Annotated in this window: 425 protein-coding genes, 8 tRNA genes and 15 pseudogenes (1 of these 448 running past the window's edge); 138 read left to right on the forward strand and 310 right to left on the reverse strand. The window is 47.9% G+C overall.

The window, feature by feature from the left end; all coding sequences use genetic code 11:
* The 13 genes from ACJJJB_RS08680 to ACJJJB_RS08740 form a co-directional block, all read right to left on the reverse strand.
* A protein-coding gene (locus tag ACJJJB_RS08680; RefSeq protein ID WP_445366072.1) for an RHS repeat-associated core domain-containing protein crosses the window boundary here: on the reverse strand, positions 1-5,422 show its 5' portion. It extends 1,610 nt beyond the left edge of the window; the window shows 5,422 of its 7,032 coding nt (coding positions 1-5,422); the start codon lies at positions 5,420-5,422; its stop codon lies off the left edge, out of view.
* An 869-nt stretch (positions 5,423-6,291) separates the two neighbouring features.
* Positions 6,292-7,266 (reverse strand): isoaspartyl peptidase/L-asparaginase family protein, encoded by a 975-nt coding sequence (locus ACJJJB_RS08685; protein ID WP_445366073.1) that lies wholly within the window; start codon positions 7,264-7,266, stop codon positions 6,292-6,294.
* A 68-nt stretch (positions 7,267-7,334) separates the two neighbouring features.
* Entirely contained in the window at positions 7,335-10,094 is a 2,760-nt protein-coding gene (locus ACJJJB_RS08690; protein ID WP_445366074.1) for a TonB-dependent receptor, read from the reverse strand.
* Between the two features lie 163 nt (positions 10,095-10,257).
* Positions 10,258-10,953, reverse strand: a complete 696-nt coding sequence (locus tag ACJJJB_RS08695) for a gluconate 2-dehydrogenase subunit 3 family protein (RefSeq protein ID WP_444946738.1) — start codon at positions 10,951-10,953, stop codon at positions 10,258-10,260.
* Positions 10,953-12,749, reverse strand: coding sequence for a GMC oxidoreductase (locus ACJJJB_RS08700; RefSeq protein WP_282953435.1), 1,797 nt, complete (start codon positions 12,747-12,749; stop codon positions 10,953-10,955). The genes ACJJJB_RS08695 and ACJJJB_RS08700 overlap by 1 nt, the downstream gene beginning before the upstream one ends.
* 266 nt (positions 12,750-13,015) lie before the next feature.
* A complete protein-coding gene (locus ACJJJB_RS08705; protein WP_445366075.1) occupies positions 13,016-13,930 on the reverse strand; it encodes a sugar phosphate isomerase/epimerase family protein in 915 nt (304 codons plus the stop codon).
* The gene (locus ACJJJB_RS08710; RefSeq protein ID WP_020412851.1) at positions 13,930-14,145 is read right to left on the reverse strand and encodes a twin-arginine translocase TatA/TatE family subunit; all 216 of its coding nucleotides are present in this window, start codon (positions 14,143-14,145) and stop codon (positions 13,930-13,932) included. Before ACJJJB_RS08710 ends, ACJJJB_RS08705 begins: the two co-directional genes overlap by 1 nt.
* Positions 14,146-14,149: 4 nt before the next feature.
* Entirely contained in the window at positions 14,150-14,863 is a 714-nt protein-coding gene (locus ACJJJB_RS08715) for a 3-keto-disaccharide hydrolase (protein ID WP_353376224.1), read from the reverse strand.
* A 79-nt stretch (positions 14,864-14,942) separates the two neighbouring features.
* A complete protein-coding gene (locus tag ACJJJB_RS08720; protein WP_444946736.1) occupies positions 14,943-15,953 on the reverse strand; it encodes a LacI family DNA-binding transcriptional regulator in 1,011 nt (336 codons plus the stop codon).
* 56 nt (positions 15,954-16,009) lie between these two features.
* Entirely contained in the window at positions 16,010-17,329 is a 1,320-nt protein-coding gene (locus tag ACJJJB_RS08725; RefSeq protein WP_353376225.1) for an MFS transporter, read from the reverse strand.
* Positions 17,330-17,385: 56 nt separating this feature from the next.
* Positions 17,386-18,447: a sugar phosphate isomerase/epimerase family protein gene (locus ACJJJB_RS08730; RefSeq protein WP_444946735.1), complete on the reverse strand. Its 1,062-nt coding sequence runs from the start codon at positions 18,445-18,447 to the stop codon at positions 17,386-17,388.
* A 223-nt stretch (positions 18,448-18,670) separates the two neighbouring features.
* Positions 18,671-19,840, reverse strand: a complete 1,170-nt coding sequence (locus tag ACJJJB_RS08735) for a Gfo/Idh/MocA family protein (RefSeq protein WP_444946734.1) — start codon at positions 19,838-19,840, stop codon at positions 18,671-18,673.
* 275 nt (positions 19,841-20,115) lie between these two features.
* Positions 20,116-21,372 (reverse strand): FAD-dependent oxidoreductase, encoded by a 1,257-nt coding sequence (locus ACJJJB_RS08740; protein ID WP_445366076.1) that lies wholly within the window; start codon positions 21,370-21,372, stop codon positions 20,116-20,118.
* 268 nt (positions 21,373-21,640) lie between these two features.
* Between ACJJJB_RS08740 and ACJJJB_RS08745 the strand changes: the two genes are divergently transcribed.
* The 7 genes from ACJJJB_RS08745 (at position 21,641) to arsJ (ending at position 29,251) form a co-directional block, all read left to right on the forward strand.
* Positions 21,641-22,183 carry a lipocalin family protein gene (locus ACJJJB_RS08745; RefSeq protein ID WP_445366077.1) on the forward strand — a complete coding sequence of 181 codons (543 nt, stop codon included), beginning with the start codon at positions 21,641-21,643 and terminating at the stop codon, positions 22,181-22,183.
* Between the two features lie 784 nt (positions 22,184-22,967).
* Entirely contained in the window at positions 22,968-25,067 is a 2,100-nt protein-coding gene (locus ACJJJB_RS08750; protein WP_020412860.1) for a carboxy terminal-processing peptidase, read from the forward strand.
* An 85-nt stretch (positions 25,068-25,152) separates the two neighbouring features.
* A complete protein-coding gene (gene xthA, locus ACJJJB_RS08755) occupies positions 25,153-25,968 on the forward strand; it encodes an exodeoxyribonuclease III (RefSeq protein WP_445366078.1) in 816 nt (271 codons plus the stop codon).
* 104 nt (positions 25,969-26,072) lie between these two features.
* Positions 26,073-26,492 carry an arsenate reductase ArsC gene (locus tag ACJJJB_RS08760; protein ID WP_445366079.1) on the forward strand — a complete coding sequence of 140 codons (420 nt, stop codon included), beginning with the start codon at positions 26,073-26,075 and terminating at the stop codon, positions 26,490-26,492.
* 19 nt (positions 26,493-26,511) lie between these two features.
* A complete protein-coding gene (locus tag ACJJJB_RS08765; protein WP_020412863.1) occupies positions 26,512-26,856 on the forward strand; it encodes a metalloregulator ArsR/SmtB family transcription factor in 345 nt (114 codons plus the stop codon).
* 85 nt (positions 26,857-26,941) lie between these two features.
* Positions 26,942-27,949 (forward strand): ArsJ-associated glyceraldehyde-3-phosphate dehydrogenase, encoded by a 1,008-nt coding sequence (locus tag ACJJJB_RS08770; protein WP_445366080.1) that lies wholly within the window; start codon positions 26,942-26,944, stop codon positions 27,947-27,949.
* 57 nt (positions 27,950-28,006) lie between these two features.
* The gene (gene arsJ, locus ACJJJB_RS08775; RefSeq protein ID WP_445366081.1) at positions 28,007-29,251 is read left to right on the forward strand and encodes an organoarsenical effux MFS transporter ArsJ; all 1,245 of its coding nucleotides are present in this window, start codon (positions 28,007-28,009) and stop codon (positions 29,249-29,251) included.
* Between the two features lie 457 nt (positions 29,252-29,708).
* Here the strand turns inward: arsJ and ACJJJB_RS08780 are convergent, their stop codons facing one another.
* Complete coding sequence (locus tag ACJJJB_RS08780; protein WP_445366082.1) at positions 29,709-30,314, reverse strand: cytochrome b; 606 nt, start codon at positions 30,312-30,314, stop codon at positions 29,709-29,711.
* A gap of 238 nt (positions 30,315-30,552) precedes the next feature.
* Here ACJJJB_RS08780 and ACJJJB_RS08785 point away from each other — a divergent pair, with 238 nt between their 5' ends.
* Genes ACJJJB_RS08785 through ACJJJB_RS08795 form a run of 3 tightly spaced genes read left to right on the forward strand, consistent with a single transcriptional unit; the run spans position 30,553 to position 33,872 of the window.
* The gene (locus ACJJJB_RS08785; protein WP_353376231.1) at positions 30,553-31,992 is read left to right on the forward strand and encodes an alpha/beta hydrolase family protein; all 1,440 of its coding nucleotides are present in this window, start codon (positions 30,553-30,555) and stop codon (positions 31,990-31,992) included.
* A gap of 53 nt (positions 31,993-32,045) precedes the next feature.
* Entirely contained in the window at positions 32,046-33,140 is a 1,095-nt protein-coding gene (locus ACJJJB_RS08790) for a sensor histidine kinase (protein ID WP_353376232.1), read from the forward strand.
* Positions 33,141-33,155: 15 nt separating this feature from the next.
* The gene (locus tag ACJJJB_RS08795; protein ID WP_353376233.1) at positions 33,156-33,872 is read left to right on the forward strand and encodes a LytR/AlgR family response regulator transcription factor; all 717 of its coding nucleotides are present in this window, start codon (positions 33,156-33,158) and stop codon (positions 33,870-33,872) included.
* Positions 33,873-33,990: 118 nt separating this feature from the next.
* Here ACJJJB_RS08795 and ACJJJB_RS08800 read toward each other — a convergent pair whose 3' ends face one another.
* The 6 genes from ACJJJB_RS08800 to ACJJJB_RS08825 form a co-directional block, all read right to left on the reverse strand.
* A complete protein-coding gene (locus ACJJJB_RS08800; protein ID WP_353376234.1) occupies positions 33,991-35,394 on the reverse strand; it encodes an FAD-binding oxidoreductase in 1,404 nt (467 codons plus the stop codon).
* 214 nt (positions 35,395-35,608) lie between these two features.
* On the reverse strand, positions 35,609-36,262 hold the full coding sequence (locus ACJJJB_RS08805) for a DUF6962 family protein (RefSeq protein ID WP_353376235.1): 654 nt from the start codon (positions 36,260-36,262) through the stop codon (positions 35,609-35,611).
* 313 nt (positions 36,263-36,575) lie between these two features.
* The gene (locus ACJJJB_RS08810) at positions 36,576-37,001 is read right to left on the reverse strand and encodes a hypothetical protein (RefSeq protein WP_282953417.1); all 426 of its coding nucleotides are present in this window, start codon (positions 36,999-37,001) and stop codon (positions 36,576-36,578) included.
* A gap of 89 nt (positions 37,002-37,090) precedes the next feature.
* Entirely contained in the window at positions 37,091-38,380 is a 1,290-nt protein-coding gene (locus ACJJJB_RS08815; protein ID WP_353376236.1) for a DSD1 family PLP-dependent enzyme, read from the reverse strand.
* A gap of 98 nt (positions 38,381-38,478) precedes the next feature.
* A complete protein-coding gene (locus tag ACJJJB_RS08820) occupies positions 38,479-39,870 on the reverse strand; it encodes an FAD-linked oxidoreductase, L-gulonolactone oxidase family (RefSeq protein ID WP_353376237.1) in 1,392 nt (463 codons plus the stop codon).
* A 6-nt stretch (positions 39,871-39,876) separates the two neighbouring features.
* Complete coding sequence (locus tag ACJJJB_RS08825) at positions 39,877-40,266, reverse strand: c-type cytochrome (protein ID WP_282953413.1); 390 nt, start codon at positions 40,264-40,266, stop codon at positions 39,877-39,879.
* A 716-nt stretch (positions 40,267-40,982) separates the two neighbouring features.
* On the opposite strand from ACJJJB_RS08825, the gene ACJJJB_RS08830 reads away from it, so the two are divergent.
* Both ACJJJB_RS08830 and ACJJJB_RS08835 read left to right on the forward strand, forming a co-directional pair.
* Positions 40,983-41,168: a hypothetical protein gene (locus ACJJJB_RS08830; RefSeq protein ID WP_282953412.1), complete on the forward strand. Its 186-nt coding sequence runs from the start codon at positions 40,983-40,985 to the stop codon at positions 41,166-41,168.
* Between the two features lie 123 nt (positions 41,169-41,291).
* The gene (locus tag ACJJJB_RS08835; RefSeq protein ID WP_445366083.1) at positions 41,292-41,705 is read left to right on the forward strand and encodes a hypothetical protein; all 414 of its coding nucleotides are present in this window, start codon (positions 41,292-41,294) and stop codon (positions 41,703-41,705) included.
* Between the two features lie 486 nt (positions 41,706-42,191).
* Here ACJJJB_RS08835 and ACJJJB_RS08840 read toward each other — a convergent pair whose 3' ends face one another.
* Complete coding sequence (locus tag ACJJJB_RS08840; protein ID WP_353376239.1) at positions 42,192-42,761, reverse strand: DJ-1 family glyoxalase III; 570 nt, start codon at positions 42,759-42,761, stop codon at positions 42,192-42,194.
* 241 nt (positions 42,762-43,002) lie between these two features.
* On the opposite strand from ACJJJB_RS08840, the gene ACJJJB_RS08845 reads away from it, so the two are divergent.
* Positions 43,003-43,908: an aldo/keto reductase gene (locus ACJJJB_RS08845; protein ID WP_444901532.1), complete on the forward strand. Its 906-nt coding sequence runs from the start codon at positions 43,003-43,005 to the stop codon at positions 43,906-43,908.
* 14 nt (positions 43,909-43,922) lie between these two features.
* Here the strand turns inward: ACJJJB_RS08845 and ACJJJB_RS08850 are convergent, their stop codons facing one another.
* Together ACJJJB_RS08850 and ACJJJB_RS08855 are read right to left on the reverse strand one after the other, a co-directional pair.
* Entirely contained in the window at positions 43,923-44,321 is a 399-nt protein-coding gene (locus ACJJJB_RS08850) for a hypothetical protein (protein WP_282953408.1), read from the reverse strand.
* 160 nt (positions 44,322-44,481) lie between these two features.
* Positions 44,482-45,309 (reverse strand): S1/P1 nuclease, encoded by an 828-nt coding sequence (locus ACJJJB_RS08855; protein WP_444901531.1) that lies wholly within the window; start codon positions 45,307-45,309, stop codon positions 44,482-44,484.
* Positions 45,310-45,548: 239 nt separating this feature from the next.
* Here ACJJJB_RS08855 and ACJJJB_RS08860 point away from each other — a divergent pair, with 239 nt between their 5' ends.
* Entirely contained in the window at positions 45,549-48,686 is a 3,138-nt protein-coding gene (locus tag ACJJJB_RS08860; RefSeq protein WP_445366084.1) for a TonB-dependent receptor, read from the forward strand.
* 79 nt (positions 48,687-48,765) lie between these two features.
* Here ACJJJB_RS08860 and ACJJJB_RS08865 read toward each other — a convergent pair whose 3' ends face one another.
* The 16 genes from ACJJJB_RS08865 to ACJJJB_RS08940 form a co-directional block, all read right to left on the reverse strand.
* Complete coding sequence (locus ACJJJB_RS08865; protein ID WP_445366085.1) at positions 48,766-50,985, reverse strand: hybrid sensor histidine kinase/response regulator; 2,220 nt, start codon at positions 50,983-50,985, stop codon at positions 48,766-48,768.
* A 45-nt stretch (positions 50,986-51,030) separates the two neighbouring features.
* Positions 51,031-51,234 carry a DUF2788 domain-containing protein gene (locus ACJJJB_RS08870; RefSeq protein ID WP_020412887.1) on the reverse strand — a complete coding sequence of 68 codons (204 nt, stop codon included), beginning with the start codon at positions 51,232-51,234 and terminating at the stop codon, positions 51,031-51,033.
* 109 nt (positions 51,235-51,343) lie between these two features.
* Complete coding sequence (locus ACJJJB_RS08875) at positions 51,344-51,616, reverse strand: hypothetical protein (RefSeq protein ID WP_020412888.1); 273 nt, start codon at positions 51,614-51,616, stop codon at positions 51,344-51,346.
* Between the two features lie 204 nt (positions 51,617-51,820).
* Positions 51,821-52,306 (reverse strand): type II secretion system protein M, encoded by a 486-nt coding sequence (locus ACJJJB_RS08880; protein ID WP_020412889.1) that lies wholly within the window; start codon positions 52,304-52,306, stop codon positions 51,821-51,823.
* Positions 52,307-52,351: 45 nt separating this feature from the next.
* Complete coding sequence (gspL, locus tag ACJJJB_RS08885) at positions 52,352-53,686, reverse strand: type II secretion system protein GspL (protein ID WP_444946722.1); 1,335 nt, start codon at positions 53,684-53,686, stop codon at positions 52,352-52,354.
* A gap of 17 nt (positions 53,687-53,703) precedes the next feature.
* Positions 53,704-54,693, reverse strand: a complete 990-nt coding sequence (gene gspK, locus ACJJJB_RS08890; protein ID WP_444946721.1) for a type II secretion system minor pseudopilin GspK — start codon at positions 54,691-54,693, stop codon at positions 53,704-53,706.
* A 22-nt stretch (positions 54,694-54,715) separates the two neighbouring features.
* Positions 54,716-55,429, reverse strand: a complete 714-nt coding sequence (gene gspJ, locus ACJJJB_RS08895) for a type II secretion system minor pseudopilin GspJ (protein ID WP_444946720.1) — start codon at positions 55,427-55,429, stop codon at positions 54,716-54,718.
* Between the two features lie 5 nt (positions 55,430-55,434).
* Positions 55,435-55,818, reverse strand: a complete 384-nt coding sequence (gene gspI, locus ACJJJB_RS08900; RefSeq protein WP_020412893.1) for a type II secretion system minor pseudopilin GspI — start codon at positions 55,816-55,818, stop codon at positions 55,435-55,437.
* Positions 55,808-56,395, reverse strand: a complete 588-nt coding sequence (gspH, locus tag ACJJJB_RS08905; RefSeq protein ID WP_020412894.1) for a type II secretion system minor pseudopilin GspH — start codon at positions 56,393-56,395, stop codon at positions 55,808-55,810. Before gspH ends, gspI begins: the two co-directional genes overlap by 11 nt.
* Positions 56,396-56,416: 21 nt before the next feature.
* The gene (gspG, locus tag ACJJJB_RS08910) at positions 56,417-56,845 is read right to left on the reverse strand and encodes a type II secretion system major pseudopilin GspG (RefSeq protein ID WP_020412895.1); all 429 of its coding nucleotides are present in this window, start codon (positions 56,843-56,845) and stop codon (positions 56,417-56,419) included.
* A gap of 187 nt (positions 56,846-57,032) precedes the next feature.
* A complete protein-coding gene (gene gspF / locus ACJJJB_RS08915) occupies positions 57,033-58,250 on the reverse strand; it encodes a type II secretion system inner membrane protein GspF (protein WP_020412896.1) in 1,218 nt (405 codons plus the stop codon).
* Between the two features lie 2 nt (positions 58,251-58,252).
* Positions 58,253-59,749: a type II secretion system ATPase GspE gene (gspE, locus tag ACJJJB_RS08920; RefSeq protein ID WP_445366086.1), complete on the reverse strand. Its 1,497-nt coding sequence runs from the start codon at positions 59,747-59,749 to the stop codon at positions 58,253-58,255.
* On the reverse strand, positions 59,746-61,773 hold the full coding sequence (gspD, locus tag ACJJJB_RS08925) for a type II secretion system secretin GspD (RefSeq protein WP_020412898.1): 2,028 nt from the start codon (positions 61,771-61,773) through the stop codon (positions 59,746-59,748). The genes gspE and gspD overlap by 4 nt, the downstream gene beginning before the upstream one ends.
* Before the next feature lie 58 nt (positions 61,774-61,831).
* Positions 61,832-62,515 (reverse strand): type II secretion system protein N, encoded by a 684-nt coding sequence (locus tag ACJJJB_RS08930; protein ID WP_020412899.1) that lies wholly within the window; start codon positions 62,513-62,515, stop codon positions 61,832-61,834.
* Between the two features lie 210 nt (positions 62,516-62,725).
* On the reverse strand, positions 62,726-63,655 hold the full coding sequence (locus ACJJJB_RS08935) for an electron transfer flavoprotein subunit alpha/FixB family protein (protein ID WP_445366087.1): 930 nt from the start codon (positions 63,653-63,655) through the stop codon (positions 62,726-62,728).
* Complete coding sequence (locus ACJJJB_RS08940) at positions 63,655-64,404, reverse strand: electron transfer flavoprotein subunit beta/FixA family protein (RefSeq protein WP_444901526.1); 750 nt, start codon at positions 64,402-64,404, stop codon at positions 63,655-63,657. The genes ACJJJB_RS08935 and ACJJJB_RS08940 overlap by 1 nt, the downstream gene beginning before the upstream one ends.
* Before the next feature lie 353 nt (positions 64,405-64,757).
* Between ACJJJB_RS08940 and ACJJJB_RS08945 the strand changes: the two genes are divergently transcribed.
* Positions 64,758-66,395 (forward strand): electron transfer flavoprotein-ubiquinone oxidoreductase, encoded by a 1,638-nt coding sequence (locus ACJJJB_RS08945; RefSeq protein ID WP_444901525.1) that lies wholly within the window; start codon positions 64,758-64,760, stop codon positions 66,393-66,395.
* A gap of 134 nt (positions 66,396-66,529) precedes the next feature.
* On the opposite strand, the gene ACJJJB_RS08950 is transcribed toward ACJJJB_RS08945, so the two are convergent.
* From ACJJJB_RS08950 to ACJJJB_RS08970, 5 genes are all read right to left on the reverse strand, one after another.
* Positions 66,530-69,259: a TonB-dependent receptor domain-containing protein gene (locus ACJJJB_RS08950; RefSeq protein ID WP_445366088.1), complete on the reverse strand. Its 2,730-nt coding sequence runs from the start codon at positions 69,257-69,259 to the stop codon at positions 66,530-66,532.
* A gap of 121 nt (positions 69,260-69,380) precedes the next feature.
* The gene (locus ACJJJB_RS08955; RefSeq protein WP_020412904.1) at positions 69,381-71,030 is read right to left on the reverse strand and encodes a beta-helix domain-containing protein; all 1,650 of its coding nucleotides are present in this window, start codon (positions 71,028-71,030) and stop codon (positions 69,381-69,383) included.
* 467 nt (positions 71,031-71,497) lie between these two features.
* The gene (locus tag ACJJJB_RS08960) at positions 71,498-72,061 is read right to left on the reverse strand and encodes a DUF1285 domain-containing protein (protein ID WP_353376251.1); all 564 of its coding nucleotides are present in this window, start codon (positions 72,059-72,061) and stop codon (positions 71,498-71,500) included.
* Complete coding sequence (locus tag ACJJJB_RS08965; RefSeq protein ID WP_020412906.1) at positions 72,054-72,737, reverse strand: TetR/AcrR family transcriptional regulator; 684 nt, start codon at positions 72,735-72,737, stop codon at positions 72,054-72,056. The genes ACJJJB_RS08960 and ACJJJB_RS08965 overlap by 8 nt, the downstream gene beginning before the upstream one ends.
* Before the next feature lie 345 nt (positions 72,738-73,082).
* Positions 73,083-73,763 carry a hypothetical protein gene (locus ACJJJB_RS08970; protein ID WP_444901524.1) on the reverse strand — a complete coding sequence of 227 codons (681 nt, stop codon included), beginning with the start codon at positions 73,761-73,763 and terminating at the stop codon, positions 73,083-73,085.
* A gap of 346 nt (positions 73,764-74,109) precedes the next feature.
* Here ACJJJB_RS08970 and ACJJJB_RS08975 point away from each other — a divergent pair, with 346 nt between their 5' ends.
* From ACJJJB_RS08975 to ACJJJB_RS09000, 6 genes are all read left to right on the forward strand, one after another.
* Positions 74,110-74,958, forward strand: a complete 849-nt coding sequence (locus tag ACJJJB_RS08975) for an acyl-CoA thioesterase (protein ID WP_020412908.1) — start codon at positions 74,110-74,112, stop codon at positions 74,956-74,958.
* 72 nt (positions 74,959-75,030) lie between these two features.
* Positions 75,031-75,107: transfer RNA gene (locus ACJJJB_RS08980), tRNA-Pro, on the forward strand.
* A 232-nt stretch (positions 75,108-75,339) separates the two neighbouring features.
* A complete protein-coding gene (locus ACJJJB_RS08985; RefSeq protein WP_020412909.1) occupies positions 75,340-75,789 on the forward strand; it encodes a phosphate-starvation-inducible PsiE family protein in 450 nt (149 codons plus the stop codon).
* A 305-nt stretch (positions 75,790-76,094) separates the two neighbouring features.
* Positions 76,095-77,309, forward strand: coding sequence for a hypothetical protein (locus ACJJJB_RS08990; protein WP_445366089.1), 1,215 nt, complete (start codon positions 76,095-76,097; stop codon positions 77,307-77,309).
* Between the two features lie 492 nt (positions 77,310-77,801).
* Positions 77,802-77,875: transfer RNA gene (locus tag ACJJJB_RS08995), tRNA-Cys, on the forward strand.
* Between the two features lie 91 nt (positions 77,876-77,966).
* Positions 77,967-78,053, forward strand: a tRNA-Leu gene (locus tag ACJJJB_RS09000).
* Positions 78,054-78,413: 360 nt separating this feature from the next.
* On the opposite strand, the gene lepB is transcribed toward ACJJJB_RS09000, so the two are convergent.
* Together lepB and ACJJJB_RS09010 are read right to left on the reverse strand one after the other, a co-directional pair.
* On the reverse strand, positions 78,414-79,064 hold the full coding sequence (gene lepB / locus ACJJJB_RS09005; protein ID WP_282953392.1) for a signal peptidase I: 651 nt from the start codon (positions 79,062-79,064) through the stop codon (positions 78,414-78,416).
* Positions 79,065-79,258: 194 nt separating this feature from the next.
* On the reverse strand, positions 79,259-79,807 hold the full coding sequence (locus ACJJJB_RS09010) for an NADPH-dependent FMN reductase (RefSeq protein WP_282953391.1): 549 nt from the start codon (positions 79,805-79,807) through the stop codon (positions 79,259-79,261).
* 247 nt (positions 79,808-80,054) lie between these two features.
* Here ACJJJB_RS09010 and ACJJJB_RS09015 point away from each other — a divergent pair, with 247 nt between their 5' ends.
* The 3 genes from ACJJJB_RS09015 to ACJJJB_RS09025 all read left to right on the forward strand — a co-directional run bounded on the left by ACJJJB_RS09015 (position 80,055) and on the right by ACJJJB_RS09025 (position 82,432).
* Positions 80,055-80,594 (forward strand): Dps family protein, encoded by a 540-nt coding sequence (locus tag ACJJJB_RS09015; protein ID WP_020412931.1) that lies wholly within the window; start codon positions 80,055-80,057, stop codon positions 80,592-80,594.
* A 528-nt stretch (positions 80,595-81,122) separates the two neighbouring features.
* Positions 81,123-81,665 (forward strand): RNA polymerase sigma factor SigZ, encoded by a 543-nt coding sequence (gene sigZ, locus ACJJJB_RS09020; RefSeq protein ID WP_445366090.1) that lies wholly within the window; start codon positions 81,123-81,125, stop codon positions 81,663-81,665.
* Between the two features lie 65 nt (positions 81,666-81,730).
* Entirely contained in the window at positions 81,731-82,432 is a 702-nt protein-coding gene (locus tag ACJJJB_RS09025) for a glutathione S-transferase family protein (RefSeq protein ID WP_445366091.1), read from the forward strand.
* 82 nt (positions 82,433-82,514) lie between these two features.
* Here ACJJJB_RS09025 and ACJJJB_RS09030 read toward each other — a convergent pair whose 3' ends face one another.
* Both ACJJJB_RS09030 and ACJJJB_RS09035 read right to left on the reverse strand, forming a co-directional pair.
* On the reverse strand, positions 82,515-82,934 hold the full coding sequence (locus ACJJJB_RS09030; RefSeq protein WP_353376256.1) for a GFA family protein: 420 nt from the start codon (positions 82,932-82,934) through the stop codon (positions 82,515-82,517).
* A 148-nt stretch (positions 82,935-83,082) separates the two neighbouring features.
* Positions 83,083-84,246 (reverse strand): dipeptidase, encoded by a 1,164-nt coding sequence (locus ACJJJB_RS09035; protein ID WP_507021918.1) that lies wholly within the window; start codon positions 84,244-84,246, stop codon positions 83,083-83,085.
* Positions 84,247-84,433: 187 nt separating this feature from the next.
* Here ACJJJB_RS09035 and ACJJJB_RS09040 point away from each other — a divergent pair, with 187 nt between their 5' ends.
* Positions 84,434-84,907 (forward strand): LEA/WHy family protein, encoded by a 474-nt coding sequence (locus ACJJJB_RS09040; protein WP_282953389.1) that lies wholly within the window; start codon positions 84,434-84,436, stop codon positions 84,905-84,907.
* Between the two features lie 116 nt (positions 84,908-85,023).
* On the opposite strand, the gene ACJJJB_RS09045 is transcribed toward ACJJJB_RS09040, so the two are convergent.
* The 12 genes from ACJJJB_RS09045 to ACJJJB_RS09100 all read right to left on the reverse strand — a co-directional run bounded on the left by ACJJJB_RS09045 (position 85,024) and on the right by ACJJJB_RS09100 (position 100,125).
* On the reverse strand, positions 85,024-85,980 hold the full coding sequence (locus ACJJJB_RS09045) for a lipid A-modifier LpxR family protein (protein WP_445366093.1): 957 nt from the start codon (positions 85,978-85,980) through the stop codon (positions 85,024-85,026).
* Positions 85,981-86,036: 56 nt separating this feature from the next.
* Positions 86,037-87,746 (reverse strand): sulfatase-like hydrolase/transferase, encoded by a 1,710-nt coding sequence (locus ACJJJB_RS09050; protein WP_444946710.1) that lies wholly within the window; start codon positions 87,744-87,746, stop codon positions 86,037-86,039.
* A gap of 257 nt (positions 87,747-88,003) precedes the next feature.
* On the reverse strand, positions 88,004-88,570 hold the full coding sequence (gene pgsA, locus ACJJJB_RS09055; protein WP_020412939.1) for a CDP-diacylglycerol--glycerol-3-phosphate 3-phosphatidyltransferase: 567 nt from the start codon (positions 88,568-88,570) through the stop codon (positions 88,004-88,006).
* 104 nt (positions 88,571-88,674) lie between these two features.
* The gene (gene uvrC, locus ACJJJB_RS09060) at positions 88,675-90,489 is read right to left on the reverse strand and encodes an excinuclease ABC subunit UvrC (protein ID WP_445366094.1); all 1,815 of its coding nucleotides are present in this window, start codon (positions 90,487-90,489) and stop codon (positions 88,675-88,677) included.
* Between the two features lie 41 nt (positions 90,490-90,530).
* Positions 90,531-91,184: a response regulator gene (locus ACJJJB_RS09065; RefSeq protein WP_026305042.1), complete on the reverse strand. Its 654-nt coding sequence runs from the start codon at positions 91,182-91,184 to the stop codon at positions 90,531-90,533.
* A 601-nt stretch (positions 91,185-91,785) separates the two neighbouring features.
* Complete coding sequence (gene murB / locus ACJJJB_RS09070; RefSeq protein WP_445366095.1) at positions 91,786-92,802, reverse strand: UDP-N-acetylmuramate dehydrogenase; 1,017 nt, start codon at positions 92,800-92,802, stop codon at positions 91,786-91,788.
* 12 nt (positions 92,803-92,814) lie between these two features.
* Positions 92,815-93,582 carry a 3-deoxy-manno-octulosonate cytidylyltransferase gene (kdsB, locus tag ACJJJB_RS09075; protein WP_353376263.1) on the reverse strand — a complete coding sequence of 256 codons (768 nt, stop codon included), beginning with the start codon at positions 93,580-93,582 and terminating at the stop codon, positions 92,815-92,817.
* Positions 93,572-94,606: a tetraacyldisaccharide 4'-kinase gene (gene lpxK / locus ACJJJB_RS09080; RefSeq protein ID WP_282953383.1), complete on the reverse strand. Its 1,035-nt coding sequence runs from the start codon at positions 94,604-94,606 to the stop codon at positions 93,572-93,574. Before lpxK ends, kdsB begins: the two co-directional genes overlap by 11 nt.
* Positions 94,607-94,615: 9 nt before the next feature.
* Positions 94,616-96,445 (reverse strand): lipid A export permease/ATP-binding protein MsbA, encoded by a 1,830-nt coding sequence (gene msbA, locus ACJJJB_RS09085; RefSeq protein WP_445366096.1) that lies wholly within the window; start codon positions 96,443-96,445, stop codon positions 94,616-94,618.
* Between the two features lie 88 nt (positions 96,446-96,533).
* Positions 96,534-96,953 carry an ExbD/TolR family protein gene (locus ACJJJB_RS09090; protein ID WP_020412947.1) on the reverse strand — a complete coding sequence of 140 codons (420 nt, stop codon included), beginning with the start codon at positions 96,951-96,953 and terminating at the stop codon, positions 96,534-96,536.
* A 15-nt stretch (positions 96,954-96,968) separates the two neighbouring features.
* Positions 96,969-97,592, reverse strand: a complete 624-nt coding sequence (locus ACJJJB_RS09095; protein WP_020412948.1) for a MotA/TolQ/ExbB proton channel family protein — start codon at positions 97,590-97,592, stop codon at positions 96,969-96,971.
* Positions 97,593-97,671: 79 nt separating this feature from the next.
* On the reverse strand, positions 97,672-100,125 hold the full coding sequence (locus ACJJJB_RS09100) for a DNA internalization-related competence protein ComEC/Rec2 (RefSeq protein WP_445366097.1): 2,454 nt from the start codon (positions 100,123-100,125) through the stop codon (positions 97,672-97,674).
* 372 nt (positions 100,126-100,497) lie between these two features.
* Between ACJJJB_RS09100 and ACJJJB_RS09105 the strand changes: the two genes are divergently transcribed.
* Entirely contained in the window at positions 100,498-101,436 is a 939-nt protein-coding gene (locus tag ACJJJB_RS09105; protein WP_020412950.1) for a porin, read from the forward strand.
* Between the two features lie 134 nt (positions 101,437-101,570).
* On the opposite strand, the gene ACJJJB_RS09110 is transcribed toward ACJJJB_RS09105, so the two are convergent.
* Complete coding sequence (locus ACJJJB_RS09110; protein ID WP_445366098.1) at positions 101,571-103,055, reverse strand: bifunctional 2-methylcitrate dehydratase/aconitate hydratase; 1,485 nt, start codon at positions 103,053-103,055, stop codon at positions 101,571-101,573.
* 342 nt (positions 103,056-103,397) lie between these two features.
* Between ACJJJB_RS09110 and ACJJJB_RS09115 the strand changes: the two genes are divergently transcribed.
* The 12 genes from ACJJJB_RS09115 (at position 103,398) to ACJJJB_RS09170 (ending at position 115,234) form a co-directional block, all read left to right on the forward strand.
* Complete coding sequence (locus ACJJJB_RS09115; protein ID WP_020412953.1) at positions 103,398-104,015, forward strand: Crp/Fnr family transcriptional regulator; 618 nt, start codon at positions 103,398-103,400, stop codon at positions 104,013-104,015.
* A 118-nt stretch (positions 104,016-104,133) separates the two neighbouring features.
* Positions 104,134-104,694 carry a cytochrome P460 family protein gene (locus ACJJJB_RS09120; RefSeq protein ID WP_444946706.1) on the forward strand — a complete coding sequence of 187 codons (561 nt, stop codon included), beginning with the start codon at positions 104,134-104,136 and terminating at the stop codon, positions 104,692-104,694.
* A gap of 188 nt (positions 104,695-104,882) precedes the next feature.
* Positions 104,883-106,214 (forward strand): prephenate-dependent tRNA uridine(34) hydroxylase TrhP, encoded by a 1,332-nt coding sequence (trhP, locus tag ACJJJB_RS09125; protein WP_444946705.1) that lies wholly within the window; start codon positions 104,883-104,885, stop codon positions 106,212-106,214.
* 497 nt (positions 106,215-106,711) lie between these two features.
* On the forward strand, positions 106,712-107,962 hold the full coding sequence (locus ACJJJB_RS09130) for an efflux RND transporter periplasmic adaptor subunit (RefSeq protein WP_444946704.1): 1,251 nt from the start codon (positions 106,712-106,714) through the stop codon (positions 107,960-107,962).
* Between the two features lie 35 nt (positions 107,963-107,997).
* Positions 107,998-108,714, forward strand: coding sequence for an ABC transporter ATP-binding protein (locus ACJJJB_RS09135; RefSeq protein WP_445366099.1), 717 nt, complete (start codon positions 107,998-108,000; stop codon positions 108,712-108,714).
* Positions 108,711-111,146, forward strand: a complete 2,436-nt coding sequence (locus ACJJJB_RS09140; RefSeq protein ID WP_353376270.1) for an ABC transporter permease — start codon at positions 108,711-108,713, stop codon at positions 111,144-111,146. Before ACJJJB_RS09135 ends, ACJJJB_RS09140 begins: the two co-directional genes overlap by 4 nt.
* 93 nt (positions 111,147-111,239) lie before the next feature.
* Positions 111,240-112,139, forward strand: a complete 900-nt coding sequence (locus ACJJJB_RS09145; protein WP_445366100.1) for an alpha/beta fold hydrolase — start codon at positions 111,240-111,242, stop codon at positions 112,137-112,139.
* A 51-nt stretch (positions 112,140-112,190) separates the two neighbouring features.
* The gene (locus ACJJJB_RS09150) at positions 112,191-112,466 is read left to right on the forward strand and encodes a TehB family protein (RefSeq protein WP_445366101.1); all 276 of its coding nucleotides are present in this window, start codon (positions 112,191-112,193) and stop codon (positions 112,464-112,466) included.
* 204 nt (positions 112,467-112,670) lie between these two features.
* Positions 112,671-113,129: a nuclear transport factor 2 family protein gene (locus tag ACJJJB_RS09155; RefSeq protein ID WP_445366102.1), complete on the forward strand. Its 459-nt coding sequence runs from the start codon at positions 112,671-112,673 to the stop codon at positions 113,127-113,129.
* A 546-nt stretch (positions 113,130-113,675) separates the two neighbouring features.
* Complete coding sequence (locus ACJJJB_RS09160) at positions 113,676-114,284, forward strand: hypothetical protein (protein WP_445366103.1); 609 nt, start codon at positions 113,676-113,678, stop codon at positions 114,282-114,284.
* Between the two features lie 50 nt (positions 114,285-114,334).
* Positions 114,335-114,832: an arsinothricin resistance N-acetyltransferase ArsN1 family B gene (locus ACJJJB_RS09165; protein ID WP_020412964.1), complete on the forward strand. Its 498-nt coding sequence runs from the start codon at positions 114,335-114,337 to the stop codon at positions 114,830-114,832.
* Positions 114,833-114,916: 84 nt separating this feature from the next.
* Positions 114,917-115,234: a heavy metal-binding domain-containing protein gene (locus ACJJJB_RS09170; RefSeq protein WP_020412965.1), complete on the forward strand. Its 318-nt coding sequence runs from the start codon at positions 114,917-114,919 to the stop codon at positions 115,232-115,234.
* Positions 115,235-115,312: 78 nt separating this feature from the next.
* Here ACJJJB_RS09170 and ACJJJB_RS09175 read toward each other — a convergent pair whose 3' ends face one another.
* Positions 115,313-116,374 (reverse strand): FAD-dependent oxidoreductase, encoded by a 1,062-nt coding sequence (locus ACJJJB_RS09175; RefSeq protein WP_445366104.1) that lies wholly within the window; start codon positions 116,372-116,374, stop codon positions 115,313-115,315.
* 523 nt (positions 116,375-116,897) lie between these two features.
* Between ACJJJB_RS09175 and ACJJJB_RS09180 the strand changes: the two genes are divergently transcribed.
* Positions 116,898-118,013, forward strand: coding sequence for an agmatine deiminase family protein (locus ACJJJB_RS09180; protein ID WP_445366105.1), 1,116 nt, complete (start codon positions 116,898-116,900; stop codon positions 118,011-118,013).
* Between the two features lie 159 nt (positions 118,014-118,172).
* Positions 118,173-118,553 (forward strand): EamA family transporter, encoded by a 381-nt coding sequence (locus ACJJJB_RS09185; protein WP_445366271.1) that lies wholly within the window; start codon positions 118,173-118,175, stop codon positions 118,551-118,553.
* A 119-nt stretch (positions 118,554-118,672) separates the two neighbouring features.
* On the opposite strand, the gene ACJJJB_RS09190 is transcribed toward ACJJJB_RS09185, so the two are convergent.
* The 7 genes from ACJJJB_RS09190 to ACJJJB_RS09220 form a co-directional block, all read right to left on the reverse strand.
* Complete coding sequence (locus ACJJJB_RS09190; protein ID WP_020412969.1) at positions 118,673-118,918, reverse strand: DUF2164 domain-containing protein; 246 nt, start codon at positions 118,916-118,918, stop codon at positions 118,673-118,675.
* 173 nt (positions 118,919-119,091) lie between these two features.
* A complete protein-coding gene (locus ACJJJB_RS09195; RefSeq protein WP_445366106.1) occupies positions 119,092-121,719 on the reverse strand; it encodes a TonB-dependent receptor in 2,628 nt (875 codons plus the stop codon).
* Positions 121,720-122,163: 444 nt separating this feature from the next.
* Positions 122,164-123,342, reverse strand: coding sequence for a 2-methylaconitate cis-trans isomerase PrpF (gene prpF / locus ACJJJB_RS09200; protein WP_445366107.1), 1,179 nt, complete (start codon positions 123,340-123,342; stop codon positions 122,164-122,166).
* A gap of 3 nt (positions 123,343-123,345) precedes the next feature.
* Positions 123,346-125,943 carry a Fe/S-dependent 2-methylisocitrate dehydratase AcnD gene (acnD, locus tag ACJJJB_RS09205; protein WP_445366108.1) on the reverse strand — a complete coding sequence of 866 codons (2,598 nt, stop codon included), beginning with the start codon at positions 125,941-125,943 and terminating at the stop codon, positions 123,346-123,348.
* Positions 125,944-126,071: 128 nt separating this feature from the next.
* Positions 126,072-127,199, reverse strand: a complete 1,128-nt coding sequence (gene prpC / locus ACJJJB_RS09210; RefSeq protein ID WP_353376279.1) for a bifunctional 2-methylcitrate synthase/citrate synthase — start codon at positions 127,197-127,199, stop codon at positions 126,072-126,074.
* An 84-nt stretch (positions 127,200-127,283) separates the two neighbouring features.
* On the reverse strand, positions 127,284-128,162 hold the full coding sequence (gene prpB, locus ACJJJB_RS09215; protein WP_282953358.1) for a methylisocitrate lyase: 879 nt from the start codon (positions 128,160-128,162) through the stop codon (positions 127,284-127,286).
* Between the two features lie 3 nt (positions 128,163-128,165).
* A complete protein-coding gene (locus tag ACJJJB_RS09220) occupies positions 128,166-128,831 on the reverse strand; it encodes a GntR family transcriptional regulator (protein WP_445366109.1) in 666 nt (221 codons plus the stop codon).
* A 318-nt stretch (positions 128,832-129,149) separates the two neighbouring features.
* Between ACJJJB_RS09220 and ACJJJB_RS09225 the strand changes: the two genes are divergently transcribed.
* Positions 129,150-129,674, forward strand: a complete 525-nt coding sequence (locus tag ACJJJB_RS09225; protein WP_020412976.1) for a DUF2062 domain-containing protein — start codon at positions 129,150-129,152, stop codon at positions 129,672-129,674.
* Here the strand turns inward: ACJJJB_RS09225 and ACJJJB_RS09230 are convergent.
* The 6 genes from ACJJJB_RS09230 to ACJJJB_RS09255 all read right to left on the reverse strand — a co-directional run bounded on the left by ACJJJB_RS09230 (position 129,667) and on the right by ACJJJB_RS09255 (position 136,865).
* The gene (locus ACJJJB_RS09230; RefSeq protein WP_157533447.1) at positions 129,667-130,080 is read right to left on the reverse strand and encodes a hypothetical protein; all 414 of its coding nucleotides are present in this window, start codon (positions 130,078-130,080) and stop codon (positions 129,667-129,669) included. The two genes, ACJJJB_RS09225 and ACJJJB_RS09230, sit on opposite strands and share 8 nt — an antisense overlap.
* A gap of 11 nt (positions 130,081-130,091) precedes the next feature.
* The gene (locus tag ACJJJB_RS09235; protein WP_020412978.1) at positions 130,092-131,351 is read right to left on the reverse strand and encodes a lipoprotein-releasing ABC transporter permease subunit; all 1,260 of its coding nucleotides are present in this window, start codon (positions 131,349-131,351) and stop codon (positions 130,092-130,094) included.
* The gene (gene lolD / locus ACJJJB_RS09240; RefSeq protein ID WP_282953354.1) at positions 131,344-132,096 is read right to left on the reverse strand and encodes a lipoprotein-releasing ABC transporter ATP-binding protein LolD; all 753 of its coding nucleotides are present in this window, start codon (positions 132,094-132,096) and stop codon (positions 131,344-131,346) included. Before lolD ends, ACJJJB_RS09235 begins: the two co-directional genes overlap by 8 nt.
* 72 nt (positions 132,097-132,168) lie before the next feature.
* On the reverse strand, positions 132,169-133,410 hold the full coding sequence (locus ACJJJB_RS09245) for a lipoprotein-releasing ABC transporter permease subunit (RefSeq protein WP_445366110.1): 1,242 nt from the start codon (positions 133,408-133,410) through the stop codon (positions 132,169-132,171).
* Positions 133,411-133,461: 51 nt separating this feature from the next.
* A complete protein-coding gene (locus ACJJJB_RS09250; protein WP_020412981.1) occupies positions 133,462-135,099 on the reverse strand; it encodes an alpha/beta hydrolase in 1,638 nt (545 codons plus the stop codon).
* 131 nt (positions 135,100-135,230) lie between these two features.
* Entirely contained in the window at positions 135,231-136,865 is a 1,635-nt protein-coding gene (locus ACJJJB_RS09255) for an alpha/beta hydrolase (protein WP_020412982.1), read from the reverse strand.
* Between the two features lie 174 nt (positions 136,866-137,039).
* On the opposite strand from ACJJJB_RS09255, the gene ACJJJB_RS09260 reads away from it, so the two are divergent.
* From ACJJJB_RS09260 to asnS, 3 genes are all read left to right on the forward strand, one after another.
* Positions 137,040-137,336, forward strand: coding sequence for a hypothetical protein (locus ACJJJB_RS09260; RefSeq protein WP_020412983.1), 297 nt, complete (start codon positions 137,040-137,042; stop codon positions 137,334-137,336).
* A 417-nt stretch (positions 137,337-137,753) separates the two neighbouring features.
* Entirely contained in the window at positions 137,754-138,227 is a 474-nt protein-coding gene (locus tag ACJJJB_RS09265) for a L,D-transpeptidase family protein (protein WP_445366111.1), read from the forward strand.
* 156 nt (positions 138,228-138,383) lie between these two features.
* The gene (gene asnS / locus ACJJJB_RS09270) at positions 138,384-139,790 is read left to right on the forward strand and encodes an asparagine--tRNA ligase (RefSeq protein WP_020412985.1); all 1,407 of its coding nucleotides are present in this window, start codon (positions 138,384-138,386) and stop codon (positions 139,788-139,790) included.
* A gap of 60 nt (positions 139,791-139,850) precedes the next feature.
* On the opposite strand, the gene ACJJJB_RS09275 is transcribed toward asnS, so the two are convergent.
* Positions 139,851-141,812 (reverse strand): GMC family oxidoreductase, encoded by a 1,962-nt coding sequence (locus ACJJJB_RS09275; RefSeq protein ID WP_445366112.1) that lies wholly within the window; start codon positions 141,810-141,812, stop codon positions 139,851-139,853.
* A 715-nt stretch (positions 141,813-142,527) separates the two neighbouring features.
* Here ACJJJB_RS09275 and ACJJJB_RS09280 point away from each other — a divergent pair.
* The 3 genes from ACJJJB_RS09280 (at position 142,528) to ACJJJB_RS09290 (ending at position 144,294) form a co-directional block, all read left to right on the forward strand.
* Positions 142,528-142,911 carry a hypothetical protein gene (locus ACJJJB_RS09280; RefSeq protein ID WP_020412987.1) on the forward strand — a complete coding sequence of 128 codons (384 nt, stop codon included), beginning with the start codon at positions 142,528-142,530 and terminating at the stop codon, positions 142,909-142,911.
* 288 nt (positions 142,912-143,199) lie between these two features.
* Positions 143,200-143,841, forward strand: coding sequence for a hypothetical protein (locus tag ACJJJB_RS09285; protein WP_020412988.1), 642 nt, complete (start codon positions 143,200-143,202; stop codon positions 143,839-143,841).
* A gap of 183 nt (positions 143,842-144,024) precedes the next feature.
* Entirely contained in the window at positions 144,025-144,294 is a 270-nt protein-coding gene (locus ACJJJB_RS09290; RefSeq protein WP_445366113.1) for a DUF1330 domain-containing protein, read from the forward strand.
* A 134-nt stretch (positions 144,295-144,428) separates the two neighbouring features.
* Here ACJJJB_RS09290 and ACJJJB_RS09295 read toward each other — a convergent pair whose 3' ends face one another.
* The 12 genes from ACJJJB_RS09295 to ACJJJB_RS09350 form a co-directional block, all read right to left on the reverse strand.
* Entirely contained in the window at positions 144,429-145,301 is an 873-nt protein-coding gene (locus tag ACJJJB_RS09295; RefSeq protein WP_282953347.1) for an alpha/beta hydrolase, read from the reverse strand.
* A 183-nt stretch (positions 145,302-145,484) separates the two neighbouring features.
* The gene (locus ACJJJB_RS09300) at positions 145,485-146,837 is read right to left on the reverse strand and encodes a M23 family metallopeptidase (RefSeq protein ID WP_445366114.1); all 1,353 of its coding nucleotides are present in this window, start codon (positions 146,835-146,837) and stop codon (positions 145,485-145,487) included.
* 18 nt (positions 146,838-146,855) lie between these two features.
* Positions 146,856-148,352 (reverse strand): peptidoglycan DD-metalloendopeptidase family protein, encoded by a 1,497-nt coding sequence (locus tag ACJJJB_RS09305; RefSeq protein ID WP_445366115.1) that lies wholly within the window; start codon positions 148,350-148,352, stop codon positions 146,856-146,858.
* Positions 148,353-148,373: 21 nt separating this feature from the next.
* Positions 148,374-148,751: a BlaI/MecI/CopY family transcriptional regulator gene (locus ACJJJB_RS09310; protein ID WP_020412993.1), complete on the reverse strand. Its 378-nt coding sequence runs from the start codon at positions 148,749-148,751 to the stop codon at positions 148,374-148,376.
* Between the two features lie 461 nt (positions 148,752-149,212).
* Positions 149,213-149,377, reverse strand: coding sequence for a GNAT family N-acetyltransferase (locus ACJJJB_RS09315; protein WP_083922707.1), 165 nt, complete (start codon positions 149,375-149,377; stop codon positions 149,213-149,215).
* 672 nt (positions 149,378-150,049) lie between these two features.
* On the reverse strand, positions 150,050-150,643 hold the full coding sequence (locus ACJJJB_RS09320; protein WP_445366116.1) for a L,D-transpeptidase family protein: 594 nt from the start codon (positions 150,641-150,643) through the stop codon (positions 150,050-150,052).
* A gap of 513 nt (positions 150,644-151,156) precedes the next feature.
* Entirely contained in the window at positions 151,157-154,285 is a 3,129-nt protein-coding gene (locus tag ACJJJB_RS09325; protein WP_445366117.1) for an efflux RND transporter permease subunit, read from the reverse strand.
* Positions 154,282-155,643, reverse strand: a complete 1,362-nt coding sequence (locus ACJJJB_RS09330) for an efflux RND transporter periplasmic adaptor subunit (protein ID WP_020412997.1) — start codon at positions 155,641-155,643, stop codon at positions 154,282-154,284. The genes ACJJJB_RS09325 and ACJJJB_RS09330 overlap by 4 nt, the downstream gene beginning before the upstream one ends.
* Complete coding sequence (locus ACJJJB_RS09335; protein WP_282953341.1) at positions 155,633-156,325, reverse strand: TetR/AcrR family transcriptional regulator; 693 nt, start codon at positions 156,323-156,325, stop codon at positions 155,633-155,635. The genes ACJJJB_RS09330 and ACJJJB_RS09335 overlap by 11 nt, the downstream gene beginning before the upstream one ends.
* A 321-nt stretch (positions 156,326-156,646) precedes the next feature.
* Positions 156,647-158,044, reverse strand: coding sequence for a tryptophanase (locus ACJJJB_RS09340; protein WP_020412999.1), 1,398 nt, complete (start codon positions 158,042-158,044; stop codon positions 156,647-156,649).
* Positions 158,045-158,930: 886 nt separating this feature from the next.
* The gene (locus ACJJJB_RS09345) at positions 158,931-159,296 is read right to left on the reverse strand and encodes a VOC family protein (RefSeq protein WP_444901506.1); all 366 of its coding nucleotides are present in this window, start codon (positions 159,294-159,296) and stop codon (positions 158,931-158,933) included.
* Between the two features lie 107 nt (positions 159,297-159,403).
* Entirely contained in the window at positions 159,404-160,627 is a 1,224-nt protein-coding gene (locus ACJJJB_RS09350; protein WP_445366118.1) for a CaiB/BaiF CoA transferase family protein, read from the reverse strand.
* Between the two features lie 143 nt (positions 160,628-160,770).
* Between ACJJJB_RS09350 and ACJJJB_RS09355 the strand changes: the two genes are divergently transcribed.
* Positions 160,771-161,088, forward strand: coding sequence for an Mpo1-like protein (locus tag ACJJJB_RS09355; RefSeq protein ID WP_353376295.1), 318 nt, complete (start codon positions 160,771-160,773; stop codon positions 161,086-161,088).
* Between the two features lie 7 nt (positions 161,089-161,095).
* On the opposite strand, the gene ACJJJB_RS09360 is transcribed toward ACJJJB_RS09355, so the two are convergent.
* Positions 161,096-162,520: a TyrR/PhhR family helix-turn-helix DNA-binding protein gene (locus ACJJJB_RS09360; protein WP_444946679.1), complete on the reverse strand. Its 1,425-nt coding sequence runs from the start codon at positions 162,518-162,520 to the stop codon at positions 161,096-161,098.
* A gap of 195 nt (positions 162,521-162,715) precedes the next feature.
* On the opposite strand from ACJJJB_RS09360, the gene phhA reads away from it, so the two are divergent.
* The 3 genes from phhA to ACJJJB_RS09375 all read left to right on the forward strand — a co-directional run bounded on the left by phhA (position 162,716) and on the right by ACJJJB_RS09375 (position 165,557).
* A complete protein-coding gene (gene phhA, locus ACJJJB_RS09365) occupies positions 162,716-163,522 on the forward strand; it encodes a phenylalanine 4-monooxygenase (RefSeq protein ID WP_353376297.1) in 807 nt (268 codons plus the stop codon).
* Between the two features lie 302 nt (positions 163,523-163,824).
* Positions 163,825-164,301: an Lrp/AsnC family transcriptional regulator gene (locus tag ACJJJB_RS09370; RefSeq protein ID WP_020413005.1), complete on the forward strand. Its 477-nt coding sequence runs from the start codon at positions 163,825-163,827 to the stop codon at positions 164,299-164,301.
* An 86-nt stretch (positions 164,302-164,387) separates the two neighbouring features.
* Positions 164,388-165,557 carry a cation:proton antiporter gene (locus ACJJJB_RS09375; RefSeq protein ID WP_020413006.1) on the forward strand — a complete coding sequence of 390 codons (1,170 nt, stop codon included), beginning with the start codon at positions 164,388-164,390 and terminating at the stop codon, positions 165,555-165,557.
* A 21-nt stretch (positions 165,558-165,578) separates the two neighbouring features.
* On the opposite strand, the gene ACJJJB_RS09380 is transcribed toward ACJJJB_RS09375, so the two are convergent.
* Genes ACJJJB_RS09380 through ACJJJB_RS09390 form a run of 3 tightly spaced genes read right to left on the reverse strand, consistent with a single transcriptional unit; the run spans position 165,579 to position 171,392 of the window.
* Positions 165,579-168,734, reverse strand: coding sequence for an efflux RND transporter permease subunit (locus tag ACJJJB_RS09380; RefSeq protein WP_445366119.1), 3,156 nt, complete (start codon positions 168,732-168,734; stop codon positions 165,579-165,581).
* Entirely contained in the window at positions 168,727-169,956 is a 1,230-nt protein-coding gene (locus tag ACJJJB_RS09385; protein WP_282953335.1) for an efflux RND transporter periplasmic adaptor subunit, read from the reverse strand. The genes ACJJJB_RS09380 and ACJJJB_RS09385 overlap by 8 nt, the downstream gene beginning before the upstream one ends.
* Entirely contained in the window at positions 169,956-171,392 is a 1,437-nt protein-coding gene (locus ACJJJB_RS09390; protein WP_445366120.1) for an efflux transporter outer membrane subunit, read from the reverse strand. The genes ACJJJB_RS09385 and ACJJJB_RS09390 overlap by 1 nt, the downstream gene beginning before the upstream one ends.
* Positions 171,393-171,712: 320 nt before the next feature.
* On the opposite strand from ACJJJB_RS09390, the gene ACJJJB_RS09395 reads away from it, so the two are divergent.
* From ACJJJB_RS09395 to ACJJJB_RS09410, 4 genes are all read left to right on the forward strand, one after another.
* Positions 171,713-172,897, forward strand: coding sequence for an acyl-CoA dehydrogenase (locus ACJJJB_RS09395; RefSeq protein WP_020413010.1), 1,185 nt, complete (start codon positions 171,713-171,715; stop codon positions 172,895-172,897).
* Between the two features lie 221 nt (positions 172,898-173,118).
* Positions 173,119-173,736: a trimeric intracellular cation channel family protein gene (locus ACJJJB_RS09400; protein ID WP_020413011.1), complete on the forward strand. Its 618-nt coding sequence runs from the start codon at positions 173,119-173,121 to the stop codon at positions 173,734-173,736.
* 60 nt (positions 173,737-173,796) lie between these two features.
* The gene (locus ACJJJB_RS09405; protein ID WP_445366121.1) at positions 173,797-175,476 is read left to right on the forward strand and encodes an alpha/beta hydrolase; all 1,680 of its coding nucleotides are present in this window, start codon (positions 173,797-173,799) and stop codon (positions 175,474-175,476) included.
* 129 nt (positions 175,477-175,605) lie between these two features.
* Positions 175,606-176,439, forward strand: a complete 834-nt coding sequence (locus tag ACJJJB_RS09410) for a sulfurtransferase (RefSeq protein ID WP_444946674.1) — start codon at positions 175,606-175,608, stop codon at positions 176,437-176,439.
* 151 nt (positions 176,440-176,590) lie between these two features.
* Here the strand turns inward: ACJJJB_RS09410 and ACJJJB_RS09415 are convergent, their stop codons facing one another.
* On the reverse strand, positions 176,591-177,331 hold the full coding sequence (locus ACJJJB_RS09415) for a YopT-type cysteine protease domain-containing protein (RefSeq protein ID WP_445366122.1): 741 nt from the start codon (positions 177,329-177,331) through the stop codon (positions 176,591-176,593).
* A 325-nt stretch (positions 177,332-177,656) separates the two neighbouring features.
* The gene (gene msrA / locus ACJJJB_RS09420; protein WP_020413015.1) at positions 177,657-178,280 is read right to left on the reverse strand and encodes a peptide-methionine (S)-S-oxide reductase MsrA; all 624 of its coding nucleotides are present in this window, start codon (positions 178,278-178,280) and stop codon (positions 177,657-177,659) included.
* A 164-nt stretch (positions 178,281-178,444) separates the two neighbouring features.
* Between msrA and ACJJJB_RS09425 the strand changes: the two genes are divergently transcribed.
* Positions 178,445-178,972: a DnaJ domain-containing protein gene (locus ACJJJB_RS09425; protein ID WP_282953331.1), complete on the forward strand. Its 528-nt coding sequence runs from the start codon at positions 178,445-178,447 to the stop codon at positions 178,970-178,972.
* Here ACJJJB_RS09425 and ACJJJB_RS09430 read toward each other — a convergent pair whose 3' ends face one another.
* From ACJJJB_RS09430 to ACJJJB_RS09440, 3 genes are read right to left on the reverse strand one after another with little or no spacing between them, the layout of a single operon-like run.
* Positions 178,973-179,767, reverse strand: a complete 795-nt coding sequence (locus ACJJJB_RS09430; RefSeq protein ID WP_445366123.1) for a methyltransferase — start codon at positions 179,765-179,767, stop codon at positions 178,973-178,975.
* Complete coding sequence (locus ACJJJB_RS09435; protein WP_282953329.1) at positions 179,757-180,095, reverse strand: nucleotide pyrophosphohydrolase; 339 nt, start codon at positions 180,093-180,095, stop codon at positions 179,757-179,759. The genes ACJJJB_RS09430 and ACJJJB_RS09435 overlap by 11 nt, the downstream gene beginning before the upstream one ends.
* On the reverse strand, positions 180,082-180,813 hold the full coding sequence (locus ACJJJB_RS09440; RefSeq protein ID WP_020413020.1) for a DUF599 domain-containing protein: 732 nt from the start codon (positions 180,811-180,813) through the stop codon (positions 180,082-180,084). Before ACJJJB_RS09440 ends, ACJJJB_RS09435 begins: the two co-directional genes overlap by 14 nt.
* A gap of 175 nt (positions 180,814-180,988) precedes the next feature.
* On the opposite strand from ACJJJB_RS09440, the gene ACJJJB_RS09445 reads away from it, so the two are divergent.
* From ACJJJB_RS09445 to ACJJJB_RS09460, 4 genes are all read left to right on the forward strand, one after another.
* Positions 180,989-183,898, forward strand: a complete 2,910-nt coding sequence (locus tag ACJJJB_RS09445) for an insulinase family protein (RefSeq protein WP_445366124.1) — start codon at positions 180,989-180,991, stop codon at positions 183,896-183,898.
* Positions 183,899-184,017: 119 nt separating this feature from the next.
* On the forward strand, positions 184,018-184,761 hold the full coding sequence (cmoA, locus tag ACJJJB_RS09450) for a carboxy-S-adenosyl-L-methionine synthase CmoA (RefSeq protein WP_445366125.1): 744 nt from the start codon (positions 184,018-184,020) through the stop codon (positions 184,759-184,761).
* A 6-nt stretch (positions 184,762-184,767) separates the two neighbouring features.
* Complete coding sequence (gene cmoB / locus ACJJJB_RS09455) at positions 184,768-185,745, forward strand: tRNA 5-methoxyuridine(34)/uridine 5-oxyacetic acid(34) synthase CmoB (protein ID WP_282953327.1); 978 nt, start codon at positions 184,768-184,770, stop codon at positions 185,743-185,745.
* A 187-nt stretch (positions 185,746-185,932) separates the two neighbouring features.
* Positions 185,933-187,318: an L-serine ammonia-lyase gene (locus ACJJJB_RS09460; RefSeq protein ID WP_445366126.1), complete on the forward strand. Its 1,386-nt coding sequence runs from the start codon at positions 185,933-185,935 to the stop codon at positions 187,316-187,318.
* 121 nt (positions 187,319-187,439) lie between these two features.
* Here ACJJJB_RS09460 and ACJJJB_RS09465 read toward each other — a convergent pair whose 3' ends face one another.
* A complete protein-coding gene (locus ACJJJB_RS09465) occupies positions 187,440-188,339 on the reverse strand; it encodes an NAD(P)/FAD-dependent oxidoreductase (RefSeq protein ID WP_282953325.1) in 900 nt (299 codons plus the stop codon).
* Between the two features lie 116 nt (positions 188,340-188,455).
* On the opposite strand from ACJJJB_RS09465, the gene ACJJJB_RS09470 reads away from it, so the two are divergent.
* Positions 188,456-188,869, forward strand: coding sequence for an Rrf2 family transcriptional regulator (locus tag ACJJJB_RS09470; protein ID WP_282953324.1), 414 nt, complete (start codon positions 188,456-188,458; stop codon positions 188,867-188,869).
* 302 nt (positions 188,870-189,171) lie between these two features.
* Here ACJJJB_RS09470 and ACJJJB_RS09475 read toward each other — a convergent pair whose 3' ends face one another.
* The 11 genes from ACJJJB_RS09475 to ACJJJB_RS09525 form a co-directional block, all read right to left on the reverse strand.
* The gene (locus tag ACJJJB_RS09475; RefSeq protein WP_445366127.1) at positions 189,172-190,104 is read right to left on the reverse strand and encodes a DMT family transporter; all 933 of its coding nucleotides are present in this window, start codon (positions 190,102-190,104) and stop codon (positions 189,172-189,174) included.
* A gap of 173 nt (positions 190,105-190,277) precedes the next feature.
* Complete coding sequence (locus ACJJJB_RS09480) at positions 190,278-190,481, reverse strand: Sec-independent protein translocase family protein (RefSeq protein WP_020413028.1); 204 nt, start codon at positions 190,479-190,481, stop codon at positions 190,278-190,280.
* A 276-nt stretch (positions 190,482-190,757) separates the two neighbouring features.
* Positions 190,758-191,411, reverse strand: coding sequence for a hypothetical protein (locus tag ACJJJB_RS09485; protein ID WP_445366128.1), 654 nt, complete (start codon positions 191,409-191,411; stop codon positions 190,758-190,760).
* 1,002 nt (positions 191,412-192,413) lie between these two features.
* On the reverse strand, positions 192,414-192,872 hold the full coding sequence (locus ACJJJB_RS09490) for a hypothetical protein (protein WP_020413032.1): 459 nt from the start codon (positions 192,870-192,872) through the stop codon (positions 192,414-192,416).
* A gap of 218 nt (positions 192,873-193,090) precedes the next feature.
* Complete coding sequence (locus ACJJJB_RS09495) at positions 193,091-193,561, reverse strand: DUF3592 domain-containing protein (protein ID WP_445366129.1); 471 nt, start codon at positions 193,559-193,561, stop codon at positions 193,091-193,093.
* A gap of 148 nt (positions 193,562-193,709) precedes the next feature.
* A complete protein-coding gene (locus tag ACJJJB_RS09500) occupies positions 193,710-194,042 on the reverse strand; it encodes a hypothetical protein (RefSeq protein WP_445366130.1) in 333 nt (110 codons plus the stop codon).
* 146 nt (positions 194,043-194,188) lie between these two features.
* Entirely contained in the window at positions 194,189-195,076 is an 888-nt protein-coding gene (locus ACJJJB_RS09505) for an IS3 family transposase (protein ID WP_445365039.1), read from the reverse strand.
* Entirely contained in the window at positions 195,028-195,381 is a 354-nt protein-coding gene (locus ACJJJB_RS09510; protein ID WP_445365040.1) for a transposase, read from the reverse strand. The genes ACJJJB_RS09505 and ACJJJB_RS09510 overlap by 49 nt, the downstream gene beginning before the upstream one ends.
* A 632-nt stretch (positions 195,382-196,013) precedes the next feature.
* Positions 196,014-196,478: a DUF2489 domain-containing protein gene (locus ACJJJB_RS09515; RefSeq protein WP_445366131.1), complete on the reverse strand. Its 465-nt coding sequence runs from the start codon at positions 196,476-196,478 to the stop codon at positions 196,014-196,016.
* Positions 196,478-197,407 (reverse strand): AEC family transporter, encoded by a 930-nt coding sequence (locus ACJJJB_RS09520; protein ID WP_445366132.1) that lies wholly within the window; start codon positions 197,405-197,407, stop codon positions 196,478-196,480. Before ACJJJB_RS09520 ends, ACJJJB_RS09515 begins: the two co-directional genes overlap by 1 nt.
* Positions 197,408-197,413: 6 nt before the next feature.
* Positions 197,414-198,790: a DNA recombination protein RmuC gene (locus ACJJJB_RS09525; protein ID WP_353376320.1), complete on the reverse strand. Its 1,377-nt coding sequence runs from the start codon at positions 198,788-198,790 to the stop codon at positions 197,414-197,416.
* Positions 198,791-199,018: 228 nt separating this feature from the next.
* On the opposite strand from ACJJJB_RS09525, the gene murI reads away from it, so the two are divergent.
* The 3 genes from murI (at position 199,019) to ACJJJB_RS09540 (ending at position 206,105) form a co-directional block, all read left to right on the forward strand.
* Entirely contained in the window at positions 199,019-199,852 is an 834-nt protein-coding gene (gene murI, locus ACJJJB_RS09530; protein WP_445366133.1) for a glutamate racemase, read from the forward strand.
* 98 nt (positions 199,853-199,950) lie between these two features.
* Positions 199,951-202,650, forward strand: coding sequence for a PD-(D/E)XK nuclease family protein (locus ACJJJB_RS09535; protein ID WP_445366134.1), 2,700 nt, complete (start codon positions 199,951-199,953; stop codon positions 202,648-202,650).
* Positions 202,647-206,105 carry a UvrD-helicase domain-containing protein gene (locus ACJJJB_RS09540; protein ID WP_445366135.1) on the forward strand — a complete coding sequence of 1,153 codons (3,459 nt, stop codon included), beginning with the start codon at positions 202,647-202,649 and terminating at the stop codon, positions 206,103-206,105. Before ACJJJB_RS09535 ends, ACJJJB_RS09540 begins: the two co-directional genes overlap by 4 nt.
* A 242-nt stretch (positions 206,106-206,347) precedes the next feature.
* Here ACJJJB_RS09540 and ACJJJB_RS09545 read toward each other — a convergent pair whose 3' ends face one another.
* Complete coding sequence (locus ACJJJB_RS09545) at positions 206,348-206,965, reverse strand: polymorphic toxin type 4 domain-containing protein (RefSeq protein WP_445366136.1); 618 nt, start codon at positions 206,963-206,965, stop codon at positions 206,348-206,350.
* Positions 206,966-208,207: 1,242 nt separating this feature from the next.
* On the opposite strand from ACJJJB_RS09545, the gene csrA (ACJJJB_RS09550) reads away from it, so the two are divergent.
* Complete coding sequence (csrA, locus tag ACJJJB_RS09550; RefSeq protein ID WP_445366137.1) at positions 208,208-208,396, forward strand: carbon storage regulator CsrA; 189 nt, start codon at positions 208,208-208,210, stop codon at positions 208,394-208,396.
* A 166-nt stretch (positions 208,397-208,562) separates the two neighbouring features.
* Here csrA (ACJJJB_RS09550) and ACJJJB_RS09555 read toward each other — a convergent pair whose 3' ends face one another.
* Positions 208,563-208,805: a hypothetical protein gene (locus tag ACJJJB_RS09555; protein WP_299587156.1), complete on the reverse strand. Its 243-nt coding sequence runs from the start codon at positions 208,803-208,805 to the stop codon at positions 208,563-208,565.
* On the reverse strand, positions 208,802-209,179 hold the full coding sequence (locus ACJJJB_RS09560; RefSeq protein WP_445366138.1) for a Tse2 family ADP-ribosyltransferase toxin: 378 nt from the start codon (positions 209,177-209,179) through the stop codon (positions 208,802-208,804). Before ACJJJB_RS09560 ends, ACJJJB_RS09555 begins: the two co-directional genes overlap by 4 nt.
* 376 nt (positions 209,180-209,555) lie before the next feature.
* Here ACJJJB_RS09560 and csrA (ACJJJB_RS09565) point away from each other — a divergent pair.
* A pseudogene (gene csrA, locus ACJJJB_RS09565) lies at positions 209,556-209,743 on the forward strand (carbon storage regulator CsrA).
* A gap of 393 nt (positions 209,744-210,136) precedes the next feature.
* Here csrA (ACJJJB_RS09565) and ACJJJB_RS09570 read toward each other — a convergent pair.
* From ACJJJB_RS09570 to ACJJJB_RS09580, 3 genes are all read right to left on the reverse strand, one after another.
* Positions 210,137-210,442 (reverse strand): hypothetical protein, encoded by a 306-nt coding sequence (locus ACJJJB_RS09570; protein ID WP_445366139.1) that lies wholly within the window; start codon positions 210,440-210,442, stop codon positions 210,137-210,139.
* A 91-nt stretch (positions 210,443-210,533) separates the two neighbouring features.
* Complete coding sequence (locus tag ACJJJB_RS09575) at positions 210,534-211,544, reverse strand: hypothetical protein (protein ID WP_445366272.1); 1,011 nt, start codon at positions 211,542-211,544, stop codon at positions 210,534-210,536.
* Between the two features lie 84 nt (positions 211,545-211,628).
* Complete coding sequence (locus ACJJJB_RS09580; RefSeq protein WP_445366140.1) at positions 211,629-212,234, reverse strand: hypothetical protein; 606 nt, start codon at positions 212,232-212,234, stop codon at positions 211,629-211,631.
* 240 nt (positions 212,235-212,474) lie between these two features.
* Between ACJJJB_RS09580 and ACJJJB_RS09585 the strand changes: the two genes are divergently transcribed.
* Positions 212,475-212,615 carry a carbon storage regulator gene (locus ACJJJB_RS09585; RefSeq protein WP_445366141.1) on the forward strand — a complete coding sequence of 47 codons (141 nt, stop codon included), beginning with the start codon at positions 212,475-212,477 and terminating at the stop codon, positions 212,613-212,615.
* A 119-nt stretch (positions 212,616-212,734) separates the two neighbouring features.
* Here ACJJJB_RS09585 and ACJJJB_RS09590 read toward each other — a convergent pair whose 3' ends face one another.
* The 7 genes from ACJJJB_RS09590 to ACJJJB_RS22160 all read right to left on the reverse strand — a co-directional run bounded on the left by ACJJJB_RS09590 (position 212,735) and on the right by ACJJJB_RS22160 (position 217,130).
* Positions 212,735-212,950, reverse strand: a complete 216-nt coding sequence (locus ACJJJB_RS09590) for a hypothetical protein (RefSeq protein ID WP_445366142.1) — start codon at positions 212,948-212,950, stop codon at positions 212,735-212,737.
* A gap of 397 nt (positions 212,951-213,347) precedes the next feature.
* Positions 213,348-214,007: a hypothetical protein gene (locus tag ACJJJB_RS09595; protein WP_445366143.1), complete on the reverse strand. Its 660-nt coding sequence runs from the start codon at positions 214,005-214,007 to the stop codon at positions 213,348-213,350.
* 116 nt (positions 214,008-214,123) lie between these two features.
* Positions 214,124-214,795: a hypothetical protein gene (locus ACJJJB_RS09600; protein WP_445366144.1), complete on the reverse strand. Its 672-nt coding sequence runs from the start codon at positions 214,793-214,795 to the stop codon at positions 214,124-214,126.
* A gap of 103 nt (positions 214,796-214,898) precedes the next feature.
* Positions 214,899-215,288 (reverse strand): GFA family protein, encoded by a 390-nt coding sequence (locus tag ACJJJB_RS09605; protein ID WP_445366145.1) that lies wholly within the window; start codon positions 215,286-215,288, stop codon positions 214,899-214,901.
* Positions 215,289-215,488: 200 nt separating this feature from the next.
* On the reverse strand, positions 215,489-215,821 hold the full coding sequence (locus ACJJJB_RS09610; RefSeq protein WP_445366146.1) for a hypothetical protein: 333 nt from the start codon (positions 215,819-215,821) through the stop codon (positions 215,489-215,491).
* Positions 215,822-216,426: 605 nt separating this feature from the next.
* Positions 216,427-216,669: a hypothetical protein gene (locus tag ACJJJB_RS09615; RefSeq protein WP_444933043.1), complete on the reverse strand. Its 243-nt coding sequence runs from the start codon at positions 216,667-216,669 to the stop codon at positions 216,427-216,429.
* 107 nt (positions 216,670-216,776) lie between these two features.
* Positions 216,777-217,130, reverse strand: a complete 354-nt coding sequence (locus tag ACJJJB_RS22160) for a DUF6559 family protein (protein ID WP_507021919.1) — start codon at positions 217,128-217,130, stop codon at positions 216,777-216,779.
* A gap of 727 nt (positions 217,131-217,857) precedes the next feature.
* On the opposite strand from ACJJJB_RS22160, the gene tnpA reads away from it, so the two are divergent.
* Together tnpA and tnpB are read left to right on the forward strand one after the other, a co-directional pair.
* The gene (tnpA, locus tag ACJJJB_RS09620) at positions 217,858-218,148 is read left to right on the forward strand and encodes an IS66 family insertion sequence element accessory protein TnpA (RefSeq protein ID WP_445366147.1); all 291 of its coding nucleotides are present in this window, start codon (positions 217,858-217,860) and stop codon (positions 218,146-218,148) included.
* 5 nt (positions 218,149-218,153) lie between these two features.
* A pseudogene (gene tnpB / locus ACJJJB_RS09625) lies at positions 218,154-218,698 on the forward strand (IS66 family insertion sequence element accessory protein TnpB).
* Between the two features lie 392 nt (positions 218,699-219,090).
* Here the strand turns inward: tnpB and ACJJJB_RS09630 are convergent.
* From ACJJJB_RS09630 to ACJJJB_RS09645, 4 genes and pseudogenes are all read right to left on the reverse strand, one after another.
* Positions 219,091-219,606, reverse strand: a complete 516-nt coding sequence (locus ACJJJB_RS09630; RefSeq protein ID WP_445366148.1) for a MaoC/PaaZ C-terminal domain-containing protein — start codon at positions 219,604-219,606, stop codon at positions 219,091-219,093.
* Between the two features lie 22 nt (positions 219,607-219,628).
* Positions 219,629-220,477, reverse strand: a complete 849-nt coding sequence (locus ACJJJB_RS09635) for an HpcH/HpaI aldolase/citrate lyase family protein (protein WP_353376340.1) — start codon at positions 220,475-220,477, stop codon at positions 219,629-219,631.
* Positions 220,478-220,485: 8 nt separating this feature from the next.
* Positions 220,486-221,799: an acetyl-CoA hydrolase/transferase family protein gene (locus ACJJJB_RS09640; protein WP_445366149.1), complete on the reverse strand. Its 1,314-nt coding sequence runs from the start codon at positions 221,797-221,799 to the stop codon at positions 220,486-220,488.
* A gap of 423 nt (positions 221,800-222,222) precedes the next feature.
* Positions 222,223-222,992, reverse strand: a pseudogene (locus ACJJJB_RS09645) (FAD-dependent oxidoreductase); the annotation flags it as partial.
* A gap of 286 nt (positions 222,993-223,278) precedes the next feature.
* Here ACJJJB_RS09645 and ACJJJB_RS09650 point away from each other — a divergent pair.
* A complete protein-coding gene (locus tag ACJJJB_RS09650; protein WP_444946650.1) occupies positions 223,279-224,160 on the forward strand; it encodes an SDR family oxidoreductase in 882 nt (293 codons plus the stop codon).
* Here ACJJJB_RS09650 and ACJJJB_RS09655 read toward each other — a convergent pair.
* Positions 224,155-225,060, reverse strand: coding sequence for a LysR family transcriptional regulator (locus ACJJJB_RS09655; RefSeq protein WP_445366150.1), 906 nt, complete (start codon positions 225,058-225,060; stop codon positions 224,155-224,157). The two genes, ACJJJB_RS09650 and ACJJJB_RS09655, sit on opposite strands and share 6 nt — an antisense overlap.
* 101 nt (positions 225,061-225,161) lie before the next feature.
* Here ACJJJB_RS09655 and ACJJJB_RS09660 point away from each other — a divergent pair, with 101 nt between their 5' ends.
* Entirely contained in the window at positions 225,162-225,596 is a 435-nt protein-coding gene (locus ACJJJB_RS09660) for a PACE efflux transporter (protein WP_445366151.1), read from the forward strand.
* Between the two features lie 95 nt (positions 225,597-225,691).
* Here the strand turns inward: ACJJJB_RS09660 and ACJJJB_RS09665 are convergent, their stop codons facing one another.
* The gene (locus ACJJJB_RS09665; RefSeq protein ID WP_444946647.1) at positions 225,692-226,030 is read right to left on the reverse strand and encodes a hypothetical protein; all 339 of its coding nucleotides are present in this window, start codon (positions 226,028-226,030) and stop codon (positions 225,692-225,694) included.
* A 114-nt stretch (positions 226,031-226,144) separates the two neighbouring features.
* Positions 226,145-227,053: pseudogene (locus ACJJJB_RS09670) on the reverse strand (IS1595 family transposase).
* Positions 227,054-227,644: 591 nt separating this feature from the next.
* Here ACJJJB_RS09670 and ACJJJB_RS09675 point away from each other — a divergent pair.
* The 6 genes from ACJJJB_RS09675 to ACJJJB_RS09700 all read left to right on the forward strand — a co-directional run bounded on the left by ACJJJB_RS09675 (position 227,645) and on the right by ACJJJB_RS09700 (position 240,997).
* Positions 227,645-228,001: a hypothetical protein gene (locus tag ACJJJB_RS09675; RefSeq protein ID WP_444901465.1), complete on the forward strand. Its 357-nt coding sequence runs from the start codon at positions 227,645-227,647 to the stop codon at positions 227,999-228,001.
* Between the two features lie 323 nt (positions 228,002-228,324).
* Complete coding sequence (locus ACJJJB_RS09680) at positions 228,325-228,837, forward strand: transposase (protein WP_445366273.1); 513 nt, start codon at positions 228,325-228,327, stop codon at positions 228,835-228,837.
* A gap of 1,097 nt (positions 228,838-229,934) precedes the next feature.
* Positions 229,935-232,814 (forward strand): hypothetical protein, encoded by a 2,880-nt coding sequence (locus ACJJJB_RS09685; RefSeq protein ID WP_445366152.1) that lies wholly within the window; start codon positions 229,935-229,937, stop codon positions 232,812-232,814.
* Between the two features lie 2 nt (positions 232,815-232,816).
* A complete protein-coding gene (locus ACJJJB_RS09690; RefSeq protein ID WP_282953287.1) occupies positions 232,817-233,065 on the forward strand; it encodes a hypothetical protein in 249 nt (82 codons plus the stop codon).
* Between the two features lie 200 nt (positions 233,066-233,265).
* Positions 233,266-233,745: a hypothetical protein gene (locus ACJJJB_RS09695; protein WP_282953286.1), complete on the forward strand. Its 480-nt coding sequence runs from the start codon at positions 233,266-233,268 to the stop codon at positions 233,743-233,745.
* 67 nt (positions 233,746-233,812) lie between these two features.
* The gene (locus ACJJJB_RS09700) at positions 233,813-240,997 is read left to right on the forward strand and encodes a hypothetical protein (RefSeq protein ID WP_445366153.1); all 7,185 of its coding nucleotides are present in this window, start codon (positions 233,813-233,815) and stop codon (positions 240,995-240,997) included.
* Positions 240,998-241,069: 72 nt separating this feature from the next.
* Here the strand turns inward: ACJJJB_RS09700 and ACJJJB_RS09705 are convergent, their stop codons facing one another.
* Both ACJJJB_RS09705 and ACJJJB_RS09710 read right to left on the reverse strand, forming a co-directional pair.
* Complete coding sequence (locus tag ACJJJB_RS09705) at positions 241,070-241,744, reverse strand: hypothetical protein (RefSeq protein WP_444901460.1); 675 nt, start codon at positions 241,742-241,744, stop codon at positions 241,070-241,072.
* A gap of 260 nt (positions 241,745-242,004) precedes the next feature.
* A complete protein-coding gene (locus ACJJJB_RS09710; RefSeq protein ID WP_445366154.1) occupies positions 242,005-243,792 on the reverse strand; it encodes a C1 family peptidase in 1,788 nt (595 codons plus the stop codon).
* Positions 243,793-244,632: 840 nt separating this feature from the next.
* Between ACJJJB_RS09710 and ACJJJB_RS09715 the strand changes: the two genes are divergently transcribed.
* Both ACJJJB_RS09715 and ACJJJB_RS09720 read left to right on the forward strand, forming a co-directional pair.
* On the forward strand, positions 244,633-246,000 hold the full coding sequence (locus tag ACJJJB_RS09715) for a hypothetical protein (RefSeq protein ID WP_444946641.1): 1,368 nt from the start codon (positions 244,633-244,635) through the stop codon (positions 245,998-246,000).
* Positions 246,000-246,449, forward strand: a complete 450-nt coding sequence (locus tag ACJJJB_RS09720; protein WP_444946640.1) for a hypothetical protein — start codon at positions 246,000-246,002, stop codon at positions 246,447-246,449. The genes ACJJJB_RS09715 and ACJJJB_RS09720 overlap by 1 nt, the downstream gene beginning before the upstream one ends.
* Before the next feature lie 3 nt (positions 246,450-246,452).
* On the opposite strand, the pseudogene ACJJJB_RS09725 reads toward ACJJJB_RS09720, so the two are convergent.
* Positions 246,453-247,316: pseudogene (locus ACJJJB_RS09725) on the reverse strand (IS30 family transposase); the annotation flags it as partial.
* A gap of 18 nt (positions 247,317-247,334) precedes the next feature.
* On the reverse strand, positions 247,335-248,675 hold the full coding sequence (locus tag ACJJJB_RS09730; RefSeq protein WP_444946639.1) for an IS4 family transposase: 1,341 nt from the start codon (positions 248,673-248,675) through the stop codon (positions 247,335-247,337).
* A gap of 453 nt (positions 248,676-249,128) precedes the next feature.
* Here ACJJJB_RS09730 and ACJJJB_RS09735 point away from each other — a divergent pair.
* Positions 249,129-249,446 (forward strand): annotated as a pseudogene (locus ACJJJB_RS09735) (transposase); the annotation flags it as partial.
* A 140-nt stretch (positions 249,447-249,586) separates the two neighbouring features.
* On the opposite strand, the pseudogene ACJJJB_RS09740 reads toward ACJJJB_RS09735, so the two are convergent.
* Positions 249,587-250,680 (reverse strand): annotated as a pseudogene (locus ACJJJB_RS09740) (IS5 family transposase).
* Positions 250,681-250,875: 195 nt separating this feature from the next.
* Positions 250,876-251,010, reverse strand: a pseudogene (locus tag ACJJJB_RS09745) (helix-turn-helix domain-containing protein); the annotation flags it as partial.
* A 321-nt stretch (positions 251,011-251,331) separates the two neighbouring features.
* Between ACJJJB_RS09745 and ACJJJB_RS09750 the strand changes: the two are divergent.
* The 7 genes from ACJJJB_RS09750 to ACJJJB_RS09780 all read left to right on the forward strand — a co-directional run bounded on the left by ACJJJB_RS09750 (position 251,332) and on the right by ACJJJB_RS09780 (position 257,230).
* Positions 251,332-253,587, forward strand: a complete 2,256-nt coding sequence (locus tag ACJJJB_RS09750; protein ID WP_445366155.1) for a hypothetical protein — start codon at positions 251,332-251,334, stop codon at positions 253,585-253,587.
* 242 nt (positions 253,588-253,829) lie between these two features.
* Positions 253,830-254,465 carry a hypothetical protein gene (locus ACJJJB_RS09755; protein WP_445366156.1) on the forward strand — a complete coding sequence of 212 codons (636 nt, stop codon included), beginning with the start codon at positions 253,830-253,832 and terminating at the stop codon, positions 254,463-254,465.
* 27 nt (positions 254,466-254,492) lie between these two features.
* A complete protein-coding gene (locus tag ACJJJB_RS09760) occupies positions 254,493-255,164 on the forward strand; it encodes a hypothetical protein (protein ID WP_444946636.1) in 672 nt (223 codons plus the stop codon).
* Positions 255,165-255,189: 25 nt separating this feature from the next.
* Positions 255,190-255,858 carry a hypothetical protein gene (locus tag ACJJJB_RS09765; protein WP_444946635.1) on the forward strand — a complete coding sequence of 223 codons (669 nt, stop codon included), beginning with the start codon at positions 255,190-255,192 and terminating at the stop codon, positions 255,856-255,858.
* Positions 255,859-256,227: 369 nt separating this feature from the next.
* Complete coding sequence (locus tag ACJJJB_RS09770; RefSeq protein ID WP_353376361.1) at positions 256,228-256,557, forward strand: hypothetical protein; 330 nt, start codon at positions 256,228-256,230, stop codon at positions 256,555-256,557.
* Between the two features lie 55 nt (positions 256,558-256,612).
* Positions 256,613-256,987, forward strand: coding sequence for a YchJ family metal-binding protein (locus ACJJJB_RS09775; RefSeq protein WP_445366157.1), 375 nt, complete (start codon positions 256,613-256,615; stop codon positions 256,985-256,987).
* A 105-nt stretch (positions 256,988-257,092) separates the two neighbouring features.
* A complete protein-coding gene (locus ACJJJB_RS09780; RefSeq protein ID WP_353376364.1) occupies positions 257,093-257,230 on the forward strand; it encodes a transposase in 138 nt (45 codons plus the stop codon).
* Positions 257,231-257,362: 132 nt separating this feature from the next.
* Here the strand turns inward: ACJJJB_RS09780 and ACJJJB_RS09785 are convergent.
* From ACJJJB_RS09785 to ACJJJB_RS09795, 3 genes and pseudogenes are all read right to left on the reverse strand, one after another.
* A pseudogene (locus ACJJJB_RS09785) lies at positions 257,363-257,736 on the reverse strand (IS30 family transposase); the annotation flags it as partial.
* Positions 257,737-257,758: 22 nt separating this feature from the next.
* Positions 257,759-258,415 (reverse strand): N-acetylmuramidase family protein, encoded by a 657-nt coding sequence (locus tag ACJJJB_RS09790; RefSeq protein WP_444946633.1) that lies wholly within the window; start codon positions 258,413-258,415, stop codon positions 257,759-257,761.
* Between the two features lie 109 nt (positions 258,416-258,524).
* A complete protein-coding gene (locus ACJJJB_RS09795) occupies positions 258,525-258,668 on the reverse strand; it encodes a winged helix-turn-helix domain-containing protein (protein ID WP_445366274.1) in 144 nt (47 codons plus the stop codon).
* A 390-nt stretch (positions 258,669-259,058) separates the two neighbouring features.
* On the opposite strand from ACJJJB_RS09795, the pseudogene ACJJJB_RS09800 reads away from it, so the two are divergent.
* Together ACJJJB_RS09800 and ACJJJB_RS09805 are read left to right on the forward strand one after the other, a co-directional pair.
* Positions 259,059-260,286 (forward strand): annotated as a pseudogene (locus ACJJJB_RS09800) (IS256 family transposase).
* A gap of 115 nt (positions 260,287-260,401) precedes the next feature.
* A pseudogene (locus ACJJJB_RS09805) lies at positions 260,402-260,665 on the forward strand (transposase); the annotation flags it as partial.
* 273 nt (positions 260,666-260,938) lie between these two features.
* Here ACJJJB_RS09805 and ACJJJB_RS09810 read toward each other — a convergent pair.
* The gene (locus ACJJJB_RS09810) at positions 260,939-261,766 is read right to left on the reverse strand and encodes a hypothetical protein (RefSeq protein ID WP_444946631.1); all 828 of its coding nucleotides are present in this window, start codon (positions 261,764-261,766) and stop codon (positions 260,939-260,941) included.
* Between the two features lie 126 nt (positions 261,767-261,892).
* Positions 261,893-263,212 carry a helix-turn-helix domain-containing protein gene (locus ACJJJB_RS09815; RefSeq protein WP_444946630.1) on the reverse strand — a complete coding sequence of 440 codons (1,320 nt, stop codon included), beginning with the start codon at positions 263,210-263,212 and terminating at the stop codon, positions 261,893-261,895.
* A gap of 615 nt (positions 263,213-263,827) precedes the next feature.
* On the opposite strand from ACJJJB_RS09815, the gene ACJJJB_RS09820 reads away from it, so the two are divergent.
* Positions 263,828-264,202 carry a helix-turn-helix domain-containing protein gene (locus ACJJJB_RS09820; RefSeq protein ID WP_445366158.1) on the forward strand — a complete coding sequence of 125 codons (375 nt, stop codon included), beginning with the start codon at positions 263,828-263,830 and terminating at the stop codon, positions 264,200-264,202.
* Here ACJJJB_RS09820 and ACJJJB_RS09825 read toward each other — a convergent pair.
* The 4 genes and pseudogenes from ACJJJB_RS09825 to ACJJJB_RS09840 form a co-directional block, all read right to left on the reverse strand.
* Positions 264,107-264,549: pseudogene (locus ACJJJB_RS09825) on the reverse strand (integrase core domain-containing protein); the annotation flags it as partial. The gene ACJJJB_RS09820 and the pseudogene ACJJJB_RS09825 overlap by 96 nt on opposite strands.
* Positions 264,550-264,591: 42 nt before the next feature.
* A pseudogene (locus tag ACJJJB_RS09830) lies at positions 264,592-265,818 on the reverse strand (IS256 family transposase).
* A 267-nt stretch (positions 265,819-266,085) separates the two neighbouring features.
* Positions 266,086-266,610 (reverse strand): hypothetical protein, encoded by a 525-nt coding sequence (locus tag ACJJJB_RS09835; RefSeq protein WP_445366159.1) that lies wholly within the window; start codon positions 266,608-266,610, stop codon positions 266,086-266,088.
* Between the two features lie 74 nt (positions 266,611-266,684).
* A complete protein-coding gene (locus tag ACJJJB_RS09840; RefSeq protein WP_445366160.1) occupies positions 266,685-267,185 on the reverse strand; it encodes a hypothetical protein in 501 nt (166 codons plus the stop codon).
* A gap of 557 nt (positions 267,186-267,742) precedes the next feature.
* Here ACJJJB_RS09840 and ACJJJB_RS09845 point away from each other — a divergent pair.
* Both ACJJJB_RS09845 and ACJJJB_RS09850 read left to right on the forward strand, forming a co-directional pair.
* Positions 267,743-268,096, forward strand: a complete 354-nt coding sequence (locus tag ACJJJB_RS09845) for a transposase (RefSeq protein WP_445365040.1) — start codon at positions 267,743-267,745, stop codon at positions 268,094-268,096.
* Positions 268,048-268,935 (forward strand): IS3 family transposase, encoded by an 888-nt coding sequence (locus ACJJJB_RS09850; RefSeq protein ID WP_445365039.1) that lies wholly within the window; start codon positions 268,048-268,050, stop codon positions 268,933-268,935. Before ACJJJB_RS09845 ends, ACJJJB_RS09850 begins: the two co-directional genes overlap by 49 nt.
* 52 nt (positions 268,936-268,987) lie before the next feature.
* Here ACJJJB_RS09850 and ACJJJB_RS09855 read toward each other — a convergent pair whose 3' ends face one another.
* Genes ACJJJB_RS09855 through ACJJJB_RS09865 form a run of 3 tightly spaced genes read right to left on the reverse strand, consistent with a single transcriptional unit; the run spans position 268,988 to position 271,372 of the window.
* The gene (locus ACJJJB_RS09855; protein WP_445366161.1) at positions 268,988-269,440 is read right to left on the reverse strand and encodes a hypothetical protein; all 453 of its coding nucleotides are present in this window, start codon (positions 269,438-269,440) and stop codon (positions 268,988-268,990) included.
* Positions 269,427-270,101 (reverse strand): response regulator, encoded by a 675-nt coding sequence (locus ACJJJB_RS09860; protein WP_445366162.1) that lies wholly within the window; start codon positions 270,099-270,101, stop codon positions 269,427-269,429. Before ACJJJB_RS09860 ends, ACJJJB_RS09855 begins: the two co-directional genes overlap by 14 nt.
* Positions 270,101-271,372, reverse strand: a complete 1,272-nt coding sequence (locus tag ACJJJB_RS09865; RefSeq protein ID WP_445366163.1) for a sensor histidine kinase — start codon at positions 271,370-271,372, stop codon at positions 270,101-270,103. The genes ACJJJB_RS09860 and ACJJJB_RS09865 overlap by 1 nt, the downstream gene beginning before the upstream one ends.
* 76 nt (positions 271,373-271,448) lie before the next feature.
* Here ACJJJB_RS09865 and ACJJJB_RS09870 point away from each other — a divergent pair, with 76 nt between their 5' ends.
* On the forward strand, positions 271,449-272,390 hold the full coding sequence (locus tag ACJJJB_RS09870; RefSeq protein ID WP_445366164.1) for a DUF2306 domain-containing protein: 942 nt from the start codon (positions 271,449-271,451) through the stop codon (positions 272,388-272,390).
* Between the two features lie 357 nt (positions 272,391-272,747).
* Here the strand turns inward: ACJJJB_RS09870 and ACJJJB_RS09875 are convergent, their stop codons facing one another.
* The 3 genes from ACJJJB_RS09875 to ACJJJB_RS09885 all read right to left on the reverse strand — a co-directional run bounded on the left by ACJJJB_RS09875 (position 272,748) and on the right by ACJJJB_RS09885 (position 274,527).
* Complete coding sequence (locus ACJJJB_RS09875) at positions 272,748-273,512, reverse strand: hypothetical protein (protein ID WP_445366165.1); 765 nt, start codon at positions 273,510-273,512, stop codon at positions 272,748-272,750.
* Between the two features lie 89 nt (positions 273,513-273,601).
* Positions 273,602-274,108 carry a GNAT family N-acetyltransferase gene (locus ACJJJB_RS09880; RefSeq protein WP_445366166.1) on the reverse strand — a complete coding sequence of 169 codons (507 nt, stop codon included), beginning with the start codon at positions 274,106-274,108 and terminating at the stop codon, positions 273,602-273,604.
* Between the two features lie 257 nt (positions 274,109-274,365).
* On the reverse strand, positions 274,366-274,527 hold the full coding sequence (locus tag ACJJJB_RS09885; protein ID WP_445366167.1) for a hypothetical protein: 162 nt from the start codon (positions 274,525-274,527) through the stop codon (positions 274,366-274,368).
* A 459-nt stretch (positions 274,528-274,986) separates the two neighbouring features.
* Here ACJJJB_RS09885 and ACJJJB_RS09890 point away from each other — a divergent pair, with 459 nt between their 5' ends.
* On the forward strand, positions 274,987-275,664 hold the full coding sequence (locus tag ACJJJB_RS09890; RefSeq protein ID WP_445366168.1) for a DoxX family protein: 678 nt from the start codon (positions 274,987-274,989) through the stop codon (positions 275,662-275,664).
* 477 nt (positions 275,665-276,141) lie between these two features.
* On the opposite strand, the gene ACJJJB_RS09895 is transcribed toward ACJJJB_RS09890, so the two are convergent.
* From ACJJJB_RS09895 to ACJJJB_RS09960, 14 genes are all read right to left on the reverse strand, one after another.
* On the reverse strand, positions 276,142-276,534 hold the full coding sequence (locus ACJJJB_RS09895) for a VOC family protein (protein WP_445366275.1): 393 nt from the start codon (positions 276,532-276,534) through the stop codon (positions 276,142-276,144).
* A 985-nt stretch (positions 276,535-277,519) separates the two neighbouring features.
* Positions 277,520-277,966 (reverse strand): GNAT family N-acetyltransferase, encoded by a 447-nt coding sequence (locus tag ACJJJB_RS09900; protein WP_445366169.1) that lies wholly within the window; start codon positions 277,964-277,966, stop codon positions 277,520-277,522.
* A gap of 46 nt (positions 277,967-278,012) precedes the next feature.
* Entirely contained in the window at positions 278,013-278,648 is a 636-nt protein-coding gene (locus ACJJJB_RS09905; RefSeq protein WP_353376388.1) for a LysE family translocator, read from the reverse strand.
* Between the two features lie 76 nt (positions 278,649-278,724).
* Positions 278,725-279,189, reverse strand: a complete 465-nt coding sequence (locus tag ACJJJB_RS09910) for a thioesterase family protein (protein WP_020413081.1) — start codon at positions 279,187-279,189, stop codon at positions 278,725-278,727.
* Positions 279,186-280,583 carry a Si-specific NAD(P)(+) transhydrogenase gene (gene sthA, locus ACJJJB_RS09915; RefSeq protein WP_020413082.1) on the reverse strand — a complete coding sequence of 466 codons (1,398 nt, stop codon included), beginning with the start codon at positions 280,581-280,583 and terminating at the stop codon, positions 279,186-279,188. Before sthA ends, ACJJJB_RS09910 begins: the two co-directional genes overlap by 4 nt.
* A gap of 145 nt (positions 280,584-280,728) precedes the next feature.
* A complete protein-coding gene (nqrM, locus tag ACJJJB_RS09920) occupies positions 280,729-280,971 on the reverse strand; it encodes a (Na+)-NQR maturation NqrM (protein ID WP_020413083.1) in 243 nt (80 codons plus the stop codon).
* Positions 280,971-282,029, reverse strand: a complete 1,059-nt coding sequence (locus tag ACJJJB_RS09925) for an FAD:protein FMN transferase (protein ID WP_445366170.1) — start codon at positions 282,027-282,029, stop codon at positions 280,971-280,973. Before ACJJJB_RS09925 ends, nqrM begins: the two co-directional genes overlap by 1 nt.
* Positions 282,030-282,043: 14 nt before the next feature.
* The gene (gene nqrF, locus ACJJJB_RS09930; RefSeq protein WP_020413085.1) at positions 282,044-283,267 is read right to left on the reverse strand and encodes an NADH:ubiquinone reductase (Na(+)-transporting) subunit F; all 1,224 of its coding nucleotides are present in this window, start codon (positions 283,265-283,267) and stop codon (positions 282,044-282,046) included.
* 17 nt (positions 283,268-283,284) lie between these two features.
* The gene (gene nqrE, locus ACJJJB_RS09935) at positions 283,285-283,893 is read right to left on the reverse strand and encodes an NADH:ubiquinone reductase (Na(+)-transporting) subunit E (protein WP_020413086.1); all 609 of its coding nucleotides are present in this window, start codon (positions 283,891-283,893) and stop codon (positions 283,285-283,287) included.
* Between the two features lie 3 nt (positions 283,894-283,896).
* A complete protein-coding gene (locus tag ACJJJB_RS09940; RefSeq protein ID WP_020413087.1) occupies positions 283,897-284,553 on the reverse strand; it encodes an NADH:ubiquinone reductase (Na(+)-transporting) subunit D in 657 nt (218 codons plus the stop codon).
* A gap of 2 nt (positions 284,554-284,555) precedes the next feature.
* Positions 284,556-285,338 carry a Na(+)-translocating NADH-quinone reductase subunit C gene (locus ACJJJB_RS09945; protein ID WP_020413088.1) on the reverse strand — a complete coding sequence of 261 codons (783 nt, stop codon included), beginning with the start codon at positions 285,336-285,338 and terminating at the stop codon, positions 284,556-284,558.
* Positions 285,331-286,542, reverse strand: coding sequence for an NADH:ubiquinone reductase (Na(+)-transporting) subunit B (locus tag ACJJJB_RS09950; RefSeq protein ID WP_353376392.1), 1,212 nt, complete (start codon positions 286,540-286,542; stop codon positions 285,331-285,333). The genes ACJJJB_RS09945 and ACJJJB_RS09950 overlap by 8 nt, the downstream gene beginning before the upstream one ends.
* 2 nt (positions 286,543-286,544) lie before the next feature.
* Positions 286,545-287,885: a Na(+)-translocating NADH-quinone reductase subunit A gene (locus tag ACJJJB_RS09955; protein WP_445366171.1), complete on the reverse strand. Its 1,341-nt coding sequence runs from the start codon at positions 287,883-287,885 to the stop codon at positions 286,545-286,547.
* Positions 287,886-288,279: 394 nt separating this feature from the next.
* Positions 288,280-289,743: a glyceraldehyde-3-phosphate dehydrogenase gene (locus ACJJJB_RS09960; RefSeq protein WP_445366276.1), complete on the reverse strand. Its 1,464-nt coding sequence runs from the start codon at positions 289,741-289,743 to the stop codon at positions 288,280-288,282.
* Between the two features lie 302 nt (positions 289,744-290,045).
* Between ACJJJB_RS09960 and mfd the strand changes: the two genes are divergently transcribed.
* Together mfd and ACJJJB_RS09970 are read left to right on the forward strand one after the other, a co-directional pair.
* Positions 290,046-293,525, forward strand: coding sequence for a transcription-repair coupling factor (gene mfd, locus ACJJJB_RS09965; RefSeq protein WP_444946617.1), 3,480 nt, complete (start codon positions 290,046-290,048; stop codon positions 293,523-293,525).
* A gap of 130 nt (positions 293,526-293,655) precedes the next feature.
* A complete protein-coding gene (locus ACJJJB_RS09970; RefSeq protein WP_445366172.1) occupies positions 293,656-294,627 on the forward strand; it encodes a CsiV family protein in 972 nt (323 codons plus the stop codon).
* 623 nt (positions 294,628-295,250) lie between these two features.
* On the opposite strand, the gene ACJJJB_RS09975 is transcribed toward ACJJJB_RS09970, so the two are convergent.
* From ACJJJB_RS09975 to ACJJJB_RS10000, 6 genes are all read right to left on the reverse strand, one after another.
* Positions 295,251-295,466, reverse strand: a complete 216-nt coding sequence (locus ACJJJB_RS09975) for a cold-shock protein (RefSeq protein WP_020413094.1) — start codon at positions 295,464-295,466, stop codon at positions 295,251-295,253.
* A gap of 299 nt (positions 295,467-295,765) precedes the next feature.
* Positions 295,766-296,848 (reverse strand): mechanosensitive ion channel family protein, encoded by a 1,083-nt coding sequence (locus ACJJJB_RS09980; RefSeq protein WP_020413095.1) that lies wholly within the window; start codon positions 296,846-296,848, stop codon positions 295,766-295,768.
* Positions 296,849-296,960: 112 nt separating this feature from the next.
* Positions 296,961-297,977: a beta-N-acetylhexosaminidase gene (nagZ, locus tag ACJJJB_RS09985; protein WP_020413096.1), complete on the reverse strand. Its 1,017-nt coding sequence runs from the start codon at positions 297,975-297,977 to the stop codon at positions 296,961-296,963.
* Between the two features lie 41 nt (positions 297,978-298,018).
* Positions 298,019-298,651 (reverse strand): TetR/AcrR family transcriptional regulator, encoded by a 633-nt coding sequence (locus ACJJJB_RS09990; protein WP_020413097.1) that lies wholly within the window; start codon positions 298,649-298,651, stop codon positions 298,019-298,021.
* 277 nt (positions 298,652-298,928) lie between these two features.
* Positions 298,929-300,491, reverse strand: a complete 1,563-nt coding sequence (locus ACJJJB_RS09995) for a class I adenylate-forming enzyme family protein (protein WP_445366173.1) — start codon at positions 300,489-300,491, stop codon at positions 298,929-298,931.
* A 323-nt stretch (positions 300,492-300,814) separates the two neighbouring features.
* Positions 300,815-301,453, reverse strand: coding sequence for an LOG family protein (locus ACJJJB_RS10000; RefSeq protein WP_020413099.1), 639 nt, complete (start codon positions 301,451-301,453; stop codon positions 300,815-300,817).
* 164 nt (positions 301,454-301,617) lie between these two features.
* On the opposite strand from ACJJJB_RS10000, the gene lexA reads away from it, so the two are divergent.
* Complete coding sequence (lexA, locus tag ACJJJB_RS10005; RefSeq protein WP_026305064.1) at positions 301,618-302,223, forward strand: transcriptional repressor LexA; 606 nt, start codon at positions 301,618-301,620, stop codon at positions 302,221-302,223.
* Between the two features lie 77 nt (positions 302,224-302,300).
* Here lexA and ACJJJB_RS10010 read toward each other — a convergent pair whose 3' ends face one another.
* The 4 genes from ACJJJB_RS10010 to ACJJJB_RS10025 all read right to left on the reverse strand — a co-directional run bounded on the left by ACJJJB_RS10010 (position 302,301) and on the right by ACJJJB_RS10025 (position 306,577).
* Positions 302,301-302,558 (reverse strand): hypothetical protein, encoded by a 258-nt coding sequence (locus ACJJJB_RS10010; protein WP_020413100.1) that lies wholly within the window; start codon positions 302,556-302,558, stop codon positions 302,301-302,303.
* Positions 302,559-302,663: 105 nt separating this feature from the next.
* A complete protein-coding gene (locus ACJJJB_RS10015; protein ID WP_445366174.1) occupies positions 302,664-303,152 on the reverse strand; it encodes a DUF6586 family protein in 489 nt (162 codons plus the stop codon).
* Complete coding sequence (gene topA, locus ACJJJB_RS10020; protein ID WP_444901443.1) at positions 303,153-305,837, reverse strand: type I DNA topoisomerase; 2,685 nt, start codon at positions 305,835-305,837, stop codon at positions 303,153-303,155.
* A 215-nt stretch (positions 305,838-306,052) separates the two neighbouring features.
* Positions 306,053-306,577, reverse strand: a complete 525-nt coding sequence (locus ACJJJB_RS10025) for a hypothetical protein (RefSeq protein WP_444946612.1) — start codon at positions 306,575-306,577, stop codon at positions 306,053-306,055.
* Positions 306,578-306,720: 143 nt separating this feature from the next.
* Here ACJJJB_RS10025 and ACJJJB_RS10030 point away from each other — a divergent pair, with 143 nt between their 5' ends.
* A complete protein-coding gene (locus ACJJJB_RS10030) occupies positions 306,721-307,164 on the forward strand; it encodes a universal stress protein (RefSeq protein ID WP_020413104.1) in 444 nt (147 codons plus the stop codon).
* Positions 307,165-307,204: 40 nt separating this feature from the next.
* Here ACJJJB_RS10030 and ACJJJB_RS10035 read toward each other — a convergent pair whose 3' ends face one another.
* The gene (locus tag ACJJJB_RS10035) at positions 307,205-309,076 is read right to left on the reverse strand and encodes an ATP-binding cassette domain-containing protein (protein WP_445366175.1); all 1,872 of its coding nucleotides are present in this window, start codon (positions 309,074-309,076) and stop codon (positions 307,205-307,207) included.
* A 158-nt stretch (positions 309,077-309,234) separates the two neighbouring features.
* Between ACJJJB_RS10035 and ACJJJB_RS10040 the strand changes: the two genes are divergently transcribed.
* Complete coding sequence (locus tag ACJJJB_RS10040; protein WP_445366176.1) at positions 309,235-311,247, forward strand: transglycosylase SLT domain-containing protein; 2,013 nt, start codon at positions 309,235-309,237, stop codon at positions 311,245-311,247.
* Here ACJJJB_RS10040 and ACJJJB_RS10045 read toward each other — a convergent pair whose 3' ends face one another.
* Together ACJJJB_RS10045 and ACJJJB_RS10050 are read right to left on the reverse strand one after the other, a co-directional pair.
* Complete coding sequence (locus tag ACJJJB_RS10045; protein WP_445366177.1) at positions 311,248-311,505, reverse strand: glutaredoxin family protein; 258 nt, start codon at positions 311,503-311,505, stop codon at positions 311,248-311,250.
* On the reverse strand, positions 311,505-312,368 hold the full coding sequence (locus ACJJJB_RS10050; RefSeq protein WP_445366178.1) for an FHA domain-containing protein: 864 nt from the start codon (positions 312,366-312,368) through the stop codon (positions 311,505-311,507). The genes ACJJJB_RS10045 and ACJJJB_RS10050 overlap by 1 nt, the downstream gene beginning before the upstream one ends.
* Positions 312,369-312,702: 334 nt before the next feature.
* Between ACJJJB_RS10050 and ACJJJB_RS10055 the strand changes: the two genes are divergently transcribed.
* Positions 312,703-313,635, forward strand: coding sequence for a PP2C family protein-serine/threonine phosphatase (locus ACJJJB_RS10055; protein WP_282953257.1), 933 nt, complete (start codon positions 312,703-312,705; stop codon positions 313,633-313,635).
* 17 nt (positions 313,636-313,652) lie between these two features.
* A complete protein-coding gene (locus tag ACJJJB_RS10060; RefSeq protein ID WP_445366179.1) occupies positions 313,653-316,031 on the forward strand; it encodes a bifunctional serine/threonine-protein kinase/formylglycine-generating enzyme family protein in 2,379 nt (792 codons plus the stop codon).
* Positions 316,032-316,113: 82 nt separating this feature from the next.
* Here ACJJJB_RS10060 and rlmKL read toward each other — a convergent pair whose 3' ends face one another.
* Positions 316,114-318,303: a bifunctional 23S rRNA (guanine(2069)-N(7))-methyltransferase RlmK/23S rRNA (guanine(2445)-N(2))-methyltransferase RlmL gene (gene rlmKL / locus ACJJJB_RS10065; protein ID WP_445366180.1), complete on the reverse strand. Its 2,190-nt coding sequence runs from the start codon at positions 318,301-318,303 to the stop codon at positions 316,114-316,116.
* A 447-nt stretch (positions 318,304-318,750) separates the two neighbouring features.
* Between rlmKL and rmf the strand changes: the two genes are divergently transcribed.
* A complete protein-coding gene (gene rmf, locus ACJJJB_RS10070) occupies positions 318,751-319,002 on the forward strand; it encodes a ribosome modulation factor (RefSeq protein ID WP_020413112.1) in 252 nt (83 codons plus the stop codon).
* A 128-nt stretch (positions 319,003-319,130) separates the two neighbouring features.
* Here the strand turns inward: rmf and ACJJJB_RS10075 are convergent, their stop codons facing one another.
* On the reverse strand, positions 319,131-320,171 hold the full coding sequence (locus ACJJJB_RS10075) for a quinone-dependent dihydroorotate dehydrogenase (protein ID WP_020413113.1): 1,041 nt from the start codon (positions 320,169-320,171) through the stop codon (positions 319,131-319,133).
* Positions 320,172-320,287: 116 nt separating this feature from the next.
* On the reverse strand, positions 320,288-325,204 hold the full coding sequence (locus tag ACJJJB_RS10080; protein WP_445366277.1) for an NAD-glutamate dehydrogenase: 4,917 nt from the start codon (positions 325,202-325,204) through the stop codon (positions 320,288-320,290).
* Positions 325,205-325,520: 316 nt separating this feature from the next.
* On the opposite strand from ACJJJB_RS10080, the gene ACJJJB_RS10085 reads away from it, so the two are divergent.
* From ACJJJB_RS10085 to ACJJJB_RS10110, 6 genes are all read left to right on the forward strand, one after another.
* Positions 325,521-326,492 carry an AAA family ATPase gene (locus ACJJJB_RS10085; RefSeq protein ID WP_020413115.1) on the forward strand — a complete coding sequence of 324 codons (972 nt, stop codon included), beginning with the start codon at positions 325,521-325,523 and terminating at the stop codon, positions 326,490-326,492.
* Positions 326,492-327,463 (forward strand): DUF58 domain-containing protein, encoded by a 972-nt coding sequence (locus ACJJJB_RS10090; RefSeq protein ID WP_353376406.1) that lies wholly within the window; start codon positions 326,492-326,494, stop codon positions 327,461-327,463. The genes ACJJJB_RS10085 and ACJJJB_RS10090 overlap by 1 nt, the downstream gene beginning before the upstream one ends.
* A gap of 85 nt (positions 327,464-327,548) precedes the next feature.
* Positions 327,549-328,100: a DUF4381 domain-containing protein gene (locus ACJJJB_RS10095; protein ID WP_353376407.1), complete on the forward strand. Its 552-nt coding sequence runs from the start codon at positions 327,549-327,551 to the stop codon at positions 328,098-328,100.
* Positions 328,093-329,133, forward strand: a complete 1,041-nt coding sequence (locus tag ACJJJB_RS10100) for a vWA domain-containing protein (RefSeq protein WP_020413118.1) — start codon at positions 328,093-328,095, stop codon at positions 329,131-329,133. Before ACJJJB_RS10095 ends, ACJJJB_RS10100 begins: the two co-directional genes overlap by 8 nt.
* Positions 329,130-331,001: a VWA domain-containing protein gene (locus ACJJJB_RS10105; RefSeq protein ID WP_445366181.1), complete on the forward strand. Its 1,872-nt coding sequence runs from the start codon at positions 329,130-329,132 to the stop codon at positions 330,999-331,001. Before ACJJJB_RS10100 ends, ACJJJB_RS10105 begins: the two co-directional genes overlap by 4 nt.
* Positions 331,002-331,073: 72 nt before the next feature.
* Positions 331,074-332,762, forward strand: coding sequence for a BatD family protein (locus tag ACJJJB_RS10110; protein ID WP_445366182.1), 1,689 nt, complete (start codon positions 331,074-331,076; stop codon positions 332,760-332,762).
* 537 nt (positions 332,763-333,299) lie between these two features.
* Here the strand turns inward: ACJJJB_RS10110 and ACJJJB_RS10115 are convergent.
* The 6 genes from ACJJJB_RS10115 to cysC all read right to left on the reverse strand — a co-directional run bounded on the left by ACJJJB_RS10115 (position 333,300) and on the right by cysC (position 339,785).
* A complete protein-coding gene (locus tag ACJJJB_RS10115) occupies positions 333,300-334,175 on the reverse strand; it encodes an NAD(+) kinase (protein ID WP_026305068.1) in 876 nt (291 codons plus the stop codon).
* 245 nt (positions 334,176-334,420) lie between these two features.
* Positions 334,421-335,410, reverse strand: coding sequence for a 1-aminocyclopropane-1-carboxylate deaminase/D-cysteine desulfhydrase (locus ACJJJB_RS10120; protein WP_445366183.1), 990 nt, complete (start codon positions 335,408-335,410; stop codon positions 334,421-334,423).
* A gap of 878 nt (positions 335,411-336,288) precedes the next feature.
* Positions 336,289-336,365, reverse strand: a tRNA-Asp gene (locus ACJJJB_RS10125).
* 27 nt (positions 336,366-336,392) lie between these two features.
* Positions 336,393-336,468, reverse strand: a tRNA-Val gene (locus ACJJJB_RS10130).
* A 98-nt stretch (positions 336,469-336,566) separates the two neighbouring features.
* Positions 336,567-338,936, reverse strand: coding sequence for a DUF6351 family protein (locus tag ACJJJB_RS10135; protein ID WP_353376412.1), 2,370 nt, complete (start codon positions 338,934-338,936; stop codon positions 336,567-336,569).
* Positions 338,937-339,155: 219 nt separating this feature from the next.
* The gene (gene cysC, locus ACJJJB_RS10140) at positions 339,156-339,785 is read right to left on the reverse strand and encodes an adenylyl-sulfate kinase (RefSeq protein ID WP_445366184.1); all 630 of its coding nucleotides are present in this window, start codon (positions 339,783-339,785) and stop codon (positions 339,156-339,158) included.
* 350 nt (positions 339,786-340,135) lie between these two features.
* Between cysC and ACJJJB_RS10145 the strand changes: the two genes are divergently transcribed.
* From ACJJJB_RS10145 to nhaA, 3 genes are all read left to right on the forward strand, one after another.
* Positions 340,136-340,714, forward strand: a complete 579-nt coding sequence (locus ACJJJB_RS10145; protein WP_445366185.1) for a DJ-1/PfpI family protein — start codon at positions 340,136-340,138, stop codon at positions 340,712-340,714.
* Between the two features lie 388 nt (positions 340,715-341,102).
* Complete coding sequence (locus ACJJJB_RS10150; protein ID WP_353376416.1) at positions 341,103-341,444, forward strand: DUF805 domain-containing protein; 342 nt, start codon at positions 341,103-341,105, stop codon at positions 341,442-341,444.
* A gap of 623 nt (positions 341,445-342,067) precedes the next feature.
* Complete coding sequence (gene nhaA, locus ACJJJB_RS10155; protein WP_445366186.1) at positions 342,068-343,507, forward strand: Na+/H+ antiporter NhaA; 1,440 nt, start codon at positions 342,068-342,070, stop codon at positions 343,505-343,507.
* A gap of 303 nt (positions 343,508-343,810) precedes the next feature.
* On the opposite strand, the gene ACJJJB_RS10160 is transcribed toward nhaA, so the two are convergent.
* Positions 343,811-344,206, reverse strand: a complete 396-nt coding sequence (locus ACJJJB_RS10160) for a universal stress protein (RefSeq protein ID WP_445366187.1) — start codon at positions 344,204-344,206, stop codon at positions 343,811-343,813.
* 1,964 nt (positions 344,207-346,170) lie between these two features.
* On the opposite strand from ACJJJB_RS10160, the gene ACJJJB_RS10165 reads away from it, so the two are divergent.
* From ACJJJB_RS10165 to ACJJJB_RS10180, 4 genes are all read left to right on the forward strand, one after another.
* Positions 346,171-346,494, forward strand: coding sequence for a hypothetical protein (locus ACJJJB_RS10165; RefSeq protein ID WP_353376417.1), 324 nt, complete (start codon positions 346,171-346,173; stop codon positions 346,492-346,494).
* A 1,626-nt stretch (positions 346,495-348,120) separates the two neighbouring features.
* Complete coding sequence (locus ACJJJB_RS10170) at positions 348,121-348,456, forward strand: hypothetical protein (protein ID WP_444946605.1); 336 nt, start codon at positions 348,121-348,123, stop codon at positions 348,454-348,456.
* Positions 348,457-348,509: 53 nt separating this feature from the next.
* The gene (locus ACJJJB_RS10175) at positions 348,510-348,839 is read left to right on the forward strand and encodes a hypothetical protein (protein WP_282953242.1); all 330 of its coding nucleotides are present in this window, start codon (positions 348,510-348,512) and stop codon (positions 348,837-348,839) included.
* Positions 348,840-348,914: 75 nt separating this feature from the next.
* Entirely contained in the window at positions 348,915-349,220 is a 306-nt protein-coding gene (locus ACJJJB_RS10180) for a hypothetical protein (protein WP_444946604.1), read from the forward strand.
* Positions 349,221-349,420: 200 nt separating this feature from the next.
* Here ACJJJB_RS10180 and ACJJJB_RS10185 read toward each other — a convergent pair.
* The 5 genes and pseudogenes from ACJJJB_RS10185 to ACJJJB_RS10205 all read right to left on the reverse strand — a co-directional run.
* Positions 349,421-349,753, reverse strand: a pseudogene (locus ACJJJB_RS10185) (IS3 family transposase); the annotation flags it as partial.
* Between the two features lie 139 nt (positions 349,754-349,892).
* Positions 349,893-350,084 carry a hypothetical protein gene (locus ACJJJB_RS10190; protein ID WP_353376419.1) on the reverse strand — a complete coding sequence of 64 codons (192 nt, stop codon included), beginning with the start codon at positions 350,082-350,084 and terminating at the stop codon, positions 349,893-349,895.
* 24 nt (positions 350,085-350,108) lie between these two features.
* The gene (locus ACJJJB_RS10195; protein ID WP_020411064.1) at positions 350,109-350,258 is read right to left on the reverse strand and encodes a transposase; all 150 of its coding nucleotides are present in this window, start codon (positions 350,256-350,258) and stop codon (positions 350,109-350,111) included.
* A gap of 79 nt (positions 350,259-350,337) precedes the next feature.
* Complete coding sequence (locus ACJJJB_RS10200) at positions 350,338-350,760, reverse strand: YwqG family protein (RefSeq protein WP_020411225.1); 423 nt, start codon at positions 350,758-350,760, stop codon at positions 350,338-350,340.
* 488 nt (positions 350,761-351,248) lie between these two features.
* Positions 351,249-352,121 (reverse strand): RbmA family biofilm matrix protein, encoded by an 873-nt coding sequence (locus ACJJJB_RS10205; RefSeq protein WP_245556637.1) that lies wholly within the window; start codon positions 352,119-352,121, stop codon positions 351,249-351,251.
* Between the two features lie 455 nt (positions 352,122-352,576).
* Between ACJJJB_RS10205 and ACJJJB_RS10210 the strand changes: the two genes are divergently transcribed.
* Entirely contained in the window at positions 352,577-352,885 is a 309-nt protein-coding gene (locus ACJJJB_RS10210) for a hypothetical protein (protein WP_444946603.1), read from the forward strand.
* A 393-nt stretch (positions 352,886-353,278) separates the two neighbouring features.
* Here the strand turns inward: ACJJJB_RS10210 and ACJJJB_RS10215 are convergent, their stop codons facing one another.
* Positions 353,279-353,659, reverse strand: a complete 381-nt coding sequence (locus tag ACJJJB_RS10215) for a hypothetical protein (RefSeq protein ID WP_445366188.1) — start codon at positions 353,657-353,659, stop codon at positions 353,279-353,281.
* Between the two features lie 349 nt (positions 353,660-354,008).
* Between ACJJJB_RS10215 and ACJJJB_RS10220 the strand changes: the two genes are divergently transcribed.
* A complete protein-coding gene (locus tag ACJJJB_RS10220) occupies positions 354,009-354,689 on the forward strand; it encodes a hypothetical protein (RefSeq protein ID WP_353376423.1) in 681 nt (226 codons plus the stop codon).
* A gap of 311 nt (positions 354,690-355,000) precedes the next feature.
* Here ACJJJB_RS10220 and ACJJJB_RS10225 read toward each other — a convergent pair whose 3' ends face one another.
* From ACJJJB_RS10225 to ACJJJB_RS10255, 7 genes are all read right to left on the reverse strand, one after another.
* The gene (locus ACJJJB_RS10225; RefSeq protein ID WP_020411232.1) at positions 355,001-355,129 is read right to left on the reverse strand and encodes a hypothetical protein; all 129 of its coding nucleotides are present in this window, start codon (positions 355,127-355,129) and stop codon (positions 355,001-355,003) included.
* 100 nt (positions 355,130-355,229) lie between these two features.
* On the reverse strand, positions 355,230-355,466 hold the full coding sequence (locus ACJJJB_RS10230; protein WP_353376424.1) for a D-Ala-D-Ala carboxypeptidase family metallohydrolase: 237 nt from the start codon (positions 355,464-355,466) through the stop codon (positions 355,230-355,232).
* A gap of 119 nt (positions 355,467-355,585) precedes the next feature.
* Positions 355,586-356,338: a hypothetical protein gene (locus tag ACJJJB_RS10235; protein WP_020411233.1), complete on the reverse strand. Its 753-nt coding sequence runs from the start codon at positions 356,336-356,338 to the stop codon at positions 355,586-355,588.
* Between the two features lie 371 nt (positions 356,339-356,709).
* Positions 356,710-356,904 carry a S24/S26 family peptidase gene (locus tag ACJJJB_RS10240; RefSeq protein ID WP_353376425.1) on the reverse strand — a complete coding sequence of 65 codons (195 nt, stop codon included), beginning with the start codon at positions 356,902-356,904 and terminating at the stop codon, positions 356,710-356,712.
* 102 nt (positions 356,905-357,006) lie between these two features.
* Complete coding sequence (locus tag ACJJJB_RS10245; RefSeq protein ID WP_445366189.1) at positions 357,007-357,969, reverse strand: hypothetical protein; 963 nt, start codon at positions 357,967-357,969, stop codon at positions 357,007-357,009.
* 745 nt (positions 357,970-358,714) lie between these two features.
* Positions 358,715-358,888: a hypothetical protein gene (locus ACJJJB_RS10250; protein ID WP_445366190.1), complete on the reverse strand. Its 174-nt coding sequence runs from the start codon at positions 358,886-358,888 to the stop codon at positions 358,715-358,717.
* A gap of 93 nt (positions 358,889-358,981) precedes the next feature.
* Entirely contained in the window at positions 358,982-359,572 is a 591-nt protein-coding gene (locus ACJJJB_RS10255; protein WP_445366191.1) for a hypothetical protein, read from the reverse strand.
* A gap of 162 nt (positions 359,573-359,734) precedes the next feature.
* Between ACJJJB_RS10255 and ACJJJB_RS10260 the strand changes: the two genes are divergently transcribed.
* The gene (locus ACJJJB_RS10260; RefSeq protein WP_445365040.1) at positions 359,735-360,088 is read left to right on the forward strand and encodes a transposase; all 354 of its coding nucleotides are present in this window, start codon (positions 359,735-359,737) and stop codon (positions 360,086-360,088) included.
* Complete coding sequence (locus ACJJJB_RS10265; protein WP_445365039.1) at positions 360,040-360,927, forward strand: IS3 family transposase; 888 nt, start codon at positions 360,040-360,042, stop codon at positions 360,925-360,927. Before ACJJJB_RS10260 ends, ACJJJB_RS10265 begins: the two co-directional genes overlap by 49 nt.
* Positions 360,928-360,946: 19 nt before the next feature.
* On the opposite strand, the gene ACJJJB_RS10270 is transcribed toward ACJJJB_RS10265, so the two are convergent.
* The 23 genes from ACJJJB_RS10270 to ACJJJB_RS10380 form a co-directional block, all read right to left on the reverse strand.
* Positions 360,947-361,177 (reverse strand): hypothetical protein, encoded by a 231-nt coding sequence (locus ACJJJB_RS10270; RefSeq protein WP_445366192.1) that lies wholly within the window; start codon positions 361,175-361,177, stop codon positions 360,947-360,949.
* A 393-nt stretch (positions 361,178-361,570) separates the two neighbouring features.
* Positions 361,571-361,987, reverse strand: a complete 417-nt coding sequence (locus tag ACJJJB_RS10275) for a hypothetical protein (protein WP_444946599.1) — start codon at positions 361,985-361,987, stop codon at positions 361,571-361,573.
* Between the two features lie 281 nt (positions 361,988-362,268).
* A complete protein-coding gene (locus tag ACJJJB_RS10280; RefSeq protein ID WP_353376429.1) occupies positions 362,269-362,712 on the reverse strand; it encodes a ribonuclease E inhibitor RraB in 444 nt (147 codons plus the stop codon).
* Positions 362,713-362,797: 85 nt separating this feature from the next.
* Positions 362,798-363,085, reverse strand: a complete 288-nt coding sequence (locus tag ACJJJB_RS10285; RefSeq protein ID WP_026304867.1) for a hypothetical protein — start codon at positions 363,083-363,085, stop codon at positions 362,798-362,800.
* Positions 363,086-363,133: 48 nt separating this feature from the next.
* The gene (locus ACJJJB_RS10290; RefSeq protein WP_444945463.1) at positions 363,134-364,498 is read right to left on the reverse strand and encodes an IS4 family transposase; all 1,365 of its coding nucleotides are present in this window, start codon (positions 364,496-364,498) and stop codon (positions 363,134-363,136) included.
* Positions 364,499-364,656: 158 nt separating this feature from the next.
* Positions 364,657-365,328, reverse strand: a complete 672-nt coding sequence (locus ACJJJB_RS10295; protein WP_444946598.1) for a DUF6368 family protein — start codon at positions 365,326-365,328, stop codon at positions 364,657-364,659.
* A gap of 679 nt (positions 365,329-366,007) precedes the next feature.
* Entirely contained in the window at positions 366,008-366,895 is an 888-nt protein-coding gene (locus ACJJJB_RS10300) for an IS3 family transposase (protein WP_445365039.1), read from the reverse strand.
* Positions 366,847-367,200: a transposase gene (locus ACJJJB_RS10305; RefSeq protein WP_445365040.1), complete on the reverse strand. Its 354-nt coding sequence runs from the start codon at positions 367,198-367,200 to the stop codon at positions 366,847-366,849. The genes ACJJJB_RS10300 and ACJJJB_RS10305 overlap by 49 nt, the downstream gene beginning before the upstream one ends.
* A gap of 92 nt (positions 367,201-367,292) precedes the next feature.
* Positions 367,293-367,730 (reverse strand): DUF4262 domain-containing protein, encoded by a 438-nt coding sequence (locus tag ACJJJB_RS10310; RefSeq protein ID WP_444919623.1) that lies wholly within the window; start codon positions 367,728-367,730, stop codon positions 367,293-367,295.
* Positions 367,731-368,047: 317 nt separating this feature from the next.
* Positions 368,048-368,431, reverse strand: a complete 384-nt coding sequence (locus tag ACJJJB_RS10315; RefSeq protein WP_444946597.1) for a hypothetical protein — start codon at positions 368,429-368,431, stop codon at positions 368,048-368,050.
* Positions 368,432-368,523: 92 nt separating this feature from the next.
* Positions 368,524-368,958 carry a hypothetical protein gene (locus ACJJJB_RS10320; RefSeq protein WP_444946596.1) on the reverse strand — a complete coding sequence of 145 codons (435 nt, stop codon included), beginning with the start codon at positions 368,956-368,958 and terminating at the stop codon, positions 368,524-368,526.
* Positions 368,885-369,139: a hypothetical protein gene (locus tag ACJJJB_RS10325; protein ID WP_444946595.1), complete on the reverse strand. Its 255-nt coding sequence runs from the start codon at positions 369,137-369,139 to the stop codon at positions 368,885-368,887. The genes ACJJJB_RS10320 and ACJJJB_RS10325 overlap by 74 nt, the downstream gene beginning before the upstream one ends.
* 53 nt (positions 369,140-369,192) lie before the next feature.
* Positions 369,193-369,414, reverse strand: a complete 222-nt coding sequence (locus ACJJJB_RS10330) for a hypothetical protein (RefSeq protein ID WP_444946594.1) — start codon at positions 369,412-369,414, stop codon at positions 369,193-369,195.
* Positions 369,411-369,575 carry a hypothetical protein gene (locus ACJJJB_RS10335; RefSeq protein ID WP_444946593.1) on the reverse strand — a complete coding sequence of 55 codons (165 nt, stop codon included), beginning with the start codon at positions 369,573-369,575 and terminating at the stop codon, positions 369,411-369,413. The genes ACJJJB_RS10330 and ACJJJB_RS10335 overlap by 4 nt, the downstream gene beginning before the upstream one ends.
* A 590-nt stretch (positions 369,576-370,165) precedes the next feature.
* Positions 370,166-370,651 (reverse strand): phage tail protein, encoded by a 486-nt coding sequence (locus ACJJJB_RS10340; RefSeq protein ID WP_445366278.1) that lies wholly within the window; start codon positions 370,649-370,651, stop codon positions 370,166-370,168.
* Between the two features lie 114 nt (positions 370,652-370,765).
* Complete coding sequence (locus ACJJJB_RS10345; protein WP_445366193.1) at positions 370,766-371,512, reverse strand: hypothetical protein; 747 nt, start codon at positions 371,510-371,512, stop codon at positions 370,766-370,768.
* A gap of 861 nt (positions 371,513-372,373) precedes the next feature.
* Positions 372,374-372,709 (reverse strand): hypothetical protein, encoded by a 336-nt coding sequence (locus ACJJJB_RS10350; RefSeq protein ID WP_445366194.1) that lies wholly within the window; start codon positions 372,707-372,709, stop codon positions 372,374-372,376.
* Positions 372,710-372,897: 188 nt separating this feature from the next.
* Positions 372,898-373,236, reverse strand: a complete 339-nt coding sequence (locus tag ACJJJB_RS10355; RefSeq protein WP_444946588.1) for a hypothetical protein — start codon at positions 373,234-373,236, stop codon at positions 372,898-372,900.
* Positions 373,233-373,472, reverse strand: a complete 240-nt coding sequence (locus tag ACJJJB_RS10360) for a hypothetical protein (protein WP_444946587.1) — start codon at positions 373,470-373,472, stop codon at positions 373,233-373,235. Before ACJJJB_RS10360 ends, ACJJJB_RS10355 begins: the two co-directional genes overlap by 4 nt.
* A 14-nt stretch (positions 373,473-373,486) precedes the next feature.
* Positions 373,487-373,945: a single-stranded DNA-binding protein gene (gene ssb, locus ACJJJB_RS10365; protein WP_444946586.1), complete on the reverse strand. Its 459-nt coding sequence runs from the start codon at positions 373,943-373,945 to the stop codon at positions 373,487-373,489.
* Entirely contained in the window at positions 373,945-374,169 is a 225-nt protein-coding gene (locus ACJJJB_RS10370) for a hypothetical protein (protein ID WP_444946585.1), read from the reverse strand. The genes ssb and ACJJJB_RS10370 overlap by 1 nt, the downstream gene beginning before the upstream one ends.
* A 16-nt stretch (positions 374,170-374,185) precedes the next feature.
* The gene (locus ACJJJB_RS10375) at positions 374,186-374,401 is read right to left on the reverse strand and encodes a hypothetical protein (RefSeq protein WP_444946584.1); all 216 of its coding nucleotides are present in this window, start codon (positions 374,399-374,401) and stop codon (positions 374,186-374,188) included.
* Positions 374,402-374,439: 38 nt separating this feature from the next.
* Positions 374,440-374,892, reverse strand: a complete 453-nt coding sequence (locus tag ACJJJB_RS10380) for a hypothetical protein (RefSeq protein WP_445366195.1) — start codon at positions 374,890-374,892, stop codon at positions 374,440-374,442.
* 168 nt (positions 374,893-375,060) lie between these two features.
* On the opposite strand from ACJJJB_RS10380, the gene ACJJJB_RS10385 reads away from it, so the two are divergent.
* From ACJJJB_RS10385 to ACJJJB_RS10395, 3 genes are all read left to right on the forward strand, one after another.
* The gene (locus ACJJJB_RS10385; RefSeq protein WP_445366196.1) at positions 375,061-375,570 is read left to right on the forward strand and encodes a site-specific integrase; all 510 of its coding nucleotides are present in this window, start codon (positions 375,061-375,063) and stop codon (positions 375,568-375,570) included.
* Between the two features lie 453 nt (positions 375,571-376,023).
* Positions 376,024-376,179, forward strand: a complete 156-nt coding sequence (locus ACJJJB_RS10390; protein ID WP_445366197.1) for a hypothetical protein — start codon at positions 376,024-376,026, stop codon at positions 376,177-376,179.
* Complete coding sequence (locus tag ACJJJB_RS10395; protein ID WP_353376452.1) at positions 376,176-377,282, forward strand: hypothetical protein; 1,107 nt, start codon at positions 376,176-376,178, stop codon at positions 377,280-377,282. Before ACJJJB_RS10390 ends, ACJJJB_RS10395 begins: the two co-directional genes overlap by 4 nt.
* 110 nt (positions 377,283-377,392) lie before the next feature.
* Here ACJJJB_RS10395 and ACJJJB_RS10400 read toward each other — a convergent pair whose 3' ends face one another.
* The 32 genes from ACJJJB_RS10400 to ACJJJB_RS10555 all read right to left on the reverse strand — a co-directional run bounded on the left by ACJJJB_RS10400 (position 377,393) and on the right by ACJJJB_RS10555 (position 396,026).
* A complete protein-coding gene (locus ACJJJB_RS10400; RefSeq protein WP_445366198.1) occupies positions 377,393-377,539 on the reverse strand; it encodes a DUF4113 domain-containing protein in 147 nt (48 codons plus the stop codon).
* Between the two features lie 40 nt (positions 377,540-377,579).
* Entirely contained in the window at positions 377,580-377,948 is a 369-nt protein-coding gene (locus ACJJJB_RS10405; RefSeq protein WP_445366279.1) for a DinB/UmuC family translesion DNA polymerase, read from the reverse strand.
* A gap of 459 nt (positions 377,949-378,407) precedes the next feature.
* Positions 378,408-378,692 (reverse strand): hypothetical protein, encoded by a 285-nt coding sequence (locus ACJJJB_RS10410; protein ID WP_444901360.1) that lies wholly within the window; start codon positions 378,690-378,692, stop codon positions 378,408-378,410.
* Positions 378,693-378,797: 105 nt separating this feature from the next.
* Complete coding sequence (locus ACJJJB_RS10415; RefSeq protein WP_353376455.1) at positions 378,798-379,196, reverse strand: hypothetical protein; 399 nt, start codon at positions 379,194-379,196, stop codon at positions 378,798-378,800.
* A gap of 142 nt (positions 379,197-379,338) precedes the next feature.
* Positions 379,339-379,644, reverse strand: a complete 306-nt coding sequence (locus ACJJJB_RS10420; protein ID WP_353376457.1) for a hypothetical protein — start codon at positions 379,642-379,644, stop codon at positions 379,339-379,341.
* A gap of 83 nt (positions 379,645-379,727) precedes the next feature.
* Positions 379,728-380,045 carry a hypothetical protein gene (locus tag ACJJJB_RS10425; RefSeq protein WP_353376458.1) on the reverse strand — a complete coding sequence of 106 codons (318 nt, stop codon included), beginning with the start codon at positions 380,043-380,045 and terminating at the stop codon, positions 379,728-379,730.
* Between the two features lie 61 nt (positions 380,046-380,106).
* Entirely contained in the window at positions 380,107-380,727 is a 621-nt protein-coding gene (locus ACJJJB_RS10430; RefSeq protein WP_353376459.1) for a hypothetical protein, read from the reverse strand.
* A gap of 46 nt (positions 380,728-380,773) precedes the next feature.
* Positions 380,774-382,138: an IS4 family transposase gene (locus ACJJJB_RS10435; RefSeq protein WP_444945463.1), complete on the reverse strand. Its 1,365-nt coding sequence runs from the start codon at positions 382,136-382,138 to the stop codon at positions 380,774-380,776.
* Positions 382,139-382,727: 589 nt separating this feature from the next.
* Entirely contained in the window at positions 382,728-383,171 is a 444-nt protein-coding gene (locus ACJJJB_RS10440) for a hypothetical protein (RefSeq protein WP_444946581.1), read from the reverse strand.
* Between the two features lie 104 nt (positions 383,172-383,275).
* Positions 383,276-384,064 (reverse strand): ATP-grasp domain-containing protein, encoded by a 789-nt coding sequence (locus tag ACJJJB_RS10445; RefSeq protein ID WP_353376461.1) that lies wholly within the window; start codon positions 384,062-384,064, stop codon positions 383,276-383,278.
* 31 nt (positions 384,065-384,095) lie between these two features.
* Positions 384,096-384,668: a hypothetical protein gene (locus ACJJJB_RS10450; RefSeq protein WP_445366199.1), complete on the reverse strand. Its 573-nt coding sequence runs from the start codon at positions 384,666-384,668 to the stop codon at positions 384,096-384,098.
* Between the two features lie 148 nt (positions 384,669-384,816).
* Positions 384,817-385,257 carry a hypothetical protein gene (locus tag ACJJJB_RS10455; protein WP_445366200.1) on the reverse strand — a complete coding sequence of 147 codons (441 nt, stop codon included), beginning with the start codon at positions 385,255-385,257 and terminating at the stop codon, positions 384,817-384,819.
* An 80-nt stretch (positions 385,258-385,337) separates the two neighbouring features.
* Entirely contained in the window at positions 385,338-385,637 is a 300-nt protein-coding gene (locus ACJJJB_RS10460; protein WP_020411273.1) for a hypothetical protein, read from the reverse strand.
* A 419-nt stretch (positions 385,638-386,056) separates the two neighbouring features.
* On the reverse strand, positions 386,057-386,479 hold the full coding sequence (locus ACJJJB_RS10465; protein WP_353376463.1) for a Rap1a/Tai family immunity protein: 423 nt from the start codon (positions 386,477-386,479) through the stop codon (positions 386,057-386,059).
* A 93-nt stretch (positions 386,480-386,572) separates the two neighbouring features.
* Positions 386,573-386,845 (reverse strand): DUF7710 domain-containing protein, encoded by a 273-nt coding sequence (locus tag ACJJJB_RS10470; RefSeq protein ID WP_020411276.1) that lies wholly within the window; start codon positions 386,843-386,845, stop codon positions 386,573-386,575.
* A 164-nt stretch (positions 386,846-387,009) separates the two neighbouring features.
* Entirely contained in the window at positions 387,010-387,309 is a 300-nt protein-coding gene (locus ACJJJB_RS10475) for a hypothetical protein (protein ID WP_353376464.1), read from the reverse strand.
* Between the two features lie 243 nt (positions 387,310-387,552).
* Positions 387,553-387,915 carry a hypothetical protein gene (locus tag ACJJJB_RS10480; RefSeq protein WP_353376465.1) on the reverse strand — a complete coding sequence of 121 codons (363 nt, stop codon included), beginning with the start codon at positions 387,913-387,915 and terminating at the stop codon, positions 387,553-387,555.
* Between the two features lie 45 nt (positions 387,916-387,960).
* Positions 387,961-389,325, reverse strand: coding sequence for an IS4 family transposase (locus tag ACJJJB_RS10485; RefSeq protein WP_445366201.1), 1,365 nt, complete (start codon positions 389,323-389,325; stop codon positions 387,961-387,963).
* A gap of 181 nt (positions 389,326-389,506) precedes the next feature.
* Positions 389,507-389,818, reverse strand: a complete 312-nt coding sequence (locus ACJJJB_RS10490) for a DUF2695 domain-containing protein (protein ID WP_444946580.1) — start codon at positions 389,816-389,818, stop codon at positions 389,507-389,509.
* A gap of 122 nt (positions 389,819-389,940) precedes the next feature.
* Entirely contained in the window at positions 389,941-390,150 is a 210-nt protein-coding gene (locus tag ACJJJB_RS10495) for a hypothetical protein (RefSeq protein WP_353376467.1), read from the reverse strand.
* A 297-nt stretch (positions 390,151-390,447) separates the two neighbouring features.
* The gene (locus tag ACJJJB_RS10500; protein ID WP_445366202.1) at positions 390,448-390,828 is read right to left on the reverse strand and encodes a hypothetical protein; all 381 of its coding nucleotides are present in this window, start codon (positions 390,826-390,828) and stop codon (positions 390,448-390,450) included.
* Between the two features lie 39 nt (positions 390,829-390,867).
* Positions 390,868-391,962 carry a hypothetical protein gene (locus ACJJJB_RS10505; RefSeq protein WP_445366203.1) on the reverse strand — a complete coding sequence of 365 codons (1,095 nt, stop codon included), beginning with the start codon at positions 391,960-391,962 and terminating at the stop codon, positions 390,868-390,870.
* Entirely contained in the window at positions 391,919-392,221 is a 303-nt protein-coding gene (locus ACJJJB_RS10510) for a hypothetical protein (protein ID WP_444946577.1), read from the reverse strand. Before ACJJJB_RS10510 ends, ACJJJB_RS10505 begins: the two co-directional genes overlap by 44 nt.
* 42 nt (positions 392,222-392,263) lie before the next feature.
* Positions 392,264-392,548: a hypothetical protein gene (locus tag ACJJJB_RS10515; RefSeq protein WP_444946576.1), complete on the reverse strand. Its 285-nt coding sequence runs from the start codon at positions 392,546-392,548 to the stop codon at positions 392,264-392,266.
* Positions 392,493-392,846, reverse strand: coding sequence for a hypothetical protein (locus ACJJJB_RS10520; RefSeq protein WP_444946575.1), 354 nt, complete (start codon positions 392,844-392,846; stop codon positions 392,493-392,495). Before ACJJJB_RS10520 ends, ACJJJB_RS10515 begins: the two co-directional genes overlap by 56 nt.
* Positions 392,843-393,919 (reverse strand): phage tail length tape measure family protein, encoded by a 1,077-nt coding sequence (locus ACJJJB_RS10525; protein ID WP_445366204.1) that lies wholly within the window; start codon positions 393,917-393,919, stop codon positions 392,843-392,845. Before ACJJJB_RS10525 ends, ACJJJB_RS10520 begins: the two co-directional genes overlap by 4 nt.
* 3 nt (positions 393,920-393,922) lie before the next feature.
* Positions 393,923-394,189 (reverse strand): hypothetical protein, encoded by a 267-nt coding sequence (locus ACJJJB_RS10530; protein ID WP_444946573.1) that lies wholly within the window; start codon positions 394,187-394,189, stop codon positions 393,923-393,925.
* A complete protein-coding gene (locus ACJJJB_RS10535) occupies positions 394,189-394,614 on the reverse strand; it encodes a phage minor tail protein domain-containing protein (RefSeq protein WP_445366205.1) in 426 nt (141 codons plus the stop codon). The genes ACJJJB_RS10530 and ACJJJB_RS10535 overlap by 1 nt, the downstream gene beginning before the upstream one ends.
* An 89-nt stretch (positions 394,615-394,703) precedes the next feature.
* On the reverse strand, positions 394,704-394,835 hold the full coding sequence (locus tag ACJJJB_RS10540; RefSeq protein ID WP_445366206.1) for a phage tail protein: 132 nt from the start codon (positions 394,833-394,835) through the stop codon (positions 394,704-394,706).
* Complete coding sequence (locus ACJJJB_RS10545) at positions 394,832-395,029, reverse strand: hypothetical protein (RefSeq protein ID WP_445366207.1); 198 nt, start codon at positions 395,027-395,029, stop codon at positions 394,832-394,834. Before ACJJJB_RS10545 ends, ACJJJB_RS10540 begins: the two co-directional genes overlap by 4 nt.
* Positions 395,030-395,055: 26 nt before the next feature.
* Complete coding sequence (locus ACJJJB_RS10550; RefSeq protein WP_445366208.1) at positions 395,056-395,463, reverse strand: hypothetical protein; 408 nt, start codon at positions 395,461-395,463, stop codon at positions 395,056-395,058.
* A 128-nt stretch (positions 395,464-395,591) separates the two neighbouring features.
* Entirely contained in the window at positions 395,592-396,026 is a 435-nt protein-coding gene (locus ACJJJB_RS10555; protein ID WP_020411291.1) for a hypothetical protein, read from the reverse strand.
* A gap of 348 nt (positions 396,027-396,374) precedes the next feature.
* Between ACJJJB_RS10555 and ACJJJB_RS10560 the strand changes: the two genes are divergently transcribed.
* Positions 396,375-396,557 (forward strand): hypothetical protein, encoded by a 183-nt coding sequence (locus tag ACJJJB_RS10560; RefSeq protein WP_353376477.1) that lies wholly within the window; start codon positions 396,375-396,377, stop codon positions 396,555-396,557.
* Positions 396,558-397,327: 770 nt separating this feature from the next.
* On the opposite strand, the gene ACJJJB_RS10565 is transcribed toward ACJJJB_RS10560, so the two are convergent.
* The 14 genes and pseudogenes from ACJJJB_RS10565 to ACJJJB_RS10630 all read right to left on the reverse strand — a co-directional run bounded on the left by ACJJJB_RS10565 (position 397,328) and on the right by ACJJJB_RS10630 (position 406,461).
* A complete protein-coding gene (locus ACJJJB_RS10565; RefSeq protein WP_020411294.1) occupies positions 397,328-397,732 on the reverse strand; it encodes a hypothetical protein in 405 nt (134 codons plus the stop codon).
* 540 nt (positions 397,733-398,272) lie between these two features.
* Positions 398,273-398,662, reverse strand: a complete 390-nt coding sequence (locus ACJJJB_RS10570) for a hypothetical protein (protein WP_353376478.1) — start codon at positions 398,660-398,662, stop codon at positions 398,273-398,275.
* Between the two features lie 73 nt (positions 398,663-398,735).
* Entirely contained in the window at positions 398,736-399,074 is a 339-nt protein-coding gene (locus ACJJJB_RS10575; protein ID WP_020411296.1) for a hypothetical protein, read from the reverse strand.
* 309 nt (positions 399,075-399,383) lie between these two features.
* Complete coding sequence (locus ACJJJB_RS10580) at positions 399,384-399,677, reverse strand: hypothetical protein (RefSeq protein WP_445366209.1); 294 nt, start codon at positions 399,675-399,677, stop codon at positions 399,384-399,386.
* A 353-nt stretch (positions 399,678-400,030) separates the two neighbouring features.
* Complete coding sequence (locus ACJJJB_RS10585; RefSeq protein ID WP_445366210.1) at positions 400,031-400,801, reverse strand: alpha/beta fold hydrolase; 771 nt, start codon at positions 400,799-400,801, stop codon at positions 400,031-400,033.
* Positions 400,802-401,327: 526 nt separating this feature from the next.
* Positions 401,328-401,465: a hypothetical protein gene (locus ACJJJB_RS10590; protein ID WP_020411301.1), complete on the reverse strand. Its 138-nt coding sequence runs from the start codon at positions 401,463-401,465 to the stop codon at positions 401,328-401,330.
* Between the two features lie 66 nt (positions 401,466-401,531).
* Complete coding sequence (locus ACJJJB_RS10595) at positions 401,532-402,041, reverse strand: hypothetical protein (RefSeq protein WP_444946570.1); 510 nt, start codon at positions 402,039-402,041, stop codon at positions 401,532-401,534.
* Between the two features lie 381 nt (positions 402,042-402,422).
* Positions 402,423-402,623 (reverse strand): hypothetical protein, encoded by a 201-nt coding sequence (locus ACJJJB_RS10600; protein ID WP_353376482.1) that lies wholly within the window; start codon positions 402,621-402,623, stop codon positions 402,423-402,425.
* Between the two features lie 7 nt (positions 402,624-402,630).
* Entirely contained in the window at positions 402,631-402,891 is a 261-nt protein-coding gene (locus ACJJJB_RS10605) for a capsid cement protein (RefSeq protein ID WP_444946569.1), read from the reverse strand.
* Positions 402,858-403,001: a DUF2190 family protein gene (locus tag ACJJJB_RS10610; protein ID WP_444946568.1), complete on the reverse strand. Its 144-nt coding sequence runs from the start codon at positions 402,999-403,001 to the stop codon at positions 402,858-402,860. Before ACJJJB_RS10610 ends, ACJJJB_RS10605 begins: the two co-directional genes overlap by 34 nt.
* Before the next feature lie 98 nt (positions 403,002-403,099).
* Positions 403,100-405,141 (reverse strand): annotated as a pseudogene (locus ACJJJB_RS10615) (ClpP-like prohead protease/major capsid protein fusion protein).
* Between the two features lie 9 nt (positions 405,142-405,150).
* Positions 405,151-405,447, reverse strand: a complete 297-nt coding sequence (locus ACJJJB_RS10620) for a hypothetical protein (protein ID WP_353376486.1) — start codon at positions 405,445-405,447, stop codon at positions 405,151-405,153.
* Positions 405,437-405,670, reverse strand: coding sequence for a hypothetical protein (locus ACJJJB_RS10625; RefSeq protein ID WP_444946567.1), 234 nt, complete (start codon positions 405,668-405,670; stop codon positions 405,437-405,439). Before ACJJJB_RS10625 ends, ACJJJB_RS10620 begins: the two co-directional genes overlap by 11 nt.
* A gap of 56 nt (positions 405,671-405,726) precedes the next feature.
* Positions 405,727-406,461, reverse strand: coding sequence for an SOS response-associated peptidase family protein (locus ACJJJB_RS10630; protein ID WP_444946566.1), 735 nt, complete (start codon positions 406,459-406,461; stop codon positions 405,727-405,729).
* 360 nt (positions 406,462-406,821) lie between these two features.
* Here ACJJJB_RS10630 and ACJJJB_RS10635 point away from each other — a divergent pair, with 360 nt between their 5' ends.
* Complete coding sequence (locus tag ACJJJB_RS10635; protein ID WP_444946565.1) at positions 406,822-407,883, forward strand: glycosyl hydrolase family 28-related protein; 1,062 nt, start codon at positions 406,822-406,824, stop codon at positions 407,881-407,883.
* A gap of 216 nt (positions 407,884-408,099) precedes the next feature.
* Here ACJJJB_RS10635 and ACJJJB_RS10640 read toward each other — a convergent pair whose 3' ends face one another.
* The 21 genes from ACJJJB_RS10640 to ACJJJB_RS10740 all read right to left on the reverse strand — a co-directional run bounded on the left by ACJJJB_RS10640 (position 408,100) and on the right by ACJJJB_RS10740 (position 419,904).
* Positions 408,100-408,396: a GmrSD restriction endonuclease domain-containing protein gene (locus ACJJJB_RS10640; protein ID WP_444946564.1), complete on the reverse strand. Its 297-nt coding sequence runs from the start codon at positions 408,394-408,396 to the stop codon at positions 408,100-408,102.
* A gap of 384 nt (positions 408,397-408,780) precedes the next feature.
* On the reverse strand, positions 408,781-409,230 hold the full coding sequence (locus ACJJJB_RS10645; RefSeq protein WP_444901258.1) for a hypothetical protein: 450 nt from the start codon (positions 409,228-409,230) through the stop codon (positions 408,781-408,783).
* Between the two features lie 105 nt (positions 409,231-409,335).
* Complete coding sequence (locus ACJJJB_RS10650; RefSeq protein WP_353377293.1) at positions 409,336-409,665, reverse strand: hypothetical protein; 330 nt, start codon at positions 409,663-409,665, stop codon at positions 409,336-409,338.
* 91 nt (positions 409,666-409,756) lie between these two features.
* Entirely contained in the window at positions 409,757-410,212 is a 456-nt protein-coding gene (locus ACJJJB_RS10655; protein ID WP_445366211.1) for a hypothetical protein, read from the reverse strand.
* Entirely contained in the window at positions 410,193-410,576 is a 384-nt protein-coding gene (locus tag ACJJJB_RS10660; protein ID WP_353377295.1) for an SMI1/KNR4 family protein, read from the reverse strand. Before ACJJJB_RS10660 ends, ACJJJB_RS10655 begins: the two co-directional genes overlap by 20 nt.
* Positions 410,577-410,628: 52 nt before the next feature.
* Positions 410,629-411,528, reverse strand: coding sequence for an IS3 family transposase (locus tag ACJJJB_RS10665; protein ID WP_445366280.1), 900 nt, complete (start codon positions 411,526-411,528; stop codon positions 410,629-410,631).
* A complete protein-coding gene (locus tag ACJJJB_RS10670; RefSeq protein WP_445366212.1) occupies positions 411,483-411,791 on the reverse strand; it encodes a transposase in 309 nt (102 codons plus the stop codon). Before ACJJJB_RS10670 ends, ACJJJB_RS10665 begins: the two co-directional genes overlap by 46 nt.
* A 157-nt stretch (positions 411,792-411,948) precedes the next feature.
* On the reverse strand, positions 411,949-412,836 hold the full coding sequence (locus tag ACJJJB_RS10675; RefSeq protein WP_445365039.1) for an IS3 family transposase: 888 nt from the start codon (positions 412,834-412,836) through the stop codon (positions 411,949-411,951).
* The gene (locus tag ACJJJB_RS10680) at positions 412,788-413,141 is read right to left on the reverse strand and encodes a transposase (protein WP_445365040.1); all 354 of its coding nucleotides are present in this window, start codon (positions 413,139-413,141) and stop codon (positions 412,788-412,790) included. The genes ACJJJB_RS10675 and ACJJJB_RS10680 overlap by 49 nt, the downstream gene beginning before the upstream one ends.
* Before the next feature lie 612 nt (positions 413,142-413,753).
* The gene (locus tag ACJJJB_RS10685) at positions 413,754-414,197 is read right to left on the reverse strand and encodes a hypothetical protein (protein ID WP_445366213.1); all 444 of its coding nucleotides are present in this window, start codon (positions 414,195-414,197) and stop codon (positions 413,754-413,756) included.
* A gap of 151 nt (positions 414,198-414,348) precedes the next feature.
* Complete coding sequence (locus ACJJJB_RS10690) at positions 414,349-414,663, reverse strand: hypothetical protein (RefSeq protein WP_445366214.1); 315 nt, start codon at positions 414,661-414,663, stop codon at positions 414,349-414,351.
* Positions 414,664-414,802: 139 nt separating this feature from the next.
* A complete protein-coding gene (locus ACJJJB_RS10695) occupies positions 414,803-415,291 on the reverse strand; it encodes a hypothetical protein (RefSeq protein WP_445366215.1) in 489 nt (162 codons plus the stop codon).
* A gap of 97 nt (positions 415,292-415,388) precedes the next feature.
* Positions 415,389-415,688 (reverse strand): hypothetical protein, encoded by a 300-nt coding sequence (locus ACJJJB_RS10700; RefSeq protein WP_445366216.1) that lies wholly within the window; start codon positions 415,686-415,688, stop codon positions 415,389-415,391.
* A gap of 95 nt (positions 415,689-415,783) precedes the next feature.
* Complete coding sequence (locus ACJJJB_RS10705; RefSeq protein ID WP_371845038.1) at positions 415,784-416,071, reverse strand: DUF7716 domain-containing protein; 288 nt, start codon at positions 416,069-416,071, stop codon at positions 415,784-415,786.
* 637 nt (positions 416,072-416,708) lie between these two features.
* Positions 416,709-417,254 (reverse strand): hypothetical protein, encoded by a 546-nt coding sequence (locus ACJJJB_RS10710; RefSeq protein WP_445366217.1) that lies wholly within the window; start codon positions 417,252-417,254, stop codon positions 416,709-416,711.
* Between the two features lie 55 nt (positions 417,255-417,309).
* A complete protein-coding gene (locus ACJJJB_RS10715) occupies positions 417,310-417,882 on the reverse strand; it encodes a hypothetical protein (RefSeq protein WP_445366218.1) in 573 nt (190 codons plus the stop codon).
* Positions 417,842-418,207, reverse strand: coding sequence for a hypothetical protein (locus ACJJJB_RS10720; RefSeq protein ID WP_353376750.1), 366 nt, complete (start codon positions 418,205-418,207; stop codon positions 417,842-417,844). Before ACJJJB_RS10720 ends, ACJJJB_RS10715 begins: the two co-directional genes overlap by 41 nt.
* Positions 418,208-418,763: 556 nt before the next feature.
* Complete coding sequence (locus ACJJJB_RS10725) at positions 418,764-419,264, reverse strand: hypothetical protein (protein WP_353376749.1); 501 nt, start codon at positions 419,262-419,264, stop codon at positions 418,764-418,766.
* 277 nt (positions 419,265-419,541) lie between these two features.
* Positions 419,542-419,617 (reverse strand) — tRNA-His (locus ACJJJB_RS10730).
* A 115-nt stretch (positions 419,618-419,732) separates the two neighbouring features.
* Positions 419,733-419,809, reverse strand: a tRNA-Arg gene (locus tag ACJJJB_RS10735).
* An 18-nt stretch (positions 419,810-419,827) separates the two neighbouring features.
* A tRNA-Pro gene (locus tag ACJJJB_RS10740) sits at positions 419,828-419,904 on the reverse strand.
* 340 nt (positions 419,905-420,244) lie between these two features.
* On the opposite strand from ACJJJB_RS10740, the gene folD reads away from it, so the two are divergent.
* From folD to ACJJJB_RS10755, 3 genes are read left to right on the forward strand one after another with little or no spacing between them, the layout of a single operon-like run.
* A complete protein-coding gene (gene folD, locus ACJJJB_RS10745; RefSeq protein WP_020413159.1) occupies positions 420,245-421,090 on the forward strand; it encodes a bifunctional methylenetetrahydrofolate dehydrogenase/methenyltetrahydrofolate cyclohydrolase FolD in 846 nt (281 codons plus the stop codon).
* Positions 421,083-421,787 (forward strand): 16S rRNA pseudouridine(516) synthase RsuA, encoded by a 705-nt coding sequence (gene rsuA / locus ACJJJB_RS10750; RefSeq protein WP_020413160.1) that lies wholly within the window; start codon positions 421,083-421,085, stop codon positions 421,785-421,787. Before folD ends, rsuA begins: the two co-directional genes overlap by 8 nt.
* Before the next feature lie 5 nt (positions 421,788-421,792).
* Entirely contained in the window at positions 421,793-422,806 is a 1,014-nt protein-coding gene (locus ACJJJB_RS10755) for a class I SAM-dependent methyltransferase (RefSeq protein ID WP_020413161.1), read from the forward strand.
* A gap of 54 nt (positions 422,807-422,860) precedes the next feature.
* On the opposite strand, the gene ACJJJB_RS10760 is transcribed toward ACJJJB_RS10755, so the two are convergent.
* From ACJJJB_RS10760 to ACJJJB_RS10810, 11 genes are all read right to left on the reverse strand, one after another.
* On the reverse strand, positions 422,861-423,316 hold the full coding sequence (locus ACJJJB_RS10760) for a hypothetical protein (RefSeq protein WP_020413162.1): 456 nt from the start codon (positions 423,314-423,316) through the stop codon (positions 422,861-422,863).
* Positions 423,317-423,486: 170 nt separating this feature from the next.
* Complete coding sequence (locus tag ACJJJB_RS10765; protein ID WP_282953148.1) at positions 423,487-424,233, reverse strand: methyltransferase domain-containing protein; 747 nt, start codon at positions 424,231-424,233, stop codon at positions 423,487-423,489.
* Positions 424,233-424,703: a free L-methionine (R)-S-oxide reductase MsrC gene (gene msrC, locus ACJJJB_RS10770; RefSeq protein ID WP_020413164.1), complete on the reverse strand. Its 471-nt coding sequence runs from the start codon at positions 424,701-424,703 to the stop codon at positions 424,233-424,235. The genes ACJJJB_RS10765 and msrC overlap by 1 nt, the downstream gene beginning before the upstream one ends.
* Positions 424,704-424,843: 140 nt before the next feature.
* Positions 424,844-425,296, reverse strand: coding sequence for a hypothetical protein (locus tag ACJJJB_RS10775; RefSeq protein WP_445366219.1), 453 nt, complete (start codon positions 425,294-425,296; stop codon positions 424,844-424,846).
* Between the two features lie 168 nt (positions 425,297-425,464).
* Complete coding sequence (locus tag ACJJJB_RS10780) at positions 425,465-426,667, reverse strand: Wadjet anti-phage system protein JetD domain-containing protein (RefSeq protein WP_445366220.1); 1,203 nt, start codon at positions 426,665-426,667, stop codon at positions 425,465-425,467.
* Between the two features lie 42 nt (positions 426,668-426,709).
* The gene (locus ACJJJB_RS10785) at positions 426,710-430,357 is read right to left on the reverse strand and encodes an ATP-binding protein (RefSeq protein ID WP_445366221.1); all 3,648 of its coding nucleotides are present in this window, start codon (positions 430,355-430,357) and stop codon (positions 426,710-426,712) included.
* 154 nt (positions 430,358-430,511) lie between these two features.
* Positions 430,512-431,276 carry a DUF4194 domain-containing protein gene (locus tag ACJJJB_RS10790; protein WP_445366222.1) on the reverse strand — a complete coding sequence of 255 codons (765 nt, stop codon included), beginning with the start codon at positions 431,274-431,276 and terminating at the stop codon, positions 430,512-430,514.
* Positions 431,269-432,696, reverse strand: a complete 1,428-nt coding sequence (locus ACJJJB_RS10795; protein ID WP_445366223.1) for a Wadjet anti-phage system protein JetA family protein — start codon at positions 432,694-432,696, stop codon at positions 431,269-431,271. Before ACJJJB_RS10795 ends, ACJJJB_RS10790 begins: the two co-directional genes overlap by 8 nt.
* A 15-nt stretch (positions 432,697-432,711) precedes the next feature.
* Positions 432,712-432,900, reverse strand: a complete 189-nt coding sequence (locus ACJJJB_RS10800; protein WP_020413170.1) for a DUF3012 domain-containing protein — start codon at positions 432,898-432,900, stop codon at positions 432,712-432,714.
* 104 nt (positions 432,901-433,004) lie between these two features.
* A complete protein-coding gene (cysS, locus tag ACJJJB_RS10805; protein ID WP_445366224.1) occupies positions 433,005-434,381 on the reverse strand; it encodes a cysteine--tRNA ligase in 1,377 nt (458 codons plus the stop codon).
* A gap of 91 nt (positions 434,382-434,472) precedes the next feature.
* Entirely contained in the window at positions 434,473-436,146 is a 1,674-nt protein-coding gene (locus tag ACJJJB_RS10810) for a glutamine--tRNA ligase/YqeY domain fusion protein (protein ID WP_445366225.1), read from the reverse strand.
* Positions 436,147-436,354: 208 nt separating this feature from the next.
* On the opposite strand from ACJJJB_RS10810, the gene ACJJJB_RS10815 reads away from it, so the two are divergent.
* Positions 436,355-436,864, forward strand: coding sequence for a peptidylprolyl isomerase (locus tag ACJJJB_RS10815; protein WP_282953141.1), 510 nt, complete (start codon positions 436,355-436,357; stop codon positions 436,862-436,864).
* 35 nt (positions 436,865-436,899) lie between these two features.
* Positions 436,900-437,625, forward strand: a complete 726-nt coding sequence (locus ACJJJB_RS10820; protein ID WP_282953140.1) for a UDP-2,3-diacylglucosamine diphosphatase — start codon at positions 436,900-436,902, stop codon at positions 437,623-437,625.
* On the opposite strand, the gene ACJJJB_RS10825 is transcribed toward ACJJJB_RS10820, so the two are convergent.
* Genes ACJJJB_RS10825 through ACJJJB_RS10835 form a run of 3 tightly spaced genes read right to left on the reverse strand, consistent with a single transcriptional unit; the run spans position 437,626 to position 440,744 of the window.
* A complete protein-coding gene (locus ACJJJB_RS10825; protein ID WP_445366226.1) occupies positions 437,626-438,552 on the reverse strand; it encodes an NAD-dependent epimerase/dehydratase family protein in 927 nt (308 codons plus the stop codon).
* Positions 438,549-439,442, reverse strand: a complete 894-nt coding sequence (locus ACJJJB_RS10830; protein WP_020413176.1) for a glycosyltransferase — start codon at positions 439,440-439,442, stop codon at positions 438,549-438,551. Before ACJJJB_RS10830 ends, ACJJJB_RS10825 begins: the two co-directional genes overlap by 4 nt.
* Complete coding sequence (locus ACJJJB_RS10835; protein ID WP_445366227.1) at positions 439,443-440,744, reverse strand: condensation domain-containing protein; 1,302 nt, start codon at positions 440,742-440,744, stop codon at positions 439,443-439,445.
* Between the two features lie 367 nt (positions 440,745-441,111).
* Here ACJJJB_RS10835 and ACJJJB_RS10840 point away from each other — a divergent pair, with 367 nt between their 5' ends.
* Positions 441,112-442,263 carry a saccharopine dehydrogenase family protein gene (locus tag ACJJJB_RS10840; RefSeq protein ID WP_444946539.1) on the forward strand — a complete coding sequence of 384 codons (1,152 nt, stop codon included), beginning with the start codon at positions 441,112-441,114 and terminating at the stop codon, positions 442,261-442,263.
* A gap of 95 nt (positions 442,264-442,358) precedes the next feature.
* On the opposite strand, the gene ACJJJB_RS10845 is transcribed toward ACJJJB_RS10840, so the two are convergent.
* Complete coding sequence (locus tag ACJJJB_RS10845) at positions 442,359-443,651, reverse strand: condensation domain-containing protein (protein ID WP_444946538.1); 1,293 nt, start codon at positions 443,649-443,651, stop codon at positions 442,359-442,361.
* Positions 443,652-444,001: 350 nt separating this feature from the next.
* Between ACJJJB_RS10845 and ACJJJB_RS10850 the strand changes: the two genes are divergently transcribed.
* The 4 genes from ACJJJB_RS10850 (at position 444,002) to adiC (ending at position 451,331) form a co-directional block, all read left to right on the forward strand.
* Positions 444,002-445,681, forward strand: a complete 1,680-nt coding sequence (locus ACJJJB_RS10850; RefSeq protein ID WP_020413180.1) for an FMN-binding glutamate synthase family protein — start codon at positions 444,002-444,004, stop codon at positions 445,679-445,681.
* A gap of 38 nt (positions 445,682-445,719) precedes the next feature.
* Positions 445,720-447,432 carry a ubiquinone-dependent pyruvate dehydrogenase gene (locus tag ACJJJB_RS10855; protein WP_020413181.1) on the forward strand — a complete coding sequence of 571 codons (1,713 nt, stop codon included), beginning with the start codon at positions 445,720-445,722 and terminating at the stop codon, positions 447,430-447,432.
* A 90-nt stretch (positions 447,433-447,522) separates the two neighbouring features.
* Positions 447,523-449,829 carry an Orn/Lys/Arg family decarboxylase gene (locus tag ACJJJB_RS10860; RefSeq protein ID WP_020413182.1) on the forward strand — a complete coding sequence of 769 codons (2,307 nt, stop codon included), beginning with the start codon at positions 447,523-447,525 and terminating at the stop codon, positions 449,827-449,829.
* Positions 449,826-451,331 carry an arginine/agmatine antiporter gene (gene adiC / locus ACJJJB_RS10865; protein WP_445366281.1) on the forward strand — a complete coding sequence of 502 codons (1,506 nt, stop codon included), beginning with the start codon at positions 449,826-449,828 and terminating at the stop codon, positions 451,329-451,331. Before ACJJJB_RS10860 ends, adiC begins: the two co-directional genes overlap by 4 nt.
* A gap of 1 nt (position 451,332) precedes the next feature.
* On the opposite strand, the gene ACJJJB_RS10870 is transcribed toward adiC, so the two are convergent.
* On the reverse strand, positions 451,333-451,794 hold the full coding sequence (locus tag ACJJJB_RS10870; protein WP_353376735.1) for a YpsA SLOG family protein: 462 nt from the start codon (positions 451,792-451,794) through the stop codon (positions 451,333-451,335).
* Between the two features lie 1,087 nt (positions 451,795-452,881).
* Between ACJJJB_RS10870 and ACJJJB_RS10875 the strand changes: the two genes are divergently transcribed.
* Positions 452,882-453,337 (forward strand): DUF2269 family protein, encoded by a 456-nt coding sequence (locus ACJJJB_RS10875; RefSeq protein ID WP_353376734.1) that lies wholly within the window; start codon positions 452,882-452,884, stop codon positions 453,335-453,337.
* A 1-nt stretch (position 453,338) separates the two neighbouring features.
* Here the strand turns inward: ACJJJB_RS10875 and ACJJJB_RS10880 are convergent, their stop codons facing one another.
* Positions 453,339-453,800 carry a DUF3429 domain-containing protein gene (locus ACJJJB_RS10880; protein ID WP_445366228.1) on the reverse strand — a complete coding sequence of 154 codons (462 nt, stop codon included), beginning with the start codon at positions 453,798-453,800 and terminating at the stop codon, positions 453,339-453,341.
* A gap of 77 nt (positions 453,801-453,877) precedes the next feature.
* Here ACJJJB_RS10880 and ACJJJB_RS10885 point away from each other — a divergent pair, with 77 nt between their 5' ends.
* Entirely contained in the window at positions 453,878-454,138 is a 261-nt protein-coding gene (locus ACJJJB_RS10885; protein ID WP_445366229.1) for a DUF3081 family protein, read from the forward strand.
* Positions 454,139-454,141: 3 nt separating this feature from the next.
* On the opposite strand, the gene ACJJJB_RS10890 is transcribed toward ACJJJB_RS10885, so the two are convergent.
* Complete coding sequence (locus tag ACJJJB_RS10890; protein ID WP_445366230.1) at positions 454,142-454,759, reverse strand: MiaE family protein; 618 nt, start codon at positions 454,757-454,759, stop codon at positions 454,142-454,144.
* A 225-nt stretch (positions 454,760-454,984) separates the two neighbouring features.
* Between ACJJJB_RS10890 and ACJJJB_RS10895 the strand changes: the two genes are divergently transcribed.
* The gene (locus tag ACJJJB_RS10895) at positions 454,985-455,920 is read left to right on the forward strand and encodes a hypothetical protein (RefSeq protein WP_445366231.1); all 936 of its coding nucleotides are present in this window, start codon (positions 454,985-454,987) and stop codon (positions 455,918-455,920) included.
* 134 nt (positions 455,921-456,054) lie between these two features.
* On the opposite strand, the gene ACJJJB_RS10900 is transcribed toward ACJJJB_RS10895, so the two are convergent.
* Complete coding sequence (locus ACJJJB_RS10900) at positions 456,055-456,510, reverse strand: DUF1289 domain-containing protein (RefSeq protein WP_282953125.1); 456 nt, start codon at positions 456,508-456,510, stop codon at positions 456,055-456,057.
* Between the two features lie 310 nt (positions 456,511-456,820).
* Here ACJJJB_RS10900 and acnB point away from each other — a divergent pair, with 310 nt between their 5' ends.
* Positions 456,821-459,436 (forward strand): bifunctional aconitate hydratase 2/2-methylisocitrate dehydratase, encoded by a 2,616-nt coding sequence (gene acnB, locus ACJJJB_RS10905; protein ID WP_026305073.1) that lies wholly within the window; start codon positions 456,821-456,823, stop codon positions 459,434-459,436.
* Positions 459,437-459,765: 329 nt separating this feature from the next.
* Here acnB and ACJJJB_RS10910 read toward each other — a convergent pair whose 3' ends face one another.
* Positions 459,766-461,154, reverse strand: a complete 1,389-nt coding sequence (locus ACJJJB_RS10910) for an MFS transporter (protein ID WP_445366232.1) — start codon at positions 461,152-461,154, stop codon at positions 459,766-459,768.
* Positions 461,155-461,373: the final 219 nt, after the last annotated feature.

Below are 461,373 nucleotides of genomic sequence, written 5' to 3' on the forward strand. Positions count from 1 at the left end.
GTGCGCCAATACAATTGGTAAAACATGATTTTGACAGGCGATTCACAGAGTCATAATAAAAGCTCTGGGTTAAGCCGTTCTTATTATCTCTGCGCTGGTCCAGATTACCTAAACTATCAAAATCATACTCATGACTCTGAATAAGGAAACTCCCCTTTTTTGCTACAACACTATCAATATATCCATTCGTTGGCTTGTATATTTGCTTGGTTACAACTCCGTTCCCTAAGGTGAACTCTGTTAGGTTTCCGCGAGCATCTTGCGAGTTCGCACTCCATAACACTTGACCATCCTGAGCATTTTTTACTTTAACCATATGTCCATGGCTATTGTAATGATTTGCGATCGTATATCCTGTTGGATAGGTGGTAGCAAATGCCCTATTAAATGAATCATAGTGTTGACGAGTTATATAGCTTTTACCGTCAATAACCTGTTCAACTGACTCTGGTTGTGAAAAAGACGAATAACTATAATTTTCTGTATAGGCCGAGCCGTCTGAATTATAGCCACTGAGCGTTCCCAGTAGCCCAATACCATAAAGTTTATCGTCATAGGTCCAGCTGTGAGTAAGACCTGATGAGCCGTGAACCGCTGTAGCATTGTCAGTTCGCGCAATAGTACGCTCCAATTTATCGTAACTAAACCGAGTAACATAGCCTTCTGCATCAGTTTGAGCTGCTATTAAACCTAGCGGGTTATAATCATATAAGACTGTACCTGTGTTCGGATCACTCAGTAATGTTTTTCGCCCCAATATATCGTACTCAATATTAATCAGAGTGTTATTATCATTATCAACCTTGGTTGACTGTAAATCTCCAAATGGCCAATAAGTATAGTCAACTTGAGTTCCTGCATTGTCCAAAGTTTTCATTGTCCAACCAGCGCCATTCACAAACAACTTGGTTGTTTGTACTTCCGACAGACTATGCTCTGATAGAACAGTTTTGGCAACTACTGTTTCAAGACCTTTATAGGTTGTTTTAACAGTGGATGAGTCCGCTTTTGTCTTTAGTTCTTCTCGGCCAAGCAAATCATACTTAGTGCTAACTTTATACTGTGGATCGTTATTATAAAAGGGAGCAATCTCAGAAGTAATGAGTCCTTGCCCATTATAGGCCTGATAACTGTAAATAAAAGCGCCCAGCATATCCTTTGTTCTGTTCCCTAGCTCTCGCTCGAAACTGTCAAAGTATGTCCTAACAGAAGGCGACCCTGTCGTTTTGCTTTGAATATAAAACTCAACATTTGGGTTATAGCTAAAACAGCTATTGCCACAATTTCGATAATCAAAGTCTGTACGAGTATTATCAGGATGATCTATATGGTCCACCCGCCCAACACTATCATATGATATTTTTGTAATAAGATTATTTAGATCCTGAATTTCAAATGGCAAACCAAAATCTGCACTAAATTTAGTGATTACACTTTGGCCTTTAGGGTTGGTATGGGTTACTTTGCGTATACCATTGGCATCAAAGTTTTCAATATAACTCTCCGCACGAACGGTAAAATTCAGACCATCATAAGCGAAGCTATTAAAGCTTTCAGCGATACTGCTTATGGAGCCATAGTTGTTATAACCATACGTTGTAATTAGTTTTAATGAAGCAGAGCCCTCAGGTTCAATTGTTTTTGTTTTTATTGTTCCGTTGTTATTATAGGAGTAATCCGTAGTTCGTTTTTTGCTGCTAACTGAAGTGCTACTGGCACCCACTGATGCAGTATCCTCTACTCTCTCAGGCAAACCCAGTATCCAGCTATCGTCTGACTTTGTACTGAATATTTGGCTTTTTTGTTTATGATGTGCAGTCACACTAGCCTGGCTAGCATAGGTATCACAGATTACCTTATGGGAATTGAGCAACACACCATCGGTATGATAATCCACATCACTAGTTGTAGTGAGTACAACATCAATATTTTCTACAGGACTACAAGAAAAGCTTGCAGAATTATGGTTTCGAATAATTGTATCGGAAATTTTACTACCATTATATAGGCTATTTCTTACCGTACTTTGCTCGTATACATAAGGAAAATAATGCGGACTACTAAAACCAGCATCCACATCATCACTATAGGTACGAATTTTCCACCGATACTTAGTGTCACTTAGCACATCTAACGTACAAGTGGAAGTATCAGCGGAATTAGAGCAGTTCTTGAAACAGTCTACATAGGAGCCATCTACCGCACAGACTTGCTGTCTTTTAAGTTGACCGGCCAAAAGATAATTATCTTGAGCCACCTGATGGAATTCTGACACTGTACGTATTTTTTTAGCCTGCCCCTCGTGGCTCACAGTTTCTATAACTCTGGAAAAACCCAAAGAACCATAGCCTGTGCGGTGCCTAACAGGAGACTCATATTTATATTCTGCGACTGTGGTACCACCAATACCATTACTTTCCTCTAGTATGGTTACAACATACGGTAAACTAGACACGGGGACTGTATTTTTGGGGCCAGCACCATCAGGCGCTATATCCTCATTATCGTGAGAATCGTAAACTTGCCTAATACCCAGCAAATTACAGGAGACATTCCCTTTGATCGCCAGATCACACGCTGTATCTAGAGGTCGATATTGAACCTCCAATTGTTCGCGGCCATCAAAATTAACACTTTCAATACGAGGCTTTCGAATATTATTGCTAGTAGTAGTTAGCCCCTGTGTATCATTAGCAGTAGAGCTACCATCATGATCAGCAAAAAAATCGACCATACCGTCACGGTCTAGATCCAGCCATGCGCTAGTTCGCCAATCGGGAACGGCATTAATATGTTCGTAGTTTTTAGGTGAGCTATGAAGTAATTGACAACTGGAGAAAGATTCTCCCTTATTAAAGCGCACAGCTAAGTATGCAGATTTTTTATCTTCTCGCTCAGTGAGATATTCACAATTAACATTAACTATATACAACTTATCAGTTAACCCGTCACCATTATAGTCAACGAGAAATCTTCCAAGAGTGCTCTTACGTTGCTCTTTGGGTACTTGAGTTGTTACGCTCTCAATTCCGGGGTCTGCCGGAGCAGCAACCCAATCATCCCCTGTAGAATACAGGATCCGATTGTAACTAAACACCATATCTGCCAAGCCATCCCCATTCATATCCTGCAGCTGCAGGTTATCTATTATATCGGGAAAAGGCTGAGCGGGTCCAAAGCGGGTAAACTCACCATCATAAGAATAGTCTTCTGGTGATTTTAAAATAAATCCATTACCGGTATTAATCGAGACATTTCCCAATACATCAGCCATATCGGGTAAGCCATCACCATTAATATCCCCTATCCGTGTTGAGGGGTGAGATGACTCTCCATGCCACCATTGCGCAAACTCCGAAAATCCACTACCCGTATTCAAGGCTACCGAGCGATCTTTTAATGGACCCTTTAAATAATTTCGATAACGCCCGTCAGTCGATAAAGTGTAACGACCAATACCGTATCGAAAAACATCAACCAAGCCATCACCATTCATATCCTTAAATACTAGGCGATAAGGCTCAGGGGCTGTGACACTTTGTATTAATGTTTCTGGCCAAAGATGCGATTGCGAACCTGGACTTCCTGTATGCAGGGTGATTTGCTCAGAAGTAAGGGAGTAAGCTCCACTATAAACGTAACCACTACCAGTATTGAGAAAAGCTTTAGTGCCAGCAAGCCCCATCCAAGAGTTTGCTATGAGATCAAGTTTACCATCTCCGTTTATATCCAAAGGGATGAAACCAAAATATCTTAGATCTCTTGTTGTCGGGATAAGTGACTCCGAGAAACTTCTATTATATTGATAATAAGTAATAGTTCCCGGTGAGCTTACATCACCTACTTTCACCAAAGTGCCCGTTGCATCTTTAACGTAAAGAGTGTCATTTCGGACAACAGGGTAATCTACTTTATAATCGCCATTAAAGTCAGCTAACCATTCTGGAAATACTACTTCATCAAGAACCCAGCGATATTCACTACCCAAAGGTTTATTGGCATATGTGCTACTCGATGAGGAACTCCAATCAAAAGATAACGGCTGCCCGCAATCTGTGGTCGACCCTCCATAGCATAATGTGACATTTTGCAGCTTACTGGTACTGGTTGGATCAGCATTGATATTTCCATCAACAGCTTGGTAGTTGAGACTATAACGGCGAACTATATGACTGGCGCTACTCTTTACTGTTATAGTTTTTAGGCGCTTATCTACTCTATGCTTTCTACCTGCTATATAGCTTTCGCGAACATCTACTCTGGGTTCATAGGTGAAAATCAGCGCATTATTAGTCCCTTGTGCAACATTGTGCTTGGTATAATCAATCTGACTGATTCGATGGACACCTGCAGAGGTATCTTTTTCATAGGTATACACCATGTAATTGCCGAAGACGTCCTCACGCTTAGCAATCCGCCAGTGAAGTGTTTTATTATAACCGTCTTCAAATTCAGTATTGGCCGAGCCCTTCGCACCATAATGAATTTTTCCCCCATCCCTTGACTCAACTCGCCAATAGTCTGGTACCGCAGCCTCCCCCCCATAAGCTCTCAGGCGCTGAAATGACTCTGATTCGGTACGATATTCGCGATAACTTATTCCCCCGTGAGAACCTGAACCAGTCTGAACAAGACGGTGTCCATCCAGACAGAATTTATAAGCATCTCCCTTATTAATGCCGCTTATCGCACCATCTCTCACTTTACTAGCGCGACATCGTGATATCTTTGACTGGCCACCAATATCCCATCCCCAACCCACTACGCCATTTCGACGATTACTGTTGTAATTCAAATTGACTTGGGGCTGCAGGCCATTAATACCAGGTGGAACCTCAATAGGGATCGTATAGTTAAACGATCCATCTTTACCCACCAAATGCTGACCGGTGAGTTTACCTCTGTATAAAGATTCGGTCATCAGGTCATTCGCCGGGTCTGTCTGCGTGATCGATAGATTACCTATCTTATCAATGAAGACATTGGTAGCGATTATATCCGGCGTAATTGCATCGCCCCCTGCAATTACAGCGTTATATAGCATACTGCCAACCTTGGCAATATAAAGATCTGTATTACCATCGCCACTGTAGTCCAGATATTGCAAACTTGTCGGCGGTACTTTTTTCAGTAAACTGATATCAATATTTTCACTGACAACCGGAGAGCCATAACTACCGCCTTGAGAAGCATATAAATAACTAGGGTTTATCGGGGGCAGTACGAGAGGTACAACAACCTCTCCATGGATCATTACATAAAGGTCTCTGGCTTTGAGATAAATATCATCTACCCCATCACCATTGACATCACCATAGTAAACATCGTAGTACGAATCATCGATATTCTCCGCAATTAAACTTCCTGCTGAGAATAGTAAAATAAGCAATAAAAGCCTGGATACTAAAGGAACACCCTTCATATAACATCCTAATTATAATCTTATATAATAATTTTTATGTCTATACGCACAAATGAAGCTTAATATTCAGCACCTAAACTAAGCTTTCCCTAAGCTGTATGCTCGCACCATCTAACTCTTAGCCGAAGTAATAACGTGGGTACGCATTCTACACGGCAACGTCAAAATTATCGTTTTGCACCACCAAACACCTCCCATCATTTTCGCTGTTATGACTTCACTTTGGAAGCCCTCCATGTCAATAAGTTAACAACTTCAACTGAAAATTCAGCTTAACTAGCACTACCCTTCCAACTACACATTTATCCAAGCTCTTTCCTGCTAAAGAGTAGCCATCAAGATGCAGACTATGCGTTTACTTGAAACTACGCGAAAGATGCAATTAGGCATACGATGTCAGTGTTGCTTTCACTCACAATAGAAAGAATGGAACTTTTTTCACACCTTACTCATAGCCCATAAAAAGCTAGCAGATGTCAAATACAACTAGGCACTAAAACCAATTAAAGGGGCATAGAGGGGCGAGGCATCATAAGCCTAAAGCTTAAATAACGATCGCTTAATAAAAATATGAATTAAGAGGTACAAAAGTACATAAATACTATACGTTGGGCAGGATACTATTTGCCTTGTTTAGTAACAGGTTTAAGAACTCGGCTTGACTAGTTCCAATATCACCCAAAAGCCTACCAAGAAAAATCCTCTAAGTTTTAGTATCACATTGATGAGCGACCAGCTTTCTGAGAGCCATTATTACTAGCTTTAATAGCCAGTGATTTACAGCACCCAGCTATAGTTTGGGTTTTTCTGCCGCAAGAAATGACCGGCAAATCAGAACGAAGTTAATATAGGCAGCTTATTTCAAAGAGTCACCCTAACTTACTTTCTGAGTCAATCATTCGCGCACCATCCACATCACGCACCGCATAATTAAAACCCGGGTGAATACAGTGAGCACCATAATTACCGGCTTTATCTAAAGCCAGGAAACCCACCTGGAACTTCTTATAGTCCCCAAGCTTGCGTGCAATACGCTCCACCGCCTCACGACAGGCTTCTTCCGGTGTATAGCCATGACGCATCAGCTCCACCACTTGATGGCAACCGACAGTTTTGATCATTAGCTCACCCATGCCGGTGGCGGTAGCCGCACCAACTTCATTGTCGACATAGAGCCCGGCACCAATAATTGGTGAGTCCCCTACCCTCCCATGCATCTTGAAAGCAGCGCCGCTGGTAGTACAAGCACCTGAAAGATTGCCGTCCTGATCCAAGGCTAAGATGCCGATAGTATCGTGGTTTTCAATGTTGATTACCGGCTGGTAACGGGACTCGCGCTTCCACTCACGCCAGGCGGCTTCGGCTTTCGGGGTTAGCAGGTTCTCAATTTCAAATCCCTGTTCAACGGCAAAACGTTGCGCACCCTCTCCAACCAACATCACATGTGGAGTTTCCCCCATCACCTTTCGCGCAACCGAGATGGGATGCTTGATACCCTGTAAAAAAGCCACTGAACCACAATCTTGTTTGTCATCCATAATGCAGGCATCAAGAGTCACTACACCATCGCGATCGGGAAAACCACCATAGCCAACGCTGGTTACCTCAGGATCACCTTCCGGCACTCGCGCACCGGCCTCGACGGCATCCAAAGCCCTGCCACCCCCAGTGAGAACCTGCCAAGCTGCCTCATTGGCAGGGCCCCCATGGTTCCAGGTTGATATGACTACCGGCTTTTTTCCCTTCTTCGTATAACGCCTTGCCATAGCTGCCACTGAAGATGTTGCCAGAGCACCAGCAGTGCCCAGGAAGGAATATTTCAGGAATTTTCTTTTGCTGATCACGATAATTTATCTCAAATGGAAAGCGCACAGATACAGTAATGTATCTGTGCGCCGTAGTTATGGCGAGATCAGAAGCTGTAAGTCAGCCCCATGTAGGCGCGGCGGCCTGAGTAGGAGGAACCCAAGACCCTGTTTTCCTCGCCCCAATACCTATCCACCTTCTCTTCGGTGAGATTAATAATGGAGGCAGTGAGAGTAAGATTTTCCATCAAACTATAAGAAGCATTTACATCAAGTTGATCATACTCATCAGTAAATGTATTCACGCCGTTGCTATAGCCATCCGCATAGGCGCTGCGATAGTTGTAGGAAGCTCTCACACTGAAAAGGTCATTCTCGTAGTACACCGATAGGTTGTATTGATCTTTAGAAGTGCCCGCAATTTCTGTTTTGATTGTTTCACCGCTTTCGAGGTCGAGGTTGGCCAGTTCGGTATCCGTATAGGTGTAGTTGGCTAAAACCCCAAAACCGTTATCAAAGGCATATTGCACAAACAGCTCGGCACCCTGGGCGGTGGCATCGGTGCCATTAACAGGCATCGACATGTTGACATTCCAAGTGTCACCATCGATTTCCCTGGTAACCAGGGAGCTGCCGTTAATTACGAATGATGCAATATCCTTCCTGAACAAGGTCACTCCCATTGCGGAAGCATCGTCAAAGTACCACTCCAGGCCTAAATCAAACTGATCTGCCTTATAGGGTTCTAATTCGGAGTTCCCCGCAAATCCATCTCTCACAGTCGCTCCTGGCAATGGAGCGTGTATGGATTCAGAGCCACCGAGGTCATCATAATTCACTCGGGCAACAACCCTTGCGAGGGCTGCACGCATTACCAAATCATCGTTAATATCCCAAGCAATATTGGCGCTTGGCAGAAAATCGGTGTTACTGCTGTCGCGAATATTGGGCTCATCTTGCAAAACCCCGTCAATATTGTCATAAGTGCGGGCATATTGTTTGGTTTTTACCGCGCGAACACCAAAATTACCGCGCAAAGTGGCAGAGGTAAAATTCTGCTGTACATAGGCTGCAATAACTTCCTCACCGATACGATAATCCTGGTCCCGCTCTACGATAACTGTAGGATCACCATAAGTCTCATAGAGAAACTCTTTTAGCTTCTCAAACTCCAGGTAGGCAAAGTTGGGCACTTTTACGCCACCAATAATATTGTCGAGTGAGCCACTGGAAAGGATATCAATCGTATCCGGAACGCCATTAGGGTCAGTGTGGAAAGAATCATCCGGCCACCAGGGATAACAGGCCCCCTCAACTCCGCCCCAATTAATAGTAGGGCACGGTAGGTTATCGTCGTCCCAGGATTGTTTGGTGATCCTACGATTAATTTCGTGATCGCGGTATTTAAGTCCTACATCAAGGGAAGTCAGCCAGCCGTAATCCATATCAATAGAAACATCTAGCTGGTAATAGTTTTCATCATCCTCACTGCTGGTCCAATGAGAAGAGAACCAGTCGTATAAGGGGTAAGTATTGGGATCTCCCAGATCCGCACTGGTATCAATCTCTGCTGTACCACTGCTTAGATCCCAGCTCCAGTCAGTCACAGTGCCATAGCGAGAGTTTACTGAGGCAAACAATTTCTCGGAAGGGCCGCCTTCCGCACTTGTGCTGCCCACAACCATTCGCACGCTATAGCCATCCCCTTGGTAAATAGCATTAAAGTCCAAGGTATCTGATACATACTCTGCTCGCGTGTAGTCACCGGCTACCTGAGGAGACTGCAATTCTGCCTGCCCTCTATCCAGCATACCAATACCGAGTAAGGTATCGCCATCTTCATCAAATTTAAGGCTGCCGGGAGCAATTGCATTACCGTAGTTCCACTCAGGAAAAACAATACGATAATTCTCCGAATTACCACCCTGTTCAAAGCGAAAATAATTGACACCAAGCTCAAGTTGCTCAACCGGACGCCACTGGGCACTGAGCTGAATTCCCTCTCGGGTACGCTCCTCCTCAAAGACACTACCTACTACTGCTCTGGGTGCATAGAAATCTCGGTACTCATTACCATCGATATCTACCATAGCCCCCCTGGCCTCTACGCCATCGTGCGGCTTTTCATCACCTTGCCATCCCCAGTTTTCTGTAGTGGTGCTAATCACCCGGTTCTGACGATCCTGCTTGGAATAACCGACTAATACACCAAAGGTTTCCTGATCATTTTTCCATGAGTAAAAGCCGGTGTATTGTGGCTCATACTTTTCAGTGACATCCGCATAGGTTGTCTCAACTGATAGCATGCCCTCCCCCGCATCTAGATCCAGAGGTTTGCGGGTGTGCAAAATGACAGTTCCGCCGATTCCGCCTTCATCCAGCTTTGCCTCAGGGCTCTTATAAACATCTGTACGAGCAATCATTGTTGCTGGCAACAAAGAATAATCTAGTGAGCGTGACGGCTCATCTCCCGGAGTGGCAATGTAGTTACCATTAAGTTGAGTAAAAGTAAGTTCAGGGGCCGTACCACGAATACTTACCCGGGCACCCTCACCGCCACTACGGACAATAGAAACTCCCGGCACTCGCTGCAAGGCATCGGCTACGTTTTTATCGGGGAACTTGCCAATATCCTCAGCAGTAATTGAATCCACCACAGCATTAGAAAAACGCTTCACATCGAGGTTTTTCTCCATACTCTGGCGAATACCCATCACCTCTACTTCTTCGAGAACCAAGCTTTCCTCTTTTGCTTGCTCCGTATTCTGTGCTTGCGCCATACCAACAACACTAAATAACACCAGTGCGCTGGCAGATGTGCGTAATAGTTCCGCCCTACGATTTGTATAAAGGGTTTTCTCTTTCATTGCTGAGCATCTCTTTTATTATAATTCTCGAGCTTTCCGTACACCCTCTTGACTCGGCATATCCACATACCAAGCTCTCGGAATAACCCGGGTTTTAGGTCTGCCTGTCCCTGGCTTATTTTTTTGAGCCCCCTTCCCTAGGGGTTAAGGCCATGTACCGCTATCAGCTATCCAGGCCAAGTCGCTTTAGTACTTCAGGCGGTGCTCCAGGGAAGCTGGCCATAGGTCTGTTACCCACATAGCCGATATCCGCCATACCTTCCTCGGTGGTATAGAAAGCGGTAGATGCAAGAACCCTCACTTTGGCAAAGAAACGCGCACCGGCCTGGTATTCTGGCTTCGCGGTGCGAGTCCATTTGATGTCCTCACAGATGGCCGTTTTTTGAGATTCATTCAACTCGACAAATGAGCCTTGAAATCTGCGCCTGGACTCTCCCTCGAGCCAGACAATCCCACCGCGAATCGTGACAAGATCTGCTTTATTATTGGAATAAGGCGCACTCACGTATTCATTGATGTAATGCTGAGCACCAACAGAAGAGGCGCTCGGGGAAATTGCATCCGCGGGAATAATGACATCACAGAGCGCAGCCAGTACCGCTAATTCATTCTCATCTAGCTGCATTTCCCAAGGCACAACTGGATTAAGAAGATCTGGATCCGTGGGCGTCCCCCTGGCTAGCGTTTGTTTCGGAGCATCCAGGTTTTTAACTGCAGGCTTTGCCGCAGGTTTGTCCTCCCTCACTACAACCTTTTCAGCAACTTTCTCAGAGCAGCCAATTACCGGAACTGCAGCGGCGGTGGTAGCAATCAAACGCAGGGCATTACGGCGACCAAGGTTGGTTTTTTCCTCGCTCATCAGATATTCCTCTTCTTGAATTGGTCCACGATGTAGTCACAGGTACGCCAAGCCAGGGCCATAATGGTCAGGGTTGGGTTTTTATCGGCATTAGAAACAAAGGGGGCGCCGTCAGTTAGGAAGAGGTTGGGAACCTCCCAGGACTGGCAGTAAGGGTTGAGCACAGAATCTTTTGGGTTGGAGCCCATGCGCGCGGTGCCGACCTCATGAATGATGGCACCACCGTTGATAATTGCCTTGGCACCATCAGTCTGTACAGTTGTGGTCACATTGCCGCCCATACCTTCGATAATTTCGGCAAAGGTTTTGTGCATGTGGGCAGCCTGATTAAGTTCCTGGTCACTCCATTTCCAGTGGAATTTCAGAACCGGGATACCCCACTGGTCGACCTGGTCCTTATCAATTTCACAGTAGCTGTCATCATTGGGGATCATTTCCCCACGACCGTCGAACCAGACAAAGGAACCGTAATAGCGTCGGCAGGCCTCTTTTAAATCCTTACCGTAGGCACCTTCGGTGAAATCACCCATACCGCCGAAGGCACCAGCTCCAGGCATACTGCGGCCACCACCGAATTCAATGTGATAACCCCGAGCAAAATCCAAGTCTCCGCGCAACTGCTCTTTGTACAGCCACCAGGGCATATACATATGCATTGCCGACGCGCCATCTTCGTTATGAGCGGGCATGTTTTCCAGGGCTGGAATCTGGCCACCTACTCCCGCGCCCACAGTATCCATCAGGTATTTGCCTACAACACCACTGCCGTTGGCGAGACCGTCTGGGAATAAAGTGCTTTTTGAATTGAGAAGAATGCGTGATGTCTCGGCGGCACTGGCCGCAACGACAACTGCGCGGGCACTGGCAAACTTTTCCTGACGGGTGTTTTTATCAATGTAAACAACCCCGTTGGCTTTGCCTTTCTTATCAACGGTAACTTCGCGCACCATTGCGTCAGTTATGATGTCAAGGTTGCCTGTGGCCAACGCAGGAGGCAGCAGTACTGTGGTGGACTGGAAGTTCGCCTTAATGGAACAACCGCGACCACAGGGCGTGGCCCAAAAACAGGCAGCACGGGATTTCATCGATTCACGGGTTACATCCTGGGCAAGCTTGTTATCGGGGAACAGTTTCTGCGGAATATTTTCATGGTCGAGGCGCTCACTGAGAATGGCCAAGTGTGAAGGGATCACGGGGATACCCAACTTGTCACAAGCTTTTTTCGCTAGCAGTTCATAAGCGCGAGGGTTGGGGGGCGGCAATAATACGCCGTCGGAAGAATCCGGGGTATTTTCCAATCCCTCATTGGTGCCGTAGACACCAATGAGCATCTCGGTTTTATCGTAGTACGGAGCCAGATCTTGATAGCTGATAGGCCAGTCAAAACCGAGTCCATCCCTTGAGTACGGCTTAAAGTCGTATTCCCCCATGCGCAGCGAAATACGCCCCCAGTGGTTCGTGCGGCCACCTAGCATACGCGCTCGCCACCAGTCGAAACGCCGGCCTCTCTCCCGGGATCCCTGGGTATAGGGCTCGCCTGGCACCTGCCAGCCACCATCCACTGTCGCATCGTAAAAACCGAATGGTTTTTCCGGCGTGCTACCACCGCGCAGGGGGGCGTCTTTGGGCAGATTAAACATAGGGGTTTCCTTGACCGGGTCATAGGACCGCCCCGCTTCCAGCAAAAGTACCTTTAAACCTGCTGTGGCCAGCACATAGGCAGCCATACCGCCCCCTGCACCAGAGCCGACTATTAAGGCGTCGTACTCTTTATTCTCAATATCTTCACTCGCCATAACATCTCTCCTGCATGACCATTTATTTTTCTTCTGACCGGCTAAATTCCATCAATTGGGAACATTTTTCTGTAACCGGTTACATTATTAGAGTATTTTTCTCTTTGGATGAACAACTATCAAGTCTGAATTTTTAATTTATCGGTGTTAAAGACTGATTTCTTGAAGAAAGCAGACATTAAAGTACATATTTTCAGGTTAGGTAAAATTAAAAATATGTAACCGGTTACATCTGTAAGTAAATTTTATCAATTATTTTCATTTAATTACGTGGACACCTCCATCTTCCTACCAAGATGTTCTAGCAACTGTTTTGTTGCCATAATTCCGTGGTCCTCATCTCCCGGCCCTTCAAATTCAATCCCAACATAACCCCGATAACCCGCATCGCGAATGATCCGTAACATTCGAGCAAAGTCCGTGTTGATTTCACTTCCCGCTGAATCGAACTCAAAGCTTTTGGCACTGATACCCTGGGCAAAGGGCATAAGTTGCTGAACTCCCAAATAGCGATCGTAATCTCCGAAGTTTCCAAAGTCCGGCAAACTGCCACAGTTGGGCATATCTACACGGTGAAGGACCTGTGACAGCCACTCCCCGTTAGATGAGTAGCCACCATGGTTCTCAACAATCACATTAATATTAAAATCCTGGGCAAATTCCGAAAGCGCGCGCAGCCCCTCAACAGATGCTTTAGCCACCTCTTCGCGACTCCCCTGTCCTGCGGCATTTACTCGTACAGAATGACAATCGAGATGTTTAGCCGCTTCGATCCATTTGTAATGGTTCTCTATCGCCTGCTTTCTCTTGCCTTTATCAGGATCACCCAGGTCGCCCTCTCCATCAACCATAATTAACAGACTGCGAACATTATGGTCTTCTGCCCTAGCCTTCATTGCGGTGAGAAACTTCAAGTCCTTTGCCTGATCTTTAAAGAACTGATTTACATACTCAACCGCTCCAATTCCAAAGACTTTGCGCGTTTTAACCGGAAAGTCCAGAACCTTGAGAGTACCACTTCGCAGTTGCCGATGCAGGGACCACTGAGCCAAGGAAATCTTAAAAAATCTTTCACTTCCCGCGCTGTGGCTACGACCAACAAACCCCATAAAAGGGGCAGCCAGTCCCAAAGCTGCCAGCCTTGTGCTATTTGCCAAAAACCGCCTTCTATTGATAGTCATTACCGCTCTCCTATTTGGGAAAACTCTGCAATGGGTTTCGAGGGGTTATCGGTTGAAGCGCTACCCTCCCGGTTTCCTTGCAAAGAACGGCGAAAGCCACTGATTGCTCCCCCCAGATCTTCGCCCAAACGGCGAATCTTGCCGCTGCCAAACAATAAAACTGCAAGCACCAGTACTATCAGGATTTGCCAGAGACTGATTCCTGAAATACCCATTAGCTTATAGCTCCCGGATTTTTATATTGCGATACCAGACTTTATCGCCATGGTCCTGCAAAGCGATATAGCCACTTTCAGACCGCGCAAAATCAGGATAATTTGAGAACTTGCTGCCCGCCAAACGCTTGCCCCAATCTTCTGACCAAAGCTCGTAGCTAACAATCTTGTTGCCATTTAACCAATGTTCTACCTTGCCGTTCTCTACACGAATACGAGTTTGATTAAACTCTCCCGCAGGCTTAACGCTCTCTTCACTGGGCGCATACATATCAAATACTGAGCCGGCGCTGTGGCTTGGCTTTTCCAGATTGGGAAACGCGGCATTGTCCAACACCTGGTATTCCATGCCACTCATCCAAACTGGTGCATCTCCATCAGCGACGCGATAAATAATGCCGCTGTTACCGCCCTCAGAAATTTTCCACTCCAGCTGCAATTCAAAATCTGCAAACTGCTCAGCGGTTACCAGGTCCCCAGCCCCTCCCGCGGTCAATACCAGATTGCCATTAACAACCTGCCAGGCACCGCCAATCTGTGAGCCATTTGTTCCAGTCCAACCCTGTAATGTCTCACCATCAAACAGGTAACGCCACTCTCCATCCGCTTGTTGGATGCTCGACTCGGGCACCCGCTCGCAACCTGCAGCACCCAGCATCACTGCTGCTGCAATCGCTACGGATATTTTGGATCTGGTTTTAGTAAAGTTTTTCATCATTATTATCTCCACACCTATTGGCTGTTATCTAATCAGTGCCATACTTTTCAGGGCAACGGTCCTTGGGAGCCTGCAATTCTCAGTTGTCCCGACAAGAGGCTGTGCTTTCCCGCTCCACTAGCTCAAATGGCAAAATAGTCCGGCTGGATTTCAATGGCTTACCATCGATAATCAATCGCAGCGTTTCCATTGCGTAGCGGCCTAACTCCTCCGCGGGCTGGTTAATCGTGGTCAAAGGCGGATCTGTAAATTGGGAGAATTCAATATTATCGAACCCGGTAACAGACACATCTTCCGGCACCCTGAGGCCCATCCTCTTCACCTGATGCACTGCACCAATAGCCATCTCATCGTTCATACAAAAAATGGCAGTTGGCCGACGGGGAGTAGATAGCAAAGTCTCTGCGCCTTCCTGTCCAGATGTCATAGTGAATTCCCCATGAACAACCATTTCAGGATCAAGTCCTAACCCACGTTTTTTTAGTGCATCAGAAAACCCAGACAGTCTGTCTCGGACTATGGGGCTTTGCGAGGGCCCGGTAATAACCCCGATGCGGCGGTGCCCCATCTCCATCAAGTGACGCGCAACCTCCTGTGCCGCGCCATGGTTATCCAACTCCACCACCGGATACCGATCATCTTCTACTATGCGCTCACAGGCATTCACCAACGGAACAGATGCAGCCAGGTTCGCATCCTTCTCTGCAAACGGATAACGACTACCAAGCTGGATAACACCGTCCGCTTGGTTGGTTAACGCCATACCTGCATAAAATTGTTCATTGGTGGAATCCCCTTTTGTATCCCCCAGCAGCACCGAATAGCCTTGATCCTGCGCCGCTTTCTCAATTCCGCGAATGACCCGGGAAAAGAATGGATTGGCTATATTGGGAACTAATACCATCACTGCGAATGACTTTCCCGAACTGAAGTTCCGCGCAAGGAGGTTCGGCCGGTATCCGGCCTCCTCCACGGCTTTAAGCACCCGCTCTCTGGTTCGCGGAGAAACCATCTGCGGATCTTTTAACGCCCGGGATACGGTCGCGACCGATACACCGGAGCGACGTGCAACTTCGCGAATATTTGACATAGTTTCCTGCTAATTTCTTATTAGTAGGGGGTTATTTTCGCACAGACGGATATCATCTACTGGTTACCCGTAACTGCTGCTTCCGTTTTATTGGCTGTTTGCCTTCGATCCCACAGCCAAATAAAGGCAAAAATAGGGAGCAGGATAAGTGGGACTACTGCCAAAGACTGGAATGACTCTACAGAAGCGGTTGCCAATACCGCATCCAACTCATCCCCACTCAGCTTTTCAAAGGCCTCCAAGCCCCCCGCTGCCTCAATCTTGGCATTGTCAAAAATAGCTCCAAGCTTTGGCAGAACAAATTGGATAGACATACCACCGGCAAAACCCAGCAACCCCAGAAACAATGCCCCTCCGCGCACAAAACGCTCGGAGACTGTGGCCAGCATAGTGGGCCACATATAACAAACACCAATGCCCCAGACAGTCGCTGCCAAAAATGCAGTTACTGGCGTCCTAGCCATACCCAGGCAATAGAGCCCAATTGCGGCAAGGAGACTGCTTAACCATAGAAGTCCGATAGGAGACAGTTTCTTTGCCAACTGCCCTGCAAAGTGGCGCATCACAAACATCAACATACTGACATAAACAAGGATAAGGATACCCTTCATGCCAACTACTCGGGATAGGGTCAGGTCTACCCACTGCCCAGGGGCCAGCTCGGTTGCGGCGGTCAGCCACATACACACCCACAGCAGGATAAACATCGGCTGCTTGAATACCTCTTTAAACATTTCGCCATAACTGATACCGGAAGAAACCCGTTCAGTAACTGGGAAATCTGTTTTAGCCACAAGCCAGGCCATAACAACAGCCGGCAGTGCCAACACGACAAGGTTCAACTGCCAGGGAAGCTCGAGGGCAGAGATTGACAACCCCAGTAATCCTCCAACCACAATGCCCGCAGGCCACCAAGCATGTAGTACGTTTAAACGTTGCGTTTTATTATCTGGGTCGACTGCAGCAACCATAGGATTACTGGCTGCCTCCACGGCACCCCAGCCCAAGCCTGTCAGTAACAGGCCAGCTAGAACGAGACTCTCTACCCCCTCCCCTGGAGTCACCATAGATGCCGCAATAATAAGCAAACTGCCCAATACATAACCTATAGATGAGAGCATCAACATTCGCTTGATGCCGACCAAGTCCACAAGTGCGCTTCCAAATAGAAGTGTGAAAGCAAATCCAGCAAAGGTAATACCAATTGCTTCACCGAGCATAGTGGTGGAGTTAGCTAGGTCTATATGGTTATAGATATCTTCCTGCAAGTTAGTGGCTATCACCGTCCGCACAGCCATGCCCAAGCCAATCATAAAAATGGAGAGATTACCCACCAAGAATATTCTCTTGTTCTGGGGCGTTATCATCGTACTCATCTATCCAGTCTCCGCATGATTTATTGTTATTAATTGTTCACTTGGTTTGGCAAAATTTAATCCAACCCCAAAATCCGACGATTTCGCGCGCGATCTGTTTCTGCACCAGCAAAATCATCAAAGGCCTTCCCTGCCACAGTAATCAGGTGATCCTGAATAAATGGTGCACCCTCACTGGCCCCCTGCTGTTGATCCTTAATACAACACTCCCATTCAAGTACTGCCCAGCGATCGTAACCGTATTGGGTCAAGCGGCTGAAAATCCCGCGGAAGTCCACCTGACCATCGCCCAGGGAACGAAAACGGCCAGGTCTTTCAATCCAGGGAGCATACCCACCATAAACTCCAGCCCTACCACTCGGATTGAATTCAGCATCTTTCACGTGAAACGCCTTGATTCGTTCGTGATAGATGTCGATAAAAGCCAGGTAGTCCATCTGCTGCAAAAGCAGGTGACTGGGGTCATAGAGAATATTCGCTCTTGGATGGTCCTCCACTTCGTAGAGAAAACGTTCAAAAGTCAGCCCATCGTGCAGATCTTCACCGGGGTGGAGTTCATAACAAACATCAACCCCAGCACTGTCAAACGCATCCAATATGGGGCGCCACAGCCGACCCAATTCGCGAAAACCTTCTTCAACCAGCATTGTCGGGCGCTGGGGCCAGGGATAAAAAGTATGCCAAAGCAGTGCGCCAGAAAATGTAGCATGGGACTTTAGCTTTAGGTTCGCACTGGCCCGAGCAGCCAACATCAGTTGATTGCTTGCCCACTCGGCACGGGCTGGCAAGTTGCCTCGCACTTCCTCCGGGGAAAAAATATCCAGCATCTCTTTATACGCGGGATGCGCTGCAACCAGCTGGCCCTGCAAATGCGTGGACAGTTCTGAGATTTCCACCCCCGCCTTCTCACAGACCCCCAGAATATCGTCACAGTAAGCCTGACTATCGCTGGCCAGCTCGAGATCAAAGATGCGCTTGTCCCAAGTGGGAACCTGAATGCCTTTGTAACCCAGATCCGATGCCCAGCGGGCCATGGACTCCAGCGAAGCTGGTTGATCGCTCGGAGGGAGGAACTGGGCGAGAAATATTCCGGGCCCCTGAATTCTGGGTGCCTTCATTTATTCTTATCCTTTTTACTGCTGTACTTATTTACCTCTGCAACCAATCAATCCTTCCTGGGTGATCAGCTTGCTCCTTTTGAAAAAACACAGTGCTGCCTTTTCAAAAGTGGACTGGCACTGGGCCGACATCGACACCTCCCTGTGCCGTACTAACTGCCGGACTTCCACCCTGCCAGAGGCTCCTAACTTGTTTGAAAATGAATCGGTACGATTTAGCTGTCTATTCCCAATACGGTGCCAGAGACACCCAAGAAGAGTTCGCGCGACTGCTTTCCAATGCACCGCGTACAAATGCCATAGCTCGGACACCCGCATCAATATTCCCAACGACAGAACTATTTTTAATGGGCAGTTCTTGCCGGCGGCATCGAACCTGGGCTGCAAAGTCGCGGTAAATATTCGCAAAGGCCTCTATATAACCTTCGGGATGCCCCTGCGGGGTACGGCAAAGAGCTCGGACATCGTCATCCAGATATTCACAGTCAGCACCAGCCTTCAAAAAGGCCACTGGCTGACCCCTACGCTTTAACTGCAATTGGTTAGGAGATTCCTGCTCCCAGAACAGTGAGCCATGTTCGCAATAAACACTGATATTCAGGTTATTCCCTTCCCCACCACAGACTTGGCTGGCTGTAAGGGTGCCGCGCGCACCCTGATCTAATTTAAATAGCGCCGCGCCATCATCATCCAGCGCCCTTTTGTCGACTACCGATTGCAAGTCCGCACAGACCTCAGAGATACGCTGACCGGTAAAAAATTCGACCAGGTGGTGAGCGTGGGTACCAATATCGGCAAAACAGCCACTTTCTCCCGAGCGTGTGGGATCTGTTCGCCAACTGGCTTGTTTACTTCCGCTGGAGTCACCAGCCAATGCCAACCAGCCTTGTGGATAGGCAACAGTTACCCGGCGGACTTGCCCAAGCTCTCCCCTGGCTAAGATTGCCCTGGCCTGCGTCACAAGAGGATAAGCTGCATAGGTATGAGTCAAACCGTAGAGATGGCCACTCCGCACGACCTCGTTTTTGAGCGCAAGAGTTTCCTCAAGAGTGGAAGCGGCCGGCTTATCGGAAAGAACATGAAACCCCGCCCGCAGTGCAGCAATAGAGACTGGTAGATGTAAATCATTGGGTGTTACCACGGAAACAAACTCTATGCGCTCATCAACAGCACGCTGGGATTCCTCCAGAAACATCTGCTCATAACTCTGGTAAACGCGCTCGGGGTTAAGGCCCAACTTCTCTCCGCTGCTACGGCCACGCTCGGGATTACTGCTAAAACATCCCGCCACCAGCTCTATTTCACCGTCAAGGGAAGCAGCCATACGGTGGATTGCGCCAATAAAGGCACCCTCTCCACCACCAACCATGCCCATTCTTATTTTTTTTCCCATACCACTTCCCATATAGCTGCCTCTGGCAACCTGGTTCTTATTGTTTTGGGTTTCTACCCGGCCAAATACCTTGCCTCCATACTCAGGTCTTGTACTTCTTCCAAGAACCCTTTCAGAAAATGTAACCGGTTACATTTGTTTTTAAGATACAGAAAAAACTTACAGTTGCAAGCGACAGTTTCATTGCATGTTGTTTATTTTCCCTAGAGAGCAGGGTACCAATATCCACCAGCGCAGAGGAGTTACACTGGTTTACTCATTCGAGGTGTTAATAATCAGTCGTGGTAACCCACTTTTCGGGCGAAGCCTTCCCAGGATTGCCAATTAAGCTCCTGGCTCTGCCACCTATTCTCTATCGGGTGGCCGATCCCCGGGCCTGGGGGTAATCCACTGTCGGCGCCCGGCTGGGGGTGGCAGCTTTTGAGCTTGGTACGCACCCACTTCCCAGCATCTTCAGCGACGTTAGCGGCCAATCCCCAATGGTTTGGCCACACTGCAAGGAAGTTTTGCAGACCAAAATCGTCCAGTTGATACGGAGTGGGATACTCCAACTGCACCAACAGATCACCATCTGGCCCTGGTGCATCAGTTTTCCAGCCTGCATATACCGACCACTGGCAGCCCTGCGCCCAGGCCTCAAAGGCCACCATCGCACTGGAAAGGCGCTTAAAAGATGCACAAAGTAAATCATTCTCTATTTCTGGTGGGATGCGCATATCGACAACACCCGCTTTGAACTTGGGAACTTCTGGGTTAAGTGTAAGAATCCAAAGCCCCTCCCCACCTTCCAGCGGGTGGTACATCACTATCAAGTCGATCAAGAAAGCTGAAACCGGGGGAATATTGGGACCGCGAGCCAAAAGCATATGCAGAGGCCGTACTAGCTGCGCATTTTGTACCTGCTCTTCCGCCACACCCAACTGCCGAATCACCTCTGCATTGCCCGCACCGCAGGCAGAAATCACAAGCTCTGGCCTTACTTCGCAAGAGCGGCCACCGATATCCAGGGTTACCTGTTCAATACCTGAGCCCGCGAGCTGAAATGATGCCAGCCGTCCACTATAAATATGTTTTCTCATGGGCTCGCTGACACTGAGGTAGGCTGCGGCTCCATCGAAAACAAGATCATCAGGAAATCTGAACCTGCGATTTGGTGGTAAACCGTCCGGATCAAAGATCTCCGGCAATTCCACCTCCTCTGAGGGAATAGCCGCTCCAGCCCAGTTACCTTCAACTGTCTTTAGAAAGTCTGGAGTCAGCGCTGCATGGAAATCTGTTATTCGACTATTCACACCGCTATTAGCAAGTTCTTTGTGCCAATGCTGCGCGGCTGTCCTATAAATCTCAGCAGCTTGGGGGTTCGCGGCGTTCCAACCAGAGGAGAAGTAACCGTGGAAATGCAGAGATTCGGCATCACCCAACTCGTCATCGGCCAGTATCACCGAATACTCTGGTATCAGCTGTCTCATCAGGGTTACTCCCTGAATCCCTCCACCAAGAATCAAAACATCAACAGGGATAGTCTGTGACATAGGTGAATCCATTTGAGTTGAAAGGAATGGCCTCAATAAGCCTTTTAAACTCTCTGTTGCTGGGTAAATAGTAGCCTGCCCCCTCCCTATCAATACTGAGTTCCCGCCCTTCTTTCGGCCTATTACGAAGAATCTGTGAACTTAATGTGAAAAGTTCACCCCACTAGCAAATTAGTTAATCCGTTCCAGTTAACTCTCCGTAAAGAGGGGGTCGCTACGGCACTACAGCAGTAGTGACTGAACAAGCAATCAACAAGGAAGCGTAACTATGAATGGCTTTGCAAAAGGTTTGGGAATCGCTCTATTGGCTTTTGCTGCTCAGCTCTCTTGGGCAGAGGGGGATTCAGAGCTTGAGACAGTACCCTACGTGGATGTTCATCAGTATGTCGGTAAGTGGTACGAAATTGCCAGGCTTCCCCAGATATTCCAACCCGCATGCACCGCTGTAACCGCGGACTATGGGCTGAATGATGACGGCAGTATCAGCGTGTTCAACTTCTGTCGAATCCTGCACCCGAAATACGGGTTCCCTATTAGCGTGCAAGGCACTGGTGTTCCTATTGATGAAACCAATAGCAAACTTGCCATCTCGTTCTTTAACGGCCAGTCCACTGGCGACTACTGGATATTGGAGCTGGACCCGAATTATCAGTGGTCACTGGTAGGTGACCCCGATCGCAGCAGCCTTTATCTCCTGAGTCGATCTCCCCAGCTGGATGAATCAATTATTGATGAGCTGCTTGGTCTTGCTGTCACTAAGCATGGCTACAACATCGATCACATCATAATGACTAAACAGCCAGCACATTAGGCTCTCTTTCATTAGCGCGTGGGCTTCTCCTGCTCACGCGCCCCGTTAATTTAATAAATTACATTAACTTTATTTAATCTATAATATTCATATAGTTACGATGTATATTGAAAGTAATTTATAGAAAATTAAGGCTTAATTTTCCCTGGCCACCAGGCTGACAGGTGGCACCCTACCCCCAGGAAATAGTCCTCCCCCCTGCAAAGCAGACAAACTTCACGACTAAAAAATGATCAACCAAGACCCATCCTGCGGATAGCCGTATGGCTCATCAGCTGCCAATCGACTGGAGTTCTGTGGGTGCACTAAAACCGGGGCTCGAGAGGGGTGGTAGCAATCGCTGTCAGTTCAACACTATGGTTTACGCCCCAGTGCCCAGTTCCACTGGACACCCGCGCACCAGAAGATGTATCAGAGCGGGACTATTAGCTGATCAACCCTGCGGCTCTTTTCTGACACCTCCTGGGAGTTACTCCAGTTGACGTTCAGCGTGTACAACCGGGCGGTCAGATAGATCAGATTGACTATTTAGTGGTCGAAGTCAGCAGTGATTATGGTGATGACCATACATATCTGTCGTTCATAATTGAGAAAAAATGCCCTACGCGACAAGAAAAAGGGAAATCTATTTTGCTAAATCTGCCCAAAGCGGGAAGGATCCATCTCTGAATAGAGGTATTTCATGCCCTTCGGAGCTTTCAGCCTTTATACTTGTCCTAAGCTATAGGTCGCCAAGCCATAAAGGCTGGCCTCCTATGAAGTAGGACGTATAAAGAGACTCCCTATGCTTACCAATCGGATCGCCGCACTATTTTCCGGCTTCTTGGTCATTGGCCTGCTTTCCACAACCGCTCTGGCAGAGGCCGAGCGCCTGGCTCCAGAAAAGGACCAGGGCAGCACCGCCAGAGAGATAGTCAGCAAACTCGAAATGCTGCACTACAACAAAATAAAGGTCGGAGACGAAATGTCAGAAGACCTCTGGAATGAATACATTGATGCTTTGGACCCCACCAAAAGCTACTTCCTCAACTCAGACATCAATGAGTTTCGTGAGTGGCAAACCAGGATGGACGACCAGTTGCGCGCTGGTGACGTAAAAGCGGGCTTTGAGATTTACAATCGCTTCCGCCTGCGCATGGGCGATCGCCTCGACAATATTTTGTCCCAACTGGAGAAAGGCCTCCCAGACTTTGACTTCACTCGCGATGAGTCACTGGAGCTTGATCGAGAGAAAAGTGAATGGCCGAAATCAATCAGCGCTGCCGATGACCTGTGGCGTAAACGCCTGAAAAGCAGCGTTCTGAACCTGCGTCTCACAGGAAAAACCGACGAGGAGATACGCGATCTTCTGGAGCGCCGCTATAAAGGCCAGAAGAAGCGTCTCGAGCAGCAGAATAGCGATGATGTATTTGAGCTCTATATGAACTCACTCACACGCCTCTATGATCCTCACAGTAATTACCTGTCCCCGCGCTCATTGGAAAACTTCAATATGAGCATGTCCCTCTCGTTGGAGGGCATCGGTGCTGTACTTCAGGCAGACGAGGAGTACACCAAGGTGGCCCGCTTGGTTGCAGGTGGCCCGGCTGATCGCACTGGCAAAATAAAGCCCAACGACAAGATCGTGGGTGTTGGCCAGGACAAAGAAGGTGAGATGGTCGATGTCGTAGGCTGGCGCCTGGATGATGTGGTTGACCTGATCCGCGGTAAGGCCGGCACTTTTGTTCGTCTCGAAACTATCCCGACGGGCGGTGACGGCACTCACAAGACCATCCTGATCAAACGCAGCAAAGTGAAGCTGGAAGATCAGGCGGCTAAGAAAGCTGTGTTTGAATTCTCCGACGGTAGCCAAAACTACAAGATTGGCGTGATCAACCTGCCGACCTTCTATATAGACTTTGATGCCTATCGCCGCCGTGACCCCAACTACAAAAGCACCACTCGTGATGTGGCCAGGCTGTTGAGTGAACTGAAAGAGGAGAATGTCGATGGCATTATCCTCGACCTGCGCAACAACGGCGGTGGCTCGCTGCAAGAAGCCACCATGCTCACCGACCTGTTTATTGACCAGGGACCGGTGGTGCAGATCCGTCATGCCAATGAGCAAATTTCGCGGCATAACCGCTCACGCTCCCGTGCTATGTATCGCGGCCCGCTGATGGTATTGATCAACCGCCTGTCAGCTTCTGCCTCTGAGATTTTTGCCGGAGCTATCCAGGACTACAACCGCGGTCTGGTTGTCGGTAACCAGTCGTTCGGTAAAGGTACGGTTCAAACCATGGCACCCCTGAAAGAGGGACAGCTCAAGATTACCCAGTCCAAGTTTTACCGCGTATCCGGTGACAGCACCCAACACGCCGGGGTAAAACCGGATATCCCCATGCCACAGCTGATTGATGCTGAAAGCGTTGGGGAGAGCGCTTACGATACCGCTCTACCCTGGGATCGCATCCATGCCGTGCCTCATGCAAAGTACTTCAACCTGAAGACTCTGATTCCAAATTTGATGACCAAGCACAACAAGCGTACGGCATCTGATCCGGACTTTATCTTCCTGCGCGACCAGTTCGAATTTGAGAGCGAGCGCGCTGATAAGAAGTACCTATCACTCAATGAGGTAATGCGCGAACAGGAACGTGAGAACGTAAACCAGCGCCTGCTCTCTATGGAAAACCGCCGCCGCAATGCGAAGGGTCTCGAACCCTACGAGAATTTCGAAGCTTACGAAGAAAGTGAGTCAGAAGATGTCGCAGCTATCGGTGGTCCGGTTGAGATCAAGCTCGAAAAAGATCCAATCTTGAATGAAGCCGGCTATATAATGGCGGACTTTATCGGGCTAGCCACTAAGGCCAGCAAGGCCCCGCCTCAAGTAGCGAACTTCTAATTTGTAGCAGGTGCGCCTTGCGTGCCTGCTCCGCTAGTAACTCCAGGTCGGGCAAGCCCGGCCTTTTTTATTTTTGGGGGAATAAATGAAAGTCGTTTCCTTTAACGTCAACAGCATTCGTACACGCCTGCATCAGATGGAGGCACTGGTAGACAGCCATAAGCCGGACATAATCGGCTTGCAGGAAACCAAAGTTACCGATGAAGATTTTCCGGTAGATGCAATCCGGGACCTTGGCTATGAGCTAATCTACTTTGGCCAGAAAACCCACTACGGCGTCGCCCTACTCTCACGCCTTCCCTTTGTCGATCGAGAGTACGGCTTCCCCACTGATGATGAAAATGCCCAACGCCGTATGGTTATGGGTAAATTTGATATCGGTGGCAAGGAGCCGCTGACAGTGATTAATGGCTATTTTCCCCAGGGTGAAAACCGCGAGCATCCGGTAAAATTCCCGGCCAAGCAAAAGTACTACGCAGACCTTGATACCTTTTTGCAGACCACCTGCAAACCCAATGCTCCAGTACTGGTAATTGGAGATATGAATATTTCCCCCAGTGATCTCGACATCGGTATTGGCGAGCCCAATCGCAAGCGTTGGCTTCGCGACGGCAAGTGCAGCTTTCTGCCAGAGGAGCGCGAGTGGCTGCAGAAAATCGAGGCATGGGGATTGGTGGACACTTTTCGTGCACTTAATCCAGAAACTAACAATGTGTTTAGCTGGTTTGATTACCGTAGCCGCGGGTTTGATCGCGATCCCAAGCGTGGTCTGCGTATCGACCTGATCATGGCTAGCAACCCTCTCATGGAAAAGTGCATCGCTACTGGAGTAGATTACGATATACGCGCTATGGAGCGCCCTTCTGACCACGCCCCGGTTTGGGCCGAATTTAAGCTCTAACCACCTTCTAATGAAAACCGGGATCTGTTCCCGGTTCTTTTCCTCTTTGAATATATGATTTTCCATATATAATAGAAGGAGATAAAGCTGGCAGGTGCAACGCTGTGAAGAAGCGGGTTTTGTTTATCTGTGCTGGGAACTCAGCCCGATCGATTATTGCTGAGGCGCTACTGCGTTATCACTCCGGGGGCTTCTTCGAAGTTGCCAGTGCAGGTACCAGCCCAAAACCCGTGGATATTCGGGCAATCAGCGCCTTGAAACGCTTTGGGATACCCATACAAGGATTGTATTCCAAGTCTCTGGATGAAGTATCCAACCAGAGTTTTGACCTGGTGATCACCCTGTGTGACAAAAGCCAAAGAGAGTATGTACCTTCGCCCACCCATAGCAAAATAATCGCTTGGGACTTTGAAGACCCGGCCACGCGCCATTGCTTCAAGCCATTTTACACAACGGTGAGAGAGCTAAGCACTCGTATTAAATTGTTTGCCTTGGTGCAAACCAAAACTGCCAAAGTAGCTTAACAGAAGCCTGGGGGGAACTTTGAATCCAGTTCAGTTTTACAAGTGCCTTGCTGACGATACCCGCCTTCGCACCCTTCTATTAATCGCTTATGAAGGTGAGCTTTGCGTGTGTGAGTTGACCGCTGCCCTAGGCCTTAGTCAACCGAAAATTTCCCGGCACCTGGCCCTTTTACGCAGCGCGGATCTTTTACAAGACCGGCGTCAGGGACAGTGGGTTTTCTACCGTATCAATCCAGCTCTAAGCGACTGGACAAAAAATATCCTTCAAGACACTTTACAAGCAAACCAGCAGTTCATCGCCAAGGATCTACGGAATCTGTTCCAGATGGGGGAAAGGCCCGAACGTGCGAGTCTGTGTTGTTGATGGCCCTAACAGTACCCTATTAACTGTAAAAATTTGCCTGTATATATATGAATTTCCATATATATGGATTCAAGGAGAAATATAGATGACGATAAAAGTCGGAATCAATGGTTTTGGCCGTATTGGTCGATTGGTACTGCGCGCAGCATGGGACTGGCCGGACATAGAGTTTATTCAGATTAATGACCCCTCAGGCGACGCCCATACCCTGGCCCACCTCCTGAATTTCGACTCTGTCCATGGCCGCTGGCACAACACAGCGAAATCCACTGATCACACTATTGAAATAGATGGCCTCAAAGTAGCGTGCAGTGCGAATACCGAAATCTCCAAGACCGACTGGAGCCGCTGCGATCTTGTCATTGAAGCCTCTGGTAAAATGAAAACCTCTGCAATTTTGCAAGCGTACCTTGATCAAGGCGTAAAACGGGTGCTTGTCTCCGCTCCTGTTAAAGAGGCCGGTGTGCCCAATATTGTCCTGGGGGTGAATCAGCATATTTACGATCCCGACAAACACCCTATTGCTACTGCCGCTTCCTGTACCACTAACTGTCTAGCGCCAGTTGTGAAAGTCATTCACGAAAACCTGGGTATTAAACATGGCTCCATCACGACCATTCACGATATTACCAATACCCAAAGAATACTTGATGCCCCCCACGCAGATCTGCGCCGGGCCAGGGCGTGTGGAGCCAGCCTGATCCCGACAACTACAGGATCAGCCACAGCTATAACTGCGATTTTCCCTGAGTTGACTGGCCGGTTAAATGGCCACGCCGTACGTGTACCCCTGGCAAACGCCTCGTTGACCGACTGCGTTTTCGAAGTCGAACGCCCCACCACAGCCAAGGAAGTTAACCTGTTACTGCAAACCGCCTCGAAAAGGGAGCTGAAAGATATTCTCGGCTATGAGGAGCGCCCTCTGGTATCGGTGGATTACAAAACCGACCCACGCTCCAGCATTGTCGACGCTCTCTCGACCATGGTGATCAATGGTACCCAGGTTAAAATTTATACCTGGTATGACAACGAGTGGGGGTACGCAAATCGTACCGCGGAACTAGCCCGGATGATCGGAAACATGGATCGCTGATTAAATCTGGGGAGCCTAGAAGCCAGCAATATTACAATATTGGTAAAGTTCAGTTCGATGCAGTTACTTTCCTCTTTGCCCCTGCCAGTTCGCCAGTATTTGCTGGTAACTGGCAACTATTGGTCATTTACCTTGACCGATGGCGCCCTGCGAATGCTGGTGTTAATGCATTTCCACAAATTAGGCTATGCCCCGCTGGAAATCGCATTGCTCTTTCTTTTCTATGAATTGTTCGGGGTGATCACCAATCTTGTTGGAGGTTGGCTGGGTGCCCGCCTCGGCCTCAACCGCACCATGAACACAGGGTTAATGCTGCAGGTAATAGCTTTACTAATGCTGCTGGTACCCTCAAATCTGCTCTCTGTCCCCTGGGTGATGGGTGCCCAGGCCCTGTCAGGCATCGCCAAGGACCTCAACAAGATGAGTGCGAAAAGTGCTATCAAGTTGTTGCTCCCGGCACATGCCCAAGGTCCGCTCTACCGTTGGGTAGCCCTGCTTACCGGCTCCAAGAACGCCCTTAAGGGATTGGGATTTTTTCTGGGTGGGGTCCTGCTCGCTCTGGCGGGATTTCGCGGTGCTATCCTGATCATGGCCATATGCCTGGCAGGGGTTTGGATTCTCAGCAAGAAATTTCTTCGCAGGGATTTAGGAAAGGCTAAAGCCAAGAAGCGCTTTCGCGACGTATTTTCCAAGAGCCGAGCAGTAAACGCCTTAGCTGCCGCTCGGCTATTCCTTTTTGCTTCCCGTGATACCTGGTTTGTCATTGCCCTGCCAGTTTTCCTGGCGAGCCAATTTGGCTGGGGGCATTGGCAGATAGGCGCTTTCCTAGCGGTCTGGATAATCGGCTATGGAGCTGTACAAGCATTAGCCCCAAAAATCACAGCCAGTATTTCCCCGAAAGCCCCAGATGGCAGGACCGCCTTATACTGGTCAGCTGCACTGGCAATGGTCCCAGCAACAATAGCCTTGGCATTGCACTCCGGTATTCATCCCCTGCTTACAACCCTGTCGGGGCTGATGGTTTTTGCCTTCGTATTCGCAATCAATTCCTCACTACACAGCTATCTGATTGTCTCCTATGCGCGAGAAGATGGAGTTTCAATGGATGTAGGCTTCTACTATATGGCAAACGCCATGGGGCGCCTACTTGGAACCCTATTGTCCGGGTGGATTTTTCAGATAGCAGGAATTGAAGCCTGCCTGATAATTTCTTCTATATTCTTAATGGCAACTGCGCTGATATCCCTGGCTCTGCCAAAACAGGGAGATGAAGATAGCCCTGCCGCCACTGTTGTCAGCTAAGTGCAAATTGATTCCTCAAAGCCGACTAATTCAGCAACGGGATAGATCCTTCCCGCTGAATCACAGCCAGTGATCATCACCAAGGCACCAAACAAAGTAACTTTTGATGTTATCTGGATCCAACTCCACATACATCCCCCTGCAAAACATAAGCTCCAGACTTGCTCTGGGCAAAATCAATCCATAAATCCGCAACTCGCCCAACGGATACCTAATCCATGGAAACTTTATTCATTAAAAGCCATTGAGCCTTAAAGGAAAGGACTTTATCGGGGCCAATGCTGACCAAGGAACAGTTGCCCCAACAGGCAATAAACCTGCAAGAGGGACACCTGGCGGATAAAGCTTCCACATGTAGGGTAGGAAATCGGCCCGTATCTTTCCATGCCAAGTTAGCACCAATTTCTGCCATTGGCGGACATCAGCCTAAACTTCCCAAATCATCTACTCAGTGGGACTACCCCCTTCCCCGGCTATCTCTATCAATCGTCATACGTAATAGAGTTCGATCTTTCTTGATAAAGTGATGATACAAAGCGGCCAATACATGCCCGAGGATTAGCAGCCAAACCAGCCACTCACCCAAGACCTCCTTATGGATAAAGTCCACGGGCTCCTCAAATTGTTCAAAAGTCATACCAAGACCATTCTGTACCCATGAACCAAAGAGCCAAGTATCAGCAAACTTGGGGATTTCAAACAAGAAGAAGTAATCCGTGTTGACCCCCGTACCCAGATAGCCGGTCAATGGAGTGATGATCATTATCAGATATAAAGCATAATGGCCAATATGTGCTGCTACATGTTCCAAGCGAGAGCCGGGCTCCAGTAATGGTGCTGGATTCATCAACCTCCATAAAATACGGAGAACAACCAGTGTACCTATGGTTACTCCAATAGACAGGTGAAACTGCAAAGCGACCAAGTTCTCAGGGGTTTCCTCTTGAGTGAACCATTGTCGATAGTAAACGCTGATATAGGAGCCAAGGAATAAAAGGGCAATGGACCAGTGAAGCCACTTGGCTATTGAGCCGTAGCTATGATCGTTGTTTCTAAGGGGCATCAATCACTACCTATCACAGAGTAATTCTCACAAGATAGTAGTTCGTACTACCCAATAGCAACTGGAGAATTTAGGACAAGATATTCAAATTTTTGAATAGATAGGAGCATCCAGTTCCTTCCCCACTCCCTGTTACCGTTCGCCAGCTATATAAGCCACTCATCCTACTTTTATCACAGGAAAAAAATCCGCCCCTAGAATGCCACTCATTCAGTGAAACAGCACAGGCAAAACACTTATGCAAATTCTGCAATCTGGAATAAATAGCGTTAAATTGGGATTAAAATCTCTTATCCTCGCTACAAGCCTATCTTCCACTTACGTCATGGCTGGAGGTATCGATGGTATCTGGAAAGCAACTTTTCAGGTTGCTAACGAAGAAACGCTACCAGTAGTAATTCATATTGACCAAGAAAATGGCGATTGGACAGGCGTATTGGATAGCCCCTCCCAAGGTAAATATGGAATGGAGATGTCTACGTTAGAGATAAGATCGAATAGTATCGCATTCGAAGTGGAAGACTTACATATCAAGTATGAAGGTGCATACAATAATGACGTTGACCTGATCTTTGGTACCCTCACTCAAAGAAAATCATTGCCTCTAAACTTTAGAAGGGCAGCTGACGGTACTAGTGATACACCTAAAAACCGTCCCCAGACACCAAAACTTCCTTTTCCATACGCTGTCGAGGAGGTTAGTTTTAAAAATAAAACTGCCAATATCACCCTGTCTGGAACACTGACAAAGCCTACATCCACTGTTAAAGCAACTGCGGTTCTTATTAGCGGTTCCGGCCCCCAGGATCGGGACGAAACTCTATTCGGGCATAAACCATTTGCAGTAATCGCCGATTACTTGACACGCCAGGGTTACGCAGTCTTAAGGTATGATGACCGTGGAATTGGTGAGTCTACCGGGGATTTTTTTACGGCAACTAGCGCAGACTTCGCCAGCGATACCAGCGCTGCAGTTGACTACCTCAACAGCCGCAGCGATCTTCCCAAGGGCAAAGTCGGTTTAATTGGACATAGCGAGGGAGGCATGATAGCTCCCATTGTTGCCAGCAACCGTGAAGATATCGCATTTGCTATCTTGCTTGCCGGTCCAGGTGTTAAAATACCACAACTTCTCGTGGATCAGTGGTATAAGGATAGGAAATTTAATGGTTTAGATAAACAAAAGCTCAAAAAACTCCGCGAGTTAGACAAAGAAATTTTCAGCCTGATTAGCCAGCTAGAGGAGAAAGAGACTATCAGCGGGGAGATTCACCAACTCCTCCTCAAGAGCGCCAGACTCGAGGGAAACCAGGATGACGAACTGGAGGCAGAAGTTGAGCAATTAAAGAGGCAATACTCTACACCTTGGTTTCGGTATTTTCTCAAGTTCAACCCTGAGCCCTATTTAGAGCAAACAAAGGCCCCATTACTGGCTCTCAATGGCTCTCTGGATTTTCAAGTAAATGCGAAGATGAACTTGAACAATATGCATAGAGTTTTAAGCAGGACAGGTCACCCCGACTTTCAAACTTTCGAGCTCGAACAGATGAACCACCTGTTTCAAATAGCAAATAAAGGCTCCTCTTCTGAATATGCTGAAATAGAGGAAAGCTTCTCTCCAAAAGCCCTGAAGATAATGTCTTCATGGTTAAACGAGCGCTTTGGCCTAAATCCTTAGTAGTAAAATGCGGCTCCTGCTTAAGGAGCCGCATTGCCAATATGTAAAATTTTATGAAATTTCTCAAGTCCCCTACTCCAACAGCAAAATTTTTGACCTACCACTTTGGTGGCTGGTTAATATTCGCTTTGGTGAATACTTTTTCACTTGGATTACTTACCCAGCACAATTTTGAAAAAAATGCCATACAAGTAGCAACTGTAGTAATAAGCCTTGGCTTATCCACTTTATTCATCCGAGAAATCATATATCGTTTCGATCTTATCAATACAAGCTGGCGTAAGCAGTGGATATATTTCCTCACCACTTCAATCCCTCTTGGGTTCATATGCGCCTTTATTGCCATTGGCTTTGTATATGCATATTACATCCATGCCGGATACGCAGTTCCGCCATCTTTCTGGGGAACTGTTCTTGACAACTGGCTTTTCCTTGTCCTTCTTATGATCGCTTGGACTTTTATTTACATTACAACTGTTAATAAGGATCGATTACACAAAGCTGAGCAGGAAGCTATACAGCTTAAACTGCAGCTCAATGAAGTCAAAATGAGTGCCCTAATGGGACAGCTCAACCCCCACTTTCTTTTTAATGGCTTAAATAATATCCGCGCATTAATCCTAGAAGACGCTGCGAAATCCAGAGAGATGCTAACAAACCTATCTGGCTTGTTACGTTATACTTTAGTGGCTCATAAACAGAAAACGGTACCCTTAAGAGATGAGCTGGAAATTGTATCCCAATACGCTGAGCTCTTAAAAATACAATATGAAGATCGTCTACGCTTCAACCTGGAAGTTGATCCGGCTTTAATGGAAGAGTCAATACCACCACTTTTAATACAGTTACTTGCTGAGAATGCAGTGCGCCATGGAATTGATAAATCCAGGATGGGAGGTGAGCTATTGATTAAAATTTTCAAAGAGAAAGACCATATATCGATCACAGTAACGAATCCTGGAACTTTAGAAAACCTTAACTCTGAAGTAACAACACCCGGTGAAAGGAAAGTCCAAAATACCGGACTTGGATTGATCAATATTAAAAAACGTCTATCTCTACAATATGGAAATAGAGCCTCATTTAATCTACAACAACAAGGTTTACTAGTTGTTGCCCAATGTAGCATACCCTCTTCTGCTTTTTAACTGACGGTATAAGAAGTGAAAGCCATTATCATTGAAGACTCACGACTCGCACGTAACGAATTGAGAGAATTACTTAAGCCCTATAAAGATATTAATTTGGTTGCAGAGGCCCAAGATTGTGAGCAGGCCGCTACGCTTATTTCCAAGGAACAGCCAGATTTGATTTTTCTGGATATCAACTTACCGGATGGAAGCGGTTTTGATATCCTGGATAAACTAGACTCTATCCCTAATATCATTTTTACAACGGCCTACGACGAATATGCAATTCAGGCTTTCGAAGTAAACGCTCTGGATTACCTGCTGAAACCAATTCATCCGGAGAAGTTAGAACGCGCTATCAATAAGGCCGTAAGTGATACCTTACCAGCTGCCAGCTCCAGCCAGGAAACCTATTTAAACACTAACAATAAAATCTTTATTAAAGACGGCGAACGCTGCTGGCTTATTGAGCTTGGACGTATAAGATACTTTGAAAACTGTGGCAATCATGCACAGGTCTTCTTTGATAATGATAAGGCTTTTATCTATAAGTCACTGGTTAAAGTTGAACAGCGCCTAAACCCGGAAACCTTTTTCCGCGTAAATCGACAACAAATTATCAATCTTAACTTCATTAAGGATATTCAACCCTGGATAAGTAACGGGCTACTTGTAACCATGGTAGATGGGAAAGAAGTAGAAGTCGCCAGGCGTCCCGCTACCCGCTTAAGGGATATGTTAAGTTTTTAGTCAACTTTTAACATATCCCACTTTAGAAGCAGGTGTTTCAGGTTATGGCAATATCAAAGTTAAATTTTTACTTTACTGTGATGTTGCCGTATTCGAACTCTTAATTTGTAAAATAGCCCTATGCTCTTTCAATACTCTGTGGATAGTTAAACCGATTACCTGGATCAAGTACACTTTTTAAACGCTGTAATCGGTCATAGGAATCCCCATAGTAGGCATTTTCATAATTCTTGATATTAATATCAGGATAATTCACATAGTGCTTAGTTATACCACTTTTGTGGAGCAACTCTTGAAGGTGAGCCATACTCTCCAGTCTTTGCACTTCATCGGCAGGTTTTTCCCAGTAACACTGAGCTTCTCCCAAATAATTGGCGTCCCTATGGACATAGGCCCCCTCATTTTCTTGGTGCAAACGACTTATCTCACCCCCCAATGTATTAATTTGAAAAACCGCTCCGGGGGTTTTACCCACGAGGGTAAAAATTTCCTCTATAGACCTACTGATATCATTAAAGCCACTATAATAACCAGCACTAAAATTCTTATAATACATAGCATTGGAACGGCCATAGTAATACTGAATACCCACCTCCAGAGGATCCGGCTTTAACTGGGCATTTTCATCCATTCTTTGGTCAAATTTTGACAAGATCCTTGTCATTACTCGATCATGATCTGTCGATGTTAGCATTACTGTCAATGTATTGCGGTTCAAGACAAAGGCAGAAAAGGCGTGGTCTGGTAATAACTCACACTGGTCAAACCAAAATCTTGCCAAATCAGCTGCGGCTCTCGGCGAGAGCTTATAAGACCTAAATCGGTGCTGATAAAGTGTTGTTGGTGCGGGAACCGTATCAAAACGCATTTCCGTTATCACGCCAAAATTACCATTACCACCTCCACGACAAGCCCAAAGCAGTTCTGGAACCTCATCTGAATCTACGGCGATACCCTTGGCATCTATCAGGCGCACGCCTTTCAAGTGGTCACATGTCAGCCCAAACTCCCGCGCAAACAGCCCATAGCCCCCACCTAGCGTGATACCTGAAAGCCCTACTGTCGCACAAGAGCCCGATGGCAGCAGGCGTCCCTTTGGTAGGCAATAGCTATATAATTGAACAAGCCTAACTCCAGGACCCGCTATCAACCTATTATCCGCTCTCAGCTCCAGCCCACTCATAAGGGAAACATCAATAACCAAACCATCATTATTTAAAGAAAAACCCTCGAAACTATGGCCTCCACTTTTGATATTGATGTCCAGGCTGTGTGTATTTGCGTAATGCACCGCTTGCTGAACACCCTTCTCGTTTTTGCATAACGCAATAATTCTTGGAAGGAAATCGATTCGCTTGTTAAATAGGCGTCGATAGAGATCAAATACAGCACTATCTCGCTGGAGGAACTCTACATCATCTTTAGAGTAATCCCCATATACAGTTCCAATTGGCAGGTACCCTGCAGGAATGCCCATTCCCAAGGTTTTGACAAAGTCTCTGCGGCCTACTGTTTGCTTCATTCTATTTCCAACGACGTTCATGAGCTCTGCTACTTATGCCGTATAATACAGAGATCAACTTCAACAGGAAACTTTAGCTGTTAACATACGAAGCACCTAACCTCTTGAGCAATAGGCCGCTATACATAGAGACAATATCAACCAAAACGGTATCTCTTCCAAAGCTCTGCTCGCTCAAATAAGGCAATCAACTATATACAATACTTTTAAGAACCTACTGGTTGTTTAGGAGTGCCCTTCTAATACCTAAAAAGAAGAGAATAACCGCTACGCTTTGCACCATATGATAAATCCCATTATGGTCAAAATCCCAGATTAACGTAATATATAGTGAATCTTTTGTTTGAATATATATGGCAATTAATGAAAGCAAGCCACCCAGTGCCATATACCAACTTCCATTTAACTTATTCAGCCAGGCTAACCTGCCATATCCAAATATAATAATAAATGTAATAGAGAATTGATAAATCACGTAAGCAAGAAACCCTTCAGGCCACAATAAAGTAACAACATAGAAGGCAATCCCGATGAGCGGAATATAAGGTAAAACTTTTTGCGTCGCCTTCTCGCCTAATAGATCAAAGCAAATTGCAGTGGTAAATGCTATTAGAAATAAACCAAGAAAGAAAAATAAGACTCTCCAGAGCCTCTGACTTAGCTGCACCGACAACTCTAAACCATGAATTGTTGCGGCCAATACAGTGACAACAATTGTCAGAAAGAAAAAAAATTTCCAGGCCAGATACTTCCTACCGCCCTTTGGGCTATATCGAACCAAATAAATCAGTGCCACTAATGCGATCAGGGCCAATATAATGTCCGTTGCGGCCGACGTCAGCTCTGTTTGCAGACTACTCAGTTTCATTGCTTTTTCAGGGCCCACTGATACCCATAGTTAATGATATATTGAACGGAAGATTAGTGATCCTAAGACTCTATATCACAATTCAAGATTATAGGTTGATACTGGTATGACTTTGGCCATACTGGCATCAATTACGACAGCTATCCAGTAGCTTCTCTCGGTTTAATAGTGTCACACTCATATCCCTGATCCATGACCCATAGTTATTCTATATAATCTAACCAACCGTATATTTACCAGAATTAGGAACTACAACTCCTCCGTTAATAGAATCTCATCCAACAAGAAAACTTCCTTTACTCAAATATACAAGTTATAAGTAATACCAAATCGCGACAAAGAGGTTTAGCAGCATCATTAGAAAGTCAACAATAAAAATAAAGCGCATTACCCCTTTAACCTGCCAGGCCCCTCCACCACTACGATTTTGAAGAGCAACAGGCACGTTGTAAATAAACTGTGAGCCATGCGTGACTGCAAAAGCAAGTAACAGTACTGCCCTCTGAATATCACCTGAAAAAGTAGAGAGATTAATTAACAGCAAAATATTGAGGAAGGCCAGGGAAAAGTTGAAACCACCGAGAAACTTTCCAGATTCAGCTAAGATACCAAAGACGGGGGTATCCCTATGCTCCCTGGGCACTACCAGCTTGGCAAAGATCTTTCCTCGTAATGAAAAAACATTAAATCCCATAAGAAACCAGATGGTATTTAATACTAAAACTATTACAAATATCATGTAAATTCTCCGATAATTATTTTTATAAAGATCTGCTAAAAATTAGCTATCTACACATAGCTAAATATATTCTAATCAATTATTAAGGTTTAGCTGTTACTCAATACAGGCCAGCGATCCACTATCTCTCCCCTGTCATATACTGCAATATCACCGAACTGAAGAAATACTGATTCACTTTGAGTTGGGCGCAGGAAAACCCAGTCATCTTCCACTAAGGTCACCCTGTCAGAGGCATTTAGCATTTCCTGATTTGTAGAGCGGCCATAAATAGGGTTTATTGATAATCCAGCGGGAGACTCAGGTAGTGCTTTCCAGTAACCCCCCGAAATAAAAAAGGTCTGAGCACGATTTGGGTTCAACCAACGCATTGCACCGGTAAGGTTTTCTATTCCCGGTATCTGGGTATGAGGTAACCTTTTGAGCACTGGGCTCGCAATAAACGCTGCAGGGATATGATCCGATAGTGTGGGAATATCAAAATCCGTTGGCTTGACCAGACAAGAGCCAGCCGCAAGCTCGGTGCAGGGAGCAGTATTTCTCCTGGACTGGTACAGCTGGTAAGTCGGACTCCCCGCGCCATTTAACGTGAGTTCCGATGGAAATACAGCACCTAGCTGCCGTTTTGCTTGCTCCAATCTCTGCGAGTAGATATTGAGCCCCCGATCTATTGCCTTATCAGGGCCACCCAGTAAACCCGGCATCTTGGCAGCATGGGCGTCATAGCCCATAAACCCCGCAAGCTCCAATCCCTGCTCTCTCTGGATAATATTGAGCATTTCAGTAAGAGCTTGATCACTAGAAACCCCTCCCCTGTGCAAGCCAACGTCCAGTTCAATATTGATACGCAGTGATTGCCCAAGGCTATTGGCCAGCTCAGCATACTGCTGTAATCGGCGGGGGCTATCAATCAACCACTGCAACTGTTTACTAGGATCAAAACTGTTGCCTGTCGGTTTCGCATAAAAATCCTTGGCAGCAGCTATCGGTAAGGGTTTACCCAGCAGGATATCCGCCGATGGCTGGGCCTGAGCAAGCTGCCGTAAGAATGGCAAGTGAAATACCATGATCCGCTGTGTACCGGTTCGCCTGGTTACTGTTTCCAGTAAGCCAAGTGCGGGCAATGACTTTGCAACAATACGGAAATCATAATTCCCCTGAAGGTGGCTCGACAATGTATCGGCATTGTTCTTTAATCGATCGAGGTCAACCACCATGGTCGGACTCGACATGCCAGCTTTGTGCAGGGCTCTGGAAATTGATTCGAAATACTCACTATGCCCACCCTGCCCCAAGGCTTTTGGCCGCAACATGGGTACCGCTGCGGCAGCTCCCAGAACCACTCCCCCAAGCAACAATTTTCGGCGCTTGCTATCCAAAATATTTTCCTTTTGGCCTTTAGGGCAATCGCTACAAGATCATTTAATAAAAATAATTTATCAGCATTTTGCCCGAATAGAAGAGTTGTCAAAAAACATCAAGCAATTAGTGATTTTAAGTAGGAATTCAGGAACTTTCCGCTGGGGTCCAATTCTTGGCGAACTTTCATAAAGTCCTGCCAGCGTGGATAAAGCTTAGCGAAGTCCCCCCCCTCCAAAGTGTTTAACTTTCCCCAGTGCGGCCTGCCCCCATACTTACGCATAATTGGCTCCAGCACTTTGAACAGTGGCTGGTGATCCTCTTCAAAGTAACGGTGAACGGCTATCGAAATAGAATCCTGCTGATAGAAAGGACTCAGCCAGATATCATCCTGCTTAACGAAGCGGACCTCGATAGGAAAGAAAACATTAAGGTTGTTTTCTTCGATAGTGCTTTGAATCTCAGCAAATGCCGCTAAGCCTGCCTCCCTGGGCAGGTGGTATTCCATCTCATTAAAGCGGACATTGCGTTCGCTAGCATAGTTACGCCAGGAGGACTCCACTACTACTTCCTTTTCAATGTCTTCCATGGCGGACTGCAAGGCAAATCGGCGCAACTTGGGGGACCAGCCCAGCCAGTCTCTTACACTCTTAAGAGTCATCACTGCTTCATTGGTATCCTCACGCTCAGTGGAAAAGATATCCTCTTCTGTGAGCTGATGAGAATCAGCCATGCACATCCCGGAGAAAGGGATGTAATAGAACTCAAAGTTTCGATTAGAGTTCGCCAGCGATTCAGCTTGATCCAAAATCTCTTGCATAGGCGCCACCCAGGACTCACGGCGTAAGCGATAGCTGGGCTGATTTTGCATACGCACCTTGGTCACCAGGCCAAGGCACCCCAGGGAAACCTTGGCCGCAGAAAACACCTCCGGGTTATTCTCTGCATCGCACCAGAGGATATCACCATCGGCCATTACCATTTCCAGACCAGTAACATTACTGGACATGCAACCCAAATTCGCACCGGTGCCATGGGTGGCGGTTGCCAGGCATCCGCCAAGGGTTTGCTCATCGATATCTGGCTGGTTAATCAAGGCCTGCCCTACCTCCTCCAGAGGCTGGCCAATATCTGCTATGCGTGTGCCCGCATAGACCGTGGCTTGGGAGTTTTCGGCATTGTGGTCAGATAGTCCGCTAATACGACCGAGAGAAACTATCGTATCTTCTGTTGGCACCAGCGCAGTGAAAGAGTGACCAGCACCCACTGCACGCACAGTACCACTAGCCTCCGCCACTATTTCCTGTAATTCAGTAATATTTTTTGGTGCCAGGCGCCTATCGGGTATGCACTCCTGGGACCCCGACCAGTTTCGCCAGCGAATCTTACGGGGTTTAGCAGCATCAGCTGCCTGGACTAAAGTACGCGCTATTGATGATATTGGGGATGCTGCAAAAGCTGCAGATCCGGCAGCCAGGGTAGTGACGAAACGGCGACGTGATTGATGCATACTTCCCTACTCCGCCGTAGCCATAAAAGCGATCAACTGCTCAAACTGCTCTGGTGAGCATTCAAAGCAAAGGCCTAGCGGGGGCATCCCCTGAAAACCATTGATAGCATTATCTACCAATATATCCATTCCCTTATCCATACGTGGCTTCCAGTTATCCAAGTCGCCGGTTAAAGGCGCGGCACTAGCGCCGGTACCATGACAGCTACGACAGGTCCGAATATATATTTCTGCAAGATCAGAATCAGCTGGTGTCAGGGAAAGTGCGCGCTCACCCAGAGCTGCACGATTGGCAACTGTGCTCTCTGGTGATTTAGAGCATCCACTTGTAAGGAGGGCCAAAATTAGAAAGATGCCGACTAACCCAAGGCTTCGGCGCAGGCTTACCAATTCCATGTATGTACACCGACTACATTATTGTTAATTATCACTCAGAGATATAAATCTGAGAGGGTTTGTGTACTTAATTTTGTCACCATTGTTAAACAGACTGACCTCTAAAACAACTAGCGGAACTGGCCGGTCTGATAAGGGGGCGTTAGCCCAATTTTGTTGCGTACCAATTAAAGAAACTTTTACCGCTAGATATCATTACTCTCGCAACTTATCAAACCCCAATCGATACCTCACGTGTTTGTGCCCTTTCAAGAGGTCAGAAGTACTGGATACTTAAGTTGCCATAACCTCACGGTTTTTAGTGAAGTTCCTGAAAGCCAAGCAAAATAATTATTATTGAAATAAATTCCTGTGCAAAATTATAACCATACCAAAATTAAAATACCGGGAAAGCAACCATTCATTTATAGCCTACATAAATAAGCTTTTAACTATTTTGAATCCACTGATAGGAACCTGCCTCTAGAACCACCTACCTATACAAAAAGATAGAAACCACCTAGCAACTACCTCAAAATTGACCTTTTGGTCAAGCTAGGCTTTGAACGCAAACAGCAATATGTGGCAAGACTACACTCTGCTGACTACACATCCATAGTTATCCCAAACACCTTGTTTGTCACAACAAACGAAAACGATAAGAAGGCGCTTAAGATTTTAGTTGACATATATCAACCTTATGGTTTTAATGGGGCTCTACAGTACAGAAGACAGCCATGAAAATCTTGGGGTCCATCGATATAGAACGCACTAACAAAGCGAATTCAAAAAGTCTTCGCCAAGGTTTTTGGCCATGGCAAAAAATTACTGAGCATTATTTATGTTCTCTTATTGTGAGCGGCGAAAGCCAAATCAGCCAGCCAAGTATCCGTCATTTTTTAGATACGCTATTTGTACAGTAAGAACACGTGGCCCGCACCAACACTGCACAAGAAACATGAAGGAACTCAATATTTATACTTAAGGAAAATAACAGACATAGCAGACCAAGCCGTTTTTCGTTTACATACTATAAAGGAAGCACCGTGATACGCTTTGCACAAATAATTTCTACAATTTTTGTTTTTATCTTCACCTCTGCAGCTATAGCCTGTATATTTTTTCCCAGCTCAATTAGCGAAGCCAGTGGGTTTAATGCCGTCTCAGACTATGGCCTGACTAATGTGCGCACACTCGGTGCTCCTCTACTTATATTAGCTGTGGTTACGGCAATAGGAACTTTCCGCCGGGATTGGATAATTCTTGTACCAGCCTCACTTTATTTCCTCTTTAATGGGCTAACTCGTGTTCTCTCTCTTTTCCAGGAGCAATACGATCCTATTATGATACGAGGGCTGATACTGACCTTTGTATTATTTTCTCTCTCTCAGGTTGTTATTCATACTTTCCGAAAATCAAAAACTAACTTAAAGCAAACCAACCAATTAGTCTCAGCATAAAGGGACGGGAACACAGAGTCCTTCAGGGGTTTTCAATGGGAGGATTTGGGGCAACGAAAATTGGTTTCAAATTTCCTGAGTATTTCTCTAAGATAGTCTCCTGGGATGGCGCCATCCACAGCCGGAGTACCCTTAAGAGCACCCGCCCCAGCATCGTCGAGCAAATGTTTGTCTCTGAAACTGACTTCAACAGCCACTCCCCTGGTTCCAGGTAAGCCAGTGGTCTAAAAAACGCGAAGAAATGCCTATGGATTTAGTATTCTTTACAGGTACCATGGATGCACCTGCAAATTACACCACTAGCTTTCTGCGAGAATTGCAAAGCCTGGATATCCCTTTTCAGCACATTGAAACCAGTTGTCCCCACAGCCCTTTTAGCTTTTTTAGTGAAGACCGCATAAAAATAGCGTATGCAAGCAAGTAATCATGAGATACGAATATACCATCTCAATAAAAAGCTATGTGCACAAACTAAAATCGATGCAGTTATTCCGGCGGTAGATAAACATTCACAGTTTGAGCAATCGATTTTGATTGCTCCTCCCCAAACAAGCAGGTGACTAGTTGAAAAGCAAACTCTATCGCAGTACCTGGAGATTGACTAGTGATTAGATTTCGATCAACCACCACTCGTTGGTCGCTAGTCTCCCTCACATATTGACTGAGTTCACGACGGAAAGTCCTATAACAAGTTGCTTTGAAATCAGTTATTAGGCCATGTCTACCAAGTACGATTACAGGAGCGGTACAGATTGCTCCTAACCAGCGCCCAGACTCAATTTGCTTTTGGATTAGCCTCATTAGAGGCTCCGAGTCATGCATATGCTCCGCCCCCTCCTTGCCTCCCGGTAGCGCAATTAAATCCCAAGTAGTATCCAGGCATTCCTCTAGGCTGCTGGGTGCCTCAATGACAAGGTCACGCAGGGTGGTTACACGCCTACTCGGCATAATTGATGCCAAAGTCAGTTTCGCGTCAGTTCGGCTCAAAATGTCGTAGATGGCAATAGCCTCGATATCTTCGTTACCATCAGCGATTGGAATCAGTATTTTTGACACAGTTACAGCTCCCATAAATACAGGGCTTAAGTATTTATAGACCTAACGTTTACAATCCACACACTTGAACCAACTCTTGACCATAAGGCTACTCCCGGTTCTCCAGATGTACGCAGTGGCCTACTCTACCGATGGGAAATTGTGCCCTGGTGACACTACTGGCTTAATGCCGCTCTGGATTCCTGTTAAGCATGCATAGTTCAGGCATAATCAAGATTTTTGATCTTTGACAGGAATGCTGATGGCTGAAAGTATCACACGCCCCCAGGGCCCATACCTCTCCGAACTGGTTCAGGGCTATTGGAGATTGGCTGACTGGGAAATGAAACCCCAGCAACGCCTTAGCTTCCTTGAACAACACGTAGACTTGGGAATTACTACCATAGATCACGCCAACATCTATGGTGACTATGAATGTGAGCAACTCTTTGGCGAAACATTAAAACTGCAGCCGGGTATGCGAGGGCAGATTCAAATAGTGACCAAGTGCAATATCAAGTTGTGCTCAGCCAAATTCCCCCTTCGAAAGGTTAACCACTACGATACCAGCTCTACACACATAATAGAGTCCGTTGATAACTCCCTTTCCCTACTGGGGACAGACTACCTTGATGTTCTTCTGCTCCACCGACCGGATGTCTTGATGAAAGCTGAAGAAGTTGCAGAAACTTTTACCAAGCTCCGAAAAGCTGGCAAGGTCCTGCATTTCGGAGTATCCAACTTTTCACCGAGCCAGTTTGCCTTGCTGCAGTCACGGCTGGAAGTGCCATTAGTAACCAATCAGGTTGAAATAAATCCGCTTAACTTTTCCGTGGCCCATGATGGCACCCTGGATCAATTGCAAATGCATCGGATACGCCCTATGGCTTGGTCCTGTCTCGCAGGGGGACGATTACTCAGTGGAGGCGATATACAGGCTCAAAGAGTGCTTAGTGAACTTGAATTACTCAAGGAAGAAATTGGTGCCAAAAGTCTCGACCAGGTGATTTACGCCTGGGTTAGACAACTGCCAGCCAATCCATTGGTTATTATCGGCTCAGGAAAAATAGCTCGCTTGAAAGCTGCTGTGGATTCACTAAAACTCGAATTATCCCGGGAACAGTGGTATCGGATATGGGTTGCATCCAAGGGACATAATGTCCCCTAGTTAAAAAGGGGCGCCTAACTATCCCCTTCTCCTGCAGCACGAGACTTACGCCACTCTGAGTGTGCGGCAAGTATTGCGATGAGAATGAAAATGTTGATCGCGATCATCACCCATGGCCGGACTGCCAACGGAAACCAACTTGCGACAAATGGTATTAGGGGTATCGAAAAACCTATGGTGGCAAGCAGGGCAAAGCAATAAAAGACAAGGAAACCCCACCCCTTGTATGCCAGTAGGCCCACAGCGCTAAAGATAGCGAGTGCCAGCAGCAGTAACCCCAAACTGGCCACGCCGGGTGATGTTCCGAACATACTGATGCTTATGAAAAAAGACTTCCAGTGCACGATCGAAGTTAAAATAACAAGTACCCCGACTATTCGGGCCAGGTTTCTCGCCTGAGTTTTCATAATCACTTTAACTCCACCTTGTTGTGCTTGGCCAGCTCCCCAGCTGACAATTGCAGGGGAGCTGTATTACTAGATTATTAGCATAATCAAACAGGAACAATCAGTTCACGATCAAAACTAAGGCAATGGGAAGTGCTGATAGCCAAGCTTTACAACATTTCAAGCATTAATTGTCTGCGATGTTAATACCTCTCTCACCAAGGGCTTTATTCAACACTGCGGCCAAACGCACTCCACCTTGTTGCAAGCGCATTTCCACAGATTCCTGGCAACGCAGGAAGTACTTTTCTCCTAATTCGTATTCACTCGTATAAGCGAGTTTGTGGGCTAACTGGTGGGATTCCCGAGCCCACTGGGCCTCTGTTGTGGATTGCCACAAGTGGCGCTGGGCTGCGCTTATCTTTTCTGTTTGCTCTTTTGCATAACTGTGCCAATCGGAAACTATCCTGGATACTAAATGTATGTCCCATAGGGCATGTAAATTAGTGTCAATACCTAAAAACCGGACTTGGACATCATTGCCACCTTTATCTGAATACAGGCCTGTATGGAGTGGCTGATGCAGATCGCCGACAAAGTGAGCGATAAACATTAAGGCTTCTGCACGCTCCTCTGGTTTTCGGTTTCGATCACCCAAAATCTGCGAGAACTGCTTGATTGCCTTGAGGATGCAGCCCGCAGGCGGGCAATCCCTGGCCTCAACATAACTGGTCCACTCTTTGGACAAATTAATGTAGTGCATTGGAGCGGCCCAGTCGTATTGTTCATTAGAGCGGATACGATCCGCCCAAGTTGCTGACTCAGCCAAGTCCGGCTCATTTGCTCTTTGCAAAAGCAGCTGAACTTCACCAGCCACCTGTGGCTCCAGGTAGTGCCAGGCAATCTCACCCACTACCCGATGCCCATCATCCCCCCAGGCAACAGCCTTATTATTCAGCCCGAGAGTACTGAGCAGGAGTAGCGCTACTCGAAAGACATTAACCAGCCCGTTCATTGATTTTTCCATTGCAGTATTTTGTCGCCAACTTTAATGAGAGTTTGTGACAACTTGGCATCTATAGCCAACCTCTTCCGTAATCGTTACAGAACTGCAACAAATCGTTAACCAGTCCTTAAATATCACCCGCTAAAAAGCTCACTGGCCGGGACCTGGGGAAAGTGTCTCGGGAGCCGATTACAACCAGTACTCTCAAAGCCACTTTGTTGGCTCTTTTTTAAGACCAGGACTTAGTTATGAAACCTTCCATTTTCCGGCGCATGTGCCTATCCGCTGCAATTATCTCCGCGATTGGCACTTCACATGTTTCCCATGCACAGGAAACAGCCGCAGCTATTCGCGGCTCTATTACTGGCAGCGGTGGCGAAGTAATAAGCGATGCGAAAGTAACGGTGATTCATACTCCGTCTAACAGCCGTCGTGTAGCGCAAGTGGGGGAGTCCGGTCAGTTTAATTTGAGTGGTCTGCGTGTTGGCGGCCCTTACACGGTGACCGTTGAATCCGGCCAAGGCAAACGGGTACTCGAGAACATTTACTTATCGGTAGGCGATACCCTGCCGCTAATGCTAACCCTGGGTTCATCCAATCTTGAGGAGGTGAGCGTGCTTGGCCAAGCTTTGAGCAGTTCACGGCTTGCAGTAGGTCCCTCTTCCCACTTCAACAGCGACGACCTGAAAAGTGCGCCTGCTGGCGGTCGTGACATCAAGGACCTGCTGCGCCTAGACCCTCGTGTTTATATAGACGAGGCCAACGCAGATTCAGTCCAATGCGCCGGCGCCAACCCACGCTTCAACAGCCTGACTGTTGACGGCGTGCGTATGAATGACAATTTCGGCTTGAACAGTAATGGCTACCCAACCGAGCGCATGCCCTTCTCCTATGACGCTATCGACCAGGTGGCCGTAGAGCTCGCACCGTTTGATGTACAGTACGGAGGCTTCAGCGCTTGTAACATTAATGCTGTGACCAAGTCTGGCACTAATGAATGGCACGGTTCCTTTTTCTATGACTACACCGATGATGGCTTTCGTGGGGACTCCCTGGAAGGTGAGGACATTAACGTAGCCGAGTTTGATGAGAAGCGTTACAACGCTACTCTAGGTGGCGCCATTATTGAGGACAAACTGTTCTTCTTTGCTGCTTATGAGAAGCTTGAAGGCGTAGCTACTTTTGACCGGGGGCCCGCTGGAAGCAGTGCCGCAACTGAAGTCCAGGGCGTATCCCAAGCCCAACTGGATGAAATTGTGCGTATATCCAACGAAGTCTACGGCTACAACCCAGGTGGTCTGCCCAGCAACCTTCCAGAGGAGGACGAGAAGCTGCTGGTTAAGTTCGACTGGAACATCTCTGAAAACCATCGCGCAGCATTTACTTACAACTACAACGATGGCTTTTCTATCGCTGAGGCCGATGGAGATCCAGATGAGCTGGAGCTGTCCAATCACTACTATGAGCGCGGCGCAGAGCTGAACGCCTATGTAGTACAGCTCTTCTCAGACTGGAGCGATATCTTCTCTACTGAAATGAAGATTGGTTATTCCGAACTGGATAACCGCCAAAATTCCCTGGGAGGTACCGATTTTGGTGAAGTACAGATCAGCACCTCCTATGACCATGACAACGATGGCAGTGATACAGATGCAACCGTTTATCTGGGTGCTGATGATTCCCGCCACGCAAATAAACTGAGCTATGACAACTTGACCTTTAAGCTCGCCGGCAAGCTCCTTTTAGGTGAACACAACCTTACAGCTGGCTACGAGCACGAAAACTTCGATATTTACAACCTGTTCATCCAGGAGGCCGCTGGTGAATATCGCTTCAGTAGCATTGAAAATTTTGAGCAGGGCGTTGCCGACTTGATCATCTACGAGAATGCCACGGGTACCAATAATATCTTGGATGCCGCAGCTGAATTTGCTTACAGCATCGACACTCTCTATGTGCAGGATGAATACACTTTTGCTGACGCTGACCTCACAGTTGTAGCCGGCCTGCGCTACGATCGCTACAGTAGTGACGACAGACCTGTCGCTAATACAGATTTCGCAGCAGCCTATGGCTTTTCCAACCAACACACCATGGACGGCCTCGACCTTCTGCAACCCCGACTGGGCTTGAGCTGGAATGTTGATGATAACCTGGAGCTACATGGTGGAATTGGCCTTTACTCTGGCGGCAATCCGAATGTATGGATTTCCAATAATTACTCCAACAATGGCGTTATACAAATTGAAGCGAGTGATGGCAGCGGCACGCCATTATTTGATATGGACTGGGCTGGCAACGGCGCCCCAATTTTTGATGTACCACAGTCCCTATATGATCAGGTAGCCAGTGGAGATGGCACTTTAGGTGGTGTGAATATGATGGATCCGGATTTTGAAGTTCCATCGGTTTGGAAATATGCAATTGGCGGTAGCTATGAGTTTGAATCTGGCTATTTGCTCTCTGCCGATTACCTCTATAGTGATTATAAGGATGCAGCCATTATTCGGGACCTGTCACTGGAGCAGGTGAGTAGTACCGTCGATGGCCGTGCGGTTTACGCTAACACCAATGGTCGCAGGGGCGACTATATGCTCACCAATGTTGACGGCGATTCTGGCTACTCCAGCGTCTTCTCATTAGGACTCAGTAAATCTTTCGATTTCGGCCTGAATGTAGCAGTGGGTTACGCCTATACCGATGCTGAAGACGTAAACCCCATGACCAGCTCTGTAGCCTACTCAAACTACACCACCATCGCCACGGTAGATGCCCAGGACCCGGGTACGGCTACTTCAAACTATGTAGTTCCGCACCGATTCACTTTGAAGCTGGATTACGCCCAGGAGTTTTTCTCTGGGTATGAGACTCGCTTTACCCTCTTCGGTAGCGCTAACGAAGGTGTGCCCTATTCCTATACTTTCTCTGACCGTATCTTCGGTGATGGCGGCAGGGGCCGTGGGCTACTCTACGTTCCAACAGGCATGGGCGATGCGAATGTTGTCTTTGGGGATGACTTCGATACAGAGGCATTCTTCGCCTGGGTCGACTCTGAAGACCTGGACAGCGGTACTATGGAGCGCAACTCCCTCAGCAGCGATTGGTGGACTAAGTTCGATCTGCGTATTGACCAGGAGTTGCCTGGCTGGCGCGCTGACAACCGACTCAATGCTTTCTTTGTTATCGAGAACCTGGGCAACTTACTGAACGATGATTGGGGAGTAATGTACGAGGGTGCCTTCCCCCGCTTCCAAGCTGCCGTTGATGCCAGCATAGATGATCAGGGGCGTTTTGTTTTCAATGAATTCAATGATCCTGCTGGCCAAACCCGAGTCGCCGACGCCTCGCTGTGGAGTGCACGCATGGGAATTCGCTACGAATTCTAATCATAAAAAAGCCGCGGCAGTTGCCGCGGCTTTTTTACTTCCAGCCTGCTTAACAAACCGCAGCTGGATTTTTTTAGACTTACGCACTCCCAAGCCAACGGGCTAAGGTTTCTCTCAGTAAATCTTTACTTAAAGGCTTTGTCAGGTAGTCGTCCATTCCGGCGGCTAAGCAGCGCCCTTCAAACTGCTCTTCAGTAGTACTGGTCAGGGCAACAATTGGCAATCGATCGTCGGGCCGGTGTTCAGTTTCCCAGCGGCGCAACATCTCAATAATTTCCGCGCTGTGGTCAGTATTTTGCTGGCAATCTACCAACACCAGGTCATAGTGGCCTTCGGAGAGGCGAATAAGGGCCTCATCCCCATTGCCTGCAACATCCACCTGATAGCCTAAGGCCTGCAGCATTTCCTCTGTCACCCACTGGTGTGGACGGGACTCCTCTACCAATAACAGTGAATATTGACGTGGCTGATCAGCCCCCCCAGTTACTACTCTGCGTGTAGTTTTTTTAATTCCACCAAATATGCGCTCGACAATTACGTCATGTAACTCTTTGCGAGTCACTGGACGGCCGAGGTACTGAGCAGCAGGTACTGCGTGCTGTAGCTGGGCAAAGGAGGACTTCTGGCCAAACCCACCCAGGCAGATCACCGGACACTCCTTGCCTTCAGTGTGTGCCTTGTACATATACGGCGTTAACGAGTTAAAGAGCGTGTCATCTCCCATCGCCGGCACCAGGATTACCAGCTGATTGCGCTCCAAAGCCAGCTTAAGCAGCTTCTGTACCTCGCACTCGCAACCTTCACACCAACGCAGGGATTTCACATCCATACCAAACGAGCGCAATACCTGCACCAGCCCGGAAATAAACAGGCCCTTCTGGTGAATCAGCAATACTTCGCTATCCTGCAGACGGCGATCCGGGGTCAGGTAAGTGCGCTGGTTCGGCTCCATATCGAATTTGATTACCACTTGATAGCGATTGCCATCGGGAGTCGAGTGCAATTGCAGGTAGCCTCCCATCGCTTCTGCCAGCCCTTTGGCAATCGATAAACCCAGGCCGGTCGTAACCTGAGTGGTGTCCATTCGTGAGAAAGCACCGAACAATTCGCTTTCATCAGGGAGAATCTCACCACGCCCGTCATCCATCAGGGTAATATTCAACTGGCCTTCCACTGTCGTGATTGGCGTAAAGCTAACTTCCCCCCATAACTCACCGCGCTGGGCAATACCTGTTGCTGAATCTACCAAATTACGAATTAGCTGGGCCGTCTTGCGGTTATCCCCGGTAACCATTACTGGCAGATTGTCATCAATCTGGAAATTGAACTCCAAATCCTGGCCGTGGGCGGAGCGGGCGGAGCGGGCGGCAAACTTAAAAGATTTCTCGATGGTTTTGACCAGATTAAAAGGTCCCTGGCGCAGGCGGATATCCTTTCGCGCCACTCGAGTGAATAACCCAACATTATCCACCAGCTTGAGCTGCTGACTATTGGCGGTTTTGGCAAGCTCAACCCACTCCCGCTGGCGGTCGCTGAGAGGCTCCGCTTCCAATAATGCCATTGCGCCAAGAGCATCTGATAGCTGGCTGCGAAACTCCTGACCGATATTAACGATAAACTCGTTAGTCAATTCCACCGCAGCTTCTGAGTGCTTGCGCGCGGCAGCCAGACTGCTGGCACGCTGCTGTAGCTCCTGCATGGCCGACAGTCGCTCCCAGTAATTTTCTGATTCGCGCCGCCCCTGGTGTGCAGTAAGCCAAATAAAAGCAAGGGTCAGGGTGCCGTAAATTGTGCCGAGGACCATTCCCGAGAACAGAGCCATCAGAGCCGCTGGCAGTAGAGAAGTGGCAGTAAACCAGGTGAGAAAACGATGATATGGAGAAAATACCGTAGTCACACTTGAGCAGAATATAACCGAGTAGATCCACAGAAAGTGCGTTTCAGGCGCAAAGCCCATCAGGTAGACAAAGTAAAACAGTGTCAAACCCCACCAAATGGAGCCAAGAATAGAGACGAAGAAATAATGGTTTCGCCAGCGGTTCGGTCCCGCGCTGTAAAGGGAGTCGAAGCGGAATACGTAGTAGCCCCTGATCAGGGTGAGTATCACCAAGCCCCCACCCAGGATCAGTAAAAGGCGCGGTGCTTCCAGGCGCATATCCCCGATTGTGGCGGCAATCAGGAAGGCACAGAGGGAGAGCAGCATACCCCGCCGGCTGTATTTAGCGATACGCATATCAGTGGCGCGACAAATACGTCGGTCTTTCTGAACCTTCAGTTCAGGGCGATCAAATAGTGGCATTGCGACCTTCCCTGGGAGATTGGGTATATAGTGACATAAAAGTCCCTACCCTATCCCAAGCACTTCAACCAGTACTGTTTTTATAATAAATCCAAGCAATCCGAGACCCAGTGCCAAAAACAGGATAAAGGTTCCGAACCTCCCCGCCTTGGAATCCTTAGCGAGGTTCCAGACGATAAACACCATAAACATGATAAGTGCACCGATTCCCAACCACAGGGAATACTCTTCAAACTGCTCAAAAGTCATGCGGATCTTCACTTAAAAAATTGGCGCGCATTGTACAGTGCTTAGTGACTACTGGTAAGGCTTGCCAGAATACGGTCAGCCGGCGCTCCCCCCGGACATGACTAACTATTCACGCCCCTTGATAGTAGTCACCATCCTCCTGGGCGTGAGTGCCACAGCGCAAACGGCGCACCTCCTTCTCACGATAACGACTATCGTGCCAGCAACGAGGCAGCGGCTCACCAGACAGAAAGCACAGGTCAGTTTTGTCGAAAACCTCTGGATCCTGGATCTCCTCACCCCAGAGATAGCGGCCAACCACAGTTAACTCATAGGGATTTGAAAGCGTGACAACGTCAGCCACCTCAACCAAATGCTTGGTAGTTACATCTTTAAAAAGCATAGTGGCACCTATTTCCTCTTCCACACTTCAGTATAGGGCCTTTAGCGGCTATTCCGGCTAAATCTATATGCTTGTGGGCCGAAAATCCGGGATGAGGAGCAGAGCGCCCTACCCAAAAGGTATTCATTACAGAGGTATGCTGGGAAAGTCTTCCCGCTAAAAACCGACAGTGATCACTGGCAGCTTAAGCGGGAGCAGATAGGATTACCCTTCTATTGTCAGGCGAGCGGAGACCATACCTTGCTCAGCGAGCGCATCCAGATTGATAGTACGCACCGATAGCTTCTCTTTCATCAGCTGGTTGAGCCATGGCTGCAGATCCTGGTAACGCACCTCCTCAATCCAGAGGCGGATACGATTCTCCCCCTCCGGCTCAAAGCGCTTAATGGTAATCCGGTTGTTCTTTGCCGCAGTGGTCACCCTTTGCAAAAGAGTGCCCGACGCATTGCCAGCGGAACTATTAGGCTTGATCCGGGCAAGTACCGGACGCTGGGACTCCATCCATTGCACTAGCTCCTGGGCTTCTTCAGCGCGACTGCGAGACTCCTCAAAAAAGCCCTTGGCAGGACTGTAGAGGCCATAGACTATAAACAGGCCCCCAGCAAAAACAGCGAGAAGAGCGAGAGCGCGCTGGTCACTGGAAGACAGTGCCTGCCACTTCTGTTTCCACTGTTCAATTTGTTCTTTCATGCTTCAATAACTACCAATCTTATTCTGCACATCAATATGTCACTATCAGCGCACGCGCACCCGTCCGGATACACCTTTCTTCAGTTCATTGGCCCCGAGTAAGTCAGCTTTTAAGCCGTTACCAGACAACTTACTAACAAATGTATCAAGATCCGCCAAGTTAGAGGCCTGTAACTGCAACACCATTTCACCCCGCTGGCCATCAAAACGCAGGGATTGCAACTTGAGTTCCTTACCCCGTTGCTCTGTCCACACCTTACTCAGCTGTTGCATCTGTGTGGTAAAGGCGCCGCCTTGACTGCCCGCACTCTTAAGAAAACCATCCAACTGACGGCGCATTTGCGCGGAGGGTCGGGTATTAGGAAACAATTCAGTAAACATGGTGCGCGCCTGCTCTTCGGCCTTCCCAGCCTGCCACTGAAAATAAGCCCCTGCCCCCACAAAGAACAGCAGTTGGGCGGCAAAACAAAAAGTGGCAACTTTTGCTGGTTTCAGCCACCAGGCTCCTTCAACTTCTCCCCCTGAAAGCTGGTAGTCGCCGCTCAATAAACTACTGAGCTTGCCAGCTTTAAAGCGCTCCAGAAAAAGCTCTTCCGGGGCTCGCTGGTTGCGCTGTAGACGATCAGCAAATAGCGTCTCCAGTTCGCCTACAATCAGGTTATCACTCTCTTGCGCTCCCAAGAGCAGCAGGCTTTTCTCCTCAGCTTCATCCTCTACTTGCTCAGATTCTTCTAAGGTTTCGCTTTCCCCCAGTAAGGAACTGAGCATCGGCTGCAGGTATTCACGGCGAATTGAAAGCCCCTGCCCACTGTCTTGCCAGATATGCGCCTGTTCTCCATCTAGCCATAGAGCAAGATCGCCCTCGAGCAGACCGAGTAGCTGATATTCAGCAACCGCAGCCACCAGCGGCCACTGCAAGCGCTCAACCTGGCTGTGCAGCGCTTCCATTTTATCTTTGGCTATGGCATAGACACTGCAGAGATCACCATTCTGTGGCGTACAGACAAAATGCAAATCTTCAACGTCCTCCGCCAGATGCTCTTCCACCATATAGCCAATAGCATTGGCCTGCCGTCGTGCAGCTTTGGGAATAGTTTCCACACCGCTCCACACCCAGTTGCCAGGTAATAACAACAAGGCCTTGGCCCCATCGGCAAAGCTCAAGGGAGCAGTTTCCTGAGAGAACTCTGAAGTTTCAAATTCAGGGGTAAAAGCCGCAATAAATTCATCATCTAATGCAGCAGGCTGCCAGGCACCCCCCTGCCACTGATGGAGTGTGAGCTTTCTATCCGCATTTTCAGTGAGTCTCAGCATTACCAGCGATGGCTTTGGTGGATCCGCAGGCATGCCTATTTCATTCAGGCTTTTCTTTTTAAACATACGATCTTATTGACTACCTACTCTCGTTCTTCTGCCGTGCCGTCATAGTCGAGTAGCTCCTGCATCATTGCACCGGAAAATGTCCGGCGTTGGCGCTGCACTACTTTCACCGTTACTTCTCCGCCTTCCTCAAGCCGGAGCACAGTCTCCCAGTACTGGCGGTGGTCTTCGCCATCTCCCAATTGGACAGCGATACGCGCCAGAAAGTGCTGACTATGGAATACAAACGAATCTGTCTTGGTGATATTGATTGAGGATAAGTCCCCAGAGTTACTAAAGACCTCTCCCGATTCACGAAGCTGTTCCAGTTTCGAAATACTTGCTGAAGGGTCAATCGCCTCTACCAGTTCTTGGGAGGCAAAATTGATATTGATCTTGGATCCGGTTTCCGGCAATGCACAGAGAAAAGGAGCAAGTTTTTGCCAGTCCTCGGCTTCTATTCCCTGTACTGAAGACAATTCAGAAACATCACTGATCGAGGTATCCGGAGTACGGTGTGAGATATCCCTACCGAGATAGCCGTCATCTTCGGTTGCGGATGAGCGCGGTGTATCGTCGTCATCCACCCAATCGGCAATAATCACCGCCAACTCCGGTTTACCAGTGACATTACTCACCAATCTACGAAAAATATCAAACTGGTCATTAGCCGACCTATCAACAAGATTATTGACATTAAAACATGAATTTAAGCCTTTGATATTAATACGAATTTTTCCGTTATCGGGATTGAATTGCAACGCTGGAGAAGCCCAGGCCTCCAGAGCGTGGTCCGCTGCTTCCTCGGCTTCCTTATCCTCTTCAAAGTCTTTCAGCAGTGCCACTCGGCTCCAGGCTTCGGCCCCCTCAACAAACTCGGCCAGCTGGGTATTGGCAAGCAATGCGCCACTGCGATTAATGGATATTTGATCTCGAACGATCGCATGAGAGACCAAGGCAATAGCAATCACCATCACCAACAAGACAGTAATAAGTGCAACACCTCGCTGGCCACCAAGGATCTTCACAGTCGCCTCTCTTCGAACATGATTAATCGCCTCTACCAGGTTGAGAACCAGGGGGCTCTACGGTGGAGAAAGGAAATATCCGGCGAATCTCACCGTACTGCCTGGTGAGTAAGACAAACTCAATGGCCTTAGGTAAGCGGGGGTCTGCGCCATTAGGTGGGTTATTGTCATTGGAAGCCGGGGGCCATTGCGAAACCCACGCTTCGCTCTCTGGGTCGAAATAGCGCAGGGTAAGGCTCTCAACCCCCATCATCAGGGGCTCAACAATAGGCTCGGAATCCGGCCCCCGATCCAGCACCTGCCAGCGGCTTCGCAGCAGTAGCGCGCCTGGATCTTCCTCCTCCGCAGTGCTGAAAGAATCGCGCTCATCGGATTCCGGGTAGCCAATGCTGTACCCAAGGCGCTGCAGTTCCCCTCTGGGCTCAGCAGTCAGGTTGGCCGCGCCCAGTCGGGTAAACTCGAATTCATCTTCATCCCCGCGCAGTGCTGGCTCATAGCCACTGTAGGCATTCTTGATCGGCCTTGCCGTCAGCTGGCGAAGATCATCTTCCAGGCGGTATAAAGCCATAGAAAAGCGGCGTAATTCCTCCGCACGCTGCTCAACTACATGGTCTGTACTTCTAAAAATATCCAGCAGGGAGAAGGAGCCGACGCTGATAATAGCTACCAATACCAGCACAACCATTACTTCGACCAGGGTGAAACCAGACTGCGCTTTTAGTTGGCGGATCATCATTGCAGCTACTCCTGTGCCGCCCAGGCATCCAGTGTCAGAGTCGGGTTCTCCGCATCGGGATAGCCCACTTCGATGGTGATATGGCGAAGGCGCTCTTCACTGGTTGCTTCAACTCTTGCGGTCACTTCCCATTCCCGCTCAGCAAAGGTCACCTCCTCCTTTTGCTCACCGACGGGTGGCCAGGGTGTTTGCAATCGCACTTGGGAAAGTATTTGTTGTGCCACCCAGTTGGCAGCGAGCCGCTCTTCCATAATGCGTTGCTGGCGCACACTGCGCTGCATGGCCTGCAACACACTGGCTGCGATTACCCCAAATATCACTAATGCAACCAGGACCTCCACCAGGGTAAATCCCCGCTGGGCAGAAAATCGTTGCGCACTAAAATTCATCAGCCTGCCATTCCAGCTGTAAACCGTAGAGGCTGTTGTAAGTAATTGTCGCGCCACGAGCGAAGTCACCCTCATCAACCAGGTACATCACCAGTTCCACAGGCAGGACCTCACCACTGGACAAGGCGACAAAATGTGGCTTCGCGCTTTCCTCATCCGAACTCTCCTCCTCGGCAAACTCGGTAGACTCTGTCGATGGAAGTTCTGCCCCGGCAATCACCTCAAGGCGTACATTGGGAGGGAGCTCGTGAAGCGCGAAGCGCTGGCTGCGCTTACCGGCAGCAGCATCCGGCGCCTGCCAGGTCATGGTGGCGGGATTAAAGCGCACCACAGTGTAGGATTCCGGTTCCAAAACCACGCCATAGTGGCTCTTATCGATCAAGGCGCGATCTGAGATCAACTGTAGCAAAGCGGAGAGACGCCTAACCTCACCTTCCCATACGCGCACGCCGGAGCTACCCAAAGACATAACCGCCATCCCGGCAAGAGAGGCGATGATCACAATCACCACCAGGATCTCCACCAGGGTAAAGCCCCGGTTACGCGTGAATTTCAGTTGATTTTTCCGGCTGTACATCAGTTGTCGCTTGAACCGGATTTACAGGTCAGCGGCAAAAATATCAGCGTACTCACCTTCACCACCCGGTTTGCCATCGGCACCCAGGGAGAACAGGTCGAAGGGACCAGAGCTGCCGGGGCTGATGTACTGGTATTCATTACCCCAAGGATCTTTCGGCGATTTCTTCAGGTAAGGCTCAGTCCAGTTCTTGGCCTCCGGGAAACCTGACGGACGGGAAACCAGTGCCTGCAAGCCCTGATCAGAGCTGGGATAAACGAAGTTATCCATACGGTACATATCAAGCGCTGTCTCGATTGCTCGCAGATCAACGCGAGCTGCTTTCATACGCGCCTCACCAGTCTTGCCGAGTACACTGGGCACGACCATGGCGCCAAGGACACCGAGGATTACGATCACTACCATGACCTCAATCAGAGTGAAGCCGCGATTTTTGCTTAGGTTTTGCATTTTTTTCTCCAAGTTCAGCCGTAAGCTGGGAACCCCAAGGGCCACAATATCCTTCGTGACCCCACTCTAAAATATTGACTCACTTCAAGGAAGGCATCCTCCTTCACCCGAGTCAGCAGGTATCAGAGAAACCCTGACAGAATCAGGATTAACAGGAGACACTGCCCCTAAGGCTTCTCTTTGAGCCTTACATGGCCAGTTCGTTCATGCCCATAATCGGCATCATAATAGCCATCACGATAAATAGTACGATAGCGGCCATCACCAGCAACATCAGGGGCTCGAACAAACTCACAAAAGCGGTAACCGCACCCTGTAAATCCTGCTCCTGGGACTCTGCCGCCCTTTGCAGCATCTCATCGAGGGTACCGGAGGATTCACCACTGGCAATCATGTAAACCATCATTGGTGGGAAATACCCGATATCTTCCAGCGCTCTGTGCAGGCTACCACCCTCGCGCACAGATTTCTGCGCGCCTTCCAATCTATCTTTCAGAAAATCATTGCTCATTACTCCGCCGGCAATGCCCATGGCCTGTACCAGCGGTACGCTACTCCCCGTTAAGATGGCCAGGGTTCCCACGTAGCGAGCGCTCTGGGCACCACGTACCATCCACCCTATTACCGGTAAATCCAGTAGGCGATGGTGGAAACGGTAACGTATTGCCGGGCGCTTGAGCAGAAAGACTATGCCTATGATGATGGCGCCTAATACCGGGGGCACCAACCAGCCCCAGGCAGAGATGAAGTCACTCAGGGTAACCAGGATTCTGGTAGGTACTGGCAATTCCTGGCCGGTACCAGTAAATACCTCGATCACATCGGGTACCACATACACCATCAGGCCGGTCACCACCAAGACACAAATAAACACCAGCACCGCTGGGTAGATCAGTGCCAGCTGAACTTTTTGCCGAAACTGCTGCTGGCCTTCCGTGTAGTCACCGAGGCGCTCCAGAACTGCATCGAGATGGCCAGAGTGTTCACCAGCCTCTACCGTGGCGCGGTAGAGCTTTGGGAAAGCGCGTGGGAAGCTCGCCAGGGCGAGAGCAAAACTATGCCCCTCAAGGATCTTGCCTCGAACCGCCAGAACAACCCTGCGAATTTTTTGGTTACGAGTTTGATTGGCGATTGCCCCGAGCGTTTCCTCAAGGGGAATACCGGCACGCAGCAAAGTGGCAATCTGACGTGTTAGCAGCGCCAAATTTTTAATGCTGAGGCCTGGGCTACCAGACATAAGTCCACCGGCACTCTTTTCAGATTGCTCAGTAGCAGGAGCCACATCCAGGGGTACCATCCCCTTGGCACGCAATTGTTGGCGCGCGGAACGGGCACTATCCGCCTCAAGGGTTCCCTTGCTCTTCCGACCGGATGCCGCAAGGGCTGTATACTCAAAAGCTGCCACTTTCAGGACTCCTGGGTAACTCGCATCACTTCCTCAAGGGAAGTCCTACCCGCCAGAATCTTGGCGATACCATCATCACGGATGCTCGGCCCCAATTTACGCGCTTCGGCCACCAGTTTGCTTTCCGACGCACGATCGTGAATAAGCTGGCGCATCACCTCATTCAACGGTACCAGCTCATAGATGCCAATACGGCCGACATAACCGCTATGGTTACACTCCTCACAACCGTTGGGGCGATAAATAATGGTTTCCGCATTTGGGTCCACACCGAGCACTTGCCGCTCGTTTTCATCGGCCACATGGGGCTGCTTACACTCTGGGCAAAGTACCCGCACCAAGCGCTGCGCGAGCACACCAATCACGCTCGATGACAGCAAAAAGGGCTCGATTCCCATATCCACAAGTCGGGTCACTGCGCCAAGCGCGGTATTGGTATGCAGCGTGGATAATACCAAGTGGCCAGTCAAACTTGCCTGAATGGCGATTTGCATTGTTTCGAGGTCACGGATCTCACCCACCATCACCACATCGGGATCCTGGCGCAGAATTGCCCGCAAACCGCGAGCAAAAGTCATATCCGCCTTGGTATTCACCTGGGTTTGGCCCACACCTTCCAGGTTGTATTCCACTGGGTCTTCAACCGTAAGGATATTTTTCTCACGGCTGTTAATACTGCCAAGGCCAGCATATAAGGTTGTGGTTTTACCTGAGCCTGTAGGTCCGGTTACCAAAATAATGCCGTGGGGATGGGAAAGCAGTTCCGACATTACACCGAGATCGCGCTGCGCCATTCCCAGCTTGCTCAGGTCCATCTTACCAGCCTGCTTATCCAGAAGACGCATAACCACACGCTCCCCCGCAGAAGAAGGCATGGTGGATACACGTACATCCACTTCGCGTCCAGCCATCAAAAGAGAAATACGGCCATCCTGGGGAACACGCTTTTCCGCGATATCCAGCTTGGCCATAACCTTAATCCGGGAGACCAGTAAAGGCGCTAGTGCACGGCGAGGCTGCAGTACCTCCCGCAGAACGCCATCAACCCTAAAGCGCACAACCAGCCGCTTCTCAAATGTCTCAATATGGATATCCGAGGCGCCCTGTTTAAGCGACTCGGCGAAAATTGCGTTGATCAGCTTAACGATAGGTGCATCGTCTTCCTGCTCCAACAGATCTTCAGTTTCCGGCAACGAATCTGCAACCGCGGCAAGATCCAAATCCTCACCAAGCCCCTCCACTTCCGAGAGGTTTCCTCCTTCACGGTTTTCATACAGTCGCTGTAGAGCAACCTGGAAAGCCTCTTCCTCGACGGCCTCCAGGCTCACCACAGCACCATTGATTCGCTGTACCTCGGCAACAGCCGAGGGATTCAACGGGGCCACATACTGGCATATAGGCTGGCCTTCCTGCTCCACTAACAGAACCCTGTGACGCTTGGCGAAAGCGTATGGAAGGCGGCGAATTATTGGAGTTCCTGTTCCTAGTTCAGCCGTCATTTAGATTCTTCGACCTCCAGCACCTCAACATCAACCTCACCTGGCACCCCCTCCAGGGCTTCCTCCAGGTTATCAACGGCATTGATAGAACCATCTACCGGGGCCGGGCTTTCGTTATAGGTTCCTGTTGGCGGCATTAAGTCAGGCAATGCATCTCCACGGTGCCAATCCCACAGCAGGCTTGTACGATCTTTGATATAGATCTGCTTCTGCTGCAGATCCATGTAACGTTTGCGGGTCTCCTCGTAACCTGCCACTTGCGTACTCAGGATCTTCGGCTTCAGGAACACCATCAAATTAGTTTTGAAGACTTCCTTTTTATTATTGCGGAACAGGCGGCCTATCCCTGGGATATCCCCTAACAGGGGTACCTTTTGCACAGAGTCTTTAACGGTATCTTCAATTAATCCACCCAGTACAAGTATTGCACCATCGTCGATGAGTACCTTGGTGCGTATTTCCCGCTTGCTAGTAATAATATCCGAAGCCCCGACAGCAGCATCAGCCGCGGCCGAAGCAAGGTTTTCAACTTTTTGCTCAATTTCCAGGGTTACAGAGTTGTTATTATTTACCCTTGGAGTCACTTTGAGTGTGGTACCAATATCCTCACGCTGAATGGTGGTAAAGGGATCATCATTACTACCCGACAACAGCTGTTCACCGGTGATAAAAGGCACATTTTGACCAACGAGGATCTCAGCCTCCTCATTATCCAAAGCCATAATTGTTGGAGTGGAGAGGATATTCGTGTTGCCTGCAGTGGCAAGAGCATTCACTGCGACACGAAGGTCGGTGCCACTCAGGTAACCTAAATGTAATGCATTCGCCCCAGTTAGACTTTCAAGAGGTAGTGAGAAAGGGTTGATATTTCCATCGGCATCTTTAGCCGGAAGGTTATTCCAGCCGGCAACAACATTATCATCCGCCCCAGCAATCCAGCTGATACCCAGCTCGTTATTGGTATTTTCATTAACCTCAACAATAATCGCTTCGATCAACACCTGAGCACGACGCACATCCAGACGAGCGATAACACCTTTCATGGTTTCCAGCAGTGCTGGAGGGGCAGTAAGAACCAAAGCATTGAGTGATTCATTGACTTGGATACTGACTTCAACATTCGCCGCCTGCTGATCTTTCTCAGTGTTCTGAATACTGCCACTCATACCTTCCAGGATTGGCTTGAGGTCTGCAGCATTAGAGTACTGGATATAAACCACCGCAGTATTGCCATCTCCATCCAGCGGCTGGTCAAGGCGAGCAATAACAGACCTGATCTGCTGGCGAGTTACCGGGTCACCGGTCAACAAAATACTATTGGAGCGTTCATCCACGGCAATACGCAACGGCTGTACTTCCTTACCAGCCCCTTTACCACCACCCGACTGCAAAAGATCGGTGAGAATCTGCTTGACCTCTTTTGCGGAGGCAAACATCAAGGGCACGACTTCAATATCAATTGCACCAGCACGGTCCAATTGATTAACCAACCTTACGATCTGGTCAATATTAGCTGCGCGATCCGCAATAATCAGGGTATTGGTATCAGCGTAAGCCGCTAGATGGCCAGTCTGAGGAATCAGGGGGCGCAGCATGGCAATCAATTGCGATGCGGAAATATTTTCCACCCGCACAGTACGGACTACCAGAGACTCAGCCGGCGCACGGGTGTTGGCATCAGCTACAGGAATCGCTTGCTGTTTTGCTAATGCATCAGGCACTACTTTCCAGGTTCCGCCCTGCTCTACAAGACTAAAACCATTTACCTGAAGCACCGACATAAAAACATCGAAGGCTTCTTCATGGGTCATGGGATCACCGGCAACAACGGTGACTTTTCCCTTGACATTGGGGTGAACAATAATATTTTTTCCGGTGAAATCCGCAGCCCAGTTAATCAGGTCACGAACATCCGCATTATCGAGAGAAAGGGTTACCCTCTCCGGGCCTTGAGCCAGCGTTGCAGTAGACACAAAAAAACCAAATCCGACCGCAATCAGCCGTCGATAAAACATCTTCATCATTATTTATCTGGCTCTAGTAAATGTTCAAAAAACTCAAAACAATCTAGGTTGACAGTTTTTATTGGGGCTGACGTTGCGCTCGCCGTTCGCGAGCAAGTTCACGCAGCTTTTCCATCCGCTCCCGAATACTCTGCTGATTTTCTCCACGCTGCGCAGTATTACTGCTTCGGCTACTCTTGCGAGCAAGGCTGGAGTAATTCTTAAGCGGAACATTCGGTCGACCATCCACTTCTGGATAGGTCAGTTTTTCCATCCTGCCATTACGACGAAGAACTACATGATCTACCTCAACAGAATAAAGTTCTGCGCCACCCGGCAGAGAATCCCCTACATACAAACGCTTCGCAGGTTTTCCTTTTTCGGCCACAAGTGCGCTAGCTTTTTTCTTGTCACTACTGTCTAAAACGCCAGACAAGACAATATTCAATTGGGTGATAGGGAGATTGGAAAGATCGACTTCAGGGACTTCTACTTTTTCCTTGGCATCGGCGAGGCCAAAGAAAGGGGTATTTGGTATCGAAGCGGCCTGGGGCGCACTCACTCTGGAGTTCTTGCGCTCAGCCAGCAGAGATTCTTCAGTTTCTGCAGGAATAAACAGGGAACCATAGGCGAACAGGTTGCCAGAGACCCAAAGCAGACCCACTGCGGATGCCGCCATGGTGCCGCGGGAAATCGCCTTTCGCGACTCACCCTGGCCAAAACCGGTGCCAACTGAGCCAAAGGCTCGCTTTAATGGGGACATGAACATACCCACATACAAGTTCAACTTTTTTTAGGTTATTGGTTTTTGACGCCTATTTTGTTGCCTAAGTCTTTGAAAGGCAACGCTCCTGCCCAGTTAAACGCTGCAAACCTTAAATTCGTCCCCGAAATTGCACACTAGTTCCGCCTCAAATAAAAAAGGCGGCTACCCGCCGCCTTTTCCAGTACTGGTCAGTATAGTAATCAAGGATTACAGCTTTGCTTCAAGCTCGGGAACAGCTTCAAACAAATCAGCGACCAGACCGTAATCGGCAACGGAGAAGATCGGGGCTTCTTCGTCTTTGTTGATCGCAACAATCACCTTGGAATCCTTCATACCTGCCAGGTGCTGGATAGCGCCGGAGATACCGACAGCAATGTACAAATCGGGAGCGACGATCTTACCGGTTTGACCAACCTGCATATCGTTGGGAACAAAACCGGCATCTACCGCAGCGCGAGAGGCACCAACGGCTGCACCAAGCTTGTCAGCCAGCTTGTACAACATCTCAAAGTTGTCACCATTCTGCATTCCGCGCCCACCAGAAATGACCACGCTAGCGGCAGTTAGTTCCGGACGATCGGATTTGGCGAGCTCTTCGCCGACAAAAGTTGAGACACCGGCATCATCAGTAATATCAACTGACTCAACGGTCGCACTACCACCTTCTACTGCAACAGCATCAAAAGCAGTGGTGCGAACAGAGATCACTTTGATAGCATCTGAACTCTGAACGGTTGCAATAACATTCCCTGCGTAGATCGGACGCTTGAACGTGTCAGCACTCTCTACAGCGATAATGTCGGAGATTGGCTGAACATCCAGAAGTGCGGCAGCACGCGGCAGCATGTTCTTGCCAGTGGTGGTGGCGGGAGCCAGGATGTGGCTGTAATCCTTACCTAGATCAGCTACTAATTTGGCAACATTTTCAGCCAGTTGGTGCTCATAGGCGGAATTATCAGCCAGCAGCACTTTACTTACACCTTCTACCTTTGCTGCAGCTTCTGCTACGGCAGCACAACCAGCGCCGGCAACCAGCACTGCGATATCACCACCAATGGCTTTGGCTGCGGCTACAGTGTTCAGCGTAGCGCCCTTCAGCTCGGCGTTGTCATGTTCAGCAATAACCAGGATGCTCATCAGATTACCTTCGCCTCGTTTTTCAGTTTCTCTACCAGTTCCGCAACGTCGGCTACTTTAACGCCTGCCTGACGCTCAGCCGGCGGCTCAACATTCAGGGTTTTGGTGCGAGGAGTAATATCTACACCCAGCTCATCTGGAGTAGTAGTATCGAGGGGCTTCTTCTTGGCCTTCATGATATTCGGCAGAGAAGCGTAGCGCGGCTCATTCAAGCGCAAGTCGGTGGTAACGATCGCAGGCAACTTCAGTTCAACCGTCTGCAGCCCGCCATCAATCTCACGGGTAACCTTAACGGCATCACCCTGCACAGTCACTTCAGAAGCGAAGGTGCCCTGCCCCATTCCAGTCAATGCGCCCAGCATTTGCCCGGTCTGGTTATTGTCACCATCGATGGATTGCTTACCCAGGATGACCATTTGAGGCTCTTCCTTATCAACAATCGCCTTCAGGCACTTGGCCACGGCCAGAGGCTGCAGCTCGGCATCGGTTTCTACCAATATGCCGCGGTCAGCACCCAGGGCCAGCGCAGTACGAATTTGCTCTTGGCATTGCTTGGAGCCCATGGAAACGGCGACTATCTCGCTGACAACGCCTTTTTCCTTCAAGCGTACCGCCTCTTCAACTGCGATTTCGCAAAAGGGGTTGATAGACATTTTGACGTTGGCTGTATCAACGTCAGTGCCGTCCGCCTTAGGGCGAACCTTGACGTTGTAGTCAACAACGCGTTTCACAGCTACAAGAACTTTCATGGAAATCCCGTCTTAAATAAGCTTTTTAACAGCCGCGACTGACGATTCACATCGCGAACGGATACGGTGTTCTGGTCAAACAAGTGTTTGAACGGCGTGTATGGTGGCGGTTCTATACGGCAAAATCAATAGTCAAATAGAAGTCATCACTGCCATTCACAAAATCTATTTCCAACCATTGGGGTAGTCTATCCCCTATTCCTAACCTGTTGAAATACAGCGCATTTGCCATAGCAAATGAATAGTCATGCAATTGGTAGGGTTGATTAAACGCCTATATAATCAGCCACCAATATAAATGATAAGGCCGGAATGGCCGCAAAAAGTTGAATGCAACTGCTGAGGAGAGTGCCGTGGAACGCGAATCAATGGAATACGATGTAGTGATCGTGGGTGCCGGCCCCGCCGGATTGGCAGCGGCCTGCCGTATTCGCCAGCTCAATGAAGACATCTCAGTATGTGTCGTGGAGAAGGGTTCCGAGGTCGGTGCCCACATTCTTTCGGGCGCAGTTTTTGAACCTACTGCCCTGAATGAACTTTTCCCTGATTGGAAAGAGCGCGACGCCCCACTGAACACCGAAGTCAAGGGCGATGACATCTACGTCCTGCGCAGCGATGAAAACTCCATTAAAGTGCCCAATATGTTTGTGCCCAGCACCATGCACAACGAAGGCAACTACATCATCAGCCTTGGAAATCTATGCCGCTGGCTGGCGGAGCAAGCAGAAAATCTGGGAGTGGAAATCTTCCCTGGGTTCGCCGCATCTGAAGTGCTTTATAGTGAAGACGGATCCGTAAAAGGCATTGCTACAGGTGATATGGGAATCGGCCTGAATGGGGAGCAGAAAGACTCCTACATGCCCGGCATGGAACTGCACGCAAAGTACACACTTTTTGCCGAAGGCTGCCGTGGCCACCTGGGCAAACAGTTGATTGAGCGCTTCAAACTGGATGCCGATACCGACCCACAACACTACGGCATAGGCATAAAGGAAATCTGGAAAGTACCTGCTGAAAAACACCAACAGGGCTTGGTAGTTCACACCGCAGGCTGGCCTCTGGATCAAAGCAACACCCACGGTGGCGGCTTCCTTTACCACCTCGAGGACAACCAGGTAGTGGTCGGCCTGATTACTGATCTGGCCTACAGTAACCCACATGTCAGCCCCTTTGATGAGTTCCAGCGCTACAAGCACCACCCGGTGATTAAGCAATACCTGGAAGGTGGCGAGCGCGTGGCCTATGGCGCCCGAGCTATTGTTAAAGGCGGCCTACAGTCTCAGCCAAAAATGACTTTTCCTGGCGGGCTTCTAATAGGAGATAACGCCGGCACCCTGAACTTTGCCAAGATCAAGGGAAATCACACTGCGATGAAGTCTGGCATGATTGCTGCAGAATCCGTAGTGGAAGCTATTGCCGCAGACCGCAACAGCGAGGAGCTGACCGATTATACCTCCAGGTATCGTGACAGCTGGGCCTGGAAAGAGCTACATATGCAGCGCAACTTCGGCCCTGCCCAACACAAGTGGGGCAACATCCTTGGCTCCGCTTATGCCTTTGTGGATATCAACCTGTTCAAAGGCAAGTTGCCCTGGACCTTGCGCGATACTAAGGCAGATCACGCTCAGCTCAAACCCGCAGCAGACTGTGCAAAAATTGACTACCCCAAACCCGACGGTGTACTTAGTTTTGATAAGCTGTCCTCTGTATTTATTTCCAACACAAATCACGAGGAAGATCAGCCCTGCCATCTGATCCTGAAGGATGCGGAGATTCCGCTGAACCACAACCTGCCAATCTATGACGAACCGGCACAGCGCTACTGCCCCGCCGGCGTATACGAAGTTGTTGAGGATGCCAACGGCAAGCGATTCCAGATAAATGCACAGAACTGTGTTCACTGTAAGACCTGTGACATTAAAGACCCAACCCAGAATATTGTTTGGGTTACTCCGGAAGGTGGCGGCGGTCCCAACTACCCAAATATGTGAACCCATCGACTTAAATGGCGCCTTCCGGCGCCATTTTTATATCTACTTTTTCACTTGAACTCTCTGCAACGTGAAAAAGTAGAGAAAATTCCTGCGGGCGAAAAAGAGGCAGCAGAAATTATTGAGAGAGAAGATCAGAATTTATATTGAGCGTTTATGGCAAAGGTCTGGCCCGGCTTTTCTTCAAAGACAATAACGCCATCTCGCTCAATCTCAATTGATTCATCCAGAAGGTTTTGCATCTTGGCCTTTATCGTCACCTCCTCAGTAGGGTGCCAGGAGTAAGTTAGGTCAAGCGAATGGAAAGGTTGCTCGTAAGAATCTGGATCCAAGTTACGGCCAGCCAGATGCAGGCGCTCTCCAAAAACGTTGTAACCCAGCGTCGCAGAGTGATTGCCATCAGGGCTGTCGAAACCCATCAACATATTCACAACGTATTCGGATGCTCCTGTCATTTCACGCACCGGATTCGTCGGAGCATCAGCCTCATCTCCAGCAACCAACTCGGTTTCCTGCAAGGTTACATTGCCCTGCACAAAGAAGCTCTCCATATTATCGCCAAGGAAACCAAGTTGCTTCATGCCTTCGATTTCAATACCGATAATCTTTCCAGACTCGGCATTAATAATCTCGCGAGCCACATTGGTATCACTGGAGGCAGCCTCGAAAAACTCAATTGGGTCAACCACATCCTTATAAAAAGCAGAAACTGTCAAACTGTCCCCGCTGTCAAAGAACCACTCAGCACGTAAATCATAATTGTTGATTTCTGAAGGCCTGACATCGGGGTTCCCTTTCACCTGCTCATCGGTAATAGGGTCAATATAGAACGCATCGGTAATTTCGCGAAGATCAGGCCGCACGGCTGTTTTTGAAACCCCCAAACGAAGCTGGAACGTCTCCGCCCAAAAAGACCCCATATAAGTCAGAGAGAAAGATGGGTAAATGTCATCTTCAGCATAAACAGCCTCCAGCAACTCATCCGGGTCAGGTGTTACTTGCGGGTCATCTATCGTGTAGCCATATGGGTTCCACTCAAGTGCCACCTGGCTGTAATCCTCCCAGCGTGCCCCTGCCGAAATTCGCCAAGCTTCATTGAACGTCCAATCGAATTTACCAAACACTGCATCTGTTGCCGTTGCAGCTAAATAGCTTTGCTTGTTGCTCCCCGCCAAGTCAAAAACAAAGTCATTATCGCCGCTGATAATATTACCATCACTAAATACTTCATCTAGGGGGCTGCCCAACACATCCTCATCGTTCACACTGAAAATATCCAAGCGTAGCTCAGTTTGCCTGTATGAGCGTCCCTTCTCTATCCTGGCAAAACCACCGCTTAACTCCAGGCTGGAAGTGGAAAATTCCAAAGGTAAGGTGGCCGACCAACCATAATTTTTAACGTCATCCTCAAGCTCTGTGAAGCGGAACCCCGCGCTTCGCGAGCCTGTACTGACCTTCGAACTCAACACTTCGCCTGTCGCAGGATCAGTAACCGTATCGGAAATAACATCCACCTGATTAGGAATATCCGTGGTCGCTGTCGCGTCCGAATAGAACCAGTCGAAAACCACCTCTTCCGGAACCCAGTTGAAAAAATCAAAAGGAAGGATAGCTTTGGTCTCAGGCCCCAAGGAGTGGCTACCCTTGACCTGATTCAGGGCCAACTCCCTCTCTTCATATTTCAACAAATACTCACGATAGCCAGAACCATCTGATACCTGACGATTTTCATTAAAGTAATCGGTGATAGAAGTTTCATCATCAGTGTTACGTAGAAAGAGGCTTGTATTTTCGATTACATGCTCATCCGCAAAGCGCAAACCTAAATTTAAGTTTCCGCTGATATCCACTGAGTATGTAGACTTGCTACGGTTGTTTAATTGCTCATTGGGAGCCCCGAAATTGCGCAGAGTTCTCTCAGACTCTCTCCACTCGCTTTTATATGAGGCACCAGCCAGAAGCCCCAACTCCCATTTATCACCGAGATAAAAACGATTACCTACACTCACTTTCACATCACCATCAGGATCGCTGGACTCCTCTTCGATGGCAATATCACGATTAAGGTTTAGGGACAGCTCACGATTTAGCCCCCGGGCTGCAGCATCAGCTTCCTGCGCACTGGAATACTGCTTTCCTTCCTCAATCAGAATTTTTCTAATATCAGAAATTCCCAAACCACCCCTGAAGCGCTTTAGCGCAACAGAGATTTCGCCCGGTAGCGCCCTGGTTCCGTCATCGGTTCCGAAGTGATCATTACCCCCTCCCCGATAGCTCAGAACTTCACCGCTGGTTTCTGAGTTGGCTCCTGTCCCCAATTCAATTGAATACGTAAGATCATCTGGAATCCCCTTTGTCCGAATATCCACATTTCCACCGCCAAAACTCGCGGCCTGGTCAGCAGAGTAACTTTTCTGTACAGCCAGCGAATCCACGATAGAGGTGGGAAATAGATCGAGGGGAATCACATTTCTCGTCAAGTCCGGTGAAGGTACCGTAGCGCCATTCAGCGTGGTACTGGAGTAACGCTCTCCCAATCCCCGCACATAAACAAATTTATCGCTCACTAGCGATAGTCCCGACACCCTGCGTAACGCCGCAGCCACCGTTGAGTCCCCTACCCGACCAATCATCTCAGCACCGAGGATGTCGGTGACCACCTCCTCTTCCAGGCGCTCACTAACCAGAGATTCCGCCGAGTCCCTTAAACGCCCCTGGACCATTACTTCTTCAAGACTTTGTATCGAACCGGTCTCTTTTTCCACAAGATCTGCATCCTGGGCAATTACACCAGGAGCAATAGCAGTGGCCGCGGCAATAGCCATTACCAGCGGCACCCTCTGAAAATTTTCATATTTAGCCATCACATAGGCCTCTTATCATTCCCATTATTGGGTGTCTAAACCAAGCAGGGCGCCGACTCCATCAGCGAAGGCGGCGCCCTGCAAGATCAGGAGAGCTTCCCCTAACCACATCTTTGGCTAATTATTCAAACCAGAGAGGCTGTGCACGGCTGCCTTGATGTAAGCCATAAGTCCAGCCTTGAGTCCAATCAGTACCGTTGATATCAAGTGCACCCAAATAAGCACGCTCAAACGCGGTGACAGCGGGTTCCGCGTCGTTGATTCGCTGCTGGTCGGCGCCCACGGTATAGATTGCTGGAGTGCCGTCTAGCAGAATAAAGTTAGTATCAATGCCGACAGTTGGGCTCAACGCTCCTGAAATTGGAGCAAACTGATTGCCGCTATCTACAGCCCACGCCTCCAGATCAAAGGTATCTTCATCTGTCTTGGTGCGATCCTCACAAGCAAAGATGTTGGAGGTCAGGGCTACTTCCGTACCAGAGGTTGCTTCATTGCGCGTTTGAACACTCTCCATACGCAGACAGTAATTGCTACCATCATCTGACGTTTCATCAGCTTTAAAAGAAGCAACAATTATGGAATTGGTAATCATCGGATAGATACCCTCACGCAGACGCCAACCTGCACCCGGATCGTGAGTACCTTCTTTTTGAGCAGAAACGATACAAGTCAGGCCATCAATTATTGGACGGCTGTTCAGACCCTGATCAATCAGAGCGGTATAATCAATCGTATCTTTGTAAGAACCGATTCCATCTGCCTCAATACAGTGGTTCCCATCATTTTCACTCTGTACAACCAAGGCATTGGTGATCCTTCCACGATAACCTTCATCAATATCGATTGAATCATCTCGCACATAGAGAGCAACATAATTGCTAACGTCTACTGCACCACCAAAGAACTCAATTCCATCATCAAAAGTGGAATAAGTTTGCAGGTTATTTATCACTGTGCCGCTGCCAACTGCATCAAAAGAGATGCCATTTAATTCATCACCACTAGCAACCAGGGCACCCGTGTGCTTTACAACAACATAGGAAAGCTCGCCAGAGTTATCTCCATTGTTGTCTCCACCGTAGTATGAGGTGTTATCGTCAGTGGAACCTTCAGCGGCAACATGACACTCGCCATCCAAAGTGAGATCTCCACCGGCAATTGAGCCTGAGTATTTGCACTTATTGGTTACACCAAAACCGTTGATAACCATTCCACCCCACTGGGATACGGCATCTGCAGTTACAGTGCCGCGGACATCTGTTTCAGAGGTAAATGTAATTGGTGCGGATTCAGTACCACGGGCAAAAACCTGTGAACCACGATTTACAACCATAAAGGCTGAGTTATCCTTAAAGGCAACGGTTGCACCGGCCTGTATTTCCAATTTGACGCCATCACCGCCCTGGGCAACACCGGCAGCCTGTAAGTCAACATCACTGGAGTAGTTTTCACCAACAAAGAGACTACCGTCAAAAATGTGCGCGCCATCATCTGGAAGCGCAGGAAGATACAAGTCCTCGGTTAAAGGATTAGACGCGGAAACAAAGTCGGCTCCATATCGACAGTTACCGCTTTCAAAAGAGCCTTGTACCCCCGTACTTTGGATCGCTGCGCAGGGATTTTCAGAAGATCCACCACCAGAATTATCGACAGAGTTGTCTACTGAATTATCAACAGTCTTAGGCTCAACACTCACTCCACCACCGTCACAACCCGCCAGTAAAGCTGTAATGGCGGCAGCCAGAATGATCTGATTTTGTATGCGTTTCATATCTCCCCCCACAGGAATGTAATCCTTGAAAAACAGTCAATCAGCACGAAAAGCTATTGGAGAGCCCTACTAAGCCAAACAACACACTGTTGACTGCCTAAATTTCTGTTTAATTTATTCGCCTAAGCGGTTAGGACGCGGGGGAGTGTAGAAACGCCGTGTTGCGAACTTGTTAACTTTTTGTATATTTTCAGTAATTTTTGCAATAAAACATCCAGCTTTACACTTTTTGGAATGTTTTATTGCCTTCAAATTTCATTCAGCTTTCAAGTAAATGAATAAAATATGGATATTTAATAAATCCGTATCAATTAAGTAATACGTGCAACATTCAGTACATATAGAAAACCAGCAAGGAGAGAAATCAGGAAAAGCCATCCCGCTTAATATAAGACTAAGTAATAAGGCAAAGAAAAGAAGCTTAGAGCCAGCAGAACGCTGGCCCTGAAATGGCAGTTTTTCAAAAATCAATTATAAGAACCGAGCAGAAAATCCTTACCGGCACTACGCACAAAAAGTTTCCCGGTATCACTGGGGCCATGATTAGCTTCTTGAGCCCAATCGACCAGCTGGTAGAACACATCACGGGAAACCCTGGCTTGAAGGCCACCACGAAGCTCCAGGTAAGGAATTAGTTGCGGGGGGGCGCCAAACTCCTTTAGGTGCCAATTGCGGTCTTCGTCTAGCGCGATCACATCACCCACATTGGTTGTGAAAAGTAAGGTCTGAGCATCACTATTCGGATTACGTGCCACCTGTGTCGCCACAAAAGGTACATCTTCCACCAGTATGCGCAGCTTCTCCACTGGAGTCACCAGGAAATATTCATCCCCTTCCCGCTTGAGGATGCTCGCAAACAGCTTAACCAGTGTGTGCCGCTTTATTTCTGTCCCTTCATGAATCCAGCGACCATCATGCTTGATGACCATATCCATGTCGCCACAGAGGTCTGGGTTCCACTTTTCAACCGGAGGATATCCGTGGAACTCCCTCTGTAGTTTTTGCAGCTGCTCGAAAAGTGGCTCAGCCAAAGGACGGCCCCGCAGCTTGACCAGTGGTATGACTGCTTGCCGGTGGCTTGCGGGAGGAAATATCTCCGATATGGACCCCCACGTCCATGATGAACTCCATCAGGCCCTCTCGGTCCTCAATCACGTCAGCAAACGACTTGGAGTGATAAAGCTCTACTGCACCCTGAACCAGGGCCCAATAGGTTGAATAGTAATAGTAGGCAGGCACCTTCTTCAGCATGCCCTGCTCCATCCTTCGTTCAAACACCCGGTTCAGGGCAGAAGCATTGGAGTTGCGAATGGCATGTAGCTCAGAAATCATCTCCGGAGCTAAATTGAGGGTGATTATTTTCTCTTCCAACCGCTGGAAGAGCCTGTCCTTGCCCGGATCAGCCATACGGGACTCAAAATAGGCTCTGGCTGGAGCTGTGATATCGCCTTTTTCTTCAGCATTCTCAACAGCTACCTTCAGGCGTTCAGCGAGGGACCTCTCGTAGTCCATCAGCAAACGCATGTAAATCTCTGTCTTTGAAATGAAGTGCTTGTAGATGGTGCCCTTACCAATATCTACCCGCTCGGCGATCTGCTCGACCGTGACCTTTTCTTCACCGTGCTCCAGCAGAAGCTCCAGAGCCGCATCCAGGATGCGCTGCTCTCTCGCGCGAAACCTCTGAACCTTCTCTTTTGCCTTATCCATACTTCCGACCTTCTCTGCCCGTAATAATGGGGACTGAAATTGACTATTCATTCATGAATGATAGGCAATTCAACTCGGTTGGAAAAGTGAATCGAGAAATTAGACACTCAAATATTAAAAATTTTAGCCTATTTTGCTCAATTTTTGTGCTATTAGTGCAAGATACAGAGTGTGGAGGGGAACGTCACCCGAAAAAGTTGGCGCCAGTTATCGAAGACCTAGAATTCTCAGAGTAGGAGCTTACGGGAATAAAAAACGTTGGAGCTATCAAAAATTTTGGCAGGTAGTCCATTACCCACCCGCAAGCAGGTGCTTTCCCAAAACAGCGCTTTAAGCACCTGCCCCCTAAACCGACTTCATCTTAAGCTCCAGTAAGGGAGCTACGACATCGTTGTCCTGAGTACGAATCCAAAGCATCTCTTCCTCACTATAAAGCTCCGCCACAATAGCGTTTGCCAACTCACAGTCATGGGATATGAGGTGCTGAGCCAGCCATTCGGCGGCAAATGTGCGCTTCTTTCCAAGAGTCCCTTGGGCGCGCTTATATAGGTTCTTTATCGCTTTGCGGCTGTACTCTAAAGTGGAAACTCCCGGGGTGGCTTCTACCATCTTGCGGTGTAGCTTTTTCGTCTTTTGCTCAATAATATAGGGCAGTACCTGCCCCGAAATATAATCGTGTGCAACAGAGCCCTTACATGTACATTCAAAAGATTTTCTTTCTTGAAAGATCTTTTTAAGACCATTGAGGTGGTTGTGAGTTTTGTATGCTGACCTGGCGGCCAAGCCAGCGTAACCGACAGAGAGCGCCGTCCCGGCAACGATTAAGCCTACGCCCGTAGCCGAAGTGGCTACAGCAGCCCCGGTTGCAAGGCCTGTAAGTGTTGCACCCGTAGCGGTTTGTGCACCCCAGGTGCCATAGTAAGCTGCGGACCCTACCACTCCAGCCACCGCCTTTGCAGTACGATGTCTGCTAACTACCTTGCCAAAGTTTTGCGGTGGACGAATATCAATATCGTGATGTGGCATCTGGCAACATTCCTTTCCCGTTATTGCATTTTTATCGGTAACTAATCGGCCGGGGTTACGCCTCAAGACATCTCTCCCAGGCACTATATGGCGCGTTATATCACATCAATAAGCACACAATCGACAAATTGAAAAAATCAAGAGCATATTTTTTCAAATTTAATGGGTTATATGATTTGGCCATACACAACTGCGATTCGGTATTGGAGTGACCAGTCGATCGAATTCGTTCAAAATGTGAATGGAGATAGTACATTTGGCTGCTATCATCGCCGCTTCGGGCAAGATTGAAATGCCTGCCCGGATTATTCCGACTATCACTATTAGGTAACAGGTAGAGTCGTCCATGTTGGAAAAGCTGAGCAAACTACTCGACGTAGAAGAGCTGGATCGCAATCTCTTTCGCAGTCGTCACCACGTCGAAAATTATCGAAAAGTACTATTTGGAGGCCAGGTGCTTGGGCAAGCACTGATGGCCGCTACACGCACTGTTGAAGATCGTTTGCCACACTCCCTGCACTCCTATTTTTTGCGCCCCGGCTCCAGCGAACTACCGGTGATCTATGAGGTGGACCCTATCCGCGATGGAGGTAGCTTCACCACTCGCCGCGTTGTCGCAAAGCAACGAGGTCGGGCAATTTTCAACATGTCTGCTTCGTTCCAGATCAAGGAGCCCGGATTCGATCACCAGGCTGATATGCCATGCGAAGGGATTCCTGCCCCAGAGAACCTAAAGAATACGCAGCAACTGGCGCTTGAGGCAGGCTTAGTCAGCCCACAATATGATCAGCGCCGCTATATGATTGACTTCCGCCCGGTAGATCCTAAAAGCTACTTTGGTGCCGAGCTAAGTGAAGCGAAGTGCATGTTCTGGCTCCGCGCCGAGGGTGAGATGTCTGATGACCCTATGGAGCACCGCGCTGCGCTCTGTTACGCATCGGACATGGGATTGCTTGGAACCTCCTTACAGCCACACCATATTTCTTTGTTCGACCCCCACTTAATGCCGGCCAGCGTCGATCATGCGATGTGGTTCCACCGGGACTTCCGCCTGGACCAATGGCTCCTCTATGTAACCGACAGCCCTTCCGCTACCGGCGCACGCGGATTTGCCCGTGGCCAGATTTTTACCCGCGACGGCGTACTGGTAGCCTCCACTGCGCAAGAGGGCCTAATTCGACAAATTAAAAGTTAAATCAATGGTTTACAGTAAAAAAAAGGTTGCTATAATGCCGCCCACTTCGCTGATGAAGCGAGACCAATAAGTCGGTGAGTAGCGCAGCCTGGTAGCGCACTTCGTTCGGGACGAAGGGGTCGGAGGTTCGAATCCTCTCTCACCGACCAGATCTCAAAACCCGCACTAAGCGGGTTTTTTTGCGTCTGGATGACATCTATTTTCATCGCATAGTGGATTGATAGCTCTTTTCATCCAGATAACTCTTCTACCCACAACTTCCTGCTATTTTTCAACCACTCTCCCTTCAATCCACTGAAGTAGTCCAAATAGCTGACCTGGTGGTTTTGACATATATTCAAGCTAAAGCATCACCCTGCCACCAGGGAAAGAGAAAGGCCCATGAAATACGAAGAAATTCATGAGGAACATGACGACCCCCTGATCAATCAGCTGCACCGGGCGATCAAGGCAGCAGTTAGATTTCTAGCCATTCTTATGGTCATGGTTATTTTTTGGACCATTGCCGATGTGATTTATGTGCTTTATGAGAAACTCAAGTCTCCCCCATTCCTCCTGCTCGACATGGAGGACATCCTCGCAACATTCGGAGCCTTTCTGGCTGTCCTGATCGCAATCGAGATTTTTACCAATATACGCTTGTATCTGGGCACCAATGTCGTACCCGTCCAGTTAGTTCTGGCTACTGCCCTTATGGCTGTGGCCCGTAAAGTAATTGTTCTCGACCTTGGACTGGTAAGCTCTGAACAGATCATAGGTATCGCCATGGTCACTATCGCACTGGGCGTTTCCTATTGGTTAGTACAGGAAAAAATCAAACGTTCAGCGTAAAACCCACTACCGGTTCCTTTACACACATGGTTTACGACCTCGTAAATCAGGGCTCATAACCCTTCTCCCCCGTTATTGATTAACAAAGAATGGGGATATTTCTGGTGTTGTCAGATTTGCACATTGATAACGACTTTATAAGTGTATACTTTTTATTAGTGTTTAATGCTAATTGATAACTTCAGTCACCGGGAGCTGGTAGACACAGGTGCCTTACTCTCGCCAATTTGCTTGAAGGTGACACTTGGGCACCTGTAGGCTTGGAAGCTGTCCAAATCTCAACTTGTTGGATTTCCTGCCAAAAAATGATGCTTACAAGACTGTTTACTCTCTCCATACTCATCCTTTCTATCACCCCGGCCACCTGGGCTTATGACTTGCTTTACACAGCGAAAATAGACCCGGAAACCAAACTCGCGCGGGTGGAATTGGCACTTAGCGGGAAGAGTATCCCCAGTAAACTCACGATCAATTTAAGTTCGGGTCGCTACAAAGATCTTAAAAGTACAGACCCTCTTGAGATTAAAGGTGACAAGGCAGTCTGGCGTCCTGAAGGCCGTCAGGCAAAGCTCAGCTACAGCTTTGTGATAGACAACCAGAGGAGCAATGGCGGGTATGACTCCAGAATTACCGAAGACTGGGCAATCCTCCGCAGTGACAAGTTAATAGCCCCCATCTCTGCGACCAGCCGTGGACGTTCAAATGCACGCCTAAAGCTAGACATGCCCAAAGGCTGGTCATCTGCCCTGCCCTATCCAAAGATTGAAAATAATCTATACCGGCTATCTGATCCTAAACGTCGCTTTGTAAGGCCCAAAGGGTGGATGATCGTGGGCAAGATTGGCAGCCGCCAGGATATCATCGCGGGAACCGAAACCCGGATTTCCGGCCCCAAAGACCAAAATATACACCGCCAGGATATCCTCGCCTTCCTTAACTGGAACCTGCCGGAGTTAAAGAAAATTTTTCCGCTTTTTCCCGATCACTTATTGATCGTTACAGCAGATGATCCAATGTGGCGTGGCGGCTTATCAGGTACCCGATCATTATTTATGCATGCTGATCGACCACTAATCAGTGGAAACCGTACCAGCAGCATGATCCATGAGCTGGTACACGTCGGTACAGGCATCCATGGGGACGATCGGAGCGATTGGATTGTTGAAGGCTTGGCTGAATTTTACTCGCTTGAAATCCTGCGTCGCACCGGCGGAATTAGTGAGGACCGCTACCGGGAGGCTATGGATAAACTAGCACGCTGGGGCAAAAAGGCCCCCTCTCTTTTGGTTAGACGCTCTTCGGGCCCAGTCACTGCCCGTGCTGCCGTAGTTATGCTGGAGCTGGATAATGAAATTCGAAAGGCTAGCGGCGGAAAAGCCAGTATTGATAATGTAGCGCGGGAGCTGGCAAGCACCCGGGGAGAAGTGACCCTGGAACGATTCCGTGAGCTATCCGAACAAGCTGCGGGCCAACCTATAAAAACCCTGGCGGTGGAAAACCTTACCGACGAGGGTCGGTAAAACGCCAAAACGCAAATAAAAAAAAGCCCTGACGACGGGGGGGGAGAGCGTCAGGGCCAAGACCATTAGGAGTGAAACTTGGAGGATTTCATCCTTGCTACACAGAGAGCAAGCCATTTCAGTCTGCTCTACCGGCGCTACTAAACACGTTTTGGGGGAGACGTGCTAGCCAGATAAAGACAGTATCGAACACACATGAAAGATTGCCAGCAGCGCTGAAAATAAATTTAGAACAAATGGAAATAGGTTCATTGGGAGCAGTGCTAAAAGTTATTACGCCTTCTGCCTAACCGTTCCACAGGAACTTTCCCGACTTTTTCACCTTTCTTTTTCATAATGTTGAAATCAACGCTTGACTAATCTCCGGGAGTCCATAGAATAGCGGCCTCTTACGCAGCCAAGTGCACGTAAGTATAAGAAAACGCTAGGATTTTTCAGATTTATCAGATAGAATTCGCAGCGTTCCATTTCGCACTAAGTGTGAAATAAAAAGGCTAGGTGGCAGAGTGGTCATGCAGCGGACTGCAACTCCGTGTACGCCGGTTCGATTCCGACCCTAGCCTCCATTTTCCTTTCCATCACAAAGTCCTGTGAATTGTGCTGGAAGTGAGGATGAAGGACAGAGCAAAAAGCTATGGTCCCCCTCGCAAAGGAAGTGCCCGGGTGGTGGAATTGGTAGACACAGGAGACTTAAAATCTCCCGGCTTCACGGCCGTGCCGGTTCAAGTCCGGCCCCGGGCACCACACAGCACTTCAGAGTTAGATAGTTATTGCCCCCTCTAGTAGGAACGCTTCTCTATATTTTTTTCCTCAGAATTTGAAGCCCCAGCCCCACTTCAACTCAGTTTTAACTTGATCAAAAAGTTGGCAGCTTACATAAGAAACTCATCACTCAATGAAGAGTCAAGCAACCCTTCGGTAGATCCGGCCATACCAGTCATAAATTCCCTCAAGTGATTTACTAAATATGACCCAACAATACGCATTGGGGTTAAGTTACTGGCGAACCCCTACTCCACGCACTTACTAATTACGATTAAATATACTCCTCAGATCCAAACCCCTCCCTTGAAGTTTATGCCTCTTCCAGGTTGCCCTTAAAATTTACAACGACTTCAAAAAACGCGCTTCACGAGGAAGAAAGCGATTCTCATAGTCCAGAGAAAAAACAACACGACTTGCCCTGCCGACTATTTCCTTTCGGGGAATAAGACCTATGACCCTGGAATCAGCGCTGTTATCTCTGTTATCCCCAAGGGCTAAGTAATGACCTGAGGGAATAGTGCCAGCGCTAAAACTCGACATTGGGGAAGAGTGTTTGTCAACTCTGACGAAGTGCTCAACACCTAGCAGATTTTCTATTTTATCCAGGCTATCACCATCAGCTTTAACAAGCTCATAATCAAGCCGCCGCCCATTAATTGTTAAAATATTATTTTTCATCCTAACATTATCCCCTGGAACACCAACAACACGTTTTACTAGCCTCTTTCCGGAAACTTTAGAATCAAAAACTACTATATCCCCCCTATCTGGGTTGGAAAGTTGATAAAGGGAAAAATGTGTAAACGGTACACGAACATCGTAAGCCATTTTATTGACAAGGATTCGATCACCTTCAACAATTGTCGGCCTCATAGAACCTGTTGGCACATCGCTCCAATCAGCTACAGCACTTCTGAAAATTAACATTAAAGCCAAAAATAATAAGATTGATTTATTCGATCCCCAAGCTCTAACCATAAAATTCTTCATCGCAATTCCTTTTTGCCTGACTCACATAAAATCTAGCATCCAGAGACTAGAGATGATAAATATCGAATGCAAGACACCCCATCGCAATAGGCATATCTACTCAGCGCAAATCAAGATAATATCTATCTAAATGGATCATATTTATAAATGTATGTAATTCTTATAAACGAAGACGGAATTTACCACCCTGCTCCTCATCCCCGGTGGACCATTCTGGATAAGTTCTGCATCTGGCTTTGCACGAGCTTTTCAACCCTATCATCGACCAATCGCCCATACTGATCGAAAGCCCTGGAGGCATCACTTACCATAATTTCTGGCTCATTGAGAACCCACGCTTTCAAAAACACCATCACCTGCCGCAAATGATATTGACACCGACAAGTACCCATACGGCCAGGGCTAGCCCCCATGATTGCAACCGGCTTATTATAAAACCCTTGTGGTTCATACCGAGACAACCAATCAATCGTATTCTTTAACACCCCAGGCATTGAATAATTATATTCTGGCGTGACAATCAGCACGGCATCAGAAGCAAAGAGAAGCTGATTTAATTGATCAACACTTTTTGGAAAACCAACATTCTTTACATCTTCATTGTACAAAGGAATATCATCAATTTTCCTAAGGTAAAATTCTAATTCCTTCGGCGCTAACTGAATGGCTTGATGCATCAGCTTTTTATTAAAAGATTCTGTTCTGAGACTACCACACAAAGCCAACACATTGATGGGAGCCATATAAATTCCTCTAACAGCCTTCTTGTGCCAACCTTAACCAGAAGATCGATACCTTTTAATATACTATAGGTACCTTGCACTACTGTTATTAACGCTTAGGATTTGACACCCGCCCAGATACCAACCTGCTTCTTGAATATCGCGAATGGCTAGTCACGTCACCACTGTCTACCCTTAGCCTGATTGGCATATTTTTCTTCATTTTGGTTTCTCTCCTTTTCTGAACGTGAAAGACACGAGGTTTACTATGAGGAAGTCAGCAAGAGAAACGCTGCGTACTAAAGAGCTCGCACAACTCAATACCCCAACAGACTTGAGTGAGAGCGCGCGTGAAGACATTACCAGCGCAGTGAATACATTGCTGGCAGATACCTTCGGGCTGTTTATGAAAACCAAGAATTTCCACTGGCATGTGAGCGGCCCACACTTTCGCGACTACCACTTGCTGTTCGATGATCAGTCAGAAGAAGTATTGGACATGACCGACGCGCTGGCTGAACGTGTGCGCAAGCTGGGAGGCACCACATTGCGTTCCATAAGTCATATCGCCAAATTGCAACGCTCAACTGATAACAACTCCGACTTTGTAGACCCACAAGACATGCTAGCGGAATTATGCGAAGACAATCAGGAGCTTGTTGCTTTTATGCGTGAAGTGCATGAGTTGTGTGATGACCATCATGATGTTGCAACAGCGAGCTTACTGGAAGAATTTATTGATCAGTCGGAAAAACGGGCTTGGTTCCTGTTTGAAGCAAGCCGGAGATCAGGTCTAACACGGCATTAGATTTCTCATGTCCCTAGACTTTAGAGCGGATTACATCCTATGGCACTTTAGAAAATATATCGTATTACAGGCCCACTAGGATTAACATGACAACTTCAGTTCATAATCGGCGGGTCTCCAACCTATCAAGCTCATCATTAATTAGAAAAAGAAGAATTAGATTAAGATCATCACTTCTGTAAAATACATTACTTTTATACGCCTCGCTTTGCATTTAGCATTTAGCATTTAGGAAAGTCACATTTCTAAATGCGCTCTCAAGACACTATGCTACTATCCCCCACCACCCCAAACCGCATGCCTTCCAATAATTGCTGACACATAGGATTCTAATATTGTTTGCAATCGAGAATACGAACGGCGGCTACCAGTTTCACGAGGCTAAGGCCTTTAAATATGATTGACAGCGTAACATTGCTAAAATCATATGGTTCAATTAAATGCCGCTAGTATTGCGGCAACTATAATTTTTATTGCTCCGTGAAGCTTATGACCCTCTGCGGAGAGACTGAAAAGCAGTAATGAAATATGACCATTGATTCTATCTGGAAGAAATACAGCGCAGCCCTCAAAGCTTTCCTCCATTCCAGGATCTCATCACCCGATATGGTGGATGATATTCTTCAGGAGATTCTGATCAGAACCCACAAGAATATCCATACGATCAGAGACCAAAAGAGTATCAAGTCCTGGTTATTTCAGGTCGCCAATCACGCGGTGATTGACTTCTATCGTAAGAAAGGAAGAGTAAAAGAGGTGACCCTAGACGATTCTTTTACGATAGAGGAAGACACCAATACACAACAAAGTTTATCGGCATGTATAGAACCCTTCATTAAAGGGCTGCCACCTCAATCGGCAGAACTGCTGATAGCAATCGAGCTAAATGGCCAGTCGCAAAAGGCTTATTCTGAGGAACATGGGATCCCCTACTCTACTGTCAAGTCCCGGGTACAAAAAAGTAGAAGGGAACTGCGCAGTCTATTTGAGGATTGCTGCCACCTGACACTCGATAGTCACGGAGCCGTGATTGACTACGTTCCTAAGTCCAATAAATACAGAAATTGTTGAAATCTTATCGTCCTTTTTAAGAGTGGCCCGTCTTATAGATATATACACTAGAGATGAGGATCAATATGCTTGAGGTCATTAGCTTTAAAATTTGCCCCTTTGTACAACGGGTGACCGCTCTTCTTGAGGCCAAAAAGATTCCCTACAAAATCCAATACATCCGGCTTAAGGACAAACCACAGTGGTTCCTGGATGTGTCTCCGAACGGGCAAGTGCCAGTACTCATAACGGAAAGTGGCATAGCTCTATTTGAGTCCGACGCAATCGTTGAATACCTAAATGACATCTACCCCCGCCTGGAACCAGACATCAGCCCTGAACAGCGCGCCCTTGATAGGGCCTGGAGTTACCAGGCCGCAAAGCATTACCTGGTGCAATGTTCAGCTCAACGTAGCGCCGATAAGCAGACCTTGGAGGAACGTAGCAACAAACTTGACAAAGCCTTTGAGAAAGTCGAAAAAACTATTGGAAATGGGCCTTTCTTTAAAGACGCAAGGCTAAGTGACGTCGATATCGCATGGCTACCAATACTACATCGTGCCGCCATTATTGAGCTCCATTCGGGATATAATTTCCTGGCGGACTTTCCGAAAATGAAGGCTTGGCAGGCCAAGATGCTGCAGACGGGGCTCGCTGAAAAATCGGTGCCTGAAGATTTTGAGCAGCAATTTGTAGATTTCTATCTATCAGAAAATACTTACTTAGGTACTGGTAAAATTAGTATCAACAATCAAGATAACTCCTGCGCGAATCGCAGTTGTTGTTAAATAACTTTGTTGTGCCCCCTTCTTGGGGGCACAGACAATCGCTAATCAGCCTGCCCCCTAATATCAAAGTAATGGATGTATTCTAATCTGCCCCTCCCTTACGTCTACTCGGCTCATGGGCCTCATAGCGAGGCAAGATATCCAGACTGTCCCAGTTTGCCCTTGAAGTTACAAAGTTGTGAGAAATTGGGCGCTCCTGAATATCTGAATCAAGAATGCCAAGGCGAAGGCGGAACCTTGAAGGGTCTTCAGAATTTGAGCTGTAGATCGGCGATGCACATACCTTACAAAAGTGCCGACTCTTTCCCGGGCGAAGCTCGAATGAGCCGATCAGCTGCCTCCCTTGATCAATTGTTAATCCGCCTGCGTCTACGAAGCCATTGGTAGCAAAGGCAGTTCCGCTAGACTTACGACAAAGGGAACAATGGCAGTGAATAATATCCTTCACTCCACCACGGATAGAAATCTTAACGCCTCCACAAAGGCAACTCCCTTTGTACATAACATCTCCATTAGTTATTAATAGAATTGGCCATACGTGCCGAAAGGACAACCTGAAGCCATTGCACACATCTTCCACGTGTAATAAACACACAACTTCGCCATTACACCCCACCCTATAGCCACTTCAGGAAGCAAATTAAAACGCTTTAGGGCAGATACTTCAGGAAAAACTCTTGTATATTTTCTCCCATAACCTTGCGGATTTCTCTCTCTGTAAATCCTTGATTCAACATTTCCCCAGTCAACAGATCCAGGTCGCCAACATCAAATGAAACCTCAACACTACCGTCATAATCTGATCCTAAAGCAACATGATCCACTCCCAACAACTCTACGGCATAGCGAATTGTTTTAACAATATTATGGGGGCTGTTATCGCAAACTGCCCCTTTCCAAAAACCGATACCTACTAAGCCTCCACGCTCAGCTATCTCCTTCATAAGGTCATCGCTAATATTTCGCGGCGAGTTACAGCTGCCTTTCAATCCTGTATGAGAAACAATCAAAGGCCGTTCTGTCAGTGCCAACACATCTCTAACAACGGTTTCAGAAGAATGGGCTACATCAATAATAATCGAACGACGATCCATCTCCTGAACAGCCAGGCTTCCAAACTCCGTTAAACCGCCTTCACTTTGCCCATGAAGCGATCCACCCAACTCATTATCAAAAAAATGCTGTAATCCCATCACCCGAAAACCAGCATCGTATAAGCGATCTATGTTAGATAATTTACCCTCCAGTGGATGGGCTCCTTCAATACCGAGAATTGCCGCGAGAGTGCTGGCTCCTCGCTCCCGGGCCTGAAGGACTTGGCGCAGATCTTCAGCGGTGTGTACAATGCGAAACTGCTCCGGGAAAGATTCCAGTAGAGCAGTGGCCCTTTCGGAGTGGAAGAGCGCACGCTCTAAAAGGCTATTCCAGGTTCTCGGTGGCCAACCTTGAGCGACCGCTAATAGCGTTATGTTGTCTCCGGCATCAGCAGAATTTTCACGATAGTTTTGCCCTCTGGGAGACTTGGTGACTGAAGTAAAAACCTGTATTCCGAGATTGCCGCGCCGGGCTCTGGGTAAATCAAGATGACCATAACTGGCGTCATTTGATAAATCTCTCGCCCAGAGGAAGCTATCCGCGTGCAGGTCACCAACAATAAGTGATCTATGCAATGTTCTAGCCTGCTCGGAGGTCTCAGAATAACCAGCAGAACCTATTTTGTTTAAATTTCGTTCGACCTCTGGAAGTAAAAACCATCTCCAACTCGAGAACAATATCAGTGCCAGTGCTGTCGAACTTGCAAGCCACGTCTTCATAATGAGTCTCGGTAGTCAATAATGTTGCGTAAAGTTGCCGTTATAACCTAAGAAGTTGTGGTATGTCAGGAACTTTAGAGGTCAATTAGTAATCACTGGGCAAATGAACCGGAAAGCTCGAACTAATTACGCTAAGGTTCAGCAGCCCAGTGTAATAACTAGCAGATAGGAAGACTAAGGAATAACAGTGGCAAAATACTATCGACTCACTCTGTTAATACTGATTACGGCACTATTCACTGGTTGTGCAGCACTTTCGCCTAACTTTCAAAAACCCGAGGTAGAAGTGATCGCAGTAGAACCACTGCCCGCAAGAACTGGCAACAACCTGAAGTTTCGAATACACCTCAGGGTCTTTAACCCAAACAATAGTGAGCTGGCACTATCAGGACTTTATTACACCTTACGCTTAGGGGGACATAAAGTGCTGACAGGCACCTCCAACAACCTCATGCCCATTGCTCCCTACGGTCAGGATGATATTGCTGTGGATGCTACTGCCAGCCTGGTTGGGTCTATCTTTGCTGCTGTCGACCTTATTAATCAAAATCAAGATTCCATACCTTATGAGCTGGAAGCAAAAATAGGCTTGAGTAAATCGCTGCTCCCTTCAATCAGGGTGAATAGAAGTGGTGTGATTAGCTTGAATCAGTATCAATAAGTCTTCTCCAGGGTTCATTACTCAGCATTACTACTTCAGTGCCGAGTCTTAATTAAAGCTTGTAGCGCAGCTATTCAGGAGGGCAAGTAGATATCGTCCTCCTGACAATGAAAAACTCATAATTGCTTAGTGACAATCAAAGACATTACAAAGTTACCCATCGGGGCACCATTGTGGCTCAGAAAGCCTTCATCAGGACGAACCTGGGAAGTATAAATTTTCGTGTTGTACCTGATATTGAAGCCAAATTCATAGGTATTACGCCCCCAAAAAGCCCCGATATTTGCGAGGGTCACTTCTTTCTCTGGGACTACACCATAACTGAAAACTTTTACTCCCCTCTTAATCTCGGAGTTTCCCTCCATTAATACATTTCTCTGAACTGCTTTATGTTCCATCCCCAGCTTAAAATACCAGTATTGATTCCCTACTCGCGGTAAAGATATCGCACTGAAAGCTGGTAAAGAACTACCCAATAATAAGGTGATTCCGGCAGCATAATCTCGGACTATGTTGCCGGTTTTCCAGTGTAAGTAAGGGACCAAGCGATAGTTCATGCCTCCAAGATTCACTTTAGGTAATCGGTAATCCAGCTTAAGCTCCGGCATTAGCCCCCATTCATTAAAAATCTGGGAGTCCCACCCATGTGGAGGTGGCGAGGAGACAATCCAGTGTAGAAAAGTCTGTGTGAGACGAGCACCAGACCTAGGACCAATAGTCCCCGCATCAAGAGTGAAATCAACAATCCAGCGATTAGAGAACTGATATTTGTAGCTTGCGCCTAAATAGCTCCAACCAGCATATGGATGTTCATCATTGATTGGTGCAGATCTACCGAGATGGTCCGGGGTATAGATCTCCTGGCCAAGCCTTAAAGTGTAGGCTTTGCCTAGAGGACTCCAACGGATAAAGAGACCACCGGTATAGTCCCTATCAGTTTGGAAAAATGCATCATTGACCAATTCCAGCTGGAGTTTCCCCCTGGGAGAGTCATTCGCATTGGCCAATGAGTGATAACAGGCAGCAACCAAACTAACAATAAAAATCGGGAGTTTTTTTATATTCCTCAGCACCCTTAACCCGCCCCTTCATCCGTTGAAACCGGTACATCAAGTTAGTAGCCCTGTGATTAATTGCCCCAGTCACCAACTTTATCAGCCCCAGGAATTTCAAACTCAAGGTACTCCTGAATGCTAAATGGCATTTCTTCCATAACCGCTCTAACCCGCTGCCCAATGGCTTTGGTTTCGGGGCGCGCATTGGCCAGTCCGGTGTAGGGGATACCCTTCCCACTGGGCACATCCGGGTACTTCTTTTTAAAGAGCCGGTGCCGGGCTACCATGTGATTGAACTGCCCCTGGGTATAAATTAAGGGCACTAATTGCGGATACTCTTCACGGGGGTCCATATATAGGTCGTAGTAAGCCTCCGGCATTCCTGAAGATGCGACCTCACCAGCACCAATCCAGTGACGCTTATATCTCCCTTTTACCGTAGCCCCCAGGTTGTGACCGGCATAGATAAAAACATAATCCCGACGGCTGTAGGTGTCACCATTTAGCAGCAGCGCTGTCTGGTCCAGACCATCCACTACCCTATCGGTGGGAATATGCTCAGTCGCACCGCCAAGCCTTGCAAATGTGGTGTATAGGTCCGTGATATGAATGATGTCCCCAACTGCCTGACCGGGCTGAATCATGCCCGGCCACCAAGCAAAAGCCGGTACTCTCACACCTCCCTCAGTAAAATCCCCTTTCCCCCCCCGATATAACATTGGGAGCATGCCCCAACCTGCCGGCGGGCTATGCACCATGGGGCCATTGTCTGCCATGGCGACAAAAAGGGTATTCTCCGCAATACCCAGCTCTTGCAGCTCTGCCATCAATTGGCCAGTGAAGTCATCGACTGCGGGGAATGAGTCTGCCACCATCAGACCAGAAACTGAGGGTTTGGGCATAAAGGCAGCCATAAAATTCAGAAAATTGGGCCAGTAAGCCACAAAAAACGGCTTTTTGGCTTCGGCATTCTTACGGATGAATGCCATGGTGCGACGCTCCGCCTCCGGGTCAAACTTGCTAAAACACTCGTTGGAAGTACCGCACCACTCCCTACCCTGCTGCCCTTTCTCACCCTCAATGTTCATTACCCAACCGGAGGGAATCAGGCCTGGATTGTCTAGGCGATAAGGATCGGGAGGGTATATCTCAGGAAACATACCAAGTACTGCATTTACAGCATTGGCCTGGGGATTGAAGAGAGAGGTTATCTGGTTCATGGGAGTAAATAACGCCTCATCAAATCCCTGGTTATGCAGATAGCTCTCCTCGATATCTCCCAAGTGGCCCTTCCCAAAGAATCCCGTGGCATAGCCGGCCTTTGACAGTACCTCCGCAATGGTTACCTCTTCAGCGCGAAGACCGGAAAATTCGTGGGGCATTCCCACAGCCCCCATGCCATACCGCACCGGATGACGACCGGTAAGCACAGCTGCTCGGGTAGGCGTACAGGAGGGTTCGGTATACATACGTGTAAAGTTGATACCCTCTGCCGCCATCTTGTTTAAATTGGGTGTTGTGTAACCAAAGTTCTTTTGAAGTACAGGAAAGCCAACAGCACCAAAGGCGGTATCATCCCAAAGTAGGAAAATGATATTCGGTGGCTGCCCATGCTTTTCCCGCAGGGCCTGCAAGCGTTTGGCTATTTCAGAATCTTCTTTTTGCCAGCGCCCACCATTTTGCATCTTCAGCACGTAATATTCGGCATCATGCACCACCTGCGCCTGCGGTAACATTGAGCACAGCAGCGCCAGTAGCCCTGCCAGAGATTGCCTCACTAACACACCCACCCTCCTATATTTATTTTGGCTGGGACAGCAATACTTTGATGAATTGAGTTACAAACCCAATTCATCACTCTAGAAGAACGACCCAATGGCAGCGCTATATGTGACGACAAATAGAGAGTTTTTGTAAATGGTTGGACGTTACACGCTCAGTAATTACGTCAGGAAGGGTAGACTTTGAGATGTGGAGAGCCCCCGCCTCAAGCAGGGGGACACCTATAAATAATAAGACCGGTAATATGAAGGGATTTAGGTCATGGAGACTTATGATTGTCCGCCATTAACACCGGCCAAGCTGCGCGCAGGTACATCACCATGGTCCATAGAGTGAGCGCTGCGGCAACATACAGCAACAGGTAGCCCAGTGTTTCCATCACTGGAAAGTCTCGGACATCAAAAGCGAGAAGGACTATGATCGCTGCCATTTGTGCGGTCGTTTTTATCTTGCCTACATAAGAAACTGCAACGCTGCTACGCTGGCCCAACTCTGCCATCCATTCCCGCAACCCAGAAACAGCGATCTCACGACAAATTATTACTGCGGCCGCCACCGTAAACCAGGCGCTCTTATGCAGCCCAACAAGTAACACTAGAGCAGTGGCCACCATCAACTTATCTGCAACCGGATCAAGGAAGGCGCCAAAGGCTGTACTTTGGTTTAGTTTTCTCGCCAGGTAACCATCCAACCAATCTGTGGCTGCAGCGGCAGCAAAAATCACGGCAGAGGCGATATAGCTCCACTTATAAGGTAAATAGAAAACCAAAACCAGGACCGGAATCAGTGCAACGCGAAGCAGTGTCAGTTGATTGGCGAGTGTCATACTTTTCTCTGTTCTTGTGGAGGGCGTACGTTAACAAGCCATCGCACAAAATGAAACGCTCAGTAGGAAAGCCGGATAATTTTTTCGACAACTTCAGCTGTTTATCATTCGTGATGTAAGGCCGAATATATATCTTGTGCGAGTTTGCGACTTATTCCTTCCACGCTGGCAATTTCTGTCACCGTAGCCTTCTTAATTTCCTGCAAACCACCAAAGTGGCGCAGCAATGCTCGCCGACGCGCAGGCCCTACCCCACCAATGCCTTCGAGTGGGGACTCTCGCCTCTTTTTATCCCGCCGAGCTCTATGCCCCGTAATAGCAAATCTATGGGCCTCATCTCGAACTTGTTGAATCAGGTGCAATGCAGCTGAATCAGCGGAGAGCACGAGTTCTTTATTGCTAGAAACAACATGCAGAGTTTCAAATCCAGCCTTGCGAGTGGTGCCCTTAGCCACACCTATAATTTGTACGCCAACAACCCCAAGCTGATTGAGGGATTCAACAGCCTGGCTCACCTGGCCTTTACCCCCATCGATTAACAGGATATTTGGAAACTTACCCTCCCCATCAGACAGTCTTGTATAACGTCGCTTAAGGGCCTGTCCCATTGCGGCATAGTCATCCCCGGCCTGTATTCCCTTGATGTTAAACAGACGATAATCCGTTTTAACAGGGCCGCCGGTATCGAACACAACACAAGATGCGACCGTTGCTTCACCGGATGAATGGCTGATATCAAAACACTCCAGTCTTTCTGGCAGCTGCTCTAACCCAAGTACCTCCTGAAGAGACTCAAAACGACCAATTAACTTTTGCTGGGCAGCTGTACGGCTGCTTAAATTCTGTTGTGCCGCCTGCTGTGCCATTTCTACCCAGGTAGCTCTTCTGCCTCGCAAACGATATACGATCGCAACGTCCCTTCCTGCCTGTACACCGAGAGCCTGCTGTAAAGGCTGCATATCTTCAAGGGCTTCCGAGACCAATATCTCGCGAGGAATTTCACGAGGATTGCCAATATAGAATTGGGGTACAAAAGCAGAAAGCAGCTCCACGGGGCTCAAGCCGAGACGTTCACTGGGGAAGTAACTGCGACTGCCCAAGATACGCCCCTGTCGAATAAACAGAACGTGTACACAGCAACTTCCCCCTTCACTTGCCACCCCGAGCACATCGACATCGCCACTATCACCCTCTACCACCTGATCGGCCTGGAGGCGGCGCAAAGCAGAGATCTGATCCCGCAGGCGCGCAGCTTTTTCAAACTCCAAGGCTCTGGAGGCATCATCCATTTGGTCGGCAAGTTCGCGGATTATATTGTCGCTCTTGCCGGTGAGAAACATTTCCGCATGCCTCACATCCTGTCGATACTCATCCTCACCGATAAAATTCACACAGGGCGCAGTACAGCGCTCAATTTGGTATTGAAGACAGGGCCGGGAGCGATTGCGGAAGACGCTGTCTTCACAAGAACGGATACGAAATGTCTTCTGTAGGAAATTCAGGCTATCGCGAACCGATGAGGCATTAGGGAAAGGGCCGAAGTAGCGTCCCTTCTTACGCTTGGCTCCACGATGCAAAGCAATACGTGGGAAAGTATCGCTGCTCGAGAGAAAAATGTAAGGATAGCCCTTATCGTCTTTCAACATCACATTGTAAGGTGGATGCTGGGACTTGATCAGGCTTTGCTCAAGTACTAAGGCCTCTGTCTCGCTACGGGTGACAGTGACTTCAATATTGCCAATACGCTGCACCAACGCCATGGTCTTTACAGTAAGGCCTGAGCTTCGAAAATAACTAGAAAGCCGGTTGCGAAGGTTTTTCGCTTTACCCACATAAAGGATCCGGTTATCCGCATCAAACATCTGGTAAACGCCAGGCTTGCGGGTAACCGAGGATAAAAAACGCTTGCTATCAAACATCTGGCAATCGGTACAGTGGGTTCATCAGGTTCCCACAGAAATTAAAGAGCCGCTTCTGGGTCAAGTATCTGGTACTTAACGGCAAGCAAAGTTAGCTCCACATCGCTGTTAATATTCAGCTTCTCAAATATCCGGTAGCGATAGCTATTTACGGTTTTCGGGCTTACGGAAAGCGACTGGGCAATCTCTGCGACTTTAGCGCCGTTAACAATCATATCAGCGGTCTGTAATTCACGTTTGGATAGTTTCTCGAAAGGAGACAGGTTTTCCGCTTGGCCAGAGACATTCCGCAAAGCCATTTTGGTGGCCATGGAGTTACTGATAAAGACACCACCACTGACAACAGTACGAATAGCGCGAACCATCTCCTCCAGGTCTGCCCCCTTAGTGACATAACCCATGGCGCCGGCCTGCATTAATCGACCAGGGAATAGGTCATCATCTAGGGCACTAACCGCGATCACCTTGGCCCCTGGACAGCGGCCGAGCAACTTTCGCGTTGCCTCAAGACCACCCATTCCAGGCATTTTAACGTCCATCAGGATGACATCGACCTCAGACTGGCGCACAAACTCCAAGGCTTCTTCGCCACAGTTTGCCTCGCCAACAACCTCTATATCCGCGACGTCACTCAGCATGCGCGAAATCCCCATTCGCACAAGATCGTGATCATCCACCACTAAGACTTTGATCAAATTATCCCCAACTACGGATAAGTGCAGCGGCTGCGCAGCGTATTAGTCCCCATCGCGCGCTCCCTCAAACTGCGTTCTTCTTTTTACTCACGAGGAAACTACCCCGTGTAGATCCACCCCAAGAATCCTGTCGCAACATACCAGACAAAAACGCTACTGCAAAGCAATACTGCCGTTTCAAATGCTGCCGAAAAGACATTTGGCCACAGGATCTTGCTGCCTTTATAACCATTTATTATACCGTAAAAACGTACCAAGTTATTTTTCTGCGATCAACATTCTCCTTTCCGCACTATTTGCGTCCTTCGATACGGATATGTGAAGAAAATGTTTATGGTACAAATAGAAATATATGAATCGTGCTGCATTACTTTTGGTTATATAGTTACAGTTTGGAAAGGGCAGCATAAAGCCCTGTTGGGGATGATAGTTTTCTGGCAGTCAAACTCAACTGGCCCGGGAGCTTTTGATCAGGGTAACTACGACCAACAAAAGATTGACTCTGCGCACGATTAACTGTGCTTAAGGAGCAGCCCCCAAATGAAGAGCCTATGAAAGAAAAAAGAGTCCGTGAGCTGCAAGCAAAAGCACCGAAGAGATGTTAGGGGTAGTAACGGGGTTCCGGCTCCAGGGATACACCAAATTTAGCATGGACATCTTCAGCAATATCTTCAGCCAATCGCGTCACTTCAGCACCGGCTCCTCTACCTGGATTTACCAGTACCAGAGCCTGCAACTCATGAACCCCGACAGCGTCACGCCTGACACCGCGCCAACCAGCCCGATCTATTAACCAGCCTGCAGCTAACTTCCAACAATCCCCAGCAGCAAATGCAACGAGATCCGGGTGCTCTGCCTTGAGATTCAGATAGCTATGGGTATCGACAATAGGGTTCTTAAAAAAGCTGCCGGCATTTGGGATTTTATCCGGCAACGGCAGCTTACTGTTGCGAATATCAATTACCGCCTGAGCAACCTGTGAGGGTGTAAGCCTATCAACATTCCAATTTTGTCCAGCTACATACTGGCTTAGCGCGGGGTAATCAATATGCGCTTGCCATTTCTTGGGAAGGCACAAGTTCACCTGGGTAATAATATATTTGTCCCGGAGTTTCCCCTTAAAAACACTGTCGCGATAAGAGAAACTACAATCTTTTGCTGCAAAGTTTCGCAATTCACCGCTTGCGATCTCCATTGCCTGGAGACTCACGAAGCGATCACACAACTCAACTCCGTAGGCACCAATATTCTGGATTGGTGCAGCACCTATCTTGCCAGGAATAAGGGCAAGATTCTCAAGCCCCCCCAACTCCCCTTGCACCGTAGCCATTACTATTCGGTGCCAATTTTCACCAGCCGCCGCTTCTAGAATATGGCCCGAATTGTCAGACCTAATAGAAAAACCACGAAGGTCGACCTGAATGACCAGGCCCGGATAATCACCTGTTAAAACTATATTACTACCACCACCAAGGGGCAATATTGGCAGGGAGCGATCGCGGGCAAATGCTAATGCCTCACGCAACTGCTCCAACGTTTCCACCCTGGCAAAGAATGCACTGTGCGCAGAAATTGCCAGAGTATTATGCGGTTGCAGATCAATATCATTCTCTATCATTGAGGTTCAGCTTTAGCCGAGCAGTGAGCGCATGCGCTGAAGATCCTGTTCAGTATCTACACCGCCAGGTACCTCTGCACAAGCATTAGCCACATGAATATTCTCATCGTGGTACAAAAAGCGCAGCTGCTCCAGAGCTTCAAATTTCTCCAGAGGGGCCATTGGCCAAGTCACAAAACTTTGTAGCTGCGCCACTCGATAAGCATAGATTCCAATATGCCTACGTGGTTCCAGGCCTGCAGGTAGGTCGCTGCTATCCTGAGCAAAAGCATCCCTGGGCCAGGGAATGGGAGCACGTGAAAAATAGCGGGCCAAACCGGATTCTGCAGTTACAACCTTAACGATATTCGGGTTATGGAAATCCTCCAGGGTAAGAATTGGCTCTGCCAGAGTAGCAACGCCCGCATCGGTATTTTGCGCGAGATTGGAAGCTACCTGATCGATAACCTGAGGCGGAATCAAGGGTTCATCCCCTTGTACATTTACCAGGATACGATCGTCGGACAACCCCAGGTTTGCTGCCACTTCTTGTAAGCGATCAGTTCCTGACGCATGCTCCGTGGATGTCATACACACTTCACCACCAAAAGAACGTACAGTCTCCGCCACGCGCATATCATCAGTAGCGACAAAAATCCGCTCTGCACTGCTCTCACTGGCACGCTCGTAAACATGCTGAATCATAGGCTTGCCGGCAATATCAGCCAGGGGTTTACCAGGTAACCGGCTTGAACCGAATCGAGCAGGAATAATTACGTCAAAAGAGAAACTATTTTTCATGTTGGCAAAACTGTTGCAGGTGCTGATGCACCTTCTGATAGAAAAGGTCTGGTAATTTCGCTCGCACCTCAAGTGCCCACCAATGGCTCTCCCAGAAATCCCGGCATTTCACCGCGTCTTTCATAGTCATTAGCACTGGGGTTTCGCCATCAAAATGCAGCTCCTGTGGACTGAACTGATGATGGTCCGCAAAGGGCTGCTCCATCACCTTATAGCCAAGTTTCTGCAGTTCGCGGAAAAACCGCTGGGGATTACCTATTGCTGCAACTCCATGACAGGGGCCGATCTCTGGTCCGGAAGTCAGTCGCAGGGTGGAGGTCTGGTCTAGATTGAACTGGTGCCAACAAGATGGCTCCAGTGTCATTTGGAATTCGAGCAAATCACCACACTGCTGCTTTACCTTGGGCTCTGGCTCGCCATTACTAACCACAATATCCACACTTTGCAGGCGGGTGGCGGGTTCCCGTAGCGGGCCCCGCGGCAACATATGGCCGTTGCCTAGGCCACGATGGCCATCCACTACGCAAATTTCCAGGCTCCGCCAGAGACTGTAATGCTGTAAACCATCATCCGAGAGAATCACATCGCACTGGTGGTAGTCGATCAGGGCCTGGGCGGCTTCAGTGCGTTGTGGGGAAACCATCACTGGAACTCCAGTGATCAGGTGCAGCATCAAAGGCTCATCGCCAGACTCCAATGGATGTGATTGCGCTGTAACCTGATAGGGGTAACGCTCAGCTCGCCCGCCATAACCGCGACTGATAATACCGGGGTTGTGGCCCCGCTCTTTAAGCCAGCGCGCGAGCTCTGCCACAAGTGGTGTCTTGCCAGCACCACCAACGGTAATATTCCCAACCACAATAACCGGTACTGAAAGAGGTTCCGGTGGCGTACGTGAGTTTAATACCCGACGCCGCCTACTCACTCCACCGTAGAGCATTTCCAGTGGCGTCAACAGGGAGAGGGAACGCCCCTTCCCTTTCTCCGGATACCAGCGCTTGTTAAACCAGTCTTCCAGTGACATCCAAGTGCCCTATCCCATTGTCTGCTGTTGCAACAAAGTGGCGTAACGCCCCCCGCGAGCGAGTAACTCTACGTGGTTACCACTCTCTACGATGTGTCCTTTCTCCATTACCAAAATACGATCGGCATTCTCGATGGTAGTTAAGCGGTGGGCAATAACAAACGTAGTGCGATTTTTCATCACTTCTGCCAAGGCAGCCTGGATATGCCGCTCTGATTCATTATCCAATGCAGAGGTTGCTTCATCCAAAATCAAAATTGGCGCATCCTTAAGCAGGGCCCGAGCAATTGACAACCGCTGGCGTTGGCCACCAGAAAGCATCTGCGCATTATCACCCAGAACAGTTTCCAGTCCCTGAGACAGCTCTTCAATAAAGTCTGCTGCGTGCGCCTGCTCAATTGCACGCAATACATTTTCCTTTGGCGCATGTTCAAGCTCACCGTAAGCAATATTTCGGTAAACTGTGTCGTTAAACAGCACAATATTTTGCGACACCATGCTGATATGCTTGCGGAGATCTTGCAAAGGTACCGATGAAATATCGGTACCATCCACCAGAATACGGCCACCTGTTGGCTCGTAGAAACGTGCCAGCAGGCTCACCAAAGTACTTTTACCGGAACCGGAGGCGCCGACCAATGCAATAGTCTCACCCGGCTCTACTGAAAAGCTGATATCAGATAGCACCTGGGGCGCGGATTCATCGTAGCTAAAGTCAAGTGCCTCAAAGGAAACCGAGCCACGAACTGGCTTGGGCAAATCCACATTTCCGCCTTGCGACTCCTTCGGCGCATCCATCACCTCGAAAATACTCTCCGCCGCAGCAATACCCTTCTGGATATCAGCAAAGACTTCCGACAGACTGCGCACCGGTTTTGCCAGGGAAGCCGCCGCGCCAATGTAGGCTGCGAAAACACCGGCAGTCATCGCCTCCACCATGCCCGGGGCCAACGCCAGCCATACGATAGTGGCAGTTGAGAGCCCTACCAGGATTTGGATCACAGATACACTGGCGTTGTTGGCTACCACCAGTTTCATAAACTGCCTGCGATTGTTATCACTGGCAGACTGGAATCGCGAATTTTCGTATTCCTGACCACCATACATGCGTACTACTTGATAGCCATTAATTGCCTCTTGGGTAACATGTGTTACGTCACCCATGGAGTTTTGTATCCTGTGGCTCAACTTGCGAAAACGCTTGCCTACCGTACGCACAATCAGGGCAATAAACGGCGCAAACAAGAAAAAAGTCAGTGTCAGCTTCCAGTTCACTAGCAACAGGTATGCCAGCAAACCAATAGTGGTAAAAGACTCACGAAATAAAACCTTTACGGCCTTAGTGATAGAGTTAGTTACTTGCTCGACGTTATAGGAAACTTTGGAGATGAGGTAGGCGCCCGTGTAGCGATCAAAATAAGCACTGGGCAGCTGGCCAATCTTCTCAAACAGCTGGGCTCGCAGCTCGTGAATCACCGCACGACCCACATAAGCCAAGCCGTAGCTGCCGACAAAGTTTCCAATTGCTCTCAACACAATGATCAAAAGCATCGCAAGAGGTACCAACCAGCGAGCAGTCTCCTGGGGCATAACCCCCCCGGGATAATGGGATGCTACAAACTTGGATAGGAACCCCCTGCTCTCCTGAATACCTGCACCAACAGCGTCGAGCAATAGCTCAGTAACAGCAATCAGGCTCACGCCCATGATGGAAAACAGGAAAAATCCCAGTACCGCAACAGCAAAAATGGCCAGATGCGGTCGGGCGTAGGCGAGCAGGCGTCGATAAGTGTGCGCCCCGCGCTGTGGTGTGCTCGGGGGCAAGGTTACTTTCTTCATACAGACCAATGACTGGACCCACCCCCTAAGGAGCGGGATCGCACACAAAACCTACAACCAATCGCAGTACCGAGGCAGGCTTTGCGCGCTAGTTCTCTTCCGGTTGCCGTGTAGTAATGCTTAGGTTGACAAAGCCCAGCTGTCCAGCGGCATCCATTGCACGAACCACGGCCTGGTGGTGGGCTGTGGCGTCGGCGGTTATCACAAGCGGGCGATTGTACTCGCCTGCGGATACTTCCGACAGCGCAGATTTCAAAGTGGTCAGTTTTTTATTGATCAGTGCCTGACCATCCACCGAATAGGAGCCATCTGCACTGATCAGAATTTCTACAGCTTGCGGTTGATCCGCTGCCTGAGGGCCCGCGGCCTCAGGCAGGTTCAACTTGAGATGGCTCTCTTTGGTGAAAGTAGTAGACACCATAAAAAATATGAGGAGCAGAAAGACCACATCGATCAATGGCGTTAGGTTTACCCCATCCTGCTCTTTGGTTTGGCGGCGAAACTGCATGGATTGCTACCTCGCTCAGGCCGCATCTTCGATTTTGCGGTCACTGTGTAAAGCATCCACGAGTTTTACCGCTTCCTGCTCCATAGTCACTACGATGGTATCTACCCGGCGCTGAAAGTACCTGTGTGCCATCAGTGCAGGAATCGCGACAGTCAAACCGGCGGCAGTGGTAATCAGAGCCTGGCTGATACCTCCGGCCAGTACACCCGCGTTTCCGGTGCCTTCAAGCATAATTGCCGTAAACACCTGGATCATACCGATAACAGTACCCAATAAACCAATCAAAGGGGCAACAGCAGCAATCGTGCCCAATGCACCCAGGAAACGCTCCAGGTCGTGGACCACTTGGCTCGCAGTTTCCTCAATACTGTCTTTCATAACCTCCCGTCCATGACGGGAGTTGGAAAGCCCGGCCGCAAAAATGCGCCCTAAAGGACTGGAGTCACGTAACTCTTTTAACTTGTCGGCGTTTACCTGGTTGCTTTTCAGCCACCCCCAAACATCTCCTAGCAAAGTACGCGGTGCAATACGCTGGGGATTCAAAGTCCAAAGGCGCTCAATACAAATTGCAATTACGGCAACAGAACAAAGCAGGATCGGCAACATCAGCCAGCCGCCAGATTTTATTATTTCAAACACTTTTTTGGCCCCAAACAGCGAGAGGGATTTTCGTAATTTTCTTCTGCACTTGAGATGCAGGATGGGCACTTTATCACAGCTACTCCCGGCGGCTAAGTCTTCCAGGTAATCCTTCGCTATCAGTGTGACTCGCATACCAAAATCGCGGAGCCGACCGCGCGATAAAAATTTCAGGTTCTAGAGCGTTTTCCCCCCAGAAAAATTCAACCGCGCCACTGTCGGCAGTATTGAAAATTCGCGCACCAACTTCGTGATACCGCGCAACCACATCGGAGTGTGGATGACCAAAGTGATGACGAAATCCCGCACTGAAAACAACATGTCTGGGCTTTGCCCAGTTCAACAAAGCCATGGATGATGAAGTCTTTGAACCATGGTGAGGTGCCACCAGTACATCCACTGGAACAAACTGCGGATAAGTCATTACCAGGCGGCGCTCTACTGCAGCACTGATATCACCGGTTAGCAATATCCGTACCTCACCCCATTCAACCAGGGCAACACAGCTGTGGTCATTCTCCTCACCAGTAACTGTTACTTGCTCGGGCCAAAGCCAGCGGATATTAATTTCACCAAATTTTTCTTCTTTGCCCGCAACGCAAGTTTTGGAGAATACATCCAAGCCAGCCGCTAATTTTTGCCCTAACTTTCCTGGTGCGTACAGGTTGCTAACAGATTTACCAGACAACACCCCCTCAACGCCCCCGGCGTGATCCTGATCACCATGGCTGACAATCAGCGCATCCAGTTGATCAATTCCTCTACCACTGAGAAACGGTGCAACAATTGTATTTCCCGCACTCCATCCGGAATTCGAAACCGGCCCGGCATCAACTACCAGCTTACCCCGTGAAGAATAAAGAACTAAAGCCAGGCCCTGCCCTACATCCAACACAGCAAATGTGAGCCCCTCACGCTCAGTTGCAGGTAGAGGCAATACCGGTTGAATCAGAGGTAACAGGAATAGCCACCCCAGGTTTCTTCCCGGCATTCCCCTCGGCATCAGTAACATCAGCAGGCACCCCGCGACAACTGATAACATCAACACACCCTGGGGAGGGCTCAGAGCCTGCCAGGTGGGCAAGTATCTGTCAGCTCTCTCCAATAGCTGCAAGAGAAGGTCCAGCTGCCATCCGGCAAAACTGAGAAACAAATGCCCCAACGCCGTGTTTATTAACAAAGCCCCCGACATCAAAGCTGGCAGGATTAGCAAGCCCAACCACGGAATAGCGAGTAAGTTAAGCAGTAATCCGCCGCTGCTGTAACCGGAAAAGTAGACAACTGAAGGTAGTATCAAGCCCAGCGCGACCAGCCATTGGCTACGTAGCAGCTGAAGAAAAGCATTGAGAGTATCTGCAACCCTGGGTAACGACCGCCAACCCCCTTCCCTACCTTGGTCCTGGTGTCCCTTCCCAATCACCTGTCGCCCACCGAAGCCGAGGAGCAACGCCGCTACTGCAGCGAATGACAGCCAGAATCCAGCTTCGTAAAAGGCAAGAGGCTGAATCACCAGTACAAGCGTCAAAGCCAGAGCGAAAGCAAATCCCGCACCTATCCTACGGCGCCACTGCCAGGCGAGTAGCAACACCCATGTCATTACCATCGCCCTCTGGGCTGATAGCGGTGCGCCAGCCAGCAGGGTGTAAACCAAGACCCCGGAAGACGCCAAGATGACCGGAAGTAACCGCAGGCTAGCGCCAATAAACACACCAGCACTTCGACTAATCATATTACCGATCAGCAGTAGAAAGCCCGCAACCATCCCAACGTGAAGTCCAGAAATGGCCAACAAGTGCGCTGTCCCCGTCCGCTGCAATATTTCACGTTCCTCTCCACTGAGCCCACTGCGATCCCCTAGTAGCAGCGCAGCCGCCAGTGCAGGCCTTTCAATCGGCAGTTCTCGAAGAGCTTCACGAAACACATCGCGTATTTTCGCCAGTCCCCAGCCCTGCCCCAACCATTCTGGATTTAGATCTTTCGGGCGAACATAGCCAGTTGCATACACACCACGACGCAATAACCAGCCCTCGTAGTCAAACCCATAGGGGTTTACACTACCCCGCGGTCGCTTTAGACGGACGGGCAACCTCCAATGACTGTTACCTCGCAATTGAACAAGAGCGCTCGGAGTTACTCGGTACCAGGTGAGATAGAGAAGACTCCCAGAGACAATATCTTCATTCGTAGAGACCACTTTAGCCTGAAAGCGTATATTGACACCCGGATCTCGCTGCCAGCTCCCTCCGTCTACTGAGCGGATTTCTGGCAAAGAAGTGACTTCTATATCCAAGAAATGATCTGACCCATGAGCCCAAAGAGGCAATCGTTGATCCAGGACTGCCTGGTTGGAAAATAGTGCCCAGGACGACCCAGCAAAGGACACTAAAAGAATGCCCCATAGACTGATACGCTGCGAAGACGGTGCCACAACAAGGCTTACTACCAAGTAGCCACCCAATAGCTCTGTGGGCCGGGGCAATACGGGAAGTAGCCCAACCAATACAATTGACAGGGAAAACACCCATAGCCACACAATCGGCCCGCCAAGTATCGGTACCCTAGATCCACCAGCTCTTCTTTCTCCTTTGGCGACAGGGGAACCTGTCAGCCTGCGGCCCATTGCTATCAATAAGAAATACTCCCTGTAAGGAATCCACACAAAGGCTTCATCTACAAAAGATATACAGCTGCACCACTCAAGGCTTAAAACGACGTGATTTACAATTTTCAGGCTGCCTTAACTGTTATTAATGGCACCGCCTGGTCATATTTTTTTAAGAAAAGTGCCATCTTTAACATGTTTGTAATATTCAAGTCGCAAAATCCGCACCAAATAGAGGGACAGCCAACAAACAGAACGGAAGGCCACCCCTCAACCCAAAACCATAAACTGTGCGAGACGACTATGAATAAGACCGCTCTCTCTCTGGCCATCGTTGCCATGATTCCTACAATGGCCAACGCCCAAGATGAAGGCGATGTACTCGACTTTTACGGCAAAGCCAATGTCACCTTCCAGGCTGCTGATGAGGGTGATGGCTCTGAAACTGACGTTCAGAGCAACGCCTCCCGCCTGGGCGTTAAGGGTGAAATCGCCCTGACCGACGGCATCAAGGGTATCTACCGTATGGAATACGAAGTAGATATGGACGGAGACGCCGATGACACCTTCTCCCAACGCAACATCTACGCTGGCCTGGAAGGCGGCTTTGGTCAGGTTATCGCGGGTAAATTTGACACCCCGCTGAAAGTTGCGCAGAAGAAAGTTGACCTGTTCAACGACCTGGAAGGCGATATCAAAAGCCTGATTACCAGCAGCGACAACCGCGAAGAAGATGCCCTGCAGTACACTACTCCTTCTTTCGCTGGCTTCAAAGCTTCTACTGCTTATATCAGCAATAAAGGCGAAGTCATTAACGAAGAAACTGGTGAAGAGCGCAACAACGGTATCTCAGCTTCTGTTGCCTACGATAATAATGGCGTTTTCATGGCCTATGCATTCGACCAGGATGTTGAAGGCCAGGACATCGACGTTCAACGCTTTGTAGCCCAGTACAACATCGGCCCTGTACAGGTAGGTGCGTTGTTCGAAGACCAGGAAGACGCAGCTGGCAACAGCACCGACGGCTGGATGGGCTCTGTAGCCTACAAAATCGAACAGTGGACTATGAAGGCTCAGTACGGCCAGTCTGATATTAAAAAGGAAGGTGGTGAGACCTACAGCCTGGGCCTTGACTACAAGTTCAACAGCTCTGCCAAAGTATTCGGTTTCTACACCGACGAAACTGCTGATGGCGACTACGACCGCAGCTATGCCGGTATCGGTGCTGAGTACAAGTTCTAATTATTGCTTTATAGGGCAGCCATCCAAATTGGGTTTGGGTTGAGCAGTTTGGCTGTCATATATCTTTAAGAACTTAAGAAAAGGCGGCCTCTGGCCGCCTTTTCTGCGTCCACTTTAAGCGGAAATTGAATTGGTCAAATTACCAATAAATCCATAAATCTATTTACTGGCGTCTCCTCAAATTTCTTTTGTGCTTTGAAGAGACCAATGATTTTTTCCGCCCGATGAGGAGGAAAATGCGAGAGCAGGTTTGACCTGAACTTTTCCTCTAGCAACGGCATACCCTCCTGACGTCGGCGTCTGTGCCCCAATGGATATTCCACTTCAATCTTTTCTGTCTCGCTACCATTCCTGAAAAATACCTGGACTGCGCTGGCAATAGATCGCTTGTTCGGGTCGAGATACTCATCGCTATAACGCTTATCCTCAACAACTTCAATTTTTTTACGTAACTCATCTATTTCCGGATGATCCTGGTGAAAATCATTCTCATAATACCCGGCGGACAAATCTCCAAACAGCAGGCCGACTGCAACAATATATTGAAGACAATGATCTCTATCCGCGGCATTAGCCAAGTGACCTGTTTTGGAAATAATCCGAATTGCCGACTCATGGGTAGTGACTACAACCTTATCAATATCTGCGAAACGTCCTTCAATCTTTGAATGCAGGATAATCGCCGCCTCACAAGCCGTTTGACTATGGAACTCAGCTGGGTAAGAAATTTTGAACAAAATATTTTCAATAACATAGGAGCCGTACTCCCGGGAAAAGTGAAATTGGCGATTTACCGGCGCCTTTATTTTCTGATCGGCATTGGTTTTACTGAAAGAAACATCATAAAACCCCCACTGCTTTGCTGTCAGCGCGCTAGGTACCCCCATTTCCCCACTCAAAGCCATTTCAGCCAGACGCACTCCCCGGGATGTGGCATCTCCTGCAGCCCAGGACTTACGGGAACCAGTATTAGGCGCATGTCGATAGGTACGTAAAGCACTGCCATCCACCCATGCCAGAGAGACTGCAGCCATCACCTCTTCCCGGCTCCCCCCTTTTAACCAGGCCGTCACTGCCGCCGAAGCTACCCGCACAAGTAAAACATGATCGAGTCCCACACGATTAAAGCTGTTAGCCAGTGCCAATACACCCTGGATCTCATAGGCTTTAACCATTGCCTCCAGGACTGTTCGCATCTTTAACGGGGGTTCCCCAACGGATATCTTCTTCCGGGAAAGATAATCACTGACCGCCAATATGGCCCCCAGGTTATCAGATGGATGCCCCCACTCTGCCGCAAGCCATGTATCGTTGTAATCCAGCCAGCGAATGGTAGCGCCTATATCCCAGGCGCTCTTTACCGGGTCCATACGGAATTGGGTACCCGGCACACGGGCCCCATTAGGCACCACAGTGCCCTCTGCCAGAGGACCCAATAATTTAGTGCATTCAGGAAAACCTAATGCCAGACACGCACAACCCAGAGAATCCATCAAGCAATAGCGGGATGTTCGCCAAGCCTCATTAGAATCAACCTGGAATTTGAGAACATAATCAGCAATATCCTGTATCACCTGATCATAATCTGGGCGGTCAGCCCGGCTTGAATCAGAACACATAGCTAAGAGCCTGATGCAAAAAACAAAAGGAAATTACACAAGTTTAGCTGTTTTCGACAACGCCACTAATCAGTTTGAAGTGAGATTCTCGACCCGAAGCTTGATAATCGAGAAAAATATCTTGATGATACTGGCTCCTGGAATTTACGACCGCCACATTAAGTCGGCCTGCCAGACCATTACTATTTAAGACACCAGCTTGTGAGGGATTTAGGGTGCACCCGACGCGATATTGTTTGAAATTAGACATTAGGCTAAGGGTTCAATTTCCCCCCCAAAAAAACTAACTCGCTCGAAACAAAGAGACCTAACTTTAAGAGCCTCCAGCAGGATTATGTTAAATTGCAAGAAATAGCCGCTAAAACAAAAAGAATATACTGCGCTAAAGAAACAGTATTATTCCGCCAGGGACAAGAATCCAGAAAAATCTATTTTATTCATACAGGCTATGTTCTTATCCATAAAGTGGATTTTCAAGGCAATTCTGGGCTTGTAGACTTATATGGACCAGGCTCCTGGTTTGGCCCCGGCCTAGGCGGGAATTCACAAGATATCGAAGCAATTGCCAAAATAGGCTGTGAGCTAGAGGTAACCTTTCCAGAAAATCTCAATACACTGATGCTTTCTCTGTCACAAACCCCAGAAGACCTTATAGAGCATTTAGCCAACAGGGAATCCCTGTTGCAGCAGCGTATATTTCAGCATATCACCGCACCACTGCCTGTAAGATTAGCAAGCTTGTTATCTCAACTCTTTTATTTTCGGGGGCAACCCTGCGCCCACGGGCATGAACTGGACGTTAGGCTTTCCCAGTCTGAGTTAGCGGCTATGGCCGGCGGCAGTAGACAAACTGTCAGCCAGCTACTTAACCGTTGGAAACAGGAAGGCGTAATCGATTACACACGCCAACATATATGTTTACTTAACAAAAACGCCCTCAAAGACTTAGCGCAAGGCTAAATCCAATTTTTTTGTCAGCTAGCTGACAGTTCATCACCCCTCGCCTCCCTATACTTTCAAAATATTGAGGGCCAGAGTTAATCCTCATCTCTATTGAATCAACATAGGAAGAGACGTCATGCGGACCATCTGTTTAGCGACACTGGGAATTCTCTTTAGCTTGCAGGCCATAGCCCAGGAAAACCTAAAGTCCACATTCAGTAATTTCGTCGATCCACGGGGAAATATCACCTTGCCTAAGGATTACCGCCAAAACTGGACCTTTCTCGGCTCTTATCAGGTAAAGTCCTCGAATGGCGAGGGATGGGATACCCACAATGTTTACACCCAACCTGCGGCAGTTAAAGCCTTTCGTAACACCGGAAAATTCCCGGATGGCGCAGTACTGGTAAAAGACGTCAACAGCACCAAATCAGAACCACTTACTACTGGTTTGGCATACTACTCCTCTGATCTCCAGTTCACATTTATGATGGTAAAGGACACTGAAGGGCGATTTCCCAAAAACGAGACCTGGGCCGAAGGTTGGGGATGGGCTTTATTTAAGCCAGGAATAACAGAAAGTGAAACCAAAACCTGGAAGGGCAGCGGGCTTAACAACTGTTTTGGATGCCACTTGCCAGCCAAGAATAATGACTGGGTATATACGCAAGGTTATCAACGGGTCCTACAGAATTAACAAGTAAGCAACATAAATCAGAGGTCAGAGGTCAGAGGTCAGAGGTCAGAGGTCAACTATTCGGCTAGAAAAACAAGCATAGCCCCGTCCAAATCAGCTTATCACTTCCACCCCGGCACTAATTGATTTATATCAATTAGTGCAACCTTGATTACCGTTAACATGCGGCCGCGTCCAACTATTCCACTATGAGTTTTTCCGTGTTTAAACCTGAGTTACTGTCCCCCGCAGGGACTTTAAAAAATATGCGATATGCGTTTGCCTATGGTGCCGATGCCGTTTATGCCGGCCAGCCCCGCTACAGCTTGCGTGTGCGCAATAATGAATTCAAAAATATTGAAACCCTGCGCCTAGGCATAGAAGAAGCACACCAGCAGGGAAAACAGTTCTATATCGCCTCTAACATCGCCGCTCACAACGACAAAGTTCGCAGTTACCTGCGGGACCTGGAAGAAATTGTCGAAATGAGGCCTGACGCCCTGATTATGTCCGACCCGGGCCTGATCATGATGGTAAGGGAGCGTTGGCCTGATCTGCCAGTCCACCTATCCGTTCAGGCCAATGCGGTAAACTACGCAACCGTAAAGTTCTGGCATCGCCAGGGGTTATCTCGGGTGATACTTTCCCGGGAACTGTCCCTGGATGAGATTGAAGAAATTCGCCAGAGAGTGCCTGAGATGGAGCTGGAAGTCTTTGTCCACGGTGCACTCTGTATCGCCTATTCCGGGCGCTGCTTGCTGTCCGGTTATATGACCCATAGAGATGCCAACCAGGGCGCCTGCACCAACTCCTGCCGCTGGCAATACCAAGCTCATGAAGCCAAAGAGAATGAAGTTGGCGAGTTGATTCATGTGCAAACCCAGCAACCCACCTCCGCCAGTGACAGTACTTCCCAGGCCTTTTTACTGCAGGAAGAAGGTCGTCCTGGAGAATATATGCCGGCCTACGAAGATGAGCACGGTACCTACATCATGAACTCCAAAGATCTACGGGCCGTACAGCATGTCAAGCGCCTCACGGAAATGGGGGTTCACTCTTTAAAAATCGAAGGTCGCACCAAATCCCACTACTATGTGGCTCGTACTGCCCAGATCTATCGTCGCGCGATAGACGATGCTGCAGCAGGAAAAGACTTTGACATGAAGATGATGGACGAATTGGAAACCCTCTCAAATAGGGGCTACACGGAAGGTTTCTACCGTCGCCATCCACCAGCAGAATACCAGCAATATGAAAAGGGATTGATATCAACTCCGGGCCAACAGTTCGTAGGCGAGCTTATTGACGGAAGTCCTGAGTATTTGACGATTGATGTTAAAAATCGCTTTGAACGCGGTGATCAATTGGAGTTAATGACTCCCAGCGGTAGCTTGTTCTTCCCCTTGAAGCAAATGGAGAATACGGAAGGCAAAGCGATCGATGTAGCTCCGGGATCCGGGCATATCGTGCAGATACCCCGACCAGAGGGGGTTGATGACGATCAACTTCAACAGGCGCTATTGGTCAAAGCTCTGGGATAACCCCCGGCCTGTAATTTGCACTAAGGCTTATCAAGCCCTTCTTTTTACAAACCTATTTTGTTAACGGTGTAGTGGTTTAGACAAACCACCGGATTCACTAAGCCACGACACCTTATTTCCATCATATCTCTTCCTTTTAACTTGTGAGTTGATCCTCAAAATTCATTGGGTAATCGTTAAATTTCTCAAGTGACTGCCCACCTCACAATATTCAAACCGTCCTGTATTTCCCTACCATTCACCGCAAGCAACTGGTTCTTGCACCAATTTTCCTGCATTTTCAGCCTTACCTAAAACCCTTATACAGCCTAAGTTTTGATCATAAAAATATGCTCGACAGTACTAATTACAAGATAAAAACCCGCCCTCCCTCGGAGTTCCAACAGGAATACCACCCTTTTTAATCGCTATGGTTTTCCACCTCTAACTCGCCTCCACATCAAGGTTTCACAGCAGAAAAGCGTGCAACGATTGCTTAACCAAGGAAATGCCGCAATATGGATATTATTAAACCTAAGAAACGCCCCCTGATTAAGCACCCTTTAATGCTGGGTGGTGCTGCTCTAGCTTTTGTGGCATTCACCAGCACTCTCCTCTTACTTCCTGATAGCGCCTACAAAGTTCAGCGGGAACAGCTGATGTTGGGTACCGTCCAACGGGGAGACCTGCAGGTTGTGGTAGATGGCTATGGTAGGCTGCGTTCAGACAAGCAGACGTTAATTACCGCTCTAACCGCAGCGAATGTTGAAAAAATTATGTTGCGTCCCGGTGCAGAAGTACAAAGTGATAGCATCATTATGCAGCTGAGTAATCCAGAGTTAATACGCGATCTGGATGGAGCCGAAACCTCCCTGGAACAGGAGGAAGCTAATCTGCGCCGGCTTGTTCTGAACAACCAGCGCGATGTGCTCGCGGAGGAAGCCATACTCGCGGAGCTGAACTCCAATTACCAGGTGATCAAGTTGCGTCGCGAAGCTGAGGACGAGCTGGTAAAAAGTGGAGTGGTTTCCCAGCTCACCTACCAAACCACCGTCTTACGCCAAGAGCAGATGAAAAAACGTGTGGACCTGCAAAAACAGCGTATCAATCACCTGCGCAAAGTCGCCGTCGAATCAGAGTTAATCCAGCGCGAGCAAATCAACCAAGCCCAGACCCAACTGCAAAGTATCCAGCAACGAACAGAGCGACTGACGGTACGCGCCGGCCTGGACGGCATACTACAAAGACTACCAGTAGAGCTGGGGCAAGGTGTCGATCCCGGCCAGGAGCTGGCGTTGATCGGCAGCGAGACAGATCTACTCGCCCTGGTTCAAGTACCACAATCCAAAGCAGAGCAACTGGAGGTTGGCCAGCCCGCTGAAATTGATACCCGCAGGGAAAAAGTCGAGGGCGTGGTAACCCGTATTACTCCTGAGGTTCGGGACGGCAATATTGAAGTGGAAATTGCTTTTAGCGCGGGCGCCCCGGAGTCTGCCAGGCCACAGCTCAACGTCGATGCCCGGATCTTCACCGCTACGATGGAAGATACACTGTTCGTCGAGAGACCTATCAATGTACAGAGGCACAGTGAGACCAACCTCTTCCTGATTAATGAAAACGGGGAGGAAGCGGCACTCCAGCCCATCAGCTTCGGTGAGGAGTCGGGCCGATATATCCAGATCACCCAAGGCGCCAATGAAGCGGACCGTATCATCCTCTCGGATATGGCCAATTTTAATGAAGCTGAGCATATCCAGATTGTTGACTAAAGCCTGAAACCCAAAGCGAGAACAGGGAGTTCGCTATGTCCAAGCCAATCCTCCATATGGCCGGGATCACTAAGGTGTTCAGCACCGAAGAAATGGAAACTCACGCCCTGCGGGGCGTTGACCTGAGTATTTACTCGGGGGAATTTGTTTCTATCTGCGGCCCCTCGGGTTGCGGTAAATCCACACTTCTCTCGATCCTCGGCCTGCTGGACCTCCCCACCAGCGGCAGCTATCAGATTGAAGGCACTGAAGTCGCTCAATTGTCGCTGCGTGAGGCGGCGACAATTCGTAACGAGAAAGTAGGCTTTATCTTCCAGTCCTTTAACCTGATTGACGAACTCTCTGTCTACGACAATATCGCCCTGCCCCTGCGATACCGACGCAATCCCATTCCCAAGTCTGAAGCCGACAAAAAAGTGAAACACTGCCTGGAGAAGGTGGGGATGAGTCACCGGGCCTCTCACAAACCTAACCAGTTATCCGGTGGCCAACAGCAGCGAATCGCCATAGCCCGGGCGCTAGTTGGCAATCCATCCCTGCTACTGGTGGACGAGCCCACCGGCAACCTGGATTCCCACAATGGCGATGCAGTAATGGAAATGCTGCGGCAACTCAATAATGAAGGTACCACCCTGTGCATGGTGACCCATGACCCTCGCTATGCAGATATGGCCAGCCGTCAATTGCATCTGCTGGATGGAAAAATCTCAACGCCACAGCCCATAAAAGAGCCTCACGAGATGGCCCTATGATCACCACAAAGGACCTGTCCATTGCCCTCCAGTCCCTCAGCCGGGCGCGGAGCTACGCCACCACTATTATTTTAACCCTGGGTATCACCCTCGGCGCCCTGGTAACGCTATTTAATCTCAACTACCAACTGCTAGCCGCGCCCCTACCCTACCCGGACGAAGATCGGCTGTATGTCGTGAATGGTAATCTCTACCAGAACAAGCAGCTGCGGCTGGAAAACAACAGCCAATACCCCGCCCTGGTTGAAATCTATAAGAACGACAGTTTCTTCGAATCCAGCGCCCTGGTGTACTTCTGGGAAGATGTGGTTCGCAACTTATCCGGATCACCACGGGTTAATGTTTCCTATGTCTCTCCGGAATATCTCCAGCTGGCTGGAGCACCCCTGGCCTTGGGCAGACAATTCAATACCGATGAAGGGCTCGACAGCCGGGTTCCCGTGGCGGTTATCAGCTATCAAACCTGGGAGCAGATGTTCCGGCGCAGCCCAAATGTCTTGGAGCAAAGCCTGCAATTTGGGGAGGTGGACTTTCGTATTGTCGGCGTCACCGCCAAAGACTTCATTGAACCCCAGATCTATAAGCAGGGCCGACAAACGGCGGTCTGGCTGCCCTGGGACTTTAACGATACACAAGTAGAGCGCAGAAATAATTGGAGAGGCTTCCTGCCTTTTCGCATGCTCACAGGAAAGCTGAAGCCGGGCATTGACCCCGCCAGTGCGGGGCATGAATTGAGCACATTAATGGATGCCCAGTATCAAGCGGCCCTAGCGGGAAGATCCTCTTCGGTAGAAAGGTCCGTTGAATACCGACTCACCCCCTTCGCCAATAAAATACTTGGCGACAGTGCCACGCGAACTCTAATGGTAATGGGCGGTACACTGGTGCTTCTGTTAATTGCCTGCGCCAATGTTACCAACCTGATTCTTTCTCGCGCAGCCAAACAACAACGCAATATGGCGATACAGGTCGCGTTGGGCGCACACAAAAAACATATCTTTTTGGCCCTGCTGTGTGAAATCGGCCTACTTATGTTAGGGGCTGCATTACTTTCTCTACTTTTAGCCCTGGGGTCGACGGAAGTATTAAAGGTGATGGCTACGGAACAAATTCCTCGCATTCAAGAGCTCACCTTAAACTGGCAGACACTGGTTTTTGCACTGTTGTGTGCCTTACTTCTCGCCCTGTTCTTCTCAGCCATAGTCAGTCGCCAGGTTAATTACCGCGCACTGAATCAAATGCTGCAGAGCAGCGGCAAAGGTTCCGGCGTACAGATCTCGCCTCTAATCCGCAAGGTACTCATCAGTAGCCAAGTGGCAATGACCAGCTTACTCATAGTCGCCAGTTTACAGATATTCCTGCAAGCCAATCGCCTGATTAACCAACCATTTGGTTTCCCTTTGGACAACGTTCAGGTAATGACTCTGAATATCGGCAATCTTAGGAGCGCCCCCACTACCGAGCGAGAGAGTTATCTGAAGGCCATCAGGCAAAGATTGCTGGAGCACCCTAAAGTACAAAATGCCAGCCTGAGCTTAAACACTCCTATCTCTATCAGCCGGCCACTCTGGACCACATCCCTGAGTCAGGATGCCAGCCGACAAAACCCGGTGATGGCCAAGACCACAGTAGTCGACGAAAACTACCTTTCCATTTTGCGTATGCCACTGGTAGCTGGCCGCCATATCAGTGCGGCTGAGTTTTCCGATAACAATCGCATGATGCTCGTTAACGAAACCCTGGCCCAGCAGCTGGAACCGGATGGAGAAGTATTAGGTAAGCGCTACTACTGGCGAGGTGATTTGCCCTACCAAGTGGTCGGCATAGTGCGCAACGCAAGCCTGCCCGGCAAAAAGGAACCCGCCCGCTTATTTGTGCGCGGTATCAATGTGAGCTATCCCCTACTCGTACTCAGACATAAGCCTCACCAACCACTCAGCACCACAGAAATCAATCGGGAATTTGCCGGAGTAAACAGGCAGTACAAAGTTTCCGAGCTATTCTCCCTGGAGCAGGCGCGAGACCTACTCCTAAGCAATGACCGGGTCTCAGTTTGGGTAACCACCGCCCTCACATTACTGGCACTCAGCCTTGCTGCCATCGGTATCTTTGGAGTGCTCAGTTACAGTGTACAACTGCGGCGTACCGAGCTTGGCGTGCGCATGGCAATCGGCGCCCGCCCAGCGACGATTTTCTATCACACCCTGATCGATAGCTTGATTCCCGTAATTATCGGTATCGCTGTAGCGACTTTGGTAGTGGTCCCACTGGCACTTTGGCTTGAGCAAAGCGAGTTCAGCATTGAAACCAGCCTCTGGGGCTGGCTGCTGCCACCACTACTTATTATCGGCCTAACCGCCTCGGTTACCCTGCTTTCTGTATGGAAGGTAATCAACAAGCCCGCGATTTACGCCCTGCGTGGCACAGGGTAGTTACTCTTTACGCCAATATCCGACACTGCTTGAGATTGTACTCGCTTCATGCAATCTTTGCTGCGAATACAACGATAAGAAATGGAAGAACCAATGCAGCCTCAACAGTGGTTATCAAGTGGCCAATACTTCAGCTACCAAAATCACCGGTTATTCTATATCGACAGCGATCCAAATAACCTTCAGAAGCCAATACTATTGATGGTTCACGGCTTCCCAACAAGTAGCTATGACTGGCATAAAGTTTGGCCACAACTTACGGAAAATTTCCGGTGTATTGCCATGGATATGCTGGGCTTTGGGTATTCTGACAAACCAAAACAACACCGGTATAGCATCCATGAGCAAGCCGACTTACAAGAAGAGCTTCTACATCGCCTAGAAATCACTTCATTACATCTATTGGCACACGACTACGGCGATACCGTTGCCCAGGAACTGCTCGCTAGAGACAATAGCCGGGAAAAGAAGCTTTTCCGTTCTACGTGCTTACTGAATGGTGGTCTCTTTCCTGAAACGCACAAAGCACGACCCATCCAGAAGTTACTGATTTCCCCCATCGGCCCCCTGATCAACTTGCTAGTGAACTATCGTCAATTCTGCCGCAGTTTCAAGGTGCTGTTTGGACCTGCCACCAAGCCCACAGAGACCGAATTGCGTGAACTCTGGCAAATTATCCAGTACAACGGCGGCAAATACCGTTTCCACAAACTGATAAATTACATGCAAGAACGACTCGAATACCGCCAGCGATGGCTGGATGCCCTAAACCAGTACCCTGGCCCACTGCAGCTCATAAATGGCTCATATGACCCGGTTTCAGGCGCACATATGGTAGCCCGGTTCCGCGAACTGATAGAGCGGCCAGCTGGCATCGTAGAACTGGCAAAAGTGGGACACTATCCGCAGTGGGAAGCACCAGAACTTCTCGCATCAACCTACCTAGGGTTTATTGAGAACCATTCAAAAAATGTGGCTCCAATCAGCCTATAACCAAAGGCTAGATTGCCAAAATTCTATCCAAACAATAAAAGGTTGCCGTCAATGAAAGAGTTGCCCCCAGGTATAACCCCCTATAAGAAAACCCCTGAATTCACTGAACAAGACATCCCTCCAGGACTACTGAAAGATCACAATACCAAGGACGGAGTATGGGGGAAAATTGTAATCCTCTCCGGATCACTGGAATATACGATTCAAGAGCCTGAAGTGGAGATTGTTGAGTTGAGTCCTAAAAAATTTGGCGTAGTAGAACCAACTATAAGGCACCACATAAAACCGCTAGGGAACGTAAAATTTTATGTTGAGTTCTATCGATAAAAATCATCCAATCCAGCCATCTTGATAGATAGATCTGGTACAGCCCTGCTTCCTCAAGTCAAAGAAGGCAGATAGACACAGGATACATTTCAGCCACCTATATAAAAGGACAAGATCAACTTCAATGATAAATAACGTGGATAGTTAGACAGATATTCTCAACCAGAATATAAAATAAACCACAAAAAATCCAAGGAAGTATTTATGTATCGGATTGCATTGCTCACTTTATCTTTCCTGATCGTCAATGCTGTAACTGCAAATTCACCCGATGATAAGAAAAGCATAGAGAGGGCTGTACTCGACTATATTGAATCACAACACCAAGTTAAGCCCAAATTAATGGGTAGGGGTTTAGATAAAAAATTAGTCAAAAGAACCTATTGGAAAACTAAGGATGGTTCAGAATTCATAATGGAGACAGATTATGAAACCATGCTTTGGATAGCCGAAAACTACAATAAGGATGGAGATAAGTTTCCACCTTCCCCTAGAATTGATATAGATATCCTTGATATTGATAATCGAGCTGCATCAGTAAAATTATCTGTAGATGAGTGGATTGACTACATGCACTTATATAAAAATGATAGAGACGAATGGAAGATAATCAACGTTCTCTGGCAATACCATGACAACAATAGACATGTAAGCAAGAAATAAACTGGGGCAATATGGGCCTAAAGCAAATGGACACTTCTGTATATCATGTGATTTCCAAATGCACTCAAACCCAAGACAGAAAATCACAACTTCCTGCCTCTCAGAAAACTATCAGTTTAAAATCACTATTTGCTGGTTTGGACCCTGGAGCATTTTAACTACAGCTGGTAAATTAAGATATCCGAGGTCACATAATGCTTAAGCAGAATACCAAGATGACAAAGAGATTCATATCATCAGCATTTCTGCTTATTGCTCTCGTTGGGTGCGCACACCAGGAAGACACCCTGAATAATGAATTGTAGCCAGGGGATCTAAACATGTATCAACTTAGCTACTCAAATGAGCCTCAGCCAGGTAATACCCAATCTCTATACACGCAACCTGAAGATAATGAAAATAAGAACAAGCAAGAGCTTATTTCTGACTCTATAAACTGGCATATAAGAGCTGGATACCTAACATTTATCCTACGATAGCGATATAAAGAAGTAGCATGGGGCTATCAGCCCCATACTTCACCATTAACAGCACAAAAGTAATTGCATGAAAAAGACCCTGATTAAAATTCTAATTTATACTTGCTGTATTACAATTCATGATTCGCTTGCAGATCACGGAACAGGTATAGATAAGGCATCTGAGAGCCGACACCCACAGGAAAATGAGCAGCTAACCCGTTTATTTAACCAGGATCAGATTGCACGCAAGCTTTCACACGACGAAATCGACTGGAATGTACTTAATCATAAAGACAAGAATCGACGTGAAAAAGTACTAAAGATGCTAGCAGAGGGCCGAATTAAGACTTCAAAAGACTTCTACCATGCAGCACTTATTTTCCAGCATGGCAATAATGCGGAAGATATTAGGCTCGCTCACGCACTTACCACCATAGCAGCCATCCTTGCTGAGGACAAAAGCAAGGCAAATTGGTTAAAAGCAGCTACATGGGATCGATTAATGATGAACCTAAACCAACCACAATGGTATGGCACCCAGTTTGTGAAAGACCCATCGGGAAACTGGAGCCTGTATGATATAGATCCTGATATAATCTCTGATCAGCAACGAACAGACTGGTCAGTTCGAGTAATAGAAGAATCGAAGGCTTTAGAGAAATCACTGAACAACACCAAGGAAGGCAAGCATTAATTAAGCTGACCATTTTTCTTATTACGACGAGGGAAGAACTAAGAATAAGCATGATAAGACCAGTTACTACTTTAGACTCCGCAGAGATTGCTGAAATCTACAATTACTATATAGAAAGTACTTTTATTACTTTTGAGACCGAGCCTGTTTCAACTGAAATTATCACCAACAGGATCGAAGAATGCTCCAGAAACAACCTCCCCTGGCTTGTCGCAGAATATGAAGGTCGCATAGTTGGCTATTGTTATGCCAGTAAATGGAAGGGGCGCTGTGCATATCAGCACTCAGTAGAAGCTACCGTATATTTAGATACAAATTCAATATCCAAAGGCTGGGGTTCGAAGCTTTACGCAGAATTATTAAAGCAGTTGATACAGCTTGATGTTCATGCAGTTATCTGCGGTATAGCACTACCCAATGCAAGTAGCGTCGCACTTCATGAGAAATTTGGCATGAAGAAAGTCGCTCATTTTAAGGAAGTGGGATACAAGTTTGGGCAGTGGGTGGATGTTGGTTATTGGCAATGCTTACTTTCCTCAGGAAAATAATTAAGATATATAACCATTCGATTACGATAACCACGTATTAGATATATACTTTTACACTAGCTTTCGCCATAAGAAGGAAGTCAAATGATTTTTTCAACTACAGAAACAGTACCAGGAAAGGAAATCTCAGAGGTGCTGGATATCGTCACTGGCAATGTTGTTCAGTCAAAACATATCGGTCGTGACTTAATGGCAGGGATCAAGAGTATTGTCGGTGGAGAGATCCGCGGCTATACCGAAATGCTGACCGAAGCGAGAAAAAAAGCTTTTCAAAGACTGAGCGATAGCGCAACACAGAAAGGTGCTGACGCCGTAGTGGGTATTCGCTTTACTACAAGTGCTATTATGGACGGCTCCTCAGAGATCCTGGTTTTTGGTACAGCAGTTAAGTTAAAAAGATAGGCTGTTGGCATCAAAAAATTTGAACAATTTCCCTGTATAGACTTAACCCAAGCTAGAAGCTGCTACTTATTTACACGACTAAAGCTCTACCGCAAACTGCCCCAACTTTCTCCGCACCGTCGGCAAAGAGTTGGCGGCAGCTATAAGGGCCCTGAATTCAAATCTTGCCTTAAGGGATTGCCCAGTGACTATTTTGCGGCCATGCTCGGTAACGTTAATAACCTTCTTGTCCTCCCTGTGACGCAATTCTGAGTACCCAGTGAGCCGCCCTGCTACAACCCGCGCTGCTAGCTCAGCAGCATCGGCAATCCCCAAGTTCATACCGCGGCCGCCTACAGGAGAATGACAGTGGGCTGCATCTCCAGCAAGATGTATTCTGCCTTTCGAGTAGGTCTCAGCCTGGCGAACAGAAATATTAAAGGTTCCCTGACGACGAACCCTCTTGATATCCAATGCCATTGGGAAAGCCCCTATGGCATCGTCACAGCTTGCCACCAAACGATGGCGCCCCTCCCCTAAAGGCACTGCAACAGCTACCACTCCGGACTCCATTTTTACCAATGTGAACTTTCTTTTTGGGGGCCAACCATCGGTATCGACATCGGCAATCGACCATTCTTCCTCCAGGTCAAACCCAGGATAATTAATACCTGCAGCCTCACGAACAGTGCTGTGGATACCATCCGCTCCAATCACAAGATCGAAACGCTCCTCCTCACCCGCATTAAACTGGGCTACCACTCCGCCTTCAGATTCAGTAAGAAATGTAAGCTCTTTCTGATATTCGACCTCAACACCCATACCTGATAGTACCTGGGCCATAAGGGATTCGGTCCTGTCTTGAGGCAATCCGAGAATAGTGGGGAAATAGGTGCGATCGGAGTGAAGGGGGAATTCAAGCGCTAGTCGCGTATCCAGATAGATACAGGCAGCTTGAACAGCAATACCTTCAGCTATCAATTTCTCTGAAACGCCTGACTTCGAAAGCAATTCAAGACTGCGGGAAGTAATACCCACAGCCCTACTTAGAGTGGATGCGCTGTCCCGACGGTCAATAATCCTTGGTGACAAACCAAGGCGGGTAAGCTCAATGGCAGCGGTAAGACCAGTAGGTCCCGCCCCAACAACCAATACTTTCACATGCCACCTCGAATAACTTCACTATCAGGCCACTGCTATCTGCGTAAAGTATAAACATGAACTCTCGGTTTCACCCCTATACATAAAGCTCAGGTGGTTATCGATACAAAGGGTACACTCCACCAATGAAAGGAGTAATTATGCTCCCTTACAACTAAAAAGAGTGCTGAAATCAGGAAGCTTTAGCTACTAAATCCAGGACATTATCATAACCACCCCGTGATATGTAGCGACCAATACGAACCGAGCACTGCAGAAATAAATTATTTATTCATTTTAATATTTGATTAATTATATCTTAAATTAATAAAAAAATTATAAAGATATAGACCGCCAACCCACAGGATAAACCCTCCCCTTAGACGCAGCAAATCCACCTAAAAAGAAAGAATCAGCAAGCCCCTTAAACTATCACTTTCCACAGAAATATCACATAAATATGTAGCCTAAGACGCAAAAGAATATTAAACTCAACTCCATGAAACTGCAAAAAAGCAACAATCTGAAATAACAGAAAACCACCATGATTGACCGAAGACTATTTATTAAGATTAGCAGCCTTTTACTTGCAGCCCCGATATTCGCAAAAAAATCATTAGCCATGCAGGACTTAACCTTCAGCTCGCTGCACATGCCAGATGAAAGCGATCAACACAAGAGAACATGGATGGCTTTTGTTGCCAATGATTATATTTGGTCACATAAGCAAGTTCCTGAGGTAAAAAGGAATCTGGCATTAATTGCAAATACAATTGCCAAATATGAGCCCGTATCTCTCCTTGTGAGCAGAAAAAATTTACATGAAGCAGAAGAGCTACTGGATATAGATAATTCAAATTTTAAAATCGAGCTTCATACTTTTGAAGTCGATGATCTATGGCTTCGTGACACTGCCCCTATCTTTGTAAGATCCACCTATGGGGAGAAAATTGCACTGAATTTCAATTTCAATGGTTGGGGCAACAAACAGGAACACTCGTTAGACAAACAAGTCGCCAGGTATATTGCCAATACATCTGGAGCAATCCATGAGAGAGCCAACATTGTACTAGAGGGTGGGTGCTTTGAGGTTGATGGAAATGGCACAGCGATTATGACTGAGAGCTGCATCCTCAATAAAAACCGCAATCCAGGATGGTCAAAAATAGATATTGAGAAGGAACTCAAGACACTGCTCGGATTACGTAAAATTATTTGGCTCAAAGGCATTAAGGGAATGGATATCACAGACGGCCATACCGATTTTTACGCACGTTTTATCAAACCAGGGGAAGTTATAGTCAGCAGGGATAATTATCAATCCTCCTATGACTATGAGGTTACTCGCGAAAATATCAACACATTAAGCAATAGTGTCGACGCAAATGGAAATCCGCTAAACCTACACGTCCTGGATACACCAGAAATTATTAATGAGAGATTTGGTACTAAAGACTTTGCCGCAGGCTATATTGGTTACTATGTTTGTAACGGCGCAATAATTGCTCAAAAATTTGGCGATAGAAATGCAGATGAGAAAGCCAGAGCTGTTTTGCAAAGCGCCTTCCCCAATCATATAATTGAGCAAATAGCAATTGATGGAATTGCTTCAGGTGGAGGCAGCGTCCACTGTTCTACACAGCAAGAGATTATTGTTTGATTCTGCTTTTCTTTAAAAATTTTCTGCATCACTTGCAAAACTTTCCATAAGTACCCAGAAAATTATTGGGTTATTTCTGGGAACCCTGGGTGCAGCCTGGATAGGCTTCAAGAGAAATATGGCTGCATTAACACTGGACCTAAACCGGGGGCGAGCTGGATCTTCTTATCAGGTGCAATTTCACTTAGCCTGTATAACCCACTGGTTAAGCGGGTTCACTCTGATGAACCTACAGAGGTCATGGCCTATTGGGTAATTTTATTCGGTGCACTCTGGTTATTGTTTTTTACCCTCCCCCTCTTAGGCACCATAAACTGGCAAAATACATCTTTTCAACTCAATGGCAGCTTACTTTATTTAGCGCTATTCACCACACTAGTGAGTTTCTTTCTGCTGCAGTTCGACACGGTAAAAATTGGTCCCACCAAAGTAGCCGCTTATGGATTCTTGAACCCGATTTTTGTACTGGCACTAACCCTGCTTCTGGAAATGTCAGAATTCAGTAGTTCCTTTTTCCAAGTATTATTCTGGTCTTCTTGACTATGTTATTTATTCAGGCAGAAAAGACAGCATAAAAGGCACCCCAAATATTGAACTACAGATCACTGCTGTACCCTCTTAACCCTCCCCTTACCCACACTGCAGGAGGAGTGATAGATCTAATTCACAGGCTTCTCAATCTCATAAATTGCATCAGATATATCTTCCAGTTTTGAAGATACAATAGCCAGTGCATCATGCAGCCCTTGATTGTAGAAGCCAGCCCCCATCTCCCTTGCAAGAAAATCGATCAAGAACTCCACCTCAAAGCCACCAGCTTCGAGATCAAACTCCTCAGAAAGGTATTTCCTTATCTTCTCCACCAATACAGATTTACGTTCTTTTTCAAGTACAATTTCTGGCATAAGAATAACCCTGTCATTACTTCATTTTTACCCGGAAAAGCTATTAAACATATACTGGGATATATTAGTAAACAAAGACTACGATGACTTCCATAGGTATACAAGACAGAATGAAAAAAATCCGAGCAGCCCAGGGCTTCTCGGATTTGAGGGGCTCTTATTGGGAACTTTACTTAAAAATTGTAGTTGAAACGTACTCCGTAGCTCACAGGTGTGGAGAATGGACCGGATACCAGGCCATCACTTCCATCTGCGTAGTACGGAACAATTTCATCGGTAATATTGTTACCATAAGCTTCAACATTCCACTGATCATCTGGGCTTATATACTTGATGGACGCATTGATCATCCAGAAAGAATCTCGGCCATCATCATAAGCCGAAGTATCACCAGCCGGGAAATCATGCTTATCAACATTCCAGTAGGTCAGATAAGACTCATCTTCCCAGTGGATGCCTATAAACGGAATAATTGCACCGCCGTGGACCAACTCAAAGGTGTGATCATAATTGATTGTGAAGCTGAATTCAGGTGATACAGGCAGCTCATTACCCTTCAAATTTCGGAAGAGCTCTTCATTAGTATTGTCATGAGCTAAACCGTAATCCGAAATTTCGAATAACGCTTGGTTATTGAAATTCCAGCGGTTCTGAAAATCAGAGGTGATTTCTGTTTGCATCCAGGTAGCAAAACCACTGATTCGGCCATTCGGATAGGGGGCCCAGTCAAACTCTAACTCTAACCCCATAATCTCTGCGCTAGCAGCATTCTTAGTAAGGTAAATAACGACGGGCTCGGTCGTAATTTCACCTGCGTTCTCACCTTCTCGCTCTACCGCATAGTACGAGTATGCAGTATCAGGTGCAGCTAGCTGCATATCCTTATAGTCGGAGAAAAAGAAGGTACTAGCCAGATTTAGTCGACCATCCAAGAAGGTACCTTTTGCTCCTAGCTCCCAAGTAATGACCTTCTCCTCATCATAGCTAGTGTCAATTACCTGTTGAACAACCCGATTTCCCTCATCATCGTAGATGTACTCAGCCGTGTCCGGGTCTTGCTCATATTGGATGACAACATCACCCAAACCACCGGACTTAAATCCACTTGCAACATATGCATACAGCATGACTTCATCTGTCAGGTCATAATCGAGACCAATTCGAAAGTCGGATGAATCCCAGCTCTTGCTGACATCATTGTAAGTATCAATTGTATAAATTGAGCTGTCAGCAAAGTGGTTGGTAGAGAAGCTATTAAAGGTGCCCTGTAAATAGGCAGGGAAGCAGCCATACTCTTCATCTGATTCAGTGGACCAGTCTCGAGTGCAACTCAGGTTGTTACCACCTACATCACTCTTCTTATCTTCCGTATATCGACCACCAACAGTTAGGTGGAGGGTATCAGTAAGGTCATAGGTAGCCTGAGCAAATACTGCGCTGGCTTCTATAGTTCTATCTGGCTGCCTCCAGAATACGGCATTATCTAATGAGGCCAGAAAGTAACCATTCAGATCAGTGGTCTCGTGGAAATAAAACAAACCTGTAATCCACTGTAGGGGACCATCACCTGTAGATTGTAACTGTAACTCATGGGAGTAAGAGACATTTTCTGAGTCTGTAATGCTCATACTCATATCCCAGGTATTGCGACCAGCATCAATATCAATCAGGTTGCTTCGTTCCTGAACTGCATACCCGGTGTTATACACAAACGCCATGGTATCGCTGAAATCCCAGCGGAAGTTAGAACGGAATGAAGTCATGGTGAGATCAAGTTCACCTGGTACATTCACCGCTACGGTGTACTCATCAGCACCGGAGCCGTAGTAGGTTTCACAAGTTGTTCCATCTTCGCGCTGCTCAGCCTTTTCACAGTCGATAGTGTTGATGCCGCCTGCACTACTATCCTGATAGTGTTCCGCTACGGCATACCAAGAAATATCGTCAGTCGGTTCCCATAACGCACCTATACGCACCGCTTGCTGATCAACATTCCCATAAAAATCTTCAGCATCCGCCCTGACCAGCTGATAGTCTGTGGCTCCTTCAGCGTTATTCGCCTGAATAAAAGTTGTGATTGCGTTATCAGCTAATACACCCGCACCTACAGAGTCAGCATCAATATAGCGATTATCCCACTGGTTAACGTCATAAAACCCGGTAAGGTAGGAATCCCGTGTCTCATCCATAAAGGACGCACGAAGAGCAAAGGCGTCTGAAACTGGAATATTGATAACACCTTTTACCAGCTCTTGATTCCAGCGACCGAACTCAACTCCAACTGAACCTTCGAACTCATTAATTACCGGTCTTTTTGAAATAACATTAATGGCACCAACGGTAGAGTTACGCCCATAAAGGGTGCCCTGCGGCCCACGCATGGCTTCAACCCTTTCGGAGTCAAACATCATTGCCATAGCAGACTGGGGGCGTGATGAGTAAATACCATCGAAGTGCAAACCAACAGCTGGGTCACCAAACTCAGTGGTGTTAGTAGAGCGCACGCCCCGCATAGAAATTACAGGGGAGGACTGGGAGGCATCATAGCCAATATCCACATTAGGGATAGTGTTGCCCAAATCCTTTACGTTCTTTATCCCTTGTCGATCCAGCTCTTCTTGAGTAAATGCACTGATCGCTACCGGGGTTTCCATCAGGTTGGTTTCGCGCTTGGTTGCGGTAACCGTTACTTCTTCTAGTACCCAATCATCATCCTGTTGGCTTTCTTCCTGAGCCCAAGCCGACACTACCGCAACATTTGCCATTGCAATCGCAAGGGTAAGTGGTTTTTTAATTCTCATTGATGTCTCTCCAATCTGCTGTAAAAGGAAAGCCAAATTTGATTGTTATACGTGGCTAACCCTAAAGGCCGTCGGCTATACGGCGACTAGATTAAAATCTCAGAAAGGAGAGCTCTGTGAAACCAAGATACGACGGGAGGGATCGCGATTAGGACAAATCGGACCAATCTGCTTTAAGCCAGGATATCAGCCAACTACTTAAATATTTGGAGGAATGGAAGCAGACTCTAGAAATATTTTTTTATTTTACATAAATTAAGGAGACAAATTCCCACAGAAAGCGGTGAAATTTTTTACACCAGCCAGAGAGAAAAATGTCTTGGCTTCAGATCAAGCTTACTCAATTGGAAAAAGCACTTATTAAATAACTAGAAGTAAAGGAGATAAGAAGTGAAAAATAGCGGGAACCTTACAGGGCCCCCGCCAAAGTGACGCCAATTAACCCTAGAAACTATCGCCAGGCACCCTTACCCACCCCTCCATCAGGATCCGGGCACTGCGACTCATAATGGCTTTGGTGGCCACCCACTGGCCACCAACAACTTTTGCATGGGCTCCAACCCGCAATGTGCCTGAAGGATGGCCAAAGCAAATGGAATTACGATCCCCCCCACCGGCGGCGAGGTTTACCAGGGTGCCGGGAATCGCAGCTGCAGTACCGATAGCTACAGCAGCGGTACCCATCATGGCGTGGTGCAGCTTACCCATGGAGAGGGCTCGCACGAGCAAATCAATATCTTGCGCCGCTACCTTTTTTCCACTGGAGGCGATGTAGCCCTGTGGCTTGGCGACAAAGGCAATCTTCGGTGTGTGCTGCCGGGCCGCGGCCTCCTCCACAGAGGAAATCAGGCCCATCTTCACTGCACCGTAGGCACGGATGGTCTCGAACATGGCGAGTGCCTTGCTATCGCCATTAATGGCATCCTGAAGCTCAGTGCCGGTATAGCCAATATCTTCCGCATTGACGAAGATGGTGGGGATACCGGCACTGATCATGGTCGCCTTGAGCACACCGATCCCGGGCACGTCCAGATCATCGACGGGGTTACCGGTGGGAAGCATGGCACCCTCACCGTCCGAGGGGTCCATAAACTCAATTTCCACTTCGGCTGCCGGGAAAGTTACACCATCCAGCTCGAAATCTCCGGTTTCCTGGACTTCACCGTTGGTAATAGGCACATGGGCGATAATGGTTTGGCCAATATTGGCCTGCCAAATGCGCACTGTACAAATACCATTCTCTGGAATCCGCGCAGCATCCACAAAGCCGCTATTAATCGCAAAGGCTCCAACAGCCGCAGTGAGATTACCGCAGTTGCCGCTCCAATCGACCATGGGCTTATCGATGGAAACCTGGCCAAATAGGTAGTTCACATCGTGATTGGGCTTATCACAGGCAGACAGGATCACCGTTTTGCTGGTGCTCGAAGTGGCGCCACCCATACCATCGGTTTGCTTACCGTAGGGGTCCGGACTGCCGATTACCCGCAACAGTAAATTATCACGGGCCTCTCCTGGAACCTGCGCAACTTCGGGTAGATCCTGTAAACGGAAGAAAACACCCTTGCTGGTTCCCCCGCGCATGTAAGTCGCGGGGATTTTTACTTGAGGAGTAAACTTCATAACTCAGGCCGTCGCTTCTGCTTCGAGGAAATCTTTAGCAAAGCGCTGCAAAACACCCCCAGCTTCATAAATGGAAACTTCTTCTGCGGTATCCAGGCGGCATGTAACTGGAGCTTCAACTGTCTCACCGTTGGCGCGGTGGATCAGTAGAGTCAGCGTGGCATGGGGGGTACGCTCACCGATTACGTCGAAACTTTCGGTACCGTCGATACCCAGGGTTTCGCGGGTAGTACCCGGCTTAAACTCCAGCGGCAACACACCCATACCAATCAGGTTGGTGCGGTGAATACGCTCGAAGCCTTCGGCGGCAATCGCCTCCACGCCGGCCAGGCGCACACCTTTCGCAGCCCAATCACGGGAAGAGCCCTGCCCATAGTCGGCACCAGCAATGATAATCAGCGGCTGCTTGCGATCCATATAAGTCTCGATCGCCTCCCACATACGGGTAACCTGCCCTTCCGGCTCGACACGAGCCAGAGAGCCCTGGCGAATCTCGCCCTTATCATCGCGTACCATTTCGTTGAGCAGCTTCGGATTGGCGAAAGTTGCACGCTGGGCAGTGAGGTGGTCACCACGGTGGGTTGCGTAGGAGTTAAAGTCCTCTTCCGGCAATCCCATCTTCGCCAGGTATTCACCGGCAGCACTGCTGGCCAGAATGGCATTGGAGGGAGACAAGTGGTCGGTAGTGATATTGTCACCCAGCAACGCCAGCGGGCGCATGCCCTTCAAGCTGCGCTCGCCTGCCAGGGCACCTTCCCAATAAGGTGGACGGCGAATATAGGTGCTCGTTGGACGCCAGTCATAGAGTGCGTGACCCTGCTCTTCTGCGGCACCCCGCTCTTCAAACATGGGAATATACACATCGCGGAACTGCTGCGGCTTCACGCTCTGACGTACGATCGCATCGATCTCTTCGTCGCTGGGCCAGATGTCTTTCAGGGTAATCGGGTTGCCATCGGCATCGTATCCCAGCGCATCTTTTTCGATGTCGAAACGGATGGTACCGGCTATAGCGTAGGCAACGACCAGCGGCGGTGAAGCCAGGAAAGCCTGCTTGGCATAGGGGTGAATACGACCGTCGAAGTTGCGGTTGCCAGACAGGACTGCAGTAGCATACAGATCGCGGTCGATCACTTCCTGCTGGATTTTCGGGTCCAGGGCGCCGCTCATGCCATTACAGGTGGTACAGGCGAAAGCCACTACGCCGAAGCCCATCTGCTCCAGATCCGGTAGCAGGTCGGCCTCTTCCAGATACATTTTTACCGTTTTGGAGCCCGGTGCCAGGGAGGATTTCACCCAGGGTTTGCGGGTCAGGCCAAGCTTGTTGGCATTGCGGGCAATCAGGCCTGCGGCAATCATATTGCGCGGGTTACTGGTATTGGTGCAGCTGGTAATCGCCGCAATAATCACAGCACCATCGGGCATCTCACCGGCTTTCTCTTCCCAGGCCTTGGCGATACCGCGATTGGCCAGTTCCGAGGCCGGCAGCAGCGCGTGGGGGTTGGAGGGGCCAGCAAGGTTACGACCTACTGTGTCCAGATCGAACTCCAGTACGCGCTCGTATTCGGCATCCTTCAAGGTGTCGGACCAGAGGCCCGTTTCCTTGGCAAACTTCTCTACCAGGGCTACCTGCTCATCATCGCGGCCGGTGAGCTTGAGGTAGTCGATAGTTTGCTCATCGATAGAGAACATGGCCGCAGTAGCGCCATACTCCGGAGTCATATTGGAAATAGTGGCGCGATCGCCCAGGGTCAGGTTGGAAGCCCCTTCGCCGTAGAACTCCAGGTAGGCACCAACCACGCGCTCGCGGCGCAGGAATTCAGTGAGAGCCAATACCAAATCGGTACCGGTAATACCCGGCTGCAATTTTCCGGTGAGCTCCACTCCAACAATATTCGGCAGACGCATATAAGAGGCGCGGCCGAGCATCACACTCTCAGCTTCCAGGCCACCAACGCCCACAGAAATCACACCCAGGGCGTCTACCATCGGTGTGTGGCTATCAGTGCCGACACAGGTATCCGGGAAGGCCACGCCCTCGCGCACCTGCACCACCGGAGACATTTTCTCCAGATTGATCTGGTGCATGATGCCGTTACCGGGGGGAATCACATCGACGTTTTCAAATGCGGTTTTGGTCCAGTTGATAAAGTGGAAGCGATCTTCGTTGCGGCGTTCTTCTACCGCACGGTTTTTTTCAAAAGCATCCTTCTCAAAACCGGGATGCTCTACCGCGAGAGAGTGATCCACAATCAACTGGGTGGGAACAACTGGATTTACCTTGGCGGGATCACCGCCTTTATCGGCAATAGCATCGCGCAGACCGGCGAGGTCTACCAGTGCGGTTTGACCGAGGATGTCGTGGCATACAACCCGGGCCGGAAACCATGGGAAGTCCAATTCGCGCTTGCGTTCGATAATCTGTTTCAGGGAGTCGGACAGTTTTTCCGGCTCGCAGCGACGCACTAGGTTTTCCGCCAGAATACGTGAGGTATACGGCAGTTTGGCATAGGCTCCGGGCTGGATCGCGTCAACGGCGGCGCGGGTATCGAAAAAATCGAGGTCCGTACCGGGCAGTGATTTGCGGTAATCAGTATTCATAGCAGGTAAATCAGTTCAGTCGAATCTTTTTAAAATCATATCTCTTCCGAGAGTGGCTCCAGATCACCCCAAAAGGCAACCTGAAGCCGGCACACTGGGTGTGCTTCACTTCAATAATGAAATGAAAATTAACCACGCTCGGCGATTGGAGTGACTGTACGAGGCTCAACACCTACGTACTCTGCACTCGGGCGAATAATGCGATTGTCAGCGCGCTGTTCAAATACATGTGCAGCCCAGCCAGTAACGCGGGACATTACAAAAATCGGTGTGAACAACTTTGTGGGAATCCCCATAAAGTGATACGCGGAAGCGTGGAAGAAGTCTGCATTGCAGAATAATTTTTTCTCGCGCCACATCACTTCTTCACAACGGACTGATACTGGGTAAAGCACAGTATCACCCACATCTTCAGCCAGCTTTTCAGACCAGGCCTTGATGATCACATTGCGCGGATCGGACTCGCGATAAATAGCGTGCCCAAAGCCCATAATTTTTTCTTTACGCTCCAGCATTCCCAGCAGTTCTTTTTCTGCCTCATCAGGGCTGGAGAAACGCTCGATCATTTCCATCGCCGCTTCATTAGCACCACCGTGCAAGGGCCCGCGCAGGGTACCGATCGCTCCAGTAATACAGCTAAACAGGTCTGACAGAGTAGATGCACAAACACGTGCGGTAAAAGTAGATGCGTTGAACTCGTGCTCTGCATACAGGATCAGGGAAACGTTCATAACCTGCTCATGCAGCGCGTTAGGTTTTTCGCCACGCAGCATATGCAGGAAGTGACCGCCGATGCTGTCATCATCGGTTTCAGTTTCAATACGCACATTGTCGTGGGTGAAACGGTACCAATAGCAAATAATGGATGGGAAAGCGGCCAACAGGCGGTTGGCTTTCTCCAGTTGCTGCGCGAAAGACTCTTCACCTTCCAGGTTACCCAGCATGGAGCAACCGGTACGCATGACATCCATCGGGTGGGCATCAGCGGGGATGCGCTCAAGAACTTCTTTCAGCGCTTGCGGCAGGCCGCGCATGCTTTTCAACACCGCCTTGTACTCAGCAAGCTGACCGCTAGTAGGTAACTCTCCGTAGAAAATCAGGTAGGCCACTTCTTCAAACTGACAGTGCTCAGCCAGATCTTTGATATCGTAACCACGGTAAGTCAGGCCGGAACCGGATTTGCCCACTGTAGACAGTGCAGTTTTACCCGCAACCTGGCCGCGCAGACCGGCACCACCCAATGCTTTCTCTACCATCTTCTTATCTCCCCTTTTTAAATACGCAGTTTCTTTATTCGTTGAGTAAATACCACGCTGGTATCTACTCGAAACGAAAATCCGTTACTTCTTGAACAGCTCGTCGAGTTTCTGCTCAAACACGTGATAATTGAGGTAGTCGTACAGCTCCTCACGGGTTTGCATGGTATCCACAACCGCTTTTTGGTCGCCATTTTGCAGAATGCTGGTGTACACATTTTCCGCAGCACGATTCATAGCGCGGAACGCCGACAACGGATACAGTACGATATCTGCACCGGCGTCACCCAACTCTTTGGTGTTATACAGTTCGGTTTTACCAAACTCGGTAATATTTGCCAAAATCGGCACGTTCAATGCCTCTTTAAACGCTCTGTAGTGCTCTAATTCAGTGACTGCTTCAGCAAAGATACCGTCGGCACCGGCCTCAATGCATGCCTGGGCACGCTCAATGGCCGCATCCAGCCCTTCCTGAGCAAAGGCATCGGTGCGGGCCATAATAAAGAAGTTATCATCGGTACGGGCATCTACTGCAGCCTTGATACGATCCACCATTTCCTGCTTGGAAACGATTTCCTTATTTGGGCGATGGCCGCAACGCTTTTGTGCAACCTGATCTTCAATATGCACTGCACCTGCGCCTGCACGAATCATCTCTTTAATGGTGCGAGCGATATTGAAAGCACCGCCCCAACCAGTATCTATATCTACCAACAGCGGCAGGTCACTGGCAGCGGTAATACGGCGAACATCCTCGAGTACATTGTCGAGGCTCGTCATACCCAGGTCGGGCAGACCATAGGAGGCGTTGGCAACACCTGCACCGGAAAGGTAAATTGCCTTGTGGCCAATACGTTCGGCCATGATCGCGGAATACGCATTAATGGTACCGACTACCTGTAACGGTGAATTTTCTGCAAGTGCGGTGCGAAAACGCGCGCCGGCGGAAGGCTTTTTGCTCATACTCTACCTCAGTTTATTTTCAATATTCTGCCTGGAAGCGCGGATATGCCGGCGCATTAATAACTCTGCCAGCTCCCCATCCCCCGCTTCTATGGCTTCGATGATATGGCTGTGTTCGCGAAACGCACGCTGGGCCCTGGGACTGGCCATACCCAACTGGTAGCGATACATACGAACACGGTAGTAAAGACGATTGCATAGCGTGTCGATCAGTAAATCATTTTTGGACGCCTGCACTATGCGAAAATGAAAGTCGAAATCCCCTTCCGGTTGGAAATAGGCCTTGCCAGCCTGCAGCTCCTCCTGTTGCTCGTGGCCCGCAAGCATTCCGCGCAAAGCCACCAAGTCCTCGTCACTGCGCTGTTCAGCTGCCAGCCTACAGGCCATGCCCTCAAGGGCTTCACGCACCTCATAGAGCTCCAATAGGCCCCGCTCACTCAGCTCGACCACACGGGCGCCCACATTCACTCTGCGCTCCAACAAACCCAGGGACTCCAGGCGCATTAGAGCCTCGCGCAGGCTCCCCCGGCTTGCATTGAAACGCCGGGCAAGCTCAGGCTCACTAATTTTGCTGCCCGCAGCGATGCGCCCCTCTACAATCTCACCGCGCAGTGTCAAAAAAAGACGCTCAGCCAGACTCTGATGGGCTTCACGTATCGGGACGTTCATACCAATAGTAGCCATTTGCCCTTAACATTGTCGACAATCTTAAAATCCCGCAGACCTTAAAACACTACGACCTGAGCGTCAACTAATGTACTTAAGACAGATTGTTGACAATTTGAAGTGAAGAATGACTTTTGCGGCAGCAGTAGTCTTGCAACACCGAAGTGGGCATAATAGCGCCCGCGCCAGATACGCCATGCTCCACTACCGGGGGCGCTCTATGCTTATCTGGGGTGGGAAAAAATCCCTAGCAAGAATTTCCAAACCCCGGTACAGCGCTCATTTAAAAAGGCTGCCAGCACCCAGGTTTCAGACAGAGTTATGCCGAAGAGTATTATCAGGCGATGGCTGCCAAGCCCCGAAGAAATCCGAGCCAAGAACGGGCTCAAGTTTCTGGGGACTCTTCTCCACGATCCCAACCTATTTCATCTGAATAGGCACTCGGTTTCAGTTGCATTCGCAGTTGGCGTATTTACCAGCTTCCTGCCCTTGCCCGGACAGATGATTATTGCCGCACTGTTAGCCCTATGGCTGCGCTGCAATTTGCCGCTATCGATAATTCTGGTGTGGATTAGCAATCCTCTCACCATGCCGGCTATCTTCTACAGCACCTATAAACTGGGTGCCTGGATTCTGGGCACCCCACCAGTGGACTTTGATATCGAGCTATCCTGGGAGTGGCTCACGGAAGAAGTAGGAAAGATTTGGATGCCGCTATTTTTCGGCTCACTATTGGCGGGTATTTTCTTTGCTACCCTGGCCTATTTTTCTATGCGCGCCCTTTGGCGCTGGCACGTGGTAAAACGCTGGAAACTGCGCCTGGAACGGCGCTCCGCTGTCAGCTAGCACCCCTACGGCAAAACTGCCTGACACTCCATAAAGCCCCTGCGCCCACACCAACAGCTACTAGCGCGGGTAGAGAGTAGTCGGTAGCGATACCCAGCCCCAGTGCAGCAAGAGCCCCAAACAGGAAAGCTATGGTTGCCGCCTTTGCACGATCTCCGCTGGCAGAAAGTGCAACGACCCAAATAACCGCAAGGGCAGAAAGGGCGGCTCCCATACTCACCAACCAGAGAGGGTGCATCTCCCACCCCTCCGCATAACAGACGGAACCTTCACGCAAGCCAGGTGGACAGAAGGTTTTCACCCGCCACTCATCAAACCACAAAGTACCGAACAATACTGCTACCCACGCTGTGGCCGCCAAAGGAACAGGTAATAATTTACGCATCACTCCGGCAACGCTTCTCACACTTGGGCCCTCTACTCATTGCGTAACGCCGCGGCTGGCTGCACACGGCTAGCCTGCAACGCAGGGTAGAGAGTAGCCAGGAGACTGAGCAGGAACCCTGCACCTACGACTAACGCTACATCTGCCCAGGATAATTCCGAGGGCAGGTAGTCCACCGGATAGACATCAGACTTGAGGAACTGGATACCAAAGAGTGACTCAAGGCCCGCCACCAGGTCTGTCACTGTGAGCGAACCCAAGACCCCAAGGGCACCGCCAACTAGAGCCCCGACCAGGCCGACTAATGCGCCCTGGCTAACAAAAGTGAGCAGGATCTGGCGGGTGCTGGCACCCATGGTACGCAGAATGGCGATATCCGTGTGCTTATCTATCACCACCATTACCAGTGTGGAAACCACATTGAAGGCAGCGATGGCAATTATCAGCAAGACCAGCAGCCCCACCAGATTGCGGGACATCTGGATCGCCTGGTAAAGATTGCCATGGGTTCGACTCCAGTCCGTGCCATAGAAACCCTCCCTGGGCAGCTCCTGCAGCAGTCGGCGCATAATCCAATTGGCCTCCAGCATCTCTGTAACGCGCAACTGCACCCCTGCTCCGCCCTTACTGCCTGCCAGTGCCTTGGCCTGGTCCCAAGAGACCAGAGCCAGCGTTTGGTCAAGGGCGGTTCCAGAGTGAAACACCTCCGCAACCCTAAAACCAGCCACCCTGGCAGCACGGCGACCACCAGAGGCCGCATCGTTGTTTGGCACAATCAGGGAGAGGTAATCGCCCTTTTCCACCCCTAGCTTCTCGGCGATACCACGCCCGAGCACTACGCCGGGCTCAACAGTATTAAGCATTGCCGGAAATGCCTCGGGGCTCAGAAACTCGCTGATATTCGAAACTTCAACAATGGTTTCCGGGTTAACCCCCTGGACCAGCAGTGGTGTTACCTCGGCGCCACGCCGAGCTAGTGCGTTTACCTGCCAAACCTCAGCCGCAGACAATACCTGAGCATCGGCAGCCAGCTTTTTTCGCATCGCTGCCCAATCTACCTCGGAGCTGGCGTTGTAAATGGTTGCATGGGGCATAATGCCGAGAATTCTGTCGCGCAGCTCACGATCGAAACCGTTCATCACCGACATCACCACAATCATCAGAGCGACGCCGAGGACTAGGCCGATCATCGACAAGCCGGAAATAAAGGAAACCAGTCCGGCGGAGTCATCACTTCGCCGCTGGGCGCCGGCATAACGCAGGCCAATAAATGCGGGAAGCGGCTTAAACATGGTCACCCTGATGCCAGTCGCTGAGAAGTTCGCCATCTATCAAGTGCAAACAGCGATCCAGTGCTGCAGCAAGGTCCGGGTCATGGGTAACGATTACAAAACTGATACCCATATCCTGGTTGAGTTGATCCATCAGCCTGTGAATTTCCTGGGCTGTTGCCCTATCCAGGTTGCCAGTAGGCTCGTCCATTAACACGCAGGCTGGACGGGTAACCAGCGCACGCGCGATAGCCACACGCTGGCGCTCACCACCGGAAAGCTGCGAGGGCTTATGGCCAATTCGCTCGCCTAGACCCACTGCCTCCAACATGGCTTTTGCCTCGGCACGGGCATCCGCCACACTGTGCTTTCCAATCAGCAATGGCATAGCCACATTTTCCAGGGCGGTGAATTCATTAAGAAGATGGTGAAACTGGTAGACGAAGCCAAGACTGGTATTGCGCAGCCAGCCGCGTTCATTGGCATTCAAGTCCGCCAGATTTTGGCCCGCCACCCGCACTTCGCCAGAGCTTGGCGTATCCAGGCCGCCCAACAGATTGAGCAGAGTGGATTTACCAGACCCGGAAGCACCAACAATTGCCAGCTTTTCGCCACGCTTCACTTCCAGCTCAACACCTCGCAAGACCGCGAGATCCCTACCCCCCTGTCGGTAGCTCTTGCACAGCTTATGACAGGCCAGCACGGCATCATGGGTATCCAGTGCCGGACGAGCTTGCTCGGTATCTATTTCCACTCGGCTATTCATCAATCTATTCGTCGTCTCTCAATTCGTATAAATCATGTCAACAATCATTACTAATCAATTGATTTTTGACATTTATTCGTAGCGCAAAGCTTCTGCAGGCTCGATCTGAGCCGCGCGCCAAGCTGGAAAAAGGGTCGCCAGAAGACTCATGCAAATAGCCACGGAAAGCACAACAACGGCGTCACCAACTCGGAATTCTGATGGCAGATAACTGACAAAAAATACCCGCGGGTCAAATATTTTGGCCCCCAGCAGGTTCTCAACCCAAGTAACCATCTCGGTCAGGTTGAGTGCTATCAATATCCCCAATACCGCGCCACTAAAAGCACCTATCAGGCCGATTGCACTGCCCTGCACCACGAACACCGCCATAATCTGCCGGGATGTAAGTCCCAGGGTCCTAAGCACTGCGATATCAGAGCGCTTATCTGCCACCATCAAGACTAGGGCCGATACGATATTAAAAGCAGCGACGGCAACGATAATCATCAGCATCAATGTGACTACCGTCTTCTCCATCTTCACCGCCTGGAACAGGTTGCCCTGGGAATGGCTCCAGTCTTCACCGCTAAAACCCTCTCCCAACTCGCTGGCATACAGGGGAACCCTACCTAAAGCGTTATCCATATCATCGAAGCGCAGCTGCAGCCCCTGGACCTTGCCCGGTATGCGCATTAGACGGGCCGCATCTTCAATATTCATCAGGGCAATATTTTGATCCACCTGGGCACCAACGGAAAATACGCCAGCTACTGTAAAACGTTTAGTACGGGGAAAAATACCGGCAGGGGTTACCGAAACTTGAGGCAGAGTGAGTATCACAGACTCACCGGGCATCACATTCAACTGCTGAGCCAGGATACGGCCAAGCACAATGCGATAGCTACGCGGCTTCAACTCATCCAGGCTGCCCAAAATCATGTTCTCGCCCACTTGGGAGACATTGCGCAAGGCAGCCGGTTCCACTCCCTGAAACTGCACTCCATGACTTTCACCATAGGCGCTCAACAGAGCAAAACCCTTAACGAAGGGGCTGACCGCCTCAACGTGGGGCTGCTGCTCAATCTGCTCTGCCACCCCTTGCCAGTTCTGTAGTCCCCCTTCACGCTCAATAAAACCGTGGGGAACCACACTGAGAATCCGTGTTTTAAGCTCACGATCGAAGCCATTCATTACAGAAGTCACAACGATCAGCGCAAGAACGCCCAGCGCCATGCCCACCAAAGAGAAGCCATTGATAAAGGAAATGAACTGCTGCCGACGCCGGGCAGCCACATACCTCAGGCCGATAAATAGGGGTACAGGTTTTAACATAGAGCAGATTTAAACGGAAAAGGACTAAGAAATCCAAGCATTTACACAACATCAGCGCTTTGACTGAGTTTTTAGCGTCATCCGCAGGCGTTTGAGTTCCGCTTCACTCCAATCGGGAGGCTCCGTCAGGGCTATCCAAGCGAGGGTGTATCCAGCCGGTGAATAGCGATGCCCAAAATCCCGCGGTGTTACCCCCACATTAAAGTCCGCGATCAACTGCAGCATGGTAACTACAGGAAACCACCGAAGATCCGGGGACACATCCGGTCCTCTGGGGCGCTCCAGCCAATCAGGCCTTCGGAACATCCAGCGTAAATCAAAGAAGACTATTGGATCACTGGCGTGCTGAAGGAATGCAATGCGGAACCTACCCCAGGGTTCTTGCCCCAAGTAGCCACCGTATTGATTGCCAAAGCGCACTACCTCACCACCCTTAAACTGAGGTAACCAGGCGGGCGTGCCTGGATCACGATTATCGGTAATCATTCGCCAGACGCCCATTCCAAATGGAGGCCCTGCCCAAAGCGCACCGTCGATGGGATTGTCGATAATATCGTAGAACTCAAATGAATCCTCGGAAAGCTGTGCACCCAAACTAAGTCCAAACAGATAAAGCCTTGGGCGCGTACTGGCAGGCAAAGTCTCCCAGTAATCATAAATCACCTTAAACAGCCAGCGAGCCGACATTCGGATATATTTGTCATCCGTCAGCAATGCGATCGGACCCGGCAAGTATGAGTACTGAGCCGCTATCGTGGCCACATCACCCCGATATAGGAATTCGAGGGAATTCACCGCACCCGGATCAACCCAACCATCCCCTACCGGAGTTGCAATCAGCAAAATTTCCCTTTCAAACGCTTTGAGTCGCTTCAATTCCTCGAGCGCCAAGAGAGCGCGCTGCTTAGGAGTTTCAGCAGAGTGCAGCCCCACATAAACCCTAATAGGATCTATTCCCTCTCCGGCAATCTCCTTGATTTCCTCAGCGGTAGGTCCCAGCGTCAGAAATCGGCGCCCCTGGTGTCCCATGCTGTCCCAAGACAAAAACGAATTTGCCCCACCTGTCTGGTTGGGATCTTCCGGCGGAGGCAGATCGTCGGCAATAACCTCATCTAACTGTTCATAAACAACTGAAATTGTATGCAGACCCGACTGCAGAAGTACTCCGTTTAAAATGCCCCAGTAAAGCAACAGTGCCACCAGCAGCCCAGCAAGAATTGCCACCCGCTCAGGAATCCTTTTTCCCAGCCGTGCCGATACTGCAAGAACTATCTTGTGGAAGCCTTTACCTAGCTGCCTGAAGAACACAAATATAGCGAATGCCACAACCCCAATCGTAATAAGGCCGGTACTAGATACCGCAGGCATACCCATCAATGAGCGCACAGAGTTCTGCCAGTAGGTACCCTGCCAGAGAAACCCTGAAATCAGGAAAAAACCAAAAATAATTACCCAGCGCTTCAGTATTTGCCGCTGCCGATTATTTAGTGGAATATCTGGAATATCTAAGTACTTCCAAAGTCGGCGAAAAAGTACACCAAAGGAATAGCCGACGGTAAAAGAGACTCCAGAAAGGATGCCTTGGACAATAGCACTGCGCGGAATCAGTGAAGGGGTCAGGCTCAGAGCAAAAAAAATCGCGCCCAGCAGCAGGCCAGAAACTGAAAAAGCGACTACTGTTGTTCGCATCCATGCCTGCCTGCTAGACCAAGCTTAACGTCAGCCTAGCATAGAGCCCCGCAACTTAAGGCGGGTAGATCTTTAAGCCACAAACTGCTTTTAACAAGAAAAACCCACGGACTCATGGCGTCTGGGAAATCTCACCGCACCGGATAGGATCTCAGTTTTACGCGCAGACGCTTTAATTCCTCTTCACTCCAATCCGGGGGTTCGGTCAACGCCATCCAGGCCAATATATACCCGGCAGGGGAATATCGATGTCCGAACTCCAGGGGGGCTATACCCACATTCAGGTCCGCCAACAGTTGTAACATTGTTACTACAGGGAACCATTGCAGATCCGGCGATACATCAGGCCCCCTGGGGCGCTCCAGCCAATCGGGTTTACGAAACATCCAGCGCAAGTCGAAAAAGACTATGGGATCGCTGGCATGTTGCAAAAACGCAATACGGAACCGGCCCCACGGCTCCTGCCCCAAATAACCACCATACTGATTGCCAAAACGTACTACCTCCCCCCCTTTAAACTGGGGTAACCATGCCGGGGTTCCAGGATCGCGATTATCGGTGATTATGCGCCAAATGCCTGTACCGAAGGGAGGGCCTGCCCAGAGAGCGCCATCCAGGGGATCATCGATAATGTCATAGAAGTCAAATGAATCTTCAGATAACTGCGCACCCAGGCTAAGACCGAATAAGTAGAGCCGAGGGCGGGTCTCTACGGGAAGGTTCTCCCAATACTCATATATCACTTTGAACAGCGCCCTGGCGGACGTCAATCCATACTGATCATCAGTAAGCAGAGCCACCGGACTGGGCAGATAGGAATACTGGGCAGCAACCGTCGCCACATCCCCCCGATATAAAAACTCCAATGAGTTGACCGCACCTGGATCGATCCAGCCAGCCCCCGTGGGCGTAGCAATCAGGAGTATCTCCCTGTCGAAGGCCTGAAGGCGTTTCAGCTCTTCCAGGGCCAGGTATGCTCGCTGCATCGGGGTTTCGGCTGCATTCAGCCCCACAAACACACGTATTGGTTCAATGCCTCGCCCTGCTACTTCCCTGATATCCTCTTTAGTTGGGCCGAGCGAAAGGAAGCGCCGCCCCTGGTGCCCAACACTGTCCCAAGACAAAAGGGAATGTGCTCCACCAGTCTTATTTGGGTCTTTTGGTGGTGGTAAACCCTCGGCAACTGCGGTATCGACTCTCTCAGATATCAGCGCAATCGTATGCAGCCCCGCGTTAAGGAGTACGCCATTTAAAACACTCCAATATAGTATTAGGGCCACAAATAACCCCGTGAGCAAGGCCACCCGCTCAGGGATATATTTTTCCAAACGGACCGTGACTACCCGAATAATCCTACGGAACCCTTTACCCAACAACCAAAAGATTAGAAAGACCAGGAGGGCAACCACTCCTACGGTCACAGGCCCAACTCCAGATACTGGCGCCATCCCCATCAATGCACGAATTGAGTTCTGCCAATGAGTTCCCTGCCAAAGAAAACCGATGATCAGACAGATGCAAAAAACTAAAGCTCCACGTTTCAATATACGCCGCTGCCACTGATTAACCGGGATATCAGGAATCTCCAGGTAATTCCATAACCAGTGCACAAACAGACCGAAGATATAACCAAAGGTGAAAGCCGTACCAGCCAGAATGCCCTGCATAAATGCACTGCGGGGAATCAGGGAGGGCGTAAGGGACAGCGCAAAAAATATAGCGCCAATCAGTAAGCCGAAAACCGAAAATATTCTTGTAAGTCGCATCCGAGCCTGCTCGCAGGACCAAGCGTACTAGTCAGCCTAGCACACCCTATCCATCCCTTTTCTTTGGCCAAAATGCTTTTTGACAATGAAAAACGTGAAGAAAGCCAAGTGTTTTGGCATTATTTCTGTTCTAATGAGGTGGCGTAATCGAACACCAAAATTGGAGAACAATAAATGTTCAGCAGAAATCGCAACGGGGTAGCCCATATTGCTGGTACCGTCGCACTGCTTTTTGCATTCGGCGCCCAGGCAAAGCCCATCGAGATGCCAGTGGGCACTCAGGGTGGCGAATCCTCCTTCGAGGAAGTTCGCGGAATGAAGAAAAATGACGTAACCACAAGACTGGGTGAGCCCCTGAGCATCAAGGGCCCTATCGGTGAGCCAGCTATCACACGCTGGGAATACACCGATTTTTACGTTTTTTTTGAGCAGGATACCGTTTTACATACGGTAGTTAAGCCCCGAGGCTAAGCTAAAGCTCCCATAAGCTACACCGGGCAGGATTCCCTGCCTGGCTCCCAACGAACCTCAAACAGGCTCCCTCAAAATTAACCCAACTCAAAAACACAGTTAACTACAGACCTGAAAACCGGGAGAGGCCAGCGACTACTAGCTTCAATATCAGTCAGCTGGTTGGTTTACTTAAGAACATCGACACTGCCCAACACTGGCATCTCAACTGAAAAAACTGGCAGCCAATATCAACGGCTTTGCTCGCATTCCCCTCTCCACTAGATTTCTGGCCCATGCAATTTCTCCAGGGACATTGGTTAGCAAAAAATATAAATCTCCCAGAAAGCCCCCGCAGACCACTCATGGTCAAACAACCTACTTACCACTCCTTTCCTCTTTATTTCTGCAAACATTAAATAACCGGAGAGCCCAGGAATGAAACCTATTGCAATTTTACTCCTGCTTTTAACTAGCTTTGCCAGAGCCGAGGTCACTCTGGTTCGAGTTATTAAGTCGGAAAACAAGATGTTACTTATGGATGGACAGGGGATAGTAAATACCTACCGGGTCACCTTTGGTGCATCCCCCAAGGGGCACAAGTCAGAGGAGGGAGATGAGAAAACGCCTGAAGGGCGTTACATACTGAATCATAAAAAAGAGGACTCTTCCTACTACCGCGCTATGCATATCTCCTGCCCCAACGCTCAAGACAAGGCCCAGGCCCTGCAACGAGGCGTTTCTCCAATAGGCTTTATCATGGTGCATGGCCAGCGTAATGGTCTGGGCTGGCTTGCGGCACTCGCCCAACGGATTAACTGGACGGATGGCTGTATCGCTCTCAGCAACGATGAAAAGGATGAGTTTATGGCCCTGGTACCAACCGGAACACCCATAGAGATTTCCTGGTAACCCCCTGCCCTCTGGGCACCCAAATGGTCAAGGGACTGGATTTCCCCTCGGCAACAGGTCAATATGCCCGCCGTAACTTCAGCTTGGTGGATTGTACAACTTTTAGGCAAGTTGGCGATATTCCACCTTTTAGGACCAGCGAGAAACCGATAGAAAATGACAGTAAAAGTCGAATCCGTAGATAGCCTATTGAAGTCCAGCGGCCGCGAAGGAGAACAAGTTCGCGTGCAGGGCTGGATCAGAACCCGCCGCGACTCCAAGGCCGGCCTATCCTTCCTGGCCGTGCATGATGGCAGCTGCTTTGACCCGATCCAGGTAGTCGCTGAGAATCACCTGCACAATTATCAGTCAGAAGTGCAGCGCCTGACTACCGGCTGTGCAGTGGATATCCTCGGTACCATCAAACCTTCTGAGGGTAAGGGACAATCCATCGAGCTGCTGGCCACAGAAGTTCGAGTTGTAGGCTGGGTTGAAGACCCGGATACCTACCCTATGTCGCCAAAGCGCCACACCATGGAGCACCTGCGGGAGCACGCCCACCTGCGCCCACGCACCAACGTTAGCGGTGCCGTAGCCCGCGTACGTAACTGTATCGCCCAGGCTATTCATCGTTTCTATCACGAGAACGGCTTCCTCTACGTGCATACTCCAATCCTCACCGCTTCTGACTGTGAAGGCGCCGGGGAAATGTTCCGGGTCAGTACCCTGGATATGGAAAACCTACCGCGCACTGATAAGGGCGCTGTGGATTACAGCAAGGATTTCTTCGGCGAGGAGAGCTTCCTCACCGTATCCGGCCAGTTAAACGTGGAAAGCTACTGTCTGGCCATGTCCAAGGTATACACCTTTGGCCCTACTTTCCGCGCAGAAAACTCCAACACCACTCGCCACCTGGCGGAGTTCTGGATGGTTGAGCCAGAAGTCGCCTTTGCGGATCTGGCAGATGTAGCCGATCTCTCCGAGCAAATGCTGAAGTACGTTTTCAAAGCGGTACTCGAAGAGCGTGCCGATGACATGGCCTTTTTCGCCCAGCGTATCGACAAAGAGGCTATCAGCCGACTGGAGAACATCGTTGATAATGACTTTGCCCGCATCAACTACTCCGAAGCAATCGAAATCCTGGAGAAGTGCAAGGAGAAGTTTGAATTCCCTGTATCCTGGGGTATCGACCTGGCTTCCGAACACGAGCGCTACCTGGCCGAGAAACACTTCAAGAAGCCGGTTATCGTGATGAACTACCCGAAGGATATCAAAGCCTTCTACATGCGCATGAATGACGACGGTAAGACCGTTGCCGCCATGGACGTACTGGCACCGGGAATCGGCGAGATTATCGGCGGTGCCCAACGGGAAGAGCGCCTGGAGAAACTCGATGAACGCATGGATGAAATGGAAGTTCCCAAGGAGCACCTGGACTGGTACCGCGATCTGCGCCGCTACGGCACTGTGCCCCACGCCGGCTTTGGCCTGGGCTTTGACCGCATCGTATCCTATGTTACCGGGATGGGTAATATCCGCGATGTGATCCCCTTCCCGCGCACGCCAAAGAACATCTCGTTCTGATGCAATAAAGCCCCGCACGCGGGGCTTTTTCTTTTCCTGCTTTTATTTAAACGGGATACCTCAGGCAATTTGCCCCGTAGCCGTTGCGATAATGTCATCGCTGGCCTTCTCGCTGATCATATAGACCGGCACTACGATAAAGAATCCGGGGATCCGAGGGAACACAGAAGCATCCACAACCCTCAGGTTATTGGTACCGTGAACTCGGAACTTGCTATCAACCACCGCCATGGGATCACTGGCAGGCCCCATTTTGTTTGAGCAGGAGGCGTGATGCCCCCAGGATTGGTTTTTAACGAAGTCACCAATCTGTTGATCTGATTGGATGTCAGCCCCAGGTAATAATTCTCTTGATACCTTCTTGCCAACAACGGGACCAGACATTATATCTCTGGAGATCTTCACCCCCTCGATAACAGCCGCAAGATCATCACCCGAAGCATCATTACCCTCACCGAAATAGTGGAAATTGATATCCGGTGTATCTCGTGGATCAGCAGAGCGCAACGTCACCCGCCCAGCCGTATTGTTTGTATGCCCTTTCAACACAATCCAGGAGAAACGGTCCTTGTAATTCCTTAGCGCCTCTGAGTAACCGGGGAAATAACCATGGAAATCTGAAGGTACTCCAAAGATAAACAGATCTGGATCTTCCAAATCAGGTTTTGAACGTTTCACCAGGGATAGCACTGGGCCATTGCCACTATAAGGGCCCTTATTCAACCAGCCATAGCGATATCGGTTCAAGCAGGGATCACCCTCCTCCCCCCAAGTGCAGTCTTTCAGCAGAGCCAGGTCTTCTGTCATCTCACTGACCACACCCACCTCATAACGATCCTGAAGGTTCTCACCTACCCCGGGTAAATCAACAACCGGCTCAATCCCGTAATCTCGCAGCTCACTCGCAGGACCAACACCGGAGAGCTTCAGTAACTGAGGGCTGTTGAAGGCCCCTCCCGACAGTATTACCTCGCGAGTGGCACGCACTTGCCGCAAAGTACCAGCGGAGCCGCTTTCATTGTAATAAGGGTCTGCTTTATACAAGCTTGCCCCATCAAGAAACTCTACACCCACCGCAGTTTTGCCTTCAAACAGCACCCGTGTAGCCAGGGCATTAGTGCGTATGTGCAATAAGTTGGGATAAATCGCCTGTGTATCCAGCAAATGCTCACGTACACCGCTGCGCCGACTCTTACTATCAGCCGCCATGGGTGCAATAAACGGCCCCTCTAAACCGCTGGCCACATCCCAATGATTGATATCAAGGTTCAAGCTGCCCGTAACTATCTGTTCGATAGCTCCTTCCAAGCCATATTTGGCCAAGGCCGCCTTAAAAATTTTCAGTATTGCGGGGTCTTCCAGTAACAAAGCCGGATTACCCCGATTGGTAGGTAACCAACCATCAAACCCATGCCGTGAAGGGTTAGAGAAAACCGGACGGGACACATACTCGCAGCGCTCTATACGCTGGAAATATCGCCGCATATTCCAGCTTTCCCAAGAGCTGTCCCCGGTACTCTCTGCAATACGATCAAAGTCATTATTGTGGGGATAGACGGTGATCAGCGCATGGTGGGTAGTACATCCACCTATAGTGGCTGCTCTGGGATACAGAATACCTTTGCCAGGTATATATTTACTATCCAGTTTTTGCTGGCTTAGATCTGCATAGTGCTTAACGAAAAAATCCCAGCTGAGCTTGCGGTCCTCTGATGCGAAGGGATGCCAGGCAGGGATATTATGTGTGTTATCACTAGGATCATTGGCACCCGCTTCCAGCACCAGAACCCTGAAGCCGGCTCTCGCTAAGTTTGCAGCCAGTGGGCCACCCCCCGCACCGGACCCCACTATCACATAGTCATATTCATCATAGAACTGATTTGACGTATCAGACAGTGCCGAGCTAACACCTGTAGCTACAGCTCCTGTTGCCAAACCGACTTGTAAAGCTCGCTTGGCGAAAGTTCTCCGACTAACGCTTTCTATTTTATTTTTTTTATCCGGTGTTTTTTTACTATCCATACTGATTGTTCACCCTAATAGTTTGAGGATCGCATTGCGCGCTATGAGAGGATGTAAACATCACAACCTTAAACAGCCACTGGAATTTACAACTAAAACGTCTCAAACTTAATGCTCCCGGCTTCTTTAGCAACAAGAAACTTCTCGCTTTTCAACAGACATCTCAAAAAAACAGCAGAAAAAATAATTCACTCTCCCCATTTTTCAATTACATAAACCAGCCAATCACAATCACAATGAACCGCCGGCCCGCCAGCTCCAACCATCCTGAAAACGATCGGTTATAAAACCACAACAGGAAAAAATGAAGGGGTGATTTGTGCACTCAATAAGCCTACCTAGGTTCTTATTAAGTATTTACTCCAGCCACACCCTCACCACAAGCACTCACTGCTTATTAAAAAATATTTATATAGATAATTTTTGATTAACCCTCAACAAAAAGTGCCAGCCAGTTACAAAAAGCGACGAATTGATACAAGGTGTGAAATTTACACCCGCCCTTCCTCAAATTATCTAAAATATTACTGTTAAACAGTAGTACTTGTTGCACCAAAGAACTTGGCACAGTTATGATTCACCAAAAGAAGTTAAATAAAAACAAAAAAATATTTTCCATTTTGAAGCCAGGTAGAAACCGGGAATTGACCCTTAAACATTAGATTACCAACAACATAAAAGCCTATTGACCGAGCTATTTTTCAGGGAGATCAAAATGCCCCTCAGCGAAATTTATATAGCCTCAGATTCCCTACCTAAATATGGTCTCCACAAATGCGAGAAAACTTCTGAGCTCTTGACAGCCAACCTTGACACAACCTTGCTGAACGACAGGAAAATCATTATTGCAAATGGCAAAGGAGTGAGGATTTTTAACCAAGAAAGGATCAATCAGTTAATCCAAGATGGCTGGATTTGCCGATTTCCCGCCGGGACAACTCTTCCAGAAGGCCTAAAAATTGTCGAGCAATCTCCGGGAGAGTTTTATATTTCTCCAGAAAAAAATATGGCCGAGAGGCAGTTTATCGCACTATTAAAAGAAATGTCTCTCAGAGCAATAACGATATTTAAGAGAGCTGATAGAGCCGTACAAATATGAATTTGCACACGCTAAGAGCACCCACATTCTAGCCAAAACAGAGTATAGATATTGATTACAGCAAAAAATAAAACCCTCACAAGGGTGCTCCGATAGAATAGCTCCCTATTTCAATTCTGGGGAATTACTCTTAGCTCCGAGCAATGATCATTAGGCAGACCTTATAGAGATCAATATGTAAGCGACCAATATAACTCAAAGCTAACTTCAATAAATCGCTAAAGAGAAAACCTATTAAAAAACCACCTTAAATTTCACCCCCCCATATGCAAGAAAGGAGAGCAAGCAATGCCTAACCTTGTACGGAGCCGCACCGTTGCGACCAGCTGTAATGACCTGCTGGCTGATCTAAGCGCCGCGCTTGATGTTACCCCAGCCAATATGCGCTGTGTCGGTGTAATGATACAAGCGGGAAAAACACTAACTTCACTTAGCAATATAAAAAAGACCATGGGTGGCGGACACGTTTCTCCATTTGTAGTGAATGCGAATGGACTTCAAAGCTGGGACGAAGTCTGTGACAGCAGTTGGCAAACTTGGGCGCAAAATTCAGCTTCCGGTGAAACTCATGGCACAGTGAATGATGTGATGTTCTACCCAAGCTCAGCAAATGACATAACTGTCTATGTCCACCCGGCAAGTGACACCGAAGTAGCCACCGTAGTAACCAGAGCCCAACAACTCTTGAATGCCACCAATCTCGTGTACAATCATAACCCTACCCTAACATCCAGCTTCCCAACCAAAGGGGACTGTGTAACAAAGAGCGCATGGGTAATGGGATCCTTCTCCTATTCTAAGCCCATGCAAGGAGCTGTGACGCCCTGGGGTCAAGCGGTTATCTATGAAGCCTACACATCGCCAGTCAACTTTATGAGCAAATGGGTGAAGATTAAAAACAAGGGCTGCAAACTTGGTGTGATGAACTAGTCTTCTCCCGTAAGAAAAATTTCACATCAGGCAACCTAGCTTTCGTAACCCGGCAATGAAATAGATGAACTCTTATTCTCTACTTGCCGGGTTCATAGCACCTCACCTCATAACCAAGTTATTCAATGCTATAGTTAAATCGATTGACAGCACGGACTTAAAAATCCAACTGAGAGACATAAAATGATCTATCTATTTATGCATGCCGAGGTAGAGGATTTTAGTAGATGGCAGGAAATACTTACAGATTTTAAACCGATACTGAATCAAATGGGGGCCACCAAGACCTCGATATATCAGGAGATAGGTAACCCCAATAATATTACTGTGATTCATGAGTTCCCCTCAAAAGAAAAAGCCGAAGCTTTCGTCAATAGCAGTGAACTCCACAAGGCAAGAAAAAAGGCCGGGGTCATTGGCGCGCCTAGAGTTTGGTTTACTGAAAAATTGTAGTTACATTACCTTCAAGCACGATAAATCACCACTCAAGGAACAATCAACTAGATCAAGAAACAGACAAGTAACTCAACGCATATCAGAGCAAATCATAACTTCATTGACTCACTTCAGGTTATACTTTTTAACTGCTAAGGCAGGTTCCATTGGTCCTGATAAATCCACCTGAGGCCTTTTGCCAAACCAATGGGAAAGGTCGAGTAATGATCAGCTCCACTTACTATCTCATCGTTGATAGATATGCCTGTATACTTTCGCGATCGTAAAATCTCGACAAACCTCTTATGACCATCCACCATGTCATTACTCATTCGGCCATCTTCTTTGGTTTCCAGAGCTCCGGTAGCCAAGTAAACATTGGCATTTAACGATTTATACTTCTTTGAATACTCTTCCTCAATATCAAAAATCATTTCATTCTTATACCAAAGTGACGGACTCGTCAGGACATAGCTGGAAAATAATTCCGGCTTGCTCAACAGCACCCAGACGCCAAATGATCCGCCTAAAGATTGGCCAGCCAAAATTCTCTTCGCAGGATTTGCACGATAATTTACCTCAACAAACGGTATCACTTCTTCTTCGATAAATCTCAGGTACTCCGGAGCACCTCCAGTCCTATAGCGCTTCCAGCTCTCATCAAGTACAGGAGTAAGGTCACGCACTCGACTAAACTGCCCATTCTCTCCATGGGCAAAAGAGATACCAACCAAAATAGCCTTATTCATACTTTTTAGGTGTGTAACACCTGCAGCAACTTTAAAGGCATAAGGCCCATCATTAAGATATAGAACCGGATACTTTAGTTTTTCCGCAGCCTTATCATTATATCCTGCGGGGGTTTTGATATATAAATCATATTTTCGCCCCAGAATCTTTGAATAAACTGTAAAAATTTCAGAGCCTTTTATATTAAATTCCCCAGAAGTCTCAACAACAAGTTCTTCTGCCACGGCAAAATCAAAAGATAATAATATTGCTAACAAAAAAGTGAACCTACGCAAACCCCACCCCCTCTATATATCCTAAATAGTCGAAAACTATATTCCTGAAAGCTTGTATTCTGCCCACAATATTGAATCCCTATTAGCACTGAAATTTCATAGACAAGAAATCTATAAGGACATTGGAGATGAAATCACATTAAACTCATGGAGCTGGATATTACAAAGAGCTACAACCCATTATCACTTTACAGCTCTGTGGACATCCAAATCTTTATCTACCGCTTTAACATATTCAAAAAAACGATCCAAAGCCCTCCCCGATAAATTATTAGAAGCTGGGAGATCTAATCTGAGAGGATCAACTGGCCTACCATTTTTATGTATTTCGTAATGCAAATGCCGCCCTTGAACCCTACCTGTAGCGCCCAGATAGCCTATAACCTGCCCCTGCTCTACTCTCACACCTGCCTTTATACCTTTGGCATAACCTCTTAGGTGTGCATAAATGGTTTGGACTCCCGATTGATGACCAATTCGAATATAGTTACCAAAACTACCAAAATATGAAGCCCTCTCAATAATACCATCACCTGCAGCCAGTATAGGAGTGCCTAGAGGCGCTCCAAAATCTAGTCCTTTATGCATCCTGGTAAAACCCAGTACCGGATGCTTACGTCTACCAAAATATGAGGATAACTGAGCATTCTCTAGAGGGGTTTTCATTAGGAAACTTCTTGAACTTTTCCCATCAGGGTGGAAATAATCAACCACTCCTGAATCGCCATCCTGATAGCGATAAAGAGATATCACGTCATTCGACAATGACACTTCTGCAAAATGTATCGATTGAAAAACTTCGTCACCCTTTAACTCATCCCGACGAGTACTATAAAAAACAGAGAAGCTATCTCCAGATCTAATCTCGCGCTGAAAGTCTACTTCATAGCTCAATATTTCATTCAATTTAACCAGTACCGCATTATTTAGACCAAAGTTTAGTCCTGTATTATATAAACTACCGCTGATCTCTCCCTCGACATAGTAATTTTGTAAGGTCGTTGGATTTTGTTGTTTTACAGAAATCAATTCTTGGCCATCTTTCTTTATTTCCAAACTCTCAGCAAATGCTAAATTTACACTAAGGCTTTGAAACCGTGACTCTTCATCGAAGGCCAATAGAAACTTCTTCCCAACCGCTACTGCATTGATATCGAGGTACTCTGATAAGAGCTTTACAATCATTAAAGATTCTTCTTTCCCTATTGAGTTTTCAGCCAGTAACGAAAGCACTCCTTGATTTTTTGAAAGAGATACCTCTTTTACCCTGACAACCATGCTCTCTAAGGCAGAAGAACCCTCTTGATTTACACCTACTATTGGCCCGTTTCCTAGCCTCAAAGGCATTTGACTGGGCTTTGAAGAGAAAAAAATTGTCAAGATATCATTATTGATCTTAAAAAAACCTTCATGCTGAGATAAACCCTTTGCTTCCATCACCGTTAACGGGGATATCACCACCAACAAAATAGAGATACACTTAAGAATCGTTTTACTACAGGAGCTAAAAAACCAACCGGATGTGACATTACTCATTAGAACCCCGGCCATAAATCAACCAAACCACAACTTCAGTAAGTATTCAGGATTTACTCTCTCACCTTGTTTTATCAGCTCAAAGTGAAGATGAGGGCCTGTTACTTTTCCAGTAATACCAACTGTTCCAATCTTCTGCCCCATTTTTATACTTTGTCCTACCTTTACTTCCCTAGTATCTAAATGTGAGTAAAGTGTTTGGATGTTTTGCCCATGATCAATGATAATAATCTTTCCATAATTTTTGTGCCTATAGTGATCAGTTGAAACGATAACAACTCCTCCAGCAGGAGCTACTATCTCTGTACCGAGCGGCGCGGCAAAATCAGTGCCTCGATGTGAATTATTTCTAACTTTATTTAAATCGCCAAATAGGCTACTGATACGAGCATTTTGAATTGGCACTATCCAATTCTCTACTTCAGGATTAACTATCGACAAGCTTGGTTTTGCCATAGCCCCCACAACTGTAAAAAACACTGTAAAGAATATAAGTGATACCCTTAAAACTCCCATTTTAAACTTGTTAGATGAAGCACTCTCTTGAGCAGCATCTCTAATATTTAACATTCTCTTTTTAATCAAGGATAACTGGCTGGTCTTATCAAACATTGAGAAAGCCACAACACCATTGCGATTATCTGGCCCCGAACACTCCTGTAGTGTGCGAAGCATTGCTTGAGCGTATACTTTGCCTAAACCCATACCAGCGGTCCTCAAAACCTCTCGATCGCAACTTAGCTCAATAGCCCACGACAATTGTTCTTTAAACCACTTCAAAAATGGAATAAACCATAAAAAACAGCCCAATATATGAGCAGCCATAATCAACATCGGGTCATGTCTTCTTATATGTGTTAGCTCATGCTCCATTACTAGCTGCTTTTGTCCTGCATCCATCGATAATAAGTAACTAGGCAAAACGAGATTCAACTTGAAAAGACCGAAAACAAATGGAGAGCACTTAGCCTCTGTAACAATCACTCGTACATTGTTCTTAGACAAGTATTCATATTGCGCGCTAGTTAATAGGCTACCAATGACTTTTTTCTTAATCACTGTTTTAGCCGTTATCTCTAAGCCTCTAAGCAGCCGATAATGCCTTCGAAACATCAATGATAGGCTCAGTAATGTTCCACTAATATAAAAAATCAACCAGCCGCTGGCCAAAATATCGATATCACTTAACTTTCGCGCTCCATCCTCCAATAAAGGGCTTGCTCCCAGACGATGGCCAAGATTTACATCGAGTGGAGCGACTTCATAACTGACTTCCGGTACCAACCCTGTTGGTGAGATATCCAACAATTGCGAAAGGAAGAATGGCAAGCTAATCACGCATAAAGTACATATCCAGAAGCTACGCCAGTAGTAAACAATCTTAATCCTGGTGCTAACCAGAGAGGATATTCCCCTTACAACGATATATATGAGGCATGCCCAAAGAAAAGAAAATATAGATACAACCAGAAGATTGAAGGCAAAGGGTGACAAAGAGGATATTAATTCCAACATATTACTTCACGCCTCTTGCCTTCAATCTGCATCTGGCCAGCTATTCAACATTTCTTGCAGTTCTTCCAGTTCCTTTTCATCCACTAGCTTACTGTTAGCAAACATGGCTATAGGAAGAGGGCCATCCAGCTCAAGAACCCGCGTTGCAAAGTCAGTAGCATAGTGAGCTAGTGTTTCAACCTTATCGAGAGCCGCCTTATAGACCTGAATACCATGCACCTCAGACTGAATCACAAGTGATTTATCACGCATTCTGTCCAGCGTTTTTCGGGTGGATGAATAGGACCATTGGAGTTCAGATTTCACCTTTTCATGTATTTCTCTTGCACTAAGGGGACTTTGCTTCCAGAGCGCTTTCAGCAGAGCCAACTCAGTGGGGGAAGGTTTAATTTCTTTCATTTATTTTATTCTCGCGACACTTGGTGTATTTTCGCTACACAGAAGGTAAGTATGCGACAAGTGTCGCACTGCGTCAAATCTCAAGTTATGACAAATGTCTGCCTGCCTTTGATTAACTTTTAACCAAAGGCAGGCAATAGTGAGGACTCTTAATAAAAGTTACTACGCATAAAATATTTAGAGGCGCTGACCCAGCGACTAAAAGGAGTAGTGCAAAAGAGAAGTAACAGGCTAAAAAGAGCAGCTATGCATAAGCATTCATAAAGGCGATACAAAACAATCTGATTAACTCCGCTTCACGGTTTTTAGAACTAACCCCAATGGAGAGGAATCGGGATACCTACCGCCCCTAGGGTAACCATGGTTTAAACCTGCCGTTAGAATTTTATTTTTGCATATCGGAATTCATCTGTGTACTTCCCATATTTAAAGATAGCCTTTTTAAAAACGCCTTCTAATTCCTAACCAGATTTTTCCAAAACTCTTATCGACGCTCTATTTTCAGGTGCTACTGAAGCAAACAGCCCAACGATGGGTCCCTTTGAAAAGATATAATTAATAAATTTATCAAGGGCTGTAGATCCAATTCCCTTTCCCCAGAAATCACGAGCAATCCAGCACCCCATTTATGCAGAGTGAACATGCTCATCAGCTTGACTATTAGCAATAATTACCCCGCAAAAAATTCCTTCAAACTCAATAACTTTTACAACCCCAATTTCTTTACTTCCGGTACGTACCCACCATTCAGTATCTTTAAGTATATAGGGTTGAGGTATTTTGGATGATAGATATTTAACCGTTATTGACATTCAAGTATTGGACTAGCATTGCTTCGTCCGCTTCGCTCAAACCTCTAAGCTTAATCATCTATCACGCGCCAGCGTGTTTAATTGCTCCAGACTGTTCCCGCCGAGCCCTACGTTTATCAAGAGTCATCATCAGAGCGCACCTGATCCAATTGCCCAAGTGCAAATTTGCCCCTCTCAGATACGGAATCTAACTTATCACTAGCAAAATGCTCAGCTAATCTCCGTCCCACTTGTCCTAACTTATCAAAGCCCCTGATAGGAATTCAGCTGAAACACGCCTTACAAAGGAAGAGGGATCTAATGCAGTTTTTTTAACAAGGAAAGCACTGCTATAGCTCTATTTAACTTCCTCTCTGCAACAACAGCTTGCACTCCACCTTCCCAGTAACGAATATCCGTCTATACCCACTACTTTGGAAGTAAAAGGCCTATAGCTTGTTTAGTGAGTGCTTGAGTTTGCATCTTACTTGAATCCACAAACCCAAATTATACCCCAAAAACATATTTACCTTTCTCCACCTCAACATTTGGTGGCCTGCCATGAACCAGGAAGTACTTATAACCACCTTGCAAATTTCTCCAAAATTCATACCACCTATGATCCCGATACTTATCTAAATTTTCATCTGTCAATTTGAACGGAAAAGCATGCACCCTGAAGAACGGCTGCCCCCCTTTGAGAGCTTCTGTTGCCAATGTATATATTTCATTAATATTAGTATCTGTCATGGCATAACAACCAATAGAAACGCAATCACCATGAACCATTAAAGCGCTGCCTGTCCTACCCTGCATACGGTTATATTTATTCGGGTAGCCTAAGTTAAATGACAGGTGGAATTGACTCCAAGGATTTAAGCGACCTGCGTTAACAAAGTAAAACCCTTCAGGGCTTTGTAGATCCCCCTCCTGTTCTTTTGGCCCCAAATCTCCGGAGTAGGCACATATCTCATACTCTTTGAATAGCTTGAACCTTCCATCATTAGACTCCATCCAAAGCTCCAAAGTGCTTGACCCTTTGAAAATCCTGATGAAAATCGGGGCGCCATACTCCAAATTTTGTGCAGTCAGCTCACTCATGAGCCTACTCTTTACACTCTTAGTAGCAGCTTCAGATCGCTCACTCGAGGGAAGCGTGGAAGCCCCTACTTCTCCAACTAAGAAGCTTAAAACCAAAAATAAAGTTAAGTTATTCATTTTCCTAAACAAGTAAAAACAAGAATCTGTGGCTTTGAAAAAATCGCATCAAGAATTTTCAGTTATCCAATTGTTACTATTTTGATAGGCATTACCAGTTCAAAGAACTAATCACTGTACATATTTTCTAGTGAAGGCCAATTTCGGGCAATCACTTTATTCAATTTCACTGGCACGGCATTTACTGATAGATAAATAATCAATCTGTTAACATTCTAAATGCCTACCGTTCATTTCAACTTTATCTGACAATTCAAAGGGCGCCTCAATTTATTCTTTGAGTTCATGACACTTATTGCACGCAAAGCCCTATAAAAAAGCCAAATGATCTCTCACGCGGCTATCTGCAGATATAAAGCACCTGGAAACCACTAACTATACTTAAGCATATAGTCACTATGCCACTACAACTGTTCCCTTATGAGACGAATCTGCTTTTTCTTCCTCTTCTTGTGGCTCAGTAAACCCAAAGTCTTCCAGTATCCCATACAGTGCTGGAAGCACCAGCAATATTAAAATGGTTGAGCTGCTGATACCAAATACAATACTGGTTACCAGAGGCACTAACACCTGGGCCTGTAAGCTCGTTTCAAACAGCAGGGGTAAGAGGCCAGCAATAGTTGTAAGCGAGGTTAGGAAGATTGCCCGGAAGCGGTCGCGACTGGCCTGGCTTGCAGCACTGTGCACGGCCATACCCTCACGTACTCGCCGTTTTACAAATTCCACCAACAAGATGGAATCATTCACCACTATGCCAGCAAGGGAAACAAATCCCATCATGCTGGGCATAGACATATTCTGCCCCATTAGCAGGTGCCCCCAGATTACGCCGATCAGCGCCAACGGAATCGCAACCAATACGATAAAGGGCTCCACATAGCTGCGGAATTGCAAAGACAAAATCAGGTATATGCCAATAGCACCTATCAGGAGTGCGCGCCCTATGGATTTACCGGTTACTTCACTGTTCTTCAACTCCCCCTGCATATCCACACGCAGACCGGGGAACTCTTCCGTGAGCTCTTCCAGAAATTTTTGCTTGGTATCCCCAAGTACCTGCCCTGCGTTAGCCTTCTCGGTGAAAACATCAGCGTACACGCTCACAACACGTTCACCATCTACGCGCTGAATGCGCGCATAATCCCGATTCATTTCAATATCTGCAACGGCTATCAAAGGGACCCGCTGCTTGGTAACCGGGTGAATAATTACCAGTTCATCGAAGCGACTAAGAGCTCCACGGGAATCCGCATCCATACGCACTTGAATCTCATAGGTTTCCCCAAGGTATTGAACTTCATCGATCTCCATACCCTGGTAAGCGGCACGTAGCTGGTTCGCAACATTGCTGGCATCTAACCCGGAAGCGTATGCACCTTCACGCATTTTTACAGTTAATTGCGGCTTCCCTGGGCGCAAGTCATCCACTACATTCACCACTCCGTCGTATCCGCGCAGCCAGTTTTGCAGACGGATAGAGGCTGCTTTCAGTTGATCCAGTTCCAGCCCGGCAAGGCGCAAGTGGATGGCACGACCTGCGGGACCGAGAGCGGGCTCTTTGTAAAGTATGGCGATGGCTCCCGGTGTTTCACCAGCAGCCTCTCGCCAGGCGTGGCGCAATTCATCCATACTGGTATTGCGCCCCTCTGCTGCAAGTAGGTCCACATTAATAGTGGCCACATGAGGCCCAGTTTCAAAAGCATCTCCATTTACGCCGAAGGTTACGCTGGTATGATTTACAAGGGGTGCGCTTTCATTTCCAGAAAGTTCATTGGCAACCCGGTCTAAAGCATCTAACTGCCGATCAACCAGGCTTTCCATATCTACCAGAGAAGTCCCCTGGGGCATCAGAATACGGGCCTGTAAAAGATCCCCCTCAAGAGTTGGAAACCCCTGAAACTTTACAACCCCCGCAGGCAGCAAGCTCACCGTTAAAAAGAACAGGCCCAGCACACCCCCAACAAAGGCGTAGCGATATTTAACAGCCCAGTCTGCCGCGCGGCCCATGCTCTCACGCCAGCCTTCAAAGCGCTGAGCGAAAGCCTGTTTCCAGGCTGGCGTACGGCTTTCTTGATCGAGTGCATGGCGCAGGTGCGCCGGTAAAATTAAGAAGGCTTCCACCAAGCTCACAAGCAGAACAGAAATCAGGACAATCGGCAGTACCTTAAGCACCTGCCCCATATCTCCCTTAATAAAAATCAGCCCACCAAATACCATCACAGTAGTAGCGAAGGAGGACAACACCCCGCGAGCTACACGCTTGGTACCATTGACAACTGCTTCGAGCGGAGAAAGACCATCGCGGTGTTCACTAGCGATGCTTTCCGAGAGCACGATGGCATCATCCATCAAAATACCGATGGCAATCAGTAAACCTACCAGGCTGATCATATTAATGGACACACCCATGGCAGTAATCAGCGCAAAAGAGCCGAGGAAAGATACCGGTAACCCCATCACCACCCAAAATACATAGCGGCCACTAAAGAAAAGATACAAGGCGAGAGCCACCAGGATCAGGCCCTGCCAGGCATTAGAGATGATCATTTGCAGGCGATCTGCGACGATGGAAGCACTATCTTGGGTGAGGGTCATCTTCATACCCTCTGGCAACTTTTCATTTTCGCGATCAACAAAAGTGCTTACGGCTTCCAGTACGCGCAGGCTGTCATCTACGCTGTTCTTTTCAACATTGAGCAATGCTGCGCGGTGGCCATCGAAAGTAATCTTGTCTTCCGCCAATTCAAAATCATCATAAATTTTCGCAATATCACCGAGACGCACTTCAGCTCTATCATCACCTTTAATAACAACCAGGTTTTCCAGCTCTTCCACAGTGCGGCGTTCTTCAGTAAAGCGCACCTGATATTCACGATCCGGTGTAGATACTTTGCCGGCTGGCATATCGACCGCTTGCTGATCGATAATATTGGCCAGTTCCATCACACTGAGCCCGTACTGGCGCAGGTTGTAATCAGAGATTTCGATCTGTAGTTGGTGGTCCGAGAAACCCGAGATTCGGACGATCGGTATAGCGGGGTCACGCAGTAATTCACGGCGGTAGTGCTCTGCCATCTGGTTCAGTTGCGGCAATGGCAAGTCAGCACTAATAGCAATACTGACAACCCCTTGAGTACGCCCCAGCTCTTCAATTACCGGGCGCTCGCTCTCTGCTGGCAGGGAGTCGATGCCGTCTACCGCAGATTCAACATCCGCAAGAAACTGGTTCATATCACCAGTTTCTTGCATTTTTAGGGTCATCAGGCCTAGGTTGCCTTTCGCTTCACACAAACGCTCATCAACAAAGCTAATCCCATCGGTGGCCTCTTCCAATGGAAGACAAATACTATCTTCCACCTCAGCAGCTGCAGCACCGGCATAAGGAACAGAAACCTGCACCTCAAACTTATCGATTTCCGGCATGGTTTCGCGTTTCATACTGGGCAGGACAAACAGGCCACTCAACATCAGCGCTACCATCAGCAAGTTGGCCGCAGTAGGGTGGCCGGCAAAAAAACGAATCACTGCTGCGTACCTCTTGGACTCAGCGCCACTGGCTGCTGACCGCCGGCTACAGAAACCGCCATGCCATTAATCGCCGGAATTACATCGGTGACAATTACCTGCTCACCGGGGTTCAAACCGGCACGAATCACTGAGGTATCTCCCTGATGATAATCCACCTGCACAGGACGAACGCGCAATTGGCCATTTTCAACCAGGTACACCCTACCCTCGTGCAATGCCCGACGAGGAATAGCCAGTGCCGACGCAGCAGGAGCAAGCAACTCTACGCGGGCATACATACCGCGAAATAGCGGTGGTTTTTCACCCGCAAGGGCTTCGCCATAGGGATCGTCAACTGCAACAACAACGGAAAGGGTACGACTGGTACTGTCAAGAGTTCCGCCCAATCGAACAACCCTGCCCTGCCACTCGTTTTCCCCTGGGCCACCGACCAGGGTGATGCGGGCCTCTAAGCCCAGCAGCATTTTGGGCAGATCATCCGGCGTTGGAGCACTGCCTTCTCCCGGCCTGAGGTTTCGCAACAGTGGGGCCACATGAACCATAGGAAGCTCTGCGGCAATCTCCACCTGCGCAAGGCCACTGGCGTCAAACAAGCGCGCGTTACCGGCTACATACTGATTTTCCTCCACATGGACGTCTCCAATACGTGCATCGAAAGGCAGGGTCACTTGGGTTCGTCCCAGGTTGTACTTACTATCACGCACCTGGGCCTCAGAGCGTGCTATCTGGGCTTCGATTACTTTGCGGCGCGTGGGAAAGAGTGACAGCTGACTGGTCTGGTTCTGCACTTCCTGGCGTAGGCGCAGCATGTTTTGCTCTTCAAGATCTACTGTGGAGCGGGAGACAGTGCCCTTGGCTACCAGCCTCCGCTTGCGCGCCAGTTCTTTTTCACCCAGCTTTAGCGCACGCTCGGCAATATCCAGAGAGCGCTGACTATTGGCTTCTTCTACATCTAACTCCTGTAAATTAGCCCGGTTAGCCGCCAGATCACTCTCAGCCTGGGCCAGGGCCAACTGATAACTGGTGTCATCAATCTTCAGAACCAAAGTACCCGCAGGAATAATATTTCCGCGCTCCAATTCTGGGGCTATGTAAACTACCCGACCGCTAATTTCAGCATTCGCCTCCAGAAATGTACTGGGCTTTACCTCGCCGTAAGCGACAGCCTTAGCTCGCAACTGCTGTTCCTGCACCTCCACCACCTTAACCGGCGTTATCAGTGCTTCTATCCCATCGTGTTTCGGTGGGCGCTTGCTCATCACCACCGCTGCAGCCAAAAACATACCAATGGTAATCAGCGCAGGTAGTGCCAGGCGACGGCTCATCTGTTTTTCCAGTTGGGCTTTAATTCTCACCGCCTGTCTCCTGCTGTTCAGCTATAGAAGTATTTGCTACTCCGTGGAGCAACATCTGTACTGTGTGATCAACCCACTTCTCGCTGTTATCCCCATCTACCATAAAGGCGAACACTTTCTTCAGGGGGTCTCCCGCTATAAACGGGAATGCAATCAGGCTGATAAAAGAAATGGGCATCAAGTTGATATCGAGATCTTGACGCAGACAACCGGCTGTCTTGAGCACACCCAGTAATTCACGAAGCTTGGGCCCCAGCTGGGATGCCAGCCTATCTGCAAACAAGTCACGCATACGGCCCGGTTTAGACGCCACTTCGTCAACAATAAGCCTGGGAATCCAGGGCTCACGAGTGTAAAGGCGAATCATTCTGGCCATCGCCTCCTTCAGCATATCTAAGGAAGGTTCTTTTCCATCCAGCCCCACATTAAGGAATGCAGGGCCGTACTGCAGGAATTGGCTTCGCATTACCTCAATAATCAACCCTTCCTTGCCGCCAAAGTGGTAGCTGATCATTGCGGAATTCACCCCTGCCCCTTTGGCAATCTCGCGGATAGAAATATCGCGAAAGGCCTTCTCACGCAGGAGCACATAGGCAGACTGTATCAAGGCCTCGCGCACCTGCATTTCACGTTCCGGATCCCTGGGCCGTCCGCGGCCACGGCTGGATATGGATTCACTCACCTTAAATAACCAATTAATTAATCACTTGATTAATTAAATAACAGACCTCAAATAAGAACAAGCTAAAAAATCGACCTAATAGTCATATTTTTGGGCTGCACAAGGCAATTAACCCTTTGGGTGGCACACTAGGCTTGCTTCCCTTTTTTGGTCAGTCGCCCTTTTGCAGGCTTGAGAGCGTTGGCCACGATATCTCGCGGCACTATGAAGATCTAAGCGATTTTGTAAGAAAAGAAAAAAGGCCCACAAGGGGCCTTTTTAGAGGGGAGAGGCTTAATAAAGGCAACAAGGTCCTATCCCCTGCTGAGCACAAGCCATATATCAGAGAGATTTAAATCTCGCCGTGAAATGTCGTAAAACCGGCGGCTCATACTCAAAGGTCAAACCCTTCAATTCATGGGCTCGATTTTGCAACTCAATAATGGCATCAGCGATATAATCCATATGATCATTGGTATACACACGGCGCGGAATGGTTAAGCGCATTAATTCCAAATCCGCCTTCTTCTGCTCACCTGTTTCCGGATCACGCCCCAACAGTAAAGAACCAATCTCCACCGCGCGAATACCCGCCTCCAAGTACAGTGCATTAGTTAAAACCTGAGCAGGAAATTGCTCCGGCGGAATATGTGGCAGAATTTTGGCAGCATCAACAAACACTGCATGGCCACCTGTCGGGTACTGGATAGGCACTCCACCCTCTCGCAAACGCTCACCGAGATACGCCACCTGGCTAATACGGTAGTGTAGGAAGCTCTCATCAGCTGCCTCATAAAGACCTCGGGCCAAAGCCTCCATATCCCGCCCGGCCATACCACCATAGGTAACAAAGCCTTCCATAGGTACACAGCGTGTGCGTACGGCCTGGAACAGCTCTTCATGATCGCGAATACAGCACAGACCTCCGATATTAACCATTGGATCTTTTTTAGCAGACATAGTCAGCATATCGCCGTACTGATACATCTCGCGAATAATTTCCAGGATCGACTTATTCTGGTAGCCCTCTTCCCGCTGCTTGATAAAGTAGGCATTCTCACAATAACGAGCGGAGTCAATCACCACAGGGATATCGTATTTTGTGGCTATCTCATAGACTGCGCGCATATTCGCCATGGAAACCGGCTGCCCACCAGAACTGTTACAAGTTACCGTAGTGATAATTGCACAAATATTGTTCGGCCCATGCTCTTCAATCGTTTCAACCAACTTTTCCAGGTTGAAATTTCCTTTCCAGTCATAGGCAGTAGTGGTATCAAAGGCCCGCTCATCCACCACATTGATCGCTTTACCACCATTCAGCTCAATGTGACCAGCAGTTGTGTCAAAGTGATAGTTGGAAATAAAAACCGGCGTAGTGCCGCCACGCACTTGGCGCATACGCTCGATCAACGCAGGGAACAGGATTTGCTCAGCACCACGCCCCTGATGTGCGGGAACGGTTAATTTATAACCAAAAAAATGTTCAACCGCTTTACACAGATTGTAATAGTTGCGGCTACCTGCATAAGATTCGTCACCCAACATCAAGCCTGCCCACTGGTTATCGCTCATGGCGCCTGTACCGGAGTCAGTCAGCAGATCGATGTACACATCATCACTACGTAATAAGAAGGGGTTCAAACCAGCTTCCGCCAAAGCCTCTTCCCGGTCGGCCAAGGTTGTCATTTTGATCGGCTCAACCATCTTGATGCGGAATGGTTCAGGAATACGCTTCATCGTTATTTTCCTTATAAGTCCTGACAGCGGGAACTAAATCTTGGACCTTAGTCACGCTGCATACTGTTTTAACGCGGGTATAGTACAGAGGAAGGGGGAAATAGGCGAATGAGGAGCTCGCCATCACGGAAAACTATTCTTGTAGCCGGCTATCAGGCATAAATTATGTTCATTTTATATACCCGATACCGCCAGCTCATTTCTGAATTAGCTGAAAGCAAATCCAATTTCCACGAGAACAGCTGCTAGCTTTAAAACGCTTCCCCTTCTGCCCAACGGTTTGAGTTAGCCCCCAATTCCAGTAGACCCAAAACCCCAGTATAATTCAGCTTGGCAATAAGCTACATTAAAAGAGTCATACTTTCTGCTTCCAAGCTATATAAATCTATACTTTGTCTAACAAACAAACCTCTTTTTTCCGTAAAGTTATCAGAAAAAAATATGGCTTACGAGCGCTGTATTTTTTATCAAAAAAAATATTTAACGTTCATAATCCAAGTTCATATTGAGTAAAATCCTTATCATTAATATCATTTAGGCTATTACAATCAAAGAAAATAATCTCAAAATAAAAACCGGATTATCCAAAACTTTAAAATGGAGCGCCCGACTAGAGCATACCCATTGATCGATATGGGATATCATCCTGCCAGTTATATTGCTGCTAAAAAATGATAAATTCTAAGGAGAGTTTTAGATGTCCCCGAAAACTATTGGAATTTGTGAAGAACTCTAAGGATAGAATAAGACTGAAGCGCAATAGCATTAAATATAATCGGAAAAAATCTTCTGTAAAAGCCACCAAGATAACTAAAATAGGAAATTATCGACTAGTTGAGAAAACAGCCTTCATCCCGCTCCTATCAACTACCTATTTACCCTCGATCTATATTCTTGCATTCACCTCAATCTTAATTCCCACCGGATCAAAAAACACCAGCTGCCGCATATCTCGCCCCGGGATATCCATTTGCTTACTGTCGACTCCCAAAGAGTCCAACCTGGCCTTAATAGGTTGAAGATCATCCGTATGGAAAGCTACATGATCAAGATGCGGCTTAGCCGGTTGTTCACTAGCAACCTCTCCCTCAATCAAATGGAGAATAGGTTTCCCATTCCCATATAACCAAAACCCCTTACGATTGAAGTTCGGGCGCTCACCCTCGATCAGACCGAGAACCTCGGTATAGAAATCCCGCACGCGGATCAATTGCTCCATAGGTGCGGTAATGTTGAAGTGATCCAATTGCATAACGCTTCCCTGTATTAACCAGCTGACTGAAAAGCGGCGCAAAAATGCACCGCTTTGCTATGCGAGCCCCAATTCCGAAGGGTGTACTACCGGCCGATTAGGAGGCTCTACACAATCCCTTTTTGGCGCAGAGCACCAATCTGGTCTTCGTCTTTACCTAAGAAGTCCCTCAGAACTCCTTCAGTATGCTCACCCAATACGGGGGGGGCTTGCCGATAGTCGAGGGCAGTCTCAGAAAAGATAACCGGGTTACGCACGGTTTTTACCTTACCGGCTTCCGGGTGATCCTGCTCAATCACCATGCCACGGGCCTGAACCTGGGGGTCGGTAAAGACCTCTTCCAATGTATTAATCGGTCCACAAGGTACATGATCATCGCTGAGTTTTTCGAGCCACCAGGCAGAGCTTTGCTGGCGAGTCGCCTCCTCTATTTGCGGTATCAGTTCCTCGCGGGCAATCACTCGCGCAGAGTTGGTGGCATAGGCAGGATTATCTGCTAGCTGGTCAATGCCAGCGATCGTACAGAAGCGTTTGAACTGATCGTCGTTGCCTACCGCCAACATAAAATAGCCGTCTTTTGAGGGTACTGCTTGGTAAGGCACGATATTGGGGTGGCCAGTGCCCTGCCGCTCCGGGCTTTTACCAGAGGTGAGATAGTTTTGCGCTTGATTGGCAAGCCAGGCCACCTGGGTATCCAATAAGGCCAAATCGATATGCTGTCCCACTCCGGTCTGTTGGCGATGCACCACCGCCGCTAGCACGGAGGACACGGCATACATACCAGTCATCAGGTCGGCAACCGCCACCCCCACTTTTTGCGGGCCGGCACCGGGCTGGCCTTCCGGCACCCCGGTAATGCTCATCAGGCCACCCATACCCTGGATCATGGCATCATAACCAGCACGATTCTTGTAGGGGCCAGTCTGGCCGAAGCCGGTGATGGAGCAATAAATGACACCAGGGTTAATTACCTTGATGGATTCATAATCCAGACCGTACTTTTTAAGTCCGCCAACTTTGTAGTTTTCCAGCAGAATATCGCAACGTGCTGCCATTTGCTTAATCAGCTCCTGGCCCTCTTCCGTGGTGATATCCACTGTGACGGATTTTTTGCCACGATTGGCGCTCAGGTAGTAAGCCGCATCGGCAGTATCATTACCCTGCCCATCTTTCAGGTAGGGAGGGCCCCAGTGACGGGTATCATCCCCTCGTTCAGGGCGCTCCACCTTGATCACTTCTGCGCCAAAATCGGCGAAAACCTGCCCCGCCCAGGGCCCAGCAAGAATCCGACTGAGATCAAGTACCTTTAAATGCGCGAGCGGACCTGCCATAACTTCCTCGTTTCGCTAATACAGGGAATAAACCGGAAAAATTTTTGCGGCAGCCTAACAGATATTTAACGCCCACGCCCAACTTGGAAGCTGGCAAAATTCGCCGTACACTGAGGTGCGCAATAAAAATAAGGAGGCGCAGCATGGCCGCTATAGAAGCCCAAAAATTTGAATCTTTTCGCGACTTTTATCCTTTCTACTTACAAGAACATAGCAATCTCACTTGCAGAAGGCTTCACTTCCTGGGCACCACCCTGGTTTTTGCAACCGTGATTGCAGCAATCATTTCCGCTAACCCTATGTGGTTCGCGGCTACCCCCATTGCAGGTTATGGATTTGCCTGGATCGGACATTTCTTTTTTGAGCACAACCGTCCGGCCACTTTTAAGTATCCCTTTTACAGCTTTTTGGGAGACTTTGTGATGTTTAAGGACATGCTCCTGGGCCGTATTGAGCGCTGACCTACGCTTATTTTTTGTCCGCCGACAAGCCATATTTACGCAGCTTGTTGGCTACAGCGGTGTGGGAGATTCCCAGTTCTTTGGCAAGCCCTCGTGTTGAAGGACGCCCGGCAATCAGCTCTCTGAGCAATGCTCGCTCCATGTGCTCCATCATTTCCTTATAGCTGAGTCCTCGCCCCCAGTCTTTCCAAGGCAACTGGGCTTGCACGGTCAAATCCGGCAAATGCTGCAAGGCGATGCTGTCCATACCGTGCCTCCGGCAATTCCCAGCAGCAGCCACAAAGTAATCACGTAATCCGTTGAAGTTATCCGGCCAGTCGTGGCGGCAAATCAAGTTCTCGACTTCTTGATCCAAAGCCAAGTCCGCCTCGTCCGGGCACTCCTGTCGCAGCAGTGTCTTGGCAAAACGTGAGATGGCGGGGCGCATATTACGTAGTGGCGGCAAAGTTATAGAAAGCGAAGAGAATAATTGAGCCAGGGCAGGATGCAGGGTTTTAGGGGTACAACAGGTGGCCACCAACCGAATGGAAGGAGGCAGAGAGCGCAAACGGCGCAAGAGTAAAACTTGTGCCTCACTGCTCAAACGATGAAGATCCTCAAGGATCAGAGTTCCACTGGAACGTAAGTGCAACGGGACTTCCATCCGGCCTTCTTGGGGGACAACCCGGTAGCAATCTGCTCGGGCAGCAGCTGGGGAGAGGTAATGTACCGCACCCGCAAAAGTGCTCTTGCCAGTACCCCGCTCGCCGGTGATCAATAACGGGGAGGCCAGCTCAGCAATATCTTGCAACTGCAGGCAACTGTCTCTGCGCAGGTCGAAATCCCATAAGGCCACAGGCCTGGGCAGCTCAGCATTAAACACACTCCTATCCCAGGATTGCATGCGCAATACTGCCCCCGCGAGGGAATCTACATCACTGGGACTATCCAACGCTAAAGGCGACCAGTCCACTCGAAAATTTTGCCCACGCACCACTACTGGCAGACCAAAGCGGGGAACGGCAAAATCCCTCAGCAGCTCTGCCACCTGCATTAATGGAAGAAAGCGCTGTAACTGCAAACCCGGCACCTTATCCAGGCTTACGCCGAAAGCTCGTGCCGCTGCCAGATTTGCAGCCACCACCCTGCCCTCACGGTCCACACTCAAAACCGGGTCGGTCACATGTTGAAGCAGTGTATCAAGCTCAAAATAACGCCTTTCTAATGGCAGCAGTGAGATGCGGCGAACTCTCTGCACCCCTGGAACCCTGTAGAGGGACTTCTCTATGGTCTGGTACTGAGTGCCAAGCATCCCCGGCGCGAGCAGATATACCTTGTCGCCACTATCACCACCGAGCTCCCCAGAGGTAACGTTTATACGATATTCGCCGAATATTTGCATAATTTCATGCAAAATGCCGACTCGATTAGCACAAGTTATTTCAATCCTCACCGGTCCACCTGTAAAGATAACTTTACAAGAAGTGTAAATTGACTGCCACAAGCGGCGCAATACAGCCCTCTCCACTCTCCCCTCCAGGCATCTGCCTGACTAAAAATAGAGGAGAGACATAACAACAAGGTTCAGCGGCAGGGCCAGGCTTACCCGGTACTTATTGGGGACTGGTGGACCGCAGGAGACGAGCGCATGAAAAAAGAAGCAGCCAAGAAGGGCACCAAGTACGTAGCACGCGAACCCAATGAGCAGGGTTTTATCGAATATACGGATCTGGAACACCAGACATGGCAGCGCCTGATAGAGCGCCAGTTGGAAGTACTGCCCGGTCGCGCTTGCGATGAATATATGCACGGCCTGGACCTCCTGGATCTTCCCCGCGATCGCATCCCCCAACTGGAGGAAGTTTCCAGCGTTTTACGCCGTGAAACTGGCTGGGAAGTGGCTCGGGTTCCCGCTCTGATCGGTTTTGAAACATTCTTCGGTCTGCTCGCCGACCGCAAATTCCCGGTAGCTACCTTTATTCGCACTCCGGAGGAGTTTGACTACCTGCAGGAGCCGGATATCTTCCATGAGATTTTCGGCCACTGCGCCATGCTCACCAATCCCGCATTCGCCAATTTCACTGAGAAATACGGGCAGCTTGGGCTACAAGCCACTCCCAAAGAGCGCGCGTACTTAGCCCGTCTCTATTGGTTCACCGTAGAATTTGGACTACTCAATACCAAAGATGGCCTGCGGATTTACGGTGGCGGCATCCTGTCCTCCCCAAAAGAAACACTGTACGCAATGAGTAATCAACCAGAGCGTTACGACTTCTCTGCGATTGATGCCCTGCGTACACCTTACCGGATCGACATCGTACAGCCGATTTATTACGTACTGGATGGCTTGCAACAGTTACAGGACCTCACAGAAATTGACCTGATGTCCAAGGTACGCGAAGCCATAGAGCTTGGCCTGTTCGAACCACGCTTCCCGCCAAAAGACGCCGCCTAAGCACTACTTTACCGGGCTGTAAACTGCAGCCCGGTAAAGCCCTCCCCGCCCCGTTATTTCCTGCATATGGAAAATTTACTCAAACTACTCTCATAAACATTGCACTTGGGGAAAATTCCACTACCGGCACAATCGGCCTGAGCCTATCGTTACAGCAGGTTGTGTAGTGGGAGGCCAACTACCTTTCAGCTCTGCCTACACCCGGAACGCCAAACTAACATTCGGGGCGGCATGCCAGCGGACGGCTTTAAAAATGCGTGCAAGGACACAGAACCCCGTAGTTTTGGGAGCGCTGTAGCACTATGTCCTCACTTGACGCGATTGATAGACAACTTCTTGCTATCCTCCAATCCGACGTCAGCCTTTCAATTGAGGAGCTGGCGGAGCGTGTTGGTCTAACCAAAACCCCCTGCTGGCGCCGGGTGCAAAAGCTGGAGAAAAGCGGCATTATCCGCCGCAAAGTTGCATTGTTGAATGCGGAGATCCTGGGCCTACCTGTCTCGGTATTCGCCCAGGTAAAGACTGACCAGCACACACCGGAGTGGGCGGATGCTTTTGCCGAGCATGTGGCCCAACTGCCAGAGGTGGTAGACTGCTACCGAATGGCCGGTGATTACGATTACCTGCTCAGGGTAGTCGTCAGTGATATCGCCGCTTACGACCGCTTCTATAAGGAGCTGATCAGGCGTGTAGGTATCAGTGATATTATTTCGAACTTTGCCCTGGAGCAGATTAAGAGCACTACTGAACTGCCGATCCCTGCGGAAAACAAGGATTAATACACGGGAGATAATCGGCGAAGACTACCGGCTGTCCACACAACTATGGATAATGATGGAATCTCGCTCACTCGCAAGGATGACATGTGGCGGACAGCTCTCTCTTCCAGTCTTTCTTTCTAATTTTTAGTGGCGCGGCGATATTCGCCACCCTGGCTCTCTTCGGCCGCCAGCCGCTATTGGTCGCCTATATCGCCCTGGGTGTACTGCTCGGGCCATCCGGGCTTGCAGTGATTGATAACCTGCGTCTGCTTTCTGACATGTCCAGTGTGGGCATTATATTTTTGCTGTTCCTGCTTGGATTAGACATGCAGCCGCAGGCCCTGATCTCAGTACTGCGAAAAGCTACCTTCGTTGGAATTGTGAGTTGCGCAATCTTTCTCGGACTGGGCTTTTGTATCGGTGAGCTATTTGGTTTTACCACCACAGAGAGCTGGGTAATCGGCATGGCCCTGATGTTTTCCAGCACCATTATCGGTATCAAGCTACTGCCCACAACAGTACTGCACCATAAACACTTGGGTGAGTTGATGGTGGGGCTGCTACTTTTCCAGGATTTTGTCGCCATCGTCTGCTTAATGATCCTGCTCAGCGACAGCACCGGGGATATGCATCTGGGACAAATTGCACTCTCTTTTGGCTCACTGCCTCTGATGGTGCTATTCGCCTGGGTAGTTGTGAAATATCTTTTACTACCGCTGTTCAGCCGTTTCGATCGATTCCACGAGTATATTTTCCTGATGGCCCTGGGCTGGTGCATGGGGATGGCTGAGCTGGGGGAGTCACTAGGGTTATCGCGAGAAATTGGTGCCTTTATTGCCGGTATTACTCTTGCTGCCAGCCGGATTTCCCAATATATCGCCCTAAACCTGAAACCATTACGGGACTTCTTTCTAATCCTATTCTTCTTCAGCCTTGGGGCTCAATTCAAACTGGCCATGCTGCCGGAAATCCTGGTGCCGGCAATAGTCACTGCTACGGTAGTTTTATTGGCAAAACCGGTGATTTTCCGCTATTTGCTGGGCAACCAGAGCGAGCTTAAAGTTCTGGCCTGGGATATTGGCTTCCGCCTGGGGCAAATCAGCGAGTTTTCCCTACTCATCGCCTTACTTGCCTATAGCCAGAACCTAATCGGCAGCGCTGCCTCTCACTTAATTCAAGCTACGGCAATTATTACCTTCCTGGTTTCCTCTTATATCGTGGTGATGAATTTTCCCAATCCCATCGCAATCAAAGACGAGCTGCGCAGGGATTAACCTTGCGCAGCTGGCTTGTATTTAATTTCCGGCTCGAGCGGTGCCAGTAAATGACTCAAGGGCGTTTTTCAGGGCGCTAAATAGACGGGGTATGTCTTTCCCAAACATCAGGTACAAGCAGGGCACCAATAAAAGTGAAATGGCCGTAGCTGCAAGGATTCCATAGCCCAGGGAAATGGCCATTGGAATCATAAATTTCGCCTGTACCGAGGTTTCAAAAATCATCGGCATTAAGCCACAGAAAGTGGTTACCGTGGTTAAAACAATCGGTCGGAAACGGCGCGCTGCCGCACGCTTGATTGCAGTCTCAACATCAACGCCTTCCTCTCGCAGGCGATTACTGTACTCGATCATTACCAGGGTATCGTTAATCACAACACCAGCAAGAGCGACCATCCCCAACAAGCTCACCATGCTCATGCCATACCCCATGACCAAGTGCCCCAGGATTGCACCAATAACCCCAAAGGGAATCGCCACCATCACAATTAATGGCTGCATATAACTTTTCAAGGGAATTGCCAGCAACAGATAAAGCACAGCCATAGCCAGCAGGAATGTCAGGCCAAGGGAAGCGAGCCCTTCGCGCTCATCCGCCTGACGCCCTTCGTACGAAATAGTAAGACCGGGAAATTCTGCTCGCAGCTGCGGAATAACACTGCGATCCAGCTCATTGATGACCAGTGCCGCCTGATCACTGGGCTCTACATTGGCAGAGGCAGTCAGCACCCGGCGCCCAGCACGACGGTTAATAGTTGCATAAGCGCGCCCCTTATCGATAACCACGAGATCCGTAAGAGGCATCCATAGGCCGCTGCCCGCGCGAATCATAATGTTATTGACGTCATCCATACTGACACGCTCGCTCTCCGGCAAACGCACCATGACCTTGACCTGATCTCGGCCGCGCTGTTGCCGCAGCGCCTCATCACCATAGAGAGCCGCACGTATCTGCCGGCCAATCTCCTCAGCCGACAAGCCCAGACTCTTGGCGGTTTCAGTAAGTGTCAGGTCAAGCTGGGTTTTTCCCAGGGTAACGCCCGCATCGATATCGCTGACATTGGGAAATTTTGCCAGCTCGGCCCCCAATCGCGCCGCCGCCTGATCCAGGACTGCTGTATCGATATGGCGCAGCTCAACCGTGAGAGAAGAACCTGCGCCGGGCCCTCCCCGATCGGAGGCCGTAGTCGCACTTAAAGCTCCGGCAATTACACCAACTTCTTTCCGCCAGGCACGGACAAACTCACCGGTGGAAAATTCTCGCTGATCCGATGGCACGAAGAAAAAGTCCACCTGGACTGAGTCATCTCCCATCAAACCGCGATTACCGAGAAATACAGCGTCGCGATCGTATTGCTCCAGAACCTTGTTGCCACCGGCAATAATCTGGGATCTGGCTTTCTCCAGCTGGTGTTGCGCTGTTCCCGTGGGGAAAGTCACCGCAAAGCGACCGGAATCCCGCTCTACCCTGGGCATCAACGTAAAGCCCATACGACCACTGGCGGCATAGCCACCAACTACCAGCAGCGTGGAAATGGCAATAGCGATAGTGGTGTATCGGTGTCGCACACAGGCTTCAAGCAACGGGCGGAATCGCTCCTGTACAAATCGATCCAGGCCACGAGCCAATCTCTCCTGGCGGGCTGCAAAACGTTGCGCCCGCGGACTGTTATAGCCTCGGCGCGAATGGGCCAGATGCGCGGGAAGAATAAACAGTGCTTCAACCCAGGAGATAATAAATACCGAGCCCACAACGAAGGGAATAACGCCAAAGATTTTGCCCATAAATCCAGGCAGCGCCATCAACGGGATAAAAGCGACAATATTGGTGAGGATGGCGAATGTCAGGGGAACGGCCACCTGCCTGGCACCAGCAATTGCCGCCTGTAAATTGCTATAACCCTTCTGGCGCCACTCGTGAATATTTTCGCCGGCAATAATTGCATCATCCACCACAATACCCAGGGCGATGATAAAGGCGAACATACTCACCATACTGATAGAAATATCCAACCCGGGCAGGAAAAGCAACGCGCCGAGGAAACTAATTGGAATACCCAGTGTTACCCAGAAAGCCAGGCGCAATTCCAGGAAAGCCCCAAGTACAACAAAAACCAGCAACAAACCGATAAAGCCGTTTTTTAGTAACAGCGATAAGCGCTCCTTAAAAATCTCGGAATCATCATCGCGGATAGTGAGGCTCACTCCCTGCGGCAACGACGCCCGAACCTCATCAATAACTTCCCTTGCAGCATCGCTCACACTCAGTGGAGTCTGGTCTCCCACCCGATAAATTTTGATACCAACGGCCGGCTCACCGTTAAACACCATATTGCGAGCCTCATCCTCGAGGGCATCGCTGACAGTAGCGATATCACGCAAATAAACCGCGCCACCGCCACCACCCTGGGTAACAACAATATCGCCAAATTCCCGCGCCCAATCACGCCGTTCGGTAACCCGCACCAGAATTTCACCGGCATCGGTTTTAACACTACCGGTGGGAATATCCACTGCAGCGTTTTGAACAATTGTGGCCACCTGGGCCAGGGTCAGGTCATAGCGGCGCAGGTCGTCACGGCGTATTTCCACCGCCACTTCCAAATCGCGGACGCCCTGGGCCTCCAGCTGGGTTATGCCACTGTGGGCCTCCAATTTGTCATATACCTGCATGGCAAGTGCGCGCAGGCTCCGCTCATCCAGGTTGCCATGGAGGACCAGATCCAATACATCGCGCTTGCGTTCGGCCAGGTTCACCTGGGGCCGCTCAATATCGGCGGGAAATGTCGTTACCGAATCGATCGCCTGTTGGATATTTTGATAGACAAGATTGGCGTCGGCATCACCTTCCAGCTCCAGGTTGAGTACGGCAGAGCCTTCCCGGGCACTGCCACGCATCTCCTTAATACCCACCAAGCCCTGCACCGCCTGCTCGGCCGCTACCAGCACCCCGCGTTCAACTTCCTCCGGACTGGCGCCAGGATAAGAAATGGAAACGCTGACCAAGTCCAAACTGAATTCAGGAAAAACCTCTTTCTTGACGATCACGGAAAATATCAGCCCGCCGACAAGAAACACCAGCATCAGCAAGTTTGCGGTGACATGATTTCGCGCCATCCAGGCGATGGCGCCCGTTTTGGTATCGATATCTCCGTCTTCCACTCTCAGCTCATTCATTCGCGCCTCCGCCACGAGGGCCTTTTCTGGTGGAATTTTCGGCTGAGGCCGCTGCATCTGCCGGTGGCAGACGGGACAGGTTAATCTCTCCAGCGATCCGCACGGGCATTCCCTCGGTCACTGTAATCAGGCGCGTAGTCACCAGAGTTTCACCCCCACTGAGACCTTTCTCCAGTACTGCGTAATCCCCGCTGGTATAAGCCACTTCAACCGGCAAAACCGCAGTGCGGTTATCCCGCACTACCCATACGTTATCGCCATCCTGTAGTGCGCTTAATGGAATCCGCACACGCTCCTGCGCACTTTGGGAAACAATCTCGACCCGCGCGAGATCATTCAGTAACAACTGGGGCTGCGATGGATCCTGAACAGATAGCGGGTCGTCTAATTCCACCAACACACTGGCAAGCCTGCCCTGCTCTTCCAACACTGGAATCACGCGAACGAATTCACCACGACGATAAATACCTGCGGGCCATTGGCTGCCATAAATACGCACTTCAATATCACTGCTATTCAGGCGATACAGCTGAGAGGCTGGCACTTCCACAGCAATCTGGAAGCGATCGGCACTGGCCAGGCTATAAAGCGTATCCCCGGGAGATACCCGATCACCCACATCCACACTGCGACTCACTACAAGTGCATCGAAAGGCGCTCGGACCTGAGTGAGACGGAGGTTGCGCTGGGCAAGTGCGACATCGGCTTCTGCAGCCTCCACACCAGCCTCGGCAGCGGCCTGCTGGGGTTCACGTAGCACCAGTGCGCGGTCGGCATCTGAGAGAGTTGTGCCAAGCAGCTCATATTCCTCCAAAGCCACCTGCTGCTGGCCACGCTCCTGCTGGAGTTCCGCTCGGCTTTTGGCAAGGGTACTTTGAGCAGTTTTTAGCGCCAGCTGATAGGGTTCCTGCTCTATGCGAAGCAACACCTTACCTTTTGGCAGAACCGCACCTGGCCCCAGATCGTAATCAAGCCATTCAACCTGTCCATCCACCTGCGGTTCCAACTCCGCCTGTTCGCGCGCCGCCACTGTTCCCAGGGCACTCAGGGTAAAAGAAAAATGCCCCTGCTCTGCCAGGGCAACATCCACCGCCGGTGCTGACACCTTGCGCTCACCACGTCCCACGGTGGGTTTCTCACGGATCAACCAGCTGGAAAGCAAAAATGCCAAAACCAGCAAAACTAAAGGCATCAGCAAGCGCCAATTGAATTTATTCAGCATTAAGAATTTCCCTCCAGGTACAGCTCCAGATCCACTGGCTCAGGTACGGGGAGGTCCTCCTGAGGAAGCCCCCCGGAAAGTGCGCGGTAAAGTGTCACTCGGTTTTCAATCAACTGGCGTTCAGCGGAAAGCACCTCACGCGCCAGATTTTGGTAATCGGTCGTCGCAGTTAGAACATTGAGGAAGTCCACAGTGCCATTGATATAGGCGCGACTGCGCCGCTGGGCAATCAATTCCGACAGGCGCTCACGCTCCCGCAGGTGCCCAAGCTCCTGTTCAATGGCGCGCTCGCGAATTAAGGCCTGTTCAACTTCTGATAGCGCTTCATTCACCGTACTGCGATACAGCGCCCAGCTCTCCTGCAAGACCGCACCCTGCTGATCTCGCTTGGAAGCCAGTGCCCCACCATCAAAAATGACACCCTCAATAGACGCGGCAATCGCAATCAGCCAGTTCTCAGTAATATCGCTTATCAGACTGGTGCCATTACTGGCGACAGCGGACAAACTGAGCACAGGAAGCCGATCCGCCCAGGACTGGTCCGCCAAGTGGTAATCCTGAAGCAGGTTGCGCTGGGCCTCACGCACATCCGGGCGGCGCAACAATAACTGGGAGGGAATACCGGTATCCGGCAGTCCTGGCAATACAGGCAAGCTTGCCACCTCTTGGATATAGCCTTCCAATTGGGGCTCATTGGTCCCAAGCAGAGCAGCTAACTGTACCTTGAGCGTTTCGATATCGGATTCGGTCTGTTCCAGTTCCTGCTCAGACCCCTGAACAAGCTGGCGTTGCTGCAACACATCGGCAGCATCTGTGACACCGCGACCAAATCGCAACTCCAATACCTTCAGACTCTTGCGATTGGTCTCAAGTTGCTGCTCCAGCAAATCGCGCTGCCCCCACTGCTCGCGCAGCTGTAACCAGGTAGCAGACACTTCAGAAGCCAAACTGAGAGCCGCAGTCTGAAGGTTTTGTTCCTGTGCCAGGAAGCCCGCCTCAGCAGCACTGGCACCGGAGCGTACGCGCCCCCACAAATCCACTTCATAACTGGCAGCGATACGGGTGCTCCAGCTGTTGCCCTCGTTAGACGGGTCAGTAAATTCACCGGATGAATAGCGCTGCTCGGTATTTTCCACCTGGGCGGTCACACTGGGCCAGAATCCCGAGCGCGCTCCCCGGGCCGCGGCGGCAGCTTGCTCAAGGCGCCAGTAACTGGCCTGCAGGCTCGGATTGTCCTGCAGGGCCAAGTGAACCAGTTGATCTAATTGGGGGTCATTAAAACTACGCCACCAGCGCGATTCCGGAGCCACACTGCCGGAAGCACCAAAAGTTTGCGGCAGCCCTAAAATTTCCTGCGATTGAGGGGGTTCGACAGGTGGCGAAGAACAGCTGGCAAGCAAGGGAATACAAATTGCCAAAACGCGGTAAAAGCACAAGGAATATCACCGAAAAAGAGTTTTAAGCCATTAAAAGTAGAGATTTATTGCGTGCATTATCTCCCCGAAAAAATGCCCGACAAGGCGTTTTACTCTTGTTTACAAACCGCGGGGAAAATCCTGTGAAATTTTGCCGTCCGTAAGAGTGCCCCAACGCAACTACTTAGGTATGATGCGCCACACTAAACTGAATGGTCACCGGGATTTGCCGCGGGATTCTTCGATAGTCCCCAAGACAATCGGTGTTGGCCAGGCATCCATTAAGCCTGACCAGCTGGACATCCGGTGCAGATTAATAACGGAAGTAGAAGAGACAAGCCATGAGTAAACATCAGCCCCTCGCCCATTGGGACGACATTTTGCTGCTGGACCAGCAGCTGACCGACGAAGAGCGTATGGTGCGCGACGCCGCGCGCGAGTACTGCCAGGACAAGCTGATGCCCAGAGTCCTCGAGGCAAACCGCCACGAAATCTTTGACCGGGAAATCATGAGCGAAATGGGTCAACTTGGTCTGCTCGGTTCCACGATCGAGGGCTACGGCTGTGCCGGTCTCAACTACGTTTCCTACGGCCTGGTAGCGCGCGAAGTAGAGCGCGTGGACTCCGGTTACCGCTCCGCCATGAGCGTACAGTCCAGCCTGGTTATGCACCCCATCTACGCCTATGGCAGCGAAGAGCAAAAGCAAAAGTACCTGCCCAAGCTGGCCACCGGTGAATGGGTTGGCTGCTTTGGCCTGACCGAGCCGGATGCAGGCTCCGATCCCGGCGGCATGAAAACCCGCGCCAAGAAGGTTGACGGCGGCTACCGCCTGAGCGGTTCCAAGATGTGGATTACCAACAGCCCGATTGCCGATGTATTCGTAGTCTGGGCAAAAGACGATGAAGACATTATCCGCGGCTTCGTACTGGAAAAAGGTATGGAAGGCCTGTCGGCTCCTAAGATCGAAGGCAAGTTCTCCCTGCGTGCCTCCATCACTGGTGAAATTGTGATGGATAATGTTTTTGTACCGGAAGAAAACAAATTCCCGGAAATCGGCGGCCTGCGCGGCCCCTTCGGCTGTCTGAACCGCGCCCGTTACGGTATTTCCTGGGGCGCCATGGGTGCCGGTGAGTTCTGCTGGCACGCCGCTCGCCAGTACGGCCTGGATCGTAAACAGTTCAACCGTCCGCTGGCTCAAACCCAACTGTTCCAGAAGAAACTGGCAGACATGCAAACTGAGATCACCCTGGGCTTGCAGGCCTCCCTGCGCGTTGGCCGCATCATGGACGAGAATAAGCAATTCGACCCCACCATGATCTCCCTGGTGAAGCGCAACAACTGTGGCAAGGCCCTGGAAATCGCCCGTATCTCCCGCGATATGCACGGCGGCAACGGTATCTCCGACGAGTTCCACGTAATTCGCCACGTGATGAACCTGGAAGCGGTAAACACCTACGAGGGCACCCACGACGTACACGCCCTGATCCTCGGTCGCGCCCAGACCGGGCTACAGGCTTTCGTTTAAGGCCCGCATACAGGCGCCCCCCGGCACTTGCCGGCGGGTGCGCCAATACCCGTTTCTCTGCTCTTTCCCGCTTTTTAGCTCGGTATCTCAATATTCGATTTCAATACGGTTCTCTCTCCGTACCAGTTGATTCTGTCACACACTGTCGACCCCTCTCTCCCCATGCCAAATAAGGAGTGCTATTCTCCCCTGCTTTGCGAGTCTGTGGATTTAAAGACACTATGGATCAACTGCTGCATTGGTTCGACCTGATCGGCATAGCGGTATTTGCCTTCAGCGGAGTGCTTGCCGCGGGACACAAACAAATGGACCTGTTCGGCGCCGTAGTACTCGCCTGCGTCACCTCGACGGGTGGAGGCACCATCCGCGACATCATCCTCAACATCCCGGTTTTCTGGCTACAGGAACCTTACTACCTGTGGATTGCCGTAATCACCGGTGTGGTCAGCTTTTACCTGATACGCTATTTACAGGTACCCATGCGCCTACTGATGTTTGCCGATGCTATTGGCCTTGCAGTATTTGTGGTGATCGGTACCCAGAAGGGCCTCGAAATGGGTTATTCCGCCACTATCGCCATAGTAATGGGAATGATGACAGGCACCTTTGGTGGTGTTATCCGCGACGTGCTGTCCGGGGATATTCCCTTGCTGTTGCGCAGGGAAATATATGCTACTGCAGCCCTCACTGGCGCAGCCGTTTTGGTTGCTTTAGATGCCAATGGCAAACTGCCAGGCGATTTGGTGGTGGCCATTGCAGTGCTTGTCACCCTGTCTATCAGGCTGGCTGCCATACGCTGGAATCTTTCCGCCCCCATAGCCCGGTTTGGTAATCATTGACTTTGGCCAACTCCGAAACCCAAACATCAGTATTCGACACTGCTCACAGGAATAGACCCAGTGCGTAACTTTCGCCCGCTCTCCGCCCTACTTTACTTTCTCTGCCTGGTGCTGAACGCCTGTGAGCGATCAGACCCGGACGCGAAACCAGGTAAAGACAAGGAGTCCAAGAGCCATACTCGCTTGATCTCCAAGCCCTGCTGGTTTGAAACCGACGACAGCTGGCCCTTTACCCAATGCTTTATGATGGAAGTCCCAGAGGATTATGCCCATCCAACACGGCGGAAAATCCGCTTTCCGGTTATCCGTTTCCGCGCCAAAGAGCCCGATGCCAGCAAACCGCCCCTCCTTCACTTAGGAGCCGGCGGCCCCGGCGCAAGCATGGGTCTGGAACCAGAGAATGCCAGCGACTGGCTATGGCTAAACTACGCCGCCATGACGGTCGAAGACGGCCGGGATCTTATTGTGATCGACCCCCGGGGCACCGGCATGGCGCGGCCACGCCTCACTTGCAGTGAATTTATTGATGATGCCCAGACCGCTTTCCAGCGCAAGCTTTCACCGGAGGAGGAGGCGCGTGTTTTCGCTTTCAGTATGGAGCGTTGCTACAGTCGCCTGAGTAAAGGCGCCGATATGGCCCAATATAACAGTACAGTGGTAGCGCGGGATGTGGATGAGCTGCGCAAGCTACTGAAGCTCGATGAACTCGACCTATACGGTGTTTCCTATTCAACCCGGTACGCACTCACCTATGCCCGGGATTACCCTGAGTCTGTACGCGCACTGGTACTTAACAGCGCGGTATTTCCCAACATCGCCTACACCCAGCAGCTAGCCCAGGATTCGCTGGCAGCTTATGAGCGCGGCCTCAAACATTGTACTGAGGATAAAAAATGCAATAGCCGCTACCCGGATCTCCGTCGCAGACTGGAAAACCTGGTGCAAACCCTCGATGAGGAGCCCCGCACCATCCATATCAAACACCGCTATTCAAAACAGACCTACCCGTTCGTTCTGAACGGACAGCGTTTGCTGCGAGTGCTTTTCCAGGCACTGTACAACGAGAATTTCTACAGTGAACTGCCAAAAATGATCGAAGGACTGGAGAGCAGCGGCGATGAAGGACTTAAACCTGCACAAAAAGCCATCGGTCACTTTATGGAAATTGTGCTTGACCCCTATTTTGGCGATGCTGCCGGAGTCAGCCATTTCTGCTATGAAGAAGCGCCTTTCGTGGATTTTGACCAAGCCCGCGCCAGTGCCGAAAATACCGGAATCCTTGGTGGCGCCGTACGCTCAGACCTGAGCCTGCTACAGCTGCAGTGCCGTATTTGGGCGATTCCCTCAGCACCACTACTGGAATCTGAGGCCATTGAAACTCCCGCACCGGTAATGGTGCTGCACGGAGGTCTCGACCCGGTATTGGCTGCGGAGGATGTAGATGCTGCACGCAAAGCCCTACCCAATCATCAGTGGCTACTTTTCCCCAAATTGGCACACGATATTATTTCCGCCAGCAGCTGCGCCGAGAAAGCTGCCGGCCGCTTCCTGGACAATCCACTAAAAGATCAAACTCAGGCCACCATGACTTGCCGTGAGCAGGAACTCGCCGAGCAGGAGGCAAATAAAGAAGAGGACCAGCAGGCAGAATCCAGTGAGGCTGAAAACCAGACTTCCGAACCCCCGGTGGCATCGCCAACACAACCACCAGCAGCCTCGGAAAGTGGCCAGCTGAATTAACAACAGCATGGCTTTCCACCTACTCAACCAGCCAGGCCTGTACATACTCAGAACAGCTGGCAAAAACCAAGAATACAGGCTGAGCTAATTTGCCAACCTGGAGTCAGGCAAACCAAGGGAATTGAGCAGATGCAAACGGATGACAATACTGCACTGATTGAAGTAGCTGACCTGGTAACACTTCAAAAAAGTTCTGACCCCGTAATCCTTGACTGCCGTTATGAGCTGGCTGACCCGGAGAGTGGTGCTCGAGATTACGCTGCGGGACATATTCCTGGGGCCCACTACGCCAGTCTACACCGGGATCTCTCAGCCCCAACGCAACGTTTTGGCGGGCGGCATCCCATGCCCACCAGCGGCCAGTTCCAGGAATATGCCCGCAGCCTTGGTATCAATGACGATACACCTGTCATCGTCTATGATGACAACCGGCTGGGTTTCGCCGCGCGAGCCTGGTTCCTGTTTTATTTTTTTGGTCACAAGCCTGTCAGCATCCTAAATGGGGGGCTGAAGGCTTGGCTTGATGCTGGAGAGGCGCTTAGCACCATTAAACCCATTGCCCCGAAATCTGGAACCTTTACTGCAAGACCCAAAGAAAATCTGTTGGTGCACTATGAGGCGGTCAAGGAAGGTTTAAACGGCGCGTCATGGCAGCTTGTTGATGCGCGGGATAGCCAGCGTTTCAACGGGATTCAGGAGCCCATTGATTCTATAGCCGGTCATATCCCTTCAGCTATCAATCAACCCTGGCAGAATGTCACGGACAAAAATACCGGAAAAGTAAAGTCAACTAAGGAACTGCAAGCTCAGTTTGGCAGTCTGGGAGAAGGTAAACCGCTGCTTAACTATTGTGGTTCCGGTGTCACTGCCTGCGTGAATTTCTTTGGGCAATACCTGGCCGGTCGAAAAGATTCTCTGCTCTATCCCGGCAGCTGGAGCGACTGGTGTGCGCACCAACAATGAGTGAGTCGCTCGTGTTTACCTATCCGGTCCAGGTGCGAAGGAAGGCGGTAAATGGGGACCCTAGTCCCGGAGTGTTGCCGGAAAATACATTGCTGTGAGGGCAGCTATACCTACCCTCACACCTATTCAATGGCAACAATCACTCAAAGCGTCACCACACCCTGTTGATGTAGGCATCAACAGACCAATCACTACGAAATTGTACCCAACCACGCATATAGGCATGCCGGTAATACGCATCGAAAAAGTTAAGGAAGTCTCCTTTTGTCGCAAAACGGTACTCTCCATAGTTTGGATCGAAAAAGAGCGCACCTATATCAGAGTTCACCCTGTCATCTGCAACCCAGGCTGCAACAGCGTGCCCTGCTCTGCGGCCAGAGAAAGTAATATATCCATACGCATCTCGTAAACTGCGCAGCGCATTTACCAGGCTCGTATTAATTGGCGGAATTGGCTGAACTGGAGGTACTGGCTGGCCCGGTTGAATAACAACCATATTGTTCAATGCAACAGCAATTGCACTTGAACTCCAGCGATCTTCTTTATGCAAACCCTGATTTATTAGCCAGTTTTCGATATTTAATCCCTGTCTACCACCTCCATAAGTCCAGGTACGAAAATCCCGCCCCACCTTTATTAGCTCGCCAATATTTAGGGACCGATATGTGCGAAAACTAAAAGCACCAGCATTATGGACCCGGGGAGTTAAGCCTAATTTATCCGGCAAACTTTTATCGTCCAGTGCGTTGGTCTTTATCCAGTGCGCAGCTAGAGATGCGCAAATTCCAAACTTACCAAATCTGAAATAATGAATATAAGCCCGTGGTGAGGACTGGGAGAAGCCCCAGGTTTTTACACCATTGTTACGCCTGGCTATACGATCAACCCCCATAACAGTATTCCTCCTGAATGGATAGTTTATTAATCATGACAAACACGAGTGATACACCTACCTTCCAGTGGAGATGAGGCTCTCTTGTAGCTCATGTCATGAGCCAGACTTTACGAGAGCGCATAGCCTTCCGCTTTAGATCCTGAGCGTATTTTTTTAGGTTTTGGTCTTAATTGATTTTTTAAGGAAAGTACTGGCAGTATTTGAGCACCGGAACGTTTATTGGGAGGGTTTTTATAAAGGCAGGGAAATGAGGGGGGACGTAAATCACATCAAAAAATAGGCGGCACTTTTCATGCCACCTATTACTGATTCAATATGGGGTCTAATCGTGCATGGGATTGCGCAGGATCGGACAAATCGCTTCCTTATTTTTCGCCATATACTGCTGGTGATACTCCTCAGCGTAATAAAACGGCTGCGCCATGCTAATCTCGGTAGTCACCTCGCCACGCTGTTTTTCATCCAGCGCCGCCTGCACGGCATCCCTGCTGGCCTCTGCTTCTTTCTTCTGCTCTTCACTGGTGCAGAATATGCATGAGCGATACTGGGAACCAATGTCATTACCCTGGCGCATACCCTGGGTTGGATCATGCATGTCCCAAAACAGCTTTAGAAGCTCCGCATAGCTGACAACCTTGGGATCGTAAACCACCTTAACCACTTCAGCGTGCCCGGTGCGCCCGCTGCATACCTCGTCGTAATTCGGGTTTTCTGTCGCCCCGTCGGAGTAACCAACGGCGGTGGCAAAAACACCATCAGTTTCCCAAAATATACGTTCGGCGCCCCAGAAACAGCCCATACCAAACATGGCAACTTCCATATCTTCCGGGAACGGCTCTTTGATAGAGTTACCATTAACGAAGTGGACGCCAGTGATTTCCATCGGCTGCGGCCGACCAGGCAAAATCTGATCCGCATCCGGTATCTGGAATTTGTCGTATTGCATACTGTTATCTCAAGTGCTGAAATTTTCTTCAAACAGGATAGCCATAAGCTGCTAATCCGCCCAGAGCCATACTTAGGCCAGTTTAACCCAGTGATCAAACAGGTCAGAGAGATATTTGATCACTAAGTTAAAAATTGGCAGATCAACAATAAAAGGAGTCGCCATTGGCACGCTTAATCTTACTACTGCTTATCTTGATTGGAGTCTGGTATGCATGGCAGAAAATCAAGGCCAGCTCACCTGAAAACAAGCGCAAGCAGATTTTTCTGGCCACAGTTTTAGCGGCTGCGGTAGTCGTCGTTTTACTCGCACTGAGTGGCCGTCTGCACTGGGTTGGCGCCGCTGTGCTTCTGATCCTGCCGGTGCTCGGCCGCCTGCTTAACCAACTCACCCGTTTATTGCCCTGGATGGCACCGTTCTTTGAGCGATATTCCCGCAACCGACAGCAACAAAATCAACAACAGGGCGAGGAAAACTGGCAGGGGCAAAAAGCAGCTCAAAAGGATCAGGGCCCACCTCTCACCGAGCATGAAGCCCGGCGAATCCTGGGAGTGAGCGCCAATGCGGGAAAAGATGAAATTATTGGCGCACACCGTAAGCTGATTCAGAAATTACACCCGGATCGTGGCGGCAATGACTACTTGGCATCCCGGGTAAACGCCGCCAAAGAGTTATTGTTGCGTATTTTGTAATCAGGGCACCCTGCAGAGGAGGTGCATATAGCGAGCCAGCTGCCGATATGGGTCGAGCTGAGAGTACTCCAGCTCCTTTTGCACAATCGCCGCCGCTGGCAATTTTTCACGAATTGAGGGCGTCATAAAATCGTGGAAACAGCGAATGCCACTGTGACACTCAACATCAAAGCCAACTTCTCCCAACCACCCTTCCACCCACTCTGGTAACAAGGGGTTTTGCGGGGTGAGACTGCCCGGATGCCCTCCCCAGTAGTCCTCTCCAATGTTGCGTTCAAGCTGGCGAAAGCTACCGCGCTGCAGCAGGCGAAACTCCAGCGCACGGCGATTGTAAAATGTCAGTGACAGGTATCCGCCGGGCTTCAGCAATTGGCGCAAATGCTGCAGCGCCTGCTGCGGTTCTTCCAGCCACTCCAGCACTGCATGGCAAATCACCAGATCCGCTTCGCGCAGCTCTGCCTGTTCTGGCAATGCCTGTAACGGCTTACGCAGGAGTGTCACCTGCTTTTGCAATTGTCGCTCTTCGACCTCAGCTGCGGCATGCTCTAGCATTTGAGCAGAAATATCGGCCAGGAAAACCCTGTGTCCGGCCTGCGCCAGATCCATAGCGAAATGCCCCTGGCCACCACCGGCATCCACCACTTTTAAAGAGTCTGACCTTCCATTGAGCAGCGGCGCCAGATCCCTGTTCAGCACCGCCAGGCGAATATCCCCCTTGAGCCCCCCATAGATACGGTTGCGAAAACGGTGTGCCAGGTCATCAAAGTTGCGATCGCTAAAACGACTAGCGCTCATCGGCTTCCTCATTACACAAAGCTATCTCACAGCGGCGACGATTCTCATCAATTTTGTCGCGTAGGGCGGCATCCAAATCCACCCCCAATACCGCAGCCAGCTTGATGAGATACATCTGGATGTCCGCAAGCTCCGCGGCGATCCCCATCGAATCTTCAGTTTGCATCAGAGCCTGTATTTCGCTGTTATCTTTCCACTGAAAATATCGCCCAAGCTCAGCAACCTCTACCGACAGTGCCATTGCCAGGTTTTTAGGAGAATGTAACGGTTGCCAACCGCGCGCTTCGGCCACTGCGTCGAAGGCCGCCAGGATTTCACGATGGGTCATCAAATTTCTTCCTCTGTTGACGTTCCAGACCGCCCTCGCGCGCTGCCAAAATGGAGTTCAGTGCCTTGGACAAGAACTCACGCCGATACAGTACGCAGACCACAAAGAGGTAACTCGCAATAAAGAGCAGCGGATGGATAAACCAGCTCAACACTGACATAGAAAAGTAATAGGAGCGCAGGCCGTAATTGTAACTGTGGCCCGCGTGGTCGATCACCTTGGCAATGCTGATCGCAAATCTGCGGCGCTCTTCCTCAGAGAGATCACCGGTTTCCGGCGGCGGCGCAGCGCCAATCAGGACGTTGGCAAAGGAGTACTGGCGCAAAGACCAGGTGAAATTAAAAAAGGCATAGATAAAAATCAGGATCAGCAGCATCACCTTGAGCTCAAACTGCTCGACGGAGGTTGGCTCAGCAAAAGGCAGGCTCGTAATCACTTCGATAGCGGCCTTATTTGCGGTTAGGGCTGTTACCAAACCCGCCAGGATCAGGATACTGGTAGAAGCGAAGAAGCCAATCACCCGCTCCAGGTTACTCATGATCGCCGTGTCGGCCATACGCATATCCCTGTCAAGCATGCGCAGCATCCACTCCACCCGGTACCATTGCAGCGAGGACGTTAGGCACCAGGTTTCCTTGGCTTTTTTTCGCGCAAATATGGTGTAGCCGACCCAAGTAATAAAAAAGCCAGTGACGCTGGCGATATCCAACCAGGACAACCTCTATCTCCCTGTTCGTCTACATTTATGCCGGGGCTTTGGAAGGCGAAGTCTTCGCCTTGCTGGCATCCTTGTCAACACTGTCTTTCCGGTGTGTGCAAGCGGTAGAATAGCGCCCTTTCGCCAGCGACAGAGGCTGGCTAGAAAATTTCCTATAACTCCAGGGAGCTGTCTTTTGAGCAACTCACATCCTGCATTCAAACTGGTTACCAGCGCAGAAATCGATTCTCTCGGCGTGCGAGTCGAGGAATACCGCCACAATACTACCGGTGCACAGCACTTACATATCGCCGCAGACAACCCGGAAAATGTTTTCCTGGTCGCCTTGCGCACTGTGCCGGAAGACTCCACCGGTGTGGCACATATCCTTGAGCACACCGCATTGTGCGGCAGTGACAAGTACCCGGTGCGGGACCCGTTCTTTATGATGATCCGGCGTTCGCTCAACACGTTTATGAACGCCTTTACCAGTTCCGACTGGACCGCCTACCCCTTTGCCAGCCAGAACCGCAAGGATTTTGACAATCTACTGGATGTCTACCTGGATGCTGTATTTTTTGCGCGCCTGGACCCACTGGATTTTGCCCAGGAGGGACATCGCCTGGAGTTTGCCGAGGCAGATAATCCCAAAAGTGAACTTGTTTACAAGGGCGTAGTGTTTAATGAAATGAAAGGCGCCATGAGCTCTGTCAGTTCACAGCTGTGGCATACGCTGAGTAAATACCTGTTCCCTACTTCCACTTACCACTATAACTCCGGTGGTGAACCTACTGATATTCCCAAGCTCAGTTACGAGCAGCTGGTGGCCTTTTACCGCAGCCATTATCACCCGAGCAATGCCATCTTTATGACCTTTGGCGATATTCCCGCCGCAGAGCACCAGGCAGCGTTCGAAGAAAAGGCCCTGCACAAGTTCGACCAGCTGGAAAAAATGATTGCCGTTGGGCGCGAGGACCGTTACCAGGCGCCGCTCAAAGTTGAGGAGCACTATCCGCTGAACGGAGAGGCACTGCAGGGTAAAACCCATATTGTCCTGAGCTGGCTACTGGGTGACGTCACCGACTTGGAAGAAGCCCTTACTGCTCATCTACTTGCAGGAGTGCTACTAGACAATAGCGCCTCCCCACTGATGAAGCTGCTGGAAACTACCGACCTGGGTACTTCCCCATCCCCGCTTGTAGGCCTGGACGATTCCCAACGCGAGCTGGTCTTTGTCTGCGGTATTGAAGGCAGCGAGCGCGACAGCGCCGACGAACTGGAAAAGCAAGTACTGGCAGTGCTGCAGGAAGTTGCGGAAAAAGGGATTCCCTACGAACAGGTTGCCGCCAGCCTGCACCAACTGGAGCTGCAACAGCGCGAGATTGGTGGCGACGGCTACCCCTACGGCCTGCAGCTAATCCTCACGGCCCTCACTGGCGCCACCCACCGCGGCGACCCCATCGGCCTGTTAAACATTGATGCCACTTTGGAAAAACTGCGCGAGCAGATTAAAGATCCCAGGTTTATCGCCGACAAAACCCGCGAACTGCTGCTGGATAATCAACACCGTGTGCGCCTGGTAATGAGCCCTGACGACCAACTGGCTGAACGCCGGGAGCAGGCGGAAAAAGACCAGCTGGCGCAGATCAAATCCCGCCTCAATGAAAAAGACAGGGAGCAAATTGTCGAAACCGCCAAGGCCCTGGCCGACCGGCAAAATCGTGAAGACGACGCTTCTATTCTGCCAAAAGTTGGCATCGAGGATATTCCGGCAGAACTGCCAGATGTAGAGGGAGAACAAACCTCTCTCGGCAACCTGACATTAACCCGCTACAGCGCCGGCACCAATGGCCTGGTCTACCAACAGATGGTCAGCGCACTGCCGGAGTTCACTGAAGAAGAAAAACAGTTACTGCCTTACTACTGCCAAGTACTGAGTGAAGTTGGCCTGGGAGACAAGGACTATCTGGAAGTACAACAGTGGCAGACACGCGTAGCCGGAGCCTTACATGGTTTCACCAGCAGCCGCACTGCCATTGATAACCTCGATCATCTTTCCGGCCACTTTATCCTGTCCGGCAAGGCGTTATCGCGCAACCAGGAGGAACTGACTGAACTGATGCAGGCCACCATGGAGCAGGTCCGCTTCGACGAGCATGCCCGCATCAAGGAATTATTACTACAGACCCTGGCCCGCCGCGAGCAGGGCGTAGTTGGTAATGGTCATGCCCTGGCAATGGCCGCAGCGAGTGCCGGCTTTAACCGCGCCGCCTGGGAAAGTCATGCCACAGGCGGCCTGCTGGGCCTGCGCGACTTAAAAGCACTGGTCGCCAACCTGGACAAAGAGGAAGGCCTGCAGAAACTTACCGCGCAGTTCCAGGCTATTCACCAAAAGATCCTGGCTGCACCACGCCAATTCCTGCTGGTAGGTGAAGAAGATAAAATTGACAGCTTCAGCCAAGCGCTGTCGCCGCTCACTTCCAACCCCAGTACCACCGCGGCAAATCCGGAAGCACCTTTCGAACAAAAGCGGGTTGAAGAACTTTGGATTGCCAACAGCCAGGTGAATTTCTGTGCCAAGGCCTACCCAACTGTGCCCATGTCACACCCGGACGCAGCACCACTGTCTGTTCTGAGTGGCTTCCTCCGCAATGGCTTCCTGCACCGCACCATCCGCGAACAGGGCGGCGCCTACGGCGGCGGCGCGGCACACGACAGCAATATTGGAGTGTTTCGCTTTTATTCCTATCGCGATCCACGTATGGGAGAAACTCTGCAAGACTTCGATGCCTCTCTACAGTGGCTGGCTGAAGAAAAACACAAGGAAGAACAGGTTGAAGAAGCCGTTCTCGGTGTCGTCGGCGGACTGGACAAGCCAGGCTCCCCCGCCGGCGAAGCCAAGAAGAACTTCCACTCGGGCCTTTACGGTCGAACCCACGCAGTACGCCAGCAATTCCGCAAACAGGTAACAGAAGTGACCTTGCAGGATCTTCAGCGAGTGGGCGCCACTTATCTGGACCCGAGCAAGGCGAGTACCGCTGTAGTGACAGGTCCCCAGGGCCAGGCTGCCGCAGCAAACCTCAACTTGCAGGAAGAAAAACTCTGACAGAGTCCTGTGCTCTATCCCCGGTAAAGTTATTGCCGGGGATAGATCCCGCAGCCGACGCGCATCCGGCAGGCCCCAAGCCTGCCTGTTAATCGCAGTAACCCTTCAGCGAAATTCAGATGAGTAAACACGACAATATTTACGCGAGTCCTCTGGGCCAGGTAGCCGGTTTTGAGTTCGATCGCCAGGTAGTGCAAGTATTTCCCGATATGATTAAGCGCTCGGTTCCGGGCTATACCACCATCGTCGCCATGATCGGCACCTTGGCTGAGCGCTATGCCCAGGCAGGCAGCCGCTGTTACGATCTCGGCAGCTCTTTATGCGCCGCAACCTTAGCCATGCGTCACCGCATCCCCGCAGCAGATTGTGAAATTATTGCCGTAGATAACTCCAAAGCCATGACGGATCAGGCGCGCACCGTGCTCGAAGCCGATAGCGGCGAAATACCTGTACAGCTTATCTGCGACAACCTGCAAAGCGTCACTATTGAAAACGCATCTGTAGTCGTACTCAATTTCACCTTGCAGTTTATTCCGGTGGAAGAGCGCGAGGAGATTCTAAGAAAAATTCACGATGGTCTACGCCCCGGCGGCATCCTGATTATTTCAGAAAAAGTGGACTTCGCCGATAAAGCCCATAATGAATTAATGATTGAACTGCATCATTCCTTCAAGGCTGCCAACGGTTACAGTGCATTGGAAATTGCCCAAAAGCGCTCAGCCCTGGAAAATGTGCTGATCCCGGAAACCCTGGATACCCATCGCAAGCGGCTAAAGAACGTCGGCTTTACCAGTGTTGATGTCTGGTTCCAGTGTTTTAATTTCGCCTCACTCATTGCCATTAAAGGCAGCCCCGAAAAGTAAGTACCCGTGATCGACTACTCCCAACTCTACCAAGGCCTGCAACATATCCCTGATCTGCGCTCCTGGCTCGCGCAGCTACCCGATCAGGTGGCCGAAAACCTGAGCCCCCATCGCTGGGGTGACCTGCCCGACTGGCGCGCAGCCATGGAAGCCTTACCGGATATCAAACCCTCAGATATAGAGCTTGCGCAAAGCGTCCGCATTGGCAGCGCCAGTGATGCAAGCTCTGAACAACTGCACTTGCTGGAACAGGAACTGAGAAAACTACACCCCTGGCGCAAGGGCCCATGGGAAATTTTTGGCCTTCCTATTGATACCGAGTGGCGCTCAGATTGGAAATGGGATCGCGTATTACCCCATCTGGCCCCTATGGAAAATAGATTGGTACTGGATGTGGGATGCGGCAATGGCTACCACTGCTGGCGCTCTTATGGTGCTGGCGCCCGGCGTGTGATCGGCATAGATCCATCGGCAAAATTTGTTGCCCAGTTTTATGCCCTGAAAAAATACCTCGGCAAAGAAAAACCGGTAGACCTGTTGCCCCTGGGTATTGAAGCCCTGCCATCCAATCTACGATCCTTCGATACCACTTTCTCTATGGGCGTGCTCTATCACCGCCGCTCACCCATGGACCATCTGCGCGAGCTCCGGGAAACCTTGCGCCCCGGAGGCCAGTTAGTTTTGGAAACTCTGGTGATCGATGGTGGCCTGGGGGATTGCCTGGTGCCGGAGGGCCGCTATGCAAAAATGCGCAATGTTTGGTTTTTCCCCAGTTGCGCCACCCTGGAAAGCTGGTTACGCAAATGCGGATTCCGCAATCCAAGAACAGTGGACCTAAATGTCACCAGCCAGGAGGAACAGCGCCGCACTGACTGGATGCATTTTGAATCGCTGGAGGATTTTCTGGACCCACAATCACCAGATAAAACCATCGAAGGTCACCCCGCGCCCAAACGTGCCGTTCTGGTCGCGGAAGCGCCGTAGCTTCTCTTACGCTACGAATCAGGAAGATCATAAATTCCGCAAAATCCGTAACAAATAGAATTTTGTACGGAATGCTGGCTGCCACCTTGATTGTTGCGCCTTGTAAGGCAAAGTGCGCCCCCAATTGGTGCAACTATATCCTTAAGGGAGGGCTGTGAAAGTAGACAGCCCAGCGCAGAGAAAATTTATGAGCATTAGTGTTTTTGAACTCTTCAAAATTGGTGTCGGCCCTTCCAGTTCCCACACTGTGGGCCCTATGGTCGCCGCCCGCCAGTTTGTGCAGGATCTGCGCTCTCGCTCCCAGCTAACCAGCACTGATCGTGCACAGGTGCACCTGTATGGCTCCCTGGCGCTAACCGGTGTGGGCCATGGTACTGATATGGCCGTACTGATGGGCCTTCTGGGGCAGGCTCCAGATACGATTGATGTGGATAGCATCGAAGACAAGATGGCTGCGATACAGAGTGATCGCGCCCTTGTGCTAAACAATGACCACAGTATCGAATTCGTTCGCGAACGTGACCTGGTCTTCCATATGGAAGAGTTCCTGCCGCAACACTCAAACGGGATGACCTGCCAGGCATATTCCGGATCTGAACTACTGTTCGAGCGCAGCTATTTTTCCATTGGCGGTGGCTTTGTACTGTCCGAGGAAGATTTTGCTCACAAAGAAGAGATAGCCACCCTGCTTCCCTATGATTTCAGCAATGCTGAGCAATTAATGAAAACCTGCGAGCAGCACGGCTGGACCATTGCCGAACTGGCAATGGAAAACGAGAAAGCCTTTCGCAGTGAGCAGGAAGTAAAAGATCGCCTGTGGAATATCTGGAAAGTCATGGACGCTTCTATCAAGCGAGGCTGCCACCAGGACGGAATCCTACCCGGAGGCCTGAATGTACGCCGCCGTGCAGCCGAACTCTATCGTGAATTGAATAAGCAGAGCCCGGAAGAACGCAACCACGGCCTCGCTATCCTCGATTGGGTCAGCCTGTTCGCCCTGGCCGTAAACGAAGAGAATGCTGCACGCGGACGTATCGTGACTGCCCCCACTAACGGAGCTGCCGGTGTTATTCCCGCGGTAATTGCCTATTACGTAGAGTTCGTACACAACCCGGATATTCACGGAGAGCTGAAAGACCAGGTAGTAAAATTCCTGCTCACCGCTGGCGCCATTGGCATGCTATTTAAAAAGAATGCTTCTATTTCCGCTGCTGAAGTCGGCTGCCAGGGAGAGATCGGCGTAGCCTGCTCCATGGCATCTGCAGGGCTGGCAGCAGTAGAAGGCGGTACTAATCAGCAAATTGAAAACGCCGCCGAGATCGGTATGGAGCACAACCTAGGGCTCACCTGCGACCCTATTGGCGGACTGGTACAAGTACCCTGTATTGAGCGCAATACCATGGGTGCAGTAAAAGCCATCAATGGAGCACGCCTGGCTCTGCGCGGTGATGGTGCCCATATAGTTCCACTCGACAGTGTGATTGAAACCATGCGCCAGACCGGTATCGATATGCAAAGCAAATACAAGGAAACCTCTCTCGGAGGGCTCGCTGTAAACGCGGTTAACTGCTGAGTTTTTAAGGCCGGGGCAAGTAACTGCCTCGGCCACAACACAACTCCCCCTACATCAGCTCTTAGCCCATTGCTCCCACCTAGAAATAAGGGATTTTGATAACTCTCACACGGTGCATTTACTAGTTATTAAATATCAGTGAACGATGTGCAGCGACACCAGCCATAGTACCGGACGCGATCGCAAATGTTCCGCTCTGCATTGGGTTGGACAGGTCCCCCGCAACAAACACCCCATTAACAGAACTTTCTTTAAAAGCATCAACTTTCACAATACTGCCAACTAGAGAGTCTTCCAGTGCTAAATCCAGCATTCTTATAAGCGGCGAAGCCAGCATAGCCTTTGGAGAAACATAAAGACCCTCCAGAGGTATTTCCCTCCCATCAGCTAACAAGACAGCTTGCAACTGCCCTTTTGCTCCCAGCAAATTGGTAATCGGTGTCTCCTCTAGTACTACACCTCGATCAATCAAGTGCCCCAGTACTTCTCCCTCTGGGTTGAATTGCCCCTGAGTAAAAAGGGTTGTCGCCCCCCAATCTGGAATCATTGCCGCCTGATGAAAAGACAATTCACTGGTCGCAAACACACCCAAGGGGCGATCACTTAGCTCATAACCATGGCAATAGGGGCAGTGAATAACGCTTTTACCCCAGAACTCTTTTACACCTGGAAGATCTGGCAACTGGTCTGTGATACCACTGGCAAGAATCAGTTTCTTTGCGCGGTAAACGGCATCACTCTCTGCCGCTACCTCAAACCCGCCTCGCAATTTCTCAACACCTACAGCCGCATCCTCAACCAGCTGAAAACCGGGATAGAGCGCAAGCTGGGATAGTGCGGTAGCCCGAATCTCGGCGGGGCTTTTTCCATCCAAACCAAATACACCGTGAGACGCACGAGCAAAGCGATTGCGTGGTTGGTTTGTATCCAACACCACTACTTTACGCCGCCCACGAACAAGCTGCATCGCGGCAGACAAACCTGCAAAACTACCGCCAACAATCAAAACATCGATATCCATGGTCACCTCCCAATCATCATGTAACTTTAATTGTTACACAATATTTTTAAAAATGGCAACACACGTAACACCAAATGTTTCATGATATACTACGAGCTCAATGACTAAGGTGAACTATGCGAAAGGACAGTCGGCTTTCCCGGGTGCTACATGTACTCATCCATCTTGAAATGACTGATCAGCCAGTCACATCAGATAAAATGGCTGAAATGCTTTCCACCAATCCAGTAGTGGTTAGGCGTACCATGGCTCTGTTACGCGATCGGGGATATGTACGGTCGAGCAAGGGGCATAACGGAGGTTGGTCACTGGCCAAGCCCCTAGATGAAATCACACTATTGGATATCCATAAGGCTCTGGGTGAAGCATCGGTTTTCACTATTGGGCTAACTGACGAGCATACCAACTGCCCCATTGAGCATGCGGTAAACGCCTCCTTAAAAGACGTTATGAATGAAGCTGAGAAACTGATGCTGAAGCGTTTCGGAGAAATCACTTTGGATTTACTAGGAGCGGAATTTAAGACCTGAACTTTTCCATACTGCGCGCTATTTCTTCTTGGCCCAAGATTGAATTCGCCATAATGATCGAACGCCCAATTCCTGAGCCGCCGAAACAGATCTGGATGCGCAGGGTTAGTGCATCCAGATCCTCAATTACATTATTTACGATACAAATTTAACTGCCGACTTCTTCACCCCGTAGGCCACCTTCCCGCTCTTTTCCTAACAGCAAAAGGTCCGAATTTACGGATACTATTTTTGAGTACCTGCTTATTCAGAAGCTGCGAGCGATTTCCTGCTCCCAAACAGAAGCCACTACAGTGCAGAGACTAATTCACAGATTTAGACTCACGCTGGATACCCCGCCACCTCCTTTTGAACGCAACCGATAGAGAGCCACTCAATGAGCGACCTGCGTCCGAAGCATAGAACCCTGCTCCCAATACTACGGCAGCACCAAGTAGCGTGAGTCCATCGGGTAGATCACCAAAGATAATAAAACCAATCACGATGGCCCAAAACAACAAGGCATAACTGAAGGGCTGTAAAACTGTTGCGGGCGCATAGGAAAGGGCCTTGATGAGCAAATAGTGACCCATTGCACCCAATAGTCCATTCAACATCAATAATTGCCAACCTGTTGAGGTCGGTTCTACCCAGTAAAAGGGTGCTAATCCGCCGAAGACAATCAGACCAATGAAAGCCGTATAGAAGGCTGTTGTACTGGAGCTATCGAACTGCGCGACACGGCGTGAAAGAACTTGATATGCAGCCCACAGAATTGCCCCAGCTATCGGTATCAAAGTGTGCCAACTCATTACCCCCAATCCAGGCCGAATGATGATCAAAGCACCTATAAAGCCTATAGCAACACCCACCCAACTTCTCGTGTCTATCTCTTCACCCAGGTACCATCCCGCCATCAATATTGCAAACAGCGGTGCCGTTGCAGCGATTGCATGGACATCAGCTAACGGCATCATACTGAATGCAAAGATAAATACTGTCACCTCGATCAAAAGCACAAGAGATCGAAGTATTTGGGTACCGAGAATCTTACTTCGAACTTGTTTGAGCTTGCCTGTTAATCCAGCTAATCCAGCCGTGACAATCACGATGAAAAAAAACATCGCAAAGCGGACTGCCATAATTTGAACAATGGGATAGGTTTGGACGAGTAGCTTACCGGTTGCATCCATACCGGCTAAACAAAGCATCGCCATAATGCTCAAAAGTATTCCGCGACCACTTTTTACATTCAATTTTTTAGTTCCTGAAGATAGAGCCCGGCCAACCCTGGGTCCTGGTAAAACCATTATGATCAGGTAAGGAACACCTTATGCAATCCGGCTTCCCAACCTGCATTCAGGGGGTGAAAGAAGAATAAATACAATAGAGATTTAACCAACTTCGCTGAGAATAACGCTTAACGTTATTAAGAAGCCTCTTCCACTGGCCACTTGACGAATGCAAGCACCCACACCAAGACTATATTGACAACAGGAACTATAAGTAACAAGCCCCACCATCTGGAAAAGCCAGCCTTCTTAGCTACAGAGCCAAAGATTAGCAGCGGGCCGAGAAGGATTACAAAAATGATGATGAGTTGCCAAAGACTAATTCCGCCAACGCCCATCATTGTACCTCCTCAGTTTTGGTGCTGACACTCCACCTAGATGCAGCCAAAACAGCACCAGCTACCAGAAACCCTAAAACTGGTATGAACAACGTAAGACTATAAATTGGATTCAGTCCAGCACGCTTAAATATTCGCCACACTGGGTATAAGAGAAACAAGGCCACAACTAACGCTTCCACCACAAAGCTACCCATGAACTCTCCTTTTGATGAAGCCCAATCCCAAGATCAGTAGAGCACTAAACTAATGGCATTATGAGTCAACAGTACTCTCTGGTTAGGCGGGCAAGTCTATGCGCGGTATCGCCCAACGCACAACCCCCGCAACCCAAATAAATCCAATAAGACCTCCAAGATAAACATTCATAGTTCCACCTGGGGCTATAAAGCCACTGTATCCGAATACAGTGATAGTTTCGATTGCCTGCTCAAGAAAGAAAATAACACTGAGCGACTTAAGCCAGCGTGGGACCTCAACAGATGTGCCAGGCCCTATAGCTAAAAACGCTACCGCCATCGCTGTTGTTGACCCATTCACCAGAGGCCCCCAATAAGAAGATATGCCGAAGATTGTGCGAGCAACTGCTGGCTCCAGCCCCTCTGGATGAAGTGCTAACCCCGCCCATAGCCAAGCTTGAACCTGGGCTGTGATGGCAAAACCAAGCACGCCTGCAAGAAAAATATACCGACTCGGTTTCGGTAACAATGTAGAAATCTGCCCACCAAAGATGGCGAGGCCAAGTGAGAAAAAAGCCGCTGTCCAAGCATAAAACCGGGCGCTCAGTTCGTTAATTGAAAACCAATGAACAATCTGCTCGCCACTTGAATCGATAGCTGGATACGAACTGCCTAGTGCGACAAAACCGGCCACATAAAATGCAGCAGTCATCAGAATATTTATTAATAAAATTCGTGATGGTTTTATGCTCATACGAGGCAAACCTTTATGAAGCTTTCAGCACCACTTAATGTAGACCTTGGTGGTTGGTATTTCACATCTCTATCTGAACTTGCCAGGGTATCCCGATATTAGAAATACTAAGCAAACAACTGTAGCTAAGCACAAGAAACTCTCCCTCGTGGAAGGACAACAACAGCTTAAATATCAAGATTCTCCGGGAAGATGAATCTCTTTCAAGCTTAAGCCACAAGGTTCGCAGGTAGCGATATAGCTAAACTTAAAGTTAACAAACCTTCCAAAGAATACGTATACTTTATGCCCAATACGGTAATACCAGTACCCAACTACTAATAGGCTTGGCAGCCCAATAAAGACTATTTGAGTCATACCTTCAAAAGCAAATACTTCCTCTAAGAAAGATTCAGGATATAGGATTATAATACATAAGTATGTCATGAAGCCTATAGGGGCCATTAAAGCGACAGACAAAAAAATAAAACCGATTAGATCTTCACCTGCAACCCAAAGCTTGATCTTAGACTTTCCTCTTTTTCCACATCTATCACAAATATACATTCTCAGTAGTTACCTATAATATAGCCTAATAGAAGATGCACCCTAAACTGGGGTTGTCACCTTCCAAATTTTTACGCACCCAAAGATTACATCTTTCACCATTTTAAAGTGTCCATGATATCTTCTAGAAATGCTTATCTTTGGCCATTCTGCCGTCGAGCAAGCCAAAGTCTACGAAAACAAGAAAAATGAGCGACTCCTCATCTCACTTTAATACTTCAATGCCTCAATGCTTGGATGAAATGTAGCCATGAAGAAGAGCCCCTAAGCGGAGACACTAGTCGAATTACCAGGAGACTTAACTCTAATGATTATATTGTAACTGCTGAGTAGTCAGGTACTTGATCATGAAGTAAATATTAAGCGTTTTCTCTTAAGTTAAGCTCAGCAGTCATGGCAAGCTAAATTAATAAAGTCCGGTGAAGACTGCTAGCTAGGACATACTACAACCCTTTATCAGCATGTCGCATGGGCCTGCAAATCCTCATTATATTTTTCAATTCGTCTGGATGCAGCAGCTATCCCATTTTCGTACCTATTGATATCCCCCTTCTGCTCACCCCACTCTTTCAAATTAGCTATACGCTGCTCCTCGCGATCAATCAGCGCTGTAATTGCTGCTACCTTTGCAGTTTTCAACTGTTCTTCGATACTTTTATTTATAATTTCTATTTGTTTAGACTGTTGATCAAGAGCAGTTAAAGTATACTTTTCAAACTGATCATTTTGCTTCTGTTGCAACACCATAGAATAAATTGCTAAGGCCAGAGCAAAGCTGGAAAACAGAGATGAGATCGCACCAAAACTTTCTCCAAAGTTACTCGCCTGATCCAGACTCTCAAAACCATAAAATGCAATGATTCCTGAAATAACCCACAATACGATCGATATGAATATCAAAATTCCCAGCCTCATACTCCCTCCCTAGATTAATGCTAAAGCTAAAAGCAATACTATGCATTCAATGCATTGGATTATTAAGCCAACCGCTTATCCTTCTATGCGTTTAATTAATGTATAAACTCCACTCAGGCTTAAACCATTCATGACGAAAACGATATTCATAAAACTTCAAATAGAGAAGCTTTTCCTCTACAGCATCATATTACACCATTTATACTAACAATACGTTACTAGCGTGTCACTGCCGCAGTCACCAACCATCCATAGCCGAATACAGCCAAACTATAAATAACTATAAGTACTGGAATCACAACTGCAGACAACTTACTGAACCGTTCCATTTCTATAAATGCATTTTTTGGGGAGCTGGGCATTACACGCACCGCCACGCTTCCCCCCTCTTTATATCGACTCAGTAGATCATGCTCGATATTGTTATTTTTAAACAATTGGGGGGACCTGAGTAATGGAGTATCTGAACTATACTTGACGCCCTTGTACTCATACTCAAACTCGATTTGTGCCTCGTATACCCTTTGCCCCTCCGCATTCGTAAAATTTTTTAATTTTGAGGTTGTTATTTTTGCATCAACTACAGGGAGAGAATTCCATTTTTTCTTTACTCTTTGATAAACAAAGGTTTGACCAAACCCCAAACTTACGATTATCACAAGCCCAATATACTTCAAGATTCCAAACATCGTATTTTCTCATAAGATAACTTAATCCCCATTAAAGAGGCTATCCATACTACTCATATATCATGCAAACTGAGAGCACAGAAATCAAACAAAGCGCAAGGTGTTTTGGCCGGAGCAGCACTATCTATCTTTATTATGTCAATTTACTTTATGGAGCCACCCTATAAATACCAGGCCCATTGATTAATACGCCATTAGATAACATGTACACAAAAACCACCACAGATAAAACTACTACAGTCCAATGAAATATGACAGCTAAGCTTATATATTTTGAAAAATAGCTCATACTATTTTCTGAGCCCGACACTGCAGCAGCAAATGGCAAGAGTACAATTACTGCAAGCCCTGCCAGGAAAAAATAAGAGAGGTATTCCTCATAGTAGTAGGGAAACCATGATTCATAAAATGCCGAAAACGTAAGAAAATATGCAGCAACTGCAAAAAATAGCGAGACAAAGTATATTAATAATTTTTTCAATTTAGACACCAAAACTTTTAACGTATGCGCCAAGCCTCAAAGGAAAGTCAATCAGCTTATTTAAGTGTGCTAACGACTTGACGTAGCATCAAATTTCTTACTTTCGAAGCCTCCCCCCTTAAAGTAGACGCCACCTTATATTCATCTTATGCGGCCATTCTTTCATATTCATCTGGGCTTTTGAACCCAAGTGAACCATGTCTTCTTTTAAAGTTATAGTACCTATCAAGATACCAAGATAAGTTAGTTCTTAGCTCCTCAACGGATTCAAAATTAAACCCTTTGAAACTCTCAGTTTTCAGTGTTTGAAAAAATGATTCTACATACACATTATCATTCATAAATCCTGGACGGTTCATGCTCGGCTCAATACCCAGTTCTTTGAGTCGGTTTTGGTATGCATAAGCACCGTACTCAGAACCTCGGTCGCTGTGAAATATTAGATCTGATTCTATATTTCTGCGACGGACAGCTTTATTTAGCGCTGACAGTGTTAGCTCAACGGATCGAGTATCCGACAGCTCCCAACCCAACACTTTCCGGGAGTAAAGATCGATAATCACAGCTAAATATTGCCATTGCCCATTGATCTTCAGATAGGTTACATCACCAGCCCATTGAGAGTCTGGTTTACTCGGCATACCATTCTCTCTTTGTAAATTTTCAACCTTAATGCAAGGATTTCCAGGCAAAGGGTGTCGACGATAGATCCTTCCAGCTTTCCCCACGATTCCAGCCTCTCTCATAAGGCGTTCAACGCGCTTGTGATTTATTCGTTCACCATTAGCTTTCAGCTCTGCGCTAATTCTTGGACTTCCATAATTACCATCATGCTGCGCATAGATAGCTTCGATACACCCAAGAATTCGTCTATTTTCTATGTCTCGAGTGCTCTCATCACGGTTGAGCCACTTATAAAACCCTTGGGGTGAAACATTCAAGTATCTACATAAGTACCTGACACCAAAGTCCGATCGATTAAGAGCTATGAACGAGAATCTTTCAGCTTTGGATCTTTCAGGTACATTTCCCACTTTTTTAGGAAATCATTCTCCTTTTGCAATTTCTCAACCTGCTTTTTTAGACGTCTTATCTCTTTGTCATCAGTTTGAGACTGAGTTTTCGTTGTCTTGGTCATACTTATTCTACGGCTGGGCTTCTCGACCAGCTTGCCTTCTCTACTTTCCTGTCGCCATCTATACACCATTACTGGATGCAAACCAATAATATTGGCGATAGTGGTCGTATCTACTTTCAGTTGATTAGTGAGAGCTACCACTCTAACTTTGAACTCTGTTGAATATTCAACAACCCGCTCTTCACTCAGTATTTTCGGCATTTTCTCCTACCCTATTCAAAAGGTAGGCGTCTACTCAATGGGGGAAGGTTTCTTCTTGTTTAGAGCATTTTGTTGCTACTTAAGGATAAGCCCTGTTAACAAGTTCACATTCAGGCCAATATGACGGACGCTCCGATAGCGATCAAAAACGCGATCCAGTACCAAGCTCCAGCCCCCTCAAGATGATCAAGCAGCTTGAATACACCTAACGCGGTGACAAATGAAATTACGGTGCCAATGAGTACATTCAAATGGAAACCACCAAAAATAAAGTTCAACGAAAGTACACCGGCACCCCAAAAATTGCCGAATAAAGCTAATTTGATGAACGTGCGAAGTATGTCAGCACAGCGATAAGCAGGATTACTTTTAAAATCACTTACTAATTCTCACTGAATACTGCCAGTAGAGTCAGTAAATTTTGATTTCATTTTGCGAAAAAATGGGATCAATAAGTTCCGCGCAAATGCAGTATGCATAAAAAATAAATTTTAAGGCGGGTTAGCACCTACAAAGTAACCTTTGCAAAAAGCTAGAAATAAAAGAATTAAACTCTCCAAACAACGGGCAGATTACTACCCGTTGACTAACAAATAAAGAGCTATCCCAGCCAATCATCTGGCTACCCAACTTCAAAAAGTACGGCCAAGGATACATTTAGCGGCATCTATCGCAAAGTCTTTATAATCTGCCTCTATTTGTGCCATTTCTAACTCATATTGAAATTGTTCTTTACGCGGCAATGCCTTCCAGTCTTTTAGAATTGGGATATGACTGGTTTTCTCTGCGATGGTATAAAAAGCAACAAACTCTTCACGTACTTTGTCTTCCACCTGAAGCGCATCCAAAAGAACGCGAATACGAATCGAAGCTTCGGTAAGCCCTACTCCATCATCCAACAAGGTGCGGGCAATAATCTGGATGCTGTCGTTTACTCTTTGGCGCTGATCTTCGGCAGCTTGCTCCAGCTCCGCCAGTTGTTCGGCCTGTTTCTTTTGCGCTACTGATAGTTTGCGAAGATAGTAGCCAGCCACAATAGCGAGAGCAAAAATGATTACTGCTGCAAGAATAAGCAACCAGATTGGGAAAACGGTCATTAAAAATACACCTTAAGCAATGCCAGCCCGATACTGGCAGTAACAACAGAGAGCAATGTGCTGAGCCCCACAATATTGGCCGTAAGCTGGCTGTTCCCACCCATAGCATGGGCCATTACAAAGGCCGAGATCGCACAGGGAGCACCCGTCATCAGGATCAGGTATCCCAAGTATTCAGGGCTCATGCCCAATGCCAAACCAATCAGCAGGCAGACAATCGGAGCAACAACCAGTTTAAGTAATGAGGCCGCCAGCGCCGTGGGGGAACTGCGCATCAGTGTTCGCATTTTCATGCTGGCACCAATACAGATAAGTCCCAGTGGCAGGCCCACAGATGCAAGATACTGAATGGTATCGTGCAGTACTTCCGGCAGCCTTACAGCCAATAAACGGCACACAATGGCTGCAATGACACCGAGGATTAGAGGGTTCTTGACCAGCTCCCACAGCATCACCCGCCAGCCAAATTTTCTGTCCTTATTGTAAAGCACGAAAAGAGCGACGGCGATAACATTAAACTGAATCGTGAGTGCCGCTACCAACCCTGCGGAATTGGAAACACCCTCGCTTCCGTAGGCTTTTTCGATCCAGGCAAGGCCGACAATCGCCACATTTCCACGAAAAGCCCCCTGGATAAAAGCGCTGCGATCCATTGGCGATACCGGCCGCGCCAGCAACCATGCCAAAGGGAGCATCACAAAAGTGCCGAGAACCCCTGCTACAAGCAGGTCTATTTCTTGCGCGGGGTTGGCATCCGAGGAATAGATATTAATAAAAAGCAGTGCTGGTAATGCCACGTGGAAAACAAGCCTGGAGGCATCATCAATAAAGCTGTCTCGTACTATCCCTTTATATTTGAGCAGGTATCCGCCAATAATCATCAGGAAAATCGGCCCTGTGACTGATAGCGCGAATACAAGATTTTCCATAAAAAATTATTCTTCCGTGGCGGCTTCCTCAGCCTGTGGCAATCCCTTTACCTCAGGCTGATCCGCTCGCTCCCTTAAATCCGCAGAGATCTGCTTACGGGTTTTAGCACCCAGCTTACGCAAACTATCAATCCGCTTCACCGCGTTGCCACGGCCTGTCGCCAATCGCTTGTAAGTCTGCTGGTAAGCGTCATCCGCTTGGCGCAGGCGATCACCAAGAACATCCAGTGACTCCAGCACCATAGCAAACTGATCGTGCAGCTTGCCGGCCTCGTCGGCGATTTTTTCCGCGTTCTTGTTTTGTTTCTCGTAGCGCCAGATATTCTCGACTGTGCGCAGAGTCGCCATCAGGCTGGTAGGGCTTACCAGGACAATTTGCTTCTCATAAGCAAAACGGAACAAATCCGGGTCCGCCTGCATAGCCAACATATACGCAGCCTCAATGGGCACGAAAATAAAGACGAAATCCAGGGTGCGCACACCCTCCAGCTGTTCGTAGGCCTTCTTGTTAAGGCCGGTGATATGGGCGCGCAGGGAATTCACATGCTGTTTCAGGGCTTGGGTGCGCTCCTCATCGGTTTCCGCCGAGCTATAGCGCTCGTAGTCCACCAGGGAGACCTTGGAATCGATAATCAGGTCTTTGTTTTCCGGCAGGCGCACAATCACATCTGGCTGGCGCCTGCGGCCATCGCTCGTCAGGGTTACCTGGGTTTCGTACTCGCGCCCCTTCTGCAGGCCGGATTCCTCCAGCAAACGCTCCAGCACCACTTCACCCCAGTTACCCTGAATCTTGCGGTCACCTTTTAGGGCCGAAGTCAGGTTCAGGGCCTCATCACTGATGCGCTGGGTTTGCTCGCGCAACGCTTTAATCTGCCCCAGCAGGCTGTTGCGCTCAGCATTTTCGCGATCGTAGACATGCTCTACTCGCTTGCGGAAATCCCCCAACTGGCGCTCAAGCGGATCGAGACTTTTGCGCAGGCTGTCTTCACTGCGGCGCACGAAGCTCTGCTGCTTCTCTTCAAAAATCCGGTTGGCCAGATTCTCGAACTGCTCACCCATGGCAATACGCATTTGCTCCATCAGCTTGCGCTGCTCCGCCAGGGCCGCCTCCCCTTTCTCTACCAGCACTTGGCTTCGCGTGAGTTGTTGCAGCTTGTCCGCCAGCTCGGTACGCAGGGATTCCACATCAACTCCAAGCTGGGATTCCCGCTCGCGGCTGCTATCGATCCGCGCCTGAGCCACCTGTAAAGCGGCTTGGCTCTGCAATAAAGCGCGGCGGCTACTGGCTCGCGCCAACCAAAACACCAAGCCCAACAGAAACAAGATGGCAACAGCCGCCATCACCGCATGATCGGCATTCAATTGCAGCGGGAACGCTGGCATAGAGTGGTACTCCCAGACCCGGAAAGAGATGGATAAATCAGGATTTTGCCAGGGGCCTATCCCCAATGGCTTGCCTAGATAGAGGCGAAACCACCATTCTACCAGTTTGACTATGGAAAGTGCGTCCGCCAGAGGATGCTATTGCTCCCTGATACCTGCAATGGGAATTTTCGTGGAGTTTTGAGGTATTCTTGGAGGATTGGTTTCGATGTTGGTACTCCAGAACGCATGCACAAACACAGCGCCCACCCAGACAGCCCAGCCCCCAGCGCCCTGATCTTTGATTCCGGCGTGGGCGCCGTCAGCATTGCGCGGGAGATCCGCCGCCTGATGCCGGGCCTGACCTTGCACCTGGGTGTGGACAACGGCTTTTACCCCTACGGCAATAAAAGCGAAGAAGAACTGCGCCCCCGGATCGTCCAGCAGGCCCAAGCCATGATGGAGCACTGCGGTGCCGATATTTTAGTGGTGGGCTGCAACACCGCCAGCACCCTGGCCTTGCCCCAGCTGCGCGAATCCCTGAAGAAACCCGTAGTGGGCGTTGTACCCGCTGTGAAACCCGCCGCTGCCGCCAGCCGTTCCCGCACCATTGCCCTGATTGCCACTGAAGGCACCGTCAATCGCCGCTACACACGAGAGCTTATCGAGCAATTTGCCAACGGCAACCGGGTAATTAATGTGCCCGCACCGGAGTTGGTGCATCTGGCGGAAAGCAAACTGCGCGGCGAAGCCATCACCGCAGAGGATTTGGAGCCGGTCTTGCACCGCGTATTCCACACCGCCGGCGGTGACCAAGTGGATATTGCCGTATTGGCCTGCACCCACTTTCCCCTGCTGCGGGAAGAACTGGACCAGTTCGCCCCTCGCTCAATCCAATGGCTGGATTCCGGCGAAGCCATCGCCCGGCGAGTGCGCTGGTGGCTGGAAGAACTCGAGCTGATGCTGCCGGATGCCCCAAACACTGGCCGCCTGATCACCAGCACGGTTGACCTAACCGGCAATATAGAGAGGGCCTTTAGCGAGTTCGCCCCAGTTGCCGAACCCCTCGAATCCAACCTCTAGGATCATCGAAATAGTGACAACTGCTCGTCAAGGTTGACAGCTCCGTCACAAACCGCGACCGTTCCCCGAATAACAAGCCCTAACCGGTACCCGAATTCATGCTGAAGCCGGCATTTCCCGCTCTCGAAATATTTGCGCAGCTGCCTCCCGGAGGACTGCTGCTCACCCCCAACAACCGTCTGCGCAACCGCTGCCAACAGGTGTTTGCCGCGCAGCAGTCGCCCGGTGCCTGCTGGATGCCGCCGCCGGTGGAATCCCTGCGCAGCTGGCTGGACAAGCTCTGGTTCCAACTGCAACAGCGCAACTGGCAGCCCGCCTTGCAGCAGGTATTGAATCGCGAGCAACGGCAATTACTCTGGCAGCGCGCCCTGGATGAATCCCTGGACCGGCAACTGCTCAACAGCCAGCAACTGTGCCGGGATGCCGATAGCGCCCTGGCGCAGCTGCTCCAATGGCAGCTGATCTCCGATCTCTCGCAAATAGATGAAGCGCTAACTCCCCTACTGGAGCAGTTCGCTCTCTCTATGCGCAGCGACGAACTGCCGCTGTGCGCCATGATCAAGGCCTTTGCCACTGAGCTTCAGGCCCACAGCGCCATCACGCCAGACCAGCGCGATCAATTGATCCTGCGCGCATTCCAGGAAGGCATTCTGGAACCCGTCGCGCAAATTGATACCGCCGGCTTTGCCCAGATTTCGCCCCTCGCCAATGCCCTAATTCACGCAGTTGCCGAAGCTGTTAATGAAAGGCAGGGAATCACCCAGCAAAGCGAATTATCCGTAGCCGCCTGCGCCGATTTGGATGAAGAACTCTACCAAGCAGCTCTTTGGGCCGGACAAAAGCTCGCCGAAAACCCCGGCCACAGCGTCGGCATAGTCGTGAACAATCTGGGCCAGTGCCGCGCCCAGGTGGAAGCGGTATTTTCCCGCGTGCTCGAGCCCCAATACCTGGACCCGCAGCAACCGCGCTACACACTGCCGTTTAACTTCTCCGCCGGTACGCCTCTGGCGCAGACACCGGTCGGCAGCGCCGCCCTGCAATTGCTATCGCTACTGCAAGACGAATGGGATTACCCCCAATTGCAAAATATCCTGTTCAGCCCCTTCTGGGGTGACGACAGTGAAACCTGGCTGCGCAGCGCCCTGTTCCGCCGTTTACAAAAACTGGAACTTCGCCGCATCGACGGCGCCACCCTGCGCTACTGGGCCGAGCGCACCGCAGAAGTCCTCCACTTAGAATCGCCGCAACTGCCCCGCCAGCTGGAACAAATGGCCGAACGCGCCCGGCGCTGGCAGCGAGCGCCCGCTGAAATTTGGGCCGCGCGCTTTTCCGAAACACTTAGCGCATTAAATTGGCCCGGCAACCGCAACCCAGACAGCCAGGAATACCAGCAGCTGATGCAGTGGGAATCCATCCTGGAAGAGTTCGCCGCACTCAGTGCCTGCGGTGGCGACCTTACTCTCACCCAGGCCCTGCAATTGCTGCGTCAGATTGCCAGCCGCACCCCCTTCCAAGCGGAAACCCGCGATGGCCCCCTGCAAATTCTCGGGGTACTGGAAGCTGGCGGCCTCGCCTTCGATCACCTGCGCCTGGTCGGCTTCGGCCAACAGCAATGGCCGCCGGCACCGGCGCCCAATCCGCTGCTGCCAATTCAATGGCAAAAACACTGGAAGATGCCCCGCGCCAGTGCCGAGCGGGAATTGGAACTGGCCCGCGAACTCACCGCCGACCTACTCAATGCCAGCGGCGATATCGTCGTGAGTTACACCTGTGAAGAAGACGGTGTGCAGCAGGGACTGAGCAGCTTGTTTGAAAGCCCGCAACAAGCCCAGCACTTTGCCGAAGGCGCCCTGCACCATCACTACAACCAACTGGCGCAAGCCTGTCAGCTGGAAAAAATCGAAGACAAAAAGCTACCGCCACTCACACCCGCCGAATGTGAACGGGTGCGCGGCGGTGCCTCGGTGCTCAAGGCCCAGGCCCTGTCCCCATTAAATGCGCAGTTGCGCTTCCGCCTCGGCGCCAGCAATTTTACCCAACCGGATATCGGCCTCGGCCCCGCCGAGCGCGGTAATGTGGTGCACCAGGTGCTGGCGGAATTCTGGCAACAGTGCGGCACCCTCTTACAACTGCAGGCCATGGACGACGAGCAACGCCAAGCGCAAATCGAACGCGCAGTAGAGCGCTCCCTCGGCAGTGTGCGCAAAAAATATAATCACCTGCCTATCGGATTTTGGGCCATGGAAAAGCAGCGCCTGGAGCGTCTGCTGCAACAATGGCTATCCGTGGAACTGGACAGGCCCAATTTCTCCGTAGAAAAAGTCGAATGGGAACAAGCCGTGGAAATCGGCGGGCTGCACTTTAACCTGCGCCTGGACCGACTGGACCAACTCGCCAGCGGCGAGCAACTGGTAATCGATTACAAAACCGGCATCCCCAGTATTCGCGACTGGCTTACCCAGCGTATCCGCGAACCCCAGCTGCCGCTCTACGCCCTATTCCAACCGGACGCCCACGCCATCGCCTTCGGCCAGGTGCGCAACGGCGACTGCAAATGGAATGGCTGCGGAGACCTGGAGCACCCCATTACCGGCATTAAAGCCGTGGGCGATACGGAAAAAGAATCCCCCTACGGCACCTGGAGCAATCTGGTGGAGCACTGGCGCTACAGCCTGGAATCCCTCGCCACCGAATATCGCAGTGGTGTAGCCACCCTCGCCTTTGATCGCCCCACCGATAACAACAGTGAACTCTGGCCCCTAAACCGCTGGCCGGAAAGGGAGCAAATAACCGAATGAACGAAGTCGTGACCACTCCCGCCCTGCGCCGCCCCATCGATGCCGACGCCCGCAGCCAAGCCCTGGATATCAGCCGCAGTTTTGCCGTATCTGCCCCGGCAGGCTCCGGTAAAACCGGCCTGCTCACCCAGCGCGTATTAAAGTTGCTCGCCGCCTGCCAGCAACCGGAAGAGGTGCTGGCCATTACCTTCACCCGCAAAGCCGCCGGTGAAATGCGCGAGCGCCTGATCGACGCCCTGCACAGCGCCCGCGACCAAGCCCGGCCAGATAACCCCCACGATGCCATCACCTGGGATTTAGCCCGCGCCCTACTGGAGCGGGATCGCGAACTGGAATGGGAACTGCTGCAAACACCTCAGCGCCTACGTATTCAAACCATCGACGGCCTCTGCCGCAGCCTCGCCAGCCAACTACCGATCGAAAGCGGCCTGGGAGCACCGGGTGAACCCCTGGAGCGCACCCAAATCGCCTTTGAACTAGCCGTGGTGAACCTGCTCAAACACCTCGATGGCGAAACCCCAGACGCAGACCTACAGCAACTACTGCTCCACCTGGACAACGACCTGGGCCAGCTCAATAAATTGCTGCGTATTTTGCTGGATAAGCGCGAGCAATGGCTCGGCCCACTCTTGAGCGTCAACTTCGACGGAGCCCAGGACTATTTTCATTTTGTTATCGACGAACTGGTAGCAGAAAAGCTGCAAGACCTCTCCACAGCCCTCGGCAGTTATGCCGGGGAACTGCTGGAGCTGGCCAGCTATGCCGGCGGCAATTTACAAAAGGAAAACCCCAGCCACGGCCTGTGCCTCTTCGCCGAACTGGACGATTTCCCCAGCACAGACAGCAGCGGCCTGCCCGCCTGGCTCGCCCTCGGCAGCCTGCTCCTCACCACCACTGGTGATCTGCGCAAAGGCGGCGGCATCAATAAAAAACTCGGTTTTGGCCTACCGGATAAAAAAGATCCCGAGCGCCCCATCGCCGAAGAATACAAACAGCGCATGAAAGACCTGCTGGCAGAACTGGCCGGCAACGAACCGCTGCTCTCCGCCCTGCGGGAAGTGGGCAAGCTCCCCAGCGGATTGCAACAGAGCCAATGGCAACTGCTGCAAGGGCTCGCCCAGGTACTGCCCAAATTGGTCGCAGAATTAAAGCTGGTCTTCCAGCAGCTGGGCGCCACCGACTATACAGAAGTGGCCCAAGCCGCATTGATCGCCCTGGGCGATAGCGATAACCCCACAGACCTGGCCCTAAAACTGGACCTGCAAACCCAGCATATTCTGGTGGACGAATTCCAGGACACCTCCCACACCCAGCTACAACTGCTGGAAAAACTCACTGCCGGCTGGCAGCAGGGAGATGGCCGCACCCTATTTATTGTCGGCGACGGCATGCAATCCTGTTACGGCTTCCGCAATGCCAACGTGGGTATTTTCCTGGATGCGCGCGAACGCGGTATCGGTGAAGTCCCCCTGGAAGCCCTCGACCTCCAGGTAAATTTCCGCTCCGAAAGTGCGGTGGTGAACTGGGTCAATGAGACTTTCCAAAGGGCTTTTCCGCAAGCGGACAATATCGGGCGCGGCGCCGTGCGCTATCTGCAATCCGAAGCGTTTAAAGGCAGCAAATGGGCCGAGCCCTCGGTAAATTTTTACGGCTGCATCGATGATGAAGACCGCAACCGCGAAGCCACCCAAGCGGTTGAACTGGTGCAGCAATTACAAGCGCAAGACCCTGAAAGCCGTATCGCCATTCTGGTGCGCAAGAAAAAGCATCTACAAAAGATTCTGCCGGCCCTAAGCGCCGCCAATATCGCCTTCCAGGCACCAGAGCTGGCGCCACTCGCCAGTAAAATGGTGGTGTTGGATTTACTCAGCCTCACCCGCGCCCTGCTCGACCCCAGCGACCGAATCAGCTGGCTGGCCGTACTTCGCGCCCCCTGGTGCGGACTGCAACTGCCGGACCTTTACACCCTGGCCAACTGGGGCAATGGGGATATCACCGTAACCGACACCAGCGCGCGCCCATTATTAATGGCCTTGCAGGAAGTAGACGATATCGCCCTGCTCAGCGACGAAGGACGCACGCGCCTGGCCCAAGTGGCCCCCAAACTGCTGCACGCCTGGCAACAGCGCGGCCGCAAACCCCTACGCACCTGGATTGAAGGCCTCTGGCTGGAATTGGGCGGCCCCGCCACGGTAGCGCAAAAATCCGACCTGAATAATGTGCAGGATTTTCTGCAATTATTAGAAGCCTTCGATACCGGCGGAGCCATTACTGACTGGCAACAGTTCACCCTGGCCCTGGAACAGCTCTACGCCCGCCCCGCCCAGGATGCCAAAGTGCAGGTGATGACCATTCACAAATCCAAAGGGCTCGAGTTCGAACACGTACTGATCCCAGGCCTGGACCAAGGCGGCAAACCCGGCAGCGACCAACTACTGCGCTGGAGCGAATGGCTCAACCGCGAAGGTGAAAGCCGCTTCCTGCTCGCCCCCAAAAATGCGCGCGGCGGCCGCGACCCGGTATTTGAATACCTAAAACACGACAACAGCGAGCGCGAACGTCTGGAAGGTACCCGCCTGTTGTATGTAGGCTGCACCCGTGCCATCCGCTCGCTCCATCTTTTGGCCTGCATCAACCGGGATGAAAAAAAGGGCCACCTAAAAGCCCCCGGCAGCGCCGCCCTACTCGCCGGCATTTGGCCCAGTGTTTTACACCACCAGGAAAGCGATTGGTGCCACTGGCTGGAAGCGGAAGAAGCCCTGCTAAACCAGGACGAAGCCAGCAGAGATCACGACTACCTGCTGCGCCTGCCCAACCAATGGCAATCCCAAGCCATGCCCCGGCAGGAATGGCTGGCCCAATACCGCATGCCAGACTACCAACCCAAAACCGAGGAAGAAGACAATGTTCCCGAACTGGGCCAGGTAGCCCTGCGCTGGCTCAAACACGCCGGCACCGTAGCCCACGAAACCCTCGCCACCATTGCCGAGACCAATATCAACGACTGGACACCCAGCAAACTGGAAGCCCAACGCCCCCTATGGCAACTGCGCCTGAAACAATTGGGGCTATCCGCCACCAGCCTGGACCGCGCCGCCGAGAAAGTGGAAATCGCCGTACGCAACAGCCTCAACTGCCCCACCGGCTGTTGGCTATTGGATGGATCATTAAGGGAATCCGCCTGCGAACTGGAACTCCACAGCGGCGGCCGACAGTTACGGCGCTCTATTGTTGACCGCACCTTTATCGATAACGAAGGTACCCGCTGGATTGTCGATTACAAAACCGCAGAGCCCAGTGGTGAGGAAAGCCAGGAAGAGTTTATTGCGGCTCAGCTGGAGCACTACCGGACCCAGTTGGAGAATTACCGCAAGCTCTTTTATGCGCGGGGGGAGCGGAATATTCGATGTGCGCTGTATTTTCCGTTGATGCAGAGGTTGGTGGAGTTGGATTAGGGTATGTTTGGTCCGATATAAGAGCTCACATCCGTGCATTTTAAAAAAATGTGATCGCTCTATAAGCCATATCAAATAAATCTAAGCAGCGTCGAACTGTTAAGGGTTAGACTCGACCTGATAGCTAGCCGTTTTAAAAACGCTACTTCTTCAGGCCAAGCCTATGCCATCACAGAAAATGCAATACGTTAGGGTCAAGATAAACTAAGCATAATATGTCTATTTTTCTACCAAACTGAAATTCACATCCAGTTTAATGGAGAATCATTTGCATGCACTATAACTCTTGGAAGCCCGCCCTGTTGATGGAGTGTAAGCTCAAGCATTATGCTTGTATTTTGTAATCTTCCGTCAGCAGGATTAGCGGCTGCAATAGGAGCACCTGATATAGTGTATTTTACCCACTTCAGATACTCAGTTCTTCCAATATTAGGAATGTTTTTACTTCTCAAAAACTTATTGCACCAGCATGCTGCAGATGCGGTTACTTCAATTGTACTATTAGCATGTGTCAATCTTAGTTGCTGAACCCACTTTTCAACACCATGATTTTGAAACTTTTGGTTTAGCTCTTTCGGGGCGGCCATAATTCCTGCCGCACTCTCATCTCCAAACCTAGGCGGCCATAGATGTGCGAGTTCCCAATCATCTGTTAAGCCTATATCATTAATTTGTGTATACCGGGAACTATTTTGGTAATTTCTCCTTCTTGTGAGCGGTGTTAAAAGTTTCCCCTTAATTGTATAAACATATCTTTCGTCACAGTTGGTACTTATTCTTCGCTCAATGGAAAGTATTCCACCCGTACCCGCTGTATCCCGTGTCTTGCAATACTCTGGAATCCCGGCAATAACTGGCATAATCTCTCTTAATTAATACTTTTTACTATATAAAACTACTTGCTAATCTTTAAAAGTCAGGTCTCAATAAAATTTAATAGAGTTGACTATAACAATGGAAGTCATCTAACTTCTGACTAGCTGCCAACCTTACGAACAAGCACGAAACTCTATTAAAAAAATACAAATGAGCTAACCCTGAAAGAATAATATCAGATTCGACTCTTGACTTAGCAAAAACTTACAACACGGGCCATTACAAAACTGTTCAACTGTTCCAATACATCCCCATAAAACAAAACACCCGCGTCACCAGGAACACAAGTTAAAATCCAAGAGAAAACTCAAAAGAATGTAAGACCTGACTTAACTCTTAAAGGCTCCATTGTCGCTGTATCAAAAGAAGAACAACAACAAAGACTGTACAAAGCACAATTTAGAATAAGAAATAAATAGGCCTACTATTTTTTTACCACCTACACCATACCTGATATAAAATTGCACTTCCGACACACTTTAGAATTTACAGATGATAGTCAAACCAACCTGAAACCCTACCTCCCAAACTCCATTTAAACACGCCATATCAGTTGAGATAATACTCTCACCACATCTTGCTTAAATCACTCTATTGAGATCCACTAAGAATCAGTTAAATCTTCATTGAATCCGCAATTAATGCAAGACCCCCTAAAGCTTGTAAGTAAAGATGAACCTGCATAACTACCAAACAGGAAATTGGTATTTTTTATACGGATATATAAACAAATATAGGCGCCAAAATTATCTTATTAGAATTTATTAGGCTTTTCTCTACATCAATTTTGCGTAAAATTGACGAGTAACTATCAGAATTTTGGGCTGCTGTTTGACGAGTTCTTTAAAGCCCAAACTTAAAGAGAGACCCGAGAATTCTTCGACAGAACCATTCCTTCAACAGGAGAACGACAGCGTGAAGTAAGAATAGAGGAAAGGCGCTGACCCAAGGTGCTGCAACACCAAGGGCCAGCTAACCAAATTGATAAACCGAGTATCAAGATGGCTGTATGCATACTACGCTAGAAACCCGCTCGTCTTCAATAAAGTGGAGCACAATCAGCAGCTTGGAGCAATTCCCCAAGCTCTGGGAGCCTAGCGCCCGCCTTTTCCTATTCTGCGCCCACCGCCCCCGCGCCCCACCCTACTCTTCCACCAAGTATCACTTACCAAGCTTCCCCACCAAGGAATGCCCACCCACAGCTTGAGTATCGCTAGGAAACAAACATGTTGATCCTAAAGCGCCGAACAGGCGAGAACCTCAGAATTGGAACGAATGTCTCGATCACAGTGTTGGAAGTGAAGGGAAATCAAGTAAAGATAGGCATCCGCGCCCCCAAATCCCTTCCCGTTCATCGTGAAGAGATCTATGTGCGTATCGAGAGAGAACAAAAAATAAGCAATGGAAGGCATTGAGGGAAGGCTCACCAAGGAGGGAGGCTCCAGACGATCCTCCTTCCTTTAGTTAACAAATCTAGCTCTTTGCTGAGCCGTAACCTAATAGTTAGGGCCTGAGTTTTGCTAATGCTTGCTCGGACAAGCAACATTGAGGGCAATACATCAGCACAATAACTTGTTAGAGCTAAAGTGGTTCCCTACTGAAATTGGTAATTTGTTGACCAAAAACTTCTATTGCTTGATTTTCTAAACGTTCCTTGAGGCCAATAACTTCTAGATAGTCATTCCCGGCATCTGCCACTTCATCCTCATCTTCAGATGTTTCACAAATAGACTTTAAACGCTCAGCTTCATGAGTTATTGCTTCAAGTATTATCCGGGTTTCCCAATCACATAGTGATGAGTTCATTTCTTTTATATGTGTCATAACGCAATCTGCTTTTTGAATACCTTCTGACATTTCAATGCCATTTTTGAAAGTAGCCCCTTGAATTCATCGAGGGGCATATTTGCTGTTGGAGCGATACTATAGTGCCCGGGTCTATCATTAAGTAATTTTAGGCCCGGTGGAACTGGTGTCCCTTTAGAGATCTTCCATACCCAGCCCGACATTGGTGTTGATTCAATCCTGCTCTTTGTTGATAGTGATATGCCTTTCCCATTTGCAATCACTATCAAGATTCCATTAATTTCGGTTGTATCAACATCCTTCGGTCGACGGATATGATCTAACCTTGGGCTAGTGGAATTTCCCAGTCTAAATAAATCCTCTGGGGCCATAAATAGATCTTCGACATTCATTCCATTCTCCTTGTCGATAGCTTACCTTGCTAGGGCGTCTCGCTATTGAAATACCTTATGGATCAATAGAAATCCCGCATCCGGTTAATGGTAATCCTGGACACCCATTAAATAGCAAGTATAAACCGCCAAAGCTATTGACTGAAGAGGAAGGGCAAACAAAATACTAGGAGTTAGCTACTTAAAATGGCATAGACACTATGGAGATAAAATACATTTATCAGCTTGGATCGACTCTCCGCGTTCTGGGAGCCTAGCGTCAGCCTTTTCCTATTCTGCGCCCACCGCCCCACCCACTTTTCAATCATGCATCACTTACCAAGCTTCCCCCCCAGGGAATGCCCACCAACGGCTTGAGTATCGCTAGGAAACAAACATGCTGACCCTAATGCGCCGAACAAGCGAAAACCTAAGAATTGGAACCAATGTCTCAGTCACAGTACTGGAAGTGAAAGGCAATCAAGTAAAGATAGGTATCCACACCCCAAATCCCTCCCCGCCCATCGAGAAGAGATCTATGTGCGTATCGAGAGAGTACGAAAAATAAGCAATGGAAGGCGTTGAGAGAAGGTTCTCCAAGGAAGGAGGCTACCACCTCAATAAAGGTGCTATTAATAGCTAGTTATCTTCGAGGTAAAGGGCAGTAAACTTATAAAACCCTTTTCACAATTACAAAAAGTCACCTTTCCACAGAAAGGTAAAAGACAACACAAATTGGAGCATACGAGCGGTATAACTAGTTCGCAGAAGCCTGTGGTCGTTTTTCGACCTACTCTTCCTCATCGATAAGGTCTATTAGGTTTTCCGACGAACCAAGAGTACTGTCTTTTTTTAGTATTATTTTTTGCTTTCTCGTATCTTGCTTGGCTCACCATGAAGCTCCTATCAACAAGTGAGGGCTAACGTAGTTAGCTAATAAACATGCTACAGAGCTTATAAATCAAGCAGGCAATGCAACTAGCGAGTGAGTGAAATATCGACTACCTGGCAGTTCTCACGATGTATTTTCACAGTCGGCTGACCACCGCCACGTCCATACTTTGATTCTTCCTTCGGAATCACTAAATAGAAACTGCCATCAACAATCAACTTGTAGTCCCCAATTTTTGAGCTTTTGGTTGGAAATCTTGTAGCAATTTCGGCAACCCCTTTTTCAAGCGCAAGTTCATCTGAACACAAGCAGGCGCTAGTAATGTGGGAACAAACTGTCAATGCCATGAAAACTATAATTTTTACATTAAATTTATAGAACACTTTAAACATAGCAAGTTACCTTGTATGTATGGCTACCCATTTAGTAATACAGCCTTCTTGTTGGAGCGAAACTGAAAGCGAGTCTATCAATATACACTCGTTAAGAGTCACTGACAGATGCCATTTCCTCTAATTTTCTTTTCGCAAACTTACCCCTTTCTGATACAGGGTGAGACTTATCTGAAGCAAACTTGTTAGCTAACTCCTTAGCAATAACTGCTTCAATTTTACCCAGCTCTCGTATCAAAATCTCAGCTGAAACTCGCCTAACGATAGACGAGCGATCATCAGATGATAATTCTAAAAAATCGAGTATAGGGATCTTGATGTCTAGTTTTCGTTCACCTACGATGGGCCTTACCCTACCTTCACAATAGCGTATATCTGTCCATTCCCATTTCCGGCCCTCCATCCATACAATACGGCCTTCAAAAAAACTACGATATGCCTTAGCTCTAACCGAAGGCTGAACAGCTAGTCTCGCGATTTCCTCTAGGTTCTCATCAAGAATAAGGGTGCGCCCAAGCTGGGAAAAGAGTGACGGCATAGGCCCAGACGCTGACGAAATTAACTTACGCCGAAGCGACTCTGCTATATCTTTTTCACAAATGATTTGAAGAAGAATCTGCTTGTCTTCCTCTTTGATTCTGCCCCAAGAGTTCCAATTTGATAGTGCAATACACAGTGCTTCAACTACGTATTTTGGATCAGTCAATTTTGCTATCTCAGGAAGCTTTTCTCTTGCAGCCTCACGCACTTGAGGCACCCAATCATTCAGCCGACGAACGGCAAGCGAGAAAAAGAATGTATTTGGCGCTCCTCCCGAAAGGGCTCGTAGAGCTTTCTCTCTTTTGTAACCATCCCAACTAATTAGGTCAAGCCAAGTTATTAGCTCCTTAGGTTTTGACCAAAGCTTCCACTTGGAAGGCGTGGATTCTCTTAATGCTGAAGAGAACTCAGAGCGTATAAACCGCTCCCAATAGTCAAAACTGGAAAGAGATAACTGACCCGTCACATCAATTAGTGCAGACATATCAGCTACAACCTTACTCCCCGAATTTATCGAGTTCGCAAAGTCCTTAACTGCTAAAATAACTTTCTCTTCCATCATCTTCAACTGTTGCACCTAATTCACGGCTTGATAATGCCCAAATCAGCGAAGTTTCAGTTCCGCTGTATTTTCTTATTACATGCCCTACGCCATCTCTCTTAGCAAGTGAATAGATGTATTTTTTGGCAACCCCATTGAGCTTGCCGAACCATCTATACGATTAGCCACCATGGTAATCTCTGACTCCGCCATCCCTATCGCTTCACACACAGCCTGATAATCAACCTCAATTTTTCTATCTGTGGCCGGGATGAATGGTTCGTCATCAATGCACTCAATTATCACTTTATCGCCCTTTCTAAACGCACGCGGACTTGGATGCCCCTCAATGGCTATGTAGAGATCGGTCTCTGACTTCAAGCGCACCCAGGACTCAAGATCAGCTATAGTCCCACAACATTGGGGAAGTAATTTATTTACCCCATTTATAACTAGAGCAAAGCCACCAAAGAACGCGCAACAATCTTTGACTTTAAAATCTGATATATGCAGCTCTATTGCGCGCGCCAAATTGTTGTCATTAAGCTTACTTAACGAATGAAATTGATGATCAGCTGAATATCCGACCAAGTCTCGATATCCACTTACTGTAAGTAGCTCGTCTCTTGCAGTCGAGCTGCATTCTTTCCTAAGATCGTTAGCCTGATCTGATATTGGCAACTCTATTAATGCTTCTAATTTTACTTCCATATTAGTGCAATTCTGGATACTCACTAAATTGAAAGTATAAACCGCAAGAGCTATCAGACTGAAGAGTAGACTCAAATAAAACACCATGGGACAGCTGGATCTAGAAGCCTAGCTTCGCATATTCTTACTCTGGACCTACCACCTCCTCACCCACCCCATTCCTCTAAGGGCTTCACTTACCAAGCTTCTCCACCAAGGAATGTCTACACTCGGCTTGAGAATCAGCACGAAATAAGCATTTTGACCATAAAGCGTCGAAACGGCGAAAACCTAAGAATTGGGACGTATATCTCAAGCACATTGCAGGAGGTGAAAGGCAATCAAGTAAAGCTTGGATTCCACGTGCCCTCCCGTTCACCTCGAAGAAATCGATACTGGTAATTGAAATGGGCAAAAAGCAGGCAGTGAGGAGAGTTTTCTATGGAAAGAGGCTCGACCCAATCCTCCTTTATAGAGATTTGGTCTGAACGAGCACCTATCAGACTATGTGTTACTTTGAACTACACATCTACCTCCTTAGGAAAATCAGCCAAACCCAGCTTCTTAAAGGCTGAAGATAGATTCTCACGGCCCTTCTTCTTTAGAACCACTCGCGTCGTAACGAAGCGATTCATACCATGCATTATACCCACTTCTCCAGTGCGCTTCTTCACCACCAACTGTTTGGTGACCTCACGTAGCGTAGAGATTTCTTCATCGGATAGATCTATTTTCATCTAATTCAGCCTCTTTTCAATGTATAAAATAATGAGATAGCTAGTTAAAGGTACCTAGCGCGGCATATTTCTATTCTGCTCCCACAGTTGCCGCGCCCCCATCCTTATACAAGCTTCTCCACCTAGAAATACCCACCCATAGCTTAAGCATCAGTAACAACCAAGCAAAGATAGGTACCCACGCTCTCTAATACCACTCAGTTCATTGTGAGAGATCATTGTACACATCGAAAGAGAACAAAAATATGCAGTGGAAAGCGCTAAGGACAGATTCTCAAAGGAAAGAGGCCTCAGCAGAGCCCCAACCTCGATAGAAGATCCACCTTATTAGGCAACGGTATTTTACGCCGCGGTTATCGTACTAACTTATTTAAGTTGAGAATCTGATTTCGGCGTCCTACTGATTTAACTTGTTAGCCGCATGTCTCCCTGCCCATAGTGAAGCGTAAAAATATAACCACAATAAGCTGGGTAGAACCATCCAAAAGTAAGCTTCAGCGACGCACAGAGCTACGATGACCGCAGTTATAACCAACAAGAACAAGTAAAAATAATTAGACCCTTTAATTTTCTTGAATGAAATTATTCCGCCCACTTTAAATTTGCCATTCATGGCTAGTAAGTTAAGTAATGCCCAGCCAAACAATATAATTGCCAGGAAAGGGATACTCATAAGCGGTATTCCTATCGAGTCAGCCCACCAAGGATATGAACCACGATAAAATTCAAGGAAGATATCACCAACACTCGCTCCTACGGTTAGGGTAGCCGCACAAAAACCAATTATCGCTATTCTTCCTTTAGAAGATGGTGCATTAATTAGTTTTCCCTTTCTAAAAAGAGTAAAAATAGCTATACCTAGTATAAGAAAAGTAAACCCGTAATCTTGATACCGGTATTTAGGAGAAAGATACTCGTTTCGTAAATTATAAAACTGATTTGACGCATTTCTACCACCTAGTTCCTGCCAATCAAGTGCCATATACTTTCTGTGATACTCTTCCTCATTGGTATATGCAGGAATAGAAAATGAGTAAGCGATACTCAATAACGACAAGATTATAATTCCAATAGATATTCGCTTCATAGTAAGTTACAATTAATATATTCTTATCCAGCTACCGTGCACTTAGCGGGCCAACGAGATCTCGGTCTTAAATTCCTTAGCAACTATTAGACACTCTCACACTTAAATTCTCTAAATTCAAACTTATTGGTTTCGAGATAAGTTTTTAAGCTAGAGATCGCTACACCGTGAGTAGGAAAATAGAATCCTTCCTCAAGTCTTACATATTTTGATTCTCGAATCTTAGGATACGTATCCTCTATTGGTACAGCTAGCTCTCGATCTTTTTCCTGGTATTTTAATGGCCTTATCTGTTCATAAATAGAGCAAGGAAACCACCATAGGTCTTCCTTTTCGTACACTGGAATTGCAAGGTCGCCGTTAATAAGCTTGGCTAATGGCATACGGTGATATCTAGGTAATATATGTGAATTCGACTGGGAGTCAATAAGTATGATTTCAGGTTTGTGTGACCTGAAATCAAAGCTCTGTAGCCCAAAATGCCCTGTTGTTGCCACCTCAATTCTTTGCGGCAACTCTTCTCCATAGATTTGATCAATAACCACATAACTAATTACTTGTGGCGGAGGATCGAGGCATACAACATTCTCCTTCGTGCACTCTTCAAACTGCTGCAAGTATCTACCCTTTAAAGGAACAGCAACAATCACTGCTGGTGAAAGCTCTTCTTTTTCCACTTCAGGATATTTCTGCACTTTGGAAGCACAACCCAAAAGTGAGCATTCAATGACAATTAGCAGTATAAGAATTCTTTTCATGGGTTTGCCTAGTGTATTGCTGCCATCTAAATGACGCTGCTTTGTGTTAGCTTAGCGTACTGCACAAAGTGCGCGAAGTATTGTCGAATAAAGCAGCAATTTGTTAGGCGGAGCTGTTTTCATCAACCTCTTCCCAAACTGCTTTTGAATCCAAAAATAAATGCTGCTTTACTTTTAGCCTCTCAAAGCCAGTGTCAAGCAAGCTTACAGGAATGTACATAGCCTTATCATCGTTCTTCCCAGGTAAGGATGATCCACATTCTGAGCAAAAACTTGTTTGCCAATCATGATTTGGCTTTATCCATGTTTTTATATGGTCTTGACCAGAAGCCCACTCAAAACTTTCATTAGGAATCACCGTTACGGCTATTCCGCCTCCGCCTGTAGCTTTACGACAAATAGAGCAATGACATATATATACATCTTCGGGGATTACGCTAATTCTGAAATTTACGGCTCCGCAATTGCAAGAACCTTCTGCTAATTCATTCAACTTTATATCCTCTAAATTTCACACACATAGCATGAGTAAAGCTAAAACGTAGCGTTTACTTTCTCGCCATGCCTAAGCCTAGCAACCTCCTTACCTTGCCGCATACTTTAGCTCTATCGTATCTGTGTATATTGATTTGAAATTCTCAGCCATCGCTGGATTTATCCCTATTAATATTGTGGCACTGCTGTCCCAGCAGGCTATTTCAAAAATAGCTTTTCTAACTGAGGTTTTGGTTCAGAGGCATTCCAGTAATTAGAGTTTCCATCAACGTACGGTGGTTCAGCAACCGCAAATCGGGTGCCGATAGGAAAAGCGCTGAATACTGCCCAAATGAACTGGACATCATTGCTAGTTATTGTTTTTTCTAGCTCAAATCCAGAGTGCCAACCCTCTGATATAACCAAATCGTTAGTTTCTATGTCGCTGACAAACCAATCATAGTCATGGCATGAAATATTGAGGGCAGAGAAAACTTCCTTTATGTTCGTGAAGAACTTTACCTGATCTGTTCCTTCAAGAATAAGATTCATACGACTTAAAAGTTAACTGTCAATTCAAAAGTAACATCTATATATCACGCTTCTCCACAACTCTAAAGCTCGTCAGCCCTACAAGGCGAAAAGTCAGTAGCTCAAATCAACTCACTGAGCTACAGCTGCCTAGAATTCACATTTTTTATTCTATACATTGTCTCCGTACCTCGCCTTTGCTATTTATCATTTACCAAGCTTCCACATCAAGGAATGATCCTACCCACATGCGTGAATTTTTACTGTAAACAAGCATGTTGACGATAAAACATCTAACAGGTGAAAAACTAAGAATTGAGACAATCGTCTCGATTGCAGTACTGAAAGAGAAAGGTGATCAAGTAAAGATGGGCATTCACTCCACCAGTTGAGGGATCAATGTCTACATTAAAAGCGAACAAAAATTAGGCAATGGTGGTCGTTCAGGTCAGGCTCCCTAAGGAAGAAGGCCCTACCCCCCTCTGTAGAAGTTAAACTTTATTTGGCAACGAGATACATATCTCCACGCTCTGCTCCAGCCTTTTCTTGAGTAAACTGTACAAAATGTACATAAAGCAAGTTGTTCCAAAAAGGCCCGAAGAGCCATAGCATACTACTTGTGCTTGTTAGGCACCGGGCTCACCAGAAAGAAGGAAGTACGCTGTGTAGGCTAATCCAGCTACTAACAACCAAAATGAAATACTGACAATCACCACCAGAAACCCATTTGGCTCTCTCCCTTTCTTTGTGAAAGGTTTACAAATTAGATTGCCAGGGAAATGGAACATGACCTCGACAATGATTGTAAATATAGTCTCAACAATAAATCGACCGAGAAATCTAAATACACCGCCTATTACTTCTTCCACTAATTCTCTCTCCGAACCCAGGATTTTTGACGCCTAAAGCACTTACAGTAAAATCAAATCGAAGCAACGGTTTTTCCACCGTATGCTTTTTCGTTTTAAACGTGAGTTCAATCCGAACCTCCTGAGTCAGAAAATTCGTTGCTACAATTGGATTCTACTAGGGATGAATCACTTCTATTCATAGAAATCACAACAGAATTAATTTCTTTCCTGGCCTCGATTGAGCTAAGACTTACGCCAGATTCTGTACAATATTTATCAAACTGCTTTTTATCTGACCACATGTATATTGCGTACATTTGATACTTAGTCAGTTTGGGATAGTGGTTTTGAACACTATTAGCCACCTCAGAGGCTAAATACTTTCTCTTATTCCCCCAATCATTTGATAATTTACGCCTTAAATCCCTTTTGAAGATCCGTATGGCCTTGCGTTTACTTGACAATTTTAAAAACCACACGATCGGATACCTTTACCGATTAATTCAAAAGCTACATCTGTATATCATGCTTCTCTGTAATTCTAAAGCTCATATACCCTACAACACAAAAAGATGCAAAGAGTCAAGAAACCACCTTTAACCGATACGTATGTCAAATAAAGATATAGAGCAACCTCTTTATATTTCTGTACTTTCTTTGCTCTGTATATTTTTAGAAATGCATTATGAGTCAATGAGTTATTGCTTATCCTCAAGAAATAAGAAAAGCTGCTTTTCAATTCTGATATACGGACCAAGGCGAAACCATCTTACTTGCCTATTTTGGAAGATTTAGATAAAAAGTCACTCTTACCCTCCCCTGCACCCACCGACTTCCCACCCAAAAAAAAGTCACTTAGTGCCCTGCTAAGGAATACCCCCACGGCTTGAGCACCAGTAGAAAGCAATGAGTTTACCCACAAGCACCGAACTGGCAAAAACCAAAAAATTGTTACGAATTCCTCTCACACATTGCTGGAGGTGACAGGAAATCAAGTAAAGATATGCCTTCCACCCCAAATCCCTTGTCGTCCATCGAGGAGGGATCTACGTGCGCGTCAAACATGAACAAAAAGCAGGCACTAGAAGGCCCTGCTGTAGTATCTATTTGATAGATAGTACGTAAGCGGTACATGAACCACATTATTCAACTTGCTCTGACGGGCTTGCCATGATACCCCCTCCATCAACTTCGGGGGAAGGCCCTATGAATCAGCAGCAGTGGCAAACCCATGTCAGGGCCCACGAGAGAAGCTCTCAATCCAAGCGCGCTTATACCCGTAAGCACAACCTAAACTACAGCCAGTTCCTCTACTGGTACCAAAAACTAACTGAACAAACTGCGGTCTCTGATACCTCTGACTTTGTTCCCGTGGATATCAAGTCTTCCACAGCTACTACGGGAAACCGGGGTATATTAGAGTTCCCTAATGGCATAAAGCTGGTGATCAATAGCCTGGTGTTGTTGGCGCAAATCCCTGGCCTTATGGACCTGTAAATACGATGTGGCTACCGTTTAACAGCAAAGTCTGGTTTTACCGTCAGCCGATCGATTTTCGCAAGCAGATGGATGGTATTGTGCTGCTGGTGGCTGATACGTTACACAAAGATCCGACATCCGGTCAGCTCTTTATCTTTCGCAAAAAAGAGGCCGATAAATTCGTATACTCTACTGGGAAGATAAAGGATTCTGGCTCCTTTATAAGCGAAATGAGAAGTCGAGGTTTATCTTTCCTGGCATTTCAAATGATTCCATAAAGTTGTCGATTTCACAGCTACAGTGTCTGCTTTCTGGGTTGGACTTTACTCAGCAAAAAGAACCAGAAAAACTCAATTTTCACGCTTTTCCGTTGAGGATTATGAGGCGCTGCTACCCTGGAATATCCAACTTGATAAAGTTGGGATGGCCGCAGCCGCATGATATAACGGCGCTGTCCGCAAGAAGGTGGACCTCTGTCGAATGCCACCATATTTGTCTGTTGATAGCACAACCCTTTAAGGTGTCCATGACTTGGCATTCAGCTGTGCTAGCCCGGCACTTTAAATAAAACCCTCACCTACGATCTAATAAGATCGCTTACTTTATGATTGATGGGCGGTAAAGAAAGATGGTGAGTGGCTAGACCCTGCGCATGCATAAGCTGATTCTATAGTACCATTGGTTTTGAGGCATACCTGTCGCTTCTTTGTAGGCTAGGCAGGGGCTTGGTGGAGTGGCCCTTGTTTCTGGTTTTTTGTTCGATAGGCTGGAGGGGCTTCGGTGCAGATAGCCGTTAAGTACACAGCACATGCGGCCTTCAAGGTTCGCACTACAGAGTTTTAGAGCGATTGGCATCCTGCGTTGCGACTTATGGAAAGGTCTAGATATTCCTACAAAGCTTTGTCTTGATTGTGAGCAGCTCTGAAAGTAATTGAAATTACGGCGTTATTAAGAGGCCCCCTAAATGCCGTAAGTTGGTGAGTGTCCTTTCTTGTACACCAATACTGTTCTCAGAAAACTCATAAATAGTTCACCATCTTGATTGAAGCCACGAGTTTCAACCGTCACTATTCCCTGAGTAGGGCGGGAACGTGATTCCCGTTTAGATAGGATTTCACTCTCAGCGTAGATGGTGTCCCCCTCAAAAACAGGTTTTAGTAGCTTTACCTTATCCCATTCTAAATTAGCTACTACCTTCTTACTGATAGTGTTTACGGTCATTCCAGTTACAATCGCCAGGGTTAGAGTGCTATCTACTAGCGGTAACTTCCATTCAGTGTTTTGTGCATAGTGTGCGTCAAAATGCAATTGTGCCGTATTCATTGTAAGTAACGTCATCCAGGTATTGTCTGTTCGAGTCAATGTCCTACCTGGACGATGCTCAATGAGCATACCCTCTGTGAAGTCTTCGAAGTAAAATCCAAAGTCTTCCCGATAGCGGTTATCGTTGATTTTTTTATAGGGTTGGAATTGCATGACTACCATTTCCCTTACGGCTTCAGTTTAATTTGTTGAAGATAGAGATGATTTGCTTTGCTTTGGAATAGACAGGTACATCAATCATTTCACCCTGGTATTGACAGGTCTTGCCCTTTGAATTGTTATAAATCTCTACGATTTTTTCTGCTTTTTCATACTCTTCTTGAGTAGGCTTGAAAGAAGACTTGATTGCTGAGATTTGTTTGGGGTGGATAGCGGCTTTGCCATTGAATCCCATTGCCTTAACGATATTCAGCTCTTTCAGTAGCCCACCTTCATTATTGAAATCAAAATAAGGTGAGTCATAGCAGGCCAGATTCTTTGTCGCTGATGCTTCTACGATTTTACTGCGAGCAGAACTCAGGGCGTTAATGGAGTTATCACAGTTCAGGTCGTTGGCGTAGTCTGCAGCACCAAACATCAAGGCCTGCAGTTTATGTGGGCTGTTATTAACAATATTGTGGACGTTAATTGTTCCATTGGCTGTTTCGATTAAGGCAATTATTGCTAAGTCCTCATAAGTTTGAGAGAGAAGTTCACTAAGCTGCTGAATATCATTAGGGGACTCTGTCTTGGGGTAAAGTACAGCATCGATCTGTAATTTGGCTCTAGTAATAGCAAGTATGTCTTTTAGCCCTTCATTGCTTGTTAGGTGGTTGATTCGAATAATATTGGCTGTGGTGTGGCTGGTGTTCTTGGAAAGATATTGAAATGCATTGTCTCGGGCTAATTGCTTGTCACTTTTGGGTACACTATCTTCGAGATCAATAATAACGGCACTGGCTTCTACTTCTGCGGCTTTCTGAAAAAGATTGGGTTTATTACCTGGCGTGAAAAGCAGTGCAGGATGAATGTGTAGGTTGATCATAGGGTTAGTTAGATAAAATTGTGCTCTTTAGCTTCTTTTAGCAGGCTTTCCCTAAAGTCTGGGTGTGCAATATTAATTAGGGCATGGGTACGTTCTGTGGTTGATTTCCCCATCAGCTGGCAGCAGCCGTATTCAGTAACTACATAATCAACATCAAGCCTGGAATCTGTTGTGATTGTATTTAATCGCGGTACCACTCGAGAAATTTTTCCGCCCTGTGCTGTAGAACTGCTTGCCAATATGGTCTTACCGTTTTTCGAGTAATAGACACCTCTAATGAAATCCAGTTGTCCACCCACTCCTGAGAATTGATGGTCAGTGAATTCTGCGTTTACCTGACCATTGAAATCGATCTCAATAAAGGAGTTGACCGAGATCATATTGTCAATAAGGGCAATAGTTTGTGGTTCATTGACGTAAGAGACTGGGAGGCAGGCCATTGAAGGATTTTCATCAATAAAGTCATACAGTACCCTGTCACCTATTGCAAAGGTGAAAACATTGAGATGGGTATTAAGCGTTTTTCGTGAATTATTAACAGCGCCAGATTTGATCAGGTTTATCATGCCCGAGGTGATAACCTCAGTATGTATCCCAAGATCTTTCTTACCAACCAATTGCTCACATACAGCATTGGGAACACCACCAATCCCCATTTGAATGGTGGAACCATCAGGTATTAGTGGCGCAATATAATCGCTTATCTTTTTATCCAGTTCAGAGGTTTCTCTTTGTAGCTCTTCGATTAATGGGGTGTCGTTTTCTATGATTGCATCCACTTCGTTAATATGAAGTAATGTTTGCCCAGAAGTTCTCGGCATATTTTTATTAACTTCAACAATCAATCGCTCCGCGTGCCTGGATAGCTCAATCGCATAATCCCCGCTAGTGCCAAAGTTGAAGTATCCATATTTATCCATTGGGGATACGGTAACGAGAAAGGCATCCAAATTAACTTGCTTTTTAATGATTTCAGGGTAGCGACTGAAGGAAATAGGCACATAGTTAATATATTTTTTACCCTCAGCGAAACCTTTCTTGGCGAGCTTGACCTCGTCTTTGGTGAGCATGGACGAAAAAGGTCTAACGCGGTCGAGTAAATCTTCCTGAAAAATAGTTTTCATTGCGATGCCACCGCAGCGCATGTAGTACACCTTGAGCTTCTTTATGTCGTCTGCTCGAACTCGATTTTCTAAAGCTTTTAGTAAGGCCGGTGGTGTGGCTACACGCATGCCCATAGAGATGATACTTTCGCTGGGTATTGCGGATATGGCATTATCGGCTGTGGTCAATTTTCTATGGTATTGGGCTTCGTAGTTCATAATACGCTAAATTCACCGTTATCTTATTTGTCTTCTCTCTCAGCCCTTAGGCGCTTTATGGCCTACTATCACTGGACTTAAAATAGATTATTTTTCCAGTTTCGATAGTGAAGTATGGGCTTCGATAGTATTCTCGGCTAATACTAGGGCTTCTCTATAGTGGTTGTTTTATATTGTCGTGATTTGTTGCTATTTATTGAGAAATTGAAAGGTTATTTACGGCGATAATGTTTAAGCTCCGCAGGCCAAAATGAACAGGGAGTGTCGGTGGGATAAAGGAGAGGTTGCGAGGCAGGAAAAGAACTAAAGAATCCCATTGACCTTGACTACCAATTCTAAAGAGGGGCTGGAATGGCGGCATATTTCGTGCAGTACATAAGTAAAAAAGGCCGGTCTAAGACCGGCCTTGAGAAGTACCTATTTTTATTCCACTGAGGAGCGGATCAGGTAATCAAACGCGCCCAATGCTGCTGTGGCACCTGCGCCGTGGCATCGCCGGCAGCGTAGACGCCGGGTACAGATGTTGCGCCACGCTCGTTGATAACGATCTCTCCCATGCGATTCATTTCAACATCGGTTTCCTTGAGAAACTCTGTATTGGGTACCAACCCAATTTGCACAAAGATTCCTGCCAGATCGAGTTTTTTATTTTTTCCAGATTCACGATCGGTGTAGGCGAGTCCATTTACCTAGTTACCATCGCCTAGGACTTCAGTGGTTTGCGAGTTGACGATAATGTTATCCATCTGCTGAGCTTTGCGCACTAAAACGTCATCTACTCGCAGCTTGTCGGCAAATTCCAATACGGTGACATACTCGACAATTCTGGCCAGGTCGATGGCAGCCTCAATACCGGAGTTACCACCGCCAATTACCGCTAGACGCCTGCCTTTAAAGAAAGGACCGTCGCAGTGGGGGCAGTAGGCTACGCCCTTAGTGCAGTATTCCGCTTCACCCGGCACGCCGAGTTCTCTCCAGCGGGCTCCTGTGGCCAGTATGACTGAGCGACTGGATAGGGTGGCGCCGCTTTGCAGTTCTATATCCACCAGCTCGTTGCGCTGTAAATTGGCTGCACGTTGGTCGGTAATAATATCTACGCCGTACTCTTTAACGTGTTGTTCCAGACTGGATGAAAGCTTCGGGCCCTCGGTGTAAGGGACTGAGATAAAGTTTTCGATACCCACGGTATCCATCTATCGGTTGATACCCTTATCCAGAATTGGATGGCCATATTCTCAGACGGCGGTTTCAAAAAATACAAAGTCGATGCAGACGATACTTCAATAATCTGCACAAATAAACAGTCAGTCATAAGCCACCCTAGGTTAATTACCCCATACATCATGTTCGGTCGCTTAGATACATTTATGCAATGAAACCTGCTGTAGTATCTATTTGATAGATGGAACATAACTGTAAGAGTTTCTATCTCTTGGGCAAAGTATGGGCTACCTCATTCATTGCTTTAAAGGTTGAACCATGCAGAAAACTATTACGATTATTGGCGCCACAGGCCATTTAGGTCGTCAGGTAGCACGAAAACTGGATAATAAAGGTGTCCAGGTAACTGCGATCGTGAGGGACATAATTAGTGCTCGCACTATCCTCCCAGAGAGTATCCAGCTTGTCGAAGCAGATGTCTCGGATAAAGAGAGCCTGGTGTCTGCACTAGTTGGTACCAAAACACTTTATATCACCCTGAATACCACGTCACTCGACCCGACTTTACCCTTTCATAGTGAGCGTGAAGGTGTGATTAATATCGTGGAGGCTGCAAAGATCAATGGTGTGCAACACATCATGCAGATTGCTGGTATTGATTATCTCCACCCAGAGTTTGCGGACAAGGGGCTTGAGTACAAGACCAATGTAATCCGTAAGCCAGGGATAGAGGCCATTAAAAGTTCGGGCATTGATTTCACCTTCTTCTTCTGCTCGTTCTTCCTGGACTCTTTCCCCACATTTATAGAGAACGGTCAATTTTCTATCATCGGCGATCATGTCCACCCTATCTACTACACCAATACAACAGATCTGGCAGAGATGATCGGTAATGCTATCGGTAATGAGATGGCCTACAACCAGAGTTTTTCAGTTCAGGGTACTGAGGGGATGTCTTTACCAGAGGCGGCCAGAACGTTTGTAGAGGCATATTCTCCGGGAACAGAAATTGCCGTTCACCCTATCGCGGCCATTGCAGAAATGGGCCTGCCCGAGGAGCAGGCAGTATTTATGGAACATATGCTGACTTACGTAGAACAGCTAAAGGAGCAACCAGTGAGTCAAAAAACTTGGCAGGTGTTAGGTAAGCCAGATACAACTATCACAGATTTTGCCCGAGGTCTGTCAAACGCTTCATAGCGACTGATCCTTGTTCAGTATTGCGTCCTCTGTGCTCAACCGCTTCATCAAGTCAGTGGCTGCAGGACCCAGTGGACGCTTACTGGACCAGATAATATCTACACCGTGTGACAACTCTTTCTCCTGCTCAAATACTAGCGGGAGCTGCATCAGTTTTTTCGCCGCTATCCCTTTCGCAACCACGTGTAGTGGCAATACTGCCCAGCCCAAATTGGCGTTGACAAGATCAAGTGCATCATCGACACGTGACACACTCCACACGTCGGGAGACACCAGCCAGCGAGTTTGGCTGGATATCTCAAACTCCTGCAATAAGATTTGTCGGTATTGTTTCAGGTCTTCCCAGGTTACTTCAGTAAGTTGTGCTATCGGGTGCTCAGCACAGGCGACGCCAGTGAGCTTCAGATGGCCCAGGGCTCTGAAATCGTACCCAGTGGGCACATCTTCTTGCTGCGTAATAATCCCGAGTTGGGCCACATCCCGTTCGACCCAGGTCTGTACATCCTGAACACTTCCCGCTCTGAGCGTAATTTGAACATGTGGATATTTGGTCTGAAACCCTTGAAAGAGTCCACCCAGATTTTTAATACGAACATGCTGGGCAATAGCCAACGTCAACCGGGCCTCAACATCCAGAGACAAACCCTGTGCGATCGCCATCAAACGCTCGCGTTGCTCGATAAGACTCCGTGCGCGTTCCAGAAGTGACTGACCCGCGTCCGTCAATCGCGGGTATCGTTGACTTCGATCAAATAGATTGACTCCCAAGTCAACCTCCAGATTCGATACCAGTGAGCTGATTACCGACTGTGCCTTTCCACATTTACGTGCAGCCGCTGAGAACGAGCCAGCCTGCTCGGTTGCTACAAATGCTTCCAGTTGCTCAATAGAAACTGCCACGCGCCCAACCTATCTGTTTAAGGTATAGTATCTAACTTATCCCACCTAAAATAACTATATATCATTCAGGCATATTTTCTCAACCAGAGTGAGTATGGCTGATGACTAAATCATTGAAGAATCGTTTATTCCATGCGGTTTCCTACGAGTTTTTTCTGCTGCTGACAGGTGGCTTACTGGTGGTGCCAGTGTTTGATCTGGAGGTACACCAATCGCTAGTACTTGCGGCTGGACTATCACTGTTTGCGCTGGTCTGGAATATGGTTTTCAATCACGCTTTTGACTGGTACTTATTGAATATACGTAAAAACCCGGAGAAGACATTTATCGTTAGAGCCATGCATGCGTTATTGTTTGAAGGGGGTATGTTGGTACTGACGTTGCCAGTAATCGCCTGGGGCTTTAATCTGACTATCCTAGAAGCATTTATGCTTGAGATAGTCATGGTGATTTACATCGTGATATATACCTATGTATTCAACTATTGGTTCGATAGGCTGCATAGCTCGTTTCGAGTTACTGAACACAAACGTTAAAGGTCTTCTCCACTTTCTGTTTTAGATGAAATGTAAGACCAGTTAAAACACACAACGCCGTAATCACCCAACAGGGGGTCAGGTACATGCTTTTACTATGTGTTTAGCTCAATACCGATACACCTCAAATTTGTTAACAGTTCTTTATATTGATCGGACTTGGAGGATAAGTATTGTAACTTACGATGCCTTTTAACTTCCCAATTACCAATGACAGAGTCAATTTTTGCACCGGATGCCGATGGTTCATCGTCGAAACCAAACTCAAAGCCGCAGCTACATATTTGAAAAGAGCCACTACCATCCTCTAAGTAAGCAGGAGATCCCAGCTCAGGACTACCACATACAGGACAATGCCAATATCCATTGGCATGCTTGAACATGGTAGCTTTTTCACCATTTCTAAATGTGACATCTTTTATGATCTTACCCATCAACGACGAACACTCTCTTAAGCGATAAACTACGCATTGAAGCATATATCTCAATAAAAGTACTAAAGGAGGCCTGCCCCCTACTTTCTCTATAAAGGTTTACCTAATTACCACTTATGCTAAGCCAATTTTTAGCAACCTTTCCGGCATCGGTGAAGTCCGAAGAGAGACGTAAACCACGTCTTGGAATGAGTGCCGATAAATCAAACCTTCGATTAAAGCGATATTGAAATTCTGCCAAATAGCACTGTGCATATTTCGGCCTAATAGCATGGTAAGTACTACGCCGCGCACTCTTTAAATCATCAAGTACCATATTTACCCAATAGAACTCAGGCTCTTCAACAGAAGCTCGGCCACCACCACAAACACTTTTTACATGCACACAACCGGCCTCCTTAATGGCATTGAAGCATGGAAAGCCATCTGAGATGACTGTGCTGCCACTACAAAGGGAATTTTTACTCCAGGTTGAAATTTCACTGCTTTTGAAGCCCATAATAATTGAGAGCTTAATACGGGTTGGATGTCCCTCCTTGGTTGTTTCAACGGCAGCTACAAAGGAAGTTTTACCCTTGGCTCCGCGCCCCGGCTTGCATCCAGCACGCTCACCACCGAGATAGGCATCATCCAGTTCAATAAAACCGAACAGTTTGTATCGCTAGTCCCGCTCCATCATCACTTGCATGAGTTTCTGCTTCATACGCCATGCTGCGTTGTAAGAGATACCCAGATATCGAGATAGCTCCAAACAGGAAACACCCTTCTTATCTTGAGTAATCAGGAAGATACCGAGAAACCAGGTGGTGAGGGAAAGCTTCGTGGAGTCAAAAATCGTACGGGAGGTAATCGATGTCTGACGTCGACACTGGTTACACTGCTTAAGCTTGCGACAAGCGAGGTCGCAATGCTTGTCATATCCGCAGTAAGGACAACTAAAGCCATTGGACCAACGCCATCACGACAGCGCATCGAAGCACTGTTCCTCGCTGCCGTACATGTTGAGGAATTGGTCAAACCAATCCCCTTCTGAAACTATACCGTGTTGCGAGCCATGGTGTATTCCCTTGCAGATCAACGAGATAACTGTATTTATATAGAGCTAGGCTTAACTTAGCAAGAGTGGTAATTAGGAAATCCTTTATTTTAAACGCTGTACCATCTTCTTTAACTAGCTTAAGCAAAAAGGTTAGCCTTTTATCATTTAACTTGGTCTCTAGACATGAAATAAATCAGTCAAACTCACCATTAAAGCCACCATCCTTAAAAACCTTTGCCCCAAACTCCTTATGTTTCGCATTCCCTGTTGATGATACAAAGTTAATTTCCCCCATAGACGCCCTTCATTAAACTCAATTTCTTCATCAAGGGTTGCAAAGTGCTTTTGTGAATTTTTTTCATAGACAGTTAAATTATTCTTGTTGCAAATATAGTTATAAACCACTTCTATACTGAAAAATACAGGAGAGTCATATGTAACCTAATCTAAACCAGGATTATGCTTTTCTTTTCTTTAAAAATACTTCGGACAGTTTTAAGAGGTGAAATGGGTAGAAACCATAGACAGGTATGGAAAAATAAGGTCCTCAGATCAAATTGACGCAGTACCTGCCTATGGAAAACGGAGTTAAAGCTATTTTCGTTCGAATGTCCAATGTCAAAAAACCACGGAGAAATTTCATACTCACGCTATTTACTGTACTGATGGTTTTTCAGGGGAAGGCGACATTTCTGAACATGGAGCGATACAGTTTAGCCAGTGAAAAGCGCTATCGTCGATGGTCTCGTCGGAATTTTGACTTCGTTAAGTTCAATGCAGAATTATTTATGCAGACATTCCCAAACAACGATGAATGTGTGGCGGCTATAGATGCTAGTTTTATCAATAAACCAGGAAAACAACAGAGGAAGTTGGCTGGTATTACAATGGTGGTACCGGAGCCTCACAACGTGGCCTTGAAATCTCTATAATCAGCATCACTGACCTGAAGTCGAATACTGCCTATGCCATGGATGCCCAGTAGACAATAGACGAAGAAGGCCGATCCCGAATTGAGCTATATGCTAACCATGCCGTCAAACTTGCACCAACACTCCTTGATCTCGGCATTAAGTATCCTGCTGCAGATACCTACTATAGCAAGGTGAAATTTGTTGCGAACATCATTCCAACGGGGTTACACATCGTTGGCAAGTTGCGATCTGATGCAAACCTGCTATGGCTATATGAAGGCGTTTAAAGCGGCATTGGACGCCCCAAAAAATACGATGGAAAAGTTGACTTTATAGCTGGCCTGAACCGTTTTGATCATGTTGGCGCTCTGAATGATACGACTGAAGTTTATACAAAGGCTGCCTATGCAAGTTTTTTGAAAAGAGTTATTCGCGTTGTGATGCCGAGGTCTACTAACGGCGACAAAGATGGGTATGCACTGCTGTATTCGGCAGACACAGAGCTAGATGCAATGAAACGGATCGCCTATTACAGGTCAAGGTTTCAAATAGAGTTTTTGTTCAGGGATGCCAAACAGTACACAGGTCTAACCCACTGCCAGTCAACTCGAAAAGAAGCTATCGATCTACAAGTAAATGCAACACTGACAGCCCTAAATTTACTGAGAGCTGAGGACAGAAAAGCGAAGAAAACGGATAAAGCAACGGTTATTTCAATTGCCAGCTGGAAGCGCCGCAAGTTCTATCAGTACCTTATGAATAGACTTTTTGGCGAGTTAGATCTGGACCAAAGTTGTGGAAAAGTTGCCAACATTTACGAACGGTATAGTGACTACAGCACTATAGCTGCGTAAAACTGCCCGAAGTAATGTTGGGATATAACACCCAACAATTAATCTATAAATTAATATATGATTTTTTAATATGCCAGCAAAGGGTACTAATCCTCAGTAAAGAATGCTGGTAGTATCGGCTAAGGCTGTGAAAATATCTGTAGGTTGGCGTTATATATAACCACCAAGGTATCAAATGTTTTTAAGGGGTAAAAATCATATCGAGACAGCTTTTATGCGGCCGTAAATATCGCCTATGAGGTGATGAACGTTAATTTGGTGTTTGTGCACCGCTATGGCGAAAGTTGTGTTCTGTTAATTTCGGATAATAGAATATGAGTGAAAAGCATGGAGCAAAAAGTTTTGCCGGCGTCTTATCAGAAGAGTTAACGGAAATTTGCCAAGGATTATACTTAATTTCAGCGCCACCAGAGAACCACCCTTATATTGGCGAGCAGTCACTGTGGGTATACTTTTTACTTTCACCACCCTCTTTAATTCTTGCCCAGCATAGCTCCCAACATTCGCCAAAACATGCGAAAGTTACACTCGAACACACTTGGAATGAAATGTCAGGTTGGTATATTTTTATAGGCGTAGAAGTGAGTCAACAAGAAGCGCCTGACTTTATCGAGAAAGCTAAAACCTGTTTTCCCGACCTTACCGGTACTATACAACCTGAACATGCACTTGTATGGCTGCAAAATCAATCATTACCAAAGGATATACCAGCTATCAGCATACTAAACACAGAGTTTAATTTTCAAGTACGATGCTCTGAAAACTTATATTGGTCGCAACTTAAATTAGAGTTTATACCAGGAAGTAAGGCTGAGCTCATTGGGGTGGAAGAAGGTTCTCCTGTTCTGAGGTTTTCGTTACCGGGAACTATATCACCATTCCAGCTATTTCATTACGATTCAGATAAAGAGCTCTATGTTGCGTGGCCGGATCTATCCCCCATAGGTTCGGCAATACAGCTGTACTTTTCTGGACTGGCTGCCGGTAGCTTGAATTTTCCATTTGGATTGAGTGATTGCCACCTGCGTAAACTAGTAGCCGCAACTGGCTGTCATTTTAAATATATCCCTGAAATCTCCTCGAATGGCAGGAAATCCGTGTCGGATGAGATCCAATTTCCTATGTTCGATTTTACAGATGTAAAAGGAACAGTCGGTTTTGATTTTTGGTTAAACCCCGTTCTTCCTACGAATTTCTTCGCTACACGCTTACAGTTGGATGTCACAAATCGTTCTGATAATCAGGAATGGGCAACCGAAGCCAAAGCCATTGCTTCCAGCTATTTTTTCACTACCGAAGGTGCTCCGGTAAAATTATCACCCTATGATCCGGGTACAGTTTTACCCGTCAACGGCGAAATCGGTGCTGGATTTGGCTTTTCAAAAATGCAGGATCAAGATATAAGTGGCTTGCCCGCTCACTTTCCCAGCAACTTATATCTTTCGCCCGTAGGGATTTTTACACTTGAAAATATAGAAGCTGATGGCAAGAACTCGATAATAGAGCTTATGCCCGGGCTTTATTCACAGGAATTCCTGCGAATTTCTGAGGGTACTAAAATACAGTTTATCAACGATCAGCCTGCCTATGCGCGATCATTCTCGGTTAGCGGATCTCCATCTGACTCACCACCCAGTAATTTGGATTTACTTCAGAACGACTACACCACATCCTGGATGCAGGTACTGACTGAAGAGGGGCACTACTTTGGCGAACCTAGCTCTGGAAGCTTTTTTATTGAACAGGATGGTGGCCCCTTTTCAAATAGCGTCGATGCTCGCCTGGCAACTTTATCTAACAGTACCGCATTCCCCTGTGTGCCATTGGGCGGTATTTTCTCCGCTCCTTCCCCTTTAAACAGCGAACAAATCAGTCGCTTTGAGGCGACCATTCTCAGCAGTGCCCGCCATGGTCAATTGACTTTACATTCTGAGGGACCAGTATTTCTCCCTGGGGGCAGTCTGCTGGGCCCTTCAAGTATGCTTAGCTCTACTACGCCCCAAGGGCTGCTAATTGAGCTCAATGACGATGGTAGTTGGAACAAAGTGGTGCTGGCCAAGCAGCCAGCTATGCTGAATGCCGACCCTCCGATTCCGGAGACCCAGCTGCAGTTTTTATCCTATGGTTCCCCTCCAAAATTCCCTGCAGACCTGTCGCTGATACTGACACAAAATCAGCTTTTTTTTATCGTAACTGAACCCTCTGAATGCTGGAGCTTTGACTCGACGATTTTTCTCAGTGGTTTTCAATTTGAGCTGGGTTTTGATAGTGAAAATCCGGACGCACAGCTCATTATGATTTTTAAGTTTAATACTACAGCCAGTGTCGCAGAGCTGGTTGCTAATCCGGGGCTATGGACCGGTGCAGAGCATTATAATAGTGATCCAGAGGCGACCTCAGCACTGATCGATGACTATATTACCTTTGCTCAGCAACGAGTGCCCGGCGATCCTTTCGAACACTTTAATAACCTGGTGAATGATCCAGCCTGGACAGGAGTGTTATTTCTCAACACAGGTATTAATGGCAATGGCATGCCGGCAGATTTACAAATGCTCCTGGGAGGCGTTAACGGGCCCCTGCGTGCGCACCATTTGGGTATTCAGGGTAATATGATGGATGTTGAGGCCAAGTCTGGGAAATTAGAGATCGATCAATCGTCCTTATTTGGAGTTATATTTTATAACGGCAATGGCCAGCCTTCGAACCCTGATTTGTGTGATACACCAGTGGATTACGAAACAGAAACACTGGTGGTGGTGTTTAGTAATTCCAGTATTACACAGTTTAATACCAGCGTTGGGCTCACCCTCAATCAATTGATGGGTAGAGATGTTCAATTGATCCATCCCCCAGTCGATTCCAAACTGAACACCATAAGTATCAAAGGGCAGTATCAGGCCGGTAGTGATGGTGTCGGCCGGATGACATTTATTAGTGAACAGAAGTTTAAATACAAATTTATAGTAAATGATCCCAATATTGATCCAGTAGTGCCCAACGTAAGAGTGTTGGAGAAAGTAGAATTTAATCAGGCAAGTCTGGTACCGGTGAGCAGCCAGCCGGTACAAGAAAAAGGTACAACCGAGGTCCGTGCGCGCTTCAGTTTAAGTGGTGCCTTGTGGTTTTGTCCCAACCCGTTCCCAGACAGTGATCAGCTGGATTTGTTTTCCTATGGGTGCAAGGATGGGCCCGATGTAGGTTTGGCAATCTCAAATCTTTCTGTTGATGTAGATTTTACTCTTAATGAAGTGGGTATAACGGTGCCTGATAGTAAACGAGTCACTCTGGACTTGACGGCTATGACTGCAGATCCGAGTACTGATGCCATTCGCCCTAATAGTCTGCTGTTCAGCATTCCGCTAAAATTCAGCCGTTTTATTGTTGGCGAAGAAGAGGCAATTAATGCCACCAATACCGGATCTACCGCTGTGAATATCTTGCAGCTGGAATCCAACCCAATCAATGCGGATTCACTTGTACAGCCAGCATTGCTGGATTCTCCCGACCAAGCCGCTAGTCCGCCTAGCACTTACGTTACCAGCGCGCCGAGATATGCTTTGGAGTACGACATGTTACTCGGCTCGCTCGGTGCTCTTGGTGCGGATGCCAAGCTGGAAGCTAAGGTGCTTTTGGCCTGGGGGCCTTCATCCACCATACCGGATAACGACGCCGCCGCACTTTTTATCCAATTGCCACAGTTATCCGCCGGTGCTGGTGGTTTTGAACTCGAAGGTGTACTGAAGACAGCATTTGGTGATGCCAACCTGCTTAAAGTCGACCTGGAAAACGGCAGTCAAACCGTGTATGCCATATTGTTCAATAATGTTCAACTGAGCGCTTTTGGCTACAGTTTCCCCCCAGGGATAATGGTTGACTTCACGGTTTTTGCTGGAACAACAACACCGGGGCAAGTCATTCCCACCTATGCTAATAACTTGGCATGGTTTTTATCAGCTAAACCGGAGAATGATTAATCATGAGTTCCTCTAGCAAAATCGTAGACGATCTAATGCTATGGCTCAATCAAACCTACGGCTTGTCATTACCACTGCTGCCGTTGACAGGTTGGCCAGCTGCTGTTGTTACATTGTGGAATAAGGTGGTCGACTGGCTGCCCGGAGAAGGCCCATCCCCGCAGACTGTGGTAGTGGAAGGTACCTGGAAACCTTTTGGAAGTGGAAACTTTGTATTTGAAGATCTGAGGATCAATATTTACAGAGATTAGCCTGCTTACGTAGAGGCAAATTACGATTAACTTAGCCAACTAACCAGTTAATGGGTTAATGCGGCACAAGGATGTACCGCCCTTGGGATAGGCCGATGCGAATCCGTGAAATAGATGATGATTTATTGATTTTATTGCCTGATTTATAAATTAAAAATTTCCGTAACAAGCAATAAGCAAAAACTTAAAAGGTAATCGCTATGAATACGCTCCCTCTCGAAAATGCTAATAATGGTTACAATGTAGCTATCAGCGCTACATTTGATTACAATGGTGATAAAATTCCCGTCACAAGTCAGGATCTTAATAAGATTACTGACGGGATTAAATTTAGCTTAAGCAATCCGGTGACGCTTGGAACTATCAATGACTTTCTTAACTGGCTCGATGACAAGCTAAGTACAGGCCTTAATGAGGAGGCGCTCCAAGGATTAATCAGTTCAATCCCAAATGTCAGCCCATTGGATAAAATAAAAGCTGGATTGGGTATAATTTTCCAGGCTGACATTACGATCAGGAGCTTATCGGTGGATACAAAAAGCCATGACTATAGTATCGGTGTCACTGCGACCCCGGAAACTCCAATCGAAATCGTTAGCAGCCTTAGCTTGGACTCTATTGGGGTTGAAATCAGTTCAACTGGTGATGAGCCTCCGGAGGAAGAACATATCAATGGCTAGGATTGCTCACTAAACGGATCAATACTTAAAATTCCCAACCGGTATCGAATTTCATTCTAACAGCACCATGACAAATCTCGTACTCAAGGCGACAGGTAGCGCATTTGATGTTCCCCTAGAATTAGATATGCAGTTGTTGGGGGGACCTCTTTCTTTGACTCTCGCAACAACTCAGTCACTATCTATCAATGATGTCTGGAATCTTTTTAGCAGCCAACTGGAGTCGGCGACGGGGGTTTCACTTCCGGACATCCCTGCCGGGCCTTGGCAGGCTATCATGGATCTGAACATCACGCCTTCGCTTAGCGTGACACCCAGCACAGCGCAGGGCAATACTGCCGCCTATCTTCAGTTGGCACTCGATCAGCCACTGAATATAGGCGGTACCGGCCGTTATGGTCCCGTTGAGATTACTTTTGAGCCCAATATACAGGTATTGGCTATATTAATTGGCTATGACGGTGATGGTGACGGCCTGACAGTAAAAGCAAAAATCAAAACGCCCACAACGCCATCAGCTTTGGGAAAAACTATTAGTCAGGATGCTGGCGCTACTGAACAACTGGTTAATTTTCCCTTCCCAATACCTTCCCAGAATTCAATTTCGGCTTTCAAGCTGCACTATTTAGGTATCGGTCAGCGGGTAGGTCCCAGGCTTCAGGTTGCCGAATCTGCTAACCCCATGGAGGAAATATTCAACCAACTGGAAAATCAGTTGGTGGACGATGATCCGGCTACCATCATTACTGAGCTGGCTAAAGAGTTTTATCAGCCCGATCGAGACTGGTTTATTGCTGTAGATCTTTCGCTGCGTGAATTCCGCTTGAGAGTTCTTTTCAATGATCCAGTTATGTATGGCCTCGAAATTTCGGTGCCTATGTCCACACCACCTTCGTTTTTCAGTGGCCTGCTGTTTGAAATTCTCTACCAGAAGCTAGGACCAAATCTCGGCGTTTACTATGGCTCCCTGACGTTGCCCTATGCGATGCGTCGAATTCCGCTTAATGGGTTTATTCTTATACTGCCTAGCTTTTCCATTTGGGTTTACACCAATGGTGATTTTCGGATAAATGTAGGCTGGCCCGTGAGCCCGGAGCGGTCTATTGGTATCTCTGTCAGCGTTCTTACCGGTTGGGCTGGATTCTATTTTGCGAAGTTGCGCAGCGGAAATAACCCAGGTGCAACTCCGAGTGTCAATTACAATCCTATTCTTGAATTTGGTATCGGCATTCAGGTAAGTGCGGGATTGAGTATCAAGGCCGGGCCATTGAGTGCGTCCTTAGCTGCTACAGTGGCGGTCTCAATGCAGGGCTTGCTGGCTTGGCGAGCCAATGAAAATGGTTCGGGGAATTCCTTAGCCAAACCGCCAGATCACTATTGGTTTTCCGGCGCCGCCAGTATTGCAGTGCTGTTAAAAGGCTCCGTGAACCTGGGAATTATTAAGGCCACTGTGACAGTGAGCTTCACTGCCACTGCAGGTATTGCCTTTGAAACGGGCTATCAAACAGTCATTCCGGTCTCGGCTTCTGTGAGAGTGAGTGTCTCGGTTAAAGTGGTATTTATACGTATCCACTTGTCATTCCATACTACAGTGACTCACACTTTTTATGTGGGAAGTGGTACTCCGGCATCTATTGACGGTCCTTCGGCACCTGGTCTCAGCTTCCCCGAATTTAGCATAACGGACATACTAACAGAACGGGCCAAAAACGCCTCCCTACGTATACGTAGAGAAATGAAACAGCCTGTCCAGCTTTTACATAATTTCAGTGTTCCAACTCGTTTTATACGTGAAGGTTTTGAAAAAGAACAGTTTACTGATGCACCCATAAAATCGAGTCTAGCGGAGCTGGAAGTGGTTTTCCTGCTTCAACCTACTGTGGTTTATAGCGAGAATACAGCATCAATCAAACTTATTGGTTCTCTGGTGATGGAGAGCCCGGCGCCCGGTGAAGTGCCATTAAAGTCGCCTGGGACGGCTACCGGCTATGAACAACTCATTATTAAACTGGTACACTGGTTATTGACATTTGTCCCTCCAACACCTGTTGAAATACCGCTTTCACAAACCTTACAAAGGCTTTCTGATAATCTCGGTACCGGAACAGAAGAGCCCGGTCCACTATTCGGCGGCACTGATGGTTTTGTGGAAAAACTCAAAGCTTATTTTGAAGAGAATCTGGTTTTTAGTATCAGCAGCTTTCAACAGGTTTCTGAAGAAACTCTGCAAACAGCAGCCATATTACCCATGTTCGATGAATTACGTCTGCAGAGCGGTGACAATGGTGTAGATTTCAGTGAATTTAATCGCACCCCGGCCAATTACCTAGAGGCCATCGACATGTATTTTGACAATCTGGGCCTTATCGGTTCAGAAGTGCCGGGGGTCGGCTCAGAAATTCTCGAAACAGCAGAGACCTCGCCGTTAACAGGTCCCAGCATGGCGAGCTTTTTGTTTACAGATTACTTTGTTTTGATCGCGCGTTATGTGGTTTCATTGTTGATTCCGGCAGCTCAACAGTATGAGCAAGATATCGATCAAAGGCTGCAAAAAGATATTGCCATTGCCTCTGCAGCTTTGTCGGAAGACCCTTTCCGGTATGTCGATTTAGTCAGCGCCCATGCCGCTGCCAGTGATCCAGGGCAGGAACTCAGTACTTTGCTGGATGAACTTGACTATGCCAGTGTTGCGGGGTTCGGTTCACGTTATCTGATGTCAGGCTTGCAATTACCTGAGCCAGATAAGGTGCCGCCTCAATTGAGCCCCGAAATCATCGCTGATTTTCCCGTGGCTTCCCTATTCGAATTGTCTGGCCAGCAATTTTCGGCCAGTGAAGGGAGCGCTACAGAGGAAGCCTGTTTGAGCTTCTCACCGGGCCAGTCGGCCGCTTGGATTAGCTTTAATGGTGTTAGTCCCGATAGGGTGCAAACGGAGATTGAATTACCTACTGAACTACCTTCGGCCCCAAACCCTAACTGGCAGGCGGTTAGATCATCAACTCAACCCACCAGTCCCGCAGAAAACACCATTGATTTCCGTGCACTACCACCGCTGACAGCTACGCCCTTGGGGTTCAACTTAAAAAACAGCCTTGCTTGGGACGCGCCGGATGAAGCGCGTACCCTGTATACCCTACCTCAGCCGCTGATGAATCTAGTTGCGCAGAAGCAGGGCGTGCAGCTCGCACTGGAAAGGGTCGACAGCGGAGCAGCTATTCTCGGAGCGGATGTAGAAGCGATTCCAAGTTTGGCTATTCCGCTGTCACTGCGTCAAGTTCAAAGCTCTACAGAGAGCGCTATGGGCCGCTCATCGGGGTTACTAGCGGAAGCTGACTCCTCAGCGAATATCTACCAACTAAACGGCACTGATGAAGCCACCCGGGATTTGATTGAACAGGCGTTGAAAAGTGATTTGTCCAATGCAAGCATCAGTTTGCTCTACCAGTGCCCCGGCAGTGACAAACTGCGTTCGGACGATTTGGACCCCAGTGTACTACTGGCCAAATTGAACCTCTCGACTTTAAATCAAGTAGAACAAGTCAGTGCCTTGCACGCCCACACGTTTAACGTTTTATCAGGAGCAGATAATTCCGACTTCGCTCCCTTAAGTGATGTGAAAAATTTCCTGCGTCTAATATGGGAGCTGAGCGTTGTTCGGGCCCAAGGCTTTTATCTCTATTATAAAACTAGCTCGGGTGGGGGCTTGCCCGATGATCTGTTTGCGGATACCGCCAACGCTACTGACTCTCCGACTGACCCCAACCAAGGCACTGTTCTAGGCACTTCTGGTGGAACCGCTGATTTTACTATTTTGGTTCAGTGTCAGAATGCTGGGAACAATAGGGTGGCTCTTGCCCCCTATGAAAACTCCTTGTGGGTGGAATGTGACAGTCCGGCTCCCACCCTGACTGCCGAAGTATTCGATATGAATGGTGTGCCCCTCACCAATTATCAGCCCACCTATGAAGCCGGCAATATAGGCTTTGCCATCAATTGGACACCTGTTAGTGATGATGATTTGATCCAGATTCCGGCGAACGGTGATCTGCCGCAGATTCGGGTCAATGAACTTTACCACCTGCTTCAGTATCAGCTAATAGGCAACGGCACTTATCGTGCTTCGGTCTGGAGTTTACCAGTGGGCCCCACCCAGAGCGAGGATGAGCTTTCCCCACAGGCAGATGGTTGTTTGCAACTGCGCCAGGTCATTCCGGTGTTTGCCTTTCTACAGGAAACATGGCCAGAGGTGGATTCCCAGATAATAGCCAATCGCTACGATATTATCGGCCAACAAACAGATTTGGGATTCCGTCTGTGTGATTTATACGGCAACCCGCTGAACATACAACACAGAGATACGATTACGCCGCTCTATAACGATCCTCTTATCAGCCCCGGAGAGTGGCCGGGGGTGGAGAGTGGATTCTTTTTTATTGATCATAACAACAATACGGCACTGCTGAAACTGTCTATGGAGTTTAATCCAGGCATAGTCGGGGCTACACACTCACCAGAATTCTCCTCACTTGCTGCTGATGAGAAACAGCAGTGGCAAGCTATTCAAACTCGCTATCGTTTGATCATTGACCAACTTACCGATAGCAATACCTCCCTAGCGGTTACTACCAGCCTGACCGGAAGTGTGAGCATTGGTAACCCTCAAAGTGAACTGCTTAACTTTGCAGAGCAGGTACTGGAATATATCAACCAGCAAGTCAATGATGCTGTTTTCAATGCGGTGCCCTCATTGACTGAGCCTACGATTAGCACACAATTTAACTTTCCCGTCGCCTTTAGTGATGTCTTGGAGCAACCAGATGATATTGTTGAGATCACGGCATGTCTGACGATGAAGCGCGACAGCTCACTGGTTTATCCGTTGGCAAAGACATGCTTGCCTGCAGCCGCTGAACTGCAATTTCATATCCCGGCAAAACTTAACTTACCCCCTTTCCCTATTGCTCAGGGGATGGCTACAGACTGGATCGCGGAGGACAGTAATCGAATCACTAACTTTGCCCGTTATTTCGAAGCAGCGTTTGCTGATTTTGATCAGGCTGGAGGCGTATTGAAACTGGCGCAGAAATCAGTCCAACAAGTGGCCGATGACAGTAATCAAGTTCCTGATTTATGGGCCGTTCGCTTCAGTGAAATTAAAGGCTTTGATATAAGCTTTTGCAGCGATCCGGTTTATTTTGCGCTTCGGCCACTGAATACGACACCACGCAGCGGTATGGTCAATGATATCCAGTACAATGATATCGATATGGATGCATGGGCCCAAAGCTTTTTGATGGCTGTGGAAGCATTTCTAACGGCAGAATTTGGTATCGCAGTGGCGCTGCTGGATCAGCGTTATAACACTGATTACTACGATCAGTTAATGGCGAGCAAACAAACTCTTGCTACATCAATACCTAGCGGACTGGTGTCGATTTTAGAGAAGGATGAAGGACAGGGTGATATCGGAGAAGCTCAGGAGCGGTTGCGGCAAGCGCTATTAGTAAACCTTACCAGTGCCTACACCATTTCCACTGTTGTTCAGGTGCCCGCTGATATTAATGCATCAGAAATTATAGATGGCACTCACCCACAAAAGGCACCACAACTGTTTGGCAGCATTGCCCAACCTAATGATGATGCACTGAATAAAAGCGACGCTGATATCGACAAGTTATACCAGTTCTCAGCGGTTTATCTGAGCCTTGATACAGGCCAGCAGTGGGCAACTTCTTTGCTTAGTGTTACCACACCGGAGGATCACTCCAGTATTCAGCTACCACTGCAATACAATGTCAGCTACTTGCAACATAACTTTGAAGAAGGTAGCAAATTTCTCGGCTACGTACCCAGTTCCTGGGTAAAATTTGCACTGCCCGAAGAGGCGCCCCTGCTGATGCCTATCACTGCCCAGGCGTCACTCAATACGGATGCTATCATCCCGATCCCCCTGCCTTTTGAGCCAGCCTTGCCAACACTGTTGTCCCACAGTGGCACTGGAGCCAAACAGTTAACGGAGTTATCCGGCTCTTCAGAGCTTCGCGATGAAATTCTCGATGCGATGGAGTGGACCTATACGGTGCAAATAAGCACCGATATTGCCAGTCAAGATGACCTGTATTTTGATATTATCCGCAACCAACCGATCGCGCCGGGGCAACGGCGAATCACTGAGGCCAGAAAAAATCTAGGAGTTACTGATGCCTTATTTACAGCTCTTGCAGAATTTCACCAAGAGTATCCGGCCTTGTCGGCCCAATTAAATAATATTTTGTCTGAAGCCTATAGTAGTGGTACCGCTTCCCAGGGTAACACTAGTGGGGAAGCATCCGAGCTTGTTTCAAGTTTTGTCACACTGGTAAATAATGTTGCAGAGTCTTGGCCCACCAATTGGGATATCGCCGAAGACTTGTTAGTTGAAGATAATGAGATCGACCATTTCCATCTCACTCTGAGCGGAGACCCTGGTGTCAACACCGCACTGAATACGCTGACACTGCAAGGGCAAACTGATCGGGATAACGAGAATCCTGCTATCTGGCCTTCTCTCTCCTTTAAGGATCTTATGAATGAAGATAACCTTTGGGAGCCGGATTCTAGCCAGGCTACGGAAAAAGACGGATGGTGGGAGCTTCAGCACAGTATTCCAGCTGCCCCCCTGTTTAGTCCTCTAACTTTAACTTGGACACCCCTAGATATACTGGCTTATCAGTCTGCCAATTTCACTTCATGGATTGTTCGCAACGCCGAGTTAGTACCCAATGAGAAAACCAATCCACTGTTTATTTACACAACGGACGAAACCTCCTTTGTAAATGCAACTATTCCGTTAGTTGAACGGGAATCACTTAATCCCGTCGCTGTTGGACCGATGAGTGAGGCTACTTTACAGCAAGTGATGGAAGATATTATCGAGCCTATTTCTTCGGTCAACTTCGCTGCTATTAATCCCAGGATTAATTTGCGAATTAGTTACGCCTACTCGCTGGTAAGTGATAACAGCGGTAGTAGCCATTTGATGGCGGAAGCTTCCGTTTTGTTAGCCAACGCGCTTGAGTTAGACACGTTTTCTCCATCGACGACAGCACGGAGTGTTGCGTCACAAGTCTGGCAGTGGTTCCAGAATAGCCAGCTCCCTTCCGATAATGCACGGCTCAATATTGGATTTACCTTATTTGGCACAGTTAATGGGCAGCAACTACCATTGGTGCAAATTAATAAGATTACAGTGGTATTTGGAAGTACTTACTAAAAAGGGGGAAGGAATACACTGTGCTCGGGACCGTATGTTGATAATAAAATCATCTGCAATAACCCGAGTGGGTTAGAACAATAGAACCTGGATGTCCCCCCGGCGTAAAGAGACTGGATTCGAGTCAATCTCGAAGCGGATATCTGTTGTTGATTGGGATAAAATTCTTCTAACTTCAGGAAGTATCCTTTCCCCTCGTTCTGTGTAAACCACCCATGCTACATTGGTTGGAAATTGTTGTTTTGCTTCCTCTAGATCAGTCTCAGTTGCAGAAGTTTTAAATCCGGCTTCAAGTAAATCTTTAGTAATAGTCTTTGCATTTTCCTGCTGTGCGGCCTTGTTGAATATGAGGATAGAGTAATGCGAATTTCTTTCAAATTTTTCCCGAGTTGCCCTTCTTTCTTTTTCTTGCGCTGGGCTAATAGTTGCACGTGGAATATGTTCGGCCATTCTGTCAATATCTTTTCTATTGGTGGTCAATCTTAAACGCAGCTCTTCCAGTTGGTTATTGAGCTCCGCTTTCTCTGCACCAAAATCCTCCTTAAGTTGAAATTTTGCTCCAGAATCTCCTATCCATATTTCCACGGATCCCCAGATAGATAAAGCAAGTAGCATCGAGCCAAACATTACAAGTACGACACCTCCCAACCCGAAATTTTGATGCTTAATGTGGTTGTATACCGCAGCGAGGAGGCAGATTCCTCCCAAGATGATCCCCACTATCATTGTGGCATTTTCAATGATCATGTATGTCACCTCGCTTTCTCATTTAATATTAATGCTAGGGTCGACTAAGTACAGCTGAAGGTGTTCCAGGAGTCACTTAATGGAATCTTAATCGGTGAAGTGGGTCGTATAGTCAGAAAATAGTATGCGGTAGATATGGTTGCTCCAACAAATGTAATTTATTCAGGTTGAATTCATCGAATGTCTCATCATCCTGCTGTGCATGGCTGACATAAAGTGATTTCTATAAATGTCTTCAAGCTACTAGAGTACCTTTCCAATCAATATTCCAAATCTCCAGCAGTGAATGGTCGTGGCGGTTTTTTACCTAAAACTTTGCGTAGCAGACTATTCATCGTCGCCGGATCTTCATCGAACCCACCATGTGTTTTACTCTTGGTGGCATTGGAAGGACTGTAATGAATTTTTACCTCGTTCATTGGAATCTGATCGTTGTAGATCTGCATGCCCATGAGTGCTTCTCCACGCTTTTCCTCAAAAGCATTGGAGACCAGATATAAGAGAGATTTACCATAGACTCGAGCGACATTGTCATCTTCTTCCTCTTCTGCGGACAGATTGTAAATGGTGGTTGATTCTAATTTTTGATTCTTAATCAGTGGTTTGTAAATATGCTGGTAGAGGTCATAATTGGCGGCCGGTGCCAGCAGGGAGCAGCTGGATACTTTGTTGAACATATTACCTCTAAATAAACGTTTTAACAGGTGTGCTTGAAGTATTGCTCCGGCACTGTGACCAGCCACATGTACCTGCTTATTGCCTATTTCATTCAGCGTGTTCAATATGTGTTTTAGTGTGCGTGAGCCATGGCTATCTTGACTTTCAAAAGGTTTCGCCGCATTTTGTTTCATTTCATCCCATATAGCTCGACCCGGAAAACGAGTCATATTTTCAATTCGACGATCGAACCAGTCTCGTATGCCTCCTGCAATGCGCTCGGCACGGGCAGATTTATCAGTCAGAATACTCTTCATAATCTCAAGAAGGCCAGTGTCCCACATAAAATGAAAGGGGTAGATGCGGTTCTCAATAAAAACATTTTTCATCGCTGCGATACGACGCGCCGAGTCCTTCGCAGTATTTAAGCCACCATGTGCATAAAAAAGTAAATGATCGAAATTTGTTTTCTCTCGGTGTAGGTTATCTGCTATAGCCGCGATATGAGATTCATTGCTCCAGTATTTACCGCCGTCACGGAAATTACCATCATTAAGATGTACAAAGTGTCTCCATATCTCATTGCGGCTTGGTGTAGCGGATGCTGCGAGATTGGCAGTGGACCGGGTACCGGCTCGGCGTAATTGGTCAAATATCTGCGGCGTGGGCAGGGCAATTTGTACCACCCAGGCATCCAGTACTGAGTTTAACCAGTCTTCGTAAGGCCAGAGGGCTTTCCCATTGTCCCCCCAATCCCTGCCCCAGGAATTCTGAACCCAAAATCCCTCGGTGTTATATCCAACTATGGCGAAAGCATGCCCGCCTATCTGTTGTTTATTGGCTGGTATAACGTATTCGCCGTTAGGGTTTCTGCGAAGTTTAAACCAACCATCATGGATCATTGCTGATACGTATATGATGTAGGTCTCCTGAAGTGCATAGTGCATCTCAGTAATATCCGGGCGTATTCGATAGTAGGCGCCGATAGTTCGAGACTTAGCATCTTCCAGTTGTTCAAAATTTGGGGTGTCGCCATCTTCTTTCTTGTAAAGGGAATCGAGACAAACACCGGTATTCAACCACCCCTTAATCGCTCCCCGACAACTTGACCCCTCATAGGTTTCCCCAGGCCACTCGTCGTATCTGCGCGCCATGTTGTAAATCATCCAGGGGCTGACTAAGACATTTTGATTCTGTTGTTGATACAAACGATTAATTACAGCAGCCAAACCAAATCCGGTACAGGCTCCATCCTGCCCCTGATTGAGAATAGTGAGGTCTTGGGGAGGGGGCATCAGGCAGGGTATGGGAGACAGGCGGGGCTCATAATAGCGATCCCGTAGATCCAGGGCGTCACTAATGACATTAAATTGCTCGCTCAGCTTCTTCATGGCAATTTCTCGGTCTATTAAGCGGACATTCCTTCACTGAGGATAATTCGGGAGTAGCACGATTCCAGCTATTGGTAAGAATAGTAGTTAAATTCTATATCTACTTTATTATCATGATTAATACAGGATAAACTACCGACTTGGATACTGATATTTTACTGATCTCTACTATTCCAACGCATAAGATGAGAATAGGAGATTAAAGGCTGGCTAGCGCTATTCAAAGAACGCTTTTGTGAGGTTGCCAATGCCAAACTGACACCAAAAATTATCAAGCTTGCGGCAGTGTGTTTTTAACTGAATTTATGAAATAGTTCCTTTTTGAGAAGCTCTACCATAAGTTTTGGTAGAATATCGAGATTGGGCCATCAATAGACAATTGTGGTGCTGAAAACACTACGAAGTTGATTCACAACTACGATAAGTGAGCTTGGAACATTTGCGCATGTGATTCTTAAAAGTTTCTCCTTAAAAGGGTTTTTAAACCGCTCCAATGAGTTTCTGTCTAAGTAAAGGGGTATTCTGTCGTCAATTTTCGGCTTAAAAATCGCGATAATACTATTGGCGACACGGTTAATTTATCGGAGCCATGGGTGTGGAAATAGATGCCTGATTAGCTGCCAGCCACTGTAAGCAAAGCAATCCATAGACCACAGTTACTTTGAGGAAAGGTAAAGTTACTACTGGGTCAGAAGGAAAGAATACACAGCGCTCGAGGCGCGCTATGAATACATCCCTGTATGCTCGTAATCGGCATCCATGCTTCATACGGTCCAAGCGCAGTGTATTCTTTCCTTCCCCTTTTTTATTACTTACTAAAAATTTTTAGGGAGGCTTTTTATGGATCGTGCAATATTCTACGACGGTATTCGTGAAGATCTATTCGAGGGACGCCTGAATCTTGAACAGGTTGAAGGAATGGAGGCGATCCTTAATTTCTGGGAAGCCCCGCCCGTTCAGCCGACTGGGGATTTGAAGGCTCACTGGGAGGTTCGCCATATCGGTTGGCTAGCTTATATGCTTGCAACGGTTTTTCATGAAACGGCATTCACTATGCAACCGGGCACAGAGTTTGGCAGTAATGAACGCTTTACTCAGTTATATGAAGGCCGCAAAGATCTGGGCAATACCAAGGAAGGTGATGGTGTAAAGTTTAAAGGGCGCGGCTATTTACCGTTAACCGGGCGCCGTAATTACGAGCAAATGACCTTAGTCGTTCGTGAATTTTACCCGAATTGCCCTGATTTTACCACGGACCCCGAAGCGGTAAGAGATGTACGGTATGCGACGGTAATACTGTTTTACAGTATGATTTTGGGATTCTTTAACGATAAAACACTGAAACAATATATTGGTAACCCAGATAAAGGACAGATAGTCGATTACTTCCATGCACGTAAAGTCACTGGCAGCATGCATAAGGCACGTAGTATTGAAATCTATGCTAAGGAGTTCGAACAAGCGTTACTACAAGCCGAGACCAGTCAGGCGTCACCACTACCTATAGAACCACAACCGGCCCCATCGGTACCCGAAAAGCCCCCAGGAACTGCTCTTCAAATGGAAAGGTCAACCTTCTACGAAGATATACACAAAGGCATCTTCAAAGGTAGCTTGACCCAGGAACAGGTTAATGGAATGGAGGTTATTCTGAATTTCTGGGAAAACCCGCCGACTCAGCCGAGCGGAAATTTCAAAATTCAGTGGGAAATTCGTAGTATTGGTTGGCTGGCTTATATGCTCGCAACGACTTTTCACGAAACGGCATACACTATGCAACCAATTACAGAATATGGCTCTAAATCTTATTTTACCAGGTACGACTTCCGAAAAGACCTGGGGAATACTGAGCCGGGCGATGGGTATAAATTCCGGGGTCGCGGCTTTGTGCAGCTAACCGGGCGTCGCAACTACGAGAAGCTGACGCCAGTAGTACGTGAACATTACCCTCAGTGCCCAGACTTTACCCAAGACCCCGATGCTGTGAAAGTTCCAAAATATGCAACGATCATCCTTTTTTACGGCATGTTCCTAGGAATCTTCACCGGAAAAGCACTAAGGCATTCCATCGGCGATCCAGAGAAGGGACAGATGGTCGATTACCGCTATGCGCGACAAATTATCAACGCTATGGATAAAGCGGACAATATAGCACGCTACGCTGAGGAGTTTGAGCAGGCACTGGTCAATGCCGGAGCTACAGCCTAATGCAAAAAGCGGCATGTGCGCTCATTGTATCGGCTCTTATTGGCTGCGACCAATCACTAGATAATTATCGAGAAGTACCGACACAATTCGCGAACTCTTCGAAAAATGCTGTCTCAGCTGAATCCCCAGCTGATTGCGACCAAATAAAGAGGCCTCTTAATCCATCGGGAAAGCCATCCCGTGGGGAAAAGGAACTGGATAAGCATTTCCGCCTCGCTTTCTATTACGAATCTGCTGGCAACTTTGATAGCGCTATAGAACATTACCGGGCAGCTGAACATTTAGCCATCTGTGATTGTGACCGCGCTCATGCCTTAGCCGGTATAACGGCAGCCGCAGAAGCGAAAGAAATATTTCAGCAAGAAGGTATAAATGCCAAGCCAACGCAGTATTTTTGGGGGCGCCTGCAGGATTTGACCCAAGATCTTCCTTGTGTAGACGTCCAGTAAAACCTAGATTGCCAACATAAATGACACACGCCTGCCCGCTAGAAATTCCAGCGGACTCAAGTAATTTAACACCTTTCTTGGACGAGTATTAATTCGGAACACTGCATCATCGATATGGCTTTTTGGTATCTTGCCAATTTCTATACCCTTCGGGAAGAAACGCCTCAGTAGACCATTCGTGTTTTCGTTCAATACACGCTCCCAAGAGTGATAAGGTTTTGCAAAATATATTTTGCATCTCAGTTTCCGCGCAATCAACTGGTGGCCCGCAAATTCGGCTCCATTATCGAAGGTTATTGTTTTACATATTGCCTGATACGGCTTTAGCATCTGCTTGATTGCACGACTTACTGTCTTCTTACTCTTATTGGGTACCCTACGAGTGAGTAACAATTTAGAAACTCGCTCAACTAATGTCACAAGATAGCTATCCTGACCATAAACCGTATCGCCCTCCCAATGGCCAAGCTCTGTGTTTTCATCAACAATCGTTGGTCGCTCTTCAATGTCAATACGCTCCGGAATGAGCTTTACTCCTGCCTCGGAGTCTGTACGCTTCCGATAAAGTTTGCCTTTCCGTGGCAGCCGCAGCCTCCAATTAAGCCGACCTATCCAGCGATAAATTGTTGAGCAACTGGCCCTTTTTTCACATTTCTCAAGCCTCATTCTCCCAGCAATTTGTTCTGGGCTAGCGTTTTTTAGCTGATGGTCGATTTGCACTTTCATGGCGAAATCAAACTTGGTGTGCTTACGAGCCCCATGCCGCCTCTGCAGAGCCTTTTGGTGAGCGCTCTCGGCACAGTATGGATAAAAGCGGGTAAGCTCTCGCGAGATGGTTTTGTTGGAACGATTGAGCTGTAACGCTATCGCTGTGTTTTATACACATCATTTAAGTCCATTTAAAGCCTCCGCTGCTTCCATATAATGGAGAAGTTTAGTGTACCCCTGCCAAACGGTTTTAACTCCAGGCTCACCATCGCCGCCCCGCCCCAGAAAGCCTCCAAGTCCTGCCAACATACGAGTTATATCTCTCATACATGGAGCTTCATTTGGTGGGGAGGTTTTAGCTTGCATTATCCATATCATACGCCACTCTTTTTCAGAGTAGACTTTCGTACACGACGTATCAGGAAGCGTTCGTGCTCGTGTTGTCATGGAGTGTAGACGCCACCCAATAATCATATAGATTGCAATACAGTTCAGCATTCGCTGCTCAGTTCTAAAGCGATTACTTTCTATCTGGCATCCGCCTTTCACCACTCTAAAATAGGTTTCAATTTCCCATCGACTTCGATACCACTCAATAATAATCCTCGCTTGCTTAAAGTCCTCAACGGCAAGATCGGTCAGCAGCATCCATTCAATATCTTTTTTCCCTTCTCGTGGGCTTAATTCCTTAGCAAAGACTGCGTAGAGAGAAAGAGGTCGTTTTGATTTTCCTTTTCCCTGCAATCTTACTTCTGCAATGGATACACTGACCTTAGCTTCCCTTCCTGGCTCTCCATTCCTTTTGGGGATACTTACTGAGTATTTCCCGATAGACTTCTGTTTGGTCATATAGTCCCAAAGTAAAGTCGTATCTTCTCCTTCGATCTCTAAACTACGATTAGCCTTAGCTCGAGCAATATAGCTTGCACGCCGCTGTTCATTTTGATCTTCAGCTAATTGAAACCACTCATGAATATCCCCCTCTCTATCTGCGATGCTCACAATCGTGGTTTCAGGGCAGTGCTCTTGTATCTCACAAGCTGATTCATAATGGTCTAGCCAACGTCGACTCTCTTTATCTTGTATCGACTTGGTATAGCGAGAATTAGCTCTAGATTCTTTATCTCGCTGCCACATACTACCCTCAATAATGCCCAGATTATCTCTGGATGGCGATATAGCGATAGACGTATGCAGGAGCTGCTGATTAGTCTCTTTACGTCGGAGTGTTCCCATTTCCTTGCTTTCTAAATCGGTAGCAAAATTTAGGAAAGTGGTATCCTGAGGGATAAGAACAACTGGTTGAACCTTGATTCTTTCAAGAGTGGCTGATTTATGACCACTCATAATGGAGTCAAAGCTGACTTTATCATTTTCGATAAATCGATAGGCTGCAAAGGTTTCTGCCCAAGACTTGTTTGCACAGGGAATACTACTCTTTGGGTCAGAACTTAAATTACTGAGAATATTGGACAAGCGCTTATTCAATCGTGTGTCACCCATAACCTGATTTTTCACTTCGTGCCTGACCTAGTCCTGCATAATTATCTAGCCAAATTTGTAGCTCCTATACCGTGAAAACTGTAACTCATTGATTTTTATAACAAAACTGAAAAAACTTGTGTATATAACTTAGCGCTATCGCTCGAGCCGAATAGTTCTGTCCGCTGAGGACTTCGATCTGGTATCGTTCTTTCAGTGTCAGCTGGTTGGTATTGGTTCCCATAGGGTTCCTGGCTTGTTTGTGTGGAAGCTAACCAACCTACAGCCAGCTGGCCTCCTTCGCTATCGCCAAGTGTGTCGGTTATTGTGGGAATCTAGGAGGAAATCAATAAGCATCTCGCGGGGAATGACATGGCACTGCGTGAAGGTACCATTGTAGATGCCACGATTATCTCCGCGCCAACTTCGACGAAGAATAAAAAGAAGGAGCGCGAACCAGAAATGCATCAAACTTAAAAAGGGAATCAGTGGCATTTTGGTATGAAGATACACATTGGTACAGATGATACCCTTGGGCTCATCCATAACCTCGACATAACAGCCGCTAACCAGCACGACATTACCGCAACAGGTAAATTGCTACATGGTAAAGAGAAGCGCATTTGGGGAGACTCTGACTACACGGGTGCGGAAAAGCGCGAAGAGCTTAAATCTAAAGAGGTGGAGTGGCACATTGCAGAGAAGCGAAGTCGTTTGAAGCATCGACCGGGCCGTGCTGAATTGCGAATCATGGGGTTTATCCTTGGTTTTGTTTATAGGTTTAGGCACCTTCATCAAAACCGGTAAATCCCTCTTTTTCAAGAGTATGTGTCAGATTTGGTCTGAACTAATCCATATGATTTCCCCCAAATAATATTGTTCTATTCATTTTTCGCCCAAAAACTATTAAATCAACTATGATTCGCGCGTTTTTGCCCTACTTGCATTCATAAAACAGATTGATTCTGTAAATTTTTCATTCGAGTAAGATTCCACCCAATAAATGTCATGTTGAAAACTTCGTTAACACGATCTAGGCTGCGCACTTTGATCTGTCGAATCAGCCCTATGTTTTTTCCCCAACCAAAACCCTCTTCAATTCGTTTATGAACTTTCATACTGGCCTGGTACCCAGTATGACGAGTTGTCCTCCCATCAATCGCGGACCCTCCTGGACATTTACCATTCTGAGCAACATGAGGCGTGACTCCCAAACCTCTGCAGGACTCTACAAATCCACGAGTGTCATAACCTTTATCCGCACCAACTGTCTTGGGTTTTAAGCCCGGTAGTTCCGAAAGCACATCAAGCGCTGTTTCCCTCTCTGCGGTTCCCGTGGCTAAACTGACCTTTGCATTCACAATTAAACCATTTCAGTTTTCCATTGTGGTATGCCCCAAGTAACCCAATTTTGCTTCTGAGCCCCGTGATTTTTTATAGATTCTTGAATCTGGGTCAGTGGTCGAGGCGTGCGTATCATTAGTACGTTTCTCTCCACGAAAATCTCGCTCCTTGTTACGACCACCCCCTGGTTTTTCGTCGTCATCACCGACTTTTTTCGGCCGAAAACTTTTCCGGGAAGCCCATGCTTGAATCAAGGTGCCATCAACACTGAAATGTTCATAGTTAAGCAGATTTTTCTTGTGAGCCATCTCTACAATTTCTTTAAAAAGCGCCGGAATAACCTCATGTTCAAGTAACCGATCTCGGTTTTTACTGAAGGTAGAGTGGTTCCATACGATATCGTCTACTGAAAGCCCAACAAACCAGAGAAATAGTAAGTTGTAATTCACCTGTTCCATTAACTGCCTTTCACTGCGAATCGTATACAGAACCTGTAATAGTTGGGCTCTTAATAAGCGTTCTGGTGGGATAGATTCACGGCAGTATTCACGTATGCAGAGTCCAGCAGCCAGTCTATACGCTTGAGCGCGAGGTTAAAGAGAGTCCGGATCGCGCGTAATGGATGCTTCTTAGGTACGAAAGATTCAAGATGAATCGTTGTGAATAAAGCTTCTTGGGTGATATTGGCGCCGCGCATTATCGTAGAGCTTCCAGAGTTTATCTTGTGGATATTCTACCAAAACCAGTACCTATGCGGTCGTATTTCAACAGCCTGCTAGGGTGTGTATTTGTTGCCACACACCATCAATCGCTTTCTGTGTCTTATACGCTTGCTGGCGTAGTAGCTCTGCAAGCTTATGTGCTTGCCTTGGGCGATTCCTCGAAAGCCTGTATTGCATCGCAGCTCTTGGCTGATCGTTGAGGGATGCCTCTCAAACAATTCTGCAATTGCTTTCTGAGAATGTCCGGCTTTTCTTAGACTGGAAATCTGGTATCGTTCGTTCTCGCTCAGTTGATAGTAGCTCATCAGTGTCTTTCTCCTGGTCGGGAGAGGTGCTGACTCTACCAGCTGGGCCCTCCGTTACCAATTGCACTTTTTATCCGAAACCAAGATGTAGAAAAACAATTCTCCCGTCACATATTTTTTAATCTGTATAAAACTAATTAAAAATATAGTAACTGCAAATCAAGAAATTTGAAGTTAATCGCGACATAATTACATCGAAAGTGCAAGTTATTACCTACAAGTTGCCGCCTGCAAACCCAAACTTGTAAAGATTAAGATTCAAATATATATAAATTTACTGTTGTTTTTAGTCTACACCTTCTAAATATTGAGGCGCTTAATATGTCAAGTGTTATTCCAACAGACTATGAATTCGGCCAAGCACAAAATGACCCCCAATGGTTCATATCTCTACTTAGGCAAGATGAAGAGATTAATTTTCACTTAAATTCATTAGCTAATTTCTTAATACAAAATGAAACACAGATAAACGATATTTACAACTTTGTTGGTAGTACTGTACATTCAGAGAAATCAAAAGAAGTGCAGGAGGCTATATTAAATCTATTACGTGACCCCGGTGACGCCAACTTAAAAATAGTTAAAGATGCTGTGTTTGAAGTTAATAATCAATTTCCCCTAATTGTAGATCAATTAATCAGCAAGCTTAAATATGATGAAAATCTTGGAATTAATGTAAATAGCGGGATTTGGTTTCCTCCACAAGCAGTTGGATTCGGATTTGATGCCGGAGCTGAATTGTGGGGCATAACTGTGAATGGAAAAAAGCTCAGTGAATGGGCTGGTGCAGAGTTTGTTGGGGTACCATCGTCAGATGCAGCTGTTGTTCAGCAAGGTTTTCAAACGATGTATGACTTCTTTCGCCTGACCAATACGCGACGCTCAGGGGACTATTTTGGAGCGAAATTAACCTGTGGTCTTACCTTATGGAATAATATTCCTAGGACGACAACCAAGAAAAAAAATCCGAATCCTCCTCCCCAAACAATTCCAGGTACGTACCATGGGGTGGATATTTTTTCAACTTTTTTCCCTATAAAGGTGCAACAACCAGAAAGAATGGGTATAGGATTAGAATTGCTTGGATGGACATTCCAAGATCCTGATACACCTTCACAATTAGTACAGGATTTAACTATTGATTGGGAAAATGATGATGTCCCGAAGTCACATTCTGGATTTTTAATTGCATTGAAGACCTTATTTGTCTTATTCCATGGAATAAGATTCTCAGCCAATCTAGATTATAATTATGGCAGGTTTATTCTTGAAATAATATATGTATTAACAGCAACCGCAAAAGGTAAAAAGCCTAGCATGTTTTGGATTAAGTTTATTAACGCTCTCCCAAACGCTGATACCTGGTTTCATCAGCAGCAATGGGTTGAGGGTATGAAGCAGAGTAAGCCAAGGTTAACCGTTGATCCTATTAAAGTCTATATTGAAGATAAAAGTACAGCGCTTACATATACAGTTACTTGGCCCTCAATTGGAAGTATTATAGCGGGAAAAACTTTTTATAATAACCATCCTGTTAAACAAATTAATGGGCCAGACAAAAACGTTACAACCCAGGTTAAATTGGAGATCCCGCTCTTCTATCAAAATTGTGTTGTACCTGGCACCTTAAACAATATGAGTAAAAATGGTGCCTATATCGAAATATTGAACCCTGGTAACGATGAACAACAACAATATGATCTTACTATTAATACTCCAAATGGAACTATGACAAATCTCCCCTCATATCCATGGAAATACATTTGGGATGGGTCAGGTCAAGCGTCTAGCGGAAATGTGATCGTACTTGAATATGTAGGACAAGATAATGCTTCATGGATTAACGATTATGTTATTAGGATTAATAATCTGTTGCCGAATGCAAATACTAAAACAGGAACCGCTGCAGCACAGTTGAATTTTTCAGATCTAGGTTATGGTGCTGATACTACATGGACTAAGCCTCTAAGCTTAAATGCAAAAACTATAACTTTAGATTCGCAAGAGTACAAAGCAAGCTTCGACTTAACTATTGACTTTGACGCCAGTGGTAATAATGGTCAGAATGGCTTAATGTGGAAGTTTTGGTGGCTTTATGATTCAGAAACCGATCCTGTACGAGTTACCTTTACTAATAATCAATTTTCTTTCAATGCAATTCCATGCTCAACAGCATGTGCTCCATATATAAAAACACCTGCAGCTTATGTAATACGAAATCCAAAGTTAGCGGACACAGACGGAAATCAACCCTATTTAGTTGCGCAGTACTATGAAAACGATGGCAGTGGTAATTATGTGCCTATGGCTACTTATCCTATTGGATATACATTTAATGAAGCCAACTCCAATGGTACATATGTCGGCCAAATCCAAGCTGGATATTGGAAAAATACCGGTCCGCAAAAGACTCCGCAATGGCAAGGACCGGTAACCATATCAACCAACCAGCCCAAGTCAATAAAAGTTGTATTTGCGCCTACACGATCGAACACTCAGTTTGCTACATTTAATTTCAATAGCATTCTATCGGAACCTGAATCAACAGTTGCGTGCTTCCCACCTGAAAGCAGCTAATTAGATTTTGATATGGATACTTGCTTATTGTTCGATTCGCAAGCTACACATATTAATATATACCAATTAGTTTTTAAATATAAAATACACCTATCTAGTTTGTCAAACTTATGATCGACTATGAAATTTTTTCATATTTAGCTGTCTAGATAGATTTTAATTAGACCTAAATTAATGGAGGGACAATTATTGATAGAAATTTTTTAAATCATTATCTTAAAATTTCATAGGAAAATGTACCGATGAATGAGTATCAACTAAGTAAAATGCTTTCTAAATCACCAGAATTCAATTCAATTTTTGAGGAAATCATTAAACATATAATTTTACCTGCAACTAAAGCAGGAAATAATTTATTTGACCGAGAGCATGGCAATAACCATATTCCCACTTCTGGATTTTCTAAAAGTGAATTTGATCAAACATTTCAAAACTATAAAGAAAAAGATCCTTCAGCGTTAAATATATTTCTGAATGAGGATAAGAACTTAATCCCTTTCGGCAGTATAATTGCAGTCGCAGACAGGATTGTTTCTCATCTTGCAAACTTAAAAGAAGAGCTCCCTCTTTCCTTTGCAGATATGGATAGAAAGGAAATTGCTAAAGTCATTAAGGATCAGATATCTGATTCAGAGCCAGAACAAATAGCCATCGAGCAATTGGAATTGCCTGTGATTCAAATTTGCAAGGCCATCCTGGGTGTTGATATCGTCTCCATTCTCTTTGGATTTATTGAACTACTTTTAGTTGACGTCATGTTACTTAAGGCGTTTGATGAGAAATTACCGGAAATAATATTATTTGTGGTTTTCGAGATAATTGGTCTTGTATTATCAGTAATTAATACTGCATACAACTATCGCAGCTGCATTGCATAATTAACTCACTAGAATGGAAATATTTGTATGTCTAATTCACTAGTTACCAGAAAAATAGCACAAGAATTGTCAAGCCACTCGCAATCTATGTCCATTGTCAATTCAACACTGGAATATATGATTAAGGTAGTAAGAAGTTTGACTTCTGATGTATTGGATTCAACGTCGAATTTGGGAAGTGATGAATTATATTCACTAAATGAAAATATAAAGCGTGGTGAATTTACTGCAATTTTAGATCTGTTTCATAAGTTTGAAGGGGATGAAAGCTCCCCATTACATATGAAAAATTTTCTTAAATTCGTGATGGACCTTGAAAAATTAAGAGAGAATTTTTTAACAAACTTACCAGCTGGAGCGCTTTACCAGGATAAAGATGTCTTAAAAGGTGCAATTATTTTACTCTTGTCTGACACCAACTATGAGCAAGAGGTAGTTAACATACTAAATGACAGCTCAGCCTCTGTCGGTCATGTAATACCTGCCCCTCCTTCTTGTATTAAAGCTTTTCTTACGTCTTTCGGTGGTCAATGGGTAGAGCTTGTGAAAGAATGTATGGCTATAGCATTTATAGAAGGAAGTCAATTTAAAAAATTAGATCAAAAGGAGTTAATGGCTGCACTTCTTGGTGTGTGCCTTCAAATGTTGTTTGGTGTGATTGCAGACGCAACGAATTTTAAAATGTGCATGGAATCTTAGTAACTTAATCTAACGAGTATTTATCATGGAAAATATTTCTATTGTAAACCCCTCCTTTCTTCATTCAGATTCTTTTCTAAAATTTGTTCGGGAGTTAGAAGAGTTAGCGAATTCTATTATTTTAGACCTTACTAAAGATGATAATTCCAACGAAGATCTAGAAGGAGATATAGAACCCTATCTTCTTGGGCTATCCCAAGGTAGATTATCCGATTTTTCCGCACTAGGAAATAAATATCGTTCTCTCAGTTCAGAAAAATTACTCGCCAAAATGCTTAGACTGAATGAATTCTTACATTCTACACTTACGGAGATTCCGGCTAGTTTACTCTTACAAAGCCCAGAATCATTTAGGAGAAATATCGAGGATTCAGTTCGTAGAGCTATTTCTGGTACTGTATCTATTCCAGGTAAAACTAATAAGGATTGTGATACAATACTAGCGGGCCAAATATTGGCTTGGCTCGTTCAAATTGCAGCCACACTTTTTGCTGATTATGCAGTCTATGTACGGGAAAAAGCGAGGATTCAACCAAGTCAGGCCCCTTTTTGGACAAAAAAGGGGCCTAAAACTTTTAGTCTTGAAAATTGGAGGCAGCTTGCGACATTCGTAGGGCTCGCATCTGAAGTACTTTCTGCTATTTTTCAGTTAATCTCATATGCTTTATCGTTCAGAAAATGTAATTTTAGTTAAACTTAGCATCAACAGCTTAATTGTTTATTGTAGTAATTGCGCACTCTTGAAAACTTTTCTAACTGAGTTATTCAAGAGTGCTTATTTGCATCTGGCGATTCTTGGTTGCCCAGATAATGCTCTATCATTTAAGGTCGAAACTACTATGATTAGAAGCTATTTCATAACTTCTTTAATGTAATTAATGGGCATGTATTTTAGAGCGAAGCTCAGTAAGTGGATCAATAGTGATCTTGCCTAACGACCAAACCACGATAATTTTTAACTATGAAAAAACTTTCTTAACTTACCAGTGTTCTATACATCTTAAAAACAGCCTGCCATTACGTCCCTAAGTTTTCTTACTGTTTCGTTAGGTAAGATATATTTGTGGGGCTGCAAGATAATCTGCTTGCAGCATATAGGGATTGCAGTTATTACTTGAAACCAAGAGAGATTAATATGACTCCTCCTAAAAATGAAGAATCCTCTAGATTGGGTGACGAAGAAATAAAATTGAATGCTGGGTTTTTAGGGAAATTGTTTGGAGATAAAAATAATGCTCCATCTAATATTGCCGGGTGTATCCTTTTATTACTTATTGGTATGAGTATTTATGGAACTTTATTTGAACTTAAAGGCGTGGATTCATCTGAATTGTGGAAGTTCACTGTTCCGGTAATAAACCTAATTTTAGGTTACTTATTTGGGAAGGGCTAACTTGTTATTGACACCATTAAAGCTACTAATCATATAGTTAACTGAGGTTTTTGTAATGGAAGAAAAAACATGCCCTTGCTGCAGTGGGAAGTTATTTAAGAGCTGTTGTAAGATATATGTTACCGGAATGGCTTACCCTCTAGATCCAGGGTCACTTACACGAAGTAGGCATGTAGCTGAATTATTGGGTTGCAAAGAGTATATAAAGAATACATGGCACCCAGAGACTTTCCCTGGAGTTGATAAAATTAATATTAATAATGTTCAGTGGTTAGATCTAAAAATTATAAATATATTTGGAGGTGAAAATGAAGCTGTAGTTTACGTTAAAAAAACATATTTAGAAAACAACTGTGAGCATTATGTAGATAATAATCTATTATTCATAAAGCTAGACGGACGGCTAGTATTTTACTATTCACTGGAGTAAAAAAACTTACTTTATTGTCTGCTTGTGTCATTGAATAATGTTTGTAGTGGTTTAATTCTTCCGGACACTTTGCTAAGATGGTAAAATTACCAATCTAGGTGAAGTATGACAACAAAAGGTACACGTCGGCAATTCAAGCCGAAGTTCAAGAAAGACGCCGTAGCCCTTGTCTCCGAGCAAGGGTATTCGATTTCTAAGGCAGCTGAAGCTGTTGGAACCACTACCAATAATCTACGACGCTAGATAAAAGACCTGAAGCAGGAAGAGAGCGGAGAAAGACCGGATACCAGCGAGCGTGCTGAATTGGATCGGTTGCGACGCGAAATCAAGTAATAGCGGATGGAGAAAGAAATCCTAAAAAATGCCAGTGTAGGTTCAACCTGTCAAGGCAACACCCTGTTTAATAACCTGCTTTGGTGTAGCAAAGTTCAGTGTTTTTCTTGGCCTGCTATTAAGCTCGTTAGCAACTTGATTGAGTTTCCTCTGAGTATGCTGCGCCAAGCATGTCTTTTTTGGAAAGTACTGACGGATTAAACTGTTGGTATTCTCATTCGTTCCCCTTTGCCAAGGGCTCTGAGGATCGCAGAAGAAGACAGGAACACCTGTATTTTCCTTAAATTCAGCGTGCTTCGCCAACTCCATTCCTCGGTCCCACGTCAGTGATTGGCAAAGCTCTTTTGGCAGTTTTTAGACCTAGCAACAAGCACCTGGTTCACAGAAGTCGCATCTTTCCCTTTCAATTTAAGTAAGGTACCTATGCCTATAATCCCCCTATTTGGAAGGAAGAAGGCTATCTAATGTATAGTTACTTGGAGGAGAAGGAATTACCTTTTCTGAAGCCGGTAGTCGGCTATAAGTATGTTCCAATTTTATTTCATAGTGGTTTAAAGCATAAGCTGGCCCATTATAGCGATGTGCGAATTCAGACCATGCCAGATTTCTTAAATACACTTGCAAATGATCCGCTGCTATAAACTTAGCCATTGCATAAAGCTGTGATGCCCCTGAATACTTCATCGATTCAATAAAATCTAAAATTGTTGAAAACCCACAGATTTTATAGTTTATACCAAGTACCTGCCCCAACCCCCAAGAGCAAGAGGAAAGTGCAGCTTCTTGATTAATTTCCATAGCTTTATCAAGCCATAAATATCTCATATTTTGTGTAGTAGGGTATGGCTTTGTTCCCCACTTTGGATATGCTAGCCCCTGTTTTGATGCTTGTAAGCGCTGTGATGGAATTTTAAGCTCATGATAAAATATATGTGGCTCACATAGCATAATTGGCCGATTGTCAGGGCCAAAGCCCTTACCAGTTGTCTCTACTATGATAACCGAATGTAAAGCTGCGACTTGACATCCTAAATAGCCAGCAATAATTTCAATGTCACTATCCGTTAAAGGTAAGGCTTCACCTCGAAAATTCATGAGATTATCCTTTAGTATCTACCACACATACTTAAATTTTAGCATTAATTTTCATTAACTGTTAAACTTTGACCAGAATTTAATAATGATTTCATGGAAATAGAATTTACTATTCAATCATTAACATATAACCTTTATTTCTGATTGTTTTTATGCTTAATGGACTTGTCGGTTTATCGCCTACTTTTGACCTTATGTTGGATATACTTATATCTATAGATCTATTAATAGCATCATAATTTGTTCCTTTTATCTTTTTATCTTTTTATCTTTTTATCTTTTTATATGTAATTTCTTGAGAAAGAATCTGACCTGGAATTTTTCCAAAAATGTTAGTAAGTCATATTTATTTGAGGAAAGCTTCAATTCACCTGTATTTATCATTATTTTCCTGACATTTGATTTATTCCAGGGTCACCAATTTCTATTTGGACGCTTATTTTATCTTCATTCGAAATTTTTTCTTTCCGCTTTACTAGAGAGTTAACTTTTAACAAAAAAATATAGGGGTCTGTTTTTAGAGTTATAATCAAATCTGGTGTTTGAGGGTTTGAGGGTTTGAGGGTTTGAGGGTTTGAAAGAAAGCAGCGTATCTGGTTGATTTGTTGTCGCCAAACAGTCAACCAACCAAGAGTACGCCGCTATGGACAAGAATACCGTTATTGAATTTACAAATCGACAGGAGACAATTGACCCACTGACAGAACTGCTACGCCGGGGCGCACGAGAGCTACTTCAGCAGGCAGTGAAAGCAGAGCTGTCGACCTTTATGAAGGCTTTTCAAGATTGCCGCTTGGACGACGGCCGAGCAGCTATAGTTCGCAACGGCTACCTGCCGGAACGCGAGGTTCAGACTGGAATTGGTCTGGTGAAGGTCAAGATACCGAAGGTCCGAAGTAAAGATAGCAAGCCGGTCACCTTCCACTCAGCATTGGTGCCGCCATACGTTCGCAAGGCTCGCTCTCTGGAGGCGGCACTGCCGTGGCTCTATCTGAAAGGTGTTTCAACGGGTGAAATGGAGGATGCTCTATCGATATTGGTTGGCCCGGAAACGAAGGGCCTATCGGCCAGCACGGTGGCTCGCCTGAAAGGGCAGTGGAAAAATGAATATGATACTTGGCGAAGCCAACGCTTAGGGGGTTATATCTGGGTAGACGGCATATACAGTGGCCTACGCTCGGAAGAAAGCAAGCTCTGTGCGCTGGTTGTCATTGGTGTGAACGAGGGTGGAGAAAAGCACTTTCTGGCCATTGAGGATGGAGAACGTGAATCAACGCTTAGCTGGAAAGGTGTATTGGGAAAGCTGAAAGAGCGCGGAATGTACGCCCCAGAGCTGGCGATTGGTGATGGTGCCATGGGTTTCTGGGCAGGAATGGAAGAGATCTACCCGGAGACACGTCAACAGCGATGTTGGGTACACAAGTCGGCCAACGTGCTTAATAAACTGCCCAAGTCGAGCCAGCCGAAAGCCAAGCAGTTTCTACACGACATCTGGCAGGCTGAGACAAGGGCCAATGTGGAGAGACACCTTCATCAAGACATATGAAGCCAAATTCCCGAAAGTTGCCGAGTGCCTGTTAAAGGACCACGAAGAGCTGATGAGCTTTTACAACTTTCCGGCAAAACACTGGCAGAGTATTCGGACAACGAACCCAATTGAGTCGATGTTCGAAAAAATACGACATAGGACGAAGCGCTCCAAAGGCTGTCTATCGCGAGAAGGCATGCTGCACATGTTGTTCAAGTTGGAAGTATGTGCAGAAAGAAAATGGAGAAAACTCTGTGGCTTTGACTACCTCGCCAAGGTCATCACCGGAGTGAAATTCTACGATAGAGAGGAGGCACCAACAGCTGACCAGAGCGCAGCTTGATCAGGCTTGTTGAACACCAGAATTAACAATAACTCGTCATAGGACACCCCTGCTGCGTAGTTTATCGCTTAAGAGAGTGTCCGTCGTTGGTGGGTAGGATCAAACCTCTGCCGAAGTACATGATTCACAGGTGTTCACTGAATTACTGGGTGACAACAGTTCGAAAGATGTTTGGGCGGACAGAGCCTATTATAGCGAAGAACTTGAGATTACATTGGAAGCGATGGGCTACCGCAGTCATGTACACAAAAAGGTCTGTAGAAGTAAGCTCCTTAGCGACCGGGATACAAAAACCAATCGTCAGAAATCCAAAATTAGGGCCAGAGTTGAGCATGTATTTGGCTCTATGGAAAATGAGCAGGGCGGAATGTTCGTTTGAGCTATTGGACTAGCGCGGGCCAGCGCCAAGGTTGGCATGATGAATTTAGTTTACAACATGCGCCGCTTTGTCAGTATTTACAGTCGAGTTGCGCCTGCAACATGAAGAAGGGAATAAAATGGCAATAAGTCTTCCTTGGAATGACGATAAAACACACTGGCTATCAATATTTTTTGAATAAACTTAGTTTTACAACTAAAAATCAACCATAAAATAGCACATTAGTAGTCCGTAAATTTGCCTCCAAATTTATAGAGGCGCCTTAAATATTTTTTAATTATTCCTTTTCTTAACCTTTTTATAATTTTTTTTAAATTTAATACTCCCTATCATATCAAGCAGACTCTTTAATAATGGAAATAGAAAATGACTGGAAAAACCACCTATCATTGCAGATGCAGGGCGCCCAATTTCATTAAGAGTTTTATCACCTAAAGGAGTAGCATGTACCAGTAAGGTACATGCTAGTAGTCCAAAAATTACACTGAAAATATATCTTACCCAGTAAGACGAGTTATAAATGGGGTCAAACAAGCCCTTTTCCAAGTAATGCCCTACTACTAAGAGACAGGCCAACGAGCCGCCTAGTGATGCCGCAGAGAGCAGAAAAATTAATATTTTTAATAATGACAGCCCTGATAACTCTAAGAATATAAATTTAGTACGTGTTTCCATATCAATTTCTGGCGAAATTCCAAAAAAGATAAAAATTGCCATTGATATTAGAACAACTAATAATATATTTCTGAAAATGCTAGCATTAAAGAACATATTTATATGTAATGGATCTTTAGTAGCATCCATCATTAATATGGCTGTTCGTGGGGTTGCAGGACTTATCACCTCAACCAATAAACTATGTATTCTTACTATTTTTTTAAGGGAGCCTACTTCTTTATCCGTTAAAGGAAGGCCTTTATTTTTTTTATTATTATAGTAACTACATTGTTTGATTTCTACGATCAAGTCGAAAGCCGAACTAGGTATGTCATATCCAGATGACAAACTGAAGTTAACCATCGCAATAGATTCTTTCAATAACCTATTAAACGTTTCAGTGGTTAAGCTCTCAATCAACTGAATATTTATTTCATTTTTCACAATTTAACAGATAATATTAATCAGTTGGTTAAATAATAGCCAAACTTCACTTTGATGTTTATCTTAGTTGATCATTTTTTGTACCTGTTAGTTACTAATCGTCTGAGATTTTTAGGTCAACTAACTTTAATACGCCATTTTTCTGTTACATCTAGTAATATACTCAGATGGTGGCATCCCATATTGCTTTCTAAAGTTCCTACTAAAGTGGGCGCAGCTTTTAAAGCCTACACTATGGGATATCCACGAAACATTTATCTCTCCTTTTTTAAATAGTTCAGCTGCTACTTTAACTCTCAACCAAAAAATAAGTGCTTGCGGTGAAATACCTATGTATTTTTTCACCTTCCTAAATAGCTGTGATCTACTTGAAAAAGATAGTTTTGATAGCTCATCCACTGAAAAATTTTTATTATCAATATTTTTCATAATTGCTGTGTAGATACGCTCAAATGATGATTCTTTTATTCTGGCTCTCTCAATTCGACTAGATATATTTGTATTTGTCGCACTCGGCGCGGATTCCCACACAAACCTTTCATACTGGCTTTTCTTGATTTTTGATAGCTTTTTATTAAATTCAATAGTTGGCAATGAGATTTGGAGATATATTCCGTCGTCTAGAAATTCATTTAGATATACTGTCGCGTTATGTAACTCCAAGACATTTTTTGCTATGAGTAGACCTAAGTGATCTCTACTTTCAACTTCTTTTTTTTCCCCCACAAGGTATTTATAAATAAATTTTATAGCCTCATTATAATTACCACTTAATCCTACCCCTTCATTCTCTAGCTCACTTTTACTATTTTCTGAATTCAATTTTTCACTATTAACACCCCTTAATTTCATAAGCCCTCCTTCTACAGGGGAGTATATAAATAAATTCAATAAATCCTTGTCATTACATACTTTTATGCCAATCGATCCATCTTCCGTTATATTGGCTATCAAATGATTTAGAATTACTATGAACGCCTTATGCATTAAATTTTTATGTAATGGCCATAATAATTGATAAACTTCATTTTCATTTACTTTTAAACGAATCTTTCTCTCTCTTGCGGTCGATTTAACGCTTGAAAACACTTCATTTATTAGTTCGTCAACTCTTTGTAGGCTTAAATCATTATCTAGTGTTTGTTTTTTATAAATATCCTCGTAGACCATTATTTCACTAATAATTGGGTATAGGTTTTTCGCACTCTCTATTATATTGTCTACATCAACAAATTTACGGTTACACTTTATTTCAGATTTTCCATTTCCACCATATATTTTTACTTCATTAAATAATAGTGATAATGGGGAGTTTCGGTCTTCAAGTTCTTCTGTAATTGCTTTGATATATAAAGCTTGCAACTCTTCAATTTGATTTGAAGCTTGTGATTCTTTTTTCAAGCCAACGGCATACTTACCTTTAATCTTTTTTTCTGAAGAGTTCATTGTCCTTTCACTTTGCAATTGTTTGTAGGAGCAACATCTAAACTAATATTAGACTGTGAGTACCAACTATATTTAACCACAAGTGCCACTTAATTGTCCCCTTGTTTCAATTATTATTATTATCAAATATGTGATTTAATCATTAGAAATTTCATCTATTTTTTGGCAAATATTTTTTTAGCTTTGAGTCACATTTTATTCATAAGTTTTAATGGCACTCAGAATGAGTGGTCTAGACCATTTATAGAGAAATGGCTAATTGCATTAATCGTAAGCAACTATATCTGGAACTTAAAAATTAAAAGCATATTGTTACTAATGTAACAATATCAGTATCGGGTTTCATAAAAATACAATGACCACTAAGTTACCTCTGAATTCTCTGAAAAACCAACCTTTAGCCTTGTATCACGCTTCCCACAGCTAAAAATGTCTATTTATTACTCGAAATCCTACTTGATCTTACCCACCAACGACGGACACTCTCTTAAGCGATAAACTACGCAGCAGAGGTGCCCTATGACACGAGCAAGTAAATCTTTTCAATTTTCTGGCAGTGACACGGCTATTCTAAACAAGTGGTGCCGGTCAACAACTCTTCCACATGGACAAATTATGCGAGCGAAGATTATTCTTCAGCTCATTGAAGGAATAACTCCTACAAATGTAGCTACCGCGCAGCAAACTTCACCGAAGACTGTTTATCGCTGGCGAAACCGTTTTGAACAGGAAGGTATTGAAGGGCTGCGAGAGCGTGCTCGTACTGGACGGCCAACTGTTATCGAAAAGGACGTTGTAGATCGTGTATTGTTTTTAACAACAAAGCGTATACCCGAAGAAGCGACACACTGGAGTATTGAGCTAATGGCTAAATACGCAGCAGTGACACCATGGCAAGTTCGGCAGATATGGGCGGCCACAACACTTCTTATCTTGATGGGTGCGATCATTATTATAATAGATGAGCCATTCGTCCAGATCCTTTTGTAGCTCTTCTATTGATCATAGATCTTGCGACGTAATGATGGTTGGTAGAATTCCTGTAAAATAGTTTTATGGAATCGCTCACAGATACCATTAGTTTGTGGATCCCTCGCTTTTGTCTTGGTGTGTTCTATTTCGTTCACACTTAGATATAACTGATAATCATGTTGCTCCAGCTTGCCACAATATTCTTTACCACGGTCAGTCAGGATACGTAACACCGCTAGATCATGCATGGCATAAAACGGTAATACACGGTCATTCAGAAGGTCTGCTGCAGTGATTGGTGTTTTGGTGGTATAAAGCTTGCAGTGAGCCACTTTTGCATAGGTATCGACATAGGTTTGCTGGTAAGAGAGTGTAAATAATTCTGTGTAACTGCCCATGCCAGTTGGTTATTGGTAATCGGTGAGTCGCTCACCAAACTCGATCATAAACCTGTTTAAGGCTGGCTTCCAATTGCGGATTGGCATTGTCCATTTTTTCGAGGCGCCTTGCATAGCCAAGTACACCACCTTCATGGCTGATTCATCAGAAGGGAACACTTTACGTTGTTTCGTCGCTTTGCGAATCACGCTGTTGAGGGACTCTATTGCATTAGTCGTGTAGATCACTTTGCGGATCTCAGGTGGATACTCGAACAACGTGATTAGGTTAGCCCAGTGTGTAGCCCAGGATTTGCTGATCTGTGGGTAGATGTCATCCCAGCTTTCCGAAAAACGCTCTCGTGCTGCTTGTGCAGCCGGCTCTGTAGCAGCGGTATAAATTTCCTTTAGGCCGGCTGTAACCGCCTTATAGTCCTTCCAAGAAACATATTTCAGTGAGTTGCGTATCATATGCACGATACACAACTGAACCTTTGCATCTGGGTATTCTGCAGCAATCGCTTCGGGGAAGCCTTTCAGGCCGTCTACGCACACGATTAGAATATCTTCCAGGCCGCGATTCTTCAGTTCCGTGAGTACAGACAGCCAGAACTTGGCGCCCTCTGTTTCAGCAAGCCATAGGCCTAGTAGCTCTTTTTGCCCCTCCATATTAACGCCCAGAGCAACATACATCGCCTTGTTGATTACCCGCTTATTTTGGTGGATCTTCAGGACGATACAGTCTAAGTAGACAATGGGGTAGACCTGATCCAAAGAGCGATTCTGCCACTCTGTCACAGCACCAAGAACCTGCTCTGTAACCTTGGATACCAAGGTTGCTGAGACGTCGGCACCGTACATTTCTTTGAAGGTATCGACGATATCGCGGGTGCTCATGCCCTTTGCGTACAAGGAAAGTATCTGATCGTCCATCTGCGTAAGGCGGGTCTGGCCTTTGCGTATAAAGTGAGGCTCAAATGAACCGGCTCGATCACGGGGAACACTAATTTCGACCTCTCCATGCTGACCTTTTAGGCGTTTGGAGCTCGTGCCATTGCGGCTGTTACCAGAGCCACGTCCGGCGGCATCATTCTTGGGCTAGCCAAGGTGTTCATTCAGCTCTGCTCCCAGGGCAGCTTCTACCGTCATCTTTACCAGCTTTTGCGTAAGGCTGTTAAGATCGGCCTCAGATTTAACCTCCTTGGCTAATTCGGTCACCTGTGCTTTGAGTTGCTGTTCGAGGTTCTTATTATCCATTGCTCTGCTCATGTTATCCTCCAATACAGAGTACGGAGACAGGAGCAGTTACACAATTAAATTTACAGTCTCAATTGTGCCTATAGCTATATTTCTTCTAGATAGTTAGTTCAATTGGTTTCCCTAAACAAGGGAGGCTATAACTACCTTGGCATAACAGTTACCTTGAACTCTATCCATCCTTCTATACAATTACTCAGTGCTTCAATAGGGTGATTTGGCTATCCAATCCCAAGGAACGCTGTTTATGTACCTTGTAATATCTATTCATGGCAAAGCTCCCCTAAGCGCCAACCAATCTGTAAAAAATTCGTTTTCTATATCTATGTCTTTAAGCAGGGAGATGGGGCCTAGTAGGTTTTTAAAACTCCTTAATCTCGCGATATCTTCGCATGATTGCAACTCTCGCCAGTTCTCGGATATATCTGATGGGTCAGTGCTACAAAGTTTTGACTTAACAGCTAAAAATATATAGTCAAGGTCTAGTAGTCCGCCTCCTACGCCATAAATTTTTATAAGACGCACTCTTAGATTTAACTCCTGCACTAAAAATGAATTCATATTTGAGGAATTCTCACCTTGTAAGTGAGAAAGTATTTCGACGGCAGCTTCAGTATAACTAAGGTCTGTCGTTTCTGAGTCCCCTATTCCTGCATAAAGCATTTCATATAGATAGAGCCATTCATTGGTGCTCATATTGTGAGCGCAAACCCCTTCTAGTATGGATCGAACTAAGCTTAATGATTCATCTGGACTAACATTCTTTATTTGCTCTCCTAGTTCTCTGTTCATAGCTGGATTACTTATAATGCTAAGTAAAAAAATGAAGTACGCAGCACTTTGTCCCACATGCGCGCTTTGTTAGCTCATTCGCAAGCACCGGCTATATCTCCGATTTTTAGTGCCGCATTAATCCAAGGGGTGGCGTAACTACTATTTGTTCCACCCTCAAGGGTGATTGAGCCACTTATTCTATCGGAGTAATACTCCAATCGGTAGCTGGGGCCATCCATCACGATGATCTCTAACTCAGCAGGCTGTTTAATACCAGCAAAAATCTCTGATGTTTTAAATATTGCACGTTGTAAATCTCTGATGCCGGTTTCTATTTGAGGGCAATCTGAAATTTTGACAATGTGCTTATCGTGACCATCTTCAGGGACATGAGCTATATAGACCATACCATCATTAATATGGTAACCGTACTCAGAGCCCGGCGCATACCAAGGGCCTGTTAAAAAGGTGATGCCATCGAAGTAATCGAGGTTATCCCCGTATGCAGACTGCAATATATCCTCTTTCTTCTCTTGTGACGCGCAAGAAGACAAGAACGTTATCAGTAGTAATGTAAATACTCGAATATTCATAGAAAGCTAATAGTTAATTCAAAAGCAGCATCTATATATCACGCTTCTCTGTAACTCCAAAGCGTGTCAGCCCGGCGATACTAAAAGATGTAGAGGATCAAGAGTTTACCTTTAATTGATATACATATTCAAAGAAAGGTTTCGATAGCACCCTGAACGAGGATACGCTGGTCTTAACGTTAAGAATCAGACATCCAGATTTTGTTTCTGAAAAGTTTCTGTGGGAAGCTCTCGAACGAGCTTCAGTGAAAAATAGCAGCGAGCGCATCGGGAAAGTTTGGTTCGAGTCACTTTGTAATGGCCCTAACGTACAGTTGCTTCATATTGGAAGTTTTGAAGGTAAGAAAAATGATTTAGACGGGAGGAATTATTTTGCGAAGAAAACGACCTAGTCAGTGCCTCAAAGTTACACAGAGAAATCGATTTGTCTGACTTCAAAAAGAAGCTAGCAAGTTAATAACAACCTTGAGGTTTAAGATATCGGGTAGCTAGTGCAATCCCCGAGGAAACCTTCCCCCATTGAGTAGACGCCTACCTTTTGAATAGGGTAGGAGAAAATGCCGAAAATACTGAGTGAAGAGCGGGTTGTTGAATATTCAACAGAGTTCAAAGTTAGAGTGGTAGCTCTCACTAATCAACTGAAAGTAGATACGACCACTATCGCCAATATTATTGGTTTGCATCCAGTAATGGTGTATAGATGGCGACAGGAAAGTAGAGAAGGCAAGCTGGTCGAGAAGCCCAGCCGTAGAATAAGTATGACCAAGACAACGAAAACTCAGTCTCAAACTGATGACAAAGAGATAAGACGTCTAAAAAAGCAGGTTGAGAAATTGCAAAAGGAGAATGATTTCCTAAAAAAGTGGGAAATGTACCTGAAAGATCCAAAGCTGAAAGATTCTCGTTCATAGCTCTTAATCGATCGGACTTTGGTGTCAGGTACTTATGTAGATACTTGAATGTTTCACCCCAAGGGTTTTATAAGTGGCTCAACCGTGATGAGAGCACTCGAGACATAGAAAATAGACGAATTCTTGGGTGTATCGAAGCTATCTATGCGCAGCATGATGGTAATTATGGAAGTCCAAGAATTAGCGCAGAGCTGAAAGCTAATGGTGAACGAATAAATCACAAGCGCGTTGAACGCCTTATGAGAGAGGCTGGAATCGTGGGGAAAGCTGGAAGGATCTATCGTCGACACCCTTTGCCTGGAAATCCTTGCATTAAGGTTGAAAATTTACAAAGAGAGAATGGTATGCCGAGTAAACCAGACTCTCAATGGGCTGGTGATGTAACCTATCTGAAGATCAATGGGCAATGGCAATATTTAGCTGTGATTATCGATCTTTACTCCCGGAAAGTGTTGGGTTGGGAGCTGTCGGATACTCGATCCGTTGAGCTAACACTGTCAGCGCTAAATAAAGCTGTCCGTCGCAGAAATATAGAATCAGATCTAATATTTCACAGCGACCGAGGTTCTGAGTACGGTGCTTATGCATACCAAAACCGACTCAAAGAACTGGGTATTGAGCCGAGCATGAACCGTCCAGGATTTATGAATGATAATGTGTATGTAGAATCATTTTTTCAAACACTGAAAACTGAGAGTTTCAAAGGGTTTAATTTTGAATCCGTTGAGGAGCTAAGAACTAACTTATCTTGGTATCTTGATAGGTACTATAACTTTAAAAGAAGACATGGTTCACTTGGGTTCAAAAGCCCAGATGAATATGAAAGAATGGCCGCATAAGATGAATATAAGGTGGCGTCTACTTTAAGGGGGGAGGCTTCGAGCGTATACATTACTGCATGCCCTTCTCAACCGATGTTTCTGTTACCGCAGGCCAGACCAGTCCCGCCCTTGTTGCTACGAGCAGTAATACAAAAGACATCTCCAATGCGAGAAAAACGCCTATAGGGTGATTGGGCACGCCGCGTATCATCAGGTAGAACAAGTAGCACATAGCAAGCAGATTACCCGCAAGCGTAACGTTGAGGGCGTAGCCACGTACTTGCCAGAGTGGTTTGCAGAGCAGGAAGTTCAACACCGCTGTGCCGGCGAGCATCACGCCGGGCAGCATCAACAGCAAGCGACGGGATAAACCCATTCCGTCACTGGCTACCAGTGGCCAAACGGCAGTAAAGTGACCTTGAGCTCCGAGGGTGAGGAACAGCCCCAGAATTACTGCGCTGATGGCAGCAAGCCGATACAGTGCATTGCGCTGCAAAGCGCGTGTTGACCTAGAAACCGACATCGCGCTCCCCTACGGTGGCCAGGCCACATTCGTAAGCGAACACGACCGCCTGTGCACGATCGCGCAGCCCCAGTTTGGAGAGCAAGCTGGAAACGTGGGTTTTCACGGTGGCAGGGCCAATAAACAGGGCCTTCGCAATCTCGGCATTGCTCTTGCCAGCGGCGATGGCCTCCAGTACCTCACGCTCCCGAGTAGTGAGGCGCCCCAGGCGTTCTGACAGGTTGCGCCCTGCCCCCAATTTCTGTGCGAACTGGCTGATCAGGCGTTGAGTGATTCCCGGTGCAAGCATGGCACCGCCCTCTGCTACGGTGCGTACTGCCTGCACTAGCGCCTCTGGGGGAATATCCTTGAGCACAAAGCCACTGGCCCCTGCCCTCAGCGCACGAAACACATACTCATCGGGATCGAACGTAGTCAAAATAATGACACGGCAAGCTGTATCACTAGCTTCCAGGATGCGTGCCGTGGCTTCCAGCCCGTCCATCTCCGGCATGCGAATATCCATCAGGATGATATCCGGCTGATGCGCTCGTGCGGCTTCAACTGCCTCGACGCCGGTACCGGCCTCGGCGACCACCGCAATGTCGGGCTCGTTGTTCAAGATCAACGCAAAACCACACCGTACCAAAGCCTGGTCATCCGCCACCATCACTCGCAACATTATGTTTTCACCATTCCTGTGGGTAGTTGTGCATATACCTCAAAACCACCACCATCGACCGCGCCCGCATACAGATGGCCGCCGAGCAATTCCGCGCGCTCGCGCATGCCTGCAATGCCGTGCCCACCGCCAGGCTGCTCGTCAATAGTTGTTTCCACCATGGGCCGGTCGCCAGTGGTGTTGCCATCATCGGCTACACGAATCACTAGAGTCTCATGGTCTACGCGCAGGCTCACTTGAACCCTCGCAGCGGCTCCAACGTGCTTGATGACATTAGTGAGAGATTCCTGAACGATACGATAGGCGGTAAGAGCGACGCTGGTCGGTACATTTTCCAGCGTGCCGTGGGTTTCGTAGTCGACCTCGCTTAACACCTGCCGGACCTTTTCAATCAGAACCGGTAAATCATTGAGACCCGGTTGCGGCGTGAGCGCGGTGTCGCTACTGGCCGGGCGCAGTACGCCCAGTAAATGGCGCATTTCTGTCATGGCCTGACGGCCAGCAGCCTCCACCGAAGCCATGGCCTCACTGGCGGCTTGCGGGTTATTGCGGCTGATGGCCCTGGCGGCACCGGCTTGCACGGTCATAAGGCTCACCTGATGCGCCACCACATCATGCATCTCGCGAGCGATTCGTGTGCGCTCGGCCGCTACCGCACGCTCAGATTCGGCATTGCGTTCGCGCTCCAAATACTCAGCTCTCTCTTCCAGTAAGCGGAGATATTCGCCGCGAAAACGCAGCCGGCGACCGATATACCACAACGCCCATACCAGCATCACCGTTACTGTGCCTGCCGCGGTTGGTTGAACCGGAATACCCTGATCAATCGCCACAAAAACCAGCGTTGCGATGACTCCGATAAAACTGGCCCGGGTGTTGGCCTCGTAGCGGCCAAGGCTATACAGCGAAACCGCCATGGCAACGATGCCATCCGCCGGTAAACCCAGTTCCAGCAATATTGTTGCGCCGAGAATAACGGCCTGTACCTGCCAGGGGTGTGTGCGACGCCACAACAGAGCGAAGGAGCCAATGAACGCACACTGGAAAGCAATAACATCCCCCAGATTTTGCATGGCCAGCACTTCCCGCGCCTCGTCGCGCGACCACATCAGTAGCGTCAGCAAAAACATGAGCAAGGCGATGAGCAGATCAGTCAGGTGCGGCCAGCGTTCGAATGGCCCGCGGAAGGGCTGCCACACCGGAAGCTTGGGTAGTTCCGAGCTGGTGTTGAGCGGATTCGACGCAGGTGTATTTAGGGACGAGGATTTCATTTCCGCATGCTAAACCAGGCGCAACCAGCTGTCATGGGGCTTTCGAGGGAGGCGGGAGCAGTCGCATCTCCACCTTTTGGGGGAGGTCAGATTCCTGCCTGTGGCCGATGTGCGTGTGCCTGAAAAAACCGAACATGCTCGGCAGGCACATTCAGCCCAAGCACGCACCATAAACGCCTGGAGAAACCCCATGAACGACGCTGTACTCAGCCAAACACTGCCGCGATCATTCGACACCCGGCGGGCCGTTTACCTGTCGGTAAAAACCTGGTTCTGCATCGCGGCCATCGGCCATGCGATCTTCTTTGCCTATATCCTGGCCGTCTTCTACCCACCCATTGCCGAATCGGGGGTGCACGGCTTGAAAGGACTGCACCTTCCGGCAGGCTTCCGCGAGGGAGATACACTGGGTAATCTCGCTTCGGTGAGTCACGTGCTATTGGCCGCAATTGTAATCGGCGGTGGGCCCCTGCAGCTGATCCCTTCGGTGCGACGGCATGCCCCCAACTTCCATCGCTGGTTGGGACGCAGCTATCTGCTGACAGCCGTCATCGCCAGTATTGCGGGGCTCTACATGACCTGGACGCGGCACACTATTGGTAATCTGGTATCACAGATCAGCATCACCATGGACGGCATACTAATTTTGGTGTTTGCCTTTCTGGCGGTGCGTACCGCGATGGCCAGGCGCTTTGCTGAGCACCGTCGCTGGGCCTTGCGCCTATTTATGGCTGCCAGTGCGGTGTGGTTCTTCCGCGTGGCCTTGATGGGCTGGGCAATGCTGACAGGCGGCTGGGGGGTCGACTGGAAATCTTTTACCGGGCCATTCCTGTATGCACTGGGCTTCGGTCAATACCTGCTCCCGCTGGCCATGCTGGAATGGTATTTTCACTGTCAAAAGCGTGGAACCGCACAGGGAACCCAGATTGCTTTTGTCAATACCCTGATACCTTTGACTGTGTTTATGGCCATTGGTATTTTTGCCGCTACGATGGGAATGTGGTTGCCACGGATCTAAGGTTACATAGCCAAATTATCGTGAATGAAGCTCTTCCGTTAGTTTGGCTGTAGAAGTCCAGGGTTTGTGAATCTAGCTGTTGCAGAGATACTCAAGCTACTGACTGCACTGCGAGAGCTAAACAAAACACTATGAGCCAGCTAACTAAATGGAAGTAGAGACTTACTACTAAAAACTCGCGGAGATCTCCTTATCATCCACAGTATAAGAAAGCAGCTTCAACCACCTTGTACGACAGCAAAAAAAACTGTAAGGATTGGTAGCTTAAAAGCTTGAAAAGGTAGCAACGTCAATTTTTATACTAGTTCAGATAGAGTTTTATGATGAATATTAATCAAACTATGCTATGAGACATAGTTAACTAGCAGCTATCAAATTATCCCAATAATCTGCGCTGTTATCTGTCCAAAAGAAGCGATCTGGATTCGATTGGCTTCGTGCATATGTATAATCTTTAACCACTCTTTTATTAAATAAGAGTTTTACTGACTTTAATTCATTATGTATCCTATAATCAGCCGAATCTGGACTTGAGCATAATTTGTTATAAAATATAGACTCAAAGACTTCTAAGTCTCCATCAATAATTTTAATTTCGGAGCTATCTGACTCACCAATGATTGAGGTTTGATCAACCTCCTCAACACCATTCTCATTCCACAATCTTATATAGTTACTCGCTTTAAAAGTGGAGGAGATATCACACAACAACGTATTCTCAGAGGTTAGTAAACTATCATTACACCTTTCACCAAGTAATTTCTTAATAAAACCATGTAACTTATATATATTTCCGTTAATTAATATTTGGTTTGCAGTATATACGGCAGGCTCGTAGCTATCTTGGACATTAAGGTGAGCAAAGCAATCATGAAAACCACCTTCGTCTGACGTCAATAGCCAAACATCATTATAGCTGAGTATCTTATCCAAATTAGGAGGGTCAAAAGGTCGCTGTGAACAAAATACAAAATCAGTAAAGCTTCTGCCGGTACAGACGGAGTATAAAACTTTCCCGTAGCTAAAATGGTTAATTTCAAATAAAAGCATCTCAATTAAAGATTTGCTTATCTCATTGTTTTTTGGGGAAACACGTATCCGATTTGTAATAACATTTGTCAACTTAAAGCCTCCTTGTCAAGCTGATATAAAACGACTAAAAAAACGGCAAGGCTTAACAAGGCTAAGTAGCCAATCAACGTGACCGATTCTTAACCTTGTACCGAGAATGCCTCGTGGTACGCAACCTCTCCCTGCGGAAAACTGCTACCAAATGACAGTGCCAGGAAGTACTCAGCTGGAACCCCTGGCAAAACCAATCCATCGATCACCTTGAAGCCAAAGCGCCCATAGTAATTAGGGTCCCCAAGTACTACACAACCCTCTGCCCCCTTTTCTTTAAGGTCTGCAAGAACTTTCTCCATAAGTTTCGAGCCAACTCCCCTTTCTTGATACTCTGGCAATACCGAGATCGGCCCAAGTCCAAACCAGTTGGTCGAGCTATCAGAAATGTTTACTGGTGAAATGGCAACGTGACCTACAATTTCTCCATCTGACTCAGCCACCAGAGATAAAGATAATGCACCTGCCTTGCGAAGACCCTCCACAATAAGCTGCTCAGTGTGATCAGTATGTGGAGCATCCTGAAATGCTAAGGCTGTAACTCGGTGGATTGTCTCAGCATCTCCACCACTTTCATTACGAATTTTAATATTCAATTTATAATATCTTAAAGAGGTTAACAGTTAATTCAAAAATAGCTGTTCTATATTATGCATCTTTACATTTACAAAATGTATCATACCTACTATACAAAGAACACAACCCTGGCCCCAACCTTACCTTCCGGCTTTAAGCCACTTTCCAAGCGAACTCATCAAGGAATGCCCACCGCAGTTTGAGCCCGGTAGAAAAGAAATAGACTGGTCAAAAATAACGAAACGGTAAAGAATAACAATCGGGGATAATATTTTGGTTACAGAAGAGGAGGCAAAAGCGGCAAACCTTTAAAGAAGAAAGAGTAAGATTTTTGCTCTTGTTTTTGTCCGAGTTCCTTATAAATTCTTGAATTAAGCCAGGCGGAATTATTCATTTGTATATTTCTCCCCATTAAAATCTCTCTCCTTGATATAGCCACTCACTGCCTCCTGTTCCTTATCGATTATTTTGTTCACCACGATTGCAAAAGGGCTACAGGATATTCTGATCCATCTCCACACTTGACCATAAGTGAGTTCCGGCAAAAATCAGAAATAGTGTAAAGCTTCCATTGGATAATGAGCTCTGCGGGCCTCCCAACCACAAACACGTCATATGGCGCGAAAAAGGTCAATCATCGATTTGATTTGCCCTGACATTTGAATAGGCTAAGATGGTGGAAGCATTGCGGATTGTATTGCATTTGTCGTGTTTTTTAATATCTCTCTAGCTTTCGCCCCCAAAAGTGAGTGCGCAGTCAAGATAGGTCACTGGCATTTAGAATATGCCCAATCATGCCGATTCGATGTATAACGAATAAGGCAATTTGCGTCTGCGCCAGCTATTTTACCTGTGCTTAATACCTAAATAAAAATAATTTATTTACGACGCAATATTAATGACTGGGCTGGTTACTTGCTTGCAGACAGCTCCCAGAAAAAAGACGTTAAAATATACACACCTACAGGTGGAAATAAAAATATCCCAACATTTGGTACCGACTGCAAGGAAGACTTTAAAAGCATACGAAGCATTTAAAATTAAACTGACAGTTAGAATACAGCTATATAAGAAGGCGCTTATGTTTACACAAAATTCTCCACTGACGAAGAAAATACTTGTTGGTGCTCATAATTGGGAATGGATACCTATCTTGGTAGCACGTGTGTCATTGGGGTTATTCTTCTCAGTATCTGGGTATAACAAGCTATTTGTACCTGAGAGACATGCAGACCTAATAAATTTAATGAAAGAAATAGGAGTGCCCTTTCATGAGCTTATGGCTATATTTTTAGCTTCTGTAGAATTTTTTGGTGGCTTACTATTAATAGCAGGGCTTTTTTCTACAATTGTTGCGATTATACTAATTATCGTAATGATTGTTGCTATCACCACTGTTGAAATTGAGCATGTCATCCCCAAAGGCATAGGGCCATTGGATTGGCTAAGCTGGTTTATTTACCTACCCCAAGTTTTATATATTATTTTATTTGTATGGTTAATAACTACAGGTCCCGGTCGATTTAGCTTAGATTACCTAATCGCTGATAAGCTAGGCATTAATAACCACAATTAAAGAAGTTGGACTGCTGTCATAGTTAGTACAGTTATTTCTTCAATCTTAATCCGAATCTGGCAACCCTATTGAAAACATATACCCCTAGACACTTACAAAACAGAAGTACAATTCATCTAGACTAACAGTTAAAAAAAATACTTAGAAAAATTGAAAACCAGCTAGCCAAATTTACATCCTTTAATATGAAATTCGAGTACCCTGAATAAATTGAAGAGACCCCCAAGCTTTAAAAGCCTATTGCCCACCTTCCCCATTAAAAGCCCGCCACCTACTCCGCCACCAGGCACCAGGCACCAGGCACCAGGCACCAGGCACCAGGCATCGTTCACAATGCTTCCCGGTCGGGAAACACCCCGAATTGATTTTCAGTAAAGATAAATAGGTTGAATTTGATTAGACTGCAAGATGCATCAAGCCTGGATTGTCGAACTAACTTGCTAAGTAATACACAGCTATAGCTATTAGCTGTCTTTTTTATTTATTGTTACCAGCCACAGTGCCTGAAAAATTATTGTAGTATTTAAACTCAAGTAAATTGCCCGCCGGATCTTTAACCACAAATTTACCAACCTCACTTTCAGAATCCTCACCTCTCACTAGTGGTTCCAGTACAAATGGGATCGAATGGTCTTTGAGTAAAGCTAATATTTCACTCCACTGTTTTTTCTCTAGTAATGGGCCAAAGTGATCTATAGGCTTGGCTACCATTCCATCCTTTTCTTGATGTATAGTAATTTGATGCCCATAGAATACTATATCAATCCATTCTCCTGTATCTCGGCCTACAGCACAGCCAAGTAGGTTTACGTAGAACTCCCTTGCCTTTTCTAGGTTTGGAACAACGAACGATAGATGAAACGGCTTGATATCTAGCTCTCCTTCCTCAAAAGTATAATCGCGGTAACCATGGACTACCCACTAGTAAAAGTATAAACCACCAAGACTATTGGCTGAAGAGGAGAGTTAAACAAAACACCAAGAGCCAGCTAGCCAAATTGGTACGACATAAAAGAGTAAAGTATATTCAACACCCCAGAACAACTCCTCAATCATCAGAAGCCTAGCTCCCACCTTTCCCTACTCTGAATCCACTGCCCTTGCGCTGACCAAACTGCGACTACAAGCATCACTTACCAAGATATCCCCACTTACTTAATACGGCTTCCGCTGCCTGGTTCAGCCTTAATATTGAAAACTTCGGCACAAACGCTGCCCGAGGAAAGTAGCAACCAAATATATAATAGAATTTTTTCATCGCCCACTCCAAACTAAAAATTAGCTCCTATTGTGTTGAAATTGGGCCGGATGAATATGTTCGATATTACCAGATTGTAGTTAAGATTCGTAATTAGAGTGCAGGAATAGCGCCATGAAATGCCAAGCCTTGAGAAACTTAAAGGACTGTGTCACTAATAGCCAGGCATGAATACATTTAAGTGGCGAAAGTAGACTATGAGTGAGCGGAGCCAAAAGTTAATACACTCCGGAAACACACGCAAGATCAATAACAAGTAAAATTATTGTGCTTGCCACTTAAATCAAACCCAACTTTAGCTGCTCAGTGGGATCGTGAAAAATATTGAAAGCAATTTTTTAGCTAGATATGCTTTACCATTAACCCAAAAACAGAATCTTCAATTGATATTAACCCATAGTCTTAAAATGAAGTAAAACCTGAAAAAATATATCAACCCTACAAAGACCTAAGGGCAATGCTACATTTACTTATCTCGCCATTCTTCCCTAGCTTAATATTAAAAACAAATTCAGCCCAAACAATGGATCGGACGCCCATTAAGAACTCATTATTTTTGGTGCACATTACATATGTGATTAAAGAAGCAATAGACCTTTAACAAGGTACTCTGTAGTACACATTGTCATGATCGATTTCGAAGCCTAAGGAGTGATATAACCGCCTCGCACGGTTATTTCCTATCTCTGTTTTAAGCTCAATACGAATGGCTTTTGTTTCCTTTGCAAAATTTATCGCAGTCTGAATGAGTTGCTTAGACACTCCTCTTCCTCTAAAGCGGCTTGATACTCCTAAATCATTAAGAATCCACAAGCGCGAGAGTGCAAGGGAAGAATAGCTTGGATAGAGATTTACAAAACCCATTATCCCTGCAGTCTTCAAATCTACGGCGATAAAAAGAGCGGAGGCTTTGCTAGATAACAATTTACCTAGAAATTTCTCTGTTCTCACCAAATCCGATGTGTAGCCACAAAACACTCTATATTCGTCAAAAATGGAAGCCAAATCTGATACGTAGCTTTCATCGCACTGAATAATTTTCAAAGCTTATTCCCTGTTAGAAACTCATATACCCAAAGTAAAGTATTTCTCAAGCATCCTGACGAACAACCAAGCCACCAAAACCTATGAGCAAACTCCCACTTAAGCGTAAAATCCAGCGTTGAAACTTGCCTCTGACTGAGGACTGCTTCCATTTAGACAGCACCAAAGCCATTCCTAAAAACCATAGAAATATAATAGAGGCATGAACAGAAACCAGCAGGAATGCCTGATAATAACTTGTTGTTTCCACCTGGATAAACTGGGGGAAAGCTGCAAGATAAAACATTGATACTTTGGGATTGAGGATCTGGGTTAAAAAGCCTTCAACAAAATTTATATGGGAGGCTTGTTGAGCTGCTCCTAGCTTTGGTCTATTTGTAAGACTGTGCTTCGACCCCTTCGAGAAAGTAGAGACAATTGTCTTTACACCCAAATAAACTAGGTATGCTGCACCGAGGTATTTTATTACAGTATAAAGCTCAGCTGACTGCACAATAATCGCCGACAAGCCGAGAATGGAAATAGCTCCGTGAGCGAAGGTGGCTGAGACCAGTCCAAGAATATTATCCAGGCCCGGCCTTAACCCCTGGCCTGTTACAGTCTTGAGTATGAGGACGCTATTTGGCCCCGGAGATATAACCAATAAAAGCGATATAACGGCAAAAGCGAGCATCTCACTCATGGTACAAGGCGTCCTTTAAAAGAATAAGTGGCTAGACAGCTTGGTTGACCAAACCTATCTCTGGCTCAGCCGCCATTCAATATAAAAAGGTTGCTGTGCCAGTAGCAATCAACTCTTCCTTATCATTACTTAGCTCCATACGTGCAACTACCAGCTTGTTGCCAGTACGTAGGATAGAACCTTCACAGAGGAAGTGCTCTCCCCTGCCTGGTTTTAGGTAGTCCACACGCATATCCACGGTACCGAGCTTAGATAAGCGATCAGCTTTTTCCTTCCAATGTACGTCACCCATACGCTGGTAAGCGGCTACCATAGCAGTAAGACCACCGACGGTATCCAGGGCGGTGGCGATTACGCCACCGTGAAGAATTTTTTTCCAGACATTGCCAATCAGTTCCGGGCGCAGATCAAACCCCGCTGAAAGTGTGAGTGCCTCCAGGTCCAGGGAGCGCATTTCAAGTCCGATTTGTTGGTTAAAAGGAATCTTTTCAAAGAACCCTTTCACCAGTTCCTGAAACTCATGTGGTGAGGGCTCTGTCATAGTCGTGCAACCCGATTAAGCCCATCCAATGCAGCACTGCGGTACGCTTCTGCCATGGTGGGGTAGTTAAAGGTGGTGTTTACGAAATAATCAATCGTATTATGCGGTGAAGGCTGCTTCATTATGGCCTGGCCAATATGCACAATTTCTGCAGCCTCAGCACCAAAGCAGTGAATACCCAGAATTTCATGGGTTTCAATATGGAACAGGATTTTGAGCATACCCACCCGCTCACCGGAGATCTGCGCACGTGCTGTGTGCTTGAAGAGAGCACGGCCGACTTCATAGGGTACTTTAGCAGCAGTCAGCTCAGATTCCGTTTTACCGACCGAGGAAATTTCTGGAAGCGTGTAAATACCTGTAGGTGCATCTTCGATTACACGGTGACCACGCCCTGCAATGGCAGCCGCCACAGCCCGCCCCTGGTCATATGAAGCACTAGCGAGGCTCGGCCAGCCAATCACATCCCCTACCGCGTAAATATTTTCCACTTCTGTACAGTAATGGTCATCAACACTTAGCTGGCCGCGGTGATTGGCTTCTAGGCCAACATTTTCCAGGCCCAAGGAGTTGGTATTACCAGTACGGCCGTTACACCAAAGCAATGCGTCAGCGTGGATACGCTTACCGGATTGCATCTCCATAATTACGCCCTGCTCGTTGGGCAGTACTTGTGCATACTCTTCCTGATGGCGAACGGTTACGCCCATATCTCGCAAGTGGTAGCTCAATGCATCTGAGATTTCATCATCCAGAAATTCCAGCAAACTGCTGCGGGTATTAATCAGGTCCACCTTTACACCCAAGCCGGCAAAAATTGAGGCGTATTCACAGCCAATCACTCCCGCACCATAAATCATGATGGAATGCGGGGTATGCTGCATATCCAAAATCATATCGCTATCGTAGACGCGCTCGTGACCAAAATTCACATCTGCCGGGCGATACGGACGGGAGCCAGTAGCAATAATAAATTTCTTTGCGGTAACAATTTCTGTGGCACCATCCGGCAGCTGCACTTCCACACTGTTAGCATCGCGGAATTTGGCTTCACCAACAATCAACTCAACACGATTACGCGCATAAAAAGAAGTGTGCATTTCCACTTGGTAGGAAATGACCTTGTTGACCGTTTGCATCACCTGCGGGAAAGTAAGGCGACGAGGCTCACCCAGTGCGCGAAACACGCTTTGAGTGTTGTAACGCATCAGCTGTTTGACCGAATGGCGCAAGGCCTTGGAAGGAATAGTGCCCTTATGAGTACAGTTGCCACCTACTACTTGGCGCTTTTCAATAACTGCTGCGCGCATGCCCTTCTTAGCGGCACTCATCGCGGCGGCCTCACCTGCAGGGCCCGAACCAATTACAACCAGATCAAACTTTTGCTCTGCCATCAAATGCTCTAAATTCTGTTTTCCAAATGGAGCGAGATACGCGAGAGCGCTGCTCACTCATTATTTAATTACGATTATCAGCACCAGTTGTGCCAATGACATAAAACAACAAGCCCGTTGATCACGGGCTTGGGAGGGAAGCTACTTACTTGCGCTTGGTTGCGTCATAAGCGAGATCTTCAGTAGCCATACCTTTTTGGCGCTGGCGCTCTTGCTCTTTTTCGCACTCGTCATCGTTGCCACCACAAATGGTGCAGTCCTGCTTCATGCCGATATTATTCAGCCCGCCACAGGAACCCTTCAGGGGTTTGTTTTGAACCATGGCACCAAGGGCCATCCCTGCAACGACCAGTAGCATGGCAACAAATGCAAATATAAATATTGTCACTACTCAGACCTCTCAAGGTAAGGGGCAAAAGCAGCGCTATACCGCTCTTCAAACCCCTTGTCAGTTTTCACCAGCATAAAGACAGCCAGCTTTTCACGCTCTGCCAAAGCCATTCCCGCTTCGGCCCCAAGTACATTCAGTGCAGTGGCCAGGCCATCTGCCTCAGCACAGGTATCCGCTATAATAGTCACCGACGCCAATCGGTGCTTTAGCGGGCGACCAGTACGCGGATCTATGCTATGCGCATAACGTACCCCGTCGCGCTCGTAATAATTGCGATAATCACCACTGGTGGCCACTGCTTTACCACTCACAGCAATTGATTCCTGAACCATTTGCCCCATTGAGTCAGGCGCCTCAATGCCAATTCGCCAAGCCTTACCTTTTGGATTCACACCAAGGGTACGCAGTTCACCACCGATTTCGACCAGGTAGTTAAGAATTCCCTGCCGCTCCAACAACATCGCAACCCGATCCACGCCGTGCCCTTTGGCGATGGCCGACAGGTCAGTCTCTACTGGACGATTGCGGGTGATGGTATCCGGTTCACGAGTCACCTCGAGTGCATCAGAGCCCACTACCTGCTGCAAACGGGCAATATCCGCATCGGTGGGAATCCGCTCTGGTTCTGGTTGAGGGCCGAAACCCCACAAGTTAACCAGGGGTCCCACAGTCACCTCAAAGGCGCCTTCGCTGCGACGATAGATATCCAGAGACATCTGCACAATATCGGCGAGCGGTTCGCTAACCGGAATGGCCTCACCCACAGGACTGCGATTAAAACGCATCAACTCGGAACCATTGATGTAAGTGGACATCTCCTGGTTGACCTGTTGCAGCTCACTATCGATTAGCGTCTGCAACTGGCTGTGCTCAACACCTCGGGGAACATCGACAACCGTGATGTGATAAGTGGTGCCCATGGTGCGGCCACTGAGTTGCCAGTTCTCAGGTGTCGGTGTACAAGCAGAAAAAATTACAGCCACACAAAGCAAAAACAGGGCCGGAAGAACGGGCCCTGTTTTTGCTTTTTTCGGGGCTTTGATTGCGTTTAGCAAACTAAGCTCCCCGTTTAACCACCGAAGTCATCGAGGAGGATATTTTCATCCTCCACGCCCAAGTCTTTGAGCATATTGATTACTGCGGCGTTCATCATGGGCGGCCCACACATGTAGTACTCACAATCTTCCGGAGCCGGGTGGTCTTTCAGGTAGTTTTCATACACTACGTTGTGAATGAATCCTGTGTAACCAGTCCAGTTGTCCTCAGGTTGTGGGTCGGACAGAGCCACGTGCCACTGGAAATTGTCAAACTCAGAAGCCAGGCCGTTGTAGTCATCTTCATAGAACATTTCGCGCAGGGAGCGAGCGCCATACCAGAAGCTGATCTTGCGCTTGGAGTGCAAGCGCTTGAGCTGGTCGAAGATGTGTGAACGCATCGGTGCCATACCGGCACCACCACCAATAAAGACCATCTCGTTATCGGTTTCCTTGGCGAAGAATTCACCGAAGGGTCCGTATACCTTGATCTTGTCACCCGGCTTGAGGCTGAACACGTAGGAAGACATCTGGCCAGGGGGCACACCTTCCGTGCGCGGCGGCGGAGTCGCGATACGGATGTTGAATTTAACAACACCCTTCTCTTCCGGGTAGTTGGCCATAGAGTAGGCACGTACCACAGGCTCAGTAACCTTGGACTCCAGCTTGAAGAAGCCGAAATGCTCCCAGTCACCGCGGTATTGGTCTTCTACTTCGAAGTCAGCAAATTTCACGTGGTGGGGCGGAGCCTCCAACTGCACGTAACCACCCGCACGGAAGTCAACGTTTTCACCTTCAGGCAGACGCAGGGTCAGCTCTTTAATAAAGGTGGCTACGTTTGGATTGGATTCCACAGTGCACTCCCACTGTTTCACACCAAATACCTCTTCCGGTACTTCGATTTCCATATCCTGCTTAACAGCAACTTGACAGGAAAGACGCTTACCTTCCTTTGCATCTCGCGGAGTAAAGTGTGCCGCTTCGGTGGGCAGCATATCACCACCACCCGCAGTCACTTTACATACACATTGCGCACAGCTGCCGCCGCCACCACAGGCGGAGGCCAGGAACAGGTTGTTAGCAGCCAGGGTTTGCAGCAGCTTGCCGCCGGCCGGTACGGTGAGAGTCTTCTCACCATTAACCAGGATATTGACGTTGCCGGTGTTTACCAGGCGCGAGCGGGCCGCAAGGATCACCGCTACCAGCGCCAGTACGATAACGGTAAACATCGCTACGCCGAGGATAATTTCAATACTCATTCTATTGTTTTCCCCGCTTAGATATCGATGCCGCCGAAGGACATGAAGCCCAGGGACATCAGACCAACGGTTACGAAGGTGATACCCAGGCCTTTCAGGCCATCCGGTACGTCACTGTACTTCAGCTTTTCACGAATACCGGCCAGTGCGGTAATCGCCAGTGCCCAGCCGAGGCCAGCACCGAAGCCATAGGCAACACTCTCACCAAACGCATATTCCCGTTCAACCATGAACAGAGAGGCACCCATGATGGCGCAGTTCACGGTAATCAGCGGCAGGAATACACCCAAAGCGTTGTAGAGCGCCGGTACGTATTTATCCAGGAACATCTCCAGGATCTGAACCAGTGCTGCAATTACGCCGATGTAAGACAGCAGGCCGAGGAAGCTCAGGTCCACGTCGGGGTAGCCGGCCCAGGCCAGCGCACCGTCTTTCAGCAGGTAGGTGTAGATCAGGTTGTTCACCGGTACTGTCAAAGTCAGCACCACAATAACCGCAACACCCAGGCCAATAGCGGCCTCAATCTTCTTCGATACCGCCAGGAAGGTACACATACCGAGGAAGAAGGCCAACGCCATGTTTTCAACGAAAACGGCGCGGATAATCAAAGAAATATAATGTTCCACGGATTAGGCCTCCTGCGCTTGGGAATTAGGCGCAATCTTGAACTCATCCTGCTCAACCTGGGCAGGCTTCCAGGCGCGAATTGCCCAAATGAACAAGCCGATCAGGAAGAATGCACTCGGCGGCAATAACAGTAGGCCGTTAGGGATGTACCAACCACCATTGCTCACGGTAGTCAGGATATCCACACCAAACAGTTTACCGGCACCGAAGAGTTCACGGATTACCGCGAGACCGATCAGGATTACGCTATAACCCAGACCGTTTCCAAGACCATCAAAAAAGCTGGGCAGTGGCGGGTTCTTCATAGCGAAGGCTTCCGCACGTCCCATCACAATACAGTTGGTAATGATCAGGCCAACGAATACGGACAGCTGCTTGGAGATGTCGTAAGCCAGGGCCTTGATCAGCTGATCAACCAGGATTACCAGGGAGGCAATCACGGTCATCTGTACAATGATACGGATGCTGTTCGGGATCTGGCTGCGGATCAGAGATACCGCAACGTTGGAACAGGCCACAACCGAGGTCAGAGCGATACACATTACCAGGGTAACCTGCAGTGAGCTGGTTACAGCCAGTGCAGAACAGATACCCAGGATCTGCAGCGCGATCGGGTTGTTGTTAAAAATCGGCTCTAGCAGAGTCTCTTTGATTTTCATGCTTATGCCTCCCCTGCTTTCAGGTTTTTCAGGAAGGGACCATAACCCTGGTTACCCAACCAGAAGTTCACCAGGTTATCAACACCCTTACTGGTCAGAGTCGCACCAGACAAACCATCTACTTCGTGAATCGCATCTGGGCTGTCAGGGTTTACCTGCCCCTTGATCACGTTGATGTCAACGTTGCCATCGGTATCGAAGACCTTTTTGCCAATCCACTGGGCTTTCCAGTTGGGATTGTCCACTTCGCCACCGAGTCCGGGAGTTTCCTTATGCTCGTAGAAGCCGAGGCCTGCTACGGTGTCGAGATTGCTCTCGAGTGCGAGAAAGCCATACAGGGTGCCCCATAGGCCGTAACCACGGATAGGCAGAATGATCTTATCCAGCTTGCCGTCTTTCTCTACCAGGTATACCTCTTTAGTATTTTCCCGACGGATAATTTTGGCCGTGTCCTCATCAGCGGGCAGCTTCTCGCTGGCAGAGGCAATTTTGGAAGCGGCACGACCGCTACCACCAGCCGGAGCCTGATCGGTGAACTTGCCGGTATTCAGGTCAACATATTTGATCTGAATATCCGCGAAGGCCTTCTCAACCTCAGCTTTGCTAGCGTGGGAATCCTTTAGCAGGCCCCCTGCCATCAGTACATTGCGCTTCATGTCCAGCTCGGCATTCGCCTGCTGGGCAGGCTTCAGCATTACCGCCGCAGTGGAAACCACCACGGAGCACACCAGGCACATTACCAGCGCGACAATCAGAGTACCGGTTACGGAATCTTTATTAGCCACGTGCCAACCTCCGTTTGATATTGGACTGCACCACAAAGTGGTCAAACAGCGGAGCGAACAGGTTGGCGAACAGGATCGCCAGCATCATGCCTTCCGGGAAGGCCGGGTTCACCACACGAATCAGGACAACCATCACCCCAATCAGGATGCCGTACCACCAGCGGCCGATATTGGTCATCGCTGCAGATACAGGGTCAGTGGTCATAAAGATCAGACCGAAGGCGAAACCACCCACTACCAGGTGCCAGTACCAGGGTACCTGGAACATTGGGTTGGTTTCGGAACCGATCATGTTGAACATAAACGCAGTGGCCATCATGCCCAGCAGAGTGCCGGCTACGATGCGCCAGCTGGCGATCTTCATGCCCATCAGGATTACTCCGGCAATCAGGATAGCCAGGGTAGAAGTTTCACCGATGGAACCATGTATCTTGCCGAAGAAAGCGTCGAACCAGGTCACCTGGCCAACAGCAGCGTTCACAATACCGTTCTGGATACCTTCACTGGCCATGACAGACAGCGCGGTAGCGCCGGTGTAGCCGTCAACCGCAGTCCACACCGCATCGCCGGACATCGCAGCCGGGTAGGCAAAGAATACGAACGCGCGACCGGTGAGTGCCGGGTTGAGGAAGTTTTTGCCGGTACCACCGAATACTTCCTTGCCAATAACCACACCGAAGCTGATGCCCATGGCCACCATCCACAGAGGGAGATCCGGCGGACAGGTTAAGGCAAACAGAATGGAGGTTACGAAGAAACCTTCGTTCACCTCGTGACCGCGCACAGCGGCGAACAGCACTTCCCAGATACCGCCAACAATAAAGGTGACCGCATAAATCGGCAGGAAGTACATGGCTCCGTAGACAAAGTTGTCCCACAGACTCGCAGGGTTGTAGGAGGTCAAAGCACCAATAATGGCGTGGCGCCAGCCGGACAGATCCGGATTGGTCATACCTTCGAGAATGGTGTTGGCCTGGAAGCCGATATTCCACATACCATAGAAGGCAGGGATCATCGCACAAGCCCAAACCGTGATCATAATACGCTTCAGGTCGATACCGTCGCGCACATGAGCAGTAGTTTTGGTCTTGTCTGCCGGCTGAAACAGACCGGTGTCAATCGCTTCAAACAGGGCGTAGAACTTTTCGAACTTACCGCCTTTATGAAATTTTGGTTCGATTGAATCGAGGAATTTACGCAGCATACTTACCCCTCCTTCTCAATACGGGTCAGGTTGTCCCGCAAAATGGGGCCGTATTCGTACTTGCCCGGACACACAAAGGTGCACAGCGCCAGATCTTCCTCGTCCAACTCCAGAGCACCCAGTTTCTGGGCCATAGCGGTATCACCCACGATCAGGGAGCGCAGTAGCTGGGTCGGAAGTACGTCCAGCGGCATGACCTTCTCATAAGTGCCAACCGGTACCATGGCACGCTCGGAACCGTTGGTACTGGTAGTGAAATTGAACAGCCTGTTCTTGAACAGGCGCGAGAGGTAAATCGGGAATACGGAGAAACGCTTGTTACCAGCACGCAGGTAGTGCAGGAATGGGCGCTCATCGCCCTCTTCCAGAACAGAAATCTGGTTGTGGTAACGGCCCAGGTAACCCAAAGGACCTTCAGCAGTACGACCGCCAAATACCGAGCCGGAAATAACGCGGTCGTTATCACCTTTCAACTCACCGGAAGTCAAAGTTTCCAGGCTGGCGCCGAGACGAGTGCGCAGAAGACGCGGCTGCTTGACTTGAGGGCCGGCCAGGGAAACAACGCGATCGGTGAACAGTTTACCAGTGGCAAATAGTTTGCCTACGGCAATCACATCCTGGTAATTAATGGTGAATACACTGCGAGAACCGGAAACCGGGTTCAAGTAGTGGATATGGGTACCTGACAGACCTGCCGGATGGGGGCCGGCAAAAGCTTCGCGGCGAATATTCGCAGCGCTCGGTACGGGGATATCTGCATCAGGGGCGGTACAGACGTAAGTGGTTTCCGCCAGCTTGGAAAGAATCTCAACGCCCTGAGAGAAGGCTTTGGGGTTCTCGGCAATGACCACTTCTGGGTTGGCAGACAGAGGATTAGTGTCCATCGCATTGATAAACACCGCTTCCGGTTTAGCGTCCAGGGCGGGAACGCGGCTGAATGGGCGGGTGCGCAGTGCGGTCCACATACCGGATTCAACCAGGTTCTCAACGACCTGTTCGCGCGTCAGACCAGACAGTTTATCTGCGCTATAGCTTTGGAACTGTTCTGCTGCATCGCCGTCAATGCCAATCACAACGGATTGCAGAACACGGCGGGCACCGCGATTAATAGCAACAATACGACCAGCGGCCGGCGCTGTGTAGCGCACACCCTCGGTTTTTTTGTCACTGAACAGTAGCTGACCAAGATTGACGCGATCCCCTACAGCCACCGCCATTGTCGGTTTCATCCCGTGATAATCGGGACCGAGAACAGCAACGGTCTTGATCGCAGGCCCTTTGTGGATGACCTGCTCGGGCGCGCCGGATATGGGTAAGTCCAATCCCCGACGGATCTTTCTCATACGCCTATGCCTAAGTTTCTAGTTTATAAAATTGCAATACGGCCCACCGTTCCGGGTTCAAACTGACAAACAGTCGATCCCAGACTGGCGAGCCATACTGTGGAATTCCATGTAGCGAGGGCTTATGCCGTTTCACCCGTAGACCGGGCGGAAGGAAGCTAACTAAAAGGTTGTGCGCGCTAACTTCTCGGCGCACGGCCGCCCCGCAAAATCGCGCGCATTATAAAGATGGGACAGAGGCTTTACCAGCCTGGGAAGTCTTTAACTAACACTAAGTTGAGAAATTTTTACTGGAAAAACAGGGATTTGGAGAGATCCGGGCGGACGGCTACGAGAGCCGCCTCACCCCACTGGCCGGCCCCTGAGACCGACCTGGAGACTTTCAGCTGACGCCTCAGTCTTTCTTGGGGAACAACTCGTAACGAACGCCGGCCATATCTTCCAGGCAGCGAACCACCTGACAGCTATAACCGAACTCATTATCGTACCAGCAGTAAAGCACCGCATTCTTACCGTCAACGATTGTTGCATTGGAATCGAATACGCAGGCACGGCGGGAGCCAACAAAATCGCTGGACACTACTTCCGGAGAATTGGTGTAGTCGATCTGCTGACGCAGCGGAGAGTGCAGAGCCACTTCACGCATGTACTCATTCAGCTCTTCCTTGGTGGCCTCTTTACCCAAATTCAGGTTGAGGATCGCCATGGAAACGTTCGGGGTCGGAACACGAATCGCATTACCAGTGAGCTTGCCCTTTAGCTCTGGCAGCGCCTTGGCGACAGCTTTGGCAGCGCCGGTCTCAGTCAGAACCATATTCAACGCAGCTGCGCGACCGCGACGCTCACCCTTGTGGTAGTTGTCGATCAGGTTCTGGTCATTGGTATATGCATGCACGGTTTCCACGTGGCCATGCTCAACACCGTAGCCGTCCATCATAGCCTTCAGTACCGGCACGATAGCGTTAGTGGTACAGGATGCTGCGGAAAGGATCTTGTCTTCTGGCTTGATGTCACCGTTGTTGATGCCGTAAACGATATTCTTGATATCGCCTTTACCCGGAGCGGTCAGGATCACTTTGGAAGCACCTGGGCTTTCCAGGTGCTGACTCAGGCCATCTTCGTCACGCCATACACCGGTGCTATCCACGATGATTGCATCGTTAATACCGTGCTCGGTGTAATCCACCTCCTGCGGAGAGTTGGCATAGATGACCTTGATCTCATTACCGTTGCAGATCAAGGAGCTAGTCTCCTCATCCACGCGGATAGTGCCCTGGAAGGCGCCGTGTACGGAATCGCGACGCAGCAGGGAGGCGCGCTTCACCAGATCATTCGGGGCCTTGCCCTTACGCAGCACGATTGCGCGCAGGCGCAGAACGTCGCCGCTGCCGGCTTTGTCAACCAGCAAACGAGCAACCAAGCGACCGATACGGCCAAAGCCGTAGATCACTACATCCTTGGGCTCAGGCAAAGGCTTGCCAGCACCACTGGCATCCGCCAGTTCCTCACGCACAAAATCGTCTACAGACAGACTGCGATCGTCGCGCATAAATTTATTGGTCAGGGTTCCCAGGTCGATGTGTACAGGACCCAGGTCCAATTTGCAGATAGCTTCCAACACAGGGAAGGTTTCAAACTCGGAGAGTTCATTCTCCTCAACCTGACGCACGAAACGGTGCGCTTTCATAATGCTCAGAACTGAGCGATTTACCAGGTTGCGGCCGTACATATAAATACCGACGTTTTGCTCGCGGTTGAGCTTTCCGATCATCGGGATCATGGATTCGGCCAGCGCTTCACGCTGCTTCCAGTCCTTGAAAAAGTCCGCGGGCTTCGGTCGCTTCTGAGTCACTGTCAGACACCTCTGCAAAATATTAATAGGCAGGAAATCACGGCCTGATACCTCACCAGGGCCATGTGGCTGCGCATTATCAGTATTCACCTATGCCTACGCAACTGGGCAAAAAAAAGTCAAAAAAATGTAGTAAAACTACCTTTTCGCTAGCCCACTGCCGGATGTAGTGCAATATCAAAAAAAGCGTAGCCGTTCGCAACCCAAAGCACAGGCACGGTTAACATAGACTGCAGCCAGACCCTTTCACGGCTACAATAGCCGCCCCTGGCACTACAGCAGATGAAAGCGCGGATATATAAGGAAAGATGACCGATATACAGCCCCTGACTCCACCAAAGTTTCTCAACAGCAATGACCGGCAATTCTGGGGGCAGCTGCATGGCGCAGCGGCCGCGCTCGCCGTATTAAACGCAGCTCGCAACAGCAAATCCCCGACACTGCTGATCACTGGAGATAGCCTTGAGGCGCACCGATTAGAGGTGCAATTGAAATTTTTTAACAAACCTCAGCGAGATGACGGCCCGGAACAGCCACTTGAGATCTTTCATTTCCCTGACTGGGAGATACTTCCCTACGATACTTTCTCACCCCACCAGGACATCATTTCCGACCGCCTTGCCACCCTTTATCGAATGCCCAAAATGGGCAGCGGCATTGTGATAGTGCCGGTAAGTACCCTGATGCACCGCCTACCCCCATGCGACTATGTTGCCGGCAACGCCCTGATCCTGAGCGAGGGGCAACAATTTGATATCGACATCCAGCGGCGCTTATTGGAGCAGGCGGGCTATCACTGCGTGGACACCGTTTATGAGCATGGTGAATTTGCCGTGCGCGGCTCCTTAATGGATATATTTCCCATGGGCAGCCCGCTGCCCTATCGCATCGATTTGTTTGACGATGAAATCGAATCCTTGCGTACTTTTGACCCAGAAACCCAGCGCACTGTGGACAAGGTGGAAACGATTCATCTGCTCCCCGCGCGGGAATTTCCCATGCACAAAGCCGGACTTTCCGGCTTCCTGCAGAACTGGCATGAGCAATTCCAGGCCGACCCCAGCCTGGTACCTATCTACCAGGATATCAGCGCGGGCATAGCCCCAGCGGGTATTGAATACTACCTGCCGCTATTCTTCGATAATAAATGCGCGAACCTCTTCGACTACCTTCCCGAGAACAGCCAGGCATTCATTCAGGGGGATATCCAAGCAGCAATAGAGAGCTTCTGGCGTGAGGTCAGCAATCGCTATGAGAGCCGCTGCGGCGACCTAACTCGCCCTATACTACAACCCCGTCAGATCCTGCTCGATGTGGATGAATTCAACGGTGCCCTCAAGTCCATGCCAAGAGCCATTTTCTCCACCGATACTCTGCCGGATAGTCAGGGCAACTACAATTTTGCCACCCTGGTACCGCCGACCCTACCCGTAGATGGTAAAGCTGAACAACCCATGGCAGCTCTGGAAAGCTACCTGATGGAATGCTCTGGGCGGGTGCTTTTCTGCGCGGAAAGTGGCGGGCGCCGTGAGGCATTGCTGGAACTCCTTAAAGGCATTCGCCTGGCTCCCCCAGCCTTTGCCAGCTGGGAGGCATTCCTGCACAGCGATGAAGCCATCGGCATCACCGTCGCCCCCCTTGACCAAGGGCTGCTACTTACTGACCCCTCCATTAATTTAATCGCTGAGCCGCAGCTATTCGGCGAACGGGTACTACAGCAGCGTCGCCGCAAGAAAGCTAAGGACGACGCAGACAATGCAGTTAAAAACCTGGCGGAACTGCGTATAGGCGCCCCGGTAGTACATATTGATCATGGCGTGGGTCGCTATCGCGGCTTGCAACACCTGGAGATCGACGGCCAACCCGCTGAATTCCTAACCTTGGAGTATGCCAATGAGGCCAAGCTCTATGTGCCCGTAGCCAGCCTGCATCTGATCAGCCGCTACTCTGGCGCTGATGAAGCCCTGGCTCCATTACACAAAATGGGCAGTGAACAGTGGCAGAAAGCCAAGCGCAAAGCCGCTGAAAAAGTGCGCGATGCCGCCGCCGAACTCCTGGATATTTACGCTCGCCGGGAGGCACGTGTCGGCCATGCCTTTGCCGATCCCAAGCTGGCTTACCGAGAGTTCTCTGCGGCCTTCCCCTTCGAGGAAACGCCAGACCAGCAGCAGGCCATTGAATCCGTGATTGGCGATATGCTGTCGAAGAAACCCATGGACCGACTGGTCTGTGGCGACGTGGGCTTTGGCAAAACCGAAGTCGCCATGCGTGCGGCATTTGTCGCCGCTCATGCAGGCAAGCAAGTGGCCATGCTGGTGCCAACGACCCTACTCGCTCAGCAGCATTTTCAATCTTTCCAGGACCGATTTGCAGACTGGCCTATCAATATTGAGGTGATCTCACGCTTCCGATCAGGCAAGGAAGTGGACAGCGTGAAAGAAAAAGTAGCCAGTGGCAAAGTGGACATCCTGGTCGGCACCCATAAGCTGCTACAGAGTGACCTGGACTTTAAAAATCTGGGACTGCTGATTATTGATGAAGAACACCGCTTTGGCGTACGCCAGAAAGAACGCCTCAAGAGTTTGCGTGCAGAAGTCGATATTCTCAACCTGACTGCCACACCAATTCCTCGCACTTTAAATATGGCAATGGCCGGTATTCGCGACCTCTCGGTGATTGCCACTCCTCCGGCGCGCCGCCTATCGGTAAAGACCTTTGTACGTGAGCGCGATGACGCCCTGGTAAAGGAGGCCATACTCCGGGAAATTCTGCGTGGTGGCCAGGTATATTTCCTGCACAACGAAGTCAAGAGCATCGAGCGTATTGCCCGGGAACTGCAAGAGCTGATTCCTGAAGCGCGTATCGGTATTGGCCACGGGCAAATGCGCGAGCGCGAGCTGGAACAGGTCATGAGTGACTTCTACCACAAACGCTTTAACGTGCTGGTGTGTACCACCATAATTGAGACCGGTATCGACGTCCCCACCGCCAATACCATCCTGATTGAGCGCGCAGATAAGTTCGGGCTGGCTCAGCTTCATCAGCTGCGCGGCCGAGTAGGACGCTCCCACCACCAGGCCTACGCTTACCTGTTGACACCCAACAAGCGCTCCATGACCAGCGATGCTGTAAAGCGACTGGAAGCAATCAGTGAAGCCCAGGATCTGGGGGCAGGCTTTACTCTGGCCACTCACGATCTGGAAATTCGCGGTGCCGGTGAGCTACTTGGCGAAGAACAGAGCGGGCAGATCCAAAGTGTAGGCTTCAACCTGTATATGGAGATGCTCGACCGAGCAGTAAAGGCAATTCGCGAGGGGCGCACACCCAATATCGATGAACCTCTGGAGTCTCCTGCGGTTGATGTCAATCTGCGAGTGCCGGCACTCATCCCTGAAGACTACCTACCCGATGTGCACGGCCGCCTGATGATGTACAAGCGCATTGCCAACGCTGTCGATCGCCAACAACTCAAGGAGCTGCAAGTAGAGATGATAGATCGTTTTGGCCTGCTGCCGGAGTCGGTAAAGCACCTGTTCCGCACCACTGAAATCAAACTGAAGGCGGATAAAATGGGCATTCGCAAGCTGGAAGCCTCTGCCGCCCGCGGCAGAATAGAGTTTGCTGACACAACCCAGGTAGACCCTCTCACCCTGGTAAAGCTGGTTCAAACCCAACCTGGCCGCTATCAATTGGCAGGCGCCAACCAACTAAACTTCAGCCTTGATGAGGAAGGTCCAGATCGCAAGCTGCAGGAAATCAATGAAGTTTTGGAGCGGCTAGCGCAATGATAATATCTCGCAGCCAGTGAGGTGATCGATCGACACCAGCAATTCCTGCTGCCAAAATTACCGACACCAAAAACTGGCTTCGGCCGCTCCTCCAGGCACCGACCATAGAAAGATGAAAAGTGGTAACTCCATGACCGTGAAAAGGATAACTCGCCTCTGCTCCACCCTAGCCCTGGCGCTCGCTGCTGCAGGCACGCAAGCCGCCAACTATGCAGGGAACACTTTCGAAATCGAGATGATCATTTTCGAGCGCCCCCAAGGCATGGCGCAGACTAGTGAAAACTGGCCAGCAAATCCACGCCTGGAGTACCCTTCCAACTGGGTGGACTTCGAGACCCGCCAGGAAAACCCACAACCGATCCCCTCTCCAGAAGCGGTATCTCTAACAGAGCTGGCCGGGGAAGAAGTCAGCACCGATGAGCCGCTGGGATTTGAGCCGCTGGAAACCAATGGCGATAAGGTAGAGTCAGGAAGTCACTCCAGTTTACTCCTCTCGCCCACAGCAACCCTACTGGGCAACAAGGCTACTGCCCTTGCAAGAGGTGGTGACCGGATTCTGTTTCACAAGGCATGGCGCCAAATATTGAAGCAAAAGCGAAACTCCCCCGCCATTCTGATCGACGGCGGCGACACCTTCCAAGGCCACAGCCAACTGGGAGGCTCGATCACCCTGAGCGTCTCCCGCTATCTCCACATCAGCACAGACCTCTGGCTAAATGATTTTTCCACCCCAGCTTCCGTTGATGGCGTATTGTTGCCACAACGACCAAGGGTCGCCGTCGAAGCTCCACTGGAAATAAAAAGCAGGGCACAGTCTGAAGAAAACTATAAGAGCGTTGCGCTACAGGATGTCCCAAATTCCTTGTCAGACTATGAACCTGTAACGCTAAGCGAGCCCCAGCTGGAAACTGAGCATATGATTTATGCCGCTCACACTGCCCGCTTGCAACATGAACGCCGCTTACGTAGCGGACAATTACACTATATCGACCACCCCGCCTTCGGTATTCTGATTGAAGTCCGCACCGTAGCTAAACCGACAGAAGAAGATATAAAAGCAAGCAATACCGTAGAGAATAATATTTCGAATACTGGAAACTGACTAATAAAACCTTAAGCTAGCCAACTTATCCCCCACAACAATGGGGGGTATTACTTTAATCCTTTACCTCGCCAATCTACACTCCCCAAGATACAACCAAATTTAAAGCCAGTTAATAAATTTCGAATTAAGTACATTGCATGCAAAAAGACTAAAGAATAATTTTTTATAAACTAAATGCAGAAATCAGCTCTTATAACAAACCACTTTTTTCAACATACGCTTAATTATCAATTTTCTTTCCTTACATCCTTTTGATTGGACAATACATTTTCACTAACCGCAGAATTTTGGGGCACAATTGGGAAAGAAGCCTATAACATTAAACAGGTTTCAAATTGATTAATTCTAAAAATTAATGAGAGGTTAATTCAATTGGATTAAGCGAGAGAATAAAACGAGAATCAAAATATACTGGCGGCGGGCATTTAGACCGTAGCAATATCAACAGTCACAAAATAGCCAACCTCTTAACCTACGGAAAAAAGGAACCAATCCAATGAAGGAAACGGAATAGAAAAGCGGACCTTTCAGCCCACTTTTCCAGAGGCGCTGGCAGAGCTGGCAGCAGGTATCTGCACAACCCTACACGACAACAGTTCTTTCAACGAGCGATCCGTAAATCACTCACAGGGAACAACATCTTCCGCCAGCAGTCCTTTGTCACCTTGTTGCATTTCGAACTCTACCGCCTGCCCCTCGTTAAGGGTTTTATAACCCTCGCCGCGAATGCTGCGATAATGAACAAAAATGTCTTCAGTTCCTTCTCCACAGGTGATGAAGCCATAACCCCGTGCGTTATTAAACCACTTCACAGTACCTGTAACGCGATCACTCATTGAGAAAACCTCATTATTGTTATTGCGCCTACCTCAATTACCTCAATACTACTTTCGGCAAGAGGGGCAAACGCCACCCCATTGTTAACAGACTGCTTCATGCAGAATGCTATCTTGCTTAATCCTTTAGGTAGATACCCAAAGGACGTACCCTGATTCTTAGATAAAACAGCGCCAGTGTCTAGGTTTCTATGTGAAATAAATACTACGTTTTTACCAGTATGGGTAATTAACCGTCAAAATATCACTTAGAGACCATATATAAACTAATCATTTGTACCTTATTGCACTCCCTATACTCAACTGTCTAACGCGGCCTCACGGGCTAATGAAGGAATATCGGCAATATGAATAGTCGAAGTCGGAAACGCACAGGAGGCACCGTGTTTTTCGACAATTTTTAGGATAGTTAACAGAACGTCCTGTTTGATTTCGTGATATCTCACCCAATCAGTTGTTCTGGTAAAGGTATATATAAAGAAATCCAACGACGATGCAGCAAAACTATTGAAATTGACTATAAGGGTTCGATTAGAGTCAATTTCAGGATGCTGCTGTAACATTTCTTTAACATCCGCCACTATTGAAGCCATTGAATGGGCATCTTCATAACGGATGCCGATGGTCTCAAAGATCCTGCGATTGAGCATTCGCGAGGGGTTCTCCACAGAAATCTGAGTGAAGATGCTATTGGGAACATACACAGGGCGCATATCAAAGGTGCGGATGCGTGTCAGGCGCCAGCCAATATCCTCAACGGTACCCTCAATTTCCTTATCCGGAGAGCGTATCCAGTCGCCCACGGCAAATGGGCGATCCAAGTAAATCATCAGCCCGCCAAAGAAGTTGGCCAACAGGTCCTTGGCTGCAAAACCCACTGCCAACCCACCAATGCCGCCAAACGCTAACACGCCACTGACGCTGTAGCCAAGAAACTGCATGATGACTATGCCGGCAGTGATAGCGATGGAAGCCCGCACCAATTTTCCGATTGCCCGCACTGTAGTGGCATCCATCGGCTTGCCAATATAGCGAGGGTTACACAGGTTGTGCTCAGCGCTATGGGAAAATCGCCAGGCAAACCAGGATAGAACCAGGATAAGCCCTATCTCCCGTATTGGTTCAGCCAGAGAGAAAATCTCAGCCCCGGTAGCCTGCCCTGCCCGCTGCGCGGCAACAGTCAATCCCACAAGCCAAACAAGCACTGGTCCAGGTGGTGACATGGCCCCAACAAGAGCATCATCCCACGGATTAACCGTCTTCTCGGCTCTTGCCGCTAATCGCTGTACAAAGCGCCCAAAGGCCCAGGCTCCCAAAGCTGAAGCCAGCACAATAAGGAAAACCCATACTATCCAAACCCGGTTCTCACCGAGCCAAGACATTAGAATGCTATCTACGGATTCCACGAATACCCCCTCCGCTCATCTAAATCTGAGCTCGACAATCTTTCTGATACTCCCAGATAATTTGGGCGGGCATCAAAATTTCGAGCCCTTAATGCATTATCGACGCCAACCAGCCACGGGTTCTATGCCAACGCGCACTCTTTTCAAGTTCCGACCAGGATGTTATCAAGGGCCTGCCACGCATAGCTTTCAAGCGCTCGCTGGATTCTCCCTGGGGTATGTAGTCCTGCAGGGCGGCCAGCGCCTCCAAGGCGCCGTCTCGGTTGTTACAAATAACCCCCATATCACATCCCGCCTCCAGCGCTGCACGAACTCTCCCTCCATAACCGCCTGCAGCACCAGCCCCCTCCATCGACAGGTCGTCACTAAAGATAACACCGCCAAAACCCAATCGCCCTCGCAAGATGTCTTGTAGCCAGTAACGGGAAAATCCGACCGGCTGACTGTCAATATTCACGAAACGAATATGTGCTGGCATTATTGCATCCAATTGAGAGGAGGCGATGCAGTCCACAAAAGGTAAGGCATCGGACTCCATTACCTGCTCCAGTGAACGCTTGTCTTCAGGAAGCTCTACATGGCTATCTTCTAGTACATGGCCATGACCAGGGAAATGCTTACCCGTTGTCGCCATGCCTGCTTCGTGCATTCCTCGCATAAATGGACGTGCGAATAGCTCCAAACGCTTGGGATCTGCACAAAAGCTGCGGTCGCCGATCACTCGGCTGTGTTGATCATCAGCATCCAATACCGGGGCGAAGCTGAAGTCCACCCCTACCGCCAGCAATTCAGTGGCCAAGAGCCAACCCACGTCCTGCAACTGCTCCTCGCTGGCCTTCGCTGCCAATACTTGCATAGATGGCAAACGGGTAAACTCGCAACGAAAGCGTTGAACCCTGCCCCCCTCCTGATCAACAGCTACTAAAATCTCAGGGCGTACAGCTCTAATATCCGCTATCAAGCCTTGCAGCTGCGCGCGATCCCGGTAATTACGTGCGAAGAAAATCAACCCGCCAACAAGGGGATGACGCAGAAGCTCGCAGTCCGCATCGGTAAGCTCTAATCCCTCAATATCAACCATGACCGGTCCCAAGGGTGCAGACATATTCTATTCCTCTGTTATCAGCCAATAAGAGCCACTTAAAACTAGATAGCCTCCACCTTCAACATTGCAGAGGCCGCCGGAACCAACCGCTCAAGGGTCTCCGGCAGGCTGCTCTGTGCACCAAAATCCTCTCTCAGGATAGCTTCTATGGCATCGTAACTCGACAGGGTGAAGATCGTAGCCCCCAGCATAAAGTACAGGCGCCAATAAAAGGTTACAGGGTCCACACCCGGTAAGGCCTCAGCCAACAAGCCTGCAAAACGGCGATAACTATCCCCGTATCGAGACACTATAAAGCGACGTAAGTGCCCCTGGAACTGCGTATAGGCCAGCCCCAATAAGCGCATAAAACGCTGTGGATCGAGCCCTCTGTCACTCAAACCACCGAGGCCCACTCGATAGAGGCTCTCTAATAATCCCTCCACGTGCAGCTCTTGGCCGGTGGCGATACGACGATCTAACTCGGCCTCAAGGTCTTCGGTAAAGGGGGTCAAGAATCGCTCAAAAACCGCCTGGATCAACTCTTTCTTTGAACCAAAGTGATAGTTAACCGCAGCCAGGTTAACCCCTGCAGTACTCGTAATTGTGCGCAGGGAAGTCTCAGTAAAACCACGTTCTGCAAACAGGGCCTCGGCTGCATCCAGAATGCGGCTGACAGTATCCGTCTGGCTCATATCTCTCAAACCATCATTTAAAACAGTTGTTTAACTCGGGCCAGAGTAGCACATTCCATTGCTCAGCCAACGGCACTCATCTCCTTCATCAACTGGAAGCGGTTACAGTGCTTCACCCTAAGTCACATTACCCAGGTATATAGAGGACGGCTCGGCAAAATATCGGTGGGCTTCTCGATTCATCCTATAGAGCAAAAAAGCCAGATCTGAGATTTTGATTTGCTGGAAGCACAAATACGGAGGTGCCTTCGCCTGTGACACTAGACCCCAAATATATTCACTTTTCCTTGCCTTGAACCAACTGGGCTTCGGCAAGCCTCTTTAAGGCCACCCTGTCAATTTTTCCCGTTGGATTAATTGGCATATCCGCCAGAATTTCGACTACCTCCGGAGCCTTGTATCCAATACGTTTTTTTGCAAAACGAATAACTTCACTGACACTTGGCATAGGTACATTTTTTTTCAAGGTGATAAAAGCCCAAACGCTCTCCCCGTGCGTGTCATCACGAATACCGATTACGCCTGCTAGATTTACAGACGGATGCTCCATGAGAGCTTCCTCTACTTCCTGAGGCGATATATTTGAGCCATCGTGGACAATAATTTGCTTCTTTCGACCGCGAAACCAAAAACAACCATCAGAGTCGACACGCATAACATCGCCCGTATCAAACCAACCATCAGATAACGCCTCCCTATTTGCCTGGGGGTTTTTCCAGTAGCCAGTCATAACTGGCGACCCACGGAGCCAGAGATTGCCATCAACATTAGGTGCCACTTCTTGGCCTTTCTCATCGCGCAGGCTAGCAACGTAGCCTGGAGCAACAGTACCTACAGATCCAGCTTTATCTGGTGAGAGCGATTGATTGAAAAGGCAGTCGGGAGCTTCTGTCAGTCCATATCCTTCCTGGATCATATGGCCGGTTTTGTTGGTAAATTCTTTAGCAATATTTACTGGAAATTTATCTCCGCCGGTGAAGCACACTCGAAGAGATTCAAAATCTTCACGCCTGGCTCCCGGATTGCGTTCCATTGCAATAAATACTGCCGGAACCATAACCAAAATAGTTGGCCGGCTACTCCGCAATATCGACAGAATTTCCTCACCATCAAAACTTTGTGGAATAACTGTCTTCGCACCCACGGAGAGAGCTGCCAGGGCCGTTGAAAGCGACCCGACATGTGCGATTGAACCTCCAGGCAGAACGATATCGTCCCGAGTTAACTTCAGGGCAGCAACGAAACCAGCTACGATAGAACCAAAGGATAGCAAGCTGTGCACAACGGCTTTTGGCTTGCCAGTACTTCCAGATGTAAAAAATAAAAATGCAGGATCACTGATACTGGATACAGGAATTTCAGCAGGCTGCCCACCGGCATTGATTAGACCTTCATAACTTCTTGTATCTTCGAACACACCACCAAAGTAAAGAAACCCTTTTTTTAATTTACCAATAAATTTACTATCCTGAATATCCTCACTCCGCTCTGCACCTATAATTAGCGCAACTGCGCCACTCTTTTCAAGAGCGTAGTCAATCTCCAGAGTTGTGTACCTGTAGTTTAGCGGGACAACCACCAGCCCCACTTTCAAGCATGCGAGATAAAAAACGAGTATTTCACCCCGGTTAGGCATCAGGGTTGCGACCCGATCACTTTTGTGTAATCCCATTGTGATCAACCCCTTGGCCAGAGCATCAATATCCCTCTGCAACCCCCTCCAAGTCCATTCTCGACTTCCTGAAACTAATGCCTTTGTATCCGGCCTGCTATTCAGGGGCAGAGATAGCAGATCCCCCAAGTTCACAGGCCTCGACAATCGGGGGCCGAAAATTGGCACAATTCAATCTCCCAAAAATAACCTTAAATAATCTAAGAAGCTGGAAGGAACTGAATAAAGAATAGACTCTATGGAAGTTCCAACGCTTTAAGAACTAACTTTGCACAATGAAAGAATTTGAATTATTGCAACTTCAACGAAAAGGCTACCGGGACCTTGCTTAAAGTAGCTACCATTTTTAGCAATAAAAACGCAAAGAGGGTTTATCTCTTATCAAGAAAATTTGAATTGAGCTGACTAGACTACGAAACCCATTAGATCACTGGCCAACTCATTGTGGAGCTTTCAGTATCAGATGTTGGCATTTATAGAGTCGCGTTTGATCAGTCCCTGGTCCGCATATATTTCATAATCAGGTCCGCTGTCTCTTCGACGGTATCCACGATATGAAATAAATCCAGGTCACTGGCATCAATACAATTTCGTTCAAGTACTGTATCTACCAACCAGTTGTAGAGTCCTGCCCAATAGCGCTTACCCACAAGCACGATGGGGAAGCGACGGACCTTTTGTGTCTGCACCAATGTCAGCGCTTCAAACAGTTCATCCAGCGTTCCGTAGCCACCAGGCAAGCCCACAAAGCCTACTGCATGCTTAACAAACATAAATTTACGAACAAAGAAATAACGAAAATTTAAACTGATATCCTGGTATGGATTCGCCGCCTGCTCGAAAGGCAGCTCTATGTTTAACCCAATGGAGGTGCCTGGCTGATCGAAGGCTCCTCTATTACAGGCTTCCATAAGGCCGGGCCCTCCACCTGTAATCACGGGCACCCCCTCCGCAGCCAACAGCTCTCCCAGCTTTACCCCCTGTTGATATTCAGGGCTATCCTCGGTAAACCTCGCCCCTCCAAAAACTGTTACTGCTCCACTGAGCGCTACCAGGCGCTCTATTCCATCAACCAACTCGGACTGAATCCGCAGAACCCGCCATGCCTCTGGCATTTTCACATCTAACATTATTTTTTTCCCTCGTTGTCAGATCTTTCAACGATTACTCTCATTACTTGTTTTCATAAACAATGTAGCAGCTTATGAAGAGGCGGGTGTTAGGATTGCGTGAAGCTTAATTCTGTATATAATCCCAGCAACTGTATATAAATACAGAAAAGCTAGGTAAATCTATGACCAATCTCACCGCACGCCAGGCTCAGGTATTAGAGCTCATCAAAGCCTATCTCGATGATACTGGCTACCCTCCCACTCGAGCGGAAATCGCTCAGGAACTGGGGTTCCGCTCACCAAATGCAGCAGAAGAGCACCTGAAAGCACTGGCGCGAAAAGGGGCCATTGAGATGGTTGCCGGCGCCTCACGTGGAATTCGTATCCCCGATCACCAGTCGGGGCTTCCCATTATCGGGCGTGTAGCCGCAGGCAACCCAATTCTTGCTACAGAGCATATTGAGGATTACTGCGACCTTCCTGCCAGCTTCTTTCACCCCCCTGCAGACTTCCTATTGCGGGTTCATGGAATGAGTATGCGCGATGCGGGGATTCTGGATGGGGATTTGCTTGCAGTACAGAAAACTGAGCAAGTCAGGAATGGACAGATTGTCGTAGCGAGAATTGACGAGGAAGTAACTGTTAAGCGTTTCCGCCGCAAAGGTAATCAAGCGACTGTTCAACTGCTGCCAGAGAATGAAGACTTTGAAACTATCCAGGTGGATATGCGGGATAAGAACTTTGTGATCGAAGGCTTGGCAGTAGGCGTCATTCGTCAAACACCATAACCTGTATTAATCTCAAAGCTAAAACAACAACAGCGGCCAATGGCCGCTGTTGAATCATATCTCTATTAACCATTCAATCAATGGATAGTATGGTTAACCGGCATCGACTCATCTTCTTCTTCAAAGTAACCAGGCTCCAGATCATCCAAATTCTGTACAGTTTCTATACCTGCTTCCAGCATTGCGCGCGCAACAGCCACTTTGTGTTTTCTCAGGAATTGTAGACTCTCAGCTGAGAAATGAATACTCACCAGAGGGTCCTCCTTGTGACCAGCACGACGCAATGCCACATCGCCATTGGCCAGCTCAATAATTTCGAAAGTTTCGGAGGACATTCGCTTTTCCTTCACTGCACATCAGTTTGCGCACAGTGTACCACAGGCAAATTAGAAGTATCAGGGGCCTAAAAGCTGAGAAACATGGTACGAAAGTACCTGCGGCTAACACTCTTCCAGATTGGCCCGCTGCCTACGAATCAACTCAACCATAGATTTATGCCATTGCGTGAGCCCTTGAACGGTAATTGTTACCGGTTCCCGACCAACATTATGTATCGGTATCAAATTGGGCGCTTCGCGCTTAACCTCAGTATTTGACGGCAAAGACATTAGCAAAGTCCAGGCTTGCAGCAGCTGATTTAGCCAACTATCGGGCTGCTCATTCAATTGCTGTAACTCTTTCACCTCATTACTGGCCCTACCCTGAGTCTCAAGGCTGTCAGCTATCATCTGAAGGGACTCCGGCTCAAAACCCAGCTGCAGCTGATGCGAAAGCTCAACAAGAAAAGCTCTGTATGCTTTCCAGAGCTGCAACACAACCGCCTCCTCAAGTGCGGCACTTTGCAGCGGTGACACATCACTGGTCAGCTGCAGTAACAGCTGGGCTTTGCGCAGAGCCGAGGCAACCTGCCCTGTAAAAGGATTACTCATTTACTTTTTTGCAGCTATTTTTTTACGCACTGGCTTGCGCTTCGCTGTGGTAGCCTTACTGCCGGCCTCAACCTGCCAATTACCATCGCGGTAGAAGGCTCGCCACCCCGTTGCCTTGCCCTCCTCCTCAGACTGTACATACTGCTCTTGGGTCTTGCGGCTAAAACGAATTACTGTATCCCGTCCCTGATCATCCTCAACAGGAGCAGAGAACAGAAAAGTGTATTTAGGATCAATCTCACTCTTATGCGGGAGCAACTCCCTCACCAGTGGTGCGCGAGTTTCACGATTTTTAGGGAACTGGCTGGCAGCAAGGAACAAACCCGAAGCCCCATCACGCAGGATATAGTGATCCTCCACTTTTAAGCAGGCCAACTCTGGCATAGATACCGGATCCATTTTCGGGGGAGCCGGTTGGCCATTTTTCAAAAGCTTACGGGTATTCTTACAAGCTTCATTGGTACAACCGAAGTATTTTCCAAAGCGACCGGACTTTAGCTGCATATCACTGCCGCATTTATCACACTCGATAATTGGGCCATCATAACCCTTGATTTTGAAAGTTCCCTGCTCCACTTCATAGCCACTGCAATCCGGATTGTTACCACAGATATGCAGCTTGCGGTGTTCATCGACAAGGTAACTATCCATCGCTGTACCACATATGGCACAACGGCGCTTCTCACGCAGCAGCCGGGATTCTGCTTCTTCATCTTTATCTGCATCCACCGCTTCATCACCAGAAACCAGATTCATGGTATTGGTGCAACGCTCCTTGGGTGGTAAAGCATAACCGGAGCACCCCAGGAAAACTCCTGTGGAGCCGGTTCGAATCTGCATATGGCGGCCGCACTTTGAGCACTCAATGTCCGTATCTGTCGGGGTATTGCGGCGCATGCCCTCGTCAGTTGACTGTGCCTTCTCAAGGCGCGAGGAAAAGTCCTGATAAAACTCATCAAGTAACTGTTTCCAACCCTTATCTCCATCGGCCACCGCATCCAAGGATTCCTCAAGATTCGCGGTAAACCCATAATCCATCAGGTTCTTGAAGCTCTCACTAAGGCGATCGGTAACGATATCGCCCATTTTTTCTGCATAAAAGCGACGGTTCTCCAACCGTACATATCCGCGATCCTGGATGGTGGAGATAATCGAAGCATACGTAGAGGGGCGGCCAATACCACGTTTTTCCAGCTCTTTTACCAGGGCTGCTTCGCTGAAACGGGCTGGGGGCTTGGTGAAGTGCTGTTTCGGGTCCAGCTTTTCCAAAGCCAACTTATCCCCGACCTTCACATCCGGCAACACAAGGTCTTCGTCTTTTTTGCCAGCGGGAGGAGCCACTTTAAGGAAGCCATCAAAGCGAATAACACGGCCTCGTGCGCGAAGCTCAAACTCCCCTGCTGTCACCACTATCGAGGTGGAGGTAAATTGAGCGGGTGTCATCTGGCAAGCAACAAACTGTTGCCAAATCAGGTTATAGAGTCGCTCCGCATCCCGTTCAGCTCCGGAAAGCATATTTGGCGCAATACGAACATCAGATGGACGAATTGCCTCGTGAGCTTCCTGGGCACCTTCCTTGCTGCTGTAGCTGTTCGGTGTGTCAGGAAGATACTTACCACCGTAATTTTCACCAATATATTCACGCGCCGATTCAACCGCCTCCTTACTGAGGTTGGTTGAATCAGTACGCATATAGGTGATGTGGCCGGCTTCATACAAGCGTTGGGCCAAGGTCATGGTCTTTTTGACACTAAAGCCCAGGCGATTACTCGCAGCCTGCTGCAGTGTCGAAGTAATAAAGGGAGCGCCAGGCTTGGAACTGGTTGGCTTATCATCACGACCACTGACTACAAACTCACTGGATTGCAGCTTCTGCGCAGCACTACTGGCATCAGTCTCGTTAGTGGGACGGAATACCTCGCCAGCCTGTTTTTTTACTTCAAGGCGCAGTTTGTTTGCTTTATGTGTCGCCGTATCTGCAAATAGGGTCCAATACTCTTCAGGAATAAATGCACGAATTTCACGTTCACGCTCAACTACCAAGCGCACAGCAACAGACTGTACGCGTCCAGCGGAGAGCCCCCGCGCTACCTTTTCCCAAAGCAGGGGCGACACCATATACCCAACTATACGATCGAGAAAGCGGCGAGCTTGCTGGGCATTAACCCGGTTGATATTTAAACGCCCAGGGTCTTTAAAAGCCTCCTGGATTGCCGACTTGGTAATCTCATTAAAAACTACACGTCGGTAGCGATCATCATTGCCGCCTATCGCCTCGCGCAAATGCCAGGCAATAGCCTCCCCTTCGCGATCCAAATCCGTCGCGAGGTAGATGTGGTCGGCACTCTCAGCAAGCTTCTGCAGCTCACTTACGACTTTTTCTTTGCCCGGTAGAATCTCATAGTGCGCCTGCCAACCGTGATCGGGATCGATGCCCATACGCTTGATAAGCTGCTCGCGGTTTTTCTTGCGCTTGTAAGCTTCCTTTGCCTCAGGGGAGAGCTTGCGAGTTTCAGCTGCACGCCGCGCACGCTCCTTCGCGTCTACGGGTTGCTTGTTACCCCCACCGGTTGGCAAATCGCGAATATGACCGACACTGGACTTCACAACGAAGTCCTTACCGAGGTATTTGTTGATCGTTTTCGCTTTGGCCGGTGATTCGACGATGACCAGTGATTTACCCATAAGCCTTTGATTTCAAATGAAAATTTTACTGCTATCCGAAGCCTTTCAGGTCCCTTCATCGGACCTGTGCTGCGCGAATATATAAGCCTCACTTCCTGCGGGGTCAAGCAAAGCTGACAATTTTCCGTACCAAGTCAGGATTAATTGCCCCTCAAAACCACTTGTGAGAGTGCCTTCCGACGCCAAATTTCGGCAGCCGTACCCCCCTTGAAGACCTAGTCTTCCGGGAGTTTTATCTGGCTCACTTTACGTATTGCTTCTTCTATATGGGGGGTGTATTCCGCCAAAGAGGTAGAGAGCTTTTCAAAGGCTTTATCACCTCCATTTTCACTCCACTGCACCCCCAATCCGATATCTGTAGCAATAACTGCATAGCTTCCGGAGGGTATCGCGTCGAGTAATTTGTGCAGATATTCCCATGCCGCCTTGGGTGCAGCACGACCATTACTCCAATCCCAACTCCCGGCAAAGTTCAGCTCATGCTCCACCCGCTGGCGCTGGAGGGTCCAACCAATTTGCAACCTCTTGCGGTCATTCCACCGGTAGTAATAAACCGCAGCAGTGCCTTTATCAAGCGCGGGGGGAAGTGCCTGGATCTGCACTGTAATCCCCTTCTGCGCCGCTCGACCGCGCAGATCAGCCAAGCGGGAGTCACGTTGATTGGGTTTTAGCCACATCACCGGCCCCAATACCAGCGCGATGGCAAAGCCAATAATAATCACCGGCAACCACTGGGACATAACGGCTCCTTAGAGGTAGAAATAAATGACTATTGTGCGGTGCCTTGTGTGATCTATGTCAATCAGTTTTTTTTACGGTAGACTGAAAATGTCTGTCGAAAAGTGCACCCAAAGAGCACGTATAAGGGACAGGAGTAAAAATTATGGCGAAATACCAACAAATTTTGGTTGGACTGGACCTCTCGGAGGAATCCTCCCAAGTACTGGATAAGGCCGCCGCACTGGCCGGAGCATTTGGAGCTGAGCTCAGTTTGGTTCATGCCATTGAGCCGCTGACTTTTGCCTATGGCGGGGATATCCCCATGGACCTGTCTGAAGTTCAGGACCAACTTCAAAGCCAAGCCAAGGAACAGCTACAAAAAGCCGCACAACCGCTCAACATTCCCTCCGAAAGACAGCATGTGATTCTGGGACAACCCTCGACTGAAATTCACCGCCTAGCCAAAGACCTGGAAGCTGACTTGATTATTATCGGCAGCCACGGCCGCCATGGGCTAGCACTCTTACTTGGCTCAACCGCTAACGGGGTTTTGCATGGTGCCAAGTGCGATGTGCTGGCTGTAAGAGTGCATATAGATGACGAGTAATTAAATAATGGGCTGTATCAAAAACAGCCCATTCCCTCGCTTATTCTTCACCACCTTCAAGTTCAGACCAACGCTCAAAAGCAGCTTCCAGCTCCGATTGCTTCTCTGCGAGCAAGTTGAGGCGCGCCTGAACCAGGGTTTGCTCCTGTTGATAAAATTGAGGTTCGGCCACCTCCATCTCAATAGCGCTAATTTCATCTTCAAGCTGGTCAATCAGAGCGGGCAGGCTATCCAACTCCCGTTGTAATTTATAACTCAGCTTCTTTTTCTTTGCTGGCGCCTTTTCCCTTACTGCAGACTTCGAGTCGGTCTCTACTGGCTTTGTCTCTTGTTTATCTACTTTTGCATCCGCCGCAAAATTGCCTCCCTGACGAATAAAATCTCCATAGCCACCCACATATTCACAAATTCGCCCATCACCTTCAAAAGCCAGGCAGGAATTCACCACATTATCCAGGAAAGCACGATCATGGCTCACCAGTAACACGGTACCACTGAACTCCAGCAACAACTTCTCCAGCAGCTCCAGGGTTTCTACATCCAAATCATTGGTAGGCTCATCAAGTACCAAGATATTGGCAGGCTGACTAAACAATTTTGCAAGAAGGGCTCGATTACGCTCTCCTCCACTTAAAGCGCCAACCTTTGTTCTGGCCTTAACTCCACTAAAGAGAAAATCCGACAAATAGGACATAACGTGACGACTTTTGCCGCCAACAGTTACGGAGTCCCGTCCCTCAGCAATGTTATCCAATACCGTAAGTTCAGGGTTGAGCTGATCACGGCGCTGATCAAAGTAAGCCACCTGTTGCTTGGTACCCAGGCGTACATGACCGGATTGCGGTTTCAAATCCCCTAGCAACACGCGAATCAAGGTACTCTTGCCGACACCATTGGGGCCGATCAAGCCGACTTTATCACCCCTCAACAGGGTGAAGGAGAGATCCTGAATCAGGGAGGGCTCACCTGGGTAAGCAAAGGAAACATCGGTTAACTCCGCCACCAGCTTGCCGGACAGCTCCCCACTATCCAGGGACATCCGGGCAATACCCTGCTGGCTCCGGCGCGCCTCTCGTTGACGCCTCAGTGCTTGCAGAGCACGGACACGCCCCTCATTACGGGTTCGACGCGCCTTGATACCCTGGCGAATCCAAGCTTCCTCTTGAGCAAGCTTCTTGTCGAACAGGGCATCGTTTCTCGCTTCCTCTTCCAGGAGCTTCTCCTTTTCTTCCTGGTATCGCTCAAACTGACAGCGAAATACACGAAGGTGACCACGGTCCAGATCCCATACTGCACTGGAAAGCCTCTGCGCCAGCGCCCGATCATGGCTGACGAAAAGCAGGGCGCCTCGATAGTTGGCCAGGAATCCTTCAAGCCACTCCACCGCAGCAATATCCAGATGGTTAGTGGGTTCATCCAAAATCAGTAAATCGGGTTCAGTCACCAGTGCTCGGGCCAGGGCTGCACGACGCTGCCACCCCCCCGAGAGGTCTGCTACCCGCTCATCTGCTGAAAGGCCCAAACGATCCAGGACACTGTCAATACGTGGTAATAGGTCCCATCCGTGGCCAGCTTCTATGCGCCCTTGCAATTCAGCAGTGGGGGTATCACGATAATCAGCCAACACTGTACCTATTTCACCCAACCCCTTAGCAACATAGCTGTAAACGGAGTCAGTACAGCCCACCGGCAACTCCTGCTCCAATGTCGCCATTACCATACCACTGGCCCGGACGATTTCTCCGCCATCAGGGTCCACCTGCCCCGCTATCAATCGTAACAGGCTAGACTTTCCCTCCCCATTTCGGCCCACTAAACAAATGCGATCACCTCGCTCAATTTTTGCACTGACGTTGTCGGCAAGTACTTGGGTCCCATAGCGGAGACTAACCCCATCCAAAAGAAGCAACATAATTAGGCACTACAATTAACAAACCCGGAAAATGGATCCGCAAGATGAAATACGCGAAACTGTTATTACGGGTCCTGTGGAAAATCCGCTATTTTACGCTTTTTTACCGAGCCGTCTCGCAAACTTGCAAGGGCGCAAATTTTAACAGGGTAACTTTGATGACAGCCGACACAAAGCAATTGACCCTACTCATCTCACTTTTACTTGTTTGGAGCTTCCTTGCTATTCCAGTATCTGCTTTGACCGAAGTCCGTGAACAGGGGCGGGAGAAGGGATCAACTGAGCAACCGGTGGTCATTGCCAACCAGCGTGAGAAGCTGCGTAGCGCCCGGCTTGCGATCAAGCACAACAACCAGCATCAGCTACGAGAGTTGAAAAACCAACTAAAAAACTATCCGCTGGCTCCGTATCTTGAATATTGGGCCATCAGCAGAAAGTTACGCCAACTGCCCTTAAAAGAAATTGACCAATTTCTGACCGAAAATGAAAGCAGTGCTATAGGTGACTGGATGCGGGTCAGGCTACTTAAAGAGCTTGGCAAACAACGCAAATTTGACACTTTCTTAAACTACTACGAACCTGAGAAAAATAATCGCGCCAGTCTGCGCTGTTATTACGCCGATGCTCTAAGCCGTAACGGCAGCAAGGAAGAGGCCTACCGTCTTGTAGGAGAACTTTGGCTGGTTGGGCACTCCCAAGCTAAGGAGTGTGACCCAGTCTTTACCCGCTGGATACGAGATGGAGGCCTCACTCAGGATATGGCCTGGAAACGCCACCTACTCGCGATTAAAGAGGGGAACTTGCCGCTTGCAGCCTATATCTCCAGGAAGATGGAGGATTCCTATAGCCGCAAAGCAGCGCTATTACGCGAAGTGCACAAGTCCCCCAAACAATTGCTCAACTATTCCAAATTTCTAGGCAACCCAAAGCAAAATAAAGATATTATCCTGCACGGTTTACTCAGGTTGGCCCGCAAAGATGCAGCAAGCGCTGAACAAGCTTGGCAGCGCTACAGTGCCAGCCTTCTGTTCAGTGATGCGGAACAGAATGACATGCTCCGTCACTTGGCGCGTCAATATGCACGTCAAGAGGATATGCCCGGCCTGTTACGCCTGACAAAAAGACACACGATCAACGATAATCGCTCTATCGAGTGGCTAGCGCGGCAGTCGCTACGGGAGCTGGACTGGGAACAAGTCGCATTCTGGATCGACAGACTACCTCAAGAAACTCAACAGCATGACCGCTGGCTCTACTGGAAAGCCCGCTCATTGGATGAGCTCTATGGCAAAGAGCGATCAGAGGCTTCCTCAGTCCTATACCGCAAAGCCGCGCGGGAACGCAGTTATTATGGTTTTCTCGCCGCCGATGCTCTGGGACAGAATTACAGCTTCGTTCACCGTCCCGCCCCAATCACACCAGTGCAAGTAAAAGAGATGGCTAATCGCCCCGGCCTACAGCGTGCCCGCGAGTTACAAGCTATTGGTGAACTCTTTCACGCGCGCAGGGAGTGGAGTTATGCCACTAGAGCCATGAGTCATGAAGAGCTACTTGCAGCCGGCAAGGTCGCCAGTGCCTGGGGCTGGTATCACAAATCCATACAGTCAGTACTCGCGGCCGACTACTTAGATGACCTGGAATTGCGCTTCCCCCTGGCCTTTGCGGATATAGTGCGCGATGTCAGTGCCCAGATTGGTCAACAAAGCACGCCACTTGAGCCTTACATGATCTATGCAGTTGCACGCCAGGAAAGCCATTTTAGCCACGATGCAAAATCCAATTCCGGCGCCCTGGGACTAATGCAGTTACTCCCCTCCACTGCCCGTGCCACAGCACGGCGTGCCGGAGTGCGTTACCGTCGCAGTTGGGATTTACTGAGCCCCAGTACCAATATTGCTTTGGGTAGTTTTTACCTGAGCACCTTGCTCAACCGATTTGATAATAATCGATTCCTCGCTGCCGCTGCCTATAATGCGGGACCAACCCGGGTAGCGAAATGGCTGAAAGAAACCCGCAAACGCCTGCCTCACGATGTCTGGATTGAAACTATCCCCTACAGTGAAACGCGCAACTACGTACAAAATGTACTGGCTTATACGGTAATTTACGCTTATCGCAGCGGTACCAAATTGCAACTACTCAGGGAGAACGAGTCCCGGACCAAACTCTGATTAAATTAAGCGTTGCGCTAGCCACTCATCCAGTTGAGACTGGCTGAATGGCCAAGCGCGTACATCATCAGGGTTGCCAAGGCCAACGACTGGAATTGACAAATGAAATCGCTCAAAGAGTTCATCATCATCGGCGATATCAACCTCCTTCAGTCGCAACCCATACTGTTTAAGCAAAGGCCAAATTTCCAACTTGGCCTTTTCGCACAAGGTGCAACCAAGGGTGGTATAAAGCATCAACTCAGCAGATGCACTCATCAGATAACCCCCTGGGTATTCGCCCAATAATAAGCAGCCGCACTCGCTACCGATAATAAAATCAGGCCCAAAAATCGAATACCTGGCCTGCGATCGGTCTCATTACTTATGGGAATATCTTGCAGTTCACCGCCCGGAGTAACAAAAGAGGGCTGGGTAACATCTACAGCCTCCGAACCGCCAGAGGACATTGCAACAGGCTTCATGATCTCCATTTCCGGGAGGGCCGGACGCACTGCAGTCCGATCAATATCATCTGTGGGCCCTACTACAGAAAAACTGAGGGTATCAAAGCGCAGATCATCGCCTCTGCGCACACGACACTCTGTGATTCTTCGGTTGTTAACATAAGTTCCATTCGCCGAACCAAGGTCGACAACAAACAGTAACCCCTCCCGCACTTCCAAACGAGCGTGGCGACGTGATAAATGGGATAGTGAAAAGGCGATATCGCACTCATCCGAGCGGCCAATAACCGAGCTGTCTTTCACCGGGAAAACCTTACCGGCAATAGCTCGGTGATTCGCCCGCAATGCCCAGGCCACATTTTTAGCCCCAGCAGATTTAAGCTTAGTCACTTTGGGGTCAATAATTTTAAGTATACGGGTACCAACAGTGATTTGATCATCAAGTTTTAACCGGCAAGCAGCCTCTATAGGTTTGCCGTTGACCAGAACCCGGGAGCCTCCAGAAGTGTTGCCGAGAGTTAATTGCTCTCCCTTTACCACGATTTTCAAGTGCAGCTTCGCTACGGAGTCGTCAGCAATAGAAAAGTCACAGCCTTGATCACGTCCTACAGTTACTCCAGGTGAAACCAGCCAAACACTCTGGCTCGGGTCTTTTACATCACAAAGTTTGAGCATTGTTATCGCTCCTCAGCCCGAAATAGACATTAAAAAATAGGCGCTATCCCAGTAAAATTGCTTTAAAACGAGGCACTGTAAGCAACTGTAATAAGCCCTTTTTAGAGTTGCTAATGATTTTAACATGGGCGATATCATTAGCGTGTGATTGGGTTTGCAGCTTACTGCGGCACAAAAGTCTAGTATTCAGCCAATACAGGGATGACCATTGTCGCTGTCACAGGTGTGGTTATTTAAAGTACACTTGCAGCATCATATGAAAGAGATAGTCGGCCTTAGAGCTGGCCATCACCATCGATCGAATTGAGAATACATTACAGGTAGTTGCACGCCAGTGAGTGAAGCCAAAGTACGCGAAGTATCGCGGCAAAGCGAAGTAGTTCAGCGCACACCAGGCACTATACGTAGTGCAGGCTCCACCCATCCTGGCTACCGGCGTGAACAGAATGAAGATGCCTACTGGGCAGATGAGCAGAAAGGCATTTGGGTTGTTGCTGATGGCCTCGGCGGCCATCATGCTGGAGAGCTTGCCAGTAAAACTGTCGTAGAGGAAATTGCCCAGTCCGCATCTACCGACCGCCACTACGAACGAGCGTTGCAGAAAGCCCACGCCCTACTCCTAGGCGACGAACATAGTACCGCCAATATGGGATCGACTGCTGTTGTTCTCGCCGAGGAAGGAGATTACTTTCATATTTACTGGGTAGGCGATAGTCGCGCCTATTTATGGACGCCAAATGAGCAAAATGGTGAGTTCAGCCAGTTAACCAGTGACCACTCCTATGTCCAGATGCTCATGGACTCAGGCGCAATAAATTCTGAAGAAGCAGCTAATCATCCTAACCGCCATGTAATCACACGATGTATCGGTGGCAGTACTAACCCCAAATTAGAAGTAGATCGAGTTTCCTATCGCTGGGCCGCGGGTCAAAAACTACTCCTCTGCAGCGATGGCCTGAGCTCGGAAGTGGCAAATGAGAAGATTACACGAATCATCGCAGAGAATACCGATAATCAACGGATAGTAGATCTTCTTATCAGCGCCGCCCTTGACGCTGGTGGCAAAGACAACATAACCGTACAAATTATAGACGCCCCTCCCCAAGCCCCCACTTTCATAACGAACCCCAACATTCTCCCAGAGGATTTCGACCAAGCCCGTGAAGTGGAGGCAAACAAGAAAAAAATCTGGCAAATTCTGTCAGTCTTACTTATTGCTGCGGGAACCATTGTTACCCTGGCAATTGGGCTTCCCCACCTGATGTGACTGAGCAGCAGCACATAATGGAAGCCATTAATGGCGGCAACTCGCCGCTGCAAATACCTGGCTATCGAATCGTCAGAAAAATAAATCAGGGCGGTATGTCCACAGTGTATTTGGCGATCCAACGTAGCGTAGGACGCCAGGTGGCCCTGAAGGTTATGTCACCGGTTTTGAATGCCGACCCCATTTTTAGCGAGCGCTTTCAGCGAGAAGCCAACATTGTCGGGCAACTGTCTCACCCCAATATTGTTGGCATTCACGATATCGGCCGCTATCGCAGTCTCAACTATATCGCCATGGATTATATGCCAGGCGGTTCAGTATCCGAACGACTTGCAAAAGGTCCACTGGATCCGCTGGAGGCCCTAAATGTCGTGCGACAGATCGCTATGGCATTAGACCACTCCCATAGCAAAGGCTACGTGCATCGGGATCTCAAGCCAGAGAATATCCTGTTTCGGGAGGACGGCTCTGCAGTACTGAGCGATTTCGGAGTAGCACGGGCTGTGGCTCACACCACTCGTATGACCAATAGCGGCATGGTGGTGGGAACACCCTATTATATGAGCCCAGAGCAGGCCCGCGGTGCTGCTATCGACGGCCGTGCAGACTTGTACAGTCTCGGTATAGTTTTTTACGAAATGTTAACCGGTGCAGTACCTTACCAAGCTGAAGAAGCCGTGGCCATTGCTATCAAGCACCTCACCGACCCTATTCCCAAATTGCCGGCGCGCCACGCGCTGTACCAACCGTTAATTGAACAATTCCTCGCTAAAGACCCCAGTAGACGATTTCAACGCGGGTTGGATGTGGCAGATGCCTCAGACCAATTGGTTGCTACGCTTGCTGGCAAACCAGGCCACCAAATTAGCCAATTGAATAATGCTTCCCTCGGCGTATCCAGCCTGGCTCGCGCCCTGCTACTCACTTTATTCAGCAGCCTCGGTGATCGTTTAACCAGCCTATTGCAAACCAAATCAGATCCAGAGAGTACAAACCCAGGGCGCACAGAGCAGGATACTCTGGTACGCCTACGTCAGCTACTCAGTGAACCTAACAGGCATAGACGCCCCTGGCTTATGAGCGGAGTCCTCACTGCTTCCCTGATTATCTTTTTGGGTATTTTCAGTCTGATCAGCGCTAATACCCATTGGCGAACTGGGTTGCCATTTTTAGATGAGGCCGGCGATTTCTCAGCCAATCTCCTCGGAATCAATACTCTCGGAGACCAAAACACTAGCTTCGCCGAAAACGACACTGCCGAATCGGCAAGGGGGATCATCCTGCCTACCGATTCACCCTCCCCGTCAGCAAGCTTTAGCCAGGAGCCGCACGGAACAAATCAAGTTTCGAAAACCTCCACGTCAGAGGCTTCCAGTGCATTAATTTTACCTGAGGGACCAGAAAACACTTTTACTGAAGAAGTACCACGCGAAAAACAAAACCCAAAATCTTTCGCTCTTAATGTCAATACAATTCCCACGGATACGCGTATTCGTATCATGAACATTGCTCCGCGCTATGAGCCGGGAATTCAGCTGGAACCAGGAAGATATGACCTGGAAATAAGTAAAAAAGGATTTACCAGGGTTCGCCGCTGGATCGAAATTGAGGATCGGGATATTGCACTATCGATAAAACTCAATAAAGCCTACTTTGCTGGCAAAAAAATTCGCTCCAATTTATCTTCAGGGGGCCAGGGCCCCAAAATGGTGGTTGTAGGCGCAGGCAGCTTTACTATGGGCAGCAATCGATATAGTTTCAGTAGCCCTGCTCACCAAGTGAAAATTGAAAAAGCATTTGCCATATCCACTCATGAAATTACCTTCGACGAGTATGATCGCTTTGCGCTTGCCACCGGTAACGCCCAACCAAATGATACTGGCTGGGGTCGCAAAGGCAGGCCGGTTATCAATGTGAGTTGGCAAGATGCCCAGAGATATGTCGAATGGCTATCCAGGGAGACAGGACTTAAATACCGGTTAGCCTCCGAAGCTGAATGGGAGTATGCAGCAAGAGGTAACAGCACTCAGCCACTCTGGTGGGGGAGCAGTGATGCACGCGGTAAGGCTAATTGTCGACGTGGTTGCAATAGCGAATTCAATAACCTGTTTAGTGCGAAAACAGGGCCAACAGGCCACTACCAGGCCAATCCATTTGGATTATTTGACACGGCAGGCAATGTTGCAGAATGGGTTCAGGACTGTTACCAACCTGGCTACGATATAAATCAGAGCAGCGCCCGCCCACTGGAAATGGCCAATTGCAAGCTACGCAGTGTTCGCGGGGGATCAATGCGTGATCCGGCAAACAAAATTGGAGCAGATTACCGCAAGGGGCTTAATGACCACAGCCGCAACAAAGATGTTGGCATTCGAGTGGTAATGGAACTCAACTGAATAAATACCCTAAGAAATAAAAAAGCCCGAGTGATTTTCTCTCTCGGGCTTTAAGTAAAATTAGAGCTTCACTGGCCACCTGCTACTGGTGTGTAGACCGAATCTCCCACACATTATGAATCTTCGGATTTCTTTGGAAATCCTTATCCAGCAACTGCAGGCACTTAACAGAAAAGTCCCTGGTTACATCCTCATCCATCCTAAAGCTGCGCAGGTTATTAGAAAAAACCAAGGTTCCCCCCGGTGCCAGTAAAGCCATACATTGGCGTACCAGCTTCCCGTGGTCGCGCTGGACATCCAATACTCCACGCATCTTGGCAGAATTAGAAAAACTCGGGGGGTCAAGGAAGATAAGGTCGTAGTGTCCTTTACGATTTTGCTGTGCTGACATCAGCCACTGCAAGCAGTCCGCCTCTACCAGTTGGTGTTTGTAGGGGTCCATATTATTCGCACGGAAATTACGCGCAGCCCAGGATTGATATGTTCTAGACATATCCACACTAGTACTCTGCACACAGCCCCCCCTGGCCGCCTGTACAGTCGCACTGGCGGTGTAGCAGAACAAATTTAAAAACTTCTTACCAGAGGCTAGTTCACGCAGATACTTGCGCACAGGACGATGATCGAGGAACAGCCCAGTATCGAGATAGCTCCACAAGTCGACTTCAAACTCTGCACCATACTCTCGCACCCACAGAGTAGTTCCCGCTTTTGCCTGCTTCTGGTACTGGCCACCTCCCTTTTGTCCACTCTTGTGACTATGGCGACGTCTCTCTTTGATACTGATATTTGCACGGGGCAACTCCAGAACACACTGAACAGCTCGAAGCAAATCACGCAGTCGATTACGGGCTTTTCCTTCATCAATACTGGCCGGAGGGCGATACTCCTGAAGGTGCGCATACAGAGTTCCATCTATGGTTTTGTACAAATCCACCGCCGCTGAATACTCAGGTAAATCTGCATCGTAAAGGCGGTAGCAATCAACACCATTTCTGTTTGCCCATTTGCCGGTAGTTCGCAGATTTTTACGCAGGCGGTTGGCCACCATTTCAGCTTCGGCGGACAGCTTACGCGCTCTGTCAGTCACTTGGCCCGATTCACTCTGCTGGTGTACTTGGAATAGCAATAATTGGCTGGGGATACTGCCGTTATATAGCTGGTAATGTTTATGAGAACGCAACCCGGTGGAGTAGCCCAATTCGGGATTACCAGTGAAAACACCAACCTGCCAACCGGCAAATTCCGACTTTAGTTGGCGGCCCAGCTCCGCATAAGTTTCGCGCAGGGCCTCTTGCTCACCCAGGCGCTCGCCATAGGGCGGGTTGGTCAGCACCAAACCGGGTTTAACCTCTCGATGGCTTGGCACCTTAAAGGATCCTACAGGGCGACAGCTAACCCTAACCTGGCGCTCAAGGCCCGCCCGGTCGATGTTAGCTTCGGCAGCAAATAGCACCTTCGCATCCGCATCATAGCCACGAATCTCCGGCAGTTTCTTTTCCATGCCTGCGGCGCGGCGCTGTAGTGCTTCCTCCCGCAGGTTATTCCAGATATCACTTTGATGATTGAGCCAACGCTCAAAACCAAAGCTCTCTCGAAAGAGCCCTGGAGCGATATCTGCCGCAATCATGGCTGCCTCAATCAGAATGGTGCCAGAACCACACATTGGATCCAGCAGCGCTCCCCCATCAGCTGCGATCTGAGGCCATCGAGAACGCAAAAGCAACGCCGCAGCCAGGTTTTCCTTCAAGGGTGCCGCGCCAATATGGGTTCTATAACCTCTTTTGTGCAAGCTATCACCACTGAGATCGACAGCAATATCTAACTTGTCGCGGTTGAGACGTAAAGCCACCGTGAGATCTGGATGATGTTTATCAATTGTTGGTCTGGCACCGGTCTGGTTACGCAGGCGATCGACAATGGCATCCTTGGTCTTTTGTGCCCCAAACTGGCTATTGCGAATCTCACGGTTTGTCCCCGAAAACTGCAGCCAAAGCTTGCCAGACGGCCGGATATGTTGTTCCCAGGGCTGTGCAGCAACGGCCCGATACAAGTCATCTGCACTGCTGATACGAACTTGCTCCAGTTGCAACAAAATACGATTCGCCAGGCGACTCCAGAGGCAACAACGATAGGCTACCTCAAGAGAGCCAGAGAAATGCACTGCCGCAGGCTGCTCCCGCCTGATATCAGCACCTAGAGTGCGCAATTCCCCGACAAGTAAGCTCTCCAAGCCTTTGGGACAAGTCGCAGTAAACTGAAATTCTTCCATATGAGGGTCTGTCAAAACTATTACTCAATTAACCCCTGCAAAATGGGGGATTTCGCACCTGTAGGTGCCAATTTGAAAAAGAGGTTGCGCAGCCATCAGAAAATTGGGGTCACCTTCCTCTCAGCTATTTAAAATCGCCACCTTTCTGGCGCGATTATCCCATTTTGGCTCGGCTCCGCCTACGCCAGGCGCCTCCTGGAACACAGTGTCCATTTAGTCATATGATTTTTTATGCCCAAATTAATACCACTCACAGGTTACTGAGTCAGATTTTCCGATCGCCCCACCTTCACAGTATTCTTGGAATGTGGAGGAGTGACAGGAATCGTACGTGGCTGCCCGAAGGAAAGATTCACTAGACTCAAAATATTGATGCAATAAAACTGTAACGAGCATCCATCACGCCGCGTAGCAATCCGAACATCTACAAGCAGAGGTGCCGTATTGATGAGACGCCAAAAACGCAATCACGCCGACAGGGCCTTCTACAAGGGTTATTTGGCCGCCCTAAACAATAAGTCCATTGACAGCTGCCCTTTTGTCGAAAGCGATCCCCATCAGGAATGGGTAAACGGCTGGCGTGAAGGGCGGGAAGACTACTGGAACGGCTTTGATAGGATTACAAAGGCGCAAAAATTGGAGATCTATGGCGCTATTTCCACCGATATTCAGTATCCCGATGGGTGGAGTACTATTTAGAACACATAACCTGAGCGTTTATCTACAAAACCAAGCCCAAAATAGATAGTGCGCCTCTATGCAGGCGCGCTAAACATTTGCTCACCACCCAGCTCAATCAGAATTTCTCAGGCTGGGCGCTTCGACCTCTAATCATCTTCCGAGCGACGGCGGCGCTCCAACGCAATAGCCTCCACTGCCTCACGAATCAGCCTAGGCCCACGGTAAATAAATCCGGTATATACCTGTACAGCTGTAGCCCCAGCGCGAATTTTCTCAGCAGCACTATCCCCATCGAAAATGCCACCAACACCAATAATTGGTATCTGCTTTTCCAAGGCCTCGGATAGCTGGGCAATCACCTGGGTGGAACGCTGCTGCAGTGGCTTGCCACTAAGTCCCCCCTCCTCCGTACCATGCGGCAGATTGGAAACCAATGATTTATCGATAGTCGTATTGGTCGCGATTACACCGTCAATGCTGTATTCACACAGCGCTTCGGCAATCTGCGCAATGGCATCACCATCCATATCCGGAGCAATCTTCACAGCCACCGGCACATAGCGGTCGCTCTTTTGAGCTAACTGCATCTGCTTGTCTTTGATACTTCCCAGTAACCGGTTGAGGCTGTCGCCAAACTGCAGGTCGCGCAGTCCCTTGGTATTGGGAGAGGATACATTGGCAGTAATGTAATCGGCATAGCGATAGACTTTCTCCATGCACAGACAGTAGTCATCTGCGGCCTTCTCCACCGGTGTATCGAAGTTCTTGCCCACATTGATACCCAGTACACCTTTGTAGCGGCGATGTTTTACACGCTCGATCAGGTAATCAACGCCAAGGTTATTGAACCCCATGCGATTAATAATGGCGTCAGCCTCTTCTACTCGAAACAATCGCGGTAGAGGGTTGCCGGGCTGTGGCCGGGGAGTCACAGTCCCCACCTCTACAAAACCAAAGCCCAAAGCCCCCAATCCGTTGAAAGCCTGCGCATTCTTGTCCAGACCTGCGGCCAGTCCCACAGGGTTGGGCAGGGTCAACCCCATCAGCTCTACCGGATCGTGCGCTATCGGCTTCTTAAACAGGGACATTAAGCCGAGGCGCTCGGCGGCACCGATCGCATCCAATGAGAGGTGGTGGGCCCGCTCAGGGTCGAGCGCAAACAAAGCTTTACGCAGAGTCGAATACATACCTTTCCTTAAATAGGAGCCAGCCCCACCCACCAGATGGCAACAAGTGGAGCCATGTGTTTTAGCATACAAACGAGAGGCCACCCAAGGGTGGCCTCTCAGCAAGCCTGGCTAGCTTACTCTGCCAGATCTTCGCGATCAGCAGTGGCATGGGCGAGGTACATTAACTCGCGCAGGGCCACGGTGAACATCGCAAAATCACTGACAGCGGAAGCCTTCAACTCGGCAATCATATTGTGCCAACGCTGAATAGCTGGCGCCATGATAGCGCTCCAGCGCGACATTGCACTATCTACATCCAATTTCTCATCGCCGGCCAAGCGCATAATGTTCACTGCCAGCGTCGAGAGTTGGCTATCCAGATCATCCATACTGGTTTCCCTGGCCTGTGCCTGCCAGAAACTATCCACCGGCAAATCCACGATCAGATTACCAAACCAGTGCAAATTCAACTCATCAGAGAGCCTGAAATAGACAGTGGCCACCTCTTCTACCGGTCTCTCGCTGGCGCGGGCCGACTCGGAAATACCGAGGGCTGAGTACAGATAAGTGGGTGATGCCGACAATAGCGCCAAAGATTCTGGTACCCCTGCCTCCAGCAGCTTCTGGTAACGCTGCTCCCATTCGGTGAGAGGGTCGCCGCTCAAGACTTTTGGCAAAGCCTTGATTACCCGCTGCACCGACTCCTGGAACAACTCGCAGTTTTGTGCCGGCTCCAGCTCACTGCGACGATTGCGCAGGAACCAGCGCGTAGCGCGTCGAACCCGGCCGATCATTGAATTCAGCAGTTCAGTTTGCAGCTCAGCGGGCACTTTGTAATCCAGTTCCGCCAGCTGCTCCTGAAACTCCGGCATTTTGTAGACATCGCGGGCACTGACATAAGCTGCTGCAACATCATTTACATCTGCGCCGGTAGCCGTACTGATGCGGTTATAAAAGGTAATACCCATACTGTTGACCAGTTCGTTCGCCACCTGGGTGGATACTATCTGGCGCAAGAGTGGATGCTCGTAAACCTGCTCTTTATAGCGCTTAACCAGCTCTGCCGGGAAGGCGGACTCTACAGCTTCGCGCACGCGGGGGTTGTCGGTAATCTCTGCGCCTTGCAATTCCTCTTTGAGCTTCACCTTCACATAGGAGATCAATACCGACAGTTCTGGCCTTGTTAGGGTCTGCCCTTTGTGCACGCGTTCAGAAATCTGTTCATTGTCAGGGATAAACTCCAATGCGCGATTCAGACGGCCATCATCCTCAAGCGTGTTAATCGTGCGGCGATATTCATCCAAGCGCTTGGAAACCTGGTACTCAGCCACGCTCAAGGCTCGAGTCTGATCATAGTTATTGTGCAGCACAAGATCGCTCACAGAGTCAGTCATGCCATGCAGCAACTGGTTTCGCTGTTTGTCGGTCAGGTCTCCACTAGCCACAACCTTATCGAGCAGAATCTTGATATTCACTTCGTGGTCCGAGCAGTCCACGCCGGCAGCATTGTCAATAAAGTCGGTATTACAGCGACCACCATTAAGCGCAAATTCAATTCGCCCACGTTGGGTCATACCCAAATTACCGCCCTCACCAAAGACCTTGGCACGCAGCTCAAGACCATTCACGCGCAAGTGGTCATTGGACTTGTCCCCAACTTCTGCATCTGATTCGGTAGCTGCTTTAACATAAGTGCCAATACCACCGTTCCAGATTAAATCTACCGGTGCTCGCAGCAGCGCACTAATCAACTCATTGGGTGTAAGTTGATCTTCTTTAATATCGAAGGCTTCCTTCATCTCCGGAGTAATCTTGATTGCCTTTACACGGCGCTCAAAGATACCGCCACCTTTTGAGATCAGGTCACGGTTATAATCGCGCCAACTTGAGCGCGGCAAATCAAATAAGCGCTTGCGCTCTTCAAAACTCGAGGCGGCATCCGGGCTTGGGTCAATAAAAATATGCATGTGGTTGAAAGCGGCTTTCAGGCGAATATGTTCAGACAGCAACATGCCATTACCGAACACATCCCCTCCCATATCACCGATTCCCACTACGGAAAAGTCCTCTCGCTGGACATCCACTCCCATTTCACGGAAGTGTCTCTGTACCGACACCCAGGCACCCCGGGCGGTGATTCCCATTTTCTTATGGTCATACCCCTGGCTACCACCTGAGGCAAAGGCATCGCCCAGCCAAAAGCCATAATCCTCAGCGATGCCATTGGCAATATCAGAAAAAGTTGCAGTTCCCTTATCAGCAGCCACGACCAGGTAGGGATCATCCTCATCTCGGCGCACCACCAGCTTAGGCGGCACTATCTCACCATCTTTCAGGTTATCGGTAATATCCAATAATCCACGGATAAATGTTTTGTAGCAGGCAATACCCTCTTCCATCAGAGCTTCGCGACTGCCGTCCGCCGGCGGACGACGCATCACAAAGCCTCCCTTCGCTCCGCTGGGCACAATCACTGCATTTTTTACCGCCTGGGCTTTAACCAGCCCTAGCACTTCTGTACGGAAATCTTCCAAGCGATCCGACCAGCGCAGGCCACCGCGTGCCACCTTACTGCCACGTAGATGCACCCCCTCTACCCTCGGCGAGTAGACAAAAATTTCAAATTCAGGACGTGGCTCCGGGATACCGGGAATATCCCGCGGGCTGAATTTAATTGAGATGTAATCTTTAGGCTCACCCTCTGCGTCAGTCTGGAAGAAGTTGGTACGCAAAGTCGCAAGTATCAGCTCCAGATAGCGGCGCAACACCAGGTCTTCATTCAGGTTTTCGACACTATCGAGATTGTCGTGAATCTTGCTAATCAAACGCTCAACCCGTGTCTGCTCCTGCTTGCCAGTGCTGAGTCGCGGATCAAACAGGGCACGGAAAAGAGCTACCAGGTTGCGGGTGATTTCCACGTGGTTGGCAAGAGTCGCGGCAATATAACTCTGACTGGCACTGGATTTGGTCTGCTTGAGGTAGCGAGCGTAAGCTCTCAGCATGGATACTTCGCGCCAGTTCAAACGCGCGGCAAGTACCAGGCGATTAAAGGCATCACTCTCGGCGGTATGATTCCAAATAGCGGCAAAGGCGTCCTGGAATAAACCCCGGGATGCCTGTGCATCAATCTTGGTGGGCAAACCGAACTCCAGGTGGAATTCGTGCATCCATACATCGGTCCCACCACAGGGACGAATGGTATAGGGGAATTCACCAATTACCCTTAAGCCGAGGTTCTCCAACACAGGGATTACATCGGAAAGAGTGAGGCCGCTACCCCAGTTAAACACTTTAAAACGCAGGCTGCCCTGGGCCGCACCAACCGGCTGGTAAAAACTCATTGCCACCCGATTATTTTCACTGAGCCCTTGGATCGCAGCTACATCCTGTACGGCAATTCGCGGCTCAAAATCCTCTCGGTAGCCAGCGGGGAAGGCACGGCCAAAGATGCGGAAAAGACGATTGCCCTCTTCCTCACCGCTGCTGTCAATAAGTGATCTCTGAAATACATCTTCCCAGGAGCGGGTTATATCCACAATCTGCGCCTCCAACAGCGCCACATCTATATCTACAGGCTCATCGGGTGAAACACGGAAAACAAAGTGCACCCGGGCGAGAATCGACTCGGAGAAAAAGGTAGTGAAGTCTGAATCCTTGGCCTTGATCGCCTTGGCAATATGGGAGCAAATCAGTTCACGTACACTACTGCTGAACTGTTCCCGCGGTACATACACTGTTGCAGTGACAAATTTGCCGAATGGATCGCGACGCATAAACAAGCGGATATGCGCGCGTTCATTTAAGCTCAGCACCCCCATGACTACATCGAATAACTCCTGGGTACTGCCCTGGAACAATTCATCGCGGGGAAAAGTATCCAGAATCCTACGCAGTGCCTTACCGTCGTGACCATGACCGGAAAGACCACTGGACTCAATCATAGAAGCCATCTTGCGGCGTATAATCGGTATTTTCGCCGGGCTTTCAGTGTAAACCGGAGAGGTATAGAGCCCCATAAAGGCAGACTCTCCAATCACCTCACCTTCAGCGTTATAGCGTTTGACCATCACATAGTCAGAATAAGCGCTGCGATGCACTCGGGATTTAACTGAGGACTTGGCAAAAGTTAAGTAGTTGGGGCCTTGATAAAAGCGCTGCTTACCTTCGCTAAACGCTGTCTCAGGCATGGGGGCTGCAGCTTCTTCCAACTTTTTGAAAATCCCCAGGCGGCGATCTTCCACCTCGCTGAGAATTTTCTTATCACCTACCTGGCTAAACTCATATTCCCGATACCCAAGAAACGTGAAGTTGCCATCTCGCATCCATTGCATGAAGGCACAAGCCTCCAGCAAATTAGTTTCATCTTCGGATAGCCCCGCACGCAACTGGCCCTCCATCGCACTACAGGTCTCGAGCATTGGCGCGTAATCATCGACCACCAGCTCTACATCGCCAAGTATATCCTTTAATGCCGACGACAAACTGGAGGCAAACTCTGTTGAGGTATCGTGATTTACCTCAATATAAATCAGCGCCTCATTGAGCAACTTAGAGCCCTTGGCGGGTTTGTGCTCTTTTCCTGAAACGTGCTCATAAGAGAGATCGAGAGATTCATCGCGGGGCGGAAGCAAGTGCTTCAATTTACCGCCGGCATTGCGCTCAAGATGCAAGACTGTGCTCTTGATCGAGTGAATAACCGTATTTCTTTGGTTGACCTCCATACGTACCGAGTCAACCAGAAATGGCATATCTCGTACAAGGATGCCAATCACCGTATGTGAACACTCCCAGCCATCATCCTCCAGACGCGGATTGAAGATACGCACCTTAGGTAAATCATCTGAGCGCTGCTGAATAAAGTTCCACCAGGAATAGATGCAACCGTAAACATCCACCAAGCGCCGGCCTTCCAGGTCCTCCAGTGGATACTGGTGCAGGAACTGCTGCGCAAAAGCCACAACAGGCTCCGCTTCACTCGCCAGCTTGTCACGAATCAGCTCACAAATTTGTGCCACCAATTCCTCACGGCTATCGGTAATCACCGTCGCCATATTCACGGGGAACCTCCCAATCTCATTTTTGTCACATCGAATCCAAAGACTGTAGATCCGAAAAGATAGTCATCTCATCCCCTGTGTGCTGCAGGAGAGAGTCCTAAAAATTAAACTTTCACTTAGTCTTCGGGAAGGCACCAGAGCCTCCTCGAATTATGTCGCTTAACAAGTGTGTGCGTGCTCAGTGGTTGCCTCTTCATCTGATGCCGCTAAAATCGACGTGCCCCACCTTCTTGGCGGCGACTATATATAAAAGATGGTAGATAGCCACCCAAATCGACAGGGTAGGCGCAATCGCAAAAGAAGAGACGCTATGGAAGCAAACCGGAATTTCAGAGATCGCATTATCGCATTGGGCAACTGGCTGGAAGAGCAGATTATCGGTCAGGAGACACTGGTTAATCGCATATTGATTGCCTTGCTTGCGGATGGCCACCTGCTGGTTGAGGGCGCCCCAGGCCTCGCCAAAACCAAGGCGATTAAAACATTGGGTGAAGCTATTGAGGGAGACTTCCATCGCGTTCAATTTACGCCAGATCTGCTACCGGCAGATATTACCGGCACCGACATCTACAGGCCGGAAACCGGAGAGTTCCATTTTCAACCCGGACCGGTATTTCACAACCTGATCCTGGCCGATGAGATAAATCGCGCGCCGGCCAAAGTACAGTCGGCGCTGCTGGAGGCCATGGCCGAGCGACAGATCAGTGTAGGCCGCAAAACCTATCCGCTACCGCAATTATTTTTGGTGATGGCCACCCAAAACCCTATTGAGCAGGAGGGGACTTATCCTCTACCTGAAGCCCAATTGGACAGATTCCTGATGCAGGTGAATCTTGCCTACCCCAACGCAGAGGCGGAAGCAAAAATCCTGCGGCTGGCCAGATCCGAGGCTACTCTTGGCGAAAATCGCCCCTCAGATATTATTAACCAGGAGACAATTTTCCAGGCCCGCAACCAGATTCTGGAAATGCAGATGGTTGAAGCTGTGGAGACCTATACTGTCCAACTTGTCATTGCTACGCGCGAACCGGCGAAGTATGACAGCGAGCTGGCTTCATGGCTAGATTTTGGTGCCAGTCCGCGAGCAACAATTGCTCTCGACCGCTGTGCACGCGCACGAGCATGGCTCGCAGGCCGAGATTATGTTACACCCGATGATGTTATGGACGTGGCACCAGATATTCTTCGTCACCGCTTGCTGCTTAGCTTTGAGGCCGAGGCCGCTGGTATCACGACCGACCATGTCATCCAACGCCTTCTGCAGCAGGTACCGGCAATCTAATGCACGCGGCAACCTCCCCAACGGAATTCGACTTACGCGGGGCTTACCCAGAGGTGGGCTCACTTGTACAAATGCGATATGTTGCACGCCAGCTGCAATTATTCAAGCCGCGCCTTGTACGTAGCGACCAAGCAGGCAACCTGCTGACTCGCTACCGCGGACGCGGGATGAATTTTGAAGAGGTGCGAGACTATCAGGCTGGCGATGATGTCCGCTCTATCGACTGGCGTGTAACAGCCCGCACAGGAAAAACCCACACCAAGCTTTATCAGGAGGAGAGAGAAAGGCCCGTTATAATCCTTTTGGATCTGCGTTCGCCAATGTTTTTTGGCAGCCATCGAGCCTTCAAGTCTGTCGCTGCAAGTGGAATTGCCGCAGCACTAGGCTGGGCTGGGCTCCAGCACAGCGACCGCATTGGCGCCCTACTTTTTTCCGACCGCGAAATAGATACAGTCAGACCGCGACGCAGTCACCACGCAGTGCTGTCAATGATACATAGTACCGTGGCCAGAGCTGCAGAATTGTGCAGTCCTGTAGCGGAAAGCGGCAGCCAAACCATGAAAAACCTTCTGGAAGAGGCTCGGCGTATCGCCCGCCCCGGTAGCGCTTTATTTCTGATTAGTGACTGCCATGATCTGGATGCCCACTGCTCTCAATCCCTATACCTACTATCGCGACATGCGGATTTACAAGTGATTCGGATTACCGATCCACTAGAGCTACATTTACCGACTCAATCACTCACGATATCCGACGGTCGCCAACGCACATTTCTGAATGCAGGCAACAAGCCCCTGCGCGATCATTTCGCAGAAAAGCAGGCGCAAATACGGACCGACGTCGAACAGCTTTGCCGCCGACACCGATTGCCATTGCTGGATTTTGATAACACCAAGCCCCTAGTGCCTGAGTTGATATCATTCTACGGCTCACGCCAACAAAATGGTTGGCATAAGAATAAAAGGCAGTAGCTGTGACGGATAAGGATGCAAATGTGTTTTTGGTGCTAGAACTCTATTTCGCAGGTGAGATGGCAAAGCCTTCGATGGGGGAAGCATGTTGAGAAAACAGCAACAAATGCAAAGTCCTTCACCGGAAGCCCAGGAGCTATTGGCGCAACTTTACGATATTCAGGAACCGACCCCCATCAGCTGGTGGCCACCGGCTCCCGGTTGGTGGATTCTCGCCGCAATACTCTTGTTAAGCGTTTTGGGGATCACCCTGTTAGTCAGATACCAACGTAAAAAAGCGGCGCGCAATCGCTACCGTATTGAGGCTATTAAACTGCTGGAAGCTGTAGATAATACTCAGGCAACAGCTACCGCAGAAATTAATGAGATCCTCAAGCGTGTTGCCGTAACTACCTTTGGTAGATCTCATTGTGGAAACCTCACCGGTGATCAATGGCTGAGCTTCCTGGAGAAATCTGCAGCCCATCAGTGCCCTCCAGATGCACGCCAAGCTCTACTGGAGCAACTCTACCGTGGAGTTTCTGACCCTCGAAATAACCAGGCACTACGCGAATATGCAATCACCTGGGTGAAAATACACGGTCTGCAGTCCCACCAGCCCTCTGCATTAGTACACAAGGAGGCTGCCGGTGTTTGAATTCGCTTGGCCGTGGGTTTTCATTCTCATACCTTTGCCATTACTTGCCCGCTGGCTACTCCCCAGAGCCAAGCCTATCAGCAGCGCTTTAAAGGTTCCTTTTTACGCTGACCTATCCCAGCGCAGTGGTGGCGAGCAGCGCAACTACTTCGGCTTACTATTACTCATTGTGATTTGGCTGCTACTAATAAGTGCCGCCGCTCGACCCCGGTGGTACGGCGAGCCAATCACCCAGACCAGTAGCGCCCGTGATCTTTTAGTCGCAGTAGACATCTCCGGCAGCATGGAAACCCCGGATATGATGCTGGGCGGCCGGCCAGCGATGCGCATAAACGCCGTCAAACAGGTAGTTGGAGATTTTGTAGAACGCCGCCAGGGAGACCGGTTGGGACTAGTGTTGTTTGGTACCCGCGCTTACCTCCAGGCACCTCTCACTTACGACCGGGAAACCGTGGGCACATTATTGCGCGAAGCCCAGATTGGTTTTGCAGGCCAGGGCACTGCTATCGGGGATGCAATAGGTTTATCTGTAAAAAGGCTTACACAGCGCCCCGCGGATCAAAGAGTCCTCATACTCCTAACCGATGGTGCCAATACCGCAGGAGAGGTATCGCCACTAAAAGCGGCAGAGCTGGCACAACAGGCCGGGATTACTGTCTATACCATTGGCGTTGGAGCGGAGGAGATGGTGCAGCCCGGGTTGCTCGGCAGTCGTTTTGGCAGTCGCCGTATTAACCCCTCCCGAGACTTGGATAGCAAAACCCTTCAAGCTATTGCAGATGAAACCGGAGGGCGCTATTTCCGAGCGCACAACCCTCAGGAGCTTGCCAAAATCTACGCTGAGCTGGACGAATTGGAGCCAGTTGAACAGGAAGCGGAAAGTTATCGACCTCTAAAATCGCTGTTTATTTGGCCTCTAGGAATAGCTCTACTGCTTGCAGGAACCTGGGCCATCCTCCCTTTAGCAACCAATATGAGAGAGCTGCAAAGCAGCACCAAACAGAGACTTAATACCGGAGGCAAGGCCCTGTGAGTATTCCAGACCTTCTCCAGACCTTTCATTTCCTACGCCCCTACTGGCTGTGGTTACTAATTCCTGCCGCTCTGATTTGTTGGGGACTGGGAAGGACCATTCTCAACAGCGCACAGTTACAAAAGATTATCGATGCCGATTTGCTACCGCATCTCTTAATGCGTGGCGGCACTAGGCGTCCGTGGCTGTTTGCCCTGATATTTGCCATATTGGCGGCAATGATCATCTCCTTGGCCGGGCCAACCTGGCGAAAATTACCAACGCCGGTATACAGCAGTCAGGATGCCCTAGTCATACTCCTGGACCTGTCTCCATCCATGATGGCGACAGATCTCTCCCCTAACCGCCTAACCAGGGCACGCTTGAAAATCCTGGATATCCTACGCGAGCGCCAGGATGGGCTGACAGCCCTGGTCGCCTATGCCGGCGAGGCCCATGTAGTAACACCGCTCACCGAAGATACTGCTACGATTGCCAACCTGGTGCCTGCCCTATCCCCAGCAATCATGCCTGTGCCTGGCAGTAATATAGAAATGGCAGTCACCACAGGCATTCAGTTATTAAAAGATGGCGCTACCGGGCGCGGTCAGCTCCTGGCTGTCACTGACGGCATTGACCCTATCGCAGCGGATGCTGTGGCAAAGTCTCTTTCGGAGGTCAACGTTGAGCTAAATATTCTCGCGGTCGGTAGCGGCGAAGGCAGCCCCATTCCCCGGGGAAATAGCGGCGGCTTTGTCACCGATAGTAAAGGGGCGATCGTCATTTCCAATTTCGACCCCCGTGAACTCCGCCAGCTCGCTCAAGATAGCGGGGGCCGCTATGCAAAAATCACCGTGAACGACTCTGATATCGAGCACCTTCTTCCCCACTCTGAGAGCCCCCAAAAAGCTGAACTGACCGAAAGGGAATTCGACCAGTGGCGGGATGAGGGCCCTCTGCTCATTCTGCTCATACTGCCATTTGCCGCGCTTTTATTTCGTAAGGGGGCCCTAGCCTGTGCTCTACCCTTTGCATTGCTAGTAGGCTTTCCCAGCGACAGCTATGCGCTGGAATGGAAGGATTTGTGGCAGCGGAAGGACCAGCAGGGCCAGAAACTGCTTAATGAGGGGGAGCCCGGCCAAGCGGCAGAAACTTTCCGCAACCCACAATGGCGCGGCGCCGCCAATTACCGGGCCGGAGACTACGCAGCCGCCCAAAAAGACTTCTCCTTAAATAGCGATCCTCAAGCGCTCTACAACCTCGGCAATAGTCTCGTCCAGCAGGGCAATTACCAGCAGGCAATCGAAGCTTACGATAAGGCCCTGGAACAGGCTCCTCAATTTGCCGACGCAGAGCATAATCGGGAGATCGCGAAAAAGCTGCAGGAGCTGCACGAACGCCAGCAACAACAAGCTCAGCAGCAATCCGGGGAACAACAAAAACAGGAACAACAAGAGCAAGAACAACAGTCCGGAAATCAACAACAGCAAAGTCAACAGGACCAGCAGCAGGAAGACCAGCAACAACCGTCAACTAGTGAACCCCAAGCCTCGCAGCAGGAATCCGAGGGACAGGAGCAAGAACAATCGGCACAGCAACAACAGACTGCAAGCGAGCAGCAGGAAAACCAGGAACAGGAACAACAAAAAGCTCAGCAGGATGAAAAGGAACAAGAAGAGGGGCGGGAACAAGAGCAACCCGCTAATGCGAAGGAAAACACCTTGGACCCAGAAACCCAGCAAGCGCTGGATCAGTGGCTGCGGCAAATCCCTGACGATCCCGCTGGTTTGATGCGTGAGAAATTCAAGTATGAAAGCCTGCAAAGACGCCGGGCCTATCGCAGTGGGGAGTGGGAGCCCCCAGAAAATGGCGCTACGCAGAGGTGGTAAAAGTTCACCACTTATGGATTTCTGAGTGCCCTAATTTCGGAAAAGTTAATGGTACACGTAAACGAAAAGCAAATGATAAACAGCGTATTCAGCCAACTTGGCCTCTATCACCTGTTCTTTTTTTTGCTGTTACTTGGTGGCAGCAATCTTAGTTTCGCCAGTGACCTAACAGCCACTGTCGACAGGAATAAAATAGGCATCGATGAAACTGTCAACTTACGTGTGCGCTACTCCGGCGATGAAAACGGCGGGCAGCCTGACCTTGAGCAACTTGAGCAGGATTTCGATATCCTCTCCAGACAGCAATCCAATCAATACCGGGTAATAAATGGCCGCGCAGAAAGCTTTGTAGAGTGGACGCTTACACTCGCGCCCAAGCGTGAAGGAAAACTGTTCGTACCATCTTTCCACTACAAAGGCCAAGTATCAGATGCGATTCCAGTCACGGTTAGTGAAGCAGGCAATACTCCTGATGGCGCCAACCGCAAGGCATTTTTGGAAATTGAGCTGGATAAAGATAAAGCCTATGTACAAGAACAGATACTGGTCAAAGTACGCCTGTACACCACTATTGGCTTACACGATATAGCCACAGAGCCACTCCAGGTTGCCGGTGCTCACGTAGAAAAAGTTGATGAACAGCGCTATGAGCGCAAGCTGGATGGTATTAGCCATGCGGTATACGAGCTTACTTATGCGGTCTTCCCAGATAGCTCCGGTCAACTCTCCATCCCTGCTCTGACTTATGTAGCCATTGCTGGGCGCAGAGATCCCTTCTCTCTGTTTAATCGAAATAGCCAACGCCTACGCCTGCGCTCACAAGCGAAAACAATAGAAGTGCTTCCGAAGCCGGATAGTTATAGTGGAATTGACTGGCTACCAGCTGCGAGCCTGGGGATCGTGCAGAGTTGGAGTCAGGACCCAGATACATTTACTGTCGGCGAGCCTATCACTCGCATCCTCACTATTCGCGCTGAAGGTCTGAGAGCCGCCCAACTCCCACCATTGACCAAGCTTGACGTAGAAGGGCTTAAGACTTATCCAGACCAACCCCAACAAGAGGACCAGGTTGGCCCAAATGGAGTAACCGGCAGCCGTATAGAAACCACTGCAATCGTTGCCACCCAGCCTGGTGACTACCAACTCCCCGCTATTACTGTTACCTGGTGGGACACCAAGAGTAAAAAACAGCGGGCCACTCAGTTACCAGCTTTTCGTTTTAATGTCAGTGGTACAGCAGCAACCTCACCGCAAAATCAAGAACCTGGTCAATTACCCTCCCCGGCCTCTAGCACTACAAGCCTAGAAATCCAGGACTACTTTTGGCGCAACTTGGCTATAGCGGCAATCGCATCACACTTACTATGGGTTATCTATTTTTACCGAACTCGCTGGAACAGCAGGAACAGCCACAGGCCAAACAGCCACCAAACTCCGAGGAATACGGCGGCACAGCGAGAATCAGCTCTAAGGAGGGCTGTGGATAGTGGAACACCGTCATACATCCAAAAAGCTCTTTTAGATTGGATTCATGTACGCTGGCCCCAGCTAAGAGGCAGCAACCTCACAGAAAGTACCCAACAATTAGCTTTTGAAGAGCTTGAAGAGCTTCATGGACTCTTAAGCGCAGCTATATATCAAGAACAGCCACGGCCGTTGAATCAACAGAAAGTCAAAGTTTTGGTGGAACGGTTGCTGGAAAAGCAATTGCCTTTTTCGGAAAGCACAGAAGAAGAATCTTTACCGAAATTATTTACCTAAGTAATACCTGCGCCCACAAAAAAAGACTGCAAACATGCACCCCTCCAAAAAGAGGGGTGGGCTCTACTATTATCACTTAATATTTTTTTGATAAAGGAAGTTTATCTACTCATAACATCAAGCAACAAAGAATCAAACCACTATAAAATCTCACCACTGGTGCGGACGCCCCTAAACACACTCTTGACCTTAACGTTTAGAGTGACCTATCTAAGCACTAACAAAAAGAACTTTTGTTAAAAGTGCACCTCTTTTCCTGTGGCATTTTCAATAATTTTTTGGAGTACAGAGATAAATCCCAATCAGGGAAATCTAATTAACTGAAAAAATACAGGACAGACCATACGAATCATAGCATCCATATTAAAAAGCTTACCACTGAGAAGTTGCCCAGGCCGCAACAAACAGAACCTCGGGATAACTTTCCATTGGTGCAAATCTTAAAAATCTATAGCCCATCACCCTACCTAGCTGAAAACCTTCTAACTCTATAACTATAAATAAATTAGAGTTCTAGACCCGCAGCTTAAATACACACTAACTAGTTTTTTGCCAATTTAATTTAGAGCGACAAATCTCATAAAAATTATGATCTAAAGGATGAATCAATGTTAATCGATGTGGCTTTTTATGAATTCTAATTACATCTCCAGGCCGCGTAATAACCTGATCATGTCCATCACAAGTGACATATGGCTTAGCAATATTATGTTCACCAATTATGAGTTTAAACTCACTGCTACCTTCCACAACTATAGGACGACTGCTTAGCGTATGAGGATTAAGAGGAACCAGGACAATTGCATCTAGCTTAGGGTGCATAATAGGCCCCCCACCAGAAAGCGCATAGGCTGTTGAGCCTGTTGGAGTGGAAACGATTAAACCATCCGATCTCTGTGTATATACGAACTGACCATCAATATACAAATCAAATTCAATCATCCGAATAAACTCACCCGGATGGAGCACCACATCATTGAGAGCAGCCCCCTTGCCAACTTGCTTTCCGGCTCTCGTGACAGACATATCTAATAAAAATCGACTCTCAGCCATATACTTCCCAGACAACACCTCCCCAACCTTTTCTTCAACCTGGCCTGGCATAATATCTGTTAAGAAACCTAAACGTCCCCGATTAACCCCCAATAGCGGAACACTATACTTAGCAAGCGCCCTCGCTGCCCCAAGAAGACTTCCGTCACCACCAACAACAATAACTAAATCACACAATTCGCCAAGCCGCTCCTTGGAAGACACTCTCACATTGTGCCCTGATAGCGCCTCTGCCGTATTAGTTTCCAGAACTATTGAATAACCTTCTTTTTGAAGGAATGACATTAAGCGCTCGAGTGATATAACTGCACTCTCACTTTCTGTACGACCAATTAGACCTATATTTTGAAACTCAGTCACCATTCCCCCTATACATATTTAGTACCCCTCAACAGCCAGCTGAATACCCGCTCAGTCGATACTAACTGGCTAGGTGAAACCCCGAGAGCCCAAACCCCCATTATGCCGGAGACTAACTTTTCAGTCGAACTTGCAGAAGTCAGGAGAAAGCACAAAGTCATCATAGACTACGACGCACACTTTCCCGACAACCTTGTAGATTTAAGAGGTTCACTACGTCACCTCACCTAATATTTGAGCAACTCCTATTCATAACCGCGCCTTCCCTGAAGGCCCCCGGAATGAACTATAAGAACACGCTCCCCATGAGAGATATTTCCACTATTATTAATCTTTTGAAGGGCATTAAATAACTTCACAATATAAACAGACTCAATCGGGACCCCAGAGTGATCTTCGAGCATACGCTGTAACTCTCTTAATTCCGCTGAGAGCTTCCCATAGCCTCCTCCATGATATCCCCCCAACAAACACCCCATTCTTTCATTAGACAAGAGGTGAGGCACTTGCACTCCAGCCTGGATACTCTTGTTAATCTCTGAAGATTGGCCAAGCACAGCAAGCCAATGTTGCGCGCTTTTCCGAACACTCTCCCCTGCTTTTAAAACCTCAACCCCAACAACAGACGATCTCTGAATACTTGAACTAAGCCCAGCAAAGGTAGCTCCAGTCCCACAGGCTACCCAAACTTGATCAAAATCTACTGGCGCCGTGCACTCTATTACACGTCCCAATAATTGAGTACCTCGCACGCCAGCCAGATTAGAGCCCCCCTCAGGTACAAAGTAGACGCCTTGATTTTCAAGCCCCAACTCCTCTATAAAGCCCGATTCATAGCGTCGTCGAAACTGCGCTCTTGTTACAAAAATTAATTTCATTCCAAGGCGTTCAGCATCCCGTAAAGTAGCACTAAGCACCGGCGGCCTTTCACCGCGAATAATACCTATAGTATTAAAGCCAAAGCGAGCTCCAGAGGCTGCAACTGAGTGTATATGGTTTGACCAAGCCCCGCCGCATGTAACAATTGTCTCAGCCCTTTGACTTCTGGCCTCAATCAAATTATGGATAAGTTTATAAGCCTTATTTCCTGATATTAGTGGGTCGATCAAATCGTCACGCCTGACCCAAACATCCAAACCAGGAAACAAGCCGCCTCTAACCTGCTGGTATGGAATTCGAAAAGCTGCATCAGTAAATACCTGAAGATCTAGTCGGTCTAAAAAATGGGGCATCATGGACAAACCTTATAAAAAACTATTATGCCTATTGGGGGGCACCTATCAGATACATTAAACTTATTATCCGCTCTGCCAAGAGCATTTCCCCTTTACCAATTTAAACCAAAACATCAATATTCTAATTAGGCACACATCAATGTTTTTAAAACCATGAGGCGACAATTAATCCAAAAGAAATTGAGGTGTACTAAAGGACAAGTCTCCACATCATAACCAAGTCAGCCTATAGCCTGCATTTCAACTGAAAAAGGCTTCGGTACGAGTGGGCCAATATCACCATATCCAAAAAGCGGCTTCAATCTAGATGCAGTAGTTCATACAATAATTTTTCGAGCAGATGCCGTGCCAAACAATTGTCGGAATACATAAAAATAACTACAAAATGCAAAAGCTTCAGCCAGGTTCATGTGGTGCAGTAACGACAGCTAGCCTCGCAATGCGACTTCCGCATAAACCTACTTCCGGGGGAGACTGACCTGCAGCCCCTATCTTGCACCAGGTCCAATTCTGTAGTCACCTCAAATCAACAAGGAATATGAACCCACCTTAAATTACTGAACTGACAGTAAAATGACTATATATCCATAACCATACACCTCAAAGCCCCCTGAAGGAACAATCTACCTAAGAAGGGATGGGGGTGAAGATTGTCGGCAGGTATGATACTTCCGGCTAGCGGGCGGTATTTAACTAGAACTCAGGCCTTTATAGGCAGAGCAAGAAACTCAGAAGCTTGCCACATAACCGATATGACTTGTGAGTATATTAACAGCTGAAGGTCGAAAATTATTCAATATCGGCGACCACAGAAATGTTTCCCCAGCCTAAACAGCCACAAAAAAGGCCCGCACTTTCGTGCGGGCCTTTTTTTAATCTGGCGGACCGGACGGGACTCGAACCCGCGACCTCCGGCGTGACAGGCCGGCATTCTAACCAACTGAACTACCGGTCCTCGGTAGTAAACTTCTTAGAAAGAAGTTGGTGGGTGGTACAGGGGTCGAACCTGTGACCTACGGCTTGTAAGGCCGTCGCTCTCCCAACTGAGCTAACCACCCGGTGCTCTTTTCTTTAAGGGCCTTGCCCCCTTGAGCGAGGCGCATATTACCGGATTGGAATTTATTGTCAACAATTTTCGCGCCAAAAGTAAGAGTTACTAATCTTGGGCCTCTTCAGAGGGAGCAGAAACCGGTGCAGCCATCACATCCACCTCATCCACACTCACCTCCTGCATAATTTTGCCCTGCCGATAGTCAGGATCAATCAAGTGACCAGCTATCTTCACAGGGATTTCCATTGGAATTAACTGCTCCTTAGGACGCGCCAAATCCTGCTCATTGAAGTTACACACCCCAGTAGGAAAAATGCGCAGCAAATCATCAATTCGTCCAGTAATTTCTTCCGTGTGAGGACCATATACGCCTTTTGCCAAGGCTCTCTCTACAGGCTGTAATGCACACTTGAAAATATCATCAGTAATCGGTGCACCGGCCACCTGCCTGGAAGTGCTATGAATCGGGTACTCGCGCATACATTTCCCGGAAGCCAAGCCGTTCCATTCACCATTCCAAACTTCAGGGCCAGCCGCTAGTACATTGCCCTCCCGGTCAAAGCAGCGGTCGTTGGCGCCTTCAGGCCGATTGCCTACCACACCCTTCGAAGGATTATTAATAATGTTCTGCATCCAGCGATCAACTATATCGAGCGCTTCATCCACTGGGTTGTGGTCCTTGTGACTCACCCAGATCAAGTGGTTGTCTGCATGACCCCGAGCACGGCGAATACGCTCACGTGCAGAAAAAGAAGCTGAACTATGGTGCATATCGGGCTCTTTATCCAGATAGTGGCGCATATCCACTATCGGAATCTCAACATCTCCTAGAAAAACATGGCCCGACCGGTAGATCCCATTAATCGCCTCCATACTTGCGCGGCTCCGTTTTGCCGGCTTTGCAATTGTACCCAAGTTTAAATTTTGCTCGCTCCAAACAGATAGCTTCACTGGCAATAAGCCTCCGTTTAGAAACCACAACTTTTCATCACTCTGGTTTTCCTGTGCCTTCCACCCTCCAATAGATGCATTCACCTTTAAAAAGGTATCGATGCTTATATCCCCATTTACCAGTGCCTTTAAACCATACTGAACACCTTCATTATCCCAAGTACTATTGGCATAACCATTCTCTCCAGCGCCATAGAATTGACGCAGGTTCTCCCAATGAGTCCAGTGGACATTATCTACAACAGAGGTAGAAAAACTCTTAAAAAAATGTACAAAGTTAGGGTTATTAACCAAGGGCACTAGCCCTCGCCACCCTTCCACACACTCCGTTGCCCCTCGAGCTCGGTTCCTATAGCGGCTATCAAATAAAGAAGCTGCAACGTTGATCATGTGGAAGCGACTATTCACTTCAGGGTTCGCAGCGAGCCCCTGAAGAATTGAACGCTCCTCTACACTCTTCCAGCGAGGATTATCGGCATCCTGCACATCAAAGAAGTATTCCAGCGGCTCACAATCGAATGCGTAGATAGTCTGAGTGACCATATCCGGATACGAGTAGAGAGGGATTGCAGCATCCAATAAACCAGGGGCATTTTGGGCAAACAAGTACTGCTGGATAGCCCCCCCCGATCCACCTATACCCACTGTATACATTGGCTCGCCATAAAGGGCTTCGAACTGCTTCTTTAATCGACGCGCTGTATCCTCCGCCAGCCACATATTGTAGTGGTTGCGGGTTTGGTTTGCTGTCGAATAAACAATTGCATATCCACGCGCCAACTGATCCACTCGCCGCCTGGTTACATCGCCTTTATTGAGGTTACCTTGGCGCCCCCCAATACCGACACCTCCCCTAAATTGATAAATCAACCGCCGGTTCCAATTGCTGCCATTAGGTGCCTCTGCAGTTTCCCCATCCCCCCGCAAAGCAGCAATCGCATAGAAATGCCGATTAATAGTGCCTGTCTCTACGCGTATAATGAAATCCACTTGGCGCCCATTTACAGTCACTTTATCAATATCATTTCGCGCCTCAAACAGATAGCGAAACTTTCCATCAGTTGTACTGCGATAGAAATAGGTAACCTCAGTTGCATGACTACAGTCGCGACTATACCCAATAACTTCCTTTGTTTTTTCGCCTGCCTCATTCAGCGTAAAAACAGGTACCCCCTCTTTCACCTGGTTATCGACCAACGGCTGTTTATTCGTAATGGCATTTCTACCGCAAAAGAATGGATACTTGGATGGACCGGTAAACAGGGTCTCCACAGGGCCAACTTCACCTATCGAGATCGGAAATGGAAAGTATTCTGGCGGGCGAGACATCATCCTCGGATGAGGACCAGTATATGCAGGTGTAGGGTCATAATTTAGTGCGCCACTAGGCACCCCCAGTACAGGAGCATCTACTTTTCCATGTACTTTTGGCAGCTTCTCATACGCAACCCACGCAACTGCTCCCAACACAGCCAGCAAGAACAAGAAAAAAACTGAGAGAAACCATGCTCCCCTTGTCGACATAAACGCCTCCACAGCCGTCAACTTCTGTATCTGGTACAGGTTGATTATATGAAGGGATAAGCAAGGCAGCCGCTAGTTGGCGCCGGTGAGGACATCTAGGGCCAAAGTATCAGTAGCCGGAAGCAGATATCTTATCTATGGAAAGTCAAATCAAGTACTTATTGAAAGTTAAAAAGGAGGCGCTATGGCCCCCTCTCAAGACGAACTTAAGGAAATAAATTAGCCTTTAGTGATGACGCCTTTCTCCTGCAATGTAGAGATAATTATCTCCACTTCTTGTTCAAGAGTCATTTCAGCAGTGTTTAGGTGTAATTCAGGGGAGAGCGGGGCCTCATAGGGATCATCAATGCCTGTGAAACCTTTGATCTCTCCGGCTCTAGCCTTTTTGTATAACCCTTTCGGGTCCCGCGACTCAGCCTCTTCAAGAGGACAATCCACAAAAACTTCTAGGTAAGGAAGATCGCCAGATTCGTGTATTTTTCTGACTATGTCACGATCATCACGGTATGGACTAATAAAGCTACTCAATACCACAACCCCGGTATCTGCAAAAAGCTTGGAGATCTCACCTACCCGACGGATGTTCTCCTGTCGATCTTCAGCAGAGAAGCCAAGGTTGGAGTTGATACCCAGGCGAATATTGTCCCCATCCAAGCGATAACTTAGCACGCCCCTAGCGGCCAGAGCCCTTTCTACAGCAACTGCCACAGTGCTCTTGCCAGAACCAGACAAACCAGTGAACCAAAGGGTCGCGCCTTTATGACCAAGGATTTCCGCCCTTTTCTCCCTAGTCACTTCACCCTCATGCCAATGAACATTGGTCGCTTTGCGTTCAACTGTAGTAGTCACCGATCACTCCAAGATTTCACATACCATTCCTATGCACCCCACCATTAGCACCAAGTACCAACTAGCGGGGAAGTTTGGGCGCCAATTATCAAGGATTCAAGGGGATGACGTAAAGGGATTGCTTATAGCTATTTTGGGGGCGGAGGTTCATCCAGTGAATAATAAATGACGAACTAAATTGCCCCAAAAGCCAAAAAAAAGGAAAAAACGACTACTTAGAAAGGGAGAAATTCCCCAATTCCATTGGATAGCCCCAAAATTACTCTCCCAGGCTCAACCACCAACTCAGCTAGACTTCACCCACCTAATATAAGGTCGCAGTATCCATAAGCTATGGGGAGAGGTCCAAGATGGGGCGAATCATCATATTATGCGGTGATTTTACTGAAGATTATGAACTGGCAGTTCCATTCCATTGCCTGAAGATGCTTGGACATGAAGTGAAAACCACTAGCCCTGGCAAAGTTGACGGCCAATACATCACTACATGCATCCACGACTTCAACGATCGCTATCAAGCGGTTACAGAGTGGGAGGGGCACCGATTTATGGTTGATAGAGCATTAAGTGGGGTAGATGCGAATGACTACGATGCTATCATACTTCCCGGAGGTCGCGCCTGCGAAACCTTGAGAAACGATCCACTCGTCAAATCACTAGTAATAGCTTTTGCAGAATCCCAGAAAGTCGTAGCGACAATCTGTCGCGGACTCCAGATTCTACTCGCCACGGGCCTAATGAAAGACCTACCAGTAACTGGTCACCCTGTATGCCAGGCTGAGGCAAGCTTAGCAGGGGCACACTGGAAAAAGTTGAGTTTTGATGAGACGCTTGTTAACAAGAATTTCGTGATGGGCACAGAATGGCCAGGGTTATACGCATGGCTTCGTGATATTCGGACAGCTCTAAAGAGTGAGTCTCCCAGCTAACAACTAGGTAAACCCATTTTAAGTATCTTTGTGAGTGCTAGAGAAAGCCTCTTATGTTATCTCTTGCTGACTGGCCATCGCTGCCCGATGAAAAGATCGAGTTCTCAAGCTTTGACAGAAATCATCACGTCCAACACGGCCCCTGTAACAGCGTGTGTGGCTCGACCCATTGATTCTATCTGAAATATAATTACTATTGCGCGTCTGATCGAAGGTACTCTAAGCCATAACATGTTGAGCCAGCCCTCAGCTGGGCACCTCAAATAAGGTAGCTTCCAATTAGGAACTCGTAGCTTTATGTGGACAAATTTCGGCTACAGGTGAGGAAAAGAATTGCCTTTTGAGTCACCCAAAAAATTAAATAATCTATTATCAACGAAGGAATAAAATGAAGTACTTCCTAGATGCGCTTAGTAAATATGCAGACTTCTCTGGACGTGCCCGTCGCACTGAATTTTGGATGTTTACCCTGATTTATTTTGTACTTTCCATCGGTATAAGCATACTAGATGTTGTGCTTGGTATCGGGTTCCTTGCAATCTTATTTGCCCTTGCAATGCTAGTCCCAACTATCAGCATCACTGCACGCCGCCTACATGACACTGGTAGAAGTGGTTGGTGGCAGCTTTTGAGTCTGATACCACTTATTGGCGGAATAGTTCTAATTATTTTTCTAGTACTTGATAGTACAGAGGAGAATAAATGGGGTATCAGCCCAAAATTTGCATAATTGACATGTAGGCAAGTTAAATTATTGATGTGGCCTAGACTCAAATCGGCCACATCATTCCTCTCACTCTAGGCCTAGCCTTTACAAAAACTATTAAATATCTTAAAAGTTATAGAATTTTGCATATCCTCGATATAGCTATGCAGACTCGAATCCCTCTTGAGCATCTTGCAATGCCTTGAACTAATAAAATAACCTGTGAGGTATGGTGGACTATAAACCAAAAGCGGCCCCTTCTAACATTCATCTATTTTCCAACCCCACCCCTGCCGCCTCCCACTGGATATTTAATTGGAATCCAAACCATCCGTAATCAATTAACCACTTATCACAAGGACAACACCGCCAAACCGGAGTTAATACAGCTCTAATCTCTTAAGCCCTGCATTATGTATGGGCTCTTTAAGGCTCCCATAGAGAAACTCGTAATCAGCCTTAAGCCGCCTATCCACGTCGTTGGAAATTAGAGCAATCATGCAATATGTCTTTCAAGCAAACAAGTGCAATAAAGCCCCGTTAATCTGGTTAAAGATATCGGGGTCGTGCTAACCTCTGACTCCTATAGGTAATTGAAAAACCCTACAATTCATGGGGTTTGGCTTTGAGAAAGGGGGTATTAGCCAATGGCAAAGAGCGTTTTGGATAGGTTCAAGATTCGCAAGGGAAAGGTTTTTGAGGCACCGCTGGAAGAAGCATTTGGCCGCTTGGTTACTCCATTTGAAGAGTTCATCCATCGCCAAAGCAGTAGTGGGATTTTGCTAATGCTATCAGCACTGGCAGCGCTTATTATCGCTAACTCCCCTCTTCAAGATACCTATAAACACCTACTACATATGCCTATCAGCTTAGGTACAGGTGATTGGGAGCTTTCTCTGTCTTTACACCACTGGATCAATGACGGCCTGATGGCCATCTTCTTTTTTCTAGTAGGGCTGGAGCTTAAACGTGAATTTCTTGTAGGAGAGCTCTCCGACCTGCGTCAAGCTGTATTGCCTGTAATGGCGGCTATCGGCGGCATGCTAGTACCTGCTTTAGTTTATACCTCTTTTAATATTGGCGGAGAGGCAGGGCGTGGATGGGGTATCCCCATGGCTACTGATATTGCTTTCGCAGTAGGATGCATTGCGTTACTAGGGAACAGAGTTCCCCGTGCAGTGGTCACTTTCCTGGTTGCCCTAGCTATTGTTGATGACCTCGGCGCAATCCTCGTGATCGCCATCTGGTATACCGAGCAGGTGAACGTTATAGCTCTAATCGCATCTGGAAGCCTAATTGTAATAATGGGGCTTCTTAACGCTGCCGGCGTACGTCGATCATCAGCCTACGTATTCCTTGGGATACTATTGTGGTATGGACTTTACTTAGCAGGCGTTCATGCCACGCTTGCAGGCGTCATTACCGCTATGGCATTACCTGCCAAGCCAAAATATGATCCTGTTGCTTTTAGCACATTTGTAAAGGATATTATCCGCAGCTTTGACCGCTGCTTCCGCCCAGGTGACAAGATTATTGCCAACGATGCACTACGCGCGCGTGTTATGGCCCTGGGTAATGGCGTGAGCCTCGCCCAATCCCCCCTGCAGCGTATGGAAACCCGTTTACATATCCCTGTTGGCTTTCTTGTAATCCCAATATTCGCCCTCGCTAATGCTGGCATCCCATTCGATAGCTTTAGTAGCTCAGCGGCAGTTTTTAACCCAGTTACTCTTGGAGTTATAGGAGGCTTGGTCTTTGGTAAGCTCGTGGGTATTGTGGGCGCAACCTGGATTGGCTGGAAGTTAGGATGGGGGAGATTACCCAAGGCAGCTAATTTTCAACATATAATCGGTGTGGCATTGCTCGCAGGTATCGGCTTTACCATGTCAATCTTTATCGCCGAGCTTGCGTTTAGCTCCCAGTATGAGCTACTAATTCAGGCCAAAGCTGGCATTCTACTAGCCTCTGTAATAGCTGGAACCGCGGGCTTTCTAGTATTACGCAATGCTCCTGCGACCACTACCACTGATGATGAAGAGGCTCAAGGCGACGACTTCGATTATCCAACTCAATCTTTATCCCAGTAAACATTAGCTTTAGCGCAACCTAGAAAAACTGAATCAAGCACTCCTTTGGCCGAGTAAATCCTTGTTACTCGGCCTTTCAATTCTACGTTCTGTAATAATTAACCATGATAACAAGCGCACGCTGAAGTTAATGATCGAGATCACCACTTAGCAAGGTTTAACCATAAAACCAGCATCGCTGCTTCCATAGTAGCATTCAGATTTTCCAAACCTGCCCAAAACCTTTCTACGTAAGGCCAAGCTAAACCAATAGATTAAACCCCGACAAAGCTATACGCACAGTATTTCTCTAGCTCCAGGAAGTTAAATTCTGACTAAAGTTACATCACAATGCGCATGATTCACTATACCATTTGCCGTAGATCCAATAATAGAACTCAACCCTTTCTTGGAATGAGTACCCAGCACGATTAAATCTACCTTCCTCTTCACAGATTCCTTACATATGATTTCGTAAGGTTTTCCTACCTTAAGAGCCCTGTTCTTTTTGGAAATACCAAAATCGGATGCGATATCTTCAAATTTCGGCAGAGCACTCTCCTTTAACTCCTTCTGATAATCCCTCGGCAAGAAGCCATAAGGCAACACATTTAGAACAAACAATTTACTTTCAAATTTCTTCGAAAGCTCTACCGCTTTTGAAAGAACAAGCCTGCCTTCATGTGATGCCTCTATAGCACATAGAATGCTCTTATACATCTTTTAATCTCCTATGGTATATTAATGCTCTTCATGGAAAAAACACCTAAACAAAACCACAAAATCAAAATTACCAGTACATTAACCAGTCAAAATTTGACCGCCCCTCCCTCTATAACCCCCTTGGAAATCATGTAGAATTTATCATCATTAGATCAAAATCACGAGTTAATTAGCCAAAAACAATAAAACGACTTCAGCAATAAAATCATCGCTGCTTGGACATTCACCTCGAAACTAAAACCCCTATGAAACTTTTACTATCCTGAACCAAGAATATCATGTAGGCTTAAAACAGTATAAGCTTGTTAAAATTAGAGCAATAACAAAAAGTTACTCCCTGCTAAAAAACTGAGTTTTTAGCAATATAGAGAAGGGTAAGTTGGATGAGGCAATTATGATTAGAGCTTACAGCATTACTATTGAACGCAAAAGCCAAGCAGAGAAGTATTTATCGTCAAGAAAACTTATGCCTAGCCTAGGAGTTTTCCACTCTTAACTAGACTCTCTATTCACAAATATGAAATCAGATAAGCCGAGAGCGCTGACTTCATAAAGCCTGATATAGATAAGACCCGATTAAGATGCCGTACATCATCAAGGTTATATCGAGAGGCATAGTATATAGACTTGCGACCTTAAAGAAAGTAAATTTAAACCTAAAGGCAGCTTATAGCTTTAGGCATCTCGGCGTAATTAATGAGCCGCAAACCGCGAGAAAATATACCTCCTAGACCGGGAGCCAACAGCACCAAAATACCAATAAAACCACCTACCACTGCGTATCTATATTGCAAAGTGTACTCTCACCCATACAGACTTCTATGAAGATGGCCCGCTGATTTTACAACAACCATTGGCAATCAGGCTTCATGGATCAAAAGTTAAAGCTGCCAGTGATGTTAGAGATAGACCTCAGAAGGGAAGTGGCATAAAACCCATATCTATACAAAGAAATACAATCAACAGCTGATATGTTTATCATGCCTAAATCGAAAATATCCAGGGAAAGTAAATATTTTAGATTAACCTTCGCTCTTCCTGCCTTCCGGTTTCGAAAACATCGAAACACTCACTTCTATAAAATTCAAGCTTTTTGCCACCACCTGCTCTCACCTAAATCAAAACACTAAGATTTGTGAGCAATTTTTAACCAAGATCCCTCACAGCTTTTATCCCCTCACCTGCCATCTCAGTATCAACCCCAAACCCAAACATCTCGACAGGCTCTCTGTGCCGTCAATCTAACAGTCGTTCGCTAAATTCAGATCAAACTAATTGACATTTTAAACACTCTTAATTTCGTTTTACCATTAAAAATTAAACGTTACACCATCTTTCTGTAAGCATGATTCGCTCACCCCAAAATAGTGCAGACTTCCTAAATTTTGGAAAAAACTCAGGATCCCACCCCCGATATCATCAATTATCCAAGCCAGATGAATAATGTAAAAATATGTTTAGATAGCTTCCACAAGAGCAAGCTTGGCCAGTTAGCATGTCAATTTGGAAGATAGACTTAGAAATATCCAAAAAATCAGATTAAGTGCATACCGCCATAGATGGCTCAAGATCAAAAAAGGAACCACCCAATTCACCTTATTGATCAATTATCTTGGCTTAAGATGAATATAGTAAAGTCGAAGTAAAATCTACTTTTGATTACAGCTATGTGCAGTTGTTCAATCCCCTACATATCTGTTTCTCATATAATTGCCTGATTATTTGCACCTATTCACAACTCTGCATCGGAGTCTCAGGTAACCAAGCCAGAATCTAGCAGACCGGCACAGGCTTTTAATTAATGGAAATATTTCGAACTAACAACTACTTCCACTTGTCCAAATCACAAATAGCTTTTAAGTTTACATATAAATCTCAACCATAAAGATTGAAAGTTGGTAGAAAGTATGCTATCCATTTGTTAGCAGCTATAAAATTTTATCAATAGGAAGTATCATTCGATGAAAAATAGTAATATATTTTTACTGATTATAATCACTGCGATGGTTTCTAATTTTGCTACTGCTAATAAGCCCTCCCCATCGGAGGCTTTGGCTGCTCGGCCTCTACATTCAAACAACCTCTATAACAGTAAGCTGCCTAACAATGCCCTACCACTATCCTCTATAATTACCATTTTAGAGCAGCATGATTATACACCAATAGACATAGAGTTTATGGATGACCACTGGGCCATTAAAGCCTATAAAAACTACCAAAGATTTGAGCTGAAGGTAAACCTTTTTTCTGGAGCTATTCTCTACGAAAGAATTAGCAGCCATTAGGTTGCACTAAAAAAGGTGGGAGGTTATAAATATTCACCATTTTAAGTAAATTCAGGGTACGCCTCTTCAAAAAGCCTATATTTAGCTTATGATTACTGCGAGGTTTCAGCTAATTTTTAAGCACTTTTTTGCCCAAAATGCTATATTATCAAAGTGTTTCACTCTGCACTTGGTGAGAGTTCTATTTTTTAGCACACAAACAAACTGTATATATAAGCACCACTTAACTCAAAATTTAATCATCCATACCCCATCTTCCAATAACTGAAAGTTTAAGGTTGATTAATAAGATACTCTTAGGACCTCCCGGCATAGACAAACAACCCTGTATATTTATTAACCCAAAATACAGTGACGTACATATAGGGCTGATTGATACCTTAAGCAACCCCCACCCTTAATCAGCTGTCTGCATATTAAGTCATACAGATTACTATGGCGAAGCCGGTAAGGGTCTCCCACTAACCATGGATATTACTTCTTTAAAATCAAAAGAAACCTACTTAAAACCCCTTTCGCTAGATAGCCTTCACGAGCTTATTCACGTTATACTTCTGCCGTCCATATTCAGGGGTTTATGTGTGTCTAATTATAAATCGAGGGTAAATAGAGGTATGATGAAACTAGTTGGTAGCTCAATCGGAGCTTTGTCTTTTCTATTAGGCTCAAGCAATATACTAGCGTATGGAGATGGCGACGACCCTCTCTGCAAATATGGCTGCCTTATGTCGACTAGTGCAGAAGTTACTGAAATACGAACATACACTCACCAGGCTGAACTAGTCGTCGCCGTTGACACGGGGTTTGAAGAGTGTCCAGAAGGTGGGTTCGTTGCTAAAGACTCCATTAACCGTATGGAATTAACATCGCTACTTTTGAGTGCCTTTCATTCTAAAACTCCAGTAAAGCTTCAGGTCTATAAAAGCAATGAATGGTATGCTTCGGAAGGAAAGACACATTGTATGATTAGAGCTGTTAGGCTGTACCAGAAATAGTATTAGATGGCAGCTGTAGCTGCCCGCGATCCCAGGGGCGCTATATTTACAAATAGATATATCTATCTTTCAGTTATCTATGCCAGCATAAAAAATCATCATCGAGAGCTAATTTAAAGTATTTATAAAGTTTAAAAAGAAATTTTTTATTATTTCAATAATGACAACCCTTTCAGCTCTCTTTACACAATCATATGCATATTTAGAATGTGGCTACATCGATGTAAAAGGTATCACAGTGCAAGCAACTCGCGATAATGGTAGTGCTTTTGTAAATACATTACGTACACACGTAAATTATCAGGGAGATTGTAGCGGGGTTATGTATACCTACCTTAAAAATTCAAAAGCTTCTTACCCAAGGGTTTTATCTACAATATTATCTGCACAAGCTTCAGGAAAAAAGTAAGTGTAAATGTTAAAGAATCAAGCGATATATCTTCAAATGCACATGAAATTGAATGGATTAACAATTGGGAATGATGAAATTACCATTGGGTTAATTGGTATCATAAGCTGCGCATAGCAGACAGTTAAAATCAAGCAGCCCCAGATTAGGTCAGTGCTACTTTTCTGCTTAACAGCGCGGCACACGTGTAATCTCAAATTGTATACATTTAGGAATCTGAACATGTTAAAAAAATTAGTTTTTAGTTTTATGATTAGCGGGATATCTATGAGTTCTTTATCAGCTTCTCAGGATATTGAAATAACAGGTATAGGCATAAGTGAATCTACGAAAACTGTCTATATAGGCGTTTATCCAAGCATTTCTGATACCCCATGCAGTGGAAGCTCACAAGTAAGAATTTCTCTTGCCAGCAGCTTCACTGCTAAAGAAGTGTATTCAGCTGCATTAACTGCTTTTGCTAGCTCAAAAACAGTCAATATAGGATACGATGATTCAAGCTCAGCAGAGTGCCTGTTAAACAACCCAATAATACAGACGCTCTACATTAAAAAATAGCCCCGGAAATATTTGAAAATACGTTATCAAAACTAACAAATGGAGAAACACTGATGAGAAAGATTATTTTATTTAGCCTTTTCCTATCAATGGAAACCTTAGCAAATGGCTGGAGCGGAATTCGGGATATTGAAATGATACAGCAAAGGGAGTGCTCATCGGAGAATAAAGGCTTCGAGATTACGTTCAAAACTGATCACAAAAACCCTGACAGCTGCTCCAACCCTCGAATTGTTAATTTATCTTGCACACAGCCAGGTTATGAAACAATGGTTTCCATGGCGTTAACAGCATTGGCCACAGGAAAAGGAATTGATACCTGGGTTGCCGGTTGCGACTCAGAGGGACATGCAAGAGTAGCATCAATGACATTACGGCCATAGATTAACTAGGACAACTTTTGGTTATTGACTTCATTAGCTACCTCTCACGGTCAACCAAAATAAATAGGAGAAAATATGAAAATATCTATAATATTACCTTCAATTATTATAATGTTCACATCAGCACTGGCACATTCAGGGGCTTCGACAGAAGGGGGAATTGAACGCCTCTATTCCCAAGAAGAAGGTAATGTTGTATTCTGTTTAGAAGAAGGGTTTAACGATGCCGCGAAAAGTAAGCGCCTTACTTACAATGGTTTTACAGGTACATCCACTTCCGCTGACCCCATCTTAAAACCTACTTTACTGTCAGCTAGTATAGCAAAGAGAAAAGTAAAGTTACTTTTAGAAGGCTGCCAAGGCTCCTGGATAAAAAATTAAAGCCACCTACATAACCGAATAGCAAAACAAACCTCGACAACAGAGACTCTTTGAGCAGAGCGACTTGTATTGAGATCCAGTCGTCTCTGCCTAGAGTTAAATACTTATGAATATGGCCTACACTTAGCAATAAAGTCACCATCTTCAGGAAATCCTCAACTTATCTTTAAAGATAGGTCACACGAGAGGCTTCCAAATTTTCAATGTTTTCTTAGGACTATCAGTTCCTTGGTAGCTAAGAGTATTTGGCGAGAATACAAATCCATCACCACTGACAAGTACTGCCATTGACCCTTAACCTTAAGGTAAGTTATGTCAGGAACCCAAACTTGATTATTGCTTTTAGGCACAGCTCCTTCCGATCTAAGATTCTCCCCAGAGGCTAGGAAACGCTTTATGCCTGGTGCCCTACGTGTCACTCTCGTAACTCTGGCTACGACTCCTAATTCCTGCATCAGCCGGGCTACGCGCTTACGGCTAACTTCATAGCCCTTGGTCAGCAGGGCTTTCCAAATTCTTGGACTACCATAGCGCCCTGCAGAGTCATCCTAATCTTTTGAATCTGAACCTTTAGATCATCATCTTGGTGTTTTCGGTGCGATCGCGGCCTCTTCAGCCAATCATAATAGCCACTGCGCGATACTCCTAGCCACTGACAAGTTCTTTTGATACCTAGTTCTGATCCAAACCTCTGGATAAATCGATATCTTGCTGATGTTCCTCCGCAAGAAACCGTTGCCACTTTTTTAGCAAATCAAGCTCCTGCTTTAATTTACGATTCTCCGCCTCCAAACGCTTTACCCTAGAAAGTTCCTTTTCTTTTCTAGAGACTACATCAGTAAGCTTTCTTCGCTTATCTGCCAAAATCTTCCCTTCCTGAAACGCTTTTCACCATCGTGACAGCATGAAAGGGTGAATGTCGAGAGTTTTAGCCACTTCCTTAACTTGAATGCCCTCTATCAAGCTAAGCATTACCGCTTTCACTTTGAATTCGTTTGAATACTGCCAAGTCTTTCTAGGTTTGTTATATTTTGGCATAAGACACCTCGTCTATTTGACTTTGGTGTCCGTTAAAACGGGGCAAGATCACAGTCCGAGCAGTTGCACTTGTTAGCCATTATTGGCATCGTAGCTCCAGCTGGAATTGATTTTTATGCTCTGGACATCTAAAGAAATAAACCAGTCTAACGTATTTCCACCTGATACTCGCTTCATCTTCAGCATCCACTTGAGCGTAAAATATCATCTCTGAGTTACACTCAGTACAGAAACCTTGAACGAAGCGAGGGTAACCGCCTAAAAGCGTCGCATAGTCATTTAGGCAACCGGCTCTCTCTACAGCTTCTTCATACTCTCCCCAAGACGAATCGTCATTGATCTTGCAATATAAATCACTTACTTCTTCGGAGGCAGAATCAAGTCCTTCCCGGTCAGGGAGAACCTCAACAGATGAATATTTTACCTTACAGGGTGTGGGCGCGAACTCATCATTCTTAGTTCTAGTTATTTCGTTAATTAAAGATTCATTGTACAGCTTCACTAACCATTACCTCTTTTCTTCATCGCCAAGCTCCCATGGAAAGCATTCATTGCAATAATAGAAAACGAAGAGCTGTTGTTTTGCTTCACTGTGAATTTGGGCGATAAAAGTCAGCTCTTTCTTTCAGGTCGGGCATGACGGCCTAGTATCTCTTGTCTCAGCATAGGGTAACCCATCAGACTTAGTTTGACAGGAAACAACTGAAGTAGTCTCATCAATTATTTACAGCAGGTTATATATCTTTGTCTAAATAGTAACCAGAGATAGTGAGCCATTGACTAAAATCGGCTGGTTCAACTCCCCGCTCTTGAACACATTTTACCCATAATTAAATCAATAAATTAGAGGAGGGTCTTTCTGTCGATGTCAGCCATGGCTCCATAGTTTGGTCCTTCGTACCGGCGATACGGCCATTCCACCACTGAATACGACGGCCGGAAGGGAAGGCTGGGACACAAGGGCGCCCCAGCCTGCCAGCGGTTTAAAACTTAGTCAGCACTTTTTGTGAAATGCAGGCTGTCTTTCACCCGAACCCCGGTATTTGGGTCAGTTACATACCAAGTCAGCTCATAATCTCCAGCCTCAAACCAAGCAGGTATGTTTAAATAATTTCGAGTGTAGTCCTTTGCCTCAGAATAATTCAGCACGACATCCCGTGATTTATGAATGGGATAATTATCGCCGTCAGGAAATTTGAGCACACTCCATTGCTCAAGTGTCACCAACGATTGTGAAGAGTCTAAATTACGAATACTTGCATCATAATTGACTCTTCCTCCATAGGAAGGAACTGAAAATCCGGCAGGTTCATCAAGCACAATCGCCAACTGAGTGGCAGAGACATCACCCTCTATAACCAGCTCAAAATCCCAGAACTCCACATAACCACCGGACACATTGAATGTAAATTTACCCTCTCCATCAAGAAAATTTTTCGCCAAAATGCTAGTTTCACCTTCACAGAAGCTAATGTTTACCATCTGCTTGACAGGATTGGGGTTTTCCGGAGTTGGAGCATCGATAAAATAAAGGAGTGGCTGCGCATACGCTTGAGAGATAGGCATAGTGAAAGGTCCTGCTGGTTCACTTTCTACTCTGAAAAATGCTGCGCTTGCATCTCCATCTTTAACTTCCGTGTTGATACAAATTTTTTCAATACTATCGAATTGATAGCCAACATCTAATTTAACCTCGTATTCAATTCCATCTTCCATTTTAAATGGAAACGGCTCACCCAGGTCTATTTTTGTACTAATCGCTTCTGCCTGAACTAATGTCGATGTGCAGATTAAAGTGAAGCCAGCGATGGAATTTTTAAATACAGTCCTTTGCAAAGAACTGTTCTTATTTAGTTTTTTCAAAATTACAATCCATTACATACATTATAAGGTACGACAATATTTCGGACAGTTTTTTAGGACCAAATGCTGATAAATCAATACCTGTTCCTTGACAACCTATATTTTCCGTATGTCTTGGTAGCTCCAATCTGCGAAAAATTACTTTTATAGGTTTACTGGACTAATACTGTCGGAAGCATTGTATTTCACCCTTTCATACCCATCCAAAATTTTTTCCTCTTTAACCGTACCAAATAAAACAAAAATAAAGAAAACCTACTAATTAATCAGTTATTCCATTGAGTATTATTTAACGCGGATAACAATTGTGTAACCATCTCGGCTAATTCGCTAACCGTATCCCCGGTAAGACGATGCTTTTAATCACCCACTCAGATAGCCATAGCTGCAATTGAACTATATACAGCCAGACGATTTGCCACTTCGACAATGCAGTCAAATACCTGGCCTGCTACATGATCGGCAACATATACCGGCTGGCCTGCATCGGTCTGCAGAGTTTTGGTGGTTACATAAATGCTGAACATCAGATCACCGGCACCATCGGTCTGTACATTGTTCTGATCATCAATAACGGCAATGGTGCATTTAAGCACTGCATCCGCTTGAGCATCGCTATTGACGAGCTAGATGGACAGAGTTACCGTTTCGCGCACAATAGTGCCGGCACTGTGGCCGTCGCCGATGGTGTAGGCGAATTGCCAAGCCTGAAGATTTTGTACGGTTATTGGGGAAAGCTGGACATTATCTATTCCTTTGCTTAATCAGATTTATGCACGCCGTGAAGTGAGCTAGCTGCCCTGAACAGCCAACCCAGATCTTTCCAGACCCGGAACCTGCGACGTAAGCACTGCACTTATGCGGCAGGTTTAAAAACTGACCTTGCGGAACATTAATAGCCGCTCTCATTTCCCTCCCGCGTTCTTGCATCCTTGACCTCGAATACGAATTTGTCGGTGGCATGTAGGCACCGTCACTGGCTTGGTCAGGGTTTCGTTGCCGCTTTTCTCCTTGCCGGTTATGAAGCCAGGCTAAGCAAGCAGTTGTATCTGGTGGATAATGCTCAGTATATTCCTGAACAATGGGGTTGCCGTTGTGCTGCATTATCTTTACAGCTTCATGGCTATAGCCGCAGGCCCTTCGAAAGAGACTCTCCGTCACGTTAGAATCTGCCAAATTTTTCCCCTTTTTATGGACTCAAAAAATTCGGAATGCTTATTCTTCCAATTGTTGATTGTTTGCTCTGTTACCTCGAAGAATTCGCCTAACTCTTTGTCAGTCAGACCCAGCTTGCAGAGCTTCTCAGTCTTCTCAGCGAATTCCTCCCTATAACTGATTCGCCTTGCTACTATTCTCCCTCTCTCAATCAAACACTCCAACTTGCTATCAATGCGCTGGAGTCGGGTTCTGATTTCATCTTTGAATTCAGCTATATATTTTTGCTCCAGGGCGAGCATGGCTGGTTCATGTTCTATTGCCTGAGGATTTGCAGTTATACCTTTCTCAACATCAGAGCCCCATATGAATAAACCAGCCACCAATAAGATAATTCTGGTTATTTGGGTAATCGATATGTTTTTACTAAGGTGTCAATATTCTGCTGCTTGGGTCATAGGCTTTACCAGGTAGAATTAATTTTTAACAAAATCTGATCGATATAAGGCTTGTTTTGGGATCAAAGAGGGCCTCAATTGCAGGCCTTCAGATGTCGAAATTTCCGGCAGCTCTCGTTCTAAAACAAATGGCCAAACTCTAAAAATTTATGTCCAATTCATAAAATCAACTAAGCAATATCCAAGTACATTCCTCATGTTAGAGCTAGGTTTGGGAAGTAAGAGAGAAAGCCTACTATTGCCACTTAGTTTTGCTTTACATAGGAGAATTACTATGCCATTCAGCGAGCCATGGAGAAGATACTGTTCCGGAGACTTTTTTTATGGATTTTCGGGAAGTAGAGCGAGGCTAATTCAGCAGCTAACGCAAAGAACCATGCAGGGTTTTGCCAGTAACAACACGGTCGCATGGCTTGACCAATTACTAACCGGTACTGCTGTACACGATTGTCATTACTTAAATGAAGACTTTAATAATTTCTGTCGTAGTAAAGAGAAATATAAATGTGTTGTATCAGATGATTCCAGTATAGAGCCACCCCAAACAGGGGAGGAATCTGTAGACAACAAAAGGTTCAGAAGAAAGAGCAAAGCTGGAATCGAATTCTTAGTAAAACACCATCACTTCATACATTTTGCAATTGACTATGATATGGATTGGAATGCCGTAATTACCAAACCCGGACAGGGAGAAGGTATGGTAGAAGCAAAATTTCCATTTGAAAGAAAAACAATGTATCAGTATGACTTCGGTGAAGGTTTAAAAAACCGTGTTATTACATATGCAGAAATAAGATTTATCTTTAGAAACAGGAATGACGCAGATTTCATGAAACGAATACAGTTTTGGTATCGAGATACCGCTAACCCTGATAGCGCGTTCAGTCCTGAAGCCCCTCCTTGGGAAAGATACCCTGATATCTGGCAAAACTATAAACCAAAAAGTGAAGCTTGATTAACTGACAACCCTTAAAAATCACTATTTATGGTTTGTCCGTCTGAGTACCATGCGTTTTGTGATATGAACGCATGGCACCTATCCCGAGCATGGCCGTTATCATTGAGAACAGCCCACCAGTTTCTAGCACTGGCGGTCGAGTCACCCCAGTACGTATTGAGCCCTTAGCGCTGTAGATAGCCCAGCCCCAACAGAGCAATGGATATAAAACAAACTGATAAGCGAGAGCCAAGCCCCAACCCAGCCAATCCAGGGATGCCGGCCAGCGACAAATACGCTTTTGTGCTGGACTCCAGCTTTGTCGACCTCTAGCTGCCCTTTAGCTTGAGTTCCTCCAGCTTCCGCACTTTCTCAGTACGTTTAACCGGGTCAGGCCATATACGCTCAATAGCCAATGAGCCGGTTTCAAGAATTGCCGTTAGTGGGGCTAAAGCCATCAGTAGCTCCAGACAGTTAGTCGGGTTAGCTCGCCAGTTATTGCCTCATGGTCATCCAGGTGAAGAAGTCGCCTTTTAAACTGTCCCTTTTGCTTTACCCCTATACCAGTGAAGCCTTCCCCTGGGCGATTTGAATCAACCGGTAAGCTAGACCCAAGGCCACTTGAACATCAACAGCCTGCCCAGTGATATGGGTCATGGTGGCGTTTAACCAAGCGTTATGTGCTGGGCAGCGATAACCGGAATTGATAATCATTGGCTTACCAAAACGCTTCCTGACTCCAATCAGGCGCTTTAGCGTTTCATCTTTAAAATGATATCTCCACAACAACGACAATCTGATTCCGACACTGTGATGTAGCCGTTTTGGAACATGGGGCCTCAGGATTTTTCAGACACAAAAAAGCCCGCATTGAGCGGGCCTTGAGATTATAGGGATATTTAACTAGCCAAAGATTATTGCGGCCCTCCAAGCGCTGAGTAGGCGTTCGCTACAATCTTGCCATATTTTTCTCCGAGAGCCATACCAGTAAAAGTTTCCGCCACAAATTCAAGAGCATTCGTGGTCGCATATTGGCTTACATCAAAAGATGCATTTATCCATCCACAAGAGTTATAAGCTTGAGCTGTCGACTCTCTCTTCAAGTCCCAAAAAATTTCAGGATGAAAATGTTCATGCAATGCATGTCCCATTTCATGTATCACAACCGTTTTTATCATCGCAGATTCTTTAGGGTTTTTGAAAAGCTGTCGAGAAGTAACATCATACATATAGTCCGCAATACCACGAGCACGCCCCACTCCAGCGGTAACTCCACCTTTAACTGAAACAATTGGAGGTTTTTTGCTTGGCTTAGCTGCCGACATATGATTCTTGATTCTTGATCCTAGAAAAATAGTGATATTTTCACCGTTCATGAAGGCAATATTTTTTACCATTTTATGATCACTAAGATATATTATGATCTTCTTATTAAGACCTTTATGAAAATCAAATGAAGAAAGTATCTTAAAGGCATCACTGATAGCTGATACATACTGCCCCCTTGATCCTGAAATACTTCCTGTTTTTATAGTTACAGAGAAACCATGAAGGTTTTTAATTTCTGAAAGAACAGACACTCCCCCCTCATACACAAAGTGCCTCTGCTTTACAATTTCAGTAAGCTCATATTCTCGCCCACTTCTAATATCAGACAATCCTGCCATATTCACCACTTTCTATTTTTATTATCTAAATATACATCTCGGCAACACACATATTCAGTGTTTATACCGTGACCCATCATTCAATAACTATACATTTAAATTGGCAACACCCAGATTGCCATTTGGTGACACGCCAACCGTGAAAAGTGCTTACTTAGTTCCCAGCTCAGAAAGCACTGATGCCGGGGCAGACCTGAAGGAGGCTTTACTGAAGTGCCCTTTAGGCGCAAAGTCCCTAGAGTCAATCTTATTAGAGTGAATGACTAAGATATTCCAGATTAGATTTAGTCCACTTTCGCTACCATTTAGCTATAGAGAACAAGTTCAGACATAGAAATTAAGACATCATTTTTTCAGATGGATTTGATGCCTTACCCCCCCTCAACTATCAGCTCCTGGCCCTCCCAGATGGGAATTGGTGGGTATTTCTCATTTGCAGACAACAAGTGTCCTCGCCCTCTATCCAAGATTTTGCTTGCCAACTGCCCATCAAATACCACTACCAAAACGTTTCCTTCTACTCGTGCCAAAGATCCGTCAGCAGCACGAAAATGGCTATCGTCCATCTAACATCAGTCACCTACAGGAGTGCGCATAATTTATTCAGCGATAATTGTGGCCGATACAAGAGGCTGCTTAAAATACTTTTCAATATTTACTGCCACTTACTACTGCATCGTAGAGCCCATATTTAAACTGCCAATTTGAACGACAATAGCTGTTTGCCCTACTCCTGTCTGTGTAGTTAAATAACTATTATTACTACCTATTTGAGATGTTATCGCTGTACTCAAGGTAGCTCCCATTTGAGAAATTTCTGCAAAATTCACAAAACCAGTCTGATTGATAACAGCCGTACTGGCAGTGGTGTTCTGCTGTAGTACTTCTGCACCATTCATTACGCCTATCTGATTGGCCACGGCGCTACTTAAAGAGGTTAGCGACTGACCAATAATGACATCATTTCCTAAACCTATTTGACTACTCAAGGCACTAGCCCCAACTCCCCCCCCTTGAAAAATCGAACTAAAATTATCTGACCCTATTTGATTGCTAAAAGTACTGCCTGCACTAGCTTCAAGTTGTTGAGAGATGGAAATATTCATGGAGCCAAATTGATTTATTACATGACTACTTCCAACACTCAAAGTTTGTACAGTTTGAGCGGCGTTCATAAGACCGACCTGATTAGTAAAGGATCTTGTATCTAGAGACTCAAATTGGCCATTAGTAGAAAAATTCGTAGATCCCAGTTGGTTTACGAAAATAGAACCCAAAGTAGTATCAGTTTGAAGAGAAAACCCAATATTTCCTTGGCCCTGCTGGCTAATCGAACTAAGGCTAAAAAAGCTGTTATCTTGTTGGAGAGATTCTGAACTATTTAACTCCCCAACTTGTGTATGGTTTACTGTACTATTGTTGGTGCCTGTGGTTTGAGATACATCCGAATCATTAGAAACACCAATCTGTGTTTGGGTAATGAGATTGTTATGAGTAGTTGGATCTGCTTGATCTGCGTTGGCTGTATTATTGGACCCAACTTGAATTAATATCGCTGTATTGTTTCCCGCAAAGGCATCTAGGCTAATTACAACAGATACGGCAGTAGCTAGAGAGATTAACTTCTTCATTAGTAATCCTTATACAACAGTTGCACACATATATACATCTTGTCGCCATCGTTGAGCACGGCAGTCATTTTCGTACAATTTTATACTACGTATCGAAATGATTGATTTAGTAGCCAGCGAACTAAATACTGTATTCATCAAACAGTAAAATCATATATTGCTATGGATACTATCAGCGCATAGAAAGAGTCTGGAAAGAGCAAAACCAACCCATACTTCAATTTATAAGGTTGGATAAATCTATCTCTGAGTTAACCAAGTAATTCTGACACCTAAAATCGTACTCAAACAAAACCAACGGGATAAGTCTTGCAGAGTACTAGGCTAGGAACCATAGGATAAAACTCTTAATTTACTAGGAAATAAGTTCATAAAAATAGTGGTTAAATAAGTATATTGATGGAAGCCTCATAAAAGCATAATTACAGCTAGAAGCGATATACTGCCACCAGCTTCCCTCAAGATAAAGGCGCTCTCACCATAAACTTCTGCACTTAGATGGCCTGAACGGGCTTATAGGCTGGCATCCACTCATCGGGGCTCTTATCGCCTTTATTTTGGTTGCGACCATCATCGAGCAACTATAGATTCTTAGGGTCTTCTGTAAACTGACGCTTTAGCTCAACGGTCTAGTTGGCACCACCGTGCTCATGCGCCCATGAAAGTGGGACGATGTGTTCAACATCCAGGTCAGAAGCCAGGGTGTAAAAGTTGCCGGTGTATGGGTCTAGCCAGAGGCCTGTATCTACCATGCAGCGCTTTTCATTTGTGGAGGTAACCGGGGCGCCTGGGAGAACTGAACTAGCAGCTCATGGCGGGTGCTCTGGCAGTCGCCGTCAGTGTCGAACCACTTGGGTAGCCACTCGTGGCGATCATAACCGTGCTCCTCTTTGGCCTCAACTACGGGGCAGCCGGACAACAGCAACGGATAGGATGATAGGCAGAATCAGGCGTATGACGACCCCTCAGTTTGTATTGAGAGGTCGTACTTGAGGCGGGCAAAGGTAAGCTTCTATTGGGTAATCGTGCCCATATTACCGCTACCAATCTGTAGGACTATAGCGGTTTGACCAACACCGGTTTGAGTTGTTGTATGCATATTATTGCTACCTAGCTGGGTGGTAGAAGCAAGGGAAATAACAGCGCCCATTTGGGTAATATCTGCCATATTCATGGAGCCAGCCTGATTAATAGTGGCAATACTTAAGACGGTTCCATCGTCTTGATCGATGTCAGCATCATTCATTTCACCCAGCTGATTAATAATGGCAGTACTAAAGGCGGTTCCATCGCCTTGTTCAATGCCAGCATCATTCATTGTGCCCAGCTGATTAATAATGGCCATACTTGCGACAACAGGTCCATTTTCTTGTTCGATGTCAGCATCATTCATAGAGCCTGTTTGATTTATTATTGCCGTACTTGCAATAGTGTCATCTTGCTCAATGTCAGCTTCATTCATTTCACCTATCTGGTTAACAACGGCAATACTTAATACAGCCCCATCTTCTTGTTCGATATCAGCTTCATTCATAGTACCCATTTGATATAGTGTTGCTATATTTGCAGTGCCTCCTTCTTGATCAACATAACCATCGTTCATCGAACCTACTTGGTTGATCGTAAGGCTACTAAGTGAAGAATTATCATCCTGGATAGATCGCGAAACATTTAATTCGCCAATTTGTAAATGTGTTGCCAAATTGCGACTAGGAAACCTTCCCCCATTGAGTAGACGCCTACCTTTTGAATAGGGTAGGAGAAAATGCCGAAAATACTGAGTGAAGAGCGGGTTGTTGAATATTCAACAGAGTTCAAAGTTAGAGTGGTAGCTCTCACTAATCAACTGAAAGTAGATACGACCACTATCGCCAATATTATTGGTTTGCATCCAGTAATGGTGTATAGATGGCGACAGGAAAGTAGAGAAGGCAAGCTGGTCGAGAAGCCCAGCCGTAGAATAAGTATGACCAAGACAACGAAAACTCAGTCTCAAACTGATGACAAAGAGATAAGACGTCTAAAAAAGCAGGTTGAGAAATTGCAAAAGGAGAATGATTTCCTAAAAAAGTGGGAAATGTACCTGAAAGATCCAAAGCTGAAAGATTCTCGTTCATAGCTCTTAATCGATCGGACTTTGGTGTCAGGTACTTATGTAGATACTTGAATGTTTCACCCCAAGGGTTTTATAAGTGGCTCAACCGTGATGAGAGCACTCGAGACATAGAAAATAGACGAATTCTTGGGTGTATCGAAGCTATCTATGCGCAGCATGATGGTAATTATGGAAGTCCAAGAATTAGCGCAGAGCTGAAAGCTAATGGTGAACGAATAAATCACAAGCGCGTTGAACGCCTTATGAGAGAGGCTGGAATCGTGGGGAAAGCTGGAAGGATCTATCGTCGACACCCTTTGCCTGGAAATCCTTGCATTAAGGTTGAAAATTTACAAAGAGAGAATGGTATGCCGAGTAAACCAGACTCTCAATGGGCTGGTGATGTAACCTATCTGAAGATCAATGGGCAATGGCAATATTTAGCTGTGATTATCGATCTTTACTCCCGGAAAGTGTTGGGTTGGGAGCTGTCGGATACTCGATCCGTTGAGCTAACACTGTCAGCGCTAAATAAAGCTGTCCGTCGCAGAAATATAGAATCAGATCTAATATTTCACAGCGACCGAGGTTCTGAGTACGGTGCTTATGCATACCAAAACCGACTCAAAGAACTGGGTATTGAGCCGAGCATGAACCGTCCAGGATTTATGAATGATAATGTGTATGTAGAATCATTTTTTCAAACACTGAAAACTGAGAGTTTCAAAGGGTTTAATTTTGAATCCGTTGAGGAGCTAAGAACTAACTTATCTTGGTATCTTGATAGGTACTATAACTTTAAAAGAAGACATGGTTCACTTGGGTTCAAAAGCCCAGATGAATATGAAAGAATGGCCGCATAAGATGAATATAAGGTGGCGTCTACTTTAAGGGGGGAGGCTTCCTAGCGCCTAAAGCTTGAGAGGCTTCTGAGTCGTTAGAATCTCCAACTTGAACCTGTACAATTAAATTATTGTGAGTAGAGGGATCCTGGGTTGTGACGACCATATTATTAGAGCCAGCCTGAAACAATATCGCGGTATTATTATCCGCAAAGGTATTTCCGCTAAATGCTACCAACATAGCTACGGCGATGGAGGTTAATGCCTTCATAAGTAACTCCTTTACTTTCTACTGACAAGCCCTGACTGATCCCTGTAACAGCTTCTCATGCGAAACATCCTTATGTTTATACGCAAAAGGCAACAGAGGTATGACATTTAAAGCTTTGTTCTTAAAACGGCTACTAACTGGAGACTTAAGTTTTACCGCATGCTGATAAATTGCCATAAGATGAAATAACTAAACTACTAGGAGTAAAGTTTGAAAAACAACAATTGTTGCTTTTTACGATAAGAGGTACTTCTAGTTGAATCGATAAACTTGCAGAGCCTGACATCCTCCCCGCCTTCTCGGACTCAAGTGGGAGCTCCAATCACCCACTCGGAATCGCCATAGCCGCAATAGAACTATGAACGGCTAGGCGATTCAATAGCAAAGGTCTCTCTAACTCTCGGGCAAGTCCCATTTAACAGACTTGGTCGCACCAATAACCTCTATGCCTTTTTCACCCATATAGTTTTTAAGGCCTAAGCTAAGAGGGAATTTTTCCACGTTCTTTGAAGGAACATCACCTGAAGGAACTCCTATTACTTCTATTTCATAGTAATCAGGGTTTACTACGTATATATGCGGTTCTAGGGACGGTATTATATCAGGGTCGTTTTTACCCCATACAGTTAGTACGTAATCCCCTGAATGACCTTTGATAACTTTAAATTTAGTGAAGTCAATTAATTTGTGTTGCTCAGATTTATTCCCTGACTGAGTGATAGACTGACCAGATTTACCACCTTTAATTGGAAAAGGGCCATCGCCACCTTTTTTCGGTAAAGGATCTGTACCACCTTTTACATGGACCATAAGTACTTCCTAAATATGAACGATTTCAGCTCGACCTTAAGGGCCAAATCTTAATAGAGTGCACCTGGCCCCAAATGTACATCTCGCTTTTAGCCTAGACCAATCAAGCAAAAACCTGCCAAAAAAGATAAATTTATATCAATACCACAACAGTATGACTAAATTAACACCTTCATCCACATTCAGGCACTCGCTATGGTGCTACTTCATCTATTTTTTCGGAATTGCACCTTGGGCATTTTATTGTCTTTCATTTCTTCTTGCTTGATGCATAACGTCCGCTACAGTCGGGCCAAATGCGAAGCGGTTTTTGTGTTATTGTTTGAGCCCAGCAAGTAACGCAAAAAGTACGTAGTATTTGGCCTCGGCTGCAAGCGTTTGTTAGGTACCGTTCTGCGCGATGCATCACCAGCCTTCGACTTCAACACCATTAATTCACCAATGCGAGTCATAAAGCCTGATACGCAAAGCAGGATGTTTTGAGTTACAGGCATATCTATTAGTACTTGCACCATGTATTGCTGCTCTTCATCAATAACATTCGCTGCCCCGTACTGAAAATCACCCAGAAAACCCGCTACAGCGTCTGCTTTTTCTTTGCTGTCGCATTTGAAGGTGAAATCTACTTCTCTGAATTTACTAAAGTCATCACCATTGGAATCTAAGCGGCGAAGAACATCAGTATCCGCTTCTGTAGCTTCCATTAATTTAGAAATTACTGACATAGTTCGTAGGTTACCTAACGCCAAGTTTTGGTGCGCGCGTTAGCGCGTCCCAGCCAAAGGCGACAGCACCGCCTTTTTATGTGCTTCACTCTTGATTGAAAACATTTTTATCGTACCAAGCCTCAGAGTGAACTTCCGTTTCTGCTGTTAATAGAAATTTCTTTACTGCTTCAATTGGCAGCTGAATAAGTTGGCCCCCGGATGAAATCTCAACGTATTTCTCTTCGGTTTCCTCATCGGCATAGACTTTGAACAAAGGATAATCGACCCTCTTATCAATAGAGGCATTACCAGTTTCAATGTAAAGCTCCATGGTCATGCCAAAATCTGAAACAACTTGGGTCTTTACTTCATCATCTTTAATTCGTTTCATATTTTTGGTGCTTTTGACACATTACGCCATGCCTGTGTTTTATACACATCATTTAAGTCCATTTAAAGCCTCCGCTGCCTCCATATAATGGAGAAGTTTAGTGTACCCCTGCCAAACGGTTTTAACTCCAGGCTCACCATCGCCGCTCCGCCCCAGAAAGCCTCCAAGTCCTGCCAACATACGAGTTATATCTCTCATACTTGGAGCTTCATTTGGTGGGGAGGTTTTAGCTTGCATTATCCATATCATACGCCACTCTTTTTCAGAGTAGACTTTCGTACACGATGTATCAGGAAGCGTTCGTGCTCGTGTTGTCATGGAGTGTAGACGCCACCCAATAATCATATAGATTGCAATACAGTTCAGCATTCGCTGCTCGGTTCTAAAGCGATTACTTTCTATCTGGCATCCGCCTTTCACCACTCTAAAATAGGTTTCAATTTCCCATCGACTTCGATACCACTCAATGATAATCCTCGCTTGCTTAAAGTCCTCAACTGCAAGATCGGTCAGCAGCATCCATTCAATACCTTTTTTGCCTTCTGGTGGGCTTAATTCCTTAGCAAAAACTGCGTAGATAGAAAGAGGTCGTTTTGATTTTCCTTTCCCCTGTAATCTTACTTCTGCAATGGATACACTGACCTTAGCTTCCCTTTCTGGCTCCCCATTCCTTTTGGGGATACCTACTGAGTATTTTCCGATGGACTTCTGTTTGGTCAAATAGTCCCAAAGTAAAGTCGTATCTTCTCCTTCGATCTCTAAACTACGATTAGCCTTGGCTCGAACAATATAGCTTGCACGCCGCTGTTCATTTTGATCTTCAGCTAATTGAAACCACTCATGAATATCCCCCTCTCTATCCGCGATACTCACAATCGTGGTTTCAGGGCAGCGCTCTTGTATCTCACAAGCTGACTCATAATGGTCTAACCAGCGTCGACTCTCTTTATCTTGTATCGACTTGGTATAGCGAGAATTAGCACTAGATTCTTTATCTCGCTGCCACATGCTACCCTCAATAATTCCCAGGTTATCTCTGGATGGTGTTATAGCGATAGACGTATGTAGGAGCTGCTGATTAGTCTCTTTGCGTCGGAGTGTTCCCATTTCTTTGCTTTCTAAATCGGTAGCAAAATTTAGGAAAGTGGTATCCTGAGGGATAAGAACAACTGGCTGAACCTTGATTCTTTCAAGAGTGGCTGATTTATGTCCACTCATAATGGAGTCAAAGCTGACTTTATCATTTTCGATAAATCGATAGGCTGCAAAGGTTTCTGTCCAAGACTTGTTTGCACAGGGAATACTACTCTTTGGGTCGGTACTTAAATTACTGAGAATATTGGATAAGCGCTTATTCAATCGTGTATCACCCATAACCTGATTTTTCACTTCGTCCCTGACCCAGTCCTGCATAATTATCCAGCCAAATCTGTAGCTCCTATACCGTACAAACTGTAACTCATTGATTTTTATAATAAAACTGAAAAAACTTGTGTATAAAACTTAGCGCCATGCTCTGGGGCAAACCGGAGCTCAGCGTAGGTTTGTCCCTAGCAGCATTTTGTTATGCATTACTTCACCATACGAAAATCTGGATGTTTTAACCATTGTTCAAACAGCTCACGGCTAATTATTGACTCATGCTCATATTCAACAACCCCAGGATGTTCCAATATTTCTGGATCAGATGTGTATCTGCTAAGTACATGACAGAATGCAATACTACCATTTACAATCTCGGCAATACCAAGCGTCACCTCTCCGAGAGATTGATGGTCTCTATCTCCATTACACATCGCATATAGACCAATTATATCTTTAGGAAGCCAACCCAATAAATTGCTTACCCCGGCATATTCCTCGATCTCTTCGGGATAATCTGGGCCAAACTCATACCCAAACGAACCGCCATAAACCCAAAAATCGTTTCCTCGAATTTCACTAGAAACAGATTGAATGAAAGCCAAGATCTCTCTCTTGGCGTCATCGCCCAACTTTTCTTTTAATAGTATTCCTACAGTTGGTCCGGCCATAGTCCTTTTTTTATAACGCCCGCCGCACAGGCGAGCAACTTGTTGCGAGTCCAGCGCATACAGTGCGCGATTATGCCGGCGCTCGTTAAGCTCGGCGCTAGCCAAGAACACCGGAACTGTATGCCCAATAATAGATTGGCCCGCATACAATCCAGCCAACGAGAACAAACTTGAAAAAGCTATCCTTTTCTTGGACTCCAATACTTGCAAGCCCAGAGAGTTCCTGCTTGGGGAAAGGTCGAAATACCCTATAGACCTTCACTAGAACCCAGCCCACTAAAATTGGAATGACGGTAAGTAATATTATCGTAGTAATAGCTAATAATGCTTCAGGTGATGACTTTCTCATGCTTTTCTATTTCTTTGCTTAACGACTACAGCAGGGGCGGCTGGAGCGCAGAGTAGGCCGTCCCGCGAAGGGCCAAAGGCCCATAGCAACCTGCTGGTATTTGTTATACGTAGTTACGACCATACTACCCACCCGATTATGAAACCCAAAACTAGGCACGTAAAACCTACTTTTACTACCGTGTTCCTCTCTGCGTTACTTTCCATGATAGAGCCTTGTATATAGAGCTCTAGAGCTGCTTTAGATGCAGAAAGCTTTGGCCTTGAACTAAAACATACTAATAGAGCCGCTTGAACATTTGGAACCCAGCATGACGGGTGATCATCTAAACGATCGTAATCGAGAGCCTGCTGAACTTCCTTCGCCTCACCAGTGTCGTGCAGCTCGGGACTCTCAGCTATCTCTTTAGCTTTTCGATAATACTCGCTTACTTCCATAACTCGATATGCGTATAACGCCGCGATAATCGGCTGGCGCTGCAAAGCAGTGACAGTCCGGTGAAGCCTCCCCCCTTAAAGTAGACGCCACCTTATATTCATCTTATGCGGCCATTCTTTCATATTCATCTGGGCTTTTGAACCCAAGTGAACCATGTCTTCTTTTAAAGTTATAGTACCTATCAAGATACCAAGATAAGTTAGTTCTTAGCTCCTCAACGGATTCAAAATTAAACCCTTTGAAACTCTCAGTTTTCAGTGTTTGAAAAAATGATTCTACATACACATTATCATTCATAAATCCTGGACGGTTCATGCTCGGCTCAATACCCAGTTCTTTGAGTCGGTTTTGGTATGCATAAGCACCGTACTCAGAACCTCGGTCGCTGTGAAATATTAGATCTGATTCTATATTTCTGCGACGGACAGCTTTATTTAGCGCTGACAGTGTTAGCTCAACGGATCGAGTATCCGACAGCTCCCAACCCAACACTTTCCGGGAGTAAAGATCGATAATCACAGCTAAATATTGCCATTGCCCATTGATCTTCAGATAGGTTACATCACCAGCCCATTGAGAGTCTGGTTTACTCGGCATACCATTCTCTCTTTGTAAATTTTCAACCTTAATGCAAGGATTTCCAGGCAAAGGGTGTCGACGATAGATCCTTCCAGCTTTCCCCACGATTCCAGCCTCTCTCATAAGGCGTTCAACGCGCTTGTGATTTATTCGTTCACCATTAGCTTTCAGCTCTGCGCTAATTCTTGGACTTCCATAATTACCATCATGCTGCGCATAGATAGCTTCGATACACCCAAGAATTCGTCTATTTTCTATGTCTCGAGTGCTCTCATCACGGTTGAGCCACTTATAAAACCCTTGGGGTGAAACATTCAAGTATCTACATAAGTACCTGACACCAAAGTCCGATCGATTAAGAGCTATGAACGAGAATCTTTCAGCTTTGGATCTTTCAGGTACATTTCCCACTTTTTTAGGAAATCATTCTCCTTTTGCAATTTCTCAACCTGCTTTTTTAGACGTCTTATCTCTTTGTCATCAGTTTGAGACTGAGTTTTCGTTGTCTTGGTCATACTTATTCTACGGCTGGGCTTCTCGACCAGCTTGCCTTCTCTACTTTCCTGTCGCCATCTATACACCATTACTGGATGCAAACCAATAATATTGGCGATAGTGGTCGTATCTACTTTCAGTTGATTAGTGAGAGCTACCACTCTAACTTTGAACTCTGTTGAATATTCAACAACCCGCTCTTCACTCAGTATTTTCGGCATTTTCTCCTACCCTATTCAAAAGGTAGGCGTCTACTCAATGGGGGAAGGTTTCGGTGGAGCCCCATTGGGGCGGAACGAAATTCATCGCCTTGTTATACGATTGCAAGCGCTTCATTTTGAATAGTTAGCTCACACCCTTCTTCGGTGGGTAGAATATTAGCTTTGTCTGGCCAAAACATGACTTGTGCTCTAAAAGGCTTGCCGTAGTAGTTAACAGCCGTACCTAAATACTCTTTGTACGCGTTGCTACTAATAGGCTTGAACATAACTTTAAAATCACCACCAATAACATTACCTAGTTTTTTGTTTGGCTCCATTTTGACACCGGACTTAATGTCTTCGACAATATCAGCAAGAATCGCGTGAGCGGAATCTTTCTTGAGGCCAAATATCATAATCTCTGGATGCCCGAAGCTTTCCTCTAAACCTATGGTGTATGAAAAGTCTTGATACTCTCCATTTGGATCAAAGACAAACAGGAAGTGCCATCCATATTCTTTGATATTTCCCTGTATTTCTTCTTTGTTCATACTCTTCTCGTATAACAGTTTATTAATGAGCCAGTGGCTCACTATCCATTTGGCCACTATTTCTGGGAGGGAGCCTCCAAGCTCCGCAGAAAAGCCTTTATTTACAGCAGGTTATAAACTATTGCCTAAATAACAATCAGAGATAGTGAGCCATCGGCTCAAGTCGCCTGGTTCGACCTCCCACTCTTGAACACATTTTACCCATAATTAAATCAATAAGTTAGGGGGAACTTTCTGTAGATGTAAGCCATGGCTCTATAATTCGAGCTTTCGCACCGGCAATATGCCTACTTCAATACTGAAAACCACAGCCAGTATCACCCACTCGGTATCGCCATCGCCGCAATAGAACTATGCATAGCTAAGCGGTTGGCCACCTCAACAATACAACTCGCTACTAAATCAGCAGCGTGATCAGCAACGTTTACCGGCTGGCCTGCATCAGTCTGCAGAGTCTTGGTGGTTACATAAACGCTGGACATCAGATCGCCGGCACCATCGATCTTTACGTTGTTCTGGTCATCAATGACGGCAATGGTGCATTTAAGTACTGCAGCCGCTTGAGCATCGCTATTGGTGGGCTCAATGGCCTGAGTTACCGTTGCGCGTACAATAGTGCCGGCGCTGTGGCCATCATCTATGGTGTAAGCAAATTGCCAGGCCTCCAGGCTCGGCACTGTTACGGGGGAAAAACTGGGCATTATCTATTCCTTTGCTTAATCAGATTTATGCACGCCATTGTGAGTGATTATGCGGTGTAATGGATTTTCGCCGGCAGCGTAGCTCTTACCACCTACAGATATTTTGTACACGGTGTGCAGGCCGGCACATTCGGCCCGCCGACGGTTTCCCATATCAAAGGCTCATCTTCATGCATTACACCCAGCTCAACCCCCTGACAGTTTTGAGCCTCGTACACTTGGCCAGTACGATCAGTAACGGGAGTTTCGCGGCTGCAAATTACCTGGGCACCGCTTTCTGTGGTGAGCAATACGCAGGGTATTTCTGGCTCTGCATCTACCCCGCCAATAATGGGGCTTAAGTGGGTATCGCTGTCGCCAGTATCCCAGCAATCGATCAGGTCGCCGCTTTCACAGTTATCCGTTAGCAAACCCTCGCGCAGCCAACTGCCTGCGGCAACGCACCACGGATCTCTAGGGACCGTAGTGCCGCCGCCATTGCTCGGGGTTGTAATAGGTAACAGCGCCGTCCTGAGTACCCGGATCATCGCAGTACACGTAGTACCTAGTGTTGAAGAACAACCCAGTAATGCTGCCACTGTTGTAATTAACAATGCCGAAATCAAACTGCACCGAGTGCGCGGCAATCGTGATTTTTGCGGTACTGCCATCATCCGAGCCGGACAGCGCGGAACTGGTAGGCAGGCTGGCAATACCAGCTTGAATCATTGGCAGGTTGCGCTAGTCCTGCACTTCCACCACATCGATTTTTACATAATCGATTAAGGTATCGCTCGTTTTAGTCGGGGAATTACAATAATAAATTGGGCAATAAACCGTGCTTTGTCCTGCATCTTGGCCGGGTTGCCAATATGGTTTGCCCCTCTAGCGCCACCGTACTCAGCGTTACCACTAGCATTTCCTTTGACATAGGCCACTAGGGTCTGCCAACTCTGCCCCACTATGTTTAGGCCAGCGGCAAGGACATAGTGCTGGCTACTCATGGTATCTGCACCGGCACATTGCAGCGTTTACCAGTATTATCGTAACCAGCCAAACCCACATATGTGGTGCGATCCGCATCACCTGCGGCATACACATAAACCCGAGCCTCTATCCGGTAAAGCTTACTGGGATCAAAGGGTATTTTCTCTGCGTGATACATCGATACATGATTGATAAGGCGAGCCGCGCCACCACCAACTTTTAGGTAACCGCTGATATAGAAATTCTGGTATCCGCCGGAAAATTAGCTCTTGGGCTTCCGCCTTGGCCCTGTTTAACCGCGCCTATTCCCGCATCGGATCCAGATCGCCAACGGGTTAGGCTGGGCGCTCAAGCTACATTTTCTTAACTAGTGCCTCTTCCCGGTTATCCAGAACGCCGCGCAGAGTGTAGTAATTTTTGTTTCCCTAGAGGGAAGTGGACTCCACCTTCCACTTGTCAAAAGCAGTTGCGGTGATACCTAGCGAATCACACACCTGCCGCTTGTTTAGCCAGTAATCAGGAACGGGGGTGAGTTGGTCATTGCCGGCTTTTTTTCCTGCGGCAGAGGCAGCCGTTTGAATCTGTTGTTTTTTTGGGTTTTTGTTTGGTTTCAGCCATGCCCTAGTACCTCAATGACCAACCACCAACCCCCGCCTAAAATGCCTCATAAATAGCGAAACCTCGCGCAGCTGCGGACCCGTACGGCTCAGGGCCCAGGAAGGACCCGCGCGGGTGTGCGGTGCGAGGTGTTCACTTGAGTTTGCGCAGCTAATTGTTGATTGATCGGGTGAGTTCGACGCGGACTCTGCCGCTGGCCTGGCATTCCACAATCTGCTGCAGGCGCTGGCTAATGAATGCACCGCGAGAGCTTGGCCCGGTGATGCCCTTCACTGGTGTACGGCCCTTGCCTTTGCGTGCGCAGACCAGTAGCTGGCTTTGTGGTGCGCTGCCGATCAATGTGTACTTATAGATCTTACTCTTGCCCCAGGCCTTGGCCTTCACGCCTGGCGCTTTGTGTGCGCCACGCTTATTGAGTGCATTGAAGTGGCCCGCCTTACGCTGGTTGGGGCGTACAAAGTTGATAAGGCTTCTTGCTCCCGCTTTCTTTGCATCAATAGCTAAGCGCAGTCGGTCACGCTTAGCCAGGTGTAACTGGTAGGCCTGCCTAATCTCTTTCTGTTTGATGTTGGTCTCGGTTGAGACCTCTTTGATAGCGGCCTGAGCGCACCGCCCTATTGATTGCTTGGCTTGCAGCCTTGGGTATCATGCGGCGTTCCATCTTGCCCAGCTTCTTCTCAAGCTTGGCTAAATCATCTTTGATTGTGATCACGTTGGAACGCGCAACACTTTATCCTTGTCTTTGCTGCCTTAGCTGCTACCAAACCAAAAAGACATAATGCGGGGAATCTCCCCCTTCATAACGCCCAGCAGACAAACGGCGATATCTCGATGTGTCCCATCCAGTGCTGACTCGCCCCCAAATAGAAAAAACAACAGGGCGAAATAACCACCGATAAATAAGACTGACAGCGCCACTTGGGGCAAAAGGCTAGTTTTTGAAGCCAGGCCGCGAGCGCTATCTCTGTCGCGCACCTCCAGCTCAAAAACGTCTATATCTAGTTGACGCATCTGCAGACGAAATTTATTGTCGAGCGCGCGCAACTCCGCCAGCTGCTCCGGGCTACTGCCCAGCACAAAATCGGCAATTTCTTGCTCGCCGGCCAGTCCATCTCCCAGAAGTTTCTCAGCCATAAATTTGACGGCAACCCCAGCAGCGGGGACACCCAAAGCCATGCCAATGGTGGGGGCAATGGTTTTTACCAGAGCTTTCCATTTCATGCCGTTATTCCAAATAAGGGGCCACCCGGTGCCGGTGGTATGGGGGAGGGAGCACCGGGTGGCGAAAAAAGTTAGGGGGGTATTGCCGTCTGATTTGTCGCGTTTCTCGCGCATATATCGGTTGTGCTGGTTGCGGGTAATCACCGCATAGATATTCCAAATCAGGCCCAGGCCGGCGATCAGAATGCCAACCACCTGTAACCAATCAACAGGGGTTTGCGTTAGACCAATTCCGGCACCGGTTACGCCTGCACTTCCGGCTACCTGCTCTTTCATTCCACGGCGATCTCCTTCTAACAGGCGAAAAAAAACCGGCCTGGGGTGGACCGGTTAAGAGGATGACATTCGCATTGCTCGTACAGCTCGTTCCCGGTAGAGGCAACAATCGCAACGTGCCCTATTTATACCTCCCAAACGCAAAAGCGCCTAAAACGTGTCACTCCAAAATAGTAATGGGTTAGACTTGGGAGCAAAGCTAACTTATATATTGCACTTAGCCGTTAACCCAACAGCCACCATATATTTGGTTGTAATTTTCAATACAAAATCAGCCGTATTGACTTAGTCAGCCCTTTAAATCTTGAACGAGTCGTACCAGTACTGGTAGTTAACATACCCCACTTGCACACCATTTAATCTGACTTCTGCCTCAACCGCATTTACTTGTCCATTACCCACCCCACACGATGAGGCCCAATTTTTTAAGCTCATAGTGTGAGATCCACGACGCAAATCGTACGAAAATTGGTAATTTCTTAGGGAGTTAATTGTCAGAATAAATTTCCCATCTACATATAGATCTGCTGTGCAATATCCCCAACCCTTCGCCTTAAATATTGTTTCTACTGTCTCGGGCTCGGGTTCGGGCGAAGCAACTACCACTGGGATATTAATATCCTCATACGGTATTAAAAGAACTTCATCTGCTGAAGCTTTGGCGCTAAAGCATAAGGTTGCGGCTATTGCCACAAAAAGATACTTAGAGTACATAATACTTTCCATTGACTGACGAAAAGTCCAAGCGCGGACTTTTCGTACATATTTCAGTATTCATATTTATAGGGTATTGCATCCAGGTCTTTTCCATTTCATGTAAAAAGAAGCAGATCCAATTCCCCTAAGAGAATATCTATACTCTTAGTCTTTTAGCACGCTTAAATAATTAAGCGTATCAGAAATTGACTGATCTACGCAGGCGCCGTGAGTGCGAAAATTTACTGTCTTTCCTGTGGCGTGCGCATACATAATTGCGCTTAGATATTCCTTGGCCATTGGTCTATCCATGCTGAATGAAATGTAATCACCATTTGCACCATGACATGCAGGTGGATTGTTGACCCCACCCTCTGGATAGACATAGACAAGTTTCGTGCTATCAACCAGCAAGAAAGAATCTACTTTGGCTATAGTATTGTCCGCAAATGTAACCTGAGAAAAAAGAGCGATTGCAGCAACGGCAAGATACTTAAACATTTAATAACCCTTAAAACTTTATAAAATATAAGAAGCGCGCAATTTATAATCCAACAAAACTATATCGTCAAACTATTTTGGTAAAAAAATCTAATATAAATAAATAATTTGAGACAAATTACCTTTAGCTGGATTGGATTTTAAGCGACTGTAATGCCCCTCATTTATGTACCATTTTCCTAAATTTATTATTCTGTTTCGTTGAAGCTATGACTCTCCTCATAAATGATCATGCCCGCGATGTAATTGATCGCCCCAAGCAATTCAGCCACGCTGCGCTCTAAATTTGGCAAACGACGACTTTCCTGAATCTTTTTGATCGCCTGAAAAGCCATACCTCCATCGGTATCCAATAGCCCGCTAATCGTTTGCATGGGTTGATCTTCGAAGCGCTGCCCATTCGCATGCCGCTCCACCCCCTTACCCCGCGCGGCCTGATCGTATGCCCGCTCTAAAACGCCATACAGGCGCTGATAATTTGGATCATTCAATTCATAAGCTGGACCACCTTCGGAATAGCCGCTCATTTTCCTGCCCTCTTCTTCTCGCTTGTCACTTTAATCTGCTGTTTGTTCTGCACCTTCACCCAACTACGACGGGTACTGTCGGAGGTATTAGGGACTACACGCAGGCACAGACCGGACTGGCCGCGCGGTATCTGTTCAATCTCTCCGCCGCCGGCCAGAAATGCGGCCACCTTGCTATCAATACTCGCCTGCGCCTTGCGCAAGGCCTCAGACTGGGGGCAGTTTGTTGCTGTCATATCGCACCCCCAGGCTAAAACGGAATATCGTCATCAAAGGAATTTTCACCCCCAGCCGGTACAGCTGGCTGATTGGGGGTTTGTTGAGGAGTGGGCAAACCTGCTGCGCCCTGGGGAAAGCTGCCCTGCTCTCCCCTGCCGTCTAGCATCTGCATTTCACTGGCGACGATCTCGGTGGTGTAGCGGTCCTGGCTGGTTTGCTTGTCCTGCCACTTGCGCGTGCGCAGCGAGCCTTCGATATAAACTTTTGAGCCCTTGCGCAAATACTCGCCGGCAATCTCTGCCAGGCGGTTAAAAAACACCACCCGGTGCCACTCGGTGCGCTCCTGGGGCTGGCCGGTTTGCTTATCCTTCCAGCTCTCACTGGTGGCCAGGCTGATATTGGTTACCGCCCCACCGCTGGGCATGTAATTGGTTTCCGGGTCGTTACCCAGATTGCCAATCAAAATAACTTTATTGATTCCCCTAGCCATTACTCGTCCACCTCTTCCCTTAACTCACCGTTAACCACGCGATAAGTGGTCAAGGTGTCGGTGGCTTTATCAAAGACCTGCAGCCAGTAGATAAACGGCTCACTGCTGGCAACTTCTTTTACCCTTGCCTGCGCTGCCTCTTTAGTGGGGTGGGACTCTATAAAATCTTTAGCCCCGCCCATCATTAGATTGTAAGTACCGCTAAATATGGCGAATCTGTTCATTGTTGCTCTCCCTGACTTAAAAAAATTGGTGTGTCCTACGCTGTAGCAGCGCGGCGATATTCGATCGACTGGCCTGGCGGACACGGTAGTCTCTGCGGTAGTCGGCCTTGCAGCGCTTGCAACGGCTGGCACGACCGCAGGGGCTTAGGCGAATAGGGAAAAGGTCCTGGGCTTTCCACTTGCTGCAGCCACCGCAAAAGAACTCCCCGTGCTCAGGGGTTTTACGGCTCACTGGCTCACCCCCATTCCGTCAATCATTCCGTCGATGTTTTACGTTGCGATAGCCGGCCCAAACAACAGGCCAGCGAGAAATAACCGCCCCTTGTGCAGGCGGGATTGATAAGTGTGCAGGCTGATAAACAGATAGCGAGCGCTTGCCCTTTGTTCGTCCAGACCTTCGTGCAGCAGCAGCGAACGGGCCTCCACTTTCAGCACCTCGTACAGCTCCGGGCTTTCGCGTTTGATCGCTGCCATGGCCCACTCTACCGGCGCCGCAATTTCGTCGCTAATACCCAGGCCGTTGCTGGGGTTGCCCCGGCTGGCGTTGGCTAATGCAGTGCGCTGTTTTTGTCTGAGCCGTGAACCACTGCGCGCGGCGTGAACCTCGATGGAACACAACACGCTGCTGCCACTCACCCCGCCCAGATCCAGGGCCACCGAGCCCAAGAGGTAAAGCTTGTCTTCCAGGGCTTCTATCAATTCAGGGCTGATACGCTCCCCCACTTGCAGCCCCTCAATAGGTCCACAGCCAGGGACGTGGACGCCCTGGGGCTAAGTTGTTACCGCCGATATGAATAAACCGATCTTGTGTGAGGCCTCGCTGGTGCGGGCAAATGGCAGTAAATGGCTGCGGCTGGTTTTTTTGGAGGTGGAACCAGTTGTAAACATGCAGTGATCGCATTAACACGTGCGCAGCGGCACCATGAAGACGTTCTCGCGCTCTCGACGAAGCATATTCGTGAAGAGGAGGCATTAATTGTTCAAGCCAAGACGGAAAAGCAACAGATAAAGTTATGGTCACCCCGGCTAAAAGAGGCCGTTGAAATGGCCCTGTCTACCAATACTCAAACCAAGGTGCAGACTTCCCATATACTAAGAGGCCGTACCGGTCGCGGATATACACGCACTGGCTTCAATGCGGTACGGCAAAGGGAACAGCGCACAGCTCTGGAGAGTGGGGCAATCAAGGAGCGCTTTCGGTTTCATGACCTCAAAATTAAGGCAATCCCCGATTTTGAGGGTGACACTCAACGCTTCTCTGGGCATAAAACAAGGTCTATGGCTGAGCGCTACAATCGCACTCCAGACCACGTAGATACACTCGATAAAACCAGAATTGGCACCAAAGATTGGCACCGCAAGGCCCAAAACGAAAAAACCCGCACTAGGCGAGGTTTTTAGTCCTTGAAAAACAAGGAAGAATCTGGAGCGGCCGACGGGGATCGAATCCGCGAACTCAGGAGCCACAATCAAACCTAAATCTCTGCAACTATCATACATTTACAGACCTTTGTGTGTAAATATCAAGGTGGTTCAGCATCACAATAAACCCCATGATTACTCAGCTTGTCAGTTTTTGACACACTTGAAAGCTGTACACTTACACAGCAACTAGACTGCAATCACCGGTTCTTGATCTCAACGAAGGATATAGGCAAGCAATGTAAACGCCTGCCTATGCCACTTTCCTGTACACTCTCAACACCCAGACATAGTAATCCGCAACCAAACGTTTTGTTGAATCGGTCCTGCGCTTGTATCGCTCCCAAGCTAATTCTGGAGCAGTAACATGTTCTACCGCTATTCATAGTTTACAATTCCGCTAAGTGGCTACGCCGGCACAGAGGTTATTGAATGAAATACTGGTCGATGTATGACTCGCACAAGGCGGCATGGACAAACTTTTCCGAACTGACCGAGCCCCATATCGCTGAAATTATGCTGGGACACAAGCTGTCAGGTAAAATTAGATCCGCTGCTTATAAAAAAGGTATAAGGGATGTTGAATGAATAAAGTACACGTCACATTTTTAATTGGCCTTTTCACTTCAGGTGTGGCCGTTGCGGAAAGTTTTCATGAAGATGTTGGCATTGGGGTTACAAGCCCTCAAGCTACATTACACATTAAAGATTCAGGAACAACTAATCCAGCAATTCTTATTTCTGGTGCCAGCTCTGAAGAAGGTGATATAGCAGTTCTGAATAATGACACATTGCAAATTGGCAATTGGATAGATTCCACTGAAACTTATATTGAGTGGCTATCGATTGACACTTCAAATGTTAACCCCTCTGCCAATAATAACTATGCGGATGAAACCACAAAGACCAGAATGAAACTTATTGGCGACAACAGTCATTCAACCATATTTCATTATTCAGGCTATGACTCTGGCATATCTATAATAGAGAGAAAAAAGAACGAGGACAATTGTGAGTCGGATAAGGAGGAGGATAGGGAGAAATGTTATTACATCCCTTATCGAGAAGAACTTGCATTGAAAGCGCATTCTGACAGCGTTAGCGATGATAGTAATGGGGCCGGCGCTCACTTTTACGGAGATATGGATAGCCAGCATGCCGGTTGGATTGGTTTTTTTACAGGAGGCAAGACAAGGCTGAGTATAAATCAGCAAGGGCGAGTAGGTATAGGTTCTAAAAATCTCCTTGTGGATTATGAAAATCATTATAAAGGACGCTTTAATATCATTATTGATGATGAAAAAGAACAAGAAAAGGCAGAAGAAAATAAAGATGAGCCTGCACTTTATATCGAAAGAGATGATTCCACTAAAGGTTATATTGCATGGAAGCCTGAGAAAGATCTCACGATGGGAACATGGGAAGCTTCAGCCGAATCAGTAGATGCCGACCTAAGTATTGATGGTGATTTCAATGAAATCGTAAGAATTACGTCTACAGGAAATTTTTCGGTTCAAAATCCTATTAAAAATGATGATTCACCGGGGTATATACAATTAGATACTTCAGAAGGAACTCCTCCTGACTCTGATTGTAATAGCTCATCAGATGTAGGCCGCATGACAATGCACAAATATGATTCGTTGCTATATGTTTGCGCATCATCAGGCTGGAAAAGCTTGCCCCTCTAAGAAGTCAACAATTAAAGATTATTAGTTATACCTTTAAATCAGGTGAGCCATAAACCTCACCTGATTTAGGCGTTACTTGCTAAAAGTTAAACTTCCACAGTCGCTTCAAGTCACCACCCTAGGGAAATCCCCCACCGAGTGGTATAGGCAGGCGATGTAAAGGCCTGCCGCATCTTCCATTTCTTCTGAATGCCTTCAGCCCCCAGGAATAGAGTCCCCCGTCCAAACTTGCGGTTGATGCTATCAATGGCTTGCATAGTCTCCCTAGCCCTTGCCGATTGGCCTGGTGTGAATAGATCACCCTGTCCTAGCGCAAGGAATAATCTCAACAAGCTCCACTCCTGCTTTCATAAAGCGGCACCCTGACCGGTACAGACTTGCAATAAACTTTCTCACCAGCCCCACAATTACCCGCGTATCGTCGGTAGGGTATAGTGTCCGCACAATTATGCTGCAGCTGTAGTAGCTGGGCTTATGGTACAAGGTATACAGAAGCACATAAATCGACTTTACGAGCGATTTCTGAGCCCGTAGCTTCTCTGCCGCCCTGTTTGCGTACAAGGTGGCAGCCTGCAGTATCGGCTGTAAATCGGTGAGCTTTTCACCAAAGGAGCGGGTGCAATAGATCTGCTTCTTGGCTGGGGCTCTTCCTCCAAGCCAAGGCAGGGAACCCCGTTCAACTCCTCAATCGTTCGCTCAATGTTCACATTGATATGGCGGCGCAATATTTTCGGATTGGCCTGCGCCAGGTCATAGGCTGTCTGTATGCCAAAATCCGCCAAGCGCTTGGATAGTCGCCACCCTATGCCCCAGACGTCATTGACGGCGGTACGGCGCTGAATCCATTACCACTTTTCTGGTGTATCCAGAGCGCAAACCCCATCACACTTGGGGATTTTCATTGCTGCTCTGTTGGCTAACAAAGTACCACTTCGTGCAGATTCCATTTCCTCCCTTTATTGCCAGACTTTATGCTCAACTTCCACTGGAGTTTCGACGGCATATCCATAGGGTTGTAGAGAGCAGCTATGGAACACTCGGCGATAACATTCGCGGCACGAGCCGGAGCTGCAAAGCGGCGGAGGTCCAGCAAATACGCAGTATTTGCGATCGTGCCCGCACTTATTATGTGTGATTACGATTAGCCTTAACTTTATACATGACAACATGAGTTAAGCTACGTACGAATACTACGATAGCAAAGACCAAGATTGAAATACCTAACGCAGCACTATCACCTACTATACCTGAATCATAAGCCGGATTACTTTCGCGCTCCGCTTGCAAGAAAAACATAAGCCACAATAAAAACCATACGGCAGCTGAATAAATCAGTAGTTTTTTACCCCAAGGCAATACTAACGGGGAAAATACTATCACCGATAGAATGCCCAATACGAAAAGTGCCATAAAATCCTCTTACACATAACGTCGTGCCAACCGGCGAATTGTAGTTGCTTTTGATTTTTACCATTTAAGTACAAATTAAAAGCAACGGAAATGGAGCAACCATAGTCACTTGTTAGATGACGCTTTCTGGAGAAGAACTTCATTGACTTTACACTCAGTTGCTGGCTGTATTTTGTTACAAGTTATTTGATATTTTTGCATAGGACCACTATCAACAAGTGCGTATGACTCCCCTTTTGCTAAAAGAAACCATGTATCATCCTTTTTTGCACAAACAGACCATGGAAAGAAACTATGAGCCATAATCACAGAAGTGAAATTAAATTGCTGAAGCGGTGCTAGGTAAAATTCTCCTTGAGCATTTGTAGTTGTTTCGGCACTTTTACCCTCACAGTGATCCGAATCATTCCCTGATATGACATGAATTGGCAGATTATTTGCTGGTACTCCATTCTCCTTTACCTCTCCTGTCATTTCAGGGGTCAGATTACTGTAATGGGGCATTGGTACACATCCAGTCATGATTAATGCTAGAACTATGATTACACTCCGCACTTTAGTCACCTAACGCCCCGCGTAGGGGCAGACAAATAAGCACAGCGTTTTGGCTGTCCCAGCGATTAACGGGAGCGATTGCTGCGGCTTGTTATGTGTTTGGGTAGAATACAAGGCAACTACCATCGTGAAGAGCACTTTCGTAAAAACCCCTAAACCCTCTATGAAGATCAGAATTTAAAGCCTCGACTTTTAGGCTGTTACCTTTTAGATCGCTGACACCCACAAAGCCGAAGTTAGCAATTTCGAGTGTGGCGGCCTCGAAATAAACTGCATCTTCGGTTTGCCGAAGAAAAAGAAGACAGTCGTGACTATCTCCTTTCTCGGGAGGACTCCAGTTGTATTTCGATTCTCCTGAGTACGTACCGTTAAAACCGTAGAGATATACTTTCTTCATCGTTTACACATAACGCCGCAAGCAAAGGCGTACGAAGTGCGTCCAGCCCGCAGGGCGATTTTGCCTTGCCTTGTTAGAAGTTGTTACTTGCATTGAATTGGTTTTAGAACCTCTTCGCCATATAGTACTTCATATTGTCCAGGTTTATCTGTATCAACCACCTCTATGAGCGGTTCTGCCATATACAGACAAAATTGATGCTTGTTATCTATGAATACGGGCAATTTTTCTGGATTTTCAAATTTAGCGAAACCGCCACTCACCAATGGTTTTAGCTGAGCAGCATCAAACCCAACTGACAATTTGCTTTTAGTATTATTCTTTATTGCTAGATCAATACACGCAATAGCCTCTGTAAAAGGCAACATAAACAAAACTGGAGCTATTCTATGTATTTTCATAATTGACTTCTAACGCCAAGCTAAGCGGCGCGCGTTAGCGCGTCCTTGTTTGAGCGCCTTGTTATGCGTATATGGCACGAAGCTCATTCACCACGCCTTTATATTCTTTGCCCACCAAGCCAAGGCTTTGATGAAAACGAAAACCTGACTTTTTGATTTGAGCAGCGTCAAGTGCCTGGCCGGCATGATTGGCTGCCTGCTCGTTGTTACCGCTATCCGCGGAAATGATTGCCTTTGCAGCATGCCACCGAAAATGATCGACGGGAAACATTACCCGCCCCTGATGCTCATCTAGGGCTTCGTTGGCAGACTGATACAAGTCAGTAAGCTTATACTCCACGATGAGCATTGGGTAGAGAATATATGCTTCGGTTTTTAGATTTGGAAATACCGACTCTCGCTCTAAGGCCTTAATTAAAGAGTTGATTGCATTTTTGATTTGACCTTTAGCGATATATGCAGTCGCCATATCACAGTAAGCCTGAGCATGATCGAAGTCATCTTTTAGCTGGAAGTATTGTTCTAGTAGTGAAAGTGCAACATCAGGCTCTGTGCTGGCAATGGTACAAGCCTGGATCCGCAAATACTGTTCTTTTCGGCGAGCACGCTTAAGCTTCTCGAAGAACATGCTTTCAATTTCTTCACTCCACTCTTCGTTCCTATACCAATCTTCATTACTCACTCGGTACTTCCTTTACGCATAACGCCCTGCCTGTGTTTTATACACATCATTTAAGTCCATTTAAAGCCTCCGCTGCCTCCATATAATGGAGAAGTTTAGTGTACCCCTGCCAAACGGTTTTAACTCCAGGCTCACCATCGCCGCTCCGCCCCAGAAAGCCTCCAAGTCCTGCCAACATACGAGTTATATCTCTCATACTTGGAGCTTCATTTGGTGGGGAGGTTTTAGCTTGCATTATCCATATCATACGCCACTCTTTTTCAGAGTAGACTTTCGTACACGATGTATCAGGAAGCGTTCGTGCTCGTGTTGTCATGGAGTGTAGACGCCACCCAATAATCATATAGATTGCAATACAGTTCAGCATTCGCTGCTCGGTTCTAAAGCGATTACTTTCTATCTGGCATCCGCCTTTCACCACTCTAAAATAGGTTTCAATTTCCCATCGACTTCGATACCACTCAATGATAATCCTCGCTTGCTTAAAGTCCTCAACTGCAAGATCGGTCAGCAGCATCCATTCAATACCTTTTTTGCCTTCTGGTGGGCTTAATTCCTTAGCAAAAACTGCGTAGATAGAAAGAGGTCGTTTTGATTTTCCTTTCCCCTGTAATCTTACTTCTGCAATGGATACACTGACCTTAGCTTCCCTTTCTGGCTCCCCATTCCTTTTGGGGATACCTACTGAGTATTTTCCGATGGACTTCTGTTTGGTCAAATAGTCCCAAAGTAAAGTCGTATCTTCTCCTTCGATCTCTAAACTACGATTAGCCTTGGCTCGAACAATATAGCTTGCACGCCGCTGTTCATTTTGATCTTCAGCTAATTGAAACCACTCATGAATATCCCCCTCTCTATCCGCGATACTCACAATCGTGGTTTCAGGGCAGCGCTCTTGTATCTCACAAGCTGACTCATAATGGTCTAACCAGCGTCGACTCTCTTTATCTTGTATCGACTTGGTATAGCGAGAATTAGCACTAGATTCTTTATCTCGCTGCCACATGCTACCCTCAATAATTCCCAGGTTATCTCTGGATGGTGTTATAGCGATAGACGTATGTAGGAGCTGCTGATTAGTCTCTTTGCGTCGGAGTGTTCCCATTTCTTTGCTTTCTAAATCGGTAGCAAAATTTAGGAAAGTGGTATCCTGAGGGATAAGAACAACTGGCTGAACCTTGATTCTTTCAAGAGTGGCTGATTTATGTCCACTCATAATGGAGTCAAAGCTGACTTTATCATTTTCGATAAATCGATAGGCTGCAAAGGTTTCTGTCCAAGACTTGTTTGCACAGGGAATACTACTCTTTGGGTCGGTACTTAAATTACTGAGAATATTGGATAAGCGCTTATTCAATCGTGTATCACCCATAACCTGATTTTTCACTTCGTCCCTGACCCAGTCCTGCATAATTATCCAGCCAAATCTGTAGCTCCTATACCGTACAAACTGTAACTCATTGATTTTTATAATAAAACTGAAAAAACTTGTGTATAAAACTTAGCGCCATGCTAAAGGGCCGAAGTGAAGACGAACGTTTTTGTGTAGCGTAGCGTTAACCCAAAAACGAGCGCCGAAACGGAGGTTCAAGCCGCAACGCGGCTTAACTTTGAGCGGCTTGTTATGCATATATATGAATGAATTCCCTTACACACAAATAAAAGCTTACTAAAAACACAATAAGAACCACTAGGCTAAACCTAGCAACGTTAATTTCTACTGCTGAATTACCAATTTTGGTAGGTAAGAATATAGCTTTAGCGAAAGCAGAAAAAAATACGGATATCGAACCTGAGCTATGCGTGGTTCTTGTATTCGATTTATTTAAAGATATTTTCAGCAAATAACCAAGTCCACCGAGCCAGATAACTGAGGCTATAGAACTAACAACAAAATAGAAAATCAACATTCTTCCCCAAAAGATGCATAATGCCCGGCTAAAAGGCGCGCCGATAGGCGCGTCCAGCGGAACGAAGTGGAGCGGTTTTTGAGTCGCTTGTTATGAATTTCTACTACCATTGGCCTCTTCTGCCTGATCGGCAGGGCATTCTATTTCTGTAAGTACGAATGATGGAACCATGTTGCCAACAATCGGAATTACTACTGCACCTAGAGCCGCTTTATTAGGGCTACCCTTCAAACACGCTGTCTCGTTCGGTTTTAGCTCTATTTCTATCGAAGAAGACGGGCTAGCATCAGCCTTAGCTTGAATGGTATGAATACCTGAATTCATCTTGACTGAACCATACTGCCCACTCCTCAGCCTGAGGAAATATTTGTCTGATTCGCCAACATACATGCTTATTGCTCCATTCTGAAATGCAGATTCCCGAAATACTTTTAGCTCTGATATTTCGGAACCTTCAGTGACCAATTTCAAGCCAGTGGAAAGGCTAGTACAACCCGTTGCGAGAACAGAAATCCCTATCAAAAGTTTCTTCATAAAACACATCTATATTTTCCTCTGTATTCATAACGCCTCAGTATGCGGCGAGCGTAGCGAGTCCGGCGGAAGGCTGCAAGCCTGGAGCGCACATCACTGACTTGTTAGGCATTTTCTGCGATCATTTGGCAAAACACATCTGGATCCCAGGTCTTTTTATCGGAAACTTGGCCGTCACCTAGTTCTACTAACCGTAACACACCATCAGACCTTTGAATTACATCGACTGAGTAAAATGGTGCCGCATGAATTTTTGATATCTCTGAGACCAAATCAGGCACATTTCCATCAGCTGAATATGCCCTTCCATTTAGAACGAAATATCTTTGCTCGGTTTCTGGGAGATACTCCTCAACTCTTCTTAGTGATATACCTCCCTCGATCTCTCCTCTGTGCTCTTTAATAAGACTTACAATCTCTAGCACTTCAGATGGTGAATTAGCTATCGAACCACGCTCGTTATAGTTCGACTTTACAAAGTCCTTAACGAAGAAACGCCCCCAACCTAAATCATCGGCTAATTTCTCTAAATCCTTTTCTGAATCAGAAAAAATGGTTTCTGGTGTTAATTTTTTACAACTCTCATACCAGCAGGGTAAATGGTGTGAGCGAATAAAGCTTTGAGGCGGGGTGAGCATTTTTCCACCTTTACGCTCCACCATTGATGTGAGTTTTTCATAGACGGACGGTTTCATCATCCATCCACGATATAAAATAAGCTCTCCCTTATTTAATTGCGGTTTTGGGCGAAACTCATCAAATTCAACTGAGTCGTAATCAAATAGGGAGCAATCGACTCCCCTAGACTTGAGTGAAAGATACTCATCCCTAAAGGGGCCGTCAGCTTGCTTTTCGCCTAATGGATCAGCCGGAAATATTATTCTCATACTCATTTACTGCCTAACGCCCAAAGCAGTGGGCGCTTTAGCGGTCCGACTGCCTTTGCTTGTTAACCCTTTCATCCTTCAATGCACTTTCATAAGCTGAAACCCAGATCTGCTTTTCTAAATTCGCCATATAATATTTTTGAAACTCATCTATCCCGCTAATCCAGGCGTGAATTCTTAGAGGTTCTTTGGCTGTAGCCTTAATAGTAAACCACATCGATACCGGTGAATACGTTATCTCTTCTATTTCGCTCCACTTATATTCTCTGAGCCCTCGCCATCCTGATGTTCCTGCAATGCCACCGGCTTTCAGGGTGATCTTTACCGTAAAAAATTCAATATAAAAATAAGCTGTAAAGATAAAAGCTGCCGAGAATAGCCAAATAACTGCTCGCGCATCTGACTCTGTCTTTATTGGAACGAAGATAAGAGTAAGAAATAAACCACCTATAGATATAATGGAAAGGGCGAGACCGGCACCTCTAATTGAATTCGCATACGTAAGAAAAACATCCCCATTCTCCATAGAGATTGGCTTGGCATTCTTTGAGGCTCCAAGCATCAGCACAAGTACAAAACCAGCAATTGCTGAAATCAACACATAATTCACTCAATACTCCTCTGGGTTAACGCTTTGCTAAGGGGCGTTTTTAGTTGTTTTGATTTGTGTTATTTAAGCACAAATTGAAGCAACTAAAAATACGTCCCACTTGCGCAACTTGTTACGCGTTCGGACATTTAACACCGCTACAAAACTCTTACACACCGGATGAAAGACTACTTACGCCACATTGTTCTTGAAGCCGATTTTCCATTTCAATAATAAATGGATAAATTGTGTCTATTGCTTCCTGCGGTGGGTAACAGTTTAAACAACCGTACCCATGCCTGAATTCTACCTCACCATTGTACGATTCGACGAAATAAAAGTCGTTTTCAATGCCTTTGTAAGTGTACCAGTAGCGATGAATTACATTCGCCTTCTCAATGCCATGGAGAGTCAATGGTCTTCCTCCGCTCTCTGTGACGTACTCTATTTCTGTGAGGCCTTCAATGGACTTGGCTGAAGTGATGACGCACTCACTGGCAGGCACAGGTTCGAAGTAGGCGACCCTGGTGACACCTCGTATAGTGTCACATCCTATGGCAAAGACAGCCGAAATTAAGATCACTACAAGCTTCATTGCAATAGTTCGCATAACGCCCCGCACGGGAGCAGACAAATAAGCGCAGCGTTTTGGCTGTCCCAGCGACCAACGGGAGCGATTGCTGCGGCTTGTTAACTGCGATCATCCTCAGATGCAACCGCATTGAATATTTTGGCTAGCTCAGAACAGACGGACATAGGTACTCCCGTAGTTAGCAATGCTCCTTCTTGGAAACAGATATTGCCAGCTTTCTCACCACCCTCGCAGTAGAATGCCACCCCTACACCAGAAAATATTACTTCTTCATGAGTAAATGGATTGACTCCCTTTCTATCCGGGGCTTGCTCAAGAAGTTCATGTTTAGAAATAACCTCGCTCCACAGATCAAGATCGATTCCTTCAGTATCTTTGACAATCTTGCCGAAGTCCATCAACTCTCCTTAGCAGTTAACGCTGCCCACAAAGGCGGGCGCTTTTCAGCGCGTCCTTTTGCTGGGCCTGGTTATGTGCTTGACTTTCCATTGGAACTACCTATTTTCAGTTTATAGCATTGACGCTAAAGATCTTTGCATCGGTCTGGCGTTATCTATTTTGATTCCGGGTTTGATACTTTCTTTTTTTTCCAAATATTCCTGCCCAGAATAGGCCCTCGAAAGTTACCCCGAGAATGACAAAGAATATGCCTCCTACGGGAACACCGAAGACATAGCAAGCTACTGCTGTAAAGAAGCAAGCGACAATGAGTACTACCCTAAATATCACGTTCATTAAATATTTCTCTTTCTAATTTTTTAGGAGCACATAACGCTCGCAATAACCGGCCGGAGCTGCACAGCAGCGGAGGTCTGAGTTAATTGCCTTGTTCTGTGCTACTTGCACATGGGTACTTAGTGTAAAAAGCTTTTCGGACTAAATCAGCAACACCTGCGACACCACTTTCACGATACTTAGTAACAGTTTCAGGATTATTGTTGATGTATTCGACAACCACACTAACCATCTCTTTATTTGAAATATCTTGCTCAGGAAGACAAGTCAGAGGATTGTCAGAGTTACCATCAAAAAAATCTACTCCTTCCACGATGCCTGAGATAAAGCCGAAACAAAATCCTACACCAATCAAATCTGCCTCATTTGGAACCCTAGACTTCAATAAATAAATCGAGCTGTAAGCCTTACATCCGTTGACTAAAGTATCGAAGTTACCAGCAGCAATTGAGCTATGAGACATTAAAACAAGTACCAAAGCTAAAAATACATTCTTAAATCTCATATCAGAACTCTCAATTGCACAGAACGCCTGGCGCAACGGCGAAGCACATAGTGCTGAGTCCGACAGCCAAAAGCTGCGTATTGCCGCCACTTGTTATGAGTTTTTGCCATTTTCATAGTGATAATGCTCTTGAGAAGCTGATGTAAAGCTGGCAATGAATTTTGATGATGACTGATGTTCTTTTTTAGGCTCAAAATACTGGTTTTCAATTGCCCAGTCATATGCTGATTGATTAAGCGGATAAAGCGTAAGCATTCCTGTTAATTCATTTTCTGATATCCATTGCTCTGCCTTGGGGAGATCACTAAATACAGCCGAAGTGTACCTCGCAGACTCTCCATGAAATACGTATATCTTATCTTTCATCCGAATACTCATTTTTACACATAACGCCCGCAACAGGGGCGACCAATGCTATGCACATTTTGTGCGAAACTGGGAGCGCAGCGATCCGCACAAAATGTGCATAGCGTTAGGCGTCCCGCGGGGACCCGAAGGGCCGGAGCATCCTGCTTGCGTTTGTTATGCATTTAGCATGCCACTTCACGAATCTCTTCAATTGCAGGTAACCCAGAAAAAATGCCGACTAGCCCAGACACATAGGTAGTCTTACCAATACACCCTTCCATCTCTAAGTGAACGCTGCCATTTCTAATTGCTGTGTCGGAGAATAATAGTAAACTCAATATGTTAGCTGGAGGCTGTGTCTGTAAATTAATATGATCTTTTGACGGGATTAATACTAAAACATTGCCTCTAGGCGGTTTGTACATATAACCGACAACTTGAACATGCTTGCCATAGTAATTTTCAAACATACCGACAACCATAGGCACATCTCCTCGCATAAACCCGCCGAACGGCTTATTACTACAAGCGGTCAGCCCCAAGAGAACTAGTAGTAGTATTGATTTAGTATTTCTCATGAATTCATAACGCCACCGGCAGGGGCAGCTTACCTTGTGCGCGTTTTGCGCGAAAATGGGAGCGAAGCGACCTGTGCAAAAGGTGCACAAAGCAAGCTGTCCCGCGGAGGGCCGCAGGCCCGGAGCAAATTGCCCGGCCTTGTTATGCTAGCGAACCTCGAAAATATAAAGTTTCTTGGGCTTACCTTCCATAGGGACCCAAACCTCTTTGACTCCTTTAAAGTCCAAGACTAAATCTGCCTCTTCCAATATGCTTTGGCCTTGAATGAGCCCATCCCAGTAAACTCCACCACAGGTCCAGTAAAATGGTGCTTCTTTTTCAGGGATATTTACTACTAATTCGCCACTTTCCGGCCTGGTGATACTTAATTCGTGTTCTTTGAATGCAGCCGCGGAAATGAAATTCTTTCCTTCAATACTCATAATTTCAGGAAGTTCTATTTCCCTCACCTCTTGGGACGCACAACCGCCAATGGTAATCAAAATTATTGCGAGAAATATACGATTCATTTCATTCCTACTTGAGCATAACGCTTTGCCTGTGTTTTATACACATCATTTAAGTCCATTTAAAGCCTCCGCTGCCTCCATATAATGGAGAAGTTTAGTGTACCCCTGCCAAACGGTTTTAACTCCAGGCTCACCATCGCCGCTCCGCCCCAGAAAGCCTCCAAGTCCTGCCAACATACGAGTTATATCTCTCATACTTGGAGCTTCATTTGGTGGGGAGGTTTTAGCTTGCATTATCCATATCATACGCCACTCTTTTTCAGAGTAGACTTTCGTACACGATGTATCAGGAAGCGTTCGTGCTCGTGTTGTCATGGAGTGTAGACGCCACCCAATAATCATATAGATTGCAATACAGTTCAGCATTCGCTGCTCGGTTCTAAAGCGATTACTTTCTATCTGGCATCCGCCTTTCACCACTCTAAAATAGGTTTCAATTTCCCATCGACTTCGATACCACTCAATGATAATCCTCGCTTGCTTAAAGTCCTCAACTGCAAGATCGGTCAGCAGCATCCATTCAATACCTTTTTTGCCTTCTGGTGGGCTTAATTCCTTAGCAAAAACTGCGTAGATAGAAAGAGGTCGTTTTGATTTTCCTTTCCCCTGTAATCTTACTTCTGCAATGGATACACTGACCTTAGCTTCCCTTTCTGGCTCCCCATTCCTTTTGGGGATACCTACTGAGTATTTTCCGATGGACTTCTGTTTGGTCAAATAGTCCCAAAGTAAAGTCGTATCTTCTCCTTCGATCTCTAAACTACGATTAGCCTTGGTTCGAACAATATAGCTTGCACGCCGCTGTTCATTTTGATCTTCAGCTAATTGAAACCACTCATGAATATCCCCCTCTCTATCCGCGATACTCACAATCGTGGTTTCAGGGCAGCGCTCTTGTATCTCACAAGCTGACTCATAATGGTCTAACCAGCGTCGACTCTCTTTATCTTGTATCGACTTGGTATAGCGAGAATTAGCACTAGATTCTTTATCTCGCTGCCACATGCTACCCTCAATAATTCCCAGGTTATCTCTGGATGGTGTTATAGCGATAGACGTATGTAGGAGCTGCTGATTAGTCTCTTTGCGTCGGAGTGTTCCCATTTCTTTGCTTTCTAAATCGGTAGCAAAATTTAGGAAAGTGGTATCCTGAGGGATAAGAACAACTGGCTGAACCTTGATTCTTTCAAGAGTGGCTGATTTATGTCCACTCATAATGGAGTCAAAGCTGACTTTATCATTTTCGATAAATCGATAGGCTGCAAAGGTTTCTGTCCAAGACTTGTTTGCACAGGGAATACTACTCTTTGGGTCGGTACTTAAATTACTGAGAATATTGGATAAGCGCTTATTCAATCGTGTATCACCCATAACCTGATTTTTCACTTCGTCCCTGACCCAGTCCTGCATAATTATCCAGCCAAATCTGTAGCTCCTATACCGTACAAACTGTAACTCATTGATTTTTATAATAAAACTGAAAAAACTTGTGTATAAAACTTAGCGCTTTGCTAAGGGGCAGCCGAAACGCAGTGTAGGCTGTCCCACGGAGGCCGCGCTTTTTAAGGCCGGAGTGAACTTGAGCAACTTGTTATGAGTTTTCGTCAAGGTGCCACCCTACGATATCACCAACATCATCGTAGACGTTGTAAATAACCTCGCAGTCGCAGAAACCGCCGTGCTCACCAAGCCAGGGAACAACCACCTTTGGGTCTATCTGTTTAGACTTTAGAAATGCAACTGTCTCTTTGAGAGTGTGATCGCATTCTGGAGCAGATTCACGGTTTAAAAAGGAAAGTAAATCCTTTAACTCGTCAATCTCCATAGGGATAGACACACAAATCTCATCTTGCTCATTCTGTCTGTACTGAGCCTTTAATCTCTTTTTCTGCTCTTTATCCATACTTAAGACTCATAACGCCTTTAGCTGCGGCCGTAGTGCAGGCGCGAAGCGCCGAAACGGAGGTCCAGCCCCGAAGGGGCGATGCTGCCTAAACTTGTTAAATACTGGTGGCACATAGCCAGCTACTCCACTCGTTTTTCTATGATTTCAGAAATGCACTCTGTGCCGCAAATTTTGCAACTACCGCTAATATACTTGCGGCCATTTTCAACGTACAACTCTGGGTTAACGATGCCGAGATCTGCTTCGTTGCACTTGTCGCACCAAGAGTCATTGAGGCAAATATCTCTCTCAATTTCTGGCAGCGTACTTAAATCGATAATTTCTCTCATTTTATCTCTGGCATTTAACAGTTTATTAATGAGCCAGTGGCTCACTATCCATTTGGCCCCTATTTCTGGGAGGAAGCCTCCAAGCTCCGCAGAAAAGCCTTTATTTACAGCAGGTTATAAACTATTGCCCAAATAACAACCAGAGATAGTGAGCCATCGGCTCAAGTCGTCTGGTTCGACCTCCCGCTCTTGAACACATTTTACCCATAATTAAATCAATAAGTTAGGGGGACTTTCTGTAGATGTAAGCCATGGCTCTATAATTCGGGCTTTCGCACCGGCGATACGTCCACTCCACTACTGAAAACCACAGCCAGTATCACCCACTCGGTATCGCATAGCCGCAATAGAACTATGCACAGCTAAACGGTTTGCCACTTCAACAATACAACTCGCCACTAAATCAGCGGCATGGTCGGCGACGTTTACTGGCTGGCCTGCATCAGTCTGCAGAGTCTTGGTGGTGACATAAACACTGGACATCAGATCGCCAGCGCCATCAGTTTGTACTGTGTTTTGGTTGTCGATTACGGCAATCGTACATTTAAGTACTGCAGCAGCCTGAGCATCGCTATTAGTGGGCTCGGTGGTCTGGGTTACCGTTGCACGCACAATAGCGCCGGCACTGTGGCCGTCGTCGATGGTGTAGGCGAACTGCCAGGCCTCCAGACCTGGCACTGTAATCGGGGAAAAACTGGGTGTTATCTATTCCTTTGCTTAATCAGATTTATGTACGCCGTTATGGGTGATGATGCGGTGCTGGGGATCGATACCGGCGGCATAGCTCTTGCCACCTACAGAGACCTTGTACACGGTACGCAGGCCAGCGCATTCGACCCGCTCGACATGCTCCCAGGTGAGCGGCTCCTCTTCATGCAAAACCACCAGCTCAACGCCCTGGCAGTGCTGCGCCTCGTAGACCCGCCCTGCACGGTCGGTAACGGGGGTTTCACGGCTGCAAATTACCTGGGCACCGCTTGTTGTGGTGAGCAATACGCAGGGTATTTCTGGCTCTGCATCTACCCCGCCAATAATGGGGCTTAGATGGGTTTCCTCGTCGCCGGTATCCCAGCAATCGATCAGGTCTCCGCTTTCGCAGTTTTCCGCAAGTAAACCTTCGCGCAGCCAACTGCCTGCGGCAACACACCAAGGATCTCTAGGGACCGTAGTGCCACCACCATTGCTCGGGGTTTTAATGGTTCCTACATTTCGGCGCCAGGTGTTACCGGCCAGCTGGTAAATGTTGGTAGTTGCGTAATAGGTCACCGCACCGCCCTGAGTGCCTGGATCATCGCAGTACACGTAGTACCTAGTGTTGAAGGACAACCCAGTAATGCTGCCACTGTTGTAATTAACAATGCCGAAACCAAACTGCACCGAATGCGCGGCAATCGTGATTTTTGCGGTACTGCCATCATCTGAGCCGGACAGCGCGGAACTGGTAGGCAGGCTGGCAATACCAGATTGAATCATCGGCAGATTGCGCTGGTCCTCCACTTCCACCACATCGATTTTTATATAATCGATTAAGGTATCACCCGTTTTAGCCGGATAATTGCAATAAAAAATTGGGGTAATAAAACGGACATTCGCCTGCATCGTGGCTGGGTTGCCAATATGGTTCGCTCCTCTAGCGCCACTGTATTCAGCATTGCCACTAGCGTTGCCTTTAACATAGGCCACCTGCGTCTGCCAACTCTGCCCCACTATGTTTAAGTTGGACGCAAGGATGTAATGCTGACTGCTAAATGTCTCGGCACCGCTAGCATTACAAATGCTTGCCAGCACCATCATAACCAGCCAAACCTGCATACATGGTGCGATCCGCATCACCGGAAACCCCACCGGGTGCTTTCAGCGATGACAACATGCCGGCAATCTGCACCCCTTGAGTGATAGCGCCGGCGATCATTGGAATATTTTGTGGAAAACCGATCTCAGAAGCCTTGGCAATATTCTTTACTAGCGAAACCCCAGTAGAGAAAACAGCCATAGCCATTTCAGCTTTTGCCGCTTTTTGGTTGTAGGCAGCGGCTGCAGACAAGATCTGCCCGGCACCGGCAGTAAACATTTTCAGCTCGCTTTTGTTGGAAGCCTGCTCAAGCTTTTCGCGCTACTTTCGATGTTTGTTTTCTAAAAGGGTGAGTTTGCGTTCATATTCATCATGAGCGAATATTTTGCTGGCATAGGCCTGATCCAGTAGGGCCATTTCTTCATCCTGCTGAACCTGTAATTGTTCCATCTCGGTAAGCCAGGAAAGCTGCAGGGTTTCCAGACGGGCCACCATGCGCTGACGTTCTGCATCTGTAAGGCCATCGGCGCCAGCTTGGTTACCGCCGCCCTCACCCCTGCTCTTCAGCCAGGGCCATTTGATAGCGTGCTTTCTCGCGCTCAGCATATTCAGCCCTCAATGCCTCGGTAGATTCGAAACCTCGCTTTCTAAGTTCTTGTTCAGAAATTTGTAACGCGGCTATTTGTTGCAGCCGCTGCTCATGGTCGAGTTGAATCTTGCCACTCTGGTCGGCGAGAAATTGATCCAGCTGACTCAACTGCAGAGAGCCCGCATCTTGTTGACGCTTCAATTCAGCTGCAGCGCGGTCAATTTCTGCCTGCTCCCTGGCCGTCGCTGCTGCTTCTGCCGCTTTTTTCTGATCCTCCCGCCGCGCCATTGCCGCTTTTAGATCGGCATCTTTCATTTCTGCAGCTGCACACGGTATTTTTCTACCCAGTAACTCTGCTGTTCAATCTGGGCCGTTACGCCTTGAGCGGTCGCTTTCTCCAATAGCTTCTGATGCGCGACATACTTATCTTGCAGCTCGAAATATTTATCTGCGCTCTTCTCGGCTTCCGTTGGCATCAACACGGTGCGCCACCTGCTCACAGTGTCGGCGACAAAACCCACACTCTTGGAGGCCTCCTCGGTCCTGCCCATTGCCTCCAGAAACTCTTGCCAGTTCTGGCTTAGAGTATCGACCTGCCCGGCAAGCCCGCCCGCCTCACCGGAGCCAGCCCCACCTACCTGTTGTGCCAGCTTGGCCAGGATGAAGCGCTGCGTTTCGGCAACTTGGCCACTCGCCTGCATGGTCCTGATCTGTTCTTTTTCTGTCTCGGTAAACGAGACACCAGAACGCTTCAGTGCTGTCAGGCCGCTAGCTGGGTCTTCCAGCGCCTTACCAAGTTGTAACGCTGCACTTTTGGCATCGCCACCCATTACTGCTGCCAGGTCTTGCGATAGCACAATGGCTTGGTCAAACACGTCGGTTTGCACTGACTTAAAGGTAAGCAGCACACCCTGCGCATCGCGGATACCGGAAACGCTCGCCAGGGTATTACGAGCCACCGAGCGCGCCTGCTCATCCAACTCCTGGGCAGTGCGTCCACTGGCATTACCTGTGGCCCTTAACAGCGCCTCAATCTTGAGCTGTTGCCGCTCCATCGCTTCAGCAGCCCGGATGCTCTTGTAAAAAACAGCGGTAACACCAGCCACCCCGGCACCAAGCAGTGCCCAGCTGGCCGCACCAGTGGTCAGCAGACCATTGAGCGCACCGACTCGACCGGAAACCCCACTTAAGGGGCCATCAATCGCGGCGACGCCCTGAGCAGCACCGCGCATCGAGCGACCAAACATATCACCAGCGGCACTGGTGGACTTTATCTCGCAGGTGAGCTGCTTATTGCGTGCGGCGGCCTGGGCCATCTCCCGCTTATATTGAGTGGAGCGCAGCTCCAGGTTTGCCACCATGGTGGCCATGGAAGTTTGTTTTGCCATTGCTCAGCTCATGGAGTTCCAGATTGCAATTTGTTGCTGCACGGTTTTTGGCTTGTGCGGCTGAGGTAGGAAGTTAGAGACTTTGCCACCCAGTGTGCCGGCGGCAATGTGGGCTAGCTGCCACTGCTGGACTTCGGTATTTAGGGGACGCTCAGAGTGATATTCATACCAGTGGTCGAACTCGGTAGAACTCATGGAGCGCAACATATTGAAATAGTCGGGACGGTTAAAATCCCGCGCGAGCTGCCGGGCAAAGAGGAAGCCCGGCACTAACCTTTTTTTTCGTTGTCCTCGCTTTCTGGTTCGCTGCTCTCTTCCTCAGTGGATGCTTCTACATAGAGACCGGATAGCTTGGCTGCAGGCACATAAAGCACATCAATTAGCTTAGGGGTAACTCTGCGGATTAAGCCCTGATGAATATCTTCCAGTGATTCCTGACAGTCTGGTTTCATCCAGATGGCATAGGCTACCAGCAGCAATTTCTTGCTCACCTCCCCCAACCGGAAAGCCCAAAGCTGGCCGAAGTTTTCCAGCTCAGTTTCTGGTAACTCTTCACCCTGCGGCAGCGGAATATCTTCGGTGGTCTTTTGCAGATATTCACAGCGGTGGTAGGCGCTCAGCTCAAACAGCTCTACTTTCTGCTGGCCAAATAAAACAGTTTCGGATTCTAAAATAGGCGCAGGAATAGAATTCATGATTGACCACCTGCCGTTACCGAAGGCTTGCCGGAAATCTTGAACTTCACGGTGCGGGTGATCTTGTCATCCTTGGGCACTGCCTTACCCTAGCCGGTAATGTGGGCGATGATTTCCACCGTGGTACCCTCGGGATACTCGATTTTGTAATGTTTATTGGTATCGGAATCATAATCACCACGTAGGGCCTGCTGGCCACTATCACTCTCTTTCCAGATCAAGTAATGGAAACCTCGCCGGCATCACGTAAGCCAAAAGGGTCGTAATCCATATACCCGCTGGTACCATCAATCGGGGTCATCTCAACAGAACCGCGCGACTCCTCGCCGGAGTCGATATCCAACATGCCCGCCACTGGCGTATAGGAGTTGCCATCATCGCTGCGGGAAAATTTTGTTTTATAACCTTGTGCCATCGTTGTGCCTTCTGTGGGTTGCTCAATTAAAGGTCTGTGGGTTCGGTGGAATACTGGGCGCTATAGGTAAGCCGCACTTCGCCCAGTGGGTGATCCTGGTCCAGCGCAAACTGGGTTTGACTGAGTAGGAATAAGTCACAGCTGCCACCCAGAGAGGCATCCTGCAGGGCACTCTCAATATCTACAGCTGCCTGATACAGTGCGACATAAATGTCTCCGCTGCTCTTCACCACAGCGGCAATAGTGAGATCTAATTGCCGACTGGTGCCGCCGTCCATTTGGTGGTCGATCGGTTCATTCGCAAAGCCCACAATAATCGCCGGTAACTTTTCCGGGCAGATACTCTCTGTGGTACCGGCCGGGGGGAAGTTGTAGCAGGATAGAGTTTTTAGCTTACTTAGTACCGCATCGCGGATGGTGATGCGTTGGGTCATTGGGATGGCTCCAGGAATTTCGGGCATAAAAAAACCCGCTGGTGCGGGTTTGAAAAAACTACTGTGGTTTTAACTAGCTATCTTTTTGATATCGACGATTCAAATAGCTATGTAAAGAAAATTAAAATTTACTCTTTCACACAACCGTTAAGACTCGCATTCTCTACCTTTTCGCCTTTCTTACCATCAGTAATATCGTAGATGGAGACGAGGCAAAAATGACGAACTGGAAATATATCCGCTTCATAGTGTTTATTACTCTCTAGGCTCATAGCCTCAGTGCCTCTACAGATTGTTCTACCTGATTTATTCACATGAAGCACAATACTTTTGTTAGCTTGAACATATACATTTTCGCTATCCAAATAGCTTTCAGCCCTTACAGTTCTAAAGTTGACAGCACAACCTTTCTCGTTTAGCTCACCTAGCTTGTATAAAGTATTGTCATCTTTTGGCAATTTCAATTTAGTCAAATTACTATTTTGAGGTGGCTTATACGTTACAAGGACAGAATTACAACCCACAACGGAGAGTGAAATTATAATAAGGAAAAATTTTTTCATATCTACAGAAAGTTACCACTTTTAAAACTTGAACACACAACGCCCGCCGCAAAGGCGAGCAACTTGTTGCGAGTCGAGCACACATAAGGAAGCTTCTTTATAACATTTTAAGAGGAGCACATAAAACACAATTTATAGTCACGTGTTAAATGCCGACGAGCCACCGTGCCCCGACCTCAAAAGCCCCGAAAGTTACTATCCAATATGAAGATACAAACGAGACCAATACTACCGTCAATGCCACCTTAATCTGGCTATACTTCCAGCGCTCTCGGACGCCGAAGAAGATTAATATACCTAAGGTAACAAGCATCATTGGCTCGTAGAAATACCTAATCGGAGCGTTGAATGGATAAAGAAATAACCCATAGATTAACCGACCCAGGCCTGGCGGAAATATTGCTACTAAACTTAGCAGCATACAAAGCATGTGCTTTTTTGGGGATTTTCGATACACAAAGCCGGAAACCAAGAAAAATACGAATAGAGGTATTAGGAATAGATCAACCCAATACACATATTGAAAAATAATCCCTTTCTGAACAGCTAATTCTATAGTACTTAAATATAGTCTTGACGAAGTGATAATAAAAATGACTGCTACACCAAGGGAGGACCAACCCAAATACTTGTGAATCAGGGAACTTCCTCTATTTATCAAATATGACTGAATACATAGCAGTGAAATCCAAAGAAATGCAACCAGTCCATGAATATGGTGCAAAGACGATAACGTCTCGTAAGCCATAAAATAACTTGGAGCAAACCCAAGAACAATTACAGTAGATAGGCTACAAACCCAAGCAAAGAGAACTTTAGAATTCAAGTATTTGCCCTCATGATACTTATCGCACAAAGCAAGCGCGCATTTATACATCGCTTTGCCTTTGCTTGCTATGTGAGCTTTTTGAGAGGAAACTAAATATTAATACTGAACCCATATAATTGATTATGCTAGCCCATATGATACCAATTTCACCATCCACTTTATCAGAACAATTCTCGAAGCAGCCATCATATGAAAATGAGAACAATGCAGAACAGGCAGCAACTGTGATACCCAAATAAATACCGACGAAGAAGCGCGCCAGTTTAGATACTGCTGATAGCCCCTCCAATCTTATAGGAGCTAGAAATGCGGATAACAGCAGCGCTACCAAAGAAGGGTAATATAGATACGAAATTATACTGTCTAGAAATTCCATGCTCATTTGGCCCTAACTCTCATATAACGCCTCAATAATGGGCCGGAGCACGCAGTGCGGAGATCCAGCCCCAACGGGGTGACATTGATTGATTTGTTAGGGTCTTTCTGGGAGTAGGTACATTTCACGAACAAGGACCTCCGTTGCTTGAGCTGTTGTATACGGCGAACTCTCGCACCTTACTACGCCCTCAATTCTTGGGGCACCAGCCATTGTTACAAATGGCAGAAAGAATGTTTCCGCATCCGTGACCATGTAATGATGCTCGCCATCCTGATAAATCATTTTCTCAAACTTGCCGCCACAGAGCCCCGCTGCTTTGGACTCCCAGTCAAGCTTTACCTTTTTAGAGTTTTCAAAGACTCTGCCAGCTGCGACTTCCCTAACATAGAACAACCCATCATCGATTCTGATGTGATGATTATTGTGGCCATCAAACTCATTTGTGCTCGCACACCCTGAAAGCAGAAGAATTATGACGATAGTACTTGCTCGAATCATTTGAACCTTAACGCCGCCGGCAGGGGCAGCTTACCTTGTGCACGTGTTGCACGAAAATGGGAGCATAGCGACCCGCGCACCACGTGCACAAGGTAAGCTGCCCCGCGGAGGGCCGAAGGCCCGAAGCATCTTGCCCGGCATTGTTATACGTTGGGCCTGATACTCAGACTAAAAATCGTATCAACCTCTTCTCTAAACTCCGGAATTCCAAAGTAGACAACTACGACTATTAGGGATACCGAAATGAACGCGCCAAGCAAAGAAAACCAATAGTAGCGAAGGAATGGTTTTCCTTTCTCTGTTAAAAAATTACCTGAAAATAGAAACAATCCAGCTGCTCGGATGAACCAACTATTACTACATTCCTCATTCAGTAAACGAAACAAAATCACAAAGTTGGAGATGAGACACATCAGAAATGCGCTGCTTAAAATTGTCAATAGTACGTTTGTAATCATACTCTACGTATAACGCTCGCATTTGTGGCTGGTTTGGAGCGCAGCGGAAAACCAGTCCGACAACATGTACTTGTTAGGTGGTTCACTCAAGTGTAAGGTCATTTGATTTACCGAAAGCACCACATAGACAACATCCTTCCGGATACCAAAATACTTGCAAGAATGGAATATGCCCTTCAATCTTTTTTAGCTCGAAAGTAGAAACATACTCAGTACCTTTTTCTTTTAAATGAACTCTTTTTGAATATTCACCGAATCTGTGCTCAGAATTAGCCGGATAGTACTCTACAGTTGCTTCAGCTCCGTAATTTAAACCCTCAGCACTCATAGAAATAGTCGTCTGAAACGTATTCGATGCAACTTTTTCTACCTTGATGAGCTTATCAAACTCAGGCCCCATTTTAGGGGCAGTACAGGCGAACGCCAAACTAGAAGCAAATAGAAATACAAGACTGATAAGAACTTGATTCATAGTTATTCACCTAACGTACAAAGTAGGACGTCCCGCGGAGGCCCGAAGGGCCGTAGCAAACTACCTGTGATTGTTATGCAGTGGCTGCACTGAGCAGGAGATAGAACAGGGTATCTACCGCTACTACTACAAGCAAAACCAGTAAGCCATAAAGTGCCGACTGCTTCCATGAAAGCTCGAACTGAAGCCGCAACATGAGTGTTGGCACGATAAAGTACAGCGCTACCAGGGCGACCAGAAATTGCTGATTAATTCCAGCTATGCCCGTACCAATTGTTGCCAGAAAAATCAGCAATTCAGGAACAAGAACAAAAGCAATAGAGGTAAACCCATCTAAGCCACGATCTTTACCCCGCTCAAATAACTTCAATAGGCCGAAAACAATACCGCTGGCCAATAATGCTTGAATCATTTTTTTCCTCGATTACTGATTTTACTGCATAACAGTTAATTCAAAAGAAGCTTCTTTATATCACCCTGCTATATAATTCTTGGCCCCACCTTCCTGAAAAACGAAATAAAGCCTATTAAATCAATAGGTTAGCTTAAATTGGCACAAGTTTACAAAAATAGATATAAAGCAGCGTCTTTATATCTCTGTATTTTCGCTGCTTTATATCACTTTGGGAACCCTATATATTTCAATTAGTTACCCATTTTCACCCAGAAATAGAAGAAGCTGCTGCTGATCTTTGTCACCAAATGCATAAGTGTGTATTTTTCAACCGTCCATCTGCACCCTCCGCACGATGCCATCATCTTCCAGCAGCTTACGCACCTTGTGTTCCACACTGTTAAAGCTGATTAAGGCATCCGGGCTGTGAGACCCAACCTCACTAATCAGCAGGCTGAACTCATCACGCAGCGTTCGCACCCGATCATCAGCAAAGTCATCAATACTCTTATCGGGTATCACGCGGCACTCTATAGGCTCAGCGCCGCTACCATCGTCATAGGTAGCGGGCTTACCCCATTTACGAAACGCCCGCTCTGCGGCTCTTTGGTCCAGGTCCATAAATCACCTAGGCCTTCACTGTGCCAGGTGCTTCGGTGAACTTCACCGCTAAGCTAGTAGTTCCATATCTGGCTGGCTCTGCGACAGGGGGTAATCGAGTAGAGTTCACCGTAAATAGAATTTGTCGCACTTATCAAGCTCCTCCTCAAGATTCAGAATACGTTCCTGCTTTATCGTAAGCTCATAGGCAAAAGCATTAGCATTTATGTAAGCTGATATAGAAATGAGAAAGAATATGAAGAGTACCCGCATTTTAAATATCCTTGATGCCTAACACCGTGAAATACGGCGGACTAAGCGTGGCGTGCGCCGTCCGGTAGCGCTGTAGAGATGGAACGAGCATCATCAACTTGTTAATTTTTGTGCAGAGACAAAAATTGTTTCAGAATCATACCTACCAATTCTGGTGACTCCTGATGAGAAGCGTGCTCCGTAAATGGAATATTGGCAAAACTGGCATCAGGTATTTTTGCCTTCAGCGCAACAGCCTCATCTAATGAGAAAAGGAAATCATTGTCACCTCGAATAATTAAGGTCGGACACTTTATTCTTTCGACCAGGCCCCATGGATAACCGGCCCCTGTAGTATCAAGCCACACTTTTTTTACTGATTCTACAAGGCTCTTGAAATCCGGGTTGGGATTGGAAGCATTATAGGACTCCACATCTACAGGAAAGCTTTCACTCCAAAACTCAGCAGTCAGGCCACCCAGGGCCTCGATAGATGGGTCATTATCCTCCAATCGCCATTGCGAACCAAGTGTGACTAAGCAAACAACATTTTTTGATTGTTGCGCCGCCAACCGGTAGCCCACAATTCCGCCATCACTAAAACCAAATATTGAATACCGTTTAACGCCTAAATGAGAAAGCACTTCTTGGATATCTCTTTCATATTGAGCATAACTCAACGAGGGCCCTGCTAATGGTGACCTTCCATGACCACGAAGATCGATACTAATCAAATGAAAGTCCGGAGCAATATATTCATGCAAAGGAGCTAGGTCTTTCCCCGAACCTAAGCCTCCATGCAACATTAGTAGCGGCTCACCATTTGGATTACCAGATAGTTCGTAAAAAATTGGTGATCCACAGATTTCTATGTAACCACTTTTTTCAATCATCAAAACTCTCCAACTATATATCAATCTTTGACCTGCTAAGCCCTCTTAGCAACTAATGGCCGATGAAATGCAAAATACTTTTGCCTGCCTCTCGACCGATTATTAAATAGAACTTCCTCCATAATCTGGGAGGCTTCAATTTCTCTTTCAATTATTTCACCAATACACTCCTCTCTTCATTCTTGGGTTTATAACATTCCCACACGAACATAAAATCAAATCTGTCACCGTACCTAAGCAATCTTGCAGGAATTCCTTTAAGGTGCCTATGAATTTCTACTGCTACCGTTTTGGCCCATTCTTGTTCTTTCACTTTCTCTCCTGTGACTTAACAGTGAGTTCAAGAGAAATTTCTTTATATCACCCTGTTTTATATCAGCTTGGGGCCCTATAAATATCAATAGATCACTGATTTTCACCGATAAGAAGAAGCGCCTTTTGATCTTTGTTATTAAAAGCACGACTGTATATTTTTTACTCCACGCCAGTCTCCCTTAATATCCCCAAAACCAAAGATCTCTGGGTTTCAACTATCCACCTGTACCCGCCATATAACTCCATCATCCGGCAACCGCTTGCGCACTGTATAATCCACACCACCAAGGGTAATTAGAGTTGTAGCCACCACTTCATTTACCAGTAGGCCCAACTCGATGCGCTGCAAACAAGAGATTTTCCGCCGCCTCCATCACTACTGGAAGTTGACCTCCTCCATCAATGGTTGCAAAACCTACTTATTATTACCCTGGGTATTCATTATTGCTTCAAACAGCTTTACTCTTCTTTGCCACTGAAGACTATTCACACCAAGACTCTTAGCATACATATCTTTTGCCTTTAGATGGAACCCCATCGCTTCATCCATTTTGTTTTTGCGTGCAAGCATACGAGCAATTCCTGCTAAGTCAGCAGCTATAAACGAAAGTCGCGCATCTTCAATTTTTAATTTTCTCTCTAAGGAACTCCTATACAACAATTCCGAACACTCATAATTCTCCAACAATTCCTCAGTTCTTGCCAGGTTACTTTCTATTAAAACTATATCACCATCATCCGATTGCTCTTTCGTACTCAAAATTTCGTAGGCTTGAGTTAATAAAACTCTGGCTTCATCAGACTTATTATTTAGATTCTTTGCGGACGCCAAATTATCCATCTGTATAGCAAGCCAATCAGGACTAACTGACGAGCCCTCCCTCATTTCATTTAATACTTTTTGATGGTAGTTTTCAGCCAGCACGAATTCCCCATAATTTTGGTGCTTTGCAGCAACTTTAATTGTATTTAGATATGCTCTTTGGGAAGGAACCTGGGAACAACCAACCATTAATACTGATACAACCAGGAAAACCTGAAAAATTTCATGAGGAGCACCTAAATTTTATATTGATTTGTATTTCTAGATTTTCTCCTGAATTAATCAGAATAAAAAAGCTTTATTATTTGACCCATTAAGTTAAATAAAAAAATTGGTTGATGAGCAGTTTAAATTCTTTCCTTTATACACTTTATGTGACTATGTCGATTTATACAATTATTTAACCTACCACCTGCACCCGCCTCACAATCCCATCATCCTCCAATAAAGTACTCACCTGGTACTCTTTACCAGCGTGGTAAATCAGATCCCCCACGCTATGGGTCCCAACCTCACCGACCAGTAACGGGGTATCCGCACACGTCCCTCATCCTCGAACTCGTCAATCTCCTGCTCAAAAATCACCTTGCAATCAATAGGTTCAGCACCGCTACCGTCTGTATAGGTAGCGGGCTTACCCCATTTACGAAATGCGCGCTCTGTGGCTCTTTGGTCCAGGTCCATAAATCACCTAGACCTTCACGGTGCCCGGCACCCCGGTAAACTTGACTGCTAGGCTGGTAACGCCATCACCGGCAGCCTCTGCGGCAAAGGCGGTGGGGCCGGTGATATCGCCGGTTGCGGCTGTTGCGGCGCTGTTATTAAAGGCTGCTACGGATACATCCCAGGTGAGGGTTTCCCCCTGCCTGATCTCTGCGGCGGATACCTTGGGCACTATAAAAACGCCTTCAATAGCGATCACACCAGATGCGCCCACGGCGATATCATCCATCGCACACCCAGTACTGCGCCTACTGCTAGCACCTGGCCAGAGGTAATTACCGCGCTAGTGCTATTGGTGTAATCCAGCATGCGCCCGTCTTGTACAAAATTAGTAGCCATTCTCTTTCTCTCAATTGAGTAAATTACTGAAAGCAAAAAGGCCGCTATGTGCAGCCCTTTTCGGATTTTTTAAGGTTTGGTTCGGTTTGAGCTGGGTATTAGGTCTTGGGCGTTTTCACCATGCCTTTTGCGTCCCAAGCTTTGGCTGCGGCATCGAGGCGTACTTTGAACTCCACCCCGTCGGTACTCCAGTCGTTTTGCTGTTCCAGTACTGGCGCTTGCTGGCCGTCCAGGTAAAGCACTTCGATAGTGTCGTGCGCTACCGGGTCGGCATTGAGGTACCAGCCATTGTGCCCACTGAGGCGACCATCGGAGATCACGCTGGCAATATTGCGCACGCTATTGGGTACAGTGTTGGATTTCTCAGAAGCACCTACTTCAAATTCAGATTCCAGGGCAACCTTTGCAGCACCCTCATCGGCGATATCACACAACAGGAATTTGGGGCGAATATTCAGGAAGGCGGTGCCATCCTTTTGCTTGCCCATCAATACCCGTGCGGCATCGATGCTGGCGGTGTTGATACCAGACTTAGTGGCGAGGTTGCCATGGTCGGCATGGAACAGGGCTTTGCCATCGGCCATTTGTGGGTTGTTGAGCAGGATACTAAACACCAGGTCTCCAACGGTACGGACCGCAGCAAGGCCCATCTTTTGTGGTATACGGGTGAAGGCCCCCAGGTCGTCATTGATAATCGCTTGACGGTTAATGGAGAACATTTCCCCGTAGGTGGCCAGTGCGGCGGTTTCGGCGCGCTCGCCAATACTGACATATTTAAATTCTGCACCCGGTGCCACTTGGCGCAGTGAGGGGAAGGTGCCTAGATCCGTGCGAGTAGCGATCTTAAAGTCACTCAAGTTGCCGGTAGTGGTAAACTGCGGAAAGACTTCTGCTGCTTCCGAATACCCTTTCAGCATGGATTTATTGGCAATATTGCCGAGGACAGTCGCGAAGTCACCAGAGCTATGGGTAAACGCTGCGGCGACTACACCCATTTTATCCAGGCCCGCTAAATTCTGTCCGTGGGCGTGCATCAACATGCGGGCAATTTCCAGCATGGTGTAGCCTGTCAGGCTGTTACCTTCGGTGCGCTTTTCGCCGAGAGCGCGCATGGCAATGGCATTTTCTGCATCGGTCTTAATGCGCTTGATACCCTCACCTTCCTGCACGACCACACTGTAGCTTTGTACCGGGGTTGGGGTCTGGTTACCCAGGGCTGTGAGCAGTTTATCTTTGGCGCCCTGCACTGAGCAGTCCATATCATCCAGGCAGGATTGCATTAGGGTGCTGTGTGCTTCGAAGCCCTTAAAAACGGCTTTGATATCGTCTTTGCGTTTTTTCTCATCGGCTACAAATTGTGCTCTGGCATCGGCGGCAATCTGGGCTTTCATTTCCGGGGTGACCTCGATCGCAGCGGTTGCAGCTGGCGTGGTGGAGGTGGTTGTGGTCATGGCTTGCGTCTCCTTGGTTTTGGGTGGGTTGTCTGCAACCGCAGGCGGGAATCTAAATTCAGTGGGCCCCTGAATAACCAATGCACTATTAGCTTGCGGGGTATGTTTGAATTGGTTTAAGTGATCAGCACTGAATCTTGCAGGCATTTCCACTGCTGCTGTGGTATCGGTAGCAAAGCCGGCTTCCACTGCCTCTGCGCCGGTATACCAGGTCTCGTCATCCATCACTTGGCTGATTTCCTCATCGGACATGCCGGTGCGCGAGGAGTACAGACTTTTCATGGTGGTTTTGACTTTGGCCGACAGGCTCTTGGTTTTTTCCAGGGCACGCTCGCCACCACGAACACCCGCACTGGGGTTATGCACCATGTAATAGGCGTTCTCGGCAATATGGACGGTATCCCCGGCCAGAGCGATCACACTGCCCATACTGCTGCAATGCCTTCAATCCAGGTTTCCACCTCGGCTTTGTGATCTTTCAGCAGGTTGTATATGGCGGTACCGTCGAACACATCCCCACCGGGGCAGTTAATGTGCAGATTGATCTTGCTGACATCCCCGAGTGCTTTGAGATCTCGGGCAAAATCTTTTGTGGTCAACTCCCAGTAGCCGATGGAGTCGTACAGATAGATATCGGCTTCCGTGTTATTTGCGGCAGCGGTAATGCTGTACCAAGATTTTTTGGGCATCGCTGCCTCCTATTCAGGTTCAGATTGAGATTCAGGCTCAGGCTCAGCTTGTTGTGGGGGAACAGCGGTGCGTTTGGTTGGGGTGGTGATCTTGTTTTCTCGCAGCTTTCTTTGCCAGGCAGCGGTCTGCTTAATCACATCGTCAGGCTTCTTGCCGCGCCGACGAGTGGTCTGCTGTGGGCTGGCCAGAACATTTTCCAGTAGGGTTTCATCGGCGCTGGCTTCATGGGCTGGATTAATCCAGGGCATGACCGGGGTAATAAAATCGACGTGCATCAGGGTTGCGGGGTCCACATCAGCGGACACTTGAAAGGCGTCTGCTAAGATCCATTTGCACCCAGCGCCTGGTGACCGGCTCTACAATCTCCTCACAGAATTCCAGGCTGAGGGTTTCGTAGTTTGTCCATTGCCCTACCAATTCCTGGCGCTGAGAACTGTAGGTGCCGTTGTAGTTTTTGCTAATGCTGCTAAAGCTGGCCATGGTGCCGGCAGCAGTCATACGGTGCATGGTTTCTAAAATACACAGCATATGAATACAAGAACTCCTCAATCAAGCAAAACTCCTGACCAAACAGCTTTCATTACTCATGCAATCATGTAGTGACTGTAGGTTACCGGCTCTCGGTGGCCCTTTAAGAACTCCTGCCAGTCATCAGCTGACTGAGACTCTGCATCTAACCAGGTCAATATATGGTCTGTCCCTAAAAAGATTGGGCTTCGATCATGCCCGACAGCCTTAACTTCAGGTGCTGGGTCATCAGTAATCAAGGTACATGAAAAGTAACCAACCTCACTTCCCAAAGATTCCCAGTAGTCCCAAAGGATAGGTGCCCACATCAAGTCTTTCCCCTTTGGCGTAAACTGGACTTGAGCCTTACTACCCTTGTGTTCGACCCACTCAAAGAAGCTAGTGAACGGCAATATTCCATGTTGGTGACCTATCAGAGGCCGCCAAGTTTTTGCTTCAAGCAATTTATCTAGTCGAGCATTATAAAGGCTGTATTTTGTTGCCAGATCCCAAACTGAGTTAGACGGGCGTATCGAGTAACGTAGCGGACGCAACCAATTCTTACCCCCATCGCTCACAATGCCTGGAGCAAAGTACCGCGGGTATACACGCTGACCAGGCCCTGCTAGCCGGAATTGACTCACCCGGGGTTGCCCCTTTAGTCCCAGCACATGTTTAACTTCATCCTTACTGGAGGACTTTTCCCACTCTTGATCTAAACGCAGCTGCTCCCACGACAATCCATCATTCTGGAAATTAATTGGTAATTCCGAAAGCAATCTATTGCTGGGCACAGCAAAGGAGTAACACATGAGAGCCCTCTACGCTGCAAGATTAAAGCTGGGTTTGAAAATCTAGCAACAATGATAGCAGGCGTTTAAATCAGTTATTCTTCCAGGAGTGCCATAGTCTTGGCTGATTCTTCCTGTGAGAACTTCAGCCCATACTTCTCCACTATTGCCACTCCCCCCTCGCTACTAACAGCTTCAACATAAGAGCCGTCTATTTTTTGCTCCTACATCCTATCTATTGATCTCTCAATACTGCATTTCGAGCTTTTAAAGTATTGTTTTGCGCGCCAATAGATATGATGGCACTCTAATACATCAACACCCAAATAGGCATTTAGACTTAAAAATTTGTCGTCTATAAAATCTACCAAGGAGTACGTAATGGAAAACAAAACTGATAACAGGCGCCGATTCATCAAGAGAGCTCTTGGGGCTGGGGCTGCAAGTGCATTAGCAACAACTGCCGTACATGCCGGGACAACCTCTACTCCAAATTCCTATCTCTCGGATGGAAGTGGTGCATCCTCAAGAGATCTTGGTGGAAAACTCAACGACTTTGTTTCAGTCAAGGATTTTGGTGCCAAGGGAGATCACTACACAGACGATACAGCTAGCATCGAAAATGCCTTAAATTACATTAGCAGTGTTGTTAATGCCTCCGAAGGTGGAACTCTATATTTCCCAAAGGGCGTATATACAATTAGCCGACCACTCGTGATTCCTAATAAGACTCATATCGTCGGGGAAGGCATATCTTCAGTTATTCGTGCACATGAGCAAAATTTTAGTGGGGACTGCATACTTAGATTAGGTTCGGTAAATGGAAATGCATTTGACACACAAATAAGTAACCTGCGCATTCATCAAAACAAGGCTTCTGTTGGAAAGTCTATCGTCTATTCAAATGCTATGAATCAGCAGTGCGGTTTATTTAATGTACTACTGGATGGTTTAGAGAATGTGGACGGTATAGTTTTTGATGGGGAAAATAGTGGGAGTGGAGGTCCGTCAATAGTAGAAGTACGCTCTGTAAACATACAAGCTATAAGTAATATAACCAATGGAATTCATTCTGCAGTAGGTGGAATGATATTAAAAGTGTCACATGTCACCATTGAAGCAGCTAATGAAAATTCTATTACTCGAGGAATATATATGGAGCGTGATATCTTATCTGGTGACACACTACATTTCGAAGGGTGTAGCAATGGAATAGTTATCGGGACTAAATCTTTAGGAGGAAAAGGCAGTGTCATAACTGGCAGCCGAACAACAGGTACTCTAGTAGCTATTACATCAACGTTTGAACGCGGCGGGATTGTTTTGGAGTGTTTAGAGCATTCAAGTTTAGTAGCAAATGGCCTCATAGCTTTACAAAATAATCAAAATGGAGATCAAATTGTTGATCAATTTGTAACCTCTTACACATACACGGCAACTTAGCCTAACTACAGGAAATTATCTTGGGCGCTCAGCGAACAAGAGTAATGAGTGACTGAAGGCCCCTCCCCTTCGGCAAAGCTATAGAGGGGCCAAAAAGGGTTAATCATTGATAAATACTTAATGGTATCCTTGATGTGCTTAGGGGGTCAGGATATACAGGAAACGGCGGGCGCCAGGGTGGCACCCTAAAGGATTGGTAGAAGCTGGGGGTACGGCTTATTCGTTCAAGAGTGCCAGAATCCGGGCTAATTCCTGCTCTGAGAACTTCAGCCCATACTTCTCAACTATCGCCGTGAAGCGCTGCACATAGATAGCCTGGACGGGCTCATAGGGTGGCAGCCACTCATCCTGGCCTTTGTCTCCCTTGCTTTGGTTTCGGCCATCATCGACCAACCATAGATTCTCAGGGTCTTCTGCAAATTGACGCTTCAGCTTAACGGTCCAACTGGCACCACCGTGCTCATGCGCCCAAGACAACGACACGATGTGCTCAACATCAAGGTCAGGAGCCATGCTGAAGAACTGAGCGGTGTAAGGATCCAGCCATAGGCCAGTATCGACCGTACAGCGCTTGTCATTGGTAAAAGTAACCGGAGCTAGAGAGAACTGAACTAGCAGCTCATGACGGGTGCTCTGGCAGTCGCCGTCAGAGTCAGACCAGCCTGGTAGTCACTCATGGTGGTCGTAGTCGCTACTACTGTTAGCCTCAACCTCGAGGCAGCCAGATAAAACGGCAGAAAAGACGATCGGTAGAATCAGGCGCATGACACCCCCTCTCTATTATTTTGAAGGATCGTACAAAAAGCCAACTATTGGGACAAATACAACCTGTCACAGCAATAACGCCGCGCTCACCAGCGGAGGCGCATAGGCGCCGGAGTCAGGTGCAGCGTATTGTTATCCCTTTTTACCTGAAACATGGTTTTGAATTTGGTCAGCAATGCTAATGTAAACTGACTTTAGCTGATTTGGGTCCAGTGTTGATTGAAACTCAATAACCAGCCCCTCGAAACCATTTTGTGTTGTGTTAATAACGAGCTCCATTGACGTGTTTTCTTGAAACTGATGTAAATCTATGCCGGCTTTAGCAAGCTCTGAACTTAACTTTTCTTTGTTGAGAGAGAAGCTACTCAATTTTTCTTGTAACTCCTGAGCGCTAGAAACTGACAATTCGTTAGCAGGAATTGTGTAATCAAATCCTCGTGTTACAGCTAGCTCTATGATGCCACTCTTTATAGCGGCATAGATCAGTAAGATGACGAGTACAGTACCATTGGCGAATTTGGAAAACTTTGACTTTCCAAGTGTGATGAATGGTTTCCTTTCTTTAGCCATTTCTTTCCTCATAGGGTTAACGCCTTACTCAGCCGCCACCGGAATGGAGCCGCTTTGTGCTAGCGTAGCGTACAGTACAAAGCGAGCGGAGTGTAGGTTGTCGGATGCAGTAACTTGTTAATCGTGTTGCTTGATAATGGCTATACAAGCCTCAAGTATACGCGGACGAAATTTAAATTCTATTTCGGCTAAAACTGGGTCTAGCTCAAGAAGAAGGTCCGGGTTCCACTCAAGACGCTCTACACCCACTGGAATATCTAGTGGCAAAGCTGAATGAAACTCCTTAAATATTGGATATCTTTCTTCCCATTCCGGCCCTAGCCAGTAAAGTTTGTTCGACACTGATTTAGAACCGATAGTAATTCCTACCTGCCCAGACACTACTGACTTCGCGGCAGATACCAACTTTTTCGTTCGTGCTATTTCTTGCTCAATGGTAAGGCTCATATACCGTTAACGTCTTGCTCTACGGCTGGCGGCGCGAAGCGACGACAGTCCGGTGGAGGCCCGAAGGGCCGGAACGTACAGCAGCAACTTGTTAGGCTTTTTGATCATGCTCTTTTAGAAATTCATACTTCAGTTTCGAGACAAAAGAGAAGCCAGAAGATACTCTATACAAGCTTGTCATAATCAATTCTGCTTCTTCTATCGGAAGTTTCTCGTGATGCCGAGCTAGTGCTTCTTCAATCGATTTTAACGTCGAAAGTTGACACACTGCATCACGAAATATTACTTCATCTTCACCAAGTTGATTATGGTACTTTTCATGAAAGGTCCGTATTTCATAGGCTTGGTATCGACACTGGTTCAATATACAAAGTAGATTTAGCTCCACTAATTTTTCTACATACATACTTTTATACCTAATGCCGCCATAAACGGATGCCGAAGCAACGCATAGGTAGTCCGGTGGAGGCCGTTTTTTGGCCGGAACGTATTTAATGGCTTTGTTATATGTTTTCAGTAAAAGTTTTCTACTCTTCAAGACAGTCATTGATATATTCTTCAATGTTTGAAGCTAGTTCCATATTTGAAATTTCTTTGTGATTAAAATCTTCTTCATGGTCTGCGATATATATAGAAGTATCTTGTTGGAGTAAATTGATAAAATAATAATTTCCGAAGCCGTCAAAGCCTATTGCAAAAAAATGATTTGGCCAATAATCTTGATAACAGAAACCATCTTCACGAAGCTTCCGATTAGTTTTTATAAGCCAGTCTAGGTCTTTTACAAGTTGTCCCTCAATACAGTCTGGATCATCAGATGATGGAAATGGATAATTTATAAGAGCATCGGTATAGAAAGATGGTAACTCAATGTCAAAGGCATTATTAATTGTATTAATTATATTTTTCATATGTTTGTGTATTACTCACGTTGGTCTTGCCCACGAAAAGTAGACACTCTAACTATGCGTAGTTTCGCTCATACTCTGCTGGACTTACATAGCCCAATGCAGGGTGCCTACGAACCCTATTGTAGAAAATCTCAATGTATTCAAACACCTCAGATTTTGCTTGCTCTTCGCTTTCGAATGTTCCGGCATAGACCAGCTCGACTTTTAGCCTGCTAAAGAATGATTCCATTGCCGCATTATCCCAACAGTTAGCCTGGCGACTCATACTCGGCTTGCACTTGCTTTCGGACAAGAGATCCTGGTATTTCTGCGATCGATATTGCACACCCCTGTCAGAGTGAACTATTAGTCCAGGCTTTATTTGTCGTCGCTCTAGAGCCATTTTCAATGCTCGACGTGTCAATTCATCGATCATCTGGGAGTCGAATGCCCAACCTACAATACGTCGAGAGTACAGATCCATAACTACCGCGAGGTACAACCACCGCTCCAGAACCCAGATATACGTAATGTCACTTGTCCAGCGGCAATTTGGTCGATCCACATCAAAGCAACGCTTAAGTAAGTTGGCGGAGACATTAATGCTCCCCTCTACGGGCTGACTATATCGAAAGCCTTTGCCGTTTCTCGCTTTAATATGCTCCTGTTGCATAAGCTTAGCGACGTAGTTCCGTGAACATGGCTCACCTAACTCTCGAAGCTCGCAAGCGATTCTAGGCGCTCCATAACGACCTTTAAACGCAGTAAACGTCTCTCGGATTTTATCGATTGTTCGTATCTTTCTAATCGTGCGAGAAGGTGGCAACCGCCCTCGCCATCGATAATAACCCGATCTTGAGACTTCTAAACACCGACACATCAAGCTAACCGGGAATGACCCCACATGCTCTTGTATCAGTGCGTACTTTACTCTTGGTGGTCCGCAAAGTACGCAGCTGCCTTTTTTAGAAATTCAACCTCCTGACGTGCTTCATGCAGTTCCTTCTTGAGCTTGCGAACTTCAGTGCTTTCCTGCTTGGAATAGTTGACGCCGTCTAAACTATTGAACTGCTTATCAGACAGTCGATTAAATTGACGACGCCAGTTGTAGATCTGCTGTGCGCTGACGCCTAGCTCTCGAGCCACAGAAGCCGTTGTTGCTCCAGGCTTTTCTGCTCTCTTAACTGCTTCTCTACGGAACTCCTCCGTATACGCCTGAGTTCTTTTCTTACCCATGATACACCTCCGTGTTAGGCCTAAACCTAACTATACAGGGTGTCTACCAAACGTGGGCAAGTCTTGAATATAACGCCCGGCTTTGGGGCTGACCTGGAGCTGCAAAGCAGCGGAAAGAAGCCTCCCCCCTTAAAGTAGACGCCACCTTATATTCATCTTATGCGGCCATTCTTTCATATTCATCTGGGCTTTTGAACCCAAGTGAACCATGTCTTCTTTTAAAGTTATAGTACCTATCAAGATACCAAGATAAGTTAGTTCTTAGCTCCTCAACGGATTCAAAATTAAACCCTTTGAAACTCTCAGTTTTCAGTGTTTGAAAAAATGATTCTACATACACATTATCATTCATAAATCCTGGACGGTTCATGCTCGGCTCAATACCCAGTTCTTTGAGTCGGTTTTGGTATGCATAAGCACCGTACTCAGAACCTCGGTCGCTGTGAAATATTAGATCTGATTCTATATTTCTGCGACGGACAGCTTTATTTAGCGCTGACAGTGTTAGCTCAACGGATCGAGTATCCGACAGCTCCCAACCCAACACTTTCCGGGAGTAAAGATCGATAATCACAGCTAAATATTGCCATTGCCCATTGATCTTCAGATAGGTTACATCACCAGCCCATTGAGAGTCTGGTTTACTCGGCATACCATTCTCTCTTTGTAAATTTTCAACCTTAATGCAAGGATTTCCAGGCAAAGGGTGTCGACGATAGATCCTTCCAGCTTTCCCCACGATTCCAGCCTCTCTCATAAGGCGTTCAACGCGCTTGTGATTTATTCGTTCACCATTAGCTTTCAGCTCTGCGCTAATTCTTGGACTTCCATAATTACCATCATGCTGCGCATAGATAGCTTCGATACACCCAAGAATTCGTCTATTTTCTATGTCTCGAGTGCTCTCATCACGGTTGAGCCACTTATAAAACCCTTGGGGTGAAACATTCAAGTATCTACATAAGTACCTGACACCAAAGTCCGATCGATTAAGAGCTATGAACGAGAATCTTTCAGCTTTGGATCTTTCAGGTACATTTCCCACTTTTTTAGGAAATCATTCTCCTTTTGCAATTTCTCAACCTGCTTTTTTAGACGTCTTATCTCTTTGTCATCAGTTTGAGACTGAGTTTTCGTTGTCTTGGTCATACTTATTCTACGGCTGGGCTTCTCGACCAGCTTGCCTTCTCTACTTTCCTGTCGCCATCTATACACCATTACTGGATGCAAACCAATAATATTGGCGATAGTGGTCGTATCTACTTTCAGTTGATTAGTGAGAGCTACCACTCTAACTTTGAACTCTGTTGAATATTCAACAACCCGCTCTTCACTCAGTATTTTCGGCATTTTCTCCTACCCTATTCAAAAGGTAGGCGTCTACTCAATGGGGGAAGGTTTCTAACGCCCGCATCAACTGCCGGAGGTCAGATTGCACGCGCTTGTTAGGCATGCGACTTAACCCAAATGAACTTTGATCTAAAAGCATAAATGTAAATTACAAAATAATGGGGTAAAAATAAAAAAATTGAAACAGCATTCCCCATTAGAAAATATTTTAAAGGTAACTCATCTTGAGTTGCTATGCGTGAATCAATCAGAGCCACAATCGTGAACAGGATCGAAAAATAAAAGAATACCTTCCAGAATAACTTCGTAAATAGTGGCTTCATTTTCAGAAAGTACACAAACCCGATGAAATCCAAAGGCAAGATTACTAAACCAATATAATTTATGACTCGAAGTTCAGGATTCAGATAGATGCTAAAGAGTGTGAGGAAAATCCAGGCAAAGAAGTACACAAACCACCAACGTGATCTTCTGTGAGTATCCTCTTCACTCATGCTGAGCGAAGAAGTTGGTGTTGAATATATATCCCAATCCATCACGAATGCCTAACGCCTTAAGCAGCGGCGCACGTTAGCGCGTCCAGCCACGGAGTGGCGAAGCTGCCTTGATTTGTTAACTGCATTTTCCGATTCCCAACTGTTTAGCGTCAGGAAGCTCCAAACCTGTCTCTTTTAATTCATTACCCCAGTGCCTAACTGAAGCTATATATGCTTGTTCAAAAATATACCTAGGTCGAGAAAACTCCCAACTCGATGGAAGGAAAAAATAGTTTTCTTCATCCTCATAGTTGGGAAGATGTATTGAAAAGTCGTATGCATCCTCGCTCAATGCTTCAACAAGACACTTAACCATCGCTGCCTTATGCTTAGTTGCGTACCCACATTCTTTAAAGAAGTATTCATCAAATAAATTTTGAAGCTGATTGGATTCAAGCGGATCATACTCGTTGAGCTTTTCCCCCAAAGACTCCTCTCGATCATATATGTCAAATGGACCGAGAAACCATCCTGGACTTGGCTCAAAAGCCATCTTGCTTTTTGGGTGGTTCAGTTTCATGGCTCCCTCAGCAGTTAACGCCCACAGCAGGGGCGGCTTACCTTATGCGCTTTTTTCGCGATAATGGGAGCGAAGAGACCCGCGCAAAAGGTGCATAAGGTAAGCCGTCCCGCGGAGGGCCGGAGCTTTACTGCCTGTGTTTGTTAAATGTTTACCCCTCAAGCCTCTCGAAAAGCAGGGCGTCAAGGTTTCCAGTGAGTTCATTGCCATTTTCATCAAGTAGCTTATAGATTTCTTGACTACTACCGAGTGATGCAGTCCCCTCTATGCCACATATTATTGCATGCGTGGCCTCTCCTACTGCTAGCTGGATCAACTCCAACACTTTTTCCCTTTGCTCATTAGATAACTCAATTTTATCTAGCTCAGATCCAAGGTATGTCGGTCCGTTCTTGCCCTGTGAATACAAATCCACCAAAGAATCGATAGACTCGACAACATTATTTATGAATTCTTCTGGTGTCATAACTCACTGAACATTTAACGCCGCGTTCAGAGGCGGCCAAATAGCGACGCACAGATTGCGCCATATGTGAGCGAGGTGAACCGGTGCAAACAGGTGCATAGCTTTGGGCGTCCCGCTGCAACGCTTTGTTAACATTTCTCTACGACTTTTCGCAACTATTTGAGACCTTCTTCATTTCACCGTACCCAAGCTCACCAAAGCTTCTTAAAGAATGAGTTTCTTTTGCTTTAACATTACTAACCATCCTACTCCACTGAATATCTGCTTTCTGAGAACTTATAAAAACAATACCCCAAGTTTGACTCTCAACCCAAGCTCCACCATCATGAATTATATTCATTAGGAGACTTCCTGAGCTTTCAAGCACATCATAATTCTGATAATACTTTTGGAAAGATCCTTCCTCTTCAAGTTTGACATATATTTCAGGAATTTTCCCACAATTTAATACAATTACCTTGTAATAGGGTTCTCCTTTATCGTCTGGTAGAACGGTAGTAGAGAATCTTTCAATGTAACCCGACCACGTACCGACCGTATTTTTTTCCTCGGTAAATTTACCTGCGCCATGGTCAGTAACCGTACATGAAATTAATATCAAAGAGAAAATAATTGCAAGATACTTCATAGGCATCCTTAAATGTTAACGCCCTGCACACGGGCGGCCGAAGTGAAGCGTAGGCCGTCCAGCCCGCGTAGTTTGCGGGCGATCGTGCTGCTGTTTGTTATGTTTTTTCACACTTTACTCTTTCTAGTAACGCAAACACTTTATTTGCGATCTCTGCTAACTGGGTGTTTAGCTTATTTACCTTATCTTCATCTTCGGTTGCATATTCTGTGACCAGCAAATCGTCAATATCACAAGTTGGTGCATATTTAATCCAAAGATCTTCTAAAAAGCTAAAGTCATTTCTCTCTATTTTATTTATCGCTCCTAGGGCTTCAAGTTCCCATTCGCGGATACCACGAGACCGAAAGTAACTAGCGGCTTCAAGTAATGCGATCTTAAGTTCTTCTTTAACCATGATTCGAAACATAACGCTTCAATAACCCGCAGCTGGAACGCAGCGAAGCAGAGTATAAGCTGTCGGGCGCCGAAGGGGCGTAGTTCATTGACTTGTTAACCCTGGAACTGGATAAAGGCATCATAAGCGTGATAGTGCTTAATGGCCTCCAGAACCTGACCAGAGTTTGGATTGCTTATTTGGGTACGCAGATTCTCTACAGCAGACTGAATATCTTGGACTGACAGAAAATACTGCAACCCCTCAAATGTTTCGCTAACTCCATCGTCCTCGATTACAGCTGCCGGGCTATCGAGTGACAACTCGCCTTCTGCAACGTATAAATCATGATCCCATTCTAGGGACTCTACGTTGTCAATGATCTCTTTTAGAACACCTTTCATCTTCGGACTCAAGAGGGTTAACGCCCGCAGCAGGGGCGACTAATGCTATGCACATTTTGTGCAAAACTGGGAGCGCAGCGACCCGCACAAAATGTGCATAGCGTTGGGCGTCCCGCGGAGGCCCGAAGGGCCGGAGCATACTGCCTGCGTTTGTTAGATTTAGTCGGAGCAAATTGCATAGTTGACCATACCTAGTTCGACATTTGCCCAGCAACCACAGGGGTTATTGGATTTAGAGCACTGCCCCACGGCAAAAACATCGCCAGCTTTACTCTCTGAAACCCTACATTCCCCCTGGCACTGTGAGCTACTTAAGCACGACTTCCCTGCATCCGTGTAGTTCACAATACACATTTCGTGACCCGATAAGCATACAGGGCGAAACTCTCCACCAACCCACACGCATTGCTCTGTTGTCTCAATCGCATTGTATATCGCAAGCTGTTCTTGCTTATCTTTAGAAAGCATCCACTGCTTCATAGCAAACAACATCAAAATTACTAAAAGAACAGCTGATATGGACTTGGCCATAGAAATCTAACGCTCGGCTCACAGAGCAAATTTTTGATAGTGACTTTTTTGCCACGCAAAAAAGGTGACAGCGGAAATTTGTCCGGTGCAGCCGCTTGTTAAGCCTTTATTGCAACAATGAACGCAATAAAGGTGCACGATAACTATTATCCTTTTCATTGAACTCTAGCCTTTTCTCAGCAAGATCAATGTTTATGAAAACCTCAGAATACAGATCTTCCTCGCCGTCAGGATTGAAGAAGAACTTCATCTTACAGGGTGAGACATCAAGCTGTTTGGGATTGCAGGCAAGCCCAACCACTTGGGCATGCACTTTGTCCGGGACAGATGCATCACTAACGGTAGCACCATATAGACTAGCTAGTGATCTTATAAAGGCATCTGACACGGACCCAGTGTTCTTGAAGAATGCCTCTCCCCAATAGAAGGCATCATTAATACCTTCTACTGCTTGCGGGTTCCACGAAGGCAACAACTCGATTGCAAACCCAACTTTATCGCCTTTCAGATTGCCTTTAACGACAACTTCATGTACACCTGATTCGAGCTTCTTGGAGTTTGAAATTGTAAAGGCCAGATCAACAAAGCCCTCTTCGTTACCTACAACTACTTCTGGATAGTCTTTGGCAGAAGAAAAAATACTCCAAATCATTATTAGGATTCCTAAAACGCACTTCATATATGTGCCTAGAGGCTTAACGCCTTGCTCACCGGGATAAAAAAGCGAAGCTTTTTTTGATCCGGTGCAGCAACTTGTTAGGTGACTCTTGCTCTGAGCCACCTCTCATTGATTCGGATGTATTTTGACCGAGAATACAATAGAAATAGATCTCATAATCTTCGTATTCGCCTAGAAACTCCCATTCTTCAGATTGATGAATAGGCATATACATCATTACATTGTAGTTTGACGCCTTCAGGACTAACTTAATCTGAAATATCTTCTCATAAACTTTAGCTTCATCATCCACTACTTGATGTTGCGTACTAACCATATCCCTTTCTGTACAAAAGTATTCATCAAAGGCATTGATGCCAAAAACGTCATACTCATCTCCACTTTTGAAAATCTTAAATTGGACTTGCATATATCCAATTTCATCCCTAGGCATTTGATCCATGCATTCACCTAACGCCGTGCGCAGCGGCGGCTTACTTTGTGCATTTTTTGCGCGAAAATAGGAGCGTAGCGACTGGGCAAAAAATACACAAAGTAAGACGCCGGTCTGCCGCACCTTGTTAAGTGTTGATGTACTGCCTGTACTCTTCATGGACATCATTGTCTATTTCCACACCACTGTTACCGCCATACAGACGGTCATTTTTATCTTTACGGGGCCCGGATATCCAATAGTGGTCACCAGACTCGACCTCGAAGTAATTTGCTTTAAAGCCACTACCTTTAAGGCTTTGAAATTTCATTCCTCGATAGTAAAGCGTTTTTCCTGACTTTGATAAGTAAACACGACCAATACGAGCCTCACCTTCTAGGCCGTCCGACTTATCTTCGATATACATTATTTTAGAGCGAGACAGCTTGAATTCTGAGGGAAGTTTCTCTCCCTCAAATTCTCGCTCTTCTTGCTTTCCTTGATGTCTACTCATGGATTTTACACTTAACAGTTTATTAAAGAGCCAGTGGCTCACTATCCATTTGGCCACTATTACTAGGATGGGACCTCCAAGCTCCGAAAAAAAGCCTTTATTTACAACGGGTTATAAATTTTTGTCTAAATAGCAACCAGTGATAGTGAGCCATTGGCTCAAGTCGCCTGGCTCAACCTCCCGCCCTTGAACACATTTTACCTCCAATTAAATCAGTGAGTTAGAGGGGATCTTTCTGCGGATGTAAGCCATGGCTCTATAATTCGGGCCTTCGCACCAGCGATATGCCCTCTCTGCTACTGAAAACATCGGCGAGTAATACCCACTAGGTAGGGCCATCGCCGTAATCGAACTTTGCACAGGTAGAAGGTTTACCACTTCAACTATATAGCTTGCCACTATATCGGCCGCGTGATCGGCGACGCTTACCGGCTGGCCTGCATCAGTCTGTACGTTGTTTTGATCATCGATTAAGGCAAAAGATAAAACGCATCTCAGATTTCGAAGGCGATAAGCAGAAATTCAGCGGATATAAAACTCACTACATGATATGGCGCTACAACCACACCGTAGATAAAGTTATTTCACTCAACAAGGCGATAATTAAGAGTAAAAGGGACACGCCAACGGGTAGCAGATAAAAAATCTTACTGGGAGCGGATAATTTCCAATGACACTTTTGGTGAATTCTTGAAGCCCTATCGAGCCTTCTTGCATAGTCCGAGAAATCTATCTCATCATTCTCCAGCTCTTTGCAGTAGTCAAATTCAAGATCATATTTGCCTGAAGAAGGTATCAAAACATAATGCATAACGTTCCAATCCCCCATTTCATTTTCCAGGTAGAACGCCTTTAAATCTTTTACAAGCCCGGCGAGTTTCAAAGGCGTGCCGGGAGAAAATGTGAAGCCTTTCCCCTTTCTAAACCTTCCGGTCCATGCAGAAATCAAAAAAGTATCTACAAATCTCCCAAACAGAACATGAACCTCCCCGAAAACATCAGGAGCCTCATTAAATAGTAACTGCCCTATTTCAGCATATATTTCTTTGTCTTTCATTCAGAAACCCATCGCAGAAAATTTGAACAGCGGCCTAGGCTTCCACATCAAACATTGGCGGCATTTTTCTCTCTACAGAAAACTCATCGTAACTAAGAATATTGACGCCTGAAAGAACCACTTCTGAGTACCAAAAGCACTGGATAAATATCCAATCCGGGAAGCGGGAAAAATCGATTGTGGTAAAAATTACCCCCTCGAATTACCCCTCAAAGGCCCAAAACGAAAAACCCCGCACTAAGCGAGGTTTTAAGTCCTTGAAAAACAAGGAAGAATCTGGGGTGGCCGACGGGGATCGAACCCGCGACCTCAGGAGCCACAATCCTGTGCTCTACCAACTGAGCTACGGCCACCATAGTAGTGATATACTTCAGCACCTTGTGGCAGTACTGAGTTCCGGATATCTCTTGCAGCCAATCTGGCTTCAGACTGAGTCCTTTTTGCCAAACCAGCACCATCTAGTGAAGATGGCACGCCCGGCAGGACTCGAACCTGCGACCATCCGCTTAGAAGGCGGATGCTCTATCCAGCTGAGCTACGGGCGCAAGGTGAACCCGGAAAATTGGTCGGGGCAGAGGGATTCGAACCCCCGACATCCTGCTCCCAAAGCAGGCGCGCTACCAGACTGCGCTATGCCCCGTTTTTCCAATCATTCGCACTTCTTTGATCTTGCTTACCGCCCTTGGGGTGGTTGTTTAGATCGCTGCATTTGCGAAGTGCGCGCATAGTACTGATACCCCAGGCCTGTGTCAACGCTTCTAAGCTATTATTTTTTAAGAAGTTTATCCTTTTGCCTCTCAAGGGCCTGAAGTGGCGAAATTATTTCCAACCTGTGCGAAAATGGCGCACTTCGCGAATCCGACCGGATAAAAAGTAAGCAGCTCGAAAGCCGCCTGCTTCCGCCCTTCTATATAAAGTAGGTGCTGGAGCAGACTCCGGTCTATTTAGCACTCGATTTTTTATTGTTAGAGATAGCATCTATGTCTGCATTGGTTCTGGACGGCAAGGCCCTGGCACAGAAAACTGAAGAGGAACTTTCGGCTCGGGTAGCCGCACTGAAGGAGAAGAGTGGTGGCCAAACGCCAATCCTGGCTACCATCCTGGTGGGTGATGACCCCGCTTCCGCCACTTACGTAAAGATGAAAGGCAATGCCTGCCGCCGTATCGGCATGGATTCCATGCAGGTGGAACTGCCCTCCTCCACCACTACTGAGCAGCTGCTCGCCAAGATCGAAGAACTGAACACCAACCCCAACGTCCACGGCATTCTGTTGCAGCACCCGGTACCGGCACAGATCGACGAGCGCGCCTGCTTCGACGCTATCAGCCTGGATAAGGATGTTGATGGCGTAACTTGTCTGGGCTTTGGTCGTATGGCCATGGGCGAAGAAGCCTATGGCTGTGCAACTCCAAAAGGCATTATGCGCTTGCTGGAAGCCTACAATATTGAACTGGAAGGCAAGCATGCCGTGGTTGTAGGTCGCAGCCCCATCTTAGGCAAGCCAATGGCGGCCATGCTGCTAAACGCCAACGCTACCGTCACCATCTGTCATTCGCGCACCAAAGATCTGGCCGATCATATCCGTCGCGCAGATATCGTAGTGGGCGCCGTAGGCAAGCCGGAATTTATCAAGGCTGAGTGGATTAAGGACGGCGCAGTGGTTGTCGATGCCGGCTACCATCCAGGCGGTGTGGGCGATATAGAGCTTGGCCCGTTGATTGATCGTGCTGCCGCCTACACCCCGGTGCCCGGCGGTGTTGGCCCTATGACCATCAATACCCTTATCTACCAATCTGTCGATTCCGGTGAACGTAAGATTGGCTAGTTTTATACGATTGGATAAGGCGGTCAGCCAGGTGACTGACCTCTCCCGCTCCGACGTCAAGCGCGCCGCCAAAGCGGAGCGCATCAGTGTGAATGGCGAGATAGTCACCGACCCAGCCGCCAAGGTACAGGCCGGCGATGCACTGTACCTGGATGGCGAGCCCCTGCACGAGCCGGGGCCACGCTACATTATGTTGAACAAACCTCTGGGCTATGTGAGCGCAACCAAAGATGGCGAACACCCTACGGTACTGGACCTGATTGACGAGCCCAATAAATCCAAACTGCATATTGCCGGGCGCCTGGATATCGATACCACCGGGCTGGTCCTGCTCACCGACGATGGCCAGTGGTCCCATAAAGTGACCTCACCAAACCATCATTGTGATAAAACCTACTACGCCATGCTGGCAGAGAGGATTGAGGAGGATGCGGTGGCAAAGTTTGCCAAGGGCATCTGGCTCAACAACGAAAAGAAGAGAACCAAACCGGCCAAGCTTGAGATTCTCTATGCCAACGAGGTCCGCCTCACCATTGGCGAGGGCCGCTATCATCAGGTAAAACGTATGTTCGCCGCTTTGGGTAACCGGGTACTAGAGCTACACCGGGAGAGAATCGGCGACATCTCCCTCGATGAAGAACTCCAAGAAGGCGAATATCGCCTCCTAACCCCTGAAGAAATCGCCTCGGTACAATAAACAATATGTCTGCCCTTCTCCTACAGGAACTCCTCCAGGCACCCAGGGAAACCCTGTGGATCGCCGATGAAAACAGTAAATCCCTGCTGCAGCCGGGATTTCACTTTGATGGTGACCTGCTCAGTAATCGCTGGGATATTGCTGAGCAGGCAGAGGGCAAAGTGGCCCGCAGCTTCTTTAACGACTTCCACTTTGGGGAACTGGACCGCAACTATCGCCGCATCGTTTATTCGGTCTCCAAAGAAAAGGCGGTAGTTCATCACATCATCAACCAGGCTCCACACTTTCTCGGCGAAGGCGGCGAGCTGGTATTGCTTGGGGGAAAACAGAGCGGCATCAAAAGCTATGCGGCTAAAGTAGCTGAGCGCCTTGGCACTGCTAAACAACTGCAAAAACACGGCAATGACTATTCCAGTACTAACCGAGTGGATCACCCAAGTGCAGAGGAGCTAGTTGGCGAACTGGATTACCCGCAACTACGCAGTCTGCCGGAGCTCAACGGCCTGTACAGCAAACCTGGCCTGTTCGGCTGGAACAAGATCGACAAAGGTAGCGCGCTGCTGGCCCAACAATTCACCACCGAACTGCCGAAACCTGGCGCCCGCGTCGTGGACCTGGGGTGCGGCTACGGCTATCTCAGTGCCCAGCTGGCCCCCTTAGGCGAATTCCACTTTACCGGCACCGATAACAATGCCGCTGCTCTACTGGCCTGCGAAAAGAATTTCCGCGAGCTGGGTATAAAGGGCGTGGTATTGCCTTCAGATGCCGGTTCTGAGTTGGAAGGCGGAATCGCAGATTTGGTGCTCTGTAATCCGCCCTTTCACCAAGGGTTCCAGGTTGAAGGCGACCTCACTGACCGTTTCCTACAGCACAGCGCGCGGATACTTAAAATTACCGGCTCAGCACTTTTTGTGGTGAATGAGTTTATTCCTTTGGCAAAGAAGGGACCGCACTACTTCTCTGATGTGCGGCTAATCACCAAAGAGAAAGGGTTCTGCGTGTACCGCCTCCGCCCTTAGAGCGCAGGCGATACGGATAACAGGAAAAGCAGTCGCCAGGGCAGGATTGCGATCCTAATAATCGCGTAAATTGAAGAGGTTCATCGAAAGCGTGTGTTCCTCGAGCTCCTCAAGCTGGCGCAAACGTTCGAAAGCTTCCCGTGCCGAGGGCGTTTCTGCACCCTGCGCCAAGTCACGATATTGATCCGCCAGGTAAATCTCGATATCCATAGCCAATTTGGCAATGTCGTCGAGGTTTTCAATATCGATACTTCGCAGTCGCTGCAGGAATTCTTTCTCGCGCCCTTCGGGAGCAAATTGCACCCAAGTATGCAGAGCACCTGGGGGAAGATCTGCATGGAAGTTCTCCAGCGAGTGCTTCATGGAGTCTTCCCGTCGTCGAAGCTGATCCAAAAGTAGCTCGACCCGTTTATTGGTGGCGAGCTGCTCATACTCTTCATATTGCAGCGCCAGCTTGGCATGAAAGTCCCTTCCTTCCTGGATCACTTCCTCAACAGTTTTGTACCGCATCGACCGGTCCCAAAAAAACTACGTCGCTGACTTAAGTATAGGCAGCCGGTGTCAAAGGGCGCCAATCAATATCAGTATTGAGGTGACAGCGTTTTAGGTGACTGGTAAGTATTCCCATATTTGTCACCCTAGTGCCGGAATTGAGTCCTAAGGCGGGCAAAAATTAGTTGTCAACGCAGCCGGCTCATCTTGAAATTGAGGCGTCGGTTGGGGTTGGTTGGATTAATCTTATCTGGTGCGCGGCACTGCAGATCCGCCAAAGGCAAAGCTTTGCGACTGACTGCCAAAATATGATTCTCATACTGAGGCATATACGCCATCCAGGCACCTTTTAATCTCTGGCGCATAGACTGCTGGCGCCAAGCACTGCCCTGCAATTCGTGTTTGTCACCAAAGTTACTCACCAGCACGCCATCCCGGTGTAACAGGCGCATCAGGCTGGAGCACCATTGTCTATTTGCGGGCACCGCGCGCTGCGCCACTCCCTGAGTGTGGCCAAATAAGTCATCGATAACCAGATCAAATGGTTCATTGGAAGGATCATTTAGGTGATCCGCCACATACTCAGTGGCGTCGGCACACACCAGATCGACATTACTCACACGGAAGAAACGCCGGGCAATCTCTAAATGCACAGGGTCCAGATCAACCCCAATAATACGCTTTGCCGAGGTATAAGCCTGCAGTAAGCGAATCAGGGCGCCACCTCCTACACCAAGCAGCAGCACCGAGTTCAAGCGCTTTTCATCAATGAAAAATGCCGGCAGCAGAAGCAGCTCCCAAAGGGAGCCCTTGAGAGGGTCTCGGGGGTTCCACTGGGAGTGAAAAACCCCATTACTGTAAAGGCGCACACTGGCACCATGGTTACGCACCTGATAACAGGTACCCCCTACCTGCTTCTGCCACAGTAATGCCATCAGCTTGGCAAATCGGAGGATTTCAGCAGCACCTGTGCAAAGGACTGCAAACCTGTCAGGTCTTCTCGCGTAAAGCGGGCAACGGTGGGGCTATCAATATCCAACACACCGAGACAATGGCCATTATTATCGTAAAGCGGAATGACCACTTCAGAGGCAGAAACCGCATCGCAAGCGATATGCCCGGGAAACTGGTGCACATCTTCAACCAATTGGGATTCGCCAGTGGAAACTGCAGTGCCGCAGACACCGGCACCTACCGGGATGCGAGTACATGCCGGTTTGCCCTGGAAGGGCCCCAAGCGCAGCTCTTCGCCATGCAGAAAGTAGAAGCCCGCCCAGTTGATATCTTCCAGCTCCATAAAAAGCAGTGCACTGGCATTGGCAGTATTGGCCAGCCAGTCTCTTTCAGCTGACAGCAGGCCTTCCAGCTGTCCACTCAGAGATGCATAAAATTTATCTAACGACATTGGCCGTATCGCCTCTCACAAACCGTGGCTACATATTGAGTCTGCTACAAACAGCAAACCCGCGAAATACCTAGCGCTATGCGCGCCAAGACGCAGGTATTTTGCGGGCTTTCAATCTGGAATCAATAGCTGAGAACAAATTACTGGTAAGGGTCCAGTACCTCCTGCCCCCCGGATTCCTCCTGATATTGGTCTGCATCTATGGTCGGGCGGGACCACTCGCTGTCCTGCTCTGCATTACCATTATTAGATTGGATGGCGGGTGGTGCTGTAGTGACATCGGAGGTAACCAAGCCGCTGGACTTTCTTTCATATCGTTTTTCCACCACAGGCTTAGGCGGCATGGACGGTGTGCTCTCTCGGCGGATACGACTGGCCATAGTTCTCAGATTCGGGCGGCGACGCTCGGCAAGCTTCACTGCCTCCAGCTCGCTGTTAAGTCGATTGACCTCCGCTTGCAAGTCGCCCATCTGCGCCTGTAGCTCAGTAATCTGGGTCAGGACGCCTTTTACCTTACGACTTTCCTTCTCGTACAAAACAGCGGCGCCGCCAAAGGCCAAAACGAAAATGACCAAAATGGAAAACTGACGCATAAAATCTCCAGAAACATCCCTTCTTATTTTTGAAGGGCATTTTTACAGCAAATTTTCTGTATCTTCCGAGATATTGCGCATAAAAAACAAGCTCAAACGCCCGCCGACGCCTCGATAGTCACCATTCCATAAAAACGAGCAATTAAAATTTATCGGATAGCGACATATTCACACCAATGTCCCGGCCAGCTCCCCAATCTCAACCGCCTCCTGATCCACATAGCGATTGCTGTCTGAAATTGCTGGCAACAGCGTGCTATCTGCGTATTGGCAACCAATCGCTTGCACCAGCTTTTGCCCCACCTTTTCCGCCTGCTCCGGAGCATGGGCTTTTCCCGTGCGCAGAAAATGCAGTAACAGATCGTAGCCCGGGCGCCAGCACTGCAAGTCAGGAAAGCTCTTTCTCAGCGCTGCGGCAATCCGCAATCCCTCATAGTCCAGATCCCCCCAGAAAAATGTTGGAACCGTTCGGGACTCCCCATCGTGCCACCAGCTAAGGAATTGCTGCCGGATATTTTCACCAACCACATTGATAGTGCTGAAGCGCACCCTCTCCCGATTGCGAATCCGTTCTGCGCCGCCCTGGTAGCCCTCGCTATAAACCAGCGCTGCACGACTGGGTTGCAGCTCCGCCAAGCTAATAAAAGTGTCCTGGTTTTCGATAAAAATGACCTGCTCAAATTGCCTGGGCAGGTAGGCGTGGAGTAAAAGATGGCGCTCCTGGATTTTACGGCTCAGGTCAGGATAGAGATTGCGCACCAGAGATTGACGGCTGGGTAATTCCAGGTATTTGGAATCCCCTTTAAAGCAGCGCGCAGCTAATTGTCGCCAGGAAATTTTATTGGCAAAGATCAGCTCTTTGCCGACGGACACCCAGCAAGCAATAATTTCTTCGACGGAATCAAACCCCGGTTGGAGTTCCAAGCCTTCGAGGGGAAAAGCAGAGGGATTTTCAAAGCGGTCGGCATAGGGTTCCAGCAGGCTGGTCCAGGCGGACTGGCGAACAGTGGGGGATGGGCGATTGAGCCACAGGCGCAGCTGTTCCTCGCTGGCATCCCGAAAAATCAATTGGGCCCCCTGCCACTCAGCAACACCCGGCCGCCTTTTCGGATTCGGTTTCACCGTAAAACACTGGTATTCCCGCGCAAAGTGCTGTAATTCATTCCACAGCTCCTGCTCGTCTTGGTCGGGGTCCCTGAGGGGCTCCAACACTTCCAGCCAACGCTTACTGCCAGCGCGCAAATCCAGCCTGAAACTAATGCGGGCTTCCTTGCCGCGTTCCAGCTGGCTGTCCCGCCGATCCAGAATAAAATTCAGGATGCCGATTAACAGCGGGTTTTCCTCTACCCAATAGGGCAATGCCTTTTCCATTGCTTGCCTCCCTGCCAATGGAGGGGTTTCCCCCGAAAATACCTATCCCTCTACTTCTACCAGGTCCATAAAATCCAGCGACGCCTGTTGGCGAATCGTGCGGCGGTGGTTGGCCCAGAGTTCGGCGATACGCTCCTGGTTGCACACCTTGCGATCGACATACACCCGGGTATTCAGCTGGCCGATGGGCTTGGCACTGGGGCACTTGCTGAATACAAACTGATTCGAGATCAGGTCCATAAAAGGCCCCGATTTACTGCTGGGCATAATAAACAGCAGCTGTAACCCCAGGGTTTCGGTCAGGTAACGGATCACTTCCTTGGAGCGGGACTCATCCATTTTGGAGAAGGCCTCATCCACCAGCACCATCTGCAAATGGCTGCCACTCTCACCAAAGCGGAAGGCCGAAGTGACCGCTGCGGAGCGGATAATATAAGCCGGCGTTTCCAGCTGGCCGCCGGAACCGGTGCCGTACTGACTGAGCGCAATCGGCTCCTTGCCCTCCGGTTCCTTATAAATCTCATAGCTGCGGTAGTTGCGATAGTCGCTGATTCGATCCAGCTCGCGCCGCGCTACCTGCTCATCTTCACTCAGCAGCATACTCAACAGGCGATCCCGCACCTTGCGGTGCTTGGGCGCCAAGTCCGTGTCGAACAGACTCTGCTCTTCACCCAGATTCGGCAGTTCAATTACCGCCTTAAAGAAGCTCCAGTACTCCTTGAATTCCGCCACCCACTGGTAGTCGAAACGGAAGCGCTCGCGGTCGGCGCCAAAGCGGTGGTGTTCCAGCTCTTTGTTCAGATCATCCAACACGCGCTTACCATCGTTAATGGACTGGTAAATAGCGTGGCACAAGTGGGTTACAAAAGTGGTGTTAAAGGATTTTTTCAATCCCAGCAATTGATCGTGGCGCTCCACCAGCAGGTTATTCTTCAGGCGGTTGCGCAGGGTCTCTACCTGATCGCCGAGACCGCTGATCAACTTGAACAGGCCATCTTTGTGGCCGCCACTCAAGTCGGGCTCAAACACCAGGGTATCGACGCTGGCACAGGTGGCGTTGTACTCCATCACCGCGCGATCGAGCTGGCGACTGTATTTCTCCAGCTGCCCCTGCCAACTTTCGATATCCGCTGAGAAGTCGAAGTTGTCGGCGGCGCGCTCTACCTGCTCATCGGCGGTAACCAGCACTTGCTCAGCATCGAAAGTGGGATCGATGGCGGTAATACGCCTTACCATTTCCTCGCTGTCACTGGCGGCATCGTCCAGGGACTCCAGCTCGCCAGACAGGGCGTATAAGAGTTTTTCGTTGCTTCTTAGCTTGGTCTCCAGAGAGCCATGCTTGCGCTGGAGGTCCGACAGCTGCTTCTGCTGATCTTTGAGCTGGGCCTTGAGTTCATCGACCTGCTGCTCGAACTGCTCGAAGTCCTTCAGGTCCAGGTTTTCCAGGGCGCGCTCGGCGCTGCGCCATTCGCGCTGGGCCGCCAGGGCGGAATCCACAATGGACAACAGCTTGATATTCGCCAATCCTCGCACCGCATTGGTGACACGGCGGTAGAGCTGGTGGCGCTCGTTGACGTGGGCGGCCTCTTCCAGCAACTGCTCCATAGCGCGCTGCTGCGCCGCCAGTGCGCGGGCGCGGGCGCCCTGGCCGAAGACCAGCTCGGCATCGTCCATATCGCAGCGCCACATGCTGTAGTTGCCACTGGCCATACCGTCGGCGGTCAGGCCCCGGCGGGTACCGCGCAGCTCGTGTTCATCCTCCACCTGAACCACGGCACCGTAAGAGGCGCGCAAATAGTGCTCGGCAGTTTTATGGGTGAACTCCATCAGTTCGATAATGGAGCCCGACGGCGTATCCAGGCGCTCCACATCGCGGCGGGCTTTATCCCCCTGGATCACCCGGGCACGGTTGTTGCGCCCGGGCAGGCTGCGCACGATGCGAATCGCGCGGGCCTCGTGCTCCGGCTCCACGATAATCGAGAAGCGCGCGCCGCCCAGATAGCCTTCAATCGCCATCTGCCAGCGCTCATCCAGCACTTCCACATAATCACACAGGACACGGGGCTCCGCCTCCGGGCACTGCTCGCGAATTGCGGCCAGGGCCGCTTCCACCGATTGGGGGTAGCGCACGCGGTTGGCCTGGAGATGCTGAATGCGGCTTTCCTGGGTGCGCAGCTGCTTTTGCAATTGCTGTACTTTTTGCTCCCAGCGGGAAGCCTGCTGACCAATCTGCTCTTTGGGAGAAACTTCATCACTGGCGCCAGCTTTGCCACTGCTATCCAGCAGATCGAAGAGGCGGTTCTGTAGGGCCTCACTGCTGGCAGCGCGCTCGCGCAGTGGCTCCAATGCAGCCAGGTCAATCCAGTCCTTGCCCAACAACTTGTGCAGATCCGGCAGGTCTTCCTCGCGGGCTACCTGCTTGACCGCCTGCACCAGTGCTTTATCAGAGAAAGCGGGAATTTCCAGCTCGGCGGAGGTGGAGTTGAGCAGGTTTAATAATTCTTCGGCGGCCTCACGGTTCTCGCGCCAGCGGGCCTCTTCGGCAGACATGGGGGTGTGCTGCTGGGACAGAAGGCTCAGGGCATTGTTAATACGCTGTTCCAGTTCGTCCTTATTGCGCAGCGCATCGATACCCAGGCGCTGGGCTTGAAGTTCTACCAGCTGGCCGTTGAGCTGCTCGACGCGTTCAGAGGCGACGCGCACTTCGCGCTCATTGTTGTCCAGATCACTGCGCAGTTTTTTCTGGTCGTTCTTGCCGCTCAGATAACTCTTTTGTACCCGCTGCTGGCGGTGGCGTGCGCATAAATATTCCTGTACCCGCAACTGCAACCACTGCTCCCGGTAGAGCTCTACCGACTGGGCGATGGCCTCCAGGGAACTGACCCGCTCCACAATCTGGCGGGCTTCCTGCTCCATGCTGTGAATGGTTTTCATCAGCTCGGAGACGGAGCGGATGGCATCACCCAGATCGCGTTTTTCCAATACTTCCTGGGCGACAAAATCGTTGATGCTTTTTACTGGCTTGTAGGCCATAAAATTGGCAAAGGTGCGCGCGGCGTGCATGGCCTCGCGATCGGAGACCGCATCGCGGCGTCCGCGCAGGGCACCGTAAAGGCGGCGCAGGTAGGCCTTTTTCTTGTCGTACTGCTCTACTTTTTCGAACTGCTTGCTCAGGACCTGGTTGAATTTATCCAGCGGCAGCAGGTGTTTGCCATCGGTGTAATCCCGGACAAAATCTCCCATCACCAACTGTTCACCGGGGAATACGAAAAAGCGCAAATCACTTTGGCGAGCCTGGGCGGGTTTGCTACTGTTATCCAGGTGCGCGCGAATCCCCATCACTGCGGTAAAAGGCTCAGCATCGTCTTCACCGCTGGTGGGATGGAAAATACCGGCAATGTAACAGTCGGTGGGCTCTACACGAGCGTAACTGCCGTCGTCACAACCCAGTACATAAGAAGCTAGTGTCCGCACCTGCTTGCCACCGCGCCCGCGCTGGGTGGTTTCATCCTGCCCCGGGTTAAAGGTAAACAGGGTGTCGTGGGCGGCGGTCATCAATGTTTGGATAGCATCGGCCGCCGTGGTTTTACCGGAACCGTTGCCACCGGAAAACAGGTTGATCGGGCCGAAATCATATTCCAACTGCGGGATATTGCCCCAGTTAATCAGGATCAGTTTTTTTAGGAACATAGTCTTTTCAAAAAAACGGTCTTTTCAAAAGCAGGGTCTTTTGCAGGCGGGAAGCCGACACCCCTCTCCGAGGCTCCCGGGCGCGATTTACGCAAACCCGGGCGGTCGAATGTTTTCGATTTTTTATAGCCGCTAGTGCGGCCTCTATTTTCAACTAGGAAGCGGCTTCACTCTCAAACAGGCTGTTATCTTCGACCTCAGGAGTGATGCGTTCGAGCGCTTGCTCTTGTTCCACCTCTTCAGCCTCGCCAACCTCATGAATTTGAGCGGCCTCGCTCTCCACTGCAGGAGGGACTTCGCTGTCGATCAGCTGGTGTAATACCGACTCGCTGACAAAGTGGGCGATGGTCGGGCGTACGCGCAACCAAACCTCCGCACTGGTCTCCACTTCCTCGCTGCTGAACTGCACCAGACGCAGCTGGCGCAATTTCTTCAACAGGTTTTTACGCTCGGCGTGCTTATCCGGCAGGGACATTTTCAGCAGGTTGCGCATGCCCAGTTCCAGGGCTTCCATCGATAGCGCAGCGCAACCACTCTCATCCACCTGCCCTTCCCGCAGCGCTTTATCGTATTCCACGCGCAAGGCGAGAATCGCGGCCACTTCCTGCTGGCTGAGGCGGGCGCGAAAGCCCCCGTGGTGCGGTTCTTCCTGATCCGGCAAACCCGGCACTTCGGCGCCGGGCGGATACACGCGGATAAACTGGAAACGACTGTCGTGCTGCAAACGCAACCCCAGCGGGGCCAACCACTCGCGCACCAGCTGCTCGCAGCGCTGGAAGCGATCGTAAAGCGTGGTCTCAATTACGCTTTCATCCCGGCAGATAACGCCGTAATCCAACAGGCGTACCAGCAGCTCGGAAAATTCGCTGCGGTTCAGGCGACACTGCGCCAGGGCCTCTTCCAAAGCCTGTTCAATCACTGTTTTTCAGCTCCAGGATATATTCGTCAAATTCGGTGAAATAGTCATTGCTGGCAATTTCACCGGTAAATTTCACCTGCAAGTCGGCGGCGCCGCTCTGGTTCACCGCCGCCGCTTCGATCACATGGCTCATAGCGAGCAGATCACGCGCATCGCGCAATGGCAGGTTGCGGCTATTGATCTGGCGGCCGGTGCCGAGGGCATCACTCAGATAATCGCGCAGGTTACTGTTGTTGAAATTAAACGCCTGGTCGAGCAGTTGTTGCAGCTCAATCTCGCGACGGTTTTCTTCACCGATGGGGGTTTCATCTTCGACACGGGTATTCACCGGCTGGCGGCGATTGCGCTGCCACAGCTGGGTTTGTTTGGGGTCAATCAGGCGCAGCTGGAAGCCACCTAACTGTTCGCCCAGCTGCTCGAGAATTTGTGTTTTTTGCTGGCTTTCACCGAGGCGCTGGCACAGGTCGGCAAATTCACCTTCGGCCTGGCTGTGCAGGTAGCTGAGCTGGCGGATAATAATATCCGCACGCTTGGTAAAGCCCTGTAGTGCGCGGCGCAAAGCGGGCAACTTCACCTCGCAGGCGCGGCGCATGCGGTCCTCGATGGTATCGAGCATCAGCCACAACAGGGATTGGCCCGGTTGCATCAACTCCGGCAGCAGCTGGCGCAGGCGCTTCTCCCACTCCGCCTTCTGCACATCCTCCTTGCGGCGAATGCAGTCAATCACCCGGTTGATGGAATCGCGGTGTTTTTCCACGCTGTCCGCAGACAGGCGGATAGCCAGGTCCGGCTGGAAGCGGCTCTCCATAAAGGAGAAAAATTCATCGGTAGCCTGCTGCACCAGCAATTGGGCCTCCACTTCCCGCACCATTTCCCGCTTGCGCTCTTCCAGCTCGGCGATCATATCGGTGAAATCCGCCACGATACGCTCGGAGTATTCCCAGGCATCGATCAAGTCGTGGATTTCACCTCGGCTGGCAAAGGCTTCCAGGGCATTTAAGGTGTTGCGGGTATTGCGGTGACGGGTGCGCACGCGAGTGCCGTTCACTTCAACCAGCGGCTGAGTAAAAAGGCGGCCCCGGCGGCTAAACGGATAGGTGGCGGTGAGCGTGGCACTATCTACCTGCTTCTCCAGCCAACCGAATTCCACCAGGCTGTTCAATACCCAGACGGCCTGGTCGCGCAGGTTGCGGAAGCGGCCCTCGGGGTCCTGCACTCCATCTTCACTATCGAGTTGGGGCGCGCGGGTCAGGGCCTCGGCAAAAATTTCCAAAATCTGTTCGCGCAGCAAAGACTCACCGTAGTCAGCCTTGGCGGTGTACAGACGCTCATACAAAAGACGCAAGCATTCAACCACCTGTTCGCGGTATTTACCGGTCAGCGGGCGGAAGAAGTGCTGGTAGGAATCGACGAAGAACAACGACTATAGGCCCGCTTATTCCTCTTCCGGCTTTTGGTTGAAGACACAGTACTTGGTGTAGTCGCCCGCATCATTCATGGTCCATTGTCCCTTAGGCACACTGTCCATTTTTTTACACCAGGCATCGGAGCCACGCTTGGGTTCACAAGCTGTCAGGGTTACCACTGCGACAATAGAGATGATCAAGACAAATACTTTTTTCATAGTTTGCTTCTACAAATGAAATTCGGATGTTACCCCAACCCCAATTACCTATTTGAAATGAGGGCGGGAAAGAGCTTGAGTGTTCCTATTGATTAAGAGGCACCTTACTCTCGGCGCCACTTGGTACCTTCTCGACTATCCTCTAGTACTACACCCTTAGATTTTAACTCCTCCCGAATCTCATCGGCACGGGCAAAGTCTCGATTTTTCTTGCTCTGTACACGCTCTTCAATCAGCGCTTCAATTTCCTCAGCAGAAACAGACTCCTCTCCACCACGGGCCTGCTTGAACCAGGCTTCCGGGTCCTGCTGCAAAATACCGAGCATTTCACCGGCAGCCAGCAGTAAACTTTTTAAGCGCGCTTTGTCAGCATCTTCAGCCTTGTTCAGGTCACGGGCGATCTGATGCAGTTCACTGATGGCGATGGGCGTATTCAGATCATCTTCCAGCGCTTTGATAAAGGCGCTGCCACCCAAATCTGCAACTCCAGCCTCAACGGCTTCGGTTTCACGCAGGGCACCGTAGAGGGTGTCCAAGGTTCGCCAAGCTTGATCGAGTAAGTCAGCACTGAAGTTCAGTTCAGAGCGATAATGAGCGGACAGCAACGCAAAACGCAGAACTTCACCGGGGTACAACTCAAGCAAATCTTTAACCATGCGGAAGTTGCCCAAAGACTTGGACATTTTCTCGCCGTCGATATTGACGTAGCCGTTGTGCATCCAGTAGCGCACAAAGTCGACACCATTGGCGCAGCAGCTTTGGGCGCGCTCGTTTTCATGGTGAGGGAAAGTCAGGTCGCGACCACCGCCATGGATATCGATGGTATCACCCAGATGCTTCTTGATCATGGCCGAGCACTCCAGGTGCCAACCCGGACGACCACGCCCCCAGGGGCTGTCCCAACCGGGCTCTTCATCTGAGGAAGGCTTCCACAGTACGAAGTCACCGGCGTATTTTTTGTAAGGTGCCACTTCCACACGCGCACCGGCGAGCATATCGTCAAGGGAGCGCTTGGACAGCTGGCCGTATTCCTGCATGGACTCCACTGCGAACAGCACATGCCCCTCTGCAGCGTAGGCATGGCCTTTCTCCAGCAGGCTTTCGATCATCGCGATCATTTCCGGCAAGTGCTGGGTGGCGTAGGGGACAATATCCGGCTCCAGGTTATTGAGCGCGGCCATATCCTCGTAGTAAGCCTGGGCATAGCGCGCCGACAGCACGCCGATTTCCTCGCCATTATCCCGCGCGGTTTTCATGATTTTGTCGTCAATATCGGTGATATTGCGCGCGTAAATCACATCGCTGAAGTTTCTTTTCAGCACCCGGTACAGGGTATCGAACACCACCACAGGGCGGGCATTGCCAATATGCACACGGTTGTACACGGTGGGGCCACACACATACATGCGCACCTGATCTTCCACCAATGGTACGAAGGGTTCTTTCTTCCCGGAAAACGTGTTGTAGACCTGTAGAGACATCTTTTCTCTCGAATTCTTTTTGCTGCCTGGGGCGGGCCGCTCACTGACCCACCCAACGAAACTGCCGTTTAGACAGTTACTGGTTTTGCTACTACTTGCTTTGTTCTTTCGCCCAGCTGTCGCGCAGGCCAATGGTGCGGTTAAATACCGGTGCTTCCGCACTGCCATATTTGCTGTCGCGACAGAAATAGCCGTTGCGCTCGAACTGGTAGCCCTGCTCCGGCTCCGCCTTGGCCAGGCCGATCTCTGCCTTACAGCCTTTTAGGATTTGCAGGTTGTCCGGGTTTACGCAGTCGAGGAAATTCTTACCGCCGGCATCCGGCGATGCATCATTGAACAGGCGATCGTAGAGACGCACTTCGCAATCGACATTGTTATCGGCAGATACCCAGTGAATAACGCCCTTTGGCTTAACACCGTCGGCCGGGTCTTTACCCAAGGTATCGAGATCAACTGAGCAGATCACCTCAACAATTTTACCGGCATCATTCTTCACGACTTCTTCGGCAAAGATCACATAGGCGTTACGCAAACGTACCTTTTTGCCCAACACCAGGCGCTTGTACTTCTTGTTGGCCTCTTCGCGGAAGTCGTCTTTCTCGATATAGAGGGTGCGCCCAAACGGAAGCTCACGAGCCGGCAGGTCATCGCGTACCGGGTGGCCGGGTGCTGACAGCATCTCTTCCTGGCCTTCTGGGTAATTCTTCAGAGTGATCTTCAGTGGTTCCATCACACACATAGCGCGGGGGGCATTTTTGTCCAGGTCGTCGCGAATGCTGTATTCCAACATGCTCACATCTACGACGGAATCAGAGCGGGTTACGCCGATCATCTCGCAGAAATTACGGATTGAAGCTGGCGTAAAGCCGCGACGGCGCATACCGGAAAGTGTCGGCATACGGGGATCATCCCAGCCGTCTACATGCCCTTCGTCTACCAGCTGCTTGAGTTTGCGCTTGGATACCACCGTGTAGTTGAGGTGCAGGCGTGCAAATTCATATTGGCGCGGGCGTGAAGGCACCGGCAGATTCTCGATCAACCAGTCGTATAGCGGCTTGTGATCTTCAAACTCCAGGGTACAGATAGAGTGACTGATGCCCTCAATCGCATCACATTGGCCGTGGGCAAAATCGTAGCTGGGATAAATGCACCACTTGTCACCGGTCTGGTGGTGGGCCATTTTCTTTATACGATAAATGATCGGGTCGCGCAGATTAATATTGGGCGCTGCCATATCGATCTTGGCGCGCAGGCTGCACTGGCCCTCTTCCATTTCACCATTGCGCATCTTTTCAAACAGCGCCAAATTATCTTCCACAGAGCGATCGCGGTAGGGACTATTTTTACCCGGCTCCTTGAGCGTGCCACGGTAGTGGCGAGCCTCTTCAGCAGACAAGTCACAGACATAGGCCTTGCCTTCTTTAATCAGGTGTAGGGCCCATTCATATAATTGGTCAAAATTATCCGAAGAGTATTTAGCTTTACCGTTCCATTCGAAGCCCAGCCAGGAAACATCGCGCTTGATTGCGTCGACAAACTCTTCCTCTTCCTTGGCAGGGTTAGTGTCGTCAAAGCGTAGATTACAGGTACCGCCAAACTCCTGTGCCAGACCAAAATTCAAACAAATAGATTTGGCGTGGCCAATGTGCAGATAGCCGTTCGGCTCAGGTGGAAAGCGGGTTGCCACTTGAGTCACCCGACCCTCGGCCAGGTCTTCGCGGATAAGGTTCTGTAAAAAGTGAGCGGGCTTGCTCTCGGATGTCATAGGTTTCTCGTTACAGCTGTGCGAATGTAAACGGCCGATTATAGCCTAGTTGGGCCACAGAATATCGAATTTGAAAAGGCTGCTACCAATCAATTGGTTGGCGGCGTTCACTTTTTAGGCAATCGGCACCGATCTGCTATCGCAGCATTTTACAGCTACGGACTACAAGGTATCATGCCGCCCCAAATCAACCCTTATAGGACACTTTATGATCACCCTGCACACTACCCACGGAGATATCTCTATCGAACTGGATTTCGACAAGGCCCCAAAGACTGCTGCCAACTTCCTGCAGTACTGTCGTGATGACTTTTATACTGGGACCATTTTCCACCGGGTGATCGACAACTTCATGATCCAGGGCGGCGGTATGACCCCCGAAATGGAGCAGAAGGAAACCCGCGAGTCCATCGAGAACGAAGCCGACAACGGCCTGAAAAATGATACTGGCACCCTGGCCATGGCACGCACTATGGATCCACATTCCGCCAGCTCACAGTTCTTTATTAATGTTAAAGACAATGATTTCCTGAATTTCCGCAGCAAAGATGCACAGGGCTGGGGCTACTGCGTTTTCGGCAAGGTGACCGATGGTATGGACGTTGTAAACAAGATCAAGAGCGTGAAAACCGGCAGCAAAGGCTTCCATCAGGATGTACCCATGGAAACCATTGAGATCACTGGTGTCAGCATTTCTGACGACTACGCCGGCAAGTAATTTCTCGGGTCCATTCAGACTCTAAGGCGGGGACATTGTCTACTTATTTAATTTCTGATTTGCACCTCGACGAGGGACGCCCAGATATTACCAGGGCTTTCTTTGATTTCCTGCGCGGTCCAGCCGCCGGTGCCGAAGCACTGTATATTCTCGGCGACTTCTTCGAGGCCTGGATTGGCGATGACGACGATGCCCCGCTGATTGATGAGGTTGTCCGGGAACTCAGCCACTACACTGATACCGGTGTAGAATTGTACTTGATGCACGGCAACCGCGATTTCCTGCTAGGTACTGATTTCGCCCAGCGTGTTGGTGCAGTGCTTTTACAAGACCCTACCGCTCTCTCCCTTGCCGGCCACCAGGCTCTACTGATGCATGGCGATAGCCTGTGCACTTTAGACGAGGAATATATGGCGTTTCGCCGCCAGGCCCGCGACAGTAACTGGCAGCAGGCGCTGCTGGCCAAGCCTCTTGAAGAGCGTCGTGCTATTGCCGCACAGATCCGCGCCGCCTCCAAGGCGATGAACAGCCGCAAAGCGGAAGACATCATGGACGTAACTCCTGAGGAGGTGGAAAGGGTAATGCGCGAGCACAATGTGGACACCCTGATCCACGGCCATACTCACAGGCCCGGGCGCCACAGCCTTGACGTTGACGGAACTCCGGCAGAGCGCATCGTACTTGGGGACTGGGACCGCAATGGCTGGTGCTTGAAAGCGGGCAAGGACTCGCTGGAGTTGATCCACTGGCCTATAGGCTGATCAGCACTGCTTGAGGCTATGCTCTTCCCGCACGGCCTCAACCAGCTCCCGCAGGCTCTCCCACAAACGCTTCTCTCCCCCGAAGCGAAATCCCTTGCATCTTAAATAGGCACAATCCAACACTGCCGGCTCCATCCCCTGTGCTGCTGATGGCAGTGGCCCACGCGCGCCCGAAATCGACTGGATAATTTCCGCCACTTCGCGATTGCTTATTATTCGGTCGCTGCAGTTTATCGCATGGCCGCGAGCATCTTTCGCCTCCAGTAATAATTCCACTGCCCTGGCTACGTCTGTGCCGTGCACCTCGGTGGCATTCCTTCCCTGGGAATAGCGCTTCTCTCTGATAATCGCACAAGCAATGTCATACCACTTACTGCGCACTAACGGATTTACCACACCGTAAACACCAGTCAGGCGCAAGGACACCGCGTGCCAATTTCTTTGCCCGGCCCAAGCAGATACCATAGCCTCTACAGCAGACTTATATGCCCCATAGAAAGTTTCCGGCTGGGTTGCACCATCCTCGCATAGGTCGCCACGTAACTGTCCTGTGGCATAGACTGCACGACTGGAAAGAAATATGAATTTTTTTACCCCGGCATCGTGAGCCATCTGCATCAATGCCAGAGTGCGATTCAAATTCAACTCCAGGAAGCCGGTAAGGTTGCCCCCCTCCCCACCACGATATCGCCCCGGCAAATGCTCGAAAGCCCCATGGACCACCGCATCGAGCCCTTCGACAAACCCGGAAAGTACCTGATCGCTCGACATAGTACCGCAGGTCCATTCAAGCCTGCTGTCACCGCCGAAAATCTCAGATTTCCATAAGGAGCGTGACAATCCTCTCACCTGGCACTCTCTCCGCAGGAAATGCCTGACAATAAATTGCCCCACATATCCACTGGCGCCGGTGATACCAATTCTCACGAGATTCCTCCATTAGGCTGAAGCTGTTGCGCACGACTCAATTGATCCAATTGACCGCTGATATCCCGTCCCTCATAAACCGCCCACCACAAATCAATCAGTGGTTTGAGCTGCTTAGCTTTAGGGTGTGCTTGTTGCCAAGGCTTCTCGTACTGGTAGTGAATCACATGGATACTGCTCCACTGCCATAGTTGTGGCAGATTCAGGTACAAATACTGCAGGGCATTGTAGATGTAAGGCAGTCCATGCCACCTGGAAAAGAAAGTCTCAAGAAAGGTTTGATCTGTGCGCCGCCAAAAAACACCGGGGCGATCCAGCTCTGCCAACATTCTCTGATAGGTTGCCTCACTCGGTACGGCAGTGAATGAACCTGAGTTCATTCGGTGGAAGCCATCCAACCCCTCATAGAGGTTGGGGGCCGCGCAAAACTCCGGGAATGTCATCAGGTGGTCGATATTACGCAACAACAAAATATCTGCATCGAGAAAAAAAACTTTTTCGTACTCAGTCAACCCCCACAGTGCCAGCTTGCAGAAATTATTCAAGGGATTATGAAATTCGGGCTTTTTCCCTTTATTAAAAGGAGCGCGCCTATGTAAGGCCTCACGTCCATGCCGAAGGGTAAATTCATCAGAAAGTGAAGGAGGGCGCACCTCCCGTACAATACAGCCCGCCTGCTCAAGAGGACGACTGTCACAACTGCCAGCAACCACCATGCATACCAGGGGATGAATACTGCCAACCCGATCCAGGGAGCGCTTCAAAGCAGTGGCGCCGATTACATAATCTGGACTGTTTACAAGGGTAACAAAGGCACATCGTGACATAGCAACAACTGTCAAAACTTGAGGCAGTACGACTATTACCAGTACAGCTTGGGCACAAGCCAATTAAAGTGGGGGCATCCTATCCCCATCTCCACAGATCACACGGGCATGCCAACGATCCACGAAGCTTTCCATTTGCTCTTGGGTGAAGCAATTAACATTGTAGATAAAACTGGAGCGCAACCGTCCGCCATAGGCAGCCATAGACAGGTATATGCCATAAGGTGTCAGGCGTGTCGGTAGAGGTATTGTACGTATTTTTAAGTCATCGCTGAGATATACCCAGTCTGAATTCTCACCGGTATAAACACCGGTAAAACCCTCCTGATGCTCTTCTGCCTGCAGGAAGGTAATCAGATAGGCACGGGAAGCATTCAAGCTATGACCCAAAGAACCATGGGGACCAATAGAGTCGGCGGCATATACTGTACGAACCGCACGCTTTATTTCCAGGGAAAGCCGACTCAGTTTTTCATTCCAGGATTCATCTCTACGCACTCTCAAGCATGCATAGCGACACATTGGACCGAACACCTCTCTGTGTTCTCTTTTGAGGCGCAGGGATAAGTTCGTATTCATCCAGAAATCAAAATGCAGGAATTCACAAAGTGTCTGCTGGTAAGCGGCACATAAATAAGTAAAAAGGCTGACATTTGCCGAATTCGCCTGCTCCTTAATTCGGACTAAGTCCTCCCCTTCAATCATGTCACACACATCATCACAACTAAGCGAGACAATCTCCTGATGAGATGCCCGCTCAACGGCTTCTTTTTCCTCGCTAACCATATTTAGCCAGTAGTAGCGCGCCTTCTGCCCCCGTTCGGAATCCAGATAGGCCTCCTCAAAATTGATGTAGTCGGCAAAATCCGTATCTTCCACTCTGGGATTAAACCCTTTTCCAGCAGCAAGGCTTAAGTAATTTTTCAGAGACTCTGCCCAAAGAAGCGACAAGCTAATTCCATCCGTAATGATATGGTGGCTTTTGGTCAGGAAAATATATTCGTCTTCACCTGTACGGAACAGACTAAGCCCCAGTAACTGGTCTGCATTGAGATCCATCGGAGAGCTGCTGAATTGGCGTAAAAAACTGGTTATATGTGTTTCGCTCATATGGCGAATGTCTAAATAATCCAGTTCTATGTTTTTAAAGCTGCGAGTGGGGGATGAATCATATCGACAGCGAAAGATAGGGTAGGAATTAGCAACTCCTGGAATTGCCTTCTCGAACAGCTCAATATCGACGTCCCCTTTCACATACATCGCACGTGTAATCAGGTCCGCTAATGATTTGCGATGGTTCAAATCGTAGATGCGCTGCTCAGTTATCGAAAGCGGCACACTGAATGAGGAACTCCAGCCAGCCACGGTACTCTCCTGGCCTGTTCTTGTTTCGGAGCAACCAGCTGGCCCTTGGACCGCAATCCGGACGCCCAGTACATTGATGACCGCTCACAAACATCTACACCTGAGCGATACAAAGCGATGGATCTGTCGTATAAGGCACCGTTGTCAATTGTCACTATGCGAGATTTTCCAATTGACTGCATACTGATACTTCCAGCGAAAGTATGAGTTAAGGATATACAAATCCCGCAAACTTACCGCTTGTATACCCCCGCCAGAAAATCGCACTGGCGGAAAAACAACCCCCCAGACGCATCAGATCTACTTGATTTACAATGCTGGCCCATTGCATGATTCTTGTAGACCTCAAGGTAGGAGTTCGATCCAAGTGATCAACAACCTAAACAAACGTGTATTGATACTTGGCGGCTACGGCAATTTTGGCGAGCGTATTGCGCAAATGCTGAAATCCGAACCCAATATCCAACTGATTATTGCCGGGCGCAACAAGGGATTGGCAGACCGCTGTGCAGAGCAACTTGGCGGTCTTGCCGAGGGATTGCGCCTTGAGCGGGATTCCATCAACCTGGCTGCACAACTGAGGGCATTGCACTTGGATCTGCTGATCCACTGCGCCGGACCATTCCAAAAGGAAGTTGATTATCGGGTTGCCAAAGCCTGCATCGAATCCCACACACCTTATATCGACATCTCCGATGGGCGCCGTTTTGTATGTGACTTTCATCGGCTCTCGCCCGCTGCAGAAGCCGCAGGCATTGCCATGGTTTCCGGTGCCAGCAGCCTACCCGGGCTGAGTTCTGCGGCACTGATGGAAATCGGTCAGGAATTGCCGGTGATCCACTCTCTAGAGATTGCCATTGCACCGGCACATCGAATTGACCGGGGTCTGGCTACGGTATACGCGGGTTTCGAATCCCTGGGGCACAGTTTTCCGCAGCTTCAGGAAGGTCACTGGCGTGAATCCTTTGCCGGGAAGAACCTGCGCCCGATAACCCTGGCGCACCCGGTGGGAAAGCGTTGGCTGTGTGATTTCGATGTGCCCGACTTGGAGCTTTGCCCCAAGCATCTTCCCGGGCTGCGCAGTGCACGTTTTGCAACAGGGCTCCAGCCGCTTACTTTGCAGGTGGGCCTTTCCGCCTGCGCCAGGTTGGCTCGTATTCATCTGCCGGCCACCAGCGCACGCCTGGCTCAATTGGGTCACAAGCTGGCACCCCGTTGGCCCGGCGGCACGCCCCATGGTGGAATGATTGTTCGTGCAAAAGGTGAAAACCAACATGGAGAAACTGCTACGCGACAATGGCAGGTTCTCGGTCTAAATGGTGACGGCCCCTGGATTCCGGCTGCACCGGCAGCAGCATTGGCACGGAAATTCCTCGCAGGCAATGGGCCCTCGCCCGGCGCCCAGGCCTGCTGGCAACTTCTCACCCTTGATGAAATCCTGGTGGAACTGAATGATTATTCCATAGTCACTGCAATGGAAACACATTCCCGGGAACGAATGCCTGCAATTGCCCATTAAAAATATCCCCTCTGGAACTGAGGAACTGCCACTAGACATCGTACTAGGTACATTGACTCCAGAGGCAGCCCTTATAAATTTCTTGAGTACATTAACTACCCATGCAGCAAAAGATAGCGCCATCGCTCAAATAAACTCTCAATTTTCTCGCGGTTAAAGCAATTTACATTGTAAACGAAGTTGGCGCGCAGCATTTCCCCGTAACAGGCAAGAGAAAGATAAATTCCATAGGGCGTAATTCGTGCAGGCAAATTAATAGTACGAATTTTTATGTTTTCATTTAGGCGGACCCACTTAGAAACATCACCAGTATAGATTTCCTGAAAATCTTCTTGATCCCTTGCTACGTTGAAAAAATTGATTAAGTAACAAAAATGAGCCGAGAGGTTATTGCCCACACTACCATGAGGACCAATAGAGTCGGCAACATAAGCCGTCCGTATTGCATGATGGATTTCTCTGGATAGCCGAGCTAACTTCACCTCCCAGGTTTCCTCCCTCCGAACCAGTAGGTTGCCCAACCGAAACATTGGCCCGAGCACTCTCCTATGCTCACGCTTTATCCGCAGGGACAGACTTGTATTAAGCCAGAAATGGTTATCTAGCTTTTCAATCAGGACCTGTTGAAAACTAGAGCACAAATATGCGAAAAGACTAACTCCTGCAGCATCTGCCCGAGCACGAATTTGGGTAAGAAGATGAGCCTTTATATCGCTGCTCAGCACGTCGCAACAAAGAGAAACCATTTTTCCGCTGGACGCCTTCTCTATTGCATCGTTTTCATTTGCTAACTTGTCCCGCCAGCTATGTAGAGCTCTTTCACCGCGCCTGGAGAGAACATATCTATTTTCAAATCTGATATAGTCAGCAAAATTGACGGGGTCGGGTGATGGCTGGTAGCTTTTCCCCTCCTCGAGCTGCCGATACTCAGTCAGTATTTCTGACCAAAGTAATGACAAACTAATACCATCAGCAATAATATGGTGGCATTTTGCCAAAAAAATATATTCGTTCTCTCCTGTACGCAGCAGACTAAGGTTTAATAATTGGTCGGTATCCAATGTCATTGGGGCATTACTGTATTGCCGCAAGAAGCTCTCTCTTTGAGAAATATTCAATTCGCGGATATCAATAGAATCCACTTCAAAATTTTCAAAAAAACGCGTCACAGGCTCTTTGGTATACCTACAAAGAAAAACTGGGTGCCGATTCACGGTTCGCCGAATAGCGTCCTTAAACAACCCGGTATTGATGGGCCCCTCTATGCACATAGCTCGTGCAATCATATCTGCCAAAGCCCTACGGCGATGAAGGTTGTAAATGCTCCTCTCGGTAATCGACAGAGGCACATTTTGATAACTTTCCCAATCCGGCATCTTTTGCTCCATTAAAGGACTCCACCGCACCTCATTTTTGTCTATTTAATCAGAAATATACTGCCAAAATTGGCCACAGCCAGGCTTAGATGTACCCCCTGAAAAAGTACAAGTTGTCCGATCGCTATTCACTAAAAAATTACCGCCAGTGGAAGCTAGCTTTTTATGGATCACGCAGGACACCTATTGTGATAAATCCGCCAAATTGTTTTCACTCTTAAGCCCATCATTAACTTTATACTGGCAACCGCTCTCTTAACTGCCTGTTTAACGTTTGATAGCTCGGGATAGCGGCAAAATACCCCAAGATGATCTAGGTTCAGTATCAGAACTCCCTGTAAAGATACCGAGCCGCACCCCCTATGATCATCATTAGTACTTGGCGTGCTTATGCCAGTAGAAACGGAATTAAGCGCGCAATTATTCCGCTGACGGGCCTGGTGCTCACACCTATTTTTCTGGTGCTCACCTTTTCCAGAAGCGCTTGGTGGTTAATCCCGCTGGCAGCGAGCCTGTTCCTGGTATTTCTGGGTCTTTACGACATATTCCAACGCCAGTGGACCCTTACCCGCAATTTTCCAGTGGCCGCCCGTATTCGCTGGATGTTCATGAACCTCCGTCCCTACTTTCGCGCCTACATAGTGGAGGGCGATGAGGAAGGCAGGCCGTTTAGCTATGAGGCCAGGCGATTAGTAAACGCCCGCGCCGAGGGAACATCTGATATGCACCCCTTCGGCACAGAGCAAGATGTCTATTCCGGCGAGCAGATGTGGCTGACGCACTCTATTACACCAGCAAAAAAAGCGGATATGAGTGTCCGAGTAAAAGTGGGTACTGAGCAGTGCTCTAAGCCCTATTCCGCATCCCTACTCAACATTTCCGCCATGAGCTTCGGAGCCTTATCCGCCGCAGCGATTGAAGCTCTGAACAAAGGCGCTGCAATCGGTGGCTTCTATCACGACACAGGTGAAGGCGGCATAAGTCCTTACCACAGAAAACATGGCGGTGACCTGGTATGGGAGCTGGGTTCCGGCTATTTTGGCGCGCGCAAGGATGATGGCAGTTTCGACCCCGACCTGTTTCGCGAGGCTTGCAATGACCAGGTCAAGATGACCGAAATCAAATTAAGCCAGGGCGCCAAACCCGGCCATGGCGGAGTCCTACCCGGTGCAAAAGTCACCCAGGAAATCGCTACCACCCGCAAGGTAAAGCCAGGGGTCGACTGTGTTTCACCACGCGCACACTCAATGTTTTCCACCCCCATTGAAATGCTGGAATTTGCAGAGCAGATGCGCACCCTCTCTGGTGGCAAGCCAGTGGGCATCAAACTTTGTGTCGGACATATCTATGAAGTCATGGCCATTATGAAAGCCATGCATGAAACAGGAATATTGCTGGACTTTATCGTGGTGGATGGCTCCGAAGGCGGGACCGGAGCAGCCCCACTGGAACTCTCCAACCGAGTGGGCATGCCCCTAATTGAAGGGCTGATCGTAATGCGCAATGCTCTGGTGGGCGCCGGGCTACGCGACAAAATACGTTTGGCTGCCAGCGGCAAAGTCTATTCCGCCTCAGGGCTGGCTGAGTGCTTGGCAGTTGGCGCCGACTGGTGCAATGCAGCACGTCCTTTCATGTTTTCCATCGGTTGTATCCAGTCTCTACGCTGTAACACAGATACCTGCCCCACCGGTGTCACCACCCAGGATCCCAAGCGACAACGCGGACTGGTGGTAGATGTGCAGAGCAAGCGCGCAGCAGCCTTCCAAGCAAAAACCCTGGAAGCTCTCGGGGATATTGTTGCTGCCGCCGGGCTGACAGATCCTCGAGACCTGCAACCCTACCACCTATATCACAATATCAATGCGGTCGAGACCCTGCCCATTCACCACATCTGGCACTTTATCGAGGAAAACTCCCTGATTGATGCACCTGAGGAAACCCCTTACGGGCGCTGGTGGCTAGCCGCCCAAGCGAATTCTTTCCAACCTGCATTTAAGTTGGAGCACGGTCTGGACAGAGGCATCCGGCGTATTTCGGAATAAGCAACTCTATTACCACACCCTTTTTTGTGGAGATTAAAATGAAAACCGTTTCGGAGGTTGTCGTCGACACCCTGGTAAAAGCCGGGGCCAAGCGCTGCTATGGAATCGTCGGCGATACCATCAATCATTTCACTTCAGCCGTACGCACCTCAGATCTCGAATGGATACATGTACGCCACGAGGAGGTCGGTGCCTTCGCCGCCGGAGGTGAGTCTTACCTGAGTGGTGAACTAAGCATTTGTGCAGGCACCGCAGGCCCCGGCAGCCTGCACTTTATTAACGGTATTTTTGAAAGCCACAGAAATGGCGCGCCTGTACTGCTGGTCGCCTCCTGTATCGACCGTGCCGAACAGGGGCTTGGCTTCCCACAAGATGTGGACCAGAGAAAAATCTACGAGCAGTGTTCAGTTTTTTGTGAAGTACTGGCAGACCCAAACCAGGCCCGTCGTATTTTCAGCCAGGCAGCACAGGCCGCCCTCAATCACCGTGGCGTGGCAGTTGTGGTAGTCAGTGGCGATATGTTTAAAACCAAAGTGAAAGATTCGGTCCCTTGGTCTGTCCACCGTCCCCAATGGCTGACGCGCCCCACCGATCAAGAGCTGAATGCCCTGGCAGAGAAAATTAACCAAGCTGGTAATATTGTTATTTATGGTGGCATTGGATGCCGCAACGCCCATGATGCAGTGGTAAATCTCGGTCAACACCTGGCCGCTCCTATAGTACACACCACAAAATCCAAGGAATTCCTGGAACACGATAACCCTTGTAATGTGGGTATGAATGGCATCCTCGGTAATCCCGCAGGCTATCGCGCAATTCAAACCTGTGATTTATTACTTTGCCTCGGGAACGATTTTGCCTACACCCAGTTTTACCCAGAGAAAGCCACCATTATCCAAGTGGATATCGAGCCAGCTCATCTCGGCCGACGCACTCCGGTTGATATGGGGCTGGTTGGCGACGTAAATACAACCATTGAAGCTCTGTTGCCAAAATTAAAAGCGCGTAAGCAAAGTAAATTCCTTGATGACCTACGTGCGCGCTACCAAAAAGACCTTGAGCAAATGCAAGAGCGCGGTCATGAACCTGACCCCAAACTGATCCACCCCCAGTTTGTAGCGCAGACACTCGATAAGCTGGCTGACGAGGACACCGTATTTACCGCAGATGGTGGCTCTCCCATGGTATGGCTGCTGCGCCAGCTGCGCGCTAACGGAAAGCGGTCATTCCTAACCAGCCTATCCCACGGCACCATGGCCAATGCATACCCACAGGGACTGGGCATGGCTAAAGCCTATCCCGGGCGCCAGGTAATCGCCATGTGTGGTGACGGCGGTATGACCATGTTGATGGGAGACCTGCTAACCCTGGTCCAGGAAAAGATACCGCTCAAGCTTCTGGTATTTAATAACCACTCGCTGGGCTTTGTAGAAATGGAGCAGCGAATCGAAGGGATACTGGACAGTTTCACCGGTCTGAAAAATCCCGACTTCGGTCGTATGGCAGAAGTGATTGGCCTTACAGGAGAAAAAGTCGAAGAGGCGGGAGAACTTGAGGGCGCTATGAAGCGCTGGCTGGCAGTAGAGGGCCCTGCGCTGCTCGACGTAACCGTAAACCGGCTGGAATTGGTGATGCCGCCAGAAGTCACTGCCCAGCAGGTATCCTCAACTGCCCTGTTTGGGCTTAAGGCCATTCTCAATGGACGCGCCGATGAAGTGGTCGACTTGTTAAAAGATAACTTCCTGAAGTAGGCCGGCGTTATCACACAACTCTATCTGTGGGAGAAAATTATATTTTTCACCCTCCGCCGTTTTGGGTAGGCGCCTAAGGGACAGGAAGTGATGCACAAACTTGGAGAAAAGGTCCCCAACTCTCTGCTGGCACTTCTCGCCAGTGGAGAAATTGCCAGCAACAGCGCTCCTGGGCGCGCAGCGGCACGTCTTGAGGAGGAGCTGGCTCTTCGTCGCATTGACTTAATCACCACTGTCTCCAGTGACGATGCCAGCGCCATGCTGCGAGCCAATCCCGCAATCCAGTGTCTGCTATTGAACTGGGAACTTCCTGGTGACGGCGACTACCCCGCCCTGCACGTGTTGGAGCAGTTGCGTGCGCGCAATCTGCAATTGCCTGTCTTTTTACTCGCCGACCGCGAGACAGTTGGCAATATGCCGCGCCGCGCACTGGAACTGGCCAACGATTTCATCTGGATGCTGGAGGACACTCCCACCTTTATCAGCGGGCGTATCCAAGGGGCCATAGAGCGCTATCGCCAGGCGGTATTGCCGCCCATGTTTTCTGCCCTCACTCATTTTGCCCGCGTGCATGAATATTCCTGGCATACACCGGGGCATACCGGCGGCACCGCTTTTTTAAAATCCCCCGCCGGCCGTGCTTTTTACGATTTCTTCGGCGAAAATATGCTGCGCTCCGACCTGTCTATCTCGGTAACCGAGTTAGGATCACTGCTTGATCACACAGGGCCTATCGCTGCAGGGGAACACTACGCAGCGCAGGTTTTTGGTGCAGACCGCACCTACTATGTCACCAACGGTTCCTCCACTTCCAACCGGGTGATAGTGATGGCTTCCGTTACCCGCGGGCAATTGGCGCTGTGCGATCGCAATTGCCACAAATCGGTAGAACATGCGATCACCATGTCTGGCGCCGTACCGGCCTACCTGGTGCCACTGCGCAATCATTACGGCCTGATTGGTCCAATACCGCCTGAGCAACTGACCAAGGGAGCGGTAGACCAGGCCATCCAAGAGAACCCACTCTCCAAAATGGCGGATGGCCAGCGGGCAGTGCATGCGGTGATTACCAATTCCACTTATGACGGCCTCTGCTATAACGTGCGTAGGGTGGAAGAACTGCTGGGGGAATCGGTAGACCGCCTGCATTTTGATGAGGCCTGGTACGCATATGCGCGGTTCAATCCTATATACCGGAATCGATTCGCCATGTACGACAGCGACGACCCAGAGCCCAACCTGAAACCCACCAAATTCGCCACCCAGTCCACGCACAAATTACTCGCCGCGCTTTCCCAGGCTTCCATGATACATATTCGCGATGGGCGCAGTCCCATCGAGCACGGACGCTTTAACGAGGCATTTATGCTGCACGCCTCTACATCTCCGCTCTATTCCATCATGGCCTCCAACGACGTCAGTGCCGCCATGATGGATGGTCCTGGCGGCACCGCCTTAACTGGTGAATCCATTGCCGAAGCCGTGGCCTTTCGCCAGGTACTGGCACGTCTAAAAAGGGAGTATGAGGACAAAGGCGAGTGGTTTTTTGATGGCTGGCAACCGGATCGGGTAACCGATCCCAGTAGCGGACACAATTATGCATTTCACGCAGCTCCCGCTGAATTGCTGTGTAAGGAAGCAGCTTGCTGGCTGCTAGATCCCGGTGAGTCCTGGCACGGGTTCGGCAACCTGGAAAAAAACTATTGCATGCTAGACCCCATCAAAGTCTCTATCACCACCCCCGGCATGCAGCGCAATGGAGAGCTGGATAAATGGGGCATACCAGCCAGTATCATTAGTAAATATCTTGATAATCTTGGAATAATCGTCGAGAAAACTACAGACTTCACCATTCTGTTTTTGTTTTCCATTGGCATCACCAAAGGCAAGTGGGGCACTTTAGTTAACGCCCTACTCGCATTTAAGCGGGATTACGACGCCAATCACCCCATCAGCCAATGCTTGCCAAATCTACTTAAAAAGCATCCAACCTATGGCGATATTGGCCTGCGCGACCTGGCCGACAAAATGTTCGCCGGCATGAAAAAGCTGCGTAGCACCGCAACAATGTCAGCAGGTTTTTCCGCCCTACCCGGTGCAGACTGCAGCCCCGTTCAGGCTTACGAGGCTTTGGTACGTGGGGATGTGGAGATGCTGCCACTGAACCAGCTGGCTGGGCGCACTGCGGCAACCGGTGTAACCCCCTACCCTCCCGGCATTCCGCTACTGATGCCGGGTGAGAACTTTGGCACTGCAGATAGCCCCGCTCTGAAATATTTGCAGGTACTGGAGTCCTTCGATCGCGAATTTCCCGGTTTTAGCCATGACAATCACGGCGTGGAAGTTCGCAATGGGCGCTATCATATCTATGCCCTGAGGCCGGAGGTGCAGCCATAGCCCAGCTCCCCAGCGAAGTAAGTAAGATCAGCCTGCTACCAGCCACCCTCATGGTGGCAGGCAATATGATGGGCTCCGGGGTTTTTATGCTACCTGCCAATTTGGCCGTAGTGGGCAGCATATCCCTGATAGGCTGGCTGGTAACTGTTGTCGGCGCTGTAGCCCTGGCATTGGTTTTTGCACGCCTCGCCGCCTTAGATCCAGCCGCTGGTGGCCCGTATGCATATGCACGCAAAGCCTTCGGTGACTATATCGGTTACCAGACCAACCTGGTTTACTGGTTGGCCAACGTAATTGGCAATGTCGCCCTGATTACTGCTGGGTTAGGTTACATCACGCACTTCTTTCCCCCACTCAAAGATCCTCTTACGTTCGCCCTGGCCCAAGTAGCACTAATCTGGCTACTTACCTATGCCAATATCCTGGGGCCACGCACTGTAGGACGCATCCAATCCCTGACCACTAGCCTGGTACTAATCCCTATCCTGGGCACGGCCATATTTGGCTGGTTCTGGTTCGATAGCCAGACTTTTAGTTCAAGCTGGAACGTATCCGGCAAAAGTGATATCAGCGCAGTAATGACTACCCTCACCTTTACCCTATGGGCCTTTATCGGTGTTGAAACAGCTTCTGTATCTGCTGCTGTTGTTAAAAATCCTACTCGAAATGTACCTATCGCAACCGTAGGTGGCGTTCTGATTGCATCAGTGGCTTATGTGCTGAGTTCATCGGTCATTATGGGAATGGTCCCCAATAAAGAACTGCTGACTTCCTCAGCCCCATTTGCCGACGCTGCCCGTCTGGCACTCGGTAACACCGCCGCGAATATAGTTGCGATATGTGCAGCCATCGGCTGTATCGGTTCTCTTGGCGGTTGGATTCTACTTGTGGGGCAGTCTGCTAAAGCCGCATCCGACGATGGGCTGTTTGCCAGTATTTTTGCCAGAACCAACAATAAGGGAGTGCCCTCCGCGGGCCTTACTCTTGTCGCAATACTGATGTCACTACTGGTACTCGCTACTATTTCCCCCAGCGCCAGCCAGCAGTTTGGCAAGATCGCTTCGGTAGCGGTAATAATGACGCTATTGCCCTATATCTATTCTGCAGTGGCACTCAAGATACTCGCATACGGAAAAATGCCACATCATGAATACAGTATTTTCACCGTTATTTTGCTTATAGCTGCAGTTTATTGCCTGATCGCACTGGTTGGATCAAACGCACAACAAACACGCTGGTCTTTAATTTTTGTCATCACCACCGTCATTTTTTATGCACTGATATTAAATCGTCGCCGCAGCGTGGAAGAAAAGCATTTGCTGCCTGGCGGTCCCGAACCCGCCTGGGTACATTACTTCACTTTGACTGTCACCATCGGTGCACTATGTATTTTCTTCTGGATATCGGTCGGGCAATATAAAAATTTGGATCTGCGCCTGCGGGCACCACAACCCATCGAGCGAATGATTCATTCAGACCATAAAACAAGCGAAAGTACTTAGATCAGTAAAAAACCCGTTGAATTATGTCTGCTGTCTTATCAGCTAACCCAGGTGATATAGACTCCCTGTTACCGGCAATGTTAAGAACTTTCGGCCTCACAGAATTTATAAAATCGCGGATTTCTACAATGCAATTTCGCCATGGATTCACCAAAATACAGGGCTTACCCAATTTCTGGCAGTAATATAGAGTAAGGGCAGTTCCATCACTACTAGGCATTGTCGCAAGGATCAGAGTTGCATCAGAGTTTTTAACATTTTCCTCGGTGCGCTCCTCATAGTTTGCCGAATGACTTTCTACCAACCCATAAGATTTCAACATCTCTGGCCTGGCACCTTCCTCAGTCAAATAACCCAGTGGTGCGCAGCCTCCAGTAGGAATCCCTACACGTTTGGCGCCTATCAACCCACCAACATCTGCTCCGGTTTGCCCCCCACTGATAATTTTCTTTGGCCAAAACATAAATTTATCCTCCTCTCATATTCAGGAGCCAACAAATAACCACCGACATTTATAGCCATCTAATCGGTTACAAGTAAGGCGCAGCTTCGTATGAAATCCACCCCCAAAAGGAGTAAGAAATCACTTTCGGAGGGCTAATTCATACGCTAAGTATTACTCTACCGTTACTCGCTGCCATCGCTACTCGACATAGCTACTCATTGGAGATGACCGTCATTGAGTTTTCAAATTCAATTGCTTCCAGTAAATTCACATTCTTCGTATTTACAAAAACTATATATGTAGGAGTAGATGGACCAGACGTGTAACGATATAGAATAGTACCTTTCGGGAAAGATCCGACAGCTTCAGGTGTTTCTTACAGCCTCAGTGACTCTGTGAGCTTCATGGGATCATTTTGAAGCTCATGCCCTTCCATAACACGCCTAAAACAAAACCAATCGCAATAAACACTACTACAAACAGTAAACGAAATATCACTCTGCCTCCCTATAAGCATAACCCTGTCACCAGGGTGCGACTTGATTTTCATACAACTTGCAGGAAACTAAATACGCGACGAATGCTAAAAGCATAGGAAAAAATAGTTCAATCACATGATTGTGCCTGGCATCAGGCGGGCGACAGTGACACCCCACCTAGCCCGATCATGTACGTCGCTCAAAATATACCCAGAGATAGAGAAAACCTACCATTTTACCAATGGGAAAATTAAGCAGGCAAAAAACAGATTTCTACCTGGCTATATTTGTATACAAGCAGTTTTTAAAGATAGATCGGGCCCCATTCAGGGTTATTAACAATCACAACCTTTATTGGCGGTTTCCGCATAGGTGAAATATAGCAGTATTAGATTGTCCTACAGGCTATAAAAAAGCTTGTGATAATGCTTATGTAAGAGACTTAATCTCATCACCTAGAATCCATAATAGAAAAGGTGAACCGCTAAATAACCCCGCCAAGCAGATCTGAAAAACCACAAAGATATTGTGAAACTATTCAGAAGTTACTAATTTCAGATCTACCTCCCCGTTGAAATCTTTATCGGCACCCCCTACGTTAGGCGAGCATTACGCTAGGCAAACTCATGAACTACTATCTGATACTAAAAACTCTGCATATCCTCTGTGCGATTATCATCCTGGGTACTGGTACCGGCATTGCCTGGTATACCTTTCGCGGCTGGCTATCCGGAGACTCACAGGTCCTCCGCTGGGTAAGCCGGGAAACTGTAGCCGCCGACTGGATATTTACCGGTAGTGCTGTACTGGGACTATTGGGCAGCGCTATTGGTATGCTGACAATCCATCCAGTCTGGATGCAGCAAGCTTGGTTGCAAGTTGCTACGGGGCTCACTGCAGTTATGTTCCTGCTGTGGTTACCAGTGGTGTACTTGCAGTATCAGTTACGCGCTCATACAGACAGTGGGTCATGCAAGAGGAAAACCGGTAAAATTATGCGCATCTGGTGTTTGCTTGGGGCTACCGCATTTCCAATAACGGTAGCTATTGTCTACCTGATGGTGGCCAAGCCCGCGTTGTAATCTACTGCGCCCAAATCATAATCAAGTGGCACCCAATCACCAGCCAGGTCACCCTGCTGCGGGTGTGAAAATACTGTTCGCGCCCGGGTAGATTTGGATTCAGCCGCGCCTCCATCCAGGCAACAAAAGCAAAGCCGATAGCCAGAACAGGAAGCCCCCAAGAAGTTTGGTATAGCAACATCCCTACCCACCCAAATAGAGCTACCAGGTTGCTGAGTAACACCAGGGCAATTCGGTGAGGATGGCCAGGGCGATTCAGTGCTCCTCCCCACCAAATACCGCAGAGGAAGCTGAGAATAACCACGCTATATGCGGAAAAAAACAGGCGCCCATCAATACCCAGCAGTGAAATTTCCAGCAACTGCAGCAATATGCCTATGACAAAGGGAGCAAGCCCCAAATATGCCAGGGCATCAAACAGGCGGGTATCCACTACAGGTTGTTGATAGCCATGACTATCCATGTTGTCTAAGCTTCCTGTTCAGTCCGGCAAGAAATCTCCAATTAGAACAACTAGTTTAGTGGCACGAGATCAAGCTTATGGAAGAAGAACACAAAGTCGACGTCAAACAGGCACTGCGGGTCTTCGATCGGGCCACCAAAGAAGGGCAAAAGGAGGCCGATGGCTGGCATTTCCAAGGGCTGACGATGAGCACCGACTTTGACGGTTATACGGTTTTTATCAGTTCACCCAAGGTAAAACTAACCGTCTTTTTCCATAACAAATATTCGGTAGACTATGAAAACAGCAGAGATCTTGGGGAGTTTCTTAAATTAATCGCCAGCCTCGACAATAACTGAGGGTCAGTGCTCCGGCACTCCGCTGTGAAAGCGGAATTCACCATCGCTACTTTGGACCAGATCCCTCTCCACTTCCAACAGGGCCTGCACCCGGTGCTCGATATCTTCACCCGCGGCCTTCTTGGCAAGGTGCAGATAGTCACGGAAATGGCGGGCCTCAGACTTCAACAGAGACAGATAAAACTTCTGTAGCTCTTCATCCAGGAAAGGGGCAATCTTGGCAAAGCGCTCGCAGGAGCGCGCCTCAATAATCGCACCACAAATCAAAGTATCGACCAAACGATCCGGCTCAGTAGTGCGCACTTCCGCGCGCAGACTCGCCGCATAGCGGGAAGCGCTTACATGGGGATAGGCAATGCCACGCTTTTCCATGATGGCCAGCACCTGCTCGAAATGGCGCAACTCTTCGCGAGCCAAGCGCGACATTTTGTTCAGCAACTCAAAGTCATTCAGGTAGCGGAACATCAAGTTGAGCGCAGTGCCCGCCGCTTTCTTTTCACAGTTCGCGTGGTCAACCAACATCATTTCAGGCTCGGCCAGCGCCGCTTCAATCCAGGCATCCGGGGTTGAGCACAGCAGGAATTCATAGATAGCGGAAAGGTCGGGGACTTGGGCACTCATAAGATAGATATTTCAACTGGAGTAAATCACTTGGCGCGGGATTATAGCGGCCTGCTCAAAGAAACGCAGGCTTATCCGCTAAGTCACCTTTGACTCCCCCTACTATTGACCACAACCGACACCGACAGAAGGTACAAATTGGTACCCAGCTCAGGATATTCAGATTGATAACGGTTTATTAAGTGAATTAATATAGATTTTCAAAAACCCTCCAAAACAATGTCAATGAAAGATCACCGCGAATTGGCCCGCACAATCGCCCCTTTACTGGAGCAGCTCCACAGTAGCGCAGGGCAACTGCGCGAATCTCTGGAGCAACTGCAAAGTGCGGGCAAGCCCTGGCAGCATTACTTATTGCAACCTCAGTTCGCACAGGAGACAGCCCTGGCTCTAGGGCAAAGTTTCGAACGGCCATTTTCACTGGCTGGTGCTCTCTATACCCAGCTGGACTATGCAGAGCCAGTGGATTCTGGCAGCGATGCCCGCGCAACCCTGCAGCTTCCCGGACTTCTCGCAGTACCCCAAAAGACATTGAGGCTGGCACAGCAGCTTAATACCCATAAAGAGAGCTTTAGTGCGGCTATTGCCGATTTCCGGGCGGTACTTGGGGAGCGACCAGTGGCAGAGAGAGATCGCACGGTGCGGGAGGTACTGGCAGATGCCGGTTTCCCCCGCGCCCACCTGCGCCAGTGCTATCGGCTGGTACTGCTTTGCGCCAGGCGGCCCGATGCCATCACCCTTTCCTGGATAAAGGCACGCAAATCGATTCGCAAGGTGAGTGTAAAGTGGTGTGAAAAGAAACTGGTACAGCTGGACCCGCTAGGGTCTGATCCCGGTATTCAATACCAGCGGCAGCTACTCGCTGGCCTGCACAAGAGCCAACAGGATGATTTGCGCCAGGTACAAGTGCAGAGCCGCCCCAACCTTCAGGTGGCAGAGATTTTTTATAGCCATGAACCTGGAGAAGAAGATGAATACCATCAGGTTGGTTATTCATCCATGCCGATCCTGGTGGAGGGAAATGAGGCCGGACAGCTGCCAGAGTTTACCCGGGTAGATCACCAGCCCAGCCTGAGTCGGCGCCGCCAAAGGCGCGATCTGGCGCTCTCTACCGAGGCATTCCTTCCCGCACTGCGGGTATTCTTGCGGGAGCAAAGGTAAAATCCTGGGAGGCCGCTTTTTCATTTTTAGAAACTATAACAACCCAATAGAAAACCCAGCTCTCAGTTTCGCTACAAGTTCTACTTGAACAGGCCGTGTATTTTCGAGAAGTACTGCCACCCCACCACGCAATATCAGCCCTTGATGACGCCGGGAGCAACAAAACGCTGGTAGTAGGCAACTGATAAAGCGTAAAAATCCTCATCAATACGCTGGCGCACCTCTACCAGGGGCACGCCACGTGCCTGGGGCGTTGGGCTCAGGCCGTATTCTCGTAAATCATTAATTTGGCTGGCGCCCGCACGCAACAATTCGAACACCCAGCAATAAGGGCTCTGGCTGTCATCAAATCGGATTTGTTGATGATACAGCTGCGCCACAAAGCGCTTTTCATCAACAATCTCTAACTGGCTGCGCACCGCATTCACCAAATAGCCCTCACGCCGCTCAGCAATAATACGGCGCTGCTCCTCGGTATAGGCATTCCAGTCGATCACTTCGTGGGCAAATCGCTTACAGCCTCGGCAAACATCGTCGCCTATTCCCGTTGAGCAAACCCCAATGCAGGGTGTGCGGACTTTTTTGTACATCGATTAACCAGTTGCAGCCATCCAGGCCCCCATGGCCTGGATCAATATTGCGCGTAGACTATTTTGTTTCGACCGGCAAGAAAAGTGTTAAGACGATTACTACCATACCTACTAAAATTCACTCCATTAATAGTCGTAATTCACTTAAATTATTGATTTTTCGATAAACTTAACAGCAGTAAGGCTTTCCTGTAGTATTCGCCACCCGCCTTCAGCGGCCTCGAAAAAAAAATCCCAGCAGCCTGTGATGCATAGACTGGGAATTACACCCGCTGATGGTGCCACCCCACACACCGAGAGGGACTTATCCGTGCTTGAAGCCTATCGTAAACACGTCGCAGAACGCGCCGAACAGGGCATTCCACCGAAGCCGCTCGACGCCGAGCAAGTAGCTGGCCTGGTTGAGTTGCTGAAAAATCCGCCAAAAGGCGAAGAACAAGAATTAGTTGAGCTGCTCACTCACCGCGTACCGCCAGGTGTTGACGAAGCAGCTTATGTTAAAGCCGGTTTCCTGTCCGCCATCATTAAGGGTGAAGCGGAAACCCCACTGATCGACCGCAAGCAGGCTGTAGAGCTGCTGGGCCAGATGCTGGGCGGCTATAACATCCACACCTTGGTTGAAATGCTCGACGACAAAGAGCTGGCTGAGCTGGCTGCAGAGCAGCTGAAAGGCACCCTGCTGATGTTCGACGCCTTCCACGACGTGGAAGAAAAAGCCAAAGCCGGCAACGAACACGCCAAAGCAGTACTGCAGTCCTGGGCCGATGCCGAGTGGTTCACCAAACGCAACAAAGTGCCTGAGAGCATCAAAGTTGCTGTATTCAAGGTAACCGGCGAAACCAACACCGACGATCTGTCCCCGGCACCCGATGCCTGGTCCCGTCCAGACATCCCCCTACACGCGCTGGCCATGTACAAAATGAAGCGCGATGGCCTGGAGCCGGAAGAAGCTGGCGTTACCGGCCCGCTGAAGCAAATTGAAGAAGTTAAAGCCAAGGGCCTGCCCGTTGCTTTCGTTGGCGACGTAGTGGGTACCGGCTCTTCCCGTAAGTCCGCCACCAACTCCGTACTCTGGTACTTCGGTGAAGAAATGCCGGGCGTACCCAACAAGAAGGGTGGCGGTATTTGTATCGGCGGTAAAGTTGCCCCGATCTTCTACAACACCATGGAAGATGCCGGCGCGCTGGTATTCGAAGCTCCCGTTGACGAACTGGGCATGGGCGACGTTATCGAGATCCGCCCTTACGACGGCAAGATCCTGGCGGAAGACGGCAAAGTACTGTCTGAATTCCAGCTGAAGTCCGATGTACTGCTGGACGAAGTTCAGGCTGGTGGCCGTATCAACCTGATTATCGGTCGCGGCCTGACCGGCAAAGCCCGTGAAGCCCTGGGCCTGGCGCCTTCCGAGCTGTTCCGCAAGCCTGAACAGCCCGCCGACACCGGCAAGGGTTACACTCTGGCACAGAAGATGGTTGGTAAAGCCTGTGGCGTTGAAGGTATCCGTCCGGGCACCTACTGCGAGCCGAAAATGACCACTGTGGGCTCCCAGGACACCACTGGCCCCATGACCCGTGACGAACTCAAAGACCTGGCCTGCCTCGGCTTCTCCGCCGACCTGGTGATGCAGTCCTTCTGTCACACTGCGGCCTACCCCAAGCCCGTCGATATCGACACCCAGCACACCCTGCCGGACTTCATCATGAACCGCGGTGGTGTTTCCCTGCGCCCGGCTGACGGCATCATCCACAGCTGGCTGAACCGCATGCTGCTGCCGGACACCGTAGGTACCGGCGGTGACTCCCACACCCGATTCCCCATGGGTATCTCCTTCCCGGCAGGTTCCGGTCTGGTAGCTTTCGCTGCCGCAACCGGTGTTATGCCACTGGATATGCCCGAGTCCGTACTCGTGCGCTTCAAGGGCGAAATGCAACCTGGCATTACCCTGCGTGACCTGGTACACGCCATTCCTCTGTACGCCATCAAGCAGGGCCTGCTGACCGTAGAGAAGAAAGGTAAGAAGAATATCTTCTCCGGCCGCATCCTCGAGATCGAAGGCTTGGAAAACCTGACGGTAGAGCAGGCTTTCGAACTGTCTGATGCCTCCGCCGAGCGCTCCGCAGCTGGCTGCACCATCAAGCTGTCTGAAGAGACCATGTCTGAGTACCTGCGCTCCAATATCACTCTGTTGCGCTGGATGATCGCTGAAGGTTACGGCTCCAAGCGCACCCTGGAGCGCCGTGCGCGCGCCATGGAAGAGTGGCTCGCCAACCCGAAACTGATGGAAGCGGACGCCGACGCGGAGTACCTGGAAGTCATCGAAATCGATCTGGCCGAAATCAAAGAGCCGATCGTTTGCGCCCCGAACGACCCAGACGACGCTCGCCTGCTGTCCGACGTTGCCGGTGATAAAGTAGATGAAGTCTTTATCGGCTCCTGTATGACCAACATCGGCCACTTCCGCGCTGCCGGTAAGCTGCTGCAGGAACACAAAGGTGGCATTTCCACCCGTATGTGGATCGCTCCGCCCACCAAAATGGACGAGCATCAGCTGATGGAAGAGGGTTACTACAACATCTATGGTGCATCCGGTGCCCGCACCGAAATGCCCGGGTGTTCCCTGTGCATGGGTAACCAGGCACGTGTGGCCCCTGGCAGCACAGTGCTGTCCACCTCCACCCGCAACTTCCCCAACCGCCTGGGCGATGGTGCTAACGTGTACCTGACCTCCGCCGAGCTGGCTTCTGTGGGCGCCATTCTGGGTAAACTGCCGACTCCGGCTGAGTATCAGGAATACGCGAAGAATCTGGATTCCATGTCCGGCGAAATCTACCGCTACCTGAACTTCGACCAGATTGAAGACTTCCAGAAGTCTGCCGAAGAAGGCAAGCGCATTGCCGCTACTGAGATCCAGGACGTTGCTGTTTAAGCAGTAGCTCTGCCTTATGGAAAAGCCCTGTCATTTTTGGCGGGGCTTTTTTGTTTGTGCCTACAGTACTAACAATCAGTAGCCAACAATGAGAGGGTGCTATTCAGGCAGCCACTGCTTATTCCCACTACGCCCTGCCACAGGCTATCTCTCTGCTTCCAATAACTGACAGGTCACCTCGGCTACAGAGGTCCACCTCAATATTCAGCAATACTCAAAAACAAGTAACAGCTATATATTGAATGAAACATCTACCTTTCAGTGAGAAAATCAAGAAAAGGGCGGGCCTGTGAGATGGTGAATTCTCCTTTCGCCATTATCTTAAACGACTATTCCCTGAAAATTTTTATAAGTTGATTCTTATAGAAAACCAATGGGATAAGAAAACCGATAAAAGCAACAATTCCATCTACAAAAAAGGCCCTATAAATACCGGTTTCAAGGTCATGAGCAACGGCAAGAATAGTGGCATTGATACCAAGAGCAATTGCACCACCAAGAAACCTAAACATATAAATTACAGCACCCGCAAGACTGGATTCTGCTGGATCGACAACGGTAACAGCAGCAGTTACTACCGCAGGGCTATAGATTCCCAAACTTGTGCCGATCAAAAGTAACGCGGGCACAAACTGAAAGTAACTCATCTCCCCTTTGAGCGTTGACAGCCAGAAAAGGCCGATACTCATGCCTAAAGCTCCAACGCATATCAACAGCCTTGCCCCCAACTTTTCATGCAGGAATCCAGAAATAAAAGCAAAAACTCCCGTAGTTACCATCATTGGCAATAGCGCAACCCCCGCCTGAAGAGCACTGTAATGATGCACACTAATAAAAAGTAACGGAATATAAACAAGCGTTGCAAAGAAAGCTGCCGCCACTAGCATTACGCTAAATCCGGCGGATAAAAAGCTGGCGTTTTCAATTAAACCCAACGGCACAAGAGCATTAGTTTTTGCCCTTTTCTCTGTATAAACAAAAGCCAAAAATAACAATATGAAAGCCGACAGCAAAAGTAAAACCAGAAAGTTTTTAATACTGTATTGCGCCAGTACATCCATTGCCAGCAGAAAGCAAAACAGTGAAATGGAAAGTGCCAGCATACTTAAGTAGTCGATATGATTATTAACCTTGCCAAACGTATCCACTGGGTACTTATTCCACCCAAGAAGAAAGACCAGCAATGCGATAGGTACATTAATAAATAGAATCCAGCGCCAACTTAAGTACTCCGTGAAAAAACCACCCAACACAGGGCCACAAGCAGTAGCCAGGCCAAGTGCAGCCAGGATAAACCCCCCGGCAAAACTCGCCCGCTCCTGCGGCAAAAGATTGTACGCCATCCCAAGGACTGCGGACCATATCAGGGCTCCTGCAAGTCCCATCAGGGCACGACAGAGAAACAACACCCAAAGCTTCTCCGCCAAGCCACCTGCCAGAGAAGAAATAGCAAAAATGAAAACTCCCACCAAAAAAATACGCCGGCGGCCATAAATATCTGCAAAACGACCACTCGCCACTATTATTACGCCATAAATCAAAGAGTAGGCATTAACTACCCAATGGATTGTCGCAATATCACTAGAAAAGCTATGAGCAATAGCCGGGAGTGCTGGAGAGAACGCAGTGAAATCACCCGCCACAAGGACAACGGCCAGAAAAAGTACCGACAGCCCCCAATAGTGCTGCCGTGACAACAGACTATTATAACGCCCCATCACTTTGCTCTAGAAACCATTCAATATATCTTAAACATTTTACACCACCCTTTCCTCCCAGTTAAAAATAATTGCTTTAACTTTTATGTACAGATACCAATAACACGATATCTCGCCAATGGAAATTAAACAAACACATAAACTATGCAAACAACTCCCCGCAGACAAGATATAAAAATCAACTTAGCGCTATAAATGAAAGCCACTACCGTTTTAAAA

The organism is Microbulbifer variabilis, assembly GCF_052468405.1.

Excerpts from the sequence above, each read along its gene's own strand:
- ACJJJB_RS08690 (WP_445366074.1), bottom strand. The coding sequence starts at position 10,094 with ATGAAAGAGAAAACCCTTTATACAAATCGTAGGGCGGAACTATTACGC.
- ACJJJB_RS08695 (WP_444946738.1), bottom strand. The coding sequence starts at position 10,953 with ATGAGCGAGGAAAAAACCAACCTTGGTCGCCGTAATGCCCTGCGTTTG.
- ACJJJB_RS08700 (WP_282953435.1), bottom strand. The coding sequence starts at position 12,749 with ATGGCGAGTGAAGATATTGAGAATAAAGAGTACGACGCCTTAATAGTC.
- ACJJJB_RS08705 (WP_445366075.1), bottom strand. The coding sequence starts at position 13,930 with ATGACTATCAATAGAAGGCGGTTTTTGGCAAATAGCACAAGGCTGGCA.
- ACJJJB_RS08710 (WP_020412851.1), bottom strand. The coding sequence starts at position 14,145 with ATGGGTATTTCAGGAATCAGTCTCTGGCAAATCCTGATAGTACTGGTG.
- ACJJJB_RS08715 (WP_353376224.1), bottom strand. The coding sequence starts at position 14,863 with ATGATGAAAAACTTTACTAAAACCAGATCCAAAATATCCGTAGCGATT.
- ACJJJB_RS08720 (WP_444946736.1), bottom strand. The coding sequence starts at position 15,953 with ATGTCAAATATTCGCGAAGTTGCACGTCGCTCCGGTGTATCGGTCGCG.
- ACJJJB_RS08725 (WP_353376225.1), bottom strand. The coding sequence starts at position 17,329 with ATGAGTACGATGATAACGCCCCAGAACAAGAGAATATTCTTGGTGGGT.
- ACJJJB_RS08730 (WP_444946735.1), bottom strand. The coding sequence starts at position 18,447 with ATGAAGGCACCCAGAATTCAGGGGCCCGGAATATTTCTCGCCCAGTTC.
- ACJJJB_RS08735 (WP_444946734.1), bottom strand. The coding sequence starts at position 19,840 with ATGGGAAAAAAAATAAGAATGGGCATGGTTGGTGGTGGAGAGGGTGCC.
- ACJJJB_RS08740 (WP_445366076.1), bottom strand. The coding sequence starts at position 21,372 with ATGTCACAGACTATCCCTGTTGATGTTTTGATTCTTGGTGGAGGGATT.
- ACJJJB_RS08745 (WP_445366077.1), top strand. The coding sequence starts at position 21,641 with ATGAATGGCTTTGCAAAAGGTTTGGGAATCGCTCTATTGGCTTTTGCT.
- ACJJJB_RS08750 (WP_020412860.1), top strand. The coding sequence starts at position 22,968 with ATGCTTACCAATCGGATCGCCGCACTATTTTCCGGCTTCTTGGTCATT.
- xthA (WP_445366078.1), top strand. The coding sequence starts at position 25,153 with ATGAAAGTCGTTTCCTTTAACGTCAACAGCATTCGTACACGCCTGCAT.
- ACJJJB_RS08770 (WP_445366080.1), top strand. The coding sequence starts at position 26,942 with ATGACGATAAAAGTCGGAATCAATGGTTTTGGCCGTATTGGTCGATTG.
- arsJ (WP_445366081.1), top strand. The coding sequence starts at position 28,007 with ATGCAGTTACTTTCCTCTTTGCCCCTGCCAGTTCGCCAGTATTTGCTG.
- ACJJJB_RS08780 (WP_445366082.1), bottom strand. The coding sequence starts at position 30,314 with ATGCCCCTTAGAAACAACGATCATAGCTACGGCTCAATAGCCAAGTGG.
- ACJJJB_RS08785 (WP_353376231.1), top strand. The coding sequence starts at position 30,553 with ATGCAAATTCTGCAATCTGGAATAAATAGCGTTAAATTGGGATTAAAA.
- ACJJJB_RS08790 (WP_353376232.1), top strand. The coding sequence starts at position 32,046 with ATGAAATTTCTCAAGTCCCCTACTCCAACAGCAAAATTTTTGACCTAC.
- ACJJJB_RS08800 (WP_353376234.1), bottom strand. The coding sequence starts at position 35,394 with ATGAAGCAAACAGTAGGCCGCAGAGACTTTGTCAAAACCTTGGGAATG.
- ACJJJB_RS08805 (WP_353376235.1), bottom strand. The coding sequence starts at position 36,262 with ATGAAACTGAGTAGTCTGCAAACAGAGCTGACGTCGGCCGCAACGGAC.
- ACJJJB_RS08810 (WP_282953417.1), bottom strand. The coding sequence starts at position 37,001 with ATGATATTTGTAATAGTTTTAGTATTAAATACCATCTGGTTTCTTATG.
- ACJJJB_RS08820 (WP_353376237.1), bottom strand. The coding sequence starts at position 39,870 with ATGCATCAATCACGTCGCCGTTTCGTCACTACCCTGGCTGCCGGATCT.
- ACJJJB_RS08825 (WP_282953413.1), bottom strand. The coding sequence starts at position 40,266 with ATGGAATTGGTAAGCCTGCGCCGAAGCCTTGGGTTAGTCGGCATCTTT.
- ACJJJB_RS08830 (WP_282953412.1), top strand. The coding sequence starts at position 40,983 with ATGAAAATCTTGGGGTCCATCGATATAGAACGCACTAACAAAGCGAAT.
- ACJJJB_RS08845 (WP_444901532.1), top strand. The coding sequence starts at position 43,003 with ATGGCTGAAAGTATCACACGCCCCCAGGGCCCATACCTCTCCGAACTG.
- ACJJJB_RS08855 (WP_444901531.1), bottom strand. The coding sequence starts at position 45,309 with ATGAACGGGCTGGTTAATGTCTTTCGAGTAGCGCTACTCCTGCTCAGT.
- ACJJJB_RS08860 (WP_445366084.1), top strand. The coding sequence starts at position 45,549 with ATGAAACCTTCCATTTTCCGGCGCATGTGCCTATCCGCTGCAATTATC.
- ACJJJB_RS08865 (WP_445366085.1), bottom strand. The coding sequence starts at position 50,985 with ATGCCACTATTTGATCGCCCTGAACTGAAGGTTCAGAAAGACCGACGT.
- ACJJJB_RS08870 (WP_020412887.1), bottom strand. The coding sequence starts at position 51,234 with ATGACTTTTGAGCAGTTTGAAGAGTATTCCCTGTGGTTGGGAATCGGT.
- ACJJJB_RS08875 (WP_020412888.1), bottom strand. The coding sequence starts at position 51,616 with ATGCTTTTTAAAGATGTAACTACCAAGCATTTGGTTGAGGTGGCTGAC.
- ACJJJB_RS08880 (WP_020412889.1), bottom strand. The coding sequence starts at position 52,306 with ATGAAAGAACAAATTGAACAGTGGAAACAGAAGTGGCAGGCACTGTCT.
- gspL (WP_444946722.1), bottom strand. The coding sequence starts at position 53,686 with ATGTTTAAAAAGAAAAGCCTGAATGAAATAGGCATGCCTGCGGATCCA.
- gspJ (WP_444946720.1), bottom strand. The coding sequence starts at position 55,429 with ATGATGATCCGCCAACTAAAAGCGCAGTCTGGTTTCACCCTGGTCGAA.
- gspI (WP_020412893.1), bottom strand. The coding sequence starts at position 55,818 with ATGAATTTTAGTGCGCAACGATTTTCTGCCCAGCGGGGATTTACCCTG.
- gspH (WP_020412894.1), bottom strand. The coding sequence starts at position 56,395 with ATGTACAGCCGGAAAAATCAACTGAAATTCACGCGTAACCGGGGCTTT.
- gspG (WP_020412895.1), bottom strand. The coding sequence starts at position 56,845 with ATGCAAAACCTAAGCAAAAATCGCGGCTTCACTCTGATTGAGGTCATG.
- gspE (WP_445366086.1), bottom strand. The coding sequence starts at position 59,749 with ATGACGGCTGAACTAGGAACAGGAACTCCAATAATTCGCCGCCTTCCA.
- gspD (WP_020412898.1), bottom strand. The coding sequence starts at position 61,773 with ATGATGAAGATGTTTTATCGACGGCTGATTGCGGTCGGATTTGGTTTT.
- ACJJJB_RS08930 (WP_020412899.1), bottom strand. The coding sequence starts at position 62,515 with ATGTCCCCATTAAAGCGAGCCTTTGGCTCAGTTGGCACCGGTTTTGGC.
- ACJJJB_RS08935 (WP_445366087.1), bottom strand. The coding sequence starts at position 63,655 with ATGAGCATCCTGGTTATTGCTGAACATGACAACGCCGAGCTGAAGGGC.
- ACJJJB_RS08940 (WP_444901526.1), bottom strand. The coding sequence starts at position 64,404 with ATGAAAGTTCTTGTAGCTGTGAAACGCGTTGTTGACTACAACGTCAAG.
- ACJJJB_RS08950 (WP_445366088.1), bottom strand. The coding sequence starts at position 69,259 with ATGGCTAAATATGAAAATTTTCAGAGGGTGCCGCTGGTAATGGCTATT.
- ACJJJB_RS08955 (WP_020412904.1), bottom strand. The coding sequence starts at position 71,030 with ATGAAACGCATACAAAATCAGATCATTCTGGCTGCCGCCATTACAGCT.
- ACJJJB_RS08965 (WP_020412906.1), bottom strand. The coding sequence starts at position 72,737 with ATGGATAAGGCAAAAGAGAAGGTTCAGAGGTTTCGCGCGAGAGAGCAG.
- ACJJJB_RS08970 (WP_444901524.1), bottom strand. The coding sequence starts at position 73,763 with ATGCCACATCACGATATTGATATTCGTCCACCGCAAAACTTTGGCAAG.
- ACJJJB_RS08975 (WP_020412908.1), top strand. The coding sequence starts at position 74,110 with ATGTTGGAAAAGCTGAGCAAACTACTCGACGTAGAAGAGCTGGATCGC.
- ACJJJB_RS08985 (WP_020412909.1), top strand. The coding sequence starts at position 75,340 with ATGAAATACGAAGAAATTCATGAGGAACATGACGACCCCCTGATCAAT.
- ACJJJB_RS08990 (WP_445366089.1), top strand. The coding sequence starts at position 76,095 with ATGATGCTTACAAGACTGTTTACTCTCTCCATACTCATCCTTTCTATC.
- lepB (WP_282953392.1), bottom strand. The coding sequence starts at position 79,064 with ATGAAGAATTTTATGGTTAGAGCTTGGGGATCGAATAAATCAATCTTA.
- ACJJJB_RS09010 (WP_282953391.1), bottom strand. The coding sequence starts at position 79,807 with ATGGCTCCCATCAATGTGTTGGCTTTGTGTGGTAGTCTCAGAACAGAA.
- ACJJJB_RS09015 (WP_020412931.1), top strand. The coding sequence starts at position 80,055 with ATGAGGAAGTCAGCAAGAGAAACGCTGCGTACTAAAGAGCTCGCACAA.
- sigZ (WP_445366090.1), top strand. The coding sequence starts at position 81,123 with ATGACCATTGATTCTATCTGGAAGAAATACAGCGCAGCCCTCAAAGCT.
- ACJJJB_RS09025 (WP_445366091.1), top strand. The coding sequence starts at position 81,731 with ATGCTTGAGGTCATTAGCTTTAAAATTTGCCCCTTTGTACAACGGGTG.
- ACJJJB_RS09030 (WP_353376256.1), bottom strand. The coding sequence starts at position 82,934 with ATGTACAAAGGGAGTTGCCTTTGTGGAGGCGTTAAGATTTCTATCCGT.
- ACJJJB_RS09035 (WP_507021918.1), bottom strand. The coding sequence starts at position 84,246 with ATGAAGACGTGGCTTGCAAGTTCGACAGCACTGGCACTGATATTGTTC.
- pgsA (WP_020412939.1), bottom strand. The coding sequence starts at position 88,570 with ATGACACTCGCCAATCAACTGACACTGCTTCGCGTTGCACTGATTCCG.
- uvrC (WP_445366094.1), bottom strand. The coding sequence starts at position 90,489 with ATGTTTGATAGCAAGCGTTTTTTATCCTCGGTTACCCGCAAGCCTGGC.
- murB (WP_445366095.1), bottom strand. The coding sequence starts at position 92,802 with ATGATAGAGAATGATATTGATCTGCAACCGCATAATACTCTGGCAATT.
- kdsB (WP_353376263.1), bottom strand. The coding sequence starts at position 93,582 with ATGAAAAATAGTTTCTCTTTTGACGTAATTATTCCTGCTCGATTCGGT.
- lpxK (WP_282953383.1), bottom strand. The coding sequence starts at position 94,606 with ATGTCACTGGAAGACTGGTTTAACAAGCGCTGGTATCCGGAGAAAGGG.
- msbA (WP_445366096.1), bottom strand. The coding sequence starts at position 96,445 with ATGAAGAAAGTAACCTTGCCCCCGAGCACACCACAGCGCGGGGCGCAC.
- ACJJJB_RS09090 (WP_020412947.1), bottom strand. The coding sequence starts at position 96,953 with ATGCAGTTTCGCCGCCAAACCAAAGAGCAGGATGGGGTAAACCTAACG.
- ACJJJB_RS09105 (WP_020412950.1), top strand. The coding sequence starts at position 100,498 with ATGAATAAGACCGCTCTCTCTCTGGCCATCGTTGCCATGATTCCTACA.
- ACJJJB_RS09110 (WP_445366098.1), bottom strand. The coding sequence starts at position 103,055 with ATGTGTTCTGATTCAAGCCGGGCTGACCGCCCAGATTATGATCAGGTG.
- ACJJJB_RS09120 (WP_444946706.1), top strand. The coding sequence starts at position 104,134 with ATGCGGACCATCTGTTTAGCGACACTGGGAATTCTCTTTAGCTTGCAG.
- trhP (WP_444946705.1), top strand. The coding sequence starts at position 104,883 with ATGAGTTTTTCCGTGTTTAAACCTGAGTTACTGTCCCCCGCAGGGACT.
- ACJJJB_RS09130 (WP_444946704.1), top strand. The coding sequence starts at position 106,712 with ATGGATATTATTAAACCTAAGAAACGCCCCCTGATTAAGCACCCTTTA.
- ACJJJB_RS09135 (WP_445366099.1), top strand. The coding sequence starts at position 107,998 with ATGTCCAAGCCAATCCTCCATATGGCCGGGATCACTAAGGTGTTCAGC.
- ACJJJB_RS09140 (WP_353376270.1), top strand. The coding sequence starts at position 108,711 with ATGATCACCACAAAGGACCTGTCCATTGCCCTCCAGTCCCTCAGCCGG.
- ACJJJB_RS09145 (WP_445366100.1), top strand. The coding sequence starts at position 111,240 with ATGCAGCCTCAACAGTGGTTATCAAGTGGCCAATACTTCAGCTACCAA.
- ACJJJB_RS09150 (WP_445366101.1), top strand. The coding sequence starts at position 112,191 with ATGAAAGAGTTGCCCCCAGGTATAACCCCCTATAAGAAAACCCCTGAA.
- ACJJJB_RS09155 (WP_445366102.1), top strand. The coding sequence starts at position 112,671 with ATGTATCGGATTGCATTGCTCACTTTATCTTTCCTGATCGTCAATGCT.
- ACJJJB_RS09160 (WP_445366103.1), top strand. The coding sequence starts at position 113,676 with ATGAAAAAGACCCTGATTAAAATTCTAATTTATACTTGCTGTATTACA.
- ACJJJB_RS09165 (WP_020412964.1), top strand. The coding sequence starts at position 114,335 with ATGATAAGACCAGTTACTACTTTAGACTCCGCAGAGATTGCTGAAATC.
- ACJJJB_RS09170 (WP_020412965.1), top strand. The coding sequence starts at position 114,917 with ATGATTTTTTCAACTACAGAAACAGTACCAGGAAAGGAAATCTCAGAG.
- ACJJJB_RS09180 (WP_445366105.1), top strand. The coding sequence starts at position 116,898 with ATGATTGACCGAAGACTATTTATTAAGATTAGCAGCCTTTTACTTGCA.
- ACJJJB_RS09190 (WP_020412969.1), bottom strand. The coding sequence starts at position 118,918 with ATGCCAGAAATTGTACTTGAAAAAGAACGTAAATCTGTATTGGTGGAG.
- ACJJJB_RS09195 (WP_445366106.1), bottom strand. The coding sequence starts at position 121,719 with ATGAGAATTAAAAAACCACTTACCCTTGCGATTGCAATGGCAAATGTT.
- prpF (WP_445366107.1), bottom strand. The coding sequence starts at position 123,342 with ATGAAGTTTACTCCTCAAGTAAAAATCCCCGCGACTTACATGCGCGGG.
- acnD (WP_445366108.1), bottom strand. The coding sequence starts at position 125,943 with ATGAATACTGATTACCGCAAATCACTGCCCGGTACGGACCTCGATTTT.
- prpC (WP_353376279.1), bottom strand. The coding sequence starts at position 127,199 with ATGGTAGAGAAAGCATTGGGTGGTGCCGGTCTGCGCGGCCAGGTTGCG.
- prpB (WP_282953358.1), bottom strand. The coding sequence starts at position 128,162 with ATGAGCAAAAAGCCTTCCGCCGGCGCGCGTTTTCGCACCGCACTTGCA.
- ACJJJB_RS09220 (WP_445366109.1), bottom strand. The coding sequence starts at position 128,831 with ATGAACGTCCCGATACGTGAAGCCCATCAGAGTCTGGCTGAGCGTCTT.
- ACJJJB_RS09225 (WP_020412976.1), top strand. The coding sequence starts at position 129,150 with ATGCCGAAGAGTATTATCAGGCGATGGCTGCCAAGCCCCGAAGAAATC.
- ACJJJB_RS09235 (WP_020412978.1), bottom strand. The coding sequence starts at position 131,351 with ATGTTTAAGCCGCTTCCCGCATTTATTGGCCTGCGTTATGCCGGCGCC.
- lolD (WP_282953354.1), bottom strand. The coding sequence starts at position 132,096 with ATGAATAGCCGAGTGGAAATAGATACCGAGCAAGCTCGTCCGGCACTG.
- ACJJJB_RS09245 (WP_445366110.1), bottom strand. The coding sequence starts at position 133,410 with ATGTTAAAACCTGTACCCCTATTTATCGGCCTGAGGTATGTGGCTGCC.
- ACJJJB_RS09250 (WP_020412981.1), bottom strand. The coding sequence starts at position 135,099 with ATGCGAACAACAGTAGTCGCTTTTTCAGTTTCTGGCCTGCTGCTGGGC.
- ACJJJB_RS09255 (WP_020412982.1), bottom strand. The coding sequence starts at position 136,865 with ATGCGACTTACAAGAATATTTTCGGTTTTCGGCTTACTGATTGGCGCT.
- ACJJJB_RS09260 (WP_020412983.1), top strand. The coding sequence starts at position 137,040 with ATGTTCAGCAGAAATCGCAACGGGGTAGCCCATATTGCTGGTACCGTC.
- ACJJJB_RS09265 (WP_445366111.1), top strand. The coding sequence starts at position 137,754 with ATGAAACCTATTGCAATTTTACTCCTGCTTTTAACTAGCTTTGCCAGA.
- asnS (WP_020412985.1), top strand. The coding sequence starts at position 138,384 with ATGACAGTAAAAGTCGAATCCGTAGATAGCCTATTGAAGTCCAGCGGC.
- ACJJJB_RS09275 (WP_445366112.1), bottom strand. The coding sequence starts at position 141,812 with ATGGATAGTAAAAAAACACCGGATAAAAAAAATAAAATAGAAAGCGTT.
- ACJJJB_RS09280 (WP_020412987.1), top strand. The coding sequence starts at position 142,528 with ATGCCCCTCAGCGAAATTTATATAGCCTCAGATTCCCTACCTAAATAT.
- ACJJJB_RS09285 (WP_020412988.1), top strand. The coding sequence starts at position 143,200 with ATGCCTAACCTTGTACGGAGCCGCACCGTTGCGACCAGCTGTAATGAC.
- ACJJJB_RS09290 (WP_445366113.1), top strand. The coding sequence starts at position 144,025 with ATGATCTATCTATTTATGCATGCCGAGGTAGAGGATTTTAGTAGATGG.
- ACJJJB_RS09300 (WP_445366114.1), bottom strand. The coding sequence starts at position 146,837 with ATGAGTAATGTCACATCCGGTTGGTTTTTTAGCTCCTGTAGTAAAACG.
- ACJJJB_RS09305 (WP_445366115.1), bottom strand. The coding sequence starts at position 148,352 with ATGTTGGAATTAATATCCTCTTTGTCACCCTTTGCCTTCAATCTTCTG.
- ACJJJB_RS09310 (WP_020412993.1), bottom strand. The coding sequence starts at position 148,751 with ATGAAAGAAATTAAACCTTCCCCCACTGAGTTGGCTCTGCTGAAAGCG.
- ACJJJB_RS09315 (WP_083922707.1), bottom strand. The coding sequence starts at position 149,377 with ATGGGGTGCTGGATTGCTCGTGATTTCTGGGGAAAGGGAATTGGATCT.
- ACJJJB_RS09320 (WP_445366116.1), bottom strand. The coding sequence starts at position 150,643 with ATGAGTGAGCTGACTGCACAAAATTTGGAGTATGGCGCCCCGATTTTC.
- ACJJJB_RS09340 (WP_020412999.1), bottom strand. The coding sequence starts at position 158,044 with ATGAAGCGTATTCCTGAACCATTCCGCATCAAGATGGTTGAGCCGATC.
- ACJJJB_RS09345 (WP_444901506.1), bottom strand. The coding sequence starts at position 159,296 with ATGCAATTGGATCACTTCAACATTACCGCACCTATGGAGCAATTGATC.
- ACJJJB_RS09350 (WP_445366118.1), bottom strand. The coding sequence starts at position 160,627 with ATGGCAGGTCCGCTCGCGCATTTAAAGGTACTTGATCTCAGTCGGATT.
- ACJJJB_RS09355 (WP_353376295.1), top strand. The coding sequence starts at position 160,771 with ATGGCCGCTATAGAAGCCCAAAAATTTGAATCTTTTCGCGACTTTTAT.
- phhA (WP_353376297.1), top strand. The coding sequence starts at position 162,716 with ATGAAAAAAGAAGCAGCCAAGAAGGGCACCAAGTACGTAGCACGCGAA.
- ACJJJB_RS09370 (WP_020413005.1), top strand. The coding sequence starts at position 163,825 with ATGTCCTCACTTGACGCGATTGATAGACAACTTCTTGCTATCCTCCAA.
- ACJJJB_RS09380 (WP_445366119.1), bottom strand. The coding sequence starts at position 168,734 with ATGAATGAGCTGAGAGTGGAAGACGGAGATATCGATACCAAAACGGGC.
- ACJJJB_RS09385 (WP_282953335.1), bottom strand. The coding sequence starts at position 169,956 with ATGCTGAATAAATTCAATTGGCGCTTGCTGATGCCTTTAGTTTTGCTG.
- ACJJJB_RS09395 (WP_020413010.1), top strand. The coding sequence starts at position 171,713 with ATGAGTAAACATCAGCCCCTCGCCCATTGGGACGACATTTTGCTGCTG.
- ACJJJB_RS09400 (WP_020413011.1), top strand. The coding sequence starts at position 173,119 with ATGGATCAACTGCTGCATTGGTTCGACCTGATCGGCATAGCGGTATTT.
- ACJJJB_RS09410 (WP_444946674.1), top strand. The coding sequence starts at position 175,606 with ATGCAAACGGATGACAATACTGCACTGATTGAAGTAGCTGACCTGGTA.
- ACJJJB_RS09415 (WP_445366122.1), bottom strand. The coding sequence starts at position 177,331 with ATGGGGGTTGATCGTATAGCCAGGCGTAACAATGGTGTAAAAACCTGG.
- msrA (WP_020413015.1), bottom strand. The coding sequence starts at position 178,280 with ATGCAATACGACAAATTCCAGATACCGGATGCGGATCAGATTTTGCCT.
- ACJJJB_RS09430 (WP_445366123.1), bottom strand. The coding sequence starts at position 179,767 with ATGAGCGCTAGTCGTTTTAGCGATCGCAACTTTGATGACCTGGCACAC.
- ACJJJB_RS09435 (WP_282953329.1), bottom strand. The coding sequence starts at position 180,095 with ATGACCCATCGTGAAATCCTGGCGGCCTTCGACGCAGTGGCCGAAGCG.
- cmoA (WP_445366125.1), top strand. The coding sequence starts at position 184,018 with ATGAGTAAACACGACAATATTTACGCGAGTCCTCTGGGCCAGGTAGCC.
- ACJJJB_RS09460 (WP_445366126.1), top strand. The coding sequence starts at position 185,933 with ATGAGCATTAGTGTTTTTGAACTCTTCAAAATTGGTGTCGGCCCTTCC.
- ACJJJB_RS09465 (WP_282953325.1), bottom strand. The coding sequence starts at position 188,339 with ATGGATATCGATGTTTTGATTGTTGGCGGTAGTTTTGCAGGTTTGTCT.
- ACJJJB_RS09470 (WP_282953324.1), top strand. The coding sequence starts at position 188,456 with ATGCGAAAGGACAGTCGGCTTTCCCGGGTGCTACATGTACTCATCCAT.
- ACJJJB_RS09480 (WP_020413028.1), bottom strand. The coding sequence starts at position 190,481 with ATGATGGGCGTTGGCGGAATTAGTCTTTGGCAACTCATCATCATTTTT.
- ACJJJB_RS09485 (WP_445366128.1), bottom strand. The coding sequence starts at position 191,411 with ATGAGCATAAAACCATCACGAATTTTATTAATAAATATTCTGATGACT.
- ACJJJB_RS09490 (WP_020413032.1), bottom strand. The coding sequence starts at position 192,872 with ATGAGGCTGGGAATTTTGATATTCATATCGATCGTATTGTGGGTTATT.
- ACJJJB_RS09495 (WP_445366129.1), bottom strand. The coding sequence starts at position 193,561 with ATGTTTGGAATCTTGAAGTATATTGGGCTTGTGATAATCGTAAGTTTG.
- ACJJJB_RS09510 (WP_445365040.1), bottom strand. The coding sequence starts at position 195,381 with ATGCCGAAAATACTGAGTGAAGAGCGGGTTGTTGAATATTCAACAGAG.
- ACJJJB_RS09515 (WP_445366131.1), bottom strand. The coding sequence starts at position 196,478 with ATGACCGTTTTCCCAATCTGGTTGCTTATTCTTGCAGCAGTAATCATT.
- ACJJJB_RS09520 (WP_445366132.1), bottom strand. The coding sequence starts at position 197,407 with ATGGAAAATCTTGTATTCGCGCTATCAGTCACAGGGCCGATTTTCCTG.
- ACJJJB_RS09525 (WP_353376320.1), bottom strand. The coding sequence starts at position 198,790 with ATGCCAGCGTTCCCGCTGCAATTGAATGCCGATCATGCGGTGATGGCG.
- murI (WP_445366133.1), top strand. The coding sequence starts at position 199,019 with ATGCACAAACACAGCGCCCACCCAGACAGCCCAGCCCCCAGCGCCCTG.
- ACJJJB_RS09535 (WP_445366134.1), top strand. The coding sequence starts at position 199,951 with ATGCTGAAGCCGGCATTTCCCGCTCTCGAAATATTTGCGCAGCTGCCT.
- ACJJJB_RS09540 (WP_445366135.1), top strand. The coding sequence starts at position 202,647 with ATGAACGAAGTCGTGACCACTCCCGCCCTGCGCCGCCCCATCGATGCC.
- ACJJJB_RS09545 (WP_445366136.1), bottom strand. The coding sequence starts at position 206,965 with ATGCCAGTTATTGCCGGGATTCCAGAGTATTGCAAGACACGGGATACA.
- csrA (WP_445366137.1), top strand. The coding sequence starts at position 208,208 with ATGTTGATCCTAAAGCGCCGAACAGGCGAGAACCTCAGAATTGGAACG.
- ACJJJB_RS09555 (WP_299587156.1), bottom strand. The coding sequence starts at position 208,805 with ATGACACATATAAAAGAAATGAACTCATCACTATGTGATTGGGAAACC.
- ACJJJB_RS09560 (WP_445366138.1), bottom strand. The coding sequence starts at position 209,179 with ATGAATGTCGAAGATCTATTTATGGCCCCAGAGGATTTATTTAGACTG.
- ACJJJB_RS09570 (WP_445366139.1), bottom strand. The coding sequence starts at position 210,442 with ATGTTTAAAGTGTTCTATAAATTTAATGTAAAAATTATAGTTTTCATG.
- ACJJJB_RS09575 (WP_445366272.1), bottom strand. The coding sequence starts at position 211,544 with ATGATGGAAGAGAAAGTTATTTTAGCAGTTAAGGACTTTGCGAACTCG.
- ACJJJB_RS09580 (WP_445366140.1), bottom strand. The coding sequence starts at position 212,234 with ATGGAAGTAAAATTAGAAGCATTAATAGAGTTGCCAATATCAGATCAG.
- ACJJJB_RS09590 (WP_445366142.1), bottom strand. The coding sequence starts at position 212,950 with ATGAAAATAGATCTATCCGATGAAGAAATCTCTACGCTACGTGAGGTC.
- ACJJJB_RS09600 (WP_445366144.1), bottom strand. The coding sequence starts at position 214,795 with ATGAAAAGAATTCTTATACTGCTAATTGTCATTGAATGCTCACTTTTG.
- ACJJJB_RS09610 (WP_445366146.1), bottom strand. The coding sequence starts at position 215,821 with ATGAATCTTATTCTTGAAGGAACAGATCAGGTAAAGTTCTTCACGAAC.
- tnpA (WP_445366147.1), top strand. The coding sequence starts at position 217,858 with ATGAATCAGCAGCAGTGGCAAACCCATGTCAGGGCCCACGAGAGAAGC.
- ACJJJB_RS09630 (WP_445366148.1), bottom strand. The coding sequence starts at position 219,606 with ATGCAATTCCAACCCTATAAAAAAATCAACGATAACCGCTATCGGGAA.
- ACJJJB_RS09635 (WP_353376340.1), bottom strand. The coding sequence starts at position 220,477 with ATGATCAACCTACACATTCATCCTGCACTGCTTTTCACGCCAGGTAAT.
- ACJJJB_RS09640 (WP_445366149.1), bottom strand. The coding sequence starts at position 221,799 with ATGAACTACGAAGCCCAATACCATAGAAAATTGACCACAGCCGATAAT.
- ACJJJB_RS09650 (WP_444946650.1), top strand. The coding sequence starts at position 223,279 with ATGCAGAAAACTATTACGATTATTGGCGCCACAGGCCATTTAGGTCGT.
- ACJJJB_RS09660 (WP_445366151.1), top strand. The coding sequence starts at position 225,162 with ATGACTAAATCATTGAAGAATCGTTTATTCCATGCGGTTTCCTACGAG.
- ACJJJB_RS09665 (WP_444946647.1), bottom strand. The coding sequence starts at position 226,030 with ATGGGTAAGATCATAAAAGATGTCACATTTAGAAATGGTGAAAAAGCT.
- ACJJJB_RS09675 (WP_444901465.1), top strand. The coding sequence starts at position 227,645 with ATGGAAAACGGAGTTAAAGCTATTTTCGTTCGAATGTCCAATGTCAAA.
- ACJJJB_RS09690 (WP_282953287.1), top strand. The coding sequence starts at position 232,817 with ATGAGTTCCTCTAGCAAAATCGTAGACGATCTAATGCTATGGCTCAAT.
- ACJJJB_RS09695 (WP_282953286.1), top strand. The coding sequence starts at position 233,266 with ATGAATACGCTCCCTCTCGAAAATGCTAATAATGGTTACAATGTAGCT.
- ACJJJB_RS09700 (WP_445366153.1), top strand. The coding sequence starts at position 233,813 with ATGACAAATCTCGTACTCAAGGCGACAGGTAGCGCATTTGATGTTCCC.
- ACJJJB_RS09705 (WP_444901460.1), bottom strand. The coding sequence starts at position 241,744 with ATGATCATTGAAAATGCCACAATGATAGTGGGGATCATCTTGGGAGGA.
- ACJJJB_RS09710 (WP_445366154.1), bottom strand. The coding sequence starts at position 243,792 with ATGAAGAAGCTGAGCGAGCAATTTAATGTCATTAGTGACGCCCTGGAT.
- ACJJJB_RS09715 (WP_444946641.1), top strand. The coding sequence starts at position 244,633 with ATGGATCGTGCAATATTCTACGACGGTATTCGTGAAGATCTATTCGAG.
- ACJJJB_RS09720 (WP_444946640.1), top strand. The coding sequence starts at position 246,000 with ATGCAAAAAGCGGCATGTGCGCTCATTGTATCGGCTCTTATTGGCTGC.
- ACJJJB_RS09750 (WP_445366155.1), top strand. The coding sequence starts at position 251,332 with ATGTCAAGTGTTATTCCAACAGACTATGAATTCGGCCAAGCACAAAAT.
- ACJJJB_RS09755 (WP_445366156.1), top strand. The coding sequence starts at position 253,830 with ATGAATGAGTATCAACTAAGTAAAATGCTTTCTAAATCACCAGAATTC.
- ACJJJB_RS09760 (WP_444946636.1), top strand. The coding sequence starts at position 254,493 with ATGTCTAATTCACTAGTTACCAGAAAAATAGCACAAGAATTGTCAAGC.
- ACJJJB_RS09765 (WP_444946635.1), top strand. The coding sequence starts at position 255,190 with ATGGAAAATATTTCTATTGTAAACCCCTCCTTTCTTCATTCAGATTCT.
- ACJJJB_RS09775 (WP_445366157.1), top strand. The coding sequence starts at position 256,613 with ATGGAAGAAAAAACATGCCCTTGCTGCAGTGGGAAGTTATTTAAGAGC.
- ACJJJB_RS09780 (WP_353376364.1), top strand. The coding sequence starts at position 257,093 with ATGACAACAAAAGGTACACGTCGGCAATTCAAGCCGAAGTTCAAGAAA.
- ACJJJB_RS09790 (WP_444946633.1), bottom strand. The coding sequence starts at position 258,415 with ATGAATTTTCGAGGTGAAGCCTTACCTTTAACGGATAGTGACATTGAA.
- ACJJJB_RS09815 (WP_444946630.1), bottom strand. The coding sequence starts at position 263,212 with ATGAACTCTTCAGAAAAAAAGATTAAAGGTAAGTATGCCGTTGGCTTG.
- ACJJJB_RS09820 (WP_445366158.1), top strand. The coding sequence starts at position 263,828 with ATGCGAGCGAAGATTATTCTTCAGCTCATTGAAGGAATAACTCCTACA.
- ACJJJB_RS09835 (WP_445366159.1), bottom strand. The coding sequence starts at position 266,610 with ATGAACAGAGAACTAGGAGAGCAAATAAAGAATGTTAGTCCAGATGAA.
- ACJJJB_RS09840 (WP_445366160.1), bottom strand. The coding sequence starts at position 267,185 with ATGAATATTCGAGTATTTACATTACTACTGATAACGTTCTTGTCTTCT.
- ACJJJB_RS09845 (WP_445365040.1), top strand. The coding sequence starts at position 267,743 with ATGCCGAAAATACTGAGTGAAGAGCGGGTTGTTGAATATTCAACAGAG.
- ACJJJB_RS09855 (WP_445366161.1), bottom strand. The coding sequence starts at position 269,440 with ATGTCGGTTTCTAGGTCAACACGCGCTTTGCAGCGCAATGCACTGTAT.
- ACJJJB_RS09860 (WP_445366162.1), bottom strand. The coding sequence starts at position 270,101 with ATGTTGCGAGTGATGGTGGCGGATGACCAGGCTTTGGTACGGTGTGGT.
- ACJJJB_RS09865 (WP_445366163.1), bottom strand. The coding sequence starts at position 271,372 with ATGAAATCCTCGTCCCTAAATACACCTGCGTCGAATCCGCTCAACACC.
- ACJJJB_RS09890 (WP_445366168.1), top strand. The coding sequence starts at position 274,987 with ATGACTGGGCTGGTTACTTGCTTGCAGACAGCTCCCAGAAAAAAGACG.
- ACJJJB_RS09905 (WP_353376388.1), bottom strand. The coding sequence starts at position 278,648 with ATGAGTGAGATGCTCGCTTTTGCCGTTATATCGCTTTTATTGGTTATA.
- ACJJJB_RS09910 (WP_020413081.1), bottom strand. The coding sequence starts at position 279,189 with ATGACAGAGCCCTCACCACATGAGTTTCAGGAACTGGTGAAAGGGTTC.
- sthA (WP_020413082.1), bottom strand. The coding sequence starts at position 280,583 with ATGGCAGAGCAAAAGTTTGATCTGGTTGTAATTGGTTCGGGCCCTGCA.
- nqrF (WP_020413085.1), bottom strand. The coding sequence starts at position 283,267 with ATGAGTATTGAAATTATCCTCGGCGTAGCGATGTTTACCGTTATCGTA.
- ACJJJB_RS09940 (WP_020413087.1), bottom strand. The coding sequence starts at position 284,553 with ATGAAAATCAAAGAGACTCTGCTAGAGCCGATTTTTAACAACAACCCG.
- ACJJJB_RS09950 (WP_353376392.1), bottom strand. The coding sequence starts at position 286,542 with ATGCTGCGTAAATTCCTCGATTCAATCGAACCAAAATTTCATAAAGGC.
- ACJJJB_RS09955 (WP_445366171.1), bottom strand. The coding sequence starts at position 287,885 with ATGAGAAAGATCCGTCGGGGATTGGACTTACCCATATCCGGCGCGCCC.
- mfd (WP_444946617.1), top strand. The coding sequence starts at position 290,046 with ATGACCGATATACAGCCCCTGACTCCACCAAAGTTTCTCAACAGCAAT.
- ACJJJB_RS09970 (WP_445366172.1), top strand. The coding sequence starts at position 293,656 with ATGACCGTGAAAAGGATAACTCGCCTCTGCTCCACCCTAGCCCTGGCG.
- ACJJJB_RS09975 (WP_020413094.1), bottom strand. The coding sequence starts at position 295,466 with ATGAGTGATCGCGTTACAGGTACTGTGAAGTGGTTTAATAACGCACGG.
- ACJJJB_RS09980 (WP_020413095.1), bottom strand. The coding sequence starts at position 296,848 with ATGTCTTGGCTCGGTGAGAACCGGGTTTGGATAGTATGGGTTTTCCTT.
- nagZ (WP_020413096.1), bottom strand. The coding sequence starts at position 297,977 with ATGTCTGCACCCTTGGGACCGGTCATGGTTGATATTGAGGGATTAGAG.
- ACJJJB_RS09990 (WP_020413097.1), bottom strand. The coding sequence starts at position 298,651 with ATGAGCCAGACGGATACTGTCAGCCGCATTCTGGATGCAGCCGAGGCC.
- ACJJJB_RS10000 (WP_020413099.1), bottom strand. The coding sequence starts at position 301,453 with ATGTTAGATGTGAAAATGCCAGAGGCATGGCGGGTTCTGCGGATTCAG.
- lexA (WP_026305064.1), top strand. The coding sequence starts at position 301,618 with ATGACCAATCTCACCGCACGCCAGGCTCAGGTATTAGAGCTCATCAAA.
- ACJJJB_RS10010 (WP_020413100.1), bottom strand. The coding sequence starts at position 302,558 with ATGTCCTCCGAAACTTTCGAAATTATTGAGCTGGCCAATGGCGATGTG.
- ACJJJB_RS10015 (WP_445366174.1), bottom strand. The coding sequence starts at position 303,152 with ATGAGTAATCCTTTTACAGGGCAGGTTGCCTCGGCTCTGCGCAAAGCC.
- topA (WP_444901443.1), bottom strand. The coding sequence starts at position 305,837 with ATGGGTAAATCACTGGTCATCGTCGAATCACCGGCCAAAGCGAAAACG.
- ACJJJB_RS10025 (WP_444946612.1), bottom strand. The coding sequence starts at position 306,577 with ATGTCCCAGTGGTTGCCGGTGATTATTATTGGCTTTGCCATCGCGCTG.
- ACJJJB_RS10030 (WP_020413104.1), top strand. The coding sequence starts at position 306,721 with ATGGCGAAATACCAACAAATTTTGGTTGGACTGGACCTCTCGGAGGAA.
- ACJJJB_RS10035 (WP_445366175.1), bottom strand. The coding sequence starts at position 309,076 with ATGTTGCTTCTTTTGGATGGGGTTAGTCTCCGCTATGGGACCCAAGTA.
- ACJJJB_RS10040 (WP_445366176.1), top strand. The coding sequence starts at position 309,235 with ATGACAGCCGACACAAAGCAATTGACCCTACTCATCTCACTTTTACTT.
- ACJJJB_RS10045 (WP_445366177.1), bottom strand. The coding sequence starts at position 311,505 with ATGAGTGCATCTGCTGAGTTGATGCTTTATACCACCCTTGGTTGCACC.
- ACJJJB_RS10050 (WP_445366178.1), bottom strand. The coding sequence starts at position 312,368 with ATGCTCAAACTTTGTGATGTAAAAGACCCGAGCCAGAGTGTTTGGCTG.
- ACJJJB_RS10060 (WP_445366179.1), top strand. The coding sequence starts at position 313,653 with ATGGAAGCCATTAATGGCGGCAACTCGCCGCTGCAAATACCTGGCTAT.
- rlmKL (WP_445366180.1), bottom strand. The coding sequence starts at position 318,303 with ATGGAAGAATTTCAGTTTACTGCGACTTGTCCCAAAGGCTTGGAGAGC.
- rmf (WP_020413112.1), top strand. The coding sequence starts at position 318,751 with ATGAGACGCCAAAAACGCAATCACGCCGACAGGGCCTTCTACAAGGGT.
- ACJJJB_RS10075 (WP_020413113.1), bottom strand. The coding sequence starts at position 320,171 with ATGTATTCGACTCTGCGTAAAGCTTTGTTTGCGCTCGACCCTGAGCGG.
- ACJJJB_RS10080 (WP_445366277.1), bottom strand. The coding sequence starts at position 325,204 with ATGGCGACGGTGATTACCGATAGCCGTGAGGAATTGGTGGCACAAATT.
- ACJJJB_RS10085 (WP_020413115.1), top strand. The coding sequence starts at position 325,521 with ATGGAAGCAAACCGGAATTTCAGAGATCGCATTATCGCATTGGGCAAC.
- ACJJJB_RS10090 (WP_353376406.1), top strand. The coding sequence starts at position 326,492 with ATGCACGCGGCAACCTCCCCAACGGAATTCGACTTACGCGGGGCTTAC.
- ACJJJB_RS10095 (WP_353376407.1), top strand. The coding sequence starts at position 327,549 with ATGTTGAGAAAACAGCAACAAATGCAAAGTCCTTCACCGGAAGCCCAG.
- ACJJJB_RS10110 (WP_445366182.1), top strand. The coding sequence starts at position 331,074 with ATGATAAACAGCGTATTCAGCCAACTTGGCCTCTATCACCTGTTCTTT.
- ACJJJB_RS10120 (WP_445366183.1), bottom strand. The coding sequence starts at position 335,410 with ATGATGCCCCATTTTTTAGACCGACTAGATCTTCAGGTATTTACTGAT.
- ACJJJB_RS10135 (WP_353376412.1), bottom strand. The coding sequence starts at position 338,936 with ATGTCGACAAGGGGAGCATGGTTTCTCTCAGTTTTTTTCTTGTTCTTG.
- ACJJJB_RS10145 (WP_445366185.1), top strand. The coding sequence starts at position 340,136 with ATGGGGCGAATCATCATATTATGCGGTGATTTTACTGAAGATTATGAA.
- ACJJJB_RS10150 (WP_353376416.1), top strand. The coding sequence starts at position 341,103 with ATGAAGTACTTCCTAGATGCGCTTAGTAAATATGCAGACTTCTCTGGA.
- nhaA (WP_445366186.1), top strand. The coding sequence starts at position 342,068 with ATGGCAAAGAGCGTTTTGGATAGGTTCAAGATTCGCAAGGGAAAGGTT.
- ACJJJB_RS10160 (WP_445366187.1), bottom strand. The coding sequence starts at position 344,206 with ATGTATAAGAGCATTCTATGTGCTATAGAGGCATCACATGAAGGCAGG.
- ACJJJB_RS10165 (WP_353376417.1), top strand. The coding sequence starts at position 346,171 with ATGAAAAATAGTAATATATTTTTACTGATTATAATCACTGCGATGGTT.
- ACJJJB_RS10170 (WP_444946605.1), top strand. The coding sequence starts at position 348,121 with ATGTTAAAAAAATTAGTTTTTAGTTTTATGATTAGCGGGATATCTATG.
- ACJJJB_RS10175 (WP_282953242.1), top strand. The coding sequence starts at position 348,510 with ATGAGAAAGATTATTTTATTTAGCCTTTTCCTATCAATGGAAACCTTA.
- ACJJJB_RS10180 (WP_444946604.1), top strand. The coding sequence starts at position 348,915 with ATGAAAATATCTATAATATTACCTTCAATTATTATAATGTTCACATCA.
- ACJJJB_RS10195 (WP_020411064.1), bottom strand. The coding sequence starts at position 350,258 with ATGCCAAAATATAACAAACCTAGAAAGACTTGGCAGTATTCAAACGAA.
- ACJJJB_RS10210 (WP_444946603.1), top strand. The coding sequence starts at position 352,577 with ATGATCGGCAACATATACCGGCTGGCCTGCATCGGTCTGCAGAGTTTT.
- ACJJJB_RS10220 (WP_353376423.1), top strand. The coding sequence starts at position 354,009 with ATGCCATTCAGCGAGCCATGGAGAAGATACTGTTCCGGAGACTTTTTT.
- ACJJJB_RS10225 (WP_020411232.1), bottom strand. The coding sequence starts at position 355,129 with ATGGCTTTAGCCCCACTAACGGCAATTCTTGAAACCGGCTCATTGGCT.
- ACJJJB_RS10235 (WP_020411233.1), bottom strand. The coding sequence starts at position 356,338 with ATGGCAGGATTGTCTGATATTAGAAGTGGGCGAGAATATGAGCTTACT.
- ACJJJB_RS10240 (WP_353376425.1), bottom strand. The coding sequence starts at position 356,904 with ATGGACGATAGCCATTTTCGTGCTGCTGACGGATCTTTGGCACGAGTA.
- ACJJJB_RS10245 (WP_445366189.1), bottom strand. The coding sequence starts at position 357,969 with ATGAAGAAGTTAATCTCTCTAGCTACTGCCGTATCTGTTGTAATTAGC.
- ACJJJB_RS10255 (WP_445366191.1), bottom strand. The coding sequence starts at position 359,572 with ATGAACGATGGTTATGTTGATCAAGAAGGAGGCACTGCAAATATAGCA.
- ACJJJB_RS10260 (WP_445365040.1), top strand. The coding sequence starts at position 359,735 with ATGCCGAAAATACTGAGTGAAGAGCGGGTTGTTGAATATTCAACAGAG.
- ACJJJB_RS10270 (WP_445366192.1), bottom strand. The coding sequence starts at position 361,177 with ATGAAGGCATTAACCTCCATCGCCGTAGCTATGTTGGTAGCATTTAGC.
- ACJJJB_RS10275 (WP_444946599.1), bottom strand. The coding sequence starts at position 361,987 with ATGGTCCATGTAAAAGGTGGTACAGATCCTTTACCGAAAAAAGGTGGC.
- ACJJJB_RS10280 (WP_353376429.1), bottom strand. The coding sequence starts at position 362,712 with ATGTCAGTAATTTCTAAATTAATGGAAGCTACAGAAGCGGATACTGAT.
- ACJJJB_RS10285 (WP_026304867.1), bottom strand. The coding sequence starts at position 363,085 with ATGAAACGAATTAAAGATGATGAAGTAAAGACCCAAGTTGTTTCAGAT.
- ACJJJB_RS10290 (WP_444945463.1), bottom strand. The coding sequence starts at position 364,498 with ATGCAGGACTGGGTCAGGGACGAAGTGAAAAATCAGGTTATGGGTGAT.
- ACJJJB_RS10305 (WP_445365040.1), bottom strand. The coding sequence starts at position 367,200 with ATGCCGAAAATACTGAGTGAAGAGCGGGTTGTTGAATATTCAACAGAG.
- ACJJJB_RS10310 (WP_444919623.1), bottom strand. The coding sequence starts at position 367,730 with ATGAACAAAGAAGAAATACAGGGAAATATCAAAGAATATGGATGGCAC.
- ACJJJB_RS10315 (WP_444946597.1), bottom strand. The coding sequence starts at position 368,431 with ATGCCCAGTTTTTCCCCCGTAACAGTGCCGAGCCTGGAGGCCTGGCAA.
- ACJJJB_RS10320 (WP_444946596.1), bottom strand. The coding sequence starts at position 368,958 with ATGATCCGGGTACTCAGGACGGCGCTGTTACCTATTACAACCCCGAGC.
- ACJJJB_RS10325 (WP_444946595.1), bottom strand. The coding sequence starts at position 369,139 with ATGATTCAAGCTGGTATTGCCAGCCTGCCTACCAGTTCCGCGCTGTCC.
- ACJJJB_RS10330 (WP_444946594.1), bottom strand. The coding sequence starts at position 369,414 with ATGAGTAGCCAGCACTATGTCCTTGCCGCTGGCCTAAACATAGTGGGG.
- ACJJJB_RS10335 (WP_444946593.1), bottom strand. The coding sequence starts at position 369,575 with ATGTATCACGCAGAGAAAATACCCTTTGATCCCAGTAAGCTTTACCGG.
- ACJJJB_RS10345 (WP_445366193.1), bottom strand. The coding sequence starts at position 371,512 with ATGAAAGAGCAGGTAGCCGGAAGTGCAGGCGTAACCGGTGCCGGAATT.
- ACJJJB_RS10350 (WP_445366194.1), bottom strand. The coding sequence starts at position 372,709 with ATGTTTAAGTATCTTGCCGTTGCTGCAATCGCTCTTTTTTCTCAGGTT.
- ACJJJB_RS10355 (WP_444946588.1), bottom strand. The coding sequence starts at position 373,236 with ATGAGCGGCTATTCCGAAGGTGGTCCAGCTTATGAATTGAATGATCCA.
- ACJJJB_RS10360 (WP_444946587.1), bottom strand. The coding sequence starts at position 373,472 with ATGACAGCAACAAACTGCCCCCAGTCTGAGGCCTTGCGCAAGGCGCAG.
- ssb (WP_444946586.1), bottom strand. The coding sequence starts at position 373,945 with ATGGCTAGGGGAATCAATAAAGTTATTTTGATTGGCAATCTGGGTAAC.
- ACJJJB_RS10370 (WP_444946585.1), bottom strand. The coding sequence starts at position 374,169 with ATGAACAGATTCGCCATATTTAGCGGTACTTACAATCTAATGATGGGC.
- ACJJJB_RS10390 (WP_445366197.1), top strand. The coding sequence starts at position 376,024 with ATGAAATACTGGTCGATGTATGACTCGCACAAGGCGGCATGGACAAAC.
- ACJJJB_RS10395 (WP_353376452.1), top strand. The coding sequence starts at position 376,176 with ATGAATAAAGTACACGTCACATTTTTAATTGGCCTTTTCACTTCAGGT.
- ACJJJB_RS10400 (WP_445366198.1), bottom strand. The coding sequence starts at position 377,539 with ATGCAAGCCATTGATAGCATCAACCGCAAGTTTGGACGGGGGACTCTA.
- ACJJJB_RS10410 (WP_444901360.1), bottom strand. The coding sequence starts at position 378,692 with ATGGCACTTTTCGTATTGGGCATTCTATCGGTGATAGTATTTTCCCCG.
- ACJJJB_RS10415 (WP_353376455.1), bottom strand. The coding sequence starts at position 379,196 with ATGCCCCATTACAGTAATCTGACCCCTGAAATGACAGGAGAGGTAAAG.
- ACJJJB_RS10420 (WP_353376457.1), bottom strand. The coding sequence starts at position 379,644 with ATGAAGAAAGTATATCTCTACGGTTTTAACGGTACGTACTCAGGAGAA.
- ACJJJB_RS10425 (WP_353376458.1), bottom strand. The coding sequence starts at position 380,045 with ATGAAAATACATAGAATAGCTCCAGTTTTGTTTATGTTGCCTTTTACA.
- ACJJJB_RS10435 (WP_444945463.1), bottom strand. The coding sequence starts at position 382,138 with ATGCAGGACTGGGTCAGGGACGAAGTGAAAAATCAGGTTATGGGTGAT.
- ACJJJB_RS10440 (WP_444946581.1), bottom strand. The coding sequence starts at position 383,171 with ATGAAGAAACTTTTGATAGGGATTTCTGTTCTCGCAACGGGTTGTACT.
- ACJJJB_RS10445 (WP_353376461.1), bottom strand. The coding sequence starts at position 384,064 with ATGAGTATGAGAATAATATTTCCGGCTGATCCATTAGGCGAAAAGCAA.
- ACJJJB_RS10455 (WP_445366200.1), bottom strand. The coding sequence starts at position 385,257 with ATGCGAACTATTGCAATGAAGCTTGTAGTGATCTTAATTTCGGCTGTC.
- ACJJJB_RS10460 (WP_020411273.1), bottom strand. The coding sequence starts at position 385,637 with ATGGACTTCGGCAAGATTGTCAAAGATACTGAAGGAATCGATCTTGAT.
- ACJJJB_RS10465 (WP_353376463.1), bottom strand. The coding sequence starts at position 386,479 with ATGAGATTTAAGAATGTATTTTTAGCTTTGGTACTTGTTTTAATGTCT.
- ACJJJB_RS10470 (WP_020411276.1), bottom strand. The coding sequence starts at position 386,845 with ATGAAAGATAAGATATACGTATTTCATGGAGAGTCTGCGAGGTACACT.
- ACJJJB_RS10475 (WP_353376464.1), bottom strand. The coding sequence starts at position 387,309 with ATGGTTGTCGGTATGTTTGAAAATTACTATGGCAAGCATGTTCAAGTT.
- ACJJJB_RS10480 (WP_353376465.1), bottom strand. The coding sequence starts at position 387,915 with ATGAATCGTATATTTCTCGCAATAATTTTGATTACCATTGGCGGTTGT.
- ACJJJB_RS10485 (WP_445366201.1), bottom strand. The coding sequence starts at position 389,325 with ATGCAGGACTGGGTCAGGGACGAAGTGAAAAATCAGGTTATGGGTGAT.
- ACJJJB_RS10490 (WP_444946580.1), bottom strand. The coding sequence starts at position 389,818 with ATGGATAAAGAGCAGAAAAAGAGATTAAAGGCTCAGTACAGACAGAAT.
- ACJJJB_RS10495 (WP_353376467.1), bottom strand. The coding sequence starts at position 390,150 with ATGAGAGAAATTATCGATTTAAGTACGCTGCCAGAAATTGAGAGAGAT.
- ACJJJB_RS10505 (WP_445366203.1), bottom strand. The coding sequence starts at position 391,962 with ATGCAGGTTTGGCTGGTTATGATGGTGCTGGCAAGCATTTGTAATGCT.
- ACJJJB_RS10510 (WP_444946577.1), bottom strand. The coding sequence starts at position 392,221 with ATGTTTACTGCCGGTGCCGGGCAGATCTTGTCTGCAGCCGCTGCCTAC.
- ACJJJB_RS10515 (WP_444946576.1), bottom strand. The coding sequence starts at position 392,548 with ATGCTGAGCGCGAGAAAGCACGCTATCAAATGGCCCTGGCTGAAGAGC.
- ACJJJB_RS10520 (WP_444946575.1), bottom strand. The coding sequence starts at position 392,846 with ATGAAAGATGCCGATCTAAAAGCGGCAATGGCGCGGCGGGAGGATCAG.
- ACJJJB_RS10525 (WP_445366204.1), bottom strand. The coding sequence starts at position 393,919 with ATGGCAAAACAAACTTCCATGGCCACCATGGTGGCAAACCTGGAGCTG.
- ACJJJB_RS10535 (WP_445366205.1), bottom strand. The coding sequence starts at position 394,614 with ATGAATTCTATTCCTGCGCCTATTTTAGAATCCGAAACTGTTTTATTT.
- ACJJJB_RS10545 (WP_445366207.1), bottom strand. The coding sequence starts at position 395,029 with ATGGCACAAGGTTATAAAACAAAATTTTCCCGCAGCGATGATGGCAAC.
- ACJJJB_RS10550 (WP_445366208.1), bottom strand. The coding sequence starts at position 395,463 with ATGACCCAACGCATCACCATCCGCGATGCGGTACTAAGTAAGCTAAAA.
- ACJJJB_RS10555 (WP_020411291.1), bottom strand. The coding sequence starts at position 396,026 with ATGAAAAAATTTTTCCTTATTATAATTTCACTCTCCGTTGTGGGTTGT.
- ACJJJB_RS10560 (WP_353376477.1), top strand. The coding sequence starts at position 396,375 with ATGGATAAAGAAATAACCCATAGATTAACCGACCCAGGCCTGGCGGAA.
- ACJJJB_RS10565 (WP_020411294.1), bottom strand. The coding sequence starts at position 397,732 with ATGATTCGAGCAAGTACTATCGTCATAATTCTTCTGCTTTCAGGGTGT.
- ACJJJB_RS10570 (WP_353376478.1), bottom strand. The coding sequence starts at position 398,662 with ATGAATCAAGTTCTTATCAGTCTTGTATTTCTATTTGCTTCTAGTTTG.
- ACJJJB_RS10575 (WP_020411296.1), bottom strand. The coding sequence starts at position 399,074 with ATGATTCAAGCATTATTGGCCAGCGGTATTGTTTTCGGCCTATTGAAG.
- ACJJJB_RS10580 (WP_445366209.1), bottom strand. The coding sequence starts at position 399,677 with ATGGACCTGGACCAAAGAGCCGCAGAGCGGGCGTTTCGTAAATGGGGT.
- ACJJJB_RS10585 (WP_445366210.1), bottom strand. The coding sequence starts at position 400,801 with ATGATTGAAAAAAGTGGTTACATAGAAATCTGTGGATCACCAATTTTT.
- ACJJJB_RS10600 (WP_353376482.1), bottom strand. The coding sequence starts at position 402,623 with ATGGACCTGGACCAAAGAGCCACAGAGCGCGCATTTCGTAAATGGGGT.
- ACJJJB_RS10605 (WP_444946569.1), bottom strand. The coding sequence starts at position 402,891 with ATGGATGATATCGCCGTGGGCGCATCTGGTGTGATCGCTATTGAAGGC.
- ACJJJB_RS10610 (WP_444946568.1), bottom strand. The coding sequence starts at position 403,001 with ATGGCTACTAATTTTGTACAAGACGGGCGCATGCTGGATTACACCAAT.
- ACJJJB_RS10625 (WP_444946567.1), bottom strand. The coding sequence starts at position 405,670 with ATGCTGTGTATTTTAGAAACCATGCACCGTATGACTGCTGCCGGCACC.
- ACJJJB_RS10630 (WP_444946566.1), bottom strand. The coding sequence starts at position 406,461 with ATGTGTTACTCCTTTGCTGTGCCCAGCAATAGATTGCTTTCGGAATTA.
- ACJJJB_RS10635 (WP_444946565.1), top strand. The coding sequence starts at position 406,822 with ATGGAAAACAAAACTGATAACAGGCGCCGATTCATCAAGAGAGCTCTT.
- ACJJJB_RS10640 (WP_444946564.1), bottom strand. The coding sequence starts at position 408,396 with ATGGCTCCTGACCTTGATGTTGAGCACATCGTGTCGTTGTCTTGGGCG.
- ACJJJB_RS10645 (WP_444901258.1), bottom strand. The coding sequence starts at position 409,230 with ATGAGGAAAGAAATGGCTAAAGAAAGGAAACCATTCATCACACTTGGA.
- ACJJJB_RS10650 (WP_353377293.1), bottom strand. The coding sequence starts at position 409,665 with ATGAGCCTTACCATTGAGCAAGAAATAGCACGAACGAAAAAGTTGGTA.
- ACJJJB_RS10655 (WP_445366211.1), bottom strand. The coding sequence starts at position 410,212 with ATGACTGTCTTGAAGAGTAGAAAACTTTTACTGAAAACATATAACAAA.
- ACJJJB_RS10660 (WP_353377295.1), bottom strand. The coding sequence starts at position 410,576 with ATGAAAAATATAATTAATACAATTAATAATGCCTTTGACATTGAGTTA.
- ACJJJB_RS10670 (WP_445366212.1), bottom strand. The coding sequence starts at position 411,791 with ATGGGTAAGAAAAGAACTCAGGCGTATACGGAGGAGTTCCGTAGAGAA.
- ACJJJB_RS10680 (WP_445365040.1), bottom strand. The coding sequence starts at position 413,141 with ATGCCGAAAATACTGAGTGAAGAGCGGGTTGTTGAATATTCAACAGAG.
- ACJJJB_RS10685 (WP_445366213.1), bottom strand. The coding sequence starts at position 414,197 with ATGAAACTGAACCACCCAAAAAGCAAGATGGCTTTTGAGCCAAGTCCA.
- ACJJJB_RS10690 (WP_445366214.1), bottom strand. The coding sequence starts at position 414,663 with ATGACACCAGAAGAATTCATAAATAATGTTGTCGAGTCTATCGATTCT.
- ACJJJB_RS10695 (WP_445366215.1), bottom strand. The coding sequence starts at position 415,291 with ATGAAGTATCTTGCAATTATTTTCTCTTTGATATTAATTTCATGTACG.
- ACJJJB_RS10700 (WP_445366216.1), bottom strand. The coding sequence starts at position 415,688 with ATGGTTAAAGAAGAACTTAAGATCGCATTACTTGAAGCCGCTAGTTAC.
- ACJJJB_RS10705 (WP_371845038.1), bottom strand. The coding sequence starts at position 416,071 with ATGAAAGGTGTTCTAAAAGAGATCATTGACAACGTAGAGTCCCTAGAA.
- ACJJJB_RS10710 (WP_445366217.1), bottom strand. The coding sequence starts at position 417,254 with ATGATTTGGAGTATTTTTTCTTCTGCCAAAGACTATCCAGAAGTAGTT.
- ACJJJB_RS10715 (WP_445366218.1), bottom strand. The coding sequence starts at position 417,882 with ATGATGTCCATGAAGAGTACAGGCAGTACATCAACACTTAACAAGGTG.
- ACJJJB_RS10720 (WP_353376750.1), bottom strand. The coding sequence starts at position 418,207 with ATGAGTAGACATCAAGGAAAGCAAGAAGAGCGAGAATTTGAGGGAGAG.
- ACJJJB_RS10725 (WP_353376749.1), bottom strand. The coding sequence starts at position 419,264 with ATGAAAGACAAAGAAATATATGCTGAAATAGGGCAGTTACTATTTAAT.
- folD (WP_020413159.1), top strand. The coding sequence starts at position 420,245 with ATGTCTGCATTGGTTCTGGACGGCAAGGCCCTGGCACAGAAAACTGAA.
- ACJJJB_RS10755 (WP_020413161.1), top strand. The coding sequence starts at position 421,793 with ATGTCTGCCCTTCTCCTACAGGAACTCCTCCAGGCACCCAGGGAAACC.
- ACJJJB_RS10760 (WP_020413162.1), bottom strand. The coding sequence starts at position 423,316 with ATGCGGTACAAAACTGTTGAGGAAGTGATCCAGGAAGGAAGGGACTTT.
- ACJJJB_RS10765 (WP_282953148.1), bottom strand. The coding sequence starts at position 424,233 with ATGGCATTACTGTGGCAGAAGCAGGTAGGGGGTACCTGTTATCAGGTG.
- msrC (WP_020413164.1), bottom strand. The coding sequence starts at position 424,703 with ATGTCGTTAGATAAATTTTATGCATCTCTGAGTGGACAGCTGGAAGGC.
- ACJJJB_RS10775 (WP_445366219.1), bottom strand. The coding sequence starts at position 425,296 with ATGCGTCAGTTTTCCATTTTGGTCATTTTCGTTTTGGCCTTTGGCGGC.
- ACJJJB_RS10780 (WP_445366220.1), bottom strand. The coding sequence starts at position 426,667 with ATGGAAAAGGCATTGCCCTATTGGGTAGAGGAAAACCCGCTGTTAATC.
- ACJJJB_RS10785 (WP_445366221.1), bottom strand. The coding sequence starts at position 430,357 with ATGTTCCTAAAAAAACTGATCCTGATTAACTGGGGCAATATCCCGCAG.
- ACJJJB_RS10800 (WP_020413170.1), bottom strand. The coding sequence starts at position 432,900 with ATGAAAAAAGTATTTGTCTTGATCATCTCTATTGTCGCAGTGGTAACC.
- cysS (WP_445366224.1), bottom strand. The coding sequence starts at position 434,381 with ATGTCTCTACAGGTCTACAACACGTTTTCCGGGAAGAAAGAACCCTTC.
- ACJJJB_RS10810 (WP_445366225.1), bottom strand. The coding sequence starts at position 436,146 with ATGACATCCGAGAGCAAGCCCGCTCACTTTTTACAGAACCTTATCCGC.
- ACJJJB_RS10815 (WP_282953141.1), top strand. The coding sequence starts at position 436,355 with ATGATCACCCTGCACACTACCCACGGAGATATCTCTATCGAACTGGAT.
- ACJJJB_RS10845 (WP_444946538.1), bottom strand. The coding sequence starts at position 443,651 with ATGGAGCAAAAGATGCCGGATTGGGAAAGTTATCAAAATGTGCCTCTG.
- ACJJJB_RS10850 (WP_020413180.1), top strand. The coding sequence starts at position 444,002 with ATGATCATCATTAGTACTTGGCGTGCTTATGCCAGTAGAAACGGAATT.
- ACJJJB_RS10855 (WP_020413181.1), top strand. The coding sequence starts at position 445,720 with ATGAAAACCGTTTCGGAGGTTGTCGTCGACACCCTGGTAAAAGCCGGG.
- ACJJJB_RS10860 (WP_020413182.1), top strand. The coding sequence starts at position 447,523 with ATGCACAAACTTGGAGAAAAGGTCCCCAACTCTCTGCTGGCACTTCTC.
- ACJJJB_RS10870 (WP_353376735.1), bottom strand. The coding sequence starts at position 451,794 with ATGTTTTGGCCAAAGAAAATTATCAGTGGGGGGCAAACCGGAGCAGAT.
- ACJJJB_RS10875 (WP_353376734.1), top strand. The coding sequence starts at position 452,882 with ATGAACTACTATCTGATACTAAAAACTCTGCATATCCTCTGTGCGATT.
- ACJJJB_RS10880 (WP_445366228.1), bottom strand. The coding sequence starts at position 453,800 with ATGGATAGTCATGGCTATCAACAACCTGTAGTGGATACCCGCCTGTTT.
- ACJJJB_RS10885 (WP_445366229.1), top strand. The coding sequence starts at position 453,878 with ATGGAAGAAGAACACAAAGTCGACGTCAAACAGGCACTGCGGGTCTTC.
- ACJJJB_RS10890 (WP_445366230.1), bottom strand. The coding sequence starts at position 454,759 with ATGAGTGCCCAAGTCCCCGACCTTTCCGCTATCTATGAATTCCTGCTG.
- ACJJJB_RS10895 (WP_445366231.1), top strand. The coding sequence starts at position 454,985 with ATGAAAGATCACCGCGAATTGGCCCGCACAATCGCCCCTTTACTGGAG.
- ACJJJB_RS10900 (WP_282953125.1), bottom strand. The coding sequence starts at position 456,510 with ATGTACAAAAAAGTCCGCACACCCTGCATTGGGGTTTGCTCAACGGGA.
- ACJJJB_RS10910 (WP_445366232.1), bottom strand. The coding sequence starts at position 461,154 with ATGGGGCGTTATAATAGTCTGTTGTCACGGCAGCACTATTGGGGGCTG.